This window comes from Dyadobacter fermentans DSM 18053, assembly GCF_000023125.1.
GTDB classification, from domain to species: domain Bacteria; phylum Bacteroidota; class Bacteroidia; order Cytophagales; family Spirosomataceae; genus Dyadobacter; species Dyadobacter fermentans.
Genome location: NC_013037.1, coordinates 230,686 through 692,058 on the forward strand (window position 1 = coordinate 230,686; position 461,373 = coordinate 692,058).

The following is a 461,373-nucleotide window of genomic DNA, read 5'->3' on the forward strand; positions in this document are numbered from 1 at the left end:
GCACCAGCACATTGGCCGGTTTCACGCCTGCCACGCCGCCGAGCAGGATACCAAAGCCGCCCATCGGTTTTTCAAGGTATTTGGCACCTTCCTGGATTGCCATTCGGCCGGCTACTTCGCTCATCGGAACGAGTAATGGAAGGCTTCTGTCTGTTTTTTCGACGGTTTCGTAGGCGAGGCAAACTGCTTTGCGCTCGATCATCGCGTGGGTGAGGGGCTCGGAGGACGCGAAGTGGAAGTAGGTGAACAGGAGCTGGTTTTCTTTAATTAGTGGGTATTCACTCGCAATGGGCTCTTTTACCTTTATAATCATTTCGGCAATGCCGTAAACTTCTTCGATGGTGGGGAGAATGCTCGCTCCGGCTTGCGCATACTGTTCGTCGGTAAATCCGCTGCCTTTGCCCGCTTCCGCCTGCACGTACACTGTGTGTCCGTGCTTACGCAGCTCTGTGACTCCTGCGGGCGTTAAAGCTACCCGGTTCTCGTTGTTCTTGATTTCTTTGGGGACGCCAATGGTCATCGGTATGTGCAGTGTTTTAGTTTAGATTAATGAGGACAAAAGTAATTTCAGGCAGAAAAACATACTATAATGGCTCAAAAAGACAGAAAAGAAAACTATTTTTGATCTGATCTGTAAGAAAAATTTCTGCCGGTAACGCTTACAATCGGCATACAACCACAAAAAATACTTTATGCAGCCCGACCAGACCGACCGCAAGATTCTGGATTTACTACAAAACAATGCCCAGATGACGATCAAGGAGATCGCGAGCAAGATCAACTTGTCGGTCACGCCGGTGCATGAGCGCATCCGGAAGCTTGAAAAAGAGGGGTTTATCGATAAATATGTATGCTTGCTGAACCGGCGGAAATTGGGGAAAAGCCTCGTCGTGTATTGCAATGTAACGCTCGATAAGCAGCGGAAAGAGAGCTTCGAGGACTTCAACCAGGCCATTGTGCAAATGCCCGAAGTGCTGGAATGCTCGGTTGTTTCGGGCAACTTCGATTACATGCTGAAAGTGGTCGTCGAGGACGGCGAGGCGTACAATCAGTTTTACCAGCATAAACTTTCTGCCCTGTCGAGCGTGTTACACATCAGCAGTTATTTCGTAATTTCCGAGATCAAGTACACCACCGGAATCGCTGTTTTATAATTCACAACGATATTTGAACTGATCATCAGGCCCGTAGGCCCGCTGATCGTTGAATGCCCAGCATATGAACAAGAATTTTAAGGATGGCCTGAACCTGATGTCGAAAGTGACGCCGAAGCGTGCCTGGAACGCAATGCAGATATTGGGGAGCTATTTTTATTCCAAAATGACGGGTAACCCGGTGCATTGGGGAATGCCGATCGCAATTTCTTTCGAACCGACCACTTCCTGCAACCTCCGCTGCCCCGAATGCCCCAGCGGCCTCCGATCCTTCACAAGGCCGACGGGGATGATGGAGGAAAAGTTGTATAAAAGAACCATCGACGAGCTCGGCAATACCTTATTGTATCTCATATTCTACTTCCAGGGCGAGCCCTACCTGCATCCGAAATTCTTCGAACTGGTAAAATATGCCAGTGCCAAGGGCATTTACACGGCTACTTCCACCAATGCGCATTACCTCACCGACGAGAAAGCGCGTAAAACCGTGGAATCCGGCCTGGATCGCCTCATTATTTCCATTGACGGCACCACGCAGGACGTGTACCAGCAATACCGCGTCGGCGGGAACCTGGAAAAAGTGCTGGAAGGAACGCGCAACATTATTAAATGGAAGAAGGAATTGAAATCGGCGACGCCGCATGTGATCTTCCAGTTCCTCGTCGTGAAACCGAACGAGCACCAGATCGAGGACGTGAAAAAGCTGGCCGAGGAAATGGGTGTGGATGAAGTAGGTTTGAAAACGGCGCAGATTTACGATTATGAAGAAGGCTCCGACCTCATCCCTACCATTGAAAAGTACTCCCGCTACCAGGCACAGGCCGACGGCAAATATTCGATCAAAAACAAATTCGTGGACCACTGCTGGAAAATGTGGCATTCGTGCGTGATCACGTGGGACGGTGCCGTGGTGCCCTGCTGCTTCGATAAAGACGCCGAGTACAAGCTGGGCGACATGAAAACTTCGACCTTCCGCCAACTTTGGAAAGGCAAGAAGTACCGCGACTTCCGCGCTTCGTTGATCCGATCTCGTTCAGAGATAGAGATGTGCAAGAACTGTACGGAAGGCACGCAGGTGTGGGCGTGAAACATTTTGCCGATTTTTCGTACAATTTATTTTTAATTAAATAATAATATCATTTAAAACACTGATAGTAAGTTAGTTTGAGGTTTTCTTGAAAACTCCGTGGAACATTTTTTGGTGAATTGCCCCGAATAATAGAAATTTGACATTGGTAACTCAAATGAATACATGGGCAAAGTAATTGCAATTGCAAACCAAAAGGGAGGCGTAGGGAAAACCACCACTGCTATTAACCTTGCGGCCAGTTTGGCCGCGCTAGAATTCCGCACACTCATCATCGACGCCGATCCACAGGCCAATTCAACCTCAGGGCTTGGTTTCAACCCGCAGGAGATGGAAAACAGCATTTACGAATGCATGGTGGAGCAGGCGAAGACATCCGAAATTATCCTGCAAACCGATTTCCCGAACCTGAACCTGCTGCCGTCGCATATCGACCTGGTGGGTGCGGAGATCGAGATGATTAACCTTAAAAACAGGGAGCATAGAATGAAGGACGCCATCGCCGAAGTGCGCGATGATTACGACTTCATCATCATCGACTGCTCACCATCATTAGGCCTTATCACAATCAACAGCCTTACCGCCGCCGACTCGGTGATCATTCCCGTGCAATGCGAGTATTTTGCATTGGAGGGATTGGGTAAGTTGCTCAATACCATTACCATCATTCAGTCGCGACTGAATACGAACCTGATCATCGAGGGCATCCTGCTCACGATGTACGACCTCCGCCTGCGTCTGTCCAACCAGGTGGTGACCGAGGTTACCAACCACTTCGAATCTCTTGTTTTCAATACCATTATACCTCGTAACGTACGTATCAGTGAGGCGCCTAGCTTCGGGATTCCTGTGATGGCGCAGGATTCGGACAGCAAAGGGGCCGTCAGCTATCTGAACCTTGCAAGAGAGATTCTCAGTAAAAACGGTTTGCTCTCGTCCGACAGGGTGAACTGATAACGATACTACGAACAGGCAATGGACAACAGCAGCAAGACGAAAAAAATGACCGGATTGGGAAGGGGATTGGGCGCTCTTCTGCAAGATTCTGAAAAAATCAACACGCCCAGGACGAGTACGCGCATGGCGCCCGCGGAGGTGATCGGTTCGATGAACGAGATCCACGTGAGCCAGATCGAGGCGAACCCGTACCAGCCGCGGACGAAGTTTGACCAGGAATCGCTAGAAGAACTGGCGGATTCCATTCGCGTGCAGGGTATTATTCAGCCCATTACCGTGCGCCAGCTTTCGGAGGACTCGTACCAGCTCATTTCGGGTGAGCGCCGCTTGCAGGCGTCCCGTTCGCTGGGGATGACAACCATACCTGCGTACATCCGCACGGCCAACGATCAGCAAATGCTGGAAATGGCGCTCATCGAGAACATCCAGCGCGAAAACCTGAATGCGATCGAGATTGCATTGAGCTACCAGCGGCTGATCCTCGAATGCAGCCTTAAACAGGAAGAACTCGGCGCGCGCGTGGGCAAAAACCGCACGACCGTCAATAACTATATCCGTTTGCTCAAACTGCCGCCGGTAATCCAGGCCGCATTGCGCGACGACAAGATCAGTATGGGCCACGCCCGCGCATTGATCACGATCAACAGCGACCAGAGCCAGCTCAAAATTTTTAACCAGATCATCGAAGAAGGATGGTCGGTGCGGAAAGTGGAGGACGAGGTGCGGAAGCTCGGAATGGTGAGCAATATCCCTATCGAGTCGAAAAAGCAGCCGACAATTAATCAGGAAATAAAGTCGTTACAGTTCCAGCTTTCGTCCTACTTCGGGGCGAAGGTGTCCGTGAAAGCCAACGAGCAGCACAAGGGTGAAATTAAGATCCCTTTTGGCTCTCAGGACGAACTGAAAAAGATTTTAGAAACACTGAAATTCAAATAAACGTTGAAAAACTGGGTATTGTTAGGGTTGATTTTGCTGGTATCGGGTCGGATTGCAGCACAGACAGAGGGTAAAAAAGACAGTCTGAAAATTGAAAATTTGCCGTCCGTTCCGCTGGACAGCGCTACTCTGGCCCAGGCCGACACGTTAAAAAACGTTAAAAAGAAGTGGATGCCGGTGCCGAAAACGGCCACCCGGCTGGCCCTGATCCCCGGCGCGGGGCAGCTGTACAACCGGGATTACTGGAAGGCGCCTATCGTGTACCTCGCATTCGGGGGAGGGCTTTACACCTATTATCTGAACACGATCAAGTATAACGACTTTCTGAGCGCTTACAAGTCGTTTTACATTCTGGACAAAAACAGTCCGGATTACGGTAACAAGAAGAAGGAGCTGCAAAGCGCCGATGCCCGGGTGCCGGTGCGGGTCCGTAACCTGCTGAATACGAGCAGCGAATATGTGGATGCGACGGAAGACCAGATTATCCGCCAAAAGAACTACTGGCGCCGGAACCGTGGCTTTGCCCTTATTGTAACAGGGCTTATTTACACGCTGTCGATCATTGAAGCCAACGTAGCGGCGCATTTGAAGACATTTGACCTTTCGGACGACCTCACATTGAACGTGAGCCCGAAGCTGAACCAGCCGTCGATGACCACCCCGACACCTGGCGTGCGGCTGGTTTTTAACATTAAATAATACAAACAGAGTACTGATTTTCAAATAACTGATTAATGAGAATACTATTACTGGGGTACGGCAAGATGGGAAAAACGATCGAACAGATCGCCCTGGACAGGGGACACTCGATCGTAGGTAAAATTGATGTACAAAACCGCGCCGATATGGACAAGCTCCAAACTGCCGACGTGGACGTGGCCATCGAATTCAGCTCGCCGGAATCCGCATTTGAGAATATCACTTATTGCCTTAAAAAAGGCTGGCCGATCGTTTGCGGCACTACCGGCTGGCTCGACCACCGCACCGAAGTGGAAGCACTTTGCAAGGCGCAGTCGGGATCGTTTTTCTACGCATCCAATTACAGCATCGGCGTAAACCTGTTTTTCCGGCTGAACCGCATGCTTGCAAGGCTCATGAATGGCCATGAATACCAAAGCTCGATGACCGAGGTGCACCATATCCACAAGCTGGATGCGCCCAGCGGCACGGCGATCACGCTTGCAGAAGGCATTATCGAGGAAATCGGGAACATCGACGGCTGGAAGCTGGCGCCGGAAAATGAGGAAGGATACCTGCAAATCCTGGCCGAACGCCGCGGGGAAGTGCCCGGCACGCACATCGTGCGCTACGAATCGGAAGTGGATACGATTGAAATATCCCACACGGCCCATAACCGCCAGGGATTTGCGCTGGGCGCCGTGGTGGCAGCCGAATGGCTTCCAGGTAAATTCGGGGTGTTCGGAATGAACGACCTCCTCAAAATTTAAAGCATTATAACTATCAATCATCGCATGGCTGTTAATAGAGAATTGACTTCCAGTTCAGTTGAATCCAAAAAGAGAAAGTCACCGGCGCGGGAGTGGTTCGACTCCATTTTGTTTGCGGTAGTGGCCGCTACACTCATCCGCTGGCTGTTTTTCGAAGCATTTACCATCCCTACACCGTCGATGGAGAACAGCCTGCTTGTGGGAGACTTCCTGTTTGTGAGCAAGCTGCATTACGGTACGCGGACGCCGAAAACGCCGTTGCAGGTGCCATTGACGCACCAGACCATCTGGGGAACCAATATTCCTTCTTACACCAGCCTGATCCAGCTGCCGCAATACCGGCTGCCGGGTTTCAGCGAAGTAAAGCGCGGCGATGTGGTGGTATTCAACTACCCGCCCGAAATGCAGCATCCGGTGGATTTGAAAACCAATTATATCAAACGTTGCGTAGGTATTCCGGGCGATAAAGTGGAAGTGCGTGACTTGCAGGTGTATAACAATGGTCAGCCAATGGAAAACCCTCCAAGAATGGAGAACGAGTACTTCGTGGCTACTACCACCGCCGTAAACGAGGAAAAAGTGTTCCGCGAGAATGGTATTTCGGAGTTCAACTCCTTTACCGACGGCGAAAACGATACAATCCGAGGCAATGAGCAAATGGGTTACCTCGTGTTTACAACCGAAGAAATTGCGGCAAAGCTCAAAACCTATGATTTTGTCAAAAGCATCACGCTCGTGAAAACGGATAACGGCATCAGCGAACCGATGCTTTACCCGAATTCGTCGCTGTTTAAATGGAACCGCGACAACTACGGACCGATTACCGTGCCCAAAAAAGGGATGACCGTGCAGCTTACACCTGAGAACATCGCGACCTACGGACCGGTGATCAAAAGCTACGAGGACAATGACGACGTGACGATCGAAGAAAATGCGATCAAAGTCGGCGGAAAGGCCATTACTTCCTACACATTCAAGCAGGATTACTATTTTATGATGGGCGATAACCGCCACAATTCGGCCGACTCGCGCTACTGGGGCTTCGTACCCATGGACCACATCGTGGGCAAGGCGGTATTCGTGTGGATGTCTATCGATCCCAACCCGACCAGCTTCTTCAACAAAATCCGTTGGAGCCGCATTTTCCGGGTGATCAACTAGCAGAAAACAGCTATCAGCATTAGGGGAGGGCCGCGAGGCTCCTCCCTTTATTTTTGTGATGTATATATAAATAAATGCTATATAATGGTTGTTGGTTTATTAAAATTGATGGTATATTGCGTTCACTTGAATCCTCTGAGCTTTTAATTGAACGAAGCACCATGCCACTTACTGAACCCATATCCAAGCCCGCCACTGCCCCGCGTAAAAAGTCGGCTATCCGCGAATGGATTGATTCGGTACTATTTGCCGTAATCGCCGCCACGCTGATCCGCTGGCTGTTTTTCAGCGCATTTGTGATCCCGACGCCGTCGATGGAGAACAGTTTGCTCGTGGGCGACTACCTGTTTGTGAGCAGGCTACATTACGGCACCACCACGCCCGTCACACCATTGCAGGTGCCTCTCACGCACCAGACGATCTGGGGAACGAACATTCCGTCGTATCTCGACTGGATTCAACTCCCTCAATACCGCCTGCCGGGCTTCACCGATGTGAAAAACGGTGATGTGGTCGTATTTTATCTGCCGGTGGAACACCCCGATATGTATCAGAAATACAGCCGTGTGCTCCCCGACCTGCACCCGCATCCCATAGACTTGCGTTCGAACTACATTAAGCGCTGCGTAGGTATTCCGGGGGATAAGCTAGAAGTGCGCCGCGGGGAGGTGTACGTGAATGGCCAGGCACAGACGTCACCCCCGCGTATGCAGAATGAGTATTTTGTTTCCGTCAAAACAGCTGTGAATGAGGAAAATGTGTTTCGAAAGAATGGAATCGTAGATTTCTCGCAGTTCACGGAGACATTCGGCGACAGCATTGCCACTAACGATGAATTTGGATATGTGGTTAAAACAACGGCCGACCTCGCAGAAAAGCTGAGAGGCTACGACTTCGTCAACCGCGTCGAGCCGGTGTTTATGGAGCAAGGCCTGAAAGAGCCATTTCTATTCCCAGAAAACAACGCAACCAACTGGAACAAGGATAACTACGGCCCGATAGTGGTGCCGAAAGCGGGTATGACAGTTCAGTTAAGTGAAATCAACATCGCCCAGTACGGCGACATCATCACGAGCTACGAAGGCAACGAAAACGTCGCGATCGAGAATGGCAAGATCAGCATTGACAGGAAACCGGTCACGAGCTACACGTTCAAGCAAGATTACTACTTCATGATGGGCGACAACCGCCACGATTCCGCCGACTCGCGCTACTGGGGCTTCGTTCCCAAGGACCACATCGTCGGAAAAGCCGTTTTCGTATGGATGTCCATCGACCCCAACCCGACTAGCTTCTTAAAAAAAATCCGCTGGGACCGAATTTTCAGGATGATTAATTGATGGAGCAAGAAGCAGAACGGAAGAAAGAGTCAGGAATAGAAGAATGAGTAATGTGGGAATGGACCAAGCAAGAAATGTCCAAAGAACATGGCCCGGAGGGCGATCCTGTTTATAGCAACTCAGGCACGACCCACGTTTCGGCTCCTTCGGAGCCTCCTAATCACAGCGCAGGAGGCCCCGAAGGGGCCAGCCGCCAGATCGGCGTTTGATTGCTATAAACAGGGTGCCACTCCGTGGCTTTTTGTCCCTACTTCCATTTATTGCCTTCGTCTATTACTCTCTCTCAATGCCTTCGTTCATCCATCGCTTGCTCCCTTCCTCGATTCCGCTCTCGCTCCATTCGACCCTTCCCCCGCTACTCTTCCTGCGAGAAGATCAGCGCTGAATATGGGGGAATTTGTAATTCGCCCCATTGTTCGTAGATGTCCATTTCGCCTTCGCTGGTTTCGATGTCGAATACGCCCAGGTGAGAGAAGTCGGCGTCGTAGTGTTCGTTGTCGGTGTTGAGGCGGAGGTGCCATTTACCGGGCCGCGGGAAGCCGATTTTGTAATCGGAGAAAGTTTCGGTGGAGAAGTTGAATACCACTACCACGCTATCTTTCGGACCGCCTTCTGCCCAGCGGTGCATTACCACCACCTTTTTCTCATTGTCCTGGCGGACGATCTCCGTGTTTTGGCCTTGCAAGCCGCGCGTCACGCCGAACCAGTTGCGGCGGATATGGATCATATCGCGGTGCAATGCAGCGAATCCGCTGAATTTTTCGAGACGTGACCAGTCGATCGGGTCGCTGTCCGAGAACCATTTGTCTTCCAGCAGCGGCTGGCCCTGGAAAATCATCGGGATGCCGGGAGAGGTGAGCACCAGCGCTACGCCCAACGCCGCGCGTTTTTTGGAATACCAGTTGTCCACATCGCCGTCGGCAATCTCTTCGGCCACGCGCGCCTGGCCATTCGCTACTTCGTCGTGCGATTCGGTGTAGATAATGCGTTGGAACGAGTCGTTGTTGTAGCGGCTTGTGATCGCGGATACCACGCCTTCCATGTCGCGGTCTTCGTCGTTGGCGGTGATGATTGCGTCGCGGATCGTGTGCACGAATTTCGCATCCCATTGCGACCCATACCCAAGCCCGCCATCTTCCACGCGGCTGGTGATAAAATCCAGCGAATGCATATCCTCGGCGATCGTAATGCAGTTGGCGCAGCTGTCGCGGATGTCCTTATTGATCCATTGCATAAGCGAAATGCCCTCGGGGATATCGTCGCCGGGATTGCCATTCGCTTTCACATTGCGGATGTAAGGCACCATATCCATGCGGAGGCCGTCGATGCGGTAGTCGCGGAGCCACATTAATGCATTGTCGTGAATGTACTGGCGCACTTCGCCGCGACCGTAGTCGGGGCGGGTGTTGCCCCAGGGGGTTTCGGAGCGCCAGTCGTTGTAAAAGTAGATACCGCCGCCATCGTTCTCATGCCAGCCGTCGAACTGCCACAGGTCGAGGTCGGAGGGGCCGAAATGGTTGTACACCACGTCGAGGATCACCGCGATGCCGGCCTCGTGGGCCGCTTTCACGAATGCTTTCAGGCCATCGGGACCGCCGTAGTCGGACTCTATCGCGAACGGGTTGGAGGGGTTGTAGCCCCACGACTTATCGCCCGGGAACTCCGAGCACGGCATGAGCTCAACAGCATTGAAACCCATGTCTTTCAGGTACGGGATGCGTTCGATAGCGGTGTAGAATGTGCCGACCTGACCTTCCTCCGTAACATTGAAAGTGCCCACATGCATTTCATAAATGACCAGTTCATGCCAGCCGGGCATTTGGAAGGACACATCCTGCCAGTCAAAAGACTCGTGATTGTAAACCACGCAATTGCCTGCGGAATTGGTTACTTTAAGCGCGTACGGATCGTTGCGTTGCAGCTCTCCGGCGGGTGTTTTGAGGAAAAATTTGTATTCATCTCCTTCTTTTGAATTTTCGACTAGTGCGCCCCACACTCCGTTCTCTTCGGGTTGCAGCGGGTTGGCGGACGAATCCCAGTCGTTGAAACTTCCTATGACCGAAACGCTTTCTGCGTGCGGCGCCCACACCCGGTAATAAACTCCGTCGGGGTGGCAGGTTGCGCCCATGCCTTCATAGTGTTGCTCGGTTTCGGCTACATCGGTTTCGAGGTTTTCCATATTTGGTTTTCAGATAATTGTTTATTTTTGAAATATGCTGCTGACGTATATTCGCAAAATGCATGCCAGCATTTTCAGCTATTTCAACTCAACCAACACACTATATTATGCACGTATCTTCCGACGCAGAGAAAATCTGCATCCTAGCGCTTATGCACACGCCCGGAATCGGGGCGGTGACGATCCGGCAACTGATCAGCTACTGCGGCAGCGCGTCCCAGGTTTTCGAGTCCGACTATCGGAAACTCATCAAAATCCCCGGCATCGGTGACAAGATCGTGAAGGCGATTTTGAACAAATCCACATTGGAATATGCTGAAAAAGAGGTGGTACAATGCCAGAAGACAGCCACCCAGCTGCTTTTCTTCACCGATCCCGACTATCCTGCAAGGCTCCGGCCGCTTTACGACGCCCCGATCGCATTGTATGCAAAAGGCAATACAAACTTCAACTGGCCGCGCACGGTGGGCATTGTGGGTACCCGCAAAATCAGTGAATATGGCAAGGCCGTTACAGAGCAAATCATCCGCGACCTGGTGCCTTACCAGCCCCTCGTGGTGAGCGGACTGGCTTATGGTGTGGATATCACTGCACACCGGCATTGCATCCGGAACAACCTCGCCACACTCGGCGTGATGGCGAGCGGTGCGGATGTGATCTATCCGGCGGTGCATCAGCGCACAGCTGCCGACATGCAGGCCAACGGCGGCATCGTCACGGAGAATGCGCTGGGTACGAAACCTGATTTTATGAGATTTCCCGCGCGCAACCGAATTATTGCCGGGCTCAGTGATGTTACCATCGTAGTGGAATCGGGGCGGACGGGCGGGAGCCTGATCACGGTCGAATTTGCGCAGAACTACCACCGGGAGGTTTTCGCCGTGCCGGGGATGATTAACGAGCCGCAGTCGGAAGGGTGTAATTATCTGATCCGGGACAACAAGGCAGCGATATTCACGTCGGTGACCGATATGGCGGAGGCATTGGGCTGGACAGCCGGCATGCCCGAATCAGTTCCGGCCGAGGCGCAGCCGGTCAGTTTTGAGGGTTTTACGCAGGACGAAGGGCAGGTGCTGGCATTACTGAAACAGCACGGACCGACGCAGATCGACGAGCTGGCCTGGCAAACGGGCATCCATCTGAATCGCCTCGCGTCGCTGCTCCTGAACCTCGAATTCCAGGGAATGGTCCGCTCGATGCCGGGCAAGAAATACGGGTTGATTTAAATGCATGACTAAAAGTATTATTCAATTAGTGAAAGAAGGGGAGAGCCTTACGACCGAGTTCAAACGGACGGTCGACAGCCCTTTTAAAATTGCCAAAACCATTGTGTCATTTGCCAATACCTCCGGCGGTGAACTGCTCATCGGCGTGGCCGACCACGGCGCGATCATGGGTGTGCAATCCGAACTGCGGGAGCTGCAAAAGCTGGAAAAGGCGCTTGTCAAGCTGATCGAGCCCGAACTGGTGGTGCAGATCAAGACGGAAAACCTGGATGGCAAGAAGGTGTTGCGGGTGAGCGTAGCCGAAAGCGCGGACAAGCCGCATCATGCGCTGAACGAGAAAGGGGAGCGGATCATTTATATCCGTGTAAAAGACAAAAGCATGCCCATTCCGAGGCTATTGCTGTATAACGGTGCCGACGTCGAAACGGAGAAGCTGCTGGCCACGCGCCATGTGAAAACATTGATCACCTACCTGAAAGAAACGGATTCGATTACTGCCAAAGCATTTTCCAAAATTATCAACATTTCCGAAAAGCGGGCCGAGCGCATGTTGCAGGACCTGGCCGCGAGGCAGATTTTGCTGAAACTCTCGAAAGGTAAGCCGGAAAGTTTCAGCCTGAAATGGACGGAATAAAAATGCGGCTTGCGTCGGTTTCCCGCTGCAAGCCGCATGACCGACTTTATCGATAATTAGTTGATACCTACCAATTCGAGTTCGAAAATCAGGTCCTGGCCAGCCAATGGGTGGTTTGCGTCCAGTACCACGTAAGTTTCGGTAACTTCTCTTACGACTACCGGGATCACCTGGCCGCCGTCCTGGTGCATGTTCAGGGTGCCGCCGATTTCCAGGGGAATATCGGCAGGGATTTGCGCACGGTCGAAACGGATCACCATTTCGTCGTTCACAGGGCCGTAAGCTTCGGCATTTGGAATGTTAATGGTCTTTTTATCGCCCACTTCCATGCCGGTCACGCCATCGTCGAATCCTTTGATAACCTGTCCGCTTCCAAGCGTGAAGCTCAAAGGCTCACGTCCCTCGGAGGAATCAAAAAGTTGTCCGTCCGGCAGGGTACCTTTGTAATGTACCTGCACTTTGTCACCAGCCTTTGCTTGACTCATAGTTTTTATTGATTTGGTTGAAAAAAGCATTCGCGAAGCAACCTTCACGAATGCGGGAATTGTAAATTAGTATGCCCGGGCGAACACCACGCGTCCTTTGGACGGCTTGCCCGAGTAGATGCAAACGCCTTCTTCGGCTTCCTGGTTCAAAGGAATGCAGCGGATGGTCGCTTTGGTTTCCTCCTTGATTTTCTCTTCCGTTTCGGAAGTGCCGTCCCAGTGGGCGAGGACGAAGCCGCCTTTGGTATCGAGGATATTGTTAAATTCTTCAAAGGAATCGACCTTGTAGGTATTCTCTTCGCGGAATGTCAGCGCTTTTTTGTAAATGGACTCCTGAATGTCGTTCAGCAGGTTTTGAACATAAGCGGCGATGCCTGCCACTGAAACCGTTTCCTTCGTTTTGGTATCACGGCGGGCTACTTCCACCGTGCCGTTTTCGAGGTCGCGGCCGCCCATGGCCAATCTTACGGGAACACCTTTCAGTTCATATTCCGCAAATTTGAAACCCGGCTTCGCATTGTCGCTGCTGTCGTATTTCACGCTGATGCCCAGTTTTTTGAGGTCTTTCGTGATTTCCGCCACTTTTTCGGAGATCTGCGCGAGCTGTTCGTCGTTGCGGTAAATCGGCACGATCACCACCTGGATCGGCGCCAGTTTGGGAGGTAAAACAAGCCCTGCGTCATCGGAATGCGCCATAATGAGCGCGCCCATCAGGCGGGTGCTCACGCCCCATGAAGTTCCCCAAACGTAGTCCAGCTTGCCCTCTTTGTCCTGGAACTTCACATCGAACGCATTCGCGAAGTTCTGACCTAAGAAGTGGGAAGTACCCGCCTGCAATGCTTTTCCGTCCTGCATCATGGCTTCGATGCAGTAGGTATCTTCGGCACCGGCAAACCGTTCGTTCGCTGTTTTCACGCCTTTGATAACCGGTACGGCCATCCATTCTTCGGCGAACTGCGCGTATACTTCCAGCATTTGTTTGGTTTCGGCAATCGCTTCCTGTGCAGTGGCGTGCGCGGTGTGGCCTTCCTGCCAGAGGAACTCGGCCGTACGCAGGAACAGGCGCGTTCGCATTTCCCAGCGCACCACGTTGGCCCACTGGTTAATGAGCAGGGGGAGGTCGCGGTACGACTGAATCCAGTTTTTATAAGTGCTCCATATCACCGTTTCCGACGTCGGGCGCACGATCAGTTCTTCTTCCAGTTTCGCATCCGGGTCCACGATCACGCCTTTGCCATCGGGATCGTTTTTGAGGCGATAATGCGTCACAACCGCGCATTCCTTGGCAAATCCTTCCACGTGTGAAGCCTCCTTGCTCAGGTACGATTTCGGGATGAAAAGCGGGAAATAGGCATTGGTGTGGCCGGTTTCCTTGAACATGTCATCCAGCGCGCGCTGCATTTTTTCCCAGATCGAATAACCGTACGGCTTGATCACCATACAACCCCGGACGGGCGAGTTTTCGGCCAGATCGGCGCGTTTCACTAATTCATTGTACCATTCGGAGTAGTTTTCACTTCGTGTTGGTAAGGCTTTACTCATTTTACTTTGTATTATTTTGGAATTGAAATGGAGTATTACGGTAATCCGGACCTGTTTTTCAGGGGAGTTGCAAAGATAGTTTTTTATGTTAACTTTGGAATTAATGTATAGTTACGGACGTTTGCTTCATAGTAGGAATGCGTTTTTTACATATATTAGCAACAAACTTTTAAATCCTTAAAAGCCATGAGTATGTTCAATAAAGCAAAATATTTGTCTTTGCTGGTGCTGTTGGGAGCTTGGGGATGTACTTCGAATCAGTATGCATCGCGTTCGGGCGGCGGTTATGACGATCTCTACGGAGGAAATTCCGGCGGAGGCCTCGTGTTGACAGACCGGGGTGATGATCAGGAAGTCTCCCGTTCCGATAACCCGGATTATGCCTATACCGGTAATTATTCAGAAAACGGTACAGCCGATTATTACGACGAAAACTATCTTTCGTCGAGAAGTGTAAAACGCCAGGTTTCATCCGACGTGGGCTATAATGCCGGCTTTGCAGACGGTTATAACTCCGCTGCCCTTAACAATCCTTATTTCGGACGGTTGGGTTCCTTCTGGCCCGGAAGCTATGCTGGTCTATCACTCAACTTTGGTTACGGCCCAGGTTTCAGAATGCGTCCTTACTTCGGTTTAGGTTACGGATCAATGCTAGGCTATTCGCCTTGGGCCTATGGCGGCATGATGGGATACGGGGGAATGGGCTTCGGTTACGATCCGTTCGGGTATAATTCCTGGGGATATTCACCATGGGGTTACTCTCCATGGGGTTATAACAGCATGTACGGCTTCGGCGGTTATTACGATGGCTTCGGCTACGGTTACTCGCCATGGGCTTACAGCCGTCCGGTAATCGTGATCAATAATCCTGAGAGAGGCATTTCCAGAACTTACGGCCCACGTGTGGTGGATGCGAGTAGAAGCCGCAGCAACAACGAGCGCTACAATTCCAATTATGCCAACTCATCACGCAACCGTTCCGCATCAGGTACCACAAGAGGTAGCCGCGACGGCGGTCGGGTAGTGTCGAGTGATACTTATGCATCGCCAAGAACATCGAGAAGCTCAGGACGCAGTAATGCAGTTTCGGCCGGCGGACGCACCAGTGGAGAGTCTTACGGCTCGCGTGGCGTAGTGAATGGTGGAAATACCTATTATTCACGTCCTCGTTCCAGCAATTCGAGCAATTACTCGTCTGAGGGTGGAAACAGCAATGGCGCAGCTTACTACTCGCCGCGCTCATCAAGAGGTTCTTCTTCCAGCTCGTCTTCGTACAGCACACCGTCGTACAGCACGCCTTCACGGACCCGTTCCGATTACAGCGCGCCGACCAGAAGCTACCAGAGCCCAAGAAGCGAATACAGCGCACCGACGCGGACTTACAGCCAGCCGTCGTACAGCGCTCCTTCGAGAAGTTACAGCGCACCATCCGGTGGAGGAGGTGGCGGCGGTTCAAGCCGTTCTTCGAGAGGTCCAAGATAATCCGATTGTCCTGGCACAGAGATAGTCAAGTCGAAAACCCTGCAAAATGTCATAATTTTGCAGGGTTTTCGTTTAAATTGTGTTGAAAAAAAGTCACAACTTCCCATGTCTAAACCATACTCAGGATTAGCGTTCCTATTTTCGCTACTCACTTCATCAGCGGCATTCGCACAATATGCAACCGATGCACTTCGGTACTCGGAAATCACCCAGACGGGCTCGGCGCGTTTTCAAGGCCTGGGTGGTAACCACGCATCCATCGGCGGTGATCCGAGCTCCATTCACGGCAACCCGGCAGGACTAGGCTTTTACAACCGGTCGGAATTTACATTCACCCCGGCGGTGACCATTGCGGGCACGAAAACCAGCTATCTCGGAAACGATACCAAGGAAAGTAACAGTTTGATCAACATTCCTCAGGCATCGGTGGTGTTCACGAGCCAGCCCGGCTTTCAGCGCAAATGGAAACGGTCCGCATTCGGGGTTTCATTCTCGCGGCAGCAGTCATTTCAGAATGGCTACACTTATGGCGGGCGGAACAACAACAGTGCCTACATCGACAATGTCATTGAAGGTGTAAACGGTGCCAAAACTTCCGTAAGTGACCTCGAAAGGGATTTCGACAGCGGCGCAACCGGCGGCGCGGTTGCGTACAGCATTCCGGCTGCCTATTACCAGATGTACCTCATCAATCCTACCACCGAAGCCGGACCTCCTTACCAGGCTTTGGACGGCAATAGTGTAGTGGACCAAACGGGCACATTTACATCCAAGGGCGCGGTTTCGCAATGGACATTTGCCTATGCTGGAAATTTGAATGACAAGTTCTATCTCGGCGGTAACATCGGTTTCAGCCGGATCAGGTATGAATATTCATCGACTTTCAGCGACGACTACGTGGATAGCCCCGAATTGACCTACATTGATCAGTTTGAAGACTTTACCGTCAGAGGCAACGGGTTTAATTTCTCATTGGGCGCGATTTATAAAATCAATCCTATGTTCCAGATCGGTGGAACGCTTGCCAGCCCTACATTCAGCGCGATAAAAGAAACATTCAGCCAAAGCGTAGCTGCCGGTTATGTGGATGGCAAAGTGACCGGCCCGGACGGAAACCTGATTACGCCCCCATACACCTCAATTCCCATTGCCCCGAACGACTTCGAATATAGCCTGATTGGCCCGCTGCGAGGAAATATCGGTGCCACGGTCTTTTTCCAAAACAAAGGCTTCCTGACCGGAACCATCGAGTACGCAGGTTACAGCGGCATGCGCGCCCGGACAAGCTACTTGACCAGCGCCGACAACGACGCATTCAAAACCGATGTGAAGAGCGAAATTACAGACACATTCCGCAACACGGTAAACTTCCGGCTTGGCGGAGAGATCCGCGCGAATATTTTCCGTGCACGGCTCGGCGGGGCATACATTACCGACCCTTATCTCGACCAAAGCGACGGCATCGACCGCAGCAAAATCGTGGCTTCGGCAGGCGTTGGCGTTCGCACCGACCGGTTTTTTGTCGATTTGACAGGCACATTCACCACCTACAAATCGGCCTACACGCCTTATTACCTGAACAATCCGATTACTTACGGTTCGGCGGAGATTACCAACCGGCCGGTTAATGTGATGGTTACAGGCGGTATCTTCTTCTGACCCGTTTTTGAAATAGACAAAAACGAAAAAACCTGCTTCGGCAGGTTTTTTCGTTTTATAGCAACGGCGTAAGTACTTCGAGCAAATGGCTCACGTCTATTTCACCTTTCAGCGTGAAATCGGCCTGCGTGTAGTAGGGGAGCCGGTCGGTAATGCGGGCCTGCAAGGTGTCCACGAGCGAGGTTGTGCCGGAAAGAATGGGCCGGTCGTCCTTGCCGTGGTTTTCGATGCGGCGTGCCAGGTCCCCGGCGGGAACGTCGAGGAAAATGCTGATGCCCATCGCTTTAATCACCTCCATATTATCGAAGAAACAGGGCGTGCCACCGCCTGAGGCCAGCACAATGCCTTTTTGGCTGGCGGTTTCTTTCAAAATCCTGCTTTCCACTTCACGGAAATAGGCTTCTCCGCGCTGCGCGAAAATGGACGAAATCTCCATGCCCTGATCTTTCTCGATCAGCTTGTCAAGGTCGACAAACTGGTAATTCAATGCACGGGCGAGCTTTTTGCCGAGCGTGGTCTTGCCGGAAGACATCATTCCGACGAGGATAATATTCTTCATGAAATTCTGGTGTCGGTCACACTATTTGGCCAGTTCAACGACCTCTTCCGCCGTAGGCGTGTCGTTGTAATGCCATTTGCCTTTTACAATGCCGTCTTTCAAAAGCCATAAGCCCGGATTGGAGCGGGAAATGGTTTTCAGAACGGTCGCATCTACGTAATAATATGGAGCTGTAAGCTGGTGCTGCGTGAGGAAATTTTCAATATCCGCGCTGTTTCCCGACGTCAGGATCACCGGCTCCACGCCCTTGCCCTTCACGGCGCTGATCAGCTTGTGAATGTCCGGCAATGCGGCCGTGTTAATGTCGGTAAGGCTTTTGATGATCAGGAAGAGCTTTTTGCCCTGGAATGTGCCTTCGGTAAAATCGCCGGCGTCGTTCCAAACCTTGTAGTCGGTAATCTTCGGCTTTGCATCTTCATTCAGCACCACCATTTCCTTGAATTGCAGCGTGGTGTCGCTCGGATATTGCTCATATTCAAGTGTTTTTCCGTCTTTTTCAAATATATACAAATAGCGCAGCGGCTCGGAAGGCTTCATCTGCGCGGGAATGCTCGCGCCCACCCGGTAGGGCAGCAGATCGACGATCGGAAGGTGACGCAGTGAATAAACGGCAACGCCAAGTGACACCAGCGTGGAAATGACGATGATAATACCCGTAGGATAGGATTTGAATTTTTTCCGGTAATAAACGATAACCAGAATCAAAATCAGCAGGAATATGTCCTTCCCGAACGACGTCCACGGCGTAAGCTTGATCGCCGCGCCGAAGCAGCCGCAATCGGTTACCTTGTTGAAATAGGCCGAATAGAATGTGAGGAACGTAAAGAAAACGATAATGATCAGCAGCAGCCAGGAAATTGTCCGGGGCTTGTAGGCTACCAGCAATGCAATGCCCAGTACAACTTCCGCCGTGCAGAGAAACACCGAAAAATACAGCGCCAGCGGCACGAGGCCCATGAAGAAATCATGCATTGCGGGAAGATCGGTCGCGAAAACCTCGAAGTATTCTTCCAGCTTGTACTGCGTCCCGATGGGGTCGTTCAGCTTGATGATTCCGGAGAAAATGAAGAGTAATCCTACTACAACTCGTGAGATCTGGGCAAAGATTTTCATTGCAAACTAGCGGCGGTTTGGAGTGTCCTTGTTAGTTGGTCTGTAAGGCATTCGATTTAATCAGACAAAATACCGAGTAATTGATAATGTCCTGGTAGCCGGCTTTTATACCCTCTGAAACGAGTGTAAGTCCCTGATTGTCTTCGATTTGTTTGATCCTTAGCAGTTTCATGAGAATGATGTCGGTCATGGAGCTAACACGCATGTCGCGCCACGCTTCGCCATAGTCATGATTTTTATTAAACAACAATTCCTTCACTTCGTTCACCTGCTGATTGTAAAGAATTGTTAATGCAGAATCGTCGATATCCTGGCTTTGCTCCGCGGCAGTGATCTGGATGAGCGCCATCACGCAGTAATTGATGATCCCGATGAATTCGGAAGACACGTCCTCATTCACTTTCTGCACGCCTTTGTCCTGAATGGTGCGGATGCGCTGTGCCTTGATGAAGATCTGATCGGTGATCGAGGGGAGCCGCAGAATGCGCCAAGATGTTCCGTAGTCCTTGTTTTTTTTTGTGAAAAGATCTTGGCAATACTGAATGATTTCCTGATATTCCGATTCTGTGGATTTCACTGTTTCAAATGAGTTAGAGACTTTCAGACGGTAGGAAGAGAATGCTTTGATATTCATTCCGTTGCCTGTTTTTGAAAAGAATTTATGTTGCAAGTTAGTAAAAAAACGCTCAATATCCGGGGCACGCTGCTCGATCTGTCGACGCCCGTGGTGATGGGTATTATCAATATTACGCCCGATTCGTTTTACGCCGGCAGCCGCGCCGCCGCGACCGACGAGATCGTCGAAAAAGCCGGCCAGATGCTGACCGACGGAGCCGGTATGATCGACATCGGCGGGTATTCCACACGCCCCGGCGCCCGCGAGGTGGGCGCGGAGGAGGAGGCCGATCGCGTGGAGTCGGCGGTGGAGCCATTAGCTAAATTTTTCCCTGATCTCATCATTTCTGTTGATACCTTTCGGGCCGGAGTGGCGGAAAGGGGCATTGCCAAAGGCGCACATATTATTAATGACGTGGCCGGCGGCACGCTCGATGACGCCATGTTCGAAACCGTTGCCCGCCTGCGTGTGCCGTACATACTCATGCACATGCGCGGAACACCGCAAACGATGAACCAGCTCACGCATTATGACCGCCTCGTGCCGAACATCCTGCGCGACCTGCGCGTAAAAGTGATGATCCTTCAAAGCAACGGCGTGGCCGACGTGATCATCGATCCGGGTTTCGGTTTTGCCAAAACCATCGCGCAGAACTTCGAGCTACTGCGGGCGCTGGACCAGTTCAAATTGCTCGGTTACCCGGTGCTCGTGGGTATCTCGCGCAAGAAGAAGATTTACAAAACATTGAATATTTCGCCCGATGAAGCGTTAAACGGGACAACGGTGCTGAACACGCTCGCATTGGAGCGGGGTGCTTCGATCCTCCGTGTGCATGATGTAAAACCGGCCGTGGAAGCGGTAAAACTATGGATGGCCGCCGGTAACTATCCAAATTAAAATTGTAATTTAGTCGCTCTAAAATATCACCTTTCGTATGCGTGTGGGTTTTCTGAACATCAATTGGGCTGATATCCTGGATGTTTTTTTAGTGTCCATTCTTCTTTATCAGGTATATACCCTTGTTCGGGGAAGTATTGCAAGCAGGGTTTTTCTGGGATATTTGTTCGTATATGTCTTCTATCTGGTGGTCAAAGGGCTCGGTTTGGGGCTGCTGACGGCCATTTTGCAATACTTTATGGGCGTGGGTGCAGTGGCGCTGATCGTGATTTTCCAGCAGGAGATCCGCCGGTTTCTGCTCATTATCGGTAAATCCACGATTTACACCAATAACGGCTTACTCAAAAAGATCATCGGCAACTCGATGCGCGATTTCAAGGTAAAAAACCTGAAAGAGGTGATCGACGCCAGCAAGACCATCGCCGCCAACTTCACCGGGGCATTGATCGTGCTCAACAAACGCGATGATTTGGGTAAATATGTAGAAACCGGCGAAATGCTAGATGCACGCGTTTCGAAGCCGCTCCTTGTATCACTGTTCAATCAATACAGCGAGCTGCACGACGGCGCGGTAATCATCGTGGACGGCGTGCTGAAAGCGGCGCGTTGCGTACTGCCCGTTGCCGACGGCGTGGATGTGCCTTCGTCCCTGGGTTTCCGGCACCGTGCCGCGATGGGCATGAGCGAAGCGACCGACGCCATTGTGATTGTGATCTCCGAGCAAACGGGGAAAATATCGCTGGCGGTGGAAGGCGAGCTGCACGGCAACATCCCTTACAACGAACTCGAATCGCGGATTGAGGAATATCTGGCCTCGGACGTACAGCGGATGCCCAGGTAAGTTATTTAAGATAAAATATATTTTGAAAGGAAATTTGGCGTTTTGAGAAGCAATTTCTATTTTTGCAGACCGAAATGAGAAATAGAAAAATATTCATTACAAATGGCAAATCATAAATCAGCTTTAAAAAGAATCCGCGCGAACGAAACTAAGCGTTTGCGTAATCGTTACCAGCACAAGACTACCCGTTCATACATCAAGAAATTGCGTGAAACGTCTGATAAGGCAGTAGCTGTTGAAGTTTACAAAACTGTATCTTCAATGTTGGATCGTTTGGCAAAGAAAAATATCATCCACAAGAAGAAAGCTTCTAACCAGAAGTCTAAATTGGCGAAATTCGTCAACGGACTTGCTGTTGCAGCGTAATTTTTACTTCCTGTGATCCGAAACCCCGGCAAACGCTTGCCGGGGTTTTTCTTTTTGTTGTATATTGCGAATTCTGAAAAGAACCTTGCACGGTATGAATGCCTCTGCAAGGTTCTTTTTGATGTAAGCTCAAATTGTTCAAACCACCTAAAACTCAAATTCTTTTCTATGAAAAAAGTTGCATTCTTTGCTGGTTTGGCTGCGTTGGGAAGCATCCCTGCGATGGCCCAATCACCCATTACCTTCAATGCCCGAGGTCTGGTTGTAGTGTCCGATGCCGATTTGGCAGCATCTGCGTTGATGGATGGAAAGCTATTAAGAGACAACACATCGAAAGATCAATTAACAACCATCAAATTCCCCGTAGAAAGAGGCAGCAAAGGCCTGGGGAGCGCGCTCGTATCCAATTCGGCGCTGGGTTATTCCAAAACGCTGGCCGTTTCTCCAACAGGCAGCCTGGCATTTGTGCTCGAAAACCGTGTCCGTCCGGAGGATGGCGTGGGCGAATACAAGGATATCTCGAACGAATTCCCGGTAGGCGAGAAGCTTTTTGTGGTGGATATCAGCAACCTGGCCGCGCCGAAGGCTAAATTCGGCTTTCCGGTGGGTAAAAGACCGACCTCTATTGACGTCAACAAGAACGAGTTGATCCTATCAACCGGCGATACTGGCAAGGAGCTCGTGTTCATCGAAGCCGGACCGGACGGTAAGCCCGCGCGCTTCCTGAACCTCCCGGCGGCATTGGATACTACTAACCGCATTATCGATATTTCGTGGCACCCATCCGGCGACTTCATCGCATTCACATTGGATAATTCCAATGAAGTTGGCCTATACAAAGTAATCCGCGAAGCTGGTAAGCTAAAAAACGTGGAAATGGTAGGCAAGCCCGTGAAAGTCGGCACGGACCCGTCCTTCGGCAAATTCACCTCTGATGGTAAGCATTACCTCGTCCTGGACGCCAAAGGCCCGCAGGGCAAAGGTGCCGGAGAAGGTGAAGTGTTCGTTGTGGATTTTTCAATGGACGGCGCTGTTGAACACAAGGTAGCCGGACAAGCGCCGGTAGGCCTCAACACCGGCTCGTTCGCATTGAGTCCGGATGGCACTATGCTCGTAACTGCCAACGCCGGCAAAAGTGGCTCGCCGTGGGCGGAAGCGGGTGCAGGAACAGGAGCATCGCTATCATTGTACAAAGTGGCCAACACCGGCGCGCTGACCAAAGTGGCCGACTATCCATTCGAAGGCATTTATCCGCAAAGCGTCGCTTTCGATAAAGACGGTTCCAACCTGGCCGTTTCGGTATTCGAATACCTCGAATACGGCAGCGGCAACGGCGGTGTAGAATTCTGGTCGGTGACCAAAGGCGAAACGCCGGCACTGAAAAAGCAAGGCGCGAAAGTGAGCGTGGCGAAAGGCGCGCATACGCTGCGTGTGATCCCCTGATTATTCAAAATAGGCGATTTCTATATGCAGGCCGGTTTGTTACCGGCCTGTTTTGTTTGCATTTAGTGCACGTAAGGATGCTAAATCAGACCGATTTTTGTAATTTTGCGGTCTCATTCATAAATAATCAATTTACAGATGATTACGGTTCAGAACGTATCGCTGCGATACGGTAAAAGGGTATTGTTCGACGAAGTAAATATAAAGTTTGTACCTGGTAACTGCTATGGCGTGATTGGCGCTAACGGGGCCGGGAAATCCACATTTTTGAAAATTCTCTCAGGCGAAATCGAGCCGCAAACGGGCAATGTAAGCATGAACCCCGGCGAGCGGATGACGTTCCTGAAGCAAGACCAGTTCGAGTTCGATGCGTACACGGTGATGGATACCGTGATCCTCGGGCACGAACGTCTTTATAAAGTGATGAAAGATCGCGAAGCCATTTACGCGAAAGAGGATTTTACAGATGAAGACGGCGAGAAAGCCGCCGAACTGGAAGCCGAATTCGCAGACCTGAATGGCTGGGAGGCGGAAACCGAAGCAGCGCAGCTTTTGAGCGGCCTGGGCCTCGGAGAAGAACTGCACCATTCGCTCATGGGCGACCTGAATGCGAACGACAAAGTACGCGTCCTGCTCGCACAGGCACTTTTCGGTAACCCGGACGTGCTCCTGCTCGATGAGCCTACCAACAACCTCGACGTGGAGACGGTATTGTGGCTGGAAAACTTCCTCGCCGATTTCAAGAACACGGTCATCGTCGTTTCCCACGACCGCCACTTCCTCGACGAGGTTTGTACGCACGTGGTGGATATCGATTTCAGCAAAGTGCAGCTGTTCTCGGGTAACTATTCGTTCTGGTACCAATCGAGCCAGCTGGCATTGAAACAGCGCCAGGATGCGAACAAGAAAGCGGACGAAAAGCGCAAGGAATTGGAAGATTTCATCCGTCGTTTCAGCGCAAATGCGTCCAAATCCAAGCAGGCAACTTCACGCGCGAAACTTCTGGAAAAACTTACCGTGGACGATATCAAGCCATCTTCCCGTAAGTATCCATATATCGCATTCAAATCGGAGCGTGAAGTAGGCGACCAGCTTTTGCGTGTGGAAGGTTTGTCCAAAACCGCAGAAGACGGAACGAAGCTATTCGATAACATCAATTTCACCGTCAATAAAGGTGATAAGATTGCATTCGTTAGTCGCAATGTGCTGGCTATTAGTGCATTGTTTGATATTGTGAGCGAAGTGGACAAAGCCGACAAGGGCGACTTTACCTGGGGCGTCACCATCACGAAATCCTATTTCCCGAAAGATCCTGGACAGTTTTTCGATGTGGACCTGAACCTGGTAGACTGGCTGCGTCAGTATTCTGACGAAAAAGACGAGAGCTTTATCCGCGGCTTCCTGGGCCGGATGCTTTTCTCAGGTGAAGAGTCTTTGAAAAAGGCAAAAGTCCTTTCAGGAGGTGAAAAAGTGCGTTGTATGCTCTCTCGCACGATGCTTTCCGGAGCGAATGCACTCGTACTCGATGATCCTACCAACCACCTTGACCTCGAATCGATCACGGCATTGAACAACGGCCTGATCGACTTCACAGGCTGTCTGTTGTTCTACTCCCATGACCACCAGTTCGTGGAAACAGTAGCAAACCGCATCATCGAAATCGGGCCGAAAGGCATCCTCGACAAACTGATGAGCTACGACGAGTTCCTCACGGACGAGACCGTGAAGCAACAGCGCCAGAAGTTGTATTGATTTTCAGGTTAAATCGCGATGATGCCGCGCTGAGACAATTTATCAGGAGCTTTATCCCGATAAATTGCCGCAGCGCGGCATCCTGTTTATAGCAAATCGATAAGTGCAAACCGTTGAGCTCCGTAGGAGCTTTCTGCGGTAAGGAGGCCCCTCCGGGGCCGCGTCGAGTCGTGACGGCGGCATTCTATAAACAGAAGACCGCGCTGCGGTAGCGACGTAATTAAAAGGCCCCGCTTCGCTTGAAACGGGGCCTTTGCTTTTATGTGGGGACGGCACTGGCTTAAAAAATCGAGAGCTGTTTCTCACTTTTTTCGGTCAAAACCGCGTAAGAGCTTGGTTTAATGCCTTTTAGGTAAGGTATCATGTTCAAAATGCCGAATTTGATCTTAGTCAGGTAGTAGGCCGACTTTTTATTTCCATAAAGCATCTTCAAGACGTCATCGTGATAGAAGTGATTAATGTCATTCTTCACCTCGAAGTTTTCGGATTTGAGTAAAAACCGGAATAGCGATGGCGTGTAGATATTGATGTGCCCGTAAGAGAGGAAATGTTTCAATTTGCGGTCGACGTAGAATGAGAAATCGATGGGCACTTCGAAAATCTGGTATTTGGACACTCTTTTAATTTCCCGCAGCAAAATCCTTTCGTGCTCGACATGCTCCAAAACGTGTGAGCAAATGACCAGGTCAAAGTGATTGTCGGGGTAGGGGATCTGGTATCCGTCGAATAGGAGCACGTCGTGCAGGTTTTTGATCTGCTTGGCCCTGATTTGTCCGATCCCGCTTTCCGAAATTTCAATGCAGTTGAGGTCGTCACAAAAATTCATTTTAGACAACCAGTTCAGCAAACTTCCTTCACCGGTACCAACTTCCAGCACATTTGCGAACCGGATCGTTTTGGAAAGCTCAACGATGTTAAGTGCCTTGTAACGGGCACCTATGTCGCGCCATTTTACAGAACTTTCATCATACTGGTTTGAATAGGAGTCTTTTATGTTTTCGGATAGCTGCATGTGTAGAATGTATAGTCGGCTCAAATATAAGAAAAGTGCGCCATTGACATTCAATGGCGCACCGCTTACTTACGACTTTTCAATCAGAATGCTTAATCGTAACTCACTCCATACTGCTTCAAAACATCCTCCGGAACACCTTCCCATACATTTGGCGTGTTGCCTTTGTAATCGAGGTCGGCAATGCCCATTTTGGATGTGTAAAAGCCCGAAGCTGTAAGGTTACGCATCAGGTTGAAGAATGCAACGCCTTGGCTGTGAATCGGTTTTGCTTTTTGCGGGTAGGCGATGTCGTCTACGATCTGGATTTGCTGGGCCTTGGTAGCCAGCGTGAATCCTTTGCCGAAACGTTTTTGCGATTCTCTTTCGAGCCATCTCAATCCGCCGCGTAGTGGCGTTTGGTGCTGCGGCATGTCTTTTACGATAAAGTCGATGAACTCGACTACGCCCGCTTGCGATGCGCTGCCGGACTTTTCGTCGGCCGGAATGATGATGTCTGCAAGCACCTTAATGGTCGCCAATTCAGCGGCTGTCAGGAATTTTTCCTTCATCAGTTTCGCGTCGCGGATGGCCTCTTCCTTCGTTCTTCCTCCCGGAATTTTGAGCGGGGTTTCCGGCGGGTTTTGCATTTCGAGCTCCCGCTGCTCGGCGAGGGCCACCTGGGGGCTCAATGCGGCAATCCCCAGTGAGCTCAGCGTCAACGACTTTAATGAATCTCTGCGTTTCATATGCTTATGATTTGAACAGGGTTCAAATGTTAGATATTTTTCTGTTTAACCTGATTGATAATGTACTCCGACGCACGCATCGAGAGTGCGAGGATGGTCCAGGTCGGATTTTTGTCGGCCTGGGATACGAACGATCCGCCGTCTACCACAAACACGTTTTTCGCGTCGTGTGCCTGCGAGAACTTGTTCAATGCGGAAGTTTTCTGGTCGTCGCCCATGCGAACGGTTCCTACTTCGTGGATGATCCGTCCCGGAGCTGCGAGGCCGTAGTTGGTATCCGCACCCGGCTTGGTGCCGTTGGCCACACCGCCCAATGCATGGATCATTTCCTCGAAGGTATCGTGCATGTGCTTCGCCTGTTTGATCTCATAATCAGACCATTTGTAGTGGAAGCGCAATACCGGGATACCGAATTTATCCACCACATTCGGGTCGATTTCGCAGTAGTTGTTATAATCAGGCACCGCCTCGCCGCGACCGGCCATACCGATGTTGGCCCCGTAGAAACGACGGTAATCTTCTTTCAGCGAAGCGCCATAGCCGCCCGCTTCTTTGGTAACACCCGCTTTGGTTGGATATTTACCATTCAAATTCTCAATTCCTGAGCCGAAACCGTAGCTCGGCATGCCCATTCCGCCGCCGTACTCGATGTGGTAGCCGCGTGGGAAGTCGAGTTTCTTGTTGTCTAGCCACCATGGCGTGTACACGTGCATACCGCCTACACCGTCCTCATTGTAGCGCTTGCGGTCCATGAGGTGGGGGAGGAATGCGCCGCGTGATGCACCGGTTGAATCGTGCAGGTAACGGCCTACTACGCCGCTGGAATTGGCGAGGCCGTTCGGGTGACGGGCCGATTTTGAGTTCAAAAGCAAACGTGAGGATTCCGCCGCGCTCGCTGCCAGAACTACTACTTTGGCTTTTACAGTATGCTCGGTTAATTTTTCACGGTCAATGTACGATACACCAGTGGCAAGTCCTGTTGAAGGATCGGTAAGCACCTCGCGGCACATCGCGTTATTGATCAGGGTTACGTTACCGGTTTTGATCGCGGGAATACACAGTACCGACGACGACGAGAAATCCGCGTAAGCCTGGCACGCGCGCGAGCACTGACTGCAATAGAAACACACCCCGCGCTGGTCATTGATCGGCTTGGTAAGGATCGACAAACGCGATGGGATAACTGGGATGTTGGCCTTTTTACCCGCCTGTTTCAGGAAAAGCTCGTGCAAACGTGGCTTGGGAGGCGGCAGGAAGATGCCGTCCGGCTCATTGTCAATGCCCTCGACAGTCCCGAAAACACCGATCAGTTTATCGACCTGGTCGTAGTAAGGCTTCACATCGTCGTAGCTGATCGGCCAGTCGTCGCCCAGGCCGTCGATGCTTTTTCTTTTAAAATCTTTTGGTCCGAAACGCAGGGAAATGCGGCCCCAGTGGTTGGTACGGCCACCGAGCATGCGGGACCTGAACCAGTCGAATTGCGTACCGTTCTTGTGTGTATAGGGTTCTCCCTCAATTTCCCAGCCACCCCAGGCAGCATCAAAGTCACCGAAAGGGCGGTGGTTGCTCGCACCACGGCGGGGCGATTCGTACGGCCATTTCAGCTGGGTAATGTATTTGGGATCGGCAGGGTCGAAATATCCACCTGCTTCCAAAAGAGCCACCTTGGCACCTGCTTTGGCAAGTTGATAAGCTGCCATTCCGCCTCCCGCGCCCGACCCGATAATGGCGACGTCGAAAACGGCAGGTTGTTCTTTGATTTGAAACATAGTAAAGGGTTGTTTAGATAGTACTATTTAACCATTAAATATAATCACCTAACAGGTAACGGAACGCCAACTTTCATGCATTCAGGTTTATTTAAAAACAATCTAAATGCGAATACTCGGATTTGTTCCGCATCGCCGTATTTTTGTGTTTTGAAACAACAGAATAATATTTTGGCAGTAACCGGCAGCGACCTCTCGGTCGCAAAAGAATTTCTGATAAAAGGCGAATTGGTAGCCATTCCTACCGAAACCGTGTACGGGCTGGCAGGTAATGCATTGAACGAAAAGGCAGTGCTTTCTATTTTCGAAGTAAAGAACCGCCCCGCATTCGATCCGCTTATCATTCATACGGATTCCCTCAAAAAAGTGGCTATTTACGTCTCGGATGTTCCTGAAAAGGCGCGCATTCTGGCTGAAAAACTCTGGCCTGGTCCGCTTACCCTGCTGCTGCCTAAAAAGGATATTGTGCCGGACCTGGTTACCTCCGGGCTCGATACGGTTGCCGTGAGGATTCCCGATCATGCGCTTACCCGCGAGCTGCTCGCCCAATTGAGCTTCCCGCTCGCAGCGCCCAGCGCCAACCCGTTCGGATACATCAGCCCGACGAAACCCGCGCATGTGGAGCAGCAGCTCGGCGATCGCATTCCCTACATTCTCGATGGCGGCGAATGCGAGGTAGGCATCGAATCGACTATTGTAGGTTTTGAAAATGACGAAACGATCGTATACCGCCTCGGAGGACTGGATATCAACGAGATAGAAAGTCTGATCGGTCCGGTGGCGCTGATGCCTCATTCTACCTCGGACCCCAAGGCTCCGGGGATGCTCAAAAGCCATTATGCACCGCGAAAACCGTTGCATTTGTACCGAAGGGACGCCATTACGCCCGGCGACGCGGGCACCGGTTACCTGCTGTTTGACCGCTATCTGGATGGCGTGGATCGCCGTTACCAGCGTCTGCTCAGCCCTGGGCACGACTTGAAGGAGGCCGCTCACAACCTTTTCGCCTATCTGCGGGAGCTCGACGGGCTGCCTGTGTCGGAAATCAAGGCGGAGCTGGTTCCGGCGAGCGGTCTGGGGCTGGCCATTAACGATCGACTGCAACGCGCTTCCGTTCCTGCGTAAGGACATTCAGCAAATGCTGTTATTTGAAAAACTGCTGGTGGAAATTCATCAGGAAAACCTCATCCGTTGCCCGTGTAATGGCCGTGTAAAGCCATCGGATGAATTCGGTATTGATCTGTTCCTCAGGTAAATAGCCCTGGTCGATAAACACGGCACTCCACTGCCCTCCCTGCGCTTTGTGACACGTGAGCGCGTAGGCAAACTTGACTTGCAATGCATTCAGATATGGATCTTTCCGCAATGCTTCTACGCGGTCTTTTTTGGATTTGATGTAAAAATAATCCTGCTGGACGCTTTCGTACAGTTTCTTATTGTCTTCCGCCGACATCGACGCCGACGGCGAATGCAGCGTGTCAAGGAAGATCTTGGCGTCGAATTCGGGTTGTTTTTCGTAGTCGGTGAGTCGTAACGTTACATCCGCGAAGCGAAAGCCGTGCATTTCCTGCGTTTTCCGGATTTTTAACAGTTCTACAAAATCGCCGTTTGCGATGAACCCGGCGGGCGAATCCTCGTCGAGGATGTTGTAATTATTGCGGACGACCATCAGCCGGTCGCCGGCATCGAGCTCGTCCTCCGAAAAATTGATCACCCGGCGGATGTATTCATTATATTGTACAGCCGATTTGTTGGAACGCGTGAGGATAATTGAATTTTCGGTGCCGTATTTGTCGTAGGCGTAGCGCAGCCCTTCTTCCAGTTTTTCACCTGTCATTTTGAATACATCGCGGAACGAGCGGGTCGTGATGCGGATTTCTTTCGCCTCGACGCCCAGCTGGTTGCGGAGCTGCGTGGCATTGAAAAGAATGCCCGACTGCTCGTCCTGCCGCATCACTTCCTTCAATTCTTCCCAAAAAACAGACATGTAAAATGTCCTTTCCAGGTAATCGGCGTCCAGCGCCGGGCTCAGTTCCTTGCCCACAGGCGGGAGCTGGGCGGTATCGCCGACGAGCATCAGCTTGTTGCCCGGGTTTTCGAACACAAATTCGACAAGGTCGGCCAGGAGGCTGCGGCTGCCGAAATCGGCGTCGTCGGTTATCATCGAGGCTTCGTCGACGATGAAAAGCGTGTTATCGTGGTAATTTTTCTGCCGCTGGAATGTTAATGTGCCCGAAAATGCGTCGGCAGTTTGCTTGTAAATCTTCTTGTGAATGGTGAGCGCGATTTTTTCCGAATAGCCCGACATGACCTTCGCCGCGCGGCCGGTAGGGGCCAGAAGGACAGATTTGTACCCGAAGTTTTTCAGCACTTTAATGAGCGTGCTGATGATCGTGGTTTTCCCGGTTCCAGCGTATCCTTTAAGCAAAAAACAGTCCCTGTAACGTTCCAGGCCCTTTTCTTCGATCAAAAAATCATTGGCCTGTTCGAAGAACCGGAGCTGGCCCTGGGTGGGTTTGAAAGGGAATTTTCTACGCAGTAACTGGGAAGGCAAAAGTTTGTCGGTGTCCATAGGAACGAATCTAACGCAAGGATTTCGAATATCAAAAACCGCATTCTTTAACAAAATAATACTCAGATTTTATTGGACTTTAATAGGTTAAATCCATATATTAGATTCCCTTTATCTCAACATCCCCAAACCTAAACATCTATGCTGGTACAACATGTAATGGGCAACAAGCCTGTCAATGCGATTTGGTCGGTAACGCAGGACAACACAGTGTTTGAGGCTCTGGAACTCATGGCCGAGAAGAACATTGGGGCGGTTTTAGTACTTGAAGATAATGAATTGATCGGTATCTTTTCCGAACGCGACTATGCCCGGAAAGTGATATTGCAGGGCCGCGCATCGAAAGATACGCTGATCCGCGACGTGATGACCGCCAGGGTCATAACGGTGGAAACCGATGCTAAAATTGAGGAATGTATGCAAATTATGTCGGACAAGCACATCAGGCACCTTCCTGTGAACCGTGATGGCCGGCTGGTAGGCATTATCTCGATCAACGACATCGTTTCGGCGATCATCCACGAGCAGAAAGAGCATATTAACACGCTCGAAAGCTACATTTCGGGAAGTCCGTATTCCTGAGTTCCGCCGCAATTTTCCGGAATCAATCGTTGAAAATGGCATGTCGGCGCCCCGCGCAGGCATACAGGCATAATTATGTCTTGGCAATTCTGGATGGTTGGTTATCTTTGCCCGTTCAAAAAAAGAGGTTTTGCAGACGTTAAACGCAGACATAGGCACTATTTATGGCGGTTCCGTACGTGTACGCGTATGCGGAATCTGCGTGCATGAGAACCGTATCCTGCTCGTAAACCATTTGCTGTACGGGCCCGACGGCGCCTTCTGGTCGCCTCCGGGTGGCGGCATTTACTTCGGCGAAACGGCTGAACATGCCCTCGCCCGCGAGTTCCGGGAAGAAACGGGCCTGGAAGTGACGGTGGGGCAATTGCTGTTCGTGAACGAGCATATCGCCGATCCGCTCCATGCGGTAGAACTGTTTTTTGAAATAACTTCCTTTAAGGGCCAGCTCGCTGCCGGCTTTGACCCCGAAATGGCCGCCGACGGGCAGGTTATCCGCGACGTCCGGTTTATGGCCTGGGGCGAGATCGAGGCATTGGAGCCACAGCAGCGTCACCGCATTTTGAACAGCGCCGGCTCTCTGGCAGGGATTTTTGAACTGAACAAATACATCACCGGTGATTAACGGCCGGCTTGATCATTAAACCAACACGACCCCGACAACGTGGCAAATTCTGAAAACCAGTTAATTGAAGTAATCCCCACGCTGCTGGTAGGAGACAACTCCTTCGACGCCGCCAGCATCCCGCTTTGTACGCTTTGTATCGAGCTCGATGAACGGCGCATTCGTTTTTGCATTGTGCGGGACGAAAACATGGAGTGCATTTGGCTGGAAGATTACTTCTTCGAAAATCCGCTGACACCGGCAGAAATTTTCGAACGGCTGAAACGGATTTTCAGCGGGCATTTGTCGTGGTCGTCCAATAACTGGAAAAATGTACGCGTGACGGTGAATTCGCATGCATTTACGCTCGTTCCGAATGTGCTTTTCAAGCCGGAGTCGGCTTATGAATATCTCTCGTTTGCATTGGGCAACCCGGTTTCCAAGCACGAGAAGGTGCTCTGGCATGATCTGCCGCTCGTGCATGCGCAAAACGTTTTCAGCATCCAGGAACTGTGGTACGACTGGGTGGTGAACCATTTCAGTTCGTCAACGGTCACATTCTACCACCTTACGAGCGCACTGGCCATTGGTTCGCTGGTTAATCACGTGGAGCACCAGGAAATACGGATGATGTCGCTGTACTTCGAAAAGGATCATTTCACATTGGTGGTGAGCGAGAGCCAGCAGCTCTTGCTTTGTAATCGCTTCAAATATGCTCAGGTTCAGGAGCTTGCGTATATCATCCTGTTTACACTAAACCAACTGAACATTTTGCCGGAAGAAATCAAGGTGCTCTGTTACGGAGAAATCGCGCCCACGGCAGATTCCTACCAGGAGCTGTCCAGATTTTTCCCGAACTTGCATATGGGCACGCGGCCCACGACATTGAAATACAGCCCACAGTGCGCCGAAGTGCCCGGTCACCGGTATTTCGGACTGTTTAATACCTATCTTATATCGTCTTAAAATAACCTCCTATGACGCGCATCGCATTATTTCCGGGATCTTTCGATCCTTTCACGAAGGGTCACGAAGATATCGTTCTGCGTGGTTTACGGCTTTTTGACGAGGTAGTGATCGGGATCGGTAACAACGCGACCAAAAAGCGCTATTTCCCGCTGGAAGTGATGAAGGAAATGATCGAAAGGACATTCATCTCCGAGCCGAATGTGAAGGTGATCACCTACGATGACCTGACGGCCCATACCGCCCGCGAACTGGGTGCCCGGTTTTTGCTGAGAGGACTGCGCAACACTACCGACTTCGAGTACGAAAACGGTATTTCGCAGGTTAACAGGTATTTGTATGAGGAAATCGAGACGGTATTCCTGATCACTTCGCCGAGCCTGGCGCCGATCAGTTCGAGCATTATCCGCGACCTGCACCGGTATGGACAGGCCGTGGACAATTTTCTTCCGTATTCTTTATCCGAACTGAAAAAGGCCGAGCAGAACAGCTAGGCGTGCTTTTCAGGATTCTTTCAGATTGTGTATTTTGTTGAGGCTGTCGATCACGTAGCGGATCGAGCTGTACGATTTGATGAGCAGCGGTTTTACGTCCGCGGGCTCGTACCAGTCCAGTTTTTCGATCTGCTCCTCGGCTTGCGGGCTCATGTGCGAGTCGTCGAGGCAATCGAACAAGTACCATTTCGTGCGTTTCAGAATGCGGCTGTTGTTGAGCGTGTAGGTATGCCAGGTAGTGCAGATTTTGTCGCGGATAATGGCCTTAACGCCCGTTTCTTCCTCGATTTCACGCGTGGCCGCCACTTTCGAATTCTCGCCTTTATCCAGCTTGCCTTTGGGTAAATCCCACATTTTGCGACGGTACATGAACAGCCATTTGCCGCCTTTCACCACCACGCCGCCGGCTGCTTTAATCACCTTGTATTGCGCCTTGATCCGGTCCTCTACCTCCGCTTTTTCACGGGTAGCCATCGTAATGGAAAGCAAGTCTTTGGGAAATTCCTTTTCGAGCATCTGGATCACCTGAATGGCACTGGTGGCGGTAGAATTCAGGAACAGGACGTGACCTGTCAGCATGGTTCTCTGCAACTTTTCAAGCCTCAGATCCACAATGTGTTCGAAACGCGAGGTTTCGGCGGCAGACAACTGATTTGTCCGTACAATTCTGACGGGACGGTCGTCGAAAAAAATGGTCATTTTGGAATGGGTACGTGAATGGATCGCAAAATTAAGTAAAGAGTTTAGTTTAGGCAGAGATTATTATTGATAAATTTGTATTTGTAACAACCAAACAGTTCTTGGAACTCCTTATAATTCTACTCCTGGTGCTTCTCAATGGCCTTTTTTCCATGTCTGAGATCGCACTGGTATCCTCCCGGAAATCGCGTCTGGAAGCAGCTGCCAAAAATGGCGATTCGAGCGCAAAGGCAGCTTTGAACCTCGCCAACTCACCTACAAAATTTCTTTCCACGGTACAGATCGGCATTACGCTCATCGGTTTGCTGACCGGTATGTACAGTGGCGACAATATCACTGCCGATTTTGAGCAAATCATTGCCCGTGTGCCCGCGCTGCTGCCTTACTCGCACTCGCTGGCGGTGGGCAGCGTGCTGGTGGTGATCACTTACCTGTCGCTCGTGCTCGGCGAGCTGGTCCCGAAACGCATCGGAATGGCCAATCCCGAGGCCATTTCGAAAGTAATGGCCACGCCTATGAACCTGCTTTCGAGGGTCACGGCGCCGTTTATCGCATTGCTGGGCTTTTCGAGCGATCTGATCATCCGCGTGCTGAATATCAAACAAAGCGAGAACGCCGTCACCGAGGAGGAGATCAAAAGCCTGATCCAGGAAGGAACTTCGGGCGGGATCTTCGAGGAAATCGAGCAGGAAATTGTGCATAATGTGTTCCAGCTCGGCGACCGTAAGGTTACATCGCTTATGACCAACCGGCAGGAAATTGTGTGGCTGGACCTGGAAGATACCGTCGAAGAAAATAAGGCTAAAATACTGGACGCGAGGCATTCTATTTACCCGGTTTGCCGCGGTAATGTCGATGATGTGGTTGGTTTGGTGTATGTCAAAGACCTCTTCGCCACCGACCTGGAAGTGCAAATGGCGAATCTCACGTCTATCATGCGAGATCCGGTGTACCTTCCCGAAAGCAACCGGGCTTACCAGGCGCTCGAAAAATTCAAGGAGCAGCGGGTTTATTACGGCATTATCGTCGACGAATACGGCGGTACGCTCGGTGTGGTAACGATGCACGACATTATGGACGCATTGGTAGGTGATATTTCCGAAGACATTGAAGAGGCGTCCGAAATCGTGCGGCGCGACGATGGCAGCTACCTCATCGACGCTCAATTGCCTTTCGACGATTTTATTCAGTATTTCAATATCAATATCCAGGATAGTGAACGCCGGGAACTGGTGGGCTTCAATACGCTCGGTGGTTTTGTGCTGCACGTCCTGGAAAACATTCCGCAAACGGGCGAGAAGTTCAGCTGGAAACAGTTCGAGTTCGAGGTGATCGATATGGATCGCAGCCGGATAGACAAGCTTTTAGTAACCAATTATAATAAACAGGAAGAATCCGAAGATTAATAATGTCGAACGATCTGGATATTACCAAACGAATCGCCGAGCTGCTTCTCGAAGCACAGGCCATCAAGCTAAGCCCCGAAAAGCCGTTCCAATGGAGCTCAGGCTGGTTTTCGCCCATTTACTGCGACAACCGCGTCGCATTGTCGTACCCCGACACGCGCACGTTCATCAAAAAGGCGCTGGCCGGGGTGATCCGGGAGAAATACCCGCATGCGCAGGCCGTGGTAGGCGTCGCGACCGGCGGTATCGCACAGGGCGCATTGGTAGCCGATCTGCTCGAATTGCCGTTCGCCTACGTCCGACCAGAGCCTAAAAAGCACGGAATGGGCAACCAGATAGAAGGCAGGCTGGAAAAAGGCCAGTCGGTGGTAATCATCGAAGACCTCATCTCGACCGGCGGAAGCTCCCTCAAAACGGTGGACGCCCTGCGCGAAGCCGGCATCGAAGTAGGCGGAATGGTGGCGATCTTCACCTACGGTTTCCAGGTTGCAGCCGATAATTTCACCGCCAAAAATGTAGAACTCCACACCATCAGCAACTACAACGCGCTGATCGAAGTGGCATTAGAGCACAAATACGTATCCGAAGCACAGCTGGAAAGCCTCGCCGCATGGCGAGTAGCGCCGGAGGGCTGGGGGAGGTAGGTAATTGGCTATAAGCTGTAAGCTATAAGCTATAAGCTATAAGCTATATGCTATATGCAGTAAGCCGTAGGCGATAAGCGGTACATTTACATTTGTACACCGCTTACAGCCTACGGCTTATAGCTTACAGCTTATAGCTTACAGCCTACCCCCTATGATTATCCAAACTCTCATAAAGCCCCCCAAACGCTTCTTCCTTCACGCCGTCGGATTTCAGGAATTCGTGGGGGAAGCCTAGTTCTATTTTACTCACTTCGTCCAGCTTGCGCAGGGCTTCTTCGGGCAGGCGGAAATCCAGGCAGCCCAGTGAGTCAATCAGTTGTTTTTCTTTCGATGCGCCGATGATCGGGATCATGACCTGATCGCGGTGGCGGGTCCAGTTGATCGCTACTTGCGCGGGCGTTACGCCTAGCTCATTAGCCACGTCTACGACGGTTTGTGCGATCATGCTGCTTTCTTCGTTCCGGCGCGTGCTGTTGTCGGGCACACGGCCGGTTTCGCCGCGCAGGTATTTGCCCGTCAGCGCGCCGCCGCCGATTGCGCCCCAGGGAGTTACGGCCAGGTCAAGCGCTTTGGCCATCGGGAGCAGATCGCGCTCCGGCGTGCGTTGCAGCAGCGAGTACTCGAACTGAATGGCCGCGAAAGCATTCCAGCCACGAAAATCGGCAATGGTGTTGGCCTGCGAAACGACCCAGGCGGGTGTGTCCGAAATGCCGATATAATGCACGATGCCGCGCGTCACGAGGTCGTCGAGCCCCCGCATAACCTCTTCGGCAGGCGTGGTGTTGTCCCACATGTGTACCCAAAGGAGGTCGATGTACTCGGTATTGAGGCGTTTGAGGCTCGATGTTACAGAGCGCATCATGTTCTTGCGGTGGTTGCCGGCGAAGTTGAGGTCGTCGTTACGGTCTTTCAATGTGAACTTCGTGGCCAGCACGAAATGGTCGCGGTCGGTTTCGATAAACTCGCCCACATATTTCTCCGAAGTGCCCTCGGTGTAGCGGTTGGCAGTGTCGATGAAGGTACCTCCTGCGTTGGCGAAAGCTTCGAAAATCTTGTAGCTTTCATGTTTATCTGCGCCCCATCCCCAGTCTTTTCCGAATGTCATGGCTCCCAGACAAACCTCCGAAACCCGCAAACCCGAGCGGCCTAATAATTGATAACGCATAGTAATTTATGATGATTTTTGGTAAAGATATAGCACCGGAAACTTCCCGAACACGGTTAATTTTTGTCCTGCAAAGTTATACCCTTACCCGCCAAATGTATTTATATTGTAGCAAAATTTGGATCTTTTACCCCGCACTCAATGATCGACGTTGCCTATCCTTACTTTGATACCAATCTCAGTTGGCTTTCGAATAATTACAGATTACTGCTGGAAGCGAACGACGAAACGGTACCGGTGAGGGAGCGATTGCGGTTTTTGGGGATATATGCTTATCAAACGAAAGAGTTTTATCGCGTGCGCGTCCCCAACCTGCTGGCAATGGGTGAAGTGAGCAACGATATCCGCTCCAAACTGAATATTTTCCCCGAGTCGCTGCTGGAACACGTGTACGAAACCGTTGAAAACCAGCTGCGCGAGTTCAACGACATTCTTATTGATGGTATCCTGCCCGCATTGCTCGAACAGGGTGTGCATTTGTACTACCGCGAGGCATTCGTGCCCGACCATGCCGTGTTCGCCAGGCGCTTTTTCCTCGACAAGCTCTTCCGCTATCTGCAACCCGTTTTCCTCGATAGCCGCCGTACGCTCAAAACGCCTGCATTTGAATCGAAGCAGCTGTACCTGATCGTACGGATGCAGCACCGCGAAGATGCGGAGGAGGATTGGTATGCGTCTGTGAATGTGCCTTCGGAGCATTTCGGGCGGTTTTTGGAGCTCCCGGAGTGGGAGGGGAAGCGCCATGTGGCGTTTATGGAAGATGTGATCCGCGAAAATCTGCCCGTACTTTTCCCCGGCTACCAAATTCTCGAAAGCTATGCCCTGCGTGTGGAGCGCGAGACGGAGCTCACCATCGAGGACGAATACCCGATACAGGTCGCGCAGCGCATTCTCAAACAGCTCGAAAAGCGGAATTTTGTGCAGCCGTCACAATATTTTTACGAGTCGGGCATGCCGCTGTATGTGCGTGAATACCTGGTGGGGAAGGTAGCAATCCCGATGAACGATTTCCACGAGCGGGGCGACTACTTGTATATGCAGGACCTGGCGAAGTTTCCGGTGCTGTCCCGCCGGCTCGATTACCCCTACCAGCGACCGGTGCAAAACCCCGAGTTCGACGAAACAAAGTCGGTTTTCGAGGTAATCCAGCAGGGCGATCAGATGCTGCATTTGCCGTATCAATCCTATGAGCCCATCGTGCGGTTTTTCAATGAGGCTGCCGTAGATCCGCATGTGCGCGAGATTCACGTTTCATTGTATAAAATAAGCCCTAATTCATTTATCCTCAATTCGTTAATCACCGCTTCGAAAAACGGCAAGCGCGTGACGACTTATGTGGAGCTGAATACCAAGCTCGACATTCAGGAGAATCTGCAATGGTCTAAAAAGATGCGGGACGCCGGTGTGAAAATCCTGCTCAGCGTTCCTGGGCTGAAAGTGCATGCGAAAATGGCACTGGTAAAACGAAAAGTGCAAAAGGGCTGGGAGCGATATGCATTCCTGGGTACCGGCGGGTTTTACCGGTTGACCAGCCGGGAAATCGTCGACCACGCATTGCTCACCTCACACCGCGAGCTGACCAATGAGCTGGAATTGCTTTTCGGTTATCTATCGACACAGGATGAGCCGAAGAAATACAAATACCTGCCGTTCAATAACCTGTACGTCACGCAGTTTAACCTTCAAAAGCGGCTGCTCGATCTGATGGACCGCGAGATCGCGAACTGCAATGCGGGCCTTAAATCATTCATTACCATTAAAATCAACCAGTTGCAGGATCACATGCTGATCGATAAACTATATCAGGCGGGCCAGGCTGGCGTACCCGTGCATGTGATCGTGAGCGAGAGCTGCGGGCTGATTTCGGGATTGCCGTCCATCAGCGATAACATCGTCGTGAGCAGGCACGTGGACCGGTACATCGAAAACACACGGATATTTCACTTCGGCAACCGCGGGAACGACGAAATCTACCTGACGTCCTGCGACTGGACTCACCGGAATCTGCACCGGCGGGTTGATGTGTGTTTCCCGGTGTTGGACGAAACCCTGAAAAACCAGATGCGGACGGTGCTCCGGAACTACGTGAACGACAACCAGAAATCGGTGCGGCTGGACCTTTACCAGAACAACCTGCGCATTGCCGACGACTCGCGCGGAAAGGTGCGTGCGCAGGAAGCGAACTACCGGCTAGTGGAGAAAATTGAGCGGAATGGATTGTCCAGACGTTCAGAAATATAAACTTTCCGGCGGCTTAAAAAAATTTTACCGGCATTAAATTTCTGAATCGCCTGTCAGATTTAATGGACGGCGTTTGTAGAAAATGTAAAGAAATTTTCAGCGGATTTTTTCGTTGTTGCCGCTCATATGGTCTTGAAGTGTAAGGGGTATATCATTATATTTGAAAACATATCATTTCTGAATCAATCCTAAAAGACACTTTTAAGCATGGGAATAGTAGAGCGAAGAGAGCGGCTTAGAATACAGGTACGCTCAGACATCGTGAAAACAGCCAAGGACATTGCCAGGGAAGATGGCTGGACGGCTGTTTCGATTCGCAAAATTGCTGATGTGATTGAATACAGCCCGCCTATTCTCTACGAATATTTCGAAAGCAAGGACAAACTGCTGGAAGCCATCCGTATGGAAGGTTTCGATTATTTGCAGGCGGAGTTCGTGAAGATAAAAGGCCATTTCAGCAACCCGCAGAAGCAGCTCGTGGAAGTGGCGCAGACGATCTGGCATTTCGCCGTCGAAAACCCGGAGGTTTTCCAGGTGATGTTCAACCTCGAAGGCGCTTATTGCGATTCGAAAAAGGCTTATGGCCACGCGATGAGCATCAAGGATAACCCGGTTTGGGAAATGATCGCAGGGCTCCGTCCGAAATCCGGGGAGCTCGTTACGAAGACTTATTATGAATGGTGGTGCCTCACTTTCGGGTTTATCAGCATTACCATGACTACACAGCCACGTTACGCATTTCCGCAGGCTGAGCCTGTGTATATGGAAGGCATCCGGAGATTTATCCGGAGTATTATGTAACAGAAGGGGCCGAATGCTGGCGTATCTCTATTTTGCTCTGGTGATAAACCAGCGAAAATGGAGGTACGCTTTTTGTTAACCAGGCATTCCCGCCGATGATGGAATCGTGGCCAATCACGGTTTCCCCGCCCAGAATGGTTGCATTCGCATACACCACCACATTATCCTCGATCGTCGGATGCCGCTTGTGCGATGCAAGCGACTTCGAAACGTGCGTCGCGCCGAGCGTTACGCCCTGGTACAACTTCACATTATTGCCGATATGGGTTGTTTCGCCGATCACGACGCCTGTGCCGTGGTCGATGAAAAATGAATGGCCGATGGTCGCATTCGGGTGAATGTCGATGCCCGTCTGGCTGTGGGCAAACTCCGTGAGCATGCGCGGCAGCAGCGGAATACCGCATTTGGCAAACGAATGCGCGAAGCGATAAGTAGCAATGGCCATAAAGCCCGGGTACACCGAAATCACCTCTTCGATGCTCACCGAAGCGGGGTCGTTGTCGGTAATGGACTTGGCGTCGGTCAGCAGCGATTCGTAAATGCCCGGGATCTGCGCAAACACCTCATCAAGGATTTCTTGCGTGTCGCGATTGAGCTGAGGGAGCAGCGGTTGCAGCATGCAATTCAGATCATTGCGTAAGTCGGCATACTTCATCGCCAGGTCCTTTGCAGGGCAGCTGGGGCAATCCTTACTGATCGGGAAAAGGAAGTTGATCAGGTTCTGGATAAATTTCCCCGCGTCCTGCCTGGACGGCAGCTTGTACCTGTATTTTTCATTCTGCGCGGTAAGTCGCTCAAAAAAAACTGCTTGGTGGGTGGCTGTCATTAAAATAGAGGTTGAAATAGACCGTTAACCTATTGCTGGCATTTCATTTGCATATCCAACAACGAAATGGATTGAAAAATTTTAAAAGTGGCGTTTTCTTTTTCAAAAAGGCCAATTGTCAGTTTTTTATCCTGATAAAATCGTATATTGAAATATCCTGTGAATTTAGGAAATAAGGCAAGATTCTTTACGACGTATGTTAAGTTTTAAATTACTTCGTTCGGCTATCCTGTTCCTTTTTTTATCTGCTTCACTGAGCTCCTGCTTTTCGCGGTACATTATTTCGGCCAAGGAAGTGAGGAGGCATTATGCTGATAAAAAGGTCAAACCGAAGGAAATATTCATCAAGAACGACACACTTTCACTCAGTCTGGCCAGCATGGGGCCCGATACACTCCCGATGCTGCTGCTCATTCACGGTGCGCCCGGCTCGCTCTGGGGTTACATGAACCTGATGGACGATGAGGACCTGCAAAAGCATTTCCACATTGTATCCGTCGACAGGGTGGGTTATGGTAAATCGCGGCTGAAAAAGAAGCGGTACGTCACCTCCATCGCTACCCAGGCCAACGCCTTGCTGCCCGTCTTTTCGCTCAATAAAAGTGGCCAGAAGGTAATCGTGCTGGGCCGTTCGTACGGTGCGCCGATCGCCGCCAAGCTGGTGGCCATGGCCCCGGACCAGGTGAAGGAGCTGATCATGGTCTCGCCCGTGATCGACCCTGAAACCGAGCGCTTCTTCTGGTTCTCGAAATGGGGACGGATGAGCTTTGTACAGCTCTTCCTGCCCAGGGCATTCAACGCCGCCACCGCCGAGAAATACAGCCACGCCGACGAACTTCGCAAACTCCTGCCTGTTTGGGAAAAAATCGACGTTCCCACGACGGTCATCCAGGGCGGAAACGACTGGATCGCCGACCCTACGAACATCGATTTTGCCAAGAGACATATCAAAAGCAAGCGTGCGCAATACATATTCTTGTACAATGCGGGGCACATGATCACATTTTCACACGCGAATATGATCAAGGAGATGCTCCTGAAAAGCCGTTTGTTCCAGGACAAGATCGCGCTCGACGTGGAGCCGCGGGAGGAGGATATGGGCAATTAAAGCCAACATTAATGGACAAAAGAAAGCGGCAGGTCATTCAACCTGCCGCTTTTCTGTTCATAATTAACCTATGGTAATACGTGAAAATGAATTTCACCTAAAACAACTATATCCATAGGACGAAATTCGTTTCCCTCACCATTACAGGAAGGGAATTTTATCTCAATACTTTCTGTGTTACAGCGTCCTTTTCGTTGCTCGCGCGGATGAGGTACACACCTCTCACGAGATTTCGCATGTCAAATTCCTGCTGGATCGCAATCTCGGGGACTTTGGTCGCTATTTCGCGGAGGACGCGGCCGTTCATATCGATCAGTTGCAAACGGATGATTGCCCGCTGCTTGCTGTACGCTTTCACGGTTACGAAGCTCTCGGTAGGCACCGGATAAGCCTCTATCGCCATCGAAACTTCCGGCGAATCTACATTGGGAATGGAAGTAACCACGCCGCCAAATTCAGACGACTCGTAAGCGGGTATTTCCACCGTTTCACCCGGCCTGTCGATCACCGTCACCATGCCTTCACGGTAGCTTTCCGAGATTTTGGCCCCATTCCGCCATTCCACAACCACCATCGCAAACAGGTAATTGCCCAGCACTTCCGGCGCCGTCCACACGAGCTTGTTCTGCTCAATGCGGAAAGTCCCGCGGGAACTTACCTCGTTCGGAAAACGGTAACTATGATCCAGCATCCGCACACCGCAGGTTCCCGGCGAAGGTTTGCTGAGCCGCGCCACTCGGATCGTAATGCTGTCGTTATCGGCAACGGATGGTTTGAGCTCTACGGAAAAAACCTGCTTCGCGCCCGCCACCATTTCGAGGTAGGGAAGCACGGGGGTTGAATTAGGCGCTTGCGTATCAATGACCGTCCAGAGAAACTGGGACGTCATCTGCGCATTCGGGAGATTCAGCATCTGGCCGCTGCGGTTATCGAGCGCGACAGAGATCTGGTAAATTCCGGAGGATGCGTAGGTGTAGGAAGTTTCAAATTCGCCGACCGAAACACCGGTGGACAGGGATGTAAGCGACGTCCTGGGAATATCTTTCGTGTCGCCGTTGCCGAGGCACGCCGTTATGGCATTGAGCGCGTTCGCAGCACCTTCCCCATTTTGCATGTCGAGATATAGCCGCACTTTGATATTGTAGGTCTGTCCGGAGACATGGCTCGCCAGAATTTCCCCGCCCCGCAGGTGCGTCGCGTGCGCATACGCGGACAGGAGGATCAGTAAGAGAATGCAGTAAACTGATTTCATATGAGAGGAAAAGAAGCCGTGAGGTTACAAAACTATATATGTCCAGAACGCCGGAAACGCCCGATTTTGTATGGTTTTTTTTCAAACAAATACAAAAAAAGTGCCGAGGCGGAATCGGCTTGGGATGATAGGTGATGTTAATCCCTATAAATCAATATTTCGCGCTTGCCATCGGCTTTGATGTAGCCCCGGTACATTCCTGCGCTGTTGAACGGCATGGCGATGTTGCCGTTGCGGTCCACGGCGATAACCCCGCCTTCTCCGCCCCGTTCGACGAGCTTTTTCATCACCACTTCATTCGCGGCGTCGGCCACGCTCATACCTTTGTATTCCATCAAAGCCGAAATGTCGTGCGCGACAACCGAGCGGATGAAATATTCCCCATGGCCGGTCGCCGACACGGCGCAAGTGGCATTGTTGGCATACGTTCCAGCCCCGATAATGGGCGCGTCGCCGATGCGGCCGTAGCGTTTATTAGTCATCCCGCCCGTAGAAGTGCCGGCAGCAAGGTTACCATACCGGTCCAGCGCTACGCAACCCACCGTCCCAAACTTCTTTCCTTCTGTAAAAATCAGGTCGTCCACAGACCTATGTCCCGATTTCGGGGCCGTCCTGATCTTTTTTTCGTCATTTCCTCCATCCGCTTTTTTACCTTCCTTCCCATGATGATCCAGCTCCGTTTTCTCTTGTTCTTTCGCGCGTTCCAATGCCTTGTAGCGTACGTCGGTGTGGAAATAGGAGGGATCGACGATTTCGAGTCCCTGCTCTTTGGCGAATTGCTCCGCGCCTTTGCCCGCCATCATCACGTGAACGGATTTGTCCATCACCGCAATAGCCGCGGAAATTGGGTTTTTAATGGTGGTAACACCAGCGACCGACCCGGCTTTCAGCGTTTTGCCCTCCATAATGGCCGCGTCCAGCTCGTTTTTGCCTTCATTGGTGAACACAGCACCTTTGCCGGCATTGAACAGCGGCGAATCTTCCATGACATGAATGGCTGCTTCCACCGCCTGTACGCTCGTGCCGCCGTTTTTGAGCACTTCATAACCTTTCTGCAAGGCCAGATCGAGTCCTTCACGGTAAGCTTTTTCGCGTTCGGGTGTCATGCTGGCGCGGGTGATGGTGCCTGCTCCGCCATGTATCACGAGGGTAATCTTGTCGGAAGAATCTTGTGCGTATGCCGCAATGCAGCAGAGCGCGGCCAGTAGGGTCAGGGATAGTGTTTTCATGTGGTAGTAATTTGAGTGATTATGTCAAATCTAATAACTTAAATCATGGATTGCTATCGGACTGATATTCGGCGGGTTCGGGTCCGGCACGTGGGAAAGGGCTTTTTTTGGACAGTAGAGCGCATTCCGGCGGTACTTTTGGTAGTTCTAACTCAAAATTTATCCAAAAAACCGAACACCTGATGAAGAAAGTAGTGCTTAGCCTGGGCATCGTCCTGGGCAGCCTGTACGGTCCGGCTTTCGCGCAGCAAACTACCGATTGGAAGTACGTGCAAAGCAAGATCGTAACACCCTGGGCAGAAAAAGTGGTTGCCCAAAACCCGCATCCCGAGTACCCCCGTCCGCAAATGGTACGCCAGAACTGGCAGAATATCAACGGCCTGTGGAATTATGCCATTGTGCCTCAAAGCGCCGGTGACACCAAACCCGCCATATTCGACGGAAAGATACTGGTCCCGTTCGCCGTGGAATCGGCACTGTCGGGCGTGGGCAAAACAGTAGGGAAGGACAGCGTGCTCTGGTACCAGCGCCTGATCGACTTTTCGCCCAAACTGAAAGACCAGCGCGTGCTGATCCATTTCGGCGCAGTGGACTGGCAAGCAGAAGTATTTGTAAATGGCAAGCCCGCAGGAAGCCATCAGGGCGGCTACGATCCGTTCTCATTTGACATTACCGACCTGCTCGTAAAGAAAAAGCAGCAGGAAATCGTCGTAAAGGTGTGGGACCCAAGCAGCGATGGCCCGCAACCGCGCGGCAAGCAGATCAAGAACCCGCACGGGATCTGGTACACGCCCGTAACGGGCATCTGGCAAACGGTTTGGCTGGAAACAGTGGCGACCAGCCACATTTCCCGCGTAACGCCGGTGCCCGATATTGACAAGCAAACGCTCACTGTGAATACCGAAGTTGCCAATGCAGGCGCTTCCGACAAGGTGAAAATCACTGCCTGGGACGGCGTGAACAAGGTCGCCGAACAGGAAGTTGCCGCTAACCAGCCCGCCGTGCTGACCATCAGCGATGCGAAACTATGGTCGCCGGACTCGCCTAACCTGTACAACCTCACGGTCAGCCTCACGCGCAACGGCAAGGCCGTGGACGAAGTGAAAAGCTACGCGGCCATGCGCAAAATTGGCGTGCAGGTGGATGAAAACGGCATCCAGCGCATGACGCTAAACAACAAATTCCTGTTTCAATACGGTCCGCTCGACCAGGGCTGGTGGCCCGACGGTCTCTACACCGCGCCTACCGACGAGGCATTGAAGTTCGACATCCTCAAAACGAAGGAAATGGGCTTCAACATGATCCGCAAGCACGTAAAAGTGGAGCCCGCAAGATGGTACCGCTATTGCGATGAACTTGGAATGCTGGTGTGGCAGGATATGCCTAGCGGTGACATGGGTAACCACTGGGAAATGCGCCCGGGCATTACCGGTAACGAAACCGACAAGCAGCGTACGCCGGAGTCGGAAAACATTTTTAAGACCGAGTGGAAGGCGATTATGGATGCCAACCGTTTCTTTCCTTCGATCGTAGTTTGGGTGCCGTTCAATGAGGCCTGGGGGCAGTTCAAAACGGCTGAAATCACGAACTGGACGATGCAGTACGACCCTTCGCGCCTTGTAAACAGCGCCAGCGGCGGTAATTTCGAGCCGGTTGGTCACATTATTGATTTGCACAACTACCCGGCACCCGTCATGCCACGGCCCGATTTGTTCGGCCAGAAGCAGATCATCGTGTTGGGTGAATTCGGCGGGTTGGGCCTGCCGGTTGACCAGCACGTTTGGCAGCAGAAAGACAACTGGGGGTATCAGAGCTTCAAAAACCAGGAGGAGCTGTATAATCGCTACGAGTCGTTTATCAACCGGTTCGAGCCGTTGATCAAAAAAGGACTTTCGGCGGCGGTTTACACGCAAACGACCGACGTGGAAGTGGAGATCAATGGTCTGATGACCTACGATCGCAAGGTGATCAAATTCCCCGAGGCGAAGTTGAAACAGATCCATTCGAAGCTGTACGATCCCTCGTTTGTGAAGCTGAAACCATAATCAATTAGTCATAACCAAAAAAGCCCGGAGCGATCCGGGCTTTTTCGGTTTAATATATTTCACAAAAACACTACTGACCTTTCATCTGCGCTTCCACTACGGCAATCGCCACCATGTTCACGATCTCACGCACCGAGCTACCCAATTGCAGCACGTGTACAGGCTTTTTAAGGCCCAGGAGGATCGGCCCGATGGTTTCGAGCTCGGCCGCTTCTTTCAGCAAATTGTAGGCGATGTTACTCGCCGAAAGGTTCGGGAAGATCAGCGTGTTCGCGCCGCCGTCCACCAGGTCGCTGAACGGGTGGTTTTCCTTCAATAGATGCGTATTAAACGCCAGGTGGGCCTGCAATTCACCTTCCACGATCATCGACGGGTTCCGTTTTTTGAGGATCGCCGTGGCATCGCGCATTTTCTCGGCGTCGGCGCCTTTGGCAGAGCCGTAGTTGGCGTAGGTTACCAATGCAATGCGAGGCTGGATGTTGAATTGTTCGACGGCCTTGGCAGTGAGTTCGGTGATTTCGACAATGTCGTCGACGGTCGGGTCGAGGTTCACGGTCGTATCCGAGAAGAACAGCGGCCCTTTCGGCGTGAGCAAAATGTACATACCCGCCACTTTGTTCACACCTTCCTGCTTGCCGATCACGTGCAATGCCGGACGGATGGTGTCGGGATAGGTTCGGGTAAGGCCGGAAATGAATGCGTCGGCCTCGCCGTTTTCGACCATCATCGAGCCGAAGTAGCTTTTGAAATACATCGTCCTGCGCGCTTCGATCGGCGTGAGGCCTTTGCGTTTGCGTTTTTCGTACAATTTCTCGGCATACCGCTCGATCATCGGGTCGCTTTCGTCGGCGCGCGGGTCGATGATCGCCACGTCGGCGAGGTCGAGTTTGCTTTCGCGGATCAAATGCAGGATCGTTTCCTTATTACCCAGCAAAATAGGTGTGGCAATGCCTTCATCGCGCACCTGCTGGGCAGCGCGCAGCACCTGGATGTTTTCCGCATCGGCGAAAACGACCTTTTTCGGCGACAGTTTCGCTTTGTTGAGGATCACGCGCGAGATCTGCTCGTTCCGTCCGAGGCGGCTCGACAGCTCCTGCTCGTAGGCATCCCAGTCGGTAATCACCTTCCGTGCCACGCCGGTTTCAATGGCCGCTTTGGCCACAGCTGGCGCTACGGTCGTCAGCAGGCGAGGGTCCACCGGTTTTGGAATAATATAATTTTTACCAAAAACAATATTCGTCTCATTATAAGCCAGGTTCACAATGTCGGGCACCGGCTTGGTGGCCAGGTCGGCCAGGGCGTGTACGGCGGCAAGTTTCATTTCCTCGTTAATCTCCGTCGCACGCACGTCGAGCGCGCCCCTGAATATGTACGGGAAACCGAGCACGTTGTTCACCTGGTTGGGATAGTCGGACCGGCCTGTGGCCATGATCACGTCCTCGCGGGCTTCCACGGCGTCGGGGTACGGTATTTCGGGGTTCGGGTTGGCCATTGCGAGCACGATCGGGTCTTTGGCCATGGATTTCACCATGTCTTTCGAGACGATATCGGCGGTGGAAAGGCCGAGGAACAGGTCGGCGCCTACCATGGCTTCTTCGAGCGATTCGTAAGCATTGTCCGTAGCGAACTGCTTTTTCATATCGCTCAAATCCGTCCGGCCATTGTGGATATGGCCTTTGGTGTCGAACATCGCGATGTTTTTCGGGTTGGCGCCCAGCGAAAGGTAGAGTTTGGTACACGACACCGCCGAGGCACCGGCGCCGGAAACAACGATGCGGATGTCGTTAATGTCTTTGTTGACGAGTTTCAATGCATTGAGCATAGCCGCCGCGCTGATGATCGCCGTTCCGTGCTGGTCGTCGTGCATGACGGGGATGTTCAGCTCCTTTTTGAGGCGCGCTTCGATTTCGAAGCATTCGGGTGCTTTGATGTCTTCGAGGTTGACACCACCGAATGTCGGTTCGAGGATTTTGACCGTTCTTACAAATTCATCGACGTCCTTGGTATTGAGTTCTATGTCAAAAACGTCGATGTCTGCGTAAATCTTGAAGAGCAGTCCTTTTCCTTCCATGACGGGTTTGGAAGCTTCGGGGCCGATGTCGCCGAGGCCCAGCACCGCGGTACCGTTGCTGATTACCGCTACCAGGTTGCCTTTGGCGGTGTATTGATAGGCATTTTCGACATTGTCGGCGATTTCCAGGCAGGGTTCTGCCACGCCGGGCGAATAGGCAAGCGAAAGGTCGCGTTGGGTACTCGTTTCTTTGGTGGGAATTACCTGTATTTTTCCTGGCCTACCCTTGGAATGGTAGTATAGCGCGTCTTCTTTTCTGATCTTTTTGTTCATACCTGAGTTGACGATGTTTCGTGCAAGGTACAAACATTCGGTTCATCGCAATGAATTCCGGGAAGGTATTCACGAGATTTTGCCGGTAGTTTTTCAACCGGTTATTAACGGAGCTTACTGGAACGTGGAAAGGTCATCGTCGGTGAACGAAGGGCTCTTAACCAATTTTTTCCGGGCCTTCACCGAAGCAACGCGCTTTTTGAGAAAATAGGCAAATACCATGTATAAACCGAACATTCCAATGTAAATGTAGAACGAAGCGGTGTTGGTAATGTCGCCGTGGAATGTAAAGAAGAGCGTGGTATTGATGATCGTCACCATCCATAGGGTAAACGACGCCCAGAAATGGTTCAGGCCGTTGTCGATCAGGATGTGGTGCATGTGGTTGCGGTCGGCGACGAAGGGCGAACCACCCTTGAAAATGCGGACGATGAATACGCGAAGCGTGTCGAAAATTGGGACGATGAGCAGTACCATCACGATGATCGGTGCATTGAAGTAAGCATTCGGATCGTGCAGGTAACCGACGTTGAGCGAAAGGAACTCAACCGAGAATATTGATAGTAAATATCCGACGATCAGCGAACCGGTGTCGCCCATGAAGATTTTGCTGGTTTTGGAAAAATTAAAACGCAGAAAACCCAGCAGCGAGCCCGACATCGCGAATGCAAGGCAGCCAAACGAGAAATGGTCGTTGGCGATGAACCAGATACCGAAACCTAGTCCGGCAATGAGGCTTATCCCGCCCGCGAGGCCGTCGATCCCGTCGATGAGGTTGATCGCGTTGATGATCGCGATGAAGATGAAAACGGTAAGCGGAATGCTGATGAAGTCCGAAACGCCGTGAATGCCGAATATGCCGTAGAAATTATCGACCTTGAAATTGCCCATCGCCACGAGGATCAGCGACGCAAAAATCTGGATAATGAGCTTCTTCGTGGGGTCTACGGCCAGGATATCGTCTTTAATCCCCAAAAAGAACAGGATGATCACGCCGGTCATTGCGAGGCTGATCAGGTTCGAGTCCAGGATGTTTTCTGAATGCGGCCACAGGAAATAGGAAATGAGCGTAGCCGCGAATATCGCGATGCCGCCCAATGTAGGAGTTTCCGTCTCATGCGAACTTCTGAAACCGGGCTTGGCCGTCAGATGCAGCAGGTTCGACAGGTTAATGATGATGGGGATCGAGATGATAGACAAAAAACATGCGATCAAAAACGAGAGGAGGCATTGATAGATGTCATGGTGGACAAGCGTATTGACGTTTCCTTCGGTTAGTATCTGAAGAGGTAGTTGTAGTTCCATAGTGCCTGTCAAATTAGTGAAGTGCGTTGAGCCGGATGTTAAAAATCCTGTACGAAATGTCGAAATATAAACCAATAATTGAAATATGCAAATACCTGAATATCAAAATATTTACCGTATGGTTTTACATACTCAAGGCCACTTACAATCCTTAGATAAATTGTATAATTTTTCTCAGCGGTTTCAACCACAAAGTATAGAACCTTGGTTCCATATTGTTCATTTTCCATGCCAGCCGGTCGTTCCGGTTAGCGGCGATGCGATTCTTTAAATTGCTGTTGCTCACCCCGCCTGCGCGCATTTTCACGAGGACTTTAGGGATGTATGCCAGCCTGATCTTTTCACGGTGCACGAAACGCAGCATCAGTTCGTAATCCGCCGCGCTGCCCAGATCCAGCCGGAATTGGCCGTGTGTGTGATAAACTTCCTTCTTTACGAAAAAAGTAGGATGAGGGGGCATCCAGCCATTCAGGAAAGCGCCGACCTTATATGCACCTGAGACCCATTTTCTGCGAACGACCGTTGCATCATTTGCATCAATATATTCGAGGTCGCCGTACGAAGCGTCAAAATCGCCCGCGGCAAATGCCGCCGCCACGTCGCTGATCACCGACGGATACGCATAAAAATCGTCGGCGTTCAATATCCCGATCACATCACCGGTTGCTAATTGTATGCCCTTATTCATCGCGTCGTAAATTCCGGCATCGGGCTCGCTCACGAAACGGGCAATCCGGTCGCCGTACGATTGTACGATTTCCTGCGTCCCGTCTTTCGAATGGCCGTCTACCACGATGTACTCGATGTCCGGGTAATCCTGGCCCAAAACCGAGTCGATGCAATGCCGGATCGTCGCGGCACCGTTATAAACAACAGTCAGTATGGTTACTTTCAACTGGTTATAATTCTTGTTTTGACATATTTTGCGGGATTTCCCTGGTAAATCCCGAATGGTTCCAGATGGCTCGTCGCCACCGAACCGACGGTAAGCAGCGCGTGCGAACCTACCTGCACGCCCGGGCACACCGTGGCTTTGGCGCCGATCCACGACCCCGGCCCGAGCGTGATGGGCTTCACAATCAGGTCGAAAGTGCTTTTCCGATAATTATGATTGCCGGTGAGCAGCATAGCTCCCTGCGACAGGCAGGCATTTGATTCAATAATCACCAAAGTGAGGTTGTCGATCCACACCTCCTCGCCGATCCAGACGTGGTCGCCGATGTGCAGGTACCACGGGTATTTGATATTCACTTTGGGTTTGATCACCACGCCCTTCCCGATCTTCGCTCCAAACAACCGCAGCAATGCCACTTTCAATGCCGACGGGTAGGGAATGTGTGTGTGAATAAACAGCCGGTTGATCAAATACCAGGTTACCAGCTTCGGAAAGCTGCCCGGATTGTACCAATCGTTGTTATATACGGACAGATTGGTTTGGGTTCCTGAGATCTTTTCCATATTCCGTCCTGAAATGAGTTACAATAGCTTCCTTGTCGCGCCCAACCCGGTGGTACACTTCGTAAATTTTGGCATCCACCAGGAACCGGTACCAAAACCCTTGCAGAACGTGCCAGATTAGCCCCTTCGTTCCATCGAGGAAGCCCAGCTTGACGAAGTATCTGTAAGTGAAATAAATAAACGGCCTCGTAAAAAGGGGCATGTTGGCATATTTGATTTTCAGGAAACGCGTACGTTGCTCCTGGGTACCCCAGAAACTCGGTTCGACGGTTTCCTTGTCATCAAAGTTATATTTAATGTTCAACAGGTCTATTACCTCCCTGATTGCATAATTGTTATGCTTTTGCGTCCACCAGGTGAGGTTATTAAGTGTGTGGTCCACGATGTCGTGCTGTAATTGCGCCGTCGTGCCGCTGCTGAGCTTGATATGCTCGTCCATCCACAGCTCCTCGCAAATGCCCAGACCGCGCCGCCATACGCGCAGCAGCCAGATGGGGTAATATCCGCCGCGGTGAATCCATTTGTCCATAAAAATCACCCTGCGCTTCACATAAAGGCCGGAAACACTTTCGGGCACCTGCGCGAGCGAGCCGTTCAGTTCGGCGGCGAGCTCGGGCGTAATGTACTCGTCGGCGTCCATGCGCATGAGCCATTGGGTCTGGAATGGGTTGTTTCGGATTCCGAAATTGAACTGGAATGCGTAGGAAACCCAGGGATTCTGCACCACGGTAGCACCGAGGCTTTCGGCAATGGCGACGGTATTGTCGGTCGAAAACGAGTCGACGATGAAAATTTTATCGGTAACCTGCAACAGGCTTTGAATGCACCGCCCAATATGCTTGGATTCGTTGTGTGTTAAAATGATGACGGATAAATCGATCATACTTTGAGGATGACAAAACGGGTGCCTTTTGGCGGTTACTTCGGCCGCAAATGTAGTTACTTTTTTTGAACTTTCTTGTATTCTTCCAATAACTGATTGGCAACCACCCGGATGTCAAAGTTTTCGGTAACCATCTTGTAGGCTCGATTTGCGATCGCTTCCGCGTACGTTTTGTCTTGTAATATTTTAAGAAGTCCCTCGGCCACGCCATCGCACGTGAGCGGCGTCAGCCAGGCAGCTTCGTAGCGCGCGATATAGTCCCCAAAGCCCACGCGGTCGGATACGAGCGCGGGCACGCCGGACGTCATGGCTTCGAGCACGGCGATCGAAAAACCCTCGGAATAGGAAGGCGATACGAAAAGGTCGGCGTCGGCTAGCGCCTCCTTTTTGATAGTGTCGGTAAGCATTCCCACGAGCTTCACGCGGTTTTCGAGGCGATGTTTCCGGATGAATGCCTCCGTTTCGGCCTGGTAACCGTCGTCGGGCCCGGCCAGGATGAGCTGCGCGTGCGGCAGCTGCTCATGAACCTGCTGAAATGCGGGTAGCAGCAGGTCAAGGCCCTTTTTAATATTCAGCCTGGCCATGAAAAGCACCATTTGCTGGTCGGGCGAAATGCCGTATTTGGCCCTGAAAAGCCCTTTTTCAGGCAAATGCGAGCGCGTGTACTCGTCCAGTTTCATGCCGTTCGGCACGATTACCATGTTTTTCGGGCGGTAGCCGAGGTAACGGATCACATCCTGTTCCTCGTCCGTGTTGTTGATCTGGATGAGGTCGGCCTGGCCGAGCAGCTTTTTTTGGTATAAAATGGTGACGAGGTCTTTCTTCCACTTGCTGTGCGACACGGCCCATTTATCGAGCAACCCGTGGATCGTGATCACTTTCACAGCTCTGGAAGGGATCAGGAAGGGCGCCAGGCTGCCGAAATGCCAGATGCCGTGCATGTGCACGACGTCATATTCGTGAATGTGCTTTTTGAGGTATTTGTACAAATCGATGGAAAACTCCCGATAGACATTGCTGATGGGCGTCGTGCGTGCGACCGCGATCAGCCGCGCACCCTCGGGCACCGGGTACATCTTTTCGCCGGGCGTCATCGGGCTCAGGATATCCACCTGATGGCCCTGCTTTACCACCTCCGTGGTGTGGTCGTAGATAATGCGGGCCGGGCCTCCGATTGCCCATGTGTATGCACAAATATTGAGTATTCGCATGCTTTTGATCCAAATGTATGTGTTATACGCGCCGATGGCCGCCTGCCAGTTCGCGGTAGGTCCGGGCCATCTGCCCGGCCACCGGGCCCGAAGCGAACGGCGCGACCAGTTTCAGCGACTCGCGTCCCATTTCGCCGATGCGGCCCGGGTTTTGAATAAAATAAACTAAATGCTTTTCGAGCTCCTGCTGCTGCGAATGATTGAATGTAAAGCCATTGACGCCGTTGCGCACCAGGTCGCCCGCACATCCGCAGGTTTCCGACACGATCACCGGCATGCCGCACACCATCGCCTCATTCACCACCAATCCCCACGGCTCCGATTGGCTCGGCAGCACCAGCACATCGCTTTGCGCCAGCCAGCCCGGTACCTGGTACCAGGGAAACCCGCCCGCGAAAACAACTTTGCCGGCAACACCCGACTCTTCCACCAGCTTTTGCAGTTCGGCACGATCGGGGCCGTCGCCTACGAAGAGGAGCTGCCAATGCGCACCGGTGTGGTCGACGGCACGGGTAAATGCGCGGATCAATGTCTGTAAATTCTTCTCCGGCGCCAGCCTGCCCACGTACACGAACTTTTTCGGAGCTGCATTGCCCGTTGCAACGCCACCTTGTGAGGCCTTCGCTTCGTCGTAGCGCTGCCGGATCAGCTGCTCGTCGATCACCGCCGCATTCCTTACTTTAATCGCATCCCGTTTCACGCCCAGACTTTCCAGGTATTCCGCGGATGTTTTTCCAAAGCAAAAAAATGCATGGGCGCGCTTTACGATCACTTTTTTAACCCATTCCTTCCAGGCCGAGCGGTTATGGTCCGCCGAGGACGACTCGGAGGAAATCACAACTTTCACACCTTTCCAGCGGGCGTAAAACATGAGCAATACCTGCGCCCAATCGAAATAGCCGGTGATGTTGAGCACATCCGGCCGGTATTCGTTGAAAATCCTGAAAAGTGCTGTCCGACGCTCAGCCAGCGTGACCTGATCGAGGGCGCGTTCGAAAAGGACTTTATAAGGATAATCATAAATGACCGTATTGTCATTTTGCATTACTTTCCGGCTCGCCTCGTACAATGCGATCTGCGCCACAAGCAGCTCATCCAACGGATCGGCCTGCTTCATCGCCCGGTCAATCTCGCTGAACAGCTTCGATTTATAATGCGCCCATAATTGGTTGTGAACAATCAGTACACGCATTATTTGCGAAGGTTAAGGTATTCCTGGAACAATGGGTACAGGTTATCGGCCAGGAACACCTGTCCGCGGCTGTTGAAATGCACGACGTCCATTTTCCGGTAATTATCTTTCGATACCCCGAATTTGAATTCGTCTATCAGCCTGATATTCTTTTCTTTGGCGAATGCGATGATCTCCTGTCCCTGGTCGTTGAAGCGCCCGAGGTCAATCTCGGAAATTTCAGGGTGGAGGTAAATAAACATCGGAATGCTGTCCCGTTGCGCGATGTCATACAACTGCCCGTAGCCGGGATTGAACGTCAGGCCAGGTTTGCGGATACCGGCATCGTTCAGTTTTTTGGCCCTGACCGTATCTTCTACCGCCTTAGCATCTGCCTCGACGTGCGCACTGTCGGTCACGTCCGGTTTGACGATCGCAATATTATCCGGTTTTTTCTGCGGTTCGGGGGCAAGGAAGAGGGTGTCCAGGAAGTAGAAGAACATCCAGCGGTAACGGTCCCAAAGTTCATACAATGCCACTTTGTACTGCTTGTTGGGCCAGCCGGGGTCCACGCCGACGGGGCTCTGGTGCGACATGATATCGTACGCATCGTGGCTGCTCGTCACGAGGCATATCAGTTTGGCCTTGAAAGTGCCGTATTTTTTGAGGTAAGCGGCAATATTATCCGGTCCCCAGGAGCCGGCGGAGATGTTCAGCACGCGAACTCGCTTGTTGAAATCCTTTAAAAAACGCTTTTCGAGCAATGTGGATGCGATGCTGTCCTGGTCGGTGAGGCTGCCGCCATTCACGACCGAGTCGCCGATGAGCAGGATTACCAGGCTGTCGGTCGGCGACAATTCCTCGTTGCGCATCGAAAAGCTGTTGGTCCGCAGCACCTGCCCGAAGCGTTTTACGTCCTGGTTGGGTGCATAAATGTATTCAAAATCAGGATCGGATATGTAGAGCGGCGAGTTGCAAAAGCCATATTTTACTCTCAATACGACCTCCGTAATTCCCGCGAGAACGACAAGCGCAATTAAAAAACCGTAAACAAATTTTAACATCAAGTGAATGTCTTCTGCATCGAATGTGTCTGCAAATTTAGGATTACTTTTTCCAATTACGCCTTTTTCGCGTTTCGTTAACTAAATATGTCGGCATTTCGGCCGGTACTTCCACTTTCGCCGACGTTTCGCCCCGCTTTTGTCTACATCCCCTTCCAGTCCACCGTTGCCAATGTCGCACCAGGCCGCCAGCAGCGCATTTCGCAGGTTTCCGCACGCTGGCATAGCTCTTGTTAGCAAGCGCTTGAACATTGCCATCATCAAATCTAAAAACCAAACGTCATGAGATTGATTGAATCCAAAGCGGGAACGACCGCCGAGCCGGTTAAGCTGTTTGTACATGAAGCAGGGCAGGGCAAGCCGGTCGTATTTATTTCCGGTTGGCCGCTGAGCCATGAAATGTGGGAATACCAGTTCAATGTCCTGCCCCGGCATGGGATACGATGCATCGGCTACGACCGCCGCGGTTTCGGGCGGTCGGACAAGCCGTGGAATGGTTACGACTACGACACACTGGCTGCCGACCTTAAATCGGTGCTGGACGAACTGGACCTGAACGACGTCACACTCGTCGGTTTTTCGATGGGCGGCGGCGAAGTGATCCGTTATCTGAGCAAATACGGCAGCGCCCGGGTTTCCAAAGCCGTGCTCATCAGCACCGTGCTTCCATATATGCTGAAAACCGAAGATAATCCCGACGGCCTTCCACAGGAAATGTTTGATGGATTTGTAAAGGAGATCGAGGACGACCGACCCAAATTCCTGGCCGGTTTTGCCAAAGACTTTTACGGAAACGGGTTTCTCAACCATTCGGTAAGCGACGAAATGCTGCATTGGCACAGCATTCTGGCATTGCAGGGATCGGGGCGCGCCACCACTCAATGTATCCGCAGTTTCAGCGCCACCGATTTCCGGAACGAAATATCGCTTCTGGACGTGCCGGTGCTCATTATCCACGGCGAAGACGACAAAACGGTGCCCATTAAAGTGAGCAGCGACCGGACGTCGGCAATGCTGCCGGGCGCCGAATACATTATCTACGAAAGCGCGCCGCACGGCCTGTTTATCACCCACAAGGAACGGCTGAACGAGAACCTCATCCAGTTTATCAACCAGCAGGTAGTCACGATCAGTAATCCTTATACGGACATTCCAAGCTGATCGGTTTTCACATCGTGCATGATTCCAAACGGGCGCCGCGGTTGAATGCGGCGCCCGTTTGGATTTTTATGCAATCATTTCAATCAGTTCAATACGGTTGCCGAATGGATCGCGGAAGGAAAAGCGGTTGCGGTCGGGAATTTTGCTTTCGTTCTTTACCGCCACGCCGTGCTGTTCCAGCACAGCCCGTGCCGCTTCCAGGTCATGCACCTCGAATGCCGGATGGCGCTGTGAAAGGTCGTGCACTTCTTCCGCCCGGATATGCAGCTGAATGTCACCCATCTGGAACCAGATCGCGCCGTGGGGCAGCGGGTAGCCCAGGTCGGTGAGTTCGGGAAGGCCCAGTACTCCGCCGTAGAAATCGCGCGCCTGCTGTTCGGTGCCCGGCGGTATGCAGAGCATGATGTGGTCGAGTCTTTTGAAGTTAATTTTCATGATCAGGAGTGATTTTGGACATCAAAACTACGTCGATATTTTAATTAATTGGTCCTTTGCTCACCTCTTTGCCATCTTTCCAAACGGATTCGATCTTCCGTGTGTTCCGGATATCGTCCAGCGGATTGGCGCCGAGGATAATGAAATCGGCCTTTTTACCTTTTTCAAGGGTGCCTTTTTCCCGGTCAATGCGCAGCGCGGCAGCGGCATTGCGGGTACTCACGGTGATGGCCTGCGCCGGGGTGAGGCCTGCTTTTACCATCATCTCCATTTCGAGGTGCTCGGTGAAGCCCTGCGTGCGCACGGGAAATGCCCCTGAGTCGGTGCCGAGCGCTACCGGAATGCCAGCCGCGTGTATTTTCCGAAGATTGATCAGGGCCGTTTTGAATGCCGACATATTGCGCTGGTAGTCGGGTGAGTTGCGGATCTTATCGCCGTAAGCTTTGTCGGTAATCATCTCGAAAACGCCCGGTTCCAGGGATGCTTTAAAGAATGCGTCGTTGATCCAGTCGGGACTGCCGGCGTAGATGAACTGATACTCGTCGAGCGATAATGTGGGAATATAGGTAACATTTTTCTGCTTCATTTTGGTTAGCAGATCCTGGTCCACCTCCTTGTCGCGAATGCTGTGGGCGATGATGTCGATGCCCGCTTCCGTCAGTTTCCGGGCGTCGTCGACGTAGAAAAGGTGCGCCGCCACGCGGATCTTGCGTTTGTGCGCTTCACTAATAATGGCTTTATAAATTTCAGGTTTCATTTTCCGGGCATTCCCGCCATGGTCGTCCACCCATATTTTCACGACTGTCGGTTTCACGGCAGCCAGCTTTTCCATCATCGCGGGCACTTCTTCGGGCGTGTTGGGCCGCAGCAGCAGGTTCATCCACGAGCCGGGGTTGGGGTCGGGTGTGTTAAACCCGTAGCCGGCCGAGTACAGCCGTGCGCCGGGGAGCAGGCCCGCCTGGGTGGAGTCGATGAAGCCGTTGAAAATCAGCGGGCGGTCGGTGCCCATGGCCAGTACGGCGCTTACGCCATAGTCCTGGTACTTTTCCAGATGCCGGATGAGGTTTTCGCGGGTGTAGTTATTGGCCGACGACGTGGTTCCTTTGAGTGTCCCTACATGCGCATGCGCGCACACGAGCGAGGGCATGACGGTTTTCCCCGAAAGGTCGATTTCGCGTGCGCCCGCGGCCTTAATGCCCTTTTGAATGGCGCTGATCCTGCCGTCGGAGATGAGCATGTCGGTTTTGGCCCGAGGTGCCGCGCCGGTACCGTCGATTACGGTCACGTTTTTCAGGATGACGGTATTCTGGGCGAAGGCGGTTGCGCAAAACAATGCGCCGCTCAAAATCATACCTATTTTTTTCATGGAAATAAGGGTTTGAATAAAATAAAAACAGTGGCCGGATAGCGGCGCGTTTGGTATACATTTTGTTAAAAACAATCGCTTGCAGCTATCCTGCGAAAAATAAAAACATCAACACCTAAAAAATAATATCATGGCCAAATATTCGAAAAAAGCTGGTGAAAAGGTGGAAGAAGCCTTACATGAGCAAAAGGAGGGCAAACTGAAATCGGGCTCCGGCAAAAAGGTCACTTCCAAAAAGCAGGCCATTGCCATCGGATTATCGGAAGCGCGAAAAGAAGGCGCCAAAGTGCCGAAAAAGAAAGATTAGCAGCGCATTACGCAAATGTCCTTTTCCCATTGTGGGGAAGGGACATTTTGCATCACAGTAGCTCGTGCAGTGTGTAGAATATATTTAAAATAGCTTTAAAATTAGCTGCTATGTATTTTGCTCTTCCCAAAATCAACGAATACGATTATATTGTACGGATTAAAGTAACCCAGTACTGACGTTTCCATTGAAAGTTTTTTGAAAATGAATGATCTAAGGAAGGAGCTGTTGAAGCTGCTGCAAAAGGATGAGGCTATTTTTGACTTTATCCAGGATGCGGCGACAGACGGATTACTGATTTGGAAGCATTCAGATCCACAACAACATTGGGCCGACGCAAAATTGCAGCAGGCCCTTGAACCCGGTTTCCGGCCCGGGCCCGCGGCGCCGTTGCTGGAAAACCGTTCCCTGCTTTTTCATATTGAAAAGTCCCGCGCGCATTTCCCGCATCATCAGGAACCGCGCACCGGCCTGGTGCGGCTCTTGCGGGGCGATATGCAGGTACTCCGCCTGAATGTCGCCTCCATTTGTGCGCATTCGGAGGAATGCGGCTGGCTTGTGCTGACCGGCTTTCGCCGCGACAGCCTTTCTGATGAAATTCCAGGGCTGATCACCAACACGGAACTCTACCAATCATTTCTTAACAGTAATTCCATTTACGTAACGGGCATTGACCTTGAAGGGAATTACAAATATGTGAACGACCATTTCTGCGAATTTTTCCGGCTCGACCGGAGCGAGATCATTGGCAGGTCGTCCATCAGCGGCGTGGTGCCGGAAGATATCCCCAAATGTCTCGAAGTAGGAGAGCAATGCTTTATCAATCCCGGCACGCCGAACCCGGTCGTGTTGCGGAAGTACTCGGCGGGCGAGGGCGTGAAAACGACGCAATGGGAATTCACGGGCATTGCCGATGAAAACGGCGTGGTAACGGAGATTTTCTGTCTGGGTTACGACATTACCCAGCAGTTGAAAGTGCAGGAGGATCTTTCGGTGCTGGTTTCCAATATGCAGGACGTACTGTTCACGATCTCGCCGGATGGGGTTTTTACCTATGTATCGCCTAGCTGGACATCCATGTACGGCCACACGGTGGAGGAAACGGTGGGGCGGTCGTTCACGGAATTCATTCATCCCGAAGACTTTCACATCTGTTTCGAGGCATTGCGGATTACTGCTGAAACGGGCGTACCCGTGCCGGGGGGCGTGGAGCACCGGATCAGGCACCGCGACGGCTCGTGGTCGTGGAGCAACACAAGCGCCAACATCGACCCCGTGAGCAAAAATATCATTCTCACGAGCCACGACATTACCGAGCTCCGCAACTCCCGCGAACGGCTCAAAGAGCTCGCGATCGTCGCTTCCAACACGACCGATTATATTGTTATTACCGACCACAAAGGCTTCATCACCTGGGTAAATAAGGCCTACGAAACGCACACGGGTTACAACCGCAAGGAAGTGGAAGGCAAAAACCCGCTGCTCCTGCTGCAAGGGCCGGAAACCGATCACGAAACGCTCGACCGGATCTGGGCCGACTGCAAGAATAAAAAGGTGGTGCGCGAAGAAGTGCTGTGCTATACCAAAAACGGCGAAAAATACTGGGTCGACCTCAAAATCACCCCAGTATTCGATGATTATGGCAATTGTTCCAACTTCATAGCGGTGGAAAGGAACATCACGGCCCGCAAGGAATCCGATCAGGAAATGAAGCGGATCAAGGATATCCTCCAACAGACCAACAGCGTGGCCGTGGTGGGCGGCTGGGAGTTGTATGCGCGCACGGGAGAACTGTACTGGTCGTCGACAACCCGCGAAATCCACGAGGTAGACCCCGACTACGTTCCCAGCACCGAAACCGCCATTGGTTTTTACAAAGAAGGCGCCAGCCGCGAGGCCATCGCACGGGCGGTCGAAAAAGGGCTTTCATATGGTACACCGTGGGACAACGAGCTGCAAATCGTGACCGCCAAAGGCAATGAGCGATGGGTGCGCACGATCGGCAAGGCCGAGATGGTGGATGGCGTGTGCGTGCGGATTTACGGGGCATTCCAGGACATTACCCACCGCAAACAGGCGGAAGTGGAAATTCTGAATTCCGAAGCAAAATTCCGCAGCCTTTACGACTCTACGAGCGATGCCGTGATCCTTTTTGACCACACCGGCTATCTCGACTGCAACGATGCCGCCCTGAAAATGTTCGGGATCGACTCGGTGGATATGCTTATGAAAATGCCGATGGGAGACTTATCCGGCTTGAACGAGCCGGGCATGGAGGCTGCCAGGAACGACGGCTGCCGGCATGTGAGGGAGGTTTATGAAAATGGCACGCACAATTTTGAGTGGAAATACAAGCGGTTCGGAGAATCGAAGGAGTCGTTCATTGCCGAGGTTCTGTTGAATCTGATGAAAGTGAACGGCAAGGAGATTATCCAGGCGGTGATCCGCGACATTACGATCCGCAAGCGCGCCGAACTCGAATTGCTCGAAGCCCGCGAACACGCCGAGGCAGCCAGCAAGCTGAAATCGGAGTTTCTCGCCAATATGAGCCACGAAATCCGCACGCCGCTGAACGGCGTGGTCGGTTTCACGGACCTGCTCATGAAGACCAACCTCGACGAAACGCAGCAGCAATACATGTCGATGGTTTTCCAGTCGGCCAACTCGCTGATGGACATTATCAACGACATCCTCGATTTTTCCAAAATAGAAGCCGGCAAGCTCGAACTCACGCCCGAAAAAACCGACCTGCTCGAAATCTGCGGCCGCGTTGCCGACATGGTCACCTACCAGGCGCAGCAAAAGCACCTGGAAATGCTCCTGAACATTCCCGCGGACATTCCCCGGTTTGTCTGGTGCGATTCCGTGCGGCTGCGGCAAATCCTGGTAAACCTGCTCAGTAATGCCGTCAAATTCACGATCAAGGGCGAAATTGAACTGAAAATCGAGCTGCTCAACAAGGTAAGCGGCCTCGACTACACCTTCCGTTTTTCCGTGCGCGACACCGGCATCGGCATCGATCCCCAAAACCAGCGCCGGATTTTCGAAGCATTCTCGCAGGAGGATTCTTCCACCACCAAGCGTTTCGGCGGAACCGGGCTCGGGCTCACCATTTCGAATAGCCTGCTCGGACTGATGGAAAGCCGCCTGCAACTCACCAGCGAGCTGGAAAAAGGCAGCACATTCTTTTTCGACGTCACATTCCGTGCCGTCGAAGGCGAAGACCGGTTTGAATGGGATAATGTGGAGGAAATCGAAAAGATACTCATCGTGGACGATAACGCGCACGCCGGGCAGATCTTGAAAGACATGCTAGGCAACAAACGCATTGCCTCCGATTACATTCCAAGCGGTGAAGAGGCGTATGCGCTGCTATCGTCGGGCAAAAAGTACGACGTAGTCCTGATAGACGGCCAGATGCCCGGATGGGACGGCATTGAAACGACCAGGAAAATCCGCAAACTGAGCCAGGGCAACAAGCAACCCATCATTTTGCTCAACGACTCCTTCGATGACGAAGCCCTTACCGCATTTGGCAATGAGTTGAATATCAGGCATTTTTTGGTAAAACCGGTTAAAATACAGCAGCTCTTTCATGTGCTGGCCGATTTGGGGATCAAAACCAAAACGCAGGAAGTACAGCCGGAAGCCGCCGCAGACAAAAGTCATTCGATGGGAATCTATGAAAACAGCCACGTGAAAGTACTGATCGCCGAAGACCACAAGATTAATATGCTGCTGGTCAAATCAATGCTCGCCAAGATATTGGTGAACAGCGAGTTGATAGAAGCTGCCAATGGCCGGGAGGCGATCGAGGCATTCAGGGCCAACCGTCCCGACATTGTATTCATGGACATTCAAATGCCCGAAATGAATGGTTATGAGGCCACGCGGGAGATCAGACGGGCCGAAGGGCGGTCGCGTGTGCCTATCATCGCGCTTACGGCGGGCACCGTCGTGGGCGAGCGCGAGAAATGCATCGAAGCCGGGATGGACGATTACCTGACCAAACCGGTTTTGAAAGATACGCTGGAAGCATCCATCCGAAAATGGCTTTATAAGCAGTAAAAAGGGGCGGAAATCATTCCCGCCCCCGCATTATCATCCGTTAATCACCTGTCCGCCATTCGGATGCAGCACTTGTCCGCTCATGTAGGAAGCGTCTTCGCTGGCCAGGAACACATAGCAGGTCGCCACTTCGCAGGGCTGCCCCGGCCGCTTAAACGGCGTGTCCTTTCCGAACTCTTTCACCCGCTCAGAGTCGAATGTCGACGGGATGAGCGGCGTCCAGATCGGCCCCGGTGCTACCGCATTAACCCTGATGCCCTTTTCGGCCAGGTTACCAGCCAGCGACCGCGTGTAGGCAACGATCGCCCCTTTGGTTGACGAATAGTCGAGCAGGGACGGGCTGCCCCGGTAGGCGGTGATGGATGTGGTGTTAATAATGTTGTCTCCCTCTGCCAAATGCGGCATCGCTGCCTGGGTGAAATAAAAGAAGGAGAAAATGTTGGTTGCGAAAGTGTCGCTCAGCTGGTCGGGCGAAATCTCGTCGACGTTCTCCTTCGGATGCTGCTCGGCTGCATTGTTCACGAGGATATTCAGTTTCCCAAACTCGCTCACCGTCTGGCGCACGGCTTCCTTGCAGAAAGCCTCGTCACGGATGTCGCCCTGGATAAGCAGGCAGTTTTTACCTTCGGCTTCCACCATGGCCTTCGTATCGTTGGCGTCCTGGCCTTCATTGAGGTACACAATCGCCACATCGGCGCCTTCCCTTGCGAAATGGACGGCCACGGACCGGCCAATGCCGCTGTCGCCGCCGGTAATGAGTGCCGTTTTTCCCTGCAACTTGCCGCTGCCGCGGTAGTTGTCCCGTATCACCACCGGTGCCGGGTCCATCACTTCTTCTATGCCGGGCTGCGTGCTTTGCGTTTGCCCTTTGGTATCAATATCTAAACTCATTTTGGTTGAATGTTTTGTGGATTCGGCGCATCGTCAAAAAGCACATGCCAGCAGGCACCGGATGCCCCCGGTCGCGCCAGCAAACTGCCCGGCAAGCGAAATGAGTAAAGATTTTCACAGTAAAGTGTATGCATTTGAGCCCCATTGCAGCGCTTGAATGGTAAATAGCGCTTTCGGCATGGTTATTACCGCATGCAACCGATGCGGCCGCGAGCGCTGGCCGGCAAACGTATCATCAATATGGAACCAAAGAAGGTAGTGATCGTAGGCGGCGGTTTCGGGGGCATTAATCTCGCCCAGAAGCTTTCCCGCAACAAATCATTTGAAATAGTGCTGGTGGATAAGAACAACTATAATTTCTTCCCGCCACTGCTGTACCAGGTAGCTACGGGCTTCCTGGAAGCTTCCAATATCAGCTACCCGTTCCGCAAGTTTTTTCAGGAAAAAAGCAACCTTCGGTTTAGCCTCGGCGCGTTCGAGCGGGTATTTCCGGAGGAAAAAAGGATAGCTACCGAAAGCGGCGATATTTATTATGATTACCTCGTGTTCGCCACGGGCACCGAAACCAACTATTTCGGGATGGAGAATGTGCGCAAAAACGCGGTGCCGATGAAAACAGTCCAGGATGCGCTGGCCTTGCGCAACCACATTCTCCGGCTCAAAGAACAGGCCACGAAGGAAGCCGATCCGGCCGTGCGCCGAAAGCTGCTCTCGATCGTGGTGGCTGGTGCCGGGCCTACCGGCGTGGAAGTGTCGGGAATGCTCGCCGAAATGCACCAAAACATTTTCAAGAAAGACTACCCGGAATTGAAGCGGGAAGAAGTGCAGATTTATCTGGTGGACGCATTGCCCGTGGTATTGAACCCAATGAGCAAGAAATCACAGGAAGAAACGCTGGCGGAGCTCCGCGGCCTGGGCATTGAAGTCCTGCTGGACCATGCGGTGAAAGACTACCAGGATGGCATTGTGACATTCGCCAACGGCAAAACGATTACTACCGAAACGCTCATCTGGACATCGGGCGTGACGGCCACGGCGCTGCCCGGGCTGCCCGACGATGTGCTGGGAAGGGGCAAACGTGTGCTGGTGGACGCCTATAACCGCGTGAAGGGCTTCGATAACATTTTCGCGATCGGCGACATTTGCTATATGGACGCCGATCCTGACTTTCCGAACGGCCATCCACAGCTCGCGCAGGTGGCTATTCAGCAGGGCAGAAACCTGGCCCACAACTTCCCGCTGTGGCTGCAAGCGACCTCGCCGCGGCCATTCCGGTATAAGGATAAGGGTACCATGGCGATTATCGGTGTTAACAAGGCGGTTGCCGACTTGCCGGGCTTGCATTTCAAAGGCTTTATCGCGTACTTCCTGTGGCTGGTAGTGCACCTCTTTTCGCTGATCCGCTACCGTAACCAGGTGAAAACCTTTTACAACTGGATGGTGGCGTTTTTTACGAGGGACCAATCGTTGCGTTTTATCCTCGATCCGAAGCCGGAGAAGCCCGCTCACTGACCGCGGCCAAATTATTTAACACTGTAAAGTTTCGCTATAAATACCTATGATCCAGACCATTGCTGATTCTTCACGATACCCGTTCGAGTGGATCGATGTAACAGCCCCGGACGATGAAGAATTAAAGCAGATCACGGAGAAATATGCGCTCCACAAATCGTCGATCAAAGACTGGCTCCAACCCGACCACCTGCCCAAATACGAGGACGTAGGCACATATGTGTTCATCATTTTCAGGATTCACAGCGACAAAGTAGGCGCCGAGGCGGACACCGTGGCCGAGCTCACCGACAAGCTCGCTATTTTCATGACCCCGGACACGGTAATCACCATGCACAAGAAGGAATGGGGCGCGCCGGAACTCATCCGCGAGCAGCAGGTAGACCAGCACTCTTGTGAAAGCACCGTGCATCTGGTGAACGAGATCATCAAAAGCTGCATTGCCACCTACGAGGCCCCGTCGTTGAAGCTGACGAAAGACATCGAGTATTACGAAGAAAATATGTTCCTGAAAAACCGGAAGGCTTCACTTTTGAAAGGCTTGTACTACCTGAGAAGAAGGGTGGAAGTGACGCGACGGATACTGATGCTTTCGCACGACATCGTCGATAAAATGGACATGCCCGACCACGCGAACACTTATACCCGCGACACGCGCGACCTGTACGTGAAGCTGCACAATATTTACGATACCCTGTTCGAAAACATGAACCACCTCGTGATGGTCTACTTCTCGATCTCCTCGCAGCGCACGAATGAGATCGTTCGGGTCCTGACGGTATTTTCCGTGTTCTTCATGCCGCTCACCTTCATCGTGGGCATTTACGGAATGAATTTCGACTTTATGCCGGAACTGCGCCTGAAATGGGGCTATCCGGGCGTGATGATCCTGATGGGCTTTATCACTTTCGGGATTTATGTGTGGTTTAAACGGCGCGGGTGGCTGTAATGCGTGGCATAAATGCATTTAACCGCTATTTTTGCCTCCCTATCGTCCCGAATCTATGAACCCGTTTCGCCTGTTTGCGCTCACATTACTTTGCATTGGCCTCGTATTTTCCCACCGTGTCTGGGCCGCCATTCCAAAAGCGCCCACCGCATTGACCGCCGTAGCAACCACCTCCGGCCAGATCAACCTTGCATGGCTGGACGTTTCAACCGACGAAACAGGCTTTGAAGTAGAGCAATCGACAGACGGGACGAAGTTTGTGCGCGTGGCCGATTTGCCCGCCAATGCGATTGTCTATCAGGACAAATCCTTAAAACCGGCTACAAAATACTGGTATCGCGTCCGGTCGAAGAACGCTTCCGGGAATTCAGCCTATTCCAACATCGCCAATGCGACTACGCTGCCGGTTACCATTCCAAAAGCGCCTTCCGCGCTCGCGGCCACGGTGGTTTCCGCTACGCAACTAAACCTTACCTGGACGGATAATGCCACGGATGAGACCGGCTTCGAGCTGGAACGCTCCACGGATGCATTGTCTTTTACCAAAATCGCCGACCTCCCGGCCAATACGACCACTTACCAAAACACCGGTCTGGCTCCCGCGACGCGCTACTGGTACCGCGTAGCTGCCAAAAATACCGCAGGAAAGTCGGCATACTCGAACATCGCCAATGCGACGACCCTGCAAGTGGCGCCCAATGCTCCCGCAAACCTCACGGCTACCGACGTTTCGACTTCGCAGATCAATCTGAAATGGACCGATAATGCCAACAATGAAACGGGCTTCCAGATAGAACGCTCCGCCGACGGAGCGGTTTTTACCAAAATTGCCGACGTAGCGGCGAATGTGACGACCTACCAAAACACCGGTTTGTCCGCAGCCACACAGTACCATTATCGCGTGCGGGCGGTGAATGCGGTCGGCGCGTCGGTGTACAGTAATACCGCTTCCGCGCGGACCCAGAATGTGCCGGTGCCCAACGCCCCCGTGAACCTGACGGCCGTTCCCACCGCGCCGGGCCTGATACAGCTCCGCTGGGAAAAACCTACCGGCAATGCAACCGATGTGGTGTTGGAGCGGGCAAAAGGCGATGGTGACTTCGTGCAGCTTGTCAAATTGCCGGCCACAGTGCTGCAATATGAGGACAAATCCGGATTCGAATCCGACGATTACTATTATCGTATCAAAGCGGTGAATGCAGGTGGAGATTCGCCTTACAGCCTGGTGGCGATCGTGCGGGCGGCTTCGGTGATCACCAGCGTGGAGCCGGTATCCGGCAAGCACCTGGTTTACGCCGCTGGGCGGACGCTCGTGGTAGAACTCGGTCGCCCTGCGCAGGCCCAGCTTACGGTGTACGATCAGTCGGGCCGGCTGTACAAATCGCAGAAAATCGGGCGAAGCGCACGTGTCGATCTGGCTATGCTGCCTGTCGGAATATACATTGTTGTAGCAGAAATAGGCCAGGACGTGCTATCGAGGCGGATTGTGCTTTATTGATCAAAACTTCTTTCTGATTTTACCTCAAATCCCGGTCAGCGTGATACCAGCGCCAGCAGGTCGTCCCGGGTGAGTGATTTGAGAATATCCGTGTCCGTTTTCACGAGGTCATTGGCGAGGTCTTTTTTGGTTTCCTGCAACTCCATCACCTTTTCCTCGATCGTTCCGGGGCAAATGAGCCGTACGGCGATCACATTCTTCTGCTGCCCGATCCGGTGGCTGCGGTCAATGGCCTGGTTTTCCACGGCGGGGTTCCACCACGGGTCTATGAGGTATACGTAGTCCGCTTCGGTCAGGTTCAGGCCGGTCCCGCCGGCTTTCAGGCTGATGAGGAAGATCCTCACATGGGCATTCGTCTGGAAATTCTCCACCCGGGCTCCCCGGTCGCGCGTTTGGCCCGTGAGATATTCATAGCCGATGCCGCGCTCTTCCAGCCTGGGGCGGATGAGGTCGAGCATGGAAGTAAACTGCGAGAATACCAGTATCTTATGCCAGGGCGCAGTATCCTCGATCTGTTCCATGAGCACGTCGATTTTAGCCGACGAATCGCCATAGTACAGATCGTCGCGCAGCAATGCGGGCGAGTTGCAGATCTGGCGCAGCTTGGTAAGTCCCTGCAAAACGTGCAGCCTGCTGCGTTCGATATCGCCCTGGTTCCGGGTGTTCAGGAAATTGTAAAATTCCAGTTCGTACGCATTATAAACTTTGCGCTGCTCTTCGCCCATTTCACAGTAAATCACCATCTCGGTTTTTTCCGGCAATTCGGACGCCACCTGCTGTTTGGTGCGCCGCAGGATAAATGGGTTGATCCGTTTTTGCAGCTCCGCGGCCCGCTCACTGTCCTTGAACCGGTCTATCGGGATCGAGAAATGGTTGCGAAACTGCGTTTTAGAGCCCAGCAAGCCCGGGCATGCAAATGACAGCTGTCCGTACAGGTCGAATGTATTATTCTCTACGGGCGTTCCCGTCATGACCAGCCGGTTCCGTGCTTGCAGCAGCCGAACGGCCTTATAGCGCTGCGATTCAGGATTTTTAATGGCCTGAGATTCGTCGAGAATGATGTAATTGAAATGATACTTTTTCAGGAAATTTACATCCGAAAGCAACGTGCCGTAGGAAGTCAGCACGATCTCGTATCGATCGAAATCGGTAACGTCCTTCACGCGGTCGGCGCCGTAGATGGTCAGCATTTTAATGCTTGGCGCAAACTTCTCCACTTCGGCCTGCCAGTTGAAGATCAGGGAAGTGGGCACGATAATCAGGTTGGTGTTCCGTACCTGTTTCTTTCGTTGCAGGAGCAGGAATGCGATGATTTGCAAGGTTTTTCCCAAACCCATATCATCGGCCAGGCAGCCTCCGAAATTGAAATCGTCGAGGAAATTCAGCCAGTTGAGGCCCTGTTTCTGGTAATCCCGCAGCGTGGCTTTTAATGTCCCCGGCACGGCTACCGGCTCGATGGCCCGGAAATCCCCGAAGCGCGAGTGGTAAAATGCGATCTGTTCCTGCACGTCGCGGTCGAGCATAGCGCCTTCATACATTTCTTCCACAGACGCGAAACGGATTTTGGGCGTTTGGATCACCTCGCCCGCAATCTCACCCGCATCGAAAAATTTGGCAAACTTTTCCAACCATTCCCCGGGCAGGATGCCAAGTGTGCCGTCGCCGAGTTCCACGTATCTGCTGCGGTTTTTGACAGCCTTGTGCAAATGTTTGAGCGTCACTTTCTGCTTGCCGAAAGCCACATTGGCCGTGGTACTGAACCAGTTGATGCCGCTGACCACATGCACCGATATTTTGGCCTTATGCTGATTGAGGCGATTCTTGGTGAGCTTGTTGAAACCCAGGATCGTCGCGCCCTGGTGTTGCCATTCTTCAAATGCATTCGGAAACCAGTCTTCGCTCAGGAATGCCGCGCGGTGAAGGTAGAAGAATTCCCTGCCGAGCTGTTCTTCGAAATCGGGATGCTGGCGCATGACCGCGCTGCCGAAACGCAGCTCAGCTTCCTCGTCGCGCTTCACCATGAAAGGGTTACCGTGGCTATCGACGGCATAAATGTCGTTTTTTGAGAATAAAGGCACCTCTACCTTGCCATATTTCAGCACGGGCGTGATCAGCACATAGTTGCCGACATCTTCGAGGTAAATGATTTTCTCGATTTCCAGGTCAAACCCCTGCTCTTCGCGCTGCGCGGGCGTGGCCGGTTTTACATACGTATAATTGATACGAATGCTTTTCCCCAGCTTCGCCAGCACACTGGCCCTGAATGCCTCAAATTTTGACTCGTGAATGTAAATGCGCTGGTTATGCTGCCTGAAAAATTGCAGCACCCGCAGGATGTCCGTGCTTTCGATCAGATGCAGCGAATCTTTGTACAACACAAAATAATCATAACGGAACTCCACGCTTTCGATATCCAGATGCACGCTGTTGAGGATCAGCTCGCCTTTAATTTGAAGAAAAGGGTCTTTCTTATCAATCGTCAGTTGGAGGTCGACCGGAGTTGCTGCCAGCTTCACGGGTAGGAGCGAGGCCGCATTGATATTCTCCGAAACCGACGGGTTATGGTAGTAAAAATCCAGTTTCAGCGGGTTCTGAACAATCGCATACAGCCCCGGCAGGTCGGTTTCCGGGTTCTTTTTCCGGAAATTATTCTGAAATGCCGCCACCGCGGTGTGGAATTTGATCTCCTGCGCGTCCTGCGTTTTCCAGAGCTGTTCGAGCGGGTTAAGGGGAGTGAACGGGTTTTTCAGCTTCCCGTTCCGCGTGACGGGCGCCTCGTACATTTCCATGTAGAAATGGTCGTAATACTTGTTGAGGCCGATGGTCACGATCGTTTTTGTGTCCGCTGCCTGCGGTTTCGGGCCGGGTAACTCCCGGGGCGGGTTCGCCACGAGCTGTTCCTGCAATGCCTCCACCGAAAGCGTATCGAGCGGGATTAGTTCTTTCAATTTTGGTTTAATGCGCAGCTCCCGGCCCGTATATTCAAGCTGAAAATATGCATCCAGGTCGCTTTCACCCTCCAATCCGTAGAATACAGCCTCCTCTCTGATTTTCTCGTGCCGGAGCTTTTCGTCGAAGAATGCGCGCAGGTCGCGGCGGTTGAGGAGGTTATACAAAACCTGGCTTTGGTGCTCGCACAGTTTACGCTTCGGACGGGTGCATTCGCAATAGAGGTTCACGGCCCGGTGATCCTGCCTCACCACCACTTTCAATGTCTCGCTGAGCGTGGCGGCCACGCGGAATGAGGCGTAGTCGACATCGATTTCGTGCGGTTGGATGTCGAAAAAGCCCCTTTTTTCCGTTGCAGGCATTTCTGCGCTGTTATTGAGGATATGCGAAACCGACAGCTCGGAAATGTTGAAATCGAGGAAGACAAAATTATGCTGTCCGGGTGCCGGTACGCCGGAAGGGTCATGCTTTTTCATAGGGCAAATTAACCAACATTGGGACACGTTTGGCACCATTATTTTGCAAAATTTGCGTTAATGAAAAATCTGACCTGCCACCGTTTCTTCAAGCTCATCGCTTTTTTCTTCGCATTAGTCCCGGCCGCCGCATCGGCGCAGGACGCCTCACCGGACACTACGGGACTAAAGCTCGTTCCGGCCGACTCGGTTACCGCCCCCAGGGCCGATACGCTCATTGCCCCGCGCCGCGTGCTGATCGACACCGTCCGTTACCGGCTCGTCGGCGATGGTAACTTCACGAGGGGGAATGTCAACCGCAGCCTTGTGGTGCTCCGTGCAGAGCTCGTTTTTAGCGGGCCGGTGATCAATATTGCCACCAACCCGCGGTTCACTTACGGCAAGCAGAACGGCGTGCTCGCCGAGCGCGACAGCTACCTCGATCTGTTTGTGGATGTTTTCAAAAAACGGCGCACCTACGTTTTCGGTCTTGCCGCGCTGGAAACGAGTAATCTCCGGCGGATCGACCTCCGGCAAATGGCGGGAGCGGGGATCGGCTACCGGCTCATTCAAACCAAATCGCACGACCTGAGCCTTACGGACGCGATCCTGTACGAATCCACCAATTTTTTTGAGAAATCCACCGTTACCACCATTCGTAACTCGTTCAGGATTAAAGGAAAACATTCGTTTTTGTCGGATAAATTCCGGTTCAATCACCTCACATTCATCCAGCCCGCATTGAACGACTTCTCCAACACACGCTGGAACACGATCCTCACGGCCGAATTGCCGCTCAACAAATGGGTGACGCTGCGGACGAGCTTCGAAAACTCCTACGAAAGCGTGGTGGAAACGGGCCGAAAACGCAACGATTCGCGCATTACTTTTGGGATTTCAATAGGAAATAAATAGACGATTCCGGTATCCGGCCTGTCAGGGAAAAAGCTCCGGAATGTTGTCATTGTCAACAGCACATTATATCTGTTGAAAATGTGCTTTACTAAGTATTCACTACATTCCAAATCGAGCAATGAGAGACCAACAGGACAATCGCCGTGACTTCCTGCGCAATTCGCTTTATTCCGCCGCCGGCCTGGCGATGTTCCCGCAACTGACCCCGAATGCCTACGGTTCCGTCAAAACCGTGGTGGCCGGCGGGCCAACTGCTACCGTCATGCCTCCGCGTATCAAGTTTGCGGTGATCGGCATGAACCACGGGCATATTTACGGGCAGGTGGAAGCAGTAACGCGTGGCGGCGGCGAGCTGGTGTCATTCTTTGCCAAGGAAGCGGACCTCACGGCGGCTTTTGCCAAGCGCTATCCGAATGCGAAGCAGGCGAAATCCGAAGCCGAGATCCTGGAAGATAAATCCATTCAGCTCGTACTCAGCTCGGCCATCCCCGACGAGCGCGGGCCGCTCGGCGTGCGCGTAATGAAGGCCGGAAAGGACTACATGGTGGATAAGCCGGGCCTTACCACGCTGGAACAACTCGCCGAAGTGCGCAAAGTGCAGAAGGAAACCAAGCGCATTTACTCGATCATGTACAGCGAGCGCCTCGAAAACCGGGCGACCGTGAAAGCTGGCGAGCTCATTAAAGAAGGCATTATCGGGAAGGTCGTCCAAACGATCGGCCTGGGCCCGCACCGGATGAATGCGAACACCCGTCCCGAGTGGTTTTTCGACAAAAAGCGCTTTGGCGGCATTATCTGCGACATTGCTTCCCACCAGTTCGACCAGTTCCTGTTTTTTACCAATTCTACCAAAGCGCAGGTGATCGCCTCGCAGGTGGGCAATGTGAACCACCCTCAATACCCCAAATTCGAGGATTTTGGTGACGCCATGCTGCGGGGTAACGGCGGCGCGGGCTACATCCGCGTGGACTGGTTCACACCCGACGGCCTGAAAACCTGGGGCGACGGGCGACTCACCGTACTGGGTACCGAAGGCTACATCGAGATCCGCAAGAATATCGATATCGGTGGCCGCGAGGGTGGAAACCACCTTTTTGTGGTTAATAATAAAGAAACGATGTACGTCGATTGTACCAAAGTGGAACTGCCTTACGGCCGCCAGCTGGTAGACGACGTGCTGAACCGCACCGAAACGGCCATGTCGCAGGAGCATTGTTTCCTGGCGACGGAATTGTGCCTCAAAGCGCAGAAAAACGCGCAGAATGTTTCGGTGGTGAGCTGAATTGCGAAAATCCGTTCCCGATCACTATTAAACACTTCACGAACTATGATACGCAGACTGATTTTCATTTTCGGATGCATGAGCGTCCAGGCGGGCTTTGCGCAGGGGCCTGTCAGCAATGTCGATCGTGATATTGTATTTCAATCGGTGAATGTGATCCCGATGGACCGCGAAACGGTTTTGAAGGAGCAGACGGTGGTGGTCAGGAACGGTAAAATTGTTTCCATAGGCACCAATGTAAAGCCAGCCGCCAATGCGCTGGTGGTGGACGCCAAAGGAAAATACCTGGTGCCGGGCTGGTCGGAAATGCACGCCCACGTGCCGGCGATCGATGATTTCGGCCCGATGAAAGACGTGCTGACGCTCTACCTGGCCAACGGCATCACCACTATCCGCGGTATGCTGGGTAATGCAAAGCACCTCGAACTGCGCGAGCAGGTGCGGAGCGGCAAAGTGCTGGGCCCCAATTTTTACACAACCGGTCCGGCATTCAGCGGCCAGAGCGTCAAAACAGCCGCCCGGGGCATCGAAATGGTGAAGGAAGAAAAAGCAGCCGGTTACGATTACCTGAAACTGCTCCCCGGACTTACCAAAGAAACATTTCCGGGCATTGCAAAAACATCCCGGGAGCTGGGTATCGGCATGGTCGGCCACGTATCGTTCGCTGTGGGCGTTTGGGCGGCCATCGATGCCGGCTATTCGTCCATTGACCACCTCGACGGTTTCGTGGAAGCCATCGTTCCCGGCACCGACACGCTCGCCGAGCAGGAAACAGGGCTTTTCGGCGCATGGATCGCCTATGCCGCCGATACTACGCGCATTCCCAGGCTGATCAAGGGTTTAAAGGACAAAAACATACGCGTGGTGCCCACGCAGGCCATTGCGGAAAGATGGCTCTCTCCATTACCCGCCTCAGCCTATGAAAACGACCCGGAATGGAAATACATGACCGCCGAAGAGAAAAAGAACTGGCTGAATGCCAAAAGCAGCTACGTCAACAATCCGAAGTTCAACCGGGAGCGGGCAGAGGCATTTGTAAAAATTCGCCGGAAGCTGATCCTGGCTTGTCAGCAGGGCGGTGTGCAGCTCATGCTGGGCTGCGATGCGCCGCAGGTACTGAATGTGCCGGGCTTTGCCACCCATCATGAATTGAAATACCTCGTAGACTCGGGATTGACGCCCTACGAGGCATTGAAAACAGGCACGGTCAATGTGGCGAGTTATTTAAACAAGAAAGACTCAGGTTCGATTAAGGCCGGAAATGTGTCAGATCTGGTGCTGCTTGCGGCCAATCCGCTGGAAAATATCGGTAATACCAAAACCATCGAAGGCGTCATGATCGGCACGCGGTGGTTGCCGAAGAGCTTCCTCGACAGCGAGCTGAAAAAGCTCGAAAAGTAGCACTCATTCCTCATAAATCATTTTGCGGGTCATGCCGCCGTCAATGACCAGGTTCGTGCCGGTCATGAAGTCGTTCTCCGGGTTGGTCAGGTAGAGGCATGCGCGTGCAATGTCGTCGGGCTTGCCTACGCGCCCCGCCGGATGCTGCGCATGGTCCGTCGTTTTCAGCTGGCTGTAATCACCCGTTTCGATCCATCCGGGACTGATCGCGTTCACCGTAATATGATCGGGCCCCAGGGAAATTGCCAGCGCGTGGGTGAGCGCCAGAATGCCGCCTTTGGAAGCCGCGTAGGCTTCGGTGTTCGGCTCCGACATCAGCGCCCGCGTGGAGGCGATGTTCACAATCGCTCCGCGGCCTTGCGTACGCATCACCTTAGCGGCCTCGCGGGCACACAGGAATGTGCCGCGCAGGTTGGTATTAAGCACATAATCCCAGTCATCTACGGCCAGTTCATACGGAGATTGCGTATGGCCCAGCCCCGCGTTGTTGATCAGCACGTCGATTCGCCCGAGCGTACCGCCGTCCTGTTCGAAACCCGTGACGATCTCGTCGGGATTGGTCAGGTCTATCACCCGCGAGATGACTTTAAAACCTTCTTTTTCCAGGCTTTCCTGCACGGTACGCAGGCCGTCGGCATCGCGGTCCCACAGTGCCACGGCGGCACCTTGCCGGGCATAATGCGCTGCGACCACGCTCCCGATGCCATTTCCGGCACCGGTTACGATCACTGTTTTGTTTTGATATGTCGGCATAATGCAGTCGGTTGGTAAGCTCAGGACAATGCGCGGAAATCGTCGTCGGATAGTTCGATGCTGCCGCCGCGAAGGTTTTCCTCCAAATGCTGCACGGAGCTTGTGCCGGGAATCAGCAGGATGTTCGGCGCACGTTTGAGCAGCCACGCCAACGCGATTTGCGCGGTGGTAGCATTGTGTTTTTCCGCGATGCCCGAGATTTTCGTTTTCAGTTTATCGGGCCCAGAGGCGAGCGGATACCAGGGAATGAATGCCATTCCGCGTTCCAGCGTGTAATCCAGCACAGCTTCCCATTGCCGGTTCCCGAGATTATAGAGGTTTTGAACAGAAACGATAGGCACGGTTTGTTCTGCCCGTTTCACTTGTTCCACATCCACTTCGGACAGGCTACAAACCGGATTTTGCCGGCTTTCACGGCATCCACCACCGGACCCAGCGTTTCCTCCACAGGGAAGCGGGGATCAATGCGGTGGAGCTGCCACAGGTCGATCACGTCTTTTCTGAGCCGTTGAAGGCTCCCGTCGATCGTTTCCCGGATGTGTTCGGGGTTGCCGTTGACGCGCCATTGGTTCGGGCCGGTGCGGTCGAAACCGCCTTTGGTGGCAATCAGCAGGTCGCCGGGATAGGGGTGAAGGGCGTCGGCGATCAGCGTTTCGTTGGTGTGCGGGCCGTAGGAATCCGCGGTGTCAATGAAGTTCACGCCGGCGTCGAGCGCCGCACGGAGGACTTTTTTGGCATTTTCGCGGTCGGGCGCATCGCCCCACACCCCCTGGCCGGTGAGCTGCATGCCCCCGTAGCCGAGGCGGTTGATCTCAATTTCACCGCCTATTTTGAATGTCCCTGCAAGTTGATGATAGTCGTTCATTGTATTTTAGTTAAAAGGTTACATTGGTAAAACTGCCTGAAAACGGTTTTCATTCACCCGAATCCATCATTCGGGCTACTCACTTTTGTCAAAGCAAATCTCAGGCCATCAGCGCTGCTGCGTCATCCGGGAGCGGCGGTTTGGCACGGTTTTGTATATTTCCCGGTAAACAAAACTCATCAACAAATGGAAACGACAGTATTTGAAGCGCGCGCCAGGGAATTGGTCGACGACATTAAAGAGATTGTTAAGGTGAAAGGATTAAGCCTCGAAGACGAACTCGAAAAGGCGGGGATCGCGCGGAATTCGTCCGACCGCATCCTGAATCAGGGCACCATGCCTAATCTTTCCGAGTTTCTCGCACTTTGCCAGATTTCGGGCATTACGTTTCATCTGCCGTACGTGGAAACGACCAACAGTCCGATGTAGCCGCTAGCCGACTTCAAAGTTGAAGTCGCCGTTCATGACCAGGCGGGCGTCAATGGGGTCGGGGCTGCCGGGGATTTGCAGGCCTTTGATTTTGACCGTTTTGCCTTTGCTTAGCAGGTCGAAAATGTGCTTGTCGGTCAGCTTCTTGCCCAGGAATTCGAATGGTATTTTAAAGCCGCAAGCCTGGAAATTGCTGCATCCGTAGGCGGTTTTGCCCTTTTTCAACAGATGCTCCCTGCATTTGGGGCAGTTGAGGGTTTCAATCGCGATATCTTCTTTCGGCTCGCGGGGTTTTCGCTCCTTTTTGGGCTTTTCCTCTTTTTCGGCCACCGGTGCTTCTTCGACAATGGTGATGGACCGCGCCCGCTCGTTCTTCACCTCGTGCGTGAGCTTCACCACCATGTCGATCAGCTCCTGCTTGAAAGTGTCCATCGCATATTCGCCCTTTTCGATCTGGCGCAGCTTCCGCTCCCAATGCCCGGTCAGTTCTGCGCTTTTCAAAAGCTCATTCTGAATGGTGTCGATAAGGTCAATGCCCGTTTGGGTGGCGAATACGTTCTTCTTCTTCTTTTCGATGTACTTACGCTTGAAGAGCGTCTCGATGATGTTCGCGCGGGTAGACGGGCGGCCGATGCCGCTGTCTTTCATCAACTCGCGCATTTCCTCGTCCTCCACCTGCTTGCCTGCCGTTTCCATGGCGCGCAGCAGCGTGGCTTCGGTGTAAGCTTTCGGCGGTGATGTTTTGCCCTGGTGCACCCGCGGCTCGTGCGGACCCCGCTCGCCTACTTCGAAAATCGGCATTACCTTTTCTTCTTCCGCTTCTTTTTTGGATGCGTTATCATTCGCGTACAGCTCCCGCCAGCCGGGTTCAAGGATTTGCTTACCTGTGGCTTTGAACTCCACCTGGCCGACCACGCCGAGGACTGTGGTGTTGGAAACCCGGCATTCGGGATAGAACACCGCGATGAAGCGACGGGCGATCAGGTCGTAAATGCGCTTTTCATCCTGACTAATGTGCGCCGGAAGCACGCCCGTAGGGATAATGGCGTGGTGGTCGGTGACCTTCTTGTCGTCGAACACATTCTTGGACTTCGGAATGGGCAGGTTCGCCAGCAGCGGTGCCGTGAATTGGCTATAATAGGTCAATTCGCGGAGAATACCCTCCACTTTCGGATGTAAATCTTCCGACAAATAAGTGGTATCCACCCGCGGGTAAGTCACAAACTTCTTTTCGTAAAGATTTTGAATGTGCTTCAAAGTATCTTCTGCCGAATAACCGTATTTCTTATTGGCCTCGACCTGCAACGAAGTGAGGTCAAAAAGCCGCGGATTGCCTTCCTTGCCTTCCTTTTTTTCAAAAGCGGTAACCTCGAAATCGTGCTGTTGGAGGTAAGCGAGGCCCTTATTGGCTTTTTCTACATTCTTAATGCGGTCGATCGTGGCTGTGAACTCGGTTTCGCGGTAAATGGTTTTGAGCTCCCAATATTCTTCCGAAACGAATGCGTCGATCTCCTTTTGCCGCTGCACGATGAGCGCGAGCGTGGGCGTTTGTACGCGGCCGATGGATAACACGGCCTTGCCGCCGCCGAATTTTTTAGTGAAAAGCCGCGTCGCATTCATGCCCAGCAGCCAGTCGCCGATGGCGCGCGCGCTGCCGGCGGCGTATAAATTGTCGTATTGGCTGGCCTCGCGCAGCTTTTCGAAGCCCTCGCGGATCGCCTGCTCGGTGAGGGACGAAATCCAGAGCCGCTTCACGGGAACGTTGCATTTGGCTTTGAGCAGCACCCAGCGCTGGATGAGCTCGCCTTCCTGGCCGGCGTCACCGCAGTTGATCACCTCCTCGCAGTTGCGCACGAGCGTTTCGATCACGCCGAACTGCCGCATGGCGCCTTCATTGTCTATCAGCTTGATTCCGAAGCTGGAAGGGATCATCGGGAGCTCTTCCAGCCGCCACGATTTCCAGCGTTCGGTGTAGTCGTGCGGTTCTTTGAGGGTGCAGAAATGGCCGAATGTCCACGTTACCTGGTAGCCATTGCCTTCGTAATAACCGTCGCGGCGCTGGCCTGCGCCGATTACCGCTGCAATGTCTTTGGCTACGCTGGGTTTTTCTGCAATACAAACTTTCATAATTCTCGATCCGCCACCGGCCGGGCCGGTATGTGTGTCCATTTTGGGGGTGCAAATATGCGCATTTTTGTCCAGACTTCCCGTCGCATCCGCCTCGCATTTCCCCGCCCGCCCCCAGGCTGAACACCGGCATTTTGCGCCCATTCTGACCGGTTACTCAATCCGCACAAAAAAATTTTAAAAAATTTTTAAAAAAATTTCGTGGTTTTCGGATTTCGCAAACCGATTCTTCGGTGTTTTTGGCTATTGGTAGAATCCACTCCGAATTAAATTTGGTATTTGATGGTGAAGTTGAAATAAAATGAACCTGTTTAATATGCCTTAACAATTTGGTAATACCTGCCCGTCGCAATGCAAAATCTTATGAAGCGCCGAAATCGTCAAATCCGTTACATTTAAATTTTGAATCTTTAAATAGTTATATTTGTAACCAGGATTAGAAGGCTGTTTGATATAGAATTTGATAGTTTAACGCTTGTGTAGTAAATGCGTTGAACGTTTGTTTTCAGAATATTGTAGTATATTTGTACTCGAAATACGAATGAGAACACAAGAAAAAACTAAAACACTATTACCAATGAAAAATGCAAAAAATCTGCTAGCCGTTGCTTTGATTGCAATCACTAGCGCAGCTTATGCCAACAACAACTCTACATATACAGTTGAAGAAAAAACGAAGGTAGCCATTGTTAACAACGCATTGCCTGCTTCGGCCCCGGTTCTGGACAGCCCGGCACCACAAAAAGAAAAGATTACGGCTGACACCAATAAACATAGCGCTGCCCAGAAAGCCGCTATCGTAGGCCTCCAATTGAAAAGTGTAACTACGAAGTAAGTGATTGAACCTCAGTGGTTCGGTTAAGATTGATTGATGGTTTAAAAAGGGAGAAATTTTTCTCCCTTTTTTTTGTGCTTCAAAATCCGGCTTGAATACAACTGGATTGCCACGCGGTTTTTTTACCTTACGGGTTAAAACCCCACTTGCAATGCCATTTTCAAAGCTACCCATGAAGCTTCTGCTCATCGAAGATGAGCCTAACGTTATATCGCTGATCCAACGCAGTCTCACAGCCAACGGCCACGAAATCACCATTGCGATGGACGGGCAGTCGGGTTTGCAGATGGTGTTGCAGCACCAGTTCGACGTCATTATCCTCGACCTGATGATCCCGATCATTAACGGCATGGAGGTGTGCCGCCGGGCGCGCAATGCACAGGTTACCACGCCGATCCTCATGCTCACCGCACTCGGTACGACCGAAAATATCGTTTCCGGACTCGATTCCGGAGCTGATGACTACATGACCAAGCCATTCAAGCTGGCTGAGCTCGAAGCGCGCCTGCGGACGCTGATACGCCGCGGGAAGGAGCCCGAAAAGGAGAAAAACGACAAAGTACTTACGCTCGGCGACCTCGTGCTCGACAAGGTAACCAAAACCGTGAAGCGGGGAGGGCAGCCGATCGAACTCACCGCCACGGAATTTCGCCTGCTCGAATACCTGCTTTCTAATACAAACCGCGTGCTGAACCGCATGGAAATACTTGAAAATGTGTGGGATATCAATTTCAACCTGGGCACGAACGTGGTGGATGTTTACATCAACTACCTCCGTAAAAAGATCGATAAGAACCACGATATTAAACTGATCCACACTGTTTTCGGAATGGGCTACGTGATCCGCCAGTCGTATGAGGATACAAAATAAGATTGCGCTCATCTTTACCGCGCTGTCGGCGGGTATCATCTGGGCGCTGAGCGTGTTTGTCTACTTTTTTGCTTCCGAAAGCATCTCCGCCAGCTTTTTTCACCGGCTGGAAGTGCGTTCGGACATTGTGGGGCATGCGGCTTTGCAGGAAAACAAATCGCTGACGTCCATTTACTACGATATCAAGGAGCGACACCTGGGCAGCCTTCCCTACGAGAAGCACCGCATCCTGCCCGATCCGCCCGACGAGGCCACCAAAAAGCGGCTCTCGCTGCCTTCATCATTCTTCGAGGCGTCAAAAAACGAAATCCCGGTCCGGTTTTTCAATCATGATACTTCCTATGTCGTGCTGCGCGTGGCGCGCGATAACAAGCGGTTGATGGTGGTATCGTCGGCGCTGGACACCTATGGCATGCAGGAAATGGGCAACCTGAAAAACCTCCTGCTGATCGGGTTCTTCATCGCGATGATATTCGTGTTCACGTTCGGCAAGCTGTTTTCGAATGAGATTTTCAAGCCGATCCGCCGCATCATCCGCAATGTGAAGGGCATTAATGCCCACAACCTGCACCAGCGGCTCGTGGTGGAACCTACCGACGACGACGTGGAAGCATTGTCGAGGACGTTCAACGACATGCTCGACAGGCTGGAAGTGACCTTCGAAATGCAGAATAATTTCGTGAGTAATGCGTCCCACGAGTTCAGGACGCCGCTTACCGTGGTGAGCGGGGAGGCCGAGCTGGGCATGTCGATGCCCGGTTTGCCGGAGAGCGTGAAGGAGTCATTTCTGAATATTTACAAAGAAGTTGAAAAACTGGAACACCTCACCAATAGCATGCTCAGCCTCGCGCAAACGGGCTTCGACGGTAAAAAAGAGCAATGGGAAGGCGTGCGGATCGACGAACTGATCCTTTCCGTGAAAGAAGCAACAGACCGCATTATCCCTGATAACCATGTGGTGATCGATTTCGACAATCTGCCCGACGACGAGGGCAAGCTGGTGGTAAACGGCAACCTCGCATTGCTGAAAGCGGCGTTTTCCAACATTGTGCTCAATAGCTGCAAGTATTCGGACAACAAACCTGTGAGGATCAAGATCAGCGCGGACGCCAAATATGTGATCGTGGAGATAACCGACCAGGGGATCGGTATTCCGGACCGCGAGATCGGGCAGATCTTTGTGCCGTTTTTCAGGGCTTCCAACACGGGCCGGTATAAAGGCTACGGAATCGGTTTGCCGCTGACAAACAACATTATACGCATGCATCAGGGCAAGGTGGAAGTGCACAGCCGCGTGCAGGAAGGCACCCGCTTCATCACCTATCTTCCGTACAGGTATTCCCATCATTCTTAATTCATTTTAATATTCTTATTTCATTCTAATAAGTCTCTCACTACATTATAATATCGCTCTTAAACCGGGCTAATGTCTCAGCTGTAACATTGCATTGTAATTGATTATCAACGCTTTGTTAACTTAAAACAGCAATTATATGAGAACAGTGGTGATACCTACGGACTTTACGAATGAAGGGATACAGATTGCCGAAGCCATTGTAAGAGAGATGCGGGACGAGGTGCGTTTGATCTTTACACACCTTTTCCATGTGGCCGACGACATTCAGGATTTGCTCTTCTCAACCTACCGCGAAAAAGAATATGAACTCGTTCCAGAAGAGTTCTGGGAAGAGTGCCGGATGCTCCGGGAAGCCTACCCCGAAATTTCGAGCATCAAAATCGACTTCTTCTATGGCAACAAGCTGGCCCTGCTGAAAAATTTCCTGGAATACTACGAAACGGATCTCATTGCTTATTCGGAGCAATACGGAATTCCGAAGCTGACCAAAAGCAGTCTGGACGCATTGCCGGTGCTGAAAAAGACCGGTTATATGATGATCAACGCCGACATGGTACGCGTGTCGTCGCTGGCCGATGCGGGAGGTTACCGGTAAGCCGGTGTTTTTTGATATGAGATTGTGAAAAAGGTTAAAGACTAGGCTATATGCTTCTCAAAAAGAATATCCCGATCCGCTACATCTTCGGTAAGATCAAGTACGAGGTCATGTTTGTGACCGTCTACGGTATCGCTATCGAGGTCATTTACCAGAATTACCATATTACCAACATTTCGATCCCGATGACGGTGCACAGCGTGCTCGGTACGATCATTTCGTTGCTCCTTGCATTCCGTTCCAATCAGGCCTACGACCGTTGGTGGGAAGCCCGGATCATTTGGGGTGCCATCGTAAACGACTCGCGGACATTCGCGCGGCAGATCCTTTCGCTCATGGAAGACCCGCTCGATCCCGACCGTATCGACGGTTTCAAGAAGCGGATGATCAAGCGCCAGATCGCCTGGTGTTACGCATTGGGCAAAGGCCTGCGCCGCGACGACCCGATGCCGATGATCAGCAAGTTTGTGTCCGAAGAAGAAATGGAATACCTGAAAGACTTCGACAACAAGCACGTTGGCCTGGTGCAGCTGCACGCCCGTGACCTGAACAATGCATTGAAACAAGGCTGGCTGAACCCCTACCAGCAGGTAGAGCTCGACCAGACGCTGACGCGCCTGTGCGATCACATGGGTAAGTCGGAACGGATCAAAAACACCGTTTTCCCTTCGACTTACAGCCTTTACATTCATCTGGCATTGCACTTCTTTATCCTCTTGCTGCCGTTCGGGCTGGTTCAGCTGTTCGGTTTCCTGATGGTGCCGGTGCTGGTGGTGATCACGGCATGTTTCTTCCTGATCGAGAAAATGGCGATCCATTTGCAGGACCCGTTCGAAAACAAGCCTACCGACACGCCTGTGCTGTCGATCTCGAGGAATATCGAGCGTGATTTGAAACAAATGATGAAAGACAAGCACGTTCCCCAGGCATTTCAGCCCGAAACGTTCTACATTTTGTAGTGAGGGTTAAAAACCCAACACGTGATAGCGGCGCCCAGGCGCCGCTATTTTCGTTTCATGCCGTTATGAATGTCCACCAGGATGCGGTGGTCGTCGCGCACCCAGTTGCCGCTCTGGTATTTTTTGTGCTTGCCGGTAAAAAGGTAATCCTCGAACATATCGTAGGCCTTGTGCGCGTCGTCGGCGGAATGGAACGATTCCAGCCAGGTGGAAGGTATCTGATCCTTTTTGACTACGCCAATACCCACATTGTAAAGCCTCACGATCCCCTGCGAAAATTCCAGCGAAATGTAATCCTGCTCACGGATCTGCGCGCTGCTGAGCACCGATGCCGTGTGCGCGAGGTAATTCAGTAGCCGTGCGCGGATCTGCGCATCGGTTTCCGGGCGTGCGGGCTTAATGCGCCACCAGTTGTTCTGCCCAAAGTAAGGGTCTTCGCGAAAGCGCGGCAGCTTCCGGCCGTACTCCGTGAGCGACAGGCTTTCGGTGGGAGAGAATTCGAAGTTGATCAGCCGCAGACCATTGTCGGCATAAGTGATGAAAACGCCGATTTCCTCAGTATTGCGGTTTGAGGTAAGGAAAATGGAGCTGGTGGTGGTATCGAAATCCCATTGGCCGACGGTGTATTCGCCTTTGGTGCCTACCCGGGTGAAAGTGCTGTCGGGGAAGAAGGAAATCAGCATATCGTTTTTAGAGCCTGGCTCAAACTGCCTGACCGGCTGGCCGTCGGGGCTGATGACGCCCTGGTTACCCGTACTCACACCCGAAATGCGCCAGGTGCCGATCATATTGGCCGGTTTCGGCTTGGTACGCTCCCGGATCTCGTCGCGCGCCGGGCGGGAGGGACGTTTGGAGCCGGTCCGGTAGATGATCCCGTGATGCTGCATCATGGTGATCATCATAAAGAGTATGAAGAGTTTAAAGGATGTCATGGTGCGGCTGCTGATGCGGTAGTGTTTACCCTAATTTAGGTATTTAAATTCAAATCCAAATGAAGTAAACAGGCAGAAACATGAAATTTTGAGTATTTCCGGGCCATTTTTTTCTTATTCCGGCATATCGGGATGGTCATACTGCATCCGCGTTTAATCCTAAAACCCAGGACTTCTGCCCATGAACTTGCTCAGGTTGCTACCGCTGCTGCTGGTATTTGTATTGTTTAATTTCAAAGACGACTTTCAGCCGCGTAACGCGCTGGAAGCTACGCCGCTTTCTGCCGATACGCCATTGCGCGCCGTGCAGGATGCGAAGGGCGAAACGATCAGTATTTTCCGGGGCAGCGAGTCGAAGCCGATCCTGACGCAAAACGCAACACCCGATTTCAGGCCCTACTTGCACCCGATCGTCGCTCCCGACGGCCAGGGCGTGCTCACCGAATACAGTCCGGGCCACCACAAGCACCAAACGGGCATTTACTGGGGCTACACCCGCGTGAACGGCCGCGATTATTTCCATCATCCGGGTGATGGTTATTGGAAAAAAATCTCCGCCAAAGTGCTGGAAGCCAAGGGTACGGAAGTGAAATGGCAAACCGTGTACGACCTCCTCGACTCGACCGGCACCGCCGTGCTCACCGAAACGCAAAACTGGTCTATGCGGGTAAAAGACGGCAAATACCTCCTCGACCTTGAATGGAACGGCGAAGCCAAAACCGACGTCACCATCGGCAAATACGACTACGGCGGCCTATTTGTGCGCATGCCGTGGAAAGAGGGCATCAAAGGGGCCGTGGTGAATGCGGCGCGGCAAAAGAACGAGAAAGCCGAAGGCCAGGCGGCTATGTGGGTGGACATTGGGATGCAGGTGCCCGGCCGCAACGACCTCGCGCACATCGCCATTCTCGACCATCCCTCCAACAAAGGCTACCCGCAAACGTGGCGCGTGGACGGCCAGCTGGGCGCGGGCCCGGCGCGCGCGCGCAAGGGCGATTGGCACATCCAAAAAGGCGAAACGGAGATCATTAAACATGAACTGGTGGTTTACACCGGTGATTTTAAGGATGTGGAGCTGAATAAAACATTCGGCGAGTTTATCGGTAATACTGGGCAGTATAATACCACTGCATTGTGGGCGCTGGCGCAGAAGGAGGGTAGGGAAGCCAAATTCCTCAGTGCGCAGGAAGCTGTGGCCGCGATGACCGTGAAGGAGGGTTATCAGGTCAATGCATTTGCCTCCGAACCGATGATGACCCAGCCGATGGCATTCTGCTGGGACGACCGTGGCCGGATGTGGATCGCTGAAAACAAAGACTATGAATCACGCGGGAAAGGATTTTCCAACAACGGCAGCAGCCGCATTCTCATCCTGGAAGACACCGATCACGACGGCGTGGCCGATAGCAAAAAGGTGTTCATGGAAGGCATCGCATTCCCGGCCGCATTGGCGGTGGGATTTGGCGGCGTGTTCGTGGGAGCACCGCCGAACCTCTTGTTTGTCCCCGACAAAAACGGCGACGACAAAGCCGATATAGACGACATTGAAGTGCGGCTCACCGGCTGGGGCATCCGCGATCGCCACGAAACGCTCAACAGCTTTCATTGGGGCCCCGACGGCTGGCTGTACGGCTTGCAGGGATTTGCAACGCCCTCCAAAGTAGGCAAACCGGTTGGAAAAGGTAAACTATACAAGCATAAAGACGCATTCCCCGAAAATATCGAAGTTGAAGACGGCGTCGACATCAATGGCGGCGTGTGGCGCTACCATCCTACCAAACGCCGGTTTGAGGTGGTGGCGCACGGTTTCAGCAATCCCTGGGGCATCGATCACGACGCCAAAGGCCAGCTTTTCATCACAGCCTGCGTGATCCCGCATTTGTGGCACGTGGTGCCGGGCGGCATTTACCACCGGCAGGGCGGGCAGCATTTCAATCCGTATGTATATAATGATATCAAAACCATCGCCGATCACAGCCACCGCTCGGCGCATGGCGGGGCGCGCATTTACCAGTCGGATGCCTTCCCGGCGGCTGAGCGCGGCAAGATTTTCATGGCTAACATTCACGAGCACGGCATTTTGTCGGACCAGCTCATTCCGAAAGGCTCCGGCTTCGCGGGCAAGCACAGCGACGATTTCCTGATGGCCAACAACGCCCAGTGGGTCGGGTTCAGCATGGAAATAGGGCCGGAGGGCGGCATGTACATCCTCGACTGGCACGACGCCGACATCTGCGGCTCCGACGTACTCAACTCCGAAACCGGCCGGATTTTCAGGGTAGTGCCCAAAAACTCCCTCGCCGAAAACTGGAAGGGCCGCTACGACGACCTCAACAAACTTTCCGACGCCGACCTGGCCGCATTGCAAACGAGCAAAAGCGACTGGCATGCGCGGCGTGCGCGGGTGGTTTTGCAAAGCCGCGCCGCAGCCAGTGGCAAGATTTCGCAGGAAGCAATTGCCAAACTGAATGTACTGTACCAATCCACGGACAATGCCGACAACCGCCTCCGGGCGATGTGGGCATTGAAAGTCACCGATAACCTGGACAATGCAGCGTTAAAGCAGGCGCTGGGCGACGCGGACGCGCACGTTCGCGCCTGGGCGATCCAGTTTTTGTGCGAGGATGCACAGCCGGGCGTGGAAGTGGTTAGTCAATTCGCCAAAATGGCGGCTGGTGATGCGTCGCCGGTGGTACGCCTTTACCTCGCGTCGGCGCTGCAACGGGTGAATGATGAGGGCAAATGGAACATTGCCAAGGGACTTTTGGCGCACGCAGGCGATGCGGCCGACCATAATCTTCCGAAAATGATCTGGTTTGGCATCGAGCCGCTCGTGAAAGGCAACGCAACTCGTGCACTGGAATTGGCTGGAAGCAGTAAAATACCGATGGTAACGCAGTTTATAGCGAGAAGATTGGTGGATGCGGACCAGATTTCGACACTTGTAGCAGCCCTCGGAAAAACCTCAGCAAACCGCACCGACCTGCTCACCGGCATGCGCGACGGACTCGAAGGCCGCACGGACATTCAAACGCCGGACAACTGGAATGCAGTTTACACAAAACTCAAACAGGCCGACAAACCAACCGCCCAGCTCGCCGCCGATCTCGGCCGCCATTTCGGCGACACCGAATCAGCCAAAACCGCGTTGACGACATTGAAAAACAAATCCGCAGCACTAACAGAACGTAAAAAGGCCCTGCAATCCCTCGCCGCCCGCCAGCGTCCCGAGCTCGCCGCAGAACTCCCGGCATTGCTGAACGACAATGCAATGCGCCTGGAAGCGATCCGCGCCGTGGCCGGCTTCGACAGCGAGCCATTGGCAAAGCAGCTGCTCGACGCCTACCCGAAATTCAATGCGCAGGAAAAATCGGAAGCCGTGCAAACACTGGCCTCGCGCCCGAAATCCGGCTGGCTCCTTACCCAGGCAATTTCAAAGAATGTCGTGCCTAAAAAAGACGTTCCGACCTACGTGGCGCGCCAGCTCCGGCGTGTGGTAGGCAGTGGCTTCGTGGAAGTGTGGGGGCCGATCGATCACGTTGAATTTGATGAAAAGGCCTATAAAAAATACCGCACCCTGCTTACGGACAAGGCCGTAGCCGACGCGAGCAAAACGAGCGGCCGTATCGTGTTTGAGCGAACCTGCGCGCCCTGCCACAAACTTTACGGCGAGGGCGGCATCATCGGCCCCGAACTCACCGGCTCCAACCGCGCCAACCTCGACTACCTGCTCGGCAACATCCTCGATCCGAGCGGCGAAATCCAGGACGACTACAAAATGGTGGTCATCACCACGCGCGACGGCCGCACTTATGTAGGCAACGTGGCCAAAGAAACCGAGCGGCAGCTCACCCTGCGCATAGTAGGCCAGGACGCCGTCCTGATCAACAAATCGGACATCCAAACGCGGGAAGTAACCCCGTCATCCATGATGCCGACCGGGTTGCTGGATAACTTGTCCGAAAAAGAGGTTACCGAGTTGATTGCTTACCTGCGGACGACGGCGCAGGTGCCGTTAGGGAAGCGTAGCGGAGGTAAATAGGGGAGTAAAAACCGGACATAGCAGAAGTTCATGCAACAAGTTGCTGGACTTCTACTGTTTTTATCGAAGTCCAAACACTTCATCACCAAGCTCTTGATGCGCCGATGCATACTGTAACACCGATTTTACAAAATCATTCAAAGTCACGTCGTACTGCGATGCAAGCAGTGCGATTTTTTTATGCAACTCAGATGAAACGCGCACATTAAAAACACCTTTGTAGGACTTATCAGGCAACTTGCCCAGGGCCTTGCAAGTTTCGATATAATCATCAACGGCGTCCTTCATGCCTTGTTTCAGTTCTTCAACAGAAGTTCCCTCAAATGTTACAAGGTCATTAACGCCGATCAGCTTCCCGAAAAACACTTCGTCGGCCGGGCTGAATTGTATATTGGCCGTAAAACCATCATAGGATAGCGAATTAATCATTCTTGATTTTTCCATTTTCTTTCAGAGTTGTAATGATCTGGTCGATCACGTATGATTTCACAATAGGAGTGGGGTGAGGCTTGTGTAATGAAATGATGCGCTTCTCATGGTCGGCAAATTTGATTCGTGACCCGCCAGTCTTGCCAGGTGGAAGTTCCTCATAGCCATAAAATTTGAGAATCAGTATCAGTTCCCTCCAAACAAGATCCTTCGGTTTGCTATGAAACCAGGCAAGCAATTTTTTGATTTGGGTCATGACGCATAGTGTGTAACTGAATTTTAGTTACAAAAATATGACATTGACGAAGTTTTCCAAATCTCCTTTAAACGTTTCAGTCGAACACGTCATGCATCCAATTCCTCATCCTCAACCCCTTCAAAATAATTCAAAACCGTCATCAATGGCAGCGTTGTTTTATCTGCCGCATTCGAGAGCTGGATCACCGCACGGTCGATGGAGTTGGGGTCGAAGCCGGAAAAATAGCCTTCAATCATCTCCCCGGGCCGCATTTGGTAGGAAATGGCTTTGTTAATATATTTCGAGGCGCGTTTTTGGAGGCCGGTGAGTGGTGGGGCGGACATGGCGGATTTTCGGGTTGGTTCGAATGGGAAGAATGTGGTTCTTCCTGCTAGCAAAGCCACCAATCCGCCCGAAAGGTTCCGCATTGGGGCGGAACTTTCAGGCGAATTGCGTTCATCAAATGCCTCAGCGCGGCCAGCGGGGGTGGTTGGCGCGTTCGTTCCGCGCGGCCATTTCTACCGACTGCGCAATGCGTTTCTCCCGTGTTTCGGGTCTTTTCGCATTCAGAATCCATTCCAGAATAAGCCGCTTGGAAGATGGTGCGAACTTTTCGAAATTTTCAAATGCCGTCGGATTAGCGTCGAACGCTTTTTGCAAGTCATCGGGAATAAGCGCATTACCGGCTCTTTCGAGCGCGTCCCAGGCGCCGGTTTCCTTTGCAAGGTCGATCATTGCCTGGCCCTCGGGACGCATGAGGCCGGATGCGATCATCCGGTCGGCGCGTTCCTTGTTCACAATGCTCCATTTGCTTTTGGGGTTGCGTTTCGTAAATGTGAGGTAAAAACTTTCGTCATCGCGCTTGATCGCCTTGCTGTCGATCCACCCGTAGCACAATGCATGCTCGATCGACTCCTTGTAGCCGATGCTCGCCGTGGGGCTGTCCTTGTGGTAAATGATGAGGAAAACGGCATCCTTCTTCGTGCCGTTTTCCGCGAGCCAGTTACGCCATTCCGTGCTGGTAGGCGCTGCGATGGCCTCGATGCCGTTTTTAGTTTCCATTGACTACCGACAAATAATGCTTGTTGAACATCACACCTAGAATGTTACCGAACGGGTCCACCACCGAGGCCGTCACAAAACCCTCGCCGCGCGTGATTACCGGCTGATAACTCGTAGCACCCATATCCAGCAGTCTTTGGTAAGCTCCTTCCACATTATCCACATGCCAGTAGATAATCGCTCCGGCGTGTGACCCAGTCGCGCCGGGAGGCGCCCACTTTGCGTCGATAACGCCCATTTCATGTTCATAGTCGCCCACGCGGAATTCGATGTAGCCGGGTTTTTCAAAGTAGGCTGGAATTTCGAATACTTCGGAATACCATTTTTTCGCAGCGTCCAGGTCGGCTGCGTAAAAATTAACCGTTGCGAAACCTCTGAGTGACGTTGCCGTGGCCATGTTTTTTGGGTTTTGGTTTGAAGATGAAGCGAAGCTAAGTAACCGTCGTGACAGCCTTATGTCAGCAGGTTTTCAAGGGCTTAAAAAAATGACCGCTTCCTTAGCCGTTTGAAAATCGGATTTTTAAGTGATTTTCCAAAATTTTAAATTTGGTGACAGTGCAAGCCGCTTTCGTCTTTTACACAGGCCTTGTTCAATTCCGATTTTCCCTCCCTCCCTTTTAAATGAGTAACTTCCAATAGCACGAAACCAGTATTTTGTTGCATTACGCCTGCTTTTGGTTTAAATTCATAACTCAACCAAAAACCAGGACTATGTGCGCATTTCGTAAACTGATTTTTGCTTTGGCATTGGTAGTCAATGCATTGAATGTATTTGCCGCCGATCAGCCGGAAACTTTGAAGATCGGTGCGCAGGCGCCGGATTTTAATTTGATGGGTGTTGACGGCGAGCGGTATTCGTTGAAGAGTTTTGCAGATGCGGATGTCCTTGCGATCGTGTTTACATGCAATCATTGCCCAACCGCGCAGGCCTACGAGGAGCGGATCAAGAAACTCACCGCCGACTACAAGGGCAAAAAAATGGCAATGGTAGCGATTTCGTCCAACGATCCGAAGGCGATCCTGCTCGATGAGCTTGGCTACACCGACCTGAGCGACACTTACGACGAAATGAAAATCCGCGCCAAAGACATGGCTTACAACTTCCCGTATCTCTACGATGGCGACGACCAGAAGATCGCATTAGCTTACGGACCGGTGGCAACCCCGCATATTTTTATTTTTGATAAGGCAAGAAAACTGCAATACAACGGTCGGATCGACGATGTTGAAAAGCCGACGGGGACGCCTAAAAACCTGGATGCGCGCAACGCGATCGAAGCATTGCTGGCCGGAAAGCCGGTGCCGGTGGCCAGCACGAAAACGTTTGGCTGCTCGATGAAATGGGCCGCCAAAGAGGATAATGTCAAAAAAGAGCAAACGGCTTGGGCCAAGGAACCGGTGACCCTCGAGGTGATCGACGAAGCCGCTTTGAAAGAGCTAATCCAAAACAAATCCGACAAGCTGCGGCTGATCAACGTTTGGGCAACCTGGTGCGGGCCCTGCGTGACCGAGTTTCCCGATTTTATGGTCATGCACCACATGTACCGCCGCCGCGATTTTGAGTTTATTTCGATCAGCGCCGACAATCCCGACAAGAAGGAAAAGGCCCTGAAATTCCTGCAAGGCAAGTTTGCTTCCAATCAAAACTATATTTTTAATGTAGAGGACAAATACAAGCTGATTGAAGCGGTAGATCCGAAATGGCAGGGCGCTTTACCCTATACCATACTTGTAGAACCCGGCGGTAAGATCGTCTATTCGCAGCAGGGGCCGATCGACCCCGCGAAAATGAAGAAAATGATCGTCGAGAATAAGTATGTAGGACGGTACTACTAAAACCATATTAAACACATTTCGACCTGATTCTATGGAAAACCAAGACCTTTCAAGACGCCGTTTTCTGGGCACGTCGGCCCTGGCGGCGGCGGGTTTCGTGATGGCGCGCACCCCGATTTTCGGCGCACCGGCTTACATTAAGAAATTCGGCAAGCCCAATTCGCTGTTCAACGGCGTGCAGGTGGGGGCCATTACCTACTCGTGGAGGAGCCTGCCCGGCGGCGCGGAGGACATTTTGAAATACTGTATCGAAACGAATATCAGCGCCATCGAGCTCATGGGCCCGACGGCAGAATTGTTCGCAGGAGCGCCCGAAGCCCCACCGCGCCCCAGCATGACACCCGGCCCCGACGGCAAACGCCCCGAACCGACCGAAGAACAAAAGGCGGCCCAAAAAGAGTATGGCAAGAAAATGGCCGAATGGCGCGCCAAAGTGTCGATGGACAAGTTTGTGCAGCTGCGTAAGATGTATAACGATGCCGGTGTGAGCATTTACGGTTTCAAACCCAATGCGCTGGGCACGAACAATACCGATGCCGAAGTGGACTACGCATTCCGCGCCGCCAAGGCCCTGGGCGCCAACCAGGCCAACGTGGAGCTGCCAAACGACCCGGCACAAACCAAACGTCTGGGCGACATCGCGGCCAAAAACAAGGTATATTGCGGCTATCACGGCCACACGCAGCAAACCCCGACATGGTGGGACACCGCGCTCGGTCAGTCGAAATACAATGCGATGAACTTTGATATGGGTCATTATGTAGCCGCCGGTTTCGATCCGTTCCCATTACTGGAAGCGAAGCACGACCACATCGTAAGCATGCACGTGAAAGACCGCAAAAACAAGCAGAACGGCGGCGCCAACCTGCCGTGGGGCCAGGGCGATACCCCCATCGTAGCCGTGCTGGAAACGATGCGCGCCAAAAAATACAAGTTCCCGGCTACCATCGAACTGGAATATGAAATCCCGGCCGGCTCGGATGCGTTGAAAGAAACCGCTAAATGCGTCGAATTCGCGCGGAAGGCACTGGGAGCGTAATTTTTTGATACAAAACTGAAACGGGTCGTGGAGCACTGTGCTTCACGACCCGTTTCAGTTACTCAGCATGCTATAAATGGATTGATGATGGTCAGCTTGCCTTCGACTACGAGTTGATGCTACATATCTTCAGAATAAAGCTATTCAGAGTAATTGGCCTCGTCTCGATCGAATTTGAATTTTGACAGATCGACGCGAGGAAACCTCGAATATCTTTCGTGAATATCCTCCAACGAAGCTGGCCTACGAGGTTTTTCTATCCGTTCAACCACCGCAGTAACTTTGATATTCTTCCCGACGAAGTCAGAAGGAAGCTCAATCGTCACCGACGTGGTCTTGGGGGTGATGTTTTTCGTGAACATAGTAGTGTGGTTTTGTGTAATCAAATCTAAAAAATTTCCTCTAAAAATTTTTTCGTACGAAAAATTTCCTACCTTTGGTCGGTTGATTGAAAAACTTGCAAATGGAACCTACAAAATCAGAACTGGAAATACTGCAGGTGCTTTGGGAACATGGGCCGTCGACGGTGCGGTTTGTGAATGATAAGCTCAATGAAGAGAAGCGGGCGGTGCAGTATTCGTCCACGTTAAAACTCATGCAGATCATGGCCGAAAAGGGCATTGTGATGCGCGATGAGAGCAGTATGAAGCATATTTACAGCCCCGCAGAACCCGAGGATAAGACAAAATCCGCACTGCTCGAACGCTTCGTGGATTCGATGTACAAGGGCTCGGCGTCGAGCCTGGTGATGCAGCTTTTTGGTAACAAAAACACTTCCGCCGAGGAGCTGAGCGAGATCAAGGATTTTCTGAAAAGTTTGGATCAGTAATTATCAAACGACACAAACCGGTTAGCCATGAATTGGAACTTCATTGATCAGCCCGCCGCACGCCAATGGGTGGAAGCCATGTGCCTCATGCTCATGCATTCGCTCTGGCAGGGGCTTGTGGCCGCCATCCTGGCAGGAATGATCCTGCTTACGACGCGGAAGAGCCGGCCCGCTTTCCGGTACAATCTGCTGGCAGGACTGATGCTCCTGTTCGTTGCCGGCACCGTGCTGACGTTCAACCTCACCTTGCGCGGCTCGCACGATGCACCGGCGGTGACAACCGGCCTGGCCCGGGAATGGGTTAATCAGGCCATTTTCCAGCATCCGGCAAGCCCGGTAGTCGCTGCCACGGACGCGAACTGGATAGCGCTCATTACCGGCTTTTTCAGTGCCCATGCGCAGATGATTGTGACGGTTTGGTTTCTGGTTTTTGCATTGAAATCCTTGCAGGCTGCCAGCGGGCTGCTTTATCTGCACAGGATCACCCGGTCGGTATCGGCACCGGGCATGCAATGGGTCGTCCGGTTCTATGAGCTTGCCGGGCGGATGCAGGTGAATCAGGAAATAGAATTGCGGGAATCGGCGCAGATTGCCGTGCCGATGGTGATCGGTTTTCTGAAACCGGTGGTGCTGGTGCCGCTGGGCATGCTGGCGAATTTGCCGGCGGCGCAGGTGGAGGCCATTCTCCTGCACGAGCTTGCGCACATCCGCCGGCGCGATTACCTGGTGAACCTAGTCCAGATCTTCTGTGAAAATGTGTTTTTCTTCAACCCGGCGGTTTTGTGGATTTCCAAACTGATCCGCGAGGAGCGCGAGCATTGCTGTGATGATCTGGCGATCGGTGTCATGCAAAACAAAACTTCGTTCGTTCATGCCCTCGTATCATTTCAGGAATACAACCAGTCGCGCCCGACATTTGAGATGGCCTTTTCCCAAAAGCGTAACCATTTGCTGGACAGGATCAAACGCATTATCAATAACAATAATAAACCACTTGATGCCATGGAAAAACTATTTGTAACATTCAGTCTGGCAGCGGCGATCACGTTGTCGGCGGCAACTGCACCCGAAAAGCCGGCCATCCCACGTGCTGTGTTTAAGCAGCCGGAGAGTCGGATGGCGGAGCTAAAAACGCCGGAAGCACAAAAAATTGCGGCTATTCAGGAACCAGACACGCTGCCCCGGAAAAAGCGGACCGACATGGCGATTCATTCGGCGAACGTACGCGGCGCACGCGAGGGGATCAGTACGTATAATGTAACCCGTAACGGCAGGCAGTATGAGATCGTGAAGCGCAATGGTAAAATGGTTTCGCTATGGGTCGACGACCAGGAGATCGCCGAAGGTGATTATTCCAAATATCAATCCGAGATCGACGAGATCATGGAGGAAATTAAAGTCCAGCATGAACTCGCCGAAAAACAGCGCGCAGAAGCCGAAGAAATGCGGAAACTGGCGGATGTGCAGCGCCGCGAGGCAGAGAAGCAACGCGAGGCAGCGAATGAAATCCGGAAGCTGGCCGAAGTGCAGCGGCGTGACGCCGATAAACAACGCGAACAAGCACACGTAATGCGCCTGGAAGCGGAAAAGCACCGGGAACAAGCCGCCCGGATACGCGTGGAAGCGGCCAAACAGCGGGAGCACGCGGACGAGATGCGATTGCAGGCGGAAAAGCACCGCCAATTGGCCGAGGAGCAGCGCAAACAAGCCGACGGAATGCGAAAGGAGGCCGAAAAGGAACGGGAAGCTTATGTGAAAAAGCAGGAAGGCGTAATCGAGGAGCTGATTAAGGGCGGGATTGTGAAAAGCCGGGATGATGTGTCGTTCAAGCTGGCTGACGATGAGCTGATTGTGAATGGCGAAAAGCAGCCGGCCGAATTGCACCAGCGGCTTAAATCGAAGTACCTGGGCGACGATGCCGGAGGGAAAACGGAAATGTATTACAACTTCAACGGCCGGTCGGGCTATTCCAGAAGCCGCTAGCGAGCAGTAAAACCGTTCATGCGGTGCGTTTAATAGGAAGTAACCACGAAAAACTTCCCGATTGCCATGCATCGCAGGACATTCATACAAAATACATCCATCGCACTGGCCGGGGCCGCATTGGCTCCCGGCCTTGCCGTTTCGGGCCAGGCAGCGCAGAACAAGCTGCCCAAATGGAAAGGCTTCAATCTACTCGATTTCTTTTCGCCAGACCCCGCCAAAGGCCGTAAGCCCACCACCGAGGAACAGCTCAAATGGATGAGCGACTGGGGCTTCGATTTCATTCGCATTCCGATGGCCTACCCGGCTTACCTTAAATTCGATCGCAGCAAAAACATCACGCCGGAAGAAGTGTACCAGATCGACGAGCGGGCCGTGGAACGGATCGATAAGCTCGTGGCCGCGGCGCACAAATACAACATGCACGTGAGCCTGAACCTCCACCGGGCGCCGGGTTACTGCATTAATGCGGGTTTTAACGAACCCTACAACCTCTGGACCGACCAGAAAGCCCTCGATGCATTCTGCTTCCACTGGAATATGTGGGCTAAACAATATAAAAATGTGAGCTCTGCACGGATCAGCTTCGACCTGCTGAACGAGCCGAGCATGCGCGCGGATATGAACGACCAGCATTCGAAACGCTCATCGGTGCCTGGTGACGTTTACCGCAAACTCGCGATTGCCGCGTCGGAAGCGATCCGGAAGGAAAACCCGGGACACCTGATCATCGCCGACGGCAACGACGTAGGTACATCGGTCATCCCCGAGCTGGCCGACCTCGACATTGCACAAAGCTGCCGCGGCTACCACCCGGGCATTATTTCGCATTACAAAGCGCCCTGGGCCACGAAAGATCCCGACAATGTGCCGGAACCAAAATGGCCCGGGCAGGTAGGCGACCAATACCTCAGCCGGGCCATGCTGGAAAAGTTTTACAAGCCGTGGATTGAGCTCGTCAAAAAGGGCGTGGGCGTGCATTGCGGCGAATGCGGCTGCTGGAATAAAACGCCGCACGCGGTTTTTCTGGCCTGGTTTAACGACGTGCTCGACATCCTGTCATCGAACGGCATCGGCTTTTCGCTATGGGAATTCGCCGGCGACTTCGGCGTGCTCGACTCCCGCCGCGATGATGTTGCGTACGAAGACTGGTACGGCCACAAGCTGGACCGCAAGTTGCTCACGCTCCTGATGAAATACTGATTACTTATCCAGTTCCGCCAGCAATCCGGGGATATTCAAACTACGTGTGTACATTTCGATGGAGCCGTCGGGCTGGTATTCCCACGATTCCTGCGGCCTGTCCCAGTACAGTTCCACGCCGTTGCCGTCGGGATCGTTCAGGTATAATGCTTCGGAAACGCCATGATCGCTGGCACCGGTAAGCGGGTAGCCTGCTTTGATGAGGCGGTTCAATGCGGCTGCGAGGTCTTTTCTGGTAGGGTAGAGGATGGCTGTGTGAAACAAACCTACGCCCTGCGGGGAAGCGGGCGGCGCCCCTTTGCTGTACCATGTGTTAAGACCAATGTGGTGATGATAACCGCCTGCCGAAATGAAAACGGCCTGCGTGCCGTAGCGGGTTGTGATTTCGAAGCCGAGAATGCCGCAGTAAAAATCAAGCGCCCGGTCGAGGTCGGCTACTTTGAGGTGGACGTGGCCGATGCGGGTTTGAGCGGGAATAATATAATTATCCGGTTCCATAGGAGGTGTGATCGGGTTGGTATGACAAATCAAATTACATGGAATTGCGGTAAATAATTCCGGAAAGCGGCTTTACAGTTAAATCAGTCAACTATTCAGCATACATTAATGAACCGCCGAGACGCATTATCTTCGATCGCTGCCGTGGGCGCAGCGGGCATTGTTCCCGCCGAAGCCGCCAGGGCCAAAGTACAGCCATTTATTTACTCCCTCAATATGAGCACCCTGCGCGGCCAGAAACTGGGCTTCCGCAAGGAACTGGAAATGGCCGCGAAGGCAGGTTATGGTTCGGTCGAGATATGGATCAGCACTTTGCAGGATTATCTCAAAGGCGGCGGTACATTGCAGGAAGCCAGGCGGATTATCACTGACCTGGGCCTGAAAGTGGAGGATGCCATTGGTTTCGCGACCTGGATCGTCGACGACGAGGCCGCACGCGCGAAGGCATTGGACCAGCTGAAAGGTGAAATGGAGCAACTTGCGGCCATCGGCTGCCCGCGCGTAGCCGCACCGCCCATGGGCGCAACAACCGGCCCGTCGCTGGACCTGGCCCGGGTAGCCGAACGCTACCGGGCGATCCTCGAACTGGGCGACAAAACCGGCGTGGTACCGCATTTGGAACTGTGGGGTTTTTCCAAAAACCTGAGCCGCGTGGGTGAAATCCTGTACGTGGCCGTGGAATCGGGGCACCCATCGGCCCGCTTGCTCATGGATGTGTACCATTTGCACAAAGGTGGCTCAGGAATGGATGCGATTAAAGATGTAGGCAAGCCTCTCATCGAGATTTTCCACGTGAACGATTATCCCAAAACGCCGCCGCGGGAATCCATCACCGACGCTGATCGGGTGTATGTGGGCGACGGCATTGCGCCCTGGAAGAATGTGGTGCAGAGTCTTAAAAATCCGGATAAGCCCATTATCCTGTCATTCGAAGTATTCAACAAAGACTACTGGGCGCAGGACGCATTGCAGGTGGCGAAGACGAGCCTCGCGAAGATGAAGAAAATCGTGGAAGCGGCGGTTTGAAAACCCGCTTTCAATGCAGATCGCGGGAGGCTGCGGGTTCGCCAAGCTGGTGATAGTCGAAGTATTTTTTGAGGAGCAGGTTAATAAACCTTTTGAGGTAAATCTCATTCAGAAACACATTCGACCAGTTATCGTACCGCTGCGACTGAATGCCCAGGTAGAAGAAATACAGGCAAATGCCCAATATCGGGATCAGCCGTTTTTCCTCATTACTTACCGGCGTAACGGACTCATAACCGAGCATAAATTGCGCGGTTTTGAGCTCGCGTTCGGCATCTTCCTTTTCCGTAGAATGGATTTGTAGCATATAATAGGCCATATCCAGACAAAGCCAGCCATTTCCGCAGAAATCGAAATCGAAGAAGGTAATCCCGCCGTCGGAAGCCACATTCATGTTGTCGAACCAAAGGTCGAGGTGCACGGCGCCTTTGCGCAGGTCGCTTTGGCTGGCATTTTGCAGTTCGCCGATCAGGTATTTCTGTATTTTTTGCATGTATTGCATCTCCTCGGTGTCGGCGGGCAGGAAGCGGCCGACCTGCGCGAGGGAGTCGATGAGCAGCTCCTTTTCGGAATAGGTGACGCGTTGCAGCGCAAAATCTTTTGTCAGTAAATGCATTTGCGCCATCAGTTCGCCCACCCGGAAATGCGTTTCAGCATCAAAATTGAGCACTTTTTTACCTTCCGCATAGGAGAATAACACCGCGAAACGCTCGCCCTCGGGCGCTTGAAAGCTTTGTATCCAGGTGTTTGCAAGGTCCGCAATGGGGTAGGAAACGGCAATGCCGTGCTTGCGGAGGTGTGTCAAAAGCCGCAGTTCTTCCGCGATCTCGGTGCGTGTGCGCCACTGATGGCTGTATACCCGGAAAATGTAGGGGTTTTCAGGCGTCGTAACCAGGTAAGTGTCGCTGATGCCGGTTTTTAATATGCTGCATTCCACATCCTGGCCGGGGAAATAGTGTTTTTGAATAAACTGGCCGAGGTGAAAGGGCGAAAGATTGGAATTGGAAACCGGAAAGACGTTCATGGCGAAAGGAGATTGGGGCGGCAAAATTATGGATATATTTGCCGGGAGCGATATGCACTTTAAACAAAAATTTATGGCAGAGATCAAATTCAAACTCGATAACCGCCGCCGCGGGGAATTTTATGTGGAAGAAGACGGCAAGCAGGTGGGCGAAATGGTGATCGGGCTGAGTGAAACGACCCTTACGGTATACCACACCGAAGTAGACCCTGCGATGGAAGGCCGCGGGCTTGCACGCAAAATGCTGGATGCGATGGTGGCCTACGCGCGCGAGAACGGATTGCAGGTTATGCCGCTGTGCGAATATGTGCACGGGCAATTCCGCCGCCATCCCGAAGATTTCGCGGACGTTTGGCAAAAATAACCCTGCCGCATCAAAGCGGTTGCGGCAGGTATACGATAAAAGTGGCGCCTCGGCCCGGCTGGCTTTTGGCGGTAATGTAGCCATGGTGGTTCTGAACCACCTTTTTACACAATGCCAGCCCAATGCCCGATCCCGAAAACTCGCTGCGCCCGTGCAGCCGCTGGAACATCTGGAAAATGCGGTCGAGGTAAATCTCGTCGAAACCGATCCCGTTGTCGCTTACTTCGAGGCGAATGTAGTGGTGGTCGGGCAGGAGCTTGGGCAGCGTTTCTTTTTCGGCCGCGTCCACATCGCGGTAGGCAATGCGGATCGTCGAATGCTGCTCGGGAAGACGGTATTTGACGGCATTGCTCACGAGGTTCTGGATCAGCTGCGTCAGCTGCGCGCCATTGCCCCATACTACCGGCATTTCTTCTACGATTACTTCCGTTTTTTGTTCCTGAATGGAAATTTCGAGGTCGGCCAGGACCGATGTAACGATTTCTCCAAGCTCTACCGGCGTAAATTCACCTTCGCGAGTGGTAAGCCGTGAGTAGGCCAGCAGGTCGTCGATCATCGCCGACATTCTTTTGGAAGCGTCCTGAATGCGGTTGAGCATGTATTTGCCATTGTCGTCGAGCTTATCGGAATAGGTCGAGAGCAACCGGGAGCCGAACGACTGGATTTTGCGCAGCGGTTCCTGCATATCGTGGCTCGCGGCGTAGGCAAATTGTTGCAGGTTATTATTTGAATTCACCAGCTCGATGTTGGCCTGGTGCAGCTCGTCCGTACGCTGGCGGACGCGCCTTTCGAGCTCGCTGGCAAGCTGGCGGTAGCGCTCTTCGCTTCGTTCCAGTTCCTGGCGTGAAATCACCTGCTCGGTAACGTCTACGGCCATGTCGAGGATCGCGTACACTTCCCCGCGCGAGTTTTTGAGGGGTTTGTAAGTATAGTCGTAATAAAACGTTTGCAGCCGGCCGTCGACTACCAGGTCGGCCCGTGCACCTTGCTCGGAATGCGCCTCTCCCGACTGGTAAATCCGGTCAAGGATCGCGTGGAATGGCTGGCCTTCGAGCTCGGGCAGTGCGTCGCGCAGCGGTTTGCCGATCACCGACCGCCCTTTTCCCCAAACTTTCAGCATCGCCTCGTTGGGGATGTCGATCACCATATCTTTTCCAACAAATAATGCCGTCGCTACCGGTGCCTGTTCAATGAGCGTCCGCAAATGCTCTTCATTCACTTTCAGCCGCTGTTCCGATTCGATCCGGTCCGTAATGTCCATCACGATGCCGGATAGCGAAATGGCCTCGCCCGTGCTGTCGTAGAGATAGCGGCCCAGCACGCGCACCCAATGCACGGAGCCGTCGTTCCAGACAAACCGCGCCTCGTAGCGCAATTCACCGCTCGCTTCGGCCTCGGCATACGCATTGTTCCGGATACCTACATCTTCCGGGTGGAGGCTTTCCAGCAGCAGTTCGCGCGTCATGTTCGCATTTTCGCTGCCGGTGATGATATGCGCCATAGTAGGCGAGTAAATGATCTCGTTCGTGGCCAGCGTAACCATAAATGAACCGGCGCCCGATCCTTCAATAGTCATCGCGGCCTGCTGGTCGGCCCAGGCGATTTTTTCCTGGCTGGTGACTTCGGAAGTTATTTCACGCGAAATGCCTGAAAACCGGTACGGCGTACCTTCCTGATCGAAATACGCCTGGCCGGTGCAATGCAGCCAGCGAAGTTTGCGGTCTGTGGCGCCGTTAACCCGGTATCGCACATCGTAGGGCGTGCGCTGCAAAGGGTCTAGCGCCCGCTCGATCGCGTCGATCACCCGGCTGCGGTCGGCGGGGTGCACAAATTGCACCAGGCGCTCGTAATACATGTCCGCCTCGGCCGGGTAGCCGTAGAGCTCCTTGCAGCGGTCGTTGAAAAGCGCCGTCCGGTCGATCGGATTGAGGTTCCAGGTGCCGAGCTGGGCGGCCTGGATGGCGAATTTTAGGCTTTCTTCACTCTCTTCCCGGGCTCTGTCGGACCGCAGCTGCCGGGAAATGTCCATCATCGAACCGACCATCCGCACCGGCTTTCCGTTGATCTGGATCGTGTAGCCGCGGTCGTGCACGTGCGCGTACGAGCCGTCGGCACGTCGGAACCGGTAAAAATCCGACCAGTTGCTCTCTCCCTGGTTGATTACCTCGTAGATTTTTTTGATAACCTCATCCTGGTCGTCGGGATGGATACGGTCAAACCACGAGTTGGGCCCGCCTTCGACTTCTTCGGGGCGGTACCCGAAAATTTCCTGCATACCCTCATTCCACCACAAGGTGCCCCTTTCCAGGTCCCAATCCCAGATTACGTCATGGGTAGCTTTTGCCACAAGTTTAAACCGCTCGATCGCCAGCAGCAGATCGTCCTTACGCGCATTAAGGGTATCAGTCATTGTTAAAAAAATGTCCTCTGTTTTTAGGTACGGGGCTTGTCGGTTACCGCCGCACCCTGTAAAAATACGGATATTAGCTATAAAGTAACATTCGGTTGTCAATCGCGGAAAACATACGTTCAAAGCGTCCAGTCCGATTTTTGCGCAAATGCCTGTAAAGTAAAAATCTACTCAAAACCTCTTTTCCCATCATTGGAAAAAACTATACTAGCACGAAACCGACCACGTCATGAGAAAGCTTCCGTTCTATTTCACCTGCGCCGCAACGCTCGCATTTGCGGGCTGCATTATGATTGCCCCCGGTAAGCCGGTAGCGCTCTTCGACGGCCGGACTTTCAACGGATGGGAAGGCGACACGGTGAAAACCTGGAAGATCGAGAATGGAAGCATTGCCGGTGGCTCATTGGAAGAGACCGTTCCGCATAACGAGTTCCTGTGTACGCGGAAAGAATATGGCAATTTTATTCTCAAAGTAAAATTCAAACTTACCGGCCACGAGGGCTTCATCAACACCGGCGTGCAGTTCCACAGCGTGCGGCTCGCCAACCCGGCCTACGAAATGACCGGCTACCAGGCCGACCTCGGTGACAAATACTGGGCAAGCCTTTACGATGAATCGAGGCGGAATAAAACGCTGATCGCCCCGGGTTCCGCATTGGTGGAAAAACTCGTGAAGCGGAATGACTGGAATAATTACGAAATCCACAGCAAGAACGGCCATATCCAGCTATTCCTGAACGGGACAAAAACCATCGATTACCAGGAGCCCGATAAATCCATTCCTCAGAAAGGCCTCATAGGACTGCAAATCCACGGCGGCGGGAAAGCCAAGGTGTATTACAAAGATATTGTGATCGAAGAATTGTAAGCGCCTGCCGGTATGCGCACCGGCAGGCGTTTCTTGAATGCCTTATTTCCAGATCCCCAGCAGCCTCCGCGCTACGATGATCTCGGCAATGTGGTAGGAATTGTGATCGGCGATCAGCATTGCTTCGCGCACGATATTCTGCCCGCTTCCCCATGGCAACGGACTGAAAAGGTCTTTCGACTCGTCGCGCAGCAGGTCGAAAAACCGGCGCTGGTCGTCGTTGATTTCCGCAACGCTGTCTTCCCATTGCTCGTCGCTCACATTATCGGTCGGCTGTGGCCAGTATTCGTCCGGCCAGATGAGCGTTTTGTAATCCTTCGAGATCGAGAAATCGACGATGTCCTTCTGGGCAATGCGGATGTGTTCCAGCAGTTGCCAGATGCTGTACGGCAGGTTGTCGGGAATGACGGTGCGCAAATGCGCGGGAACGCCGGTGATGGCTTCTTCCAGTGTGACGTGTGCGTTTCCGCCCCGGATGAGGTCGGTCAATTCATTAATCAGTTTTTTTCGCTGCTCGGCGTGCATCGGAACGTTAGTTAAGTGAGTAGAGTGAGGAATAAGGTGGCAAAATGTACATATTTTTAATTTGGCGGCGCAACAAATTCCGAATTGTTTAAATTAGGGGAAAACATCTTCTTAAACCTTTGAAACACTTCAAATGAAGCCTGATCGCCGCAATTTTATTAAAAATGTAACAGCCGCGTCTGCACTGTTAGCCACGGAAAGTTTTGCCAAACCTTTTCACATTATCAAAGACCTCAAAAAAATCAGTCCTAACGACAAGATCCGCTTCGCGACAATCGGCATGGGTATCCAGGGGCACAGCGACACCAAGGCCGCATTGCGCAGCTCGCAGGACGTGGAGTTCGTAGCCGCCGCCGACCTGTACGACGGCCGCCTTACCCGTGTGAAGGAGCTTTACGGAAAAGACATTTTCACCACCCGCGACTACCGCCAGATCCTCGAACGGAAGGATATCGACGCGGTGCTCGTGGTAACCCCCGACCATTGGCACGACCACATCACTAAAGCCTCATTGCAGGCCGGCAAACATGTATACTGCGAAAAGCCGATGGTGCACCATATCAACGAAGGAATTTCGGTGATCGACGCCTGGAAAAAGTCGGGCAAAACGATGCAGGTCGGCAGCCAGCGGATCAGCTCGGCGTCTTTCAAGGAGGCCAAGCGGCTGTTCCAGGCTGGGGAAATCGGTGAAATCAATTATGTGGAATCGAACAATGACCGTTTCAATGCCATCGGCGCATGGAACTACTCCATTCCCACCGATGCCTCGCCCAGCACCGTCGACTGGGATGCCTACCTGGGCGACGCCCCCAAGCGCCCGTTTGATGCGAAACGTTTTTTTCGGTGGAGAAATTACCAGGATTACGGTACCGGGGTCGGCGGCGATCTTTTTGTGCACCTCATCACAGGCGTGCATTTCGTCACCAACTCGCTCGGGCCGGAACGTGTAATGTCTTCCGGCGAGCTGAGCTATTGGAATGATGGCCGCGATGTGCCCGACGTGCTGGTATCCATCCTCGACTACCCGAAAACGGACATTCACGCCAACTTCCAGATGGTACTCCGCGTGAACTTCGCCAATGCAGGTGCCATTGCAAATAACACCCGCATTATCGGCACCGAGGGACAGATCGAATTTACTGAGAACAACCTGGTGCTTACCAAGAAAAAACTGCCGAAAGCGCCCGGAATGGGCGGTTACGATAGCTTTAACACATTCTCGGAAGCGCAGCAGAAGGAGTTCAAAAAGCAATACGACGCGCAATACCCGGAAGACACCCGAAAAGCGGAGCCTGTCAAAGAAGTGCGGTTTGTAGCGCCGAAAGAGGACGATGCACACGCCAACCATTTCAAAGACTTCTTTGAAAATGTGAAAAAAGGAAGCCTGGGGACGATTGAAGACCCTGTGTTCGGTTTCAGGGCCGCGGCGCCGGTACTCGCTTGCAACGAAAGCTATTTCAGTAAAAAAATCATCCATTGGGACCCGGTGGCGATGAAAACGAAGAAAAAATAATATGAAGATCATCTGTACGATTGCATTGGCTGCGTTGCTGGCCATTCCTGCGCTTGCGCAAACGGGCAAGGTGCTCGATAACCTGTCGGTACCTTCCAAACTGCTTAAATCCGACCGCAAATACGCCATCTACCTGCCGCCCGACTACGGCACCTCCGAGCGGAGTTACCCGGTGATGTACCTCCTCCACGGTGCCGGCGACGACCATACCGGCTGGGTGCAGTTCGGCGAAGTGCTGCACATCGCCGACAAGGCGATCAGCGAGGGTAAAGCCACCCCGATGATCATCGTCATGCCCGATGCGAATACGGGTAGGAGGGGGTATTTCAATGATGTAAAAGGCGACTGGAACTACGAGGACTTCTTTTTTACCGAGCTGATGCCGCATGTCGAAAAGAAATTCCGGATCAAAAGCGAAAAGCGGTTCAGGGCCATTGCCGGGCTTTCGATGGGCGGCGGCGGCAGTTTTATGTACGCATTGCACCACCCGGAACTGTTTTCTTCCGCATGCCCGCTCAGCGCCTCCACAGGACCGATTACGCTCGACGATGCCAGGAAGAACCTGCTGAGAAACAATCCCAATATCGCCGACTCGACCGCCGAGCGCTATTACAACCGCCACAGCGCCCTGGCGCTGATCAACAACATGCCCGACGACCAGAAAAAGGCCGTGCGCTGGTACATCGACTGCGGTGACGATGACTTTTTGTATGAAGGCAACAGCCTCGTGCACATTGCATTACGCAAAAAGGAGATCCCGCACGAGTTCCGCATACGCGAAGGCGGGCACACCTGGACCTACTGGCGCGAGTCGTTGCCGGAAGTGCTGGGCTTCGTTTCCAAAGCATTCCATCAGTATTAATCGCCATGGTGCAGGACGTTCTGCCTGGCATCAGGCAATTTGACCTCAGGGGGAAGGTCGCTATCGTCACGGGAGGTTCCAAGGGCCTCGGGCTGGCGATGGCGGCCGGACTGGCATCGGCGGGCTGCGACATGCTGCTGGTCAACAGAAGTGCCGTGGACGGCGAGCGCAGTGCGGCGGAGCTTTGCATTTCGTTTGGTACCCGCGTGCTCTCTTACGCAGCCGACATTACATCGGAGCCGGAAGTGAATGCGATGGTGGCATTTGCGCTTGAAAGTTTCGGGAAAATCGATATCCTCATCAACAGCGCCGGGATCAATATCCGCGGGCCCATTGATGAACTCGCGGTGCCGGATTTCAAACTGGTGATGGACGTTAACGTAACCGGAACCTGGCTGGCCTGCCGGGCAGTGGTGCCGCACATGAAAAAGCAGCAAAGCGGGCGCATTATCAACCTCGCAAGCACGCTAGGGCTCGTAGGGCTTGCCAACCGAACGCCCTACACGGCCAGCAAAGGGGCGGTAGTGCAAATGACCCGCGCATTGGCACTCGAACTCGCGCCATTCAACATTATGGTGAATGCGATCTGCCCCGGCCCCTTCCTTACTGAAATGAACATCCCCATCGCAGAAAGCGAAGATGCGCGCAATATCATCCTGGGCGCAACGGCGCTCCGCCGCTGGGGACATCTGCGAGAAATCCAGGGCGCCGCTATTTTTCTCGCCAGCGATGCGGCTAGTTATATGGTCGGATCGGTGCTCGCGGTGGATGGCGGCTGGACGGCTCGTTAATCGCTTTTTAATTTCAATAATATAATTTTTACAAGACGCAAACGTTTGCACAACTGCGTTTGTTCGCGTCTGGCAAAAATCAGGTTAGTTTCGGCAAAATTGGTATTATTATCTCATCAAAGACCGTTTCCAACGAATGGAAGCGGTTTTTTGTTTTGTGTCCAACTAGTTTCCATTACTGCGCACCGCTTACTGCTATACGTCAAGTAACTAGTGGTTATTTTCCAAGAAAACATAGTCAGAAAGCAGGAATGCTTGTTTATGTAAATAATTTCATATCTTTTTGTACATCCGGTTACTCACATTGCCTACCTCGGTATTGCCGGAGCAAGAAATATAACATTTTCCAGTTTAGCCTCCCATTTAAGTATAAGTAAATCGCCAATCGGTTACGAGCGATTTTGTTAAAATAGGACTTTAAAGATTATTAGTAAGATAAATTGTGTATGGTAGACACTTCTCTGACTTGTTGAAAAACAAGGGCTTATGCATGGAACCCGGTTTGTAATATCTTTTCATTTTTTTATAATTTTTTTAACTATCTACTATCTATCTATACTTAATCTATGAGGATTTCTGAACGGGAAAAGTACCGTAGCCTAACGCGGTATTTTTACTCCCTTCTGTTGACCCTGTTGGTCATGACCGGTGCATACGCTCAGGATGTAACGGTGAAGGGAAAAGTGAATGATGAGCAAGGGCAGGGGTTGCCCGGGGTGAGTATCCTGGTAAAAGGGACCTCCGCAGGGACGGTCACCGACATCGAAGGTAACTACACAGTGAATGCGCCGGGTACGGCAACGCTCGTATTTTCGTTCATCGGCTACATTACGCAGGAGATTCCACTGGCCAACAAAACGAGCCTGGACGTGAAGATGTTGGCAGATACCAAAGCGCTCGACGAGGTCGTGGTTGTGGGTTATGGTACTGCTAAAAAAGCAACCCTTACCGGTTCGGTGACGGCCGTGAAAGGTGCTGAACTGCAAAAAGCGCCTTCAACCAACCTTTCCAACACATTGGGAGGCCGGTTGCCGGGTGTTTCGGCGGTGCAGGCGAGCGGCGAGCCCGGCTATGATGGCTCGGCGATCCGCATCCGCGGTACCAACTCCCTGGGTAACAGCAATGCGCTCATCGTGGTGGATGGTGTGCCCAACCGTTCCGGTGGTCTGGACCGTCTGAACCCTGCCGACATCGAGAGTATTTCGGTACTGAAAGATGCGGCGGCGGCGATTTACGGTTCGCGTGCGGGTAACGGGGTAATCCTCATTACCACCAAACGCGGAAAAAGCGGCAAGCCACAGCTTTCGTACGACCTGAACCTCGGTATTGCACAGCCTACACGTATTCCTCAAATGTCGAACGCGGCGGAATATGCCACGATCCGCAATGAATTGCAGATCTACGATAACCTGCCGGTAAGCCAGTGGGGCGGTGCATTGCAAGGCTTCAACACCAACGGTGCCTACACCCGCACCGACAATGGCAATGTGCTGAATGCGGTATTTACCCCGACCGACCTTCAAAAATTCCGCAGCGGGACCGATCCGCTCACGCACCCGAACACCGACTGGTACGGTTCGGTGATCCGCAACTGGTCGCCGCAGCAGCGCCACAACCTGCAATTGACCGGCGGTAGCGAGAACATCAAATACCTTGCGTCATTGGGTTATATCAACCAGGAGGGTAACTATGTAAACTCTGCGACCGGTTACAAGCAATACGACATGCGTGTGAACCTGGACACGAAGATCAACAAATATGTTACTGCCAACCTCGGCGTAGTGTTGCGCGAAGAGTTCCGCCGCTTCCCGAACGGCGGTGGCGCAGGCGACATTTTCCGTATGCTCATGCGCGGTAAGCCTACCGAAATCGCGATCTGGCCGGATGGCCGTCCTGGTCCCGACATCGAAAACGGACAGAACCCGGCGGTAATCACGACCAACACGACCGGTTACAACCACGACAAACGCGACTACATCCAGACCAACGGTTCACTGGACATCCAGATTCCGGGTGTGGAAGGCCTGAAAGTGACGGCAATGGCCGCTATTGACAAGCAGATCCGTCGCCAGAAATCGTTCCAGAAGCCCTGGACGCTTTATAACTGGGACAAACGCAGCTACGAAGCCGACGGTGTAACACCGGTACTCACAGGCGCAATCCGTTCGACATTCAACGATCCCCGCCTCACCGAAACTTCTTCACAGGAGCTTTCGATCCAGCTTACCGGCCAGGCTTCCTACGAGAAGACATTCGGCTCGCACAATTTCAATGCGATGGTAGGTATCCAGCGCGAAACAGTGGATGCTGACGGTTTCTTCGCATTCCGCCGCTACTTCATCTCTCCGGTTGTTGACCAGCTTTTCGCAGGTGGTACGCCCGAGCAGAACATCGGTAACTCCGGCACCAACAACGGTGATTTGTTCAAAAGAGCGCGTTTGAGCTACTTTGGTCGCGTGGGATACAACTATAAGGAGAAATACCTGGCAGAGTTCCTGTGGCGTGCGGATGGTTCGTATGTATTCCCGAAACAGGGCCGCTTCGGATTCTTCCCGGGTGTGTCGGCGGGCTGGCGTATTTCCGAAGAGGACTTCTGGAAAAACAATATCCGCTTCGTGAACAACGTGAAGCTGCGTGCATCGTGGGGCCAGATGGGTGCAGAGCCTTATCTGCTCGGTACCGAAACATTGGCGGAATACCAATACCTGAACACGATGGGCTTCGGAACCTACATTCTCAACGATCAGGTTGTGAAGACTTTGCTTGAAACCCGTGTTGCCAACAACCAATTCACCTGGGAGGTGGCCAACAACAGCAACTTCGGTATCGAAGGTACATTGTGGAAAGATCGCATTGCATTTGAGATCGACTACTTCATCAATAACCGTTCGAACATCCTGATCCCGAAAACAGGTTCTACGCCTTCTACGGCGGGTATCGATGGCAAGCTTCCTCCCGAAAACCTCGGAAAGCTGCAAAACAAAGGGTTTGAATTCAAGGTGAGCTACGATGGCAGCGTCGACAACTTTACTTACTCGGTAGGTGTGAATGGTGGTTATGCCAAAAACACGATCAAATACTGGAACGAAACACCGGGTGTGCCTTCTTACCAGTTTACAACCGGACGTCCGTACCAGGCATTCCTGGCTTACCAGTACGACGGCGTGTTCCGCGATCAGGCGGAGATCGATGCCAACACGATCGACTACTCCGGTATCACGGGTACGCTGCGTCCGGGCGATATGAAGTTCAAGGACGTGAGCGGCGATGGCAAGATCACGAAGGATGATATGGTACGGTCGGAAAAGACCAACCGTCCGCAATTCACCGGTGGTGTGAACATCAACCTCGGCTACAAGGCATTCGACCTGTCGATCCTGTTCCAGGGTGCTGCGGGAGGTTTGCAATATGTAGGACAGACCGAGTCGGGTGACATTGGTAACTACCTGAAATACGCTTACGACAACCGTTGGACAATCGACAACCCAAGCTCGACAGACCCACGCCTTGCTAACCGTAACAATACGTATTATACCAACCTCACCAATGCGGACTCACCAGGTGCCAACACCTATTACCTGAAAAGCAATAATTACCTGCGTTTGAAAAACATCGAACTGGGTTATAACCTGCCTTCGGAACTGGGCTCGAAAATCGGCGTGAGCAACCTGCGCGTGTATGTGAACGGTTTGAACCTGTTCACGATCGACAAGATCAAGATCTGGGACCCGGAAGCAACTTCGACCAACGGACAATACTATCCGCAGTCGCGAGTTCTTAATGCAGGTGTACGTGTAACTTTCTAAGACTAAAAAAATGAAACTGAGTTATAAAAATTGGATTTTTCTGGCGGCGCTGGCAACAACCGGGCTGGTGTCGTGTGACACTGACTTTCTGGATGTAACGCCGCCCACCGAAATCCCGACCGAAGAGGTTTGGAAAGACGGTGCCCTGGCCGAAGGTTTTGTGACGGGCATTTACCAGGGATTGCAGCAGGGCGGATTCAGCGAGCAAATGCTGGCGTCGCTCACTGATGAGGCTGTATTTACCCACACAGGCCGCAATATCAACACGATCAACGAAGGAAGTTTGAGCCCTTCCAACCTGGGCTGGGTGGATGATACCTACGGATGGAGCCCGATGTACTCCCGCATCCGCGCCACTAACCAGGCGATCCAGGAGCTGCCGACTTCGACTTTCGCGGATCAAACCCTGAAAGACCGATTGAAAGGCGAGGCGCACTTCCTGCGTGCATATTACTACCAGCAGCTTCTCCGCTACTACGGCTCCGTTCCGCTCATCACGAAAGTATACGAGCTGAACGAGGACTATTCAGTGCCTCGTAACACATGGGAAGAATGTGTGAACTTCATTGCGGCCGACTGCGACAGCGCTGCTGCATTGCTGAAAGGCAAAACCGAGCAGAAAGGCCGTGCTACGGAAGTGGCTGCATTGGCATTGAAATCACGCGTGCTGCTTTACGCTGCGAGCGACCTGCACGATGTGGCTACCGCAAAAGCAAAATCTGCTGTGCTGGCCGGGTATACCAATCCTGAATTCTTCGGCTACACTTCCGGCGACCGAAAGGCGCGCTGGCAGGCTGCGCAAACTGCTGCTAAGGCTGCAATGGATGCCAAAGCAGGTTATAAACTGAACCTGACCGCGCCGGTAACACCTGAGCAAGGCAAGATCAACTACATTTCAATCGCGATGGCGGGTTACAGCGCCGACAAGTCTCTCGACGCTGCCGGCGGTGAGGATGTGATCTTCGGACGTTATTTCACGCCGAGCCAAACCTCCGACGGTGCACGTCAGACCGGTTTGAACAACGGTCCGAACGGCTACCACAACTGGGCGGGTAACACGCCGATAGGCTTGCTGGTGGACGACTACGAAATGATGGACGGAACGAAGTTCTCGTGGACCAACCCGACCCACAAAGCCAGCCCGTATGTGAACCGCGACCCGCGTTTCTATGCAACGGTCATGTACGACGGTGCGCCCTGGAAGCCACGTCCATCCGACGCGAAAGACCCTGCTAACCAGATCCAAACCGGCTCATACGACCTGTTGGATGACAAAGGGGCGCTCTTCAACCGCAAAGGACTGGATACCCGCAGCAGCACGATCGAAGACTGGAACGGAAGCCGCACAGGCTATTACATGCGCAAGTTCATCGACCCGAACCCTGCATTGTATGACAACACCGACCGCCAGAACATCCCTTGGCCGTTCATCCGCGTAACCGAGGTGGCGTTCAACTACATCGAGGCGAGCATCGAGCTTGGCCAGGATGCGGTAGCGCTTGACCTGCTGAACAAAATCCGTTTCCGCGCCGGGATGCCTGCATTGAAAGTTTCAGGCACTGCATTGCGTGATGCTTACCGTCACGAAAGACGCATTGAAATGGCCTACGAAGAGCAGCGCTACCACGATGCACGCCGCTGGATGATCGCGCCTACCACACTGGGCCGTCCGTTGCAATTCATCACCGTGATCGGCAAATTCAAGCCAGGCAAGTCGATGAGGGAGCCGTACCACTACGATCCGACCGTGTACGACTATACTTACACGCCGACGGAGGACAAATCGCACGAAAACCGCACTTGGGTGGATAAAATGTACTTCCGCCCATTCAGCCGCGATGAAATAAACCGTAATGCGAAGCTGGTTCAGAACCCGGGCTACGATAAGTAATCCGACCTGAATTTCAGTCCCAAACTGCCCGCGCTATCAGTGCGGGCAGTTTTCGTTTATGAGGGTTTTTTTAGACAAAATCCTACAAAACGTGGAGTTTGGTAAACACCAGTGAATTAGTAGAATATTTATAAATTATTGATAATGAATTAGTTAAATCTTTTGGCATAGTCCTGTTAGAATATCAGGCAACAGTGCGAATGCACGAGATCTAAAACATTGATACGAGATCTAAAACATTGATAGTTGTCTAAAAAACAAGGATTTATGAAAAAGCTAGTAGTATCGGCATTAGCCCTGACACTTATCTCATTTGCTTCTGTTCAGGCCCAGACGGCCAACCAAAACACCGCCGACCAATCAGCAGATAAACAGGCGACGACGCAGAAAGCAGCCAAAGAAGAGAAGGTAGCCGTAAAAACGGAAGACCTGCCGGAGGGTATCAAAAAGACCATTAAAAGTGACGAGTTTAGCGGCTGGACGGTTAAAAAGGCATTCCTGGTAACCGAGCCGGATAAAGCACAATATTATGAGTTGCAAGTTGCGAATGGCAGTCAGAGTGCCAGGGTAAAACTCGATAAAGACGGAAAAAATGTAGGATAACCATCGTATTCCTTCATGATTCAGTGATCAAGCCGGAGCGATCCGGCTTTTTTTGTTTCCCGGCCGGTCGCTAACTTTGAGGTCGCATTTGAAAATTCCTAACCCATCACTGAATGACCTTAACTTTACGCTTCCTCTGCGGCTCGGCCGTCATTTCATTCTTTTTACTAAACTGCGCAGGCCGAAAGCAGCCTGCCACCGCGTCGGCACAGCTTGCAGGTGCGGATTTGAAGGGTAAAGAATTATTTACAACACATTGCGTGTCTTGTCATGCGATGGAGCAGGAGGAAATCGGGCCGCGGCTTGGCGGCATCACCACCCTGCTTTCGGAGCAGGAACTGATCGCCTTTGTGAAAAATCCTAACCACGCCATTGAAGCGGGTAATGCGCGGGCCGTTAGCCTTTCCAAGCGCTACAAGATGATCATGCCGCCTTTCGATTTTTTGAAAGACGACGAAATCCGCTCGATACTGGCTTACATCGCATCCGAAACGAAACTGCATAACATTGCGCCGCTTGAAGTGAAGACGGACACTGCCGCCGTCGCACGCCTTGCGCAGCCGGTGATCAAAAGCGGTTTGCGCATTGAACTGGAAGATTTTGTGACGATCCCCGCATCGAGCGATAAAATGCCGCGCACGCGCATTGCCAATATGCGCCCGCACCCTTCGAACGACGGCTCGCTTTACATAAGCGACCAGCGCGGCATCATTTACAAAATCCGCGACCGGCAGGTAAGCACATTCCTGGATTTGCGCCCCGACCTCGCGGATTTCGTGAACGAACCGGGCCTCGGCACGGGGCTGGGCAGCTTCGTTTTCCACCCGGAATACCTGAACAATGGATTGATCTACATCACCCACACCGAAGCGCCCAAGGGAAAACCGGCGGACTATTCCTACAATGACTCGATCGAAGTGGCCGTGCAATGGGTGGTTTCGGAATGGAAGATGGACGATGTGACGAGCCCCGCGTTCAAAGGAAGCCGGCGGGAACTGCTCCGCATTAATGTGCCAAGCACCGTTCACGGGACGCAGGACATTGGTTTCAACCCGGATGCCGCGAAGGGCGAAAAGGATTACGGCATGCTGTACATCGGCACCGGCGACGGGGGCTCGACCATCGGCAAGCACCCCGAGCTATGTCACAGCATGCAATCGCTCCTCGGCACGATCATCCGCATTGATCCGCTTGGGAACAATAGTAAAAATGGCCGCTACGGCATTCCGGCTGATAATCCGTTTGTGAATGCAGATGCAGGCGTTTACAAGGAAATTTACGCCTATGGTTTTCGCAATCCGCACCGGCTGGCGTGGCACAAGGGCACGTTGCTGAGCACAGAAGTGGGTGAATCGAATTTCGAAGAAGTGAATGTGATCGTGAAAGGGGGCGATTATGGCTGGAATGTACGGGAGGGCAATTATGCCATTTCTTCCAAAGATCTCAAAAACGTGTATCCGGTACCCGAAACGGACGCCGGCTCGTTCGAAAAGCCATATTTGCAATACGACCATATCGACGGGAACGCGATTAGCGGGGGCTACGTGTACGAGGGCCCGATCGCGGCTTTGAAAGACAAATACATTTTTGGGGACATTGTAAAGGGACGCATTTTTTATGCCAATGTCGATCGGGGCCTTACCGATCATTCGATCTATGAGCTGCTGATCACGCAAGATGGCCGGGAAACCGATCTCGTGAAAATGTCGGGCTCGAAACGCGTGGATGTTCGCATTGAGTACAACCGTTTCACGAAGGAAATGTACCTGATGACTAAAAGCGACGGCAAGGTACGCCGCGTGCGGAATGCCTTCACGATCAATCAGCATTGACAGCGCTAAATAGTTTCAAATAGCCGGTTGATAATCGGATTGTCCTGATGTACGGTGGGCGGTATTTCTTTGCAGCCCTCAGTCAACAATAATCAGACAATTCAAATGGCCAATGTTAAAACAGTGCTCGACCAATGGTCGGTAAGAGATCTCGAAGATAATTCCAGTATAAATGTCCTCGTGGAGAGCTGCACGGAGCTCGGGAACCATGCTCAGCCGGGCGTGCAGATCATGTGCATGGGGCATTTCGTCACCTACGAACCTAATATCGTGGAGCAATGGGCGTACAAGGCCGGCAAGCAGGGTGCTACCGAGTATTTGCTGGACGAGAAGTCGTGGACGCATCACGAAGACCAATACGTAAAATACTTTCTAGTACTCGGCAGCCCGCTTAAAGCGCGCATTACCGTCAAAACGCGTAGCTCGAAGCCGAATACGAGAGACTACGAGCTGCCTTTCGAAGTCTGAGCCGGATCTGTCATTATACACACGCTAATTGCCATGATCAAGCTCGCTTATTTCGCTTTGCTGGGCCTGTTTGCCGTCATTCTGCTGGTGGCGGTTGTTTACTATCTCGTAAAGCCCGCCCCGTCCGGTGACAGTTCGGTGGGGTGGGCGCTCGGGATTTTCTACCTGCTTGGACTGTTTATGATTGTCCTGATAGCCCTGCTATTCTGGAAGAACAAAATCATCGGGGTGGCGGTGCTTTGTATTCCGCTGCTATTTGTTCTGCTGCCGGCCATTCAAAGTGGCGCGCGCGATCTGTACGCCTGGTTTCCGGCGGCAAAAGCCGGGCCGCTGACATTGCACATCGCCAATAACACCCGGGCGCTGGTGAATGTGAAGGTAGAATGCTGGTTTGGAGATCGTGAGGGCTCGCAGCAGTCGCTTTACAAAACGCTGGAATTTACCTCGAAACCGCTGGCCGTGGACCAACATCTGCTATCCGATCACGACACCCGGTTGCTCTCGGAGAAGTCGGCATTCGTTCGCATTGTTTATTTCGAATGCCTGCAACAAAGCGGAAGCGGCTATTCCTACGTACGGGAAATACAGCCTTGTATGCAATTTCAGGATTTGCCGATCGAGCGCTTCCGTACGAAAGATTACCTGGTTACGATCGACGGTGAAAAGAATTCAGAGGCATTCCGGGCTGAGGTAAAGCGGCTGAAATCCGATAGTTTGTATCAAAACGGAGTATTTTAAACTATTTACCATGCAACTCACATTGTCCAAAAGCATCCCGTCGCCACTGAGCACGCATTTGAGATTCGTGCATGTGCTGGAAAGTAAAGGTGCGTTCCTGCTGGCAGACCACAGCAAAGTGGTGCTGCTGAGGTTTGACGGTTCAATGGAGCTCATCGCAAACCTGGACGACCGGGAATATCAGTGGGAGGGAATCGGTGCTGAATTCGCACTGGAAGTTGCGCAGAAAAGGGTGAACGGTTTTAAAATGCTTTCACACAAGGAAAAAGAGCTGTTCGAACAATCCGATGCTTACAAGTCGGCCCGCGACATTCCCGTTGCTACCTATGCCCACGACGGGGCGCTGCTTGTCTTTTCCGGTAAAAACGTTGCGTTGCTTGAATGGCAGGCCGATCAACTCATGGAGTTGAAAAGAATCAAAACCAAAGGCCGTGATCCGATCGCGCGAGCATTGCATCCGGAGGAGAATCTGCTGGTTTACGGAACCAACTATGGTGAATTGTACAGCCAGGCGTTCAGTGAAGAGCGTTTCCTTAAATCAACAAAAGTCGATCAGCTGCCGAATACCTGCTACCAGATCACCTTCACGCCCGACGGGCGGCGCATGTTCGTGGCCGGTCTAGGATTTGTGAAATCATATGGATACGACGACCATGTATTTACACCGGGCGCTTCCATTACCACCGCCGTGCGGTCATTTGAGCTGGTTGAAGATTACCTGGTGCTCAATAAAGGAATGCATGGGCTGGACGTGCTCCGAATCACCGATAAGCCGGAAAGGGTAGCGGCGCTCGACCCGCCTTTTATGACGGACAAAATGTATTATCTGGCACCGCAAAAAACTTTTCTGCTTATTTCCGGCTCCACCAATGAATGGGCGTTGCTCCGCTGGACAGCCTAATTACAAATAAATCTTCACCATCTCCCGCCAATATCGTGGCCGGTGCGCTTCCTCTTCCCAGATGTAAAACTGATGCGGGACGTCAATCCGGTGCAGCGAATCGCTGAGGTGGCGGTTGTTTTCCAGAAAAGAATCCTCTCGGCCAATTACAAGTGTGATTTCAAGTTCTCGCAGCCGTTTTAAAAGCTCCGGGTCCGAAATGCCCGGGACGAAGTGATTAGGCATGTTGAAATAAATGTCCTCGTCGAAATACCCGTCAAACAGGTCGGCGAAGTAGGGGAGCGGCTGGGTAAGGTCGTAGCGGGCGCTCATGCCTACCACTTTGGTGAACATTTCCGGATGCTTCAATGCAATGTTGACCGCGTGATAGCCGCCCAGGCTGCAACCCGCTGCTACGAGCTCCCGGCTCTTATTTTGAATGCGGATAAACGGGATCACCTCTTCCAGAATGTACTTTTCGTACCGAATGTGCCTCGCAATCCGATGCGGCGGCGGCGCTTCGGAATAGAAGCTTTCGCTATCAATGCTGTCGACGCAGTAAACCTGGATTTCACCGGCTTCGATCTTGTGCTTCATCGCATCAATCACCCGCCAGTTCTCGAAGTCGTAGAAATGCGCCGAGCGCGTCGGGAAAAATATCACCGGCATGCCCGCGTGACCAAAAACAAGCATTTCCATAAACCTGTCCAAAGCCGGACTAAACCATTTGTGATACGCCCTTTCCATGACGAAGCGGAATTTTAAGGAGTTTGATGAAGTGTATCCGCCCCGGCGGCGGCATGTATATGCTCACTGATCAATTTCTTCCAAATCGCATAGCCATCCCCACTCAGGTGCAGCCCGTCCGCCTCGAAAAGCGATTTGCGCGGGTAGCCCTGGTAGTTGACCATATGCGGGAAAATATCAATGTAATGCTGCTGCGTGTCTTTCCCGGTTTCCTCGCGGATCAGTTCATTGGCCGTGCGGATGGAATCAATGATTTCCCACCGCTGTATACTTGGCTTGATGGATACGAAAAAGCAGGGAATCGCACCGAAACGGTCACGTACGAGCCGTATCAGCTGCCGGTAGAAGAGCAACACTTCCGTAGGATGCCGCCCGTCGCCCAGGTCATTGTCGCCGGCATAGACGACGAAGCGCTGCGGCGTGGTAACGGTGGTCATAATACGCTCGAAAAACCAGACGCAGGCCGCAAGCGTGGAACCCCCAAAGCCCAGGTTGATCGGCTTCAATTCCGCAAAATCCTGGTACATGCCGGGCCACAGCGTAAAACTCGAACTTCCGTAAAAAACCGTTTCCGGCTCATACTTTAGTGTTGATCGTTCTTTTTCGACTCTTTGTACTTCGTCTTCGTACCAGACCATATTTCCGTATTTTTCGCCAGCTGCTGGGTTAAGGCGTTTGCCTGTAAAAATAAGTATGCCACATTAATATACAGTTAAATAATAGTCACCGGAATGAGAAGAATGGCAATCCAATGGCCCGCATTTTTCCTGAATGTGCTTTACCGGGGAAGAAATGTAATTTTTTATAAGCCGGTTACAACCTTTGTCTCGGCGGGCGGTTCTCTGCATTATATTTCAAAATACTGTTAGCATGAAAAAAATCATCTTACTCGCATTTATGTGCGTCGCTGCGATTGCCTGCGACAAGAAACAGGACAGTTCCCCACAACCCGAGCTAAGTACGACGAGCGTTCCTTACCGCCAGGCCACCACGGTATCAACTGCCGGAAGTGACCTGAAAGTAGAGCTGAAAGAAGTGGCGGACAGCCGCTGCCCGGTCAATGCGAACTGCGTAACCCTGGGAAGCGCGAAACTGACGCTTACCGTGTCCGACGCGTCGAATCAGGTGGATGTGAACCTGGAATTCAAGGGCGATTCCAAAAACAATGTACAGTCATTCAAGCTCAGCGGTGTGGAATATGTGCTGCGCGTCAGCGAAGTGCTTCCTTATCCGGACCTTTCGCAAACACCCAAGCTGGAAGATTACAAGATCGGAGTATCCATCGAAAGAAAGTAATAGATTCAGATTTGGTGTGAAGTGCAGCAAAAGGAGTCAGGATTATCCTGGCTCCTTTTCTCATTTTTGGCCAACCGGCGTTCCGGCGACGCTTTTTGTTTGTAACTTAAAGGCATCAAAAACCCATTAACCAGGCAATGAAGCATATTTTTACAAGACGGGAGGCGTTGGCCGGCCTGGCTGCCGCCGGTGCCGGACTGGCATTGAACCCGTTTCCTTCCTCTGCAAAAACCGATCTCAAAATGATACTGGAAAGAAAAATCCCTTCTACCGGCGAACGCCTGCCCGTGGTGGGACTTGGCTCGTGGCAGCAGTTTGATGTGGGCACGGGTGCCGAGCGTAACCCGCTGAGGGAGGTGCTGCAAAAAATGAATGAGATCGGCGCTAAGGTGATCGACGCTTCGCCTATGTACGGCCGCGCGGAGCAGGTGATCGGTGATCTTACGACCGATTTGAAACTGAACGACCGCTTTTTTTTCGCTACGAAAGTCTGGACAACCGGCCGGCAGGAAGGGATTGATCAAATGAATGCTTCGATGCAGAAAATGAGACGCAAGAAGATCGACCTGATGCAAGTACATAACTTGCAGGATTGGGAAACGCATTTGAAAACACTTAAAGAATGGAAAGCCGCGGGAAAGGTGCGCTACATTGGCATTACCCATTACACCGACGCATCCCACGCACGGCTGGAACAGATCGTTAAATCGGAAGATATTGATTTTGTGCAGTTTAACTACTCGATCCGCTCACGTAATGCAGAAAAGAGCCTGCTGAAAGCCGCGAAGGACAAAGGCGTGGCGGTGATCATCAACGAACCTTTCGAGCAAGGTGCATTGTTCCGCGCCGTGAAAGGCAAGGACCTTCCCGCCTGGGCCGCCGATTACGACATCAAAACCTGGGCGCAGTTTTTTCTCAAATACATCGTCTCCAACGATGCCGTAACGTGCGTAATACCAGGCACTTCGGATGTGAAGCACCTGGTGGATAATCTTGGGGCCGGCGAAGGACGGTTGCCCGATGAGGCAGGCCGGAAGAAAATGCGCGAATGGATCGCGGGTGTGTAGTTATTCCAATGCGAATGCTACATACTGGTTTCCTTTTTTCGTGCCCAGCTTGGTACCGCCGCAGGCTATCACCACATATTGCTTGCCATTCACCTCATAAGTAGCGGGCGTAGCAAACCCGGCAGCCGGCAATTGCGTTTCCCACAGCAATTTGCCGGTTTTTTTATCAAACACCCTGAACTTGCCGTCCTTCGTGGCCGCAATGAACAGCAATCCGCTTGCGGTTACCACGGGGCCGCCGTAATTCTCCGTGCCGGTGGTGGGAACGCCCTTTGCTTTGAGTGATTCCACTTCCCCGAAAGGTATTTTCCAGAGAAATTTGCCCGAATTCAAGTCTATCGCATTCAGTGTGCCCCAGGGCGGCGAAATGGCCGGCAGGCCGTTGGCATCAAGGAATTTATTGTACCCGGTGCTTTGATAGGGCAGGTAAACTTTTTTGGAAGCCGGCGTTTCCGAAACCGCCTCCACTTTTTCATCCCCGAACAGGAATGATACGAGCGCCTGCTTTTCGGCGGCCGTCAGCATGGTGAAGCCGGGCATCATGCCTTTTCCGGTCGTGATGAGCTGGTTCACAAAAGCCTTGTCCCTGCGGGTGCCTATGTCGACGAGCGACGGATAGCCGCTTTTGGCATTGCCTTTCCGCTGCGGTCCATGGCAGGTTACGCAATAGGTCGTGTACACTTTTTCGCCCGGCGACAGGTTGGACAGTTCGCTGGCTTTCGGCGTGTCTTTCATGGTGAGTATCCAGGCCATTTCGTTGCTGTTGACGTACAAAATGCCTTCGTCAGGATCGGCTGCTGCACCGCCCCATTCGGCACCGCCGTCGAAGCCGGGCAGGATTACCGTGCCTTCCTTGCTGGGCGCCGCAAAAAGCGCTTTTTGATAGCCCCGGAATTTGATTTGCAACGAATCGCGGTCGGGGGCGTGCATGCTGATGTCGTTCTCCGTGAGGGTGTGCGCCTGGCGTGCGAACGAGGCGGGCTTCGCGGGCACCGGCTGGGTAGGCCAGGGGTGTTCACCGGGCAATGCGGTTTTGGGAGCAGCTACTTCCTTAATTGGAAACAAAGGCTTGCCCGTAACGCGGTCGAAAATAAATACATAGCCCTGCTTGCTCACCTGCGCCACCGCGTCGATCTTCTTCGGCTTGCCGTCGGGGCCGGTTTGGGTAACGGTAATGAGGTTCGGCGGCGCGGGAAGGTCGCGGTCCCAAAGGTCGTGGTGCATGGTTTGGTAATGCCATAGGCGCTTGCCCGTGCGGGCATCGAGTGCGAGCAGGCAGTTGGAAAATAGATTGGCGCCTTTGCGTTTTCCGCCGTAAAAATCATAACCTGCCGAGCCCGTCGGGACGTACAGAATGCCGCGCTGGCGGTCGATGGCCGTGCCTGCCCAGTTATTGGCCGCGCCGGTGAATGTGTTTTTATAAGCATCCGGCGGGAAGGTTTCGTAACCGAATTCGCCGGGGTAGGGAATGGTATGGAACGTCCACACCAGCTTGCCCGTCCGCACATTAAACGCCCGCAGGTCTCCGGGAGCTGCGTCCGAATCCTCGGATAGACGCAACGGCATGATGATCAGGTCTTCGAAAATGGTCCCCGGCGTGTTGGAAACCATGTATTTGTTTTTCGCTATTTCGGGCAGGCCGGTGTGGAGGTCGATCCGCCCGTTTTCACCAAAGCTTTCGATTACTTTTCCCGTGCGGGCATCGAGCGCGTACAGGTGTGCGCCCATTGCGTGCAGGATGCGTTTGTCGTCGCCATCTTCCCAGTAGGTAAGTCCGCGGCTCGTATTGGAGCCGTTTTTGGATTTATCCCCAAAAATCCACCGCTGTTTCCCTGTGGCGGCATCGAGCGCAAATGCCTGCACCGTGGAGGTGACGCCATACAGCACGCCGTCGACGATGATAGGATTTACCTGCGTTTGACCCGAGTCAGGCATGGCGTAGGTCCACGCGATTTTCAGGTTTTTGACATTATCCTTGTTAATCTGCGTCAATGGCGAGTAATGGTTACGGTCGGGGCCGCCGAGGTATTCCGCCCATTCCCGCTTACGGTCGTCTGCGGTGCCGTTTTTCTTTTTGTCGGTTTGGTCAGAAGGAATTTGAGCGCCTGACAATACCATTGCGAGGCTGCCAACGCACCATAATAGGGGTTTTAACATATAATCTCTGAAACAAATGGGTTATTCGAAACGGGCGTTCACGGTGATGCCAGGCCAGGAGTCGGTCCTGAACGGGCTTGCCGGGAAACCGTCGGTACTGAACAGGTTCGCATCTTCGGGCGCATCGGACCAGCCGTAACGCACCGCAGCCGGTTTGCTCACGTTGGGGCTTGAAATGACGACCTTGTTGCCCTGGATTTCCCCTTTGGCATAGTGAAATACTTTATCGTCGCCGGCAATCTCGAACCCTTTGAGGTAGCCGTAGCGGTCTTTGATCGTCAACCCGTTTTCTGCGTTTTTGAATGAAATAATGGCCTTGCTGCCGTCAACCTGCATTCCTTCGTACATCGGGGAGGCGTAAGGCATGTTCTGGCCGTAATCGTTTTTCAACGCCTGGGTAGCGAGGCGATGCGCCACGTCCTGTTTGTTGGTCGGGTGAATGTCGTTCGGGTTACCTACGTCGGTGGTAACGGCCATGCCTGTTTTAGGGAGGCTTAATGTGAGGTTTTGCGCTTCGCGCAGCTCGGCCCAGTTGCTGCCCTTGTTACTATCGCGATCGGTTCCGAAGCTGGATAGCTGCACCCAGTAGAACGAGAAGTCGTCGTTCCAAAGCTTGCGCCAGTCGTTGATCATGAGCGGGAACGACTGCCGGTACTGGTAGGCACGGCCCGCGTTGCTCTCGCCCTGATACCACAGCGTTCCGCGAATGCCGAACGGCAGCAGCGGGACGATCATCGCGTTGTAAATCGTGGTGCCTACATTGTTCATCAAATGCGCATACTCGTGCTTTTCGGCGAAAGCCGGCATGAGGTACCAATCTTTGGCAATGCTGATTTTGCGGTTGCTTTCTTCCACATACAACTCGCCGGCGGAGCCCATCAGTCCCGGCCCGAACCACGCTGCGCTTACCATATTGCCGGTTTTAATGGTGATGATATTCCTGCCGTCCTTCCACGTGTTGGCGGGCAGCTGGATCTTGCGGGGGCCTTTGGCAGCGCCTTCGTGCACGGGTTTGCCATTGATATACACCTCAACGGGCCCGTCGTTCTCAGCGAGCGAAAGCGTCGTCTGCTTTGATACCCAGTCTGCGGGTATGGTCACTTCTTTTGCCATGTAACCTCTGCCGCGGAAGCCCATCAGACCTTTCCAATCCCATTGGCCGACGCCGTCGGCGGTTTTTTGCCAGGTGGTCAAATCCACATCCGGGGCAATATATTTCTGTTCGTCCTCACGCGTGGGGTCGTACGAGGCGTTTTTGAAAAGCTGCTTTTTGAGTTTTTTGTCCATTACCGCGTCCGCTTCCTCCCATGTTTTGGGCAAATTCTGTGCGTAACTGCGGAGCTCGTCGTTGCCCAGCATTGCTTCCTTGCTGATCCAGCCTTCGATTTGCGAGCCGCCCCACGACGAATGCAGGATGCCGATCGGCACATTCAGTTTTTGGTGAATTTCGCGGGCAAAAAAGAAGCCTACCGCCGTGAATCCGCCCACCGTTTCGGCATTGGCGATCTTCCATTCTCCGGCTTTCAGGTCCTGCTCGGGTTGGAGCGTCACCAGGTGGTCGACGCGGAAGTGGCGGATTTGCGGGAAATCGGCATTTTTCCGCTCTTCCTCGTAATTTTTAGCTGCCGATACCGGCCATTCCATGTTCGACTGCCCGGAGCAAAGCCACACTTCGCCGATCAGCACGTCGTTCACGGCAGCATTGCCCGATTTGGCGGCTGCCTGCAAAGTATGCGGTCCGCCCGCTTCCAGTGCCTTGAAACTCACCTGCCATTTGCCTGTGGGATCGGCTTTTGCCTCCACCGTTTGCCCTGCCAGGGTTACTTTCACTTTTTCACTGGGTTTGCCCCATCCCCACACGGGAATCGGTTTTTGGCGTTGCAGCACGACATGGTCGGAGAACAGCCGGGCGAATTTGACTTGCGCAAATGCGGAAGAAGTGCACGCGAGGAGCAGCAGTAACAGGATTCGTTTCATCGGAAGGCAAAGTTGTTTTTTGGTTACCTATAAATGCCGGATATGGCCATATTCTACTGGAATAATGCGAGACCCGCATCCGGATTAGTGATTTTGGCCTTATTTTTGGCCGCAATCCAAGTACAAGCCATGATTTCCATCGTTATCTGCTCGGCCGATCCGACCGAGTTATCCAAAGTATCAGAAAATATCCGCCATACTGTGGGCGTCCCCCACGAAATAATCGCGATCGACAACCGCAGGGCAAGCCGGGGGATTTGCGACGTCTATAATGAAGGAGCGAATATGGCCAAATTCGACCTCGTGTGCTTCATGCACGAGGACATCGAAATACGGACCGAAAACTGGGGAAGCGTCATTTCAGAAATCTTCGGGCGCGACCCGCAAATCGGCATTGTGGGAGTGGCCGGGGGCGGTTATAAGTCGCTGGCACCGGCTGGTTGGTACCAGCTGGAATTTCATTCGGAAGAAAGGTCCTACCAGAACGTCCTGCAAGGTTATAAGTACAATGAAAAGAAGGAACTGCATGCCTATCACAACCCGCGGAACGAGCGCCTCAGCCGGGTCGTGTGCGTGGATGGCCTCTGGTTTTGTACCCGTCGTGATATTGCGCTCCGCTTTCCGTTCGACGGCAAGGTGCTCACCGGCTTTCACGGATACGACCTCGACTTCTGCCTCAATGTATTTCCGCATTATAAGATCATGGTCACCTACGACGTGCTGATGAAACACGCCTCAGAAGGCAATTTCAATAAGCAATGGCTGGACCATATCCTGAAACTGCACAAAAAATGGAGCTATGCGCTGCCGCTGACCACTTCCGTGATGCGCGGAAATGAAATGTACGATATCGAGAAGCGGTCATTTAAAGTACTTATCGAGCAGATGATGCGCTGGAAATACAGCTATTGGCAAATCCAGACAATGCTCTGGCACAGCGCCAAAACGCAGCAAATGCCCACCAAAGTGGTCTTTAAAGGTTTTCTTCACCTTTTAAAGTTATATCTACATATTCTTCCGTTTCCGGACGAGCAAAGAACCTAGCCCAGAGCAATTTGGCACGCAAACCCCAGATTTGGCGGTAAACGAAGCTGAACTTGCTGGATTTTTTATAAACGGGAATGAAATACAGCTGCTCGTAATTGTCGCGGATAATGCCCGCATATTCAAATGAAAAGAACGATTCGAGGCGCTCTTCGAACAGCGAACGGAGCCGGTCGAGGAATGGCTGGTCGCGGTTCTTGTGGAACGAAGCGCACTGCTGCACCCATGCAAGGTCCCGTTTGAGCTTCTTGATGTCGCGGTTTTCATGGTAGTTTTTCCGGATCTTTTTCCGCTTGTTGAGAATGTCCGTCGAAGCCGTGGTATGCTGGCGGTACCGTACGAGCGTTTCGTTGATCACTTCAATGCTGCCGAGGTTGGCCGCCACGTAGGCGATCCAGTGATCGTGGAAATGGTCGGGGTTAAACGGCAGAAAATCATCACGCAGGTCGCGCTTGAAGAGAATGCTATGGCCGGATACGCAATTGAAATACAGAAAAACCTTCGGATCATCGCCGCGGTAGAGGTGAATGATCTCCGACATTTTCCGTTTCCAGGTCATTTGCCGGCCCTGCTCGTCCATAAATGCCGAATCGTGGTAAATGAGCAGGTTATCGCCGATTCCCGCTACCTGTTTGCTGATCTTTTCGAGGTCCCAGATGTCGTCCTGGTCGCATAGCGCAATATACTCGCCCTCGCACAGGCTGATCGCCTTCTCGAAATTCTTCACATAACCCAGGTTCGCCTCGTTTTCAAAAATCCTGAAAACCGGGTATTGCTCCGCGTAGCTGCGGAGGATTTCGCGCGAGCGGTCGCGGCTGCCGTCGTCCACCACCACAATCTCGATGTTCGGGTAAGTCTGGTTTACGAGCGAATCGAGCTGTTCGCCAAGGTACTTTTCGCCATTGTAAACACACAATGCGATCGAAACGAGCGGGTAGGGTGTGCTGGGAATATCAGATTCGGGTTGGTTGTTCACTTTCCTGTCATTTTAGCTTTCACGCCCCATGCCTTTCGGAGCGCGTAAAAAAACTTGCTGGTATCCGACTTTTTCAGCAGCCGCAGCAAGGTATCGCGGTGTTTCCACACGAGTATTCCAAACGCCGGGTCGAAAAAGCGGTCGTTGCGCCGGATGCTCTGGTTGTATAATGCATTGATCAGCCCGTGCGCCTGACCTGTGCATTGCCGTGCGCAAAGGTGGAGCCAGTTGCTTTCCTGTTCCAATGCCGCTGCTTTCTGGTCCGCGCTTTTCGCTACCTTTTTCAAGGCGAGGATATCGGTATTGTTGGTCGCATGCTGGCGGTATTTTACCAATGTTTCCGGCACAAAATCGATACTGCCCAGGCAGGCGGCGTTGAATGCAAGCCACTGGTCGTAATGGAAGTTACCCGGGAACGGCAGCGATTTTTGCAATACCTCTTTTTTTAACAAAATACTGTGGCCGGAAACGCAGTTCAAAAACAGGAACACTTCGGGCGCATTGCCGCGGTAGAAATTCAGCTTGTCCGAAATGCGGCGGTTCATGGAGCGGCCTTCGGCATTTACAAACTCGGAATCGTGGTACACCAGCGTGTGGTTGCCGATGAGCTGCACCTGTTTTTCCAGCTTTTCGGGATGCCAGATATCGTCCTGGTCGCAAATGGCGATGAGGTCACTTTGGCAAAGGCCCAGCGCCTTTTCGAAGTTTTTGTTATAACCGAGGTTTTGCCGGTTATAATGCAGGCTGATGCGCGCATCGCTTCCCGCATATTCTTCCAGAATGGCGCGTGTGGGATCGGTGGAGCCATCGTCCACCACCACCAGTTCCCAATGGGCATACCGCTGCGCCAGGATGGAATCCAGCTGCTCCCGGAGAAATGCGCTGCCATTATACGTGCACAGGGCAATGGATATCAGCGGCGGGTTTTCCATTTACACATCGGTGAATTGCTGCATATCGATCAGGCGCTTGTACAGGCCGTCGCGCGCGATAAGCTCCGCATGGCTGCCCTGTTCGATGATCTTGCCCTCTTCCAGCACCAATATCGTGTCCGCATTCTGTATCGTGCTCAGGCGGTGTGCGATCACGAGCGACGTCCGGTTTTTCATCAGGTTGTTCAATGCTTCCTGCACCAATTTTTCCGATTCGGTGTCCAGTGCTGAGGTCGCTTCGTCGAGGAGCATGATCGGCGGGTTTTTCAAAACGGCCCTGGCGATGCAGATACGCTGTTTTTGTCCGCCAGAGAGTTTCATACCCCGGTCGCCGATGTTGCTGTAATAGCCATGCTCGGTGCCCATGATAAATTCGTGTGCATTGGCAATGCGGGCTGCGGCTTCCACCTGTTCCATGGTCGCATCCGGACTTCCGAAAGCGATGTTCTGGAATATGGTATCATTGAAAAGCATCGATTCCTGGTTCACCAGCCCGAACATCGACCACAGCGATTCTTGTTTGATATGCCGCACATCCACGCCGTCTATCAGCACGCGGCCTTCCGCCGTGTCGATAAACCGCGGCAGGAGGTCCATCAGAGTCGATTTTCCCCCGCCCGAAGGCCCCACGAGCGCCACCGTTTTGCCTTTTGGAATGGTTACATTAATCGATTGCAGGACCGGCCGTGCAGGGTAGGAGAACGAAACGTTTTCCAGCCGGATCGACTCGTTGAAGTTCCGCATTTCGATCGCGTCCGGTGCGTCCTGGATCTCCGGCTTTTCGTCGATCAGTTCGAGTACGCGTTCACCGGCTGCTATACCCGCGTGAATGGTGCTGAATGAATCCGTCAATGCTTTCGCAGGGCGCATTACCTGGGAGAAAATACCAATGTAGGCCACAAATTTGGATACATCGAGGTCCGAATTGTTGTCGATAATGAGCGAGCCGCCGTACAAAACGATAATTGCGACCATCGTTACGCCGAGAAATTCGGAAACGGGCGAGCTGAGCTGCTGGCGTTTGGCCATTTTCCTTCCGAGGTCGGAATAGCGGATATTTTCCGAGTGGAATTTGCTTTTGATATCTTCGGTCGCATTAAACGCCTTGATGATCTTGATGCCCGTAAGCGCCTCGTCGAGGTAGCTGATCATGAGGCCGAAGTAATGCTGCGCCAATGCGGCCTGCTCTTTCAGCCTTTTTACGATTTTTGAGATAAGGAATGCGGAAACGGGTATGACCAGGATGGCAAAAAACGTGAGTTTGGCCGAGGTAGCGAAAAGCATGAACACGTAAGCCAGCAACTGCATAGGTTCTTTAAAAACGACCTGCAAAGTGCTGGTGACCGAGAACTGTACGACACCCACGTCGGAGGCGATCTTTGAGATAATATCCCCTTTGCGCTGGTTGCTGAAATAGCCCACGTGCAGGTTCATCACATTATCGAACACTTGCTTGCGCAGGTTGAGCAACGTGTGAATGCGGAGGTTTTCCATGATCCGCTGGGAGAAATATTTGAAGACATTCGAAAGCAGCACCGAGCCGACGATCACGGCGCACACGATCTGCAATGCACCATGCGGGCCGAAATGGAGGTTGGCCTGCTGCGCGTAGTAGTTGAGCATGCCGGTTGGATCGAGCCAGCCGTTTTCAGGCCTGGGGTCCAGCTCTCCGCCCTGGTTAAGGAAAAGCGTATTCAGGAGTGGCGCCAGCAGGGCCAGGTTCAATGTATTGAATACGACACCCAACAGAGTACAAATAATGTATGGGACAGCGAAACGGGCAATCGGTTGTGCAAAAGATAATAATCTGAGGTACGTTTTCATTCTTGGATATATGGCATGCTCGCCGCACGCCGGAAGTAAAAATAGCCGAAACCGGATTTTTCGGAATTAACGCGCAAATTAACGCTTATCTGGCGAAACAACTCTTCGGGGAGTCAATTAATTCCCGGAACGCCCCTGGTCAATACGATGCCGGGATGTGCGGAAAGGTTGGAAGATGGACGGCAGAAACAGGAAAAAACCGGACAACAGGCGCAGCCCCCAACTTTTTAACGGAAGTCGTTGTTCACCATAAAACGGCCAGCTAATGATCACGAATCCCGATATTTTACCCATTGACACAGGCGATTCGGTGCCTGCAACCACCACTTACAAAGCAGCCCGTTCGGTAGCGGGGCTCGTAGCCAGCCATTTCGAGCGGCACCACGAGGCGGTTTCCAAGTACTACGAACAGGAGCTCGCCCCGCGTCCCGACCCGCGCATTATCGAAGCCATCATCGACACCACATTCTGGGCAAGCCTGCGCCGCGAGGAGGGCCGTTCACCCACCGTGTCTATCGCCTACCTGCCGCCAGAAGCTGCCGAACACCCCTTGATTTTTGCCGAAAGGCTCACCCTCACGGCCAACACGCTTACCAAGCTCGCGCCGGCCGTGGAGCGCTCGGGCATACACCTGGGCGTATGGGAGGTGGATGGCGAGCTGCGTATCTGGGGCACCACGCGCGTGATTCCGGGCCTGTGTTTCGTGCTGGAAGTGATCGAGCCGGGAATGCTTGTGGTGAAGCACCGCAGGGTAGAAGGTTTCGGCAAATTTGTGAACGTGGCCGTGCTGAAAGGCGACCAGGTGAAGATCGTGAACGAAGAAAGCCGGAAGGTGAGAGATTGCCCGTCGCTGATCAATTCGCTTATGGGCTTTTCATCCACTACATTATGGAGCGATTACCCGAACCTGCTCGTGCAGCTCGCGGCATCCATGCGCAGCCACGGCCGTGGCGGAATATTGCTGGTGGTGCCCAAAGGCAAGGAACGCTGGCGCGACTCGATCATTCACCCGATTACCTACGATGTGCAGCCGCCTTTCTCGGAACTGGCCGATCTGCACCGTAAATACGTGGAAGATCCCAACCCGATTACCTGGCAAAATCAGTTCAGCTCCGCCGTGCACAATATGGCCGGACTGACGGCCGTGGACGGCGCCACCATTATCAACGACCGTTACGAGCTCCTCGCATTCGGGGCCAAGATAGGCCGGGCGGCGGCCGGTAAGCCGGTGGAAGAAATCCTGATCACCGAGCCGGTGATCGGCAATACGGCCAATGTAGTACACCCGGTGCAGAACGGTGGAACGAGGCATTTGTCGGCCGCGCAGTTTGTACACGATCAGCGCGATGCGATCGCCCTCGTGGCTTCGCAGGATGGCCGTTTTACGATATTTTCATGGTCGCAATGCGAAAAGATCGTGCAGGCCCACCGGGTGGACGCACTGCTGCTATGAGCCGAAGGGGAACAGTTCGAGCTGTTCGGGGTCTTTGTATTTGCGGTATTTCACTTCCGGTTCGTGGAAGTTGGACAATGAGATCCCCAGCAGCCGCACCGCTTTCCCTTCAAGATCAAGCTTTTCGAGGAGCTGTTTTGCCGTGTCGGTGATGGTATCGAGGTCGCCGACGGGATGGGCAAAGGAATGGTTACGGGTGATTTGGGTAAAATCGCTGAACTTGACTTTCAATGTCACAGTGCGGCCTTTCAACTTTTTCGTTTCCAGCCTGTTCGCCACCGTTACGCCGATCCGGTCGAGCTCCTTGTTCATTTCGTCGGGCGTGGTGAGGTCGTAGGTAAATGTATCCTCGGCACCGAGCGACTTGGTTTCGCGGTGCGTTTGCACTTCCCGGTCGTCGATCCCGCGCACGATGCGGTAGTAGAAATGGCCCGTCTTTCCAAAATGGTTTACCAGCTCTTCCTCCGTCAGTTTTTTGAGATCTGAACCCGTAAAAAGCTGCATTCCCTTCATTTTATCGGCGGTTACCTTGCCTACGCCGTGAAACTTCTCAACCGGCAACTGGTCCATGAAGCGCTCTATTTTGGAAGGGCCAATGAATGTGAGCCCGTTGGGCTTATGAATATCGGAAGCGATTTTGGCAACAAACTTATTGACCGACACGCCCGCCGAGGCGGTCAGGTGCAGCTCTTCCTGAATGGCCTGCTTGATCTGCTTCGCGATCTCCATTGCCGAGCCAATGCCCATTTTGTCTTCTGTAACATCGAGATAGGCCTCGTCGAGCGATAAAGGTTCTATGAGATCGGTATAGCGAGAAAAAATCTCCCGAATGCTTCTTGAAACTGATTTATAAACCTCGAACCGCGGATGCACGAATATGATCTGCGGACAAAGCTGAATGGCCTGCCGCGAGGGCATCGCCGAGCGCACCCCAAACTTCCGTGCCTCGTAACTGGCCGTTGCCACCACGCCCCGGCCGGTTGGAGAACCGCCCACGGCCAGCGGCTTGCCGCGGTATTCGGGGAAATCGCGCTGTTCCACCGACGCGTAAAATGCATCCATATCAATGTGGATGATTTTGCGAATGGGCTTTGGAATTGGCGTTTCCTGCATCGGACGGGCTATTTTTCTGCTAAAAGCGGATTATGTCAATTAAAAACAAATTAAATAGCAATGCATTCGCATCATGCGGCACTTTTTTTTCGTAGTACATGAATAAATCCGCAGGCTCTATGTAACTAGCGGGCCATTCGTTTTACTCAGTGTTCGGAAACTCTCGATGCGACATCCTATACTATTGTTTAGATACATATTTCCAATTCTGCTCCTGCTCAATATCGGCTCCGGCGTAACCCAGGCACAGGACCGCTGCGGCTCAATGGAATTGCTTCAAAAGCGGTTTACCGATAAGCCGGCCCTCAAATTAATGTTTGATCAGCGGGACGAGCGCATCCGGCAAATGGTCAATGCGAGAATGGCGTCCGGCAAAAGCCTGCGTACCACCGGCCCTGTTACCATTCCGGTGGTTTTTCACGTGGTTATGAACCGCCAGTCGCTCGTGACCGACGCCCAGATCATGGCGCAGCTCGATACCATTAATAAGGACTATGCCGGTACCAACGCCGGTGCTTCGAAAATCCCGTCGCATTTCAGGTCACTTTTCGGGCAGTCGGGCATTCAATTCTGCCTCGCCCAGCGCACGCCCAATGATGCGCCCTCGACGGGGATCGTGCGTTACACCACCACGCGCACGTCGTTCGACTACACTACCAACCAGGTGAAGCATGCCGAATCGGGAGGTGCCGATGCCTGGGATACGGATAAATACCTGAATATCTGGATCTGCGACTTATCGGGAAGCACATTAGGCTACGCCACATTCCCCGACGACGGCGTAGAAGACGAGCAGGGCGTGGCTGTCGACTATGCCTCGCTGCCTGGGGGAAGCGCAGCAGGCTTTAACCAGGGCAAGACTTTGACACACGAACTGGGCCATTATTTCGACCTCTACCACATTTGGGGTGACGATAACGGCTCATGCACGGGAAGCGACAATATTGATGACACGCCCAACCAGAGCAACAGCACTACCTCCTGCCAGACAGGCATCGTAACCGACCGCTGTACCCCCACGGCGCCCGGCATCATGTATCAGAATTACATGGATTACACTCCTGATGCGTGCCTGTATATGTTTACCAAAATGCAGGTGGCGCATATGGAGGAAATTTTTACTACTTACCGCTCATCGCTTTTACTCTCCAATGCCTGCACGCCCGTCGACGTAAAGAAAAAAGACGCTTCCCTGAAAGCGATCCGCCAGCCCGCGCAGCGCATTTGTACCAATACTCTCACGCCGCAGGTAACATTAGTAAATCGCGGCAGCGAAACGCTTACGTCGGTAACGATTCACGCGGTGATCGACAACGGCACCGTGCAAAACTTTAACTGGACGGGCTCGCTGGCCACTTATGCCGAAGCCACGGTGACATTGCCGCAACTCACCACCGTTGAAGGCAACCACGTTCTGAGCATTTACACCTCCAACCCGAACGGCGCCGCCGACCAGGACACTTCCAACGACGCGCTGAGCCTCGACTTCATTTACTATGAACCGTTTGCTGCGCCCGTGCAGGAAAGTTTTGAAGGGCTGTTCCCGCCGCAAGGCTGGGATATCGTGAACGAAGATGGCGGCTCGACCTGGGAAAAAACCACTTCCGCGGCCAAAACGGGCGGCGCTTCCGTGAAGATCGCGAATTTTGATAACCAGCTCGTCGGCCAGCGCGATTACCTGCGGTCGCCGACGGTGAATATTGCAGGTGCCGACTCGGCATTCGTATCGTTCCAGGTAGCGGCGGCAACGTATACCAACGCCTCCGCACAGGGCAATGTGTGGGATACATTGCAGGTGCTTATTAGTACAGATTGCGGACAGACTTACACAAGTGTCTACAAAAAATGGGGATCGACGCTCGTTACCCGCAATACAGCCACCCGCACCGCATTTACGCCGGGTGTGAACGAATGGAGGCGTGAAGAAATCAATATCGGCCGGTTCATCGGTCAGGGTGAAATACTTGTTGCTTTCCTGAACACAAACGGCAACGAAAACGACATTTACCTCGACGACATCAATATCCGCACAGTCACCATCAACCCGAACCTGAAAGAAGCGGGTTTCCTGGTAACGCCCAACCCAACGAGCGGACAGGTATCGGTACAGTTCTACCCGCATCCGGAGCAACTGAAATCGGTGTCCATTTACAACGTAGCGGGCCAGAAAGTGGCCGAAACCGTCATCACCGGCGAAGTAGCATCAAATGTGTATGATTTTGACCTGACAAGGTTCGCGGCCGGCTTATACGTGGTAAAAGCACAATTCGAAGGCCGCGTGCTGACGAAGAAGATTGTAAAGAATTGACGGGGGAGGTGGAATGAGCGGATGTGGAATGGGAATGATTGAATGATTGAATGATTGAATGATCCGCCGTGGAACAGGGAATGAGTTAATTCTGAATGACCGAATGATTGAATTTTGAATGGGTAAGTTTTAAATGAGCGAATTAGGCGTATTGCCAGCCATTTTTGTGCACTAACTATTCAATCATTCAATCATTCATTCATTCATTCATTACCTAATATATCCGCTTCACCACCACCTTGCTGTTTGTCTGCGAAACTGCGAAGTCTTTTGCGTTTTCGTTGGGTGGTGCGATGAAGATTTGTTTTTTCTTTTTGCCGTCGGTGTTCACCCAGTTGGCGGAGTAGATTTCCGGGAGCTGGCCGGTGTAAATGGGGTGGTGATCGGAATACATGAATACTTCTTCCTGCTCGAAAGCCAGTTCGAGGTCGCTTCCCTCGATTACATCGCAAATGATTTTCAACCCGCCTGCTTCGTCGTCCACCAGACCTTTAATGCGGGCTTTCCCGTAAAAAGGGTCTTCTTCAAAATCCCAATGGATGTAGTATTCGATTACGTTTCCGATCTGAGACTCAATGTAGTCGGCAGTTAGCAGTTGTTCCTGGCGCATGGTCGAAGTTGGTTTATAACACTCCTTTAAACTAAGCAAAACTCAAACGCACCCGCTGGTGGCGTTTTGACAAATGTAATCGTAAGCAGGATGTTTCCAAAAATAATAGGACCCGTTTCATAGATATTTGAAAAATTACGACCGACCGGTTACAGGCCATCTTTACGGCGGTGAACGAGCGACTGTTCATGTGCCTGTTCATATACCTGTGTAGGTTAGTTGTGTAAATATATTTCGTAACGGCTTTGTCGAAGTTTTCGGAATGCGTTTATAGCGGTCGGGTGGGCCGTTAAAAACAAAGCGGTATGGTTTTTGTCTGCTGTTGGCTGATCAACAATTTTTTTCCGGGACCATGTCCCGTCACTTAGCCAAGATAGATATGAGAAAAACTCAACGCGTTGATGAGCCCGCGCCGTGTTCGGCCTCGCTCGTTTTCCTGAGGATCGGTCTCTTTCTGCTGCTGTTTTCAGGCCCGATATCGCGAAGTACCGCGCAACAGTCAGGGCAGGATTCGACAAGAAAGACCAGGCCCGACACCGCAGTAACCCCGGCTCCGAAAGCTGCACCAGTACCCGGCAAGCCGGCCTCCGATACCCTCCCCAAGCCTCAAACTACCACCGATTCTGCATCCAAATCCTCCACTTCACCGCTGGTGAAACCCACGCAGAATTTCGATCCGCTGATTAAGCCAGCCCCTCAGAAAGATACATTGACCAACCCCGGCGCTACCGGCAACCCGGCCGCCGCCAAACCGGATAGCAACGCCGTCCCCGCACAGCCCGGTAATGCGAATGCGGCACAGCCCGCACAAAATGCAGCGCAAACGCCCGATTCGGTCGCCGCGCAAAAGCCGGCCCCCTCGGGCCCGACCGACGCTGGTCCGGGCGCTCGCGACATCAAGGGCGTGGTGAAGGATGAAAAGGGCGTAGGCATGCCCGGCGTGGCCGTGCTCGTGAAAGGCACCCAGATCCAGGCCATTACCGAGCCGGACGGTTCGTTCCAGATGAAAGTCCCTGCAAAAGGGGGGATATTGGTTTACAGTTTTGTAGGATTTACTACGAAAGAAGCACCGATTACCGGCCTCACTACCTACGATGCGCAGCTTGTACCCGAGGCGAAGGCACTCAAAGAAGTGGTGGTGGTGGGATATGGCGCACAAAGCAAACGCGACCTGGCCAGCTCCACTTCGCGCGTCACCTCGCAGGAATACAAATCCGCGGTGGTCAACACCATCGACCAGGCCATTCAGGGCCGCGCCACAGGGGTGCAGGTAGTGGAAAGTTCCGGTGAGCCGGGCGCTTCTACGGTGGTACGCATCCGCGGGAACAACTCGCTGAGCGGGAATAATGAGCCGCTGTACGTCATAGACGGCTTCCCGATGCCGCCCTACCGCGAGGCTGGAACGGGTTTCTATGGTTCCTACACCCAAAATGGCTTGTACGGCATTAATCCGAACGACATTGAAAGCATGGAAATCCTCAAAGACGCTTCGGCAACAGCCATTTACGGCTCACGCGGCGCGAATGGGGTAGTCTTAATTACGACGAAATCGGGTAAGCGGGGCGAAGGCCGGGTGGAGCTGGTCAACAAAACTTCGTTCGGGCGCATTGCCAACCCGATTCAAATGATGAACTCCCGGCAATATGCCGAGGTGATCAACGAGAGCTTCCGCGTGACCGACCGGAATCCGCCGTTTGAAAACCTGGATAGCACAATGACCAACACCGACTGGGTGGATGCCATTACGCAGCAAAGTTTCAGGCAGGACATTACATTGAGCCTTTCGGGAGGCAGCCCTAAATCCTCGTATTACATTTCGGGTAATTATCTCAAAGACAAAGGCACGATCATCAATTCGGATAACGACCGGGCCAGTCTCCGCGTTAACCTGAATAACGAGATCAATAATTGGTACACCGTAAAAGGACAGCTGTCGTTTACCCGGCAGAAAACCAACCGTGCCGTAACCGCCTCGCGCGCATGGCCGAGCTCGGGCGGGCTCATGGACGGCCTCCGCGCCGCACCCACGCTCGCAATCGATTACCTGGGTAATAACAGCCTGGGTATCCCGAATTACCAGGGTTACTATTTCTCCAACCCGTACAACGAGCTGATGGCAAAGACGGACGTCACCCAGAGCGATTACTCGATCCTCAACATTGAAAACTACTTCAAAATCGCCAGCGGTCTGCAACTCGTGGTAAGCCTCGCCGGTAACCAGAACCTCACCCGCCGCAAGGTGTTCCTGCCGCCGACAACGGCCGAAGGCAACCAGGTGAAAGGAAAGGGAAGTAACACGACGGCCAATACGTATAGCTATAACTTCAACTCCTACCTGCAATACGAAAAGACCTTCCGCAAGAACCATTACCTGAATACAACGCTGGGTGTGGAATATAACGACCAGACTGTTGAATTCCTCAACACCAACTCTTCGGGCTTTGCAGTGCCGTTTTTTGGGGTAGATAACATCGGAAGCGCACAATCGCAGGTGATCGCATCGTTCAAGGAAAAGCGCATCCTGCAATCGGGTTTCCTGCGCGCCAACTACTCTTTCAAAGGCCGCTACGTGCTCAATGCGTCCATCCGCGCCGATGGGGCCTCGGCATTTGCCGCTAACAAAAAGTACGGGATCTTCCCGGCGGTGGCCGTGGCCTGGAACCTCGATCAGGAGGAATTTATGAAGGGCGTTACCTTCGTCACCAACACGAAATTCCGTGCATCATACGGTGAAACCGGAAGCCAGGCTATTTCTCCCTATTCGTCACTGTCGCTGTATAGCGCCGGTTTCTACGAAATGGGACCGGGCGGAGATGGCTCCGTGATCAACACGGGCGTTTTCCCGAACACGATCGCTAATCCGAACCTCTCGTGGGAGCGTACCAAGCAGTTCAATGTCGGGGTGGATTTCAATGCGGTAAAAGACCGGCTGGTTTTGAGTTTTGATTATTACAACAAAGTCACCTCCGATCTGCTGCAACCCCGCAAAGTGCCTACGCAATCCGGCGTGAGCACGATCATCGACAACTACGGTACCATGCGCAACCGCGGTATAGAGGTGAGCATTCAGGGAAATATTGTGCAGAATAAGAATGTGACTTACTCGACCCGGGTGAATGTTTCGAGAAACGTCAACACGCTCGTAGACCTGGGCGACCGCACGCAGCCGGATTATGTGAATATCAATGGTAACCTGCTCGGCGGCGTGTCGGGTATTCTGGTGCCGGGGCAGGAGGTAGGACAATTTTTCGGCTACCGCGTCGACGGCCTCAGCCAGACAAACGACTTCGACGCCAACGGCAACCCCACATTCCCGACCTTCGAAGGCCCGCGCCCGCCAGGCTCGACCGGAACACCGCTGTACGGCGCTTGGAAGTATGCGGACGTGAACAACGACGGCATTATCACCGCCGACGACCGCGTGGTGCTCGGCAAATCCACGCCGGACTTTACCTTCGGATGGAGCCATGACCTTACGTGGAAAAATTTCGCGGTGAATGCATTGTTCACCGGTTCGGTTGGCAACGACGTGCTGAACCTCACGCGGTTCTATGTAAGCAATGGCGTGGTGGATTATGGCGGCGTCGGGTTTAACCAGTCTGAAGAATGGTTCCTGAACCGCCACACGGAGGCCAACCCGCACAACAACGTGAAATATCCGGGCGTACAGCGCGGTATCGCGTCGGGGGACATCAATTCGGTCATGGTCGAAGACGGCAGCTTTGCCCGACTCAAAATGCTCACCGTATCGTACACCTTCCCGAAACTCGGCCCGATCCAGAATCCCCGGCTTTTTGTAACAGGCACCAACCTGTGGACGTGGACCAAATACTCGGGTTTCGATCCCGAGGTGAGCTCCTTCGGGCAATCGCTCTTGCAACAGGGCATCGACTACGGCGCATATCCCGCGCAGCGATCATACACCATCGGGTTTTCCTGCAATTTTTAATGTGGACCAATGCATTTGACAAACATGAAAATACATATCAAGCTATCCGCAATGCTGCTGGCTTTGCTGGGCGTTACCTCGTGCAAGGATAATCTGGAAGAATCGCCGTACTCGTCGTTGGGCAAAGATGTGGCTTTCAAGGACGAGGATGGCCTCAACCAGGCGACCATCGGCGTGTACCAGGCCTGGACCACCACCGATCATTCCGATATATTCAACCGTTTCATCCTGGCCGAATCGGGCCACCGGTATGCGACGGCGGGCATTCTCGGTTCCGGCGCAGACCCTTACTACCGCTTCGGGCACAACGCTGTTTCGGGTGCATTCGAATCCGTGTGGACGCGCTTTTATAAGATCATTTACCGCGCTAACACCGTGATCGACAACGCGAAAATGGCTGTCCCGGGCGAGGAGGAAGAGGCTGATCCGTACATTGCCGAAGCGCGTGTGCTGCGTGCTTATGCTTATTTCAACCTGGTAAGGCTGTTCGGCGGCGTGCCGCTGATCCTGAGAGAAGTGAAGTCGTTTGAAGACGAAGATCTCATTTTCGCAGGAAAGGCCACCGAGGCGGAGGTGTACGACGCCATTCTTGCCGACCTCACATTCGCCGAAACCATCCTGCCCGACTCGCGCGGCGGTGCAGAGCTCGGCCGGGTGTCCGCAGGAACCGTGAAAGCCCTCATGGGCAAGGTGTACCTCACCATGGCCGGAAAGCCATTGAACCGCACCGAAAACTACCAGAAAGCCGCCGCCAAGCTGAGCGAGCTGGTGGGAGCGGCCAATGAGGAAACTTACGATATGGAGCTGCTTCCCAATTTCGCGGACGTGTTCGCGATCGCCAACGAGCGTAACAGGGAGATCGTTCTGTCATTCGGATATTTTGTAAATCCGTCTAACCAGAATGGCAACATCCTTCCTTTTCACCTGTTCCCGTCGGGCCTGGTAAACGGCGACGAGCAGACCAACTACGGTTTGACTTATGATTTTTACAAATTGTACGAAAAAACCGATACGCGCCGGGATTTCACGCTGGTGTCGAAATACGCATTCACCGGTGGCGCCCGAGCGGGAGCGCAGGAAGGCGATAGCATTGTGTACGACGCTGCCAGCAGCCATTATATGAACCTCCGCACCAAGCAGCCATTCGCGCACGACGATTTCAAATACGGCATTGCTTTCGGGAAGCTGGCCCGCGAAGCCCGTGCTCCTGGAGCGCCTGTACAGGGTTACAATGCCGACCTGATCGAACTCAGGTTCTCGGATGTGCTGCTCATGCTGGCCGAGGCATTGGTAGAAACCGGCAAACCTGCCGAGGCATTGCCATTGCTCAACCGGGTGCGCGCGCGCGCGAAAGCCGCGCCGTCCAAAGCAACCGCTGTGCCCGCATTGCGTGCGGCGATCCGTAACGAGCGCAGGCTGGAACTGAGCGGGGAGTTCAATACCGTGTTCGATATCCGCCGGTGGGGTACATTGCAGGAAGAGATAGGGGCAATGTCCGAAGATCAGATCGTGGATAATATATTGATCCCCTACACACCCCGCCTGGAATTGTACCCGATTCCCCAGTCGCAGCTCGATGCGAACCCGAATCTGCGGCAGAACGACGGCTGGTAGCAGGAAATCCGGAGTTTCGGACGTAGTTTTGCATTCATAAAACTACGTTATGATCACTCCTTTCAAACATATTTACGGTGCGGTGCTGATCGCAGGCCTTGGCCTGCTGGCTTCCTGCCAAAAGCAGCTCACCGTTTCCAAAAGCGAATACAAGCAGTACGGCATCGACCAGCAGGTCGGTGCCGATTCTGCTATAATCCGGTACTATCAGCCTTACAAGGACAAAATGCAGGCGGAAATGAACCGCATCGTCGGCCAAACCGACGTGGCGCTCACCAAGCCTTCCGATCCCGAAACGCTGATGGGCAACTTCTTCGCCGACGCGATGCTGAGAGAGGGTTTGAAAAAAGACCCCGCCATTCAGTTTACGCTGGCCACCAAAGGCGGCCTGCGCACCACATTCCCCAAGGGCGACATCACCGTTTCGCACATTTATGAACTCATGCCTTTTGAAAATGAGTTGGTTGTGCTCAAACTATCTGGTGAAAGCGTGCAGCAGGTCATCGATTTTATTGCCAAAAAGGGCGGCCAACCCGTAGCCGGCATCCGGATGAAAATCCGCGACGGCAAAGCGTACGACGTAGCAATCGCCGGCCAGCCTTTTGACCCCAACAAAACTTACCACCTGCTCACTTACGACTACCTGGCCGATGGCGGCGACGAGCTCGAAAGCCTGCGGCACCCGCTCGAACGCCGGGAGATCAATCAGCGCGTAAGAGAAGCATTGTTTGATTATATCAGCGACCTGACACGTCAGGGCAAAAAAATAACCGCTCAACTCGATGGAAGAATTGTTTCAGATAAATAGGAGGGATTTCCTCAAAAAAAGTGGGTTGGTGGCCGCAGCGTGCGGTTTTGCGCCGCTATCCGCCTTCGCCCGGCGCGATTCAGTAGTACAGCTTACAATTCTCCATACCAACGACGTACACAGCCGCATCGATCCGTTTCCGATGGACGGCTCGCGCAACCAGGGCCTCGGAGGCGTGGCGCGCAGGGCCGCATTGGTAAAGCAAATCCGCGCCGAGCAGCCCAATGTGCTTTTACTTGATGCCGGAGATATTTTCCAGGGCACGCCTTACTTCAATTTGTACGGCGGCGAGCTGGAATTCTCGATCATGAGCCAAATGGGCTACGACGCTGCCACCATGGGCAACCACGACTTCGACAATAGCATCGCCGGCTTCGTGAAGCAACTCCCGCACGCCAATTTCCCGTTCCTGGTGAGTAACTATGATTTCAGCAACACCGAACTGAAGGGGAGGACGCAGCCTTACAAGATATTCAAAAAACAAGGTCTGAAAATCGGCGTTTTCGGGGTTTGTATTGAATTGGAAGGGTTGGTGAACAAAAAGAATTACCTGGAAACAGTATACCTCGATCCCATTGCCAAAGCGAACGAAATGGCGGCGCTGCTCAAAAATGAGCACCATTGCGACCTGGTGATCTGCCTGTCGCACCTAGGCTACAAATACAAGGAAAACAAAGTCTCCGACCAGGTACTCGCCAAATCCACCCGCAACATCGACCTGATCATCGGCGGCCACACGCACACATTTATGAAAGAACCCGAACACATCCCAAACCTCGACGGCAAAATCACGACCATCAACCAAGTAGGTTTCGCCGGCATTAACCTCGGCCGCCTGGACTACTTCTTCGACCGCGACCGCGGGGAGAGGAAGATGGTATCGGCGGTGTTGCCGGTACGAGAAAACCTGGCTTAGGGCGAATGGGAGGCCCGGCGGCTCATTCCCCGTTCCGCGGCAGCTCATTCCCCGTTCCACGGCGGCTCATTCAATATGCAAAAACTGCTGCCTCACCTTTTCCTCTTCCAGATCCAGCTGGGCGAGGTGTTGGCGGATGATTTCTTCTTCGTAGGTTTCTTTTTTGTTGAATTGATGCAGGATGTGGCGTTTGTGGTCGAGGAGTTCCTTGTTGATTTCCTGGAAACGGGTGATGTACGCGTGGCCGGCTTCTTCCACTTCCGATTGTTCGACGTGGTCAAGGAAGCCGATGTCGCTTTCGAGCTTGAATTTCAGGCTTTGCAGTAGTTCGTTGTCATTCACTTCATGCGCAAATTTTGTATTGATCAAATCCAGGGATGCTTTGGCGAGCTTCCGGCGGATGATCACGTCCTGCTCCTGGGCCGATACCGAGTAGTCTCTTTCTTCCACTTTCAGCAAGCGGACCAGGGGAGGGAGGGTAAGTCCTTGGAAAACAAGCGTTACCAATATCACCACAAAGGTGATGAACAGAATCATGTTGCGCTGCGGAAACGGCTGGCCGTTTTCAAGCAATAGCGGAATGGATAGCGCCGATGCCAGCGAAACAACCCCGCGCATGCCTGCCCAGCCGAAAATGAGCGGCATGCGCAGGCCGGGGCTACTGTCGGCGGTGGTGATGAACCGGCTGATGAATACCGTGAAAAACGAGGCTCCCACAGTGCTCGCAATGCGGGTCAGGATTACTACCGCGGAGATAATCAGTCCGTATTTGATCGCTTCGCCCATGGAGGCTTCGCCGAGGCCCTGCACGATCACCGGCAGTTCGAGGCCGATGAGCATGAACACAATCCCGTTCAATACGAACCCAACCGTTGACCAGACATTAATGCCCTGGATGCGGCTCAAATGGCTGAGTATGCTATGTTGGTTGCGGGAAAGGAACAGTCCGCCGGTGACGACGGCGATCACGCCCGAATAATGGAATTCTTCCGCGGTAATGTACATCGCATACGGTGCCACAAAGGTCAAAATGGTGTCGATACTCGGCGTGGTGGGCAGCCAGCGCAGGATGGCGTAGAATATCAGCGCAATGCCCAGGCCGACGGTGAACCCCATGACGATCACGAAAAAGAAGCTGCCGATCGCGTCGGTGAGTACAAACTGGCCCGATGCCACGGCCGCCAGCGCGAACCGAAAGACGACCAGGGACGATGCGTCGTTCAGCAAGCTTTCGCCTTCGGCAATGGTAATGACGCGTTTGGGGACCTTTACATTCTGCAAAATGGAAGTTGTGGCCACGGCGTCGGGCGGAGAAATGATGCCACCCAGCAGGAAGCCCAGCGCAAGCGTGAACCCGGGCACGACCGCCTGCGATACGTAAGCGATCACGCAAGAGGTGAATATCACGATAATGAATGCAAACGAGCCGATCACGCGCCGCCATTTCCAGAAATCTTTCCAGGATGTCTGCCAGGCGGCTTCGTAGAGCAGCGGAGGCAGGAATATCAGGAATATCAGCTGCGGATCTATTTCCACCGATGGCAGGCCCGGCACGAGGCTCAATGCAAGCCCGCCCAGCACGAGCACGATCGGGTAGGCAATTTTGATTCTTTGGGCCAGCATCACCAGCAGCATGATGGCCATCACCAGCGAGAGATAGAGGATAATAGATTCGTGCATGGGAGCTCGTTCGGTATCGGCTTATCGGATGTTTAGTTTAATTCCATTCGTGGATTTTAGTACAATCTGCGGGTGCATTCCCACGCTGTAACCGGGCTCGCGCACAAAATCGAAGCGTTTCACGAGCGCTGCCAGCACAAGCTGCATTTCCATTAATGCGAACTGCTGGCCAATGCAGATCCGCGGCCCGGCGCCAAATGGCAGATAATTGAATTTCGCCCGGTTTTTGACGGCTTCCGGCTGAAAACGCTCCGGATCGAATGCCGCAGGATTGTGCCAAAGGTTGGGATTACGGTGCAGTTCGAAGATCGACATGAATACCGAACTGCCCCTCGGCACCGGGTAATCTTCGATCTTCTGATCGACCGTGCTTTCGCGCGTCATCGTCCACGCAGGCGGGTACAGGCGAAGGCCTTCTTCCACAACCTGGCGCGTGTAGGGCATTTGTATGAGCTGTTCGAAGCTTGGGACGGTTTCGAAAATGCTGCTTTCCTGCCGGATGCGCGCCACGATTTCCGGCTGGGCCGAGAGTTCCCAAAGCAGCCAGCTGAGCCCGGTCGCGGACGTTTCATGTCCGGCCGCGAACATGGTGATGGCCTCGTCGCGGATTTGTTCGTCGGTCATTTGTTCGCCTGTTTCTTCGTCGGTGCTGTCGAGCAGGAGTTGGAGCAGGTCGTTGGGCGTTTCGCCGGATAGGCGGCGTTTCCGGATAAAGTCATAGACGAGGCTGTTGAAATAGGCCAGATCTGATTTAAATCGGCGGTCTTCGCCGTTGATGGCCATCAGCGGGAGGCGGTACGGTTTGCGCACCCGCGTGACCAGGTAAGTCTGCGTGCGGCTTACCTGGTTGTAAATCTGCTCTTTATCTTCGGTATTCATATTGCCGAACAGCGTTTTGAGCGCGATGTCGGACGTAATGCCCATCATTTTGGCATCCACATCCACCGGCGCTTTGCCGCGGAACTGCTCCATTTCATCCAGGAATGCGGCAGTGAGCCCGCCCATGGTGACGAACAGTTCCTGCAAACGTTCCCGGTGGAACGCGGGTTGTACCAGTCTTCTTTGTCTTAACCAAAAATCCCCATCACTGATCACCAGCCCGTTGCCGAGCACCGGGCGGAGCATTTTCACAGAATTACCTTTTTTGAAATTCTTGTGATGCTGTTGAAGCACGTGCCGGAAAAACGCCGGGTCGCGGGTGACGATGAACTCCCTGAACAATTTGATTTTGAACGTATCACCGCATTCGTCGAAACCCTGCCGCAGGAACCGCAGCGGATCGCGCGCGAAACGAATCGGGCTCACGAGGGGAACAGAACTGATTTTAAATTCGGGAATGGCTTGCATGGCGGTTCTTTGAAGGGAATCAATGCAAGTAAGCTATTCGGAAGTAATTAGAAGGTGGTAAGGCCAAAAATAATGTTACCGGGCATTAAAAAGGCCGCATTTCAAGGCGAAATGCGGCCGCTCGTGTGCATAGGTTTCGTTTATTTCTTTCCGGCAAACGAGCGCAGCATCCAGGTGTTTTTTTCCTTGAACTGCATGAAACGGTTCACCATGTCGTTGGTACCGTCGTCGCTCGCTTCGTCGGTGGCGGTAAGCAGCTCGCGTTCTAGGCTGATGAGCTTGCTGAAATCGTCGAGAATGGCTTCCACCATGTCCAGGTCTTTCATCCCGATGGTATTGATTTCCTTGATCTCCGATTCGCTGATATAGTCTGCAAAACGGCTGTGCGGCGGCTTGCCGAGTGTGAGCACGCGTTCGGCAATTTCGTCGATCGTTTCCTGCGCATTGGTGTACAATTCCTCAAATTTGGCGTGCAGCGTAAAAAAGTTTTGCCCCTTGATGTTCCAGTGGCATCCCCTGAGTTTTTGGTAATGAATGTGATAGTTGGCAAGGTAGTCATTGAGCAGATCCACAACGGGTTTCACGTCGGTCTCGCTCAGACTGATAGCTTTGGCGTCCATAACAGGTAAGGTTGGAGTTGACATTATTTCATGTAAAACTGTCATCAAAATCGTACCAACTAATCAGAAACTGCGCATTGCTGCGTTAAATGAGGCAGATCGCGCCGCGAGATGCCGAAAGCCGGGCTGCTGTTGTAGAAAAGGGTTTCCGGGCGCAGCAGGCACGATCCTTGAAGCATCATTTTTATACCCACAATCCCAAAAGTTATGTTCCTCAACAAATTGAAATCCATGAAAATGCAAGCCCTCCTGCTCGTAGGACTAGCCATTTCGGCGCCGTCATTCGCGCAGAACAAAGAAGAAGATAAGATCAAAGCCGCTACGGCGGTACTGAGCGATTTCAACGGAATGCAAATCCCTGCCCCGCTGCTCGAAGCCTCGAAAGGCATTATCATCATCCCGCGAATGATCAATGGCGGCCTGATCGTCGGCGGCAAGCACGGCAAAGGGCTCGCGATGATCAAGCGAGAGGATGGCAAATGGAGCGATCCCGTGTTTGTTACCCTCACGGGCGGCAGTGTAGGCGCGCAAATCGGCGTGCAGGCAGTGGATCTGGTGTTGATATTTAAAAGCGATAAGACGCTTATGAATATCGAAAAGGGCGATTACACGCTAGGCGGCGACGTGTCCGTTGCTGCCGGGCCGGTGAGCAAGAACGCCTCCGCCACCACCGACTACAAACTCGAAGCCGAGGTATATTCGTATTCCCGCGCCAAGGGACTTTTCGCAGGTGTAACCGTGAACGGCGCCATGCTGGACGTGGACGTACGCGCCAACACCGGACTTTACGGCAGCAAATCCACCGTTAAATCCATCTTCACAGAGTCCAATATCTCATCCGAGGCCGTAGACAACCTGCGCGAAGCACTGGATGACTTCAACTGACACGCATTATGCCATCCACAGTCGTTGAAAGGATGATCTACAACGAGGAAAAGCAGACATTACGCATCGTATATGTCTCAGGAATGGTGTACGACTACAAAAACGTCCCCTGGGAAGTATACCAAGCCATGAAAACCTCCGGCTCGAAGGGAACGTTTTTGAATAAGCATATTAAGGGGAATTTTGAGTTTGAGAAGGTGAATGATTGAATGATTGAATGATTGAATGATTGAATGATTGAATGATTGAATGATTGAATGATGCCCTATTCAGTCATTCAATCATTCAATCATTTAAAATTCTACCTATATGTTCCCCCTCCGCATCTCGCCAACCGCATAATCCGCTGCCCTCGCCGTGAGCGCCATGTAGGTGAGCGATGGGTTTTGTGTTGCGGTGGAGGTCATGCAGGCGCCGTCGGTGACGAAAACATTCGGGACGTCGTGCATTTGATTCCACTTGTTGAGTACCGATGTTTTGGCGTCTTTGCCCATTCTGGCGCCGCCCATTTCGTGGTTTTCGCTGCCGGGGTTGCGCAGGGTGTCGGCGGTTTTGATGTTTTTAAATCCGGCTTTGTCGAGCATTTCGCTGAGCTCGGTGTAAAAGTCCTTCACCATCTTCATGTCGTTGTCGTCGAACGATACGTTCATTCGGAGCTGCGGAATGCCCCAATCATCTTTCAGGCTATCGTGCAGCGCTACGAAATTGGTTTCTTTCATTAACACTTCACCCATCATTTGCGCGCCGATCGACCAGCCGCTGGTGTCGGGGGCAAAGAGGCTGGCTTTCAGCGATTCGCCGAGGCCTTCATTGGCGTTTCCGGATTTGGAAGCTGAAAACGAAGTTGCATAGCCGCGCAGAAAGTCGGTTTCCTGCTTGAAAACGTTGCGAAAACGGGGGATATAGGCACCGTTCGGTCGGCGTCCGTCGGTCGTGCGGTCGTGGTAACCGTCAAAATCTGCGGTTACGCGGCCGCGGTAGTTGTGGAAGCCGATGAATTTGCCGAGCGTTCCACTGTCGTTTCCCAGGCCATTGGGGAAGCGGTGCGATTTGGAATTAAGTAAAATCAGGTTAGAGTTGATAGCTGATGCGTTAATGAAGATGATTTTGGCATAAAACTCGGTCATCTGCTTCGTTTGCGCATCTACCACGCGCACGCCGGTCGCGCGTTTCTTTTGCTCATCGTAAATCACCGAATGCACCACTGAATGTGGTCTTAACGTGAGATTACCCGTTTTTTCGGCCCACGGCAATGTTGCAGCGTTGGTACTGAAATACCCGCCGAACGGACAGCCGCGCTGACACATGTTGCGGTGCTGGCATTTGGCGCGGCCCTGCTGCGTGTGGATCGGTTGCGGATCGGTAATATGCGCAGCCCGACCGATGATAACCGGGCGCGTTCCCTTGTAGTTCTTGGCCGTTTGGTCGCTGAAATGCTTTTCCACGCAGCTCATTTCGTGCGGCGGCAAAAACTCGCCGTCGGGAAGCTGCGGCAGGCCGTCCTTGTTGCCCGAAATGCCCGCAAACTTCTCTACGTAGCTGTACCACGGCGCGATGTCCTTGTAGCGGATGGGCCAGTCGGTGGCGAAGCCGTCGCGCGCCGGGCCGTCGAAATCGTATTCCGACCATCGCTGCGTTTGCCGCGCCCATAGCAGCGAGCGGCCGCCTACCTGGTAACCGCGCATCCAGCTGAACGGCTGGTCCTGCACATAGGGATGCTCGTAGTCCTTCACGACGAAATGCATGGCATCTTCGCGGAAAATGTAATGCTTGCTTGCCATCGGACTCGCCTCCCGGGCCGCCAGCGGAGGCAGGCCGCGGTGCTCAAATTCCCAGGGCATCATGTTAGTGGTAGGGTAGTCGACGAGATGCTTCACATCGCGTCCCCGTTCGAGAACGAGCGTTTTGAGGCCTTTTTCGGTAAGTTCTTTGGCCGCCCACCCGCCGCTGATCCCCGTCCCGACAACGATCGCGTCAAATGTTTGTGCCTTTATGGCGTCTATGTTGAAATAGCTCATGGGTTAAGGGAATGAGTGAATGGGTGAATGTGTGAATGAGTGAATGAGTGAATGAGTGAATTATGAATGATTGAATGATTGAATGATTGAATGATTGAATGAGCCGCCGTGGAACGGGGAATATTTGAATGACTTAATACATTGTCATTGAGTCAGAAGTAGTCATGTAATTGTCAGTATTGAAAATCAACCCCTGACCTAACAATACCCGTCTTCGTAACCTCCTGACTATTCAATCATTCAATCATTCAATCATTCAGTCATTCAATCATTTAAATAAGTTTGGCAGCAGCTTGTCGTGCAGGAGGAGGCGCCAGGTGCCCCAGTCGTGGGCGCCGTCGCCGCCGATGAAATACTCGTGTTTAACGCCGATTTTATCCAATGCGGCATGCGTGGTGGCGGAACGTTTTCCTACAAAGTCCTGCTCTCCGGTGCCAAGGCCTATGAGGAGGTAACTTACCTTGTCTTTTGTCCTGGCGTCCTGAAAGAATGCGGGGTTCAGTTTTTCAGGTTCGAGGTCACCGGCGCTCAAAATTCCGAATGAACTGAACAGGTCGATCGCATTGAAACCTACGGCCTGAGTGTGCCGGCCGCCCATCGAGAGACCCGCAATCGCACGGCCTTTACGGTCCTTTACTGTGCTGTATTGGGCGTCCACAAACGGGACAATCTGTTTCCGCAGCTCTTCTTCGAACAATTTGTAGGTTTTTTCGAGATGCTTCGGGTCGCTGCGGTGAATGACCTGGTTGTTGGGCATCGCGATGATCATCGGCTTGATTTTGCCTTCTGCAAGCAGGTTGTCCGCGATGAAATTCGCGCGGCCGTCGATTGTCCAGCCGGAGGCCAGCTCGCCGCTGCCGCCAAGCAGGTACAGCACCGGGTATTTCTTTTTGGGGTCGTAGCCAGGCGGCGTGTAAACGAACATTTCGCGTTCGCCATTCAGCACATCGGAATGGTAAATATGCCTCGCAATGCTTCCATGCGGCACATGGCGTGCGTCATAATAGGCAGGCCCGTTCCCGTGCACGACGAGGTTGCTGTACCCGGGCTGATTGGAAGTACCCGTGAGCGTGTTGTTCGGGTCGGCCACGGCTACACCGTCCACGAGGAAGCGGTACACATAAATATTGGGTGTTATTGGTCCCACCGTCAGTGTCCAGAGCCCTTCCTGGTTCTTGGTGAAGGGAATATTTTCTTTACTCTTCAAGGCGAGCAGAACGGGGCCGCCCGTGAGTTCAACTTTTTGTGCATCAGGTGCTTTGAGGCGGAATGTAACCGTGTGGTCGTCGCGCACCTCCGGCGAAATCACATTGCCGCCATACGGCACCAGCTGCTCGGTGTTCTTCTGCGGTGCCCAGTCGAGGTTAACGTTGGCCTGCTGCGCGGCACCGATCATCGGACTTGCCAGCAGGGAGGAAATGATAATGTACTGTTTCAAGGGTTTCATCAAAAATCATATTTCAAAAACAAAGACGATGAAACGCGCGGGATACTCTACCATGCGTCACGCCAGAATGTCTTTCACCAGCTTTCCATGCACGTCTGTGAGACGGAAACGCCTGCCCTGAAACTTGTAGGTGAGCCGCTCGTGGTCCACACCCATCAAATGCAGCAGCGTAGCGTGGAAGTCGTGGACGTGCACCGGGTCTTTCACGATATTGTAGCTGAAATCGTCGGTTTCGCCAAAACTGAATCCCGATTTGACGCCCGCGCCGGCCATCCACATCGTGAAGCACCGCGGATGGTGGTCGCGGCCGTAGTCGGTAGCGCTGAGCTTGCCTTGCGAATACACCGTCCGGCCGAATTCCCCGCCCCAAATCACCAGGGTATCGTCCAGCAACCCGCGGCGTTTCAGGTCCATAATGAGCGCGCCGGTGGCCTGGTCGGTGGCCTTGCATTGCTGCGCGATAGCCTTGGGCAGCCCGCCGTGCTGGTCCCAGCCCTGGTGGTAGAGCTGCACAAACTTGACGTCTTTTTCGAGCAGTTTGCGCGCCAGCAGGCAGTTGGCCGCATAGGTGCCCGGGTCGCGGCTATCGGGGCCGTAGAGTTCGAAAACTTCGTCGGGTTCCGCGGCGGTGTCCATTACTTCGGGCACGGAGGTTTGCATGCGGAAGGCCATTTCGTATTGTGCAATGCGGTTGTTGATCTCCGGGTCGCCGTAAGCGTCGTTTTGCAGCTGGTTGAGTTTCGAAAGATAGTCCAGCATTTCCTTCCGGTCGTGGCCGTCGTAGCCTTCCGGATTGTTCAGGAACAGCACCGGGTCTTTGCCCGAACGGAACTGCACGCCCTGGTGCCGTGATTCGAGAAAGCCGTTTCCCCAAAGCCGGGCATAGAGCGGCTGGTCTTTGGGGGCATTTTTTGAAACCAATACAATGAATGTGGGCAGGTTGTTGTTGTCGGTCCCGAGCCCGTAGCTTACCCATGATCCGATGGACGGCCTGCCCGGAAGCTGGTTGCCGGTTTGGAAAAAGGTAATGGCAGGGTCGTGGTTAATGGCTTCCGAATAAATGGATTTGACAATGCAGAGGTCGTCCACCACTTTGGCGGTGTACGGCAGCAGCTCGCTCACCCAGGTGTTGGTTTTGCCGTGCTGGTTGAAACCGTAAATCGACGGGGCCATAGGCAGCGCGCTCTGGCTCGCGCTCATGCCCGTGAGCCGCTGACCTTTCCGCACCGAATCGGGCAGGTTTTGCCCTGCCATTTTGATCAATCCGGGCTTGTAGTCGAACGTTTCGAACTGCGAAGGCCCGCCTGCCATAAACAAATACACCACGCGCTTGGCCTTGGGCGCGATATGCGGCAATGCTTTCAGGATATCGGCTTCGAGGTCCGAGGCGGTGGCGGCTTGCCGCGTGGCCGATCCGTATAGCTTATCCAGCCCGAAAAGCGAGCCGACGGCCATCGCGCCCAGCCCGAGGGATGTCTGGGTAAGAAAGCGGCGGCGGTCGAGTTTCCGGTGCAGTTCGTTGAATTCGGGCGTATGCAGGCGGAATTCGTCTTCGTGATGGTGCTGCATAATTATCTTTTGGTTAGGCTGGCGTCGGAATTGAGGATGGTACTGGCTACCACGCTGTTGGCGGCCAGCAATGCCGGGTCGAGCGTTTTGTCAGGTATATGCTGACCGGTTTGCAGCCAGCCGGCTGTTTTCTTCGGATTCTTCCTGAATTTCTCTTCCTCCACTTTCCGCAATGCAAGCAGGAGTTCCACCTCTTTACCAGGCGGCTTGCGGCCGGTGAGCTTGCGGTAGGCGGTGGTTACCGACTGCCGCGGGTCGGGAATGCGGGTCATTTGTTCGCCCAGCACGCGCATGGCTTCCACAAATGTCGGGTCGTTCAGCGTCACCAGGGCTTGTAATGGCGTGTTGGTCTTCTGGCGGCGCACCACGCAAAAGCTCCGCGAGGTAGCGTCGAACGTCGCGAGTGTCGGGTTGGGAACGGAGCGCTTGACGATCACATACAGGCTCCGGCGATACACCGCATTGCCCGAGTCGGGGGTGTAGGTGCTGCTGTTAATCGACCATAGTCCTTCCGGTTGGTAGGGTTTTACGCTTGCCCCGCCTATTTTCGGGTTCATTAATCCGCTTGCAATCAATGCATTATCGCGTATCATCTCGGCCGACATCCGGTTGGCAGGCCCGCGTGCGTACAGGCGGTTCTCGGGGTCGCGCTCGTGTACTTCCCGGCTTGTGCGGGAGTCCTGGCGGTACGTGGCAGACATTACGATCAGTTTGTTCAACTTCTTCACATCCCAGCCCGATTCACGGAACGTAACGGCCAGCCAATCGAGCAGTTCGGGGTGGGTGGGAAGCTCGCCCTGGTTGCCGAAATCTTCGGTGGTTTTGACCAGGCCGGTCCCGAAGAAGTTCTGCCAGTAGCGGTTCACAGCCACGCGGGCAGTGAGCGGGTTGTCGGCGTGGGTGAGCCATTGGGCCAGTCCGTACCGGTTTTTCGGTAAGTTTTTAGGGTATTCCAAAATGGCGGCCGGTGTGGCAGGAAACACTTTTTCGCCCAAAGCATCGTAGTTTCCCCGTTCGAGCAAATAGGCTTGCTTAGGCTCCGGCATTTCCTGCATGACCATCAGCTCGCGGACGTGCTCGGTGGAATCGGAAAGCTGCGTGCGCACATCCTGCAATGCAAGCCGCGCCTTCGCCGCCGCCGGATCTACCGCCGACAAATAATAGTTTTTCAAGGCCGCGCTTTCCGCCGCATTCAACTGTGCGGCGTTTTTTGCTGCTATGCCCGCCCACGATGATTTACCGGCCAGTATGCCCGTTTCGAACGGCGTAAGCTCGCGGTTAAATACGACAATATCGTCCACCAAGGCATTTTTTAACCCGAAGCCCCGCCACCAGGCGCCGATCTGTAAGCCGGGTTGGACGCTCGATTTGAACAGAATATCCTTCGTGAGCTGGTCCATCGTCGTCTCCATCGCGGCCTCCTGCCCATTGACGTAAAGCTTCAAACCGGTTGCTTTGGAAGAACCGTCGTAAGTGACGGTCAGCTGCACCCACTGGTCTTTCGGGAGCGGCTGTTTGCTGATTTTCGTGATCGCATCCGACGGAGCGGTGTGCGCCATGTTCAGTTCCAGCCGGTCGTTTTTGAGATACAAATGATACCCGCGGAAATTATACAGGCGCTCGGCCTGGCTCTTGTGCAGGATTACGCCCTCTTTCAATGCTTTCGGAATATGTACGCGGATGCCGACGGTGAACGGTTCCGACTTGCGGAACACGCCGTTCTGGCCGAGGTCCAGGTACACGTCGCCGTCGAGCCGCAGCGCCGTGGCGCCCTGTTCGGTTGCAAATACGGGGTCACCGCCCGGCGAGCCGGCTTCGCGTTTCATGATCCCTGTTTGTTTGGCATTCAACGCATTGCGCAGCGAGCCTTTTTCGAAGGTGTAATGTGCCTGTAAGCCTGCTTTGGGCAGGGGCTCTTTGCCCAGGTATTGATGGCCGCCCGCGTCGATCCATTGTTTGAAACCGCTGTCCGCATTGCGTTGCGTGGCCGCCAGGTTTTGTTCTTCTCTTGTTATTTTGGATTGGATGAATTTCAAAGTCTGCTCCTGGGCGGGCGTGGGCAGGAGCATGGTCGGGGTAGGCAGTGCATCGTCCCAGGAGATTTGTCCGGCTTCTTTCACATTATTGAAGAAGCTGTATAATTCATAATAGTTTTTCTGCGACACCGGGTCGTATTTGTGGTCGTGGCATTTGGCGCAGCCTACCGAAAGCCCCAGGAAAGCGTCGCCGAATGTGTTGGTGCGGTCCACCACATATTCCGTCTGAAATTCCTCCTCTATAATGCCGCCTTCCATGTTTTGCTGGTGGTTGCGGTTGAAGGCGGTCGCAATGCGCATTTCCTTCGTCGGGTTGGGCATGAGGTCGCCGGCGAGCTGCCAGTGGACGAACTGGTCGTAATGCATGTTTTGGTTGAATGCCTGGATCACCCAGTCGCGGTAGGGCGACATGTCCCGCAGCCTGTCGACCGTGTAGCCGTGCGAATCCGCAAAACGGGCGAGATCGAGCCAGTCGATGGCCATTTTCTCACCATAATGCGGCGAAGCGAGCAGCCTGTCGACCTGCTTTTCATAGGCATTGGCCGATTGATCTTTCAAAAATGCATCGGTTTCGGCCAGGGTGGGTGGGAGGCCGGTCAGGTCGAGCGACACGCGCCGCAGCAAAATCTCTTTTTCGGCCTGCGCGGAAGGTTGGAGCTTTTCCTCTTCCAGCTTTTGGAATACAAAATGGTCGATCGGATTGATCGCCCGGTTATCATGTGCTGTTTCGGGGACGCCGGGTTTTTCGGGCTTCACGAATGCCCAATGCGGTTTGTACTCAGCTCCCTCGTCGATCCAACGGATCAGGATCGCTTTTTCCCGCGCCGAAAGGCTCAGGTGCGATTCAGGTGTGGGCATTACGTAATCGGGGTCGGAAGATATGATGCGATGAAAAAACTCGCTATCGGCCAGATCGCCCGGGTCGATCGCCGTCCTTCCAGAGTTCTTGGCAACCTTTTTAAATGCCGTTTCGGCCAGATCCAGGCGCAGGCCTCCTTTTTGCTTGGCTTTATCGGGGCCGTGGCATGCAAAACATTTATCGGAAAGTACGGGTTTTACGTGCTGGTTGTAGTCCAGCTTATCGGGCAGCTCCTTCATTGCAACCTCCACATCCTCGGGCAGTTCGGGGGAACAAGAGAAGAAATGCCCGGCGATTAACGCCCACAGAAAGAAAACTTTAACATTTTTCATACAACCCGTAAAGCCCGCCCCGCTGAAAATATAATTTAATAATTGTTAAAAATAGTACAAAACGGCGGGAAAGCCCGGGTTGCGGGGATAATTGTCCTGAAAATCAGTGGGAAATAGAAGTAGTAGAGGAACGTGGGGAGTTGAGTAATCGCAGCAGTAGGTGGCTACTGCTGCTGTCGCTTTGAGAAAGCGCTCTGGTTGTTGCGGATGGACACGCGAATGTCCTCGATCTGATGGTGGTGGAGCCAGCGCTCGAAGTCCGGCGCATGCTCGGGCTGATAGTGAATAATGATTCCGCTTCTCAGCATCAGGGTAAAAGTGGTGTACGCCTGCAGAAATTTGCAGATCTCGCTGGGCTGATATTCAAAGCCGGCGAAAGAGGAATTGTTTAAAGGCATAGGCTGGATTTAATCAAAGTAACTCAAGGTGCCTAAAATTAGTATATCGTAATTTGGACGAAGAATTTATTGAGCCATGTTTTGGAATTACTTATTTAACGGTTTTAAAAGTTATTGTAAGGACTAAATGCGTTACAGGAAGTACAAAGGAGCGCCGCCAAACGCCATCAATGGAGCGCCGCGAAACCTTTGTAAAATTAAAGCGGTGCTCCCGTTTTCATGCCTGGCATTATTTCTATATTTGAGTGGGACAGGGTCGGAATGCCGGTCCGCAAAAAGTTTTGGTTTAACCTAAAATACATCAATATGCGTTGGCAGGATTTACGCAGAAGCAGTAACGTCGAGGACCGCCGCGGCATGTCGGGCGGAGGCAAAGTGGCACTCGGCGGCATTGGAGTGATCATCGTGGTCGCCATCGGATTGCTGACGGGGCAGGACCCGCAGGAAATTCTTTCCAATATCCAGGGCGCACAAACCGAACAGGCCGAGACGCGTCCTCCGGGCCCGCGGCCCGACGACAAAACGGCAGATTTCGTGTCGGCCGTGCTGGGCAGTACCGAAGACGTATGGACGCAGATTTATGCGCAAAACAATGCCGAATACGAGAAGCCGGTGTTGCAAATGTTCTCCAACGCCACGCAGAGCGCCTGCGGTGGCGCTTCTTCGGCCATGGGCCCGTTCTACTGCCCGGCCGATCAGAAAGTATATATCGATCTCACGTTTTGCGACGAGCTGCGCGACCGGTTTAATGCCCCGGGCGAATTTGCCGTGGCCTATGTAGTGGCGCACGAGGTGGGGCACCATGTGCAGAACCTGATGGGCATTTCCCGGCAGGTGCAGGAACAGCGCGGCCGGCTGAGTGAAGCCGAGTACAACAAGCTTTCGGTAAAACTGGAATTGCAGGCCGATTTCCTCGCCGGTGTATGGGCCAACCACGCCAACCGGATGGAGAATATCCTCGAACCGGGCGATCTGGAAGCCGCCCTGACGGCCGCCAATGCGATCGGCGATGACAAATTGCAGAAAGAATCGCAGGGCTATGTGGTTCCCGATGCATTCACGCACGGCACTTCCGAGCAGCGGATGTACTGGTTTAAGAAGGGTTACGAAACCGGCGACCTGAACCAGGGGCGCTACCAGGACATCCGGTAGCCGCATTCATGGCCGGCAGCGGGTAAGCCGGGAGGAGACGCCCGGTCCGCTACGCGCTGTGTTCGTCCTTGGTACCTTTCAGCAGCGCGTAGATCGCCATGGCATGTCCCTGGCCGAGGTCGAAGTCTGTTTTCAGCCATTGCACGATATCGCCAGCCTTCGTGCTGCCTTTTAATTGCCCTCCGGCGGTGAAGCCTTTTTCTTCGGCGAGTTTCCGGAAATCATCGGGACCTTTGCCGGTTTTAGCGAGAATTGTTTTGAGGTAGCCCTGAAACGACATGTTGTTTTGTGGTTTTGTTTGGATTTTATCCTGAAAATATAGGGTGTATTTGGGGTTGCTGCAAAGATACACTTGATTTAAGAACCATTGTAGTATAATTTGCATACGGATTTTTTTACGCCCGTTTGATGCCCTATCAGAATATCCTTCTCATCGATGACGATGAAGACGATCAGGAGATTTTCCTGACGGCGCTGGAATGTACTTCGAAGCCTGTACACTGTACCGTGGTGGACAGTGCCAAGAAGGCATTAAACCAGATTGTGAAGGGAGAGCTGGAAGCCGATCTGATTTTCCTCGACCTTAATATGCCGTTGATGAATGGGCAGCAGTTTTTGGCAGAAATAAAAAAAGACGAAAATCTCCGCAAAATTCCGGTCGTGATCCTGTCCACTTCATCCAATTCTGCCACGGTAGAGCAGGTAAAGCAATTGGGCGCGCGCCACTTTTTTACCAAACCGGGCCGTTTCGAGGACCTGGTCGCAATTCTCAACAAGATCCTGGCGTAACAGTACCCCGCTGGCGCGATTATAGTGTTGGTTTCGTATATTCATGAACTCATATGGATTTACGTAGCCCCGCAAACGATCAGTTTTTTCATTTCATTCAGGGTGGCGGCGAAATGGGTGCCCTGACGAGGGCTTTCGATTGGTCGGCCACGGCAATCGGGCCGCCGGAGCAATGGCAGCAAAGCCTGCGTACTACACTCGGCATCGTGCTGAACTCCGCATTTCCGATGTTCCTCTTCTGGGGCGATGAGCTCATCTGCTTTTATAATGACGCATTCAGGCCCAGCCTCGGTGCCGAAGGCAAACATCCCGCGCTGGGCAAACGCGGCAGGGAAGTGTGGCCTGAAATCTGGGATTTTATCGGGCCATTGCTCGGCCGGGTGATGAGCAGCGGAGAGCCCGTCTGGTTTGAGGACCAGCTCGTGCCGTTTTTCAGGAATGGCAGGGTGGAGGATATTTACTGGACGTTCAGTTACAGCCCGGTTTACGACGATTCGGGGAAGATCAACGGGGTGTTCGTTACCTGCACCGAAACCACGCAGAAAGTGCTCATGTACAACCGCCTGCACGACTCCGAGCGGCGCTTTCAAAACCTCGTTACGGACGCAACGGTGGGGATAATCGTACTCATGGGCACGGACATGGTCGTGGAGATTGTCAACGATGCCTACGGCCAGGTGATCGACCGCTCCCGCGAGGAACTGCTTGATAAGCCTTTTTTTTCGGTGGTACCGGAAACCGAGCCGCATTTCCGGAACATCGTCGAGGGGGTAATGCGGACCGGAGAACCGCTCTACCTGTACGATCATCCCTATTTTGTATATGTTAATGGAGAGAAAAAAGAAGGTTATCTGAACCTGGTGTATCAGCCTTACCGTGGCGACGATGGCCGCATTCAGGGGGTGATGGTTCTTTGCCAGGAGGTCACGGAACTGGTGCTCGCCAAATTACGCACCGAACAGACCGTGACCGACCGCACACGGGAGCTCGCTACCGCCAACCGCCATTTGCAGCGCTCGAATGCCGAGCTGGCGCAGTTTGCCTACATCGCTTCGCACGACCTTCAGGAGCCCATCCGGAAGGTCGCGACATTTGCCCAGCTGCTTGAAGGCGCATTGGGCGAGACGACCGAGCGCCAGCGGAATTACCTTGATAAGATCAAAAATGCCTCTGCGCGGATGATGCTATTGATCCGCGATGTGCTCACATTTTCGCAGCTGTCACGGGATACCGACCTGGTGCGGGAAACCGATCTGGGCGTGGTGCTGGACAATGTTGTGGACGATCTCGAACTGCTGATCGACCAGAAGCACGCAACCGTGAGTTACGAGAACCTTCCGGTGGTGGAGGCCGTTCCGCTGCAAATGTCTCAGCTGTTTGGGAACCTCATTTCCAATGCCTTGAAATTCACCAGGGCCGATCGCGACCCGGTCATCCGCATTACGGCAAAACTGCTCGACAGGCAAGAGTTACGTTCGTACCCGATGCTCGATACCCGTTGCGCCTATCACCATTTGCAGGTGAGCGACAATGGTATTGGATTCGACCAGAGCTACGCCGAGCAGATATTCGAGATTTTCCAGCGACTGCACGGGAAAAAGGACTTCGAAGGGACGGGCATTGGGCTGGCCATGTGCAAGAAGATCCTGCAAAACCATCACGGCCTTATTTTCGCCACTTCGGGAGAAGGAGAGGGCGCCACTTTCCATATGCTCATCCCTGAAAATCAGTCTTGTTTCGCGGATTCGTCGATACTTTAACCCAAGTGGTCGATTTCCTGCGCGCATTAAAAGTAAACGCCAGTATACGTATTTTGATTTCGCCTTTAAAGAATATTTAATCTTTAAATTCTACCAATATGGCGCAATCGATACGAAGTTGTTTGTTGGCACTGCTGTGCGTGCTGTTATGTTCGTACCATGCAGCTGCCCAGGACAGGCGTGTGAAAGGGAAAGTGGTTGACGAATCCAATGCCGGGATCCCGGGCGTGAGCGTGCTCATGAAGGGCAGCACCAACGGCACAAACACCGATGTGGACGGCAATTTCAGCATTGCGCTCCCGGCGGGGAGCCAGGTGCTCACGGTGTCGTCCATCGGGCACGTTACGCAGGATGTGAACGTGTCGGCGGCGGCGACGGAAGTGACTGTGAAGCTCAAAGCCGATGTGAAAAGCCTCGGCGAAGTGGTGGTAACGGCGCTGGGCGTGCAGCGCAGCACGCGCAATGTGGGCTACGCAATCCAGCAGATCGACGGCGGCGGCATTCAGGAAGCCCGCGAGGTGAACTACATCAACTCATTGCAGGGCAAGCTGGCGGGCGTACAGATCGGCGGCAACAGCGGTTCGATGGGCGGCTCGTCGAGGGTCACGATCCGCGGTTTGAAATCCATTTCCGGAAACAATAATGCATTGTTTATCGTCGACGGCGTGCCTATGGCCAATATGAACATGAATTCATACGGCGTAACGGGCGGACAAGGCACCGGCGGCGGCGGGTACGACTACGGCAACCCGGCGCAGCTGCTCAATCCGAACGACGTGGAGAACATTTCGGTGCTGAAAGGCGCTGCCGCGACGGCGCTTTACGGCAGCCGCGGCCAGAATGGGGTCATTTACATTACAACCAAAACCGGCAAGGGCTCGGGCAAGCTCTCGCTGAACTATGACCTGAACATCCAGGCCGACCAGGTGTCGCTGTTGCCCAAATTCCAGAACCTCTATGGTGGCGGCGGGAGTTCGAATTTCACGAAGCTGTATGTCGATGCCAACCCGACGGGCTTTTTGCCCGGAGGCGGTACTTACGATGACGGCGACGGCAAAGGCCGCTACGACCTCATTCCCGATTACGGTACCGACGAATCGTGGGGGCCGAAGATGGAGGGCCAGCTGGTGCGGCATTACTGGTCGTGGGACCAGGACCGGAACAACCCGAATTTCGGTAAAACCGCTCCTTGGAGCCCTCAGCCTGATAATGCGAAGCAGTTTTTCAAAACCGGGGTAACGTTTTCAAACAACCTCTCGGTGGCCAGCAGCGGCGACAATGGCTCGATCCGCTTCTCGGTCGGACAAACGAAGCAAAACTTCATTTACCCGGGCAGCAGCCTGAGCCGGTTCTTTATCAGCCTCAATTCGGTGTATAAGTTCACCGAGAAATTTACTTTCAGCGGCGGTATCAACTATATCAACGACCATTCGAAAGGCAGGCCGGGAACGGGCTTTTTCGGCAACAACCCGATGCTGTTTTACGTGATGTTCGGCCAGCGGCAGATCGACGATGCCTATTTGCGCAATTACAAATACGCCGACGGCACCGAGCAATCATGGAACCGGACAGCCTGGAATATCCAAAAGCCGGCATTTACCCAAAACCCTTATTGGAACCAGTACGAAAACTATAATACCGACCAGAATAACCGCTATTTCGGTAATGCGGGCCTGACCTACAAGCTTACCGACTGGCTCTCCGCCGACCTTCGCGTGTTCTCCGATTATCTCAACCATTTGGACGAGGTAAGAGGCGCCAAAGGTTTCTTTGTAGGCTCCTATGCACGGCGCGTGGTGGTGAACAACGAAAACAACTACCAGGGAACTCTGAACATCAACAAAGAATTCGCCGACTCTAAACTGACGCTCGAAGCGGTGGCCGGGGGGAACATATTGCGGATTAAATCGAACATCGACGCCGGCAATACGAATGGCGGCCTGCAAAATCCGATGGTGTATGTGCTGCAAAACTCGGTAACGCCCGCGACGGTTTCCAATGCTTACGGCAACAAGCAGATCAATTCCGTTTTCGGGTCGGTTACTTTGGGGTACAACAAGTTTTTGTACCTGACAGCGACTGGCCGTAACGACTGGGCATCCACCCTGAAACAAACCGGCAACTATTCCTATTTCTATCCGTCGGTAGCGGGGTCGTTTATCTTTTCGGACCTGATTACCGATGCCAAATGGCTCACACTCGGGAAAGCGCGCTTGTCGTATGCGCGGGTGGGCAACGATGCGGACCCGTATTCGGTTTCGCGGTATTACGATTACGTAGCGCCATTTGACACCTATCCGCTGCAAAGCACTTCGGACAAGCTGTTCAACAGCCGCCTTAAACCGGAATTGTCTTCGGAAACGGAAGCGGGGGTGGATTTCAAGTTTTTCAACGACCGTCTGGGTGCCAATTTTACCTATTATAACCGCAAAACAAGAAACCAGATCTGGAATGTGCAAATCCCATCCGAAAGCGGTTTCACAACCAAGGTGGTGAATGGCGGGACGGTTCAAAATAAGGGTATCGAGCTTACATTATCGGCCACGCCGGTGATGACCACCAATTTCAGCTGGCGCGTGGGCCTCAATTTCTCCAAAAACAAAAACATCGTCCTTGACCTGAACAGCACTAACGACAATATCCAGGGCATCGAAAGGTTCATCATCGGTACCGAACGCCGGACGAACAAAGTGTCGATGGTTGCGCAGAAAGGAATGTCGCTCGGCACCATGCTTGGGACGGATTATGTGTACGACGCCAATGGCAACAAAACCGTGGCCGACAACGGGACTTATAATGTAACCCCCACACCGGTGATCATCGGCGATGCCAATCCGGATTTCATAGGGGGCTTGTCGAATATGCTGAGTTACAAGAATTTTTATCTGTCGGCACTTGTGGATTTTCAAAAGGGCGGTGATTTCTTTTCCTATACCAATTTGTACGGAAATAAATCGGGCATGCTGAAAGAAACCGCTGAAAACGGAATCCGTGAAAACGGCGTGGTGAACCCGGGTGTGAAGGCGGATGGCCTGCCGAACGACATTGTGGTACCGGCGCGGACGCATTTCAATGCAGATGGCGGTAACCGCATCAGCAAAGCCAACCTGTACGACGGCAGCTTCATTTACCTCCGCGAGGTGCGGCTGGGCTGGTACCTGCCCGATGGCTGGGCGAAGAAGATCCGCATGCAGGCTTTGCGGGTAACACTTACCGGACGGAACCTCTGGCTTATCAAAAGCAATGCACCGAACGTCGATCCGGCCAATATTACCAATTCCATCAGCAACCAGATCGGCTTCGAGGGCGGTGCATTGCCGCCGACCCGCAGCTATGGCGTGAACCTGAATGTTACTTTCTGATCCGGTCTTAAAAATTGATTGATATGAAAAACAAAATATGGCTACTGGCCGCTGTCCTCTTGACTTTCACGGGATGCGACAATTTCGAATCGCTGAACACCGACCCGGCGCGGTCGAGCGAGACGCAACCTGAATTCCTGCTTTCCAATGCCGAAAAACGTGCCAGCGACCTTATGTACGACTCCTATTTCAACGGGCGGATCGGGATGGAGCTTTCGCAATACTGGATGGGCACCGACAAGACGTCCGACGGCCGGTTCCTGTTCACCAACGACGGCCTGTGGGCCGGCCTGTACGCCGGGCCTTTGATGGACCTGAAAGAAATCGGCAACTATTACGATCGCCATCCCGCCGAAAGAAGTGCCCACACCCTGGCGGTGGCCGAAATACTGAAAGCCTGGATATTCCACGTGCTCACCGACGTGTACACCGACATTCCGTATAGTCAGGCATTGCAGGGCGAGGACATTCCCCAGCCAGTGTTCGACCAGGGCAGGGAGGTGTACGCGGCGCTGCTGGGTTCGCTCAAAACGCAGGTGGAAGTGCTGTCGGGAACTACTTCCGGGGTGATCCGCGGGGATATTCTGGCCAAAGGCGATGTGCAGCAATGGATCAGGATCGCGAATGCGCTCCGGATGCGGATTGCATTACGTATGGTGGACGCCGCGCCTGCGGAGGCGAAGGCAATTATTGAAGAGGCTGCCAAAAATACCCTGGCGAGCACGGCGCAGGATGTGTTTTTCCCTTACAATGTAGCCACTACCACCAACAGGTTTCCTTATAATGACGTGGAACGGCCGCTCGTGGAGTTCGCGGTAACTTCCACGCTGGTCGATTATCTCCAGTCCGTGAACGATCCGCGCCTGCCGGTGTTCGCCCGTCCGGACGAAACGAATGGGAAGTATGTGGGCAAAGTATACGGCACCGAGGCGAATCTGCCGACGATGATCGGCCTGTCCAAGCCCGGCGTGATTGCGTACAGCGGGTCGGCGAAAGGTTATGTGATTACCTACGCCGAGGTGGCATTCATGAAAGCCGAGGCGGCAGCGCGTGGGATGAATGTCGGAACCGACACGCCGGAGGCGCTTTACAATGAGGCAGTGCGGGCGTCGATGACGCAGTGGGGCATTGCCGATGCGAAGGCCGTGGACGACTATCTCAAACGCGTTCCGTACAAGGCAGGAACGTGGAAAAACGTCATCGGGACGCAGAAATGGATCGCTTTGTACATGCAGGGCCTGCAATCGTGGCTGGAACGCCTCCGCCTCGATCCCAAAAAGCCGGACGGCACGGTACTGTTTATTCCCCCGGCGTCGGGTAGTCTCGATCCGGACGTTACCGATGTGCCCAAACGGTTGAAATACCCCAGCAACACCCGCGCCGCCAATGCGCAGAACAGTGCCGACGCTGCCAAGCGGATAGGCGGTGATACCCAGGCGGTAAAGAACTGGTGGGACGTGGAGTAAATTAAGATATTGTTAAAAGCATCCTGTATCTTGATTCGGCTCCTTACCTTTGGCGCCGAATTAAGTTTGGATGTGAGATGACGCACGAAAAAATATTTGTTTTAGAAACCGGAAGAGCCGTGAAAGTAAAAGTAGAGGGCGTACTCGCCGACGACCTCTCGAAAGTGATCATCCAGGTGGATGTGATGATTAAAGACCCTAAGGAAGAGGATTTCAGGCCGCCGATCGGCCCCACGCACCCGAAATACTGGAAGCTGAAAAGCCTGGAACCGGAAAAGGCGGGTTTGTTGCAGATCGAATACAGCGGCGTGTACCAGAAACAAATCAGGAAGACAATCCGGGAGTTTGATAAATTGCATGCATTGGAAGTTCAGGACTAAACCTTCCCATTGTTTTTAACTATGAAATACACCACTATCGCAAAAATTTGCCTCGCTGCATTGTGCCTGGGCCTGACTGTCCCGGGTGCAAATGCGCAGGAGGCCGGTAAGCCGCTAGCCGCATGGCAGGAGGGCTTTCTCGACATTCACCACATCAATACCGGTATGGGTAACGCCACGTTCCTCATCCTGCCGGACGGCACCACGCTCCTGGTGGATGCCGGCGCGCTCGATCCTACCGAGGCGCGCACGCAGAGCCCGCGCAACACGAAAGCCATGCCCAATGCCAGCCGGCAGCCCGGCGAGTGGATCGCGAGGTATATCAGAAAGGTTGCGCCTGCGCCCGTGGTGGATTATGCACTCATTACGCATTTTCACGACGACCACATGGGAACGCCCACGTCGGTTTCGAAAAAATCGGAGCAGGGCAAATATGCGCTGACAGGCATTACGGAAGTGGCCGAATTTGTGCCTGTCAAAAAGGTAATCGACCGCGGTTGGCCGCAGTACGACTATCCGCGGCCGACCCGGGACAGCATGGTACAGAATTACCGTGCGTTCCTGGCATGGCAGATAAAGAACAAAGGCCTGCGTGTAGAGGCGAGCGTTCCGGGCCGTAACGACCAGATCGTGCTCCTGCACAATGCCGCGAGGTACAAAGACCTGTTTGAGGTCCGCAATATCTCCGCCAATGGCGAAATATGGACTGGCGTGGGCAACGTTACGCGCAAGCATTTTCCGGAACTCAAAGACCTCCGGCCTGACCAGTTTCCGACGGAAAACATGTGCAGCATCGCCACACGGATCAGCTACGGCAAATTCGACTATTTCACCGGCGGCGATACGCCCGGCGTGCTGCAACCCGGCGTGCCGCTCTGGCACGATGTAGAAACACCGGTAGCAAAGGCCGTGGGCCCGGTGGACGCCCATATTCTGGATCACCACGGCAACCGCGATTCGCAAAATGATTTTCTGCTGGCCGCACTCAGGCCACGCGTGCTGGTGGTGCCCGTCTGGTCGTCGGACCATCCCGGCCATGATGTGCTCGACCGCATTTATTCCCAGCGCATTTACCCTGGCGAGCGCGACGTGTTCGCGACGAGCATGCTGGAATCAAACAAGCTGGTGATTGGTGAAATGCTCAACCGCCTGAAAAGCGACCAGGGCCATGTGGTAATACGCGTCGCCAACGGCGGGGCAAGCTACCAAGTATTTGTCCTCGACGACCGCGACGAGCAAATGAAGGTGAAATCCGTGCACGGGCCTTACGAATCGCGCTGAAATGGAGAGGGTTATGGTTAAATACTTCGCTTAAACGCACGCGGCGACCGATCGGATCATAGCAGTCGCGCAGGCCTGTTGTACCTGTCCGGAACTTAATGAATACGCTGCTGCGTTACCGCCTCATAACGTATAGGTTAGTGCAGGTTAGATTGATTTCAACCATTTACAGGCGAAGTATGCAATTCCGGAAGCCAGAGGCGTTGGCAGTTTTCTTATCCTTATGGGGTATGTCCATGATTTGTTGTGCCCAAAAGCCCGGTTTGCCCGGTATGGAGCCTTCAAAATGGATCACTTTCCGGACCACACATGCACCGGGAAAGGTTTACCGATTCGCCAATAGCGGCGCGAAGACATTTACCAACGAGGAAATGTACGTCCGCGCGTGGTTGCCCGTGCTCCACAAAAAGAATTTCGCCATTGTGCTCGGCCCGAACTACCGGATGGAGCAGCTCGAATTCAAGGGCAGCGGCGAAAATCCGGCGAAGAAGTTCGAGGGGTGGAACCTGCGCACATTTGGCCTCGACCTCAATTCGTTTGTGAAACTCGATAGCACATCGTGGCTCGTGCTGACCTCGCATATCAACAAGACGGGCAATTTCGCGATGCTGTCGGCAAAGGAAATACCGCTTAACTACACCGTTTCGGCTTCTTACCTCAAACGGCTGGCGCCGAATAAGGAAATTGGGGCGGGTATTATTGTCAATAAAAGTTTCAGGCTAACCGTCCTCCCCGTTTTCCTCTTTAACTACAATCTTTCCGAAAGAGAAGGCATCGAGATCATGCTGCCGCGGAAGATCGCCTGGCGGCATAATCTTTCACCTAATGACCTGCTGTATTTCAAAGCGGAGGCCGTTACCAGGACGTATTATCTCAACCGTGTGGCTGAGGGAACACCCGATGTTTGCCGGCGTATCGATGTCGATATGGGCATTTCTTACAATCGCCGGTTCGGGCATTTCGGCGGGGTGGAGGTTTTTGGGGGTTATCGAAAAAACCTGTCGAACAAAATGGTGCACGATGCCATTCCTGTGCGGACGTCGGGACTTGCGGCTACGGTCGAGTTCTACATTCAGCCGCCGTCGTTCAGGGGAAAAGGGCGGAAGTGAGCGGCCCGGCAGCCTGCTGATCAACTGGTGATTTCAATCTTCAATCCGGCCTTGCGGAGCATTTCCAGCTGCTGCGTGTCACCAGCTGCATCCGTGATGAGCGTTTGAATGGCCGGTAATCCGGCGAATTTTACATAACTGTCCTTACCGATTTTTGTGGCGTCGCACAGCAGGACCACTTGTCCCGCATTGCGGATGAACGCGGTGGTAATGGTCGATTCGTGCTCGCTGTGCGCGGTGAGGCCGTTTTCCGCAGAAAGGCCGTCTACGCCGATGAATGCCTTGTGCGCGTGGTAGCCGTTGATATGCTGAACAGCCCGGTCGCCGTGAACCGCTTTTCGGGCCTTGTTCAGTTCCCCGCCGATCAGGTTGATCTGGATCGAAGGCACGTCGATCAGTTCCGCAAGAATGGGTAATGAGTTGGTAATGACACGGATGCTCTTTTTCTTCAAATAATGACACATCCTGAACACCGTACTGCCGCAGTCGAGAAAGATCGTGTCGCCGTCCTGCACATAGGAGGCTGCTCTTTCGGCAATCAGCTCTTTGGCGGGGTTATTGACACCCGACTTCTCTGAAAATCCCGTCAGTACCGGGTTCTCGATTTTCATCGCGCCCCCGTGTGTGCGCACGAGCAGTCCTTCTTCGGCAATATCGCCCAGGTCGCGGCGGATCGTTGCTGGTGAGGCTTCAAGGATTTCCGAGAGTTCAAATACGCTGAGGCTTTCCGCCCGTTCCAGGGCAGCCAGTATCTTCTTTTTCCGTTCCTGGAAATTCATAGTTGATTAATTTTGATCAAAAATAATCAACAAAAAGTGTAATTGATCAAATTCGCAAGGAATTACAAGCGTGCCGCCGATCGGCCGGCTGCGGGGGGACTATAACAAATTGGGCTGCTGTACTTTCGTTTTGTCGAACATCGGGACTGAAATGTAGAAGCACGTGCCTTCGCCAGGCGTGCTTTCCAGCCATATCTTGCCGTTTTGCGCGCGGATGAACTCCATACAGAGCATCAGTCCCAGACCGACACCTTTCTCATTATCCGTTCCAAATGTGGATTCGACATTGAGCGAAAAGATGGACTGCTGCTTTTCCGGCGACATGCCAATGCCATTGTCGCGCACCGAAATGAGGCAATGCGTGCCTGCGGCCTCAGCTTTCACGTAGATATGGCCTCCGGTGCGGGTGAATTTGATTGCATTGCCGATGATGTTGCGGAGGATGAGCTGCATCATGTCACTATCCGCATAAATGCTCGCGGAAGGATCGAAATAGTAATCCAGGGTGATGTTTTTACGGGCTGCAATATTGCGTTCGAGGTTCAGGGTCTGTTCGAAAAGCGTGCGGATATTCAGCTGTTCCATATTTACCGACACCCCGTGAAGCTGTGATTTGGACCAGTCGAGCAGCTTCGAGAGCATGGCCATCGTGTTCTTGGTCGAATTGAGGAGGTCGTTTTCAATGTCTATCTTCTGCTCTTCTTCGAGGTCGTGCTGGGTAAGCAGTTCGAGGAAGTTCTGGATGCTCGCAAGCGGCGAACGGAGGTCGTGTGCTACAATGGACATCAGCTTGTTTTTCTCCGCATTCAGTTTTTCAAGCTCTTCATTCTGCTTCACGATCTGGAAGTTCTGAAGTTCGATCGCCTTCGACTTTTCCAATGCCGAGGCTTTCTCGCGCTCGTAACTGCCGCGGATGTAGTGCACACTGAAATACGTAATCGCCGCCACCACCGCATAGGCCGACATATGGTCCACAAAGCGGTTAGAGCGCGTAGTGTAAGTGTCGGGAATGAGGTAAGGATAGTAAAATTCGATCAGGCAAAGGATGATGAGGATGGTGACATTCACCGGAATCCAGACCTTGTATTGCTCGGCCGGGCTCATGGCAATGCTGAGCAGCAGGATCAGCAGCAAAAACAGGTCCGTGGGTCCGCGCAGGCCGGAATTGAGGAAATAATTGACGATAAACAGCGAAAGCCCGACGATATTGGCGAGCAATGTGCTGATACTGACCAGGTTTTTAAATCGCGATGCATAGTAAAGCACCCCCGTGATGACCAGCACGATAAGGCTGGCCAGCGCGATTTTCGGCAGTCCTATCGCATAATTGAACGGGACATTATAAGTGAGCGCAAAGATCGATATCAGGCACACCGAATGAAATATTCGGGCGTTAAGGGGAAAGACTAACGGGTCGCCGGATAGTTTGATCCACGTTCGATAGATTGAATCTTTGAGAGGCAAGATGTGCAGGGTTTCGTTCCTACAAATATAATGTACCCGTTTTCATTATGCACAAGTAGAATTAATATTAATTGATTTGTGGAGATTCCCTATCCTTTGATGCGGTTCAGCTCATCTTCCGAGCCCGATCTCCGGCTCCGCGCCGCTTTGATTTCCTTGCTTCCGAAGCGGTAGTTGAAATTGACCCGCAGCATTTGCCCTTCGAACCGGAACCGCAGTCGCGTTTCGATGCCTGCATAAGCCGAAGTGTAGCCGCCCCGGGCCGTATGGAACACGTCGCTGAACGTCATTTTAACGCTCGCATTCTCTTTCCAGAACTTCTTTTGCACGCCCACATCCACCATGCCCATCTGCCAGTTATAGTCGATCCGGCGGTAGGGCGAGTTGTACCAGCCGCTCAATTCCACAGTCCAGTTGTTTTTGAGCTTAAATGTGTTCTGCCCGTTGAGGTTGAATGCGGTGGTGCGGTTGTTGACGATCAAGCCATTGTCCAGTGCCGCTTTCCAGAGATTATGGTAGCCGCTGATATTGAAATTCAGTTCCCACCATTTCGTGATCGGGGTGGTGAGGCTCACGTCGAGGCTGTAACCCTGGGAATAATCGAGGTTTTCGGTGATGAAGTAGGTACGACTGCTGTCGTAGGGAATGCGCAGACCCACCACGGGAAATTTCGTGCGCCTGTACCCGAGTGAGGTCGTGAGTATGCCTTTGTATACATGCGAGAGTTTGAAACTGTTGGCATATTCGGGTTTCAGGAATGGGTTGCCTTTGGAATACACGAGTTCATCTACACGATATTCAAAAGGATTCAGGTTTTGGTAGCTCGGGCGGTTGATGCGGCGACTGTAATTGAGGTTCCAGGTGTGGTTTTTCGACGCCCGGTAAGAAATGGCCCCGCTCGGAAAGAAGTTCAGATAGGTCGTATCCACTTTGTCGAGGTCGTTGTGCTTGTAGCTCGTCAGGTCGCCGAGAGATTTGGTGCGCTCGGCGCGTATGCCGGCCTGCAAATCCCACTTTTTGCCCAGTGAAATATTGTAATTGATATAGGCCGCATACACGCGTTCGAGGTATTTGAAGCGGTTGCTGCGATTGGTATCAATCACTTCCACATTTTTGAGGACATTATAGAAGTTAAATGTATTGTCTGAATTCACATCCGACAGTTTCGCACCATAGCCCAGTTTGCCTTTTTTGAACGGCTGCTCGTAATCGACCTTGAAGGATCTGATGGTAATGTCGACGGGCGTTTCGGTGACGTAGTTGCGTTCGAGCGGTTCTTCGCTGGTTGTGCGGAAATGGTATTTGTTGGGCTGGTAGCTTACCCCGCGTGAAGAAAACCAGCCGTAATCGGCGTCGATGTTCAGTTCATGCCCGGTGGTGTCGGCATAACGGTAGTTGACGTTCAGGTTGAGGTTTTTGTTCTTTTCGGGGTTAGAAGTTCGCGACGATAGCAGCAGCGAATCGGCCATCAGATTGTTGCGTTTGCTGATGAACGTTTCGCTTTCACCACCGCCGTTGTGGTTGCTGATGCGCCCGTTGGCGCTGAAACCGAGGGTGTTTTTGGAATTGATGAAATAGTCGGCCCCGATTTTGGCGCTGTGCGTGGTGTCGCGCCAGATGCCGTGCCATATTTTGTTGTAGGCCACGTTGTTAAGGATCTGGTCGTCGTACGTCGTGTTATGCCACGCGCCCTGGTTGAAGCCGTAGTTGCCGAAAACGTTGAGTTTTTTATCCCGGTGGTTGAGGTTCAGAGACGCATTGTATTTTGGGGTAATGCCAAACATGCCTCCCAGGCTGACGTTGCCATTGGTGCCGAGTTTCGCATTCTTTTTCAGGCGAATGTTGATGATGCCCAGGTCGCCCGCCGCGTCGAACTTGGCGGAAGGGTTTGTGATGATCTCGATGGCTTCGATATCGGCCGAGTTCATGCTTTTCAAGGTCGATGCGAGGTCTTTTCCGGCGAGGGGAGAGGGGCGGCCGTCAATATAAATCCTAACCCCGGTTTTGCCGCGCACGAGGATATTTTCTTCCCTGTCCACCTGCACGCCCGGTGAGCGCTGCAACAGGTCGAGTGCATTGGAGCCGGTGGCATTGATGCTCGCCTCGACATTGAAAACCATCCGGTCATTTTTCACTTCAATGAGCGGCTTGCTGCCCGTTACCTTCACCTCGTTGAGCTGATTGGCCTCGGCTTGCATTAAAATCGCCGCAAGGCTCACATCCTGGCCCGCCACTTCGAATGTGGGCGACTGGTACAATTGCTGTCCCACGGCCGTAACGCGTACAAAGTATTTGCCATCCGGAATGCCGGCAATTCTGAATTCCCCCTGAACATCAGCTACATCCGCTTTAACGAGCGTGGAATCTTTGGCCAGGTTGACCGACACGGCGGCGAAGCCTACCGGTTCTTTTTGCTGGTTGCCGACGTGGCCGCTTACTGAGTATGTTTGCGCGAAGCTCGTAAATGAAATGGCATGGAGTAACAGGCAGAGTAACGTTTTCTTCATAAATGGCTAATGTTCGTATAGCGCAAAGAGTAAGATTTGCGGTTTATGTTGCATTAGCCGGTAATTTTTCTACTTTTAGTCTATCGTCGACGTTTCTCTATCGAATGAAGTGCCCATGAAAGCGCAATTCTACGGGTTAATATTGCTATTATGCGCGCTATGCTTTCAGCATGCGCTGGCGCAGGAGTTCGTGCCGCGGTTCAGGCGGCATACCACCGATCAGGGGCTGTCGCAAAGCCATGTGAGTGCGATTTTGAAAGACCGCCGGGGCTTTGTCTGGTTTGCGACGGAAGACGGCCTCAACCGGTTCGACGGCTATAAATACACCCATTACAAACACGACGCTGCGCAGCCGGCGTCCATTCACGACAGCTTCGTATTGTCGCTGCTCGAAGACGAAGCCGGTAAAATGTGGGTAGGGACCTCCACCGGCCTCGACCGCTATGATCGTGACACCGATGGCTTCGTGCATTACCCGCATCCGCGCAGGAACCTCGCGATTCATACCATTTTCAGGGATAGCCGCAACCGCCTCTGGCTGGGTACCGATAAAGGTTTGTACCTGTTCGACCGCGCCCGCGGCACGTACCAGTTATTCACGTATGCGGGCCTGGATGCGCGGGCGGGTAGCGAGTTTGTGACCACCATTGCCGAGGGCCCAGGCTATATGCTCTGGATTGGAACCGAGCACGGGCTGTTCAAGCTGGATGTGGCTACGGGCAAAATGACCGCATTCCAGCCACGGAAACCGGCCGGAAACCGGTTGAATTCCGAGTGGATCAAGGCATTGGTTCATGATAGGAATGGCAATCTGTGGGTGGGCACGCACGGAGGGGGTGTATTGGTTATTGATCGAAATGGCGCCATCCTGCGGCATTTTACGCACAATTCTGCCGACCAGCGTAGCCTTTCTCATAACGACATTCTTTCGATGATGAAAGACAGCCTGGGGAGAATGTGGGTAGGCACGGAGAACGGCGGGATCAGCATTTACGACCCTGCTACCGACCGCTTCACGTCCGTGCGCTATGATCCCGAAGACCGGCATTCGCTTAGCAATAATTCGGTTTACAGCATTTACGGCGACAATGCAGGCAATGTATGGGTGGGCACCTACGCTGGCGGCGTGTGTTTTTTACCCAAATTCGGGCCGAAATTCGAAGCATTCCGCCAAAAGGCAAGTTCGGGGAATAGTTTGAGCAACAACACCGTGCTGGCTATTTGCGGCGACAGTACCGGAAATTCCGTCTGGATCGGGACCGATGGTGGCGGCCTCAACCGTTTCGACCGGAAAACGAAGCGTTTTACCTTTTACAGGCATCGTCCAGGCGATCCGCGCTCGATTTCGAACGACTACGTGATCTCGGTGGTTTGGGTGGCGAAGGATGTGCTGGGACTGGGTTTCCACAATGGCGGTTTTGATTTTTTTAATGTCAGAACCGGCGAAGTAGAGGGGCACCACGTGGCCCGGGATGGCGATCCTAACAGCCTTTCAATCTCGGATATAAACAATATCACACGGGACAGGGACGGCAACCTCTGGCTGGGGACCTGGAAGGGCGGCCTGAATTTTTATAATACCAAAACACGCAGTTTCCGACAGTACCGGCACCAGTCGAAAGACCCATCGAGCATCAGCGCGGATATCGTCACGACCGTTTACCAGGATCGGAAGGGAAATATCTGGGTTGGTACATTCGGCGGCCTAGACCTGCTACTGCCCGATCGGAAGGGTTTCAGGCATTTCAAGACCAATTCAAAAGACTCTCTCAGCATTTCCCACGACAAAGTGCAATCAATACTGGAAGCTGAAAACGGCGACCTGTGGATCGGAACGGTAGGGGGCGGACTTTCCTATTTCGATCAGAAAAAGCAGGTTTTTAAGTCGTACAGCGAGAAAGATGGGCTGGCTAGCAATGTCGTATTCGGTATTCTGCGCGACAGGCAGGGCTATTTATGGATGAGCACAAACAGGGGCATTTCCCGTTTTAATCCGAAAACCAAAACATTCAGGAACTACGGCATTTCCGATGGACTGCCGGGTAACGAATTCCGTGACAATTCGCGGTTCCAAACCGCAGACGGCCAAATGTACTTCGGCGGCATCGACGGGTTTGTCAGTTTTTATCCCGATAGCCTTCGCTACAACGACTTCGTTCCGCCGGTGTACATTACGGGCTTCCAGATTTTCAACCGGCCTGTCAGCACCGCGAGCGGTCACCAGATCCTCAAACAGCAGATCAGCGAGGTCAAAGCCATTACCATCCGGCACGACCAGTCGGTGATCACCTTCGAATTTGCCGCATTAGGCTTCACCGTGCCGGAAAACAACCAGTATGCCTACATGCTCGAAGGGTTCGACAGACATTGGAATTACACCGGCAACCAGCGCACGGCAACTTATACAAACCTTGATCCGGGCACTTACACGTTCAGGGTGAAGGGGTCCAATAATGATGGTTTATGGAATGAAAACGGCGTTTCCATGCAGCTTACCATCACGCCGCCCTTCTGGCTTACCTGGTGGTTCCGGTTGCTTTGCCTGCTCCTGGCGATAGGCCTTGTTGTGGCCATCTACCGTATCCGGACGTACACGATCCGGAACCAGAAGCGCGTGCTCGAACGGCAGATTCAGGAACGGACGATCCAGCTGGAACGCGCGATCAGCGTCCAGCAAGCCCTTGCAGAAAAAGCGGAGCTGGCAAACCGGGCCAAAAGCGCGTTTCTCGCCACGATGAGCCACGAAATCAGGACGCCGATGAACGGCGTGATCGGCCTGGCGTCGTTGCTGGCCGAAACGGAGCAGACGGAGGAGCAGCGCAATTTTACCAAGTCCATTCAGTCATCGGGAACCGACCTGCTGAATGTAATCAACGATATCCTGGATATTTCCAAGATCGAATCCGGTAATATGGAGCTGGAAGAGAAGGAGTTTGCATTGCGGACGTGTATTTGTGAGGTAATGGACCTTTTCCGTGTCAAAACCGCCACGCAGCCGCTGAACCTCACCCTGAAAATTGATGACAATGTACCGTCCCGCATCATTGGCGACCGGCTGCGACTTGGGCAAATTGTGACTAACCTCGTCGGCAATGCCGTGAAATTCACGCCCGGTGGCGAAGTGGGCGTGCATGTGTACGTGCAGACGCAGGAAGGCGAGGAGGCTGTTCTCGGCTTCGAGGTGACCGATACGGGGATCGGCATCGCTGAGGATAAGCTCGATAAGCTGTTCAAGCCTTTTTCCCAGGTCGACTCGTCGACTACGCGGAAATACGGAGGAACCGGTCTGGGATTGGTGATTTGCGAAAAACTCACGAAGTTGATGGGCGGGCAGATTGAAGTGAAGAGCCCGCTCAACCAAGGCAGCACATTCCGCTTCACGATCCGGGCGAAAGTGGCGCCCGAGTCGCACGAACCGGAAGAACCCGCACCGGGGCGCGACGATTCGGGAAAGAAATTGCACTCGGACTTTGCAACCCGGTTCCCGATGTCGATACTCGTAGCGGAAGATAACAAAGTGAACCAGATCGTGATCATGAACACGCTGGGCAAGCTGGGCTACCGCGCCGACCTCGCTTAAAATGGCCTTGAAGTGCTTGAAAAAGTGGATAAGACCACCTACGACGTGATCCTGATGGACATGCAAATGCCGCAAATGGACGGGCTAGAAGCGACCCGGCAGATCAAAGCCCGCGAAACTTTACATCCGTACATCATCGCCATGACGGCCAATGCGTTGCAGCAGGACAAGGAGCGGTGCCTTGCCGCCGGAATGGACGACTACCTGAGCAAACCCGTGATCCTCGACGACCTCGTGGAGCTACTGGAAAAGTGGGCACTCCGGCTCGGATCGTGGATGCCGGACGCGGCAAACAAAAAGAGCAGCTTTTAGGGCTGCTCTCCTGCGTTTGTAGATGATGAAGTGTTAATAAGCCTTTTCTAGTGTGTCGTTTTATATTGTGCTAAAAAATCCGTTCCAACCAGGCCGGATTCTGTCTCTCTCTTTGCTTTAAGCCGTTTGACGAAGGCAGCTGCATCATCGGCCAGCAACTCTTTAAGGTGCTTTCCTCCGAGATGGTCATAGTACCAAATCCATACCATTTTCTCCGAAACGATCGAATAATGCAGGCCCGTCATGATTTCCGTTTGTTGATGTACAAATATACTGGAATAAATCCATTTGTATGGATTTATTCCAGTATATTTTTCTAAAAACTTTCGGAAAGTGTTTTAACGGATTGAAATTCAATTCAAAGACGCCAGCGACTCTCGCAGCGAAACATCTTCGTGCGAAGCGTCGTAGATGCATTGCCCGCCTTTCACGACGAGGATCTGTGGAGATTCGTGCTCAACACCAAAACTGTTGGCAATCGCCATCGACTCCCTGCGGTTCTGGATCACATCTACAATATATATGGGAATTTGAACGTCGGAAGCGGCATTCACTTCTGATTTAAGCTGCCGGTAGGCCATCAGGCTGGTCATGCATCGCGGGCTGTGCTTATATATAATCGAGTAATCGGTTGATTGAAAAATATCCTCTACCTCTGCTTCACTACTAATGGTAATCCAGTTCATAACCTGCTTAAAATTTTGTCAAATTATTTGCAACAGCCTACACAACATTGAAAAGGTGGTTTTTCATTCCATTGGAGCTGCAAAAGTGCGTGGGGGAGATGATTTGGGCTGAAATGCTGTGTGAGTGTGTGAAAATAAAATCTGTTACTAAACCCGAATGCAGACGTACCAAGAATGGAGAGTGAAAAATATGTAAACCTATAAGTTGATTTCTATGAAAACCGATGGTATATTTGAAGTGGTGCCGGGAAGCTTGTATTCTGTCCGGTTTGCGGGTGAGTCGAAGCATGAATTGAGAAAGGTATTTGAGCTTTGGAATGACTGGGCGTATCTCGAATCATTTTTTGATGAGCATTATGCAGATTTGCTTGCATTTTGGGAAAATACCTCGGTTGAGGAAGCAGTGACAGCCACCATTGACGAGGCTCATAAGCTCGAAAAAGCGCTTTTACGTATCGCGCATTTGGGTAGGGACGGAGGTTTTGAAAATCTGTCCACATTGTTCAAGCCATTGCAACGTTACACGTGCGGACTGGAAAAACTGGAAAGGAGTAAGGCGCGGGGGTTTCGTATGCATAGCTGGCTGCGCATATATGCCATCAGATTGAGCGTGAATCACTTTGTGATAACGGGTGGCGCGATCAAACTGACACGAACGATGAATGAGCGGGCACATCTGGAAGAGGAGCTGCGGAAGTTGGATGCCGTTCGGGAGTTTTTGAAGGTTGATCAAAAAGATGAATTTGGGTTGTTTGAACTTTTCTGAATTTCAAATTATATGGATGCACTAACAAAACTAAAATTGACGGCGGTGCCGGACACCGAGTGGGTCAAAGACGCCGAATACAGGCAAGAAAATCGTTATTGGCTACGTGTTTCCGGCACAATTGCTCTGGCTGTTCTCAGAACGCTGCGCGAGAAGGGGATTACCCAGCGCGAGTTTGCCGGGTTGATGGGCTGTTCTCCGCAGTACATCAGCAAAATCGTGAAAGGCTCCGAAAACCTCACTTTGGAGACGATCTGTAAAATGGAAAAGGTGCTTCAAATCAAATTGATTGAAACACCTTTCAGCCATTTGCATGACGAAAAGCATTCGTCGCAGGCGGGGCAATAGTCACTTAATGCCGGGAAGTTATCCCGGCGGAAAACCAGCTATTTTACAATTTTAAACTCGCGCCCGTCCACATTCACCACATACAGACCTGTGGGAAGGTCGGCGATGTTGACTTGCATTGATTTTTCCAACGTCTGGCTCCTGCGGATCAGCCGGCCTGTGCTAGTGTAAATGTCAATGCGGTTCAACGCTCCGGCAGACTCTATCGTGATGACGTCCGTTGCCGGATTGGGGTAAATGCGCACGGCCTCGTTGCCATCGATGCGAACGCTCACGATGCGGGTCAGGTCCGATTGGCCGTCCGCGTCGATTTGCCGCAGGCGGTAATAGTAGGTGCCTTTCGGCAGATATTCATCTTCATACTCGTAATACGAACTGGCCCGTGAGTTGCCGGCGGCATTCACGGCTTTAACGGTAGCAAATGTGCGGGAATCGGTACTTCGCTGGACTTCGAAATGGGATGCATTCAGTTCCGATGCGGTCGACCAGTTGAGTACCACACGCCCGTGGTCGCCCACGCGGGCCGTGAACGACTGCCAGGTGACGGGCAATGCGCTACCTGATACAAATAAAGTGGGCGAGAAAACCGCATTCCGGTTGGGGTCGATGACTTTGAGCTTGTACAATCCCGCGCCTACGGTCCACTGCTGCGAGGTGTGCTGGACCTGGTTGCAGTTGTCGCCCATAAGCCAATTGTACTGGTGTCCGCCCGGGACAGACGGTCCGGTGAAGGTGACTTGCGTGCCGCCGGGAACATACACGGCAGCAACGGCCGGTGGCGGAGTTGCCGCGTAGGGGTTCGATTGGCTCAGGAATTCCGGCGTTATCTTATCCGACCAGAAGCCCGCGAGGTGCAAGAGCCCGGAGTAGATCTGGCCATCCGGCGATTGCGTAACCCCGTCGCCGCGGAAATGGACCTCGTCGTGCCGGTATTCGATGCTGTAATAAGGATCTGTTTCCGGGCCCTGGAACACGTGCGGATAAAGGCCGTCGTTGTTGATCAGCTCGTTTTGTGCATTCACGACATTGGTGGAAACACGGCTTATATTGTTGACCGTAAACCGCGACGCGCGTGCTACTACCCAGGCAAGGTTAGGCTTTCCGGATAGGTTCCTGCTCGCATTCACAACATCCCACAATCCCGACAAGTACCGGCTGTAAGTGTCGTCGCCCGGCTGTTCGAGCAAATTATCGGTTTCGCCCTGATGCCATAAAACCGCCCGCACGCCCAGCTGCGCGATGTAATTGTTCAATGCGAGCCGCAAATGTCCGAATGGAAGGCCGGTCGGAAAGGTGTAGCCGAATGCGCTCGTGGTGATCCCGTTCGGGTCCGTGGTTTGTTTCCAGTTGTTGATTCCGGTGCTGGACCACCCGGCATTAAAAATCATGACGGGCACGCGGAATTTCTCATAAATCTTGTCACCGAACGATCCCCAGCACCAGGCATAATTGCCGAACGGCGCCATTTTGGTCTGTGCATCCAAATGCACAAATGCCGGGCATGGGAGCTGTACATCCGGGTAAGGGGTGATGGTGGAATTTGCGGGATTGACGTTCTGAAAATCGACGCTGTTTACCTGGTCGTGTGCTGCGCCGGGGCCGTTCGGGTTCGAGTCGCCTCCGGTGGCATTGGACTGTCCCGCTACCACAAACACCTCGCCCACGCCCACACGGGCTACGGACGCCGCCGCCGATGTGCCGCCAGCGTTCACGCCGCGCACTTCGAGTTGATACCAGCCGCCTTTTACGCGCAATGAACCGAGGAATTGCCCGGCGGAAATCTCATTGTCGAGAATGGCCCAGCTTCCGTCTGCCGGGGATGGTGTGCCCTCGCCGGCCACGCGCGGCGTGAGCCTGGCCTCGATCCGTTGATAGGCCTGCGTGACGTACCCACCAATGTATACGTCGGCTTCGTTGGCGTTGTCACGCTGGAATACCGCACGCTCTGTTGGAAATGTTACTACAACCTGCGAGAATACATTTAGCGAAGCAGTTAGAATAAAAATGGTACTAAATAGTGATAGATTTCTTTTCATACACTGATTTTTAAAGAGGATGGATAGAACTAATACTTACTCAAATGATTGCAAATGGGTAAAAGCAGCGGTTACACGCTCGTGAGGGCGCATATGCTGTTTTTGGACAAATGGTAGAAGGATAAATATTGGGGGGAAGTTAGGTAAATATGCATTGGAAAGAATGCCACCGGCAGAAAGGAATTATTTTATGGTGCGCCCGCGCTTCGGCGCCCGGACAAAAACCTTAAATTTGCCCCCATGTCTAAAATGATTCCTCAAAACCTGATTGAGATTATGATCCACAATGCGCAAGAGGTGCAAAACCAGCTTGCGAAGGATCACGCGCCCGTTGTGAAGTTGCATTCCAAGTACGGAAAGGCCATTTGGCTGCTATCGGAGCTCGATCCGGTGAACAATATTGCGTTCGGCCTCTGCGATCTGGGCCAGGGGAATCCAGAGCTGAGCTACGTGTCGCTTTCCGACCTGGCCAGCCTGAAACATGCCCGCCTGAAAGTACCGATGGTGGAGACAGATCCTTCATTCGATGGAAAATTTCCCATGAGCATTTACCTCAAAGCCGCCAGGGCTGCCGGAAAAGTGGTGGAAGATGATGCGGTGCTAAGTCTGCTGAGCCCGCTCGAATAATTTTCAGCATTTCTGTTTTTCTTGTCCTAGTTCAATGCCGTGCCCCTGCCCGGGAGTATACCTTTGTATCATCAAAAACAAAGAGACATCTTAACTGAACAAGACAATGGAAAATAGAATCAACGGCATCCACCACATTACAGCTATTGCTGGTGACGCGCAAACCAACTACGATTTTTATACAAGGGTATTAGGCCTGAGAATGGTGAAAAAAACCGTCAATTTCGACGATCCCAATACCTACCACTTTTACTATGGCGACGAAAACGGTACGCCCGGCACGATCCTGACTTTCTTCCCATGGGGTAACCAGATTCCCGCTGGCCGCCGCGGAACACGCCAGGCCACCGAAATCGGTTATTCCGTGCCCGAGGGTAGCCTCGATTTCTGGTTGAAAAGATTGGAGGCCAACAAAGTGACCTATAACAAACCCGCCGAGAAATTCGGGGAGCAATACCTGACTTTCCTCGATCCCGACGGTTTGAAATACGAACTGACCGTGCCCAAAGTCGCCGATAACCGCACGCCATGGACGACACCCGAAGTGACAGCCGAATACGCAACCCGCGGTTTCCATAATGTGACGATCACGACGACCAACATCGCCGAAACCGCCAAAGTGCTGACCGACATCTTCGGCTACCGCCTCGTTGAACAGCATGTAAACCGCTTCCGTTTCGTGACGGACGCCGTTGACAATGCAAATATCGTTGACCTGGTGGAAGCTCCCGGCGAAAGAGCGGGCCATGTAGCGAAAGGATCGGTGCACCACATTGCTTTCCGGGTGGCCAACGACGACATTCTGATGGAATTCCGCCAGAAAGTACTGGACGCCGGTTTGCAGATCACCGATAAAATCGACAGAAACTACTTCTACTCGCTCTATTTCCGCGAACCAGGAGGCGTACTGTTCGAAATAGCCAGCGACAACCCAGGCTTCGCAACCGACGAAACCGTTGAGCAACTAGGCTCCGGCCTAATGCTCCCCCCACAATACGAGCCCCGCAGAGAGCAGATTGTGAAGGTATTGCCGGTGCTTGGTTGATTTTAGAATGATTGAATGATCGAATGATTGAATGATTGAATAACTGAATGTACTATTCAATCATTCAATCATTCAGTCATTCAACATTCAAATCCAAACTCAATAAAATCAAACACTCCCATGTACACTCATAGCAAACAAATCATCACCAGCGGGGTGCCTGTTCAGCGGGCTAAAAAGGCGGTAGTCATGCTGCATGGCCGGGGCGGGACTGCTGCGGATATTATTTCTCTTCAAAAAGTGCTGAAACTGGATGAAATGGCAATTTACGCGCCGCAAGCGACCAATAACAGCTGGTATCCTTACAGCTTTATGGCGCCGGTGCAGCAAAACCAGCCGGCGCTGGATTCGGCGTTGGCGCTGGTAGGAGAGGTGGTGGCCGAAATAGAGGCGCAGGGCATTCCGGCGGAGCAGATCTACTTTGCCGGCTTTTCGCAGGGCGCTTGTCTTACTTTGGAATACACCACCCGCAACGCGCGGAAATATGGCGGGATCATCGCTTTTACGGGAGGGTTGATCGGCCAGGAGCTGGCAATCGGCAATTATAAAGGTGATTTCAAACAAACTCCCGTATTTATCTCCACCGGAAATCCTGACCCGCACGTGCCTGTTTCGCGGGTGCAGGAAAGTGTGACGATCCTCGAAGATATGAATGCGGCGGTGAGCCAGGTTGTGTATCCGGGACGGCCGCACACCATTTCGGGAGACGAAATTCAATTGGTGAACAATACGATTTTGAAATAATCATGAAAAATTCCGTACTGCATCCGGCTGCGTCGCGCTTTTACGCCGACCATGGATGGCTCCAAAGTGCTCAAACTTTCAGTTTTCACGGAAATTACGATCCTCAGCGCATCCAGTTCGGTGCGCTGAGGGTGCTCAATGACGATACAGTCAATGGCGGGAAAGGCTTCGGCCGGCATCCGCACGATAACATGGAGATCATTTCTATTCCTTTGGAAGGCACGCTCGAACATCAGGACAGCATAGGCAACGTGGCCGTGATCCGCCGGGGCGAAATCCAGGTAATGAGCGCGGGAACTGGCGTTTACCATACCGAATTCAACAAAGATCCTGACGAGCCGGTTACCTTCCTGCAAATATGGTTGTATCCCAAAAAGCTGAACGTGACACCGCGCTACGACCAGATGGAATATGCTTCGGGCAACCGGCATAACCGTTTCCAGCAAATACTTTCGCCCGACCCGGCCGATGAAGGCGTGTGGATCAACCAGGATGCCTGGTTTCACCTGGCCGAGCTTGATAAAGGTTTTGAAATTGATTATCGGCTCAAAAAAGATGGAAACGGCGTGTATCTGTTCGTGATCGACGGAAATGTGGAGGTGGACGGACAATCGCTTGCCAGGCGCGACGGGTACGGATTTTGGCCGGAGTCGGTTGTGCCGGTGAAAGCACTGGAGAAAAGTTCGGTTCTGGTGATCGAGGTTCCTGAAAAATGGTAAAGTCATCTGCCGGTGCGAAATCGCCGGCAAAACGATCGTTAACATGTCGCAGATCAATATCCTGGCAGTAGCCAATCATCCGGAAATCCTTGAAACTATTATCCGTTTGATCAATCAGAATGAACAATGGCACGGGATTCCGGCCGGTTCTTTGGAGGAAGCGGAAGATGTACTTCGTTTAAATTCGGTCGATTTAGTACTTTTGGGCGTGGGTGTGGATGAGGACACGGGCGAGCGCATCACTTCGCTTTGCAATGCCATCAACCCTAAGATCGTTTGCCTGCGCCATTTCGGAGGCGGCAGCGGTCTCCTTTATTCCGAGATCCGGCACGCATTGGCCGGAGGCTAACCGATTGACCGGATCATGTTTGAAAAAATTAATAGTTACGCACTGAGGTGCCTGCCTTTCACAGCGCAGGACCTCGATCATTTCGATTCTTTACTTCAACACAAAACCTTTCCGAAAAAGACCTTCCTCTTGCAGCAGGGCGAGGTTTGTCAGTTTGAAGCCTACATTCTCAAAGGCTGCATCCGCACTTATTATATTGATAGCAACGGGGCGGAAGTAACGCTGCAATTTGCCGTGGAGGATTGGTGGGTGAGTGACATTACCAGTTTTCATAACCAGTCGCCCAGCCACGTTTACATTGAAACGCTGGAAGATTGCGAAGTGCTGATTCTCACGCCCGAAACCAAGGAAAAGCTCCTCTCTACCGTCCCGGGCTTCGAACGTATGTTCCGCCTGATGGTGCAACGCAACCTCGCCCAAACGCAGGAACGCCTATTCAGGACGATTTCCACGAGCGCCGTCGAAAAATATCTCGATTTTTTGAATCGCTATCCCGCTATTCCACAGCGTGTTGCGCAGCATTACATTGCTTCTTATCTGGGTTTTTCACCGGAGTTTTTAAGTAAAGTCAGGCGGAAGCTGAGTGAAAAGTAGGCTATTGTAACCGATAGCGGGTCACTGGCTGCATATACGGCGCAAAAACCTCCACAAATCTGCATTGTGATAACCGCCAGACAGGCTGAATCGAGCTGGAACAGATGTTTTTACAATGAGCGCAACACCAAACATGTACAATCATGGCACAAAATGCAGCAATCATAGAAACGCTCAACGACCTGATCCTGATCAACAACGACCGCATTGCGGGATACGAAAAAGCATACGACGAAACGGATACCGGCGACACCGACCTGCGCTCGCTTTACAACAGCCTGGCCAACCACAGTCGCGATAATGTACTCGAACTGAGTGGCGAAGTGACTGCACTGGGCGGCGAGCCTGCGACTGGTACGATGGTATCGGGCAAGTTGTACCGCGTTTGGATGGACGTAAGAGCGGCATTCAGCAGCGACGGCCGCAAAACTTCCCTGGAAAACTCAGAATTCGGTGAAGACGCAGCTCAAAAAGCCTACGACTCGGCATTGGAATCCAATGACCTGACGCCGGAACTCCGCGCGCTCGTCACCCGTCAGAAAGCTACGCTGAAAAGTGGACACGATACGATCAAGCGACTCCGCGATTCGGAGAACGCCTACCATTGATCAAATTACATTTCGTCAACAAACTGAAAGGGGCCGGCATTATGCCGACCCCTTTATTTTTTACTCGTTCCGGTCAGGTTTGCCGACATCATTATCATGTTTTTTCCGGGTCGAGTCGGCATTCAGGTTGCTTTGATTGGCCGGGTAGCCCAATTCTTCATTCTGGTTACCTTCGCCCACGCCCATCGCTTTGTTACTTTCGGCCCCGCTGCTGTCATTCGGGGTCGTTTCCGAGGCACTGCCGGAGCCTTCGCCCCCGCGTTCCTGATTGTTGGTGGTGCCGCAGGATGTGAGCAGTATGCCCGCTGTGATACATAACATTGCCAAACTGGCTCTTACTCGTTTCATAATTGTCTTTGTTTGTTGATTAGCTGCGAAATATTACAAAAATGATACCGCGTCAGGTCCGTCCTTTCGCGTCCCAATGGTCCTTCACCACTTTTCCTTCGGCGTCGCGTACCGTCACCCTCGTGAACCGGTTGCCGTTGATTCGTCCGGCGGCATCGCGGGTGCCGATGAAGAGCATCACGGGGTTACCGTCGCCATCGGTCCGGAAAGTGAGGTCGTACCGGCCGAACTTTTTGTCGATGGTGCTATCAGGCTCGTATCGTTTGGTGAGCTCTTTGAGCAATTTGTCGCCGATTTTCATGCCGGTTCGCTGATGACGGGAATCTCTTGCAGTATCAGGCTGGCTACGCCGTCAATGCATTGGAGCATAATTTCCTCCGGCGCTCCCGAATACTCATGGCGGACGGCCAGCGATTTACCTCTCGTGCAAAGGTGTATGAACATCGTCCCGACGGGCTTTTCAGGCGTTTCGCTGCCACCAGGGCAGGTGAGGCCCGTTACCGCAATGTGTATGTCGGCAGGAATGAAAACTTGCAGGCGCTCGGCGAGCTCGCGGGTTACCTCCGCGCTTTCCGGCGTGAAATGCCTGAGCATATCTTTGGGAACGTGTAGAATGCTCTCTTTCAGTGAGGCGTCGTAGCACACCAGCCCACCCTTCAATATCGTTCCGGAGTCGGGGCACAGCGAGAACTCTGCCGACAGTCTGCCGGCGGTGGCACTTTCAGCAAAAGCGACGGTGAGCTTCCGTTCAGCAAGTGCTTTGCTGCATTGTATTACAATGGTAGATGGCATAGTTAGTTACAAAGTTTTTGCATGTGCGATCAAAAACTCTGCCAGCCAGCTACGCTTTGTAGGTGGTTATGAGAATTTCCGAATCGGCCAGCGCCGTGATGGAATGCGGCAGGCGTGCATGGAATGACATCATCTGGCCGTTTGTGGTGTAAAATACCCGCCCTTCGGTTGCCACCTTCAATTCACCGGACAACACCTGAAACGTGAGGCACTCGTCGATGGAATGGTCGTTGAGCGTCGCGCCGGATTTCAGGATCGCGATCACGATCGTGATTTTGTCCGATTTGTAGACGGTGATGGCGTTACGGTCATTTTTTACCCACGATTTTTCTGATCTCAGCTGTTCGAGATACATAGGAATATCGGTGAAAACATAGGGCGCATCCAGGATGCGGTCTCCGTCCGGGCGGTTGCCGGTGGAGTGGTTCGATTTGATTTCCATTGCCATGGTGAATAAGGGTTGATCAATACGCAGGAAATGCAGAAAATCATGCCATCACGCGCTCAGTATTATTTCAATAAAATTTATAAAAAAATACCCGCAATGCAATCGCAACTCTTATAACCGGTTGCCTCATAGCGTTGCACTGAATTGCTTTTTACCGTGAAATTCTTGGCTCGAACGAATGACTTTTGCCTTTTGCTCACAAGATCGACCGTTAGATAAGTGAAATGGTACTTTTTTTAGAGTTATTCCATTATTTTTGGGCATCACACTCTTAACTAAAATTTAGCTGTGGAAATCAATAACAGGGAAATCGGCGTTACACTTATCCTGATCTGCATGGTCGCTTTTTGGATTTTATCGTCCATGCGCAAGCGGATTGCGGAAGAGAGAAAGAAGAAGATTTTAAAAGAAGGCGTTCAGGCGAATGCCACTGTGCTGGCGATCAGACCGACAGGCGAATACCTTAACAATCTGCCCGAATTTCAGGTACAAGTACAAGTAAAACCAACGGCAGGACAAGATTTTGTGACGGAAATGCGCGAAGTGCTTCCTTATACCAAGTACGATTCGCTGCGCAAAGGCACCCAGGTGCTGGTGAAATATGATCCGGGATATTACAAAAGAGCGATTTTCCTGCAAATGGCAGAAACGTTGATCTAAACTTCCGATCAACGGATATAGTTAAGGGCCCGAACAGGGCCCTTTTTTTGTTTCCGCCGATAAGCAATAAAAAGTGCGTGTATAGTGCTTAACGTGCTAGTGTGTGTAATATGGCGACTAGTGTGTGGCAGCGTAACGAGGCATCTATTATTGTCAACGGTGTGTGAATTCAGTCGGTGTCTATGGCTACAAACAAAACACGAAAATCTACCTTTGCCAAAGTTGTTGAATGACGTGCCGGGGACAATTAGCAATCGGTAAATCAAGCCTCGAAAAGTCCAAAATATCAGCCCATTTTAGCAATCACCTCTTCCAGGTCGATCCCTTCACCCAACACCGGTTTGAAAAGGTCGCCTTCCCGTTGAATGCGGTCCATGGCATTGTAAATCGTGAAATCTTTCAGTTGCAGGCCCACTTTCACCTCCTCCCAATGCAAGGGCATCGACACCGTCGCGCCGGGTTTCGGGCGTACGGAATAGGGGGCGGCCAATGTCGCCTTGGGGCGATTTTGGAGGTAATCGATGTAAAGCTTGCCCTTGCGGTTCTTGGTCAGGCGCTCCACACTCGTGAAATCGGGGAGCTGCTGCTGCACCTGGCCAGCTACCCATTCGGCGAAGAGCTGGCATTGGTCGTAGCTGTATTTCGCGCCCAGCGGGATGTAAATGTGCAAGCCGGTGGAGCCGGAGGTTTTGCAATAAGATGGTACGCCAAGCGAATCCAGGAGGTTTTTAATGGCCTGCGCGGTTTCTATCACTTGTTCGAAAGTGTTGGTCGTGTCAGGGTCGAGGTCGAGCAGGCACCAGTCGGGATTGTCGGGCGTTTCAATGCGGCTGTTCCAGGGGTTCACGTCAATCGCCCCCAGGTTAGCCATATAAAGCAAAGTGGCCTCGTCGTTGCAGAGCATGAAGTTTTTGTTCTCACCCTCCGAAACATAGGGCGTCGTTTCGATCCATTCCGGCACTTTGCCCGTCACATCTTTTTGGTAAAAACTCTTGCCCCTAATGCCGTTCGGGAAGCGGTTGAGCGAGAGCGGGCGGTTTTCGAGGTAGGGCAGAATCAGCGGCGCAACCTGGTAGTAATAGTTAATCAGCTCACGCTTCTGGATCTTGTCGTCGGGCCAGTAGAGTTTTCCCAGATTTGAGAATTTCACCTCATGTCCGCTGATTTTGCGCACCTGCGTTTCTTCCTTAGGGTTCAAAAGCGTCTTCCGTTTCGCTCTGCCCGGTTTCCGGATGATGGTCTCGCTCTGCTCATTCGCGTCGTCCACGATTTCCTCCGCTGGTTTTTCCACCTCCCGCACCACTTCCTTCGCCGATTTATCCTCGCGCATTCCCTCAAACGACGGATGCCTGAACACGCCGTCGGCCGTAATTTCCGTAAAGCTGATCTCGCACACCAGCTCCGGTTTCAACCAGGTCGCATTCGCGTGGGGCGGGTTAGGACGGAAGCGCGAGGGCTTGTTGTAATCGGGGGTTTCTTTGAAAGGACTTTTCTTGGCGATCAGCGGCTTGAAGAGCGCCATCATCTCCTTTTGCTGTTTTTCCTTGAAACCCGTGCCTACTTTGCCCACATATTGCAGCTCGCCATCGGCATAGGCAGCCAGCAGCAGCGCGCTGAACAGCTTGGATGAGCCTTCGTTCAGGGTGTAACCGGCGATGATCACCTCCTGCCGTTTGTTGATCTTGATTTTTAGCCAGTCGCGCGTGCGGAGGCCGGGGTAATATTCGCTGTCGGATTTTTTGGCCATAATGCCCTCCAAGCCCATCTTCTGCGCTGCTTCAAAAAACGCAGTACCGTCCGCTTCGACGCTGTAACCGAGCTGTACCGGACTGTTTTCATCCACAATGCTTTTCAAAATAGCTTTTCGTTCGCTCAGCGGCAAATGGATAAGGCTCTTGCCTTCGAGCCACACAATGTCGAAAGCGTAATACACCAGTTCGCCGTCGGCCTCGCTGCGCCAGTTTTGCAGCGCATTGAAATCCGAAAGGCCTTTGTCGTTGATCACCACAATTTCGCCGTCGATCACCGCATTGATTTTCCATTCCTGCAATTGCTGGTAAATAGGATAAAATTTGTCGCTGAACGATTTCCTGTTCCGCGATTGCAGCTTTACCTCCCCATTGTTGAGATAGGCCAATGCCCGGTATCCATCCCATTTTACCTCATATTCCCACCCGGGATCGTCGAACGGCCCGTCTACCAGCGTAGCGAGCATCGGTTGCAGGTCATCCGGAAACTTTTGCTTTTTGCCCTTTTTCAGAATGGCTGCTATGTCCTCGTCCGGACTTTTTTTTTCAGTGGCGGCTTCTTCGGCAGGATCTTTCGCTTCGGTTTTAGCGGCTTTCGTTTTGCCTTTGGTTGATTTCTTTTCTTCGTGATTGCTTTCCCAAATGGCGTCACCGGCCTTTTCGATGCCGGCGAGCGTGCGTCGGGAAACGGCCGAGCGGTCTTTCTCGGTAATGTCGTCCTCAGATGCGTATTTGTCGCGGTGCTTGATCAGCAGCCACGCGTTCTCCTCCATGCCTTTCGTTTTCACCAATGCATATTCGCCTTTCACTTTCTTGCCATTCAGCCGCACTTTCAGCGAGCCCGAATGCAGCTCTTTCAGCGCCAGTTTTTCCCGGGCTTTTTTGCCTTTAACAGCTTTCAATTTTCCATTTACTTCTTCCAAGGGCTCATACGTGCCGAAATCCCACACCATAACCGTCCCCGCGCCATAGTTTCCCTTGGGGATAATGCCCTCGAAATCCTTGTAATCGTACGGATGGTCTTCCACCATCATCGCCAGACGTTTCACCGACGGGTCCGTGGAAGGACCTTTCGGGACCGCCCAGCTTTTGAGCACGCCTTCCATTTCCAGCCTGAAATCATAATGCAGGCGCGTGGCATCGTGTTTCTGGATCACAAAAATAAGCTCGTCGTTATCGCCCTTGCCGCCCTTCGGCTCAGGCGTTTTGTCGAATTTGCGTTTTTCGTTGTACTTGGAAAGTGTCATGGCGGGAAGTTAATGAGTGAATGACCCAATGATTGAATTTTGAATGATTGAATGATTGAATGATTGAATGACCGAATGATTGAATGACTGAATGATTGAATAGGTTTTCTATTTTCTTTTGTTGGGTGACTATCTAATATTCAGTCATTCAATCATTCAATCATTCAAAATTCATCCAGGTACCGGTTCTCTAACATCTACCATCTCCTGCAATCGCCTCGCGTTGTCCAGCGCGTGGCCGCCTACGTCGTTGTTGAAGAAGGCCCACACTTGGTGACCGTCTTCGGCCCAGGTGGATAGCTTTTCGGCGTAGTCTTCGAGGACGTCGTCGGGGTAGGATGAGCTGTATAGCGACGTGGGGCCGTGGAAACGGAGATATATGTCCTTAGCGGTAATTTCTTCGTGATAGGGGAATTGGTCGGCTTGTGAAAAGACGAGGGTGATGCCGTGTTTTCTCATTAAAACAATGCTTTCCTCCGAGAACCACGACGGGTGCCGGACTTCCAGCGCGAAGCGAAAACCCTCGTACCGGTCTGTTTCTTCGTAAAATCTACCGGCTACTTCTGCGTGAAACCGCGAGTTGGCAGGCAGCTGGATGAGGATCGGGCCCAAGCGATCGGCGAATGGTTGGAAAATGTTGAAAAAGCGGTCCAGCGGCTCCTGCGGGTCGCGGAGCTTTTTCAAATGGCTCAGGTACCGGCTCATTTTCGGGCAAAAGATGAAGTCCCTGGGCACCATATCGAGCCATTTGGCGACGATCTCCCTGGAAGGCAGCTTGTAGAAGCTGTTATTGAGTTCCGAAACGTGGAAATGTCGGGCATAAAATGTCAGGTATTCCGCAGGTTTCACATTTTCGGGATAGAAAATGCCTTTCCAGTGCTTGTAACTCCAACCCGAAGTGCCGATGTGTATCTTTCGCTCCACTTTCATTTTCAGTTCGTTGTGGAGCCAATGAAAGCAATAATCATACCGAAGGATAAACGGAATGGCGCGAAAAGCACCATTGCGGTGCCGCGGAATGGTTTTTGAATTTTACTGTTCAAACAAATCAGATAATAATGGCAACTATCGATATCCCGGGAGTAGAAGCCCTGGGCGACCAGGAAGAAACGCTGGGCACTGCCGAAGACCTTCGCGAGGAAGTGGTGCTCGACATTATGCAGCAGGAAATCGTCGGCAGTATGGTTAAGATCGAGTTCGAAACGTCGCTCGGCCTTTGTACCGGGCATTACCTCTCAACCGAACTCGGGCACGAGGAGATCAACCTCGAAGCCGACTCGTTCGAGCGGTTGAAACGGCTCTTCCCAACGTGCAACGGCGCTTTTGTGCACCCGGCTAACCGCGATTGGGTGGAGGTGAGCGTGGCGGAATCCATCGGCGGACTGCCGGAATACAAGATTTACAGCCGCATTGTAACAGGCGGAATTGTATAGAAGCTGCATTTCGTTGTGCATCGGCCAAAAAAACCGGAGCATATGCCGATTTATTTCGAAATTGCCCGAATTGAATTCAACCATTACCAACCATGAAGGAAATCGGCGTAAAGGATTTGCAGGCGATCGAAGTGTTTCGCGAGGTGCCGGACGACCAGCTGCAATGGATGATCGACCGCAGCCAGCATTACGAACTGCCCGAGGGCGAGCTCATGACCCGTCCCGGCGAGCCGCTCACGGGCACCCACATCCTGTTTTCAGGGCGCATCGAGCTGTATCGCATGCAAAACAACACGAAGCACGTGATCGCCGAGCTTGCGCCGGGGGCCGTGACGGGCATGCTGCCGTTTTCGAGGGGCAAAATCGGCATTGCATACGGCGTGTGCCTCGAACCGACGCAGCTCATGACGTTTCCGAAGGAGCTATTAAAAGAACTGATCGTATCGCATTATGAGCTCACGCAGGCGCTGGTGATCGTGATGACCTCGCGGGTGCGGGAGTTTACCGAGCTCGAACAGCAGAACGAAAAGATGATGGCGCTCGGAAAGCTTTCGGCCGGGCTGGCCCATGAGCTGAATAACCCCGCGGCGGCGATCGTGCGGAGTTCTGCCTCGCTGAAAGAGCATTTGTTGATGCAGCCGGATTCTTTTAAATCGCTGCTGTCAATCCATTTGTCGCACGAGGAGATCGACCTTTTGAATGATAAAATGGTGAGTCTGCTCAACAATACCAGCCGGCCCGTGCTTTCGATGATGAAGCGGTCGGAAAAGGAGGACGAAATCCTCGACTGGCTTGATATGAACCGGATCGACGGTTGCGACGACATTGCCGATAACCTGGTGGAATTCGGGGTGGGCGAAGGCGATCTCGAAGATCTGAAAGCCAGAATCAACCACACCGACCTTTCGCCCGTGCTGACGTGGATCAACAACAGCCTCACTACGGAGCGAATGGTGGCCGATATTCAGGAAGCGTCCAAGCGCATTGCCGAGCTGGTGGGCTCAGTGAAAACCTTCACGCACATGGACCGCGGGGGCGAGCGCGAATATGTGGATATTCACGTGGGCATCCGCAATACGCTCATCATGCTCAACTACAAGCTGAAAAAGGGGAATATCAAAGTAATGGAGGATTTTGACCTTACATTGCCGCCTGTAAAGGCGATGGTAGGCGAGCTCAACCAGGTGTGGACGAACCTGATAGACAATGCCATAGACGCGCTCGACAACCAGCCCGACGCTGAACTGACACTTATCTCGCGCCGCGACAAGGAGTTTGTAAAAGTGACGATCTGCGATAATGGTCCCGGCGTGCCTGCGGAGATCCGTTCCAAGATTTTTGACCCGTTTTTTACGACCAAATCGGTGGGAAAAGGCACCGGGCTTGGCCTGGATGTGGTGAACCGGATCGTTCGCCAGCATCGCGGCACGGTCACGCTGCATTCACAGCCCGGCCGCACCGAGTTTGTGGTTTGTTTCCCTTTTAATGGATAATTTTGACTCTCAACTAACATTAATAAAAGCTCCCATGGCTTTGCCCATCATCTTTTCGATTGACGACGACCCGCAGGTGCTCCGGGCGATCAGCCGCGACCTGAAATCCCACTACCGCGAGAAATACCGCATTCTGAGCACGACATCCGTTGCGGAAGCGATGGAAAGTCTGCTCGAATTGCAGAACCGAGGCGACGAGGTGGCCATGTTTATTTCGGACCAGCGGATGCCTGAAATGCAGGGCGTGGATTTCCTGCAAAAGGCGATGAAAATGTTCCCTTTTGCCAAAAGGGTGCTTCTGACTGCCTATTCCGACACCGAGGCCGCGATTAAGGCCATTAACGACGTGCAGCTGGATTACTATCTCATGAAGCCCTGGGACCCGCCGGAGGAAAAGCTTTACCCGGCCATCGACGAGCTGCTCCGCGACTGGCAGGGTAACTACCGCCCCGATTTTAAGGGTATTAAAGTGATAGGTTATCAATTTTCACCCAAAGCACACGAAATCAAAGACTTCCTGGCCGGAAATCTGGTGCCTTACCTGTGGCTCGATGCCGAATCGAGCGAAACCGGGCGACAGATTTCCCAAAGCAATAACCTCTGCCCGGTGGATTTTCCGGTGGTGATATTCGAAGATGGTTCTTTGCTTAAAATGCCGTCGCTGATCGACATTGCCGAACGCATTGGCTTGAATCCCAAGACGAAACAGCAGATTTACGATGTCGTGATCATCGGTGCGGGGCCGGCTGGGCTGGCGGCGTCGGTGTATGGCGCTTCGGAAGGTTTAAGTACTTTATTGATCGAGCGTAAAGCGCCTGGGGGTCAGGCTGGTACAAGTTCCCGGATCGAGAATTACCTGGGCTTTCCTACGGGTTTGAGCGGGGCCGAGCTCACGCGCCGGGCCATCACGCAGGCGACGCGCTTCGGGACGGAGTTTCTTTCGCCGCAGTTTGTGAAGGAAATCAAATTGAAGGATCAATACAAAACCGTGGTGCTGGGAGATGGTAACGAAGTGAATGCCAGGGCCGTAGTGATCACGACGGGCGTTGACTACCGCAAGCTGGATACCAAAGGCGTGGAGGACTTCACCGGAAAGGGCATTTACTATGGCGCGGCCAGTACCGAAGCCAGCTCATGCGGCAATAAAGATGTGTATGTGCTTGGCGGGGGCAATTCTGCGGGGCAGGCGGCCATGTATTTGTCGAAATTTGCCCGTAGCGTGTACATTCTGGTCCGGAAAAACGATTTGACGTCGTCCATGTCGTCATACCTGATCGACCAGATCGCCGGCACGGAGAATATCAGCGTACTGGGTTGCACGGAAATTGTTGAAGCGCACGGCGACGGACACCTGGAAAACCTGAAACTGGTGGATTTGAATACCAATGAGGAGCGGACCGTTCCTGCCGACGCGCTATTCATCTTCATCGGCGCAAAGCCTTACACCGACTGGGTAGGCCTCGAAATCATCAAAAACAAGAAGGGCTTCATCGAAACGGGCCGGGAAATGAAGAATTACGATAATTTCAGGGAAATCTGGAAGGCCGATCGCGACCCTTATTTGCTGGAAACAAGTTCACCCGGCATTTTCGCCGCTGGCGACGTCCGTGCGGGTGCAATGAACCGCGTAACATCGGCCGTAGGCGAAGGTTCTATGTCCATCAGTTTTGTTCACCAATATCTAAGCGAAGTATAATGGAGCAGGTTTGTAAGCATATTGAAGATATTCAGGAGATTAAGGTCGCCGACCAGCTGGTGTGCGAGGAATGCCGGAAGGTAGACGGCTGGTGGGTACATTTGCGGACCTGCCAGACCTGCGGCGCGACCCTTTGCTGCGACAGTTCGCCCGCCAAGCACATGACTAAGCATTTTCATCACACCGGTCATCCGGTGGCATCGTCGGCCGAGCCCGGCGAGCGGTGGCTTTGGTGTTACAAGGACGAGGCATTCGTAGAATACTAAGCCCTGAAGCTTCCGTACCACAAAAAAACATTGCCGGAAACGAAGCCGCAGCGGCCTCGTTTTCGGCAATGTTTTCATTTAGGCCTGCATGCCTACATTTTGCTGCCCGAAAGTTTCAGATGCACATCAATGCCGGGTTTAATGGACGCATCGTCCGGCAGTCCGGCCTCTGTGGCGTAGGTCATGCCCCATAGCGTGCGATCGAATTGCGTAAGCGCCTCCATTTTGAATGAATTGCCATTCAGGTCGATGCGTGCGGGAAACGTGACCGGATTACTTTTGCCTAACATCGTTAAATGTCCTGTCACCAGAAAGTTTGCCCCTGATACCACACCCGGCTCACTTCCTGAATACGGCGATACGCTCATAATTTCGAAAGTGACATTCGGGTGGAGCGCCATGTGAAAGAAATCGGCGCTTTGCAGGTGGTGTACCAGCTGGTGTTTCAGCTCGTCGGTAGGCAGGTTAAAGTTCACGATGGACGCCAGCGGAAGCGTGAACGACCCGCTTTTCACCTTTCCGTTCTCGATTACCAGGCTGTTGCTTTCCACTTCCAGCGAGCCTTCGTTGAAGTAACCCGTTTTGAGATAACCCTTCCATTCCGCTACGGAAGTTTCATCGAGGTGGTAATTGCTGGTAGCTGGCACATCGTGATCGGTGCAGCTTGTGAATAGTGCGGCAAGTGTTAACAGTGTTAGAAATTGTTTTTTCATAGTCTGATTTGTTTTCATGGCTGATTGTATTTCTGATGCAAAACTAGCGGACGCACGGCCACGGGTGCCTACGCAAAGTGGATAAAAACCTACGTGGGAAGGATTATCGGGCTTTCAGGCAGGGAATTGAATTTCGAATCAAATATTGCGTTATTTGTAGCCAGGATTCAGTCATTAACCCCCGGGGCATGTCAATAGTAGGACCGATTATTTCGATAGAGGACGACGCCGATGATCAATTTTTAATCAAAAGCGTGATCGAGGAGCTTGACATACCCAACGAGCTTTTGTTTTTCAATAACGGCGTCGAAGCGCTGCTATACCTGGAAACCACGCGTGAGCAACCCTTTCTGATCATTTGCGACATTAACATGCCGGTTATGAACGGCCTTGAACTGCGGGAGCGGATTGACAAGAACGAATATCTGCGGAAGAAATCGATCCCGTTCGTGTTTCTGAGCACGGCCGATAATCCGCTGGTGATCGAAACGGCCTATGAATCGACCATTCAGGGGTTTTTTAAAAAGGAAAACAGCTTCGACGACCTTAAAAACAGAATACGCGTGATCTACGATTACTGGGCATACTGCCTGCACCCGAATCAATACATCTGACGCGCGCGGCCTGAAACCACGGCATTTCAACACATGAAGAAAATACTGATCGTCGACGACGAGGAAAAACTGCGCGGCCTGATGGGCCGGGTAATCCGGCTGGAAGGGTTTGAGGTGATCGAGGCTGGCGATGTGCGCACGGCCTGGAAGAAGCTGGACCAGCTGGATATCGACGTCGTGCTTTGCGATGTGAAGCTGCCCGACGGCAATGGTGTCGAGTTCTCCAAAGCATTGAAGGAAAAACAGCCGCTGCTGGAAGTGATCCTGCTCACGGCCTATGGCAACATTCCCGACGGCGTGCAAGCGATTAAAAACGGCGCTTTCGACTACATTACCAAGGGCGACGACAATAACAAGATCATCCCGCTGCTTTACAAAGCCCTCGAAAAGGCCGAACTGAACCGGCGGGTGGTAAGGCTGGAAAAGCAGCTCGGCGAGCGGCATTCTTTCGACGCGATCATCGGCAAATCGAAAAGACTGCAAGCGAGCATCGAACTGGCCCGACGCGTGGCGCCTACCGACACGACGGTTCTATTGCTGGGTGAAACCGGCACAGGAAAGGAGGTTTTCGCACAATCCATTCATCAGGCAAGCGCCCGCGCCAAGAAATCGTTTGTGGCGGTGAATTGCTCCGCATTCGGAAAAGACCTGCTCGAAAGCGAGATGTTCGGGCACAAGGCGGGCGCCTTTACCGGTGCCGTGCGGGACAAAAAAGGGCTGTTCGAGGAAGCGAACAACGGAACCATCTTTCTGGACGAAATAGGGGAGCTCGCACCCGAATTGCAGGCCAAGCTGCTACGCGTGCTCGAATCGGGGGAGTTTATTAAAATCGGGGAAACGCATCCAACCAAAGTGAATGTGCGCGTGATCGCCGCCACGCACCGCGATTTGCCCAGACAAATCGAAGCCGGCGATTTCCGAAGCGATTTGTTTTACCGGTTATCCGTGTTCCAGATCACATTGCCCGCCCTGCGTGAACGCACTGCCGATATCGGCGCGCTGGCGAGTAGCTTCGCGGCACAGTTTGCATTGAAAACCAACAAGAAAATCACCTCGCTGTCGGCCGATTTTATCACTGCATTGGAAAAAAATCCCTGGAACGGCAACATCCGGGAGCTCAAAAACGTGATCGAACGGAGCGTTATACTCACCGACGGACCTGTGTTGGACGTCGCCAGCCTGCCGTTTGAAATGCAGCATCCGGCGCAGGACGGTGCCAGGAGCTTGTCGGCATTTTCGCTGGCAAGCGCTGAAAAACTGCATTTGCAAAAAGTCCTCAACTACACCGGCGGCAATAAGGCCGAAGCGGCACGCCTGCTCGAAATCGGCATCGCTACCTTGTACCGCAAGATCGACGAGTACAAACTCTGAGCGTCCGCGGGCATTTCCATTCTGATAAAGAAGCTTATCATTTTGATAGGCTTTTTTTGTGCCGAAAAAATCCCTTTTGACGTAATCGACAGAAAGACAATGATTTGTCCGGCGCGGCCGCGCGCCGGAACGGAAGTGGTTTGTCATGCTGCAATCAGAGTTCAATCAAAATTTCAAAATCATGACAACACTCCTTCTGCTGGCAGCCGGCGCTTTGAGTTTCGCGCTGTTTTACAAAATCGTCCACTTTTTCGAAAAGATCTGAAATCATGGCCGCACTATTCATCGTCTCGATCCTGGTTTTCGTGTACATGTGCTATGTACTCGTGAAGCCCGAAAAATTCTAAAACACCCAATCCAATGAATACTGAATTATTTGGCATTATCGCATTGTTCGTCGGCACGGTCGCATTGGCGGTTCCGTTCGGGAAGTACATTGCGAAAGTATATGGAGGAGAAAAAACGCTCCTCGATCCCGTTTTAGGCCCTCTTGAAAAAGGATTTTACCGGTTGAGTGGCATTCGCCCGAATGTTGAAATGAGCTGGAAAGAGCATTTGTTTGCATTGCTGACGATCAACATGGTCTGGTTTTTCCTCGGCATGCTGGTTCTGATGAACCAGGGATGGCTTCCGCTCAATCCCGACGGCAACCCATCGCAGTCCGCCGACCTGGCATTCAATACCGCCATTTCGTTCGTCGTGAACTGTAACCTGCAACATTACTCGGGCGAAACGGGCATGAGCTATCTCGGGCAACTGTTCCTGATGTTCCTCCAATTCGTTACCGCCGGCACCGGTATGGCCGCCGCGGCGGTTGTGATCATGGCCATTAAAGAACGCACGACCGACAAGCTCGGCAACTTCTACGACCTGTTCGTCAAATCCTGCACCCGCATCCTGCTGCCGGTTTCGTTTGTGATTGCACTAATCCTGCTATCAAACGGCACGCCGATGACATTCAACGGCAAGGATACCATGGTTACCCTACAAGGCGATACCGTGCAGGTTTCCACCGGCCCGGTCGCCGCATTCGTGCCCATTAAGCATGTAGGGACCAATGGCGGTGGATTTTTCGGTGCCAACTCGGCCCACCCGCTCGAAAACCCCAACTACGCCACCAATATGACCGAAATGTTCGGCCAGATGATCATCCCTTTGGCAATGATTTTCGCATTGGGCTATTATGTTAAAAGAAAGCGGCTGTCCTGGATGATATTCAGCGTGATGACGCTCGGCTTTTTGCTCCTCACCATTCCGACGATCGTCACCGAACTGCACGGCAACCCGAAAATTGCGCAAATGGGGATTGATATGTCCTGCGGCGCCATGGAAGGAAAGGAAACGCGGTTCGGGACCACGGCCTCCGCATTTTGGAGTATAGCCACGACCGTTATCTCCACGGGCTCCATCAATTCCATGCACGACAGCTTCATGCCGGTGTCGGGGCTTACCCAAATGCTCTCCATGATGACCAACGCATTCTACGGAGGCGCGGGCGCGGGTATCCTGAACTTCTACATATTCATCATCCTCGCGGTGTTTATCAGCGGGTTAATGGTCGGCCGCACGCCCGAATTCATGGGCAAGAAAATCGAAGCGCGCGAAATGAAGATCGCCATGATTGTGGCCTTGCTGCACCCGCTGCTGATCCTCGCCGCCACTGGATTAGGCGTGTCGCTGCCGGGGCTTACGGCTGGTACGCTCAATAATCCCGGCTTTCATGGGTTTAGCGAAATGCTTTATGAATACACCTCTTCGGCAGCCAATAATGGCAGCGGTTTCGAGGGGCTGGGGGACAATACGCCGTGGTGGAACATCAGCTGCGGGATCGTGCTGATCCTCTCGCGGTTCATTCCGATTATCGGCCCGGTAGCCATTGCGGGCATTCTGGCGGGCAAAAAGCATGTGCCGCAAAGTGCGGGCACGCTCCAAACCGACACCGGGACATTCGGCATCATGGTGTTTGCCGTGATCGTCATCATCACCGCATTATCCTTTTTCCCAGCATTGACCCTCGGGCCGATCGCCGAATATTTTTCAATGCAATAATTAACTGAATATCAGAAATGAAAGCTCAAAATACATCCCTTTTTCAGGGAGAACTCGTAAGGGAAGCACTCGCACAATCATTTGTGAAGCTCAACCCCAGGATTATGTTCCGCAACCCGGTCATGTTCACCGTCTGGATCGGGACGCTGGTGATGCTGATCGTCAATATCTGGATTATTTCGGGTGAAAAATCGCAGGGAAGTGTGGTTTACAACCTGGTGATTTTCCTGATCCTGCTGCTCACCTTGCTGTTTGCCAATTTCGCCGAAGCCATTGCCGAGGCGCGCGGCAAGGCGCAGGCCAACAGTTTGCGGAAAACGCGGGAAGAAACGCCGGCCAAATGGATTCAGACAGTAGGGGATATGTATGTGGATGAGGTCAAAACCGTCCCATCATCCCAGCTGCGCAAGGGCCATGTTTTCCTCTGTGAGGCGGGGGACATTATTCCTACCGACGGCGAGATCATCGAAGGCCTTGCCACGATCGACGAAAGCGCCATTACCGGCGAGTCGGCGCCCGTGATCCGCGAGGCCGGCGGCGACAAAAGCAGCGTTACCGGCGGCACCAAGGTACTTTCCGACCGGATTAAGGTGAGGGTCACCACCGAGCCGGGCGAGAGCTTTCTCGACAAAATGATTGCCCTCGTGGAAGGGGCCAGCCGCCAGAAAACGCCGAACGAAATCGCATTGACGATCCTGCTGGCCGGTTTCACGCTCGTGTTTATCATCGTTTGCATTACGTTGAAACCCTTCGGCGACTTTGCAAACACACCCATAACTATTGCTGCATTCATCTCGCTATTTGTGTGCCTCATTCCCACCACGATCGGCGGCTTGCTGTCGGCCATCGGCATTGCCGGCATGGACCGCGCCCTGCGTGCCAATGTGATCACCAAAAGCGGAAAAGCGGTGGAAACGGCGGGGGACATCGACACCCTGCTGCTCGACAAAACGGGCACCATCACCATCGGGAACCGCAAAGCGACCGATTTCTGGCCGGCGAAAGGTGTCGATAAAAATCACTTCATCCGTGCCGCCGCATTGAGTTCCGTCGCCGACGAAACGCCCGAAGGAAAATCGATCATCGAGCTTGCAGGCCTGCCTTCCGATCAGCTGAGGGTCGAAAACCCCACATTCATCGGGTTCACGGCCGAAACGAGAAGTTCAGGCATCAATTTCCTCGAAACGCGCATCCGCAAAGGCGCATCGGACGCAATCCTGAAACTCTCCGCGAAAGCAGGCCACGAATTTCCGGCGGAAACTGCGGAGAAAGTGCGAGATATTTCCAGCAACGGTGGTACGCCGCTGGTAGTGGCTGAAAATGAGCAGGTAATCGGTGTGATCGAGTTGCAGGACATCATCAAGCCCGGCATTCAAGAGCGTTTTGAAAGGCTGCGCAAAATGGGCGTCAAAACCGTGATGGTGACCGGCGACAACCCGCTAACGGCACGCTTCATTGCTGAAAAGGCCGGTGTGGACGACTACATTGCCGAAGCCAGGCCGGAAGATAAAATGAATTACATCAAAGCCGAACAGCAAAAGGGCAAACTGGTAGCCATGATGGGCGACGGTACCAACGACGCACCGGCCCTTGCGCAGGCGGACGTGGGCGTGGCCATGAACAGCGGCACGCAGGCCGCCAAGGAAGCGGGTAACATGGTGGACCTGGATAATGACCCTACCAAACTCATTGAAATCGTTGAAATCGGCAAGCAGCTGCTCATGACCCGCGGCACGCTCACGACATTCAGCATCGCCAACGACGTCGCCAAATACTTTGCCATTGTGCCTGCGCTGTTTATCGCCTCCATTCCCGCCTTGCAGGGCCTGAACATCATGCGCCTGCACAGCCCGGAAAGCGCCATTTTGTCGGCCATCATCTTCAACGCGGTCATCATCCCGCTGCTGATTCCCCTGGCACTGAAAGGTGTCGCCTACAAACCCATCGGCGCCAGCGCATTGCTGAGACGGAACTTGCTGATTTACGGGTTAGGTGGGGTACTCGTGCCTTTTGCGGGGATCAAGGCGATTGATTTGCTGGTTAGCGTTTGGTTTTGAGTGTTAGATGAAAGGGTTGACGATTTCCAGCCGGTTATCAATGACAAGTCCGTTCTGCATGTCTTCCGAATATAAAATATCGCATTGCGCTTCGAGCGCCGATGCTACGATTTTGGCATCGAAAGGTTGTAGCCGATACCTGTCCATCAGCGAGAGTGCAGAATGGACGACTGCCGCGTTTTCAGGAACGATAAGTGATGCAGCAGTAAGCCAGTTGACAAACAATGTAACCGATTCACGATCCATCTTGTGCTTTCGCAAGCAGACGTTGATGCACTCAAAAACTACCTGGGGGCTGATAAAAGGAACTTTCCGCATCAGAGCGATAGCAGCCCGCCTCTTGTCAATTTCATTCAGATCGATCAGGTATAGTGCGATGTTGGTGTCAATGAAAAAGTTATCGTTCGTTAGCTTCATCGCGATCGAATTTGAAACCGGAACGGTCTACAAGAATCGTGTCAAAGACTTCAATAGCCTTTTCAGCAGCCTCTCTCTTACTCGCTTTAAGTTCTTCGATGGATTCGTCCAAATCGAACGCAATCACTTCTATACCCTTATGGAGGTACTCATCAGGCAGCCTGACGTTCAGGTCCTCAGCATTTTCTGCGACAAAAACTTTCCTATACATAGTGCGATTTCTTTTTTCTCAAAAATAAAAATATAAATACCATGAAACAACACATTCTCCCTGCGGTCCGACTGACAGTCGTGACGCTGATATTCTTCTCCGGCGTGTATACGCTGGCGGTTTTAGGGGCGGCGCAGCTCTTTCCGAATCAGGGAAAGGGCGAGATCATTGAGCAAAATGGTAAGCGGTATTATGCCAATATCGGGCAGTCGTTTACGGATGACAAGTATTTCAATTCGCGCCCTTCGGCGGTGGGCTATAATGCGGCTGGTAGCGGCGGGAGTAACAAGGGCCCTTCGAATGAGGAGTACCTGGTTGTGGTGCAGGCGCGTATCGATACTTTTCTCGTGCACAATCCCAATGTACAAGAGGCAGACATTCCCGTGGAGCTGGTCACAGCCAGCGGCAGCGGCCTCGATCCGGATATTTCTGAAAAAGCCGCGCTCGTGCAGGTTGAGCGTATTGCGAAGATTCGGAATGTGCCTGTGCAGACATTACAAGACCTTGTGAAAGCGCACATTCAAGGACCGCTGCTCGGAATGTTCGGGCCGGAGAAAGTGAACGTGCTGCGGTTGAACCTCGCATTGGATCAATTGAAATAACCTCAAAAGGCGCCGCCCGTTTCCAGTGCCGTCGCAGCGGGCAGCGCTTTCTTTCACCGCGCGGCTAGAATTGAACAGATTACCTTTTTATGAAAACTTTGATTTTAAGTGCGCTTGCCATTGCCTCCGTTTCAAACGCGATTGCCCAGGATTCAACGCAAACTGGCGCCGCGGCCGCGACCTCGCCATTCGCGGTGAGCGCGTATGTGGAGTCGTATTACTTGCAGGATTTCGCTAAAAATGACAGCCATACCATGCCCGGCTTTATTTACAACCACAATAGGACCGGCGAGGTGAATATAAACCTGGCGTTTCTCAAAGGCAGTTTTACCGGCGACCGAGTGCGTGCCAACCTGGCGCTGGCAGCGGGTACCTACATGAATGCGAACTACGCCGCCGAGCCCGGCGTGCTGAAAAACGTATTCGAGGCAAACGCGGGGGTGAAGATTTCGAAAAACCACAACCTCTGGCTCGATGCGGGCATTATGCCGTCGCATATCGGTTTCGAGAGTGCCATCGGGAAGGACAACTGGGCACTGACGCGCAGCCTGGTGGCTGAAAATACACCCTATTTTGAGACGGGTTTGAAGTTGGGATTCACCAGTCAGGATTCGAAATGGTACCTGGCAGCGGTGTACCTCAACGGCTGGCAGCGCATCCAGCGGGTAGACGGTAACACTATGCCCGCTTTCGGGACCCAGGTTACTTATAAGCCCAATGCGGCCGTGACGCTGAATTACAGCACATTCATCGGCAGCGACAAGCCTGATAGTACCCGGCAAATGCGGTATTATCACAATATTTACGGAGTATTCCAGCTTTCGGAGAAATGGGGCCTGACAACCGGCTTCGACATCGGCAGCGAGCAGAAATCGAAGCGCAGCAGCACTTACAACACCGTGTACGTGCCAGTGATGATCCTGCGCTTTTCGCCTTCTTCGAGAATCCATATCGCGGCGAGGGGCGAATATTATCACGATCGCAAGGGCGTCATTATCAGCACTGACCATGAAGAAGGTTTCCGCACGCTCGGCACGTCGCTGAACATCGATTACCAGATCACCCCTCAGGTCATGTGGCGCATTGAGGTGCGCCACCTCGACCGCCAGGATGTGTCCAAAAGCAGCACCTACATGACCACCGCACTCACCTTTGCATTGAATTAAAACAAAATGGAAACCAGCGCCGAACACTTCCTGCAACTGATCAAACAATCGAGAAGAGGTAAATTCAAGATCTACATCGGGATGAGCGCCGGTGTGGGCAAGACCTACCGCATGTTGCAGGAAGCCCACGCGCTCCTGCGCACGGGGATCGACGTGAAGATCGGCTATATCGAAACGCACAACCGCAAGGAAACACACGAATTGCTCGAAGGGCTGCCCGTGATTCCGCGGCGCAAGTTGTTTTACAAGGGTAAGGAGCTGGATGAGTTTGATGTGCAGGCGGTAATTACCCTGCGGCCGGAAGTGGTGATCGTCGACGAGCTGGCGCATTCCAACATCGAAGGGAGTAAGCATGCCAAGCGCTGGCAGGATGTGCTGGACATTCTCGAAGCGGGTATCAATGTGATTTCGGCCGTTAATATACAACACATCGAAAGCCTGAACCAGGAGGTACGAGAGATCACCGGCGTGGAAGTCGCCGAACGCATTCCCGACAAGGTGCTCGGCATGGCCGACGAGGTCGTGAATATTGACCTCACGGCCGACGAGCTTATTACCCGGCTCAAAGAAGGCAAAATTTACCGGGAAGAGAAGATACAGGCCGCATTGCAGAATTTCTTCAAACCCCAGCACATCCTGCAACTGCGCGAACTCGCGCTCAAAGAAGTGGCCTCGCAGGTGGAGCGGAAGGTCGAAAGCGAAATTCAGCCGGGAATGGTGCTCAAACACGAGCGCTTCCTGGCGTGTATCAGCAGCAACGAGAAAACGGCCCGGAACGTGATCCGCAAAACGGCGCGACTGGCGAATTACTACCATAGCAGCTGGTTTTTGCTGTACGTGCAAACGCCCGGCGAGTCGGCGAGCAGGATCGGGCTGGCGAAGCAGCGGCATTTGATCAACAATTTCAAACTGGCTACCGAACTCGGCGGGAATGTCATCAAAATGGAAAGCGGCAGCATTGCCAGAACGATCGTGGAGGTGGCCGAAAAGAACAAGATCACGACGATTTGCATCGGTAAGCCGCATTTGAATCTTTTCAAGGTTATTCTCGCCACGAATGTTTTTAACGGGCTTTTAAATAAAATGTCTTCTTCCGACATTGACCTCGTAATACTTTCCTGAAATGAAGATCAAAACCAAACTGAGGCTGGGGATAGGCCTGCTTTTCGCCATGATCACCGTGCTTGCGGTGGTGGGCATCAGGCAGGTTAGCCTGCTTTCGGCCGATTCACGCAATATTCTGGTCGCGAATCATAACTCGCTGGAATACAGCCGGCAAATGCTTCGGGCGCTTGATGAGCTGGAAGTGCACGCGGGGGCATTGGATGCATTTAAAAAGAACCTCGAAGCCCAGCAGCACAATGTTACCGAAGCGGGAGAAAAGGAAGTGACGGAGCAGCTGACGCGGCATTTCGAAAAATTGAAAATGAATATCCGCGACAAGGCTGCCATAGAACAGATCCGCAGCGACGCGCTGGAAATCATGGGCATTAACCTCGACGCCATCACCCGCAAAAGTTACATTGCCGGCCAAACGGCCAAAAGCTCAATGGTATGGATCGGCATTACGGGCACATTGTGTTTCATCATCGCATTCACGCTTTTTGTAAACCTGCCCGGCAACATTGCCAACCCGATCCGCGAACTCACCGAGAGTATCCGGCAAATCGCCAATGAAAACTACACGGAAAGGGTGCATTTCGGAAGTCGGGATGAGTATGGGCAACTGGCGCAGTCGTTTAACACAATGGCGGAGAAATTGGAAGAATATAATAGCAGCAACCTTGCCCGGCTGATGATCGAGAAGAAACGGGTGGAGACGCTGATCGACAATATGCACGACCCGGTGATCGGCCTGGATGAAAACCGGACGGTGATTTTTGCCAACGAGGAAGCGCGGAAAGTGACCGGGTTGCAGGCAACCGGGCTCGTCGGCCGGAATGCCACGGACATTGCCGTCCATAACGACCTCGTCCGCTCGCTGGTGCAGGACCTGGTGGAACCGCGGCCAAAAACCAGCGGGCAAGCCGCGCCGATGAAAATTTATGCCGACGATAAGGAAAGCTATTTTGAGAAAGAATACGTCGATATTTCGATCGTTCCCACCGGCGAGGCCCGGCCGCGGTCGATCGGCCATGTGATCATCCTCCGCAATGTAACACCCTACAAAGAGCTGGATTTTGCCAAAACGAACTTCATAGCTAATGTCTCCCACGAGCTCAAAACGCCTATTTCTTCCATTAAAATTACCCTCGACCTCCTGCGGAACGAGCGCGTAGGCGAAACAAATGAAGAACAGCGCGGCCTGATCGACAGCATCCGCGAAGACGCCGACCGCCTACTGAAAATCACTGGCGAACTCCTCAACATCACCCAGGTCGAGAGCGGCAAAATCCAGCTGAACATCGCCGCCGCCTCGCCTCGCGAAATGGTACATTATGCCATCGCGGCGAACGAAACGCAAGCCGCAAACCGCGACATTCGGCTGGAAACGGAAGAAAACGGCGTGCATTCGGACGTGCTCGCAGATACGGAAAAAACGGCATGGGTACTCACCAACCTTGTTTCCAACGCCATCCGCTACTCCTACGACCACTCCACGATCCGCATTTCCCTTTCGGAAGACGACCAGTGCGTGCGCATCGCCGTCACCGACAACGGCCAGGGCATTTCGCAGGAATACAAGGACAAGATTTTCGACCGCTACTTCCGCGTACCCGGCTCCACAAAAGAAGGCACGGGCCTCGGTCTGGCGATCAGCCGGGAATTTATGGAAGCCCAGGAGGGCACGCTCACCGTGGAGAGCGAGCTGGGAGCGGGGAGTACGTTTACGATTGCGATGCGGAAAGTGGGGTGAGCTTGTTGCCGACGTGTTCACCAGGACTCGCAAGCAAACCTTTCACCCAATGCTACTTGCAGATTACATTCTAGTACTGTATATTGCATAGTACCTTGTAAAACAATTTTAGCCATGAAAGTAAATTCACGCATTCAATTCGCGCTCGTTGCCATGATGGTGGCGTGTAATTCCGGGGATACGTCCATTAAAGTGAAGGACGATGATGATTACTACCGGTTTACGGCACAGTTCGATGAGGATAAGTCGCCAGCGATCAGCCGGTTTATTAGTGAGCACATTTCGCCGGTTCGTGTTGATCCTGAGCGGGATTCGAAGATTGTTACCGTGCTCGACGACCAGACGAAACTGACGGTGGAGTCTGCTCCGGGGGAGATTATGATTTACCTCGATAAGGACGAAAACAGTCGCGCTTCTTACCACCGGGTCAAGAATCTCTGTGAGGGAGTGAAGGAAATCATAATGGGGCACCGATAGCACCGCCAGCCAGATGAAAGGCCGCAAAATAGCGTTCGATAAGATTTGGAACTAATACTACGAAATGACGGGTTGGCTGTTCAAAGGTTTTTAGTATAATCGCCTGAAAATCTTTTAATAACCTTAAACCCTTCATTTTGTGAGAAAAATTTACCTCCTGCTGGTCATGTTGCTGCCTTTGACTACGCTGGCGCAATGCCCGACCGATCTCGTCTTTAACAATCAGGCCACATTGAACAGTTTTGCCGCAGACAACCCCGGCTGCGTGAATTTGACGGGCGATCTGATCATTGAAGGCGCCGATATTGTGGATTTAAAGCCTTTAATTACGCTTACCAGCGTAGGCGGAGTGATTTCGATTCGAAACAATCCCAAATTGTTGGTTCTTGATGGCTTGGACAATATCGCCACGGTGGATTCCACTCTCGAGGTCTTAAATAATGTGTCGCTTTTGAGCCTGGAAGCTTTTGAAGGCGTTACGACCGTGAAAGGTGACCTGATCGTCGACGGTAATGTTGCGCTCGAAAGTGTCGGCGGGATCAGGCATGTGGGTACAGTGGGTGGTTCGCTTGTAATCGGTACCACTAATTCGTTGCGAACGATGAGTGAACTTGTGGTTTGGTCCGTAGGTGGATCGGTCCGAATTGGCTTTAATAGTGCTCTGACGTCGCTGCAAGGCCTGGAATATATCACGCAAATCAACGGCGATCTCGAAATCACGAATAATTACTCACTGACGGATATGACGGGCCTGAACGGGTTAACGTCCGTCGGCGGCGATGTTTTTTTTGATTTTAATGATAGCCTGGTCAATATGCAGGGCCTCAACTTGCTTACCTCAGTGGGTGGCGAATTGTATATGGACGGCAATGTGATGCTCGAAGACCTTTCCGGCCTCGAACAGCTTGCCTCGATAGGCGGCACGCTCACCGTCGCCGAACATGACTCGCTTACCAGTATTTCGGCTTTGAGTAACCTGTCGTCGGTCGGTGGCGGAATGTATTTTTTGCTCAATCCTTCCCTACAAACGCTCGGCGGCTTGCAGAATGTGACGTCTTTGGGCCGGGAATTGCTAATCGCATTCAATTTTCAACTTGAAAACCTGGACGGACTTTCCCAATTGACGTCGATAGGGGGCCTGGGCGCGCAGATTTCGCTCAATCCGCTACTTCAAAATCTAGATGGACTGTCGTCGCTGACGACCATCGACGGCGATCTCGAAATCACTTACAATCCTTCCTTAACGAGTCTGGCAGGGCTAAGGAACTTGCAAACGCTCGGTTCGGCAGCTACCCTCGCAGTGGCAGCTAATGGCTCTCTCACCGATTTGGAGGGATTGAATGGCCTTACCACCGTCGATCGCCTTTTTATCGAAGCAAATTTCAGCCTGAAAACACTATCGGGCCTGGATAACCTCGTTTCGGTAACTGATTCCATTTCAATATCTTACAATGATAGTTTGACAACCCTCAGCGGCCTGGCCGCATTGCAGACAATCGGCGGCGGCCTGCTGATCACCGAGGATTCGCTGCTGACCAGCCTGGCAGGGCTGAGCGGCCTCACAAGCATTGGCGGAGTGCTGACTATCGCCAATAATGCGGTGCTGGAAACGTGTGCAACGGCGCAATTCTGCGAAATACTGAAAACGAAACCTGTCGAGGCGGTATTCATCGCCGAAAACCTGGGAGATTGCGAAACGCGCGAGCAGGTGGATCTGGCGTGTGTGCAGCTGCCGGTAACCCTCGTGGCATTCACCGCCCGCGGGGAAGGCCGGACGGTATTGCTCGAATGGACGACCAGTTCGGAATCGAATAGTGATTTTTTTGAAATACAACATGCCGATCACCGCGGCAAAACCTGGGTAACAGCAGGTAAAATACAGGCGACCGGGGAAAGCACGGACCTCAACCGTTACACTTTCACGCATCCCGACCCGCGCCGGGCGGAAAACCTCTACCGACTGAAAATGGTCGATCAAGACGGCACCTACGCATTCAGCAGCATTCAGGCGGTGCGCTTCGACAATCTGCCGGAGTTTGAAATCTTCCCCAATCCTGTCGCGAGCAGTCTGATAATCCGCTCATTGAATGGGGATGCGCAACAGATTGCCCTGTACAACGCTGCCGGTAAGCGGGTTGCATTCAAACTGCTGAACAAGGAACTGTCCGCCGCGACGATCGACACGAGCCATTTGCCGGCCGGGCTGTACGTAGCCAAAGTCGCTTATGCGGGCGGAGACGTGCATACTGGCAGGTTTGTCAAGAAATAGGCATTAATGGATCGCGAGCTTTTTTACGACACTTCTGCCATTTACATCCACTTTCAGAAAATACGTTCCGGCCGTGAGTTGGGGCGGCAGGAACGTGGCCGGGGTGTTGCTGATGGTCATCTTGCGGGTCTGCAACGTCCTGCCGGAAATGTCGATGAGCGTCAGTTCGGCGAGCTGCGTGGCATTGCCGGCCGTGCGGATCTGCATCTGGCTGGCCGATGAAGGATTGGGAATGATTTCCACTTCCAGTGCAATGCTCGGGTCGGCGGAAAGGACAATGTCCAGCAAGTACACCCGGTTGATTCTCGAATAAACAACGCGCCCGTCCTGGGCAACCGTGGCCAGCCGGTAGTAGTAATCCTGGTTGGTCGGCAAAGTGGCGCTTTGTGTGTCCGTAAAAGAATATTCCTTCAACAGCTGCGAGTTGGGGCCGCCGGTAACTTTGCCTATTTCAGTAAATGTACGGCCGTCTATTGAGCGCTGGACTAAAAAATGCGATAGTTCGGTCTCCGTTTCGGTGGTCCATTGCAATGTCACGACATTGGCTTGGTCGTTTTTCACGGTAAAAGCCACCAGCTTGGCGGGATCGGTCTTGGGGACTTTCACATGAAAAACATCCTGAATGCAGTTTTCAGCGTCCCGCACGGTATATTCTGCATCTTCATCAGGCCGGACGGTGATCGTCCGCGTCTTTTCCCCGCTGTCCCAGACATAACTTCCGACGAACGACGCGGTGAGTTCAACCGATTCGTCATGGGCGATTTCATGGGTAGTTTCCTTATTCACGCCTTTTTCCATCGTAAACTGGTCGCGCACCACGCCGTCGGCAGCTATCCATTTCAGGTCCAGTCGGTTGCCTTCCACTTCGAGCATAAGTCCGCCGCCACGTTCGGCGTCGGAATAGTACATGGCTTTGTGAGGGGCGTCCGCGCGGAGGTTACCCAGCTGCCCGCCGGAGCCTGCCACCACGTACACCGTGCCGCGGGCCTGCGGCGTGTTTTTGATATAGGGGCATGAATTGTCGGAGCCGTCGTACCGCGCCGAGGAGCCGTCGATCACGTGCTTGTCCGCATCGAATGTGCTGCTATGCCCGTAATGCCCGCCCATAAGCCGGGATCGCTCGTACACGTGGCTGTGTCCGCACAGGATGAGGTCTACACCTAGGCGTTCGAGAATGCGGATGAAATTCTCCCGGATGGCCGTCATTTCCGGGTCCCGGTCCGATTCGCGCGAGCCTTTCGAGTAGGGCGGATGATGCCAGTAGGCTACCACCCAATCCTTGTTTTTGTTGGCTGCCAGGTCTTTTTTGATCCATTGCACCTGCCTGCCGAGCGTGTCGTAAAGCCTGGTTGCATTGTCTTCTCTGCCGTACGAATCCAGGGAAAGGAAATGGACATTGCCGTAATCGAACGAATAGAACGCTTCTGTGCCTGAGGGCTCGCCGCCCGCTTCGCCTTGCGTAGGCATGGTGAAAATATCGTAGTAGGGAACCTGGTGATCGTCCTGGCGGGCCGGGTTGTCATTATCGTAATCGTGGTTGCCGGGGGTAGGGAACAGGGGGCTTTTTTTGAGAAAATGGTTTTTGTATTGAGCAAAAAAATGGGCCTGATACTCCGCATCTCGGCCAAATGAATAGGCATTATCGCCCAGGAGAAGCCACGCATTCATGTAGTTGTTGCCCAGGTAATCGGTCATTTTATCCCGCACGGCTTGCTGGGTGGCGGAGCTGTTGCCGCAATCGCCGATCACGCCGAAGCGGTATTTACCCGGCTTGCCCGCCGGTGCTGATGTTTCGAAATAATTCTGTGCGCCCGCCTGCAAAACCTCCGTTTGCGAGCCGATGGAATAATAGTAGCGTGTTTCATTTTGCAGGCCGGTAAGTTTCAGTTCGTGCTCGGTGGTAGCCGCATTGTCGCTGAACGTCTGCCCGAGCGATTCCGGGCTTGTGCCGATTTTCACCACCGAATTGGACGGCTGCTCGGTACGCCAGCGGATGACAATGCTCGTAGGCGTGACCGTTTGCAGGTACGGGCCGCGCAGGAGCGTGCCCTGGCCGTGCGTGGAAAGAAAAGAAATAAGCAGCAGGAAAGTGAGTAAATGTTGTTTCATAAAGGATCGGTGAGCGCTTCTAAAAAGGCAATGATATCTGATTTCTCCTGATCGGTAAGGTTCAAGGGTTCTGCGGCAAGCGTTTGGTGCGGCACGTCTAGGCCCAGCCCGGCACCGCCGCCGCGGTCATAAAAGTCGATCACCTTTTCGAGGCTTGCAAAGGCCCCGTTGTGCATGTAGGGGGCCGTCACGGCGGCATTCCGTACGGTGGGTGTTTTGAACGCGCGCTGGTAGTAGGGCGTCGGCCGGGTTTCGAAGCGGCCTGAGTCGGCATCGGCTTGCGGGTGTTCCAGGTCGTCCGTGGCCGTGGTGCCGAGTATTTCGAACTCGGTGAGCGTGTACAGCGGCGGGATCAGGCCATTGAAAAGCGGTGCAAAATGGCAGGTGCCGCATTGCGCCTTGCCCATGAAGAGGTTGAAGCCGCGCTTCTGGCCGTCGGTCAGAGCGGCGCGGTCGCCGGCCATATACCGGTCGAAATTCGAATTGAATGGTTTGAGCGTGCCTACATACGCCGCTATCGCCCGGTACACCAGCGTATCGTTCACATCCCGGCGGTCGGGCGCAACCTTCCTGATCAGCCGCCGGTAGGACCGGCTCCGCGCCAGTTTGCGGATCGTTTCGATAGGCTTGCCATTCATTTCCAGACTGTCGTGGATCACGGCCCGCACCTGGTCTTCGAGCGTTGCCGACCGGCCATCCCAAAACTGGGCGTGCTGAAATGAGCTGTACAGCAGCGTCGGCGCATTACGCCGCGTGGCCTGGCCGGGATGGATACCGTTGCTTTTTGGCAGCCCGTCCGTGAAGTGCAGCGCCGGATTGTGGCAGGAAGCGCAGCTCCGGGTGCCATTGGCCGACAATCTTGTTTCAAAAAACAGTTTTCTGCCTAGCTCGGTCAATGCACTGTCGCCGCCTGCATTTTTCCTAAATGCATTCATATTCAAAATATCCGGGCTGAAAATGTTTTTGGCGCGGTAGTTCAAAACTCCTTTTTCATTGATTTCCAGTCCCATTCCGGCAATCATCCCGCCAAGCTGCTCCTGCAAGGGCAATGCATGTTCCGTGAGAAAACGCAGGTGATCGAATGTATCAAAGTCACGATGATCAGTCAGCCATGCCTCGCACGAAGCGAGAGATCTGCGTACCGAATCGTTTCCGGCATGGGCCATGTAAGGCCGCAAAACCGTTTCGATCGTTTGCAGCGAAACGTGTGCTTCGTCCAGCCCGCTTTTCAACAAGGGCGCGTCGAAGCCGGTAATGCTCAATGTAATCACCCGCACGAGCTCTAAACGCAACTTTCGAGAATCTGGGCGTCGGACGCTTCAAACTGGTAAAGCAGCGCGGGCAAGTCGTCGGCCGCCGTTTGTAACAGGCGGCATTGCGCCAGCATGGCTTCTTTGTTTTTACCGGCATCCTCGAACAGCATTGCTTCGATGTATTGAAAACCGGCCGGTTCCATATATTCCAGGTGCGGTTCTTCAATCTCGTTTCGCGGCGGGCGGTTGTAGATGCGGGAGGAAGTAAAGAAGAAATAGTCGAGAAAGAACGCGATCCGTTTGTAAGCCAGGCGCGCGTCTTTCAGCTTTTGCTTTGCCCGTTCGATGCTTTGGGAATCAGTAGGATCGGCTTGTCCGATGGCCGCATGCATTTCGGCAATGCTATGCGCGAACTGCCCGGCGTTTTTTCGAAACTGCGCCGTGTAATTTTCGACACCGATGGTCTTCCGGCCTGACGCCAGGGCGAGCAGGAACAGTGCAAGTGCGACGGCAAGGGCTTTATACATGGTTTTGGAAGCATAAGCAAACGCACGCAAGATACGAAACGGGGCTCAAATCGGCAGATGTAGGTTCGTTTTGATGAATAAACGTTAAATTGCCGCTTCTGACCTATTCCACGATTACGCATGCACGGCGCATTTCCCAGGCTCGACATCGGTACCCTGTCCGAGTATCGCGAGGACCACATCATGATCGCACGGTTTTCGGACTACCGCCACGAGCACCAAAGTCTGGTATTTCCGCACCGCCACAGTTTTTACCATCTGGTGCTTTTTACCGAAGGCCGCGGCCCGCATACCATTGACTTCCATCGGTTTCAGGCCGAGCCTTTTCAGGTTTATTTCATGATCCCCGGCCAGGTGCATTCATGGGATTTTGATGAAGAGCTGGAAGGCTACGTGGTGAATTTCTCCGATTCGTTTTTCAAATCATTCCTACTCCAACCGGAGTACCTCGATTCGTTTTCGTTTTTCGACCAGGACAGCAGCAACAATGTCGTGACACTTTCGGAGAACATCCGGGCACGTGTGAGTGGGCTGTTCGAGGAGCTGCTGAGCCAGAATGAGCGCGCAACCGCCTGGCGGGACGACATAGTGCGGGTTTTGTTGTTGCAGATTTTCCTGCTCATCGAGCAGAGCGATTCCGTGGACCGGAAAAAGAGTGCGGAAAAATCAAAGAATCCGACGGTGCGGAATTTTATCAGGCTTATCGACAAGCATTACGACCGGCTGAGGCTGCCCGGCCAATATGCCGAAATGCTGAATGTCACGCCAAACCACCTCAATGCATTGTGCAAGGAGCACGTAGGCAGGCAGGCAGGAGAGCTGATCCGCAACCGGATCGTGCTTGAAGCCAAGCGTTTATTAATTAATCTGGACCTGACCGTCTCCCAGATCGCTTATAAGCTGAATTTCAGCGATAACTCTTATTTTACCAAGTTCTTCCGGAAAGAAACCGGCATGACGCCGGAGGATTTCCGGAAGAGCCCGGCTATCTGACGGCACTAAGCCGACCGCTCCTCAGACGACACCGGCTTGATAAACAATGCGAGCCACGTCCGCCGCGCCATGCGGTAGAAGAGCGGAGTCAGGATCACGAGCATCGGGATGATGCTTGCGAGGAAGTAATCGAGGTATTCCCGGAAGAAATTCACGAAAATCAGGAAGTAAATCACCATAAACGCCACGTAAAGCGCGTAGCTGATGTACAGTGCTCCCTGGTAAAAACCGGGCTCGGGCACGAGGTCGGCACCGCAATGCGGGCAGTAGCGGTTCATTTTATCGAAATTCCGCAGATTATAGGCACTTTTGGTGACAAAGAAGTCGCCCTCGCCGCACCGCGGACATTTGTTGAATAAAACGCTGTATATTTTATTGGGCTTTGCCATGATCTTACTGTTTAACTATACACAAATCTCCCCACAAACCAGTTTAAAAAGAAAGACTGAATCCGGCTTTTATGGTAAAAATCAACGATTGCTATAAATACTATTCCAGCGCGTTGATGAAATTGGCCATTCCGACAATGTCGAGAACGTGGTCGACGGCCATGTGCGTAATGGCGTGGTTAGGCATGAAGGGCATTTGCGCGGTTTCGGGGTTTTGAACCACCGCTCTGCCGCCCTCCCGTTGCACGGCTTGCAGGCCCGCGGTACCGTCTTCATTGGCCCCCGAGAGCAGGAGCGCTACAAGCCCCGCGCCATACACTTCCGACGCCGATTCGAAGGTGACGTCGATGCTGGGCCTACTGAAATGGATTTTCTCGGAGTAGTCGAGCGAGAATGTGCGGTCGTGTTCGAAAAGCAAATGGTAATCCGCCGGCGCGAGGTAAATGGTCCCGGGCTCTACCGGCTCTTTATCTTCTACCTCGTGGGTGGGGTTCAGGGTTTTGGAAGCGAGCAGATCGGACAGCGACGAGTCGCCCGAGTTGCGGCGGTGCAGTACCAGGGCCACGGGAAACGGCAAATCAGCGCGCAGCAGCGGAAAGAGTTTGAAGAGAACTTCAAGGCTGCCGGCCGAGCCGCCGATCAGCAGAAGCTGGCAGGCGTGTTTTACATGATTTTCTTCCATATTTTTTCCCGGTTCAGTTGCTTGAACTTGTGTTGTACGGCCGAGAATTTCAATGTTTCTTTTGTTCCCAATGCAAGGTAACCAAGCGTTCCGAGACTTGCGTCGAAAAGTTTGAGCACCCTGTCCTGCAAATCCTTGTCGAAGTAAATGAGCACGTTGCGGCAAAGGATGAGGTCGAATTCGTTGAAGGAGCTGTCGGACACCAGGTTATGCGTCGAAATGATGATCTTTTCCGACAGTTCGTTGTCGAATTTCGCCTGCCCGTATTGTGCCGTATAATAGCTCGAAAAATCTTTGCTGCCGCCCGAGGCCATGTAGCTTTCAGAGTATTGTTTCATCAAAGCGAGCGGGAAAATGCCTTTCCGCACTTTTTCCAGCACGCTCGGATTGAGGTCCGTCGCGTATAGCAGCGAACGGCGCAGCAGATTGGCTTCTTTGAGCAATATCGCCATCGAATACACCTCTTCGCCCGTTGAGCAGCCCGCGTGCCAGATCCTGATGAACGGCTTCGTCCCGAGCACGGGAAGAACTTCCTCGCGTAACGACTTGTAAAATGCCGGGTCACGGAACATTTCGGTCACATTCACGGTGATTTCCTCCACGAACCGTTTCAGGTAGGAGGGGTCGTTGCGCACGCGGTAACGCAGTTCCGCAAAGCTGGGAAACTTGTCGAGGGAGCAAAGGCGCACGATCCTGCGTTTGAGCGACGCGCGCGAATACCGCGTGAAATCGTAGCCGTACAGGTCGTACATGTCATTCAGCAAAAGGTCGATGTCTTCCTCTTCAATCATGGAATCAGATATTGCTAAGTATCCTCAATAGTTTGTCGACATCGATCGGTTTGGAAATATAATCGTCGGCTCCCGCTTCGAGGCATTTCTCGCGGTCGCCCACCATTGCCTGCGCGGTAACGGCGATTACGGGCAAAGAATGCCTGCTTTCGAGGTTTTTGATCAAAGGAATGGCTTCGTAACCGTCCATTTCGGGCATCATCATGTCGATGAGCACGGCATGTACCGGCACGTCCGTCCGCAGGATATCCAGCGCTTCCGGCGCCCCGGAGCACGATATGCACTCGAAACCCTTTGCTTTCAGGGTGGCTTTAAGCGCGAAGATGTTCCGGGAATCATCGTCGACGATCATGATCTTTTTCTTTTCCATTGCGAGGGTCAGTATTTTTCGTAAAGCCACACCCGCAGCAGCGACATCAGCTGGTCGATGTCCACAGGCTTGGTAATGTAATCGGAAGCGCCCGCATTGATACACTTCTCACGGTCGCCGGTCATTGCTTTGGCTGTTACCGCGATCACGGGAAGGTTGCGCCATTGCGGGTTTTCACGGATGCGCTTGGCGGTTTCATAACCGTCCATTTGCGGCATCATCATGTCGAGCAGCACCACGTCCACACTGGGGTTTTCTTGCAGTTTTTGCAGGGCCTCCTTGCCATCAAGGGCCGTCAGGACGTTCATTTTATAGTTTTCCAATGATTTCGAAAGCGAGAAGATGTTCCGCACGTCGTCATCGGCAATGAGCACTGTTTTGTTGTTCAATATCTCACCGAGGCCGCCCAGCTTACGCGCTTCGGTATTCTGGCGAACGTTCTTCTTATTCTCTTCCACCACGTGCAGGAAGAGCGATACCTCGTCGAGCATGCGCTGGTAAGAATGCGCCGTTTTGACGATGATCGAATCTGCATATTGCTTGATCCGCAGCTCTTCGGTCATCGAGAGGCTTTTTCCGGTGAAGATAATGATCGGAATGTGTTCGAAGCCGGGGTTCTTTTTGGCTTCTTCCAGCATATCGTAGGCTTTCTTGTCGGGAATACCCATGTCGAGGATCACACAGTCGACCTCATTGCCGGACAATGCCTGAATGCCTTCATGGATATCGCTTTTCAGTTCCGAATGGATCTCAAATGTGCCCAGGAAGTAGGCCAATGCCTTCGCATGCATGGAGTTATCTTCCACGATCAGCACCTTTTTAGATTTTTTGCTGATCACATATTCGATCTTCCTGAAAATCTCGTCCATTTTCTCGATCGCCACCGGCTTGTCGATGAAGTCGATCGCTCCTTTTTGAAGGCTCTCGTTTTTCATCCGGTGCGACGACATGATGTGAACGGGAATATGCCGCGTTTCCGGGTCGTTTTTGAGCTGGTCCATCACTTCCCAGCCGCTCAGGACGGGCAGTTGAATGTCGAGCAAAATACCCATCGGCTTGAACGTCCTGGCAAGTTCCAGTCCTTCATCGCCGCGCACGGACACGATACCTTTGTAGCCCTGCTTCCGCGTGTAGTCGAGGAGTGATTTGGCAAAAAACGTGTCGTCTTCGACGATCAGGATCGTTTTATCGGCCTCGGTTACCAATGCGCGGTCGTCGGGAATGCTTTCGGGAATCACCGTGCTGATAAACCGGCTTTGTACTTTTGGAGCGGCCTGGCTGGCCGGTTCTTCCTGGTGAACGCCGAAAAGATTACCCGTTTCAGGCTCCGCAGCAACATAGGTGGGCTTTATTGGCACAAATAGTGTAAACTCGCTGCCTTCGTTCACCACGCTCGTGAGCGATATTTCCCCGCCCAGCAACTTGGCCAGCTCGCGGCTGATCGACAAGCCCAGGCCGGTGCCACCGTATTTGCGCTTCGTGGAGCCGTCGGCCTGCTGGAATGCCTCAAAAATGTGCTGCTGCTTTTCCGGCGCCACGCCTATGCCCGTGTCGCGGACGACGAAGCACAGCATTCTGTCGTTGCCTTCCTGCAATTTCACGGTAATGCCCACCGAACCCTGCGAGGTGAATTTCAATGCATTGGAAACCAGGTTTTTCAAGATCTGCTCCATGCGCATCTTGTCTGTTTCGATCACCGGCGGCACGCCGTTTCCGATCGCTACCGAGAAGTCGAGCCCCTTTTCGCGGGCGACGGGCGCAAAAAGGCCCTTCATATCGTCGCAGATTTCCTTTACCGACACCGGCACGTAATCGAGCTCCATTTTCCCCGCTTCGATCTTCGAAAGGTCCAGGATTTCGTCGATCAGGCCCAGCAGGCCATTGCCGGACGACTGGATCACCGTTGCATATTCGATCTGCTCGGAGGTCAGGTTCTTATCGTCATTTTCGGCCAGCAGCCTGCTCAGCAGCAGGATCGAATTCAGCGGCGTGCGCAATTCGTGCGACATATTTGCCAGGAATTCAGACTTATAGCGCGTAGTAAGTTCCAGTTCCTCCGCTTTTTTCAGTATTTCCAGATTCTTCTCTTCCAGCAGGCCGCTACGCTCTTCGAGCTCCCCGTTGGTCTGCTGCAATTCCTCCTGCTGCACCCGCAGCTCCTCTTCCGACGCCTGCAATTTCTGCGATTGCGCTTCGAGTTCCGCATTCAGGTTTTCGAGTTCGTTGTGCTGTGTTTGCAGTTCTTCGGCCTGCGCCTGCGTCTCTTCCAGGAAGTTTTGCAGTTTCACATAATCCAATGCCGAGTTGACACCGCTCGCCATCGTTTCGAGGTTTTCTTCCAGGAAACGCATCGTCAGTTCCTCCGGTGCTTTCAGGAACCCGAGCTCGACCACACCAATGCATTCATAGGAGTAAACAAGCGGCAAAATGGCCAGCGCTTCCGGACTGGCTTCGCCGAGGCTGGATTTTACTTTGAGATAATTATCGGGCAAATCACGCACAAGCAATGGTTTTTTTGCCACAATCACCTGGCCCGCGAGGCCGTGACCCACCAGCACGCTTTGCGGCGCATCCTGTACCGCGAAGCTGCCCGCCAGACTGAATTTCCAATCCGAATCGAGAATGTAGATCGTGCCGAGGTTCGCGCCCGAATAGGCCGCCAGCGTGTTGATCAGGTTGCTGGCCAGCTTTTTAAGGACACGCTCGCCGCGGATGGCGTCGTTGACCTGCACTTCACCGGCTTGCAGCCAGTTCTGAATGCTGAGGTCGCTGAATGTCTGTTCGAGCGAGCCGGCCATGGCATTCAATGCCGTGGAAATGCGCCCGAGCTCGTCGTCGGTTTCGTCCGTGCTTCTGGCAGAGTAATCGCCATCCGACACCCGCTGGGTAACGCGCTCGATATGGCCGATGCGGCGCAGCGTTTCGGTATATTTTTCCTCGTCGAGCTGCTGCTGGGCGAGTCGCTTGCCAATGTCCGTGCGAATGCGCAGGTAGGACGAGATTGTGATCAGGATCGAGATCAGGGCCGCCGCTACGAGCAGGATAGGAGTGTATTTAATGTAAATCTGCTGCTGTTCAAGCCGTTCTTTGAGCACATTGCTTTCTTCTTCCTTGATGCGGTCGGTGGACAGGCGGAGGTCGTCCATGATCTTTTTGCCCCGGATCATCTCGCGCAGCCTCGACTCGGTGTCTTCCACGAAATTGGAGTTTTTACGAGCCATGTCGATGATGTTCTGCATCTGTCCGAACTTGGCTTCGTACAGGGCTTTCACCTCGCGCAGGTTCTTTTGCTGAACCGGATTATCGGCGGTGAGTTCGAGCAGGTTGTTGTAGCTGTCGGTCGTTTTCTCGTAGGCACCCTCATAAGGTGTCAGAAACTGCGGGTCGGCGGTGATGAGGAATCCACGCTGGCCGGTTTCCGCATCTTTCATGTGCGAAATAATGGCCTCGGCCTCGATGAGTACCTCATTGGTATGGTTTACCAGCTCAGAGTTGTTGATCAGCTTTTGCGTACTGTAATACGACGCCAGGAGGCTGAAAAACAGGAGCAGGATAGAAAATGAAAAGACGATCTGTAACTGCTGGATGATCGAATTGGAAACTTTCTTCATATTTAGAGGTCAGCTAATTATCGGTTTTAATGGGTGCCAGCACGTGCTCCTGGCTGAATGGCAGCACAAGTACAAACTCGGAACCCTGGTTTTCAATGCTCCGGGCGGATATGAGGCCATTGTGCTTATCCATGATCTTCTTCGCGATTGCCAGGCCGATGCCGGTCCCTTCGTAAGCATTCATATTATTAAGCCGCTGGAAAATGACGAAAATCCGGTCGAGGAACTTCTCGTCGAACCCGATGCCATTGTCTGCGATCGTGATCCTGCAATAGGGCCCGCCCGGCAATGCAGGGCCGTCGACATCTTTCTCGCCGATCGTCTCGTAGCATATATCAATTACCGGTGCGATCTCCGGTCTCGAAAATTTCAATGCATTGCTGATCAGGTTCTGAAACACCTGGCGGATCTGGCTCGGGATCGTTTCCACTACCGGGAGGTGATCTTTGCGGATGCTTCCCCGTTTCTCGCGAATGGTTTCGTCGAAATCCGCGAGCAGCTCTTCCACCAGCGCATTCAGGTCGGTAGGCTGGAAATGCGCCGTTACCGACAGGCGCGAATAATCCAGCAGGTCGCTGATCAGCCGCGACATACGCGCCGAAGAGCTGATCGACCGGTTGAGATAAGAAATTGCCTCGTCGTTTCCGGTCAGGTATTTGTCCTTGATCAAATGGCTGAATGTCTGAATCTTACGCAGCGGCTCCTTCAAATCGTGCGATACCACCCAGGCGAATTGCTGCAACTCGTGGTTGGTCGTTTCGAGCTCCGAATTTTTATCGGTAAGTTCTTTGGTACGGACCTCCACCTTATGTTCCAGCACCTCATTGGCCATTTTCTGCTGATGAATGTCCGTGAAAGTGCCCACCCAGCGTACAACCGTTCCATTTTGCAGGACAGGGATGATTTTGAGCAGGAAATACCGGTATAGCCCCGATCCAAGTTGTTTCAGCCTGGTTTCTACCGAAAATTCGAAATTGTTTTTGAAATGTTCTTTCCAAAGATCGTAGCTCCGGTCGTCGGGATGCGTTTCCGGGAATGTGGCGGCGTCGGGGGAATATTGGAACCAATGCTTGTTTACATATTCAATCTTACCGTCGGTCCGGATCGTGAAGGCGATTTGCGGCAGGGATTCGAGAATAAAACGCAGCTCATCCGCTCGCGCCGCCAGTTCTTCCTGCGCATGCTTGCGGGTATCGATCTCCTGGCGCAGCGATTCCTGGATCGCTTTCAGTTCCTGCTGCTGCTCAAAAAGCCGGTAGAATGTTTTCACTTTTAATAAAAGAATATCCGGGTCGACGGGCTTGGTGAGGTAATCGATCCCGCCCGATGTGTAGCCTCTGGTGATAAACTTCTTTTCCTTATTAACGGCCGACAGGAAAATGATGGGCGTATCGCGCGCTTTTCCAAAACCTGCAATGGCTTCCGCCACTTCGAAACCATCCATTCCCGGCATTTGCACATCCAGGATAATCACCGAATAAGTCGTTTTGAGGACTTTTTTCAAAGCTTCCTCACCCGAACCGGCAGTGTCCGTTTTGAAATTGTGGAGTTCCAGGATTTTTTTAAGCGGTAGAATGTTTTCCGGCCTGTCGTCGACAATTAGGATCATGGTTTTGGGTAAAATGAGGCACTAATCGGATAAATGGTCGACGCACCGGGATGTATATACGACAGGCTCGAACCGACACAAAAATGGGATAGTGTGTGCAAAAGTGTTACCGTGTGTGTATACCGGCGAGCACACAAAAATTGTACCAGTAAAGGCAGTTTTGGTATTTATTTCAAAAAAAATCCGGCTACAAATCCGTTTGCCTGTCGAGCAGCTCCTTGCTCACCAATTCTTTGAGCTCTTCCACCCATTGCTGAATTGTTACCATCGGATGCAAAAAGGGTTTGTTAAAATCCTCGGCGATAACTTTTTGGTTTCGCTCCTTCACCAGCGCTTGCAGCAAGGCAATGTGCGGCTCGTCGGCGGGGTCATATTCGGTGTCCTCATTGAATTTCGCTACTTTTTCGAGAAAGCGGTAAGCGGCTAGTAATTGCGGTGTGGTCATCGTGTATGGCTGTTTAAGTGGTGTACAAGCGCCTGTGGGGAATTTATTCCCGGAAATGTTTCCTGCTTGTTGGCATAATTTTGTATCAAAACGTGTACTAGCGCCGATTTTCCGTCCTGGACATGATCTGATGATCAAAATCGCATTCGTACAAATGCGGCGTGGAGATGGGTGTTTCTGAAACTAAAAACGACTGATATGAAGAAGATTGCCAATAAAAAACTTGTAGATCAATCCAAAGAAAATGACCTGACCGTTTACCCGGGAGAGCCGTACCCGCTCGGTGCGACCTGGGATGGAAAAGGGGTGAATTTTGCGCTTTATTCTGAGAACGCCACAGGTGTGGATCTGTGCCTGTTTGATAGCCCCGAAGCGACCACCGAGAGCGTCAAGATCGAGATCAGGGAAGTATCGCACCACGTTTGGCATGCCTATGTGCCCGACCTGAAACCGGGACAGCTCTATGGATACCGCGTGCACGGACCTTACGAACCGACTGTGGGACTTCGATTTAACCCAAACAAGCTCCTCATTGATCCTTATGCAAAAGCGATTTCCGGCACGATACAATGGCACGACGCGCTGTTTGGATATAACATCGGCGACCCGGAAGAGGACCTCAGTTTCAGCGAGCTAGATAGTGCGCCTTACATTCCCAAATCGGTCGTCGCAGATCATATATTTGACTGGGAAGGCGTAACCGCGCCGGAGATCCCTTATCACGACACGATCATTTATGAGCTGCACGTGAAAGGCTTTACCTGCCTTCATCCCGACATTCCTGAAGAAATACGCGGCACCTACGCCGGGCTAGCGCATCCCGTGAGCATTGCTTACCTCAAAAAGCTGGGCGTAAATGCCGTGGAACTAATGCCGGTGCACCATTTCATTTCCGACAGGCACCTCAAAGAACGCGGGCTGACCAATTACTGGGGGTACAATTCCATCGGGTTTTTTGCGCCGGATGTGCGGTACAGCAGCTCGGGCACCTATGGCGAGCAGGTGAAGGAATTTAAAAATATGGTCAAAGAGCTCCATAAGGCGGGAATTGAGGTGATACTCGACGTGGTGTACAACCACACCGGCGAGGGCAACCATATGGGGCCGACGCTGTCGTTCCGCGGAATTGACAATATGGCCTATTACCGGTTAATGGACGGTCGCTATTATATGGATTATACCGGCACCGGCAACACGTTGAATGCCAGGCTGCCAAGCGTTCTGCGCCTGATCATGGACAGTCTGCGATACTGGATCACCGAAATGCACGTGGATGGCTTCCGGTTCGACCTCGCTTCTACACTCGCGCGCGAGCTGCACGAAGTGGATCGCCTGAGCGCATTTTTCGATATTATTCACCAGGACCCCGTGATTTCGCAGGTGAAGCTCATCGCCGAGCCATGGGACATCGGTTTTGACGGATATCAGGTGGGTAAATTCCCCATTGGCTGGGCGGAATGGAATGGCCATTACCGAGATTGTATGCGGGATTACTGGCGCGGCGCGGATAGTATGCTCGCCGAATTCGCCGAGCGATTTACCGGCAGTTCCGATTTGTACAAAGGCGAAGACCGGTTTCCAACCGCCAGCATTAATTTCATCACCGCACACGACGGTTTTACACTGAACGACCTGGTGTCGTATAATGATAAGCGTAACAATGAAAACGGCGAGGATAACCGCGACGGCGAGAGCCACAACCGCTCGTGGAATTGCGGAGAGGAGGGGCCGACGGAGAACCAGGAAGTGATAGACCTGCGCAACAAGCAGAAACGGAATTTCCTTACAACCCTCTTCCTGTCGCAGGGCGTGCCAATGCTCGTAGCGGGTGATGAATGGGGCAGGACGCAGAACGGGAATAATAACGCCTATTGCCAGGACAACGAGATCTCGTGGCTGAATTGGGATAAAACGGATAAGCAAATGCTTTCATTTACCCAAAAACTGATCGCGTTCTGTAAGGCGCATCCCACATTCCGCCGCAAACACTGGTTCCGCGGCATGCCGATCAAGGGGATCGGGCTGGAAGACATTGCCTGGTTTTTGCCCAACGGCGAGGAAATGCCCGACGAGAGCTGGAACCACGACTTCGCCAAATCGCTCGGAATTTTTCTGAATGGCAAGGGTATCAGGCACATGGACCCGAAAGGCAAGCCCATTTATGATGATAGTTTTTACATTATTTTCAATGCCCATTACGAGCCGGTGGAGTACACGCTCCCGCCCGTCAAGTACGGCAACGAATGGCGCAAGGTCATCGACACAGCCGTTGCCTGTGTGAGCGACGACGGTCAGGTCCTTAAACCGGGAGATAGTTTCTCGGTGGAAAGTCGCTCGGTAGTGGTATTCAGACATGCATTGGAGAAACAAAAGATATGAGTTACGATCATTTATTAGTGCAGCGTCCGGGTGTGACCTTTGACGAAACCGGCGAAGCACATGTGCTGGTGTGGGCGCCCGAAGCCGAAAAAGTACAATTGAAACTGGATAAAACGGATCACCTGCTGGATCTGGAAAAAGAGGGCTATGGATTCTGGAAGCTCGAAACACGGGCGCTAGCGCACGGCCAGCAGTACAGCTTCCTGCTCGACGGCGAAGGCCCGTTTCCCGACCCTGCCACGCTCCACCAGCCCAATGGTGTACATGGAGCGTCGGAAGCATTTGATCCGCAGCAGTTCCGTTGGACGGACGACAGCTGGACGAACCTCCCGCTGAAAGAATACATTATTTATGAACTGCATGCCGGCACATTCACACCCGAAGGCACATTTGCCGCCATGGAGGCCAAGCTCGATCACCTGGTGGAATTGGGTGTGAACGCGATTGAAATCATGCCCGTGTCACAGTTTGCGGGAGGCCGGAACTGGGGCTATGACGGCGTGTTCCCGTACAGCGTGCAGGACACTTATGGCGGCCCGGCGGCTTTGCAGCGGCTGGTGAATGCCTGTCATGAAAAAGGGATCGCCGTGGTGCTAGATATGGTGTACAATCACCTCGGGCCGGAAGGTAATATCCTGGGTAAGTTCGGGCCTTATTTTACCGATAAATACCACACGCCCTGGGGCGACGCGGTCAATTTCGACGATGCGTGGTCGGACGGTGTGCGGCATTATTTTGTGCAGAATGCATTGATGTGGTTCCGCGATTTCCATATCGACGGCCTGCGCCTCGATGCCGTGCATGCGATCAAGGATTTCAGCCCTGTTCACATTTTACAGGAGATCAGGGAAAAGACGAATGCGCTCGGTACCGGACGGGAGCATTACCTGATCGTCGAAATGGACCTGAACGATACGCGCTACGTGAAGCCCACCGAAACGGGTGGCTACGGAATGGACGCGCAGTGGATCGACGAGTTTCACCATGCATTGCGCGTGAGCTCGGGCCAGGAGCGGAGCGGCTACTATTCCGATTTTGAAGGAGTGGCCTCGCTGGCCAAGTCCTTCCGCGACGCTTATGTGTTCGATGGTATCTACTCCGATCACCGGAAACGCAAGTTCGGCATGAAGGCCGACGGCATTCCCGGCGGGCAGTTTATCGTTTTTTCCCAAAACCACGACCATATCGGCAACCGCATGCTCGGCGAGCGCACGAGCCAGCTCGTGAGCGCCGAAATGCAGAAGCTCCTGGCCGGCGCGGTTTTCGTGAGCCCGTTTGTTCCCTTGCTGTTTATGGGCGAGGAATGGGCCGAGCCTAATCCATTCCAATATTTCGTGAGCCACACGGAAAAGGAATTGGCGGATGCGGTCCGCAAGGGCCGCAAAGCCGAATTCGCGGCATTCCACGCCGAGGGCGAAGCGCCCGATCCCGTGGCCGAATCCACATTTGAAAATTCGCGTGTGCAATGGCATTTGTTGCAGGAAGAGCCGCACCGGACCATGCTGGCCTATTACCGCCAATGGATCGCCCTGCGGAAAAGCGAGCAGGTTTTACGGGAATGCGACCGCAATGGATTGTCGGTTGAGGTAGCCGAGGGAAAAGAATCGATTGTAATTCAGCGGGTGTGGGAGCGGCAGCATCTGGTGGCTTTCCTCAATTTCTCGAAAGCGCCGCAGGAAGGACTGCTGCCTTACGAACACCTGGCCTGGAAAAAACTGATCGCATCTTCGGACCCGGATTGGAATGGCCCGCGGGAAATGCCTGCACAGGCCGGGGCAGGTGCACTGTCATTGCCGCCCGAGTCGATTTCAGTTTATGTCAATATCACAAGTTCCTGATTTTGATCCGTATATCATGCGGGGCTACCTCGTCGCCACCGAAATAGGGCAGTAACTTGTAAGCAACACCTACACCGCCGGAACAATGTCTCGGCATCACGGTTTCGATTCCGCGGTAGGTAAATACATAAGACTTGTCGCGGATATCGATCCGGAAGCTGGTGGGCTCGTTCAGCTCGGCGGTGCCGAGTTCGCGCTCCTGGCGCACGCCATTCGCATAGGTGTAGGCGTAAATGCGTAATGCGCCCTCGCGCCAGTTCCACCCAAACCGCGCGCTGTTGCTCTGGTGTTGCGAGCTGCAATCCGAGAAGCCGTAGAGCTTGTTAATGTCATGCTGATTTTCAGGTATTATTGTCTGGTAAACACAGCTGCTGTCGAAAAGCGCCTGAAAGCGGATGGACGAGGCGGTAAATGGCATATTGAGGTTCCGCTCGACTTCGTGGTTGCCCGCTTTGATGTGATAGGTGATAAAATCGTCCCCGAAACTCGGCGTATTGCCGATCCAATCGCAGGAAACGGCGCTGGTGAGGAGGATAAGCGCCATCAGATATCGTTTCATCGGTTGCTGGTGTTTCGTGTGCCGGATATGACACACATTTCGCTTACTAACGCTTCAACCGGCCGAAAATTGGACGGGAAGGCCCCTTGGCCATCATTTTTAAGCAAATTACTGGCGTTAAGGCCACGCGTTTTATGAGTAAGACAGCAGGATTGACGCTTTATTGAAAGGTAAAAATTTGCTTATTAATCATGAAACAAAATCGATATGCGCTGCGGGTGGGCCTGTTCGGCATTGGCTTGGAGGCATACTGGGATCAGTTTGAAGGTCTTGAAGCACGGTTGAAAGGTTACGTCGATGTGGTAGCCGAAAGGCTCGGTGGTTACGGGGCCGAAATTGTAAACCTGGGGCTGATAGATACGCCCGAAAAGGCATTGGCGGCGGGTCATCAGTTCCGGAGAGAGGATGTAGACCTTATTTTTCTTTATGTGACGACTTATGCATTGTCGTCCACCGTGCTGCCGGTCGTTTCACGTGCCAAAGTGCCGGTGATAGTCCTGAACCTCGCGCCGGAGCCGGCAATTGACTACCAAAGGTTCAATGCAATGAGTGATCGCACTCGCATGACGGGGGAATGGCTTGCCTATTGCTCGGCCTGCCCTGTACCGGAGATAGCGAACGTGTTCCGCCGTGCAGGCATTCCTTTTTACCAGATCACCGGCACCTTAAACAGCGACCCGGAGGTGTGGCAGGAAGCGCGTGAATGGATCGAAGCGGCCGGCGTGGCGCACACCATGTCGCATAACCGCCTGGGCGTGATGGGTAATTACTATGGCGGGATGCTCGATATTTATTCCAACTTCACATTGCAATGCGCTACATTCGGCGGGCATATCGAGATCATCGAGGTCGACGAGCTTTCGGCGGTGCGGGAGGCCGTTTCGGAGGCCGAGGTACTCACCATGATCGCGACCTTCGAAAATACGTTCGACATTCAGGAAGATTGCCCGGAGTTCGAAATTCACAGGGCTGCGAGAACCGCCGCCGCATTGGAAAAATTGGTTGAAATACACCAGCTTGGCTCGATGGCGTATTACCACAAGGGCACGGGCAGCGCTCAGAATGAGGATACCATGAGCTCAGTTATTCTCGGCAATTCGCTGCTTACGGCCCGTGGGATTCCGGTGGCAGGTGAGTATGAAGTTAAGAATGCTCAGGCGATGAAAATCATGGATAGCTTCGGTGCGGGCGGCTCGTTTACAGAGTATTATGCGATGGATTTCAATGCAGATGTGGTGCTGATGGGACACGACGGACCAGGCCACATCGCGATTGCAGAAGGTAAAACAAAGGTGAAGCCGTTATATGTCTATCACGGAAAAGTGGGGAACGGCCTATCTGTAGAGATGAGCGTCGCACACGGACCGGTTACATTGCTGTCGGTGGTGGAAACGGTGGAAGGAAAGGTGATTTTGCTGGTGGCAGAGGGCGAGTCGGTGGCAGGGCCTGTTCTGGAAATAGGTAATACCAACAGCCGATACCGTTTTACGATCGGCGCCAAACGCTTTACCGAGCAATGGAACAGCCACGGCCCGGCACACCATTGCGCGGTGGGAATCGGGCACATTGCTTCCAAAATTGAAAAGCTGGGTAGGTTGCTGAACATCGAAACGGTGACCGTTTGCTAACCCGGCAAAAACCTATTCAAATCCGCGGCGATGGATGCGCACAAAAAAACGAAGTCCGGATGAGTGTTTCATGCGGACTTCGTTCTCAACTTAGGAACCATTTAACAGGTGCATTTGAATGCTACCTCTGCTGTTTTTCCAGACTGTGATGTTCTTTTTGGTTGCTGGTAATATGATTACCTTTCACCATTTCTTCTTCACGATGTCTGCTATCCAGATTGTCTTTGTTTTCAGGCCTGTTCCGGTCCTGGCCTTTCGGCATGGTTCCTGAACTTTGTGACTGTTTCATGACAACTTTTCTAAATGGTTATGTCTTATATTATCTAAATATTATGCCAAAGTGATCGGCAATGCGTGCCAAAGCGAATGGGCTGCTATTCAGAAAATTGTACTAATTCCTTCTCGAACCCTCGTAGAGCTCGTATTCCAGCAGGCGACAATCGATTTTTCCGGAATAAAACTCAATCCGTCGCTTGGCTTTCAGGCCGATTTTCTTGGCAAGATCCAGGTTTCCGGTGAAGATATATCCGTAATATCCTCCACACTTCTGTTTCATAAAATCACCAATTCGTCCATAAGTTTCTTCAAGTTCGCCTATTTCTCCGAGTCGTTCGCCGTACTCGGGGTTTACGAAAAAGACGCCCTTGTTCTCCTGCGGCACTTCGGTGTCGGCAAAGTCGCAGACGCCGAACTCGATCATATCGGCCACACCGGCGGCTATTGCGTTCTTTTTAGCATTCGTAACCGCATTCGGATCGTGATCTGTTGCGATAATGCGAAGTTTCGGCGCTTCGATGATCTGCGCTTCCAGCTTGTCCTGTGCTTCGAAATACACTTCCTCATCATACCCGAGCAAATGCATGAACGAATAATTGTCCCTGAAAAGCCCCGGGCGGCTGTTGGTGGCGATGAGCGCCGCTTCGATCGCGAGCGTGCCCGAGCCGCACATGGGGTTGATGAACGCAGAGTTCCGGTCCCACTGGCTCGCCAGGATCGTGGCCGAAGCCAGCGATTCGAGCATTGGTGCCTGGCCGGGGATTTTGCGGTAACCGTGCCGCGCCACCGTTTCGCCCGAAGTATCAATGAACACTTCCGCCCGCTCGTCCTTCCAGAACAAATGCACCACGGCACCTTTCAGCTCCGAGCCGGTCGACGGCCGCACGCCTTTTTTGTCGCGCAGCCGGTCCACGATCGCATCCTTCACACGCAGGTTCGCAAACATGGTGTTGTTCACAGTGGCCGTCATCACGTTGCTGGTCACCGAGAAATAGGCGTCTTCGGCCAGTATGTCCTCCCATTTCATTTGGGATAAAAACCGGTAAACATCGTCGGGATGCCGCGCGCTGAATGTGCCGAGGCTGTAAAGCACCTGGCTGGCGCAATACAGGTTCAGGTTCAGTTTAATGCAGTCGTTGATCGTACCGCGCAGCTGCACACCGGTCGCAAATGTTTCCTCCACCCGGTAACCGAGCTGTGCCACCTCTTTTTCAAGGAATGGCGCGAGGCGTTTGTAACAGGTAATGGTGATGGGGGCGGGGGATTTGAATAGGGACATTGTTATGAGGCTGTAAGCAGTAAGCGATAGGCTATAAGCTTACGGCCTGCGGCATACCGCTTATAGCATCTTGCAAAACTACCACATTGCTGCCGCCCAATCAGTACTCTTCATTGATTAATTCATGATTGAGCCTTGCGCCAGCGGTGGTTCCGGCGGCCATCGCGCCCGTTAATCCCCTGAATGCGCCGCTGTTATCTCCCGCCGCGTAAATGCCGGCGATCGTTGTTTTTTGCGCTTCATCAACTTTAATAAAGCCTTGTACAGTGAGCTCGCAGCCGAGTTCTTCGGGAATCAGGCAATGCTGGACGAATGCCGGGCGGTGGTACAGCGCGGTAATGGCGCGAGCGGTGCCGTCGGCCAGGTGCAGCGTTTGGAGGTAGCCGCTTTCATGGTCCAGGGAGGCGATGGGCTCTTCGATAATCTCTGCGCCGAATGCGTGCATTTTGGCTCGGGCCGCGTCGTCGAATGCAGCAGGGCCGTTGGTGTACAGGGTGAGGTCGGCGGTCCAGTTGCGGATCATTTTCAGGTATTCCAATGTCATCTCGCCGTTCATGAGCACGCCTGTGGAAGCGTCGCTGTATTCGTAGCCGTGGCAGTAGGGACAGTGAATGACGCTGATTCCCCAGCTTTCGGCAAAGCCCGGGATGTCGGGCATGATGTCGGCGATGCCGGTCGTGAAGATGATTTTTTTCGTTTCCAATGTTTGCCCGTCGTCGGTGGTGACGGTGAATGCGCCGTCGCTGCCGGTTACCTGCGTCACGAGCCCCGCGCGCAGCTGCACGGTGGGGTAGGCGAGTACCTGCTCACGTGCGAGGGCGGAGATCTCGGCGGGCGTTTTGCCGTCGTGGGTAATGAGGTTATGCGAATGGGGCGTCTGGCGGTTGCAGGGTTTGCCGCTGTCGATGATGATCACCTTGCGGCGCGCCCGGCCCAGGGTCATGGCTGCTGACAGTCCGGCATAGCTGCCGCCCACAATGGCGACGTCGAATTTGTATGGCTCGTGCATTATAAGAAAACAGGTTAGTTGGTTGTTATGCAACATTGTTGCATGAATAGTTGTTTCAAAGGAGCCGACTTTTTTTAAATGGTCGTTTCCATTTTAGCTAAAAACTAAAAAAAAGACGCCCCTTTCGAAGCGTCTTTCTATTTAAAATCAACAACATACCATCAAATGCCATTTAGCTCGGCTTCGGTGAATGCTTTTTCGCGGCCGGTGAGTTTGGTGCGTACTTTGGTCACTTCCTCGGTGGTTACGCGGTCGGCATTGTTGCGCCAGGAGCGGCGGATGAAGCTTAGCAGCTGTGCAATGTCTTCGTTCGGCATGTCTTTATCGTAGCCGATGCCGGGCATATCGCCGCTTACTTCGGGTGTTTGATATACGTGGCCGTTCACTTTTACAGGCCCGGTGAGACCGAAAAGGACAATCGAAATGAGTCTTTCCTTGCTTCCCGTGACCCATTCCGACTGGTTCAACGGTGGCGCGAGCGATTTCACACCACCGCCATCGGCCCCGTGGCAGGTTTGGCAAACGGAGGTAAACAATGCTTCGCCTTTGGGAAATTCCTTTTTCAGCATCTCGGGGTTCCGGTTGCCTTGCGCAGTGCGAACGGCCGTGACCACGCGGGTGAGCTGCTTGTTGAGCACCGCGTTCGGATCGGAAACGGAGCTGGCAATGGCCGATTGGAACATTTCTTCCTGATCCTGCAAGTTGCTGATGATCGCGTCGGACACGTACCGGTTGTTAGGATATTTGCCCGCCAGCTTGTTCAGCAGGCCCCTTGAAAGATTTTGATCGAATTTGTCAATGCTCTTGGCCAGCAATGCAATGTAAGGGGCCGCCAGCGTGTCGCCGGAGTCGGCAATGCCGTCGAATACGGTCGCGAACTGCTGATAGGAAGTGGGCGTGATTACCGCCGCCGATGCGTAAAGTCCTTGTGCACGGAACGTCCAGTTCGACTGCCTGATCCAGCTCAATGCCTCTTCCGGTTTCAGCGAATTCAGCCCTTCGAGCGTCCACAGTGCGTGGACCGCCAGCAACGGGTTGGCCGTTTGCTTAATGGCTTCGCGGAGTGCGGGCACGGTTTGGTTGTACTTACCGTCGATCAGTTTTTGCTGTGCACGGTCGCGGACCCAGCCGTTCGGGTGGCCGAGCAGCTTCACCAGCTCCTGCGCGCCGTCGGGCACGGTTACCGGCTTGGCTTTGGCACCTTTTGGGACAATCTTATAAATGCGGCCTGCCGAAAGCGGCTGCGTGAGGTCGCGCTTGCCGATCTGGTCTTTCAGGTAAGGCGTGAGGTAAGTTTTGTGCTGGATAATGCCGCGGTACATGTCGAGTACGATCAGGCTGCCGTCGGGGGCATTATACAGGCTCACCGGCCGGAAGCGCTCGTCGGTGCTGGCGAGGAATTCCTTGCCTTTGTACGCGATATCGCCTTTCACGACATATCCATTCTCATTCAGGACATTGCGTTTGATGAGGTTGGCGGAAGGCTCCGGCACGAATGCGTTGAAATCGAAGTTTTTGCCGAACAGGTCGCCGCGGTAGATCACCGGACCGGCCGCCGCTGTGAACTCGTTCAGGCGCAGGCTGTCGTCGAGGACGTTTTTCATGTACCCGCGGTTCACGCCGGGGGTGGGGTGGAGCGGGTAGACCTTATTGTTGGCCACCGATTTTTCGTTGTAACCCGCCACGCCGCGCTGGTTCTTGTTCCAGGCACCCAAACCGGCCGGAAGATAATCGCCGAGCAGGTTTTGGGAATTGTTGTTATAATACAACCGTCCGTAATTGTCCTGGCAAATACCCCATTGGCCCCTGAAATGCGTGTGCTCGATGACCCATTTGCCACCGATCCGACGATAGCGCTTATCGGATTTGGCATTGTAAATCCAGTTATCCATCGCGCGCAGCAGGCCGTTGGGCTGGTGCTCCACATTACCGCCCTCGGTATATTTCGGATCTACCAGCGTTTTCTTCACTACCTGGTCGTTTTTCAGTTCATAGAACCACAGGTTGGTAGGTTCCGCCACGAGAATGCCGTTGTCGATCAGGCAGATCGCGCGCGGCAGCACGAGCGAGTCGATCACCACTTTGCGGTCGTCGTACACGCCGTCCTTATTTTTATCATCGAGGATTACGATGTTCCCGTTGGGAATATCCTCGCCGGTGCCAACGGTGTCGGGCATGTAACCTACCATTTCCACCACCCACATGCGGGCCTTGTCGTCGAACTGCATGGCCACCGGTGCGCTCACGAGCGGCTCGGATGCGATGAGTTTTGCTTCAAAACCATCTTCGATCACCATCTTGCCGATCGTTTCGGAAGCGGGTATGAATGGCGATTTGCCGGGTACCTGGGCAGGTTTTTCTTCTTTCGCCACCGTCGAAGTGGTGGAAGATGCGGTTTGCTGGGTGGTTTGCTTGTTGGTTTTACAATACACCAACAGAGACGAAACCGCCAGGATCAAGAGGGGATAACGGTACTTCTTCATTAGAATGCTATGCTAGCAATATTTACAGCTAAGGTGATTTTGGGTCGATCAGTTGTTTAACGCTTCTTCGACCGGTTTCATTTTGGATGTCAGGAAATGGATGATCAGCCAGGCGATAATGTAGGCCAATCCGCAGATAATGAACAGGATATTGTAACCCGCTCCAATACTCCCGGCCGATTTGTAATAATCGAGCAATGCACCTACCAGGAGCGGGAAGAACGTAGAGCCCAGCGAGCCGGCCATCCCGCCGATCCCTACTACCGAGCTTACCGCACGTTTTGGGAAAATATCGGAAACGATGGTAAAAATGTTGGCACTCCAAGCCTGGTGCGCAGCGGTGGCGATGGCGATGATCGCTACCACTGTCCAGATGTCCGTCGCAAACTGCGCCAGGATAATCGGCATCACCGCGAATGCAACCACGAGCAGGGTGGTTTTACGTGCTCTGAGTGGCGCCCAGCCTTTTTTGATCAGGTAGGACGACAGGTAGCCGCCGCCAATGCTGCCGAATGTAGTGGCCGTGTAAACGATCGCCAGGTGGAGGCTCGGCTTTTTAAGGTCGAGATCGAATGTGGTGGCGAAGTAGGAGGGCAGCCAGAACAGGAAGAACCACCAAACGGGGTCGGTGAGGAACTTGCCGACGATGAATACCCAGGTTTGCGGCAATGTAATGAGCTTGGTCCAGTGAATGGGTTTCTGGCCTTCGCCGTCACCTGCCTCGTTATCGCTGTGAATGAATGCATATTCCTCGGCAGTTACCTTTTTGTGGCGCGACGGGATTTCGTACATGACCCACCAGAATATCAGCCAGATAAAGCCCAGCGCACCGGTGATCAGGAACGCGCCCTGCCAGCCGTAACTGCTCAGCAGCCAGGGAACGAGAATGGGCGCCGCCACGGCACCGATACTCGTGCCGGAGTTGAAAATACCGGTCGCGAGTGCCCGTTCGCGCTTAGGGAACCATTCGGCCGTTGCCTTTACAGCCGCCGGAAAGTTACCTGCCTCGCCAAGGCCAAGCACCGCGCGCACCGCGCCGAAGCCGAAGGTGCTTTTCACAAATGCGTGCGCCACGGCGGCAACGCTCCATATCACGATGGAAACGGCATAGCCCAGTTTTGAGCCGATTTTATCGATGATGTTACCGAAGACGATGTAACCGGCCGCATAGCAGGCTGCGAATACCATTACGATGTTCGCATAGTCGGTTTCGCTCCAATTGAATTCTGTTTCGAGAGTGGGTTTCAGCAATCCAAGAATCTGCCTGTCGATGTAGTTGATGGTGGTTGCAAAGAAGAGTAACGCGCAAATAACCCAGCGATAGTTGCCAATATTGGTTTGTTTCATGGTGGGAGAATACTGATTTCTTGGATTCAGGAATTGATAAAAATACGTCTGTCTGGGAATAAGACTGCATTTCCGCCATTCTACCCCTTAATGTATTTGCAAAAGACTTTAACAAAAGAATCCCGCACCGGGCAGGCGCGGGATTCGGAATGGTGTGGTAGGGGACGTTTCCCGCCGGTTTCTCCGGCGATTGGATGCGCCCGTCTGCGCCGGGCCTAGGTAATCGGGTAGGCGAGCTGCGCTTTCACCAGTTCGGCCTCGTTGGTCAGGTCGAGGCGGAGCGGGGTGATGGACACGAAGTTGTTTTCGATCGCCCAGCGGTCGGTGCCTTCTTCTGCCGGTTCGAGCGGCACGACGGTGAACCAGTAGTGCTTGCGGCCCATCGGGTCGAGGGCCGGGACAATGTTATTGTCGTAAAGCCGAACCGACTGCCGCGTCCAGCGCACGCCTTTCGGGCTGTGCGGAAAATTCACATTCACCAGGTTCAGGTGCGGGTTCTTGAACAGCAGGTCCAGTGCCTTTTCCACAAATGGGTCGAGTTTCTCAAAATCGGGCTCAACGTCCGTAGGGGTACTCAATGCAATGCCTTTAATGCCGAACAAAACGGCCTGCTTGGCTGCGGCCAGTGTGCCCGAATGCCACATCGCATTCCCCAGGTTTGGCCCCAGGTTGATCCCCGAGAGCACCACATCGGGCTTGTCCCAGAGGTGTTGTCCGAGCGCCACGCAGTCGGCGGGCGTACCGTTTACACGGTAGGCGTCGATGCCCTCGAACTCGATGGGCGATTTTTTGTAGGACAGCGGCCTGGAAGCCGTAATGGCATGACCCATAGAGGATTGTTCCACATCGGGTGCCACAATTTTCACTTCTCCGAACCGCGCCGCGATTTTGGCGAGCGCTGCAATGCCCGGGCTGTATATTCCATCATCGTTCGTTACCAGGATTCTCATAACGTATAGCGTTTTCAGGTGTGCATTAATAAAATTGTGCCTGGTATGTTTTTTATAAAAAGCTGGATTAACTACACATCCTGCTATGAAACGGACAACCCTTTTGCACAACCCCACAGCCGGGGATAACGATTTTTCGAAAAAAGAGCTGCTGAAAATCATAAAAAAAGAAGGTTTCGAATGTGAGTACGCCTCCGTGAAGGAGGAAGGCTGGGATGAATTCGAAGAGAAAACCGACTTTTTGATCATCGCGGGCGGGGACGGCACCGTACGGCGCGCGGCCAAGGCCCTGATGCAGCGCAAGCGGCTCGACAAGCAATTTCCGCTCGCGTTGCTGCCGCACGGCACGGCCAACAACATTGCTACCGCCTTGCAGATCGAGGGGCATCCCAAAGACATTATCCCGCATTGGCATCACTATAAGCTGCAACCTTTCGACATCGGCCGCGTGCACGGCGTGCGCGACGATCTGTTTTTCCTCGAAGCATTTGGCTACGGCATTTTTCCACGGCTGATGAAGGTGATGGATAAAATCGAAGGGGATATCGGCGACACCGCGGAAGAAAAGCTGAAAGCGGCGCGGGCCGTGCTGCTGGAAATCGTGCAAACCTACGAGGCCCGGCCATGCACGATCGTGGCCGACGGCGTGGAGCATTCGGGCAATTATATTATGGTGGAAGTTATGAATATCCGCTCCATCGGGCCTAACCTCGTGCTCGCCGGCACGGCCGACCCCGGCGACGGCTGCCTGGATGTGGTGATGGTTTCCGAAGCGAGCCGCAATAAATTCGAGTCGTTCCTGCTCAGCCGCATTAATGACGAGGACAAGGAGTTCAGCTTCTCCACCATCCGGGCCAAAAAAGTGAAGATATTCTGGGACGGTAAGGACGCACACGCCGACGACGAGCGGTTGAAACTGGAAAAGCCCGTCGAAGTGGAAATCGAGGTGCTGCCCGATATGCTCCAATTCATGATCACCGAATCCTGACATTATAACTTTTGGTTATAGCAGATAACCTATTGTGATTGGCGTGCGATGTGAATGACTAGTACTTTTGGAACATCAAAGTATTCCAAAGTTCTCATTCACATCGTTTTATGATCCATACAGACATTTGCATAATCGGCGCCGGGCCCGTTGGCCTGTTCGCCGTCTTCGAGGCCGGACTGCTCAAAATGCGTTGCCACCTTATCGACGCGCTGCCGGTAGTAGGCGGCCAGCTTGCCGAGATTTATCCTCAAAAGCCCATTTACGACATTCCCGGCGCCCCGGCCATTATCGCCGAAGACCTCGTGAACAACCTCATGAGGCAGATCGAGGAGTTCAAACCCGGTTTTACATTGGGCGAAAGGGTAGAAGCGCTGGAAAAGCAGGACGACGGCAGCTTCATCGTCCGCACCAATGAAGGCACCGGCGTGCATTGCCAGGTAGTGGTGATCGCAGCCGGACTGGGCAGCTTCGAGCCGCGGAAGCCGGCGGTGGAGCAGCTGGAATATTTCGAAGGCAAGGGCGTGCATTATATGGTTAAAAAGCCCGAGCAGTTCCGCAACCGGAAAGTAGTACTGGCTGGCGGCGGTGACTCCGCACTCGACTGGACGATCTTCCTTGCCGACGTGGCCGAACGCGTCACGCTCGTGCACCGCGGCGATACATTCCGCGGCGCGCCCGATTCCGCCGAAAAAGTGTACGAACTGGCCGGAAAAGGTAAAATTGACCTTATCCTGCAATCCCAGGTGAACAAACTCGGCGGAAATGGCGTGCTCAAAGAAGTATCCGTGCTAGGGAATGACAAATCGCTCATCACCATTCCTACCGACGATTTCATCCCGCTTTTCGGCCTGAGCCCAAAGCTAGGACCCATTGCCGACTGGAACCTGGGCGTCGAAAAATCGGCGGTGGTGGTCGACACATTCGATTACTCTACAAACGTCGAACGCATTTACGCCATTGGCGACATCAACACTTACCCGGGTAAGCTGAAACTCATTTTATGCGGTTTCCACGAAGCGGCCATCATGATGCAAAGCGCATTCAAGTACGTTTACCCCGACCAGAAACTAAGCTTCAAATACACCACGGTTAACGGTGTTAATCCATTTTAGTCATGATCAATATATTCATAGAGAACGACTTAGGGGAGCGTCAGGCCCTGGAAGTGCCCACCGATATGGGCTTTAACCTGATGGAACTCCTGAAAGCATACGAATACGACATCCAGGCCACCTGCGGCGGAATGGCATTGTGCGCTACCTGCCACATTGAAGTGCTCGAAGGCAAGGAAAACCTGCCCGAATCGAACGACCAGGAACTCGACACGCTCGATACGCTGCCGAATGCCGACGCTAACAGCAGGCTTTCGTGCCAGCTCCGGCCGTCGCCGGCCATGGACGGCCTGGTATTTCGCCTGAAAGCCTTGCAGGAAGCTTGAATTAAGGTTATTAGAATTTTGGAATAATAGTACATAAACCTTCGCTGGTATGCAGCGGAGGTTTTTTGTTTTGCTAAAACAGCTGCCTCACCCTCGGAAGGGCTTCATTCACCCATAGCCGGTACATTTTGCCCGAGAAATGCAGCTGGTCGCTCGCAATCATCGTAGGGTCGTTGAGTGCTTTGCGGGATATTGGTGTAATGTCGATGAAAACGATTTTGAGTTTCTGGCATTCCTCCTTCGCAATGGCGTTGAAGCTGTCGATTTCGGCGGCTATGTGCTCACGGTTGCCTTCGCCGATGGCGGTAACGCCCCAATCGGGAATGGATAGCACGAATAAATTACCGGCATCGTCGCCGGCGTACGCAATCGCCTGCTGCAAAAGCTGTCGGAATTCGATCCGGTATTCTTCCTTATTTCTGCCCTGGTACTGGTTATTTACGCCGATAAGCAACGACACAAGGTCGAACGTGCCGGTGGGAGGGCTCTGTTCTAATGCGTCGAGCAAGTTGCGCGTGGTCCAGCCCGTGCGGGCGACGATCTTCGGCGTGGCCACTGGCTTGCCCGCTTTTTTGAGTTCGTCTGCCAATATCACAGGCCACCGCTCGTCGGGCGCCACACTCTGCCCGATCGTATAGGAATCGCCCAGGGCCAGGTATTGCGGCTTGCCCGATTCTTCAATCGGGTCAGTGCCGGCGGGAGCCGATGGTCCGGGGCTTTGTGTGCCGCCGCAAGCCAGCATGCAAAGCAGGATTGCTATTTGATATACTTTCATGCCCTTATATACTGTTTTGCTGCCCATTTCGGATTGAAAAGTCGGCCGTCCGGGCTATGCCATTACGGCAATCAGGTTTAATGTAACGCCTGCAAGTTCTTTATTCCCAGTGATCTGTAATTTTGATAATGCGTCGTTTGGTTTAATGGCTTTTGTGAAAAGCTTCCAGGCGGTATCGGCGTCGAGCGTTACCGATGCTTCGGGGACGGTGCTGCATGCGTCGCTGATGGTCCAGCCATCGTTCGTTTTAACCAAAAACCATTCGAAAACTTCATTCAGCCGGATCGCAATGCGTACGGACGTGCCCGTTTCCGCCTGGGTATGCTGGTACGTGTGTGGAAGCCCGCGCACGAAGGTTTCGATGAGCGGCCGCAAGAAACGCGGCGTCATAATACGGTTTTGCAATTCGGGCCTGCCCGTTGCTTCGCGTATTTGTTGCTGATGATGCCATTTTTCCGTGTATTCGCGGGCAATGTGAAACCAGTTTTTGGAAACGCTTTCGCCAGCCCAGGAAACGGAAAAGACCGCGTCGGCATTCAGGTCCTGCTCCTGCATGATGGCTGCGTATTGTTTCCCGGTGCTTTCCAGCAGATCGGTGAGCAGCGCGGGGCTGATGCGTTTCGAGGCATTTACCCATTCAGCATTCAAATGGTTGAGATAACTTACCAGATCGTCGTAACCATTGATCGCGCGGTCGGGCGCGGTGAAGTGGCCGTCGCGGTATATGGAAATGGCGCGGATATTGCCGTCGAGCAGATGTGCAGCCACGTCGCGGACTTTCCAGAGCTTTGCAACGGTTGGCTTTTCCCACTCTTCCGGCGTGAGCGACCGGAGCAGGGTAATGAGATGTTCGTCGAGGTCTGCGAAGAGGTGAGCGGTGTGGATCATGGCGGTGGCGGGGATATGTTTGGCCCTAAATATCGATGAAAAAGGGATTTGTTAGGATGTTCAGGTTGTGATTTGGTATTTTTGGGCCGGTTTAAAGTGTAGAAAAATGACTTATTGCTTAGGAATAAAAGTAAAAGAGGGCCTCGTTGCCCTGGCCGACACGCGCATCACCGCAGGCACCAATACCACCACCAAAAAGAAAATGTACGTCACCCAGCAGGATAACTACTCGATGTTCATCATGACCAGCGGGTTGAGGTCTGTTCGCGACAAGGCCGTGCATTACTTTGAGGAACTGATCAGCGAAGGGGTGGTTTACAACAAGCTTTATAAGGCCGTCAATGCATTCGGGGAGCAGATTAAGCGGGTGGCCGAGGAAGATAAGGCGAGCCTGGAAAGGTCTGGCCTCAAATTTAACCTCAACACCATCGTAGGCGGGCAGTTGAAAGACGATAAGGACCACAAGCTGTTCCTGCTCTATTCGGAAGGCAACTGGGTAGAGCTCGACGAGGGCTCGCCTTACGTGATTATCGGCAACTCCGGACAAGGCAAGGCGATCCTAAACCGCGTGCTGAATGAGAACTCGTCAATGAAACAGGCGCTGAAAGCCGGCTTCCTGTCTTTCGATTCCACACGCGTTAGCAACAACGACGTAGACTTCCCGATCGACGTCGTGCTGTACAAAAAGGACAGTTTCGCGATCGCCGAACACCGTTATGAGCAGAAGGATATGGAGGAAATATCGAGGATCTGGGCCGAAAAACTGAAAGAGGCACTGGACGACATCCCCGAGGAGTGGATGGACAAAACCTTCGAAAAAATTCAATAAAAAAGGGGCGAAAGCCCCTTTTGTTGCAATGAGGGCCAGCGGCCCGGAACATCTCCTATCCAGGGGCTTCAGCCCCTGGGGCAAGGACTGCCTTAGAGGCCATATTTATCGATAAGGTACAGCATGGAAGCCATGGCCGCGGCACCGAGTTCGAGCTCCCGCTTGCTAACTGCCTCGAATGTATCGTTCGCGGCGTGATGGTAGTCAAAATAGCGTTGCGAATCGGGCATAAGGCCGAGCAGAACCGTGCCCTGCTGCGCAAGCGGCCCAATGTCCGCGCCACCGCCGCCAGGGCCGAGCTCATGGACGCCATAGGCTGCGAACAATTTCGTCCATTGCTGAATTTTCGCCTTCTGCGCAGGCGTACCCACAATCCCGAAACCGCGCGGTGAGAACCCGCCGTGGTCCGATTCAATGGCTGCAACGTGCGTTTCTTTACGCGTTTTCACCGAGTCCGCGTAGGCTATGCCGCCTTTCAGCCCATTCTCTTCGTTCATAAACATCACCGCGCGCAAAGTGTGGTTGGGCTGGTAGCCCAATGCTTTCAGGATGCGCACCGCTTCGATGGACTGCACACAGCCGGAACCGTCGTCGTGCGCGCCCTGGGCAAAATCCCACGAATCGAGGTGACCGCCTATGGCTATGTACTTTGCAGGGCTCGTTTTGCCTTTCAGCTCACCGATCACATTATGCGATGCCGCGTCTGGGAGGGTTTCACAGTTTTGTTCGAAGTAAAATTCGGCTTCGGGATTGGCCTGCAAGGTTTTGCTGAGCAATTCTGCCCCGTTCGTGCTGATCGCCGCCGCGGGAACCATAGGCGCGCCTGCTGCGTAGCGCATGCTGCCTGTGTGCGGGAAGTCGTCGAGCCGGGTGGTCATCGAGCGCGTAATGGAACCGATAGCGCCCAGCTTGGCCGCCTCGCTCGCACCGGACGCCCGCTGCTCTACGGCACCGGCGTATGCCTCGAATGTATTGATTTTGGTCGGGTCCATCGGCCGGTTGAAGAACACGATTTTGCCTTTTACGTTTTCGGAGCCAAGGTCGCGGAGCTGCTGGAAGCTTTTTACCTCAATCACTTTTGCCCTGATACCGCCCTTCGGCGTGGCAATGGAGCCGCCCAATGCGGCAATGGCAACTTCGGTTTTCTGTTTGCCAACGATGATCTGCGCTTTCTCCTTCGCCCCGCGCACCCAGTGGGGCACCATCACGTTTTGCAGGAACACATTGTCAAAGCGCTCACCTTCCATCACCGATTTGGTATAAACTACCGCTTTGGCAGCGCCTGCCGAGCCGCTCAGCCTCGGCCCGACCTGTTTGGTAAGGTGCCGCAGCCATTCGTAGGCTTTGCCTTCGCCGAGCGCGGTGTCGTAAATTTTGCGGATAAAGACAGAGTCGGCCTGGAAGTCGGTTTGGGCCGAAACGGGCAGCGCTATCCCCGTAATGGAAAGGGATAGCGCTGTGAGGAATTTTTTCATGTATGAAAGGGAATTAATGTAGCAACGGCTAATATACTAGCTCGGTTTTACATTTTTTCCCTGCCGCTTGGCAATCGAGAGCAATAATGCAGGCAGAAGGATGAGGTTGGTACACATCGCTACAAGCAAAGTGATAGAAACCATCACACCCATAGCGGCCGTTCCGCCGAAGCTCGAAGCCGAAAAGATCGAAAACCCGCAGAACAGGATCACCGCCGTGTAAATCATGCTCAATCCCGTCCCGAAAATAGAAGCGGTTACGGCTTTGGAAGGGGAAAGTCCTTTTTTGTACAGCTCCTCGCGGTAGCGCGTGAGGAAGTACACCGTTCCGTCCGAGGCAATACCGAACGTGATGCTGAAAATCAGGATCGTGGTTGGTTTGAAATAAATATCAAAATACCCCATAATGCCGGCCGTTAATGCGAGCGGGATCAGACAAGGCAGTTTGGAAAGCAGGATAATGGGGATCGAGCGGAAGAGCACCATGCCGACGATCGCAATGAGGACGATGGCGATCAGCAAGCTCTCGTACAGGTTGCTGAGCAGGTAATCGTTACTTTTCAGGAACACAAGGCTGTGGCCGGTAAGGCTCACTTTGTATTGTTCCGGACTGAAAATCGAATCCACTTTGGGACGAATGCGGCCCATGAGCTCCTTAATGCGCTCAGAACCGACGTCGGCCATCTGGAAGCTCACACGGGTAACGCTTTTATCCTCGTTCAGGAACGAAGTAAGCTGCTTTGCCGCGCCCTCCTGGCTTTGCAGGTAAGGCGTCATTTTGTTCAATTCCAGCACGCCGGGCAATGCGTAGTATTTGGCATCGCCGCCGCGGTATCCCTGGTAGAGGAACTTCGAAGCCTCCACAATGGAAACAGGTTTCGAAAATTCCGGGAACTTGGCCATTTCGTTCTGGAATGCCTTGATTTTATAAAGCGTCTTGGCCTGATCGGCAAAAACACCATTCGGCTGTTTGGTGTTGATCATCACCTCGAACGGCAGCACGCCATTGAAGTTCTTTTCGAAGAAACGCAGGTCGGTGTAAACCACATCTTTCTTCGGCAAGTCGTCCACCACATAACCGATCGTTTTGATCTTAGTCATCCCGAATGCCGACACGACGATCATCACACCCATGGCAATGTAAATTTCCTTGCGGTGGTTATGCACCAGGCGATCCACCATTCTCAAAAAGCCCGCGGCCCATTTTCCGTCCAGGTGTTTCAGGTGGCGGGGCTTGGGTGTGCTCATGTAATGCAGGGTAATGGGCAAAAGCACGAGGCAAAGCACGTAGGTTACCATCACATTAATGGCCGCTACGACGCCGAATTCCACCAGCAGGATACTGTTTGTAAAATAAAACACTCCAAACCCGATGGCCGTGGTCATGTTGGCGAGGAAGGTCGATAGGCCGATCTGCCGGATCATTTCGCGCAGGGCCTCGTCCTTGTTGCTGTGCAATACGAGCTCAGCCTGATATTTGTTGATCAGGAACACGCAGTTTGGCACCCCGATCACAATGAGCAGGGGCGGAATGAGACCGGTAAGCGCCGTGATTTTGTAATTAAACAAATGCAATGTGCCCACCGAGAACACCACGCCGATCAGCACGACGGTAATGGAGAGCAATGTGAGGCGGAACGAGCGGAAAAACGCCCAGAGGATGAACAAGGTCACAAATACGGCCAGTCCCATGAAAAGCTGCATTTCGCCGGAGATCTTCTTCATGTTCACCGTCCGGATGTACGGCATGCCGGAATAGTGCAGGTCGGTATCGTATTTCGTGGCGAATTGCTCGGCGATCTTTTCAATATCATCGACGATCGTCAGGCGGCGCTTGGAATTGAGTTCTTTATCGTTGAAAGTGATGACGATCAGCGTTGCATTGGTTTTGCTGTTCAGCACCAGACCTTCGTAAATGGGCAGGGCGGCAATTTCTTTTTTGATGCTGTCGGCTTCTGCCTGCGTGGTGGGAATGTCGCGGATCACCGGGGCGAAGTCGAAGCGGGAGAGGCTATCGTTCCGGGCGATCTTGTAGACGTTGGCAAGCGAAAGGACGTTTTTGATTCCCTCCGTCTCCCGGATTTCCTGGGAGAGCTTGCACCAGTCGCGGAATTTGTTGATTTCGAAAAGTTGGGGGTCCTGCCAGCCGATCACCATTACGCTTCCGTCTTCGCCGAAAAGCTTGCGGAAATCCTGGTATTCTTTCTCTACGGGGTCGTTGGAAGGCAGAATGCGGGCGAAGTTGTAGGAGAGTTCAATTTTGCTGGCTTCGTAGGCCATGAAAACCGTCGATACTAACACTAGTGCAACCCACAAAAGCCGGTAGCGGATAATGTAAGTCGCTATTTTATTCCACATAATTGATTATTAGGTTCACAAAAAGTTGCAAATATAAGCTACCAGGATGGGAAAAGGGGCATTTTTGAGCCTTCAAATGCCCGCCAATCTTTCAAGGTGATGGTATTCAATGCCAAAGAACTGCTTAGCCTCCCTGATTTTTTCCAGCGCCGCGGCCTGCGATTTCTCACTTCTGTTTCCCTTTGTTCCCACGATGAGGACGTTTTTGGGCGTGTGGGCATCGGAAATAAATTCAAACACCTTCGTTTTGTAGCCGAAATATTCGAGCACCAGCGCACGAATGCCGTCGGTGACCATTTCCGCCTGTCTTTCCAGGAAAATACCGTGCCGGGTGAGGAAGCTCACGTCGTTCTCTGCCTTGTGCTGTTCTATCTGGCGGCGGATTTGCTTGTGGCAGCACGGCGCGACCACGATCAGGTCCGATTCCGCCTGGATACCCTTGAAAATGGCGTCGTCCGTAGCCGTGTCGCAGGCGTGGAGGGCAATGAGGATATTGGTACCCGCAGCATCGAACTGGTCGATCGTGCCTTCGCGGAAGGAGAGCCCTTCGAACCCCGCCTTCCGCGCGATCTCATTGCAGAGCGTTACGAGGTCGTTGCGAAACTCGATGCCGGTCACTTGCGGGTCCAGTTGGAGCACATTTCGGAGGTAGTCGTAAAGGGCAAATGTAAGATAACCCTTGCCCGAGCCCATATCGGCTACCCTTACCTGCCTGCCCGGTCCGATTTCCCGGATGAGGCTGCTCAGAATGTCGATATAATGGTTGATCTGCCGGAATTTGTCCTGCGCATTGTGAAACACATTGCCTTGCTGGTCGGTGATTTTCAGGTCAAACAAGTAGCCCTTCTCCGCCGGGGCGATGAGCCTATTTTTGGCCTTGTCGTGACTGAGCGAGGGCGCCTCCCGGCCTGACACGGCCTTTTTCTTCAAAGTAGCCTTGCCGCTTGGGTGCATTTCGAAGAGCGTGTCCGAATTGACGGTTTGCAACGTAGCCACGCGAAAATCGTTGCCCAGCCATTGCAGCAGCATTTGCTCCACCTCCTCAAAAGTGTGATTCTTGGCAATATCCCGCGTTTTATGGCGGTAGGTAAGGCTGAGCCGCGGCTCCTTTTTGATGAGAATCGGCTTGATGTAGATGTTTTTGAGTGTGTCGTCGGGCCCGCGGTAGTTTCCGAGGGAAAGTTTTACAAAAGTGCCGTTGTGCAGGCTGTCGCTGGTTTCTGAAATAAATTCACGCGCTTTTTCGGTAACGTTCATGAGGGTGCTTCAATCTTTTCTATAAGAGGTAACGACCAGAATGGGCCGTTCAGTCTCACCAGGCGGCAAAATCACCTGATGATCACTTTCGGGATCTCGATCTCGATGCGGATTCCGTGCTGTGCCTCGCTTTGGATTTGTATTTTACCGTGCAGGCTTTCTACGCGGCTTTTGATGTTTCTCAAACCGACCCCTTGCCGGTTCGGTTCGATCATGCCTGTGCCGTTGTCGCTCACGACGAGCACGATCGTTTTGACATTTTCCGTCAGGTCCACCGACGCCTGGGTGGCCCCCGAATGCTTGATAATGTTGTTGGTCAATTCAAGTACAATGCTGTACAGCTCAAACTCGATCTTGTTGTTGAGCCGGTTGTTCATGCCTGTCAGGTTGAAAGTGAAGGCGATGTTCTTGTTTTCGTTCAACTTGCTGATCAGCCGGTGCAATGCCATTGTGAGGCCATGCTCTTCGAGTTCGGCAGGCATGAGGTTGTGCGAGAGGCTCCTGACTTCCTTGTATGCCGCGCCGACCATCTGGTGGACGCTGTCGTAAATCTTCTGCTCTTCCTCGGAAAGTACCTTTTTGTCGATGCCGTACAAATACCAGTTCAGCGAAGCGAGCGTGCCGCCGAGGTGGTCGTGCAGCTCGGCCGCCACGCGTTTCCGTTCGATCGTTTGCCCTTCGATGAGCGCCGACTGGATTTCGGCATTCTTCGCACGGAGCTTTTTGTTGTTGAACCAAAGGAAGATCACAAACAGGATGGCGAGGCACGAGAAGCCGATCAGGAACCGCTGCACAATGCGCTGCTCGTTGATGATCTTCTGCTGTATTTCATTGTCCATCAGCTTATTGTCGTGCATGAGCTGGTACATCGTGTATTGCCGCTTGATCGTCTCGTCGTGGATCATACGCCGCACGAAATTGACGGCCTGACTGTAATCCAGCGCTACGTCGTACATTCCTTTGGCCTTGTACGAACGCGAGAGCGTCACAAGCGCCCAGTTGGTTTGCTGCGTCGAGTGGTAGATTTTGGAGTAGGCCAATGCCCGCAGCCCGGCCTCGATCGACTGGTCGTATTTTTTCTGGTAATAATAGGTGTTACTGAGGTCATTGAGGCAGTTGACCTCCCCATAACGGTTGCCGATCTTGCGGAAGAGCGCAATACTTTGCTGAAAATACTTCTCAGATTCGGCATAATGGGCGAGCCGCACGTGCATATAGCCGATGCTCTGCAAAACCGTCGCCCGGCCCCAGTCGGAATTCATTTTGTCGAACATCTCATAGGCCTGGTCGTAGAGTTTTACGGCCACGTCGTACATGCTTTTTTCGCGGTAGCAGTTGCCGAGGTTTTCGATACTCAGGGCAAGTGAGCTGTCGGCTTTCAGGCGGGTGAATATCTGCACCGCATGTTCGTAATTAATCCGCGAAGAGTCCCACTGCCGGTATTCCGAATAGCTTTCGCCCAGGAAACGTTTTCCGTGCGCCGTAAACATCGGCATGTTCAGTTGCCGCGACAAGGTGATCGTTTCATTGGACAATTCCCGCAGCACATCGTAGCTGCCGTCCAGCAGGTAATAGGTGCTCAAAAGGTTGTATGCCAATAGCTTTCCTTTACCCCACTGGTGTTTTTGCGAGAGACGCAGCACATGTTTCGAATAGAACATCGACTTTTCGGCGTCCTGAAAAAGGTACTCGGAAGCAAGCTTGTGATACTGATGGATGAGAACGGTGTCCTCCGCAAAACCTTCCTGCGGCTTGGATTCGACTACTTCTTCCGTCCGCTCCCGGCCGTTGTGCTGGCCGACTGTACTGCACTGGCTGGCCGAAAGCAAACATCCTAACGAGAAGAGGAGAATTAGTTTGTAGAATTCATTCATATATCGTTGATCCAATGATAGTTAGGTGCGCAGGGTGTATGGCTAGCAGGTTCGTTAATAAGGCGGTGCCTGATAACCTTTACTTACAAAAATATAGTCTTTTATGTAATATGTGTACGACGGCATCCAGCTTACGCGGATGCCGGCCCGCAGCTCAGCGGCTACGCGGCAGGTGTACGGGTGTGTGGAGTGGCAATGAGTGGTCATGCGCAATGCAGCATTGTGCATGACCCGTGCAGCCGCGCATTGCTGCGCGAGCGTGCGGATGTGGTTGGCTGAATAAGAAGTGAAGCCGCTCTTCCGGCGTCAGATGATGTTCATGGTTTGCTCCTTGATCTTTTCGAGCTCGTCCTTCATCTGAACTACCAGGTGCTGGATGGTGGCATCGTTAGCTTTGGAGCCTATGGTGTTAATCTCCCGGCCGATTTCCTGCGCGATGAAGTTCAGCTTCTTACCATTGCTTTCCGAAGCCTTCATCGTTTCGATGAAGTAGGTAAGGTGGTTGGCAAGACGGATTTTTTCTTCTGAAATATCGAATTTTTCGACATAATAGATCAGTTCCTGCTCGAAGCGGTTCGGGTCGAAGTTATCGTCCGTGAGCAGGTCGCGCACCTGTTTTTCGAGGCGCTCGCGAACGGCCGGTATGCGGGTCTTGTCCTGCTCAGCCACCTGGTCGAGCAGCGTCTGGATCGTTTTAATGTATTCGGCAAACTTGTCGCTGGTCATGCGGCCTTCCTGCTCTCTGAAAACCGTGCATTTGCGCAACGCTTCCAGCACCGCCACTTTAATCTGCGCCCAGTCGTTTTCCCGGCTCGATTCGTCCACCGTTTCGTTATTGTAAGCATTCGGCATTTGCAGCGCAATGCGGAGCAATTCCGTCCCGTCGGGCGCAAAGCCCAGGTTGGTCGCCGTTTCGGAAAGGTCCTCGTAATAGGCATTCACAAGCGCCCTGTTCACGGACGTGGATGCGATGGCTTTACCCACAGGCTGCACCGTAAGCGTGAATTCCACCTTTCCGCGTTCGAGCGACTGGGTGATCAGGTTACGGATTTCGATTTCCCTTTCGGAATAGTTGCGCGGCACGCGGCAGTAAATATCCAGGAATTTGGAGTTCAATGTCTTGATTTCCACCGTGACATTGATTGAATCGGATTCGATGTTGGATACACCGTATCCGGTCATTGATTTCAACATAAGGATGTGCGTTATTAGTTAAATCGCTGCTTTCCGCCGGATTTGGCCGGGTGCTGGCTTTCGGATGGTTGTGGTTTAGAGATCAGCGCATTCTTTTCCATTTCAGCATTGAAAGTGCGGAAGCGCGACACGTCGCAGGCCAGGTACAATGCCTGCAAGAGCGAGCCGGGTTCGGCCACGTTTTTTCCGGCAATGTTGTAAGCCGTTCCATGGTCGGGCGAAGTGCGCACCGCCGGCAGCCCGGCCGTGAAGTTCACGCCTTCGTTGAATGCGAGCGTTTTAAACGGGATGAGGCCCTGGTCGTGGTACATGGCCAGCACGGCGTCGTACTGGCGGTAAGTTCCGGCCGCAAAGAAGCCGTCGGCAGGGAAGGGGCCTACCACGAGGTGGCCTTTTTCCTTGAATTGCTTGATTACCGGCTGGATGATCTCGATTTCTTCGGAGCCCAGCAAGCCGTTTTCGCCCGCATGCGGGTTCAGGCCGAGTACAGCCAGTTTAGGTTTTTTTATACCAAAATCACCTTTCAATGATTGCAGGATCTGCTCGATCTTGGCTGAGAGCTTTTCGGGGGTAATGTGCTCGCGTACGTTTTGGAGCGGCATATGGCCCGTGAGCACGCCCACACGCAGGTCGCCGGCGACCATAAACATGAGCGCGTCGTCCTTTTCGAAAGATTGCGCGAGGAATTCGGTGTGGCCGGGGAATTTAAAATCGTCGTTCTGGATATTGTCCTTATTAATGGGGCCTGTGACGAGTGCCTGGATTCTGCCCTCTTTCAGGTCCTCCACGGCACGTTTTAAAGCAGCAAATGAACCCTGACCGGCCTCTGCGGTGATCTTTCCGGGCTGGATTTCGGTCTGGTGATCGTGCCAGCAGGTAATGACATTCGTCAATTTATGGTTGGCCTGTTCGGCTTTCTGGATACCGTGCAGGGTCCAGTCTTTCATTTCAAGCAGGTTGCGGTACTGGTTCAATACTCTCAGGGAGCCGTAAATGATAGGTGTGCACAATTTTGCTAACTGGTTTCCCTCTAATGCTTTAAGGATTACTTCCGGGCCAATGCCGTTATAATCGCCGATTGTGATCCCGATAACCGGTTTATCACTGTGTTGTTCGCTCATGTAGGTAAATGCTGTGGTATGTGTTCTGCTGCGTAATTCTGTATTACTTTTGCCGGACGGTTCAACCGGCAAGTTACAAAAAATCCCGTGCTACTATGAAAATCCTGATCGCAGACTCCATGCATCCGTCATTATTCGAGATGCTGGAAGCGCAAAAATGGGACTATGATTACCATCCTCAATACAAAAGAGAAGACATAAAGAATGCATTGCCTGCCTACGACGGGCTCATGATCCGCAGCAAGACTTTCCTGGACCGGGAAATGCTCGAAAACGCGAAAAACCTCCGTTTTATCGCGCGGGCCGGCGCAGGCCTCGACCTGATCGACCTGAATGTGGCCAGGGAGTTGAACATTGAAGTCTTCCACGCCGGCACAGGCAACCGCGATGCCGTGGCGGAACATGCGCTCGGCATGCTGCTGGCATTGTTCACCAACATTTTACGCGCCGACCAGCAGGTTAGAAACGGCATCTGGGACCGCGAGGGTAACAGGGGCGTGGAGCTCATGGGCAAAACAGTGGGCCTGATCGGCTACGGGAACAATGGCTCGGCTACCGCGAAGAGGCTCAGCGGCTTTGGCTGCAAAGTACTTGCGTATGACAAGTACCGTGATCAGTACGGCGATGCGTTTGCGGCAGAATCGTCGATTGAAGAAATCCAGCGCGAGGCCGACATTATCAGCCTGCATATCCCGCTGACCGACATTACCCGCCAACTCGTGAACGATGAATTCATCAGCGCATTTGCCAAGCCGTTCTATTTATTGAATTTATCCAGAGGCGAAGTGGTGCAATTAAAAGCAGTGACCAGTGCGCTGGAAAGCGGAAAAATCAAAGGTGCTTGCCTGGATGTGCTCGAAAATGAAAAGATCGGGAAGTTGACGCCGGAGCAGCAGGAGGTATTTGATTATCTGAAATCGTCGGACCGCGTTGTGCTTACACCGCACATTGCAGGCTGGACACATGAAAGTTACGTCCGGATCAATGAAGTACTGGTTGAACAAATCCGGAACTGGCTATAAACAAATATGCCGACCAATGGTCGGCACGTTTGCATCTATTAGCCATGAAAAATAAAATACTTACTTGCCAAGTGTACCGCGAAGCGCACGTGGGATATCAACTGATGCGATCGGATTACTTGTCGCTGTCAATATAACAAAATTTTCAGCTTTCAGTGCACCAACTTTAACAGATTTTCCTAAATCCAGCTCTGTTACATCAACATTTACATAGTCAGGGATGTTCTCCGCAAGACCTTGTACGCGCAATTTACGCAGTTTTTGGTTCATTTTGCCCCCTTTCATTACGCCGGTGGATGTACCAGTCAATTTGATAGGTACTTCAACTTTAATTTCCTTTCCGGGAATGATTTGCAGAAAATCCGCGTGGATCAGCGCATCGTTAACGGGGTGGTATTGTGTTTCCTGAAGAATCGCATTGTACTCGGTACCTTCGATGTTCAGGGTAACGTTAAAAATATCCGGTGTGAAAAGCAATTCACGGAACAACATGTTGGGTGCATAAAAATGCACTTGTTCGTCGCCTCCGTACAGCACCGATGGAACATACCCTTGAGCGCGCAAGTTTTGTGCTTCCACCTTGCCGAGATTCGCTCTTTTAAACCCTACAATCTCATGCTTTTTCATAAGAATTTTTTAGAATAAAGTTAAATAAAAGAAAATTTACTGATTATTTATAAACAATGAACTAATAGATTCGTGATCGCGGATCCGCCCGATTGCCTTTGCAAAAATTTCTGCAACAGACAGTACGCGGATTTTTTCATTATGTTGCTTAAGAGGAATTGTATCTGTTACAATCAGCTCTTCGAGCACCGAGTTGGCAATATTTTCATGCGCCTTACCCGACATGATCGCGTGCGTACTGATGGCCCTCACCGAAGTGGCGCCCTTATCGAGGATAATTTCAGCAGCCTTGCAAAGCGTTCCTCCCGTATCGATCAGGTCATCTACCAGTACCACATCCATGCCTTCCACATCACCGATCACCTGCATGCTCGCGATTTCGTTGGCACGTTTGCGGTGCTTGTCGCAGAGGATCATGTCCGCATTGAGGAACTTGGCAAAGTTCCGCGCACGGGCAGCGCCGCCCACGTCGGGTGATGCGATCAGAAGATTTTTGAGGTTCAGGGATTTGATATAAGGAACAAAAATCGAGGTTCCTTCGAGGTGGTCAACGGGCAGGTCCAGGAAACCCTGGATTTGTCCGGCATGTAAATCTATGGTCATCACGCGGTCGACGCCCACAGCTGTGAGCAGGTTTGCCACGACTTTCGCAGCGATCGCCACCCGCGGTTTGTCCTTTCTGTCTTGGCGGGCATAGCCGAAATAGGGGATTACCACCGTCACATAATGCGCCGAAGCGCGACGTGCCGCATCCACCATCAGCAGCAGCTCCATCAGGTTATCGGCCGGAGGGAATGTGGATTGGATCAAAAAAACGTCACAACCCCGGATCGACTCCTCGAAACTAGGGGACAATTCACCGTCGCTGAACTTGCGCAACGTGTAGCCTCCCAGCTCTTTACCATAATACCTGGCAATGTCTTTGGCCAAATATTCGGACTGACTCCCCGAAAATATTTTTACTGTATTGAATGAGCCCATGGCCAAACTAAAATTTGCGCAAAATTAAATAAAACCGGTTAATTAAGATAGTATCTTTTTAAAAAAATATAATAAAGCTGCACAAAGCAGTATCCTGTAAGCGCTCCCACAAGCCCTCCGACGAGGATATCGAGCGGATAATGCACGCCCACATAAATGCGGCTATATGCGTAAACAAGCGCCCACACGAATAGAAACGCCATTTGCGGGACTTTGTTTCGAAGCAGCCCGAACCATGCCACCGCCAATGCGAAACTCGTGGAGGCGTGCGACGACGCGAAGCCGTACAACCCGCCACAATCCGTCACGTGGTGCATCACCGTGTTGATCGTCGGGTCGTGGCAGGGGCGCAGGCGCAGGAAATAGGGTTTCATAAACCCCGAGGTGATCTTATCGGCCACCACCACGGCCAGGATTACCGTCAGCACCACCCAGCCGCCCTTTTTCCAGCCTTCCGCGCGGACGGTGAGTGTAATGAGCAGGATATAGAGCGGAATCCAGGTGTATTTGAACGTGATCCAGTACATCAGCGTATCGAGCCAGGGCGTGTGCAGGCCATTGAGCCATAAAAACAACTCCTGATCGGCGCGGACGATGCTTTGAATGGCGTCCGTCATGAACTGAAACCGAGTACTTTCCGAACCTTTCCGATCGTATCCTGCGCGATATCGCGGGCTTTGGCCTCGCCTTCGACAAGAATGCTTTCGAGCTCTTCGGTATTTTCCATATAATAATTGAAAATACGCCGCGGCTCGGCGAAAACGTCCATAAAGCATTCAAAAAGCGCCTGCTTGGCATGGCCGTAACCGTAGCCGCCATTGACGTAGTTGCTGCGCATGGTTTCGACATCCGCTTCGCTTGCCACAAGGCTGTAAAGCTGGAAAGTGATGTCGGAATCGGGATCTTTGGGCTCTTCCAGCGCTTTGGAATCGGATAGGATCTTTTTGGTGATCTTTTTCAGTTCGTTTTCGGGGAGGAAAATGTCGATGTAGTTATGGTACGACTTGCTCATTTTCTGCCCGTCGAGGCCCGGAATGGTCATAATGCGCTCGTCGATCTGCGGCTCAGGGAGCACCAGGATTTCCTCGCCGGCCAGGATATTGAATCTGTTGGCGATGTCCTTGGTCATTTCAAGGTGCTGCTTCTGATCTTTCCCGACCGGGATAATATTGGCATTATATAGCAGAATATCAGCCGCTTGCAAAACCGGATAGGTGAAGAGTCCCGCATTCACATCGGCCAGTTTCTCAGACTTGTCTTTGAAAGACGTCGCATTGGCCAGCATCGGGAACGGCGTGAAGCAGTTGAGGTACCAGCCCAGCTCGGTATGCTCCTGCACGCGCGACTGCCGCCAGAAAACATTCTTTTTATAGTCGAAACCGAATGCGAGCCACGTAGCGGCAATGGCGCGGACGTACTCGACGCGTTCAGTGCCGTTTTTCAGCGTGGTGAGCGAATGGAGGTCGGCAATGAAGAAAAAAGATTCGTTCTGTGGGTTTTTAGAGAGTTCGATCGCAGGTTTGATGGCTCCCAGGATGTTACCCAGGTGAGGTCGCCCGCTGCTTTGAATGCCTGTTAGGATTCTGGCCATTTATTACTATTGATACTTAGTTACGTGATGTTGGATTGCGGCGGTTGTCCCAGAAATAAAGTAAAAGAATATGATCCTCCTTTATTTCGTAAAACAATGAACATTGTTTTGTGAGAAACCCTCTGCGTATTTCCTGTCTTGATTTAGAAGCTTTGTACATCAAGGGAAACGACGATATCTGTTTCAGAACATCCCTGGTTGTCCGAAAGAACTTCCGGACCTCTTTTTCAGACCAATTCAGTTCTAAGTGTGTGATGATCTCATCAAAGGTATCTTCTGCCTCGGCCGACCAATGAATGGGTAAGCTCATAAATACTTGCTGTACTTGGCCATAACTTCGTCGTGAGGCTTCGTCTGACCTGCCATTGCCTGTTTCTGCGCTCGATCTATTCCATCCTTCACATGGTCAGGCAGTTCGTCCCAAAAGTCTGTTTCTCCCAGCCTCTTTTGGATATCCTCCCAATCTTTCAAAGAGATATAAACACCAGTTCTTTCTCCGTTCTCATTCGACAAATACTGCACATTCATAGCTATCAACAGGTTAGCGATTCCAGATGAACTTTGCCCTTAACTACTTCCCAAAATTCGTTAAATTGAACCAGAAAACGTAGTAAATTTGAATTTTATACCTTCACCAACACGACATGGATTCTAAAACGCTGCACTTTCTCAGTCAATTAGCAGAAAACAATAACAGGGAGTGGTTTCAGGAAAATAAGAAATTATACGAGGCCGCGAAGGCCGATATGGAGAAGCTCGTCGGCTATCTCATCGCCGAGGTCGGCAAGTTTGAGGACCTGGGCAATGTGCAGGTCAAGGACTGTATGCTGCGCATTTACCGCGATGTGCGTTTTTCCAAGAACAAAGACCCATACAAGAAGAACCTGGCAGCGGGTATCGGTCCGGGCGGGAAAAGTTCGGGCAAGATTGACTATTACCTGCAAGTGCAGCCGGGCGACCAGACGTTCCTGGGGGGCGGCATGTGGGAAGTTACTACCGAGCAGCTGGCGCGTTTCCGCCAGGAGATCGACTATAATGCACAAGAGCTGAAAGCGATCATCGGAGAAAAGGAATTTCATGCGTATTTTCCTGAAATTCATGGTGATAGTCTGAAAACCATGCCGAAAGGTTATTCCAAAGACCATCCGGAAATTGAACTGCTGAAACGCAAACAGCTGTTTTTTATGCATCGCTATACCGATAAGGAAGTGGCTTCCAAAGACTTCGGTGATCAGGTTTTGAAAGGCATCCAACTTTTGAAACCCTTTACCGATTATATGAATTATGTATTGTACGAAGAGGCGGAAGAGCACTGATCCGCAACGCTGACCCGGACGCGATTACCCTGCAATACCCATTACAACCCATTTAATATGCAATTTTCCCATTTGCACTGTCACACGCAGTTCTCGCTGCTCGATGGTGCTGCCGATATCAAAAAGCTGTTCAAAAAGGCCAAGGAGGACAATATGCCCGCCGTCGCCATCACCGACCATGGCAATATGTTCGGGGTGTTCGAGTTTGTGGCCGAGGGGAACAAGCAGGGCATTAAGCCGATCGTCGGTTGCGAGTTTTATGTAGTGGAAGACCGGCACGTGCGGCAGTTTACCAAGGACAAAAAGGATGTTAGGCACCATCAGCTGCTGCTGGCGAAGGATGAGATCGGGTACAAAAACCTGGTGAAAATGTGCTCGCTGGGCTTTATCGAGGGAATGTATGGAAAGTACCCTCGGATCGATAAGGATCTGATCGTGCAATACCACAAGGGGCTTATTGCCACGACTTGCTGTATCGGTGCCATTATTCCGAAGACGATCATCCGCCAGGGCGAGGAGGCTGCCGAACGCGAATTCAAATGGTGGCTGGATTTGTTCGGCGATGATTTTTATGTGGAATTGCAGCGGCACGACATTCGCGATCAGTACATTGTGAATGAGGTGCTTATCAAGTTTGCACGCAAGTATAATGTGAAGATCATCTGCTCGAACGACTCGCATTATGTCGATCGCGACGATTGGAATGCGCATGATATCTTGCTCTGTATCAACACCGGCGACAAGCAGAGCACGCCATCGGCCAAGGATTTTGACGATGAGAAGGGTATTCCAAAAGGCTCGCGCTTCGCATTCTATAACGACCAGTTTTATTTCAAAAAAACCAGCGAAATGCTGCAACTGTTCAACGACCTGCCCGAGTCGCTGGACAATACCAACGAGATCGTAGACAAAATCAAAACGCTCGATCTACGCAAAGACATTCTGCTCCCCAACTTCCCGATTCCCGACGAGTTCAAGACGCATACATTGTCGGAAATGGTAGGGAAAAAGGAGCTCACCGCCGACGTTTTGAACCAATGGGAATACCTGAGGCACCTTACGTTCGAGGGAGCGCGGAAAAAATACGACGTGGTAACGCCGGAAATCGAAGAGCGGCTCAACTTTGAGCTGCAAACGATCCGTAACATGGGTTTTCCCGGCTACTTCCTTATTGTGGCCGATTTTATTGATGCTGGCCGCAAAATGGGCGTTTTCATCGGTCCGGGCCGTGGTTCGGCCGCGGGCTCGGCAGTGGCTTACGCGATCGGGATCACCAACATCGACCCCGTCAAGTACGATCTCCTTTTTGAGCGTTTCCTCAATCCCGACCGTATCTCCATGCCCGATATCGATACCGACTTCGACGACGATGGGCGTCAGAAGGTGATTGATTATGTGGTGAAAAAATACGGCTACAACCAGGTGGCGCAGATCGTGACTTACGGTACCATGGCCGCCAAATCGGCGATCAAGGACGTGGCGCGCGTTATGGACCTGCCATTGCCGGACGCCAACATGCTCGCCAAGCTGGTTCCCGACAAGCCGACGTACAACATGACGCTCAACCGCATTTTCACAGCGCCGTTGGAAGGCGAGGGCAGTCTTATGAAAAAAGAAGGCATTTCGCCCGACGAGTTGGAAAACGTGAAGCGGATGCGTGCCATTGCTGTGGGTAATGATTTGCAAGCCAGTGTTTTACAGGAAGCAAGGAGGTTGGAAGGAACCGTGCGCAACACCGGTATCCACGCCGCAGGTATCATCATCGCACCGAGCGATTTGACGGAAATTATCCCGGTAAGTACCTCCAAGGACTCCGATTTTCTGATCACCCAATATCAGGGGAAAATTATCGAGGATGCAGGCGTAATCAAGATGGACTTCTTGGGCCTTCGAAACCTTTCGATCATTAAGGAGGCCCTCAGGATGATTAAGAACAACTACGGGCATGACATTGTGATTGACGACGTGCCGCTCGACGACCCGAAGGTTTTCGAACTTTTCCAGCGCGGCGAGACGAACGCGATCTTCCAGTTCGAATCCGACGGGATGAAGAAGTACATGCGCGACCTCATCCCCGACCGTTTTGAGCACCTCATCGCGATGAACGCATTGTACCGTCCCGGTCCGATTGCCTACATTCCGAACTTCATCCGCCGGAAAAACGGGCAGGAGGAGGTAACCTACGATTTGCCTGAACTGGAAGAGTATCTGGCTGATACTTATGGTATTACAGTGTACCAGGAGCAGGTGATGCTTTTGTCGCAGAAACTGGCAGGTTTCACCAAAGGCCAGGCGGATACACTGCGGAAGGCGATGGGTAAAAAGCAGATCGAGACGCTGAACAAGCTCAAAGGCGACTTCATGAAAGGCGGTACCGAAAAGGGCCTCGACGCAAAGAAGCTGGAAAAAATATGGACCGACTGGGAAGCATTTGCGTCATACGCATTCAACAAATCCCACTCGACATGCTACGCATTTGTTGCTTATCAAACGGCTTACCTGAAAGCGCATTACCCGGCAGAATATATGGCGGCGGTATTGACCAGTTCGCTGGGCAGTATCGATAAGATCACGTTCTTCATGGAGGAATGTAAAAACCTCAGTTTGCCGGTTCTGGGGCCGGATATCAATGAATCGGAACGGCAGTTCAGCGTTAACAAAAAAGGCGAGATCCGTTTCGGGCTTGCGGGCGTAAAGGGCAGCGGCGACGCGGCGGTAGAATCCATCATTGAGGAGCGCGCGAAAGGCGGCCCGTTCAAAGATGTTTTTGATTTTATGACCCGGGTTAACCTCCGTACCGTCAACAAGAAGACACTGGAAAGCCTGGCGTACGCGGGTGCATTCGACTGCTTCACCGACTATCACCGTGCCCAATATTTCACAGCTGAACAGGGGGAAAACGGCACGTTCATTGAAAAGCTGATCCGCTACGCCAACAATTACCATGCGGAAAAGTCGTCGGCGCAGGCGTCGCTCTTTGGAATGCTCGGCGATAGCGGTTCCACGCTGGCCAAGCCCAAAGCAGCAGACATTGGTCCGTGGGACGACTTGGCAAAACTGCGTTACGAGCAGGAGGTAGTAGGTTTCTACATCTCAGGTCACCCGCTGGACACATTCCGTGCGGAACTCGATAACTTCTGCAACTGCACGCTCGACAAGGTGATGGAAATCAATGAGGGTGAACGCGCGCCGAAGTATTATGGCAAAGACATTAATGTGGCGGGGATTGTCACGAGTGCGCAGGAACGGATGTCGAAAAACGGCAGCTTGTTCATGATTTTCAAGATAGAAGATTACCAGGGCGCGATGGAAATGCTGATCGGCGGGGAGGATTATATCCGTTTCAAAAATTACCTGCAAGTAGGTCAATTTCTGTACATTAAAGGAAAAGTCCAGAACCGCTGGAAGCAGGAAGACCAGTTTGAATTCAAGATTTCGCAAATCCAGCTCCTGCCTGAGATCATGGAGAAAATGTGCAGGAAAATCAAGATCAACCTTACGCTGGATCAAATCGACGCACAGTTCATTCATGTGCTCAACGAAACCTTCGGAAGCTACCCCGGCGGGTGCCAGGTAAGCATGACGGTAAAGGACCCCGAGACGCACCTGGAAGTCGAAATGTTATCGCGCGGTTACCGTGTAGCGCCTAGTAATGAGCTGTTTAAGGTGCTCAGGGGCTTCCACGGCGTGAAATTCTCCTTAAACTAATTTGTAATCATTTAAATCTGGAACTTTTAGATAGTAATAATCCTTATTAACCCAGATTGATAAATAACATTTAGACACTTAAAACATGGGAAAAGCACTTGAAATTACCGATAGCACCTTTGATGAACTGATCCAGGGCGAAAAACCAGTACTTGTTGACTTCTGGGCTGAGTGGTGCGGACCTTGTAAGATGATCGGACCAGTTGTAGAGCAACTCGCCGGCGAATACGAAGGCAAGGCTGTTATCGGTAAAATGGACGTGGATATGAACTCGTCGGTACCTGCAAAATTTGGTATCCGCAGTATCCCAACGCTAATGATCTTCAAAGGCGGCCAGTTGGTAGATAAAGTAGTAGGCGTTGTTCCCAAAACAACCCTTGAAGATAAATTGAATGCTCAAATCGAAGCGACCGTTTGATAATCGCTGATTTGTGAAAGAGTGAGAGGCCCCGGTGACGGGGCCTTTTTTGTTTGTATGCTGTCAAAGTCCCATTTTTCATCAACCTAAACATTTCACATGAAGGCGATTTACGTAATTGTTGAAAGAAATGAGGATCTATTTTGTGCCTGTGCTGACAATGTTCACAAAATATTCGGCTGCGGTGAGACCATGCAGGAAGTAAAGCAATCGATTTTCGAATGCATTGAAATTGTGAAGTCATTCGATGACAAGAACATACCGGCCGGACTCAAAAGGGAATACGAGCTTGTCTGGAAATTTGCACAGGTTGGGTAGTGATCTGTTAGCGATTGAGCTCTGATTGCCAGCATCCTGTCAAGGTGCGATTGGTTGTTACATGCCTGACGGCATTTCGCGCAAGTCGGGTATTGCGGCGTTGCTACCAGTATTACATGCCTAACGGCATTGATGGCTCTAATTTGACGGATACCGGGCGTTAGCAGTCGGGAGCCAAGTCGCGTAGCGACGTAACAATGGTAGCGAATCGGACGTACGCCACCTCTAACGTAAATCCCGTAGGGATATAACAACACCGCAGGATAATTTCAAAATAGCCGCAACATGCGAGAACAGCACCGCAGGCACAATGAATGCCGGTAGCAAAACGTACGGCGCTTTCAACACCCCTACATTAGGCCGATCGAATGCGAATTGCTGAAACGGGGTAGGCGCGGAGAGAATGGCGCGGACTACGATGTTGAGCAGCGAACCGAGGCAAACGATGTTCCACACGAGCAAACCACTGTTGCCTACAAGCCCCTTTCGATAAGCCAACCAAACCAATGGAGCGGTGATGCCGGAAAGGATATCCGGATTACTGCCTTCAAATGTCATCAGTTTGGGAATTTCCCCCATTTGAAATAGAAAAAGCAGCACCAGCTCTACCGCAATGCGAACGGTATGGAGCAAGCTCAGGTATTTCAATGAGCTGTTGGTAACTAACATACGACGCTGGAGAAGTGACAGGTACACAATTAAAAATAGAGGCGGCCCGATCGCCAGGGCAAAATGCGGAGGCATACTGGTAGTATTGAGGTAAAAGCCGTTGGCGCTCAGCAGGATTTGCAGCGGCATCCAAGCAAGTAGCAGAAACCACAGGAATTTCGGAGCGTCGATGGCGCGGTAAAGTATGGTCCAGGTAACGATGACGGTTACGATAAACAATGTAGGGAGGATAAATGCAGTGTTAGTCATAGCGATGATTGATTTTTGACACGAATTAAACCAATCATCCGACGAAGAATCTTGCCAAATGACAACCAATGGTAACCTCCTGCGATGAATGTCCAAGCCTCAACTATCAACGACCATATATGACCACACATGACTACCAATGACCAGGCGTGACCATAGATGACCATCAACGCCCGCACCGACTATTTCCCCGAAATTTCCTTTCGAATCCGGCTTAGGGAGGTATCGGTAATGCCGAGGTAGGAGGCGATGGTGCGGAGCGGGGCGTGCTGAAAGATGTCCGGGCTGCTTTGAAGTAGCTGCAAATACCGGGTTTCAGCGGTTTCAGTGATGGTCGAGAGCATGCGGGATTTGAGATTGGAGAATCCCCGGACGAGGATGCTCCTTCCGAATTCGCGGAATTCCGGTAATGCGTGAAACAGCTCGTTGAGCGTCGCGTACGTGATCGCGATGCCCGCACAATGCGTAAGCGCCTGTATGTTCTCGCGCGAGGGAACGCGGTGGAAAAACGAAGTTATCTCAAAAACAACCTGTTGCGGGCCATGGAAGCTGGTCGTAATATCGTTGCCGTCGGGATCTGTGGCGAACGACCGCATATATCCTTCGGTCAGAAAAACGTATTCGTTGGAAATGGCGCCCTCTTTCAGCAGAAAATCGCCCCTCTTAATTTGCAGCGGGTAGAACCGTTCCGAAACTTCCGACGCCATTTTAACTGACATCGGATAGGCTTTTGTGATAAAATCAAGCAGTTTCAACTGTTCTGGCGACAGGTTACTCATTGATTTCTATTGCAAAACTTGCCTCAAACGTACCGCCCGCTTCCAGTTTTAAAATCCCTTCCTTCGTCTCAAAATTCTGGTCCGAATCCGCATTGTCCGCAATGCCGAGCCACGGCTCTATACATACGAAATGGCCGCCTGGCTTTGCCCAAATGCCGAGGTAGGGGAAATCTTTATAGTAAACAGTGACTACCTGCCCCGATTTCGTGCTTCTCAAACTGACTTGTTTTGAAATCAAATGCTTGAAAATCAGTGCATCGTTGTCGAAGAGATGGGTGTTCAGGTGCAGCACGTTGGTATGTTCCAAAACCGGCCTTGTGGTCTTGCTTACAAGTCCGTTCTTTTCTAAAAGCCAGGTCGAGTCGTTTTCGATGGCTTCGAATTCAAGGTAATAGTCCTCGTAAACTTCATCCTCATGCAGCGGGCATTTGAATGCCGGGTGACCGCCAAGGGAGAAGAGCATTTCTGAATCGCCGTGGTTGAGCACTTTGTGATCTACGACAATGCGCTTGCCTTCCAGCCGGTAGGTAATTTGAAATTCAAATTCAAACGGGTAAATGGCAAGCGTTTCTTCGCTGTATTTTAAAGTAAATGTAAGACTGTCAGTCGTTTGGTTAGTCAGCTTTACATTGGCGTTGTTGCGGACCATCCCGTGGCGCGGTACCGGATATTCATTGCCTTTGTATTTTACAAAACCATCCTTGATGGCCCCGATAACCGGAAAAAGCACCGGTGCATAACTGGACCAAACCGATGGCTCGGCGTTCCAGAGGAAATCCTTGCCCGTAACGGTCGATTGGATCTGGCAGAGTTCGGCGCCGGTTTCCTGTACGGCAATTTTCAAATGGTCGTTTTGAATGGAATAGTTCATATGATTCAAGAATTCAGGACATTGATAATGGTCGCACATGCTTCGCGGATCTGCTCTTCGGTTATGGTCAGCGGTGGGGCAATGCGCATGGAATTATCGCAAAAAAGGAACCAGTCGGTAACGACGCCGAGTTCAATGCATCGGTCGATGGTCGCTTTCAGCTTGTCGAACGATTCCATTTCCGCCGCAAGCATAAGGCCCTTTCCCCGTATTTCCTTGATTTCGGGATGAATCAGCAGGGATTTGAATAGTTCACCCTTTTGGATTGCTCCTTCGGGAAGGCGCTCATCGATGGTTACATTCAAAGCAGCCAGCGATGCCGCGCAGCTCACCGGGTGCCCGCCAAAAGTGGTGATATGGCCAAGTATTGGGTTGGTTTTCAGTACCTTCATCACCTCCTGGGAAGCCATGAAAGCCCCGATCGGCATGCCGCCGCCCATTCCTTTTGCACTCAGCAAAATGTCCGGGTAAATTCCATGTTGCTCGAATGCCCAAAAGCTTCCCGTCCGGCCGAAGCCAGTTTGAATTTCATCTAAAATGAGCAAAGTGCCTGTCTTGGTGCATTTCCGGCGCAATGCCACTAAGTAGTCCGCATCCGGCACACGAACGCCCGATTCTCCGCCGATCACCTCGATGATCACAGCGGCAGTTTCGGTGGTAATTTTTTCTAAATCAGGTAAATAGCCGTGACGAATGTGCTTCACGCCCGGTAGCAGCGGCCGGAAGTTTCGTTTGAAAAACTCCGCACCAGCCAGGCTCAATGCGCCCTGCGTAGCGCCATGGTAGGCATTGTAGCAGGAAATAAATTCCCGCCTTTTGGTAAATCGTTTAGCCAGTTTCATAGCTCCTTCCACCGCTTCGGTGCCCGAATTAGTGAAATACACATTGTCGATCAGGCCGAAAGGCGAGGGGTGGGCGGCATTCAGTTTCAGGGTGTCGGCTAATGCTTTTGCAAGTTGTACCTGCGCGCTTTGCACGTATTCGCCGTACACGAGCAGGTGCATGTGCTTGTCGAGCTGCTTATGAATGGCTTCAAGCACTTTCGGGTGCCGGTGGCCGACGTTGCTCACGCCGATGCCGGAAATAAGGTCCATGTACGATTTACCGTCCGGACCGTACATATAAACGCCCTCCGCTCTTTCAATTTCGAGTGCAAGGGGAAAATCGGAAGTCTGCGCCAGATGGTCGAAAAAGTGCTGGCGATGTGAAATATGCATTCTATTGTTCAAAAAAACTGGCACTGCCGCCTACCCAGGTAAAATCCTTGTTGTACCGTACCCCGATCATTTCCCCGCGGCTCAACCGGCTGAGGCTGATCAGCAATTCGGGCTTTTCGGCATCGTCGGGCCAGCCGTACATCATGCGGATCTCGCATTTCACAAGGCCGTCGGGCGCCCGGATCACGGGTTCGTAGGCGACTTTTCGTTGCAAGATATAATTTTCCGGGTCGGGAATGGCGTCCAGATCCGCTTTTGTAATGTGCAGTTGCACGCCCGAGCCCGCGAAAGAGAACAGGGGTTTCAACACGTAATTTGAAAGATCGTCAGGGAAATTGCCTTCATAATCGCTCAGAAAACGCGTTTCAGGCACAAATTCTCCATTCAATAAAGGCAAAGCAAACTTACTGATCCTGAAAAACCAATTGGGATGTCCCACCCATTGCACGTCAATGTCGTCGGTGAAATGGTAGCTGGTTTGCAGGTCGGGGTAGTTGAGCAGGTCGTCGAAAATAAGCCGGTTGTAAATGCGTTTGACGCGGATTTTCCGACCATCTTTTTCATAAAACAGCTGCGTTCCCTCGCGGATCAGTTTCGTGTAGCAAACTGCCTGAATGCCCAGCATTTGCTCCGTGACGGCGAAATCAATGCGCGTTTTTTGATTTTCCGGATATATTTCAAGCAAAATCACATGCTCGGGCTGCTCACTGCCAAGGATCAATGCTTTCAGTTTAGCCACATATTCATCCAAAGTACGGGTGCCAAACAGATATGCAAAATTGGACTGGACGTCAAAATATTTCCCGAAAGACTCGGACAGAAAAGCCTGATACCCGAAAATGGAAGGAAAGCCTTGAAGTTCAATAAGTTGTGGAATGAGTTCGCCCGCAGCATTACGACAAATGGCGTAGTCAATGGCCAAAAAAGAGGTATGTGCATTCTCGCCCGGCACATGCTGGCTGGCAGGCACGGCGCGATCGGTTTTAGCCCGGAAATCGGGAGAAAGTAATGTGCCGATTATTTCGTCGGATGCCCACAAGATCTTCTTTTTCAAATCTTTGGGTATGAAAACGGGCGTTTCTGCTACCCTGAAATCCAGCTGTCCGGGAAACGCCGAACCCAGCGATTCTACGAATTCCTCGTATCCTTTCTCCGTAAAGGAGCGGTTGAACGCTTCCCGGGCTTGCTTATGCATAGGCTGGCTGCAACGTTTTGGTAAATGCGTTTTTCAAAAATGCCGGAATAACCACCGTCTCGGTCATTGAAATTTTGTCCGGGTCGTTCAAATGCTCGATCATATCGCTGTATTTCTGCTCGCCGTGCGCCTTCACAATCGCCACCTTCTTGTCTTCATCCAAAAAGTAACGGAGCATTCCTTCGGCATCGGCCTCCGGATGAAATTGGGTACCTACGATTTCGTTCGAGAAGCGGACGGCCATGACAGCGCGTTCCAGCGGCACATGCGGACGGATTTTTTCGAGACAAAGCAGCTTCGCGCCCATCGCATCAAACGCAAACCGGTTGGGCTGCGTGACCTGGAAATCGCGCGAATCCACGATCCAGAAAGGGTCGGCCAATGCATTCAGCAGCGGATCTTTGCGGCCGGCTGAGGTTTTGTGCACCGGAAAAGTGCCGAACGAAGTCTTCCGCCGCTTGCTCACCGCCGCCAGCTCCCAGTGAATGCAGGCCATTTGAAACGAGTGGCAAATCAGGAACAAATGCTTTTTGATACGGTTTTGCCGCTTCGCATTGTAAGCTAATATCTTATCCAGAAATCCGAAAAAGCGCTTTTCCCATGCCTCGCCAACCGGTGCCGGATTGCCGGGTCCGCCGGTAGAAATGTAGGCGTCGAAGTCCATTCCCGGTATTTCCAGCTTTTGTCTTACATCAAAAACAGTGAATTCAACGGGCACGTTTTCATGCTCTCCGAATGCGGAAATGATCTTTTTGATGCATCGCATTCCCTCGTTGGGGTGGCCGTTGTACATGTCCAGGATCGCGATCCGGAAATGTTTTTCATGAGTAGTCATTACAATTTGTGGCCGGTCGGTGTCAATGAAATCAGCCTTTAAGTTAGAGAATCGGGTAACCTATTTTTAACAAAACTCTTCCTGATAAGTTCGGGTTTTGGGCTAAAAGTTTGATTTAATTCTAACTACAACCCGATTTTAGTCTCCGAAACGATATAATCTACCACTGCATTCAAACAGCCGGTTTGCTCGAAAACGGCTAGCTGGCGGTCGGCGCCGGTGCCCATTTCGAGGATCTGGTGGATGTATCCGATCTCCTTCCGGCTGCCCAGCTCGTCCACCACGTCATCGATAAACGCGAGCAGTTCGTGTATCAGAATGCGATATTCCACTTCCTCCTGCTTACCGAAGTCGATCAGCTTGCTGTGGATGCCGTACCGCGCCGCGCGCCACTTGTTTTCGTTGATGAGCATGCGGCGGTAAGGGCGGAAACTGAGGTTCTGGCTGTGAAGTTTGTGGATTTTGGCCACGAGTGCCTGCATGATCGCGGCGAGGCAGATCGTCTCGTCCGTGCGCATCGGCACGTCGCACATGCGGAATTCGATGGTGTTGAAAAACGGGTGCAGGCGGATATCCCACCAGATTTTCTTGCCATTATCAATGCATTTCGTCTTGATGAGCAGTTCCACATACTCGTCATATTCCGCCGCACTGGAAAAGTAATCGGGAATGCCGGTCCTGGGAAATTTATCGAAAACTTTCGAACGGTATGATTTGAAGCCCGTATTGCGCCCGCACCAGAACGGCGAGTTGGTCGATAGCGCGTAAATGTGCGGCAGAAAATACCGCACGGCGTTCATGATCTGGATTCCCTCGTTCCGGTTTTCGATGCCCACGTGCACGTGCAGCCCGAAAATGAGGTTTCCGCGGGCCACGTCGCGCATTTCGTCGATGATCTGATCGTACCGCGGGTCGTCGGTAATGAGCTGGTCCACCCAGTCGGCGAAGGGGTGCGTGCCGGCGGCGGCCACTTGCAGGTCCTGCTTTTCGGCCAGGTCCAGGATCATTTGGCGCAGGTAGGTTACTTCCTCCCGCGCCTCCTGGATGTTGTGGCAGATATTCGTCCCCACTTCCACCACCGCCTGGTGCATTTCCGCCTTCACGCGCTCCTTTAACGTTATTTGCCCGTCTTCCACCAGCTTTGACATATGCGACCGCAGGTTTCTCGTAACGGGGTCGATCGTCTGAAATTCCTCTTCAATTCCCAGGGTGAATAATGCCATAATGTGAAAACGGCTGAATGACAGTGGATCAGGATTTCTTCAATTTCGAATTTTTGGCAGGTGCTTTCGTCGCTGCGGCCCTGGTGGTGGGCACCTTCGGTTCGGCCGGCTCTGCCACAGCAATTGGCTCGGTTACAATCGCTCCGAGCGACTTGGCCGGTTTTTTAGGTGGAACGGCCTTTACTTTCACTTCAGTGGCTGATGGTGTCGTTTCGGGTGCTTTTGCGCGTTTCTCAGTTGTTGCCTGGGGCGCTTTTGCAGGTTCCGTGGGTGTTGCTTTGGGCGCCTTTGGGGGCTTCACCGGTGGTGCTTCGGGTGTTTTGGCAGGTTTCGCCAAAGTTGCTTTTGGTGCTTTCGAGGGTGCCGCTTTGGCTTTTGTCGGTTCCGCTGGCTTGGCAGGAGCCGGTGCGCTGGCTGCCGCGGGCGATGCCGGAACGCCATTGACCGCCTGGTTCACGAATGTGCCCCAGGTGAGGTTAATTTGTCCGGGGATATGCGTTTTTGCGCGTTCAATGGCCATATTGGCCGCGGCTTCAACTACCCATTCAAAATTATCGCGGCCTACGGAGTAAATGTCGGCGTCCGGCGCGGGGTTGCAGAAGTCTATCGCGTACGGAATGCCGTCGCGCACGGCAAATTCGACGGTGTTGAAGTCGTAGCCCAGCGCTATGTTCAGTTTTAAGGTATAATCCTTAATTGTTTCAAGGAGTTTTTCACGCTCTTCGCCCTGGGCTTTCAAATCGGCCGCATAGCGCAAATGGTGCGGGTTACGCGGCTCGTAAGGCATTACCAGCACGTCTTTTTGGCCAATGCAGTAGCAGCGCACGTAGTCGTCGAACACGATTTCTTCCTGCAACATCATCACCAGCTGCCCGGTTTCTTCATGTTTGATCCACATATCCTGCGGGTTCACCACCCTGTAAACGCTCTTCCAGCCGCCGCCGTCGTGCGGTTTCATGTAGGCAGGGAAGCCCACGTATTGAAATATTTCCTCCCAGGCCATCGGGAAGGCCAGGTTGCGGAACGAGGTTTCGCTGGTGTTGGTCGGGCGTTGTTTAGAAGGCAGCAGGGCGGTTTTGGGTACGGGTATGCCCAGCTTTTCTGCCAATGCATTATTGAAAAACTTCTCGTCGGCGCTCCACCAGAACGGGTTGTTGATCACCGCTGTGCCCGCCAATGCGGCATTTTTCAGATAGGAGCGGTAAAACGGTACGTCCTGTGAAATGCGGTCGATGATCACCGCGTATTCGTTGGCCTCGGCCTGTATCACTTTATCGATGGTGACGGCCTCTGCCACAATGCCGTCCACACCTTTGCTGTTGATTCTTTCGATAAATGCATTCGGAAAAGTATTTTCCATTCCGAACAGGATTCCAATCTTTTTCATATAGGTTTTGAGTTGTGTTCTGGATTATTGTAAAACCATGCGGGAGAGGTAGTCTGGAAACATTTTGTTCCAAAGCGGCCAATCGTGTTTTTCCCACCCACGAATATCGAGCCAGTGCTCGATGCCATTGTTGTTGAGAATGCCCGACATCCTGAGGTTGCTGTTCAGGCAGATGTCCCAGTCGGAAGTTCCCAGCACGATTTTCATGTGCCCGAAGCGCCAGCCTTGTTCGTTGGGCATGAAATCGACGGGGTTGTTGAAATACACCGCATCGTCGTAAAACCCGTCGAGAAAGCCGCGGATGTCGAATGCGCCGCTCATGCTCACCAGGTAGGCGACCATTTCGGGATGGCGGAATGCGAAATTAGCAGCATGAAAGCCCCCGAAGCTGCATCCGGCTACGCCGATTTTGCCCACATTGCATTCATGCTTGATATGAGGTACGAGCTCGTTTTTGAGGAACTTGTCGTATTGGATGTGATTGAGGACGCGGTATTCGGGGTTGAGGTGCTTGCCGTACCAGGAGTCGGCATCGATCGTGTCCACACAATAGATCTTGTATTTGCCCGATTCCACCAGCCACCGCACCGATTCGATCAGCCCCATGTCCTTGGCCTGGTAGTAGCGGCCGAGCGTGGTGGGGAAAAGCAGGATAGGGTAGCCCCAGTTGCCGAAGACAAGCATCTCCACTTCTTTGTCGAGATGATGAGAGTAGTATTTAATGTGCTGCTCTTCCAAACAAAGACGGTTTATAGTTGATAATTGAAATATACAAAACAAATCATAGGAAGCAAATTATTAACTTTCGGGTTTTATGTCTGTCCGTAGCCGTGTCTTTTGCCGTGAACAATCCGCTTCTTCCTTAAAAATAATGCCTGTAAATACCACCATATCATCCGCTTTGCTAGGCAGGGAAGTGCACGTAAGCATTGTACTTCCAGCCGGTTTTAACAAAGACCAGACTTACCCGCTGGTGCTTTTCAATGACGGACAGGATTTCAAAACTTTGCAAATGGCCAACACCGCCGAGGCTTTACAGGCGGAGGGGCGGATGGCCCCGTGCGTGATCGCAGGCATCCATGCGAGCGACGCGCGCATACACGAGTACGGGACCGCCGGCCAGTCCGATTACGCCGGGCGCGGGAGTCGGGCGCGGCTTACCACCGCATTTGTATTGCAGGAATTGGTGCCGTTTCTGGCAGAACATTACCAGACCGTGAGGAGTGGAATCACCTATGCCGGCTGCTCGCTCGGCGGGTTAATGGCGCTCGATGCCGTTTGGAACCATCCCGAAACGTTCGCGCAGGCCGGTGTTTTTTCGGGGTCGCTGTGGTGGCGGCAGAAGGCGCTGGATGAAGGTTATTCCGAAACGGACCGCATTATGCACCGGCAAATACGCGATGCCGGCCATCGGGGAAGGCTGAGCTTCTGGTTTCAATGCGGCACGTGGGACGAGTACGACGACCGTGACGGCGACGGCGTGATCGATTCCATTCAGGATACGCTCGAATGCATTGCCGAGCTGGAACGGAAAGGCTATGCCTGGGGCCGGGATATCCGGTACGTGGAAGTGAGGGAAGGGCTGCATAACCCCGAAACGTGGGCCAAAGTCCTTCCCGACTTCCTGGAATGGGCGTCGGGAAGGGGCCGGAAGGCTTAGGCCATGTTGGCGAGGAAGGCCATGGTGTCGATGCCGTCGGCGTAATCCGCCAGGCCGGGCGTCTGTGCACCGCCGAATGGCAGCGCGTCCTGCAAATGCAATGAAGGCTGCGCAACCACGCATTGGATCTTTTCCTCCGACTCCCGCAGCAGCGCTTTGAGCTCCTCGGCAGACTCGTAATGCTGGTAATGCAGCACGCTGATCGGCGACACGAGCGCCTCGCTTTCAGTGGCGAGCAAAAAGCCGTTGTCCGAATGCGCGATGCGGTTTACGAGGTAAATCGACTTGTTGTATTCGTAATTATTAAAAAACTTATGGTGGTGCAGGTAATCCGGCGCCATTTCTTCGATCGCCTGGTAAAACCCGGTAAAGTCATATCCCGCCGGCACAAACACCTTCGACACATTGCGGCAGCCGAGGCCAAAATATTGCAGGATGTCATTGCCCAGTGCGCGCAGTTCCGCGGGTGTCTCCGAGCCGCTGAGTGCAGCTACGGATGTCCGGTTTTTACGGATAATGTTCGGCTTTTTGGCAAAATAATAATGAAAATACCGGGCAGTATTGTCGCTTCCGGTGGCAATGTACGCGTCGGAATCGTTCAGGCGCTCTACGAAATGGATGTATTCTTTGAACTCCGGTTCGATCTCGATCAGCTGTGCGAGCAATGCGCGGATCAGCAGCGGGTCGTCGGAACTGGGTTTGGCGAGTAACGTGTGGCCGCTGATGAGTACGCACAGCGCGTCGTGAAAGCCCACGGCGGGGATGTTTCCGGCCATTACCACGCCAATTTTTCGCGATTGGGCGGGTTCGGGGTAGCTTTCTGCCCAGGTCCGGAGTTTTTCGGCGTCGAGATATTCCCCGGCGATTGCATTCAGCGACAATCGCACATTAGCGGGCGTAAACCAGTTGTTACGGCTTCGGGCTGCCGCCACCCATTCCTCGATCGTTTCCTCATTTGCCGCGTCGCCGATGAACTGGCCCAGACGGATGAACGCATTTATTCTCCGAATTCTTGATATCATTCTACTCTGACTCTAAAAAGTTAAATGGCAAGTGCCGTTTTTATTTTTCTGATTGTTGGGAAACTATAAATAGTTATATTTGTTACCCTAAACAGAAGAATAGCAACAAATATAAACAATCCGGCGACTATGGCTATAATGATAACCGACGAATGCATAAATTGTGGGGCGTGTGAGCCAGAATGCCCGAATACTGCAATTTATGAGGGAGGTGTAGAATGGACTTGGGGAGATGGAACGAGTTTAGATGAGGTGGACTTCGGCGATGGCACCATCGTAAGCGGCAAGGAAAAGCAGTCCCCTGTTTCAGACGAATTTTACTATATAGTTACAGATAAATGTACCGAGTGCGTTGGTTTTCATGAAGAGCCGCAATGCGCGGCCGTTTGTCCGGTCGACTGCTGTGTGCCCGATCCCGACAACGAGGAAGAAGAAGAAACGCTGCTTGCCAAAAAAGCATGGATGCACGGTGAATAGACCCTGCTGAATATAAAAAACGCAAAGCCTGCTCAACAGCAGGCTTTTTTTGTGCCCTTTCGGTTCTGCAAATGGCATTATAGGCATAAAATTTCCTGATTGATCAAGCGCGACGCTTTTAATAAAGTTCTGCACTAGTGAATTTTTGCAGAATTTTCAATTTTAAGGCAAAAATTGAAAAATGGTGTTTTTGTGTTTCAAAAACGTTAAAAAACATGATAAAAATTAGAAAATTGTATTTTTTGATATAAAATATGGTCTTAATATTTGATAAATATAATTTAAGTACAATATTTGATCCAGTAATGCAGCCGGAGAGTAGTATTAACTTAAACAGAATATAATTATGAAAAAAGTCTATTGCACAGTATTATCTTTGATGGTTCCTTTTTTGGGTTTTGCGAAGGCAGAAGAAGATAAAAAGGCGGTGAAGGCCGATACTGCGGTGGTTACAGAGGCCAAGGACGATGAGGAGGTAAAAGGAGCATTCGCTTTCTCGGGCTATCTGGATTCCTATTACATGGCTAATTTCAACAAACCGGCATCCCGCTCCAACATGGGTGCTTCCAATGCACGGGTGTTCGACCAGAAATCGGGCCAGTTTTCGCTCGGCCTTGTGCAGACGAGAGTAGCTTACACCAATGCAAAATCAGAAGCGGTGGTGGATCTTGCATTCGGACCGAACGCCAACATGGGTAACTACGGCAACGCGCTGTTCAGCACCGCGCTGGCGATCAAGCAAGCATACTTTACATACAAGTTTACCGACAAGTTCTCGATGACAGCAGGGCAATTCGGTACGCATATCGGGTACGAAGTGATCGACGCACCGGCCAACTTCAACTACTCGCTTTCCAACCTGTTCAACAACGGGCCATTCTACCACGCCGGTTTGAAAGCGACCTACGCATTCTCCGACAGGGCTTCATTGATGGTGGGTGTGGTAAACAATGTGGATGGCCTCGGCGACAACAACCGTGCAAAAGGGGTGATCAGCCAGCTGTATTTCAAGCCGGTTGAAAACTGGAACGTGTATGTAAACTACATCGGAAGCAACGAGGCCAACACCGATTCGCTCGGCAAGCAGCCCGACGGTTTCTACCAGGTGTTCGACCTAACCACGAGCTTCCAGGTGAGCGAAAAATTCCTTTTGGGTCTGAATGCCGCTTACGGATCTCAAAAAGGCGATTTCCAGGGTGCAGGTGGTCCTCTTAAAACTGAAACATGGGGTGGCGTTGCGGTGTATGCCAACACGGCCATCACGGAAAACTTCGGAATCGGTGCCCGTTACGAATACTTTAACAACGACAGCGGCGTAAGAGGCCTGCTCACCGCAGCGAAAACAGGAACCAAAGTAAACTCGGTAACGCTTACCGGCAACATTAACCTGGCCGACGGACACATTCTCGTGAAACCTGAGTTCCGCCTGGATGCCTATCCCAAGCTGAGCGGATCGGGCGAAGCGCAGCAGTTCGAGGATTCGGAGGGCGGCTGGACCAAGAACAGCCAGACTACATTCGGATTAGCATTCATTTATAAATTCTAAAACACGACACATCGCATTTCACACGAATACCTTCTTAATCTAATTACAATAACAATAATTTACTACAATGGAAAAACGTAACTTTATCCCACTGATTATTCTCCTGGTAATCAGCATCCTCGGTGCCTTCATCCCAAATGTCCCGACGCAGATCGCGACGGAGGGCATCAATTCCGGCGACACTGCTTGGATGCTCGTTTCAGCCGCGCTGGTATTGCTCATGACCCCGGGTCTGGCGTACTTCTACGGAGGAATGGTTAGCACCAAAAATGTCATCTCCACGATGCTCCAGAGCTTCATCGCGATGGGTGTAATCAGTGTGATATGGGTGGTTTTCGGTTTCAGCCTTGCATTTGGTGACGACATTGGCGGTTTCGTCGGTGACCCTACCACGCACTTCATGTTCAAAGGTGTGTTGGACGGTCCGGTTTGGGGAACCATTCCTTTCGCATTGTTTGCAATGTTCCAGTTGAAGTTCGCGGTAATCACTCCCGCGCTCGTAACCGGTTCAATGGCTGAGCGTATCAATTTCCGCTCTTACGTTCTTTTCATCATTCTTTTCTGTGTGTTCATCTACTCGCCGCTGGCTCACATGACTTGGCATGCGGATGGCTTGCTTTTCAAAATGGGTGTGCTTGACTTTGCCGGCGGTACCGTGGTGCATATGTCTGCGGGCTGGGCTGCTTTGGCCGGTGCGCTTTACCTGAAACGCCGCAAGTCGCTCCTCGATGATCACGTGCTTCCTCCTGCAAACATTCCTTTCGTATTGCTCGGAACCGGTTTGCTGTGGTTCGGATGGTTCGGTTTCAACGCCGGTTCTGCACTTACCGCTTCTCCATTGGCCGTTTCAGCATTCGCAACTACCAACACTGCTGCCGGTGCGGCTGGTTTGGCCTGGGTTTTGTTTGATGCTGCAAAAGGCAAGAAAGTTTCGGCACTCGGCTTCTGTATCGGTGCTGTGGTAGGTTTGGTAGCGATTACACCTGCTGCCGGTTTTGTAACAGTTCCGGCATCGTTGTTTATCGGTACCGTTGCTGCGATCATCTCCAACTACATTGCTCACCTTCGCACCCGCTCCACTTTGGATGATACACTCGACGTATTCCCTTGCCATGGTGTAGGTGGTATGGTAGGTATGCTAATGACCGGTATTTTCGCAACGAGCGGTGTTAACTCACTGGTAACGGATCAGGGTCTTGCATTTGGCGAAACCAAGCTGTTCATTAACCACGTGATTGCATTGGTAGGCGTGTCGGCATTCGCATTCGCAGGTTCATTCCTGCTGCTGAAACTGACGGATCTGATCCTTCCGCTTCGTGTATCGGAGCAAGATGAGAAGGCTGGTCTGGATGTTAGCCAGCACGACGAGTTCCTTGTAGAGGCTTAATCTAAACTATAAGAATAAATGCAGAAGCCCGGCCAATTGGTCGGGCTTTCTACATTTTATAAGACTTGAATTGATTAGTGCGTTAATATCTCTTCGTGTATTTCAGTGACTTCCATCAGGCCTTCCGCATTGATGTGGTCGTAGCGCACTTCTTTTGTTTCGTTAATCAGCAGCGGGTCGTATTTCACGGCCACGCGCACGTAATTCCCTGTGAAGCCGAGCATCTGGCCGTTCTGCACCTCATCTTCAAACAATACTTTGCCTTCCTTGCCGATCTGCGTTTCGTAGAAAAAGCGCTTCTTTTTGTCGGACAAAATGTGCAGCATTTTCGAGCGTTCAGCGCGTTCGCCTTTGTTGACGATCGGGCGGATGGCTAATGCGGCCGTGTTTTCGCGCTCGGAGTAGGTGAATACGTGCAGGTACGACACTTCCAGTTCATTCAGGAAGTGGTAGGTTTCTTCAAAAAGCTCTTTCGTTTCGCCCGGGTGGCCTACGATCACGTCCACGCCAATGCAGCAGTCGGGCATGAGCGATTTGATTTTTGCCACGCGCTCGGTATAGAGCTCGCGTTTGTAGCGGCGCTTCATCAGTCCCAAAACCTTGTTCGAGCCCGATTGCAGCGGAATATGGAAATGCGGCGCGAAACGTTTGGATTGCGCTACAAATTCAATGATTTCGTCGGTCAGTAAATTGGGTTCAATGGACGAAATGCGGAAGCGTTCAATGCCTTCCACCTCATCCAATGCCTTCACCAGGTCCAGGAAAGTTTCCTCGCGCACGCCATTCCGCAGCCCGAAATCGCCGATATTCACACCCGTAAGCACGATTTCCTTAACGTCCCGCGCAGCAATGTCGCGGGCGGCTTTCACGATGTTTTCGATGCTATCCGACCGGCTCTTGCCCCGTGCGAGTGGGATCGTGCAATAGGCGCACGGGTAGTCGCAGCCGTCCTGCACTTTCAGGAATGTGCGCGTGCGGTCGTTGAGCGAGTAGGACGTGTGGTATTCCACCGCATGGTCGATCGTCGAGGCGATCACCTGCGCGGGCTGGCCCGAGGGGGCTTTCTCGAATGTATCGATCAGTTCGACAAGCCTGAATTTCTCGGCAGCGCCCAAAACCGCATCCACCCCCGGAATCTCGGAAATCTCTTTCGGTTTCAGCTGGGCATAGCAGCCAATGATCGCCACGTATCCGTCCGCATTGATTTTCTGGGCCTCGCGTACGATTTTGCGGCATTTCTTATCCGCATTCTCGGTTACCGAGCAGGTGTTGATGATAAAAATGTCCGGGTTTTCGTTGAATTCTACTTTGGTATACCCCTTATCCTCGAACATCCGTCCGATGGAAGAGCTCTCCGAGTAGTTCAGCTTGCACCCTAATGTATAAAAAGCGACTTTCTTCATTGTTTTGAAATATCCTGCAAAATTACAGCTTTATGATCAACGCTTTAAATAATCTGCGAAAGAAGATTGCAGGTAGGCTTTTGCAAGGCCCTCTTCCTGTGCGGATAATGCGCCATTTTTCTCGGTAATGTTCCCGCCGATGTTGTCCCGGACGGTGAACCCGTTCGGACGCATCCAGCCCAGGCCGTTATTGAATGCGAAATAGGCAAAATCGTGGCGGCCTTGTTTGAAAATGTCGTTACTCCACACAAAAGTTCCGGAGGGCAACCGCATTTGGTTCAGCAGCGTGGCCGCGAGGTCGGTTTGCGAGGCGAGCGTATCCACGCGCGAGGGCGCGGCCGCAAGCGCGCCGCCGAGCCAAAGCATGGGAATGTGGAATTCCGAAGGCTTGTCTTTCCGCGTTTCAGGCAATGGGTGGCCGTGGTCGGCGATGATGACCACGAGCGTGTTGCCCCACCATGATTTGGTTTTGGCCTCGCGGAGGAATGCGCTGAGGGACTCGTCGGTATAATGTAATGCGTTCAGGAACAAATGCTCGGGATCGTTGCCGGGTATGGCCGTTTTAGTCGGCACTTCGAAGGGCTCGTGGCTGCTCAATGTGAACATGGTCGAGAAGAACGGTTCTTTTTCCCGGTCCAGGTCGTTCAGCAGCCTTTTGAAAACGACGTGGTCGTGCGCGCCCCATTTGGAATTCATGTCCTTGGAATCGAAATCGTTGATATCCACAATCCGGTCGAAGCCCTGTTGCAGGAAGTAGGACTTCATATTGGCAAACTCGGTTTCTCCGCCGTAATAGAAGGAGGTTTTCCAGCCGTTATTCTTAAAAATAGTCGGTAAGGAGGGCAGCGAGGCCGTTTTTTTGGGTATTTTAATGATAGAAGCGGTGGGCTGTGCCGGGTAACCGCTCAAAATCGCTACCATGCCTTTGTCGCTGCGGTTGCCGCTGGCGTATATGTTGGTAAATAACAGTCCTTCCTTCGAAATGCGGTCAAATTCGGGCGTGACACCGCTTATTCCTCCCAGCGACCCCACGGCTTTCGACGTAAAACTCTCCCAGATAATGACAAGCACATTCTTTTTGCCTGTCGTGTCGATCACCTGCCGGGTAGCACCGCCGGGCCGGTACAGGTCAGCCACGATCTCATTTGCTTCGGCGTCCTCCGTGTATTTGAATGGATTTTTATTGGAATAACCCTGGCTAATCAGCGAACGCGTATAATTCCAGGGTACATTCACGGCTGCGTAATTGGCAAAACTCTTATCACTGAAAAACACGGCGCTTTCATTCATAGGCGCGAGCTGGAAACCGCCGCGAATAGGAATAATAAGGCTGCCGGCAATGACCAGGAATGCCGGTATCACCACTATATGCGCCACCTGTCGGAAAAGTCCGGCGGTCCGACGGATGATGGTTTGTAGAAGCCGGTTCACGCCAAAAAGGAGCACAATCAGCAGGATGACCAGCGGCACCACCGGCGCGGCGCCCATGGATGCCATGGCCTCGGCGGGCGTTTCGAGGTAATGCAGCGAGGTCGCATCAATGCGGAAACCCCACGCGCGGAACAGTTCCAGGTCGATCACCGTGAGCAGCGTGATGAGCGTTACGACCACTGCGGTATATACGGACATTGTTTTGCGGTACCATTCCCAGCGCCGGCCGGTGAAAATCAGGAGCAATGTCGGGATCGCGAGAATGTATGCGGCGAAGGAAATGTCCATCGGCAGCCCGTGGCCCGCGCTGGCAACCCATAGCGAGCAAGGCAGTTCGAGGGCCTTTTTATAATGGTATGCCAGGAAAATGACCCGGAAAAACTGGAAGATAACGACCCAGGCCAGCCCGTACAAGGCGATAAATTCTAATCTCTTACGCATTGGTGTCTTTGAACAATTTGCAAAGTTCTTAAAAATGCGTTAACCTGTGGTAACCGTTGGGCAGCTATTGTGAAAATCTGGAAGCGAATTGTTGTTCGTAATGGTAAATAAATAATTTTGAGGAGAATTAATATAAATCAATAAATACATGACGTTTCGTTCCAAAGCTTTTGAGATCGCGCAAGGCCGCGTCTCGCCTGTTTTGACCCCTCCCACAGAAAAAGTAGCCGACCTTTATGGCAGCAATACATTCAGTGATGATGTAATGAAAACCCTGCTTTCGGCAGAGGCTTATACCAAAATTTCCAATGCGATCCGTTCCGGCTCGACGATCGACCGCGAAGTGGCCGAGGAGGTTGCCGCGGCCATGAAATCGTGGGCCATTTCCAAAGGCGCTACGCATTATACGCACTGGTTTCAGCCCCTCACAGGCACCACGGCCGAAAAACACGATTCGTTTTTTGACCTAACCATCGACGGTAAAGCGGTAGAGAAGTTCAAAGGCAGCGCATTGGTGCAGCAGGAGCCGGATGCTTCCTCGTTCCCGAGCGGCGGCTTGCGCGCGACATTCGAGGCGCGCGGCTACACCGGCTGGGACCCCAGTTCGCCCGCATTTCTGATGGATAATGGCGCCGGCGGAAAAACGTTGTGTATCCCTTCAGTATTCATTTCCTACAATGGCGAAGCGCTTGATTACAAAGCGCCGCTGCTGCGCTCGCTGATGATGCTCGACAAGGCTGCCACGGGTGTTTGCCAGTTTTTCAACCGCGATGTTTCGAAAGTGACGCCTACGCTTGGTATCGAGCAGGAGTATTTTTTGGTGGATAAAGCATTGTATTACGCACGTCCGGACTTGCTCATGTCCGGCCGGACGGTGTTCGGGCATAATCCCGCCCGCGGCCAGCAGCTCGACGACCACTATTTTGGGTCAATCTCGCCGCGTGTGAATGCATTCATGGTGGATTTCGAATTCGAGGCATTGAAATTGGGCATCCCGGTCCGCACCCGCCACAACGAGGTAGCGCCCGGCCAGTTTGAATGCGCGCCGACGTTCGAAGAAGTGAACCTCGCGATCGACCACAATGCATTGCTGATGGATTTGATGCAAAAAGTAGGCGATAAGCATAATTTCCAGGTGCTTTTCCATGAAAAACCATTTGCAGGCATTAATGGCAGCGGAAAGCACAACAACTGGTCGCTGTCTACGGACACAGGCATTAATCTGCTCGCCCCGACTTCGAAACCCAAAGAAAACCTGCGCTTCCTGACGTTCCTGATGAATGTCGTGAAAGCGGTTCACGATCATGCGGACCTGCTACGCGCGTCGATTTCATCCGCTGGAAACGAGCACCGCCTGGGCGCGAACGAAGCGCCGCCGTCGATTGTGTCGGTATTCCTGGGCGGCGATCTGACGTCGATGCTCGAAGAACTGGTTAACAAAGGAGAGATTACGCTCGAAAAAGGCGAAAACTTTTACTACAAACTGGGCATAACCCGCATTCCGAACCTCCAACGCGACAATACCGACCGCAACCGGACTTCGCCATTCTGTTTTACGGGTAATAAGTTCGAATACCGGGCTGTGGGCAGTTCTCAGAACAGCGCTTCGCCGATGATTATCCTGAACACGATTGTGGCCAACCAGCTGCTCGATTTCAAGAAGGAGATGGACGAACGCCTGGCGGCAGGAGAAGAAAAGAAAGTGGCGACGGTAGAAATCCTGAAACGCTATTTCCTGGAATCAAAAAACATTCTTTTTGAAGGCAACGGCTATTCCGACGAGTGGATCGAAGAGGCTGCGAAACGCGGCCTAAGCAACATCCGCGAGACTTACGACGCATTGTATGCCTATAAAACGGATCACACCATTGCCGTTTTCGAAAGAACCGGCGTGCTGAGCTCCCGCGAGCTGCATGCGCGCTACGAGATCGAGCTGGAAAATTATGTAAAGAAGTTGCAGATCGAATCGCGCGTGATCGGCGATCTTGCCCTAAACCACATTGTGTCGACGGTGGTGAAATACCAGTTCAAACTCGCCCAAACGGCCCGCTCGCTCACCGACCTCGAAATGCTCGAAGAGGCCGAGCCGATCAAGGAAATCATCCGCGACATTTCGTCGCACGTGGTGGTGATCAAGAAGCTGGTGCACGAAATGACCGAAAGCCGCAAAAAAGCGAACAACCTGGAAGACCTTTTCGAGCGGGCCAAATGCTACGGTTCGGAGGTGAAGGGGCATTTTGATGAGATCCGGTACCACGTGGACAAGCTCGAATTGTTGATCGACGATGAAGACTGGCCGTTGGCAAAATACCGCGAAATGTTATTTTTGGAGTAGTTTTGTAATTGAAACCAATAAAAGAGAATATGAATCCGGGATTTGATCCAGAAGAAATCGCGCTGCTTAAAGAGGAATGCAAAGCCGAGAATTCGAACTTTATATATGTAGAGGACGAGTTTGAGGACGACGACGATAACAACGAGCATGCGCACGTGCAGTTTGTTGGCACGTACAAAAACCAGGAGGTGATCTTCGACGCACTCATTTACACGCTGCGCCTGCATCACTCCACGCTCGTCTACGACGAAGCATTGGAAAGGCTCAAAAAGGAAATGCCTAACTACATTTCCCAGGACGAGCGCCCCGCCAACTATAAGATCAGCGAGGAACAGGAAGACGAGGCAGAGCTTTTGCTTACCGAGTTTATCGAGGAAATCGAAGAGAACGAGGAGATCACCGTCCGCGAGCATGTGGAAATCGACGACAAGTTCGAGTACGGTGTCGGCCTGGAAGTAGGACTCAATAAAACGGAGATCAACGACAAGGTGATCAGCGACTTTATCGAAGCTTATACAGCAGGCAAGGTGGAGCTCGATCCGACCTTATTCTCGTTCACGGGTAGCGAGGATGAAGATTGATCGGACGAACCATTTGAAATGGTTGTGACGTACAACATAAAAACGGCCACCTTTTGGGTGGCCGTTTTGCATTAATATGGTCGTTCTGCGGATTAGATAGCAGATTTAACAGTCTTGATAATACGAGCTGCCACTTTGTAAGGATCAGCAGCAGAGTTTGGACGACGGTCTTCGAGGTATCCGCTCCATCCTTTTTGAGGAACAAGAACAGGGATACGGATAGAAGCACCACGGTCGGAAACGCCGTAGCTGAAATCGTGGATAGAAGCAGTTTCGTGCTTTCCAGTCAGACGGAGGTGGTTGTCAGCACCGTAAACGTCGATGTGCTCTTTCACAACCGGACGGAATGCTTCACAAATTTTGTCGAAAGTAGCTTTGCTTCCGGCAGTTCTCAAAACACCGTTTGAGAAGTTGGCGTGCATACCTGAACCGTTCCAGTCGAGGTCGCCAAGCGGCTTGCAGTGCCAGTTGATGGATACACCGTATTTTTCACCGATTCTTTCGAGCAGGTAACGGCCGAGCCAGATCTGGTCGCCAGCTTCTTTCGCACCTTTCGCGAAGATCTGGAATTCCCACTGACCAGCAGCAACCTCTGCATTGATACCTTCTACGTTCAGACCTGCGTCGAGGCAAACGTCAAGGTGCTCTTCGATGATCTCGCGACCGAAAGCGTTTTTCGCGCCAACGGAGCAGTAGTATGGTCCTTGCGGAGCCGGGTAACCGTTTGCAGGGAAGCCAAGCGGTTTGTTAGTGTCGTTGTCCCAAAGGAAATATTCTTGTTCAAATCCGAACCAGAAGTCGTTATCGTCGTCTTCGATAGTGGCACGACCGTTTGATTCGTGAGGGGTTCCGTCAGCGTTCAATACCTCGCACATTACCAGGTAGCCATTTTTACGCTGTGGATCAGGAATAATGTAAACAGGTTTCAGCAAACAGTCGGAAGAACCGCCGGGAGCCTGCTCGGTAGATGAGCCATCAAACGACCACATTGCGCAATCTTCCAGTTTTCCACTAAAATCGTTTTCAATTTTGGTTTTGCTGCGTAAACTTTGGGTCGGCTTGTAGCCATCCAACCAAATATATTCCAGCTTGGACTTTGACATAATAGTACTAGATAAAGTGGTGACGAATAATTATAACGGCACAATATTAATGCAAAAATGTATTTACAAAAAATAAATGTTAGGAAAAATTAACCTTCCGCAAAATATTATTGCGTTCGTGGTAGTATTGTCAGTAAAAGATGTATTATTCTAATAAAATCCGCCGGTTTCAAAAATGCCTGTTTCGCGGAAAATTTTTGCTAAAATAGGCAAAAGAGGTTTCAAATATGCCTTTGAAACTATAAAATAACAGTAATGTCCAATAAACCCGGTATGGCGTAATAGCGCACCGATAGAACTATGAGGGGATCGTATATTTTGGGAGTTTGCGGATATTTTGTATATTTTTGAATGCCCCCGCGGCTTTTGGTAACCACATCACAATATTGGAATAATGCATTTATTTTACCAGCCTGACCCTCACATTTTTGAACTCGACGAGGAGGAAGCAAGGCACAGTTCGAAGGTTTTAAGGCTTGGCTCGGGTGATATTATCCAGGTCACCAATGGGAAAGGCCTGCTTCAAAAATGCCGGCTCAACATCCAGGGACGAAGGGTAGGATATGAGGTGATCGAATCGAAAACTGCCGAGCGCAGGCCATTTGCCGTTCATATGGCGATCGCGCCCACGCGCAAAGCCGAGCGGAACGAATGGATGGTGGAAAAAATGACGGAAATAGGCGTGGAGCGCATTGATTTCGTGGTGACCGAGCACACCAATCCCGAAACGCTCAACCGCGTTGTGAACCTCACCCGCCTGAACCGCATCGCGGCGGCGGCTATGAAACAATCGCAGCAATTTTATATGCCGGTCATTACAGTAAATAACAAGTACGAGCCGTTTATTAAAAATGCGGGCGACGAGGTGCGACTCATCGCCTACGTGCCCGAACAAAATACGGTGGAACACGTTTTTAGTAAAATAAAAAAAGGCGCCGACACCACATTGCTCATCGGCCCCGAAGGCGATTTCAGCCCGAAGGAAGTGGAGCTGGCCCTGCAAGCCGGTTTTCAAACCGTATCACTAGGCCCAACCCGCCTCCGCACCGAAACCGCCGCCGTAGCAGGCTGCCACGCGGTGAATTTGGCGCAGGTTTTGTAATGAGTGAATGAGCCGCCGTGGGACGGGGAATGAGTGAATGAGTGAATGGGTGAATGAGTGAATGAGTGAATGACTGAATGACTGAATGATTGAATAGGTCAGAATCTGTACGTCTCTTACTTACGTTGGTAAAAACCCATGTACTCAGTCGAAATTCATCATTCGGTCATTCAATCACTCGAAATTCATCATTCAATCATTCAATCATTGAAAATTCACTCATTCACTCATTCACACATTCACTCATTCACTCATTAACATGAACGCCCGACTCGTCGTTATCGCTTTATTACTCTGTGCCTCGATTGTATCGTCGTTTGGGCAGTCGTCGCTCAAAATCGCCAAGCTGAAATACGGCGGGGGCGGGGACTGGTATGCCAACAAGACGTCGCTGCCGAACCTGATCAAGTTCTGTAACGCGGAGTTGAAAATGAACCTCAATCCCGTGGAGGATGTGGTGGAAGTGGGCAGCCCGGATATTTTCTCTTACCCGTTCGTGCACATGACCGGCCACGGCAATGTGGTTTTCAGCGATGCCGAAGCCCAGAATTTGCGGAATTACCTGCTTTCGGGCGGCTTTTTACATGTGGACGACAACTACGGCCTCGACCAGTTTATTCGCCGGGAAATGAAGAAGGTCTTTCCAGAACTATCGTTCGTCGAGCTGCCGTACGATCATCAGATTTACAATATGAAGTACAAGTTTCCCGACGGTCTGCCGAAGGTCCACGAGCATGACGGCAAGCAGCCGCAGGGCTTCGGGCTGATCTGGCAGGGACGGCTGGTGTGCTATTACAGCTTCGAAACCGACCTCGGGAATGGCTGGGAAGACCAGAGCGTGTACAACGACCCCGAAGAAATGCGCCGGAAAGCCTTGCAAATGGGCGCGAACCTGCTCAGTTACGCGTTCATGATCGAGTAGCGCAGGGGCGGCCTAATGGCGCTGAGGGTTATGGCTTTATTCCAAATTTAGTTTGGGAAATTTCGGTTTTCTAACCTCTGGCACTTACTTTTGTACAAAGTTCAGCATTTTAAATATTACACCGTTCCATGTATATAGTTCTCATTGTATTTGTTGTACATTGGTATTTGTCACTATTCTGTCAAACCTTCTTCCTGCATCGCTATTCTGCTCATAAAATGTTCATAATGAGCAAGCCCTGGGAACGGTTCTTCTATTTGCTAACCTACGTTTCACAAGGTTCGTCGTACCTGAGCCCCCGTGCCTACGCGATCCTGCACCGCATGCACCATGCTTTCAGCGATACCGATAAAGACCCGCATTCTCCGCACCACACAAAGAATGTTTTTACGATGATGTGGGAGACTAAAAACATTTACAATGCCGTACTGAACCGCAAGCGTGCCATCGAAAACCGTTTCGAACGTAATTATCCGGAATGGAGACTGATCGAGAAATTGGGTGATTCATGGATTTCAAGAGCTGGCTGGGGCATTTTGTACATCGTATTTTACGTGCTGGCCTATATTTACCTGGATATGCACTGGGCATTCTTCTTCCTGTTGCCGATCCACTTCCTGATGGGCCCGATCCACGGAGCGATCGTAAACTGGAGCGGACACAAATATGGCTACCAGAACTTCGATAACGACGATAAATCTAAAAACTCCCTGATCTTCGATTTCCTGATGATGGGCGAGCTTTTCCAGAACAACCACCACAAACGTCCGAATTCCATCAATTTCGGCTCAAGATGGTTCGAAATCGACCCGACTTACCCGGTAATCAAGGTGCTGAACAAGTTGAAGATTATTGAAATTCGAAAGAAGCACTAGTGTACTGAGATGATATTGAAAGCCCCTTGTCCATCGGACGAGGGGCTTTTTTGATTACCCGTAAACGTTTTGAACCAACAGCAAAAAAATTGGCAGACGTGAGAGACGCCTGCCAATCTGCTTATTAACACCACAAAAAATGAAATCCTTTGAAATGCAACTTGCGGGTTGAGTTCCTCGCTGTCGACATTACAAATAAGATCAACAATACTTAGAAAGGCGTTAATAAAAAGTTAGAATTTGCTTAAAGGCGCAAAAAATTTAATCGGAACGTGGTGCCCTTAGGAACGTTGGATTGAATGTTCACACTGCCATTGTGCAGCTTCACAATGCGCTCTACCAGCGAGAGGCCGATGCCGTAACCTTTGATGTTTGCCGTGTTGTCGCTGCGGTAGAAAGGTTGAAAAACCAAGCTCTTGTCTTTCTCCGGAATGCCTTTACCATGATCCGAAAACGATAGGCCGAGCTGCGCACGCGACGGGTGCAGGCAAACACTCACGGCATTGTCGTCGGAGAACTTGCAGGCGTTGTCCATCAGGTTCAGAAACGCGGTTTTCAGCAGGGTGGAGTTGCCGGTTATTTCCAGCCAGGTGTCGTCCTCGGGGAGCTCGTCGAAGTTGAGCTGGATGTTGTAGACGGGGTTCGCTTGCGCGAGCGTCATGCGGCAGTCGAGCAGCAGGTCGTCGACGCGGATGACTTCCGTGAGCAGGTCACGCTGATCTTCGCTCACTTTGGCGAGTTCAAGCAAGGTATTCGAGAGCTGCCCGAGTTCCTGAATGTCTTCCAGCACCGAGCGGATCGTCATTTGGTATTCGTACGGGTTCCGCTCTTTCAGCATGCTCACTTCCAGCTGCGATTTGATCTTCGTGAGCGGGTTTTTAAGCTCGTGGGAAACATTCGCGACAAAGATTTTCTGCATTTGAAAAGCCGTTTCAATGCGGTCGAGCAGCTTGTTGAATGTCACAGTTAATCGACCGATCTCGTCTTTCTGGTTCGGCACATTCAGCCGCGTATCGAGCTTTTGGGGTAAAATGCCTTCCACGGCATTCATTACCTTCGAAATAGGCCGCAATGCGCGCTTGGAGAAGATCCACCCCACAATCGCCACCACGAACGTCACAATCAGGTAGAGGACCGTCAGCAGCGTTTTCAGGTTCGAGAGGTTGGCCTGGCCGTACAAGTCCTTCGCACCAAGCATTACCACGGCTCTATTAAAGGGATATTTGTAATAAAGGCCTACCACTTTGTAATCACCATCGTCGTAGCGAATCTGTCCTGCCTTGCGGATCTCATCGAGCCAGTAGTTGGACACGTGCAGCGCCTTGAATTGCGGGGTGGTGGAGTTGCTGTAAATGAGGCGGTTTTTTTCGTCGAAAATGAAGATATTCTCGTCGTAAATGAGGTCGCGGTTGGTTTCGTCGAGTGCTTTGAGGACTTCGGCATTGATGAGCGGCACCTGCACTTTCAGCAAAAGCTCCGCCTGCGACTTGGCCTTCGAGCGGAGGCGGTCGTAAAAATCCTCCGTTACATTATAATAGGTAAAAAAATAGACGGCCAGAAAGGTGACCAGCAAAATACCGCTTACCAGCAGGGAAAACTGAACCGTAAGTCGGGTACGTATTTGCATAGTTTATTCCACTTTGAGCACATAGCCCATCCCGAATTGCGTGTGGATGAGCTTTACCGGGTAATCCTTGTCAATCTTCTTGCGAAGGTAATTTACATATACTTCAATTACATTGGTGCCGGTGTCGAATCCAATGTCCCAGACCTGCTCCGCTATCTCGACCTTCGAAATAACGCGCCCCTGGTTGCGGATGAGATACACCAGCAAATTGAATTCGCGCGCCGTCAGATTAATCTTGTTCCCCGATCGATAAACAGTTTTCGCATCGAGCGAAACTTCCAGGTCGGCAAAGCGCAATACCTGGGCGGTGTGCGAAACCGTGGTGCCGCGCTTCGTGAGTGCGCGTACGCGTGCGAGAAGTTCTTTGAATTCGAATGGTTTGACCAGGTAATCGTCCGCGCCTGCGTCGAGGCCCGTCACCTTATCGTCCGTCGTGCCAAGGGCTGTCAGCATCAGGATCGGCGTTTCGTCGCCCCAGCTGCGGATCTCCCGGCAAAGTTCGATCCCGTTAATGCCCGGGATGATGATGTCGCTGATAATGAGTTGGTAAACATTGCCTCGTGCCAATTGTTTACCGATCAACCCGTCGTAAGCAATGTCCACTTCATAGCCGTTCTCTTCCAGCCCTTGCCGTATCGACTGCAATGTTTTTGGTTCGTCCTCGATCAGTAACAGTTTCATACGCTGTGCAAAAATAGTTCCGACACTTCCTTCCAGCTCGAAACGCGCTGATAGGCCGTTTCGCGAAGATTATGCGGGGATGAAAAAAGAATGCCTTTGCCTTTGAACGCCGCCAGATTGCGCACGTGGTCGTCGATCAGGTAATCGGACTGGATAATGCTTTTATACCCACAGAAAACTACATTCGTCCACGGGATAAATGGGAAATGCTTTTTCAACCAGTCGAACTTATCGCGGAAGGAGTTAGGGAATTCCATGCACGCGGTGGCCACAAACAGTTCGTAATATTTGGAAAGCTTGTGAACCGTCTCCACGGCGTCGTCCTTCACTTTGATATCCGCGAAAAAACCGGGTGAGTCCATGATCTTGTGCAGCTTCGAAAGCTGTTTCGGATGCAGCAGTTCCCGCAAGCCCTTTGTCTGGAAATCCGGTCTGTTCAATGTGGTCGAAAAGTCGGCGAGAACAATGTCGACGAGCTTTTCGTGGGTGTTCGCCAGCACATCGTCCATGTCCAGGGTCAATCTCAGCATCAGATAATGGTTCGGCTAATGTCGAAGTTTTCGAGGTAATCGTTTACGCGTTTCAGGAACAGGCCACCCAGCGAGCCATCTACCACCCGGTGGTCGTACGAATGCGAGACAAACATCATGCTGCGGATGCCGATCAGGTCGCCCTGCGGCGTTTCTATCACCGCCGGTTTTTTCTTTATCGCACCGAATGCCATGATCGCCACCTGCGGTTGTACGATAATCGGCGTGCCCATGAGGTTGGAAAATGCGCCGATGTTCGAAACGGTGTAGGTGCCCCCGGCGAGGTCGTCGGCTTTCAGGCGGTTTTCGCGGGCACGCTTGGCGAGGTCGTTCACTTTGCGGGCGAGGCCGGGCAGGTCGTAACGGTCGGCATTGTGGATTACCGGCACAATCAGGTTACCGTCCGGCAATGCTACGGCCATTCCTATATTAATGTCTTTCTTTTTGATAATCTTGTCGCCTTCCACCGAAATGTTGATCAGCGGGTAATCTTGAATGGCTTTGGCAACGGCCTCGATCAGGATCGGCGTGAATGTAATACTGTCGCCGGTTTTTTTCCGGTATTCGGCCTTCACATGCTCCCGCCAGCCTACCACGGGCGTCATGTCGGTTTCGATGAATGATGTTACGTGCGCCGAAATGCGTTTCGAATCGACCATCCGCTGCGAGATCATTTTCCGCATACGGTCCATTTCGATGATTTCGTTGCTGCCGTTCAGCGAAGTCGCCGGAACAGCGGCCGGCGTAACGTTCACACCTTTTTTGCGGCGATGTTCGACATAGGATAAAATATCGTCCTTCGTCACCCGGTTTTCGAGGCCGCTTCCTTTAATGACTTTCAGTTCATCCACCGGGATATGCTCCTCGCGCGCAATGCTGAGCACGAGCGGCGAGTAAAACGAATTTACTTCGCCATGGGCCGGGGCATATTCATAAGCAGGCTCGGCGGTGCGCGTCACGGCCGTTTGAAAATCCTTTTCGAGCAATGCGGCCGTTTCTGCAACGTCCGCCTCTTCTTCCACGGCCGCCAGCGGGGGCGTTTCGGTTTCGAGGGCCACCACATCGTCGGCTACCTCTATTTGTGCTACCGCGCTACCGATCGGCACCACGTCGTTCACTTCCACAAGCCATTTCACGAGCGTGCCGTCGTAGGGGCATGGGACTTCGGTATCTACTTTATCGGTTGCCACTTCCAGAATGGAATCATCGATACGCACCTTCGCCCCTGTTTCTACAAGCAGGTGAAGCACGGTGCATTCCATGATGCTTTCCCCCATCGGAGGCATTACCATTTCAATTACTTTCATATTCCTGTTTTTTCGAAGGTAAGGAAAACATGCTTTTGTTGCCTTACCCGTTCTGATCTTCGTTCAGCCTTTTACCGCGAGTGTAGCTTTCAAAATGCTTTTTCTCAAAAGGTTAAGGGCATAAGAGCAGGTTAGTTCGATATTGATTTTTCTGTTGTTCCTTAAAGTCAGCAGCTGTGTAAATGTCTCCTCGGGCGTTGCGCAGGCGATCCACACGGTGCCTACCGGCTTTTCGGGCGTGCCGCCGTCGGGGCCGGCGATGCCCGTGGTGGAGATGGCAAAAGTGGTGTTGAGCACGCGGCGTGCGCCTTCCGCCATTTCGCGGGCCGTTTGTTCGCTCACCGCGCCGAATGCTTCGAGGGTTGCCGGCGAAACGCCCAGCACGCTCATTTTAACGGCGTTGCTGTAACTCACCACCGAGCCTTCGTAGTAGCGCGAGGAGCCGGAAACGCTCGTGATCTGGTTGGCTACATAGCCGCCCGTGCAGCTTTCGGCGGTGCCTACGGTGGCATTGTTCTGCATAAGCAAAGTGCCGATAATCGTTTCCAGTTCGTCCGAATCGAAGCCGAAAACATATTCTTCGATCAGCGGCAGCACCAAGGCGACCTGCGCATTTAATTCACTGTCGAGCACAGCCTGGTCCGTGCCGGTGCCGGTGAGCCTGAGCTTCACCTGCCCGAAATGCGGCAGATAGGCCAGTTTGATATGTTCCGGCAGGGCATCTTCCCAGGCGGCGATTTTTTCCGCCAGAAACGATTCGCCGATCCCGATCGTGCGGATTTGTTTATGCTGGATAATATGGGTCGAAAACCGTGCTTTCAGCCTCGGCAGGATCTCGAACTCCATCAGGTTTTTCATTTCAAACGGCACGCCGGGCAGCGATACGTAAATCACCCCGTCCTTCTCGAACCACATGCCCGGGGCCGTGCCCCACAGGTTGGGAATGTAGGTACAGTTTTTGGGGAGCGCTGCCTGCTGGATGTTCAGCTCGGTCATGGTGCGGCCGCGTTTTGCGAAAAACTCCGTAACAAGCGCCAGTGCCTCCTGGTTGATTTCCAGCTCTGTGCCGAAGTATTCGCAGAAGGTGTGTTTCGTAATGTCGTCACGCGTGGGGCCGAGGCCGCCGGTGACGATCACGACGTTCACCCGCTCGCTGGCCTGTTTGAACGCGTCCAGAATGTCCTGCCTTTGGTCACCGACCGATGTTTTGCGTACCGGACGGATGCCGATATCAGTCAGTTGGGTGCCAATCCATTGGGTGTTCGTATCGACGATCTGACCGAAAAGGATCTCGTCACCGATGGTGATTATTTCAGCTCTGGCAGAGGAAATCATAGGTTCGAAACAGGTTAAAAGGGACCGTTATTTTTCCAAAAATAAGTAAAATTAATCGTTATTGAGTACGTTTGAACCGTAGTGAAATATTAACAAACTCTATTGTAATGAAATACAAAATCCTTTCGTTTACGCTGTTTTGGCTCGTTTTGGCACACACTTCCCAGGCACAGTTCAATCTGGGCAAAGTCCTCGAGAAAGTGGGCGGCAAAAGCGGTGGACTCAGTGAAAATGAGATCGTTCAGGGCCTGAAAGAGGCGTTGAACGTGGGCATCAGCAACGGTTCCGATTCCGCCTCGAAGGTGGACGGGTTCTTCAAAAACGAACTGATCAAGATCGCGGTGCCGCCCGAAGCGCAGAAAGTGGCCGAAACACTCCGCAAAATGGGGCTTGGCGAGCAGGTCGATAAATTTACATTATCCCTCAACCGCGCGGCGGAAGATGCGGCCAAGAAGTCCAAACCGATCTTTTTTAAAGCCATCACGTCCATGACCGTGCCCGACGCACTCAGTATTCTCAAAGGCCAGGACGACGCTGCTACCCAGTATCTGAAAAAAAGCACGAACGATGAGCTCTTCAAGGCATTCTTTCCCGTGGTAGACAGCACGTTGAATCTCAACAAGGCGACGCAATATTATGGTGATATTGTGAATACTTACAACCAGCTGCCCCTCGTCAAAAAGGTTAATCCCAATTTGAAAGAATACGCCACGCAAAAAACCATCGACGGCCTGTACTTGCTCATTGCGCAGGAGGAAAAGAAAATCCGGGAGAATCCGGGCGCGCGGGTGACCGATTTGCTCAAAAAAGTGTTTAGCCAGGTAGGTAAGTGAGTTTTCCTTACTTTTGTAAAAATTAACACCTCAATAATGAAGAAGTCAGAAATCCATTTCACCGTTGAACTAGACGACAAAAATATACCTGAAAAGATCTTTTGGGACGCGACCGACAACCCGAACGAGGGCATTAATGACACGCGCGCCATCGCGATCGGCGTGTGGGACCATTACCACCGCGGCACGCTGAAAATCGACCTTTGGACGAAGGATATGGAGGTTTTTGAAATGAAGCGGTTTTATATTGAACTCATGAGCGGTATTGCCGACACCCTGCTGACCGCTACCAACGACCGCGGAATGGCCGACATGATCGAGGGCGTTTGCGACACGCTGAGCAAGCGACTGGATGAGGAAATGAAAGCAGCCAAATAAATGCGAAGGAGCGGGTTACCGCTCCTTTTTTATTGTTGCTGTCTGAGTTCTTCCTGCGTTTTCTTCGGCAGGCTGGCCACTACGAGGTCGTACGAATGTTTCACCCAGCTGAACAATTCTTCGCTTGGAATGCTTCCGGTGACATGCACCGTGTTCCAATGCTTCTTATTCATATGGTACCCCGGCCTCACGTCGGGGTATTTTTCTCTCAGTTCTTCTGCCTTTTCAGGATCGCATTTGGCATTGAATGAATGCTGCGGCGTATCCAGCGGCGTCAGCAGGAAAACCTTTCCCATTACTTTAAAAACCAGCGTATCCGGGCCGAATGGTAACTCTTCCGTGACGCCTGGTAATTTTAAACTGTAATCCCTGAGTGTTTCGAGGTTCATCGTATTAAGGCTCTGACGATCATGACAATAACGCAAATCAGGAACATGACGATCGAGATCCGGTTGATCCCATGCATCATGCGCAAGTTGAACGAATCGGGGTTATTCGGGTCGCGCTTTTTGAAAACGCGTACGAAGTAGGAAAACACTTCTCCCAGTTGAAAGTATCTTTTCATTGTATTTGTTTAAACCAAAATTTCACGCTCCTCCGGCTCAATCCACCGGCCGTCTTCACGGATGAGCTCGATCAGCTCTTCCACGGCTTTCGATGAGTGCACCGACCGTTTGATCACGTCCTGCCCGCGGTACAGCGCAATTTTATCCTTGCCCATACCCACATAGCCGTAATCGGCATCGGCCATTTCGCCCGGGCCGTTTACGATACAGCCCATAATGCCTATTTTAACACCTTTCAAATGTTCGGTGTGCTTGCGTATCATCGCCGTCGTCTCCTGCAAATCAAACAATGTGCGTCCGCACGACGGGCACGAAATGTACTCGGTTTTCGACATTCGCGTGCGCGCCGCCTGCAAAATACCGAATGCAATGCCGTTATAGGCCGCAGCGGCTTTCAGTTTTTCGGCGTGCTCCGCGCCTGAGAAGTCGGGGCAAAGCAATGTGCCATCGCCGAAGCCATCCACCAGCAATCCGCCGATATCGGTAGCGGAATACAAGGTCAGCCGGTCACCCAGGTCGGTTTGGTAACTCCGCCGGATAATTACCGGTAGCCGGTTCTTCATTTCTGTGAGCTTGTAAAAGAACCGCCGCATTTCGGGCATCGCGTGCGCATTGTCTGTGTGCAGGACGAGGACGATGTTCGTTTTACCGGCAACTTCGTTCAGAAAAGCCTCGTTGAAAGTATGGATATCTCCTTCAATAAAATTCAGTTCGGAAGAAACCTCCGTTGCCGCATTCCAGTCCGCAACATTGAAAAGGGGAAATTTGATGTGCTTTTCGGGATGTACCAGCCATTGCGGGTAGTCCAGGATTTCGCGCAGGCCGTTCGGGAGCATAAATGGCACCGGTTTCTGGCCTGAATATATAAAATCGGCGCCCTGGTCGTTCATGGCCCATTTATCAGGCACCGGCAGGAAGAAATGGCCGATACTTTTTAGATCATCCAATTGCTGGACTTCGATATTCGAGTAGTCGGCGATCACGCGGGGCACGTTCAAATGCCCGAGGTTATACACTTCCCGCGTATCGCGTCGGGTGTATTGGAATGGGTTGATCGGACAATGGTCAACCGGCTCGATCGGCGCATGGCTGGCGCGTGTCGCGTACCGTTCGATTAATGCGCGCGCCACAGGGGCTTCTTTTTCGGGTGCTTCGGTCAGCGAAACGCGCACGGTATCACCCAATCCATCTTCCAGCAACGTACCGATCCCGACTGCCGATTTAATGCGGCCGTCTTCTGCCTCACCGGCCTCGGTAACGCCCAAATGCAGCGGGTAGGGCTTCAAACCTTCCTCGTCCAGCCGCTGCACGAGCAGGCGGTAGGCTTCCACCATCACCTGCGTGTTGGACGACTTCATCGACAGTGCGATGTTGTAATAATTGAACTCTTCACAAATCCGCAGAAATTCCAGCGCCGACTCCACCATACCCAGCGGAGTGTCGCCGTAGCGGCTCAGGATTCGGTCGGAAAGCGAACCGTGGTTCGTTCCGATGCGCATGGCGGTGCCGTACTCCTTGCAGATTTTGACGAGCGGAATAAACTTTTCGCGGATCCGTTCCAGCTCGGCGGCGTACGAGGCATCGGTATAGTCGATCACTTCAAAACGCTTGCGATCGGCATAATTGCCGGGATTAATGCGCACCTTTTCGACGATACGCGCCGCGAGTTCGGCGGCATTGGGTGTAAAATGTATGTCTGCGATCAGCGGGACCTGAATGCCCAGCTTACGCAGTCCATTGCGGATATTTTCCAGATTTTGAGCCTCCTTCACGCTCGGCGCCGTAATGCGCACATATTCGCAGCCCGACTCCACCATCCGGATCACCTCATCGATAGACCCCTGCGTATCCATCGTATCCACGGTGGTCATCGACTGCACGCGGATCGGGTAATCGGAGCCCATCGGGAGGTCACCGATATGGATGGTGATAGTCCGACGCCGCTCGTAGGCGGTCAGCGACGGGCAATAGATATTGGTTTTTTGTTCAGCAGGTGTGATCACGGTCGTTGAATGGTAATATCGACAAAGGTCTTAAAAGTAAAACACAATCGGAATGCCAATGGTGCATTTTTCCATTGCCGTCTGCTCGTTTGTATTGCTCCTCATCGTATCGTAGCCCTTCGACACGAAAACCGTTCGTATATCAAATTCTGCCGCACACTCATCTCGGGTCGGAATGGTGATGTTTTGTATTTGAAAAATTAAATATTTGCAATGCCCGCTGCGATCGTCAGCGCCATCAACAACTCAATGTTCCGGTTTCCAAATCGTCCCTCCGGGAGAGATTTTGCATGTATCATCCACCATGTAAACCAGAACTATATGAAGAAAACTATTCTCTATTTAATCATCATCCTACTGTCATTGGGAAGAGCGCCGGGGCAGACTTTGCGATGGAACTACCCTTGCAAACCAGGAACCGAATGCTGGAATGCCCTTACCTCCGTCACGGAACGGCAGAATGCCTGCCAGATCACTGGCATCGATCTCAGCACTTTGAGTACGGAGGAATTGCTGCTGATAACGATGGAACATCCGTTTTTTCGGAGTTACATAGCACACGACAGTCCGATTGAGGGGATGGGCTTTGTGCTGGAAGGGTTCAATGGGTTTTTAGAATTTAAGCGAAGACCTGATGCCATGCGAGCACTGCGGGATGTCTATTTCCGGGAGGAGTTTCGCAAAATTCAAACTTTCCCGGATAGTGCAGAAATGGGCGCGTATTCGCTCAAATTGATAGGCGTGGAGCTGATGATGTGTGATGATGCGCTATTGGATCAGATGTCTTCCGAAGAAAAGGTTCACTTTTTGCAGCGATTGCATAGCCAATGGCTTGTAAAAAAGCGATATGAGGTTGTTTTCGGCGGCATTTCGAATGAAGTGAGTGCTTATCTATTTGATCTGATCCTGCAATCGATGGGTGAGGAGTTGCTGGCGGATCACTTCGAACCAGAAGCGATAGAGTCATTTCGCAGGCGATTGATTGTGAGAAGTACGGCACCGATCGAACACTTACTGAACAAGTTTGATGAATATGTGAAAAGCCATTGAGTTTGAACGAAACTAGAAATCATGAAAGCATCACCAACATTTAGAGGGCCGCAAAATGTCCGCGCATCCAAGATTTTGACACTGATGATCATTGCATGGATGCTAATTGCCGGATCTTGTACTGAAACAGAAGTAAAGGAATACGACGCAGCCGAACCATGTTTCACCAAAGAATCGCTTGAAACCGTGCCTTGGATCAAGGATGAATTGGCTTGGTTTCAGCAGCCGAAGATGAGTTTCCTTATGGTATCGGTTTACCGTTACCGAGGCGAATACTATTTAGCATTTGAGAATGTCGCCACATCGGGTCCTTCCATCCATATATTCAATTGCTCAGGACAGCATTTGGGCGAATTGAATATTAACTACAACGAATTCTACGACAACGTTGAATTGATGACTGTTTTGTTAGAAGGTTACTATTGAATATATGAAAAACGTACTTATCACTCTCACTCTTGTTTTAATCTTAAAACAGATGTGTAATGGTCAGGTAAATACGCCTAATGGTGTTCCTGTTCCAGCCAATGCCTTATTCGTTTATAGCGCTGTAAAATATACGGACGCGCAATTGCAGTCCGAGCAAAATAATATCCAGAATGGCGCGTACGGTGGCAGTTGTATAATTCTCTCAGGTTATTCTAGGAACTATAATTGCCACGGCTATGCTTGGCACGTCTCCACAGGGGGAGCCCAGACTTGCATTGATCAAGTGTTCTTTGGTGGAGTTACGCCATATGTCGCCGGAGTAAACCCTAGTTATTCGCAAACAAACTACAATAGTACAATCGGAAAATTACGAGTGCGATATTCGGGAGATCATTCCGCTGTGACGACTTATGACGGAAAATTCATTTCCAAGTTTGGGCCAGGTCCGTTGGTGAAGCACAATGCGCTAGATGTGCCACCCGGCTATGGCAATCCGTCAAGTTGCTGGACCTGCAACTACGCTCCGCCATTGACCAGCGTCTATCTGGACGGCAAACTTATTTCTGGAAGCTTTCAAAACACCACCTGGGGTTCTCACAACATGCAGATCTTCTGGGGGCTCGACCCCGATACCGGCCCTACATTCAGCCCGACTGCGGGAAGCACCATCATCAATAATCAAAGTTCGGGGACGGTGAATTTTACATTCAATGGCCCTTCCAACAATGGTGGCCTTTCCATCGCATTCTGCGGAGCGCCGAGGTATTCGTTCACATTCTTCAAACCGAGCGGCGCGAAAATGCAGGTCTATCCTAATCCAGCTCAAGAGGATGAAGTCATTACAATTTCATCGGAATCTCCTGACGAGTTGCATGCGGTTAATTTGGATGAGCAGACCAATAAATTGATCAAAGTTAGCTTGCTGGATGACCGACAGCGGGTCATACAAGACTACTTACCCAATGCAGAAGGAAACCTGACAACTGTGAAAATGAAGGCAGGCCTGAAAGGGACATACTTCCTGAAAGCAACCTTTGAGGATGGTACTGTGCAAACAAAACGGCTATGGATAGCGAAGTGAATCATTCGCAGCAAGTCTATTCTCTCTCGTAACAGTAGGAAAATATCTATTGATTTTTACTTCAAAACAAGAAGCTCGCCGCGGTTTTAACCGGGCCTAAATGATGGAAGGTGAGGGCGAAAACGCCCGGATCGGGGTTATCCCTCAACCCGGGTGCCTTCGTCGACAGTGATAATATAACTTTTGCCGCCTTCGCGTTCAATCGCTTCTGCTACTTCTTCCGCATGCGTGGGGGCGTAGGCGAACATGCAGCCGCCACCGCCGGAGCCGTTGATCTTACCGCCCAATGCGCCCGCGCCCAGGGCGGCGTTCATCATGCGTTCGATTTTGGGCGTAGAGGTGCGCTTGTGGTCGCGGAGGTTTTGGTAGTGTTTGTAGAGCAAATGGCCGAAGCGATTGTCGAAGTCGGTGCCGGCGTGGTTTTCGGCGCTGTCGATGAGCAGCGCTTTGCCTTCTACGAGGATGTCGCGGTCTTCGATATTTGCATTCAGCAGGCTGAGCTGGTCGTTGGTGAGCACGGACTTGTAATCGGTCAGCTTGCTGATCGGTGTGGTGAAAATGGAGAAGGAGGGATCGTAGTCGGTCACGATTTTGATCACTTCTTCCATGCCGTACCGGCAGCGGGCGATGATGCCGAGGGTGTCTTTCGGTTCCAGCGAATCGCCGAGAACGAATGTGCCGAGCTTGGGGGTTAATGCTTCTACCTTGATGACGGGCGTCGATTCGAGGTAGATCACATTGCCGATGGCCGTCGAATAGTTGTCCATCATCCCGCCCGGTTCGCCGAATTCGAGGACTTCCGCTGCGTTTGCGATCTCTCCCAATTCTTTTTTAGAGAAATTGAGCGGATTGTCGCTGAGCTTGTCCAGGAAATGCGCCCAGGAAACGATCAGTGCCGACGAGCTCGATGTGCCGGAATTGATGGGAATATTACCCTGAATGGTCACTTCGAAACCCTTCGAAAAGGTGAGGCCTTTTCGTTTGACGACATTAATGGTGCTGCGGAAATAATCGCGCTGCTTGACGTAAGGGAAAGTCGTATCGAGTGAAAACGCTTCTTTTGAACCCAGGTCGGGCAGGTTTAGAATGATTTTATTGTCATCACGACGGGCACCTTCGACGCTAATCCGCCGCGATATGGCCGCCGCGATCACGGGGAGCCCCAGGTAATCCTGGTGTTCCCCGAAAAGGCAAATGCGGCCGGGAGTTGAAATCCTCATTGAACTACCAGCTTTTCTTTTTGTGGCCAACTAAGCCGAAATACAGCATATAAATGTAAAGTGGAACCAAAATCCAGTAAGCTTGTTGCGTACTGCCGATCGAGTCGGCGATGCTTCCGTACACCAAAGGTAATATGGCGCCGCCGGAAATTCCCATTACGAGCAATGCAGAAGCGATTTTTGTGAATTTACCCAGTCCGCTCAGTGCCAGCGGCCACAATGCCGGCCAGATCACCGCATTTGCAAAGCCGAGGACCGCGATACAAATCACCGAAGTGAAACCCGTTGAATTAATGGCGATTACCGTCACGATCAAGCCCAGGATAGCAGAGAATTTGAGATAGGCCTGCTGCGACACATATTTTGGAATCAAAACAATTCCCAACACATAGCCGAACATCATGCCGTATAACGTGTAGGTTCCGAACAAGCGCGCTTCTTCCTCCGGGAAGCCCAGGGATACGCCGTAGCTGATGATGGTGTCACCGGCGATTACTTCCGCACCCACGTAGCAGAACAATGCCAGCACGCCCAATACCAGGTTCGGGAACTGCAAAACGCTTGTTTTCTGAACCGCAACCTGCTGAGCTGCAAGCGGGGTGTCGTCTTCTTCCTCCTCGCTCACTTCCACTAGGCCTTTCGACATTTTGATGATCACCGCCAATGCCACCAGCACGACCGTAAGCACCAGGTAAGGCATCGCCACCTTGTCGAGCTCCGTTTTCGGATCGGCGGAAGATGCGCCGGCGAGCAGGAGTTTACCGAAAATGATCTGGCTGAAAATACCCGCCGTTTTGTTGGCAATACCCATAATACTGATCCGCTGGGCGGCACTTTCGCGCGGGCCGAGAATGGTTGCATAAGGGTTGGAGGCCGTTTGCAGAACGGTAAGGCCGATACCGATGGTAAACAAACCTACCAGGAACAGCGGATAGGATGCCATTTCCGCCGCCGGAATGAATATGAGCGTTCCGAGCGCCATCACGATGAGGGCCAGGGACATGCCGTTTTTAAAACCGGTTTTTTTCAACACCATCGAACACGGGATTGCCATGACGGTGTAAGAAATGAAGAAAGCAAATGTAACCAGGTATGAACTGGTGTTATCCAGCGAGAATGCTTTTTTGAAGAAGGTGATCAGTGTTCCGTTAACCCATGTGACGAAACCCATCACAAAGAATAGAATGCCGATAATGAAGAGGGGACCCAGGTAACTGTTCTTTTTGCTCATTTAAGTCGTTTTGGATTAGGTTCGGGTTGTTGTCCGGTTATGTATTTGGTTTGTGATAATACGCAATAATCGTCAATCAGGCCAGGGGTGCTCCGGCCGGTGACTCATTCCTGCGATTTTAGCAGAAATTTTCGTCTCTCTACATCAAAATCTGTTGAAACCCGTGCGGGGCATCGGAAGAAGAATATTCGGCCTTCTACCCGCCGGGGCTGCAATTTACACGCAAAAGCCAGATTTTTAAATTTTTTTATTAATTAAAAAATAACGCAGCGAACGCATTGCAGCAACATGAAATAGGATTGCCGTGAACAATTTGCTAGCTTACAGCGTTTACCCAAAGCAAGAGACTTCTGAGAGCAATTCACAGCATGCTCGAACCCTTAAATGTGTTGGACACATCCTTTGTAACGACATTTAAGGCAAATTAAAATTTTAAGTGGTTTAAAATATGGTGCAAAACGTGGCGGTGTTTCGGAAGGAGCACTTTAATGCGGCCCATCGTCTTCATAATCCGGCCTGGTCGGATGAGCAGAACGAGGCGGTTTTCGGAAAGTGCAACAATCCCAGCTTTCACGGGCATAACTATGAACTGATCGTGCAGGTTACCGGCCCGCTAGACCCCGAAACCGGCTATGTGATGGACATGAAGCTGCTGAGCGCCATATTGAAGGAATCCGTTATCGACCGGTTTGATCACCGGAACCTCAATCTCGATGTGGAGGAATTTAAAACCCTTAATCCGACCGCGGAAAACATCGCGATCGTTATTTATTCAATTATAAGACCCAAAATTGACGCAGGTCTCGACCTGAAAATCAGATTGTATGAAACAGAACGGAATTTTGTCGAATATCCAGTCCGCTGAGGCGTTGGATGTTGAAGAGATTGGTGACGATCATTTGTTTTCAGGAATTGAGACGCCCCTTCGCCCCGATGCTTTTGCGATGGAGGATGAACTTAAAATGGAGCTCATCGAGAAGCATTTCCGCCATATCATGGAGATTATGGGCCTGGATATGACCGACGATAGCCTCAAAGGCACGCCAAAAAGGGTTGCGAAAATGTATATCAAGGAAGTTTTCAGCGGCCTGGACCCGAAGAACAAGCCGGCTGTTGCACTTTTTGACAATAAATATAAATATAACCAAATGCTCGTTGAGAAGGACATTTCGGTGTTTTCCAACTGCGAGCACCACTTTGTTCCGATTTACGGAAAGGCGCATGTAGCCTATATTTCGAGCGGAAAAGTGATCGGTTTGTCGAAGCTGAACCGCATTGTCGAGTACTTTTCCAAGCGCCCGCAGGTTCAGGAACGCCTCACCGTGCAGATCGCCAATGAGCTGAAACAGGCATTGCAAACCGAGGACGTGGCCGTCGTGATCGACGCGCAGCACATGTGTGTGCAGTCGCGAGGCATACGCGACTCCGGTAGCTCCACCGTTACCGCTTTTTATGGCGGAAAGTTCGAGGAAGAGGCGACCAAGAAGGAGTTTTTGGCCTATTTGGGAATGTAGGATGACATGACGTCCCACATTGAATTACAAAAATTCTGTACAAAAAATGGCTGATCAATTGATCAGCCATTTTTTGTAAGTCAACAATTGAACTCATTGACTTTAAACTCATAAACTCAACTATACAGTCGGTCCAACGCGTTCCAGCAATGCCTTGGTCGCTTTGATACCATCATATTCCGACAGCTTGCTTCCTTCGTATTCGATACCGGCGATGCCTTTGAAGCCTGCGTCCTTCACCACTTTCAGGATTTTCGCGTAGTCTGTTTCGATACAGTTCCCTTTTTCGTCGAAATCGTAAGTTTTGGCGCTCACACCTTTTGCGAAAGGCATCAGTTCTTTCGTGCCCAAATAGCGGTCGTAAGATTCGTCGCAACCATTAGCAGAACGTTTGATACAGAAATTGCCGAAGTCAGGCAGTGTACCTACGTTTTTCATATTCACCTGCTTCATCACGCCCGACAGCCATTTTCCGTTCGAAGACGATCCGCCGTGGTTTTCTACGATCACATTGATGCCGGTTTTGGCAGCGAACTCGCCCAGTTTGCCGAGGCCGTCGATCGCAGCTTTGGCTACTTCTTCGTCAGAACCCTTGCCGAATGCATTCACGCGGATCGTTTTGCAACCCAGGTATTTGGCAGCTTCCACCCATTTGTAATGGTTTTCAACGGCTTTGTTGCGCACGGCAGCATCCAGCTCGCCCAGGCCGCCTTCGCCGTCGATCATAATGAGGTGGTTGCTCACACCGTTATCCTTTGCTCTTTTAAGCAGCTCGGCCAGGTAAGTTTTATCTTCCGCCTTGTCTTTGAAGAACTGGTTTACATATTCTACGATCGAGATACCGAACTCTTTCTTAGCCAGTTCTGGGAAGTCGAGATTGGTGAGTTTTTTCGCGAAAAGAGCCTTGTGCAACGACCATTCGGCCAGTGAAATGTCAAACCAAAGCTTTTTGGCAGCCGGGTCGGCGAACAGATCGGTGAATGCAGTGGCAGCAAGCGCAGTGGCTCCGGCCTTTTTAAGGAAATCGCGACGGGAAAAGTCCATGATTGGTTAGAATTTAGATTTGATTATTATTCCTGGATATTGATTCTGGCTTCTCGGTACAGCTTCTCGTTTTTTGTGAGCTTGCCTGCATCCCACTCGATGTCCTGCACGAATGCGTGCTGACGGACCGGGCAGTTGTCGATCCTGCAAAAGTAGCAACATTGATAAACGCACGGATCGGCATGCACAAAAATTTCCGTTTCGCCCACTTGGGAGGCTTTCAGGATGTTTTCGAAATCGTGGATCGTTTCGTGTACTTTTTGGAGTTCCCAATAATAGGGTAATGTCAAATGGCAGTCGATGTGCAGGTCGGAGCCGTATTGCTGGGCGCGCAGGTTGTGCACGTCGATCCACTCGTCTTTTTTATTTTCATTCAAAACGTGGATCACCTTGTCGAGCAGCAGCTCGTCGCTGGCGTCCATCAAACCTGCTACCGATTTGCTTACTAATTGCGAGCCGCTGTAAGCGAGAAAAAGCCCGAACAGGAGCGAAGCAACGCTGTCGATCCAGACATAGCCGGTGAGCATGATCAGCCCCACGCTCAAAATCAGGACAACGCTGCTGATACTGTCGGACATCAGGTGCTTCCCGTCCGCAACAAGCGCCAGCGAATTGGCTTTGCGGCCTTCGGTGAGCAGCTTGTAGCCGATGGCCGTGTTCACTAAAATGGTAAAAAGTATGAATACCGATCCCTGCGCGAGATTCTGGATCGGGGAGGGGTCCATCAGCCTGTTAATGGCTTCCACCACGATAAAAATCGAAGCGATGATGATCAATGCGCCCTCGAAACCCGCCGAGAAAAACTCTACTTTGCCATGGCCGTACGGGTGGTTCCGGTCTTTGGGCTGCGACGAAAGATATACGCTGTAAAACGCGAAACCGCTCGCGATGACGTTGATAATGGATTCCAGCGCGTCGCTCAGGATGGCATTGGAAGAGGTCAGGTAGAATGCAAAAAACTTCAATCCCGTCAGCAGAATACTGGCTACAAAAGACAGCATGATGAGACGTTGTTTAAGCTTATTTTGGTTTATTTGCATTTGAGATTTGTCAATGAGGAGTCAAAAATACTAAGAAAATGCGGGTTATATCCACTGAAAATAACTGGAAAACACTATCGTCTGAAACCGTTTATGAGAATGCCTGGCTGGAACTCAGTCACCGTGACGTGATTAACCCCTCGGGCAACAAGGGCATTTACGGTTTGGTTAAATTCAAAAACCAGGCAATAGGCGTGATCCCGGTGGATGCCGACGACAATATCTATCTCGTGGGCCAGTACCGCTACGCGATCGACGAATATTCCTGGGAAATTCCGGAAGGCGGCGGGGCGCTCGATGCCGATCCGCTCGACGCCGCCAAGCGCGAGCTGAAAGAGGAAACCGGCTTGCTGGCCGGCAAATGGACCAAACTCGCCCGCATTCACACCTCCAACTCGGCAACTAACGAAGAAGGTTTCCTCTTCATTGCCGAAGAACTTACGCAAGACCAGGCCGAACCGGAAGATACCGAAGATTTGCAGGTATGGAAATTGCCCCTGAAAGAGGCAGTAGAAATGGTCATGCGCTCCGAAATCACCGATTCGCTTTCGGTAGCGGGCATTTTGATGACCGCCAGACTGAAAGGTATTTAATATGCTGCAAGCGCTATTGTATGGGACGCTGACGGGCGTCGCGTTGTGTCTTACATTCGGGACCGTATTTTTTTCATTAGTCCAAAACAGCGTCGATAATGGTTACCGAACCGGTATTAAAATCGCGTTCGGCGTGTTCATTTGCGACATTATCTTCGTTTTCTTCGCCATTTTCGGGACGGCGCTGCTGCCCGACATTCCGAATTTCCAGCAATGGATGGCCGGCGCGGGCGTATTTTTCCTCACGGCCCTCGGGCTAAGCAACATTATAAGAGGCCAGCCCCAGATCGCCGAACCGCAAACACGGTTTGGAAACTTCCTTTACTATTTCACCACCGGTTTTCTGCTGAATGGGTTGAATCCCGTGAATTTCATTAGCTGGGTCACCATTGCCTCGTACATCCGCACGAACCTGCATTATAATCTCAACCAGGTGCTTTTGTTTTTTACGGCGAGTGTGATTGCCGTGTTTTTGGTGGAAAGCGCTATCGCCGTTTTCGCGCACAGGCTCAAAAAGCTGTTCACGCCCAGAGTGGTCACGATATTTAACAAAGTGACAGGCGTGATTTTTATTCTCATCGCCTGTCAGATTGCTTATACCAATTTTTTGAAATAGGGGAAGTTATTGAATGTAACCCTCGGATTTCAGGAAGTTTTTCCAGTCCCCGATGAGGTCTTTCTTGAATACGCGCGGGAATTTGTTTTGTCCGCCCAGCTTCCCTTTCAGTTCCATCCAGCGATAGAATGCCTGGTTGGGCAGCACATTTACGAACACTTCTTTCAATGCGTGACGGCGCTCTACGGCGTAGTCGTCGTTCAGCTCGGCCAGTTTGGCGTCGAGTTTTTGTTTCAATTGTTCGGCATCCACATTCGATTCTTCCACACCTACATACCAGTCGTGTGCGAACAATGTGCCGTGATCGATGCCGCAAACGGTAAATTCTTTCACTGAAATGCCCATTTCCTGGGAGACGAGGTCGATCGCCTTGTTCATATTATCCACCGAAAGGTGCTCGCCGCAGAGGCTGAGGAAATGCTTCGTACGGCCCGTGATCACGATTTCGCCCCGTGCCTTGTCCATAATCCGAACGGTATCGCCGATCAGGTAACGCCACGCGCCCGAGCAGGTCGAAAGCAGCAGTGCATATTCTTTTCCTTCTTCCACCTGGTCGATCATCAGCGTCTCGGGATTCTCGAGCATTGCGCCGTCAGAATCGAAGTTTTTAGGGGTGAAAGGGATAAATTCAAAGAAAATACCGTTATCACACACCAACTCCATGCCTACCGCACCCGGCCTCGACTGGTATGCAATAAAGCCTTCCGACGCCAGGTAGGTATTAATGTAGATCATCGGCTTGCCGAGCAGCTTTTCAAACCCTTTGCGATACGGCTCGAATGAAACGCCGCCGTGCGCGAAAACCTGCAAATTCGGCCAGATTTCGTGGATGTTCTTTACATTATAATGCGCGATGATCTTTTCAAACAGCAACTGGATCCATGCCGGCACGCCTACCACGAAACCAATGTCCCATTCACTGGCCACTTTTGTAATTTCTTCCAGTTTCAGGCCCCAGTCGCGCTGCGCTGCTATTTTCTGGCCCGGTTTGTAATAAGGCCGAAACCAGCGCGGGATTTGCTGGATCTGAATGCCGCTCAAATCACCAGCCAGGCTGCCCGTTTCTTGCGGGTTCAGGTTCGTGCTGCCGCTGAGCATCAGGAAACCTTTTTCGTATAAATCGGGCGGAAGGTCCTTGTAATGGCCCAAGGACAAAATCTGGCGGATACTCGTTTTTTGAATGGCCTTCGTCATGGCTTTCGTCACCGGAATCGACTTCGAAGCCGCTTCGGATGTACCCGAGCTCAATGCATAATATTTCACCGTTCCCGGCCAGCACACGTCTTTCTCACCTTCGAGCGATTTGTGCCACCACTCGTTGAAGATCTTGTTATAATCGTAAACAGGCACCGTGCGCTTGTAGAGCTCGTAAAATGAGCCTTTTTCGCCGAAAAGGATGGAGGAAAGGAGCTCGTCGAAGTTATATTTCTCACCGAACTCGGTATATCTGGCTTTGGCCAGCAGTTTGGCCAGTGTTTTCTTTTGCTGCTGATGTAAACTTGCCTTGCGGCGGTTGGCCACAATGTTGCTGAAATGAATGCCTTTCTTTAATAAACTGCCTACTAATGCCATAGCTGTTGTTAAATTACAAATCCCAGGTCGATAGCTTTTTCAACGCTTCATACTCTGTCAGATCATATTGACATGGCACCACCGAGATGTAGTTGTTATCCAGTGCCCAGACATCCGTATCTTCTTTTTCCGTATCGAAATTCACGAAATCGCCGGCCATCCAAAGGTAGCCGCGACCGTTCGGGTCAACGCGGTAGTCGAATTTCTCCTGCCATTTGGCGTGCGCCTGACGGCATACTTTTACGCCTTTCAGTGCCAGGTCGGTTTTCGCAGGAATGTTCACATTCAATGCAATACCGTTTGGAATACCATTTTTCAACGCTTCCTCGGTGATCGATTTGATGAACGGGACGGCGTGGCTGAAATCCGCGTCTTCCCTGAAATCACAAAGCGAAAACCCGATGGCCGGAATGCCTTCGATCGCCGCCTCAATGGCCGCCGACATGGTGCCGGAATACAGCACGCTGATCGAACTGTTGCTGCCGTGGTTGATACCGCTCACGACGAGGTCGGGCTTGCGGTCCTGCAACACGTAGTTTTTCGCCAGTTTGACGCAGTCGGCCGGGGTCCCGGAGCATTCGTATTCGGTAACGCCGTCAAAAATATGGGTGGAATAAAGCCGGAGCGGTTCGCCGATGGTAATTGCATGCCCCATTCCCGACTGCGGGCTGTTCGGCGCGACTACGATTACTTCGCCCAGCGTTTGCATGATTTCGACCAGTGTTCGGATACCTTTTGACGTTATTCCGTCATCATTTGTAACTAAAATGAGGGGTTTCATATATTTCTACTTATCGGTTGCCTTTCTGCTTTCCTGCCGTCGTTCTGCCGATGAAGTATCGAGGTTTTTAAGTGAATAAATATTTACTTGCGCTTTTCAAGCTGCCAAATTTAAGCAATATGCCTTCATTCGCAACACTGCAAGCCTCGGTTGAGGACATACCAACTATTATTACAATTCAGGAAAAAACATGGGAACCCACTTACCGTGACATCCTTAGCCAGGAGGAGATCGACTATATGTTTGAAAAAATATATTCATCCGACGCCCTTGCGGAGCAAATGCACGCGGGCCAGCAGTTCCTGATCCTGCTGGATGGCGAACGGGCGGTTGGCTTTTCGTCGGTTTCCGAAGAAAAGGCCGGGAAGTTCAAATTACATAAAATATATGTGCTTCCATCCACGCAGGGCACCGGCGCGGGCAAATACCTTTTGCAGCAAACGGAAGATTACGTGAAGTCGATGGGCGGAACCGTGCTGTCGCTGAATGTGAACCGATACAACAGGGCCAGGACTTTTTATGAAAAAATGGGTTTCAGCATTGTCGACGAGCAGGATATCCCCATCGGCCCTTACTGGATGAATGACTACATCCTCGAAAAACCACTGAACTGAACCGGCTAGGCCGATTCAGTTTTCAGGGACAATTTCATCTTTTTGATATTCTTCTGCTGGCTTTTCAAACCCTGGATCGGGTGATAGTGGTTGCTGTTGACCACATAATAGCCGGTACCGTCGTAAGCGCGTTTGGCAGGGTGCGTCTTGCATTCTGCCGAGCAGGCGCCTTCCATTTCCCAGCCGCATTTTTCGCAAATGGGCAGGTGATTATTGCATTCGGGATTGGCGCAGTTCACCATGCGGTCGCACGGCTCTTCACAGACGTGGCATTTGGAGATCACCGTCGGATTTACCTTGTTCACATCCACGGTAATACGGTTGTCGAACACGTAGCATTTGCCGTCGAAATCCTCGCCGCCTTCTTCCAGTCCGTAGCGTATAATGCCACCGTGCAGCTGGTAAACGTCCTTGAAACCCTGATCCAGCAGGTAGGCACTCGCTTTTTCGCACTTAATGCCGCCGGTGCAGTAGGTAATGACCTTTTTATCTTTCAAATGCGCGATTTCGTGCACGTGGTCGGGCAGCTCACGCAGATTATGCATATCGAACGTGATCGCTCCCTTGAACTTACCCACTTCGTGTTCGTAATCCGAGCGCATGTCCACGAGCACCACGTCGGGGTCGTTGAGCATTGCTTTGAAATCGGCCGGTTCGAGGTGCTTGCCTGTGCGTTCGAGCGGGTTCACGGGAAGGTCGGAGTTCACGATTTCGTCCTTCACACGCACGTGCAGCTTCTGAAACGCAATGTGATCGGACTCCTCCACTTTGAACTGAACACCTGCAAACCGTGCATCGGAGCGGACGTAGTTCATGTATGCGTCGCATTGCTCCGGCGTGCCTGATACGGTGCCATTCAGCCCCTCAGGCGCGACGATAATGCGGCCCAGCAGGTTGTTTTCAACACAAAACAGGTGATGCTCATCGCGGTAGGTGTCGGGATCGGCGATGGGCGTGTAATAATAATATAGGATAACCCGGTAAGGTTTCATAATTCGCTTCTTTTCTCCAAATCAGCCGCAAATATACGAATAATGCAAGTTCTAAGAAAATGCGGAAAATCAGTTTTGCAACTGACCGGTTATTCCCCGAAATACATATTTTTGCACGGAACGCATTCTACTACTCAACCATCCTGATTTCTTATGCACATCGCTATTATCGGCAATATCGGCGCCGGCAAAACCACCTTGACCCAGATGCTGGGCGAATATTTCAAATGGGAAGTGATGTACGAGGCGGTGGAAGGAAATCCCTATCTGGCTGATTTTTACCAGGATATGGATCGATGGGCTTTCAATCTGCAAATTTATTTTTTGAACAACCGGTTTGCACAGGTGCAGAAAATCCGCGAAACGACCTATGCCACCATCGTTCAGGACCGGACCATTTACGAGGATGCCTACATATTTGCCCGCAACCTGTACGAATCCGGCGTGCTTGTGGAGCGCGATTACCAAACATACCTCCTCCTGTTCGAATCCATCATTCGCACCGTGTCGCAGCCCGATCTGCTCGTTTACCTCAAAGCCGACATTCCTAAACTCGTTTCGCAGATCAAAAAACGCGGCCGCGACTTCGAATCCGATATTTCGACCGAGTATCTGACTAATCTCAATCACTATTACGAAGATTTCGTGCGGAATTACGAGGACGGCAAGATCCTGGAAATAGACGTTAATAACATGGATTTCGCGTCCAATCCGGATGATTTCAACCACATTGTTTCATTGCTCAACAAGGAACTGTTTTACGTGTAGGATTAATGCATGCAGGCGATCGCCTTGTTGACCAATGCATTTTTCTGAGCGTCGACGTTGAAAACCTTCGTGTCCTCGGGCAGCATCACCTCGATTTTTGTGACGGTCTTCATTTTTTCCAGCTCCTTCGGCGTAACGGGGGCGGCGAGGACGAAAATGGGTTGCCAATTGCTGCGATCGTTGGCGGCGGAGTAGAGTGAAAACCTTCCCTGGGGCGTCCAGAAACGGATTTCGATGAACATCTGCGTGTAGTAAACCAGCCCGATCCGCTCGTTGTGGTAGCTGAGAATGCGTTCGCCGCCCGTCCGCGAGAGCGTCAGGTATTCCTTTTTGTCCGCAAGCTGGATTGTGTGATAATGTACTTTTTTGTGATTCGACGGGCTGATCATCTCTTTGCATTGGGCGAAACAGCTACTGCCGCCTCCCGCCAGCAATCCGACCACACCCAGCATAAAAGTACACTTCATGCAGAGGGCGTAATTCAACACTTTCTAGGTTTTCGGGGTTATTCAAACGTTTGTAAAGATACTCGCAGCATTTGTAGAATGCAATAGGAGGGCGGTAAATGACTATTTTACCCGTCGCTCTTCGGCCAGCTGTTTGTAAACGTCGCCCAGCTCGTCTTTGAGCTCCCGGATCTTCGCTTCCAGCTTCTCGACTTCGTTTTTGTGCACAAGATCTTTCATGTATCGCACCACTTCCGGGTCGCCCTCGTAGCCAAACAGCCAGTTCGGGTCGATGCCCAGTTCCCGGATGATAATGCCGACGGCGGCGGAGGGCAGCGTCTGTTCGCCGGTCATGACTTTACTCATTTTTGAATGCGACAGGTGCACGAGCCTGCCGATGGAAGTGGGCGTGAGGCTATGAGCCCTCAGGATAGCGTGGATGCGTTTAACGTCGATCATTTAGCCAGGTTCCGATTTGCGGTGTGTGATAAAAAATTAAAGAACGTTGCTATTGGACAACGGCACATTCCAGATGCTTCGCCTATCTGTTATGAACGTGCTACTGCTGCGAAGCATTCATGTAAATATAACAAAAGTAAAGCTGAATGCGGAGGCTGCCGCCGGGGACTTCGCGGAAAATACCCACGCCCGCGTGCCGTAAGGGAATAAAAAAAGTGCGTTGGTTTGATCCAACGCACTCATTAAACTGTGACCAGAAGGAGAGTCGAACTCCTATACCCGAACGGGCACTACCCCCTCAAAGTAGCGTGTCTACCAATTCCACCACCTGGCCGTCAATTGTGATGCAAAAGTAGCATTTAAATGATACAACGCAACATTTGGCCAGTGATTTTTTTGAGGAAATATGGCCGGTTAAGCAAAAAAATCTTCGCATTTGCGCATTTTGGTCGTAGTTTCGCGGCTCCTAATGCGGGTAGTGCCCGGCAGATCAGCGAGTTCAGCCTGTGACATTCACGGGCTCATCCATATCGAAGATTTTTAGATTTAGTAATTAGCATAAAAGCCCTGGCATTGATCCAAGGCTTTTTATGTTCATGACCGATACGTTTGACCGGCTGCTAGGTCGACAATGGCCGTCCCGCAGGAATGTTGATCCGCTGGCGGTTGCTGGGGAAGGTCGCTTTCTTAGCCGTGAACTTCGCATTGATATACTCCACCATGTCGATTTCGCCGGTAATGGTTTCGCCGCTGAGCTTCCCGTGGAATGTCATCACCACATTGTCGCCCGGCGCGCTGTAACGGCTCTGGAAGCGCACGTCGTCGCCGTCGATATTGCCGAACAGCTCGCGCGTCGCGAATTCGCCCTTGTGGGTTCCGTAAAGGTAGTTTCCATCCTGCCGCTCGATGATGAAAGTATGCTTGCTGGTGCTGGTATAAAACTCGATGTCCACATCCCAGCGGCCCGCGATCTGGGCGGTGGGCGCTTTCATGGCCGTTTCGGCTTTGGGCGCGCTGCGCTTGCGGGTAAGGATTTCGCGGATGCGCTCGGCCACGATTTTGTCGTTGCCGGGGCCCATCATGTACGCCGCAACGGTAATGGACGTCGTAGGCGGGCCGGATTGCGCCGCAGCCTGGCCTCTGCGATAGCCGGTTCCAACCGCCACGCGCGGCTTGGTGGTTTGCAGCTCGTCGGCTACTTCCTGGCCGGTAATGTTCAGTTTGGTGGGGTCCCAGGTGACGGTGAGCGTTGGTGTGGCATTGTCCAGTGCGCCTTCTTTCGGCTCACGAACGTCCAGCTGCACGCTTGGGATGCCATTCAGTTTGCCCGAAATGGTATTCAGCCACGAAACCCACATTTTCATCTCCGCCTTATGGTCGCGGGTGGCCCATGCTTCCACGGCGGCGAGCATGCCTATCATTTCCTCGCGACCTACTTTATTGTTCCGGCAGGGGCCGTGGTGCGGCGCGCTGGCCTGCCATGCCGACATAAGTACATCTTTACTGCCCAGCAAAAGTCCTGCGCATTGCGGCCCGCGGATGACCTTTCCGCCACTGTAAGCCACCACGCTTGCACCGGCTGCCAGGTGAATGTTCGGAATCGTGAGGCGCTCCGCCGCGGCATCCACGAGCAGAGGTACACCTGCCGGTTTGGCGATATCGGCCACACTTTTGACGCTCCACGGCTCTTCGCCGGGCATCATGTAAATCATCGCCGTGCGCGGTGTGATCGCTTTTTTCAATTCCTCGATCGTTTCTATGGTAATGATTTTAACGCCGATATTACGGATCGCGTGGTCATATACGTTGCGCGATGAGCGCGGGATAATCACCTCCGTTTTCTCAAAACCTTCCAGGTTAGGAATGCGGATCAGTTTTTCGGGGTTACCGCCCGCTATAATGCCTGCCGTGACCTCGTTCATGCCCGCAGCGCAGCCAGAAGACACCATGCCCCATTCGGCACCGGTGATCTCGGCCAGGCGCTGGCCTACGCCGAAGGCCAGCTCGTCGATCTGTACATTATATTGGCAGGCATATTCCATCGCTTCGCGCACCTCCGGCAATTCGATCGACGCTCCGATAATGGTGAATGTCCCCCGGCAATTGATAATCGGTTCCACACCGATCGACTGATAGATTTGCGGTCCCGGCTTCAACGGGCCCGGCGCCGATACGGCTGCTGCGGCTTTCTGAAACCATTTCGGCTTGCTGCTTTCGGCAAATGCTGCCGACGTGCTCAGCACACCTCCCGCGAGCGGAATCATGGTGAGTTCTTTGAGAATTTCTCTGCGTTTCATTGGTGTTAAGGTATGGGGGTTTTGAATGGTTAAGGGGTTTTGGCAAGTAAAATGGCACAGACCTGGTCAGGCGCTGTCAAGCATCGCCCGATGTTGTCATAAGGATGCGTTGTTCGGATTGAAATACCCTTTTTTGAAATAAATATCTTTCTGAAAACGCTGTCGAACACCAGCCGCACGACCGGCATCCGCGGGCAGCCTGCCTACAAGGTGAGGACAAAAAAGCCAACACAAAACCCCCATCTCGCCCCGACAAATATTTCGCTGATTCCTAAATCTTTAAAAGCGAAACGCAGGCTGCTTTTACGCGGCTCGCCAGGAATTTTACACTCGCCTATTTCTTTGCCTTTCTAGCCAGGCGTCCTTTGAGCATTTTCTGGTAAAGCAGATTGTTCAGCCAAATGAAGATCAGCACCGCGATGATGATAAATACCGCATTCAGTTTGTAAGAAAACCCTGCGAACGTCTCTTTGCCATCGAGCGAAAGCTCAAACCGGAGCCACGAACGTTCCACGGTAGTGATTGGGTGATCAAACGGCAATGCTTCGTCGTAGATGATTTTGGTAATGAACCGGCCGGTGGTATCCATATAGCCGTATTTGTCATCGATGCGGATCATCGAGATGCCGTGGTTGTAGTAGGAGGCGAAGTCGTATTTCAGCGGCGTGCGCACCTTGCCGGATTTGTCGATATGCCCGAATTTGCCGTTAATGGCCACCGCCGAGCGGTTTTCGGCAGTGAAACCCGTAGCTTCGTCGTAAAGATGTTGGATGCGCAGCTTCCCGGTTTTGTCGATACAGCCCCATTTGCCGTTCTTTTTGACCCAGAACAGGCCGTTGGTCGGCTTGCGGGTGTCGGTGTATTCAAATGGCACGATGAGGTCGCCGGTGAATGGACTGATGTAGCCGAACTTGTCGCCGTATTGCACGCGTTCCATGCCCTGGCCGGAGTATTTGTATTCAGGGTCGATGTCGTCCAGTGCCACCGGCACTTTCAATATCATGTTTTTATCGATAATGCCGTATTTGCCCTTGTAATTGAAATGGTAAATGAGCTTCGAGGCTTTGATTTCCTTTTCGATAAACCGGCTGAAATTGAAGTTCAGCGTAAAGAAGTCCATTGGCCTTTGTATCCACCATAACACATCCTCTTTCGTGTCCTGGTTGCAGAGAAAGTCAACATCCGAATCCTTGATCAGGTAATGATTGGCATAATGGTGAATGGGAATACGGTAGATTTCCTTGCCCGTGAGATCGATGTAGGACAGCCCGTAATGCTTGCCCGACGGGTAAATGACCCATGTTTTCCCGTCCCGGAAGCGGTCGGTGGACGTGTATTTGGGCTCAATCACGATTTTTCCGCGCTTGTCGATGAAGCCGTGCAGGCCGTGGCCTTTCGCATCGAGCTCCATCGGCACAAATTCGGCCAATCCCTCCGCAAAATCGCCGATGTCGCGGTATGCCGGTGTAAGTTTCCGGCCGTTTTTATCGGTAATGAATGTCTCGTATGACCGGCAGGGAATGCTCACTTTTTTCACGACATAGATATCGTCGTATTCCCGGTATTCTTTGTACTCTTTTAGCCAGGGCTTGTTGCCGGGGGCTTTGCTGCCCGCAGGCTTCGTCTGAGCCGCGGCCCAGGCCGATTGTAACAGGAAGAATAGGAGTGTTATGTTAAAAAAAGTCGGTCGAAGCATTCAAAAACGCAGGTTTCGGGTTAGTCGGCGCCACTGCGGAGCATTGCAGGCATCGCCCGGAACGCAGCAGGCATTCAATTTCAACCTGCAAAAAACAAAAAGTTGACAGGAATAGCGACTTTCCGCGATGTTATTATTTTGGAATGCCGGTCGGCAGCATATTCTGCACGTCCACCGGAAAGCTGTCGTACTTTTGGTAAAGCTGCAAATATTTCGCCGGATCGATCACCGGTTCGGTCAGTATCGATTTCAGTCCGTGGAAAAAGCCTTCCCGTTTCTGGCCGGGGTTGAATATCAGGTTAATAACCACCTCATGGCCCGACTGATTCGAAAACCCGTGCGCGGTCATGCGCGGCACATACACCACCGCGCCCTCGTGCGCGGGCACGGGCCCACTGGCCAGGTCGATCGTCAGGGTGCCTTTGCGGACGATGAATGTTTCGTCCATAAACCGGTGGTAATGCAATTTCGCGCCAATGGTGGCAGGGGCCATTCTGATCTCATAAACGCCAAGCTGGTCGTTTGACATGTCGCTTGTCACCTTTAATGTAATGCTGTTGCCGCCGATCGCGAGCACTTCGCCTTCACCAGGCGCAAATATAACGGCCTTGTTTTCAATGGAATCGGTGAGAAAATCCGTTTCATTTTTCATAGCATTTGTCATGGTTTTGGTTTGAACAAGCCAAATGTCGGGCAAGCCGGGGCCGAAAACATTTACAAATGTTGAGACTTCAAAAAATCACATTTCCGCACGGATGCGGCTGAGCTGGGTAGGGGTAACGCCCAGGTACGAGGCGATCTCGTGCTGTTTGAGCCGCGGTTCGAGATTGGGGTAGTCTTTCAGGAAATTGATGTAGCGCGTTTTCGCATTATCGTACCGGAACGAAATTTCGAGCGGTTCCTTTTCAATGATCCAATGGAGCTCCATGTAGCGGATGTAAAACGCGGCAAGGTCGCGGTGCCGCTCGGTAAGTGCCTTGAAGTCGTAGAAATTGTATTCCAATGTCTCCGTCGGTTCCAGCGCACGGATGGCAAAAATGCTGGGAGAATGCGTCAGCATCGCAGGCAAAGAGCCGGCGAAATGGTTTTCGGGGAAAAACTTTTTAACAACCATATCCCCGTCCGGCGATGCATAATACTGCGAAAAAAGCCCCCGCACGACAAATGCGACATTTTTCGGCGTCTTTCCTTCCTTCAAAAAGTACTCACCTTTCGCATAGGAACGCGGCCGGACCAGCTTCGCCAAATCATCCATCGCCTCTTCCGAAAGCGATCCATAAGTGGCAAACTTCGCAAGAAGCTGTTCCATGTGGTTTTAATGTTTTTGGGGAAGATAATGCATTGGTTTTTCAAAACCTGCGGGCAGTAAATCTGAAATCGATCCGACTTGTAAACCCGGCGGCAGGTTTGCGGCCGTTTGCTAACTCCAAAACCAGATTGGCCATGAAACGTTGCATGATAAGCGGTCTCGCCGCGCTGGCGCTGCTCATTACTCTTAATGCGTCGAAGCCGCATCGGCCAGGGCCGGAAGCGGCGGCGGTGAGGGTGGTAGAGGCATTTCCCAAGCTGCATTTCGATTATCCCGTCGATCTGACGCACTCCAACGACGGTACTAACCGGCTTTTTGTGCTGGAACAGGAGGGGACCATCCGCGTTTTCGCGAATGCGGCATCCACTTCCACGTCGAAGGAGTTTTTGAATATCAAAAAGCTCGTCAGCTACGGCGGAGAAGCGGGGCTGCTGGGGCTCGCGTTCCATCCCGATTACAAAACCAATGGCTACTTTTTCCTGAATTATACCACCAAAGTGAATGGGAAACTGGAAACGGCGATCGTCCGCTACAAAGTGAGTGCCACCGACCCGGACAAGGCCGATCCCGCCAGCGCAGCGGTGCTTTTTACGTTCGATCAGCCGTTTGATAATCACAATGGCGGCGCGGTGAAGTTTGGGAAAGACGGCTACCTCTACATTTCAACCGGCGACGGCGGCAGCTGGGGCGACCCGAGCAACAACGGCCAGAACAAAAGTGCCTGGCTAGGCAAAATCCTCCGCGTAGACGTGAATAGCAAAACGAAAGGTAATTATGGCATACCGGCTGATAATCCTTTTGCTGGAAACAAGGAAGGATTCAGGGAAGAAATTTATGCGTATGGCTTGCGCAACCCGTGGCGGATCAGCTTCGACGACGCTACGAATACCCTCTGGACAGGCGACGTAGGCCAAAACAAGCGGGAGGAGATCAATATCATCGTGAAAGGCGGCAACTACGGCTGGCGCTTGAAGGAAAGCATCGATTGCTACAACCCGAAACGCGATTGCGGAGCACAGGGGCTCATCGACCCCGTGCTGGACCTTCCCCAGGCCAACGGCGAGCATTCGGTGACGGGCGGATTTGTGTACCGCGGTAAAGCGGTGCCGTCGCTCGAAGGTAAGTATGTGTTCGGCGATTACGTGAGCGGCCGCATTTTCGCGCTGGAAACGGCAAATGGGAAGGCGGTAAAAAACGATATCATCGCCGAAGGAGCAGGGCAGATTTCCGCATTCGGAACCGATCAGTCGGATGAGCTGTATATCTGCAACCACGGCTCAGGGAAAATACTGAAATTGTCCGGCCGGTAACATTCTCCGGCCGGATTGCTATTTCTTTCCGCTTGTGGATTTTGGGTTTAACACCTTATCCAAAAAACCGGAAATAGTGGCTAGCGTAGGCTCAAACCACGGATCAAAAAACATAAATGTGTGCGGGGCATCAGCGAATGTCCGTACCTCGCTGTATGTGCCGAATGCATTCAGTTTTTGAATAAAATCCTCCCGCCCGGCATGCATCCGGTCCACAGAGCTGTTGATAAACAGAAAAGGCGGTGTTTGAGCGGTCACGTGCGTGAGCGGCGAGGCCTCCTTCCAAAGGTCGGGGCGCTCGGTTTTGGGATAACCAAACCAGTAAGTAGCGGCAGAAACAGACCGGGAATCGTTGCCTTCGCCCGATTCGGGGTGGATGAACGCCAGAATGCCGTCAATGTCGACCACCGCCTGCACCGTGCTGGATGGCTTTTCTTCACCGCGCTCGCCTTCAAATTGTCCATTCCCATTTGTGGCACCTATAAAAGCGGCCAGTTCTCCGCCGGCCGAGAAACCCATTATGGCAATGCGGGCGGTATCAATGCCGTATTCCTGAGCATTGGTGCGCATCCAGCGCACGGCAGCTTTAAGGTCGTGAATGGCGGCGGGGTAGAGGGCTTGCGTGGACAGGCTGTAATCGGCTGTAATACAGACGTAACCTTTCGCGGCGAGCTTGCGTGCGAGGTGGGTGTTGTGCGTGCGGTCGCCCGAGCGCCAGCCACCACCGTGTACCATGAGAACGGCCGGGTGGCGCGTTTTACCCTTTTTAGCAGGCTTATAAATGTCGATCAGCAGCTGCTTGTCCATCGGCGTGGTGCGGTAGGGCACCTGGCGTATCTCCTGCACCGAAGCCGGTCTGGGCGCGTCTGCAATGCGGATGTCGGGGCGTCGGGGGTGTTCCTGGCGGTAGGAGCCCTTCACGGAAAAGCTCGTGTCGGGTACGCCGGAGGGCTGCAAACGAAGCTTGCGGCCCGGTGTCCATCCCGAAAGTATATGGTCTATCGTGTATTGCTCCCTTTCGCCGGCGGTCAGTTGCTTTGTCCAGGGTGCACGTGCCTGGGCGTTGGCACCCGGGCCTGTGCTGTTGTATTCGGCGTAGAATGCGGTTTTTTCCTTTTCGGGGAACATGTTATCGCCTTTCCAGGGGTCCCAGCCTGCGGGCACGATGTGCGCGCCCATTTCGGTGTCTATGAAAACGGTTTTGGCAAAAGGCCTCCACGGTCGGCCCAGGTATACTTTGGTGGCTTCGCCGGCTGCGGTGAGTTTGCAGTTGAAAAACACGTAGCCGAATGCCTGTTCACTGGTTGTGGAGGCGGCGGTGATGTAGGAGTTGGTGAGACTGTGGATGGTGCAGTTCTGAAAAACGGCCGTCGCTTCACCGAAAATGAAGTCGGTGGTGCCGGTGATAAGGCAGTCGCGGAAGAAATTCCGGCCGTTCTTGGAGGTATAGAGCGTATCCTGGTTGCCGAGGATGCGACAATTGAAAACTTCGATCCGGTCGCCCTCGGTCGCCAATGCAACCGCTTGACCCACACGGCCTGCGGTGTTTTCGATGGTCAGGTTTTGAAGGGTGCAGTCGTTGGCCTGCACGAGCACGGTGTATGAGGTGTAGGTGCTAAACTTCGCATTACCTGTAAAATCGCGGCCGGGAAAGTCCTTGCCCGAAAAGTCGTTGTTTGTAATAATGGTATGTTCGGCGCTTTCGCCGATGAGTGTGATATTCTTTTTCCAGGCGGGTATCACCAGTTTTTCACGATAAGTCCCGCTTTTAATGCGTATCGTGGCGCGGATCTGCGAATGGTCGCGTACGGCATTCACCGCTTCCTGTATCGTTTTGAAATCGCCGCTGCCGTCCTGCGCAACTACGAATTGCTGCTCAACGGCCTGTACCTGAGCGCGGACGGTGAAATGGATGAGCAACCATAGCAAGAGCTGACCGGTTTTCCTGAACATAAATCAAAGGTTTGTTTATCCATGCAGTAAGGCAGTGGCACGCTTCACCGCAAACATTTGAAATATTATTTTACTGTTATTTTTTATTCACATTATATCAGATGTCGTGTAAAGACGAAAAATTGCTTTGCCGATAAATCATCCCGTGGATAGCAATGTGCAACACCGTTAGGTAAATTCGTGTCCCGTTTTTAGAACACCTTTCCTGAGAAATCGCTTTGATTTTGTGATAAATAGCGGAATTAATGACGCTGGTGCTGGTATCGATTTGTCCGCCGTTCGGTAAAAGACAGTTTTTGTTTACTACTTTTAATGACATTTTAATAATTGTTCGATTAGTTGCCGGTTCTAAATTAGCAATCACACACCCCTTCATTCTATGGTAGAAAGCTTTACCAAACCAAAAACAAAAGCTTCGAAGTCGACAGACCGCATTTTTGGACTTGACCTCATGCGCGCATGTTCAATTGTGATGGTGTTCCTGTCGCACTCCATGCCGCTCAACCCCCTGGATGCGCATTTCCCGTTTGGCTGGCTGGGCCTGGGTGTGGAAGCGTTTTTCGTGCTGAGCGGTTACCTGATCGGCCGCATTATCCTGCGTACCGTTCTCGAACCTGGCATCAGCTGGCAGGCCGTAAAGGTTTTCTGGGTTAACCGCTGGCTGCGCACGTTACCGGCCTACCTCTTCGCGCTGGGCATATATTATTGCTTTTATTCCGACATGCGCAACATCATTTTCTACGTCTTTTTTGCGCAAAACCTGCTCACGCCGGCGCAGGGATTTTTCCCGCATTCGTGGAGCCTCGCCGTCGAAGAATGGTTTTACCTCACTTTTCCGCTGGCATTGCTGGCCATTGCGGGCATTATGGGCCGGAAAGGGACCCGGTTCCGTATTTTCCTCACCAGCATTGTTGTGTTTCTGGTCGTTGGCATCATTACCAAATCCATTTACCATTGGATGTACCATCAGGACATGTTTACGCAATTGCTCAACAAAAAACTGCTGATGCCCAGCTGGAAAACGTTCGTTCCGCCCTCGGGCGACTGGGATGGCATGCGCAAAATGGTCATGTTCCGGATCGACGCCATTGCCTATGGATGTTTAGTTGCGTATGTACTGGAAAGGTGGGACCTTTCGCATAAGGTGCGCGTGTGGCTGCTGGCACTGGGCGGGATGCTCTTGCTGCTGTGCTTTCAGATTATCCAGCATACAATTGCGGGGGGGCAGATCAATTATTACGTGGATGTAATGCTGCTGCCGCTTTTCTGCGTGACTTTCGCTTTAATGCTGCCCTATGCGGTGGCGTGCCCGCGGCCGGGGAATGCATTGGTGAAAATCGTTACGAGTATAAGCCAGACGTCCTATTCTTTTTATCTGATGCATTTCCTGGTTCTCGACTTCGTCATCAAATGGTACGAAAAGAACCTCGGAACCGTGGCCGGGTTGCAATGGGCCGTGTTTCTGGGTACGTATTTTTTTATCTATTTAATCGCTTATTTAATGTACAAATTCGTAGAATTACCGTTTATGAATTATCGTAAAAAACTATTTCCGAATTCCGTGCACGTCAGCAGATCATGAAACAACTGTTTACCTTAGTTTTTGTTCTTCTTGCGGTTTTTTCTTGCGGACAAAAGAATACCCCTCAGCCATTGCCCGATGACCCAAACGACGGGATCGACACGGGTTGTAAAACTTGTGCCGGCAGCGGTTTTTCAGAACTCGATTCAACGCCCATTCCCATTGCCGACCGAGATATCAGGAGTATTTTCTTTCAGGATGGCGAGGCAGGCAACCTGCCCAATCTTTCGCCGTACAAATACCGGAACCGCCTCGATTTTTACAACTTCCTGAAATCGCACGCGAAAGATTACGATAACGACCTGATGGTGTACATCGGTCGCCGCGATACGACCGAGTTTTGTTTCCGGCAGGGGAAATACAATGCGGATACAAAGCTATCGATCATGTCAGCCTCGAAGGCTGTGACGGCCGCGGTGATCATGAGCATTGTAGAGTCGGGGAAGCTTACGCTGGACGACAAGGTGAGCAAATACATTCCTTCTTTCAACAACGAGAAGAAAGAAATTACGATCCGGCAGCTGCTCTCGCACACGTCGGGGATTGTGGTGGAATCGCGGTTTGACAGCCGCCGCGACCTCACACTCGCCCAGAATATCGACAGCATTGCCGTTCGCACGCAGCTGCTTTTCACGCCGGGCAAGCAGGCGCTTTACGGCAGCGTGAGCTACGGCGTGGCGGCTCGGGTGGCCGAGGTGATCGAGAAGAAAACCTGGGCACAGATATTCCAGGAGCGGATCGGTTCGAAATGCGGGATGAAAGATGTGGTATACAGTCCCGAACACCCGCTGAACCCGGAGCCGGGCTATGGGATCATTTGCTCGATGAACGAATACCTGCGCTTTCTCACGATGATTTACAACAAGGGAACCTACAATGGCGTGCGCATCCTTAAAGCGGAGTCGATAGCGATTATGGAGCAGGATAATACCAATAAGGTTGACCCAACCTATGGCCTGGGCCTGTTCCGGTATGAGATCCAGAACGGCGTTTCCACGGAGGTGGCCTGCCTGAGCGCCCGCGGCGTACATGCCTGGGTGAACCGTTCGAAAAACTATTACGGGCTGATCTTTACGCAGGCCGGTTTTGAAAAAACGATTTTGACCAACCTGGCTTTCAGGGACCTGGTGCGCCGGAAGCTGTGAGGGCGTAAAGCTATTGCTGAGACTTTTCAGTAACATGATTATAGGCAAAAGGGCCGTCTGCATTGATGCGGGCGGCCTTTTGCTGTTGTGGCATTGGACGCGGTTCGAGCAGAGTTTTTGGAGTTTTTTGGAATAATTTATAAAAAATACGGCCGAAAATTTGCGTAGTTAAGTGACTACATATAAATTTGTAGCCAAATAACTACGCAATGAACCTGAGACGAGATGTTTTCCAAGCCATAGCAGATCCGACCCGCCGGGCGATCCTGCTTTTACTGGCCTCGCAATCGCTTACGGCGGGAGCGATTGCCTCGAACTTCGATACGGCCAGGCCGACGGTGTCCCGCCATCTGGCCATCCTGACGGAATGTGAGCTGCTGAAACAGGAGCAAGCCGGCCGGGAAGTCCATTACCACCTCAATCCCGACAAAATGAAGGAGATCGCCGAGTTTATCGAGCCGTTCAGGAAGATGTGGGACGACCGGTTTAATGCATTGGAATCCATTATGAAAAACTATCAATCCAAAAAATAGCCGATGGAACGGAAAACGAAAATCAATGCTGAAAACGGCCGGCAGGACCTGGTGATCACCCGGGAATTCGACCTGCCGCTCGACCTGCTTTTCAAAGCCTATGTGGAGCCGGAAATCGTGGAGCAGTGGATGGGGACCAAAGTGGTGAAACTGGAATGCAAACCGCACGGAAGCTGGCGTTTCGAAACGTCGGACCGCCAGGGGAATGTCGTGCTCCGTACCAATGGCGTGATCCATGATTTCGTGCCGGGACGCAAGATTACCCGCACCTTCGAAATGGAAAGTACGCCGTTTCCGGTTCAGTTGGAATTCCTGGAATTTGAGTCGCTGACCGACACGACAAGCAAACTGACGATGCAGATCGTGTACCGGTCGGTGGCCGACAGGGACGAAATGCTGAAACTGCCATTCGCGCAGGGCATCAATATGGCGCACAACAGGTTACAGGAGGTTGCCAATCAATTGAAATAAAACAGGTTATGGAAAAGAGAAACCGGATCATCTACTGGATTTTTACGGCATGGCTCGCCCTTGGAATGACTTCGACGGGCGTTGTGCAGCTCATGAAAATGGAAGAGGAGGTGAAAATGTTCGCGCACCTCGGCTACCCCGAATACCTGCTGACGATCATCGGCGTATGGAAAATTCTCGGCGTGGTGGCAGTACTTATTCCCGGCTTTCCACTTCTTAAAGAGTGGGCTTACGCGGGCTTTTTCTTCTGCATGTCGGGCGCGATCGTTTCGCATATTGCGCTGGGCGATCCGATCGGCCAGGTGGCGCCACCGCTGCTACTGCTTGTTCTGACGGGGATTTCCTGGTATTTCCGGCCCGCAGCCCGGAGAATGGAGCCAGTGAGGCCGGCCGGTTTTTAATGGAACTATTTGAAAGCATTAACAGATACACATCCAAAAAATGAATGCTATGAAAAACGACAAAAAAGAACTTTCGGCAGAGGGCCGCGACGAGCTGCTCGCCACCCTGAAAGCGCGTTTCGAAAAAAACAAAGCCCGCCACGAGGGCATCCGCTGGGCCAACGTGGAAGCCCGCCTCGAAGCCCGCAGCGAGAAATTATGGACGCTCGACCAGATGGAACTGACCGGCGGCGAACCCGACGTGATCGGTTTCGACAAGCAGTCGGGCGAGTACATCTTCTGCGACTGCTCGCCGGAAAGCCCCAAAGGTCGCCGTAGCCTGTGCTATGACCGCGACGCGTGGAATTTCAGGAAAGAAAACAAACCGGAAAACACCGCGCTCGACGTGGCTGCTGAAATAGGCATTGAAATACTCGACGAGGAAACCTACCGCCATTTGCAAACGTTGGGCAAATTCGACCTGAAAACGTCGAGCTGGATTAAAACGCCGGCCAACATTCGCAAACTGGGCGGAGCGGTGTTCTGCGACCGCCGGTACGACACCGTTTTTTACTACCATAATGGCGCCGAGTCCTATTACGCAGCGCGGGCCTTCCGCGGAACGCTGCGCGTGTAGCCATTCCATTCGAATAGCAACAGCCCGTCACAATCAAGTGCGGGCTTTTTTTGTGACCTCCGCCGTGGCCTGACGTCTCCGAACTACGCATTTGTCACCTCCATTTTCTTTTTTCTTCAATCCGGCGATTTCGTGCAGCGGAATTTTACAGTTTCTCCTATATTTGCAAAGTTTTATTTAAACTAATTACAAATAAAAAACTGTAAGCAATTTATAACCAATTATTCAGGCCGCGGATGGTATCGTGTGCCTGTTGCATTACCCTATGTTTAGTACGATTTGCCTCTTATTTCTGGTCGGGTTCATGTTTTGGATGAACACCTCGACCCGCGTTTCCTGGCCCGATAAAAACCGGTTGATGGTTTCTGTTGCTTCTAACCCGTTGTACAGCAGGGTTATGGCCGGCGCATTGTTCCTGGCGGGAACGGCTTTGTGTGTTGCATCCCTGGGTTTGGGCAGCGGTTTGTTTGCGGCTGTCGTGATCCTGATGACGGCGGGATCGGTTTCGGTGCTGTTTTTCCCATTTCGCTACTTCGGTTCGGGCGCGGTTGCGATACTATATCTGTGTGCGGTAACCCTCGAACTTATCATTTAATAAGATATGCCTGCCAATAAGAAGTATTTGACCAAATCGCCCCGGCTGCGACTGAGCAAGATCCTCGCCGGGAGCGTGGGCGGTTATGCCGTTACCATGAGCCTGCATTTGTTTTTCACCACATTCCTGCCGAAAGAAAATGTGATTATTACGGCCTATTTCACGGGTTACATCCTGTGGGCGTGCCTGCTCCTGTACGCATTTGTGGCAACGAATGTGTGGCGTGTGTGGGGACTTTACATTCTGCTCACTGTTGTGTTTGCCCTGCCTTACCTACTGAAATTCAACCTAAATCATGGATCCTAGGAAGTATAATATCTATTTTCATACGCATACCATCAGCGGGATCATCATTGCGGCCCTGCTGTATGTGATATTCTTTGCCGGCTCTTTTTCTTTCTTCAAAGACGATATCGCGGCGTGGCAAAAGGGACGGTCCGAAGTGGCCCGCGATTTTGATCCACCCTACAACCACCTGCTCGATTCGCTGTCGCAGCATTATAACCTCCGCGGCCGGAATTTCAACTTCTATTTGCTGCGGCAAGGCCAGGGAAGCTATGTGGACATGAGCGTATCACAGGACACGACCGTGAGCAAGCCGAAACCCAAGCCCCAAAAGGAAGAACGCAGAAGGGGCAGAGGGAGACGGGACAATGACGATTCGGCCTACTTCCGCTACCATTTCTCCGACAAAAAAGCCGGTGATTATTCCGACAGTTACGACATGGCCGAATTCCTCTACCGCCTGCACTTTCTGGCGCAGCTCAACCAGGTAGGGATCAATATCGGAACGCCGTTCGGTTACCTGGTGGCCGGGATCGTCGCATTTCTGTTCCTTTTTGCGCTCATTACGGGTTTGCTGCTGCATTGGGACAAGATTAAAACCAATTTCTTCCTGTTCAGGCCGATGAGCAAATGGAAGACCGTCTGGACCGACATGCACACCGTGCTGGGCGTGATCGGCTTTCCGTTCCAGCTAATATTTGCTGTGACGGGCGTGGTCCTGATTGTCAACTACGTACTCCTGACGCCATTCGCGAACCTGCTTTACAACGGCGACAGCGACAAACTGTACGAGAGCCTGCAATACAACCGCAGCGTGAAGGTGGATTACACCTACAAGCCGATGAACGGCACGTTCGATATGGACGCCATGGTGGCGCGTTGGCAAAATGAATGGAAGGACAGCCAGATTACCCGCATTTACATCCGCAATTACATGGATGAAAGCATGCAGGTGAGCCTCGAAGCCAAGCCGAACCCCAACGCAAACTTCGCCGGCTCCGGCTATGCGACGGTGCATGTGCCCAGCGGCAAAGTGCTGGAAGAGAAATCACCCAACGCAGGCGGCAATTATATCGATACGGTGAAAAGCCTGGTATATCATCTGCATTTCGGCGACTTCGGCGGCACGCCATTGCGGATCGTGTTCTTTTTGCTGGGGCTAATGGGCTGCGCCGTCATCATTTCGGGCATTATGATCTGGCTCGTAGCACGCGACAAAGTTGCGACGGAGCTGCGGAAGCGTAAATTCAACTTCTGGGCGAGCAACTTCTTCCTGTCGGCCTGCCTGAGCATGCTCCCGGTCACGGCATTCACATTTATCATGATCAAAACGCTCACGCACGTGGACCAATCGGTGATTTACAACACCTACTTTTACAGCTGGCTGGTGCTGGGCATTTACCTGATGGCCCTGCGCAACCTCCCGCAAATGAACCGCCACACGCTGCTGCTTTCCGCGGTCCTCTGCACAGGCGTACCCATCGCCAACGGCATGGCCACGGGCCTCTGGATGTGGACGACATGGAGCCAGGGCGCTTTCGATATATTTTTTATAGACGCATTATTCCTCGTGCTGGCGGGCTGTTCGGCATATGCGTACACGCGGGTGAATGTGCAAGCGAAGCCTTTTCAGGTGTTGGGGAGAGCGTAGGGGTGAGGGGCTTTTTGGAGATGAGGGAGGGGCGAGAGCCTCTCCCTTTTTTTGTGCGTAGTGACCGGATAATAAGATTGTTATCGATTGCAGATAGTGAAAAACTAATGAGTCGATTTTTTTCTAACTTGTTACAAGTATTTCGCAACTATCATCCGTACCTCCTCCTGACAGCAATGCGGACTCCGGCGCAACGGAGGGAGCTTGGTATGATGGGTACGTATACTCAAATGCGGTTATGTTTCGGTGCGCTTCATAACAAATTGCTAATTCCCTCACGGCTGATCAATGGCCGGCTATTGTGATCGTCATTAAACCCTAAAATTGTTCAACAATGAGCATTATTGACACGCCGTACAATACGGAATCCAGGATTCCGTGCTTGCTATCAAAAGGGGTAAACTGGTGTCTGACAGACTTCTTTCCAACGGCTTGATCAGCAAAACGTGGCTGTCGATGTCAATGGGATTCCGGGGAACAAAAGAGGCGATCAGGAAAGGGAACTACCAATTACTGCAACGCGCGCCTGCCACAACATTGTGCGGCTTGGGCGTCGATTTTAATGAGGCCAATCCGGTAGATCCCGATTTTGGTGCCTTCACAATTGATGACGACCCGGTAGACGGCGCGTTGGAGCCGGTACTGCAAAACAGGTATATAGTAATCGCGCGGAATGGCTTACGGCTAAGGGAAGGCCCCGGCACGCAGTTCGAGGTAATAGGGAGCATGAGGCCCGGACAGGTGATCTTTGCAACAATCACCATAGACGGCTGGGCACGGGTAGATGTGGAAGGGGACGGCCTGATCGACGGCTTTGCGTCCGCAGATTTCCTGCAAAGGACATAATGCATGCCGGTAATTTTTGAAACCATCAGGGGCATCATCAGGTAAAACTCGTTTTCAAAAGCATTATGACCAATTTCCTTTATAATGTGATGATGAGGATCTTGAATAGATTCGGGATTCGTGTCGGCAGATCCTTTGCGCAGCAATTGTTCAGGTCATTCTGGACGGTAGCGCGGCATGTGATCCTGTTGTTCGTGCTGATTTTGGTGTATGCCATTATACTCTTTTCGAATCCTCAGGGAATCGACATCGTGAACGAGGTGATCAAGAACAGCCGCTACTGGGTGTGGACGATGCTTTCACTGTTCGCATTCAGTATGTCGCTATGGTTTTGTGCCACACTTCTCTTCCAGTTGAAGCAGATCTCGCATGACAGGGCATTCATCAAGGCAAATGCGGCGGGAATGATGTTTTGGCTTGTGGTGCTGCCTATATTTCTGAGTTCACTTCCTTTCGTTTTGCTGTTATTCAAGCCCGATCTTTATTCAGAAAATGCCTATCCCCTGATCATCGTTATAGGTTTCGTTTTGTTTGTTTTGCCACTTGTACTGACAGAATTCTTCCGTTTGTTAAAGCTGACGTTTCAGAATGTGAGGTGGTTCCACGGAATTTCAGCTCAAAAACAGACCTTAAAATCCCTGTTGTTCTTCCGGGGCACCAGGATGCTGTTTTACTTCTTCCTGGCCTACACCATCATTCTCTTTATTCTTTCGCTTACTTCGGTTGAGACGGGGTTTGCAGTCAAGGTCGGACCCATTGCGGTAATGGTTTTCGGGCTATCATTTTTAAGTATGGTCTTTTCAACGCTGATGTATTTCAATATACCTGGTCGGCGGCCATTCCTGCTCTACTGTGTTATTTTGATTGCAATTTTCAGTGCCATTAACGACAATTCGCATATTCGTACGCTGCCGAAAACGGTGGCGCGACCACCGCTGGAAAGCGATTTTGAGAAATGGGCTATCGAATTGCCAAACAAGGATAGTCTTATCTCTCTACCCGATACCATTTTAGCCCCGCCGGAAAGTAATGCAAGCAAAAAGCCGGAAAAGCAACCGATTCCCATTTTCTTCGTCGCTGCCGAAGGTGGCGGGATCCGGGCTTTATCGTGGACAGCTTTGGTTCTCGCTTCGCTCGAAAAAAAGTATCCGGGCATACACTGGCATATTTACGGGATCAGCGGTGCTTCGGGCGGGGGCGTCGGAGCTACTTTTTACATGTACTATCTGCACGATCAGCTCGCAGCAAAAACGGATCCTGTTTTGTATGAAGCGAGTTTCAGGAGGTCGATCCGCAACGACTTCTTGTCGGATGTGCTGGCTGCTTGTATGTTCCAGGACAATTTGCAGAACATTCTGCCCATAGGGGTTCCCAGCTTCGACCGGACGCGCCGGTTGGAGGATGCATGGAGTAAGGCATTCACGTACCATACCAATAGCGACAGCTTCGAAAGCGGATTCCTGAGCCTTTATGCAGACACCACATTGAGATTACCTCGGTTGTTTCTCAATGGTGTATTAGCGGAAACTGGTCAAAAAACGATCGTGACCTACCCGTTGCTGCATAGCGCGCCGGCACCTGACATAAATGAGCCGGATGTGCTGAAAGACGAGCTGGATGTGATCGCGTCGATCGGGAAGGACATTCCGGTCAAAACGGTAGCGTCCCTCTGCTCACGGTTTCCCTACATTACTTCCGGCGGCCTTATTTCTTCCAGCGGTGGTAAGAAAATAGGTCACGTGATCGATGGCGGCTACAAGGAAAATACCGGTTTGGAAACAGTATGGCAACTCCTTCTTCGACTCAAACCGGTGATTATTAAGGTGGAGAACTCTGCTTTGTTCAAGCAAAACGGCATTCGTTTGAAGCCCGTGGTGATATTTGTCAAAAACAGTCCTGCCACCGATGTACTGGACGAAAAAACGAAAATCGCGGGTATGTTGCACGAAATCTCCATGCCTATTATTGGGTTCATGAATGCGTCGGACCGGAAAACACCCACGATTGATGCACTGACAGAGAATGTGTTCAAATATTACAACGACAAAAACAGCGATTTACTGCCCTGCGAATACATACGGATAGATCTCGACCGCAGCAGCAAGCAAGGTTTTAATTTGCCGCTTGGATGGTATTTTTCCGACGGCTCATTCGCTTATGTGGATCAAAAGTTGAAAGAATCTTTTCAGGATTCCAGTGCTTTTTCCAAAAAAATCGGAGCGTATACTAAACAGATCTTTAAAATAAAATAAGATGGACGGACTACAATCTTTCCTGGAAATCGGTGCATTCATTATCGCTGCGCTCACGCTGTACAAAGCTATTTCGGAGTATAGCAAAAACAATGTTTTCAAGCGGGCGAGTGTGCTGGAAGAGCTGATCGTAAAGTTTAAAAAGCCGGAACTGTTTGCCGCAAAGCGCTTGCTTGATGATTTCCAGGAATATCACTACAAAGGAATGTCGAGCGGGGCGCAGTACGACCCTACCCAGGTGAGTGACCCTGTCATTTTCGTTCATGCCAACTACAAATCACAAAAATGTGTTGCCGAACGGATTGAAAAAGGAAAGGATATTTTCAGAATTTTTATTGATAAGGACCTGCCGATCGAAAAGACACCCGGGCCCGACACGTCGGTGTTTTATGCGAATCAAAATTTCCCGGGCGCGCACAAATATGTATTTATCAACCTGGCTTACCTGCTTAGAAACCACGAAAGTGACATTATTAACGACAATGAGATTTTTTTTCGTGATTCTTTCGACGAGTTGCTGGATTTTACACTGCTGCTGATATACTATCTTCGGAATGAGATCATTACTATCAGGGAGGTGCAAGCCCATTTTGCTTTCTATCTAAAAAAAGTAAAGCATTCGAAACCGGTTTTGCAGTACATCAGCATATACTATAACTCCGAGGATTTCGATTGGTTGTTCCGGCAGCTGCCGTCGAAGGCTGATTCGATCCTGTATACCGACTGGTCTTCCGACGAATTGGAGGAGTAAGATCATCCCCCCTCCGCCTGCCCCTTCATAATCCCCAGCGCCCTTTCCCAGCAATCCGAAATCTCATCATAAAATTCATCCTCTACATTCACCTGCACCTGCATCCGCACGCCGTTATCTTCCGGGGTTAGAAGATATTGTTCGAAAAATTCCTGGCTTTCGATGGCTTCGTCGCTGTCGTAATCTTCTTTTCCGTCGGTGAGGATGCCGATGTTCTGGATGAGGATTTTTTCGAACGGGCGGCTTTCGCGGATCACGGCGATCAGGCCTACATTGGAGTCGTCCGTGAAACGGGCTTTGCTTCCTTCCTGCCAGTCGGTCTGGGCGATGTTACCCTCGCCGAAAGCAGCGAGCCATTTTACATTATGTTCGTCCTCGGTGATGATCCGCCAGATTTGTTCGGCTGAGGCCTGGATGTGAATGTCTTTTTGAACCAGTTTCCGTGACATGGCAAAAGTGTTGGTTTAAAAAACGACCAAAAACTTTGTGCCGGGCTGAGCCCGGCTTAGCGCCAGCCCAGGCCCGGGGCCACGTATTTCAAAATAGAAGACAGCACATGAATGTTGTAATCGACACCGAGGGTGTTCGGAATGGTTAAAAGCAGCGTATCCGCTTCCTGGATGGCTTCGTCCTGAGCCAGCTCTTTCACGAGCTGATCCGGCTCGGCGGCGTAGCTCCGACCAAAAATGGCCCGTTTGCCCGGTTCGATCGTTCCGATTTTATCGGTTCTGCCGGCTTCCTGCCCGAAGAACCGATGGTCCTGGTCGGTCACCAATGCGAAAATAGACCGGCTCACCGAAACCCTCGGCTCACGCTGGTGACCCGCTTTTTTCCAGGCCTCCTTGTATAACCTGATCTGCTCGGCTTGCTGGACATGGAACGGCTTGCCGCCTTCATCGTTTTTAAGCGTCGAACTTTGCAGGTACATCCCGTTTTCAGCGGCCCAGACGGCCGTAGCGTTGGAGCCGGCGCCCCACCAAATGCGTTCGCGCAGTCCTTCCGAGTGAGGTTCGACGCGCAGCAGGCCAGGCGGGTTCGGAAACATGGGGTAGGGGTTCGGCTCGGCAAATCCCACGCCATTGAGCCTTTCCAGAAACTCCAGTGCCTTCCGTCGTCCCATATCCGCGTCGGTTTCGCCCTGCTCGGGCTCATACCCGAAATAGCGCCAGCCATCGATCACCTGCTCCGGCGACCCTCTGCTGATGCCGAGCTGCAATCGCCCTTCAGAGATCAGGTCGGCCGCGCCTGCGTCTTCCACCATGTACAGCGGATTTTCATAGCGCATGTCAATCACGCCCGTTCCGATTTCTATCTTGCTCGTTTTGGCACCGATAGCGGCCAGCAACGGAAACGGCGAAGCGAGCTGCGCAGCAAAGTGATGCACGCGGAAATACGCGCCGTCCAACCCGATTTCCTCGGCAGCCACAGCAAGGTCGATGGATTGAAGCAGCGTGTCGCTGGCGGTCCGGGCGTTGTAAGCCGGGTGGTTAGACCAATGCCCGAACGACAAAAAACCTATTTTTTTCATAAGCGGGATTCAGTGTGAGATGTAACTGTGGGGGTCAAAAATAGGAAAATTCTTCAATCCGCAAACTTGTCCCGATTAGCCCCGCAATCTGACCGGTTTCACCTGCACCGCATTCAACCCGACTGCGTACTTTTGGAAAGCAGACAAAACATTTCACAAAACTTCGGGTACGATGGAAAGGCAGATCATTTTCTTACAGGGAGGCGGTTCAAAAGAGGACTATGAGGCCGATCAGCCGTTGGTTGATTCGCTCCGGGAACACCTGGTGCCCGGATATGACATTCATTACCCATTGTTACCGGATGATGGCACTCCGGATCTCGGCAGGAGGAGCCAGATCGCCGCACATATAGCAGCCAGCAGCGATGGTGTACTATTGGTGGCACATTCATTCGGCGCGTCGATGCTGCTCGCTTGTCTGTCTGAAATAGAAATCCAACGGAAAATAGGTGGTATTTTCCTGATTTCCACCCCGTTCTGGGAAGGGAATGAGGATTGGGTTGAGCCATTCAAATTGCGTGCGGATTTTGCCGGCAAGCTGGACCGGACAATTCCCCTGTTTTTTTACCATTGTCTGGATGATGAGGAAGTTCCTGTCGAACAACTTTCGGTATACGAACAGGAACTTCCCTGGGCGACATTCCGGAAAATTCCAACCGGGGGACATCAGCTGAATAACGATCTGGGCATTGTAGCGCAAGATATTCTTGCACCCATTTGATAAGCGCGTTCGTGGGAAAAAAAACTACTTCCCCACGAACTTCCTGACTTCGAAAAGCAGGCCGTACTCGAAGCGCACCAGGTTGAGCCCGGTGGTGCTTCGGTCAAGCCTGAGTGTGTTTTTGCCTTTTTGCAAATAATATGTGCTTGTCGAGAGACTTTTCCCGCTTGCGTCCACTACGCTCACAGTCCACTGGCCGCTTTCGAGTGCATCGACGTCGATCGATACCTTCCCGCTGGCGGGGTTAGGGTAGAAGCTGCCCACGAATGCCTGCACCCCCGCATTTTTGATGGATATGATCCGGGAGTAGGCGAATGAGCCATCGAGATCGATCATTTTAAGGCGGTAATAGCTGGTGGAGCCGGTGGCGCGGTCTACGAAGCTGTATTCTGCAGGGACATTCGGAGTCGCAGCCAATTTGCCGGGGACCATTCCAATTGTTTCAAACCTTCTCGCATCGGCTGACCGCTGTATTTCAAAGTGATCAAAATCCACCTCACTGGCTGTCGTCCATTTCAAGACATGCTGGTTTTCACTGTTTTTTTGTCCTGAAAACGAAACCAGCGTAACCGGGAGGCCATCCGAGCATTCGGTGTCAGAAGCAGCGTCGTTGGAGATGCTCCACCCTTTGGCGGTAATCAGATTGTCACGGGCGCCTACCACGCTGGGGCTGTACGTTCTTCCAGTGGCGTCGAGGATAATTCCATGTGGCGTGTAAGGATTGTCGTTCCAGCCTTTCAGTGTTTGGGTGTATGCATAGCAGCTCATGCCGCTGTTGGTGAAAATCGAAGTTAATCCCACCGACCAGCCGAGCGTCCAATCCCCTAACGACTGGTTGAAAGCGCTGGCGCCATTGAACATATTTTCCATTGTCCATACCCAACCGATGTTCCAACCGCTGATATCCTGGTTAAATGCGCTTGCTCCATAAAACATATATTCCATTTGCTCCACATACTGCGTATTCCAGCCGCCGATGTCCTGGTTGAATGCGGTGGCGCCATCAAACATGTGTGCCATAGTACTCACACCGCCGACGTTCCAGGTGCCGATGGGTTGGTTAAAGGCAATGGCACCGGCAAACATATTGTCCATTTGCCACACCGATTCGGTATTCCACGTGCCGATGGGTTGATTAAATGCGCTGGCGCCGTTAAACATACCAGACATTAAATTCACTTTCTGAGTATTCCACGCACCGATGGGCTGGTTAAATGCACTTGCACCTTTGAATATATTATATATTAATGTCACATTCCCGGTATCCCAGGTGCCAATGGGCTGGTTAAATGCGCTTGCGTCTTCAAATGCAGAACTCATATCTGTTACTTGCCGGGTGTTCCAGTTACCAATCGGTTGGTTAAATGCGCTGGCGCCCTTGAATATGGCATTGATGTTGCCTGTATTTTGAATATTCCAGGTGTCAACGGGCTGGTTAAAAGCCCTCGCGTCCTGAAACATGCTCACCATGGTGCTTACATTGGCGGTGTTCCAGTTATTGATATTCTGGTTAAACGCGCTGGCTTCCTGGAACATGCCTTTCATATTGGTCACGCTGGTCGTGTTCCAGCTACCGATGTTGGCAGGGCCGTTCAGTACGGCGCAACCCCTGAAAGCCTGAGACATGTTCTGAACATTGGTTAAATCGGGGACGTCCGTCGCGCTGATTTGCAGGTTAGCACAGCCGTAGAAAGCGTTATTCATTGCATTCCACGCTGTTGTTCCCCAGTTCACGATATCTACCAGCCGGTTTTTGTCCTGACCATTATTGATATTTATCCTGCGAAAATTGGTGGGAAGGATGCTAAGTTCGATTGTGGCTCCTGCGGGTAAGCCCGTGATGGTTGCGTTGTAGGTGGTGAAAGTACCGGAACCGCTGGCGGAAGAGCCCGAAGAAATCTGTTTCCAGGTATAACTCACCGTCCCGGCAACGCCAATCTCAAAGCTGAGTTGAGTAGTGCCCGAGCCGCCGGTGCTCAGGTCCCATCTTGTGACGAAGGCGCCCGAACAATTGGTACCGGATGCGACATCGTCGGTGATGGTCCAGCCTTTGGTTGCGATCAGATAAGCCCGGGCATCTTCGGATTCTGTGCCGTAGGTTTTGTTCAATGCGCCAAGGTTGCGTCCATTGGGCGTAGCAGCATTGGCAGCCCAGCCTTTCAGCGTTTCGCCGTAGTTGATGCAATTCAAACCACTGTCATCAAGGAAATTTGCCAGGATCACCGCGGCATTCAGTTTCCAATTACCCAACGGTTGATTAAAAGCGGTGGCGCCTTTAAACATGGCAGTCATGTCTGTCACATTCCCGGTATTCCAGGCGCCCACAGATTGTTTGAAGCTTGCGGCATTTTCAAACATGGAATGCATATCCGTGACCTGTCCGGTATGCCATGTGCCGATGGGTTGGTCGAAAGCACCTGCCCGCTCAAACATCCTATCCATACGCCTCACATTCCCCGTGTTCCAGCCGGCAATGTTTTGATTAAAAGCGCTGGCTCCTTCAAACAGGCTGGACATATCCGTCACATTTGCCACATTCCAGCTGCCGATATTGCCCACGCTGTTTAGCGCGGCACATCCGCGAAACATCGAGGCCATGCTGGTAACCAAACTCAGATTAGGCAGATCGATGGCCGTGATCTGAAGGTTGGTACAGCCATCGAAAGCAGCATTCATAGAGGCCCACGCGGTGCTTCCCCAACTGCTTACAACTACCAAACGATCTTTATCCTGGCCATTGGCAATAGCGATACCCTGGAAATTAGCCGGGTTAATGCTGACCTTGATCATCGCGCCAGCAGGTAAACCGGTGATAATGGCCGTGCCGTTATCAAAAGTGCCGGAACCGGTGGCGGGAGTGCCGGAAGAGATTTCTGTCCAGGTGTACCCAACCGGTCCGCTGGTAATCACCCCGAAGCTGATCTGAGCGTCGCCCGAACCAGTTTTCGACAGGTCCCATTGCGTGATGAAATTTCCTGAACATTCGCTGCCCGATGCTCCGTCGCCATTGATCGTCCAGCCTTTGACGGTTACAAGCGCCTCCCGTGCGTTTTCCGCCTCAGTACCATAAGTACGGCCGACTGCGCCAAGGTTCCTTCCGGGAGGAGTAGCCGCGTTTGCCTCCCAGCCCTTCAATGTTTCGCCATAGTTCAAACAACTCAGGCCGCTGTTATTTAAAAAATTACTCAGATTCACCGACGCATCCAGTTCCCAACTGCCCAAAGACTGGTTAAAAGCAATGGCGTCCTGAAACATCCCGGTCATATCGGTGACGTTGGCCGTATTCCAATCACCGATGTCGGCAGGTCCCATGAGCGCACTGCATCCCCGGAACATGGCTGCCGAGCTGGTAACCGTACTCAAATCAGGCATGTCGGGGGCAGAGATTTGGAGGTTTGTACAGCCATAAAAAGCATTTTCCATGCTCGTCCAGCCCGCAGAGCCCCACCGCACGATGTCGTTCAGGCGCTGTTTATCGGGTCCATTGCCGATATTGATCCTTCGAAAATTGGCAGGATCGATCCTGAGCTCGATGGTGGCCCCTGCCGGAAGACCGGTAATCGTGGCCGTGCCGTCATTAAAAGTCCCCAGGCCGCTCGCGGGAGTGCCGGCACCGATTGCTGTCCAGGTGAAATTGACCGGTCCGCTGGTACTCACTCCAAAGCTAAGCTGCGTGCCGCCGGAGCCTGACCTGGCTAAATCCCACCGGGTTACGAACGGGCGGGCGCATTCACTGCCCGATGCCGCATCACCTCCGATCACCCATTTCTTCTCTTCAATCAGGAACTTCCGGGCGGCAATGGCATCCGCGCTGCCGTATGTTCGCCCGATGCCACTCAGCAAGGTTCCCTGGGGACTTGCAGGGTTTTGAGCCCAACCAATCAGTGTTTCACCGTAGTGGTAACAGTCCATGCCGCTGTTATCGAGCATCGACACTAAAAATGCGCTCCGGTTCAATTTCCAGGTGCCCAAAGTCTGATTAAACGACGTGGCATCTTTAAACATGTACGTCATTCTGAACACCGTACCTACATTCCAATTTCCAACCGGCTGGTTAAAAGCCGAGGCGCCGAAAAACAGCTCGGTAAGGTCGGTCACCTTTGATGTGTTCCAGGAGCCGATAGGCTGATTAAAAGCCCGGGCAAGAATGAACATCCCGGCTAGATTAGTGGCATTGGCCGTATTCCATGTGCCAATAGGCTGATTAAAAGCAGTGGCTTCACAAAAAACCGCACCCATATTGGTCACGTTTTGCGTATTCCATTCACCGATATTGGCCGGACCATTCAACAAGGAGCATCCCCTGAACATCCGGTACATATCTGTCACACCGCTCAAATCCGGCAGATCCGTTGCACTTATTTGCAGGTTAGCGCAACCATAAAAGGCCTGATTCATCGATGCCCAGGAGACGGTTCCCCATTGCACCACATCCAGCAACCTCTTTCGGTCCTGACCATTATTAATATGTATCCTTTTAAAGTGAGTCGGGGCGATGCTGAGTTCGATGGTCGCTCCGGCAGGTAAATCCGTGATGGTAGCAGTTGCGCCTTCAAATGCGCCCGAACCCGTGGCAGTACCCGGCGATACTTCTGTCCAGGTATAGTTCACCGGACCCGACGTGGCTACATTAAAACTAAGTTGCGTAGCACCCGAGCCGGAAACGGAGAGGTCCCATCGGGTAATAAATTCGTTTTGGGCGAGGGCAAGCTGGCCTAGCAACACCAGCAAAATCGTGTAAAGTGTTTTCATATTGTCGCGCTTTCTTTGTCTGTTCGCTACCGAGGGTTGTTTTGAGATTAGGTTTGTCAAAGCGCACAAAAGTATCTTCAGCGTCCTTGGGGCACTATCAGTTTTGATTCAAATCCAATCAATTTTGGATCAATCTTGTCCGATCCGCCCACTTCATTGTCCTTCTTGCCCAGCATGTTTCATTTTGCCTGATGTTAGCTTTGCGACTGACAAACGATCGGAAATGCTATCCAAATCAGGGCATTCAAGCCGGAAGGCGGATAGGAGTTTTACAGATAAAAACCTTACACTTAAATGGACATTAAATTTGAAGGCGGCATTAACATTGCCGTAAAAATCCCGAAGAGTAAATACGAAGCCACCGTGGCGTTCTACCGCGATATTCTCAAACTGGATGTTGAGGAGCGGCCGATCACAAACCCGACCGTATCGCGAACGCACCGGGTCAGCTTTGGCGGCAATGTCATGTGGCTGGATTGCGTAGATAACTATACGCATTCGGAAACATGGCTGGAACTGAATGTGGAGAATGTCCCGGCAGCGACGGAATATCTGAAATCACAAGGTATTTCGACCTGCGACGAGCTGGAAGAACTTCCCAGGGACATGCATTGGATTACCGATCCTGCGGGCTCAGTTTATATTGTCAAAAACCGGGATTAAGTTCCTGGCATTCTGAATAAACGGCTATGGCAACCAAACTCTAAGCGAGACTCCGGGAAATTGTAGACGCGCTGCCTCTAAGGGAAAACCTCAGAATACTGGAAATCGGCTGCGGTTCGGGAGCGGCTGCGCGTGAAGTTGCGAAACGGGTCCCGCAAGGCCGGGTGCTGGGAATCGACCGGTCGGCCAAAGCGATCGCACAGGCCGTTGAAAACAGCGCAACAGAAATCGCCAGCGGCGTACTCACATTCCGAACCGAAGCAATCGAGAATTTTGAGTTGCAAAAAGGCGAAGAACCGTTCGACCTTGCATTTGCCATCCGCGTGGGAGCCCTCGACGGTCGGCACCCGGAAATCGAGCAGCAGGCCATTGAAAATTTAAAAAAAGCGCTCAAACCAGGCGGAAAACTCTATATTGACGGGGGAATTCCATTGAAGCTGGTTCCGGTCTGACATGAGTAATCTGAATTCAAAAATGGGTCAAACGTTAAAAGCAGAAGGCATTCTCAATCAAATCCACCCTGATACGAAACTGGGCGACCTTCGAAAAATCGCCAAGGATATCGGGAAAGATCACGAGCTGGCCATGGAACTTTGGTCAAGCGGGAACTTCTTGCCCCGACAATTGGCGATTTTGATCATGGACAGCAAGCGCGTCTCGCAAAGTCTGGTCGACGAACTGGAGAAGGATATGCAAACTCATCCCATCGACGAGCGGAATCAGCTGATCGATTGGTTAATGGCTAATCAGTTGATGAAAGATAAGAAGACCATCGCTCTGGTTGAATCATGGGAAAACGCCGCATCGGCTTTACAAAGGCGCGTTTTTTGGTACCATCAGGGGCGCTTGCGTTGGATGGGTAAAATACCGCTGGATAACGCGGGGGAACTGCTTACCAAAATAGAAGCCGGTATTGTAAATGAGAAGCCAGAAGTACAATGGGCCATGAACTTTACCGCCGGCTGGATCGGCATTTACGAAAAGCAGCATCGCGACCGCTGCATCGCGCTGGGCGAAAAAACCGGCCTTTATAAAGGCGATAAAGTTTCGAAAGGTTGCACACCCGATTACCTGCCGGAGTTTATTGCGATTGAGAGTAGGAAACAGAATATGGGTTGAGGAAGGCGGAAGGTTATAGGCTGGCTATACTTGCCACGGAGCTCGGCAGGTATCTTTTCATTGAGCTGAGTAAAACCCTTTACATGCAACTCGTAAATAACGGTTTCATGATAGGGGCGGTCGATCCGCCGGTCATTTTCCCAGTCAAATGCTTCGTCTAAAACCACCGACTTTGGTATAAAGGGAGCTTTATCCTGTTCGTTAAAGCTCAAATCTTCACTTCGATCTCCTACTCGGTATCCAAATAAAGCATCGTCCCACTTCAAATCGCCACTCAGCGCTTTGGCGTAGGGATCGATCAGCAATTTGGCTGGGTTAAACCGGTGGCCGTCATCCGGACAGTATGGACCATAAACCCGGTAACCGTACAGCTGGCCAGGACGCAGGCCCGGCACATAGGTATGCCAGATATGGTGTGTGACTTCTTCAACCCTGATTTTAATAGACTGCTCCCCTTCAGCGGTAAAGAGACATAGCTCTACGCTTGTGCATTTTCTGTAAAGAGGGCGAAATTAACACCTTCTCCGTCCCAGCTCGCCCCAAGCGGGTACGGCTTTCCGGGTAGCGCTTTCAGGTCAGGTTGCTGATCCTGAGAAAAGTCAATTGCATTTTCGATATGTTGATCCATAGTTGTGCTAGTTCAAGTCGGACATTAACGTATGGCACAGTTAACAGCAAATGATCTGTTAGCTGCACGATGGGATAGCTTGACTAGGCCATCTGGTTGTTTGGCAGACGCACCGTTTGGCCCCATAAATCAAGCAAGTCTGCGAATAGGAGCGGCCAGTGGGTCAAATCGGTAGGTTTTGTTATCACTGCATTTGCCTGTATTGCATAGCAGGCGTCGATGTCCTGCTGATGATCGGAAAAGGTAAAAACGAAAACGGGCACCTGGGGCAGGTTATTCACAGAGATGAAGTACCGGATTGAGTCCAGAATACTGAGCCCATCTTTTTTGGTTGGCATGTATAGGTCTAAAAGTATCAACTTCGGGTAGGGGGCCAGGCGTTTGTAGCAACTATCCAGAAATTCCAGCGTACTGCTTTTGTCACGCAGCCTGATCAATTTCAAATGATGTTTCTTTTGCCTGATTGCCATGTCGATCAGGTTCCAGTGGTCTTCATTGTCTTCGATAACGATTAGGCTGGTTTCCTTTTCAGTTTCGGAAACTGACAAATTAGGAGGGGTACTATCGATATGATTCAGGAAACACAGGTTGACGGCCCTCGCGACCGCTCTGTAATGCCCGGAGGTAATTGGTTTGGGCATAAATGCATTAACTCCAAGCATGTAAGCTTGCTTAACCAAATCGTTATTACAAGCCGTCGATAACATGATTATTGGAAAACACCGCTGACTCGGTTTTTCTCTCAGTTGTGAAAGGGTTTCCAAGCCATTGATTCCGGGCATGTTCATGTCCAGGAGTATTAAATCCGGGAACTGGCCTGGCTGGCTGCTGAGTATGTTAAGCAGGTCAATCCCGCTTTGGATTTCAACAATCCGCACCGCCTTGATGACGCTGTGTATTGCCTCGGAAATCAGCAGCCTGTCATCGGGGTCATCATCAACCAGAAAGATTGTTTTGCTTAGTTGCATATCCTTCGTGTTCATAGTAGGAAATTACCCATTTCGGTTTTAAATGGGATTTTATGCCAATGAAGCGTGTTCAGGGAATTGGCGCAGAAAAAGCCGCTCGGCGAGTTCTTGCATAAACAGCTCGGTAGCGGTCTCATCTGACAATGCAGCGCCCAATATCCGTTTGTGGTGGTGCAGCTGCTGCGAATCAATAATGCTCAAAACCTGTTCATAGCAGTCGATCTTGCGTTGGATGATCTTTGTGATCAACCAGGTGTAGGTCAAATCGTTCGCCGCTGCCGTCTGTTTTCCGCACGCTACTGCATCAATATGCTGTTCGAACTCGTCGGCCGCAGTTTCTGAACTGGTGGCTGCTACCACTCCGAAACTCCCCATCAATTTTTGCTGGTGCTGCTCGGACAGGGCCAGCACATGGCCAAGCATACGGTAAAACTCTGCTGAGCTAACACATTTCATGATTTGCCGGGTTACCTTGCAAAAGTGTTCTTCGGCCTGCATTGTCCGGCCAAGACCCGTAGTAAGAATGTGATTGCCGGAAATTTGACTTGATATATTTTCCATAACTAAAGTTTGAATGAAAAAGGGGCAGCATATATAAATACCGTACCTACGACACTATCACTGTCGTTCGTCGGTGTTGGTGGTGTCCCTGCCTGGCAATGTCAACTTTTGCTCGTCACTATTTTCAATGTCCTTTCTGGTGCTTACCGGGCTGGTGTCTTTTCCCACTACCGCTGTGTCAATCGGGGTTCCGGTGTCGGACGCTTCTTTCACGTTGTCATTTTTGGTGCATGCGGAAAACAGCAATGCTGCTAAAATCGATGCTATAATTGGCTTTGCTTTCATTGCTCTATTCGTTTATTTGAATCCTTTCTCCCTTTTTGTTCTTTTTTTTCGGCTTTCATTCTCTGACGCACGCCGTCGTCGATGCCCTGCCCCTCAGGCATCGGCAACATTACAGAACCTTTTGTAGGCGGTGCTGGCGGTGCAGTCTTGATTTGATAGCGGTAGGCGATATTGGCCGAAATCCGCTCGGTCAGATGGGGCATTAACCGGTGTGAGATATACGATGCCCGTGCTTTCCAGCCGACGGGCAATTCACGCCGGCGGTGAAGGGAGGAAAAAATGATCGCATTCACCACTTTCTCAGGCCCGTCCATAGCAGCCATCCGTGGCGTGCCGCCGCTGTAATTGGCCGCATGGCGCCAGAATGGTGTATCCACCGCCCACGGCATGATCGTAACCACCTTTATCTTTTTAAGATGCCCGCTGAGCCGTAGTTCCTGGTGTAGCACATTGCCTAGCGCCCTGACAGCCGCCTTGGTGGAGCCATAGGTTGCATGGTATGCCAAAGGCACAGCGCTTTCGACCGAGCCGGTGTTGATCAGCTTACCATAACCCTGCTTTTTAAACAGTTTCAGGGCGGCCTGGCTTCCGTATACGACCCCTTTGAGGTTGACATCGATCAGTTTTGAATATTCATCGAGAGGAATGTCCTCAAATCCGCCGATAGCCCCTACACCCGCATTGTTGATCCAAACATCAGCTTTACCGAACACTTTGACGGTCGTGTCAGCCAGGCGTTCGACGTCTTGCTGCCTGCCCACATCGGTTAGCACCACAATGGCCTGTCCACCTGCTTTACGGACATCGGCTGCGACGGATTCGAGCACTTCACCCCGGCGTGCGGCGAGCACCACATTTGCGTGGTACTCGCCGAGCCGCAATGCTACGCCCCGTCCAAAGCCGCTTGAAGCGCCGGTTACTACAAAGGTCTTGCCCTGGACTTTTCGCCGGTCCGATTTACTGAGCTGTTTGGTGGCACATCCAGTGAGCAGCAGGCTCGTGAGTGCGGATATCGCAAACATGCTTAGCAACGGAAAGCTCTGACGGTAATTCATAAGCTTCATGTTATTATTAAACAAAAAGAGGCTGGATTACCAGAGCCATTCTTTTAGCCTGATCGCTTCCTCTAAATGGTGATGCAGCACCGGAAGCTTGCCTGCCGCGAAAGACTTGACCTCCGGATCGTGTCCTAATGTGGTTTCCAGGTTGAATTGATCGATCGTTTCCACGTGTGAGATAACCATCATGGCCATGTAGACCGAATCGAATCTCATTCCTGTGAGCATGGCCAGGCTGTCAAGTTTCATTTGCTTTGCCGCAGAGACGTTTTCCGGCAATGTGACCATTTTCTTTTCAGCGAGCGATTTCAGTTCCACAGTAGCCATGCTGTGATCGGTGACCATATGGTGGCCGTAATGCCGGACTGAGTCGGCAGCGGCCTTGCCCGACGCCAGCTCGCCGGCCTTGATCTCAAACAGGTTGGCATCTGCGGCTTTCATCATAAAGTCGCGGTCTGTTTGGTTAAGCATCCCGTCACTGTCATGGTCAGTGCAGGAGCTAGCGACGAAGAAAAGACTTACAATGCCCAGTGGAAGTAACAGCTTTTTCATAAAGGATTGATTTGTTTAATTTGGAAATGGACACGATCAGTTGAGAATTGCCCGGCGCAGGTAATGCAGAGTAGGGCGTTCTCAATAGATCCGGTGCGCTACATAAAAAGTGTGCCTGCTCGTTACGCCCCGCTTGCGCTTGATAACCGGGTATTTGCTGTCCGGCCGGTTTGCGATCACATCGCTTATGGCATAATTTTTAACAGTGGCCCCCGCTTTGACGATTATCCATACAAACTTTCAAAGGAAATGAAAATGAAAAAGCTAGTCATGGCCGCCGTAGCCTTTGCGATCACCGTATCGGCCACTTTCGCCCAGTCAACAACCAATTCAACAAATCCCAACATTCAACCAGAGGATACAGTCAAACAAAACCCGGCCAGCGACAGAAGCACTGGGGGGCCGCGCAATACAAGTGATGGCGCCAGGCACACACGGCAAGGGAAGCCTGATAGGGCAAGTCCGGCGGGAAGGGCAACCAACGCGGGCAGACGAACCAATGCAAACAACGAATCCAAAGTCAGCAAAGGCGGAAAAGTCAATCAGGCCGCAAAGTCTAATAATGCGACCGGAAAGCCCGGACAGGCGGCTAAAAAGGATGATTGATATTTAGAATGGGTTATCCGGGCCACCTTATGCCGGTCAACGGTCACTTCGTTCCGGGCATTAATAACGAATACGTTTCGGGAATAAGGCGGCCACTTTATTCCCGAAACGTTTTTCTGCCTGTGGCTATAAGCTGGGTGCCCTCAGATACTGCCAGTTCAGATAATGGCATAGCCCCGCAAGCTCGGGAAACATTGTTTGTGCATTGAAGCCGAGCATGTTTAAATCGTCAATGAGCTTTGCTTTGATATCCGCATCGATCACAAATTCGGTCACGCTCTCGCTGACTTCCTGATCCTGGTCCATAGGCACAAACTTGTTTTGCACCTGATCGTAAGGATGCACCGTGAACCATCCCGACTGGGCGATGATGCGCTCGTTATTTAGGGAAGGCCTGAGCACTTTCAATTCGGTTATCTCAAACGGGGAGCCGCCCTTCTGTCCGGCCATGGCGTTGTCCTTGTCGAAAACCTGGCCTTCGTCTCCGGTAAAAGCATATACATAAGACGGGTTTTGCGAGTCGTCGATATCGCGGATAGCAAAGAACATGGCTACCAGCGGGTTGCTCGACCAGTCGAGCAGCCGGGTTTTCAAACCGTAGTGCTGCGCCAGGATCAGCAGCTCCCAATCATCCGTTACCGGACTTCCGATCAGCATCTTGCCCATTCGCTTCAGGTCGGCAAGCATTCTTTTTTCGACCTGTGGAATACTGTCTGTCAGATCGTAGCGGGCAATGGAAGGGGTAAGCGGCGCTTTTACGCGCTGGCCGCGGAAGATGCAAAAGTCCGATGCTTCTTTGCTGAGTGCCAATATCTGTCGGATGTACTGGTCCACCGTATGTATCCGGATCGATTTCATTGTGGCTGGGTGGATAACAGAAACTTCTTTTCGGGCAACGAATACATCGCCCCGCTGGCAAGTATGTGAATTTGCATGCCTTCCACATAGATCGCCTCTCCCTTTTTCGCTTCTTTGAAATTGGTAGATCTTACCTTTTCCGCTTCCAGCACCATGACGATGCCCGAGCCGATTGCCCGGGCTATGCCGCCGTCCCCAACCACCAATGCCGTGTCCTCACAGATACCAAGGGCCGTCATGCCTTTGTGCATTAATAGCGCTTCGGCCAGGCGCGAAAAACGCCCGCGGCTCATGAAATGCGTATCGATAACGGTTTTAGGCAAAAAGTTAAACCCACGGGAAAGCGAGACGATCCCTTTCAGCAGGGACTCGGTACTGTCGCCTTCGTTGATCATCACTTCGGACATGGCCATGGCGCCGGCGCTGGTACCGATAATGGTGAAATCATCCTGCTGGTACCGCCGTTTGAGGTTTTTCAGGAATTCGCTACCACCTATTTTTTCAATCAGGCGGGTCTGGTCGCCACCAGTCATGAACAGGCCGTCTGCCGCTGCAAGCCGTTGAAGCGTTTCTTTGCTGTCAACATTGCGGCCGTCCAGATCGAGAATGCCCACCTGTTCGCAGCCTAATTTGCGGAATGCCTCGGTATACATGTCAGCCATTTCGGATCGCTGCTCAGAGGCCGTGGTAAGGATTTCGATCCGCGATGCGGGCCCTTTTATTTCGGCCAGTACATGGGTAAGGATCGATCCGCTGTCGTGAGCAGGTTCCCGTGTACTTCCGGCAAGCATGCCTTCTTCACTGCTTCGTGCTTCTTTACCCCCAATGGCAATCAGCTTGCCATGGGGGCTTTTAATGTCGGTTCTACTCATAAATGTGTCCTGTAAATTCCTTGCCGAATTGCCGCAGTCGCGATAAGTTGCTGCCCGGCGTTGGCTGGTTTAACTTGTCTGGCCGGATGCTGAGGAGCTGTTAGGGCCCCTTGTTCGACCTGCTGCAAATGCTTGACCAGCCCCGTAGTGTCGCTGACCTTGTCAGTAAGCACAACAATGAGCTGGCCCTTGCTGGCCCGACCGGTTGCATGCCGTATGGCTCTCAGCTCATCGCTGATTACCTGCACTTTGCATAACGGGTTGGCGGCTGTAATGCCCTGCTTCAAAAGGTCGATCATTTGCTGCTGCTGCCGGCCCCGCAGGTCATCGTCGAGCCGGATGATGATCTGATCAAAACAACCTGCCGCCACATTCCCGAGCTCCCGGATGTCTTCGTCGCGTCGATCGCCGACGCCTGTGATGATGCCGAGTTTGCCGGATGCGGGAATCGTTTTCAGGTACTCTCCCAGCGCGTGAAGGCCGTGTGGGTTGTGGGCATAGTCTACCAATACATTAAAATCCCGGAAGGCGAAATGGTTCAGCCTGCCCGGCGTGGACTGATCGGAGACCTGGAAAGCGCGCAGGCCTTGCCGGATCTGTGACAACCGGGCACCCTGGCAATAAGCTGCCAATACGGCTGCGAGTACGTTTTCAATCATAAAAGGGCATTTACCCCCCATTGTGGCTGGAATGTCGCGTACGTGCTCAATCTGGATGCGCTCACTGGCGTCAATGATGGTTATGTAACCGTCCCGGTAAATACATGCCAGGCAACCCTCACAAGTGTGTGCCAGGACGTGCGCGTTCTCAGGATTGATGCTGAAAAAAGCGATCTTGCATTCCAGCCTGGCAGCCAGGGCCACACAGTGTTCGTTTTCCGCATTCAAGACCGCATAGCCGTCCCTGCTTACGCTTTCTGCGATCACACTTTTGACCCTGGCCATATCTTCCAGCGTTTGAACGCCGTTCAGGCCCAGGTGGTCGGCTGCAATGTTGGTGATCACACCTACGTCGCATTGGTCGAACCCCAGCCCGGCCCTGAGGATACCGCCCCTGGCCGTTTCCAACACGGCTACATCCACCGACGGGTTGGTTAATACCTTGCGGGCGCTCTCCGGGCCCGTGCAATCTCCCTGCTCGACGAGCCGGCCGTCCACATAGATGCCATCAGTGGTTGTAAAACCCACGCAAATACCCGGTTGACGCATCAGGTGGGCCGTAAGCCTGGTAGTAGTTGTCTTGCCATTAGTACCGGTGACCGCGATCAGCGGGATGCGGGCTTTGGATGGATCGGGAAAAAGCATCTTGACCACATCCGCACCTACATCGCGCGGTTTGCCTATCAGTGGGTTAATATGCATCCGAAAGCCCGGGCTTGCATTGACCTCGATAACTGCCGCGCCAGAAGCGTCCAGCGGAAGTGTAATGTCTGTGGCCATCACGTCCACCCCGCAAATGTCAAGACCGACGATCCTGGCTACACGTTCAGCCATCCGCGCAATTTCCGGGTGGATACAATCGGTAACATCTTCCGACGTACCGCCTTTGCTCAGGTTCGCTACCTTGCATACCGCTGCGCTCACATCGGAAGGTAGTACGGTATCGAGCGAAACGCTTTGGGCACTTAGGCAGGCGGTAAGCGCATCATCCACCGGGACGCGCGTCAGGAAATTCTGATGACCCTCACCGCGGCGCGGGTCCAGATTCAGCTGGTTTATCAGCTCTTTGATAGTCGAAATGCCATCGCCGTATACGGTGGCAGGCGTCCGTTTTGCTGCCGCACTCATCCGGCCGTTAATCACCAGCAGCCGGTAATCCGAGCCTTGCACAAACCGTTCCGCGATTACCTTTTCCGAATAGATGACAGCCTCGTTGAAAGCCTCATGTGCTGCATGGATGTCCGTGACATTGATGCTAACCCCTTTCCCCTGATTGCTGTCCAGTGGCTTGATGACAAGCGGAAATCCCAGCGCTTCTAAGGCCGCCATAAGTCCTGCTTCATCTTCCACCTCAAAGCCTTCCGAAACAGGGATTCCGGCCCGGGATAATGCCTTTTTGCAAGCGAATTTGTTTCCGGCCAGTTCTACGGCCATATGACTGGTGCGCTGCGTCAGCGTTGCTTCGATCAGTTGCAGACGGCTACCGTAGCCCAGCTGTACCAGGTTATCATCATTCAACCGGATAACGGGAATGTGCTGCTCCGCTGCTGCTGCCACGATCGATTGGGTGCTCGGCCCGAGCTTGCCCTGATGGAAGATTTCACTTAATTCCTTGATAGTATTATTCAGGTTGAAGCGCTGCCCGGCCGCCAGCGCAAGTAGCATTTCCAAGGCCTTTTCGGCAGCCAGCTTTCCGGCGCGTTCGCATTGATACTCGAATACGACATGGTAAACCCCATATTCGCCCGTACCCCGGGTACGGCCAAAGCCGCAATCCATTCCGGCCAGTGTTTGCAGTTCCAATGCGACGTGTTCCATTACATGTCCCATCCACGTCCCGTCCTGGACGCGCTCAAAGAACCCGCCTTCATGGCCTTCCGAACAATGGTGACTTTCAAGGCTCGGTATCGCGGCTTTCAGGCGATCATAGAAACCCTCAATTTTGTTGGTAGGTAATTCTTCAAACTCTTCCAGGTCTACTTTGGCTACGATGAGTTGATGCCTGCGGACAGACCATACATTAGGTCCGCGCAGGCACCGCATATCTACGATCTTCATACTGTGTTTGCTCTTGGAGCATTGGGTAAGTTTTTTAATAGATTTTAAAAGTGGGGAAGCGGATAATTAAAAGCGTACCATCATCGCATTTGCGGTTATTCCACAACTTGCAAATCCACACTAAACTGGGCGCAAGATTAACATTAGACTGGCTGAAAGCCGATTAGCATTTTTGAGGTGACAAAATCTACTCTTAAGTAGTGGAAGTATTTGTGGAAAAGTTTGCACAAAAGTATTTATCCGCTGCGGTAGAGTCGTGGTAAGCATTTTGCTTGCCGGGTCCATTTTTCGATTATTCACTTTCCGATACTTCCAATATGTTCTCCATAGCCATCCACGGTGGGGCGGGTTCGCTCGATGCAGCCGCGCTTTCCCCGGCGCAAGAAAAACTTTATCATCTGGGTCTGCATACTGCATTGAATGCAGGGTACACGATACTGCAATCGGGCGGAGCAGCTATCGACGCGGTGCAGCACGCGGTGATGCAGCTGGAAGACAACCCGCTTTTCAATGCAGGCAGGGGGGCTGTCTTTAATTCCGATGGAGTGCAGGAGCTTGATGCGGCAATGATGTGCGGCAAAACCTTGCGGGTAGGTGCGGTAGCTGCGGTAACAAATGTCAAAAACCCAATCCTGCTTGCCAGAAAGGTGATGGAAGACCCGCAATTTGTGCTGCTGGTCGCCGAGGGGGCGCATAACTACGCCCGAAAAAGTGGTATTCCGATGGAAGAGATGTCCTACTTTGCTACCCCCGAGCGGTACCAGCAGTTGCAGGATGCGAAAGATGCGCATTTGCAAAAAGCGTCCGATACAGTGGGTGCTGTTGCGCGCGATATGCATGGGAACCTGGCAGCCGCCAGCTCCACAGGTGGTCTTACTAATAAGAAATATAGTCGGGTGGGTGACAGCCCGGTGATTGGTGCGGGCACCTACGCCCATAACGATACCTGCGCCGTATGCTGCACAGGCGATGGCGAGTACTTTATACGACTGGTAACCGCGCACGACGTGGCAGCAATGCTGCAATACCAAGGTTTAACCCTGGCGGAGGCATGCGATGCAGCGATCCATGAAAAGCTGAATGCCTTGAAAGGGGAAGGTGGGCTGATCGCCATAGACTTTGCAGGCAATATCGAAATGAGTTCGAATTGCGCAAGTATGCCCCGGGGATGGGTGAAAAACGAAGGAAACCTGAATACGGCGATATGGATGTAAGCAGGGTACTTGGAAGCGCTGATGGAATGGTTTTTATGTCGGCCCGCGCCATTTCTCACCTTAAAATTCAAAATTATGTTTTACCACGACGGAAAACTTCAGTACACAGTGCGGGTTGACAAGCCAAACCCTCAATTTGCGAAATTACTCCAACAGGCAATTGGCGGCATCGAAGGAGAAATGCGCGTTTGTTTGCAATACCTGTTTCAAGCATGGAACTCGCGTGGACCTCAGAAATACAGGGATATGCTGCTGGAAACGGGAACCGAGGAAATTGCACATATTGAAATGCTCGCTACGGCCGTTTGCCTGAACCTGGAAGGATCGTCCAGCGCGTTGAAGGACGAGATGGCAATGAGCAACCCCATGGTAGAGGCTGTGATGGGCGGTCGCGACCCGCGGCATATCCTTTCGGCCGGGCTGGGTGCGATGGCGGCCGACGCGAACGGTGTTCCGTTCAACGGCTCATGGGTAGTCAGCAGCGGCAACATCGCGGCTGATATGCATGCGAATGTGATGGCCGAAACCACCGGCCGGGTGCTTGCCACACGCTTATACGAAATGACCGACGATTCGGGCATGAAGGACATGCTCGCATTCCTGATCGCCCGCGACACCATGCACCAAAATCAATGGATGGCGGTACTCGAAGAGCTCGGGCCGGATGCTTACCCGGTCCCCAACAGCTTCCCGTCGAGCCTGCAACATGAAAATGTGGCTTACAGCTTCCTGAGCACTAGCGTCAATGAAGTCAGTAACGCAACCGGCCGCTGGACGGAGGGATCCTCAATTGATGGCAAGGGAATTTTTCGTTTCGAGAAAGCAGTACCAACCGGCGGGCTTCCCGTACTCGCACCAGCGGACAAGGAAATCCACGGTCAGATCGAACAAGGTGTGGCGCCGGATCCGGGCTTCATCGATAAAGTAAAAGATATTATCGGCGGTTAATGTCTTAGTTCAAAATAGGGCAGCGGGCGGGCCAGCATTTTGGCTGCATAGGCTGCCCTTTTTATTAATTAAAAAAGCAAAGCAATGAAAAAGGCAGCATTCTATATCGCAGCGGTGCTTTTGTTAATGGGCACTACGCTATGGGCGCAGTCTGCATCCGATCAGACAAAGGGAAAATCAACCGAAAAAAAGAGCCAAGATGCCCGCAAGGCAGGGACGCAGTCGCGAGCCAGCGGGTCAGCCAGCATCACCAGCGAAGCCACGACCGGCACGCCTCCAACCCACATTGACAAAACCAACAGCGTTCCCCCTGCCAGTAACCCGCAAAATACCGGTGTGAATGCGGTAAACAGAAAAAAGTCCGGTTCTACCGTTCAGGGAAGTTCCAAAAAGAAAAGTAACACTGCGAGTCAAACGCCTTCGGGCGATCAGCCGCAGAAAAAGAAAGAAAATCCGTAAAAGTGGCGGCACATGGCCGCCACTTGCTTTTTACGCTACCGCCATCACTATCTTTTCCCCATCGCACCTTACACAATTGCCGGAATAATCGTGGTAGGGTGCGACAAGGCCACATTTGTCACAAACCATCCGGTCCGAAGGACGGTACCTGCGCAATTCGAACTGGTGATCATGCCCGGGCAGAATACCCAGCCCGGGCGAAGGGTCATCCTCCTTCATAAAAGTAAAAGTACCGCCAGCCTCAAAATACAGTCGCTTGACCTGGCCGAGTTGAACGACTCCATTGCTGCGCAGTTGTGCAAATGCGCGTTCCCGCGAAATGCCGGTTTTACGCATGTTGTCCAATTGCATCACGCCGTCAGCGACCAAAATCGTCATATCCCCCTGCGTTACCGATTCAAGCTTTTGATTACGGCTTGCCAGCCATGCTGCCAGTTGCTGAATGGCAACCACCACGATCGCAATCACGACGGCGGCAAGTATACCGCGGTCCGGTGCTTGCAGAGGAACCCCGATAGCCGCTGCCAGTGAAACGAGCGCGATCATTTCGTTCCGGCTGAGCTGCGAGGCCATTCGTTTGCCCATCAACCGCATGGAAACCATCAGGATCAGGTAGATAATGGCTATTCGCAGGACTACTTCCCAGTAAAATGCGGCGGGAACATCCCCGATAAACACGCGCTGCCAGTCGCCAAACCTAATATCTTCTTTTTTCATGTCTTAGCAGTTAATTGATTTCAGATATGCTCGCCTGATCCCACTGGTCAGCGCCGCAGACCGGGCAGCGATCACTTCTTTGCTGACCCTGGGGTGTTGCCCCGCAATTGGCGCACGCCAACCTATCATCGAGCTGATGCTGGCGGAATGCGTTGATTTCCGGGTCACTGGGCGGGTACAGTAACAGGCCCGCCGTAGCTTGTTCTGTTCTATATATACTGAACATACCGCAAGCTTCCAGGTAGGCGCGCTCAACTTCGCCCAGGTTATAGATGCTTTCGTTGCGAAGTGCTGCAAAAAGCTGCTGACGGGATATTTTGGTTCGCTGCATCTCGTCCAACTGTAACACACCGTCTTTAATCAATGTGCTAACTTCGCCCTGACTAATATGCTCAAAGCGCGCGCTTTTGAATTCCAGCCAGTTTGAGCCGCGTTGGAAGACAAGGGCGCACACCAAAATCAACATACACACTAAAAGACCGGTTTGCGGCATTTGCATCCCTGGTGAGACAATCGCACCTAGGGTGACCATCACCGCAAGCTCGGAAATGGTTAACTGACCGCCCATTCTTTTACCCATGATCCTGACGACGAAGAGAAGGGCGAGATACAGAAGCAGGGTGCGCAGCAGTACTTCAAGCATAAAAACCGGCGGTGCTTCGCCAAACAGTATCCGGTAGAAATCCCCTGGGACAATGTCTTCCTTTTTCATAGAATGCCTCTATTTGAAATAAGATAGTACTAATAGCTTGATCCGTTGACCCCGTCCGCATTCGGATCGACTACCGGCTGGGTCTTTTCATCAGGTGCATGGTTAACTGTCAGCATCGCCGCAGCTATTTCAAACAGGCCCATGGCCAGATGCGGAACGAAGACCTGATCGGCAAACCCGAATAGCCATGGGGAAGCGGCCAACAGTGCGCCGGAAAGAAGGTCCACCATTAAGTGTATACGCATTGGAATGCTGCGGACCATTCCTCCCTCATAATCTGTGAAAAGGGACATTGTGAGCGCTACCGCCGCGATAGCGATCACCGTCCATGCCGCATAGACCGACTCGGTAAAGCTGAAAATCCATGGCGATGCAAAAAAGAAGATACCCGCGATGTAATCGATCCTGGCGTGCATGCTTGTGCTGACTATTTTCATTGTGATTATAGTTTATAGTGAATACCCACCGGCTTTGATCCACCGGGTTTGGGAAAGCGGCGCCATTGAAAAATCCGTTCCAGCGGTTAACAGCGAGTTGCGGAATGATTTTTATAATCTCGCCGTGCGCAAACGCGCAAAGTTCAATTGGCAGCTCAGGCTGTAAGACTCGATGAAAAAGAGGTGAAGTAGAAGGTTATTGCAAGTATCGCTAGGCATCTGTGCCACGGTGCCGATCGTTACGGGCCTGCTGGGTATGGCAGGAATTAACAATCCAATTTACGATGAAGCCTACAAGCCTTCGGGTGTGCTACTGGATAGCAACCTTCGTTTTTTGAATGGGCTATCGGTTGGCGTCGGTTTGTGCGCATTGTCTATTATCCCAAACATAAAGAGCAGATCAGCGGAGCTGAGGATTATTTGTGCCCTTATTTTTTTCGGCGCTGTTGGACGCATGTTGTCTGTTGCCAGCCACGGTTTACCGCCCTCCCCGTTTGACATTGTTACGTTTTTTGAGCTTGCAATCCCGCCGCTGCTCGCGTACTGGCAGTCGCGGATTTCTGGATAGGGAACCTTGGATTTCCCTTATGGCAAGCTAGGGGCTGCGTCGTTAATATCAGGCACATTTTTTGCGAGGGGCGGAAATTTTCAATTCCTTCTCGTACGCTGTTCAACTTAGGAGTAATTATTTTACAAGATATGGATCAGTTTAATACGCTTACGCCGACGATCAAGGTCGTCTATTACACCCATCCGTTTTGTCCTGTCAGTGAAAGAATGCAACAACACTGGTGCCGATTAACCTCAGAGTATGGCCATCACCTAAGCTTTAAATTCTGTATGGCGGCCGGCATGGACAGCGCTTTTCCAGCTACTAAAACCAAATTTGCCTGCCAGGCAGTCAAAGCCGCCGAATTACAATCTTCATGGGCAGCGGATCTATTTTTGGATGCGATAAGAACTGAAATGGCACAAGGTCGACAAGATCTATGTGAGCCGGAGTCGCTGCTTGAAATCGCAAGAATGTGTGCGAAGAAAAACCCTTCAACAATGGATTTTAACAGATTTGCCCAGGAACTCGACAGTAGAAAGACCCGACAGGCAGTGCTGGATGATCTCAACAAGATACGTATCAACCGGGTCGATACGCTACCAACCTTGACTTTTACTGTCGATGGAAAAGGCTTAAAGGTGACTGGATACAAGACATACCATCAACTGGTGGACTTGGTGAAACGTGTTTCGCAGGCAGGGATCGATATTGTCGGCTTCGCACATTGACAAAAAAATGGTAAACTTTACCCACCGCCTTCCATTTGGCTCTCGAGCGTCCGTACGCACACGGTCGTTTCCAAGTCAAAAATGACCATCGTCCAAGCTGATGTAGACCATTACCAATATGGAGTGGAGCTGCGGCTAATATATTTTGTCTATCGAAGCGAGCGGGCTGATTATACGGTCGTTTTTCCGTACTTCAAATAGCTCTAGCCGAATCAATAAAACATCGCTTGTGTTCACTTTGGATGCGCTTATCGGTTCAATAAACTTCGTTGATACCCCTGAAAAGTGTACAATTGTTAGTGTCATAGTCCAAGGCTATGCCTTCGTTGTAGGCCACCGGATCGGAAGCTGCGACTTTGCCCTACGAGCGTGAATGCATAAACCATATGGGCAGGCATCAGCTGTACAAAGAAAGTTTTCGAGGCAGTTTTTAAAGTTTCAGGACGTCGTTCCAACATGATTCGCCAGGCCGTTACTGCAATGAGGCCGCTTGCAATGCTTAACCCGGGGGCTTTACTGGAGATTCGAGAAGTGCCATTAAGGCCTTCGTTCGGAATTGCATATACCACCGACACAACATGCCTATTACATAGTGCGCCGTCCAGCCTTGCGCAATTGCTTTATGATCGGGAAAGGTCTGTCTGGATAATACCTTTGAAAGCAGATCCGGCTCGACGAAGTTTCAGCGCATCAGGATATTCCAATGAAGCGGGTGTGCCATTCCCTTTTAGTGGATCTAGAAGCGGTTCAGAAACTGAAGAAATTAGCATGTTTGTTTCAGAAACCTACAACTTGGGATTAGGTTGGTTGTCTACTAGTGGCACTGGTACTTGCCGACCTGGCACGAGTGATCCATTGATCTCTTTCAATTTCTAACAGGACAAGGTTTGGGAGAATTATTGTTAAAACTTATTCAGTGCCGGTTCGCGGATGCTATATTCGCGAACTGGCATCTTTGATTTAGACAACGCTGATGATTTTGAGTAGTAGAAAGTTTTTAACATTGGCGACGGCTTACCTGGTTTGCGGGTTGCTGATTTCGTCTTGCCGGGAAAGAGAGCTGTCCATTGGATCAGAGTATGATGGAGATAAGTTGGTTCTGTGGTCGAATCTTGAAGCAGGCAGACCTATAAAAGCCATACTCAGGAGAAGTTTTAATCCCATTGGGCCGGTTCCAGAAAATCTCGGCGTGTCTAGCGCAAATGTGAACATTTATTGCGATGGCAAGTATTATACAACAATGCGTGCTTCGAAAGATACTCCAGGCGAATATCTATCAGACAGTGTTGTAGGGGAAGGTAAGACATATGTAATCATGGCCGAGCAGGAAGGCTTGACTAGTATTAAAAGCGACCCAATCACAATTCCATCGGAATCCCCCATTGTTAGAATTAAGAGAGAGCGAAACGTATCGAAGCTTCCCGGCACAAACATACCGCAAGACTTGATCAGCATTTATTTTGAGCAAAGCGTTGTAAGCAACTCCTACATCTCTATCAGCTTTCTGAGCTATTTTGAGAAAGATACACTTGCCAGCAATAGTCCTGTCTCGGATAACCACTTAGCAAATGAAGAGGATTGCCACACGTGGGCCCGTGATAAATCTTCCCCTTTTTTTCAGCAGTTCTTATTCTCCACGCAATGCTTGCCTGCATCCACAACGCCGGTTCAGTTCTTAGTCGTTTCGGGCAATTATTCGAGAGCACCAGGACCGAATGGTGAATATGAGAAGGCTAGGAAAATGGAGATTAAGATTGCCACAATTGAAAAAATTCTGTTTGATTTTCGGAAGTTGGAAGCCACTCAGCCGGAAGGACTTGATAACCTTGTTCTACTGCCTCAACCGTCCCTGACCAATATTACAGGTGGGTATGGCCTTATTTTTGGAAGTAATACAAAAGTCATTGAAATACAGTGAAATATAGATGCTTTATAATCGCCTGGCTGGTTCTTGCATTGTCAATACTAAAGGTGCATGGAGGTGGAATCACAATTAGTGGGACCGTCCGGGATGATGCGAATGGTGAACTATTGATCGGGGCATCAATTTCTGCCGGTAAGGTTTCAACTTTAACTAATTCATACGGTTTCTTCAGTTTAACGGTGCCTGACTCGACTTCAACGGTTATGATCAGACATCTAGGCTATCAACCCCTGATCCTCGACACGCTGAATCAACGACGAATGCCTATCGATATTCGGCTCGTCAGATCAGAGAATCGTTTGGCAGAACTGACGGTAATTGATCACCGATTAGAGGATAATTCTGTCGGTAAATTTTCGCTGCAAATGGATAAGGTAAGAACTACTCCGGCATTACTGGGCGAAGCTGATATTATGAAAGTATTGGCACTGACTCCTGGCGTATCCGCAGGAGTTGAAGGTAGCGCAGGATTGTATGTCAGGGGGGGGGACTCCTGACCAAAATCTCATCCTTCTTGATGAAGTTCCGGTATATAATGTCATGCACCTCGGGGGATTCTTTTCAGTTTTTAATGCAGCGGCAATAAAATCTGTGGATTTCTACAAGGGAGCGTTTCCCGCAATCTACGGTGGGCGCCTATCATCTGTTGTCGACATTAAGATGAAGGATGGTAACAACAAAAAACTTGGAGCCAGCATAGATTTGGGTCTGCTTAATCAAAGCGTTACTATTGAGGGTCCGATCGTCAAAAATAAATCATCATTTATAGTAAGTGGTAGGACGTCGACCGTTGGACTGGCGTCATTGCTCGCTGGCAGGAATAATGCCGGTTCTGGAGAACGTTATACATATTGGTTTTATGATTTAAGCGCCAAAGTCACTCATAAAATCAACGATACAGATCAAATCTATTTAAGCTTCTATAACGGATTTGACAGATTTAGATATACTGAATGGTTAAGTAGTGGGAATGGTCAGCAAGCCAAAACAGGCATAGGAAACATCTGGGGCAATTCAACCGGTACTGTGAGGTATAGTAAAATGTTTTCACCCAAACTATTTTCTAAGACGACTTTCCTTTACTCACATTACACAAGTGCCTTTAAAAATGAATTTTCAGGGTCTGGTGAGCAGGCTAATGATATGTTATTCAGAAATACCGATGCAGCAGTCAACGATTTTGGGTTAAAGTTCCAACTTGAGTATTTTCCTTCAAATTTCGTCGACCTAAAAATTGGTGCGGACTTTACCAGACACATTTTTAATCCTTTCACAACCGCAAGTAATTACACTACAAATATTCAAAGAAGTGTCACGAGAAGGATATATGCGAGCCAAGTGGACGGTTTTGTTGACGCTGGAATAAAACTTTTAGTAACCTGCGAATAAATCCGGGCTTCCGACTTAGTAGCTATCGTGCTCAGCGTAAGGTTTATGTGAATCCCGAGCCTAGGTTAGGAGTCACCTGGAATATACGAGAAGGATGGAAAATAACTTCGGGAGCAGCCGTCACCAATCAATATTTACATTTGCTGACGAATAACGGCTATGGCTTTGGATACGATGCCTGGGTGCCCTCAACATATACCGTGCCTCCTAGCCGTGCGAGACAAGTTTCCTTGGGCTTGTCTCGCAAACTGAGCAATAGAGGAATAGATATTTCCATTGAAGTATTTACCAAGAAACTCCGAAATTTGATTGACTATCCCGACGGAACGAACTTCACTGGTCTATTGGCCGAGTCCTGGGAAGAAATTGTTCGACGAGGCGGAATCGGGAAAGCGAATGGTATGGAAGTCATGATTAACAAGGAGACTGGTAAATTGACTGGATGGATATCCTACACACTATCAAAAAGTGAACGCATGTTCAATCAAATCAATTCGGGAAATTGGTATCCGATTAATTATGATCGACGACACAATTTAGCCGCGACAGGTAGCATCAGTCTTGGAAGAAAGTGGGCAGTTAATAGTTCATTTATATTTCAAACTGGAAATGCTATTACATTACCAACGAGTGCTGTTATGATCGAGGATGAGTACAATCCGAAGTTTGTATATAGCAAACGAAATAATGGACGGTTGCCGGCATACCACCGCTTGGATATCGGAGCAGTGCGCAAGTTGCGAGCCACTCGTGGTCGGAAAGCTGAATTGAATTTAGGTGTTTACAATGCTTACAATAGGCGAAATCCGGTATACCTGGATCTTCGGGTTGAAAGGGAAGGCGGGAACCCGTATCCCAAAAGTATTGGAGCTAGTCAATATTCATTGTTTCCCTTGTTGCCATACATTACATACTCGCTCAAATTTAATTAAAAAGCTATGATGAAGTTTAGAAAAGTTGCGATGACATGGACATTACTGACCGCCGGATTAGTCTCGCATGCGCAAAATCTTAGTTTTTCCGGCGACTATTCTTCAAAGAAGGTACCTGACGATCTGAAAAAGGGGAATAAAGTTCTATCCATCGACGGCCTTGCCGGAGCATCCCGTAGCATGCAGCGCAAAAATCTGTCATGGTCTATCGCTCCTTCAATAGGATATCTAGTGATCAATCGTTTGCCTTTTGGTGTTCGTTTGTCATACGGCCAAAACGTTGCCAAGCTGGACGGGACGTCTGGAACGGTCAAATCAGAAGCGCGAATGCACGGACTTGCGCCAGAAATATTTGCCAGGTACTATCTTACATCATATCGTGTTAAGCCATTTTTGCAATTGTCAACAGGATACAACTTTCAATGGGGGCGAACACTTAACTCTGACCGCAATGAGGTAGCTGTGAGTACTGGTACTTTTACTGCAAACGGTGCTGTGGGGCTTAGCTTCTTATTGTCAAAGAATCTCTCATTGGAGCTTTTGTATAACCACAGAATACTCCGGTCCACAGAGTGGGTTGATCCTAACAAACAAACTAAAATTAGATTCGGAGTATTATTCTTCATTTTCTAATAAAAAGTCAGGGCACCAACACCTTACAATTCAATGCACAATTAGTGGTGTAGATCCTATATTTGTCAAGTAAACTTACCCAGGGAATGTAAGTACCCCGTTTCTCAGACAGTCATTTGGTGGTGAATTTTCTTTTTCACCAGCGATTCCTTCCATTCAAATGGTGTCAAATTGCCCAGTCCTTCATGTGGTCGTCGCTGGTTATATTCTTCAATCCATTCCGCGGTTAATTGCCTGACCTGATCCAGGTCGAAGAACAAATAAGCGTCTAATACAGCTTCTCTGTACAGTCGATTAAATCGTTCGATATAGCCATTTTGCGTTGGCTTGCCTGGCTGTATAAATTTGGCTTCAATGCCTTTTTCCTCACACCAGATCGTGAAATTTCCGGAAGTGAATTCCGGTCCGTTGTCCGATCTGATCGCCATTGGGAATCCTCTGCTTTCTCCAATACGGTTCAAAGTCCTAATGATCCGCTTCGCGGAAAGTGAAGTATCGATTTCTATGGCCAATGCCTCACGTGAGCAGTCGTCAATGACGTTGAACGTTCGGAATTTGCGGTTGCCGACCATACTGTCGCTCATAAAATCGACACTCCAAACTTCATTCACCTGCGCTGGCTGAGCTAAAGGTTGCCTAACCCGATCGGGTAATCGCCGCTTCCCCTTTCGCCTCTTATTCAGCTTCAAAACTTGATAAATGCGGTGAACTCGCTTATGATTCCATGGCTTACCTGATCTTCGCAGGTAGGCAAACAGCTTTCTAAACCCGTATGAAGGGTGTTTGAATGCCAAGTCCTGCAACGACTCAATTACCTCAGAATCATCCTTCTTACTGCTGTAATAATATTGAGAGCGAACAAGGCTAACGATTTTACAGGCTCTGCTCACAGCGATATCGTGCTCGCGAACAATCTCCTCTGTCAATTCCCTTTTTGCGGCAGAGCCCAGCCCTTTTTTACGAAAATCTCTTTGAGTATTTGGTTATCCAGGCTCAGGTCCGCGAACATCTTTTTGAGCCGGGAATTCTCTTCCTCCAAATCCTTAAGCCTTTTGACGTCGGAAGCTTCCATGCCTCCATACCGACTCTTCCAATTGTAAAAAGTGGCCTCAGAAATGCCATGCTGCCGACAAATCTCCTTGGTTGGGATGCCTGCTTCCTGCTGCTTGAGGATCGAAACGATCTGCGTCTCTGTGAATCTGGTCTTTTTCATCAGTTTAAAATTAAGGTTTAATCTCTAATTTCAAACTGTCTGTCGTTTCGGGATACTTACAGGAAGAGCTACGCTCAGCGAATATTCGCCACGGCGTGAAGCGTTAGGACTTTCCCTTCTTCGATGCTGAAGAGCGCTGTTTTGAATGATCCAATCAGTATGGCCGAAAGCGGCGACCCCAATGAGAATGCGATGGCCGAACGCGTGTTCCGAACTTTAAAAGAGGATTTTAAGTGTGATGGTTCATAACATTCGCTACACTTACAGTCATTTCTGGTCATTCAAAAAATCATATTTGGATCATCGACTAACTCCCGAAAGTCGTTAAATTAATGATCATTTTTTCTCGCAATCCCTCTCACTTACCCCGAGGGTTGTGAGAAAAAATGAGGCGGTGCGGATTCAAATTGTTTCGTTATGGCCACTGACAGCCTGAGAGCAGAAGCAAGGCAGAAATGGGTTATGCTCTATAAACAGATCGGAAACATATCGGTTGCCGCCAGGAGGTGCGGAATTGCTAGATCTACGTTACAACGTTGGATAAAACGTGAGGATGAAAATCTCTTTACAGATCGGTCTCACCGTCCGCATCGGCTGGGGCGACAAAAGTATCGTCCTGAAGACGAGGCCCTCGTACTTAAGGTACGCGATGAATTCAAGTATGGAAAACTCAGAATCTGCTCTCATCTGTTCAGGCTCCATGATTTGAAGATTTCAACTTCTACCGTAGCGAGAATACTCGAAAAGCATTCAGTTGCACCTATTCGTCGATTTACTAAACATTCCCCTCCAATTCGATATGCTAAGCTCGTTCCTGGCGAACGTGTACAGTTAGACGTCTGCAAGATCAGAGCTGGCCTGTATCAATACACGGCGATTGATGATTGTACCCGCCTAAGGGTGTTGAAACTTTACACGCGTCGGTCGGCCGCCAATTCAATCGATTTTCTGGACAAGCTTATTGATGAATTTCATTACCCCATTCAACGTATTCAAACGGACAGAGGACAGGAGTTTTTTGCGGTCGCATTTCAGCAGAAGTTGATGGATTACTGCATCAAGTTTCGTCCCATAAAACCCAGGTCACCACATTTAAACGGCAAAGTTGAACGAAGCCAGCAGACAGATCTCCAGGAATTTTACACAACAGTTGACTTACGAGACCCCCAATTGGACGACAAACTCGCTCAATGGCAATTTCACTACAATTACTTCCGCCCACACAGCTCGTTGGGCGGTAAGACTCCGATCGAATTTGCCTCCGAACACTCTGCTAAGGCATCTTTCTGGGACGAAATCGAGGCCATATACGACGAAACAAAGGAACGCATTAGAGAACAAGCCTACTGGCGAGACCTGCGGATGGCAAAGTTGACTAAGAAAAGCAAAACATAGTTTTGTCCTACAATTTGCCGACTGCGAGATGTAGCGGAACTATAGAGCCACTACATTTTAAGCTAAGAGGTTTTCTTTCTTTTTCAGCAGCAAGCACTTCTATCGAACGAGCCATTCTTGCCTACAATAACCTTCGACCACACGCTTCAATCGGATATCTGACGCCCAACCAGGCGCATCGACACTCACGCCCGCTCCCACCAAAATGGTATCCGTATAAAAAATTGCGGTTCGGAAATATCCAATACGGCGCTCATTTTCAGCAAACTGGCTAGCTGTCAACGCTATTCCGTAGCATACGCACAGGCCTCATCCAGGAATTCAGCCTCGTAGTACGCGTTGGATTTTGCAGCCTGTAAATCAATCTTCAACTCCCATGGCAATTCTGCCCCGCAGATAAAGTATTTAAGATATTTCAAAAGAGCAGGGTCTCCAAATATCCCTGTCCCTACCATTGTGCTCGAAAACTTGCTGTCGCGATTTCCGCGAATTCAGGGCATTGTACTCCGGTTTTCATTTCCGTCGGCCTGGGTATTCCTGGCGGGTTGCTCTCCAGCAGAGCCTGATTCTGCTTTTCCAGGCAATTTGAAGTTATCACTTTTGTCAAAAAAGTCATTGATATTTTTGCTCTTTGCAATCGTTTTGCTGTCCAAAAAGGTCTGCAAAGGGTACCACATTTTGCATTGCCTGATACTGCTTTTTTTACTGACTTAACACTTTGTGTTAAAAGGCGCAAGCAAACTTTTTCTACAACTAGAATATTGTTTTATCATCACCGACTGCATTGCTGTTCGAAAGCTTTTGCGGCTTAATGCACTCTGATTTCGACTTTTGTACAAGCATTGCAAAAAGCAATTGACGACTTGATATCCTTCAGAGGAAAATTGCCCCCATTTTATACCCTTATTTCTCTGGTCACCTTGGAAATTTACTTCGACAATATTTTCCCCATCAATTGACAAGATTGTCTCCCGTCTGTCTCATCACATTTGCTGAATATTACAACTCGCTCAAATTAAATCCATTGATTTTACTCAAAACTTAAACTTCGGAGCAAATGAAAAAAGACTACTATGGTAAACCATCGCTTAAAGCAGCGTTTGTAACTATGATGTATGTGATAGGGATGTCCTTTGCATGGGCGCAAGAGCCCACGCCGTTTGCATGTTCAAATCTCGCGTATCAGGTGAGCGGGCCAAATACAAGTAATTCGACCCTTTATAGCTATGATGTGTCCACAGGTGTTAGAACTCTGATTGGGGATCTTCCGGCGAGAGTCAACTCCATCGGTTACAGTACGCTCGATAATTATATTTGGGGCATTAATGTACTCACGAATCAGGTAGTTAAAATTGGGTCTAATGCCGCTATTACCACCCACTCGATTCCCAATTTGCCGGCTCCGGCAGTCAGCGCATATTATAATGTCGGGGAGGTCTTTGGGGACGGCTATTTATTCATCTATAGCAGGCTCGCCACAAGATATTACGTAGTTGATATCAATCCAGCCAGAGCAGCCACTTACCTGCAATTGGTGGACCCAACGAACTCTTATGTGCTGGACGCGGCTCCGTACGGAAACACTTTTATCGGCACTAGTAGTCTGGATATATCGGATATTGTCTACAGTTCTTCAAATGGGCTGTTCAACGGCATCATCGATGCACAAAGTGCAACGAACGCATACCGCAGGTTTACGATAGACCCGGTCACACAGCAGGTAACCATTACACCAACCTCAATTGCGGGCGGTGGTATTCAAAATAATGAAAAAGTTGCCTTTGGCTCTGTTTTTATCGATCAGACGCCCAATACCTTCTATGTGTTTGCCAATACATTAGGAGGATTTTACCGGGTCAATATGACAACGAATGCGGCCACTTTGATATCGACTGCGCCCACAGGTGGGGCAAACAATAATGACGGAGCTAGTTGCCCCAACAGCCTCCTGGTCGCGAGTGTTTCGGGGACGGTATTCCATGATCCCGATGCAGGAAATGTGAATAACAGTACGGGAAATCCAAATACAGTGCCGTCCGGACTTTATGCCAATCTGATCGGGACTGACGGAAATGTCGTAGCTGTTGCCCCGGTAAACGCATCGGGCTTTTATGGTTTTGATGGCATCCCTACCGGCGATTACCACGTGGTACTCAGTACGACAAATGGTACCCCGGGCACAGCCTCCCCCGCGCCAAGCCTTCCGGCAGGTTGGGCAAATACCGGAGAGTTCAACGGCCCGGAGAACACGGGAAACACAACTCCGGCAGACGGAATCAGCCCAGTGTTTACAATAGGAACAAACAGTACAGATATCAACTTTGGTATCCAGCAACCTCCAGTGGCGGACCTTAAAGCTTATGTCGTGCCGAATGTAGCATTTAGCAGCACTCCGCCCGCCAGCTATCCCGCATTGTCAGGCTACCAATCCATTTCTGCATCATCGTCAAGCCTGACGGGCTACCTTACCGGCGGTTCGCTTTCGGGTTCTGATCCAGAAGATTGTGCGAGCGCAGGTACATGTAACACGGGCACGGGCACCACATTCAATATCGAAATGATTAATGGATCAACAGAGCTGTACTATGACTTCGGATCAGGACCTGTATATATAGATGTGACGGGCGGCCCGGTGAATATTCCCGACTTCGATGTCACCAAACTGGTGATCTACGGGATAACCGGAAGCGGAACAAGCAGCGCCCCGATCGGCTTCAGCTATTCCATGACAGATCGGGCCGGAGCAACCAGTGCCACTGCTACCTACTCCATTCAGACTGAAAGCCCTATGCCAGTGACGCTGATCAGCTTCAATATCGGTCAGGAAGGCGGCATTGCAAACCTGCAATGGGCTACGTCCAGCGAAGAAAACAGTAAAGGTTTTGAAATCGAGCGAAGCGAAAATGCATCTGTCTGGACCCAGATAGGGTTTATGCCGTCGCTATCGTCCGAAGCGGGTAGTAGCAGCCGACTCGACTACCATTTCGCTGATCCAGCTCCTCAGCGACCCAAGAGTTACTACCGCCTCAAAATGGTCGATGTTGATGGTAAATATACTTATAGCCAGATCAGAGTAGTGACATTTGAGAATAGTACCATGATGTACCCCTACCCAAATCCCGCCGCGGACGAATTGACCATAGAAGGATTAAATGGTTCAGAAGAGATCAAAATTCTGGATATTCTCGGGCGCACATTGATAGAATGCCGCAACGACGGTAAAAACAAGAAGACACTTAACATCCGGTCTCTTCCTGACGGAGCATACCTGATTAAGATGCAAATGCCGGATGGCTCGTCTGTTTCACAAAAAGTCATCAAGAAAAAGTAGCGCTCACACCTGGTCGCTAGTCCCCAGGGTGTAGTCCAGTCACTCCACCCACATTTTACAAATCAACCCTTCCGGAATCCGGAAGGGTGATCTTTTTACTCAACGTATGCCGAAAAACGGCAGTATTCTAAACATTTTTTTTTCCGAGGCTCAAGACGGTATTTTATTGTCCTTTAATACCATGCTTGCCCTCGATCGGCGTTTTACCGAAAAACCTTCGAAATTCTCGGCTAAATACTTGCTATCTTCATACCCGATCGATTCCGTCACTTCTATCATCGGTTGCTCCTACTTCCAATTGCTTCATGACCCTTTCCATTTTCTTGAAAGCTCATTTACAGGTACGCTTTAAGTAATCGAAGTTCAGATAAAGAACTGAAATACTTAACCCTGCTCGAAAAGCCATATCTCCAAAATTAGAGTTCGGATGGATATATTTCAAATACCATCTCTTCCAATTTGATAAGAAACCGGCTACTTATCTCATCTAATGCATTTTCCGAATGCATAACACTTTCAATGTAAATAAGCTATACTATAAACAAAAAAGCTTTTAAAATGACAAATACCAATTACGACTTCTAACAACCAATAGAAGCATAGGGATAACTTTTGATGAGATGCACAAACATAATCCAATATTTTCTCGCCACCAATGGGTTGAAGACAAGAACCGGACACAGACAGAAAATCCCCACCAAACGGGCAAGATTTCCCACCATCTTGAGGAGACTATCTTATTGCTATAATACGCTATTTTAAAAAACTGAATACACCCTTGGATGCCCCTATCTGAATAGGTATATCTTTTTCGATTGAATAAAAAAATAATCACATCAAAATGACAATTAATTCGCCCATTCCTTAAAGAATTAAGCGAGAATTTAGGCCAACAAAAAAATCAGGCAGGGGTTACTAATCTAAATTGTTTCCAATTCAATCATCAATAATTTCCAATGACATGAGAAACCATAATATTCACGAAGACTATGTAATGGTGATTGTCGATAATCGGCCGATGTATAGAGCGGGCATTAAAGCGGGCATCGAATTGATGATGCCAGAGTTCAGATTTTTGGAGTACAATTTATGTAGTGATTTACTATTGGATAGCCAGACCGGCAGCTCTACCTATTTTATGATCAGCGTCAGGGATATGTCAGACAGGGTCATTTTCAGCAATATCAAAAAAATCAGATTGCTACAAGAGGCCTGCAAGATTGTTCTTTACGGCTACCAGCGACGCATTTTCAACATTATCGGCTTCTTCCAGGAAAAAATCAATGGCTACCTGCCCGACGATTTCACAGAAAGTGAACTCAGGGAATGTGTGACGGCTCTGGTTGCAGACCGGATTTTTATCAATTCGCAATTAGCCATTGAATTAATTATTAATCCTCGGCAGGTTCGTCCCAGAAAACAGCCGTCGCCAGCCATGGCTGAAACCAAGGTCGCAAAGCTCTTGGCCACAGGTCGCTCCGACGTGTCTAACGTATATTAGCATGCGATGGTTAGATTCGGTTCACCGTCGTAATGACTATAGAACTTCCAAGTAGAGAAGATATGGAACCAAAATCCCATATCTTCTCTACTTGTCCGGATCACGGATGCTTTGCTTTTACTTCACAACAAACACCTTGGTTTGTACGTCGCCGTCTGTTGAGATGACGCGTAGCACATACATACCCGACGAAAGTCCATGTAGGTTCAATTCCCGGCTTTTAGCCAGGCTCTGTTGCAGCACCGAACTCCCTGCCAGCGTAGTTATTTCAGCCCGATACCGCTCCGCGCCCGGTACATCGATAGTCAATCTACCACTCGCAACCGGATTAGGGTAGACAGAAATTTGCCCCGTACCATTTTCAACAGACACCGTTCTGATAGCGCTAAAAGCATATGTGCCATCCAGATCGACCATTCTCAGGCGATATAGATTTTCACCTTTTTCCACTGTATTGTCGGTGTAGGCGTAATTTCTCGTAATACTGCTTTCCCCGTTTGACCGGACACTTCCGATTTTAACCCAGACCTTCCCGTTGCGGCTACGTTCTATTTCAAAGCGGTCGGAATTCACTTCTTCCGTGGTAGACCAGGTCAATAGTGCAGAATTCCCCTCTTTCCTGGCATCAAAGGCGACCAGCGTTACAGGCATAGGGCAATCGACAATGATGGTTAATGTGGCAATCGATTCGAGGCCATTGCCATCGGTTACCACGTAATCGATAGATATGGTGTCGCGCAGGCCATTGACCGGAGTAAATGTGATCGCACCCGTCACGGTATTCACATTATATTCGCCCTGGTCAGTGACAGTCAGGGTCGTCACCCGGGCAAGCGTGCCTGGCGTCAACAGTTTTACACTGGCAGGGACCAGCGGCGCACTACCTGCGATATCATTGGCCAGCACGTCAACAGTAGCGGCGTTGCAAGTAATGGTACCGTTGTCGTCCACAGCTACTGGCGGATCCGTTACGATGGCGCTTGGGCACCGCGCACCGTCACCCGGAGTAACGCCGGAAGCTGTCGAAAACAGGGTGGCTGTAAGATTTTTAAGCGGCGCGCTGATCTTGAAAATGGCCCCGCTGCCGTTATTGCCCACATACATATCGCCATCGGTATCAAAGAATGCAGTTCCAAAAGCGCCTGTGTAGGCAGAGGTTTCAATGCCTGCGCCGGTTACTGAGCCCAATGTAGTTCGGTTGCCGGTTACCGGATCAAACTGATATAGTACTTTGCTTGTTCCAAATCCATAAAGCATGCCATTGGTCGGGTTAAACGACCAGTCGTTCAAGTCGGTTGGCGAAGTGGGCAGCGTTACGGCAGTCAGGTAATTTGCTGAACCGGGATTCAGGTCGACCTTTGTGATCTGGTTGGAATTGGAGGCATACAAATACAGAATGCCATCCGGGCTGACATCTCCGGTTGCAAAACCCGGAACCGGTACCGGAAAGCCGGTCACATCATGGAATGTCACCGACCAGTCACTGCCGATCCGCACGAGCTGATTGGTGCCGTAACGGAAACCCCAGATGTAGTTATCGACGGTGTTGTAGCCGATAGCATTAATGAAAGCATTAGGGCCTTCGATCAAGGTCTGTTTGGCCAGAGTTGTAACACCACTCGAAAGGTCGAGTGTATAACCATCCGAAACGTTGGAACCGCCGATGTTCCGGTTACCGATCACATAGCTCAGTTCCGAGCATGGGAAAGCGGGCTGAGCAGCCCAGGTTGCGGAAGCTTCCCGAAAGGGATATGTAATATCACCCTTGCTTAACCCAATAAATCCCTGAAAATCGTCCAAACCTGTACAGGGTTCATATACAATGAGATTGTTCACATTCCAAAAACCTGGTTGATTGTACACAACCCGTAACTTAGCCGTGGTACTTGTAGCACTGGTAACGGACACTGTCGCGGAGGCGGGCGATGAAGCAAACGCAAGGGTACTGTCACTTGGATTATAGGTCGCCCCTGTTGCCGAGTTCAGGGTTATGCCGTTGGGGAGCTTTAACTTAAAAATTCTCGGATGTCCACCGTCGTCTGTCAGATTAACAGTAAAGTTTTGAGGTGTCCCCGCCGGCACTGCCGACGCCGGACCAGTAATTGAGAACACTGGCTCAGCCGGGCTTGGCAGACTGGGAATAGCGTCGATTGCATCTCCATGAAGACCCGCGTAGTGAATCGTATAGTCAGGCCCTAACGTAGTATTCACCGCCCCCTGTACATCCATGAAGTTTTGATAAGTCGTTGCCGGTGTGGCAACGTTTTTCATGATATACACCAGGCGGGCTGCCTTTAATTGATCCGCCCCGTCTGCAGTTCCGGATTTATCCAGGTCCGGGCGAGCCTGCGGAAAAAAAACGACCTCTCCTATATAATTGCTGTTCGCCATAGAAGGCGAGGGTTTCCCGTAGTCAATACAAAAAGAGAGTTCCGAAGAAACAAGGTTCTTATTCGCATCAAAATAGGCAGTAGCAATGGGTGCCGCCTCCTCGGGATAGGAGTCCATCACAGTATACGAGTTGGAAGTGATAAACTTTTTCCAGTAAGCTACCTGAAAACCAAATGCCGACGTTGCTGTCTGATCCCCGGTTGTATACGGGATAAAGATTTTAAAGTCCCCTCCGGCAGAGGCGACAGGACTTTCAAATGTCACAGTAACAGAGCCTGTATAAGTACGGGTTTGCAACAAATAACCCGAAGCGTTTGCCGATGTTATGGTTTCGGCGGGTGTCCCCGTTGCAGAGGTGCCCTGATAAATCTTGATAATCGCGGCGGGGGCCATGTCCAGAAAGTCAAACCGGAGCACAACTTTGCCTGTTGTTCCATCGGACAGTTCCGGATTTATTGTGGCCGCACGAAGGGGATAAACGGCATTCATCGTCTCGGTGAGTGACAATTTGCCTGATGTTGCCTTTCCGTCGCCAGTCTTTCCAGCCGGAACATTCTCAGGAAAAAAATTCACATTCTGGCTTTCATTAAAACGATACCATAAAGTTCCTCCTCCGGGATCAGGACATGATTGAGCATTCGCAAATGATAATGATACGCATGTAAAGATGATGAAGAAGAGAATGAAGTTGGTGAGCTTTTTTAGCAAAAAGCCACGCGTTGTGTAAAAGATTGACATAGAAAATGGAAGTTTAAATTCAATTACTTTTTACTAGGCATTTACACGGTGTATGAATAAGAATTAATAAATGATTGGAGGGTTGATTGCGTGGATAGATCAGAAGAAATCCCACACGAAAAATGCTTAATACAAATAGGGAATGCTGCCCTGTTTATGGGCAGCATTTCATTTTGTAAAGCTATTTCTTTTCAACCATCCGGAGGGTTGAAAAATTTGTACATTAATGGGGGATATTTTGTCAGAGTGCCTAATAATGAGTGTTATTCGCCACCCAAATTGATGTATAGCCTCTGTATATAAGACGATGGGGTTTCGCAAAGGCCTGCGTGGAAGACCAGATTGCCATTGACAAGTTTAAAGAGCACTTCCCTTTTTAGCCTCGGTCGGCGTTTGGCCGAAAATCTTTTTGAATTCTGTACTGAAATACTTGCTGTCGTCAAAACCGATCATCACACTCACCTCGCTTACATTGTAAACTCCCGAATCGAGTAGCTTTTTCGCTTCATTGAATCGGATCGTTTTCATGAAATCGTTGATCGTAAGCCCTGTAAGCGATCTCAATTTTCGATACAATGCTGATACGCTCATTCCAATCTGCATAGCAAGCTCATTGACCCCAAAGTCGCGGTCGGAAATATGTTCTTTAACAAGTGAGCCAAGTTTAATGAGGAATTCTTGGTTCTTGTCCTGGGCAATGGCTCTGCTCTCCTGATGGTCCACCAAGACAGACTGGCGGTAACGGTCTTTCAAATCGTCTCGCAGCCGGATCAGGTTGCGTACCTTTAATTCAAGAATCCTCGGATCGAACGGTTTAACAAGATAATCGTCAGCACCCGAAGCGAGCCCTTCGATAATTTGCTGATTCTGTGCCCTTGCCGTTAATAACACGACCGGTATATGTGAAGTCGTAATATTCTTTTTCAAATGGCTGCACAACTGCAAACCGTTCATATCGGGCATCATAATGTCCGACAGGACAATGTCGGGAAGATGCTCATTGGCGAGTTGCAAACCGCGAAGCCCATTTTCCGCCTCCAACGTGTTGAATTCGCTTTCGAAAAGCTCCCTGATAAACACGCGTAACTGGTCGTTATCCTCGACGATCAGGATCGTATTGGTTTTCTTTACAGAGACGCCGCTATGCACGGCGGGCAACTTTGCTGCCATTTCCGTCAACTTCCTGCCGACGTAATCGCTGTTTTTCGGTGCAATTTGCTCGGAAGAAAAGTGCCGGTTTTCGCGCAGCATCCGGATCGTTAATGTTGTACAGCCGGGCATGTTGTTGCCCTCAAGACGGCTCTCGGCAGTAAGGTATCCGCGATGCTGTTCCACAATGCTCTTGGAAAGCGCCAGCCCGATCCCGTAACCGGGTTTTTCCGAATCCGCCTGGTAGTAATAAGTGAATAGTTTCCGCAAATGCTCTGCCGGTATGCCCTTGCCGTTGTCCTCCACAGCAATGCTTACCTCATTGCTCACTTCCACAATGCGCACTGATACCTTACCGCCTTCGGGAGTGAATTTATATGCATTACTAAGCAGGTTATAAAACACTTTTTGCATTTGAGCCAAATCCAGCCACAACAGTACCGGCGTGTCCGGGCATACGAACCTTGTTTCAATGTCCTTTTCTTTTGCGGTGTGCTCGAATGCGGCAATGACGCTTTTCATGATTTTGACCACGTCATATTCCTGGACCTGCAGCCTCACCCCGCCGCTCTGGATCTTGCGGAAGTCGAGCAACTCGTTGACCAGCAGTAATAAACGATCAGAACTGTTTTTAGCAAATCCGAGATAGTGCTCAACGGTTTTACCATCGTATGCATGCTGAAAGGCTTTTTGCATAGGCGCTGAAATCAACGAAAGGTGCGTCCTGATTTCGTGGGAGACATTGGTGAAGAAGTCGAGTTTAACCTGGTTCAGCGCATTTTCCTTGCGGAACGAACTACGTAGCCAGAAAAACCTGGTAACGGCGTACACAGTGGCGGCAAGCAGCAAAATATAGGCCAGGTAGGCATACCAGGTTTTCCACCAGGGCGGGAGAATGGTGATTTGGAGCTCCACGGACTTCTTCATCCAGACACCGTCGCCATTCGCGGCGTTGACATGAAAAGTATAAGTCCCCGACGGCAAGTTCGTATAAGTAGCGGATGGGTTCTCAACATAATTCCAGTCGCGGTCAATACCTTCGATCTTGTACGCGTATTTGTGCTGACCAGAACGAACATAATCTAGTAGCGCGAACTCTATGGTAAAAATACTCTGATCATGGCGGAAGGTGATTTCTTTTGTTTTCCACAGCGGTCCGGGCAGAAGTCCCGTACTATCACCGGTAGCAACTTCCTTGTTGTACAGTTTCAGGGCTGTCAGCATGAGCTGACTAGTGTCTTTGCTTATTGAAATGGCCGCCGGATTAAATGAGAACATTCCCTGATTTGTGACGAAGTAAAGATTCCCCCTGGAGTCGGTCGTTCCAGCTCCCTGCATTAATAGGCCATTTTGCGGCAAACCATCACCATAACCGTAAGATTGAAGCGTCCTGTTTTTGGGATGGTATCTCAATAGCTTGTTCGTAGCATTCAACCATAAATAGCCCCTCTTATCCGCTACAACATCTTTGATATAGCCGCCTGGGACATCGGCATTGGGCTCAAACCTGTTGTTTTTAGAATTATATTGAAAAAGTAAGTTAGTACCGGCTGCCCAGATATTGCCGGAAGGATCTTCTGTTATCCTCCAAAAGTAGTTGGTCGTTTCGGGACCGACAGATATTTTCTCTAATGTCGGTACACGAACAGAACTGCTTTTTGCATTAATCCGATAAACTTCATTCGCGCAACCTATCCAGATATTGTGTATGGAATCTTCGTAAATACATCGAACACTGATGTTTGTGGGTGCTTGCCTGGTGAACACACCACGTTTCTGATTGAACAAAAGCAACCCGTAATAACCTCCGATCCAGAAGCGACCATTGCTATCGGTAAAGATTGCGAAGGTTCTTGCATTGACCAATTCTGATTCACCCTCGGCGATAATCGGGTAATGTCGATAGCTGCCGGTACGAAGATCCAGACTGGTCAATAGGGAATTCCCCGCGGACCAGAATACGTTATCTTGGTCGAGATAAAAGGAGTAGTAATCAGCCTCTTTCGCAAGTTTGAGGTTGAATGCCAAATGATTATTGCCCTTAGTATCAAAGACCAGAAGTTGATCCAGATTATCCGAAACGGCCCAGATTTGTCCTGCTTTACCCTTGCCCAGCCAGGCGTTAGAAAACAATCTGCTTCGCGAATCATTGACGGCAAATGGCCAGGATGCGAATTGAGGAGAATCGGAATGGAAATAGCTGACGCCGGCATAGAAGGAGCCGCACCATACGCCGCCTTGTCGGTCGAGGTATACCGAGAAGAGCATGGTGTTGCCCAGGCTGTTTGAGTCGCCCGGCCGATTTACATACCAATCCGCTTGCCACGTAAGCGGATCGAAATGCACAAGTCCCTGGTTTGTTGCCATCCAGTATTTTCCTTTGCCGTCCGGCAACATTTTGGAAACACGGGGATGTTCGCCACCGGGCGCTTTGAGCGTTTCTACCAGCTTGAACTGCTCAGTAACAGGATTGAATTGATATAATCCGGTGCCGTTACTGCCCAGCCATATAATACCGCTTTCGTCCACGCAAACACAAAGTAATTGACTTAGATCGATCTGCGGCTTTGAGGATGGAATTCGGAATAGCTTGGGTCGGGACCCGTCACTTCGCATTTTGACCAGACCATCACCCGTTGCTGCCCAGATGTTGCCGGCTTTATCCTCGGCCAACGACCTTACCTGCAAAGTCTGACCGAAGAATTCCGTCTGCAGATGCCGTGTTATTCTGAATTTTCCGTTTTCGTTTATAATTCGAGACAACCCATTTTGAGTGCCGGCCCAGGTTTGTTTTTTTTGGTCAGTGATAACGCAATTGACCGAATTGTGGGAGAGAGAATTGGCGTTGGCCGGATCATGGTCAAAGTTGATGAAAGTGTCCGTGTTCGGCTCATAAATGTATACGCCAGACCTAATAGAAGCAATCCATATATTGCCCTTTGAATCGGTTGAAAGATCCCTGATGAATTTAGGATTGCCCTCTTTACCGGTTTGGTAGGCAGTGAACGTCTTGCCGTCGTAGCGATAAAGGCCCGCCTCAGTGCCAAACCACATGAAACCCTGCTTGTCCTGAGTGATCCCTAACGTGCTCGATAACGGGACTCCGTTAACTTCTCGAAAATTCTTAAAAACTTGTCCGTAAGCCTTAGCAAAAAGCACAAAAGTGCAAGCCCAAAGCACCATCGTACGTTGATATACCGCCATTTGTAATAATATGTGAATTGGTAATATGTTGTTGGGCGCACTAATGTAGATATTCCTGCGAATCGTTACTGCTTAACACACTTCATTAAGAAAATGCGTTGCAAGTATATTGAATTACTCACTTTTTTTAAGGCTTGCGATTGGTTTTTATAAGTCATAGCAAGTGCCCATCACCGCTGCCGAATGCGTTCCCCCTGGCACTCCCCGCGAAAAGAATATTCAGCCTACCGCAAAGACAATCTTCCCATGAGAAATTAACCCTACCAAATTGCCAAATTTTTCACCCACCTGTGTGGTAAGAAAGCAGTTACTTTCCGCTATCGCATTCGCGCTCAGGCGCAATACTATTTCCATCACTTAATCTTTTAGGCATGAAATCAAACTTTACAGTACTAACCAGAGGGCTTCTTTGGTTCCTGCTACTTTCGGCAAAATCATTATTTGCCCAATTGGGCTGTTATAGTGCATCCGGTTGTCAGGATTACAGTAATTTCGGTTATGCATCTACTGTCGCTTTGACGCTTGAATACGACAACTACGTTTCGGGCTGGCATTCGTCAGCGGTAAGGGATATTGACGGATCGTTCAAAGTATGGGGGGAACTTTCGAAGGCGGATGGCGCGGGCGCCCACCTTATTCCCAGAGAAGTAAATGCAACCAACTACCCAGGACTCACCGGTGCCCCGTTAAAAATGGGCATTGGGTCGGCAAGTCGCAACACTGTGCAGTACGTCCTGCTTACCAGCGATAACAAACTCTGGGTTTGGGGCCGGGCGGGGGCCGTCGTAGATGCCGCTTTGACGAACAATGTAAACAATGTGATTGTGGAAACCGGACAGCCGGCTGTGAATGTCACTCCATTCCAGCAATTGTCCATCGGTCTTCCGGCAGGGGTTACGGCAGCAAATGTTAAAATGATGTTTGTTACCTCCGGTTCGATCGTGATCACCACCTGCGGTGACGGAAGGGTATACACCCTGTCTCAAAGTTCGTGGGTTCGGGGGGTAATCGGTGGGAATAGTTTATCCTGGAACGTAGTGCAAAAGGAATCGGGAGGTGATCTCACCGATATAGTAGCCGCCAGGGGTTCACGTTCCGGCGTGATTGCCTTGGATAATTCCGGCAACCTCTGGGTTTATGGTGCAAATTCCTGGGATGGCATCGCCACCGCGAGCGCGAACCGGTCAAGGGCTGTTCCCCAGGCTCTGCCACCTGCCGGTGCCGGCGCGAAAATTAAGATGATTGGCACGACCAACGCGTTTACCAACACCGTCACCCATTACGTGCTGTACGAGGATGGCAGGTTATTCGCCCTGGGCGCCAACGACCGGAAACAGCTTGGAAACTGGGACCCGGCCAATGCAAATCAAGCCACCTGGACACAACCGCGCTATACCTCGGCCGCGGGGCCGGTCATGAATGACATCAAATGGATATCGCCGCAGGAACACGACGGGCTTTATGGTTTTATTAATGTATTGACTAACGGTCAAAAGATATTTAACTGGGGACAGGAAAGTGGTTATGCCCTTGGACGAGGCGTGCACGCGAGTGTGAGCGGCTCTACACCCGTGGATCCGGGAGAGCCGGCCAGCTTTGAGGCAGGTTATGCGAATTCCGAAATTATCTCGCTTGAATCGGGAGGCCATACTACCATGATGCTCCGCGAATGCGAAGACGACTTTGGCTATATAGGTCACCGCATTCATGGCAGTATGGGCGACAATATCGATACCGATGTTACCGACAATACCGTGCACTTCCGCACCAGTGCGGTCCAGGTGTGCGGGGCTGTTACGACCGACGCCAGCCTAACGGTGTCTTCACCAGGGCCCTTTCTGTCCGGCAGCTCTGTTACATTCGTGGGGGCACCATCCGGCGGAACGTACGCCATCGACGCCAGCCTCACCACGGCTGCCGGTGCCACCATCAACCCTGTTACCGGGGTAGCCAGCATTCCATCGGCTGGTACATTGCGTGTAAATTATACCATCAACAGTGCTACCTGCGGTGCCGTGGTCGTGAACCAGCTCGTCAATGTGGAACGTATGATAAGCATACCGGGCAATGTCTGGATAGACGCGAACGGTGATGCGATTGTGGACGGTACTGAAAGCGGGACTGCGAACGGCTTCTGGGCCAATCTGCTCGACCCCCAGGGCAATGTGGTAGCATCGGTGGAGGTGGCAGCCGACGGTTCTTATAACATCGAGGTACGCAGTGGCTTGCTCACCAGCATTGGAGATTATTCGGTGGTGCTGACGAACGGTAGCCGGAATATTGGCGACATTGTTACCGCTTCGGATACGCCCCTGAATGGCTACGGGTACACTGGCACCAACCGGGGCGGCACTACTTCTGTTGCGCCCTCGAATAATACAGGAGCAGTTAATTTGGGAAGCCTGAATACGCTTCCGGTTACTACAACTGCTTTGGACCCTGTTAATTTCGGTATTCAAACGCCGCCCGTGGCAGACCCCAAGAGTTACTCCGTGCCAAACAGCGCATTTAGTGCGACACCTCCCGCTGCGTTTCCGGTAAACGCGGGCTATCAGTCTATCCCAGCATCGTCATCGAGCCTGACCGGCTATACGACCGGTGGTTCGCTTTCAGGTTCGGATGCGGAAGATTGTGCGGCTGCAGGCACGTGCGCCACCGGAACTTCGACCACATTTTCTATTCATACCATCAATGCGAATACCCTGGTGTACTATGACTTCGGTGGAGCGACAGGCATTCAGCAGATAGACGTATCCGGCGGTCCCGTGACGATCCCTGATTTCAATGTGAACAGTCTGGTAATCTATGGGAAAGTAGGAAGTGGTACGGCCGGAAGCGAATTTGGTTTTATCTATTCAATGACCGACGAGGCGGGCACAACCAGTACCCCTGTGGCTTACACCATTGCAACCGAATCCGCATTGCCCGTAACGCTGATCAGCTTTGAGGCTTCCACTGAGATGAACACCGTGCATTTGGCCTGGGCTACGGCTAGCGAAGAAAATAGCAGAGGCTTCGAAATTGAGCGTAGTACCAACGCCTCTGACTGGACGAATATAGGTTTTGTAGCGTCACAATCATCTGAAACCGGCAGTGCAAGCCGACTTGATTATTCTTTTACGGACACTTCCATACGCAAAGGAATAAGCTACTATCGTCTGAAGATGATCGATCAGGACGGAACGTTTGCGTACAGCCAAATCCGTTCAATTCGCGTGGACGGGGGCGATCAGCCCCTTGTTTATCCGAACCCGGTCGCTGACGGCGAACTTACCATCGGGCCTTCGGCGCCCGGCCCACACAGGGTTGAAGTTAGTAACCTTGCCGGGATCCGTGTCATGCAACTTCATTCCGGCGACCATCGCCGGCTCGACGTACGCAGATTAGCCACGGGAATGTACATTTTGCGGGTCACTTATGCCAGTGGAGAAATGCAAAGCTGCACTTTCTTCGTAAAATAAGCGCGGGAGAGAAGTAAAGCAAAGCCCGTAAAAATAGAAAGGGTGCGAGAATTGTTCTTGCACCCTTTCTAGGTATTTGACCTCTGGCCACTGCGTTTTCTCTATCGTTCGAAATGTATGACGGTAATGACGTGTGATGGTTCATAACATTCGCTACACTTACAGTCATTTCTGGTCATTCAAAAAATCATATTTGGATCATCGACTAACTCCCGAAAGTCGTTAAATTAATGATCATTTTTTCTCGCAATCCCTCTCACTTCCCCCGAGGGTTGTGAGAAAAAATGAGGCGGTGCGGATTCAAATTGTTTCGTTATGGCCACTGACAGCCTGAGAGCAGAAGCAAGGCAGAAATGGGTTATGCTCTATAGACAGATCGGAAACATATCGGTTGCTGCCAGGAGGTGCGGAATTGCTAGATCTACGTTACAACGTTGGATAAAACGTGAGGATGAAAATCTCTTTACAGATCGGTCTCACCGTCCGCATCGGCTGGGGCGACAAAAGTATCGTCCTGAAGACGAGGCCCTCGTACTTAAGGTACGCGATGAATTCAAGTATGGAAAACTCAGAATCTGCTCTCATCTGTTCAGGCTCCATGATTTGAAGATTTCAACTTCTACCGTAGCGAGAATACTCGAAAAGCATTCAGTTGCACCTATTCGTCGATTTACTAAACATTCCCCTCCAATTCGATATGCTAAGCTCGTTCCTGGCGAACGTGTACAGTTAGATGTCTGCAAGATCAGAGCTGGCCTGTATCAATACACGGCGATTGATGATTGTACCCGCCTAAGGGTGTTGAAACTTTACACGCGTCGGTCGGCCGCCAATTCAATCGATTTTCTGGACAAGCTTATTGATGAATTTCATTACCCCATTCAACGTATTCAAACGGACAGAGGACAGGAGTTTTTTGCGGTCGCATTTCAGCAGAAGTTGATGGATTACTGCATCAAGTTTCGTCCCATAAAACCCAGGTCACCACATTTAAACGGCAAAGTTGAACGAAGCCAGCAGACAGATCTCCAGGAATTTTACACAACAGTTGACTTACGAGACCCCCAATTGGACGACAAACTCGCTCAATGGCAATTTCACTACAATTACTTCCGCCCACACAGCTCGTTGGGCGGTAAGACTCCGATCGAATTTGCCTCCGAACACTCTGCTAAGGCATCTTTCTGGGACGAAATCGAGGCCATATACGACGAAACAAAGGAACGCATTAGAGAACAAGCCTACTGGCGAGACCTGCGGATGGCAAAGTTGACTAAGAAAAGCAAAACATAGTTTTGTCCTACAATTTGCCGACTGCGAGATGTAGCGGAACTATAGAGCCACTACAATTTACTCTTATTGATGACCCAGCTACGAACATTAACTTGCTTGACTTCAAAAAGGTAGCTTATTAACGTTTAGGAGGCCTGCCGAAGCTTGCCGGTTTTGGTAAACAATCGATCCCTGACTAGCCCCACATTCTCGCTGATGCGTGACTTTCTCACCCGGCAATAACGCATCGTTGTTCTAATGTTTTTATGACCAAGCATCTTGCTGACGTCTTCTAACGGCACGCCGTTGTTGAGCATCATATCAGCAAAAAAATGCCTGGCATCATGCGTGTCTAGTCTCCTGATGCTTCCGGTGATATCACGGATGTTACATATATCCGCCAGCTCCTTCAAATAGGTATTATACCTGAAATTGCTGTTCACTGGGATCAATTTATCGTGGGCTATACAATAGGGATGATCCTTGTATTTTTCAATCAATTCTTCAACAATCGGCAGTATGGGTACCATTTCACCGACCTGTGTTTTTCCGCGTTTCCGGACGAGCCACCTTTCCCTTTTCGCACCGACAAGCCTTATGCTATCCCGCGTCAGCCCATAGATATCCTGGTAAGCAAACCCGGTAAAGCATTGAAAGATGAATGCGTCGCGCACCTCCGCCAATCGTTTAACATGCAATTTCTTTCTATGAATTCTCTCGACCTGCTCGAACTCCAGTGGGATCACTTCAACATCACCGCCCGAGCATTTAAAACCCTCCATCGGGTTGCGTGTTATGAAGTCCTTCTTGACGCCGATTTTTACTATTTGCCTGGTCCATTTCACATCCTTGCGGGCAGATACTTCAGCGAGCGGTTTGGGCTTGTGTAGTGTCAAATACTCGTAAAACTCTTCGGCAAACAGGCCGGATAGCTCTGAAAATTTCAGATCCGATGTTTTGTATTGAAACTTGATAAAAGCGGTAACATGCCGTTTAAGTTTTCGCCAGTGTCGTAGTGTGTTGTCCGAACGCATCCCACGCTGGACCAACAGTTCAAATTTCTCGATGTGCTCGTCGAACGCTTGAAGCAGGGTCTGCTGCTTTTTTAACCCTTGCTTGTGAGCATCGTCTTTGTCTTCGACCGCTTTGCCTTTAAAGACGTTTTTAAGCATAGTAGGCGTGATGCATTCAAACTGCGATTGCAGCACCATGAACTGGGAAGTTAGTGAGGTGCGCGCCTGATCGATGGCAATGTTGATCAGTTTGGCCTCCATGCCTGAGGCAGTTACTTTTTTGGTTTGGTTGCACCAGTCGTCGGGGTGCACTTTTTTGCCAAGTGAAATTTCGTCATCCAGACCATCGATGGTAATCCGGACATAAATCGGCGCTTTGCCGTCTTTCGTTGCTTTGGCTTTGAATAGCCAGAAGAGGATCGAAAGTTTCTGATTGCTTTTCATCCTTCACATTTTTAAGTGATCTAATGTTCCCTGCGGGGACTTCCCCCCAGGCGACGCATCGATTTCCTCAAAACCACATCACACAAGCTATTTTCGGAAATTCGGTTACCTAATTTAGAAAATCAGATAGGTAACCGAAACGGTAACCGAATCGGATAGGTTACTTTGATCAGGAATGACTCAAAAATTTTGAAACAAGCTGATTTTCAGAACAATTTAAAACAAAAAAGCGCCCTTTGAGGCGCTTTAAGTGATCCCGCTGGGATTCGAACCCAGGACCCATACATTAAAAGTGTATTGCTCTACCAGCTGAGCTACGGAATCATTTTTTCTGGTTTTTTTACTACCTCTTGAATCCAGGGCCCACACATTAAAAGCGGCCGGCGTTCCGGGGTATTGCTCTACCAGCTGAGCTACGGAATCATTTTTCTACTCGCGTTTCGGCTTTCGAAGGTTTTGCGCTCTTGGATTAGCCGTGGCGTTTTCCGTAATTGCGATGCAAAAGTAGAATTCTTTAAAGTATAATGCAAGTGCCCAACAAGAAAAACCTTTTTTTTTCGTTTTTGTTTCTCGCTTCTCTGGCCCCGATGATGGCGTTTTCTGCCAATCAGAAGGAGCTCAAAACGGCTGATTCTCTGTTCGCTATCGCCAGGTACCCCGAAGCCCAAACATTGTATAAAAAAAATTTCAGCCTCTCCGAAAAAAATGGCCAGGCGCTGCTTTTGAAGCTCGCTTTCCTCGCAGAGAAAACCAACAATTATACCGATTGCCTATTTTACCTCAGCAAACTTGCCCTCGTGCAGCCTTCCAGGCACCTTTTTGAAAAAATGGACAAGCTCGCCAAAGAACAAAATCTAAGTGGCTATGAATTCGACGATTACAACTATTTCATAATTTTTTATCGAAAATATGGTGATTACATTCCGATATTGCTTTTAACTTTGGGCACCTATATAGTTGTCATAATGGTTACAAAGACACGTAGGAAGGAACCCATTTTGCAGATCCACAAGATTTCGATCATCGTTTATCTGCTCGCGTTGCTGGGAATACTAAATGTACCATCCCTTTATCAAACGTGCATCATAGTGAATGAAAACACCTTCCTGCGCGATGAACCGTCGTCAGCGGCCGGGGTGGTGGAAAAGGTAGGAAAAGGGCATAAACTGACGATAATCGGGTCTGTTGACCACTGGGACCGGGTCATCTGGAATAACCGGATCGTTTATATCCGGAAAAGTGATCTTTGGAATATATGACAGCAAACTGGTATCATTTTTGCAGGATTTAAGTTTGTATGTATATTTAGGAATAAAATTTTTAATTTAACGCTGTATGAAAAAGCCAATGAAACGTTATTTACTATTAATCGCAGGAGTTTTGATGTTAGGATTTGTAACTTCCTGTAAAGAGGAAGGGCCTCACAAAGATGACATTGTGAAGTTCTCGGCTGTAATCAATAGTGCCCCAACGGTTCCAAAGGCTACGTCGTCAGCACAAGGTACCGGTGTATTTGAGTACAACAAGAACACCATGGAGCTGAAATACAACGTCAACTTCCAGAATATCACCCCCACTTCCGTGACCCTGAACGTGGCCAACCCGGCATGGGAAAGAGGCCCGATCATTCAGACATTGTCTGAAAACCCAACCGGACAGGTTACAGGAACAGTTAAACTGAACACCGAGCAGCAAACTCAGCTTGTAGTAGGCATGATGTACATCAACGTTCCTACGGAGCAAAATCCTTACGGGGAAATCCGTGGACAGATCATCGCCGACAAGTTCGAAGAATAAGCTTTGATATCACATGAAAAAGGCTTTCGGGGGCGATCCTGAAAGCCTTTTTTATTGCTATTTCTTCCCTTTCTTCTTCTGCCTCGACTCGAATGCCTCGATTTCCCGCATCAGCGCACCCAGGTCGTCGGTGGTGTCGGTGGTGAATTCGAGCGTTTCTGCGTAGTCTTCGGCGGTTAGTTTCACCACGGCAATGGGCTTGTCGAGGTATTGCTGGATCTCGTCGAGTAACGGTTTTTCTTCTTCACTGCAAAATGACACCGCAATGCCCTTCTGCATGCCCCGCCCGGTACGGCCTACCCGGTGAACGTAACTCTCGGGCTGTTCGGGCAGATCGTAGTTGATCACGTAATCCACATTCGGAATATCGATGCCGCGGGCGCTCACGTCGGTGGCAATCAAAATTTTTACATTTCCTTTCTTGAACTCATTCATGGCCGTCAGGCGGTCCGATTGCTGCTTGTCGCCATGAATGGTGAGGCTTTTGATTTCCATGCGTTCGAGCGCATTGAACACACGTTCGGCGCGAACCTTGGTGCGAACGAACACGAGGATTTTTTTATCGGCATTCTGCCGGATCACGCGTTCGAGAAAGAACCGCTTGTCGTCCATCGCCACGAATGCAACCGAGTGGTCGATGTTCTTCGCCACGGGATTTTTGGGGGAGATCTGAATGCGGATCGCGTTTCTCACGAGCGAGTATGCCAGTTTCTTGATCTTTTCATCGATCGTCGCCGAGAAAAACAGCGTTTGCCGCCGCTTGGGCAGATGCCGGATCAGGTCCTGAATATCTTTGATGAACCCCAGGTCGAGCATATGGTCGGCCTCGTCGAGAATGAGCGTATCCACGCGGTCGAGGCGGATGTGGCCCTGGCTCACGAGGTCGAACATTCGTCCCGGGGTCGAAACGAGTATGTCGATGCCTTTTTCCAGCTTCGCGATCTGCGGGCCTTGCTCCACGCCGCCGAACACGCTGAATGTCTTCACTTTCGTATATCTCGAAATGCTGCTGAACACCTCGGCAATCTGAATGGCCAGCTCCCGCGTAGGGACCATTACCACGCATTTGATGCCTTCCGAGCGGCTCGACGACTTCTGTTTATGCAGTTTATCAATCACCGGGATCGCGAAAGCAGCCGTCTTTCCGGTGCCCGTCTGGGCAATCGCCAGTACATCTTCCCCCTTCATCACCGCCGGAATCGCCTTGAACTGAATGTCCGTCGGCTTCTTAAACCCGGCCGCTTCCAGGCTCCGCTTGATCTCCGCGGCAATAGGGTAATCATCAAATTTCATAAGCAAATAATGGGGCAGACCGGCGCCGGCCTGCCCTTCGTTTTAATGGGAACGCAAAGATAACCGGTTATCCGGCAATGCATGATTAATTATAGGCCTGTCTCGTAAAACCGGAGGCGGTTGCGAAGCGATGCAATTTCCCGGTCGAGATGCTCGATACGGCCCAGCAGGCTCTGGATCGCCTCGATGCCTTCCAGATTAATGTCCAGGTCGTGATGCAGGCGGATGATCCTTTCGATCCGGTGAAGCTGCGGAATCTGCAAAAAACGGGTATTGTCCACGATCACCGTGTCGATCAGGTCGTGTTCCTGCAATGACTCAACAAATGCATATTCCACATTGTAATTCGTGCAGAATACCTCGATAGCAATCAATTGATCATTTTCCATATCGTTTTCAGGATTTAGACAATTCTGTAAACAACTCTTTCTGCCGGTCGGTCAGGTTGGTGGGGATCTTTACATCGAATGTTACATACAAATCGCCGAACTGCCCTTCCTTTTTGTACACAGGAAAACCTTTGCCTTTCAGTCGCACTACACTTCCGTTTTGCGTTTCGGCCTTTACGGGCAGTTTCACTTTACCGCTTAATGTCTCCACCACGATTTCGCCGCCGAGAATGGCCGTGTAAAGGTCGAGGTCGACTTTCAAATGCAGGTCATTGCCCGATCTCCGGAACTGGTCGTCCGTGCCCACCGAAAATGTAATGTACAGATCGCCGTTCGGCCCGCCGTTGCTTCCCGGTCCGCCGTGGCCTGTGATCTTGATCGTCTGCCCGTTTTCGACGCCCGCGGGCACGGTAATACGGATGTTTCTGCCGTTCACCGTAAGTGTTTGCTTGTGCGTTTCATAGGCGTCGCGCAGGCCGAGGTGGATTTCCGCCTGGTAATCCTGGCCACGGAAACGCGTCTGGCGGCCGCCGCCGAATCCGGAACCGAACATCGACTCGAAGAAATCGGAAAAGCCCTCGTTGCCGCCGCCGAACCACTGACCTTCCTGCGCGCCGGCCTGGCTGCGGGCCTGCCGCGCGCGTTCGAACTCCTCGCTGTGCTGCCAATCCTTCCCGTACTTGTCGTACTTCTTCCTTTTTTCAGGATCGCTCAGCACTTCGTTGGCCTCGTTCAACTCCTTGAATTTTTTCTCGGCTTCCTTGTCGTTCGGGTTCAGATCGGGGTGGTACTTCCTGGCCAGCTTTCTGTATGCATTCTTAATGGCCTTATCATCGGCATTCTTATCGATTCCCAGAATTTGATAATAATCTACAAAAGCCATAACTATCCAGTCTGTTGAAGTGAATAATGTCTAAAATAGTCGCTTCTACTTTCGTTCCTGCATTTTCAGGTACAAATCTTCCACTTTCTTGCGTGCCCAGGGTGTTTTTCTCAAAAAATTGAGGCTCGATTTCACGCTCGGCTCGTGCTGAAAGCTATTGATATTCACATAATAACCCATTTGCTCCCAGCCGTAGTAGTCTACCAGTTCGTTCAGAATGGCTTCCAGCGTCTTGCCGTGAAGCGGGTTATTCGGTTGAGATTCCATACCTGCCTTTTAAAAATGTTGCGATGCGTTTTAAAGTAGATTTCTGTGCATAAATAATTATTATGCAGGTTGATTAGTTCAAAACCTAAAACCTGTCCGATGGATCAGATCAAATGGGGTATTATCGGTTGCGGCAACGTGACTGAGGTAAAAAGCGGTCCGGCATTCAGTAAAGTGCCCAATTCTTCATTGGTAGCCGTAATGCGCCGCGATGGCGCGCTCGCAAAGGACTACGCCGAACGCCACGGCGTGGCCAAATGGTACGACGATGCCGACGCGCTCATCAACGACCCCGACGTGAATGCCGTTTACATCGCCACTCCGCCCGATGCGCACGAAAGCCTGGCCATCCGGGCCATGCAGGCCGGAAAGCCGGTATACATCGAAAAGCCCATGGCCCGGAACGCCGCCGAATGCGACCGGATCAATGCGGAAAGCAAACGGACGGGCGTGCCCGTATTTGTGGCCTACTACCGTCGCTCGCTGGATTACTTCCTGAAAGTGAAGGAATTGATTGATAAAAAAGTGATCGGGGATATCCGCTATATCGACATTTGCCTGCAATGGCAGCCGTACGACGAGGAGGTAGGGCCGGATGCGAAGCCTCGCTGGCGCGTCAAACCGGAGATTTCCGGCGGCGGGCATTTCCACGACCTGGCCTCGCACCAGTTCGACCTGCTCGAATTCATCTTCGGCCCGATCAAGCACGCGTCGGGCATTGCACGCAACCAGGCGGGCCTGTACGAGGCGGACGATATCGTGGTCGCCAATTTCGAGTTCGAATCGGGCGTGTTGGGCAAGGGCAGCTGGTGCTACACGGTGGATAAGGACCAGCGCGAGGACCAAACGCAGATCATCGGTTCAAAGGGACGCATTACCTTTTCGTTTTTCGAAAAGTTCGACATTCACCTGGAAACGGGGGAGGGGATCGAAGTCTTTCACATTCCCTACCCGCAGCATGTGCAGCAACCGCTCATCGCTTCCATCGTGGCAGAACTGCGCGGCGAAGGTAAGAGCCCGAGCAGCGGCGACACGGGTGCACGGGCGAGCCTGATCATGGACCGCATCACCAGGAAGCAATAATTTTCCGGCGCCGGATACAAATACCGGCCCTGTTGCAGTTATTTAAAAGATTTACCTACTCTAAAATCCGATACTCATGGCCAAAGGAAAAAACCTGGACAAGGGGAGCACTAAAAAAGAGGCGACCAAATCCCTGAAAGAAAAAAGAGCCGATAAAAAGGCGAAAAAGGACAACAAGAAGGAATACTAAACCTTCCTAGGCGTCCTTCCCGAATGGCTCCCGCATAAGCAATGCGGGAGCCATTTCGATTTTAGTAGATCTCCCGGTTGGTTTTATATTTGGCAAGCCGCTTCCGTGAACGGACGATTTTCGAGTGGATCTTGTTCTTTTCGTCGGGCGTGAGAATGTCGTCGGCCAACGCCTTTTCGATCGCCAGCTCAATCGCACTCCGCTCTTTTTTCAGCTTGGCGTACTCGTTAGCGGTCAGTTTTTTGCTTTTGTATGCCGCTTCGACCTGCCCGTTGAGCTTCCGGAGTTCGGCTTTGAAATTCTGCGAATGCGCGTTCTGGAATATAAAAAGTGTGAGAATGCTGGCAAGAAATACTTTCATGGCGGTGAGGAACGTGCTGTTTTTGAGGTTTGAAACTGATGCGAATATAAACCGGCTTACATAAACAGTGCCAGCCGGGCTTAGTGACTGGTGCAGATACTTGCGCAAGTTTCGGGTTGGCTGCCAAGCCTGCGGAGGCCAAATTTGTATCAACAAATTAAATAATCCAATGAACCAGCAAGCTTATAACTACGACAAAATCGCCAAAGCCATCGAATACATCGTGGCGAATGCGAAAGAACAGCCCACGCTCACCGAGGTGGCCGACGAAGTCAGCATCAGCCAATTCCATTTCCAGCGCCTGTTTTCCGAATGGGCCGGTGTAAGTCCCAAGAAGTTTCTGCAATACATCACGGCCGGTTATCTTAAAGACCGCATTCGCGAGTCGACCAGCCTTGCCGAACTGGCGGAATCGGCCGGGTTATCAAGCCAGAGCCGGGTGTACGACCATTTCATTTCCATCGAGGGCGTGACGCCGCAGGAATATAAGACCGCCGGTAAGGGGCTGGTAATCAGTTATGGTTTTCATGAAACTCCGTTTGGTGATTGCTTCATCGCCGCCACTGAACGGGGCATTTGCGCAATGGCCTTTGTGGACGAAGCCACCCGCGATATGCAGTTGATCGAACTGGCAAGAAAGTGGCATTATGCGACCATTCGCCCTGATCAACAGCTCACGGCCGGCTATATCGGGCGCATTTTTAAGCCAGCCGGCCAGTCGCTCGAAAAGCTGCCGTTGCTTGTGCAGGGCACCAATTTTCAGCTCAAAGTGTGGGAAGCATTGCTAAGCATTCCACAAGGCGCCGTGACCACCTATCAGCAGATCGCCGAGCGGATCGGGCATCCGAAAGCAGTACGGGCCGTGGGCTCGGCCGTGGGCGATAATCCGGTCGCTTACATTATTCCATGTCACCGGGTGATCCGTAAAGAAGGCGTTTTGGGCGAATACCGCTGGGGCAGCCTGCGCAAAAAAGCATTGATCGGTTGGGAGGCAGCCCGTCAGGATGAGGAATATTTTGCACAGAAACAACCGCTTTGAAATAGTATAAAAAATATAAATTGTCATGATAATGGATTGTATGACAATTCGGTAGGCAGGAGCTAATGAAATTTTTCCGTGTTGGACTGATTATGGATAGTTGGTTTGCAAACTATTAACCATAATCAAAACGTCAACATGAAAAAGAAACTAATCCTTTCGCTGGCCGTTCTCGCCCTGATGGTTGCGGGCACTTCGGCAAGTTTTGCACAGTTTTCACTCGGATTGCAAGGTGGTGTCGCCAAATCTAATGTAGAAGATTCGAAAACGATTGCAGGTGGTGGTGTGAACTTGCGTGTGTTTGCCTCGCCGCAATTCGCGATAGGGGTGGCCGGTAAGATTTACGCCGATGGAAGCGACTACCGCGTAGCCGGACAAACGCTGAGCAGCACCGGAACGCTGATGCCCGTAACAGGTACTTTGGACTATTTCTTCACCGACGGCGTGATTCGTCCGTACATTGGTGGTGACGCCGGGGTGTATTTCTCGAAATACAAAGCGAAATGGAACGGTGAAACCGTGCTGGAATCGTCTACACGCAGCAACTTCGGTACAGCGCCGAGAGCAGGTATCTTGTTCGCATTCGGTAACCTGGGTATCCAGGTGGAAGGTATTTACCACTTCGTGTTCGGCAACAAAAACCACGCGTCGGACACTGGTTCGCCAAACAACATCGACTTTGAATCCACTTCGAAATTCGGCGGTGTGAACGTCGGGATCATTTTCGGGTTGGGTGGCAAATAAGCACTCATTATGCCAAACATTGGAACGCGCCTCAACGGCGCGTTTTTTTGTTGTAATGCATTCCCGCCTTAACTTGCCCGCTCATTTACCTGACCCGAATTGGCAGAACAAATACTCTTTCCTGAACAAATCTGCAACCGCCTTGCGGCCATGGGATTCCAATGCATGCCTGCGAGCGGAACGGATCCTGCCTTGCCGGTCATTGAAGTAGCTGATGGCCGTGGAGCGCCGATGAAGATCTTTCCGGTAGCGCTCAATGCATGGCGCCACGCGCAGCAAACCGGGTTGCCGGATCGTTTGGCCGGGCTTCTGGCGAACGCCCGGGGCGGGGGACATCAGGCTGTGGTGCTTTGGGAAGACTATTGGATCGCACGCAATGCCATTGTATTGTCCCGTGTTGCGGCTATGCTGGGCCGCTCCGCCAGGATTCCCGCCCGCCTCACGCAGGTGCGCCGGATTGATAAAGCGGCCACGGAGCAATTTCTGACTGCGAATCATTTGAATGGAAATGTGTCGTCCAAGTTCCGGTACGGGCTTTTTCTTCCGGCGCGCTACTTCCGTGTCCTTCCGGCAGAATTTCCCGTGGACCGGTCTGCGGACGAGCTTCTGGTGGCGGTGTCCACATTCAGCAACGCCCGCATTTTCATGCAAAAAAGCAAACCATTCCGCTCGCATGAGCTGATCCGCTTTGCGAGTCTGGCGGGGACGAACGTGGTGGGAGCGTTTGATAAATTGTTAAAGGCATTCATCCTGGAAAAGCAGCCGGACGACATTATGACCTACGCAGATCTTGAATGGTCCGACGGGCGCAGTTACCGGCAGCTCGGTTTCGAAGCCAAAGGCACCATTGCGCCGCGGCCCGTGTATTTGAATTTGAATGAAATGGCGCGCTCAAACCGGCCTGTTGGCATGGATATGGCTTCCCAGACGGACGATTTTATGCAGATATCCAACCTGGGCAGTATTAAATATGTAAAAACCTTTCCTAATGCATTGCCGGATGAAAACTGAACCACCACTTTTGATCATTCTCGGCCCGACAGCCTCAGGAAAGACACGCCTTGCAACGCGTGTGGCGGCCGGGATCGGCGGTGAGATCATCAGCGCGGACTCCCGGCAGGTTTACCGGCAAATGGACATTGGTACCGGTAAGGACCTAGGTGAATATATAGTGGACGGGGTGCCGATCCGCCATTACCTGATCGATATCCGCGACGCGGGCGATAAATACAATGTCAACGACTTCCAGTACGACTTCGCGCAGGCTTACGAGGCCATCCGGGCGCATGACCGCGTTCCGGTGGTTTGCGGCGGCACCGGGTTCTATTTATATGCATTGCTGAAAGGTCATGCCCAGGATACTGTGCCGGTGAATGAGGCGCTGCGCGAAAGCTTTGCCAGTCAGACTACCGAACAGCTGCTTGCACATTTCCGGCGGACTACATCGCCCTACCACGCGCTTGCAGACACATCCACGCGCAAACGCCTCGTACGTGCGCTCGAAATCGCAGCATTCACGCGGGAGCATCCCGAGCAGGAAATCCGGTTCGGAGCGGAAGAACAGGCTTATCCGGCCATCATTTTCGGGCTCGACCCGCCAGTTGACGTCCGGCGAAAACGCATTAGCAACCGGCTGGCCGAGCGGTTAAAGCAAGGTTTAATAGAAGAAGTACAAGGCCTTTTAAATCAGGGGATTGATGCCGATTCATTAATCTACTATGGATTGGAATACAAATACATTACCCTGTACCTCATCGGTGCGATGACCTACGACGAAATGCACGCAAGGCTCGAAACCGAAATCCACCGCTTTGCGAAGCGGCAAATGACGTTTTTCAGGAAGATGGAGAAAGATGGGCTGGAAATCAGCTGGATACCGGACGAATGGACGGAGGCTGAAAAAATAGCTTTCATAATCCGGCATTACCGGGAATTTAAAAACGGGCAGGCAAGTAATATGTAGGTGTAACCCAAACGAAAAAACGTCGTTGAAATGAATCGTAAATGGAGCAGCCTGCTGTTGCTGCTGGTATTGAGCGTCACGGACGCCTATTTGCTAGCACATCCGAACCTGATCGGGAAAATAGGGGTGCTGGTGTACAAGCATCATTATATCCGCAATTTTCCGCGGGCATTGCTTACGGTGACAGTCGTGGTAGGCGTTGTGCTGGCGCTATGCGAGCTGGTTTACCGGCTGGCGCGCAAAAAGACGGCGATATTCACATACCTCGCGTTCACGGCTGTTGCGATCGGCTGGTTCATGTACGTGTTTGTGACTTTTTCGTCGTTTTCGTACCGGATCACAGGCAAGGCATTCATTTACGGCGCGCATTTGTTGCCGGTCATTCTGGCCGGGCTGAGCCTGAGATACCTTTTCAAAAGAATATTGGTAAAAGAGCAGGATAATGTGCGGTTAACAGACCCTGGAACCGAATCCGATGGAGGCGCGAAGCCACTATAAATGCCGGAAGTTGCCAAATGCACGTGCGACAGTAGAATATTCTCATAAATCCTTCAAATTGTGAAATAATATTGTTTCTGTCTTGATTTTTCACAAATAAACCACGGATAGTAATAGAAAGTACGCAGTTTTTTAGGATATTGCGGCTTGTGTCGGACGGGGAAATGGTTAGTCTCCGGGCCTATTTAACACAAAATTAACTTGTTGGGTAAGTAAATCGCTGTTAACGAAAAACTTTGTCTTGAATTGACCGGTTGGCCTGCCTTGTAATTAACCCTTTTAATTTTATTCTTATTTCTATGTCCCAAATAGCTGAATTGACCCTTGAAGGTAAAAAGTACGAGTTCCCCATAATTGAAGGCAGTGAACAGGAAAAGGCGATAGATATTTCCAAATTGCGTGACCAGACCGGGTACATTACGATCGACTCGGGTTACAAGAATACCGGTGCCACCAAAAGCGCCATTACATTCCTGGACGGCGAAGAGGGTGTCCTGAATTACAGAGGTTATTCGATTGAAGACCTGGCCGAAAAATCGTCGTTTCTTGAAGTTGCATACCTGCTTATTTACGGAGAGCTTCCTACTGAAAAGCAATTCGCTGAGTTTGAACATGAAATCCGCACGCATACACTCGTAAACGAGGATATGCGCAAAATTTTTGAAGGTTTCCCGGTTAATGCACACCCAATGGGCGTACTGTCGTCGCTGGTGAGCGCGATGAGCGCATTCTACCCCGATGCCAACGGCCAGAACTCGGAAGACGCGACGCAGTTGCACATTATCCGCCTGCTCGCCAAGCTGCCGACGATCGCGACGTGGTCGTACAAAAAATCACAGGGACATCCGGTAAATTACCCGCAAAACGACCTCGATTATTGCTCCAACTTCCTGAACATGATGTTCTCGCTGCCGGTAGCAAAATATAATGTAGATCCCGTTGTTTCGGCTGCATTGAACAAGCTGCTGATCCTGCACGCCGACCACGAGCAAAACTGCTCTACATCGACTGTAAGACTGGTCGGTTCGTCCCATGCCAACATTTTCTCTTCGATTTCGTCGGGTATCAGCGCATTGTGGGGCCCGCTCCACGGCGGCGCCAACCAGGAAGTAATCGAAATGCTCGAAGCGATCAAAGCGGACGGCGGCGATACACAGAAATACATCAATATGGCCAAAGACAAGAGCAGCGGCTTCCGCCTGTTCGGTTTCGGCCACCGGGTTTATAAAAACTTCGATCCGCGTGCACGCATTATCAAAAAGGCTGCGGACGACGTGCTGAACAAATTGGGCATCAACGACCCTGTACTCGAAATCGCCCAGAAACTGGAAAAAGCAGCATTGGAAGACGAATACTTCGTACAGCGCAAACTTTACCCGAACGTAGACTTCTACTCCGGTATCATCTACCGCGCACTGGGAATCCCTACCAATATGTTTACCGTAATGTTCGCGATCGGCCGTCTTCCAGGCTGGATCGCGCAATGGAAAGAAATGCGTGAGAACAAAGAGCCAATCGGCCGCCCACGCCAAATCTACACCGGCGCCGCAAAACGGGACTTCGTGGCGATGAGTGAGAGGAAATGATTTGAATGATTGAATGATTGAATGATTGAATAGCAGGTTTGCATAAACGCACCATTCAATCATTCAATCATTCAAAATTAATATAACTCCTACGGCGCCAGCCGCTCAATCTTCCAGCCATCTTCCGCCTTCGTATAAGCTAACCGGTCGTGCAGGCGGCTGGGGCGTCCTTGCCAGAATTCGATGTAATCGGGTACGACGCGGTAACCTCCCCAATGTGCGGGCCGCGGTACGGGCTGGCCTTCGAAACGGGCTTCCAATTCCTTTGTTTTTGCTTCCAGAAATTCCCTGTCGGGAATCACTTCGCTTTGTGCCGAAGCCCAGGCGCCGATCTGGCTCCCGCGCGGGCGCACGGCGAAATACTCGTCCGATTCAGTCGCCGGGGTCTTTTCGATCTTTCCTTCGATACGGACCTGTCTTTCAAGCTCTTTCCAGAAAAATGTAATCGCTACCTGCGGATTGGCCTCTATTTCGCGGCCCTTCCTGCCTTCGTAGTTGGTGAAAAATGAAAAGCCCCGCTCATCGAGGTCTTTCAGGAGCACAACACGGGCCGACGGTCGGCCTTCCGAAACCGTGCTGAGCAGCATCGCATTCGATTCCGAAATGCCCGATTTGAGCACCTCGTCAAACCATAACCTGAACTGTTTCAGCGGATCAGGGTCGAGATCCGATTCGTGTAAGCCTTTTAGTTGATAGTCGTGACGAATATTTGCAATATTATGGTCCATTGGATACTAATATGTTCAATGTTAGGATGCCAAAAGTAGCCATTTCAAGGGAAAGATTGTTAGATTTGTAATCTGTAAGAGACCGTACGTACGAAACAAGCATCACGATGGCACAAGAACAACAAGAAGGGGTCAAAGGCGAAGAGCAGGACGACCTGGCACCAAAAACGATTGATACCCTTGAAATTGATCTTAACAATGAGTTGACGGAAGAGCACGAGGAGGAAACGCCTGATGTGGATTACAGCCAATTGTCTAAGGAGCAACTGGTTAACTTGTTGGAGAACGAACTGGCGACCATCCGGGAAGAAGGCTCAGGCGCTGCCCAGCTTAAAAAGGCGGAATCTGTGGCCAGGGGGGTACGTACGGTGCTTGATCAGATCAAACTGAAGGACCGCGAAGCCGCGCTGAAAACGTTCGTCGAAGAGACGGGCGGAGAGGACGGTTTCGAGTACAAATATGATGCTGAAACGCAGAAAATAGACTCCCTGAGCCGTGAGATCCGCGGATTGAAAAATGCTTTCTACCAAAGCCAGGAGAAGGAAAAGGAGAAGAATTTCAATGTAAAAACCGCTCTGCTTGGTCGCCTGCGCGCGCTTGTGGACGAGGAAGGCACGCGCGAAACCGACGCGAGCGGCCTGAAATCGAGCTGGGAGGAATTCAAAAAGATCCAGGAAGAATGGAAAGGCGCCGGTAATGTGGCCTCGCCGCATAATGGCACGCTCTGGGCGACTTACAATGCGCTGATCGACCGCTATTTCAGCAACCGGAACATCTATTTCGAACTCAAAGAACTCGACCGCCGCCGCAACGCGGAACTCAAAGCCGAGCTCTGCGAGAAAGTGGAAGAACTAGGCAAATCGCTGGAAAGCCGCCCGATGACCCGGGAAATCCTGAACGAAGCCAACCATATTTTTGAAGAATACAAACACCTCGGCCCGGCGCCCAAGGAAGATCAGGAGAAACTCTGGCAGCGCTTCAAAGAGGCACTCGATGTGCTTTACGATGCACAACGCGGCCAGTTTGCCGAGCAGAAGAAATCCATGCAGGAGAACTACGAGCAAAAGCTGAAAATTTACGAGGCGATTGTTCCGTTCACAACCTACAATTCGGGCAGCATTAAAGAATGGAATGCCAAAACGAAGGACATTATGGCGTTCCAGGACCAATGGGTGGCTTTGAAAGGCATCATGCCGCGTGAGGAAGGCAAGGAGCTCAGCAAGAAGTTCTGGGCTGCGCTGAAAACGTTTTTCAACAACAAGGGAGAGTTCTTCCGACAGCTGGAATCGAAGCGCGAGCAGAACCTCGAATTGAAAAACCAGCTTTGCGAAGAAGCCGAGGCAGTTTTGGCGGCCGGCGAGGACAATCCTTCCACAACCCAGAAGGTAATCGAGCTCCAAAAGAAATGGAAAGGCATCGGCCAGGTTCCGGAGAAATTCAAAGACACGATTTACGACCGCTTCAAAAAAGCCTGCGATTCGTATTTCGATCAGAAACGCGCCAAAAACCGCGAAGTTGAAGAAGAATTCGAGCAAAACCTTAAACTGAAAACCGACCTCATCGAACGCATCGAAGCGGCAGCGAAGGATAAGGACGAATCGTCGCTCAATTTGTTGAGCGCATTCAAGTCGGAATGGTCGTCCATAGGCTTCGTGCCTAAGAAAGACATGCAGGCCATTCAGAAGCGTTATATCGCGGCAATCAATACATACGTGAGCGCGATCGGCCAGCTGTCGACGAAGGAGAAGGAGCAGGCCGTGCTGGAAAGCGAAGTGGAACTGGTGCGTGACGGCGAAAGCAGCCGCAACCTTTACCGCAAGGAAAATGATATCCGCCGCAAGATAACGCAGCTGGAAAACGACATCGCGCTTTGGCAAAACAACATCGAGTTCTTTGCGAAATCGAAAACTTCCGATCGTTTGAAAGCGGAATTCGAAAGAAAGATCAATAATGCATTAAGCCAGTTGGACGAGCTGAAACACCAACTCACTATTATTCAGGAAGCTATCTGAAACCTGAAAAAAAGTTTGAAAAATTTACTTTGAAAAGGTTGCATTGTATATCCCGCTCGACTACTTTTGCACCATGATAACGGAATAACAAACGGTATCACAAAGAAAAAAGGCCTCCATAGCTCAGCTGGTAGAGCAACTGACTTGTAATCAGTAGGTCGTTGGTTCGATCCCGACTGGGGGCTCAAAAAAAGAAAGCATTTCGCAATTTGCGAAGTGCTTTTTGCTTTTCTGCGGCTTCCGTTTCACTTCGCCGGCCGGCCTCGGATCGGATCAGTGGTTGAATCCGAAAAGTTGGCGATCAGCCCAACAAATTCACTTCGCCGGAACGAAGCTTTTCACCCGAAACATATTCTTGCGCCCGTCCACCAGCTTTCGCTCGGCGAAACCGGCGCTTTCCAGCCAGTTTAAGGCATCGTACACCGTGGCCGGACTGATTTTGACGCCGCTCGTGCGTAGCGACCGCCAGAGTGTGTCTCCGTCGGTATATTGGTTGCGCTGGTCGAGGTGGAGGGCTACTACAATGCGTTTGCCGGCGTACCGGATGTTGTTTTGGTTACAATAGCGAATGAGGCGGTCGGATAGGGTCATGGTTGCTTCGTTGATAAAGTGCAGCGAACGTCTCGGACGATCACACTCCTTAGTTGCCCAAAGGGGCCTTCAACCGTAATAGTAACCACCAGTTGCGAAGTATTTTTTGTTCGAATGCCTGTAATCGGCATTGGGTAACAAAAAGACGGCCTGCGCAGAGGCAGGCCGTTTGATCATCAAACTGGGTCAATAACCTTAAAAATTGTAATACACATTCAAACTAAACCGGGACCCATTACCTCGGGTGTATTCCAGGTCCTGTCCGCTGAACAGGTTCACCGTGTTGAAATAAGTCTTGTTCAGAAGATTTTCGATACCCACAGCCGCACGAATGTGCTTGCTGAACACGTACGAGGCATTCAGGTTAAAAAGATCGTAGGCATCTACCGGGCCTTCGCCGTTACCGTAGCGGCCGTTGGCTTGCTTGTCGAATCGCTTGCGGTTACCCGAATATACCCAAAAAAGGTTCAGGTTAAGCTTGTCTGTCGGCTGGTATTTGATAAATGCAGTTGCTTTTGGCGGGGTAATGCGCGCGCCGGTGAGGTAGCGGTCTTCCGGGTCGTCGAAATGGCCGTTGTCGTTCTGGTCGGCTTTGCCTTCCACATACGAGTAGCTTCCGCCGAACGATAATTTGTCAGACGGTTGGAAATCGAGTGTGAATTCATAGCCTTTGATTTCCTCCGGCAAGCGGAGCGGGGTCATCACGCCATTCACGGTCACCATATCGGCGCCGAGTTTGGAAGTACTGATAAAATAGGCCGCTGTAAACTGCACGAATTTGTACTGGCTGCTGAACCCGGCCTCATAGTTATTGACGATAATCGGCTTCGTGTTCAGGTTGGCGATCGTGTTGGTCGTGGCCGAGCGGAGGATGCGCCCCAGCTCGCTGATCCCGAATGCCTGTGAAAAGTTAAAGAACGGGTTGAAAAGGCTGTATTTCGAGTAACGCAAGCCTGCATTCAGGTTCAATGCCTTGTAGTCCAGTTTCCCGCCCTTCACGGCCACGGCACCCTCGCCGTTGGGCCCCTTGGCAAGCGTGCTGTAATCTTTCACATCAATGCCGATGTTTTCAAACCGCGCACCGGTTTTCAGGGTAAGGTCTTTGACGATGTCCAGCTTCACCTGTGCGTAAGGCGCAATGCTCGTCATGTTCATGTCGGGCACATACACGCGACCGTCGGTGAGCACCTGGTTCGTCACGTCGCCCAGGATGTCGATCCCGTAGGTAACGCCGCCGCCGAAGTTCGGGCTGACATTGAATGGCGTGTAAAAGTTGGCCCGGAGCCCTTTTTTGCGCGATGTGATCTGCGTTTGCCCGGGGCCATACCAGCCCGATGTGGAGGCCGTGTAGGCGTTCATTGATTCGAAACCGTTCAGGTAGGCGGTAATGTCCATACTGGTTTTTGCCCAAAGCCCGCGACGCAGGTAACGAAGCGAAAAGTTGTAGTTGAATGGCGTGCCTTCCGCGTCGCCCGGACTGTCGCCCGGCACGGCGATAGTCGGTGTTTCGCCATAAACGCCCGGTTTGTTCACGTATTTGGTATACTGCCGGCTGCTGAACAGGTTGAACGAGAATTCCAGCTCATTATCGGCATTGAAGTCATAGAAAAGCTTCGTGTAGGCATTGTAAAGCCTCGTTTCACCCAATCCATTGGACGTTGAGATCACATCGCCGGCACCGTCTTTGTACACACCGGTGCGGTCGAGCAGGCCGCTCACAACGTAGGAAAACTTGTTGATCTTTCCTTCCAGCATCTGCGAAATGCGGTAGCCCGGCGTATCGGCCATGTGGAACAGATTGCCATGCATGCCGAGCTGCGTGATGCCGGCGATCGCTTTATTCTCGGTCGGTTTCCGGGTAATGTAGTTGATCAGCCCGCCGCCGGCGCCGTTGCCATAAATGGCCGTCGCGCCTTTCACGACCTCTACGCGTTCCAGCACGGCAGGGTCGATGGAGCGGATGTCGCGGTTACCGTTCATGAGCGGCGTCGACTGCGGAATGCCGTCCACGAGCACCAGGAGGCTCCTTCCGCGCAGCGTTTGGCCGGTGTTGGTCGCCTTGTTATTCGGCATTCCCAGCCCCGGAATGGTATTGCCCAAAATCGCCGCGATGGAGTTGTTGATCGTCGCCTGTTCCTGGATTTCCTTCGCTTTCAGCACGGCAATCGACGCGGGCACGGAATTGAGGCTCTCGCGCACGCGGCCGGCTGAAACCACCACTTCATTCAGGTTTTTGTCTCCTTCCTGCACGGTAATAGCTTCCAGCACCGTTTGCTCGCCGGTTTCTACCGTAAATGGCAGATCGGCGGAGGTGAACCCGAGGTGCTGCACCAGCAGGCTATGCTCGCCTTCGGGGATGTCGTTAATGGTAAATGCGCCCTTTTCATCGGTTTGAGTGCCCTTGCCGGTGCCTTTTACAACCACATTGGCAAATTCCACCGGCTTGCCGTCAGGCGTTTGCACCTTGCCTTTCACCGAGCCCTTGCCGGTTTTCGGCACCGACTGGGTGGTAGTTTGTTTCACTTTTTTGTCCGGCGCCGACTGCTGTGCCCACGCAACCTGCCCCGAAAACGGTAGCACGGCCGTGAGTAACGCGCAGAGCGACGGTCGGGTAAGTAATAGGAGGGAGCGTCTTGGTAAATCTTTCATACATTGATCATTATTTAGACTTAATTTAAATAATGCGCAAATGTATCATAAAACGGCCAACTTACAACGTATTTACATAACCGGATGGGCTTACACCGAATTGTTTTTGAAAATCGCGGGAGAAGTTGGTCGGCACGCTGTAACCCACCATATCCGCCACTTCGTTGATTTTGTAGTTCTTTTCCGCAAGCAATTCCGCCGCTTTTTTAAGCCGTGAAAGGTTGATCAATTCATTGGGAGTCATGTCGGAAATGCCTTTGATCTTCCGGTAAAGCGTCGGCCGGCTCATGTTCATTTTGGACGAAAGCATATCCACGTCCAGGTCGCTGTCGGCGATGTGGACGGTGATGATGGCGTTCAGCTGTTCAAGGAAATCTTTGTCGGCGCGCGAGAATGCGATGCCTTTGATATGCGTGAGCGGCGAGCGGGCGAAGTAGTCCTTGATAATGTCGCGGTTGTGGAGCAGGTTACTGATCTGCGCCGAGAGGTGGTCCAGTGAAAACGGCTTTTCAATGTAAGCGTCCGCGCCCACTTCGAGCCCTTCGATCTTTGAGCTGATTGAGTTTTTCGCGGTGAGCAAAATGATGGGAATGTGGCTGAAACGCACGTCATTCTTCATTTCGCGGCACAATGCAATGCCGTCCATCACCGGCATCATAATATCGCTGATCACCAGGTGAATGTTCTCTTCCTGCAACAGATCTATCGCCTGCCGCCCGTCGCCGGCCCTGAAAATGTTGTAATCCAGGCTCAGCTCGCGGCCCAGGTAGCCCAGGATTTCGGCATTATCTTCCACCAGCAGCACATTCGGCTTATTGGGGTTGGCCGAAGTCTGTTCCGATTCATCCGGTTCGGCGCTTTGCGAATTTTCATCCTCCTTTTTCAGATCCAGCTCATAGTCCTGGTGAATGGGGATCGATAGCAGGAACGTATTCTGGTCGAGGTCCGAGCGTTTCAGTTCGAGCGTGCCCTTGTGCAGCTCCGCGAGCGAGCGGGCGAGGGGCAGGCCAATGCCCGTTCCCTGTTCCTTGCTGTGGCCTTCGGCGCGGTAGAAAGGCTCGAAAATACGGTCGCGGTCGTCGTAGCCGATCAGCGGGCCGTCGTTAGTGAACTCGATGTGGAAGAGCAGGTCGTCGCTGTTAAAGGGCGATAGCTTCACTTTTACGCTGCTTTCGGCATATTTGATCGCGTTGCTCACGAGGTTGCTCGTGATTTTCTTACACGCTTCTTCGTCTACAAATGCCTGCAAGGTAATGCGCGGCAGTTCGAGTTTGTATTGCAGCTGCTTTTGCTCGGCTGCCGGGCGGAACGTGGCGAAAACGTCGTTCAGCAGGTCATTAATGTCGGTTTTGGTAAAATTGAGGCTGTAATTGTTCGCCTCGGCCTTTCGGAAATCGAGGAGCTGGTTGGTCAAATCTATCAGTCGGGAGGTGTTTTTATCGATCATATTCAAACTCTCAATCGTTTCGGGGTCCGATTTCCGGCTGGCCAGCAGCTTGTCAAGCGGCATTTTGATCAGCGTCAGCGGCGTGCGGATCTCGTGGGCTACATTCGTGAAAAAGTCGATCTTGGCGTTATAAATCTCCCGCTCTTTCCCCATTTCAATCGTCTCGATCTGCCGGCGGCTTTTTTCGTGGAGGGCGAGAAAATAATAACGGAAAATTACAACAATAATACTCACCACCAGCACCACATAAACCAGATATGCCCAGCCCGTGGCCCAAAACGGCGGTAGAATCGTGATGCGCAGGCGCGTTTCGCGGTTATTCCACAGGCCGTCGTTGTTGGCACCGCGAATTTTGAGCGTGTAGTCGCCCGGCGGAAGTTTCGAAAACTGGATACGCCGGTTATTGTCCTGAATCGGCACCCACTCCTTCGATAGGCCTTCGAGCTGATATTGGTAGGTGTTTTGCTCCGGGATCACATAGCTCAGCACCGCCACGTCGAAGCTCAGGCTCGAACTCTGGTAAGGCAGCGTGAGCTCGTCGGCGTAAATCACGGATCGTTTCAGCGGCGCGTCTTCCGCCCGGATATCTACGTCGCGGTTGTTGACCTGCAAACGGGTAATGTACACCGGCGGCACGAATGCATTCCGCAGCAATGCGGCCGGCTTGAATCCCACCATCCCGGCCACGGTACCGAAGTACAGCGTTCCGTCGGGGTCCTTGAACGACGAATTGTAGTTGAACTGGTCCGTCGGAAGGCCGTTGCCGGTGTGGAAGTTTGTGAAGTGGTCTGTGCGGCCGTCGAGCTTCGCGAGGCCGCGCGAGGTGGTAATCCAGAAATTCCCGGCGTCGTCTTCCAGGACCCTGAACACCTGGTTGTCGGGCAAGCCGTTGGTTTTCCGGTAGTTGCGGAATTTGCCGGTTTGGGGATTGTAGCGAGAGAGGCCGTGCTCGGTACAGAGCCAGATGCTCTTGTCGGAGCTTTGGTAGATGCTGTTGACGTAATTATCCACCAAGCCTCCCGGCCGGTCTGCGCTGTACCGCAAATGTCCTTGTCTCCGGGTTTTGGGATTATAATACGACACCCCGCGACCATAGCTGGCTACCCACAATGTGCCCTCGGCGTCTTCATGAATGCTCTGTACCTGGCTGTTAAAGAATGGAATGCGGGTAAAATCGTCGGTTTCTCGATTGTATTTACAAAGGCCTATCCATGTACCTGCGAGAATGTCCCCTTCGCGCGTTTTGTACATCGTCACAATAAAATTGCTGCTCAGCGAGCGCGGGTCTGAGGATGCATTGTAATGCCGTACCACCCGCTCGGTGCGCAGATCGATCACGTCCAGGCCGTGTTCGTAAGTTCCCACCCACAGCTCGTTGCCGTCCACCACCATGCCGTGGAGGTTGCGGTAGGAAATGCTGCCGTGGCGCCCGTCGGGCAGGAAAGCCTTGAACTGGCCCGTTTGAATGTCCAGCCGGTTCAGCCCGGCGTCTTCCGTGCCGACCCACAAATGCCCGTTCCGATCCTTTGTGATTTCGTGTACAATGCTGCCGCTGATGCTGTTGCCGGGTTTTGGGAAAAACTTCCGGAAATTGTTGAACTGGGTCGAATAATAGTTGATCCCGCCGAACTGCGTCGTAATCCAGATGCCGCCTTCGCGGTCGCGCAGGATGGAATTGATGATGTTGTCGGTGATCGAATAGCGGTTAAAGCGCTCCCGCACAATGTGCTGCGACTTTCCCGAGACGAGGTCGAGAATGTACAATCCCGATTCCGTGCCCAGCCAGAATTCGCGGTCGCTTTTCTGGAAAATTGTGTGCACCTGAACGTCTTCCCCCGGCATTCCGGCTGCGGTGAGGTTGCGGACCTGCTTTTTGGCTACATTCAGCAGCAGCACCTTCTTCATCGAGCCGATCAGCAGCGATGAATCGCCCACCGCATGGAGCGTCATGGCGCCGTAAATATCCCGGACGCCCGACAGCTGGCCCACATTGAAAGCCTCGAAACGGCCCGTATCCTGCTGATAATGCCTCACCACGCCATTATTGCACGCCACCCAAACGGCTCCTGCCGGCGATACGTGCAGCGAAACGGGCTGGTCGTTGCCCAGGTCGACCCGGGCGGCGCGGCCTGTGCGGAGGTGGTAGCGGTATAGTTGGAGATTGGAAATGATCCAGATATTGCCATTGCGGTCGCCACGGATTTCAAGCACCTCGCCGGCCGGGATCAGTTTGAATGCATCGAAGCGGTCGGCGACGGGGTCGTACCGGTACACGCCCTTGTGCGTGCCCACCCAGAGCTTCTCGGAGGTATCTTCGTATAATGCAAATATCGAATTGCTGCCGATACTGAGCGAATCGCCTGTAATGTTCTGGAAAATCCGGAAAGTGTGGCCGTCGAAGCGGTTGAGGCCGTTGCGGCTCGCAAACCACATGAAGCCCTTCTTGTCCTGTACCATTTCGCCGACGGCATTACCCGACAAGCCGTTCGAAACCTGGTAATTCCTGAAATAGAATGGGATATCCTGCGCAACGGCTTGCATTGCAATCCATAGCGACAGCAGGATGGAAATGAATATTCTCACCAATTTAATCTGCATTATAAACTCACAGCCTGGCACAACCGGCATGTAAAGATATCCACTAAAATCTTAGTTAAATCATAAAAATTCGGGGTGAGACATTTTGATTCAAAATTGAGACAAAACGATCATCCCGTTACCCGCTAAACCCGGAACTTCGCAGCATTCTTAATTAATCCAATATTATAATTAAATAGTAACAACGCCGGGGGGCTTTTCACCCAACTATCCTTCATGAAAATGAAATTATACAAATCAACCGGTCCGGGCAGACGCCTTTCGCCGGTTCGACATTCTTTTGCGCAGGCAGCCGCATGGCTGGGTTGTCTGCTGATGATACTTTCGGCCTGGCAAGCCAGCGCACAATCCGTGCAGATTACCGGTAAGATCAAAGACGCCAACGACGTGCTGCCCGGCGTAGCGATCGTCGAAAAGGGCACCAATAACGGAACAGTGTCTGCTGTGGACGGAACGTTCAAACTGGATGTAAGCAATGCCAATGCAACGCTCACGATCTCGAATGTAGGTTATGTGACGCAGGAAATCGCATTGGCGGGCAAGACTTTCATCGAAGTCGACCTGGCCGAAGACCAGAAGACGCTGAACGAAGTGGTGGTGATCGGCTATGGCTCGCTGAACAAAAAGGAGGTTTCCAGCGCCATTACGCACCTTTCGGGTAAGGACCTCCTCCGTGTGGGCGGTAACAACCCGCTGATGGCCATCCAGGGCAAGGTAGCCGGCCTTTCGGTGGCCAATACGTCTGCGGCAGACCCCAACTCTTCGCCCAGCATCCAGCTGCGCGGGGCGTCGTCAAGAAGCGCCGGTTTGGGCCCGTTGTTTGTGATTAATGGTGTGCCGGGCGGTAACATCGACAACATCAACCAGAACGAAATCGAGTCGATCGACGTCCTCAAAGGCGGCGCAGCGTCAGCCATTTACGGTACGCGGGGCAGCAACGGGGTAATCGTGATCACGACCAAAAAGGGATCGGAAACTTCGCGTATATTCTATGACGGTTACGCCACTTTCGACTATGCTACCAACCAGCTGGAAGTGCTTTCGAGAGAGGATTTTCTTGCCAACAAACGCGGAGTCGACTTCGGCGGTAATACCAACTGGATGAAGGAAGTGAAGCGCAACCCGTCTTTCTCACACAAGCATACCCTGCAATTTTCGGGCGGAAACGGCAAAACAAACTACTTCACCTCGCTCGACTACCGCGATGCGAACGGGATAGACCTCCGTTCGGCCAAGCGCGAGTACGGCGGCCGGATCAATATCAACCATAAAACGGCCAACAACCTTGTTGAGCTGTCGTTTACCGCTGCGCCGCGCTACACCAAGACGAGTGACGCGTACTACGCCGGTTTTAACCACGCACTGACCCTGAACCCGACGCTCGACCTGCGCGACTCAACCGGCAAATATGCCTATCTGACATCCGGATTTTTTGCAAATAACCCGGTTGAAGTCGCGAAGAGCGTCAAGTCCGACCGCGAGTACAAGCTGATGGATTTGAATGGTTCAGCGAAAATCAACATTCTTGAAAACCTCAATACCGTGGTGACCATCGGCCAGGTGAACTCTTCGATGAGAAGGTATCTATTTTCACCGTCGACGCTCACGACGATCGTGAATGGCAACAAACGGAACACCGGCGAGCAAATCCTCGAAGAAAACGATCAGAAAAGCTTTGAATGGATCGGTAACTATTACCTCGATCTGAACAAGCATTCCGTCAAGCTGCTGGGCGGCTACTCGTTCCAGTACTTCACAGCTTCGGGTTTCAATGCAAAAAATGAGAATTTTCCCTCCAATGTATTGACCTACAACAACCTGGGTAGCGGATTGTGGAACTTGCAGGAAGGGATTAACAATGTCGGTTCTTACAAAAACTCATCCAAACTGATCGCCTTCTTCGGCCGTTTGAACTACGATTTCGACCAGAAATACTACCTGTCGGCCAGCTTGCGCCGCGAGGGTTCTTCGAAATTCGGTTATTCCAATAAATGGGGTTACTTCCCGGCCGCTTCCGTGGCCTGGCGTGCCACGCAGGAGCAATTCCTGAAAAACATCCCCTGGCTGAACGAACTGAAAGTGCGTGCGGATTATGGCGAGACGGGCAACCAGGATTTCGGAAACTACCTTTCGCTGGATACCTACGGCGGCTACGGCTACTATTTGTACAATGGCATCAACTACCAGGTGTGGGGCCCGAGCCAGAATACCAACTACGATTTGCGCTGGGAAAAAGCGGCCAACTTCAATGCCGGTCTGGATTTCGAACTCTTCGGCAGCAAGCTTTCCGGTAGTTTGAACTACTACATCCGCACCAACCGCGACTTGCTTGGTAACTATAATGTATCCAACCCGCCCAACATCCAGGGACAGACTTTCGCAAATGTGGGCACGATGCGCAACACCGGTTTCGAGTTGCAGCTGAATGCATCGGTACTTCGGAAAGGCGACTTCACTTACGACATCGGTTTCACAGGCGCTTATAACAACAACAAATTTGTTTCCTTCTCGAACTCGCTTTTCCGCGGCCAGAAGTACGTGGACGTGGTGGGCATGCCTTCGCCGGGAAGTCCGGGCACATTGCAGCGCTTGCAGGAAGATACCCGCATCGGCAGCTTCTTTGCCCTCAAATCCGCCGGTGTGAACGACCAGGGCGCATTGCTCGTGTACAACAAAAAAGGAGAGGTGATTCCCGGTAACCAGGCCACTGCCGACGATAAGCAGTTTGTAGGAAACGGTTTGCCGAAGTTTACCATGGGTCTTTCCAATAATTTCAAATACAAAAACTGGGACCTGAGCGTGTTCCTGCGCGGCGCATTCGGCTATGAATTGTTCAATACCTACGCGTTTTACCTGGGCACGCCAGCCACGCAGGAGAATGCCAACGTACTGAAATCAGCTTATGATGGTGGCAAATACTCGAAACTGACCAGCCCCACGACGTATTCGGCGCTCTCGGATTACTTCCTCGAACCGGGCGGGTTTGTGAAAATCGATAATGTCACGCTGAGCTACACGCAGCCTATCCAGACGAAATTCCTGCAATCGGTGCGGATTTACGCAACGACCCGCAACCTGGCGACATTCACCAAATTCACCGGCGGCGATCCCGACCTGATCAATGTCAATGGCCTGTACCCGGGCGTGAACAGAAACAGTGACAACAACGGTACGCTCGATTACTACCCGTCGACCACCCAGCTGCTGCTCGGCGTTCAGCTTACCTTCTAATTTTTTGAAATGACAATGAAAAGCAATCGCATAATAAAAAACATAGGACGCCTGGGTGCCGGAATGCTGCTGATGGCAACCGCCGGCTGCACCAACCTGGACGAGGAACTGTACGACCGTATCACATCCGAAAACTTCCTTCAAACACGCGAAGACGTGACCCGCGACTTCCTCCGGGCATTTGAGCACAGCTATTGGAGCATTCAGGGCGGCAACACGTTTATGTTGCAGGAAAACAGCTCCGACGAGCTCATGACGCCCAATCGCCAGGGCGACTGGTTCGACGGCGGACAGTTCCAACGCGTGCATTACCACACCTGGACACCGAACGACGGCTTCACGGCCGATCCATGGAATGCATTGTACGGCGGTGTAACGCTCGCGACCAACTCGCTGGAAGATTTGCAGGGGATCACCGACCCATCCAGATTCGATATGACCCATGCCGAGCTGGACGGCATGATCGCCGAGCTCCGCACGCTCCGCGCGTGGCTGAACATCCGCCTGCTGGATTTCTACCGCAACATCGTGATCGTCACCAAAGTGAAAGGTGAAACTGCCGGCGGGCCGCAGGTAACACCGCAGGAAGCCTTCGCATTCATTGAAAACGAACTGAAAGAATCACTTCCAAAACTGCCGACGGTGCAAAGCCTTGGCGCTAATGCGGTGGGCCGCTGGACGCAGGGTGGGGCGGCGTCGCTGCTCGTGCGGTTGTATCTCAATTCCAAAGTGTACACCGGCACCGACAGGTTTGCCGACTGTGCTACGCTTTGCCAGGAAATGATCGATGGCAAATACGGCACTTACGCGCTCGAATCGCGCTGGGATGCGCCATTTGACTATAATAATGCGACTTCGAAGGAAACGGTGTTCGGCTTCCCGGGCAGCTTCGGGCTCACGCACTGGCAGTATGACAGCGGAATGTACTTCTGGATGCTGCCGAACCTTGCGCCGCGCTACCTCGGATTTACCGATTTCGGCGATGCCAACCCCAAGTATGCCATGCAGCCGGGGCTGGATGTGGATGGAAAAGAATATCCGTTCGCATTGGGCAAGCCATTCGTGAAGTTTCAGAAATATCCGGATGATGTCCGTTTGAAAAAATACAAAAACCTGGGCAACAGCAAGCGCGAAGGTATGTTCCTGCACGGCTACCTGCCCTACACCAACTCCGCCGGCAAGCCCGACACGGTACGCGGTTTCAAAGGTCCGTACGCGCTGTACCTCCGCGACCAGGTAGGCAAGTTCCTCGACGCAAAACCAGGCACGCCGATCGCCGACAAAACGTCGAATATGAACAATGCGGACAACAACTCGGGTATTTTCCCGGTGAAATATCCGTTCTACCCGAGCGACGATGTGAACAAGATCGCATCGGCATATGCGGAGATCCGTTTTGCGGAGATTTATTACTCGCTGGCTGAATGCAAATACCGTGCAGGTGACAAAGCGGCTGCGGCGGCATTGCTCAATGCGGTGCGGAAGCGCAACTACCCGGCCAATTCGCCAAGCCTTTACAAGGCGAATGGCAGCCAGCTCACCGACCAGGAAATGCTCGACGAATGGGGCCGTGAGTTCCTCGTAGAGGGCCGTCGCCGCACCGACATGATCCGCTGGGGCGTGTTCACAAAAGGCACCTGGTGGGACAAAACGCCGGATGCCGGCAGCCACACCGAAATCTTCCCGATCGGACAAACGGTGCTGAACTCATCTCCGCAGCTTAAACAAAATCCCGGTTACTAACCGGTCTCCCGTCCGCACCGGGTGGCTCGCAACGAATAACTAAAACCGATGATAGAACACTGAGCATGGGCGCTCCTGCGCCCGTGCCAGTGTAAATGCGCCTCAAAAGGGCGCATTTTTTGTTGTCCTACTTTTCCTTGCTCTTTTCGTCGTACCGTTTTTTCAGTCCGGCGAGGGCGCTGTCGTAGCCGGCCTGGTCGAAGAATGCCTCGGGGCGGTATGGGCTGCCGGGTTTATGCTTTTGGTGCAGGGCAAACTGGCTCGCATGAGAGGAAAGCCAGATATCAAACCGCTCGTTCTTCATCACGGCCAGCGTTTTGGCATAATCCTTACCCACTTCCGGATAGCCGGGCATACCGGATAATTTCGTTTCGTCGAGAATGCTCGGCATGTTCGCGATAAAGACCTTATACGCCCGTTTTTCGTCCCTGACGGTGAACGAGAAGCTGCTTGCACCGGGTGTGTGGCCAGGATGGTGCAGGAGCTTTACCTGCATGGTACCCAGCTTGATGATCTCCCCGTTTTTAAGCAGCTGATCGGGCGTCACCGGTTCGAATGTGCTGCCGTGGCCGCCCAGCGCGTAGTCGGATGCGCCGCCGTCGGTCATGGCTTTGCCGTCTTTTTCCTGGATTAGCAGCCTGGCCCCGGTGGCTTGTTTAATGGCCGCCATACCCTCTACGTGGTCGTAATGCGCGTGCGTGGCCAGGAGTATTTTAATGTCCTCGAATTTGAACCCGAGCGCCTGCACGTGTTTGCGGATCACCGGCACGGAGCTTTCGAGGCCTGTGTTGATGAGGATGTGGCCTTTCGGTGTGGCAATGAGGTAGCAGGCCAGGTCGTAAGTGCCTACGTAATAAAGGTTGCCCGCGATGCGGAACGGACGGTATTCTTTTGTCCATTCCTGCTGTACGTAAGGCAGTTTTCTGGGTTTGTTTTGAGCCTCAGTTGCAAATGGGGCCAGTATCGCGCCGGCGATGAGCGTCGTGAAAAGTGATTTTTTGATGGATGGCATAGGATTGATGGTAAGCCGGCAAAGATAAAACGCGGCGCCAGCAAAGCAAAAGCCCATTCCGGCTCATTTGGGGCGGTTCGTAATCATTTTAACAAACTGATAATAAATGCATAAACTCTGCGCAAAGTGAATGGCTGTTCTTTGTGAAAACAATTTCACACAATCAGTTCTATATCACCATGAAACCACTATTTACTTACGCCGCCCTGGCCTCGTTGTGCGTGCTCGGCGCATGCCAGGACCACCGCGATCCGAACAGCCCCGACATTACGCTGCAAAACCGCTCGGTAACGCCCGTGCTGGCGAAGCTGCTTCCGGGTGCCACCAACGGGCGCGTTTCGGCTGGCAATGTGAAGCTTTACTCGCTTCTCAGCAGCGACGACCAGCTCGAACAATCGCCCAACTTCGTGTTCGGCGGCTCGGCGGATGGTGCAGGACTTTTCCAGAACCCGGACGGTAATTACACGATCCTGGTCAACAACGAAGACAATTTCGCGGTGTCGCGCATTACGCTCGACAAGGGCTTCAAGCCGGTGAAGGGCGAATATGTGCTCAATTCCGACGGCGGAACGTGGCGCCTGTGCTCGGCGACGCTCGTGACGCCTGTCGAGCACGGTTTCGGGCCGGTATTCCTTACTTCGGGTGAAAGCGGCCAGGAATCGCGCACGCATGCATTGAATGTGGACGCGGATGTGAGCCAGGCGAATATCTCCCGCGAAGTGGCAGGACTGGGCCGATGGAGCGCCGAAAATGCCGTTCCGCTTCCGAAAACGGCCTATCCGGGTAAAACCGTGGTGCTGATTGGCGACGACGATTCGGATGTGAATGGCGGGCAGGTGGCGATGTACATGTCGAACACCGTAGGCGACCTCGACAACGGCTCATTGTACATGCTCAAACGCGCCGACAACAACCAGAAGGAAATGGCTATGACGCCCGGCTCGACTTACGACGTTGAATTTGTGAAAATTGATAACCACAAAACGCTCACCGGCGCGCAGATCAACGCAAAGGTGAATGATCTGAAAGCGATCAAATTCGGACGTGTGGAAGATGTGGATTACCGGAAGGGTGGGGGCGCCCAGGGCCGCGAAGTGATTTTTGCAGTAACCGGCCAGGACGACACCGGTCCGAATGCCGACTACTCGCGCTCGAAATACGGCCGCGTTTACCGCCTCGTGCTGGACGCGAACGATCCTGCCAAAGGTAAACTGGAAGTATTGCTCGATGGCGACGACCGCAATGGCATTGCCGGCACGTTCCAAAACCCGGATAACGTTTGCGTCACGTTCGATTACGTGTACATCATGGAAGATCCCAATGGCTACGGCGACGAAACGCATGATGGCTATGTGTATCAATATAACCTCAATACCCGGCAATTGACGCCGGTGCTGCAAATCGACCACCGCCGTACCGAGGCCGATGCGGCCAAGTACAATGTAGGTGGAGCTTCTGCGCCCGGCTCATGGGAAAGCAGCGGGATGATCGACGTGTCGGATGTTACCGGCCGTGCGAATACATTCATGCTCGGCATTCAGGCGCACACCTGGCGCGGTGATAAATACAAGGGAGTGGACGGCGGCTCGGTCCGGAAATCGGAAAACCAGGCCAGCCAGCTCATTCTGATCGAAGGTCTGCCTCGTTAATTTATATAGTTTTCAGACTCCTGGCCGGAATTTTCGGGTCAGGAGTTTTCCTTTTTTGATTCAATGCCCACTACCCATGCTGAAATTCACGCGTAACCCGAATTCGTTTATCTTCCGTCACAGGAGGCTACTTTTTTCCCTTTTTCTGATCATCATTATCCCGCTCATTGTTTGCCTCATCTGGTGGCTCACTGAGCCGGACGCGGCGCCGGCCAGGCAGGTCAAGACCACGTTCATGCAGGACGTGACCGGGCTCGACAGCGCCGTAAGCCGTTTGCAGACCGACATCCGCGCACGTCGCCCGGCGGCCATTCAGGCGTCGTTCCGAGACGCCCGGTTGGCCTACAAGCGTGTCGAATTCATTTCCGCCTATTACAGTCCCGAAACGACCCGCGCCCTCAACGGCCCGAATATCCCCGAGGTGGACGACGACCTGCGCGTGAATGAGCCGCAGAGTTTTCAGGTTTTGGAAGAAATGGTTTTTCCCGAAGTGGCCACCGACGCTTACCCCGACATGCTGCATGCGGCTAATGTGATCCGCGCCAATGTGAACCGGCTTCGCAGGATTTCAGAATCCAATGAGCTGACGGACAGTCACATATTCGATGCCATGCGGCTGGAAGTGTTCAGGATCGTTTCAATGGGCATTACCGGTTTCGATTCGCCGGTTGCATTCCATTCACTGCCCGAAGTGGCCGCGGCGTTGGAAAGTATGCAGCGGCAATTCCGGCATTATACCAAAACGAACGACGGCCCGGCAGCGCAGCTTCACAGCGCTTTTGACGCGGCACTGGCCTACATCCGCAAATCGCCGGATTTCGATGCATTCGATCGGCTGGAATTTATCAGGCACTATGCCAACCCGCTGAGCAGCAGCGTGATCGACGCACAGAAAGCGTTGGGTATCCCGGTTTTTACAGAAAAAAGGCTGCTATCGACGTCCGCACGCACACTCACCGATTCGGGGGCTTTCGATGCCAATTATTTTATCAATTTTGAAGAGCAAAGCATGACTTCCGAGCGAATCGCTTTGGGTAAAATGCTGTTTTTCAATCCGATATTATCCAATAACTCGGGCCGGACCTGCGCTACCTGCCACCAGCCCGACAAGGCATTCACCGACGGCGAGCCCAAGAGCTTTGCGCTCGGTTTTAATGGAATGCGCATCAGCCGAAATGCCCCGACGTTGCTGAACGCCTCGTTCCAGGCCGCCCAGTTCGCCGACTCGCGCGTTACCTTCCTCGAAGATCAGGCCAGCGATGTGATCCGCAATCCGCAGGAAATGCACGGCTCGCTCCCCGATGCCGTGGCCGCGCTCCGCAACGAGCCGGAATCGCGGAAACTGTTCGAAGAGGCCTATTCCGACGGCGTGACGGAAAGTAACCTTAAAAATGCCATTGCGAGCTACATCCGCTCGCTATCGTCGCTCGATACGCGCCTGGATCGCCATTTCCGCGGGGATGAAACGCTGCTTACTGCGGAAGAAAAGTCCGGTTTCAACCTGTTTATGGGCAAAGCCAAATGTGCGACCTGCCATTTTTTCCCGCTTTTCAACGGCACCGTGCCGCCTGCCTACCAGGAAACGGAAAGTGAGGTGCTGGGCACGCCCGCGACTGCGGAGGGTAAGTCGGTAGATCCGGACGTTGGCAAATTCGTCCTGACGAAACGCGAGCCGCACCGTTATGCATTCAAAACGCCCACGGTTCGCCACGTGGCGCTTACGGCTCCCTATATGCACAACGGGGTTTTCAAGACATTGGAAGAAGTAGTCGATTTTTACGATCAGGGTGGTGGGAATGGTTTGGGTTTTAACCTTGAAAACCAGACGCTGCCGTTTGATAAGCTCAATCTGACGGTCTCCGAGAAGAAGGCGCTGGTCGCATTTATGAAGATTTTGTAATTCAGAAGGCCTGCTGACAAAGGGTTGTCATTCCGGAGTAGTTTATTTGTATTAAATCAATAATCACTTCAACAGACAACCCTATGCAAACGATCATCAGCAACGGCACGCCCATTAGCTACAACACGTACGGAAGCGGACCCGCGACGCTACTTTTCGTCCACGGCTCGTTCATCGATCAGACCTACTGGAAAGAACAGGTCGCGTTTTTCAAAGAGAAATACAAAGTCGTAACGATGGATTTGGCCGCCCACGGGCAATCGGGCACGAACCGTTCCGAATGGACGCTCCGCGGCATGGCCGACGACATTATCAACCTGATCCGCGCGTTAAACCTCGAACGGGTAATCCTGATCGGCCACTCACTCGGCGCGAACCTCATTCTCATGGCCGCAACCACCTATCCCGATCCGGTGATCGGTTTCATCGCCGTCGACAACTTCAAAAACCTCGCAACGCCGCTTCCGCCCGAGTATGATAGCCAGGTAGAAGAAATCATCGAAAATTCAAAAAAAGCCTACGCCGATACGAACGAGCATTATGCCCGCATGGTGCTGCTCGGCCCCGAAACCCCGCAATGGATTATCGACAAGGTAGTGGCCGCTTGCCGCGCGGCGTACGAGCCGATGGGTCAGCAGACCATGCCGCAATTTTTCATCATGGACCGCATCGAAAGGGAAGTTCTGCCATTGCTGAGGCCGAAAATGAACCTGATCAACGTCAATTACATGCCTACCAACGTAGAAGCGCTTGAAAAGCACGCGGTGAACGGCTACTCGCTCATCGAAATCGCCGGCACATGCCATTACCCGATGCTCGAATCGCCCAAAGCGCTGAACGAGGCATTGGACGAGGTGATTGATGAGGTGCTGCAAGTGAAATTTACGGACAGTTAATTGCCAGGTCGTCGCATGCGCGGCGAAGCGTCCGTATTTCGGCGGGCGATTTCGAGAGACCGATCGCCCGTTTGTAGTGTAATGCGCTCATCTCAGGCGAAAGCGGCGCGTACAGATAGCCCAGCAGGGCGTGGTAGGGGGTATGGTCTTCCAGGCTCAGCTTCTTCGCTTCCTGCAACCCGGCCTCGTTGCCGTGCACTTTCGCGAAAGCGAACGTGCGATTGAGTGCGGTTGTGGGAGAGTACTCGACGATAATCAATTGGTTGTACAAATGCAGGATATGCGGCCATTTGGCGGTGTTTTCGGGTGTGGTATGCCAATAGGCGATGCCTGCTTCGATGTGGTATTTCGATATGGTTTCCCCGCTGCACGCATTAACGAGATAATAATTGCCCCGGTCGATCAGCGCGCGGTCCCACTGACTTTGGTCCTGCGCTTCGAAAAGCACCGTTTGCCCGTCGCCATTCAGCCGCGCATCGAACCGCGAACTCTGGTAGCACATCAGCGCCAGCAACGCATCTGCGTGGCGTGAATTGACGAATGGATTTTCAGTAAGCAGGAGTGCAAGACGCATAGCTTCTGCGCATAGGTCCTCGCGAATGAGATGGTTGCCCGATTTGGAAAAATAACCTTCATTAAACAGCAAATACAGCGTGCGCAAAACCGAATCCAGCCGGGACTGTACATCGGCCGGGTGCAGCGAGCCCATGCGGAAGTTGTCTTCGCGCAGCCTGGCGCGTGCCCGCAGGAGCCGCTTTTTAATGGTTTCCGGTTTGGAGAGAAATGCGTCGGCGATCTCGGCAACCGTGAAACCGCACAGGACCTGCAACGCCAGACTGATCTGCGCCTGCGGAGCGTTGGCCGGGTTGCAAACGGCGAAAAGCATCGCCAACTGACTGTCTGCGATGGTTTCCGCCGTGAATTCGAAATCCGGTTCCGGCTGCACACTTTCGCGGAGGAGGGCGGGTGAGACCTGCGTTTCGAAGACGCGGATATGTTTGAGATGATCTTTCGCTTTATTTCTGGCTACGGCATAGAGCCATGCCGTAGGATTATCGGGCTGCCCTTCCTTCGGCCAGATTTCCGCAGCTGTCAGAAAAGCGTCACTGGCAATGTCCTCCGCAATTTGAATGTGCCTCAGTCCGAAATGACGGCAGATTACCGCCGTCATCCGGGTGAACTCCTTTCTGAAAAGACTGTGCAGTGTTCCAGGGTTAGAGACCATTGTCGGGCCTATTTGCGCTGTACTACTTCCCTGACCTCGATGCTTCCCCCGATTTTGAAGATCGGATTGCCCCTGGCGAGTTCTACGGCCTCTTCGATCGTATCGGTGCGCACGATGACGTACCCGCTCACAAATTCCTTGATCTCGGTAAATGGCCCGTCGGTGACTACATCGTCGGCATGCACCGTTCTGGCGCTTTCCACGGAGAGGGTGTTGCCTTTGTCGGCGAGCTTGTTTTGCGCGGCGATGCCGGCGAGCCAATTCATACGTTCCTGCATTTGCTCCGGTGTGGGGCGGAAGTCCGTCTGGTTGTTAAGTCTGAAAATTAATGCGAATTCTTTCATGTCCTTATCGTTTGATTTACCCTATGACGACCGGACGGTCCGCATGGGGACAACCTGTGCCGAAAAATAAACAGGATTGCAAAAAAATGGCAAGCGGCTCATCCATGCTATGTCAAGTTTCAGCACAGACTTCACCTCCAAAAAGCAAAAGAGCAGACGTTTCGCCTGCTCTTTTGTAATGGGTTGGGGTTATAGCTTGTAGCGGGCGATGAAGGTGTTTCGCTCTTGATGCTTGCCGTTTAGAGTAATCTCATTAAATGTTGAATTGTCATAAAACCAGCCCGCAACATACACATAACCTGTGTTGGTAATACAAATTTTGTTGACCCTGTCCTCGGTAGGTCCTCCGTCGCGGACAGGTTTTTTACCATCAATGCGGTTGAGTAGAACGGGATCGACCTCGGTGAGAATAATATCGGCCGCTCCTGCACTATTAACAAGCAAATTGTCACCCATCGGAAATCTGCCGGTAGCGCCCGTGAAAGATCCCGAAATGACAATGTTACCATTTGCAGTTTTGGCAATACCCCCGTGATAATCCTTTCCGCCGGAGTTAAAGCCATTACGTGCGTTGAGGAACCTACCGTCAGAAGTGCTCCATTTTCCCAGGTACACATTCTCGTCCCCGGCGCTGAGCAGGTTCATGTCCTCAATGTCGCCGCTGTGCATGCCCGTTAGATAAACGTTTTGGTAGGTTTTATCAATTTCAATGTCGTAGGCGAAATCTACTTCACGGGAGCCAATGCGTTTTGCCCAGAGGAAACTTCCAGAAATAAGCCCCCATTTCGCGATAAACGCATCTACGCTGTCAACGCTTTTCAGGCTAAGCGCATTGGAAAATTTGATAGATTGCAGAAATGCACCACCAATGTAGGCATTCCCGTAAACGTCGACTGTAATCGTTTCGGGTGCCTGGATGTCGGCTCCCTGCATCATGTGGGCAGACCCAAAATTACCGTCGAGGGCAGAAAGTATTGTCAAAAAGCCATCCCGACCATCCGCTTTCTGTGGCATGGTTCCGGGAAAAGCGATATTGGTGTTGATATTATCACCTTCAACGGTTCCTGTCAGGTATATTTTAGGTCTTTCGGCTGCCTCAAAAAATGCAAGTGCCCTTCCCTGGTCGTTTTGTGGTCCACCAAAAGTTTTAAACCAATCGGTAGTTCCGTCCGGCTTGATCTTCGCGACAAATCCGTCTAGGCCGCCTTTTGCCGTGACCGATTGCCGGGTAAGTGGGCCGCTGATGAAACCTGTTACATATACATGCCCGGCGCTGTCCAGAGCGATGGCATTCGCATGATCGTCACCGGTGCTGCCATCGGTGTAAAGCCACACGCATTGTCCTGCGCTGTTGTATTTGGCGACGAAGAAATCGTCCGAACCCGCGACCGAATTCAGGGTTTTTTTATTGCCGAACCGAACCACGCCTTTGGCTGTGCCGGAAACGTAAATGTTGCCTTTGGAGTCGGCTATGATGTCTGTCGGGAAATTGTATCCGCCTGAGATGCTGAATGCTTCCGGGGAAGGAGCTCCGATCTGTACAGTCCTGGTGGAGCCATTGCTGCCGCCATCAATTCCTTTCACAATCAGTTTTACCTGATAATTACCTGCCGTCTCAAAATCATGCGGGATGGAATCACCACTCTGCAAAGGCGTCCCATCCCCGAAATCCCATTGAATATTTGCCGCGTTTTCTGCTTCGCTGGTGAATGTGACGCTGCATGGGGCCTTGCAGCCGTTTTCGGGCGTGAATTTGAAGCGCGAAACAGGCTTTTGGGGCATGTCCACCTGACATGCGACGGCGAGGGAGGTCAGTAGGATGTAGGTAAAGATTCTCTTCATGAAATGCATTCGATAGGGAGTACCGTAAAGTTAGCGGATTTTTGCCAGCAGTTCCACGGCTTGCGGATTGTAAGTACTTTCTGTGTTCGAGATGACCTTTTTGAGCTGCTCTTCACAGCTTTTACGGTCGTTTTGTTGCAGGTAAGCCAGTGCGATATACCATTCGGCGGCGTTTTTTACCTGGCGGAAACTGCTGTTTTCAACGTGTTGCAGTTCGGGCAGCGCCAGGGCGGCTTCACGTTGCGCGAGATGGCGCACACCCTGGTTCACACGCGCCGTATCCGACCGCCATTGCCGGAATGCAGCCGGGCTGATCCCCAGTTTGTCTTTTGGGAACGGGCTTTCGAGTTGCGTGTCTGCTTTGAAATATTCGGCAAAAAGGTCGGTTTCCGGCAAGGCTGGCGCTGGCGTTTCAAGCCGTTTCGTTGCCGGAGTAACCGCTTTCGACGGAGCGGGCTGTTCGGCGGGCTTCGCTTGCGGCGTTGTATCCGGTATTGCCGGTTGGTCGGTTATGGTGGTTTTGGAAGCTATCTGCGTAGGTTTCGGTTCGTCGTTGGCATACCAGATAAGCCCTATTGCCAGGAGCACGCTGGCTGCGGCGGCGATATAGGGCCAGCGCCTGGTCGTTTGAGGGCCGGCGGCCGGTTGCAGGGGAGTGATGTTTGTATCGTTCTGGTTATCAGGGGTGTTTTTGAAAGCTAATGCGCCTTCGCTTTGCAGCTGGGCGTGAATGTCCCTGAATAATTTCCTGTTTTCACTGGCTTTCAAACCATCGCGAATGCGGCGTTCGGTATCGACGGCGCGGGCCAGGGATTCGTCGGTTTGCAGCCGTTTTGCAAAATCCGCGCGTTCTTCGGGCGTGCCTTGGCCGCTCAGGTACCGGTGGATTTCATCAAACGTTTCTTGCGATAATTCCATAGCTTCAAAATCGTGGTTCAATGGTGAGATTGTAGGAGTTGATACGCGTTTTCGCCGATTGTTATCACTTCAAATGAAATTTTTCCCTCAGGTACTTCGCACATTTGAAGCGCTTCACGGTCGCCGAGGCCTCTGTCATGCCGAGATCGGCGGCGATTTCGCGCAGCGGGCGCTCGTCTACATAAAACCATTTCAGCATCTTCCGGCAGTCTTCGGCAAGCAGATGAAAAGCCCGGTCCAGCTTCCTGAAATTCCAGCTGCGCTCATCTTCGTCGAAATCTTGCAGGAGCGGTTCCGGCAGGTCGGCTTCGAATGCAATGCCGTCATCGTCCAGGCCGGAGATCCTGAACGAACTGCTGCGGCCTTCATCGTCACCGTCGTCGCTGGCAAATTGCCTTTCCAGCCGTATTTCCCCGCGCCGCGACCATTGCTCGAAGCTTTTCTTCCATTGATTGATGTAAATGCGGTAGAAATAGGTGGTAATGCGGGTATTCTCCTGAAAAACGAAGGAGCCGTCGCGGATTTTTACGACAAAAATTGCGAGACATTCCTGCAAAAGATCTTCCGCCTGCTGCTGGTCGCCGCCCCGGTTGAGCACATAGGGAATGCATTGCTGGTGAGTTTGCTGGTACAAACACGCGTATGCCTCGTGCTTTTCTTGAAGCAGGTCTTCGTAAAACAACCGGTCAGAATCGCGGTAGCGTTTGCAGGACTCTTGGAATGTCATTCGCCTCGATATTTCTACAAAAAAACAAAAAAGAGCTGGTTCGGGAAGCCGGTACCCAAACATATTGAAAAAAGTAACAAAGCAGTGATAATGTTTTGATGATTATGCGGATAAACCTCAGACCCAAAAAATCGGAAACGCCCGGGTCCCGGTAGCGGGGCCTGAGCCGAAGGGTTTTTAGGGTTGTGGGTTATTACAAAATTGAAGAGCGCCCGACGGTTTCGACGGGCCTCTTTTTTTAGAATGCTTTCCGACGCGGCTGTGTCGTGATCGGGATCATTGCTTTCGCTACCTGCCCGTTTTCCGCGCTGCCCGTTGTGAGGTCCACCACATTTTGAAGATCGTCCAGGATGAATGTAAAGCCGTTTTGCGACTGCGTCTTACCGATCGGCCTGAACTTCCCTTCCGTGGCATAGGCCAGCAGCATTTCGAAGCCGAACGGCGCGGCGCATTCAAAATGCTCGGGAATGCTGACCCATTTTCCAACCGCCTCGGGCGCGATCGCGAAATCGTCATTTCTGAGCCGCACAAGGTTTTTAGCCGCATCCTGGTAAATCATCCGCACGGTGCACGGCCTGTTGGCACGCACTTTCACCGTCATGGTGTCGCCCTCGCGGTAGGATTGCGGTCCGAAACCTTTGTTGGTCACCACTTCGAGCACCAGTGCGTCGGGGCTGCCCTTTTCTTGCCTTGCAGCGGTAATGGCCTGTACCCGCAAGGCTTCCCGGATGAGCGGTTCTGCGGGCGCTATGTCCGTATCGGAAATGTTTGATAACAGCATTTGGGCTTCAATGGCCGGGCTTGCGGGGCTGTCGCGGTGGCCGAAGAGCTGTATTCCGATGGTCAGCAAATCGCCCGATTTCCGGTAACTGCCTCGTAGTTTCAATAACGGTCCTGCGCTGCCGGGGGCGAAGTCTGTCTCCATGTCGCTCCGCAGCTTCGCGAGCGACGATTTGAGCATGCCGGTCAGTTGCCTGGAAAAATCGTTGGAAATACCGAGGCCGTCAAAGGTAATTTCTTCTACGGCCATTTTCCTGGTTGCATTCCGGTCGATCGAACGGTTAATTTTGCGTGCAAGTTCATCGATCGTTTCCGGCATTGTAAGGTATGCGAGCGGATGGCGCTGGCTGGTAAGCGGAGTCGTATTGTCACTTTTTTCGCGCCAATCCGTGTCCCAGAACGCGATACCGGCATGCGCGACCTGTTTGCCATTCATTTGCATTAAAACGCCCGCGCGGAAGGGCACATTTTCCAGTTGCAGTCGCTGCCGGTCGTCATAGCTACCGAAAAGTGACTTTTTCCCGTAAAACAGCACGAGATAACCTCCCGTCACCGTCCTGAACTCTGCTTCTTCCCATTCGAAAAGGCACGCCAGTCCGCTTTTTCGGTAGCGTGTGAACGCCATGCGCTGGTATTCGTCGAAACTGATGGTTTTGGAAATGCTGCTGCCGGGCACCAGGTCGTTTTCAAAGCGCGCGTCGCGCCGCACGCTGGCACGCATGCGCCGCGCGGCTTCGTTTCGTTCCGCGGCATCGGTTACGTAAGGGTTTGCAAGCAGGCTGAATGCCGATTCGAAGTCCTTCAAAACCTGCCGGGCGTGCTCCGTTGCTTTGGTCCGCTCGCCAATGCCGGGCTGCTGCGCATAGGAAGTATGCAGAAAGAGAAGCAATGTCAATGCGAGCAGCAGCCGTTTCATAGCTTGAATGTGAGGCTATTACTTGCTTTTGTTGAGGATTACCTCACGGGTGAGCAGGCTGTTTTCCATCGGCACCTGCTGCCGGTTAGTGAGCTCCATCACGCGGATGCGCACGGTGCGGAAAATGTCTTCGAGGCGCAGGCCCGGAACGTCGAGCGCTTTCAGCAGTTCGGCGGTGTAGGGGCTGTTGGTGCCATCGCCATCGAGGGCGGTGAAGCCGGGTTTGGTCGAGAAGGTGATGAGTGAGCCGGGAGGCGCGCTCATGCTGGCCAGACCTCTGGCGCCGGAGCCGCGCGTCCAGCTGCGGCTGAGCGGGTTATCGCGGCAGGCGTCGAGGATCATGATATTGGTACGCTGCGAATGCTCGTCCGCGGCCGACATCTGGTCCAGCACATCGTCTGCCGACACGGCCAGTACCTTCAATTCCATCTCCGAGCGGGGATTAATGTCCACCGGCACGAGGTAATTTCTACCACCCACCTGAATGCCGTGACCCGCGTAGTAAAACAGCGCCACTTCCAGGTCCTGGTCCTGAATGCTGCTTCCGAATGCTGCCACAGCGGCACGCAGGTCGCCCTGCCGGGCATCAATCCGCTCAATCACCTCAAATCCGAGCCCGGTGAGTTTGCGGGTGATTGCTTTGGCGTCGTTCTCAGGATTTTGCAGCTGTGAACCTGCCTGGTAGGACGAGTTGCCCACCACGAGAGCAATGCGCTTCGGATTTTTGCTGTAAACGATCGTCAGCGTATCCGAGCTGCTGTTTCCCGACGCATTACCGGCCAGTATCCTCACATTGTTCTTCCCCTCACGCAGCGTGATCTGCTGGGAAATGTAAACGCCGCCAAGGCAGCCTTCGGCCTGGGCAGGCACCGTTCTGAACGACCGTGTAGCCGCAGCCGGCGCGCCGTTCACCTCGATTGTGATATTGCTTGCTTCGTTCAATATGCAGGCGCTGATGCCGGCCTGGGGCTTGTCGCTGAATGAAATGTTGGTCAGCCATTTGATATCCGGCTTGCTGCCCGCGTCGAATGCATTGAAAAGGTCCCGCGTGCCGTTGGCATAAACAATGCCGGCCAGCTCTTTTACAGGAATGGACAAAAGATCCTTTTCAGTTTCGGAATTGTATTTCACAATGTCGGGATAAACTTCCTTCACCGTCGCTACTTTCTTTTCCCGGGTTCTCAGATAAAGCGTGTCGGATGGTGCATTGCTTTCGGCAGCGACCTCCTGGTGCGGGGAGAAAGCCAGGCATAGGGCCGCGAAAATTGTAAAAAGCTTAATCATGCCGTTTGAACTGATGTGAATGGGTATTAAAATGAAAGCGCGATCCGGATGCCCGCCGTTTTGCGCCCCGACTGGTAAAATGGCCTTACCGACAATGTCTTCCGCTTTTGGGCCAGCTCCTCGCGCGCCTTTCTCGCGATTTTTACGTTCCGGATACCGAGCCAGTCAAGTGCCAGCCCGCCAACCACGGCCGCCGCCCCGAAATAAATGCCCGGAGAAGCGAATTTGGCAAAACTTTCCTGCTTTTGAAGGTCGCCCGCGGGCGGGGCTTTTTCGTAATTGGCGCGGTACCAGGCGGTGTAGGCGTCGTTCGTGGCTTGTATTTCGCGCTTGTAGTTGCCATAATCGCCGTTCAGTTTGATCAGCGTCACTGCCCCGGCTATCATGGCTGCCGTGCCGGCGGTCAGGAAAATGGTCCCGCGCTTTTTGTACTGTGCGGCCTTTTGTTCGAGGAGTTTTATATCGATTACCGCGGCTTCGGTAGCGGTTGCAGTTGATACTGCTGGTGCCGGGATGTTGTCGTTAGATGCTGCTGTTGTTGGTGCGCCTGCCGTCTCCCGTGCCATTTTAAGCGGCTCGCCTTTTTGTTCGGTGGTGTTCTGGTATTCGATTTTAAGAACGTCGGAGCGGAAAATGAAGTAATCGGGGCCGTTCGGGTTGTCGGATCTTTTGTAGCGGACATATTTTGCATCCGTGCCTAGCACTTTGGCGTCAATTTGTTTGCCGTCTCTGACGATGATCTTATCCTGCGCGCTCGCTGCGGTTGAAACGATCATGCAAAGAAGTACTATCCAAACGGGCCTTGGGAGTCGTTTTCCGGGGGAATGCATGCTGCAAAAACCAATTGTTTTGCCTTTTCTGTGACTGGTAGAGAAAGACTTGTCCAAAACGACAGCGATTGTTGGGTTATAACTGGATTTAAAAATAAGAAAATGCCGTCAATTTATTGGTGTATGATCTTAACTAGTACCGGAACAACGCTGCCTTTCGGAGCGCCTTTCACTTCGTAGGAAATTTTTCCGGGCGCGTAGGAAATGGCTTTTGGAGAGATAAATTCTTCTCCCAATGCGGAAAAGGCTTTTTGCACGATGGTACCGTCGGCATTTTTAATTCTTGCGGCCAGTTCTTCGAGGTTCAGCTCGTTTTGAGAAATAAATACAATGAAATAATCTTCGCCCGTCATGTCGTCGAGCGTGAAGGAACTATGCGGGGAAGGCATCAGCATCTGGCTGTTGGCGGGGACCACGGCGCTTGTGATCATTTCTTCCGAATTGTCGGGAAACAGCGCCGAAACCCGGTTCTCCTTGTCGGACCCGAGAATGTAAACATACGATTGCCGGCTGTTGCTGATCACCATCTTGAATCGCGTGCCCGAAGCATGGGGCTGGCTCATGGTGTAGGTAAGCATTTCGGTTTTTGGTTGTCCCATGGTTACCTGGGCACCTTTCGAAACGGTCGAATGGACGGCCATAGCGCCGCTTCCGGTGAGAAAATCAATGTCTCCCTGCATTGCTATCGTCTGCGGTTGCGGCCTGGCGGGCGGTTCGGTGTAGATCTGGTAGGCGTTCTTGATGAAGCGGGCCAGGTCGCCGTATTTAGCCCAAATGTAACCGCCGCTTCCCCACGCCGTGCCCCAGCTGTTGGCGATCAGGAACGAGCCTTCGTTCACATGATCGTCGTAGCCGATGATGGCCAGCGAATGGCCTCCGATGGCATTGGCGGCCGATTCGCCCGGTGCCGGCTGCCAGTTTTCGCCGGTAGCGTCTATGAAGGATGGCGGTACGAGCATGCCGGTGAGCACGGCACTTTTGCTTTCCACCAGCGCTGATTTGATGGCATGAATGCGCTGCGCCGCGGTAAAGCTGCTGTCGCCCGGACTGAAAAGTGTGGCGTAATCGGCGATTTTGTAGTTGGTAGCCTTGTCGTCGCATTGGTCGTAACGGACCGTGCAATTCCCCGGCGCGCAGCTCAGGAACGCCGATCCTTTCGTTTTCATCACTTCCAGCGCGTCTTCAAGGTAAACGCCATCCGCACAGCCGTTATCCTGTCCCGAACGGATCTGCCCGTAGAGCCAGCCGGGCGAGAATGCCGTAGCGGTGATCCTGGCCGGCTGACCTGTGAGTCCCTGTTTGCCAGCTTCCATGACCGTGCGCATGTAGTATGCCGCCGACCAGCCCACACACGTCCCGTCCATGCCCTGGTCGCCGATTTCCGGCATCAGGCTTCGCAGGCTGAATGAGGCCGGTAATACGCCTTTGAATACAATATTGGGTGACTTGCGCGGGAGGCGCAGGTACCGCGCGTCGTCCATTTTCAGGCCCATGCCGCGTTTTTGCGCCAGCGATTCCGACGCCGGAAGCAGCAAGGCCAGCACATACACGACGGCAAATAGGAAAGAGGGCTTCATTCGGGTAATATCAATGGAAGTTGAAATGCTCAAAAAAATCCGGGCATAGTGGCTTGCTACCGGAAACCTGCAATCGGCACGGTGTCATCGACGGTAATCGTTTTCAGCCCGGCCTTTGTCGCGGCGTCATAGGAGGTAATTTCCACCTTGTCGAATTTGACATACAGGAGATTTTTGAAATAAATCTTGACCGGGACACCGAATGTGGTGCCGTCCCTGCGCGCCACCTGCACCTGAGGCGATCGCCGTTTGCCGTTTTGCATATAATCCTTTCCGAACAGGCTCACGGCCATTTCCACGGCCTGCTCGCGTTCCGCGGCGGGAAGCTTTTTGTCGGCGATGATGGAAATGTAGCGTTGCAGGTCCACCACTTGCACCCGGGCCCGCGTGTTTGCGACGCTACTCCCGGACGCTCCAATCCGCTCGGGGAAGTTGCCGATCCATTGCGAATGATGCCTGACAGAATCTGGGAAGTTTTTCAGGCTTTCCTGCAACCGGTTTTCGGCATCGGCCAGCAGCTTTTCCCAGGAAGCTTGCTTGTCTTTGCTGCCGGCATAGGCGAGCGCCTGCATCCAGTGGTTGCTGTAAAAACTGCCTTCCCGGGGATGTGCAGTCGCTTTTTCACCCTTTTTGGCACTGCTGATGAGCAGGTCGCCATTGGCTTGCACAAAAAGCTGGCGGAGCATTTCGGTGTCCTTTGTAACCGTAATGCCCCGTGTGGCGGGCGGCGTTGGGCCTGTCACGAGGTTATTGCAGCAATCGCCGAATGTGAGGCAGAATCGCGGATTTTTGTCCCGTAAGAGGCCGTGGATGATTTCGAGTTCAAGATTTTCGTCTTTCAGGTAAAGCACCGGGAAGCGGCTGCTGTCGGCGTCGTTGCTGATCCCGTGGCCGGTGTAGTAGAAAAAAATGATGTCCTCCGGCTTGCATTCGATGTTTGAAATAGCCGCCTGAATGCCAGCTTTCCCAAACTTTTCCTGATCGCAGACGATCTCCCGGTAATTGTATTCGATTTTTTTGGAAATGCTCCGCAATGTGCCCGACATTTCTTCCAGGTCTTTTTGACAACCCGAGCCGATCGCGGGATCGCGGGTGTCGGCCACGAGTACGGCGTAAAACGACTGGCCGGGGCATAGCGGGCCTGTCAGAAGTAATGCTGCCGTCAGCCAGCATGCGCCGGCACGGCGTGTGAAGTGGTTAATGATCTTGGTTAAGCCTTGCATATGCTTTCTCACGAATGTTCAGCTTTGCCATGCGCTTTGTGTCCGATTCACCCCCGGCTGAACAATTAAATAGCGATATACTGAAAATAAATGAATCGCCGCGACTATTTTTTTGCTAGCCTTTCTCCGGCCCCGAACTTGCCCAGATCATTTCCGGGTGATCCACCGGTTTTTCTCCCCTGTACATTCTCGTAAAGCGCCGCTGTTCTTCCAGTCCGTGTGCTTTTGCCCATCGCAATGCAGGTTTGTTGGGCACAGGAATGTCCATAAACACCGGCATTCCGCTGAAATGTGCGAGCAGGGCGTCACAAAGCTGCCTGCCGGCTTCGGGCGTAGAGGCTACGGCGGGGCCGAGCTGTATGGCATTGCGTCCCTTGCGAGAGCCCGCGTAGGCGAGTTCGTCGTCGAATATGGAGTGGAAAAATGCGTTGTTTTCTGCCAATGCATGCAAAAATGCGCCTCGCTGGCCTCCGGTGACGCGGGAATCCAGGTCGAGGATCGGCTGGTCGCGGGTGTCGTGCGTCCAGCGGGTGGCGTCGGCCTCGGCGGTGGGTTTGGCAATGCCTTTCAGGCGCACCACTTCGTATTCCGCCGCGAAGCCAAGTTTTTCGTAAAGCGGCTTCCCAAGATCGGTCGCGTCCAGCCGCTGGGTTGCCACTCCGAGGTGATCCAGGTGCGACATGGCATGTTCCATGAGCGATTTCCCGACCCCCTGGCCCCGGGCGGCTGTATCCACCAGCATCATCGCGATCCACGCCACACTGCCGAAGACGCACGTCGTGACCGTTCCCGCCGGGTTGCCATTATGCTCGGCGAGAAAACAGCCTCCGGGATGCAAGGCAAGTGCCCGCTGCCAGTCGGTTTCCAGCTGGTTCCAGCCCGCCTGTTGCACGAGGTGCATTCCAAACGGAATATCGGTGGTTTGCATAGGTCTGATGCTGGTCATATGGTCAGAATAGGGTTGCGTATATAACAAATAGTTAGAAATTGATGACCATAATGCGCTTTTCTTGGCAGGCATTTTAAATAATTGATAATTAAATAATTATGTTAAAATGCCAGGATATTTAATTAAAATCTAATCCATAATATCGGTATCGGCAAGTTCTGAATGCAAATCTTTGTGTCGCCGCTGGCTCTTCTTTTGACGCAAACCTGATCCGAACATGTATGAAGATGAAGAAAACGGTACTGATTATCGAAGACGACCTGCGTATCGCGCAGAACATTTACAGGGTTTTACAATCGGAAAACTTTAATGCCGACATCGCCCGGGACGGCCTGACGGGCAAAAAGATGGCGCTAGACGGTCGGTATGACCTCGTTTTACTGGATATTAACCTGCCCGGAATGAATGGTTTCGACGTCTGCCGGCATATCGGTGAGTTCAAACCGCTGCTGCCGGTGATCATGCTAACAGCCTACGGCGAAATCGAGGATAAGGTTGAAGGGCTGGGGAACGGTGCCACGGACTACATCGTGAAGCCGTTCGATTCCAGGGAGTTAGTTGCGCGGATACACGCTGCATTGCGGCTTTCGGATGCCGGTCGGCTGGATGCGGGCAACCGCGTGCTGGGCATTGCCGACCTGCAACTGAATGTGGATACCAAGGTGGTAACGCGCGCCGGAAAGTTTATCGGGCTGACGGCCAAGGAGTTTGCCCTGCTCGAATATTTTCTCCTGAACCCCGGAACGGTCATTTCAAAAATGGACCTTGTGAAGAATATCTGGCATTTGAATTTCGACCCGGGCACCAATTTCGTGGAGGTGTATATCAATTACCTGCGCAAGAAAATCGATAAGGGTTTTGATGTAAAACTGATCCAGACGAGGCCCGGGCTCGGGTACATCCTCATGGAAAATTAAGGTGTGCTAGCTTCAAAAACTGCATTGAACGGCTGCAAACCGCGATTTTAATATTTTCCTAATTTACTTTTAATGTTTTTCTAAATGCCGGAATGGTGGCGGTAAGGCCCCGTTTCTCAATCTTTGCAGCGTCAAAAACAAGAGTTATGCGATTTTACCTGATCGGGCTACTGGTCTGTGCGAGCGTATTCGTGCAGGCACAGGACACCCTCAAAGTGACCGTCCGGCAGGCGGACAGTCTCTTTTTGAAAAACAACCTGACCCTGCTCGCCGAACGTTACCAGATCGACATCGCGAAGGCCGCCGAAATCCAGGACAAACTTTGGGATAATCCCAACCTGAGCATCGAACTGAGTGCCTACAACCCCTCGCGCGGATGGCTGGATGTGGGCAGGGGAGGCCAGAAGTTCATAAGCCTGCAACAGGTGATCACCCGCGCCGGCAAGCGCACGAAGCAAGTGGCGCTGGATGTGGAGACGACCCGGAAAACGGAGCTGGAATTTTTCGACCTGGCCCGCACGCTGAAATTCGATCTCCGGCAACTGTTTTTCGAAACCCATTTCCTGGGGCAGACCTTGCAACTGCTGGATAATCAGATCGCTACGCTGGCGACCACCGTCGAGGCGTTTGATCGGGAATATGGCCGGAACAATGTGTCGCTCAAAGAAGTGGTGCGTTTGAAAGCCCTGCTGTTCCAGCTTCGCAACAACCGGGCGGATATTCTGTTTGAAATAACTGAAAACCAGCGTGATTTACGGATTTACTTCAACAGCGAAGCCTACGTGGTGCCGGTGGTCGACAGCCTGGAAATGGCCCGGTACCGGCTGGAAAAGCAAACGCCCGGCGACCTCCGCGAGCTCGCATTGCTGCGCCGGACGGACCTGAAAGTGGCCGAGTCGGCCGTGAAGCAGGCGGAATTGAATTACAACCTGCAAAAGGCGCTGGCCAAACCGAATATCGAAGTGGGGGCCGTGTACGATCAGGCGAGCAACTATCAGTTCCATTATTTCGGGCTTTCTGCATCGATGAACCTGCCGTTCTTCAATCGGAACCAGGGTAACATCCGCGCGGCGAAAAGCGGTATCAGCTATTTCAAAACGCGGGAAACCGCCAAACGAAACAGCATCGCCAACGAGGTAAATGCCGCCTGGAACAAGGTAACCATTGCGGAAAATGCATTCAGGAGCGTGGAGACAAGGTTTTCCGATCAGTTTTCGCAGCTCAATCGCGGCATGTACGACAATTTTCAAAAAAGAAATATAACCCTCCTCGAATTCATTGATTTCATCGAAACCTACAACGAAAGCATCCGGGAGTTCAACCGGTTGCAGGCCGACCGGATTAAGGTCTACGAAGAGCTGAACTTTGTAGTCGGGGAAGAATTATTCGGCCTTTAAACCATAACACAATGCAAAAATTAGTGATTGCGATGGTGGGCGGCATCGTCGCTCTCTCGGCGGCGTCGTGCCGGAAGCAAGCCAGCCAGCAGGAAGAATCGAAGGCATTCATGCTGTCGGATTCGATGATGCGGCAAATCGTGCTGGACACGGTGCGCACGGAAACAGTGCGGAACGAGCTCACCCTCGTGGGGAAGGTCGTGCCGGATGAAAACCGGGTGATCCGGGTGTTTCCGCTCGTGGGCGGGAATGTGGAGGACGTGAAGGTGGAGCTGGGCGACCATGTGCGCAAAGGGCAGGAACTGGCCACGATCCGCTCCGGCGAGGTGGCCGACCTCGAACGGCAGATGATCGAGGCGCAGTCGGATCTGCTGATCGCGCAGAAGAACCTGTCGTCCACGGAAGACCTTTTCGAAAGCAAGCTCGTTCCCGAGCGCGACATGATCACGGCGCGGCAAATGGTGGACAAGGCCCAGGCGGAGCTCGATCGCGTGAAGGCGATTTCATCGATTTACGGCGTTTCAAAGTCGGCCAGCTATGTCGTGCGGGCGCCGATCGACGGCTTTATTGTGGACAAAAACGTGAACCGCGGCACGCAGCTGCGCTCCGACAATGCTGAAAGCCTTTTCACCGTGGGGCAAATCTCCGACGTGTGGGTGATGGCGAACGTGAATGAAAGCGATATTCCCAAAATCCGCCTCGGTATGTCCGCGGACATCAAGACGATCAGCTTCCCCGACGAAGTCTTCAAAGGCAAAGTGGATAAAATCTACAACGTGCTCGACCCCGAAACGCGGGCGATGAAAATCCGCATTCAGCTTTCGAACGCGAGTTTCAGGCTGAAACCCGAAATGCATGCCACGGTAAGCCTCAACTTCGAGGAAAACACACGCATGCAGTCAATCCCGTCGAAGGCGGTGATTTTCGATCGCAGCAAAAACTGGGTGCTGGTGTTCACAAGCCAAAGCAACATCGAAGCCCGCCCGGTGGACGTTTTCCGCAACCTCTCCAAACGCGCCTACATCAGCGAAGGCCTTGCAGATGGCGAGATGGTGGTGTCTCATAATCAATTGCTTATCTATAATGCGCTTAATCAATGAGTGAATGAGTCAATGAGTGAATGAGTGAATGGGCTTGCGCGTGAATTAGCCAGTCATTCACACATTCACACATTCACACATTCACTCATTCACACATTCACTCATTCAAAAATCGTCTCATGAACAAATTCATTCGGGGAATCGTTGGGTTTTCGCTTCGGAACCGGTTCTTCATATTTTTTCTGACGGGGTTGCTGGTGGTCGCGGGGGTTGCGAGCTACCGGGCTACGCCGCTGGAAGCATTTCCGGACATTACCAACACGCAGATCATCATCGTTTCGCAATGGAATGGGCGCAGTGCCGAGGAAATCGAGCGGTTTGTGACGCAGCCTGTCGAGATTGCCATGAATTCCGTGCAGAAGAAAGCCAATGTGCGGAGCGTGACGATGTTCGGGTTGTCGGTGATTAAGATTATTTTCGACGACGGGGTGGAGGACTTTTTTGCACGGCAACAGGTTAATAACCAGCTGCGTACGGTTTCCCTTCCCGAAGGCGTAGACCCGGAAGTGCAGCCGCCTTACGGACCTACCGGGGAAATTTTCAGGTATACCCTCGAAAGCAAGGACCGCGACAGCCGCGAGCTGCTGACACTGCAAAATTGGGTAATCGACAGGCAATTACGGAGCGTGCCGGGTGTGGCGGATGTGGTGGCATTCGGCGGCCGCGAGAAGATTTACGAGGTGCAGGTTGACCCTACCGCACTGGCCAAATACAATATTACGCCGCTGGACGTGTACGAGGCGGTTACCAAGAGCAATATCAACGTCGGCGGTGATGTGATCGAGAAAAACGGCCAGGCGTACGTGGTGCGGGGCATCGGGCTCCTCGAATCGGCGCAGGACATCGAGAACATTATCGTTGAATACGTGAAGGACTATCCCGTGCTGGTGAAGCACGTGGCGGATGTGCGCGAGTCGGATTTGCCGAGGGTGGGGCAAGTGGGGCTGGATGGCCGCGACGACGTGGTCGAGGGCATTGTTGTGCAGCGGAAAGGCGAAAACCCGAGCGAAGTGCTGGCCGCTATCAAGGAGAAAATCAGCGAGCTGAATACAAAAATACTGCCGCCGGATGTGAAAATGGTGACGTTCTACGATCGCGACAATCTCATCGAATTCTGTGCCGAAACGGTGAAGCATAACTTGTTGGAAGGTATTGTGTTTGTGACGGTTATCGTGTTCCTGTTCATGGCCGATTGGCGGACGACGGTGATCGTGTCGATCATCATTCCGCTCGCGTTGCTGTTTGCATTCATGTGTTTGTATCTCAAAGGGATGTCGGCCAACCTGCTATCGATGGGGGCGATAGACTTCGGGATCATCATTGATGGAGCCGTGGTGATGGTGGAAGGTGTGTTCGTGGCGCTGGACCACCTCGCGCACAAGCGGGGAATGGAGCGTTTCAACCGCTTATCGAAGCTGGGATTGATCAAAAAGACGGGCGGAGAGCTTGGGAAAGCCATTTTCTTTTCAAAACTCATCATTATCACGGCATTGATCCCCATTTTCAGTTTCCAGAAAGTGGAGGGTAAAATGTTCAGTCCGCTGGCTTACACGCTGGGTTTTGCGCTGCTGGGGGCATTGTTTTACACGCTTACGCTCGTGCCGGTGCTGTGTTCGTTTTTGCTGAACAAGAACGTGCGCGAAAAGAACAATCCGGTCGTCAATTTCTTCGATAAAACCGTTTCGCGGGGCTTTGAATGGTGTTATGCGCATAAAAAGCTAAGCATGATCGCCGCCACGGCTTTTTTGGGCGTGTCGCTGTTTTCGGCGACGCTGCTTGGCACCGAGTTTTTGCCGCAGCTGAACGAAGGGGCGTTATGGGTGACGGCCGAGCTGCCGATGAGCATGTCGCTGCCCGAGAGCGTGAAAATGTCGCAAAAGATCCGCCACGACCTGAAAACATTTCCCGAAGTGAAGCAAGTGCTTTCCCAGGTAGGCCGCTCCAATGACGGCACCGACCCTAACGGCTTCTATTTCTGTCAGTTCCAGGTTGATCTGGTGCCGCAGAAGGAATGGAAGCGGGAGATCAACCAGGAGCAACTTACCGACGAGATGAACGCGCTGCTCAGCCAGTACCCGGGCGTTTTGTACAACTATTCGCAGCCGATCGTCGATAATGTGGCCGAGGCCGTGGCGGGTTACAAGGCGAGCAATGGTATCAAAATATTCGGTAGCGATTTGGAGGAGCTGGAAAAATACGCCAATGTGGCCATGGACGCCGTGCGGAATGTGGACGGTATCAAAGACCTCGGCCTGATCCGCAACATCGGCCAGCCGGAAATCAGCGTCATCCTCCACGACCACAAAATGGCGCAATACGGCGTGAGCACGGCAGATGCGCAGGCGGTGATCGAAATGGCGATAGGAGGGAAAACGGCCTCCATTCTGTACGAAGGCGAGCGGAAGTTCGATATCCGGCTGCGCTACAGGCAGGAATCGCGCCGTGACGAGCAGAGCATCCAGCAACTGATGGTGCCGACGCTCACGGGCGCCAAAATTCCTTTGAAGGAAATCGCGACGATCCGCAAAATCACCGGTCCCGCCTTCGTTTACAGGGATAATAACAAGCGATTTATCGGTGTTAAATTTTCTGTCCGCGGAAGAGATCTCGGCGGAACGATCGCCGAAGCGCAGCAGCGCGTGAAAGAAAAGATGAACGACCTGCCCAAAGGTTACTCCGTGGAATGGGTAGGGGAATTCGAAAACCAGGTCCGCGCTACCGACCGGCTCGCGCAAGTGGTGCCCGTGAGCCTGATCGGGATTTTTATCCTGCTGTTTATCATGTTCAGCAATGCCAAAGATGCCGGCCTGGTGCTTGCCAATGTGCCTTTCGCGCTGGTGGGGGGCATTCTCGCGCTGCACGTTACGCATATGAACTTCGGGATTTCGGCGGGTGTGGGTTTCATCGCGCTGTTTGGGTTATGTGTGCAGAATGGGGTGATATTGGTGTCGGTATTCAACAAAAACCTGGCGGCGCGGATGCCGCTGGAAGAGGCGGTGCGGCAAGGTGTGAAATCGCGGATCAGGCCGGTGGTCATGACTGCCCTGATGGCGGCGATCGGGTTGCTGCCGGCGGCAATGTCGACGGGCATCGGGTCCGAAACGCAAAAACCGCTCGCCATCGTGGTGATCGGCGGGCTGATCACGGCCACCGTGCTGACGCTGCTCGTGTTCCCGATTATTTACACATTCTTTAACCGGAAAAAGCAGTTGGGAAAACAACGCATTGCCGGTTGAGAACTGGTAATGCATAATTTGGCATTACCAAAAATAGCACAGGTTATCGTGCTCATTTTCAGGGGTGCATGCGGATAATAGCACAACTTTTGCAGCGCTTTTCCAACCAAACCCATGCGGTTTTGCATCACTAAGCTGATTTAAAACCAAATAAACAGCTCATGAAAAAGTTAGTGTTAATGCTCGGACTCCCGTTCCTGTTTCTTTCGTGCACCGACGACGATAATCCCGGAGTGGTGATGCCGCCCAAGTTGGAATTGAACGACCAGTTCGACAGCGACAAGAAAGGATGGACAGCCGGTTTTGCCGACTATCCCGTGAAAATGGAATCGGACTGGAAGCTCGAAGAAGGAATCGCAAGTTTGCCGGCTCCGCTCGACACGAAGAAAAAGGGTTTCCGCATTTCGGGTAACAACCACAGCGACGACCTGTTTATGTATTTCAAAAAGAAAATGACAGGGCTGAAACCGAACCAGGAATATACGGCTGCATTCACGCTGGAATTTGCGTCCGACGCGCCTTCGGAAGGCTGGGCGGGCGCTGGCGGCGCGCCGAATGCGGTTAGCGTGGGCATTGGTGCAGTAGGTGTAGAGCCCAAAACGACCGTCGATAGCCAGGAACATTACCGCATGAACATCGACAAAATCCAGCAGAAAAGTGATGGCAAGGACATGAAGGTGATTGGCGACATTGGCAACGGAACCGACAAATTCGGCTACAAACTGCTCACCAAAACAGGCGAATTCAAAGGCAAAACCGACGCTAGCGGCAACCTGTGGCTGATTTTCGGAACCGACTCCGGCTTTGAGGCAACCACGACATTGTATTACACGTCCGTAAAAGTGAAACTTACCGAAGCAGCAGCGAAATAAAGCACTTTTAAGCTAAACCAAACAGGAGGCGGTACCCGGTATCGCCTCCTGTTTGGTTATAAAAACAACTCTTTCAAAAGATGGCGTCGTTGCTTGCTTACCACTGCCTGGAAATTCCCCTCCATCATCAAATAACCGCCGTCTTCCTTTTTAAATGAAACAATCCTGTTTTTATTGATCAGGTACGATTGATGCGTCCGCAGAAAGCCGTAGGGTTCGAGAATGACTTCATATTCGGAAATGGGCTTGCTGACGGTTATTTTCCTGCTTCCGGTTAAATGGAAGGTGGTATAACTGTTGTCGGATTTGCAAAAAATGATGTCGTCGATCAGCACGTAATGGATTTCGCTGGCTTCGGCGAGTGCAATCTTCTTCTGTTTCTGCATGGGAAGGCTTTCAAACGACTGCACCAGCATGGCAATCTGCGCACTCTGGTCGCGCTCCTTTTTCCGATCGGTGGCTTTTCCCACAGCCTCGGCCAGTTCCCGGTGATCGAGCGGTTTGAGCAGGTAATCGGTAGCCGAAAACTTGATCGCCTGAATGCCATACAGATCATAGGCGGTCGTGAAAATAATGCTGCCCTGGTAGCCATTGAGCCGTTTCAGCAAATCGAAACCCGTTTCGTTCTGCAAACGGATGTCCAGGAACAGAATATCGGTTTGCCGGCGTGCCAGAAATTCGTGCGCCTCGTGCACATTATGCGCGTACCCGGCTACCTCTACCTGCGGGCAATGCGCCTCCAATGCGAGCCGGAGATTATGCACGGCCTGGATCTCGTCATCGACGATGAAGCAGCGGATCGGGTTCAGGACAGCCATTTTGATAGTCTGATTTCAGTTACGGTGCCCGTTCCGTAGGCGGTTCGGGTTTGCAGGGTGATTTGCATGGAAGGCAGCTTTTCGTTGAGCAGCGCGATCCTTTTGCTTGTCAGGGAAAGTCCGTGCCCGGGCGTTTTTACCGACGCATCAAAGCCGATCCCATTGTCGGCGACGGTCAGAATGAGGTCGGCAGCCTCGCAGCGAATGGTAATCGTAAGGCTCGGGTTCCGGACCGCGTCGGCCAGGCCGTGCCGGATGCTGTTTTCAATAATCGGCTGTAAAAGCAAAGGCGGAAAGTCGATGGAAGCGAGATCGTGGTTGCATTCTTTGCGTAATGTGTAGGAAAAAGCCTTCCGTTTCTGTTCCAGCGCAATGTATTTCTCCTCGATCGCGATTTCCTCGGCCAGCGACACCAGCTCTTTCCGGCCGCTATCCATGATCGTCCGCATAAAAGTGGCCACTTCGGTAATGTACTGATTGGCCGCCTCCGGGTCGTTTTGCCGGATCAGCGATTGCACGGCATTCAGCGAGTTGAACAGGAAATGCGGGTTCAGCTGGCCGCTTAGCAGCTGCAATTGGTTTTCGACCTCGCTCTTTTTGCGATTGAGCCGCGCCAGCTGCATTTGGTGGCGCTGTTTTTGAAGGAAAATTGCCAGAAACGCCAGTCCTATCACGCCAAGGATGATCAACGCCGCGTCCACCCAGACGGGGATGCCGTGGCAGATGCTTTACGTCCACCGTCACCTCGTGAATGCTTTCCGGCTGGTGCCTGTACCGCAGGAAAATCTTCACCTTACTGCCCGGCTCGGGCTTATCGAGGTAAATGTAAGTATTGCCATTGGTGAATTTCAGGTCTTTCCGGCCACCGAGCGGTTTCCAGTTTTCGGGCTTATCCAATGCATATTCAATGCCGCTGTTGCGCGGGATGCGACCGAAAAAGTAGTATTGGTCATCATTCGCAAACCTGAGAAACGCGGAATGGCCTCCTTCGATCTCAAAATGACTGGCCTGCGGGCCCTGCTCCGTGCGCACCTTATTGATTTGCGTATTCAGGATCTCTTCAAAACTCTGATCGGCCGGAAACTCGACGAAATTGAAATAATCGGGCACGCTGCGCACGCGGATGATCGAAAAGCGGTAAACCTCTTGCATCGTCGTTTTATCCCTGATTTCGACGGTCAGCGAATCGTTGAGGCGCAAATCGAATTTTCCCGCGTGGTAATTTTCGGCTGGCGTGGTTTGGATGGCTTTCGAGTGGTCGTTTACAGCTTCCAGCGTGGCGTGACCGATGTAGAACTCGGGATCGGCTTTGAGCGTGCCCATGTCCGTCCAGTCGTTTTTCACCTGCCCGTTCACAGCCGTCCTGAATTCCAGTTTTTTGAAATCCCAATAGATCTCCGAACGGCCTTGTCTGGGTTTGTAAACCGACGTGTAAGGATAGAAATCCAGCGAAAACTGCCCCATCGCTACAAAAAAACGGGAAAGCTTTTCAGTTGTAAAGCTCTGGGTCAGGGTTGAATCCTTGTAAAGGAACTGGTTGTGGTGGTTGGGAGTGAGGAAGGAGATTTGTCCCGTATGAGAGCCGATGCTGCCGGCCATGGTTACAAGACAGGACTCGCACACCACGCCATCCCGGATCTCCTTGACGACGAGCACGTCGTTTTCACTGTGCTGCCCGCTGGCATTGGCAGGGAGGATGGCCAGCAAAACAAAAAGCGCAAATCTTTTCATGGTTCAATCAGGTCTGGTTCAGCCGCAAATACGCCACCACGCCCCACAGCTGCCCGACCAAACCTGAATATGGCACTTTTCAGTTTGAATTTGGAAAATTGTTAGGCAAAACTGGCGGTAAAGTCTAAATTTGTAACCATGAGATTCGCACCGACACTCTGATATTTCTTCCCGTGCAGCCCTTGCACATCATCCCCGGCTCCGGGGATCAGGATTTTATTTCCCAATTTTTTTAATCCAATACCATTGAAATCCTATGGAAGGAATACTGAATGCCCAGCAAACAGATCAATTCATCGAGCACGGTTTTGTGCGCATCGATCAGGCCTTTACCGCCGAAACAGCGGCACAGGCACGTCATATATTATGGAACGACCTCGGCCTCAGCCCGAACGACCCGGCAACCTGGACGAAACCGGTCGTCCGGCTGGGAATGTACGCGCAGGAGCCATTCGTCGCTTCTGCAAACACGCCCATTTTACACGCCGCGTTCGATCAGCTGGTAGGAGCGGGCAAATGGCTTCCCTGCCGCAGCATGGGCACTTTCCCCGTCCGGTTCCCGTCGGACGAAGATCCCGGCGACACCGGCTGGCACGTCGACGCCAGTTTCCCGGGTGACGACCCATCCAACTACTGGGAATATCGGGTTAATGTCCATTCCAAGGGCCGCGGCCTGCTGATGCTCTTCCTGTACTCGGATGTGGGCGAGCACGACGCCCCCACACGCATCCGCATCGGCTCGCACAAGGACGTAGCGCGGGTATTGGCGCCCGAAGGCGACCGCGGACTAGCATTCATGGAACTGGCCGAAAAGCTGGCCGGCATGCCCGAAAGAGAAGTCGCCCTGGCCACGGGAAAAGCGGGTACGGTATATCTCTGCCACCCGTTCCTTGCCCACGCCGCCCAGCCCCATCACGGCACCGAGCCCAAATTCATGGCCCAGCCGCCGCTATTGCTACGCGGTGACTTGTCCGTTAATGGCCCTTCGTGTGTTGAACGGGCTATCCGGCTAGCGTTGGCGTAGCGGGAAAGGGAGAATGAGAGGAAAGGGGAAACGGGAAAAAAAGAAGCATCGGATCCAGGGGAATAACGGCCCGATGGGAGATTTAAAAAGCCACGGAGCGGGAACCTGTTTATCGCAACCGGTTGCCCGATTCAACGCTGGCCCCGTCGGGGCCTCCTTCGATGCAATCAGGCGGCTCCGACGGAGCCAAAACGTGGGTCGTGACTGGTTGCTATAAACAGGATGGCCCGCTGGGCGAGGTTTTCGTCATCCTTTCTTCCCATCCTCCATTTCTTTCATTCTCCCTTTTTCCCTTCCTTTCATTCTCCCTTTTACCTTCCTTTCATTCTCCCTTCTCTATTCCTTCATCTTCCCTTTTCTCCATTCCTCCATCTCGCTTTTTTGCCTTCCTTAATCCTCCCTTTTTCCCTCCCTCAATCTCCTACCATTCCGCTGCGCTGCCGTCGTCGTGGGACCATAGCGGGTTTTTCCAGTTATGGCCGATGGCTGCCATTTTTCGTACCTGTTCTTCATCCACCTCGATGCCCAGGCCGGGACCGGATGGGATGTTGACGAAGCCGTCGTGGTAGTCGAATACCGTTCGGTCAGTGAGGTAGTCCATCAGGTCGCTGCCCTGGTTGTAGTGGATGCCCAGGCTTTGTTCCTGGATAAATGCGTTGTGGGAGGTGGCGTCTACCTGCAAGCATGCTGCCAATGCGATGGGGCCCAGCGGGCAATGCGGTGCTGCGGCCACGTCGAATGCCTCGGCCATGGACAGGATTTTTTTGCATTCGGTAATGCCCCCGGCGTGGGAGAGGTCGGGCTGGATAATGTCGACGTAGCCGTCCATGAGCAGGTTTTTGAAATCCCAGCGGCTGAACATCCGCTCGCCTGTGGCAATGGGGATGGAAGTATGCGCGGCGATTTCACGCAATGCCTCGTTGTTTTCAGCCAGCACGGGCTCCTCGATAAACATCGGGCGGAACGGTTCCAGCTCTTTCGCCAGCACCTTGGCCATGGGCTTATGCAGCCTGCCGTGGAAATCCACGCCGATTTCGATTTTGTAGCCTAATGCCTCGCGGATCGACGCAACCCGTTTGATAGCCAGATCGATCTTTTCGAAAGAATCAATGTACTGCATTTCATTGGTCGCATTCATTTTAATGGCCTTGAAACCGCGGTCGAAGCATTCGGTCGCAGCACCGGCAACTTCGTCGGGCCGGTCGCCGCCGATCCAGGAGTATACCTTGATTTTATCCCGGCATTTGCCGCCAAGCAGCTGGTAAACAGGCGCATTGAAGAATTTGCCTTTAATATCCCACAATGCCTGGTCGATGCCCGCGATGGCGCTCATCAGGATCGGGCCGCCGCGGTAGAAGCCGCCCCGGTACATGGTGTTCCAATGTCCTTCAATGTCCAGCGGGTCTTTGCCGATCAGCGCTTCCATGAGCTCATGCACGGCGGCGGCCACGGTGGCGGCCTTACCCTCAATCACCGGCTCGCCCCAGCCGACAATGCCTTCGTCCGTTTCAATTTTCAAAAACAACCATCTGGGCGGCACCTGGAACAGCTCGTAACTTCTGATTTTCATTCTATTTTTCTTTTACATTATATAACCCTTCTAATTGGCTATAAATGTAAGGGAGGCATTGGTATATTTCGGCAATTTGAGCTGTTGTTTCATGCTTTTAAATGTTTCCATGGGCCCTTCCGCCGCAAATGCATTCACGGCCCAGGCCGGAACGTAGCCTCCGGGGTCGGTGTGCAGCGTGTATTCGATGCGGACTTTGCCTTGCACGGGCGTGAGTACCCAGCGGCCTTTGGAATCTTTTACGCGCACGACATTCTTTTTGACCGGAACAATCCCCGCGACCACCGGACCGTCGATCGTCACCACGCCGGTCAGCGGGTTTTGTTTCGCCACGAGGTGCGCTACAAAATCGCGGTTATCGAGCGGCCAGGGCAGGCTTATTTCAGAATGGTAGTACAAATCATTGGGGGACAACTTCTTGACGAGCGTGCAAGACTTCGTTTTATAGACCCACTGCGTGCCGGCTTCCACATCCATCACCAGCGCCGCCATCTGCGCCAGCGAAGCGTCCACCACGCAATCCACCTTAATGGCCTTGATCTTCGAATCGGGCACGGCGGAGGAGTAAATGCGGATCTGCTCCTCGTCTGCAATGAGTTTCCATTTGTGCTGCGCGATCACCGGCGCCGTAATCAATGCGAAGATGAATAGAAGAGTGAATTTTGGCATTTGTTGGAAAATGTTACATGCCTACGGCATTTGGTATTGAGGTCGTGATGTGAATGCTACCAATACTACGTCCCTAACGGGACTTACGAAATCAAATCCCGCCAGGGATGTAATATTGGTAGCAAGCAGTGAATAACGATATTCGGAAAGTGCCGGAGGCACGTAACTCACCAATCATCCGTTTTCACCATCACATCGAAAATGAAATTCCCTCTAACCCGGCCCGGTCATACTTCTCCTTCACGAAGCGATACAGGTAAGGCGATTTGTTGGCGGCGCCGACGCGTTTTTCTTCGAGCCTTTCGAGGATGTCGTAGCTCATAAGCAGTTTCTGGAAATTGCGGCGGTCGAACGGGCGGTCGAGGATGGTTTCGTACAGGCGCTGGAGTTCCGGCATGGTGAACTTCTCGGGCAGGAGGTTGTAGCCCACCGGCTGGTTGCGGATGCGCTGGCGTAGCGCCTTCAATGCACGTTCGATCATTTCGTTGTGGTCGAAAAGCAGCCTGGGCACCTCGGCGAGGGACCACCAGCGGCATTCGTCGGTAAACCAATCGGGCGTGGGCTGCACCTGGGCAAATTCAACGAGGGCGAAATAGCCGATCGACACCGTGCGGCGGAAGATAATGCCATCGAAAAAGCCTTTTCCAAATGTCGCTTCGAGCTTTTCAAGCAGTTCCTTTTCCGGGTGGTATACGTACCGGTTCACATTTCCGAAGGTGTAAAACTGTTGCAAAAACACATCGCTCAGCCCCGTGCGCTGGCTGAGAATGCGCCCGGCAGCGTCGTCGGCCGACTCGTCGAGCAGGATATGCCCGCCGGGCAGGCTCCATTCTTCGGTGCCTTTCCAGCGCAGCAGCAGCACTTTCAGTTCGCCTTCATGGAAGCCGAACACCGTGCAGTCGAGCGACACCTCTTTCAGCGCATTGTCAAAAAACTCTCTCAATTTATGCTCCATGGGACAAAGGAAGGGCAACAGGAAATAAAATCAATGCGTAAATTTTACACAAAGAAAAATTTCTTTATCATTGTGTCTGCCTTTCGAATGGTAAAATTCAATTTTTTATCGGGATAGTCACCTTCATTTCTGCAATCCTAACTCATTGTTTCATGAACACAACACGCCGTCAATTCCTCGGCCAGCTCGGACTGGCCACTGCCGGGCTCGGTTTCGCACCGCTCGCCGCGCGGCCAGCCGCCAAATTCAGTTTCGACATTTCCCTCGCCGAGTTTTCGTTCGCCTCAGAGCTTTTCAGCGGTAAAATGACCAATATGGATTTTCCGGCGCGGGCGAAGAATGACTATAACATCACCATTCTCGAATACGTTTCCGGCTTTTTTAACAATAAACACAAGGATCAGGTCTATCTCAAAGAGCTGAAACAGCGCTGCGACGACCTGGGTATGAAAAATCACCTCATCATGGTCGACGGCGAAAACCTCACGGCGTTGGATGACGCGGCGCGGACCAAGGCCGTGGAAGCGCATTATCCCTGGGTAGATGCCGCCAAATTCCTGGGCTGCTCGGCCATCCGCGTGAACCTCGGCGACGCGATGGCGATGCTTTCGGGCAAAAAGGAGGAAGGCACGCCCGCACAACTCGCCACGGCCGCTGTGGACGGCTACGGCAGGCTTCTCGAATTTGCAGGCAAGGCAGGCATCAATGTGATCGTGGAAAACCACTTCGGAGTGTCCACCGATCCCGATTGGCTGGTAGGGGTGATGAAGCAACTGAAAGCGCCGAACAAAGGCCTGCTGCCCGATTTTGGCAACTTTTGCGCCGAAAGAAGCAAGCCCGAAACGCTGGATATCAAAGGGTTTATGGCGACCAAATGCGTGAAGGAACACGATAAATACGAAGGCGTGCGGAAAATGATGCCCTACGCGAAAGGGATCAGCGCAAAAACGCACCAGTTCGACGCGAACGGCAACGACCCGGAGACCGATTTTATCAAAATTTTCAAGATCATCAAGGACTCCGGCTGGAACAACGGCATCGTGGGAATCGAGTATGAAGGCGGCCTGATGCGCGAAATGGGCGGCGATACTTCCAAGCCTACCAACGACGAGGGTATCCGCAAGACGAAAGCGCTGTTGGAGAAGGTGTTAAAGGAGTTAGGTTAATGTGCTTTTGATGCAACAATTGTGTACATTCAAGTGTCGTAAGGTTACAAAGCAAACAGGTCAACTATGAAAAGATGTTGTGCAATCCTCGTTTTGACGGCCCTTACACAGGCATTTGTATTTGGACAATCCGAAACAGAAGCGAGGCGATGGCATTTCGGTGCCTTTGCAGGGCCGCAATTAGCTTTTTCCCTGCCCAAACAATCCGGCAGCAAGCCTTCCAGGGGCATGATAGCCGGGGTGGATGTGGGTTACCGCTTTCAAAACGGGGCCCGGGGCTGGTCGGCGCATGTGCAACCGAATTTTTCACTGCTCCGGAATTCTACTACCAGTGGCGACGAGACTACCGTGCAGTTTACCACATTGGAATCGGAAGCCAGCTCCGTGCATTTGCCATTTTTTGTTCGTTACACGTTCATGGACGGTAAAATCCGGCCGTTTGCGGAGGCGGGCGGCAACTGGGCGATGCGGACGAATGTTTCCTACCAGACAACAGGCCGTTTCTGTCCCGATGGCGCCGCATGCACGCCGATCGAAAGTGATGACAAAATAAAGAATGCGGAGGTAAACCGGATCGGGGCGCTCATAAGCGCAGGCGTGCAGATAGACGCGGGCAAAGCGGTTATCCCGATCACCCTCCGCGTGATCCAGGATGTTATCAGAAGGGAGATAGATTTAGAACCCATTGGCGGCACTTACCGGAACCCGCGCGGCCGCCTCATCCAGCTTACGGCTGGTATCACATTTTAAGCCACCCTGTCATTGTTCTTTGATGTCCGACCGCCGGTCTTCCCGGCGGTCTTTTTTGTATTCCCCCAAAAAAAATCTGCACTTTTTTTGATTATCCCGGCGTAAGAAACGGACACTATAAAATACTGGTAATCATGCCGATCAAATGTTGTCTGTCGGACACAAACGATATCGAATAATGCAATTTTTTAAAAATATAGATCAATTGACCGCGTGTCCTTCCCTTCTTTCCTGTCTTATCATTAAAGGCCTCTTTTAGAACAATATCAATTTATATTTAAAGTATACCAATGCTTTCATCGCCGGGTTCGGAGTATAGCGGGAACGAGACTTCCCGCGAGATGGGTGGAACGGAGCCGCATGAAAACGTGCTCGGGCGTTCGGAGGAGGGTAGGAGCGACCGCGTCCGTCCGGACCGGGTCCATCCAGACCGGGTCCATCCAGACCGGGTCCATCCAGACCGGGTCCATCCAGACAAAGAGCTTTTTATCCGCAAGACGTTCGAGGAGAACCCTGAGGAGGGTTGTGCATTGCTGTTCAGGCTGTATTACAGTCCGTTGTGTTCCTATGCCGTGCGGTTTTTGTATTCCAAAGAAGCTGCCGCCGACCTGGTGTCGGAGCTGTTTTATGCTTTCTGGAAAAACCGGTCTTATGAGTCCGTGAAATCTTCCTACCGGGCCTACCTGTTCAAGTCCGTTCAGAACAGGGCTTACAACCTACTGGCCAGCGACCTCAAAAACACGGATTCGTTCGAGCAAATGCCCCACTACGACGTAGCGTCGACTGAGCGGCCCGAGGCGCTGATGTATTTCGAAGAACTCGCCAGCCGCATCGACCACATTGTGGAACAGCTACCGCCGCAATGCCAGAAAGTGTTCATGCTCAACCGCTTCGAGAACAAGAAGATCCAGGAGATCGCTGCTGAAATGAACCTGTCGAGCCGGACCGTCGAAGGGCATATCAGCAAGGCGCTGAGCATGCTCCGGCAGGGGCTGAAAGACCACTGGACATGGCTGCTGCTGCTTGCACCGATTTTGAATTAACCGAAACATCCTTACCACTATTTCGATATTAAATCCACTGATCATGAACACATTGTCAGTAAACAAAGCACTCCTGTTCCTGTATTTTGCCGGCCATGCCAATCCCGTACAAAAGCGGCTGATTGCCGAGTGGCTCGCCCAAGCCGAAAACCAGGAGTTGTATTTCGAATGGCTCGCCGAATGGCAGTCGCAGTCGCCGCAGTTCCTGCCCGACGGCCAGGAGCGTTACGAGGCCTACGTGCGCTTCATGCGTGAAAACCGGCACATCGGACCTTCGAACGCCGCATCGCCTTCCGAAAATGACGGGCAGCATTCGGGTACCGCCGCGAAGAGCACGCGCATCGGCCGCAGGCCCTGGCTGATGGCCGCCGCATCGGTGCTCATGATGGGTATGACGGCCTGGTTTGGCCGCGAGCGGATTTTGTACAAAACCTATGCAACCGGGTTTGGTGAAACGCGCTCGGTACAGCTTTCCGACGGCACCGGTGTGATTCTGAATGCCAACACGTCGCTGCGTGTACCGCGGTTCGGTTTCGGCGAAGCCACCCGCGAGGTGCGACTGAACGGCGAGGCGTTCTTCAATGTCACGCACACCATCGACAACAAGCGGTTTATGGTTAAAACCGAGGAAAACTTCGAGGTAATGGTGCTGGGGACGGAATTTTCGGTGTATACGAGGCAGAAAGGCGGGAAAGTCCTTTTGAAAAAGGGGAAAGTCCACGTGCTGTTTTCCGAAGGCCGCGAGAAAAAGCAGCTGGTCATGAAGCCGGGTGACCTGATGATGATGGAAAAAGCCGCCGCCAAACCCGTGGTAAAGCCCAACGCCGACACTCAGAAGCTAACCGCCTGGACGGGCAACCGCTTCATTTTCGATAAAACACCGCTGTCCGAAGTAGCTACCCAATTGCAGGAACATTACGGCATCCGGGTGGAAATTAAGGACAACCGGTTCGCCAACCGCACCGTGAGCGGCACATTCCAGCCCGAGAGCGGCGAGGAACTGCTGACATTGCTTTCCGAGCTATTCAATTTCCGATTGGCCCGCGAAGGCGAGGCATACCTGATTTTACAGAAGTAAAAGCATTTTCAATATCCCTATCCAGATCCCCGTATGAAACAAAGATCAATACTATCATTTGTTTGCTGTGGCCTGATGCTCACCGCGTCGCCGCCTTTGGACGCCCAGGTGCTGGCCCTGAACGCGCATAAGAACCGCATGCTCCCGCCGGAGCAAACCACCCACCAGGTGAAGTTACTCGACGTGCTTTTACAACTTAAAAAATTCTATTCCGCCGATATCCTGTTCGAAGAGAGCCAGATGAGCGGCATTACCGTCCCGGATTTTGTGTTCGACAAAAACCTTTCCGCGGAAAAGAACATGGAGGCATTGCTCAAATCCACAGGGCTGGTACTCAAAAAGGTACGTAAGAATGCTTACATGATTTTGCCGAGAAGGATCGAGACGTCGGCTATTGGCAGCCGGCCGTCGGCTGATTTGCAGGTGGTGGCAGGTGCAAGGGCCGTAGCGGCCGAGATAAAGGTCAGCGGAACGGTAACGGACAACAACGGCGAGGGCCTCCCGGGCGTGAACGTGCTCGTAAAAGGCACGATTAATGGTACCAACACGGATGTGAACGGCAAGTATGAGCTCGATGTGCCTTCGTCCGAGTCGGTGCTCGTGTTTACTTCAATCGGCTTCCAGAAGCAGGAAGTGGCGGTGGGACAGCGCTCGGTGGTGGATGTGAAAATGGCGGTGGAAACGCAAACGCTCGACGAGGTGGTGGTAACCGCATTGGGGATCAAAAAGGAGAAAAAGGCGCTGGGTTATGCCATTTCGGAAGTGAAAGGCGAAGAACTCACGCAGGCGCGCTCGACCAACATCGCCAACAGCCTCGTGGGCAAAGTGGCGGGTCTGAACATTTCCAGCACGGCGACGGGACCGAGCGGTTCGTCGCGTATAGTAATCCGCGGTAATGGCTCCATTTCGGGCAACAACCAGCCGCTGATCATCGTCGACGGGATTCCTATTAACAATGATAACCTCGGCTCGGTGGCCATCGGCGCCAACCGCGAGGGCTCATGGACCGGCTCCGACCGCGGCGACGGTATTTCGAGCTTGAACCCCGACGAAATCGAGAGCATCAGCGTTTTGAAAGGTGCAACCGCGGCGGCGTTATATGGCTCGCGGGCCTCCAATGGCGCTATTTTGGTAACTACAAAAGGCGGCAAGGCGGATAAGGGCATCGGCGTGGAAGTGAACAGCAACTTTCTTGCAGAGGATCTTTTGTTTAAATCCTACAAAGACTATCAATACGAATACGGCCTCGGCAGCAACGGCGTGAAACCGACCACCGTGGCCGAAACTGCCACGCGTAACTCCTGGGGCGGCCGCCTGGATGGCAGCAACTCTATCAACTACGACGGTGTGGAGCGCCCGTACGTGGCCGCGAAGGACAACCTGCGCAAGTTTTATAATGTCGGGACCACATTCACGAACTCCATCGCATTGACGGGCGCTACCGAAAAGGTGACCTACCGCTTGTCGATGAGCGACCTGAACAACAAAGGCGTGCTGCCCAACAACACGCTCCGCCGCAACAACTTCGCATTGAACACCAATGGTAACCTCGGCAAACGCATTTCGTTCGTGGCCAATGCGAAGTATATCATCGAGAAAAACCACAACCGCCCGCGTGTGAACGACTCGCCGGGTAATGCGAACTTCGCGATGTACGTGCTCCCGACGTCGCTCGATGTGGATGTGCTCAAAAACGCGCAGTTCGATGCGAACGGCAACGAAAAGGTGTGGTCGGACAACCAGTACACCCAAAACCCGTACTTCGCCACCGAGCAGTTCCAGCAGGATGATAACAAGAAGCGCGTAATCGCCTCATTTGAACCAAAATACACCATTACCGACTGGCTTTACCTGAAAGGCCGCATTGGTTTCGATAATTTCAATTACCGGTACAAAAGCATTGAGCCGTACGGGACGGGCTATGTGCTGCGGGGAAGCTATACATCGTCGCTGCGCGAGTTCACAGAAACCAACAAGGAGCTTTTGGTAGGTATCAACCGAAAAATGGGCGAGAAGTTTGCATTCAGTGGCTTGTTTGGCGGAAACATGATGAAGCAGGTAACGAACCTGAACGAGGTTTCGGCCAACAACAGCTTCAACATTCCGTTCTTTTATGACATTTCCAATATCGACCCCGCAGCCCGCACGGTTACGGAGGCTTATATCGAAAAGCGCATCAACTCGGTGTACGGCTCGGCGGAATTTTCATACAACAATTACCTTTTTGTGACCGCTACGGCGCGTAACGACTGGTTTTCGACGCTTGCCAAGGGTAAGAACAGCATTTTCTACCCGTCGTTCGGCGTGAGCTTTGTGGCTTCGGAGGCCTTGAAAATGCCTGCGGTGATCAACTACCTGAAATTCCGCGGATCGTGGGCACAGGCCGGTGGCGATACCGACCCGTACAACCTGTCGCTTTACTACTCGCTGAGCGGTGCGCACTTGGGATCGGCATTGGCGCAGATCAATGGAACGCGCGTGCCGAACAGCGGTTTGCAGCCATTGACTTCAACGGTTTCCGAGCTGGGTTTGGAAGCTAAATTGTTCAATAACCTGCTGAATGTCGACTTCGCGGTGTACGATCGTAAAACGACCGACGATATTGTAAGTGCCACTATTTCACAGACTTCCGGCTACACGAGCGCATTGTTCAACGTAGGAGCGATCCGTAACCGAGGTATCGAGCTGCTTTTGGGCGCTACCATCGTGAATAGCAAGAAATTTACCTGGGACGCATCGTTCAACATGGGTTACAACGACAGTGAGGTGCTGAGCCTTTACGGCGATCTGCAAACGCTGCGCGTGGACCAGTCGCGGCCGGGCTCGGCGTTTATCCACCAGGATGTAGGCAAGCCTTACAGCCAGATCAAAGGATATGATTTCAAACGCGACGCGAGCGGCAACATCGTGTACAACTCGCAGGGCCTTGCCATGGCGGGCGACATCAAGACCTTTGGCTCGGGCGTATCGCCTTACACATTGGGTTTGAACAATACATTCAACTACAAGGGCATCAGCCTCAGTGTGTTGGTGGATGGTAAATTCGGCGGGTACATTTATTCGGGTACCAATGCCCTGGCTTATCGTTTCGGCTTGCACGAAGCCACGCTGGTGGGCCGCGAAGGCGGTGTAACGGGCGAGGGCGTGACCGAATCAGGCGAGCCTAATACCGCGAAAGCGCCTGCGCAGGCTTATTACAGCAACTGGTACTCGGCCATTGCTACGCCATTTGTGCATAAATCAGACTTTATCAAACTGCGCCAGATCATTTTCCAATACTCGATCCCGAGCCGCTTCCTGGGCAAGATGCCGTTCAAAGGTGCATCGGTGTCGATCGTGGGACGTAACCTGGCGGTGCTCATGAAGAAAGTGCCGGTAATTGATCCCGAAGCGACTTACAACAACGGCAACGCGCAGGGAGTAGAGTTTGCCGGAACGCCGCCGACGCGGTCATACGGTGTGAACCTGAACCTGAAATTCTGATCCTTCAAAACGAGAAATCATGCTTAAAAAATTAACCATATGCCTTGCATTGCTCGCCGGAGCGGGCGCTTGCACCAAGGATTTCGAGGAAATAAATGTAAACCCGAATGCGCCGAACACGGTGCCGGTGGATTACCTGCTCGGGCAGTCGCAATTGCTGCTGACCGGCTCGGCGAGCGGCCCGGCCTCGAAGGCCTGGCGTGCGAACTTCGGGTACGCCGCCTGCCTGATCCAGCAAATGTCGTCCATCGACGCCACGTTTTACAAAGGGAGTTTTTATACATTTCTGGGAGAAATCAACTCCGCTTTCTTCGATAATTCGTACACCTTCGCCGTGAAAAGCATGGTGAACCTGATCGACGTGGCGCAGAAGGATCCGAAAAATGTAAACGTACTGTCGATGGCGCGCATCATTAAAGTGATGGAATTCTCGCGTACCACCGATTTGTACGGTGATATTCCTTATTTCGAAGCAGGAAAGGGCTTTATCGACGCCAATTTTTCCCCGAAATACGACGCGCAGCAAACCATTTATATGGATATGCTGAAAGAGCTGGAAGAAGCCCGCAACGCATTCGACCCAGCGCAGTACATCCCGAAAGCAGCCGATTACATCTATGGTGGCGACCTCGACAAGTGGAAACGCGCGGCCAACTCACTTATGCTACGCCTCGCCATGCGCATGCAAAAGGCCGACGCAGCCAATGCGCAGCTCTGGGCCAAAAAGGCCATCGACGCCGGGCTGATTACCAGCAATGCGGAGACGATCGCGGTGAAATTCAGCAACACCGGCGCGGAAATCAACTCCAACCCGAACTCCTGGATTCTCGGACCGAGCGGCTCGAATGTGACCAACATTCCGAATGCGGGTGTACAATGGGCCAAAACGCTCATTGACATGATGAAAACCCGTCAGGACCCGCGGCTGCCCATTATTTCCATGATCAAAGGCGGGGATAACAGCGTAGCGAAGCAGCGCGGCCTGCCCAACGCCACCGACGCGACCGGCCTTGCCCAGCTCGACGAGAAAAACCTCGATAACTACTCGCGTCCCGCAACAGGCGTGATCGGCATTGCGTTGCCGTGGATTTACATGACCTACGCCGAAACGCAGCTCCTCAAAGCCGAGGCCATCGAACGCGGCTGGGCCATGGGCAGTGCCAAAGCGGCATTCCAGGCAGGACAATCGGCCGCATTGGAACAAATGTCCTGGGCCAATGCCACGATCCCTGGTGCCGACATTACTGCTTACGCTACTAAAAACCCGTATCCTGAATCCGGCACGCTGGACGCGAAGATGAATGCCATTCACACGGAGGTATATCTGATCGCGGCCAGTACTTTTAACCATATTGAGGGATATGCCAACTGGCGCAGGACGGGCTTCCCGGTGCTCACGCCCGTGAACTACCTCGGCAACGACACCAACGGCCAAATCCCGCGCCGCCTGCGCTACCCGCTCAGCGAGGAGGGCATTAACCCCAACTTCAAAACGGCGATCGAGCGGCAGGGACCCGATGTGTTCATGACGCGCATCTGGTGGGATAAGTAATCAGGAAATATGGAAAATTCACGCAGGAAATTTATCAAAAACGGCGCCGCAGCGGTTACTGCGGCAGCCGCTTCTGCGGGGCTGGGAGCACCCGCGCTCGCATTGGCCCGGTCGCACAAGCAAGCCGCCGGGTACGCACGCGACGGCGGTATGCAGTTTTGCCTCGCGCATTTCTTCGGCATCGATCCCACACGCATTGCGCTTTCCAAGCAGATGAACGTGCTCGGTGCGGTAGGAGGGATCAATCCGCAGAGTGTGGGGCTTTCCAATGTCAAAAACTGGGAGTACGAAGCCGTGGTGGCGGTGCGCGATTTCTGGAAGCAGCATGGCATTACCTACCGCGTGATCGAAGGGCCGCCGTCGCTCTATGAAAAAACCAAGCTGGGGCTCGATGGCAAAGACGAGGAAATAGAGACTTTTATCAAGTTTATCCAAAATCTTTCGAAAGCCGGTATTGACACGGTTTGCTACAACTGGATGCCGGTAATCAGCTGGGCGCGCACGAAGCTCGACAAGCCCTCCCGCGGGGGCGCGCTCGTGAGCTCGTTCGACCACGAGGACGTGAAGGACAAGCCGCTCACCAAATACGGCGACTTCACGCACGAAACGATGTGGAAAAACCTCGAATACTTCCTCAAAGCCGTCGTGCCGGAGGCCGAAAAAGTAGGCGTGAAGCTTGCATTACATCCTGATGATCCTCCGGTGGACAAAATCCAGGGCATACCGCGCATCATGACCTCGGCCGATGCATTCAAACGCCTGATCGAGATCGTACCAAGCGAAAGCAACGGCATCACATTATGCCAGGGCACATTCGCCACGATGGGCGAGGACATCCCGTCGGTGATCAAGTATTTCGGCAGCCGCAAAAAGATCCATTTCGTGCATTTCCGCGACGTACGCGGCGACAGGAACAACTTCGAAGAAACCTTCCACGACGACGGCAAAACCGACATGTACGAAGCTATGAAGACCTATTACGAAGTAGGTTTCCGCGGCCCCATGCGCCCCGACCACGTACCCACAATGGCCGGCGACAGCAACAAAAACGCCGGTTACAGCAACTACGGCGCCCTGTTCGCCATCGGCTACATGCGCGGGCTGGTGGAAGCGGTGGCGAAGCGGGGGTGAGGGGGAATTTTGAATGAGTGAATGAGTGAATTTTGAATGATTGAATGATTGAATGATTGAATGAGCCGCCGTGGAACGGGGAATGAATTTTGAATGAGTGAATGAGTGACCGGGTCGCCGGAGCGATGATTGAATTTTGACCGGGTCGCTGGAGTGATGATTTTGGATCGTCCTTGTGGCGCGCGGAATGCCGTTAGGCATGTAATATTGGTAGCAAAGAGAGGGATGTTTTGTCAAGAATGCCCTTGGGCATGTAACAACAGCGCATGGCTAGCTAGCTAAGTCGTCAGCAGGGATGTTACATCCCTACCGGGATTCCGGCTATCACTCTAACACGTGTTTTCTACCAATATACATCGCTACGCGATTTATTCAATTATCGCTCCGGCGACCCGGTCAAATTTCCCTTCCCATGCAACGCGCCGCACGATGATTCCTGTCAATGTAAGCGAATGTAACCATCTTTAATCATCGCTGCCATGAAGACATTTGCGACGACTGCTTTTGCCGTGATCTTGTTCCTTTGCGTGTGGACGGAGCGCCGCGGTAAAGAAGGGACGATCAACCCCATTATCGGCGACATTAGCTTCGAGAAAAAATATGGCACGATGCCCGATGCGGATACCGACGACAACCTGCGCATTGCCGCGCATCTCGAATATGCGGAAGCATTGCTCAGAAAGCGGGACGTGTCCCGGCTTTCGCCGGCGATGCGAACGAAAAGGGCACTGATGCTCGATCATCTGCGTGACTACCGACTGGCGGGTTCTTTTCCCAAAAACTACGACCGTGAGGAGCGCAAACCATGCTTCATTGATCGCAACGGCACGATCTGCGCCGTGGGTTACCTCGTGGAGCAAACTGCCGGGAGAGCTGCCGCGGAGGACATCAGCCGCCGCCACCAGTACGCAACGATCCTGGAAATGAATGACCGCAAAGTCGACGAATGGATCGCGCAGAGCGGGCTGAGTAAGGAGGAATGTGCGATCATTCAGCCGCAATACGGCGCTTCCGGCGCTCAGAACGTCAATGATGTGAAACCGGCCTATGGCATTGCATCCGCGTTGCTGATGGGCACCAACACGGCGCTATCGACCGTGAATGCGGTGCAGGGTGCCAAACGCTCGGCTTCCGGCGGGGCACCGGTCATGGGCATTGTGGGCGGTACCGGCCAGATCGTGCTGGGGATCGTCGGGTTCCATAAGAAGGCGGAGCTGACTGGCCTCATGCGGCAGGATTATCACACCAATATGCAGCGGGGCATTTCGATGGTCAATATGGGACTGGGCTCGCTGACGCTCGGCCTGAGCATCTGGAACCTCGCAGCGAAAAAGCAACCGGTTGAAAAGCGCTCCGCGTGGGATATGCGCAGCTTCCCGGATGCGAACGGCAAGTCGGGCGTGGCGCTGAGTTTCACGCACAAATTCTGAAATGCGCTAGTGCCATTTGGCCAGTAGCTCCTTGAATGCATCTTTGTAAAGATCGCCCACAGGAATATCGACGCTGCCGATGTGCACGGCGCTTTTGCTGATGGAATCCACTTTCCCGACGGATACAATGAATGAGCGATGAATGCGGATGAATTTCCCTGCGGGAAGCTTCTCCTCGATCGCCTTCAAGCTGCTATGCGATACCACGGGACTGCCGTTTGCCTGATGTATCCGTACATAATCCTTGAACGATTCGATGAAGAGAATGGCGTCGAAATCAATCCGTACCAGCTTGTAATCCGATTTGACAAATAAGTAATTCTCACTCGAATCAAGCTCAGGGTCGTTCGAGGCTTCGCGCAGGTTTTCGAAGTATTTTTTGGCCTTCATGGCCGTCGCCAGGAACTGGTTGTAGCCAAATGGTTTGAGCAAATAGCCCAATGCATCCACCTCATACCCCTGCACCGCAAACTGGTTGTAGGCCGTCGTGAACACGATCCGCGTCCTGGTGTCGGGGTTCTGGCTCAGCACTTTCGCCAGTTCCATGCCCGTTAGTTCAGGCATTTGGATGTCCAGGTAAACCAGGTGGATATTTTCTTTCGTAATCACTTCCAGCGCATCCAGCGCATTGATATACCTGCCGTGCAAATGTAGGAACGGCGTTTGCTCCACAAATGAACTCACGAGGCCCAATGCGAGCGGTTCGTCGTCAACGGTAATGCAGTTCAGGGTCATATCAGGTTGATCGTCAGGTCTACGGTGTAAGTGTTAGCGCTTTCATCTGTATGAATTTCCAGCCGGTGCTTTTCGGGATACAAAAGGTCGAGGCGCCGGCGGGTGTTGCTAAGGCCGATGCCGCCGCTTTCTGCGCCCGCCACATTTTGTACAGGAAAAATATGGTTTTTCACGTGAAGGTTCAATGCGCCGTTCGATAATCCGGCGTGTATCCTGATCTCCGATTCCTGCGCGGCGTTCATTCCGTGCTTGAATGCGTTTTCGATAAAAGGCAGCAGGAGCATTGGCGCGATAGGGTAGTCGGGAATGGCCTCGTCGCGGGTGTAATGCACATTGCTGCTGCTTTGCACGCGGAGTTTCATGAGCTCGATATAATCGTCGATAAACTCGAATTCCCGGCTGAGCGGGCCGTGGTCGTGCTGCGTTTCGTACAGCAGGTAGCGCATCATGCGCGAGAGCGTGAGCGTGGCCTCGCGTGACTCTTCGACGTTGGTATAGGATAGTGCGTATATATTGTTGAGTGTGTTAAAAAAGAAATGCGGGTTGATTTGCGCTTTCAGGAGTGCCAGCTCGGAGGTAATGTTCTGTTTTTCAACCGAATCGCGCAGGCGGGCGTCGGCTTGCCATCGCTGGATTACCGCCATGCTCGTGCTCACGCCGATTACGAGCAAGGTCGTCATCAGCAATATCCCGTCGATCATGTGCCTCGGCTTCGGGCCGCCGTGGTGGCGCGGACGGGGCATAATGCGCTCCATATGCCGCCGGACTTCGAGTTGCTGGTCGGCCAGTTTGCTCACGATCAGCATCAGTGCGGCCAGCGCGATCACCCACAGGATGAAAACCAGGATGCGGTTTTTGAGCAGATACCGCGGCACCAGGTAGCGGGCATTGAAATAGAAAAGCGCCACCAGCAATGCAAAATTGAGTATTTGTTTTACCCAAAACACCGCAGGAAGGCTCACGCCCCACGATAGCGGCTGGTAAAACACCAGCACGAACCCGAGCAAAGCCCAGGCCAGCAAATGCATGGCGGCCACTACGCCGCCTTTTGTGTTTTCGAAGGTCATCGCCACAAAAATAGCAGTCGCGGGCGTGTATTGCACCGTCGCGCGCCGGGTGTTTCGGCGTATCGGGGTTTTTGCCGGTTATAGGGCCGATCTTTGCCGACAGGCCGCCATACTGTGAAAATGAGCACCCTGGCCGCGCGTTTTATCGGGTAAAATAGGCTGTTCAGCTATACAATCCGCCTCTCCGTCCAGGCAGCTTTTATTCGCGGGTTTCATGCATTCACTTTGTATCGGGCAATCCCCGAAAAAGTACGGTAAACCCGCCGAATCGATCCATTGAAAATCAAGACCATGCTCAAATTCCTGAATAAGATCATTTTTGACCCGAACGACTTCCGTTCGGTGATCGCTGCGTGCATTGCAGGAAACAGTCAGGCCCAGCATATTTTATTCAAAAAGTATTTCGGCTATGCCAAAAGCATTTGCCTGCGCTACACCTATTCGCCCGAGGAGGCGGAGGAAGTACTCAATGAAGGGTTTTTCAAGGTGTTCAACAACCTCGAACGGTACGATCCCGCGCAGCCGTTCAAAGCCTGGCTGCGCACGGTGATGGTGAATAATGCGATCAGCTATTTCAGGAGAAACAAAAAGCATTACACCGCGCGTACGGCCTTTGACGAAATCCCCGAGCCCGGCGTCGCCGACGACGTCGTGTCGGACATGACCGCAGGAGAAATCATGCAGCTCATTCACGAACTGAAACCGATCTATAAAACGGTTTTCCTGCTCTATGCTGTGGACGGTTACTGCCACAAGGAGATTGCGGCGATGCTGGAAATTAATGAAGCCACCGTGCGCTCGCAATATGCAAGGGCGCGGGCGCAGTTGCAGGAGACCATCGCCGCTCGCTATCCCGATCTGGCCGGTCAGTACGCAATGCTTTCACTTTAATCCTCATTTCCCCATCCACACTTTGAAATCGTTGGCCCGCTCGCGGCTGACGATCGTTTCCTTGTCCAGCGACGGATGCAATGTGAGTGCGATCCGGTGATTGTAATAGGGCTGCATTTGCGCCACGGCCTGGTGCGTGACCATTAGCCCGCGATTAACGCGGAAAAAGCGTGCCGGATCGAGGAATTCGTCGAGTTCGTCCATTTTATAGTCCACCACGAATTTCTGTCCCTGATGATTTTTGAAGAACGTCAGCCCGCCGTCGACAAAGAAGTAGGCGATTTCAGACGTTTCTACGGACAGCAGCCGGGCGCCCTGCTTCACCAGGAACCGTTTGCGGTATTCGGGTGCGGGTGTGTGCAAATGCAGGCTTTTCAGAATCGTTTCGAGGTGGAGCTGGGCCGAGGGGGCCGTTCCGACTTTGCCGGGGGCAGTGAGGTCGTAGTATTTCCGGATGGCGCGTTGCAGGTCGTCCTGCTGCACGGGTTTTAGCAAATAATCAATGCTGTTGACCTTGAAGGCCTGCAATGCATATTCATCATAAGAAGTGGTGAAAATGACCGTGCTCCTGACTTCCACGCGGTTGAAAATCTCGAAACTCTGCCCGTCGGCCAGCTCAATGTCCAGGAAAATAATGTCCGGCTCCGGCTTTCCGTTCTGCCGGTTTTCGGTAATCCAGTCCACGGTGGCGGCAATGCTCGGCGTAATGCCGCGTATCTCGAACTCGGGCGCCGTTTCTTCCAGCAGTTTGGTCAGCTTGCGTACGGCCAGTTTTTCGTCTTCAACAATTAAAACATTCATGCATTTGCAGTTTTTAGCGGTATTAGCGGCAGGGTTACTTTAAAAATACCTTCACCGTCTTCGATAGCCGGCATGCGGTCGGACAGCAGCTCGTACTTCGCGGTGATATTGGCAAGCCCCAGCCGGGTGGACTTCACGGGAGTAGACTTTATAAGGCGGTTATTACTGATTTCGAGCAGGTCGTCACCCATCGAACGGATGCTGACTTTCAATGGGTTGGATTCCAGGATGCTGTTGTGCTTCACGGCGTTTTCCAGCAGCAGTTGGAGCGTGAGCGGCGGTATGTTCTTTTCCAGATCGGCCTCGCTCACGTCGATCATCAGTTCAAAGCCGGTGTCGTACCGTGTGCGCAAAAGGTGATAATAGGAGCGGATAAACCGGAGCTCGGCCGATAGCGGCGTGAGTTCGTTCTGGTTTGTTTGAAGCAAATAGCGGTAAACTTTTGCCATCTCATCCACAAACTGCTCGGCGCGCTTCGGCTCGTCGGCAATGAGGGCGGATAGCGTATTGAGGCTATTAAACAGAAAATGCGGGTTAACCTGGCTTTTCAGGCTTTGCAGCTGGCCCTGCATGCCGGCGCGTTTGAGTAGTTCTTTATTGATTTTCAATGTTTTCCATTCATTCAGCGAATAGTTGATCTCGTAAAGGACCGTCAGCAGGAGCACCGCCACGAATTCGAAAAGGTATACGTTGATGATCATCCGGCCATCAAGCTCCGCTTCGAAAGGGCGGAAGCGGATGATGAAGAGCATGTAGGCAGTCACGAAAACGAAGGTCAGTATCCAGAATGCGGCCGCTGTGAGCGCGCTTCGCCGGAATGTAGAATCGAGCGACGGGTACCTGCGGGCAATGTACCGCGCGGCCCAGTCGTGCGGGACGAATGCGACGATCGTCATCAGGAAGATCATCAGCGTGCCGCCGATGAAATTATAAAGGCTTTCCAGGTACGGCTGGCCGATGAGCAAATAGCTGATCGTGGGCACGAACCACGGCACCAGCAATGCGAAAATCCACCTGCCGAACAGGCTCAGCCAAATTTCCCGGCCGATTTGGTTGTATGATAGTGTAGGGTTCATGTAAATATCAGGGGCACGATGATCGCAAACTGTTGGTCGTCCTCTTTGTACTGAACCGCTCCCGCGCGGTTAAAAAGCAGCTTGTACCGCGAGGTGAGCACGCTGATGCCCGGTGTTTCGAGGGGCATGCTGAGCATTTTCGGCTGGCGGTTGTGGGCAAATTCCAGCTGGCCTGTTTCGGTGGTCGAAATGCGGATATGCAGCGGCCTGGCCGCCGACACGACGTTGTAGTGGATCGCGTGGTCGATAAGGATCTGGAAGGTGAGCGGCACCATCTGGCCGCATAAAAACACTTCGCGCACGTCCAGGTCAACGCTTATCCCGGCCTCAAACCGCGTTTCGAGCAGGTAAATGTAGGATCGGATAAACCGCAGCTCCGAATCGAGCGAAACGAGCATGTCTTCCTTGTCGGGGCCGTTGACGCTCAGCTGGTAGCGGTACACCTTCGACATTTCATCCACGAATTTCTCGGCAGTGGCGGGCGCATCGGCAATGAGAACGGAGAGCGAATTGAGGCAATTGAACAAAAAATGCGGGTTCACCTGCTGCTTGACGGCATCGAGCTCGGTTTGCAGCTGTTTTTCCTGCATCACTTCCAGCTCATCCTGGTTGGACCGCCATTGACGAAACGCGTAGGTAAGTTCAGTAAGTCCCGCCCCGATCAGCGATGCGCTGAGAATAAAAAAACTCACGCGCATTGCCCACTGCAAGTCCGCTCCCTGCCCGCCCAGCCCGGCCAGCCGGTACACCGGCAATGCCGCCCAGAACAGGGCCACATTCACTGCCGCATACGCCCCGAACCAGGATGCCACACGGGAAATGGATTGTTCCGTTTCGGGAAAAAAGCGCGTTACGCGCACCGATAGCAAAGTGTCGATCCGGTAGGCGGCCCAGATCGCGGCCAGGTTGATGCAGCTTCCGATGAGAAAATGCCGGCTGTCGGAGAAATACCTTTCCTGCCACAGCCCGAAGCCGGCGAGCAGTGCGGTTCCGCCGAGCAGCAGCACCGACGCCGTGGCACTCAGTTGCTTGCGGCCGAATTTCGCCAGGTAATGTTCAATGATCATGCACGGTAATTTTCATTTCGTCAAAAATAGGAGGGGCGTACCGCAATCGGAAGTTCGGAGCTGCTTAACCGTCGTATTTGTGCGGTTAATCATCGCAAAAGACCATTGGGTACGGATTGCACCAGCTTGGGGCAGTTACAATTGATCAACCGGCTATTTCAGTTTACCCTGCGAATTAGCCTTTTCATAAGGTGAAAGTTACAATTCACCCACCTTACTGTTTCCGGCGGCTAATGGATATAGCAATTTTGTATCGCAGCCAAACGGAAGGCCGCCGGTCGAAAGCCCTGTTTTCGGAACCGGTTTGCTCCGAGGGGGCTGTTAGCCATGAAAGTCAATTAATAATAGCCATGAAAGTAACCAACGCAATGCCAGATCAATCCATGAAAAATCAATCGGCCCTGTCACCCATGAAAAACCTGTCCATTATCACAACCGGAGCTGCCGGCGAAGTTATGAGTGTTCCCGCGATCACCGTTTACAAGTTCGGGAAAGCGATTACCGTGAAGTCCAGCGACATTACTTGCCTGGAAGGTGTAGGAAACTACACATTTGTATACACCCGGCACGAGAAGCACCTGGTTTCGAAATGTTTGAAAGAAGTGCAGGATGAGCTGAGCAGCGATTTCCTGCGAATCCACAAATCATATAGCATTAATGCCCGCCATATCAAGTCGCGCTGGCCGGATTACATTCACCTGAGCTGCGGCAAGGTAATCCCGATCGCCCGCCGCCGCATCCGCGAAACCCACGAAATACTGGGCAGAATGGCACTCTCGGCGTAACAGCCACGCGCAGAAAGCATTAGCCGGCAGGACAGGTGATCATCCACTTATCCTGCCGGCTTTTTTTCAGTATGCCCATTTGATATAGGCCGAGCCCCAGGTAAACCCTGCTCCGAATGCCGAAAATATGAGATTATCTCCCTTTTTTAGCTGCTTTTCATAATCCCAAAGGCAGAGCGGGATGGTAGCGGCGGTGGTGTTGCCGTACCGTTCGATGTTCATCATTACTTTGTCCATGCCCACGCCCATGCGGCTGGCGGTGGCTTCGATAATGCGCCTGTTGGCCTGGTGCGGCACGAGCCAGGCCACATCGTCATGGCTGAGCCGGTTGCGTTCCATCATTTCCGCGGAAACGTCCGCCATGTTCCGCACCGCCGATTTAAACACCTGCTGGCCATCCTGGTACAGGTAATGCATGCGCGCGTCCACGGTTTCGTGCGTGGCTGGGTACCGGCTGCCGCCCCCGCGTTGCAAGAGGTTGTTGTAGCCCGCGCCATCGGCGCGGATCAGCGTGTCGATCACGCCATAGCCTTCGTAATTCGGTTCGAGCAGCACCGCGCCCGCGCCGTCGCCGAACAGGATGCAGGTACGGCGGTCGGTATAGTCCATTACGGCCGACATTTTATCGGTTCCCACCACAACCACCTTCTTGTATTTGCCTGTTTCGATAAACTGCGCGCCGAGTTCCAGGCCGTAAACGAAGCCCGAGCAGGCCGCATTCACATCGAAACTACCGATGTTGCGGATGCCGAGCTGGTCGCAGATCAGGTTGGCTGTGCTGGGGAAAACGAAGTCGGGCGTAATGGTAGCGCAAATGAGGAGGTCTATTTCGGCGGGATCAGTATTGGTTTTTTCGAGGAGGCCCTGCACGGCCCTGGCACCCATGTGGGAACTGCCGAGCCCGGGATCTTTCAGGATACGGCGTTCACGAATGCCCGTCCGGCTTACGATCCATTCGTCGTTGGTATCCACGAGTGTCTCCAATTCGGCATTTGTAAGAATGTAGTCGGGGACATATCCTTCAATGCCTGAGATGGAGGCTGTAACTTGTCTCATATTTGATTTTAGTACTGGTAAATGTCGCTGTCAGGGTAACGTTTCGCCCTAAACAACAAATATGCACCACAAAAGTGCTCATTTCGCCACCTTTTGCGCGATTTTTTGGGAAGTTAATATGGAATGCAAAGGCTAGGGTACGATCCGGATCTCGACGCGCCGGTTGAGCCGCCGGTTCGCTTCGCAATCGTTCGGCGCAACCGGGAGATCGCTGCCGAAACCTTTTCCGCGTATCCGGGTGGTTTCTATGTGCTTCGAAACCAGGTATTTCCGGACTTCATCCACCCGGTCGAACGAAAGCAGCAGATTCTTGAACGGGTCGCCCACGTCGTCGGTATGGCCCATAAGTTCAATGCGCGATCCGGCGTTGCGTACCAGGTAGCCGGCCAGGATTTCCAGCTCGTAACCGCTCTCGGGTAATATGTCGGATTCGCTCTGCGGAAAATGCAGCGTCGCGCGGATATCGTCTTCAAGTACCGGGATGTTTTGTTCGATAACCGGCTCCCGGGCGCGTTCGGTGCTGTTTTCTATCGGTGTTAAATAAAAAATCTTTGTTGCATGCAAGTCCCGGCCTGCCACGGCTTCCGACAGCATTTCGTACCCGCTGGCGTGGATGGAAATCACGCTCGTGTCGCCGGCCGACATCCTGAACTGGTAAATGCCGTTTTCAAACCGTGGCGCAACCTGTCTGCCGGGATGATTCCCGACCAGCATGATCGTTGCCCGAACGGGCCTGAGGCTGAATTTGTCGAGCACGCGAATCGACACGCGGCTGCGCTGGCGGAGACTGCCCGCGGCTTTGGAATTCGCCTGCACCGGCTGGCTGAACGCCGGGCTACCCAGCAGGCATAGTACGACAATGGCTGTAAACGTTTTCATTCAAGCATTTTTCAGGTTGAACAACGTATTGCACTTTAATGCCGCCTTTAATTACGGCTGGAATTTGAATGGCACGTAGAATGGCCTCGTCGCATATCCGCCGCCGTAATTGCGGAGGCGCGTTTGCGGAGGTTCATGCGCCGAAAGGTCTACTGCACCGGAATTGAACAGCCTTTTAAACTCCGCTTTAACGGGCAGCGGCGCTTTCACGGGGTCCATCTTCATTTTGCGGCTGAACAGTTTGGGAATTTCTTCCTTGATCTTCAAAGGCAGGTTATCCACCTGCGGATCAAAATGAATGCTGATGGTGTACCAGACGGCGATCGGCTTCCCGTCTTTCTGTGCAGGCGTCCATTTGGGCATCATGCCCACGAGCCGAAGCGCCTCTTCATCCAGCTCCGTACCGGGGCTTTTCACAATGCGGCCGCTGCTAACATTCCCGTCCTCGTCCAGCAGGAATGAAACCTGCACCGGGCCTTCTACGCCGTTTTCGCGTGCCTGCCTGGGATATTTGAGGTTGTTGGCCAAAAATTTGTTCAAAGCCTTGTAGCCGCCCTGGAAATAGGGCCAGCGGTCGAGGCGCAGCGGGGAGCTGCTTTCGGTAGCGGCTTCCGATTCTTTTTTGGAAGCCTTCGCCTGGCTTCGGAGCGCCGTTCTGGGCATCGGTTTCAGAACGATCGCGTATTCGATTACGGATTGGAGGATCGGCTGCTGCCTGGTCTCAAAATCGGGATGTTTGATCACGAGCATCCCGCTCAACGGCGCATCGGGGATCTCAAAACTGCCCGACAGATTGGAAATCGTGCCCCGCTCGGACCCTGCGATCAGCACCGCCGCATTGGCGACCGGCCGCGATGCACCGTCGGTAATGCGGCCTGCAATGCGCGTAGTTTGCAGGAATGCGGGCCTGGCGTCCAGGCTGTCGTTGCGGTAGTGCCGGTTTGTCGCCAGTGCGGGGGTTACCGCGGCGGCGATCAGCAAAAGAGTGAGGTAGTTCAGGAGAAGCGGTTCAGGTATTCTTGGCTGCATGATTTTCCCGGTATTTGATTTGGCAGATATCCGTACAACTATCCTTTTTCCATAAACGATTGTAATTCAATTATAGGATACGCAATTCCCGGCAAAATGTGGAAGAAATTTTTAATGCCGATGGTGCTTGTATGGAAAGAGGTTTGCAGGAATTGCCGAAGCCGGGTTTTACCGGTACCGCTTCATCAGCAACGACAGCGGCCAGAACAGCGCTGTTACGATGGCCTTGCTCCAATTTGGGCGTTCGGGGTTTTTGTGGTAGGCTTTGATGCAGTACCAAGCCAGAATGACGAGTGAAATGAAGATAGCAGCTCCCATGACTTACGATTTAGTGATTAATGCATTGTAAATTAATCTATTAGTACCAACTGCATAAAATATTTGTACCAACGGCATCCAATGGCCTGCAAGCGGAATCATTTACTTCGAAAAAACGGCCTAAGTGATTTGATAGGCATCCGCAAGCTGCACGAGCGCTTTCCGGTCGGAGATATTGAGTTTTTCAAAAATGCGCCGGCGGAATGTGCTCACGGACGTGTATTGCAGCTGCATCAGCTCGCTGATCTGCGTGATGCTGTAATCCTGCACGATGTACATCGCGACCTGGAACTCCCGCGGCGTAAGGCCGTCGAACGGGTTCATCGACTTCCGGTTTAGCGTGTCATTCATGATAATGTCGGCCAGATCGGCGCTCATGTATTTTTTACCGGCCAGCACCACATTGATGGCCTTGATCAGGTCTTCGGGCGAGGCGTCTTTTTCCAGGTAGCCGTGCGCGCCCATTTGCAGCGCCCTTTTGCCAAATACCGCCTCGTTGTTCATCGATACGATGAGTACTTTCGTGTCCGGGTGCATATTCCTGATCCAGTGGATCACCTTGCTCGGATCGGTGTCGGGCATGCTCAGGTCGAGCAAAACCAGGTCGTAGGTGTTGATTTTCAGCTGGGTCATGATCGACTGGCCGTCCCATGCCTCGTCAATCTGCAAGTCGGGAAAGTGGTTCAGTAATGCAACTCTCAGTCCGTAACGTACCAGCGAATGGTCGTCGGCAATCAATGTCTTTTTCATAACGTAGTGAAATTGGTCGGCACATCGTCCGTTAGCATGGCGTCTGTCGCGTCGGGCTGGCCGGGCATCAAGCCCGAAATGGTCACCCTAGTTCCCTGGCCGACGGAGCTTTGTACTTCCAGTTTGCATTCGAGCAGCGCCACGAAATCAATGATGATCTGGTAACCGAGGCGGCCGCTCTGTTCTATACCGGCCGTGGTTTGGACCTGGGTGATCCGGCGGTTAATCTTGCTCAGGTCTGCGGGGGACATGCCCCGGCCATTGTCGGTTACGGAAAGCTGCAAATGGTCGCCGGCTTGTTCGAGTTCAACCCGGATATGCCCGCCGGTTGTGTATTTGTTTGAATTGTCGATCAGGTTGCGGATCACCGCTTTCAGGATTTCGCGGTTGGTAAAAAGCGGCCATTGTCCCGGATTGACGAATTCCAGTGTATTGTTTTTAAACGGAAGCATTTCCTTGAAAAACTCCCTGAGCTCGCCGGCAAGGCCGTCGAACGCGAAGGGCCGCTTGCTGAGGAAGAATCCCGCCTGCTGCGATCTGGTCCACAGGTTGATCTCTCTCACAAAAGCGTGAATGTTGGTAGCGGCCTTTTTGATTTCCCACATCCCGTTCCGCACGTCGTCGAGGCGTTCTTTGTCGAGCGCGGCGGAAACGTGGTCCGATAGCAGGTTGAGAAAATGGAGCGGCGATTGCAGGTCGTGCGCCAGCAGCAAGGTGATCTTCTCTTTCAGCCGGTTACTGTATTCAAGTTCCTGCGTGCGCTCGTGAACCTGCGCTTCCAGCTGCTTTTTGCGCAGCGTAAGATAGTGGTAGCGCAGCTTCACCACGAGGTAGAACGAGAATATCAGCAGGCAGAACG

Annotated in this window: 404 protein-coding genes, 3 tRNA genes and 2 pseudogenes (2 of these 409 cut by a window edge); 208 read left to right on the forward strand and 201 right to left on the reverse strand. The window is 52.1% G+C overall.

The annotated features are described in order from the left end of the window. Nucleotides 1–520 carry the 5' portion of an alanine dehydrogenase gene (gene ald, locus DFER_RS00995; RefSeq protein ID WP_012779822.1) on the reverse strand. The gene continues 593 nt to the left of window position 1, outside the view, so the window shows 520 of its 1,113 coding nt (coding positions 1–520); it begins with the start codon at nt 518–520; its stop codon lies off the left edge, out of view. Nucleotides 521–692: 172 nt separating this feature from the next. Here ald and DFER_RS01000 point away from each other — a divergent pair, with 172 nt between their 5' ends. The 9 genes from DFER_RS01000 to DFER_RS30665 all read left to right on the forward strand — a co-directional run bounded on the left by DFER_RS01000 (nt 693) and on the right by DFER_RS30665 (nt 8,292). Continuing rightward, nucleotides 693–1,154, forward strand: a complete 462-nt coding sequence (locus DFER_RS01000) for an Lrp/AsnC family transcriptional regulator (protein WP_012779823.1) — start codon at nt 693–695, stop codon at nt 1,152–1,154. 64 nt (nt 1,155–1,218) lie between these two features. Further along, nucleotides 1,219–2,241 (forward strand): SPASM domain-containing protein, encoded by a 1,023-nt coding sequence (locus DFER_RS01005; protein ID WP_012779824.1) that lies wholly within the window; start codon nt 1,219–1,221, stop codon nt 2,239–2,241. Nucleotides 2,242–2,406: 165 nt separating this feature from the next. Next, nucleotides 2,407–3,195 (forward strand): ParA family protein, encoded by a 789-nt coding sequence (locus DFER_RS01010; protein WP_012779825.1) that lies wholly within the window; start codon nt 2,407–2,409, stop codon nt 3,193–3,195. A gap of 21 nt (nt 3,196–3,216) precedes the next feature. Next, nucleotides 3,217–4,134 (forward strand): ParB/RepB/Spo0J family partition protein, encoded by a 918-nt coding sequence (locus DFER_RS01015; RefSeq protein ID WP_012779826.1) that lies wholly within the window; start codon nt 3,217–3,219, stop codon nt 4,132–4,134. 3 nt (nt 4,135–4,137) lie between these two features. Then, nucleotides 4,138–4,833, forward strand: a complete 696-nt coding sequence (locus DFER_RS01020) for a DUF5683 domain-containing protein (RefSeq protein ID WP_012779827.1) — start codon at nt 4,138–4,140, stop codon at nt 4,831–4,833. Between the two features lie 35 nt (nt 4,834–4,868). Next, nucleotides 4,869–5,582 (forward strand): 4-hydroxy-tetrahydrodipicolinate reductase, encoded by a 714-nt coding sequence (dapB, locus tag DFER_RS01025; protein ID WP_012779828.1) that lies wholly within the window; start codon nt 4,869–4,871, stop codon nt 5,580–5,582. Nucleotides 5,583–5,606: 24 nt separating this feature from the next. After that, nucleotides 5,607–6,743 carry a signal peptidase I gene (gene lepB / locus DFER_RS01030; protein WP_012779829.1) on the forward strand — a complete coding sequence of 379 codons (1,137 nt, stop codon included), beginning with the start codon at nt 5,607–5,609 and terminating at the stop codon, nt 6,741–6,743. Between the two features lie 161 nt (nt 6,744–6,904). Then, nucleotides 6,905–8,083, forward strand: coding sequence for a signal peptidase I (gene lepB / locus DFER_RS01035; protein ID WP_012779830.1), 1,179 nt, complete (start codon nt 6,905–6,907; stop codon nt 8,081–8,083). A 74-nt stretch (nt 8,084–8,157) separates the two neighbouring features. After that, on the forward strand, nt 8,158–8,292 hold the full coding sequence (locus DFER_RS30665) for a hypothetical protein (protein ID WP_262485293.1): 135 nt from the start codon (nt 8,158–8,160) through the stop codon (nt 8,290–8,292). Nucleotides 8,293–8,438: 146 nt separating this feature from the next. Here DFER_RS30665 and DFER_RS01040 read toward each other — a convergent pair whose 3' ends face one another. After that, entirely contained in the window at nt 8,439–10,262 is a 1,824-nt protein-coding gene (locus DFER_RS01040; RefSeq protein ID WP_012779832.1) for an alpha-amylase family glycosyl hydrolase, read from the reverse strand. Nucleotides 10,263–10,369: 107 nt separating this feature from the next. Here DFER_RS01040 and dprA point away from each other — a divergent pair, with 107 nt between their 5' ends. Next, nucleotides 10,370–11,488, forward strand: coding sequence for a DNA-processing protein DprA (gene dprA, locus DFER_RS01045; RefSeq protein ID WP_012779833.1), 1,119 nt, complete (start codon nt 10,370–10,372; stop codon nt 11,486–11,488). Between the two features lie 4 nt (nt 11,489–11,492). Further along, the gene (locus DFER_RS01050; RefSeq protein WP_012779834.1) at nt 11,493–12,122 is read left to right on the forward strand and encodes an AlbA family DNA-binding domain-containing protein; all 630 of its coding nucleotides are present in this window, start codon (nt 11,493–11,495) and stop codon (nt 12,120–12,122) included. Nucleotides 12,123–12,178: 56 nt separating this feature from the next. Here the strand turns inward: DFER_RS01050 and DFER_RS01055 are convergent, their stop codons facing one another. Together DFER_RS01055 and proS are read right to left on the reverse strand one after the other, a co-directional pair. Then, on the reverse strand, nt 12,179–12,607 hold the full coding sequence (locus DFER_RS01055; protein ID WP_012779835.1) for an FKBP-type peptidyl-prolyl cis-trans isomerase: 429 nt from the start codon (nt 12,605–12,607) through the stop codon (nt 12,179–12,181). A 66-nt stretch (nt 12,608–12,673) separates the two neighbouring features. Continuing rightward, nucleotides 12,674–14,149, reverse strand: a complete 1,476-nt coding sequence (gene proS / locus DFER_RS01060) for a proline--tRNA ligase (protein ID WP_012779836.1) — start codon at nt 14,147–14,149, stop codon at nt 12,674–12,676. A 186-nt stretch (nt 14,150–14,335) separates the two neighbouring features. Between proS and DFER_RS01065 the strand changes: the two genes are divergently transcribed. Further along, nucleotides 14,336–15,631: a hypothetical protein gene (locus DFER_RS01065; protein WP_012779837.1), complete on the forward strand. Its 1,296-nt coding sequence runs from the start codon at nt 14,336–14,338 to the stop codon at nt 15,629–15,631. Between the two features lie 105 nt (nt 15,632–15,736). Next, nucleotides 15,737–17,290, forward strand: coding sequence for a TonB-dependent receptor (locus tag DFER_RS01070; RefSeq protein WP_012779838.1), 1,554 nt, complete (start codon nt 15,737–15,739; stop codon nt 17,288–17,290). A gap of 55 nt (nt 17,291–17,345) precedes the next feature. On the opposite strand, the gene DFER_RS01075 is transcribed toward DFER_RS01070, so the two are convergent. From DFER_RS01075 to DFER_RS01085, 3 genes are read right to left on the reverse strand one after another with little or no spacing between them, the layout of a single operon-like run. Next, nucleotides 17,346–17,849, reverse strand: a complete 504-nt coding sequence (locus tag DFER_RS01075; RefSeq protein ID WP_012779839.1) for a shikimate kinase — start codon at nt 17,847–17,849, stop codon at nt 17,346–17,348. 21 nt (nt 17,850–17,870) lie between these two features. After that, nucleotides 17,871–18,962 (reverse strand): BT_3928 family protein, encoded by a 1,092-nt coding sequence (locus DFER_RS01080; RefSeq protein ID WP_012779840.1) that lies wholly within the window; start codon nt 18,960–18,962, stop codon nt 17,871–17,873. Between the two features lie 31 nt (nt 18,963–18,993). Continuing rightward, the gene (locus tag DFER_RS01085; RefSeq protein WP_187293467.1) at nt 18,994–19,539 is read right to left on the reverse strand and encodes a DUF1599 domain-containing protein; all 546 of its coding nucleotides are present in this window, start codon (nt 19,537–19,539) and stop codon (nt 18,994–18,996) included. An 84-nt stretch (nt 19,540–19,623) separates the two neighbouring features. On the opposite strand from DFER_RS01085, the gene folP reads away from it, so the two are divergent. The 5 genes from folP (at nt 19,624) to DFER_RS01110 (ending at nt 24,877) form a co-directional block, all read left to right on the forward strand. Further along, nucleotides 19,624–20,475, forward strand: coding sequence for a dihydropteroate synthase (gene folP, locus DFER_RS01090; protein ID WP_012779842.1), 852 nt, complete (start codon nt 19,624–19,626; stop codon nt 20,473–20,475). Between the two features lie 37 nt (nt 20,476–20,512). Further along, the gene (gene cdaA, locus DFER_RS01095; RefSeq protein ID WP_012779843.1) at nt 20,513–21,316 is read left to right on the forward strand and encodes a diadenylate cyclase CdaA; all 804 of its coding nucleotides are present in this window, start codon (nt 20,513–20,515) and stop codon (nt 21,314–21,316) included. Nucleotides 21,317–21,418: 102 nt separating this feature from the next. Then, on the forward strand, nt 21,419–21,682 hold the full coding sequence (gene rpsT, locus DFER_RS01100) for a 30S ribosomal protein S20 (protein ID WP_012779844.1): 264 nt from the start codon (nt 21,419–21,421) through the stop codon (nt 21,680–21,682). Between the two features lie 168 nt (nt 21,683–21,850). After that, the gene (locus DFER_RS01105; protein ID WP_012779845.1) at nt 21,851–23,125 is read left to right on the forward strand and encodes a beta-propeller fold lactonase family protein; all 1,275 of its coding nucleotides are present in this window, start codon (nt 21,851–21,853) and stop codon (nt 23,123–23,125) included. Nucleotides 23,126–23,263: 138 nt separating this feature from the next. After that, complete coding sequence (locus tag DFER_RS01110; protein ID WP_012779846.1) at nt 23,264–24,877, forward strand: ABC-F family ATP-binding cassette domain-containing protein; 1,614 nt, start codon at nt 23,264–23,266, stop codon at nt 24,875–24,877. 280 nt (nt 24,878–25,157) lie between these two features. Here the strand turns inward: DFER_RS01110 and DFER_RS01115 are convergent, their stop codons facing one another. From DFER_RS01115 to DFER_RS01125, 3 genes are all read right to left on the reverse strand, one after another. Next, nucleotides 25,158–25,889, reverse strand: a complete 732-nt coding sequence (locus DFER_RS01115) for a class I SAM-dependent methyltransferase (RefSeq protein ID WP_012779847.1) — start codon at nt 25,887–25,889, stop codon at nt 25,158–25,160. A gap of 92 nt (nt 25,890–25,981) precedes the next feature. Further along, complete coding sequence (locus DFER_RS01120) at nt 25,982–26,617, reverse strand: gluconate 2-dehydrogenase subunit 3 family protein (protein ID WP_012779848.1); 636 nt, start codon at nt 26,615–26,617, stop codon at nt 25,982–25,984. A gap of 29 nt (nt 26,618–26,646) precedes the next feature. Then, nucleotides 26,647–28,386 (reverse strand): GMC oxidoreductase, encoded by a 1,740-nt coding sequence (locus DFER_RS01125; protein WP_012779849.1) that lies wholly within the window; start codon nt 28,384–28,386, stop codon nt 26,647–26,649. 171 nt (nt 28,387–28,557) lie between these two features. Between DFER_RS01125 and DFER_RS01130 the strand changes: the two genes are divergently transcribed. Continuing rightward, complete coding sequence (locus DFER_RS01130) at nt 28,558–29,511, forward strand: L-threonylcarbamoyladenylate synthase (protein ID WP_041735702.1); 954 nt, start codon at nt 28,558–28,560, stop codon at nt 29,509–29,511. A 19-nt stretch (nt 29,512–29,530) separates the two neighbouring features. On the opposite strand, the gene DFER_RS01135 is transcribed toward DFER_RS01130, so the two are convergent. After that, nucleotides 29,531–30,958 carry an ATP-dependent DNA helicase gene (locus DFER_RS01135; protein WP_012779851.1) on the reverse strand — a complete coding sequence of 476 codons (1,428 nt, stop codon included), beginning with the start codon at nt 30,956–30,958 and terminating at the stop codon, nt 29,531–29,533. 159 nt (nt 30,959–31,117) lie between these two features. On the opposite strand from DFER_RS01135, the gene DFER_RS01140 reads away from it, so the two are divergent. From DFER_RS01140 to coaD, 4 genes are all read left to right on the forward strand, one after another. Beyond that, complete coding sequence (locus DFER_RS01140; protein WP_012779852.1) at nt 31,118–31,540, forward strand: CBS domain-containing protein; 423 nt, start codon at nt 31,118–31,120, stop codon at nt 31,538–31,540. Between the two features lie 130 nt (nt 31,541–31,670). After that, complete coding sequence (locus tag DFER_RS01145; RefSeq protein ID WP_012779853.1) at nt 31,671–32,162, forward strand: NUDIX domain-containing protein; 492 nt, start codon at nt 31,671–31,673, stop codon at nt 32,160–32,162. Between the two features lie 39 nt (nt 32,163–32,201). Then, nucleotides 32,202–33,107: a DUF3822 family protein gene (locus tag DFER_RS01150; RefSeq protein ID WP_012779854.1), complete on the forward strand. Its 906-nt coding sequence runs from the start codon at nt 32,202–32,204 to the stop codon at nt 33,105–33,107. Between the two features lie 11 nt (nt 33,108–33,118). Continuing rightward, nucleotides 33,119–33,601: a pantetheine-phosphate adenylyltransferase gene (gene coaD, locus DFER_RS01155; RefSeq protein ID WP_012779855.1), complete on the forward strand. Its 483-nt coding sequence runs from the start codon at nt 33,119–33,121 to the stop codon at nt 33,599–33,601. A 9-nt stretch (nt 33,602–33,610) separates the two neighbouring features. Here the strand turns inward: coaD and DFER_RS01160 are convergent, their stop codons facing one another. Next, a complete protein-coding gene (locus DFER_RS01160) occupies nt 33,611–34,300 on the reverse strand; it encodes an NUDIX hydrolase (RefSeq protein WP_012779856.1) in 690 nt (229 codons plus the stop codon). Nucleotides 34,301–34,452: 152 nt separating this feature from the next. Here DFER_RS01160 and DFER_RS01165 point away from each other — a divergent pair, with 152 nt between their 5' ends. After that, the gene (locus tag DFER_RS01165; protein ID WP_012779857.1) at nt 34,453–35,706 is read left to right on the forward strand and encodes a hemolysin family protein; all 1,254 of its coding nucleotides are present in this window, start codon (nt 34,453–34,455) and stop codon (nt 35,704–35,706) included. A gap of 2 nt (nt 35,707–35,708) precedes the next feature. Further along, on the forward strand, nt 35,709–36,350 hold the full coding sequence (gene pyrE, locus DFER_RS01170; RefSeq protein ID WP_012779858.1) for an orotate phosphoribosyltransferase: 642 nt from the start codon (nt 35,709–35,711) through the stop codon (nt 36,348–36,350). Between the two features lie 145 nt (nt 36,351–36,495). Here the strand turns inward: pyrE and DFER_RS01175 are convergent, their stop codons facing one another. After that, the gene (locus DFER_RS01175) at nt 36,496–37,518 is read right to left on the reverse strand and encodes an aldo/keto reductase (RefSeq protein WP_012779859.1); all 1,023 of its coding nucleotides are present in this window, start codon (nt 37,516–37,518) and stop codon (nt 36,496–36,498) included. A gap of 141 nt (nt 37,519–37,659) precedes the next feature. Between DFER_RS01175 and ppk1 the strand changes: the two genes are divergently transcribed. Both ppk1 and DFER_RS01185 read left to right on the forward strand, forming a co-directional pair. Further along, the gene (gene ppk1 / locus DFER_RS01180) at nt 37,660–39,759 is read left to right on the forward strand and encodes a polyphosphate kinase 1 (RefSeq protein WP_012779860.1); all 2,100 of its coding nucleotides are present in this window, start codon (nt 37,660–37,662) and stop codon (nt 39,757–39,759) included. A gap of 207 nt (nt 39,760–39,966) precedes the next feature. Continuing rightward, entirely contained in the window at nt 39,967–40,560 is a 594-nt protein-coding gene (locus tag DFER_RS01185; protein ID WP_012779861.1) for a TetR/AcrR family transcriptional regulator, read from the forward strand. On the opposite strand, the gene epsC is transcribed toward DFER_RS01185, so the two are convergent. Continuing rightward, a complete protein-coding gene (epsC, locus tag DFER_RS01190; RefSeq protein ID WP_012779862.1) occupies nt 40,553–41,386 on the reverse strand; it encodes a serine O-acetyltransferase EpsC in 834 nt (277 codons plus the stop codon). The genes DFER_RS01185 and epsC overlap by 8 nt on opposite strands. 196 nt (nt 41,387–41,582) lie before the next feature. Here epsC and DFER_RS01195 point away from each other — a divergent pair, with 196 nt between their 5' ends. Continuing rightward, nucleotides 41,583–42,494 (forward strand): alpha/beta fold hydrolase, encoded by a 912-nt coding sequence (locus DFER_RS01195; RefSeq protein ID WP_012779863.1) that lies wholly within the window; start codon nt 41,583–41,585, stop codon nt 42,492–42,494. A 157-nt stretch (nt 42,495–42,651) separates the two neighbouring features. Here DFER_RS01195 and DFER_RS01200 read toward each other — a convergent pair whose 3' ends face one another. Both DFER_RS01200 and DFER_RS01205 read right to left on the reverse strand, forming a co-directional pair. Further along, entirely contained in the window at nt 42,652–43,746 is a 1,095-nt protein-coding gene (locus DFER_RS01200; protein WP_012779864.1) for a T9SS type A sorting domain-containing protein, read from the reverse strand. 137 nt (nt 43,747–43,883) lie between these two features. Further along, on the reverse strand, nt 43,884–44,975 hold the full coding sequence (locus tag DFER_RS01205) for an isoaspartyl peptidase/L-asparaginase family protein (RefSeq protein ID WP_012779865.1): 1,092 nt from the start codon (nt 44,973–44,975) through the stop codon (nt 43,884–43,886). 182 nt (nt 44,976–45,157) lie between these two features. On the opposite strand from DFER_RS01205, the gene DFER_RS01210 reads away from it, so the two are divergent. After that, nucleotides 45,158–47,020 carry a glycoside hydrolase family 2 protein gene (locus tag DFER_RS01210; protein WP_012779866.1) on the forward strand — a complete coding sequence of 621 codons (1,863 nt, stop codon included), beginning with the start codon at nt 45,158–45,160 and terminating at the stop codon, nt 47,018–47,020. 70 nt (nt 47,021–47,090) lie between these two features. Here DFER_RS01210 and DFER_RS01215 read toward each other — a convergent pair whose 3' ends face one another. From DFER_RS01215 to DFER_RS01250, 8 genes are all read right to left on the reverse strand, one after another. Then, nucleotides 47,091–49,364 (reverse strand): NADP-dependent malic enzyme, encoded by a 2,274-nt coding sequence (locus DFER_RS01215; protein WP_012779867.1) that lies wholly within the window; start codon nt 49,362–49,364, stop codon nt 47,091–47,093. Between the two features lie 114 nt (nt 49,365–49,478). After that, entirely contained in the window at nt 49,479–50,669 is a 1,191-nt protein-coding gene (locus DFER_RS01220; RefSeq protein ID WP_012779868.1) for an MraY family glycosyltransferase, read from the reverse strand. Between the two features lie 151 nt (nt 50,670–50,820). Beyond that, the gene (locus tag DFER_RS01225; protein WP_012779869.1) at nt 50,821–51,564 is read right to left on the reverse strand and encodes a glycosyltransferase family 2 protein; all 744 of its coding nucleotides are present in this window, start codon (nt 51,562–51,564) and stop codon (nt 50,821–50,823) included. Then, complete coding sequence (locus DFER_RS01230; protein ID WP_012779870.1) at nt 51,561–52,127, reverse strand: putative colanic acid biosynthesis acetyltransferase; 567 nt, start codon at nt 52,125–52,127, stop codon at nt 51,561–51,563. Before DFER_RS01230 ends, DFER_RS01225 begins: the two co-directional genes overlap by 4 nt. After that, nucleotides 52,084–53,010 carry a glycosyltransferase family 2 protein gene (locus DFER_RS01235; protein WP_012779871.1) on the reverse strand — a complete coding sequence of 309 codons (927 nt, stop codon included), beginning with the start codon at nt 53,008–53,010 and terminating at the stop codon, nt 52,084–52,086. The genes DFER_RS01230 and DFER_RS01235 overlap by 44 nt, the downstream gene beginning before the upstream one ends. A gap of 56 nt (nt 53,011–53,066) precedes the next feature. Beyond that, entirely contained in the window at nt 53,067–54,221 is a 1,155-nt protein-coding gene (locus DFER_RS01240) for a glycosyltransferase (RefSeq protein ID WP_012779872.1), read from the reverse strand. 22 nt (nt 54,222–54,243) lie between these two features. After that, nucleotides 54,244–55,413: a glycosyltransferase gene (locus tag DFER_RS01245; protein WP_012779873.1), complete on the reverse strand. Its 1,170-nt coding sequence runs from the start codon at nt 55,411–55,413 to the stop codon at nt 54,244–54,246. Continuing rightward, the gene (locus DFER_RS01250) at nt 55,413–56,456 is read right to left on the reverse strand and encodes a hypothetical protein (RefSeq protein WP_012779874.1); all 1,044 of its coding nucleotides are present in this window, start codon (nt 56,454–56,456) and stop codon (nt 55,413–55,415) included. Before DFER_RS01250 ends, DFER_RS01245 begins: the two co-directional genes overlap by 1 nt. A gap of 282 nt (nt 56,457–56,738) precedes the next feature. Here DFER_RS01250 and DFER_RS01255 point away from each other — a divergent pair, with 282 nt between their 5' ends. Continuing rightward, nucleotides 56,739–57,617: an alpha/beta fold hydrolase gene (locus DFER_RS01255; RefSeq protein ID WP_012779875.1), complete on the forward strand. Its 879-nt coding sequence runs from the start codon at nt 56,739–56,741 to the stop codon at nt 57,615–57,617. 66 nt (nt 57,618–57,683) lie between these two features. Here DFER_RS01255 and DFER_RS01260 read toward each other — a convergent pair whose 3' ends face one another. Then, complete coding sequence (locus DFER_RS01260) at nt 57,684–58,052, reverse strand: VOC family protein (protein ID WP_012779876.1); 369 nt, start codon at nt 58,050–58,052, stop codon at nt 57,684–57,686. A gap of 40 nt (nt 58,053–58,092) precedes the next feature. Continuing rightward, the gene (locus tag DFER_RS01265) at nt 58,093–59,418 is read right to left on the reverse strand and encodes an amidohydrolase family protein (RefSeq protein WP_012779877.1); all 1,326 of its coding nucleotides are present in this window, start codon (nt 59,416–59,418) and stop codon (nt 58,093–58,095) included. Between the two features lie 130 nt (nt 59,419–59,548). Here DFER_RS01265 and DFER_RS30000 point away from each other — a divergent pair, with 130 nt between their 5' ends. Together DFER_RS30000 and DFER_RS01270 are read left to right on the forward strand one after the other, a co-directional pair. Further along, nucleotides 59,549–59,725, forward strand: coding sequence for a DUF6496 domain-containing protein (locus tag DFER_RS30000; RefSeq protein WP_012779878.1), 177 nt, complete (start codon nt 59,549–59,551; stop codon nt 59,723–59,725). Nucleotides 59,726–59,929: 204 nt separating this feature from the next. Then, a complete protein-coding gene (locus tag DFER_RS01270) occupies nt 59,930–63,793 on the forward strand; it encodes a PAS domain-containing hybrid sensor histidine kinase/response regulator (RefSeq protein ID WP_012779879.1) in 3,864 nt (1,287 codons plus the stop codon). Nucleotides 63,794–63,826: 33 nt separating this feature from the next. On the opposite strand, the gene DFER_RS01275 is transcribed toward DFER_RS01270, so the two are convergent. Next, nucleotides 63,827–64,684 carry an SDR family oxidoreductase gene (locus DFER_RS01275; protein ID WP_012779880.1) on the reverse strand — a complete coding sequence of 286 codons (858 nt, stop codon included), beginning with the start codon at nt 64,682–64,684 and terminating at the stop codon, nt 63,827–63,829. A 240-nt stretch (nt 64,685–64,924) separates the two neighbouring features. Here DFER_RS01275 and DFER_RS01280 point away from each other — a divergent pair, with 240 nt between their 5' ends. Genes DFER_RS01280 through DFER_RS01290 form a run of 3 tightly spaced genes read left to right on the forward strand, consistent with a single transcriptional unit; the run spans nt 64,925 to nt 68,643 of the window. Further along, nucleotides 64,925–66,196, forward strand: coding sequence for an NAD(P)/FAD-dependent oxidoreductase (locus DFER_RS01280; RefSeq protein ID WP_041735705.1), 1,272 nt, complete (start codon nt 64,925–64,927; stop codon nt 66,194–66,196). A 46-nt stretch (nt 66,197–66,242) separates the two neighbouring features. Next, nucleotides 66,243–67,145: a magnesium transporter CorA family protein gene (locus tag DFER_RS01285; RefSeq protein WP_012779882.1), complete on the forward strand. Its 903-nt coding sequence runs from the start codon at nt 66,243–66,245 to the stop codon at nt 67,143–67,145. Between the two features lie 55 nt (nt 67,146–67,200). Further along, the gene (locus DFER_RS01290; RefSeq protein ID WP_012779883.1) at nt 67,201–68,643 is read left to right on the forward strand and encodes a fibronectin type III domain-containing protein; all 1,443 of its coding nucleotides are present in this window, start codon (nt 67,201–67,203) and stop codon (nt 68,641–68,643) included. A gap of 35 nt (nt 68,644–68,678) precedes the next feature. Here the strand turns inward: DFER_RS01290 and DFER_RS01295 are convergent, their stop codons facing one another. After that, nucleotides 68,679–72,068 carry a DEAD/DEAH box helicase gene (locus DFER_RS01295; RefSeq protein ID WP_012779884.1) on the reverse strand — a complete coding sequence of 1,130 codons (3,390 nt, stop codon included), beginning with the start codon at nt 72,066–72,068 and terminating at the stop codon, nt 68,679–68,681. A gap of 60 nt (nt 72,069–72,128) precedes the next feature. Here DFER_RS01295 and DFER_RS01300 point away from each other — a divergent pair, with 60 nt between their 5' ends. The 3 genes from DFER_RS01300 to DFER_RS01310 all read left to right on the forward strand — a co-directional run bounded on the left by DFER_RS01300 (nt 72,129) and on the right by DFER_RS01310 (nt 75,645). Next, nucleotides 72,129–72,962 (forward strand): DUF481 domain-containing protein, encoded by an 834-nt coding sequence (locus DFER_RS01300; RefSeq protein ID WP_012779885.1) that lies wholly within the window; start codon nt 72,129–72,131, stop codon nt 72,960–72,962. 118 nt (nt 72,963–73,080) lie between these two features. Continuing rightward, nucleotides 73,081–74,244, forward strand: a complete 1,164-nt coding sequence (locus DFER_RS01305; protein WP_012779886.1) for a Gfo/Idh/MocA family protein — start codon at nt 73,081–73,083, stop codon at nt 74,242–74,244. Between the two features lie 45 nt (nt 74,245–74,289). Then, nucleotides 74,290–75,645, forward strand: a complete 1,356-nt coding sequence (locus tag DFER_RS01310) for an amidohydrolase family protein (RefSeq protein ID WP_012779887.1) — start codon at nt 74,290–74,292, stop codon at nt 75,643–75,645. 3 nt (nt 75,646–75,648) lie between these two features. Here DFER_RS01310 and DFER_RS01315 read toward each other — a convergent pair whose 3' ends face one another. Both DFER_RS01315 and DFER_RS30805 read right to left on the reverse strand, forming a co-directional pair. Further along, nucleotides 75,649–76,398 carry an SDR family NAD(P)-dependent oxidoreductase gene (locus DFER_RS01315; protein ID WP_012779888.1) on the reverse strand — a complete coding sequence of 250 codons (750 nt, stop codon included), beginning with the start codon at nt 76,396–76,398 and terminating at the stop codon, nt 75,649–75,651. A gap of 20 nt (nt 76,399–76,418) precedes the next feature. Continuing rightward, a pseudogene (locus tag DFER_RS30805) lies at nt 76,419–77,263 on the reverse strand (aldo/keto reductase). A gap of 186 nt (nt 77,264–77,449) precedes the next feature. Between DFER_RS30805 and DFER_RS01325 the strand changes: the two are divergent. After that, entirely contained in the window at nt 77,450–77,692 is a 243-nt protein-coding gene (locus tag DFER_RS01325; RefSeq protein ID WP_012779889.1) for a hypothetical protein, read from the forward strand. A 3-nt stretch (nt 77,693–77,695) separates the two neighbouring features. On the opposite strand, the gene DFER_RS01330 is transcribed toward DFER_RS01325, so the two are convergent. Beyond that, nucleotides 77,696–79,861 carry a type IA DNA topoisomerase gene (locus DFER_RS01330; RefSeq protein ID WP_229206141.1) on the reverse strand — a complete coding sequence of 722 codons (2,166 nt, stop codon included), beginning with the start codon at nt 79,859–79,861 and terminating at the stop codon, nt 77,696–77,698. Between the two features lie 499 nt (nt 79,862–80,360). Here DFER_RS01330 and DFER_RS01335 point away from each other — a divergent pair, with 499 nt between their 5' ends. The 5 genes from DFER_RS01335 (at nt 80,361) to DFER_RS01355 (ending at nt 84,436) form a co-directional block, all read left to right on the forward strand. After that, on the forward strand, nt 80,361–80,654 hold the full coding sequence (locus tag DFER_RS01335) for a hypothetical protein (protein WP_041734621.1): 294 nt from the start codon (nt 80,361–80,363) through the stop codon (nt 80,652–80,654). A gap of 172 nt (nt 80,655–80,826) precedes the next feature. Next, nucleotides 80,827–81,525 (forward strand): response regulator transcription factor, encoded by a 699-nt coding sequence (locus DFER_RS01340; protein ID WP_012779892.1) that lies wholly within the window; start codon nt 80,827–80,829, stop codon nt 81,523–81,525. Beyond that, nucleotides 81,509–82,879, forward strand: coding sequence for a HAMP domain-containing sensor histidine kinase (locus tag DFER_RS01345; RefSeq protein ID WP_012779893.1), 1,371 nt, complete (start codon nt 81,509–81,511; stop codon nt 82,877–82,879). Before DFER_RS01340 ends, DFER_RS01345 begins: the two co-directional genes overlap by 17 nt. A 139-nt stretch (nt 82,880–83,018) precedes the next feature. Beyond that, nucleotides 83,019–83,477 carry a hypothetical protein gene (locus DFER_RS01350; RefSeq protein WP_012779894.1) on the forward strand — a complete coding sequence of 153 codons (459 nt, stop codon included), beginning with the start codon at nt 83,019–83,021 and terminating at the stop codon, nt 83,475–83,477. Between the two features lie 50 nt (nt 83,478–83,527). Further along, complete coding sequence (locus DFER_RS01355; protein WP_012779895.1) at nt 83,528–84,436, forward strand: bestrophin family protein; 909 nt, start codon at nt 83,528–83,530, stop codon at nt 84,434–84,436. Between the two features lie 44 nt (nt 84,437–84,480). On the opposite strand, the gene DFER_RS01360 is transcribed toward DFER_RS01355, so the two are convergent. Beyond that, on the reverse strand, nt 84,481–85,338 hold the full coding sequence (locus tag DFER_RS01360; RefSeq protein WP_229206143.1) for a hypothetical protein: 858 nt from the start codon (nt 85,336–85,338) through the stop codon (nt 84,481–84,483). 211 nt (nt 85,339–85,549) lie between these two features. Here DFER_RS01360 and DFER_RS01365 point away from each other — a divergent pair, with 211 nt between their 5' ends. Then, entirely contained in the window at nt 85,550–89,410 is a 3,861-nt protein-coding gene (locus tag DFER_RS01365; protein WP_012779897.1) for a PVC-type heme-binding CxxCH protein, read from the forward strand. 60 nt (nt 89,411–89,470) lie between these two features. Here DFER_RS01365 and DFER_RS01370 read toward each other — a convergent pair whose 3' ends face one another. The 5 genes from DFER_RS01370 to DFER_RS01390 all read right to left on the reverse strand — a co-directional run bounded on the left by DFER_RS01370 (nt 89,471) and on the right by DFER_RS01390 (nt 91,536). Next, nucleotides 89,471–89,854: a type II toxin-antitoxin system HicB family antitoxin gene (locus DFER_RS01370; RefSeq protein WP_143828623.1), complete on the reverse strand. Its 384-nt coding sequence runs from the start codon at nt 89,852–89,854 to the stop codon at nt 89,471–89,473. Continuing rightward, a complete protein-coding gene (locus DFER_RS01375; RefSeq protein WP_012779899.1) occupies nt 89,832–90,095 on the reverse strand; it encodes a type II toxin-antitoxin system HicA family toxin in 264 nt (87 codons plus the stop codon). The genes DFER_RS01370 and DFER_RS01375 overlap by 23 nt, the downstream gene beginning before the upstream one ends. Nucleotides 90,096–90,184: 89 nt before the next feature. After that, entirely contained in the window at nt 90,185–90,421 is a 237-nt protein-coding gene (locus DFER_RS01380) for a hypothetical protein (RefSeq protein WP_012779900.1), read from the reverse strand. A gap of 124 nt (nt 90,422–90,545) precedes the next feature. Further along, nucleotides 90,546–91,139 carry a YdeI/OmpD-associated family protein gene (locus tag DFER_RS01385; RefSeq protein WP_012779901.1) on the reverse strand — a complete coding sequence of 198 codons (594 nt, stop codon included), beginning with the start codon at nt 91,137–91,139 and terminating at the stop codon, nt 90,546–90,548. Then, a complete protein-coding gene (locus DFER_RS01390) occupies nt 91,129–91,536 on the reverse strand; it encodes a VOC family protein (protein ID WP_012779902.1) in 408 nt (135 codons plus the stop codon). Before DFER_RS01390 ends, DFER_RS01385 begins: the two co-directional genes overlap by 11 nt. A 314-nt stretch (nt 91,537–91,850) precedes the next feature. Between DFER_RS01390 and DFER_RS01395 the strand changes: the two genes are divergently transcribed. From DFER_RS01395 to DFER_RS01420, 5 genes are all read left to right on the forward strand, one after another. Then, a complete protein-coding gene (locus DFER_RS01395) occupies nt 91,851–92,975 on the forward strand; it encodes a redoxin domain-containing protein (RefSeq protein WP_012779903.1) in 1,125 nt (374 codons plus the stop codon). Between the two features lie 31 nt (nt 92,976–93,006). Continuing rightward, on the forward strand, nt 93,007–94,014 hold the full coding sequence (locus DFER_RS01400) for a sugar phosphate isomerase/epimerase family protein (RefSeq protein WP_012779904.1): 1,008 nt from the start codon (nt 93,007–93,009) through the stop codon (nt 94,012–94,014). A gap of 463 nt (nt 94,015–94,477) precedes the next feature. Next, complete coding sequence (locus DFER_RS01410; RefSeq protein WP_012779905.1) at nt 94,478–94,843, forward strand: BlaI/MecI/CopY family transcriptional regulator; 366 nt, start codon at nt 94,478–94,480, stop codon at nt 94,841–94,843. A gap of 27 nt (nt 94,844–94,870) precedes the next feature. Beyond that, nucleotides 94,871–96,826 carry a M56 family metallopeptidase gene (locus DFER_RS01415; protein ID WP_012779906.1) on the forward strand — a complete coding sequence of 652 codons (1,956 nt, stop codon included), beginning with the start codon at nt 94,871–94,873 and terminating at the stop codon, nt 96,824–96,826. A 66-nt stretch (nt 96,827–96,892) separates the two neighbouring features. After that, complete coding sequence (locus DFER_RS01420) at nt 96,893–98,029, forward strand: glycoside hydrolase family 5 protein (protein ID WP_012779907.1); 1,137 nt, start codon at nt 96,893–96,895, stop codon at nt 98,027–98,029. Here the strand turns inward: DFER_RS01420 and DFER_RS01425 are convergent, their stop codons facing one another. Continuing rightward, on the reverse strand, nt 98,030–98,527 hold the full coding sequence (locus tag DFER_RS01425; protein ID WP_012779908.1) for a VOC family protein: 498 nt from the start codon (nt 98,525–98,527) through the stop codon (nt 98,030–98,032). 108 nt (nt 98,528–98,635) lie between these two features. Here DFER_RS01425 and DFER_RS01430 point away from each other — a divergent pair, with 108 nt between their 5' ends. Then, nucleotides 98,636–99,553, forward strand: coding sequence for a sugar phosphate isomerase/epimerase family protein (locus tag DFER_RS01430; protein WP_012779909.1), 918 nt, complete (start codon nt 98,636–98,638; stop codon nt 99,551–99,553). 10 nt (nt 99,554–99,563) lie between these two features. Here the strand turns inward: DFER_RS01430 and DFER_RS01435 are convergent, their stop codons facing one another. Beyond that, complete coding sequence (locus DFER_RS01435; protein WP_012779910.1) at nt 99,564–100,577, reverse strand: phosphotransferase; 1,014 nt, start codon at nt 100,575–100,577, stop codon at nt 99,564–99,566. Between the two features lie 73 nt (nt 100,578–100,650). Between DFER_RS01435 and DFER_RS01440 the strand changes: the two genes are divergently transcribed. Continuing rightward, nucleotides 100,651–100,941 (forward strand): GNAT family N-acetyltransferase, encoded by a 291-nt coding sequence (locus tag DFER_RS01440; protein WP_041735706.1) that lies wholly within the window; start codon nt 100,651–100,653, stop codon nt 100,939–100,941. A gap of 10 nt (nt 100,942–100,951) precedes the next feature. Here the strand turns inward: DFER_RS01440 and DFER_RS01445 are convergent, their stop codons facing one another. Further along, on the reverse strand, nt 100,952–103,351 hold the full coding sequence (locus DFER_RS01445; protein ID WP_012779912.1) for a PAS domain-containing sensor histidine kinase: 2,400 nt from the start codon (nt 103,349–103,351) through the stop codon (nt 100,952–100,954). A 229-nt stretch (nt 103,352–103,580) separates the two neighbouring features. Here DFER_RS01445 and DFER_RS01450 point away from each other — a divergent pair, with 229 nt between their 5' ends. Beyond that, nucleotides 103,581–104,219 (forward strand): 3-keto-disaccharide hydrolase, encoded by a 639-nt coding sequence (locus DFER_RS01450; RefSeq protein ID WP_012779913.1) that lies wholly within the window; start codon nt 103,581–103,583, stop codon nt 104,217–104,219. A gap of 42 nt (nt 104,220–104,261) precedes the next feature. Here the strand turns inward: DFER_RS01450 and DFER_RS01455 are convergent, their stop codons facing one another. Then, a complete protein-coding gene (locus DFER_RS01455; protein ID WP_012779914.1) occupies nt 104,262–104,744 on the reverse strand; it encodes a DinB family protein in 483 nt (160 codons plus the stop codon). A gap of 133 nt (nt 104,745–104,877) precedes the next feature. Here DFER_RS01455 and DFER_RS01460 point away from each other — a divergent pair, with 133 nt between their 5' ends. The 10 genes from DFER_RS01460 (at nt 104,878) to DFER_RS01505 (ending at nt 118,149) form a co-directional block, all read left to right on the forward strand. After that, nucleotides 104,878–106,257, forward strand: coding sequence for a Gfo/Idh/MocA family protein (locus DFER_RS01460; RefSeq protein ID WP_012779915.1), 1,380 nt, complete (start codon nt 104,878–104,880; stop codon nt 106,255–106,257). Between the two features lies 1 nt (nt 106,258). Next, the gene (locus DFER_RS01465) at nt 106,259–107,119 is read left to right on the forward strand and encodes an alpha/beta hydrolase (protein WP_012779916.1); all 861 of its coding nucleotides are present in this window, start codon (nt 106,259–106,261) and stop codon (nt 107,117–107,119) included. Nucleotides 107,120–107,124: 5 nt separating this feature from the next. Beyond that, the gene (locus tag DFER_RS01470; RefSeq protein WP_012779917.1) at nt 107,125–107,910 is read left to right on the forward strand and encodes an SDR family NAD(P)-dependent oxidoreductase; all 786 of its coding nucleotides are present in this window, start codon (nt 107,125–107,127) and stop codon (nt 107,908–107,910) included. 641 nt (nt 107,911–108,551) lie between these two features. Next, complete coding sequence (locus DFER_RS01475; protein ID WP_041734626.1) at nt 108,552–111,716, forward strand: SusC/RagA family TonB-linked outer membrane protein; 3,165 nt, start codon at nt 108,552–108,554, stop codon at nt 111,714–111,716. A gap of 10 nt (nt 111,717–111,726) precedes the next feature. Beyond that, the gene (locus DFER_RS01480; protein WP_012779919.1) at nt 111,727–113,607 is read left to right on the forward strand and encodes a RagB/SusD family nutrient uptake outer membrane protein; all 1,881 of its coding nucleotides are present in this window, start codon (nt 111,727–111,729) and stop codon (nt 113,605–113,607) included. Nucleotides 113,608–113,874: 267 nt separating this feature from the next. Further along, a complete protein-coding gene (locus tag DFER_RS01485; RefSeq protein WP_012779920.1) occupies nt 113,875–114,210 on the forward strand; it encodes a hypothetical protein in 336 nt (111 codons plus the stop codon). A gap of 113 nt (nt 114,211–114,323) precedes the next feature. Continuing rightward, entirely contained in the window at nt 114,324–116,042 is a 1,719-nt protein-coding gene (locus DFER_RS01490) for a PQQ-dependent sugar dehydrogenase (protein WP_041734628.1), read from the forward strand. Between the two features lie 105 nt (nt 116,043–116,147). Further along, nucleotides 116,148–116,510, forward strand: a complete 363-nt coding sequence (locus tag DFER_RS01495) for a hypothetical protein (RefSeq protein ID WP_012779922.1) — start codon at nt 116,148–116,150, stop codon at nt 116,508–116,510. A gap of 33 nt (nt 116,511–116,543) precedes the next feature. Next, on the forward strand, nt 116,544–117,248 hold the full coding sequence (locus tag DFER_RS01500; protein ID WP_012779923.1) for a hypothetical protein: 705 nt from the start codon (nt 116,544–116,546) through the stop codon (nt 117,246–117,248). A 10-nt stretch (nt 117,249–117,258) separates the two neighbouring features. Continuing rightward, nucleotides 117,259–118,149: a hypothetical protein gene (locus tag DFER_RS01505; RefSeq protein WP_012779924.1), complete on the forward strand. Its 891-nt coding sequence runs from the start codon at nt 117,259–117,261 to the stop codon at nt 118,147–118,149. On the opposite strand, the gene DFER_RS01510 is transcribed toward DFER_RS01505, so the two are convergent. Then, nucleotides 118,150–118,875 carry an esterase family protein gene (locus DFER_RS01510; RefSeq protein WP_012779925.1) on the reverse strand — a complete coding sequence of 242 codons (726 nt, stop codon included), beginning with the start codon at nt 118,873–118,875 and terminating at the stop codon, nt 118,150–118,152. 14 nt (nt 118,876–118,889) lie between these two features. Then, nucleotides 118,890–119,513: a GDSL-type esterase/lipase family protein gene (locus DFER_RS01515; protein ID WP_012779926.1), complete on the reverse strand. Its 624-nt coding sequence runs from the start codon at nt 119,511–119,513 to the stop codon at nt 118,890–118,892. Nucleotides 119,514–119,745: 232 nt separating this feature from the next. Between DFER_RS01515 and DFER_RS01520 the strand changes: the two genes are divergently transcribed. Beyond that, on the forward strand, nt 119,746–120,171 hold the full coding sequence (locus tag DFER_RS01520) for a hypothetical protein (RefSeq protein ID WP_012779927.1): 426 nt from the start codon (nt 119,746–119,748) through the stop codon (nt 120,169–120,171). Between the two features lie 137 nt (nt 120,172–120,308). Continuing rightward, a complete protein-coding gene (locus DFER_RS01525) occupies nt 120,309–121,238 on the forward strand; it encodes an aldo/keto reductase (protein WP_012779928.1) in 930 nt (309 codons plus the stop codon). Here DFER_RS01525 and DFER_RS01530 read toward each other — a convergent pair whose 3' ends face one another. Then, nucleotides 121,239–123,395: an outer membrane protein assembly factor BamB family protein gene (locus DFER_RS01530; RefSeq protein WP_041734630.1), complete on the reverse strand. Its 2,157-nt coding sequence runs from the start codon at nt 123,393–123,395 to the stop codon at nt 121,239–121,241. It abuts the gene before it with no gap. Between the two features lie 21 nt (nt 123,396–123,416). Then, nucleotides 123,417–125,372, reverse strand: coding sequence for a sialate O-acetylesterase (locus DFER_RS01535; protein ID WP_012779930.1), 1,956 nt, complete (start codon nt 125,370–125,372; stop codon nt 123,417–123,419). 129 nt (nt 125,373–125,501) lie between these two features. Here DFER_RS01535 and DFER_RS01540 point away from each other — a divergent pair, with 129 nt between their 5' ends. Beyond that, a complete protein-coding gene (locus tag DFER_RS01540; RefSeq protein WP_143828625.1) occupies nt 125,502–126,416 on the forward strand; it encodes a glycosyltransferase in 915 nt (304 codons plus the stop codon). Here the strand turns inward: DFER_RS01540 and DFER_RS01545 are convergent. The 3 genes from DFER_RS01545 to DFER_RS01555 are packed head-to-tail and all read right to left on the reverse strand — an operon-like array spanning nt 126,346 to nt 130,148. Further along, nucleotides 126,346–127,392, reverse strand: coding sequence for a glycosyltransferase family 2 protein (locus DFER_RS01545; RefSeq protein ID WP_012779932.1), 1,047 nt, complete (start codon nt 127,390–127,392; stop codon nt 126,346–126,348). The genes DFER_RS01540 and DFER_RS01545 overlap by 71 nt on opposite strands. Then, nucleotides 127,389–128,324: a glycosyltransferase family 2 protein gene (locus DFER_RS01550; RefSeq protein WP_012779933.1), complete on the reverse strand. Its 936-nt coding sequence runs from the start codon at nt 128,322–128,324 to the stop codon at nt 127,389–127,391. Before DFER_RS01550 ends, DFER_RS01545 begins: the two co-directional genes overlap by 4 nt. Next, nucleotides 128,325–130,148, reverse strand: a complete 1,824-nt coding sequence (locus DFER_RS01555) for an ABC transporter ATP-binding protein (RefSeq protein ID WP_012779934.1) — start codon at nt 130,146–130,148, stop codon at nt 128,325–128,327. A gap of 2 nt (nt 130,149–130,150) precedes the next feature. Between DFER_RS01555 and DFER_RS30310 the strand changes: the two genes are divergently transcribed. Continuing rightward, nucleotides 130,151–130,414 (forward strand): hypothetical protein, encoded by a 264-nt coding sequence (locus DFER_RS30310; RefSeq protein WP_041734632.1) that lies wholly within the window; start codon nt 130,151–130,153, stop codon nt 130,412–130,414. After that, complete coding sequence (locus DFER_RS01565; protein ID WP_012779935.1) at nt 130,414–131,601, forward strand: putative sensor domain DACNV-containing protein; 1,188 nt, start codon at nt 130,414–130,416, stop codon at nt 131,599–131,601. The genes DFER_RS30310 and DFER_RS01565 overlap by 1 nt, the downstream gene beginning before the upstream one ends. Here the strand turns inward: DFER_RS01565 and dinB are convergent. Next, nucleotides 131,596–132,714 (reverse strand): DNA polymerase IV, encoded by a 1,119-nt coding sequence (dinB, locus tag DFER_RS01570; protein WP_012779936.1) that lies wholly within the window; start codon nt 132,712–132,714, stop codon nt 131,596–131,598. The genes DFER_RS01565 and dinB overlap by 6 nt on opposite strands. Nucleotides 132,715–132,898: 184 nt before the next feature. On the opposite strand from dinB, the gene DFER_RS01575 reads away from it, so the two are divergent. Next, entirely contained in the window at nt 132,899–135,022 is a 2,124-nt protein-coding gene (locus DFER_RS01575) for a M43 family zinc metalloprotease (RefSeq protein WP_229206144.1), read from the forward strand. Between the two features lie 214 nt (nt 135,023–135,236). On the opposite strand, the gene DFER_RS01580 is transcribed toward DFER_RS01575, so the two are convergent. Continuing rightward, the gene (locus tag DFER_RS01580; protein WP_012779938.1) at nt 135,237–135,632 is read right to left on the reverse strand and encodes a hypothetical protein; all 396 of its coding nucleotides are present in this window, start codon (nt 135,630–135,632) and stop codon (nt 135,237–135,239) included. A 379-nt stretch (nt 135,633–136,011) separates the two neighbouring features. On the opposite strand from DFER_RS01580, the gene DFER_RS01585 reads away from it, so the two are divergent. The 4 genes from DFER_RS01585 to DFER_RS01600 are packed head-to-tail and all read left to right on the forward strand — an operon-like array spanning nt 136,012 to nt 142,919. Next, a complete protein-coding gene (locus tag DFER_RS01585; RefSeq protein ID WP_143828626.1) occupies nt 136,012–139,581 on the forward strand; it encodes a SusC/RagA family TonB-linked outer membrane protein in 3,570 nt (1,189 codons plus the stop codon). Nucleotides 139,582–139,605: 24 nt separating this feature from the next. After that, nucleotides 139,606–141,195, forward strand: a complete 1,590-nt coding sequence (locus tag DFER_RS01590; protein WP_143828627.1) for a RagB/SusD family nutrient uptake outer membrane protein — start codon at nt 139,606–139,608, stop codon at nt 141,193–141,195. A gap of 49 nt (nt 141,196–141,244) precedes the next feature. Then, nucleotides 141,245–142,003 (forward strand): 5'-nucleotidase C-terminal domain-containing protein, encoded by a 759-nt coding sequence (locus DFER_RS01595; RefSeq protein WP_012779941.1) that lies wholly within the window; start codon nt 141,245–141,247, stop codon nt 142,001–142,003. Further along, nucleotides 141,978–142,919, forward strand: a complete 942-nt coding sequence (locus DFER_RS01600) for a metallophosphoesterase (protein WP_012779942.1) — start codon at nt 141,978–141,980, stop codon at nt 142,917–142,919. The genes DFER_RS01595 and DFER_RS01600 overlap by 26 nt, the downstream gene beginning before the upstream one ends. A gap of 66 nt (nt 142,920–142,985) precedes the next feature. On the opposite strand, the gene DFER_RS01605 is transcribed toward DFER_RS01600, so the two are convergent. The 3 genes from DFER_RS01605 to DFER_RS01615 all read right to left on the reverse strand — a co-directional run bounded on the left by DFER_RS01605 (nt 142,986) and on the right by DFER_RS01615 (nt 146,566). Continuing rightward, complete coding sequence (locus tag DFER_RS01605) at nt 142,986–144,599, reverse strand: Na+/H+ antiporter (protein ID WP_012779943.1); 1,614 nt, start codon at nt 144,597–144,599, stop codon at nt 142,986–142,988. A gap of 21 nt (nt 144,600–144,620) precedes the next feature. Further along, nucleotides 144,621–145,946 (reverse strand): cytochrome P450, encoded by a 1,326-nt coding sequence (locus DFER_RS01610; protein WP_012779944.1) that lies wholly within the window; start codon nt 145,944–145,946, stop codon nt 144,621–144,623. Nucleotides 145,947–146,086: 140 nt separating this feature from the next. Next, a complete protein-coding gene (locus tag DFER_RS01615; RefSeq protein WP_012779945.1) occupies nt 146,087–146,566 on the reverse strand; it encodes a Dps family protein in 480 nt (159 codons plus the stop codon). 207 nt (nt 146,567–146,773) lie between these two features. On the opposite strand from DFER_RS01615, the gene DFER_RS01620 reads away from it, so the two are divergent. Further along, on the forward strand, nt 146,774–147,451 hold the full coding sequence (locus DFER_RS01620) for a lipid-binding SYLF domain-containing protein (RefSeq protein ID WP_012779946.1): 678 nt from the start codon (nt 146,774–146,776) through the stop codon (nt 147,449–147,451). An 8-nt stretch (nt 147,452–147,459) separates the two neighbouring features. After that, on the forward strand, nt 147,460–147,660 hold the full coding sequence (locus DFER_RS01625) for a KTSC domain-containing protein (RefSeq protein WP_041734635.1): 201 nt from the start codon (nt 147,460–147,462) through the stop codon (nt 147,658–147,660). A 96-nt stretch (nt 147,661–147,756) separates the two neighbouring features. Here the strand turns inward: DFER_RS01625 and DFER_RS01630 are convergent, their stop codons facing one another. From DFER_RS01630 to DFER_RS30415, 5 genes are all read right to left on the reverse strand, one after another. Beyond that, nucleotides 147,757–149,469, reverse strand: a complete 1,713-nt coding sequence (locus DFER_RS01630) for a GMC oxidoreductase (RefSeq protein WP_012779948.1) — start codon at nt 149,467–149,469, stop codon at nt 147,757–147,759. Nucleotides 149,470–149,737: 268 nt separating this feature from the next. Further along, a complete protein-coding gene (locus tag DFER_RS01635; RefSeq protein ID WP_012779949.1) occupies nt 149,738–150,916 on the reverse strand; it encodes an esterase in 1,179 nt (392 codons plus the stop codon). A gap of 57 nt (nt 150,917–150,973) precedes the next feature. Continuing rightward, on the reverse strand, nt 150,974–152,485 hold the full coding sequence (locus tag DFER_RS01640) for a DUF1501 domain-containing protein (RefSeq protein ID WP_012779950.1): 1,512 nt from the start codon (nt 152,483–152,485) through the stop codon (nt 150,974–150,976). Between the two features lie 2 nt (nt 152,486–152,487). Then, the gene (locus DFER_RS01645; protein ID WP_012779951.1) at nt 152,488–155,712 is read right to left on the reverse strand and encodes a DUF1553 domain-containing protein; all 3,225 of its coding nucleotides are present in this window, start codon (nt 155,710–155,712) and stop codon (nt 152,488–152,490) included. Between the two features lie 164 nt (nt 155,713–155,876). Further along, nucleotides 155,877–156,020, reverse strand: a complete 144-nt coding sequence (locus DFER_RS30415; protein ID WP_229206145.1) for a hypothetical protein — start codon at nt 156,018–156,020, stop codon at nt 155,877–155,879. Nucleotides 156,021–156,416: 396 nt separating this feature from the next. Here DFER_RS30415 and ypfJ point away from each other — a divergent pair, with 396 nt between their 5' ends. Next, on the forward strand, nt 156,417–157,262 hold the full coding sequence (gene ypfJ / locus DFER_RS01655) for a KPN_02809 family neutral zinc metallopeptidase (RefSeq protein ID WP_012779953.1): 846 nt from the start codon (nt 156,417–156,419) through the stop codon (nt 157,260–157,262). Between the two features lie 49 nt (nt 157,263–157,311). Here the strand turns inward: ypfJ and DFER_RS01660 are convergent, their stop codons facing one another. After that, on the reverse strand, nt 157,312–157,542 hold the full coding sequence (locus DFER_RS01660) for a DUF4287 domain-containing protein (protein WP_012779954.1): 231 nt from the start codon (nt 157,540–157,542) through the stop codon (nt 157,312–157,314). A gap of 128 nt (nt 157,543–157,670) precedes the next feature. On the opposite strand from DFER_RS01660, the gene DFER_RS01665 reads away from it, so the two are divergent. The 7 genes from DFER_RS01665 to DFER_RS01695 all read left to right on the forward strand — a co-directional run bounded on the left by DFER_RS01665 (nt 157,671) and on the right by DFER_RS01695 (nt 167,409). After that, nucleotides 157,671–158,051, forward strand: a complete 381-nt coding sequence (locus DFER_RS01665; RefSeq protein WP_012779955.1) for a response regulator — start codon at nt 157,671–157,673, stop codon at nt 158,049–158,051. A 53-nt stretch (nt 158,052–158,104) separates the two neighbouring features. After that, entirely contained in the window at nt 158,105–159,811 is a 1,707-nt protein-coding gene (locus DFER_RS30005; protein WP_012779956.1) for a PAS domain-containing sensor histidine kinase, read from the forward strand. A gap of 98 nt (nt 159,812–159,909) precedes the next feature. Next, a complete protein-coding gene (locus tag DFER_RS01675) occupies nt 159,910–163,173 on the forward strand; it encodes a SusC/RagA family TonB-linked outer membrane protein (RefSeq protein WP_012779957.1) in 3,264 nt (1,087 codons plus the stop codon). Between the two features lie 23 nt (nt 163,174–163,196). Further along, nucleotides 163,197–164,639, forward strand: coding sequence for a SusD/RagB family nutrient-binding outer membrane lipoprotein (locus tag DFER_RS01680; protein ID WP_012779958.1), 1,443 nt, complete (start codon nt 163,197–163,199; stop codon nt 164,637–164,639). 119 nt (nt 164,640–164,758) lie between these two features. Continuing rightward, the gene (locus DFER_RS01685; protein ID WP_229206146.1) at nt 164,759–165,019 is read left to right on the forward strand and encodes a hypothetical protein; all 261 of its coding nucleotides are present in this window, start codon (nt 164,759–164,761) and stop codon (nt 165,017–165,019) included. Nucleotides 165,020–165,040: 21 nt separating this feature from the next. After that, on the forward strand, nt 165,041–166,300 hold the full coding sequence (locus DFER_RS01690) for a ComEC/Rec2 family competence protein (protein WP_012779960.1): 1,260 nt from the start codon (nt 165,041–165,043) through the stop codon (nt 166,298–166,300). Between the two features lie 272 nt (nt 166,301–166,572). Further along, a complete protein-coding gene (locus tag DFER_RS01695) occupies nt 166,573–167,409 on the forward strand; it encodes a DUF6268 family outer membrane beta-barrel protein (RefSeq protein ID WP_229206147.1) in 837 nt (278 codons plus the stop codon). 20 nt (nt 167,410–167,429) lie between these two features. Here the strand turns inward: DFER_RS01695 and DFER_RS01700 are convergent, their stop codons facing one another. The 3 genes from DFER_RS01700 to DFER_RS01710 all read right to left on the reverse strand — a co-directional run bounded on the left by DFER_RS01700 (nt 167,430) and on the right by DFER_RS01710 (nt 172,159). After that, nucleotides 167,430–168,188 carry a DeoR/GlpR family DNA-binding transcription regulator gene (locus tag DFER_RS01700; protein WP_012779962.1) on the reverse strand — a complete coding sequence of 253 codons (759 nt, stop codon included), beginning with the start codon at nt 168,186–168,188 and terminating at the stop codon, nt 167,430–167,432. A 99-nt stretch (nt 168,189–168,287) separates the two neighbouring features. After that, the gene (locus DFER_RS01705; RefSeq protein WP_229206148.1) at nt 168,288–169,562 is read right to left on the reverse strand and encodes a sensor histidine kinase; all 1,275 of its coding nucleotides are present in this window, start codon (nt 169,560–169,562) and stop codon (nt 168,288–168,290) included. Nucleotides 169,563–169,741: 179 nt separating this feature from the next. Further along, complete coding sequence (locus DFER_RS01710) at nt 169,742–172,159, reverse strand: TonB-dependent receptor (RefSeq protein WP_012779964.1); 2,418 nt, start codon at nt 172,157–172,159, stop codon at nt 169,742–169,744. Between the two features lie 115 nt (nt 172,160–172,274). On the opposite strand from DFER_RS01710, the gene DFER_RS01715 reads away from it, so the two are divergent. Both DFER_RS01715 and DFER_RS01720 read left to right on the forward strand, forming a co-directional pair. Continuing rightward, on the forward strand, nt 172,275–175,739 hold the full coding sequence (locus DFER_RS01715; protein WP_050774586.1) for a hybrid sensor histidine kinase/response regulator: 3,465 nt from the start codon (nt 172,275–172,277) through the stop codon (nt 175,737–175,739). A 12-nt stretch (nt 175,740–175,751) separates the two neighbouring features. Continuing rightward, a complete protein-coding gene (locus tag DFER_RS01720; RefSeq protein ID WP_041734639.1) occupies nt 175,752–176,051 on the forward strand; it encodes a response regulator in 300 nt (99 codons plus the stop codon). A 47-nt stretch (nt 176,052–176,098) separates the two neighbouring features. Here DFER_RS01720 and DFER_RS01725 read toward each other — a convergent pair whose 3' ends face one another. Together DFER_RS01725 and ytxJ are read right to left on the reverse strand one after the other, a co-directional pair. Then, nucleotides 176,099–176,296, reverse strand: a complete 198-nt coding sequence (locus DFER_RS01725) for a hypothetical protein (protein WP_012779965.1) — start codon at nt 176,294–176,296, stop codon at nt 176,099–176,101. Between the two features lie 108 nt (nt 176,297–176,404). Further along, nucleotides 176,405–176,737 (reverse strand): bacillithiol system redox-active protein YtxJ, encoded by a 333-nt coding sequence (gene ytxJ, locus DFER_RS01730; RefSeq protein WP_012779966.1) that lies wholly within the window; start codon nt 176,735–176,737, stop codon nt 176,405–176,407. Between the two features lie 214 nt (nt 176,738–176,951). Between ytxJ and DFER_RS01735 the strand changes: the two genes are divergently transcribed. Beyond that, nucleotides 176,952–177,503, forward strand: coding sequence for a hypothetical protein (locus DFER_RS01735; RefSeq protein WP_012779967.1), 552 nt, complete (start codon nt 176,952–176,954; stop codon nt 177,501–177,503). A gap of 12 nt (nt 177,504–177,515) precedes the next feature. Beyond that, the gene (locus DFER_RS01740) at nt 177,516–177,851 is read left to right on the forward strand and encodes a helix-turn-helix domain-containing protein (RefSeq protein ID WP_012779968.1); all 336 of its coding nucleotides are present in this window, start codon (nt 177,516–177,518) and stop codon (nt 177,849–177,851) included. A 38-nt stretch (nt 177,852–177,889) separates the two neighbouring features. On the opposite strand, the gene DFER_RS01745 is transcribed toward DFER_RS01740, so the two are convergent. Further along, on the reverse strand, nt 177,890–179,887 hold the full coding sequence (locus tag DFER_RS01745; RefSeq protein WP_012779969.1) for a T9SS type A sorting domain-containing protein: 1,998 nt from the start codon (nt 179,885–179,887) through the stop codon (nt 177,890–177,892). Between the two features lie 240 nt (nt 179,888–180,127). Here DFER_RS01745 and DFER_RS01750 point away from each other — a divergent pair, with 240 nt between their 5' ends. The 7 genes from DFER_RS01750 to DFER_RS01780 all read left to right on the forward strand — a co-directional run bounded on the left by DFER_RS01750 (nt 180,128) and on the right by DFER_RS01780 (nt 184,573). Beyond that, the gene (locus tag DFER_RS01750; RefSeq protein ID WP_012779970.1) at nt 180,128–180,514 is read left to right on the forward strand and encodes a DUF2958 domain-containing protein; all 387 of its coding nucleotides are present in this window, start codon (nt 180,128–180,130) and stop codon (nt 180,512–180,514) included. A gap of 106 nt (nt 180,515–180,620) precedes the next feature. After that, nucleotides 180,621–181,559 (forward strand): ring-cleaving dioxygenase, encoded by a 939-nt coding sequence (locus DFER_RS01755; protein WP_012779971.1) that lies wholly within the window; start codon nt 180,621–180,623, stop codon nt 181,557–181,559. Between the two features lie 120 nt (nt 181,560–181,679). Then, the gene (locus DFER_RS01760; RefSeq protein WP_012779972.1) at nt 181,680–182,303 is read left to right on the forward strand and encodes an alpha/beta hydrolase; all 624 of its coding nucleotides are present in this window, start codon (nt 181,680–181,682) and stop codon (nt 182,301–182,303) included. Between the two features lie 2 nt (nt 182,304–182,305). Then, a complete protein-coding gene (locus DFER_RS01765; protein ID WP_012779973.1) occupies nt 182,306–183,022 on the forward strand; it encodes a pirin family protein in 717 nt (238 codons plus the stop codon). A 43-nt stretch (nt 183,023–183,065) separates the two neighbouring features. Further along, nucleotides 183,066–183,371 carry a response regulator gene (locus DFER_RS01770; protein ID WP_012779974.1) on the forward strand — a complete coding sequence of 102 codons (306 nt, stop codon included), beginning with the start codon at nt 183,066–183,068 and terminating at the stop codon, nt 183,369–183,371. Between the two features lie 15 nt (nt 183,372–183,386). Further along, nucleotides 183,387–183,965, forward strand: coding sequence for a Crp/Fnr family transcriptional regulator (locus DFER_RS01775; protein WP_012779975.1), 579 nt, complete (start codon nt 183,387–183,389; stop codon nt 183,963–183,965). Nucleotides 183,966–184,108: 143 nt separating this feature from the next. Then, the gene (locus tag DFER_RS01780) at nt 184,109–184,573 is read left to right on the forward strand and encodes a PA2169 family four-helix-bundle protein (RefSeq protein WP_012779976.1); all 465 of its coding nucleotides are present in this window, start codon (nt 184,109–184,111) and stop codon (nt 184,571–184,573) included. Nucleotides 184,574–184,633: 60 nt separating this feature from the next. Here DFER_RS01780 and DFER_RS01785 read toward each other — a convergent pair whose 3' ends face one another. From DFER_RS01785 to DFER_RS01800, 4 genes are read right to left on the reverse strand one after another with little or no spacing between them, the layout of a single operon-like run. Continuing rightward, nucleotides 184,634–184,921: a hypothetical protein gene (locus DFER_RS01785; protein WP_143828628.1), complete on the reverse strand. Its 288-nt coding sequence runs from the start codon at nt 184,919–184,921 to the stop codon at nt 184,634–184,636. Nucleotides 184,922–184,973: 52 nt separating this feature from the next. Then, complete coding sequence (locus DFER_RS01790; protein ID WP_012779978.1) at nt 184,974–185,222, reverse strand: hypothetical protein; 249 nt, start codon at nt 185,220–185,222, stop codon at nt 184,974–184,976. Then, on the reverse strand, nt 185,219–185,713 hold the full coding sequence (locus DFER_RS01795; RefSeq protein ID WP_012779979.1) for a CinA family protein: 495 nt from the start codon (nt 185,711–185,713) through the stop codon (nt 185,219–185,221). Before DFER_RS01795 ends, DFER_RS01790 begins: the two co-directional genes overlap by 4 nt. Before the next feature lie 49 nt (nt 185,714–185,762). Next, nucleotides 185,763–186,161 (reverse strand): cupin domain-containing protein, encoded by a 399-nt coding sequence (locus tag DFER_RS01800; protein ID WP_229206149.1) that lies wholly within the window; start codon nt 186,159–186,161, stop codon nt 185,763–185,765. A gap of 288 nt (nt 186,162–186,449) precedes the next feature. On the opposite strand from DFER_RS01800, the gene DFER_RS01805 reads away from it, so the two are divergent. Continuing rightward, nucleotides 186,450–186,821 (forward strand): hypothetical protein, encoded by a 372-nt coding sequence (locus DFER_RS01805; RefSeq protein ID WP_041734640.1) that lies wholly within the window; start codon nt 186,450–186,452, stop codon nt 186,819–186,821. Between the two features lie 286 nt (nt 186,822–187,107). On the opposite strand, the gene ligD is transcribed toward DFER_RS01805, so the two are convergent. Together ligD and DFER_RS01815 are read right to left on the reverse strand one after the other, a co-directional pair. Continuing rightward, nucleotides 187,108–189,816, reverse strand: coding sequence for a DNA ligase D (ligD, locus tag DFER_RS01810; protein ID WP_012779982.1), 2,709 nt, complete (start codon nt 189,814–189,816; stop codon nt 187,108–187,110). Nucleotides 189,817–189,987: 171 nt separating this feature from the next. Continuing rightward, complete coding sequence (locus DFER_RS01815) at nt 189,988–190,746, reverse strand: DUF72 domain-containing protein (RefSeq protein WP_012779983.1); 759 nt, start codon at nt 190,744–190,746, stop codon at nt 189,988–189,990. Between the two features lie 128 nt (nt 190,747–190,874). Between DFER_RS01815 and DFER_RS01820 the strand changes: the two genes are divergently transcribed. From DFER_RS01820 to DFER_RS01835, 4 genes are all read left to right on the forward strand, one after another. Next, the gene (locus DFER_RS01820) at nt 190,875–191,249 is read left to right on the forward strand and encodes a hypothetical protein (protein WP_012779984.1); all 375 of its coding nucleotides are present in this window, start codon (nt 190,875–190,877) and stop codon (nt 191,247–191,249) included. A 92-nt stretch (nt 191,250–191,341) separates the two neighbouring features. Then, nucleotides 191,342–192,742 (forward strand): ATP-binding protein, encoded by a 1,401-nt coding sequence (locus tag DFER_RS01825; RefSeq protein WP_012779985.1) that lies wholly within the window; start codon nt 191,342–191,344, stop codon nt 192,740–192,742. Nucleotides 192,743–192,776: 34 nt separating this feature from the next. Then, nucleotides 192,777–194,438 (forward strand): response regulator, encoded by a 1,662-nt coding sequence (locus tag DFER_RS01830; protein ID WP_041734645.1) that lies wholly within the window; start codon nt 192,777–192,779, stop codon nt 194,436–194,438. Further along, a complete protein-coding gene (locus tag DFER_RS01835) occupies nt 194,438–194,704 on the forward strand; it encodes a UBP-type zinc finger domain-containing protein (protein WP_012779987.1) in 267 nt (88 codons plus the stop codon). The genes DFER_RS01830 and DFER_RS01835 overlap by 1 nt, the downstream gene beginning before the upstream one ends. Nucleotides 194,705–194,796: 92 nt before the next feature. Here DFER_RS01835 and DFER_RS01840 read toward each other — a convergent pair whose 3' ends face one another. Continuing rightward, on the reverse strand, nt 194,797–195,417 hold the full coding sequence (locus DFER_RS01840) for a YceI family protein (RefSeq protein ID WP_229206150.1): 621 nt from the start codon (nt 195,415–195,417) through the stop codon (nt 194,797–194,799). Nucleotides 195,418–195,605: 188 nt separating this feature from the next. Here DFER_RS01840 and DFER_RS01845 point away from each other — a divergent pair, with 188 nt between their 5' ends. The 5 genes from DFER_RS01845 to kdpB all read left to right on the forward strand — a co-directional run bounded on the left by DFER_RS01845 (nt 195,606) and on the right by kdpB (nt 201,508). Continuing rightward, nucleotides 195,606–196,031 (forward strand): response regulator, encoded by a 426-nt coding sequence (locus DFER_RS01845; protein WP_012779989.1) that lies wholly within the window; start codon nt 195,606–195,608, stop codon nt 196,029–196,031. A gap of 33 nt (nt 196,032–196,064) precedes the next feature. Next, nucleotides 196,065–197,402, forward strand: coding sequence for a sigma-54-dependent transcriptional regulator (locus tag DFER_RS01850; protein ID WP_012779990.1), 1,338 nt, complete (start codon nt 196,065–196,067; stop codon nt 197,400–197,402). A gap of 269 nt (nt 197,403–197,671) precedes the next feature. Further along, nucleotides 197,672–197,749: a potassium-transporting ATPase subunit F gene (locus DFER_RS30810; protein WP_083769202.1), complete on the forward strand. Its 78-nt coding sequence runs from the start codon at nt 197,672–197,674 to the stop codon at nt 197,747–197,749. 13 nt (nt 197,750–197,762) lie between these two features. Then, complete coding sequence (gene kdpA / locus DFER_RS01855) at nt 197,763–199,451, forward strand: potassium-transporting ATPase subunit KdpA (RefSeq protein ID WP_012779992.1); 1,689 nt, start codon at nt 197,763–197,765, stop codon at nt 199,449–199,451. 17 nt (nt 199,452–199,468) lie between these two features. Beyond that, complete coding sequence (kdpB, locus tag DFER_RS01860) at nt 199,469–201,508, forward strand: potassium-transporting ATPase subunit KdpB (RefSeq protein WP_012779993.1); 2,040 nt, start codon at nt 199,469–199,471, stop codon at nt 201,506–201,508. 3 nt (nt 201,509–201,511) lie between these two features. Here kdpB and DFER_RS01865 read toward each other — a convergent pair whose 3' ends face one another. Both DFER_RS01865 and DFER_RS01870 read right to left on the reverse strand, forming a co-directional pair. Beyond that, nucleotides 201,512–201,925, reverse strand: a complete 414-nt coding sequence (locus tag DFER_RS01865; RefSeq protein ID WP_012779994.1) for a PIN domain-containing protein — start codon at nt 201,923–201,925, stop codon at nt 201,512–201,514. Further along, a complete protein-coding gene (locus tag DFER_RS01870; protein WP_012779995.1) occupies nt 201,906–202,136 on the reverse strand; it encodes a hypothetical protein in 231 nt (76 codons plus the stop codon). The genes DFER_RS01865 and DFER_RS01870 overlap by 20 nt, the downstream gene beginning before the upstream one ends. A gap of 41 nt (nt 202,137–202,177) precedes the next feature. Here DFER_RS01870 and DFER_RS01875 point away from each other — a divergent pair, with 41 nt between their 5' ends. The 6 genes from DFER_RS01875 to DFER_RS01900 all read left to right on the forward strand — a co-directional run bounded on the left by DFER_RS01875 (nt 202,178) and on the right by DFER_RS01900 (nt 209,507). Then, entirely contained in the window at nt 202,178–202,738 is a 561-nt protein-coding gene (locus tag DFER_RS01875; RefSeq protein WP_012779996.1) for a K(+)-transporting ATPase subunit C, read from the forward strand. A gap of 89 nt (nt 202,739–202,827) precedes the next feature. Beyond that, nucleotides 202,828–203,904 (forward strand): porin, encoded by a 1,077-nt coding sequence (locus tag DFER_RS01880; protein WP_012779997.1) that lies wholly within the window; start codon nt 202,828–202,830, stop codon nt 203,902–203,904. Between the two features lie 6 nt (nt 203,905–203,910). After that, nucleotides 203,911–205,026 carry a universal stress protein gene (locus DFER_RS01885; protein ID WP_012779998.1) on the forward strand — a complete coding sequence of 372 codons (1,116 nt, stop codon included), beginning with the start codon at nt 203,911–203,913 and terminating at the stop codon, nt 205,024–205,026. A 1-nt stretch (nt 205,027) separates the two neighbouring features. Continuing rightward, nucleotides 205,028–206,761, forward strand: a complete 1,734-nt coding sequence (locus DFER_RS01890) for an ATP-binding protein (protein ID WP_012779999.1) — start codon at nt 205,028–205,030, stop codon at nt 206,759–206,761. Between the two features lie 114 nt (nt 206,762–206,875). After that, nucleotides 206,876–207,238 (forward strand): hypothetical protein, encoded by a 363-nt coding sequence (locus tag DFER_RS01895; RefSeq protein WP_012780000.1) that lies wholly within the window; start codon nt 206,876–206,878, stop codon nt 207,236–207,238. 139 nt (nt 207,239–207,377) lie between these two features. After that, the gene (locus DFER_RS01900; protein ID WP_143828629.1) at nt 207,378–209,507 is read left to right on the forward strand and encodes a T9SS type A sorting domain-containing protein; all 2,130 of its coding nucleotides are present in this window, start codon (nt 207,378–207,380) and stop codon (nt 209,505–209,507) included. 3 nt (nt 209,508–209,510) lie between these two features. Here DFER_RS01900 and DFER_RS01905 read toward each other — a convergent pair whose 3' ends face one another. Genes DFER_RS01905 through DFER_RS01915 form a run of 3 tightly spaced genes read right to left on the reverse strand, consistent with a single transcriptional unit; the run spans nt 209,511 to nt 213,396 of the window. Continuing rightward, nucleotides 209,511–211,616 carry a metallophosphoesterase gene (locus DFER_RS01905; RefSeq protein ID WP_012780002.1) on the reverse strand — a complete coding sequence of 702 codons (2,106 nt, stop codon included), beginning with the start codon at nt 211,614–211,616 and terminating at the stop codon, nt 209,511–209,513. Beyond that, nucleotides 211,613–212,908 carry a cytochrome-c peroxidase gene (locus DFER_RS01910; protein ID WP_012780003.1) on the reverse strand — a complete coding sequence of 432 codons (1,296 nt, stop codon included), beginning with the start codon at nt 212,906–212,908 and terminating at the stop codon, nt 211,613–211,615. Before DFER_RS01910 ends, DFER_RS01905 begins: the two co-directional genes overlap by 4 nt. Then, a complete protein-coding gene (locus DFER_RS01915; RefSeq protein WP_012780004.1) occupies nt 212,899–213,396 on the reverse strand; it encodes a hypothetical protein in 498 nt (165 codons plus the stop codon). The genes DFER_RS01910 and DFER_RS01915 overlap by 10 nt, the downstream gene beginning before the upstream one ends. A gap of 120 nt (nt 213,397–213,516) precedes the next feature. Between DFER_RS01915 and DFER_RS01920 the strand changes: the two genes are divergently transcribed. Beyond that, nucleotides 213,517–214,389, forward strand: a complete 873-nt coding sequence (locus DFER_RS01920) for an AraC family transcriptional regulator (protein WP_012780005.1) — start codon at nt 213,517–213,519, stop codon at nt 214,387–214,389. A 5-nt stretch (nt 214,390–214,394) separates the two neighbouring features. On the opposite strand, the gene DFER_RS01925 is transcribed toward DFER_RS01920, so the two are convergent. The 7 genes from DFER_RS01925 to DFER_RS01955 form a co-directional block, all read right to left on the reverse strand. Then, nucleotides 214,395–214,778 (reverse strand): DUF983 domain-containing protein, encoded by a 384-nt coding sequence (locus DFER_RS01925; RefSeq protein ID WP_012780006.1) that lies wholly within the window; start codon nt 214,776–214,778, stop codon nt 214,395–214,397. 100 nt (nt 214,779–214,878) lie between these two features. Continuing rightward, complete coding sequence (locus DFER_RS01930; RefSeq protein WP_012780007.1) at nt 214,879–215,460, reverse strand: chemotaxis protein CheB; 582 nt, start codon at nt 215,458–215,460, stop codon at nt 214,879–214,881. After that, the gene (locus DFER_RS01935; protein WP_012780008.1) at nt 215,442–216,251 is read right to left on the reverse strand and encodes a CheR family methyltransferase; all 810 of its coding nucleotides are present in this window, start codon (nt 216,249–216,251) and stop codon (nt 215,442–215,444) included. The genes DFER_RS01930 and DFER_RS01935 overlap by 19 nt, the downstream gene beginning before the upstream one ends. A gap of 4 nt (nt 216,252–216,255) precedes the next feature. After that, nucleotides 216,256–216,621, reverse strand: coding sequence for a response regulator (locus tag DFER_RS01940; RefSeq protein ID WP_012780009.1), 366 nt, complete (start codon nt 216,619–216,621; stop codon nt 216,256–216,258). 8 nt (nt 216,622–216,629) lie between these two features. After that, nucleotides 216,630–220,232, reverse strand: a complete 3,603-nt coding sequence (locus DFER_RS01945; RefSeq protein WP_012780010.1) for a response regulator — start codon at nt 220,230–220,232, stop codon at nt 216,630–216,632. Nucleotides 220,233–220,245: 13 nt separating this feature from the next. Continuing rightward, complete coding sequence (locus DFER_RS01950; protein ID WP_012780011.1) at nt 220,246–221,841, reverse strand: response regulator; 1,596 nt, start codon at nt 221,839–221,841, stop codon at nt 220,246–220,248. A 187-nt stretch (nt 221,842–222,028) separates the two neighbouring features. After that, nucleotides 222,029–222,286 carry a hypothetical protein gene (locus tag DFER_RS01955; protein ID WP_012780012.1) on the reverse strand — a complete coding sequence of 86 codons (258 nt, stop codon included), beginning with the start codon at nt 222,284–222,286 and terminating at the stop codon, nt 222,029–222,031. A gap of 198 nt (nt 222,287–222,484) precedes the next feature. On the opposite strand from DFER_RS01955, the gene glgX reads away from it, so the two are divergent. Continuing rightward, nucleotides 222,485–224,665, forward strand: a complete 2,181-nt coding sequence (gene glgX, locus DFER_RS01960; protein WP_012780013.1) for a glycogen debranching protein GlgX — start codon at nt 222,485–222,487, stop codon at nt 224,663–224,665. Further along, nucleotides 224,662–226,503 carry a malto-oligosyltrehalose trehalohydrolase gene (gene treZ / locus DFER_RS01965; RefSeq protein ID WP_012780014.1) on the forward strand — a complete coding sequence of 614 codons (1,842 nt, stop codon included), beginning with the start codon at nt 224,662–224,664 and terminating at the stop codon, nt 226,501–226,503. Before glgX ends, treZ begins: the two co-directional genes overlap by 4 nt. On the opposite strand, the gene DFER_RS01970 is transcribed toward treZ, so the two are convergent. Further along, a complete protein-coding gene (locus tag DFER_RS01970) occupies nt 226,490–227,062 on the reverse strand; it encodes a hypothetical protein (RefSeq protein WP_012780015.1) in 573 nt (190 codons plus the stop codon). The two genes, treZ and DFER_RS01970, sit on opposite strands and share 14 nt — an antisense overlap. 191 nt (nt 227,063–227,253) lie before the next feature. On the opposite strand from DFER_RS01970, the gene DFER_RS01975 reads away from it, so the two are divergent. Next, nucleotides 227,254–228,690, forward strand: a complete 1,437-nt coding sequence (locus tag DFER_RS01975) for an arabinose isomerase (RefSeq protein ID WP_012780016.1) — start codon at nt 227,254–227,256, stop codon at nt 228,688–228,690. Nucleotides 228,691–228,811: 121 nt separating this feature from the next. Here the strand turns inward: DFER_RS01975 and DFER_RS30010 are convergent, their stop codons facing one another. The 6 genes from DFER_RS30010 to surE (DFER_RS02000) all read right to left on the reverse strand — a co-directional run bounded on the left by DFER_RS30010 (nt 228,812) and on the right by surE (DFER_RS02000) (nt 236,034). After that, on the reverse strand, nt 228,812–228,979 hold the full coding sequence (locus DFER_RS30010; protein WP_187293419.1) for a hypothetical protein: 168 nt from the start codon (nt 228,977–228,979) through the stop codon (nt 228,812–228,814). Between the two features lie 102 nt (nt 228,980–229,081). Continuing rightward, a complete protein-coding gene (locus DFER_RS01980; RefSeq protein WP_012780018.1) occupies nt 229,082–230,245 on the reverse strand; it encodes a THUMP domain-containing class I SAM-dependent RNA methyltransferase in 1,164 nt (387 codons plus the stop codon). 100 nt (nt 230,246–230,345) lie between these two features. Then, nucleotides 230,346–231,254 carry an NAD(P)/FAD-dependent oxidoreductase gene (locus tag DFER_RS01985; RefSeq protein WP_012780019.1) on the reverse strand — a complete coding sequence of 303 codons (909 nt, stop codon included), beginning with the start codon at nt 231,252–231,254 and terminating at the stop codon, nt 230,346–230,348. A 161-nt stretch (nt 231,255–231,415) separates the two neighbouring features. Beyond that, nucleotides 231,416–233,737: a DUF7133 domain-containing protein gene (locus DFER_RS01990; RefSeq protein WP_012780020.1), complete on the reverse strand. Its 2,322-nt coding sequence runs from the start codon at nt 233,735–233,737 to the stop codon at nt 231,416–231,418. Nucleotides 233,738–233,785: 48 nt separating this feature from the next. Continuing rightward, a complete protein-coding gene (locus DFER_RS01995; RefSeq protein ID WP_012780021.1) occupies nt 233,786–235,084 on the reverse strand; it encodes an MFS transporter in 1,299 nt (432 codons plus the stop codon). Nucleotides 235,085–235,299: 215 nt separating this feature from the next. Next, complete coding sequence (surE, locus tag DFER_RS02000; protein ID WP_012780022.1) at nt 235,300–236,034, reverse strand: 5'/3'-nucleotidase SurE; 735 nt, start codon at nt 236,032–236,034, stop codon at nt 235,300–235,302. A gap of 85 nt (nt 236,035–236,119) precedes the next feature. On the opposite strand from surE (DFER_RS02000), the gene DFER_RS02005 reads away from it, so the two are divergent. The 3 genes from DFER_RS02005 to DFER_RS02015 all read left to right on the forward strand — a co-directional run bounded on the left by DFER_RS02005 (nt 236,120) and on the right by DFER_RS02015 (nt 238,463). After that, nucleotides 236,120–237,022, forward strand: coding sequence for a diacylglycerol/lipid kinase family protein (locus DFER_RS02005; protein ID WP_012780023.1), 903 nt, complete (start codon nt 236,120–236,122; stop codon nt 237,020–237,022). Nucleotides 237,023–237,132: 110 nt separating this feature from the next. Beyond that, nucleotides 237,133–238,137 (forward strand): NAD(P)/FAD-dependent oxidoreductase, encoded by a 1,005-nt coding sequence (locus DFER_RS02010; protein WP_012780024.1) that lies wholly within the window; start codon nt 237,133–237,135, stop codon nt 238,135–238,137. A 2-nt stretch (nt 238,138–238,139) separates the two neighbouring features. Then, nucleotides 238,140–238,463, forward strand: coding sequence for a 2Fe-2S iron-sulfur cluster-binding protein (locus DFER_RS02015; protein ID WP_012780025.1), 324 nt, complete (start codon nt 238,140–238,142; stop codon nt 238,461–238,463). A 73-nt stretch (nt 238,464–238,536) separates the two neighbouring features. Here the strand turns inward: DFER_RS02015 and DFER_RS02020 are convergent, their stop codons facing one another. Both DFER_RS02020 and DFER_RS02025 read right to left on the reverse strand, forming a co-directional pair. Next, nucleotides 238,537–239,238: an SGNH/GDSL hydrolase family protein gene (locus DFER_RS02020; protein WP_041735727.1), complete on the reverse strand. Its 702-nt coding sequence runs from the start codon at nt 239,236–239,238 to the stop codon at nt 238,537–238,539. 54 nt (nt 239,239–239,292) lie between these two features. Then, complete coding sequence (locus tag DFER_RS02025) at nt 239,293–240,126, reverse strand: maleylpyruvate isomerase N-terminal domain-containing protein (protein WP_012780027.1); 834 nt, start codon at nt 240,124–240,126, stop codon at nt 239,293–239,295. Between the two features lie 106 nt (nt 240,127–240,232). On the opposite strand from DFER_RS02025, the gene DFER_RS02030 reads away from it, so the two are divergent. Then, nucleotides 240,233–240,955 carry a proteasome-type protease gene (locus DFER_RS02030; RefSeq protein ID WP_012780028.1) on the forward strand — a complete coding sequence of 241 codons (723 nt, stop codon included), beginning with the start codon at nt 240,233–240,235 and terminating at the stop codon, nt 240,953–240,955. A gap of 92 nt (nt 240,956–241,047) precedes the next feature. Here DFER_RS02030 and DFER_RS02035 read toward each other — a convergent pair whose 3' ends face one another. From DFER_RS02035 to pdxA, 6 genes are all read right to left on the reverse strand, one after another. Next, the gene (locus DFER_RS02035) at nt 241,048–242,430 is read right to left on the reverse strand and encodes a M20/M25/M40 family metallo-hydrolase (protein WP_012780029.1); all 1,383 of its coding nucleotides are present in this window, start codon (nt 242,428–242,430) and stop codon (nt 241,048–241,050) included. A gap of 36 nt (nt 242,431–242,466) precedes the next feature. Beyond that, nucleotides 242,467–244,788: an efflux RND transporter permease subunit gene (locus DFER_RS02040; RefSeq protein ID WP_012780030.1), complete on the reverse strand. Its 2,322-nt coding sequence runs from the start codon at nt 244,786–244,788 to the stop codon at nt 242,467–242,469. A gap of 72 nt (nt 244,789–244,860) precedes the next feature. After that, a complete protein-coding gene (locus tag DFER_RS02045) occupies nt 244,861–246,045 on the reverse strand; it encodes a class I SAM-dependent methyltransferase (protein ID WP_012780031.1) in 1,185 nt (394 codons plus the stop codon). 71 nt (nt 246,046–246,116) lie between these two features. Further along, complete coding sequence (locus DFER_RS02050) at nt 246,117–247,919, reverse strand: tetratricopeptide repeat-containing sensor histidine kinase (RefSeq protein ID WP_012780032.1); 1,803 nt, start codon at nt 247,917–247,919, stop codon at nt 246,117–246,119. A 306-nt stretch (nt 247,920–248,225) separates the two neighbouring features. After that, nucleotides 248,226–249,113: a YicC/YloC family endoribonuclease gene (locus DFER_RS02055; RefSeq protein WP_012780034.1), complete on the reverse strand. Its 888-nt coding sequence runs from the start codon at nt 249,111–249,113 to the stop codon at nt 248,226–248,228. A gap of 14 nt (nt 249,114–249,127) precedes the next feature. Further along, nucleotides 249,128–250,234 (reverse strand): 4-hydroxythreonine-4-phosphate dehydrogenase PdxA, encoded by a 1,107-nt coding sequence (gene pdxA, locus DFER_RS02060; protein WP_012780035.1) that lies wholly within the window; start codon nt 250,232–250,234, stop codon nt 249,128–249,130. Nucleotides 250,235–250,242: 8 nt separating this feature from the next. Here pdxA and DFER_RS02065 point away from each other — a divergent pair, with 8 nt between their 5' ends. Continuing rightward, a complete protein-coding gene (locus tag DFER_RS02065; protein ID WP_012780036.1) occupies nt 250,243–251,256 on the forward strand; it encodes a 2-hydroxyacid dehydrogenase in 1,014 nt (337 codons plus the stop codon). Between the two features lie 60 nt (nt 251,257–251,316). Here the strand turns inward: DFER_RS02065 and DFER_RS02070 are convergent, their stop codons facing one another. Genes DFER_RS02070 through DFER_RS30015 form a run of 6 tightly spaced genes read right to left on the reverse strand, consistent with a single transcriptional unit; the run spans nt 251,317 to nt 254,983 of the window. Further along, on the reverse strand, nt 251,317–251,883 hold the full coding sequence (locus DFER_RS02070; protein ID WP_012780037.1) for a 50S ribosomal protein L25/general stress protein Ctc: 567 nt from the start codon (nt 251,881–251,883) through the stop codon (nt 251,317–251,319). Between the two features lie 36 nt (nt 251,884–251,919). Then, nucleotides 251,920–252,864: a ribose-phosphate pyrophosphokinase gene (locus tag DFER_RS02075; protein ID WP_012780038.1), complete on the reverse strand. Its 945-nt coding sequence runs from the start codon at nt 252,862–252,864 to the stop codon at nt 251,920–251,922. A gap of 38 nt (nt 252,865–252,902) precedes the next feature. After that, the gene (locus DFER_RS02080) at nt 252,903–253,481 is read right to left on the reverse strand and encodes a phosphatase PAP2 family protein (RefSeq protein ID WP_012780039.1); all 579 of its coding nucleotides are present in this window, start codon (nt 253,479–253,481) and stop codon (nt 252,903–252,905) included. Continuing rightward, nucleotides 253,478–254,455, reverse strand: a complete 978-nt coding sequence (gene trpS / locus DFER_RS02085) for a tryptophan--tRNA ligase (RefSeq protein ID WP_012780040.1) — start codon at nt 254,453–254,455, stop codon at nt 253,478–253,480. The genes DFER_RS02080 and trpS overlap by 4 nt, the downstream gene beginning before the upstream one ends. 16 nt (nt 254,456–254,471) lie before the next feature. After that, nucleotides 254,472–254,765 carry a type II toxin-antitoxin system RelE/ParE family toxin gene (locus DFER_RS30815; RefSeq protein WP_012780041.1) on the reverse strand — a complete coding sequence of 98 codons (294 nt, stop codon included), beginning with the start codon at nt 254,763–254,765 and terminating at the stop codon, nt 254,472–254,474. Next, on the reverse strand, nt 254,762–254,983 hold the full coding sequence (locus DFER_RS30015) for a hypothetical protein (protein WP_012780042.1): 222 nt from the start codon (nt 254,981–254,983) through the stop codon (nt 254,762–254,764). Before DFER_RS30015 ends, DFER_RS30815 begins: the two co-directional genes overlap by 4 nt. 116 nt (nt 254,984–255,099) lie before the next feature. Here DFER_RS30015 and DFER_RS02100 point away from each other — a divergent pair, with 116 nt between their 5' ends. From DFER_RS02100 to trxA, 3 genes are all read left to right on the forward strand, one after another. Beyond that, a complete protein-coding gene (locus DFER_RS02100) occupies nt 255,100–255,771 on the forward strand; it encodes a DUF2461 domain-containing protein (protein ID WP_012780043.1) in 672 nt (223 codons plus the stop codon). A gap of 57 nt (nt 255,772–255,828) precedes the next feature. After that, nucleotides 255,829–259,479: a DNA polymerase III subunit alpha gene (dnaE, locus tag DFER_RS02105; RefSeq protein ID WP_012780044.1), complete on the forward strand. Its 3,651-nt coding sequence runs from the start codon at nt 255,829–255,831 to the stop codon at nt 259,477–259,479. An 85-nt stretch (nt 259,480–259,564) separates the two neighbouring features. After that, nucleotides 259,565–259,897, forward strand: coding sequence for a thioredoxin (trxA, locus tag DFER_RS02110; protein WP_012780045.1), 333 nt, complete (start codon nt 259,565–259,567; stop codon nt 259,895–259,897). 543 nt (nt 259,898–260,440) lie between these two features. Here trxA and DFER_RS02120 read toward each other — a convergent pair. The 9 genes from DFER_RS02120 to DFER_RS02160 form a co-directional block, all read right to left on the reverse strand. Further along, the gene (locus tag DFER_RS02120) at nt 260,441–261,133 is read right to left on the reverse strand and encodes a DUF8737 domain-containing protein (protein ID WP_012780047.1); all 693 of its coding nucleotides are present in this window, start codon (nt 261,131–261,133) and stop codon (nt 260,441–260,443) included. Between the two features lie 182 nt (nt 261,134–261,315). Next, a complete protein-coding gene (locus tag DFER_RS02125; protein WP_229206151.1) occupies nt 261,316–261,852 on the reverse strand; it encodes a Crp/Fnr family transcriptional regulator in 537 nt (178 codons plus the stop codon). Nucleotides 261,853–261,904: 52 nt separating this feature from the next. Further along, on the reverse strand, nt 261,905–262,783 hold the full coding sequence (locus DFER_RS02130; protein ID WP_012780049.1) for an aldose 1-epimerase family protein: 879 nt from the start codon (nt 262,781–262,783) through the stop codon (nt 261,905–261,907). 5 nt (nt 262,784–262,788) lie between these two features. After that, nucleotides 262,789–264,000: an aspartate aminotransferase family protein gene (locus tag DFER_RS02135; RefSeq protein ID WP_012780050.1), complete on the reverse strand. Its 1,212-nt coding sequence runs from the start codon at nt 263,998–264,000 to the stop codon at nt 262,789–262,791. A 1-nt stretch (nt 264,001) separates the two neighbouring features. Then, nucleotides 264,002–265,195, reverse strand: a complete 1,194-nt coding sequence (locus tag DFER_RS02140) for a hypothetical protein (RefSeq protein ID WP_012780051.1) — start codon at nt 265,193–265,195, stop codon at nt 264,002–264,004. Then, nucleotides 265,188–266,030 carry a type 1 glutamine amidotransferase gene (locus tag DFER_RS02145; RefSeq protein ID WP_012780052.1) on the reverse strand — a complete coding sequence of 281 codons (843 nt, stop codon included), beginning with the start codon at nt 266,028–266,030 and terminating at the stop codon, nt 265,188–265,190. The genes DFER_RS02140 and DFER_RS02145 overlap by 8 nt, the downstream gene beginning before the upstream one ends. A 125-nt stretch (nt 266,031–266,155) precedes the next feature. Continuing rightward, on the reverse strand, nt 266,156–267,253 hold the full coding sequence (locus DFER_RS02150) for a carboxylate-amine ligase (RefSeq protein WP_012780053.1): 1,098 nt from the start codon (nt 267,251–267,253) through the stop codon (nt 266,156–266,158). Nucleotides 267,254–267,281: 28 nt separating this feature from the next. Beyond that, nucleotides 267,282–268,640, reverse strand: coding sequence for an ATP-grasp domain-containing protein (locus tag DFER_RS02155; RefSeq protein ID WP_012780054.1), 1,359 nt, complete (start codon nt 268,638–268,640; stop codon nt 267,282–267,284). Between the two features lie 24 nt (nt 268,641–268,664). Continuing rightward, the gene (locus tag DFER_RS02160) at nt 268,665–269,378 is read right to left on the reverse strand and encodes an esterase family protein (RefSeq protein ID WP_012780055.1); all 714 of its coding nucleotides are present in this window, start codon (nt 269,376–269,378) and stop codon (nt 268,665–268,667) included. Between the two features lie 133 nt (nt 269,379–269,511). Between DFER_RS02160 and DFER_RS02165 the strand changes: the two genes are divergently transcribed. Next, on the forward strand, nt 269,512–270,300 hold the full coding sequence (locus DFER_RS02165) for an alpha/beta hydrolase (RefSeq protein WP_012780056.1): 789 nt from the start codon (nt 269,512–269,514) through the stop codon (nt 270,298–270,300). Here the strand turns inward: DFER_RS02165 and DFER_RS02170 are convergent. Beyond that, complete coding sequence (locus tag DFER_RS02170; protein ID WP_012780057.1) at nt 270,297–271,322, reverse strand: acyl-CoA reductase; 1,026 nt, start codon at nt 271,320–271,322, stop codon at nt 270,297–270,299. The two genes, DFER_RS02165 and DFER_RS02170, sit on opposite strands and share 4 nt — an antisense overlap. A 129-nt stretch (nt 271,323–271,451) precedes the next feature. Here DFER_RS02170 and DFER_RS29455 point away from each other — a divergent pair, with 129 nt between their 5' ends. The 3 genes from DFER_RS29455 (at nt 271,452) to DFER_RS02185 (ending at nt 274,732) form a co-directional block, all read left to right on the forward strand. Next, nucleotides 271,452–271,799 (forward strand): 4Fe-4S binding protein, encoded by a 348-nt coding sequence (locus DFER_RS29455; RefSeq protein WP_083769031.1) that lies wholly within the window; start codon nt 271,452–271,454, stop codon nt 271,797–271,799. Between the two features lie 346 nt (nt 271,800–272,145). After that, on the forward strand, nt 272,146–273,345 hold the full coding sequence (locus tag DFER_RS02180) for a porin (protein WP_041734651.1): 1,200 nt from the start codon (nt 272,146–272,148) through the stop codon (nt 273,343–273,345). A gap of 67 nt (nt 273,346–273,412) precedes the next feature. Next, nucleotides 273,413–274,732: an ammonium transporter gene (locus DFER_RS02185; protein ID WP_012780060.1), complete on the forward strand. Its 1,320-nt coding sequence runs from the start codon at nt 273,413–273,415 to the stop codon at nt 274,730–274,732. Nucleotides 274,733–274,806: 74 nt separating this feature from the next. Here DFER_RS02185 and mtaB read toward each other — a convergent pair whose 3' ends face one another. Together mtaB and DFER_RS02195 are read right to left on the reverse strand one after the other, a co-directional pair. Next, nucleotides 274,807–276,135: a tRNA (N(6)-L-threonylcarbamoyladenosine(37)-C(2))-methylthiotransferase MtaB gene (gene mtaB / locus DFER_RS02190; protein ID WP_012780061.1), complete on the reverse strand. Its 1,329-nt coding sequence runs from the start codon at nt 276,133–276,135 to the stop codon at nt 274,807–274,809. Between the two features lie 36 nt (nt 276,136–276,171). Next, nucleotides 276,172–278,007, reverse strand: a complete 1,836-nt coding sequence (locus tag DFER_RS02195; RefSeq protein WP_012780062.1) for an LTA synthase family protein — start codon at nt 278,005–278,007, stop codon at nt 276,172–276,174. Between the two features lie 148 nt (nt 278,008–278,155). Here DFER_RS02195 and DFER_RS02200 point away from each other — a divergent pair, with 148 nt between their 5' ends. Continuing rightward, entirely contained in the window at nt 278,156–280,342 is a 2,187-nt protein-coding gene (locus DFER_RS02200) for a glutamine synthetase III family protein (RefSeq protein WP_012780063.1), read from the forward strand. Nucleotides 280,343–280,371: 29 nt separating this feature from the next. Further along, complete coding sequence (locus DFER_RS02205) at nt 280,372–280,923, forward strand: hypothetical protein (protein WP_012780064.1); 552 nt, start codon at nt 280,372–280,374, stop codon at nt 280,921–280,923. 92 nt (nt 280,924–281,015) lie between these two features. On the opposite strand, the gene DFER_RS02210 is transcribed toward DFER_RS02205, so the two are convergent. Further along, on the reverse strand, nt 281,016–282,026 hold the full coding sequence (locus DFER_RS02210; protein WP_012780065.1) for a glutamine synthetase beta-grasp domain-containing protein: 1,011 nt from the start codon (nt 282,024–282,026) through the stop codon (nt 281,016–281,018). Between the two features lie 394 nt (nt 282,027–282,420). On the opposite strand from DFER_RS02210, the gene DFER_RS02215 reads away from it, so the two are divergent. From DFER_RS02215 to DFER_RS02225, 3 genes are all read left to right on the forward strand, one after another. Further along, nucleotides 282,421–283,128, forward strand: a complete 708-nt coding sequence (locus DFER_RS02215; protein ID WP_012780066.1) for an RsmE family RNA methyltransferase — start codon at nt 282,421–282,423, stop codon at nt 283,126–283,128. 259 nt (nt 283,129–283,387) lie between these two features. After that, the gene (locus DFER_RS02220) at nt 283,388–284,050 is read left to right on the forward strand and encodes a DUF4159 domain-containing protein (protein ID WP_012780067.1); all 663 of its coding nucleotides are present in this window, start codon (nt 283,388–283,390) and stop codon (nt 284,048–284,050) included. Nucleotides 284,051–284,178: 128 nt separating this feature from the next. After that, on the forward strand, nt 284,179–284,925 hold the full coding sequence (locus tag DFER_RS02225; RefSeq protein WP_012780068.1) for an acyl-CoA desaturase: 747 nt from the start codon (nt 284,179–284,181) through the stop codon (nt 284,923–284,925). 244 nt (nt 284,926–285,169) lie between these two features. Here the strand turns inward: DFER_RS02225 and DFER_RS02230 are convergent, their stop codons facing one another. From DFER_RS02230 to DFER_RS02250, 5 genes are all read right to left on the reverse strand, one after another. Further along, the gene (locus DFER_RS02230) at nt 285,170–286,552 is read right to left on the reverse strand and encodes a sensor histidine kinase (RefSeq protein ID WP_012780069.1); all 1,383 of its coding nucleotides are present in this window, start codon (nt 286,550–286,552) and stop codon (nt 285,170–285,172) included. Between the two features lie 3 nt (nt 286,553–286,555). Beyond that, nucleotides 286,556–287,233: a response regulator gene (locus DFER_RS02235; protein ID WP_012780070.1), complete on the reverse strand. Its 678-nt coding sequence runs from the start codon at nt 287,231–287,233 to the stop codon at nt 286,556–286,558. Further along, the gene (locus DFER_RS02240; RefSeq protein ID WP_012780071.1) at nt 287,230–287,763 is read right to left on the reverse strand and encodes a 5' nucleotidase, NT5C type; all 534 of its coding nucleotides are present in this window, start codon (nt 287,761–287,763) and stop codon (nt 287,230–287,232) included. Before DFER_RS02240 ends, DFER_RS02235 begins: the two co-directional genes overlap by 4 nt. Then, on the reverse strand, nt 287,763–289,070 hold the full coding sequence (locus DFER_RS02245) for a dihydrolipoamide acetyltransferase family protein (RefSeq protein ID WP_012780072.1): 1,308 nt from the start codon (nt 289,068–289,070) through the stop codon (nt 287,763–287,765). Before DFER_RS02245 ends, DFER_RS02240 begins: the two co-directional genes overlap by 1 nt. Nucleotides 289,071–289,133: 63 nt before the next feature. Further along, a complete protein-coding gene (locus DFER_RS02250) occupies nt 289,134–290,405 on the reverse strand; it encodes a competence/damage-inducible protein A (RefSeq protein ID WP_012780073.1) in 1,272 nt (423 codons plus the stop codon). Between the two features lie 107 nt (nt 290,406–290,512). Here DFER_RS02250 and DFER_RS02255 point away from each other — a divergent pair, with 107 nt between their 5' ends. Beyond that, nucleotides 290,513–291,238: a DUF4197 domain-containing protein gene (locus DFER_RS02255; protein ID WP_012780074.1), complete on the forward strand. Its 726-nt coding sequence runs from the start codon at nt 290,513–290,515 to the stop codon at nt 291,236–291,238. Between the two features lie 36 nt (nt 291,239–291,274). Continuing rightward, nucleotides 291,275–291,616, forward strand: a complete 342-nt coding sequence (gldC, locus tag DFER_RS02260; protein ID WP_012780075.1) for a gliding motility protein GldC — start codon at nt 291,275–291,277, stop codon at nt 291,614–291,616. Nucleotides 291,617–291,645: 29 nt separating this feature from the next. Here gldC and DFER_RS02265 read toward each other — a convergent pair whose 3' ends face one another. The 3 genes from DFER_RS02265 to ispG are packed head-to-tail and all read right to left on the reverse strand — an operon-like array spanning nt 291,646 to nt 294,185. Beyond that, nucleotides 291,646–292,005: an MmcQ/YjbR family DNA-binding protein gene (locus tag DFER_RS02265; protein ID WP_012780076.1), complete on the reverse strand. Its 360-nt coding sequence runs from the start codon at nt 292,003–292,005 to the stop codon at nt 291,646–291,648. After that, nucleotides 292,002–292,181, reverse strand: a complete 180-nt coding sequence (locus tag DFER_RS02270; protein ID WP_012780077.1) for a DUF6728 family protein — start codon at nt 292,179–292,181, stop codon at nt 292,002–292,004. Before DFER_RS02270 ends, DFER_RS02265 begins: the two co-directional genes overlap by 4 nt. A gap of 9 nt (nt 292,182–292,190) precedes the next feature. Continuing rightward, nucleotides 292,191–294,185, reverse strand: coding sequence for a (E)-4-hydroxy-3-methylbut-2-enyl-diphosphate synthase (gene ispG / locus DFER_RS02275; RefSeq protein WP_012780078.1), 1,995 nt, complete (start codon nt 294,183–294,185; stop codon nt 292,191–292,193). A 321-nt stretch (nt 294,186–294,506) separates the two neighbouring features. Here ispG and DFER_RS02280 point away from each other — a divergent pair, with 321 nt between their 5' ends. The 3 genes from DFER_RS02280 to DFER_RS02290 are packed head-to-tail and all read left to right on the forward strand — an operon-like array spanning nt 294,507 to nt 296,745. Continuing rightward, nucleotides 294,507–295,235, forward strand: a complete 729-nt coding sequence (locus DFER_RS02280; protein ID WP_143828630.1) for a hypothetical protein — start codon at nt 294,507–294,509, stop codon at nt 295,233–295,235. Between the two features lie 21 nt (nt 295,236–295,256). Then, nucleotides 295,257–295,661, forward strand: coding sequence for a hypothetical protein (locus tag DFER_RS02285; protein WP_012780080.1), 405 nt, complete (start codon nt 295,257–295,259; stop codon nt 295,659–295,661). 4 nt (nt 295,662–295,665) lie between these two features. Then, entirely contained in the window at nt 295,666–296,745 is a 1,080-nt protein-coding gene (locus tag DFER_RS02290; RefSeq protein ID WP_012780081.1) for a T9SS type A sorting domain-containing protein, read from the forward strand. A gap of 137 nt (nt 296,746–296,882) precedes the next feature. Here DFER_RS02290 and DFER_RS02295 read toward each other — a convergent pair whose 3' ends face one another. Beyond that, the gene (locus DFER_RS02295; protein WP_012780082.1) at nt 296,883–297,965 is read right to left on the reverse strand and encodes a GHMP family kinase ATP-binding protein; all 1,083 of its coding nucleotides are present in this window, start codon (nt 297,963–297,965) and stop codon (nt 296,883–296,885) included. A gap of 4 nt (nt 297,966–297,969) precedes the next feature. After that, nucleotides 297,970–299,196: a sugar MFS transporter gene (locus DFER_RS02300; protein WP_012780083.1), complete on the reverse strand. Its 1,227-nt coding sequence runs from the start codon at nt 299,194–299,196 to the stop codon at nt 297,970–297,972. A gap of 448 nt (nt 299,197–299,644) precedes the next feature. On the opposite strand from DFER_RS02300, the gene DFER_RS02305 reads away from it, so the two are divergent. Then, nucleotides 299,645–300,061: a 6-pyruvoyl trahydropterin synthase family protein gene (locus DFER_RS02305; protein WP_012780084.1), complete on the forward strand. Its 417-nt coding sequence runs from the start codon at nt 299,645–299,647 to the stop codon at nt 300,059–300,061. Continuing rightward, entirely contained in the window at nt 300,021–300,710 is a 690-nt protein-coding gene (folE, locus tag DFER_RS02310; protein ID WP_041734652.1) for a GTP cyclohydrolase I FolE, read from the forward strand. Before DFER_RS02305 ends, folE begins: the two co-directional genes overlap by 41 nt. Before the next feature lie 120 nt (nt 300,711–300,830). Here the strand turns inward: folE and DFER_RS02315 are convergent, their stop codons facing one another. Both DFER_RS02315 and DFER_RS02320 read right to left on the reverse strand, forming a co-directional pair. Continuing rightward, nucleotides 300,831–301,754, reverse strand: a complete 924-nt coding sequence (locus DFER_RS02315) for a sugar phosphate isomerase/epimerase family protein (protein ID WP_012780086.1) — start codon at nt 301,752–301,754, stop codon at nt 300,831–300,833. 26 nt (nt 301,755–301,780) lie between these two features. Then, entirely contained in the window at nt 301,781–302,794 is a 1,014-nt protein-coding gene (locus DFER_RS02320) for a cation diffusion facilitator family transporter (protein WP_012780087.1), read from the reverse strand. Nucleotides 302,795–302,832: 38 nt separating this feature from the next. Here DFER_RS02320 and DFER_RS02325 point away from each other — a divergent pair, with 38 nt between their 5' ends. Both DFER_RS02325 and DFER_RS02330 read left to right on the forward strand, forming a co-directional pair. Next, nucleotides 302,833–303,387 carry an NUDIX domain-containing protein gene (locus tag DFER_RS02325; protein WP_012780088.1) on the forward strand — a complete coding sequence of 185 codons (555 nt, stop codon included), beginning with the start codon at nt 302,833–302,835 and terminating at the stop codon, nt 303,385–303,387. A 1-nt stretch (nt 303,388) separates the two neighbouring features. Next, nucleotides 303,389–304,003: a LysE family translocator gene (locus DFER_RS02330; protein WP_012780089.1), complete on the forward strand. Its 615-nt coding sequence runs from the start codon at nt 303,389–303,391 to the stop codon at nt 304,001–304,003. A 6-nt stretch (nt 304,004–304,009) separates the two neighbouring features. Here the strand turns inward: DFER_RS02330 and DFER_RS02335 are convergent, their stop codons facing one another. Together DFER_RS02335 and surE (DFER_RS02340) are read right to left on the reverse strand one after the other, a co-directional pair. After that, nucleotides 304,010–305,575, reverse strand: coding sequence for a GH3 family acyl-acid amido synthetase (locus DFER_RS02335; protein ID WP_012780090.1), 1,566 nt, complete (start codon nt 305,573–305,575; stop codon nt 304,010–304,012). A 13-nt stretch (nt 305,576–305,588) separates the two neighbouring features. After that, nucleotides 305,589–306,356, reverse strand: a complete 768-nt coding sequence (surE, locus tag DFER_RS02340) for a 5'/3'-nucleotidase SurE (protein ID WP_012780091.1) — start codon at nt 306,354–306,356, stop codon at nt 305,589–305,591. A gap of 119 nt (nt 306,357–306,475) precedes the next feature. Here surE (DFER_RS02340) and DFER_RS02345 point away from each other — a divergent pair, with 119 nt between their 5' ends. Continuing rightward, a complete protein-coding gene (locus DFER_RS02345; protein WP_012780092.1) occupies nt 306,476–306,970 on the forward strand; it encodes a GNAT family N-acetyltransferase in 495 nt (164 codons plus the stop codon). Between the two features lie 5 nt (nt 306,971–306,975). Here the strand turns inward: DFER_RS02345 and trhO are convergent, their stop codons facing one another. Then, nucleotides 306,976–307,962, reverse strand: coding sequence for an oxygen-dependent tRNA uridine(34) hydroxylase TrhO (gene trhO / locus DFER_RS02350; protein ID WP_012780093.1), 987 nt, complete (start codon nt 307,960–307,962; stop codon nt 306,976–306,978). A 153-nt stretch (nt 307,963–308,115) separates the two neighbouring features. Between trhO and DFER_RS02355 the strand changes: the two genes are divergently transcribed. Continuing rightward, complete coding sequence (locus DFER_RS02355) at nt 308,116–308,730, forward strand: deoxynucleoside kinase (RefSeq protein ID WP_012780094.1); 615 nt, start codon at nt 308,116–308,118, stop codon at nt 308,728–308,730. Nucleotides 308,731–308,732: 2 nt separating this feature from the next. Here DFER_RS02355 and DFER_RS02360 read toward each other — a convergent pair whose 3' ends face one another. The 7 genes from DFER_RS02360 to DFER_RS02390 form a co-directional block, all read right to left on the reverse strand. Further along, nucleotides 308,733–309,197, reverse strand: coding sequence for a hypothetical protein (locus tag DFER_RS02360; protein WP_143828631.1), 465 nt, complete (start codon nt 309,195–309,197; stop codon nt 308,733–308,735). Between the two features lie 102 nt (nt 309,198–309,299). Then, entirely contained in the window at nt 309,300–309,635 is a 336-nt protein-coding gene (locus DFER_RS02365) for a helix-turn-helix domain-containing protein (RefSeq protein ID WP_012780096.1), read from the reverse strand. A 250-nt stretch (nt 309,636–309,885) separates the two neighbouring features. Next, a tRNA-Leu gene (locus DFER_RS02370) sits at nt 309,886–309,969 on the reverse strand. 286 nt (nt 309,970–310,255) lie between these two features. Continuing rightward, complete coding sequence (locus DFER_RS02375) at nt 310,256–311,932, reverse strand: PLP-dependent transferase (RefSeq protein ID WP_041734654.1); 1,677 nt, start codon at nt 311,930–311,932, stop codon at nt 310,256–310,258. 334 nt (nt 311,933–312,266) lie between these two features. After that, the gene (locus tag DFER_RS02380; protein ID WP_012780099.1) at nt 312,267–313,628 is read right to left on the reverse strand and encodes a WG repeat-containing protein; all 1,362 of its coding nucleotides are present in this window, start codon (nt 313,626–313,628) and stop codon (nt 312,267–312,269) included. A 133-nt stretch (nt 313,629–313,761) separates the two neighbouring features. Beyond that, a complete protein-coding gene (locus DFER_RS02385; protein WP_012780100.1) occupies nt 313,762–314,280 on the reverse strand; it encodes a cupin domain-containing protein in 519 nt (172 codons plus the stop codon). A gap of 87 nt (nt 314,281–314,367) precedes the next feature. Further along, the gene (locus tag DFER_RS02390) at nt 314,368–314,937 is read right to left on the reverse strand and encodes a Crp/Fnr family transcriptional regulator (RefSeq protein WP_012780101.1); all 570 of its coding nucleotides are present in this window, start codon (nt 314,935–314,937) and stop codon (nt 314,368–314,370) included. A gap of 134 nt (nt 314,938–315,071) precedes the next feature. Here DFER_RS02390 and DFER_RS02395 point away from each other — a divergent pair, with 134 nt between their 5' ends. Continuing rightward, nucleotides 315,072–316,247, forward strand: coding sequence for a PQQ-dependent sugar dehydrogenase (locus tag DFER_RS02395; protein WP_041735734.1), 1,176 nt, complete (start codon nt 315,072–315,074; stop codon nt 316,245–316,247). Nucleotides 316,248–316,265: 18 nt separating this feature from the next. On the opposite strand, the gene DFER_RS02400 is transcribed toward DFER_RS02395, so the two are convergent. Then, nucleotides 316,266–318,200: a pectinesterase family protein gene (locus DFER_RS02400; protein WP_012780103.1), complete on the reverse strand. Its 1,935-nt coding sequence runs from the start codon at nt 318,198–318,200 to the stop codon at nt 316,266–316,268. Between the two features lie 379 nt (nt 318,201–318,579). Between DFER_RS02400 and DFER_RS02410 the strand changes: the two genes are divergently transcribed. The 12 genes from DFER_RS02410 to DFER_RS02465 all read left to right on the forward strand — a co-directional run bounded on the left by DFER_RS02410 (nt 318,580) and on the right by DFER_RS02465 (nt 329,328). Next, on the forward strand, nt 318,580–319,782 hold the full coding sequence (locus tag DFER_RS02410) for an acyltransferase family protein (RefSeq protein WP_012780104.1): 1,203 nt from the start codon (nt 318,580–318,582) through the stop codon (nt 319,780–319,782). A gap of 71 nt (nt 319,783–319,853) precedes the next feature. Further along, nucleotides 319,854–320,927, forward strand: a complete 1,074-nt coding sequence (locus DFER_RS02415; RefSeq protein ID WP_229206153.1) for a serine hydrolase domain-containing protein — start codon at nt 319,854–319,856, stop codon at nt 320,925–320,927. Nucleotides 320,928–321,136: 209 nt separating this feature from the next. Further along, complete coding sequence (locus tag DFER_RS02420; RefSeq protein ID WP_012780106.1) at nt 321,137–321,460, forward strand: ArsR/SmtB family transcription factor; 324 nt, start codon at nt 321,137–321,139, stop codon at nt 321,458–321,460. A 3-nt stretch (nt 321,461–321,463) separates the two neighbouring features. Continuing rightward, the gene (locus DFER_RS02425) at nt 321,464–321,931 is read left to right on the forward strand and encodes an SRPBCC family protein (protein WP_012780107.1); all 468 of its coding nucleotides are present in this window, start codon (nt 321,464–321,466) and stop codon (nt 321,929–321,931) included. A gap of 8 nt (nt 321,932–321,939) precedes the next feature. Beyond that, nucleotides 321,940–322,332, forward strand: a complete 393-nt coding sequence (locus DFER_RS02430) for a DoxX family protein (RefSeq protein ID WP_012780108.1) — start codon at nt 321,940–321,942, stop codon at nt 322,330–322,332. Between the two features lie 49 nt (nt 322,333–322,381). Next, the gene (locus DFER_RS02435; RefSeq protein WP_041735735.1) at nt 322,382–322,948 is read left to right on the forward strand and encodes a DUF4256 domain-containing protein; all 567 of its coding nucleotides are present in this window, start codon (nt 322,382–322,384) and stop codon (nt 322,946–322,948) included. 265 nt (nt 322,949–323,213) lie between these two features. Further along, nucleotides 323,214–323,543: a hypothetical protein gene (locus DFER_RS02440; RefSeq protein ID WP_012780110.1), complete on the forward strand. Its 330-nt coding sequence runs from the start codon at nt 323,214–323,216 to the stop codon at nt 323,541–323,543. A 6-nt stretch (nt 323,544–323,549) separates the two neighbouring features. Further along, nucleotides 323,550–323,849, forward strand: a complete 300-nt coding sequence (locus DFER_RS02445) for a hypothetical protein (protein ID WP_012780111.1) — start codon at nt 323,550–323,552, stop codon at nt 323,847–323,849. Beyond that, entirely contained in the window at nt 323,839–325,479 is a 1,641-nt protein-coding gene (locus DFER_RS02450; RefSeq protein ID WP_012780112.1) for a PepSY-associated TM helix domain-containing protein, read from the forward strand. The genes DFER_RS02445 and DFER_RS02450 overlap by 11 nt, the downstream gene beginning before the upstream one ends. A 405-nt stretch (nt 325,480–325,884) precedes the next feature. Beyond that, nucleotides 325,885–326,325, forward strand: a complete 441-nt coding sequence (locus DFER_RS02455; protein WP_143828633.1) for an SH3 domain-containing protein — start codon at nt 325,885–325,887, stop codon at nt 326,323–326,325. 65 nt (nt 326,326–326,390) lie between these two features. Beyond that, nucleotides 326,391–328,577, forward strand: coding sequence for a hypothetical protein (locus DFER_RS02460; RefSeq protein ID WP_012780114.1), 2,187 nt, complete (start codon nt 326,391–326,393; stop codon nt 328,575–328,577). Nucleotide 328,578: 1 nt separating this feature from the next. After that, a complete protein-coding gene (locus DFER_RS02465; RefSeq protein ID WP_012780115.1) occupies nt 328,579–329,328 on the forward strand; it encodes a hypothetical protein in 750 nt (249 codons plus the stop codon). 2 nt (nt 329,329–329,330) lie between these two features. Here DFER_RS02465 and DFER_RS28995 read toward each other — a convergent pair whose 3' ends face one another. Beyond that, entirely contained in the window at nt 329,331–329,777 is a 447-nt protein-coding gene (locus DFER_RS28995) for an SRPBCC family protein (RefSeq protein WP_012780116.1), read from the reverse strand. 56 nt (nt 329,778–329,833) lie between these two features. Beyond that, a complete protein-coding gene (locus DFER_RS02475) occupies nt 329,834–330,856 on the reverse strand; it encodes an LLM class flavin-dependent oxidoreductase (protein WP_012780117.1) in 1,023 nt (340 codons plus the stop codon). 172 nt (nt 330,857–331,028) lie between these two features. Between DFER_RS02475 and DFER_RS02480 the strand changes: the two genes are divergently transcribed. Further along, on the forward strand, nt 331,029–331,577 hold the full coding sequence (locus DFER_RS02480) for an alpha/beta hydrolase (protein ID WP_012780118.1): 549 nt from the start codon (nt 331,029–331,031) through the stop codon (nt 331,575–331,577). A 24-nt stretch (nt 331,578–331,601) separates the two neighbouring features. Here the strand turns inward: DFER_RS02480 and DFER_RS02485 are convergent, their stop codons facing one another. Next, nucleotides 331,602–336,329 carry a BspA family leucine-rich repeat surface protein gene (locus DFER_RS02485; RefSeq protein WP_012780119.1) on the reverse strand — a complete coding sequence of 1,576 codons (4,728 nt, stop codon included), beginning with the start codon at nt 336,327–336,329 and terminating at the stop codon, nt 331,602–331,604. A gap of 294 nt (nt 336,330–336,623) precedes the next feature. On the opposite strand from DFER_RS02485, the gene DFER_RS02490 reads away from it, so the two are divergent. From DFER_RS02490 to DFER_RS02500, 3 genes are all read left to right on the forward strand, one after another. Beyond that, nucleotides 336,624–336,992, forward strand: coding sequence for a VOC family protein (locus tag DFER_RS02490; RefSeq protein WP_012780120.1), 369 nt, complete (start codon nt 336,624–336,626; stop codon nt 336,990–336,992). A gap of 104 nt (nt 336,993–337,096) precedes the next feature. Then, nucleotides 337,097–337,444 (forward strand): class I SAM-dependent methyltransferase, encoded by a 348-nt coding sequence (locus DFER_RS02495; RefSeq protein ID WP_229206251.1) that lies wholly within the window; start codon nt 337,097–337,099, stop codon nt 337,442–337,444. A 1-nt stretch (nt 337,445) separates the two neighbouring features. Then, nucleotides 337,446–338,111 (forward strand): DNA alkylation repair protein, encoded by a 666-nt coding sequence (locus DFER_RS02500; protein ID WP_012780121.1) that lies wholly within the window; start codon nt 337,446–337,448, stop codon nt 338,109–338,111. Here DFER_RS02500 and DFER_RS30770 read toward each other — a convergent pair. The 8 genes and pseudogenes from DFER_RS30770 to DFER_RS02525 form a co-directional block, all read right to left on the reverse strand. Next, nucleotides 338,060–338,416: a hypothetical protein gene (locus tag DFER_RS30770; RefSeq protein ID WP_310586755.1), complete on the reverse strand. Its 357-nt coding sequence runs from the start codon at nt 338,414–338,416 to the stop codon at nt 338,060–338,062. The genes DFER_RS02500 and DFER_RS30770 overlap by 52 nt on opposite strands. Before the next feature lie 39 nt (nt 338,417–338,455). Next, a pseudogene (locus DFER_RS30775) lies at nt 338,456–338,554 on the reverse strand (hypothetical protein); the annotation flags it as partial. A 35-nt stretch (nt 338,555–338,589) separates the two neighbouring features. Next, nucleotides 338,590–338,739, reverse strand: coding sequence for a hypothetical protein (locus tag DFER_RS30780; protein WP_310586756.1), 150 nt, complete (start codon nt 338,737–338,739; stop codon nt 338,590–338,592). 83 nt (nt 338,740–338,822) lie between these two features. Continuing rightward, nucleotides 338,823–339,722: a response regulator gene (locus DFER_RS02505; protein ID WP_012780122.1), complete on the reverse strand. Its 900-nt coding sequence runs from the start codon at nt 339,720–339,722 to the stop codon at nt 338,823–338,825. A gap of 36 nt (nt 339,723–339,758) precedes the next feature. Further along, a complete protein-coding gene (locus tag DFER_RS02510) occupies nt 339,759–340,268 on the reverse strand; it encodes a hypothetical protein (RefSeq protein ID WP_143828634.1) in 510 nt (169 codons plus the stop codon). Nucleotides 340,269–340,325: 57 nt separating this feature from the next. Then, entirely contained in the window at nt 340,326–340,553 is a 228-nt protein-coding gene (locus DFER_RS02515; RefSeq protein WP_012780124.1) for a hypothetical protein, read from the reverse strand. Continuing rightward, nucleotides 340,550–341,608 (reverse strand): SDR family NAD(P)-dependent oxidoreductase, encoded by a 1,059-nt coding sequence (locus DFER_RS02520; protein ID WP_222837299.1) that lies wholly within the window; start codon nt 341,606–341,608, stop codon nt 340,550–340,552. Before DFER_RS02520 ends, DFER_RS02515 begins: the two co-directional genes overlap by 4 nt. A 36-nt stretch (nt 341,609–341,644) precedes the next feature. Continuing rightward, entirely contained in the window at nt 341,645–342,163 is a 519-nt protein-coding gene (locus DFER_RS02525; protein ID WP_012780126.1) for a DUF4142 domain-containing protein, read from the reverse strand. Nucleotides 342,164–342,256: 93 nt separating this feature from the next. Here DFER_RS02525 and DFER_RS02530 point away from each other — a divergent pair, with 93 nt between their 5' ends. After that, nucleotides 342,257–342,769: a hypothetical protein gene (locus tag DFER_RS02530; RefSeq protein WP_187293420.1), complete on the forward strand. Its 513-nt coding sequence runs from the start codon at nt 342,257–342,259 to the stop codon at nt 342,767–342,769. Between the two features lie 126 nt (nt 342,770–342,895). On the opposite strand, the gene DFER_RS02535 is transcribed toward DFER_RS02530, so the two are convergent. Genes DFER_RS02535 through cphA form a run of 3 tightly spaced genes read right to left on the reverse strand, consistent with a single transcriptional unit; the run spans nt 342,896 to nt 347,216 of the window. Further along, complete coding sequence (locus tag DFER_RS02535) at nt 342,896–343,627, reverse strand: FRG domain-containing protein (protein ID WP_012780128.1); 732 nt, start codon at nt 343,625–343,627, stop codon at nt 342,896–342,898. Then, nucleotides 343,624–344,499 (reverse strand): cyanophycinase, encoded by an 876-nt coding sequence (locus DFER_RS02540; protein WP_012780129.1) that lies wholly within the window; start codon nt 344,497–344,499, stop codon nt 343,624–343,626. Before DFER_RS02540 ends, DFER_RS02535 begins: the two co-directional genes overlap by 4 nt. Continuing rightward, nucleotides 344,496–347,216, reverse strand: a complete 2,721-nt coding sequence (gene cphA, locus DFER_RS02545; protein WP_012780130.1) for a cyanophycin synthetase — start codon at nt 347,214–347,216, stop codon at nt 344,496–344,498. Before cphA ends, DFER_RS02540 begins: the two co-directional genes overlap by 4 nt. Nucleotides 347,217–347,533: 317 nt before the next feature. On the opposite strand from cphA, the gene DFER_RS02550 reads away from it, so the two are divergent. The 3 genes from DFER_RS02550 to DFER_RS02560 all read left to right on the forward strand — a co-directional run bounded on the left by DFER_RS02550 (nt 347,534) and on the right by DFER_RS02560 (nt 349,837). Beyond that, nucleotides 347,534–348,430, forward strand: coding sequence for an isoaspartyl peptidase/L-asparaginase family protein (locus DFER_RS02550; RefSeq protein WP_012780131.1), 897 nt, complete (start codon nt 347,534–347,536; stop codon nt 348,428–348,430). Nucleotides 348,431–348,505: 75 nt separating this feature from the next. After that, complete coding sequence (locus DFER_RS02555) at nt 348,506–349,378, forward strand: manganese catalase family protein (RefSeq protein WP_012780132.1); 873 nt, start codon at nt 348,506–348,508, stop codon at nt 349,376–349,378. Between the two features lie 84 nt (nt 349,379–349,462). Beyond that, entirely contained in the window at nt 349,463–349,837 is a 375-nt protein-coding gene (locus DFER_RS02560; RefSeq protein ID WP_012780133.1) for a hypothetical protein, read from the forward strand. A gap of 30 nt (nt 349,838–349,867) precedes the next feature. Here the strand turns inward: DFER_RS02560 and DFER_RS02565 are convergent, their stop codons facing one another. The 3 genes from DFER_RS02565 to DFER_RS02575 are packed head-to-tail and all read right to left on the reverse strand — an operon-like array spanning nt 349,868 to nt 351,703. Continuing rightward, nucleotides 349,868–350,554, reverse strand: coding sequence for a DUF421 domain-containing protein (locus tag DFER_RS02565; protein WP_012780134.1), 687 nt, complete (start codon nt 350,552–350,554; stop codon nt 349,868–349,870). A gap of 10 nt (nt 350,555–350,564) precedes the next feature. Continuing rightward, complete coding sequence (locus DFER_RS02570; RefSeq protein ID WP_012780135.1) at nt 350,565–351,266, reverse strand: DUF421 domain-containing protein; 702 nt, start codon at nt 351,264–351,266, stop codon at nt 350,565–350,567. Between the two features lie 29 nt (nt 351,267–351,295). Then, nucleotides 351,296–351,703 carry an SPW repeat domain-containing protein gene (locus tag DFER_RS02575; RefSeq protein ID WP_012780136.1) on the reverse strand — a complete coding sequence of 136 codons (408 nt, stop codon included), beginning with the start codon at nt 351,701–351,703 and terminating at the stop codon, nt 351,296–351,298. A 256-nt stretch (nt 351,704–351,959) separates the two neighbouring features. Here DFER_RS02575 and DFER_RS30820 point away from each other — a divergent pair, with 256 nt between their 5' ends. The 7 genes from DFER_RS30820 (at nt 351,960) to DFER_RS02605 (ending at nt 357,862) form a co-directional block, all read left to right on the forward strand. Beyond that, nucleotides 351,960–352,271, forward strand: coding sequence for a DUF4345 domain-containing protein (locus DFER_RS30820; RefSeq protein WP_374754558.1), 312 nt, complete (start codon nt 351,960–351,962; stop codon nt 352,269–352,271). A 131-nt stretch (nt 352,272–352,402) separates the two neighbouring features. Beyond that, complete coding sequence (locus DFER_RS02585) at nt 352,403–352,984, forward strand: DsbA family oxidoreductase (protein ID WP_012780137.1); 582 nt, start codon at nt 352,403–352,405, stop codon at nt 352,982–352,984. Between the two features lie 973 nt (nt 352,985–353,957). Further along, the gene (locus tag DFER_RS02590) at nt 353,958–354,902 is read left to right on the forward strand and encodes a DUF4249 domain-containing protein (protein WP_012780138.1); all 945 of its coding nucleotides are present in this window, start codon (nt 353,958–353,960) and stop codon (nt 354,900–354,902) included. Between the two features lie 53 nt (nt 354,903–354,955). After that, on the forward strand, nt 354,956–355,405 hold the full coding sequence (locus DFER_RS29000; protein WP_229206252.1) for a carboxypeptidase-like regulatory domain-containing protein: 450 nt from the start codon (nt 354,956–354,958) through the stop codon (nt 355,403–355,405). Beyond that, complete coding sequence (locus tag DFER_RS29005; protein ID WP_143828635.1) at nt 355,362–356,297, forward strand: TonB-dependent receptor plug domain-containing protein; 936 nt, start codon at nt 355,362–355,364, stop codon at nt 356,295–356,297. The genes DFER_RS29000 and DFER_RS29005 overlap by 44 nt, the downstream gene beginning before the upstream one ends. 140 nt (nt 356,298–356,437) lie before the next feature. After that, a complete protein-coding gene (locus DFER_RS02600; RefSeq protein ID WP_041734665.1) occupies nt 356,438–357,229 on the forward strand; it encodes a TonB-dependent receptor in 792 nt (263 codons plus the stop codon). A 6-nt stretch (nt 357,230–357,235) separates the two neighbouring features. After that, complete coding sequence (locus DFER_RS02605) at nt 357,236–357,862, forward strand: outer membrane beta-barrel protein (RefSeq protein ID WP_012780139.1); 627 nt, start codon at nt 357,236–357,238, stop codon at nt 357,860–357,862. A gap of 104 nt (nt 357,863–357,966) precedes the next feature. Here DFER_RS02605 and DFER_RS02610 read toward each other — a convergent pair. Then, nucleotides 357,967–359,075 (reverse strand): IS3 family transposase gene (locus DFER_RS02610; protein ID WP_222837289.1). Its coding sequence is split into 2 segments (ribosomal slippage): nt 357,967–358,826 and nt 358,826–359,075, totalling 1,110 coding nucleotides; the frame shifts between segments, so codons are not numbered across the junction. Between the two features lie 417 nt (nt 359,076–359,492). Between DFER_RS02610 and DFER_RS02620 the strand changes: the two genes are divergently transcribed. The 4 genes from DFER_RS02620 (at nt 359,493) to DFER_RS02640 (ending at nt 365,302) form a co-directional block, all read left to right on the forward strand. Then, complete coding sequence (locus tag DFER_RS02620) at nt 359,493–360,470, forward strand: IS481 family transposase (RefSeq protein ID WP_012780142.1); 978 nt, start codon at nt 359,493–359,495, stop codon at nt 360,468–360,470. Between the two features lie 14 nt (nt 360,471–360,484). After that, nucleotides 360,485–360,745: an integrase core domain-containing protein gene (locus DFER_RS29805; RefSeq protein ID WP_229206253.1), complete on the forward strand. Its 261-nt coding sequence runs from the start codon at nt 360,485–360,487 to the stop codon at nt 360,743–360,745. A 782-nt stretch (nt 360,746–361,527) separates the two neighbouring features. Next, nucleotides 361,528–363,801 (forward strand): DUF6923 family protein, encoded by a 2,274-nt coding sequence (locus tag DFER_RS02630; protein ID WP_012780145.1) that lies wholly within the window; start codon nt 361,528–361,530, stop codon nt 363,799–363,801. A 961-nt stretch (nt 363,802–364,762) separates the two neighbouring features. Further along, nucleotides 364,763–365,302, forward strand: coding sequence for a response regulator transcription factor (locus DFER_RS02640; RefSeq protein WP_012780147.1), 540 nt, complete (start codon nt 364,763–364,765; stop codon nt 365,300–365,302). Nucleotides 365,303–365,419: 117 nt separating this feature from the next. Here the strand turns inward: DFER_RS02640 and DFER_RS29010 are convergent, their stop codons facing one another. Both DFER_RS29010 and DFER_RS02650 read right to left on the reverse strand, forming a co-directional pair. After that, nucleotides 365,420–368,431, reverse strand: coding sequence for a DUF6923 family protein (locus tag DFER_RS29010; RefSeq protein WP_012780148.1), 3,012 nt, complete (start codon nt 368,429–368,431; stop codon nt 365,420–365,422). Nucleotides 368,432–368,788: 357 nt separating this feature from the next. Beyond that, entirely contained in the window at nt 368,789–372,784 is a 3,996-nt protein-coding gene (locus tag DFER_RS02650) for a hybrid sensor histidine kinase/response regulator transcription factor (protein WP_229206154.1), read from the reverse strand. Nucleotides 372,785–373,299: 515 nt separating this feature from the next. On the opposite strand from DFER_RS02650, the gene DFER_RS29015 reads away from it, so the two are divergent. Both DFER_RS29015 and DFER_RS02660 read left to right on the forward strand, forming a co-directional pair. After that, nucleotides 373,300–376,245, forward strand: a complete 2,946-nt coding sequence (locus tag DFER_RS29015; protein ID WP_050774596.1) for a T9SS type A sorting domain-containing protein — start codon at nt 373,300–373,302, stop codon at nt 376,243–376,245. A gap of 315 nt (nt 376,246–376,560) precedes the next feature. Then, nucleotides 376,561–377,538, forward strand: coding sequence for an IS481 family transposase (locus tag DFER_RS02660; RefSeq protein WP_012780151.1), 978 nt, complete (start codon nt 376,561–376,563; stop codon nt 377,536–377,538). A 125-nt stretch (nt 377,539–377,663) separates the two neighbouring features. On the opposite strand, the gene DFER_RS02665 is transcribed toward DFER_RS02660, so the two are convergent. Beyond that, complete coding sequence (locus tag DFER_RS02665) at nt 377,664–378,974, reverse strand: site-specific integrase (RefSeq protein ID WP_012780152.1); 1,311 nt, start codon at nt 378,972–378,974, stop codon at nt 377,664–377,666. 251 nt (nt 378,975–379,225) lie between these two features. Next, nucleotides 379,226–379,298, reverse strand: a tRNA-Lys gene (locus tag DFER_RS02670). A 239-nt stretch (nt 379,299–379,537) separates the two neighbouring features. Between DFER_RS02670 and DFER_RS02675 the strand changes: the two genes are divergently transcribed. Together DFER_RS02675 and DFER_RS02680 are read left to right on the forward strand one after the other, a co-directional pair. Continuing rightward, the gene (locus DFER_RS02675; RefSeq protein WP_229206155.1) at nt 379,538–380,233 is read left to right on the forward strand and encodes an SH3 domain-containing protein; all 696 of its coding nucleotides are present in this window, start codon (nt 379,538–379,540) and stop codon (nt 380,231–380,233) included. Between the two features lie 124 nt (nt 380,234–380,357). Continuing rightward, nucleotides 380,358–380,771: a CHRD domain-containing protein gene (locus DFER_RS02680; protein ID WP_012780154.1), complete on the forward strand. Its 414-nt coding sequence runs from the start codon at nt 380,358–380,360 to the stop codon at nt 380,769–380,771. A gap of 57 nt (nt 380,772–380,828) precedes the next feature. On the opposite strand, the gene DFER_RS02685 is transcribed toward DFER_RS02680, so the two are convergent. The 4 genes from DFER_RS02685 to DFER_RS02700 form a co-directional block, all read right to left on the reverse strand. Then, nucleotides 380,829–382,064: a DEAD/DEAH box helicase gene (locus DFER_RS02685; protein ID WP_012780155.1), complete on the reverse strand. Its 1,236-nt coding sequence runs from the start codon at nt 382,062–382,064 to the stop codon at nt 380,829–380,831. Between the two features lie 89 nt (nt 382,065–382,153). After that, nucleotides 382,154–382,453 carry a chaperone modulator CbpM gene (locus DFER_RS02690; protein ID WP_012780156.1) on the reverse strand — a complete coding sequence of 100 codons (300 nt, stop codon included), beginning with the start codon at nt 382,451–382,453 and terminating at the stop codon, nt 382,154–382,156. Between the two features lie 7 nt (nt 382,454–382,460). Beyond that, nucleotides 382,461–383,336, reverse strand: coding sequence for a DnaJ C-terminal domain-containing protein (locus tag DFER_RS02695; RefSeq protein ID WP_012780157.1), 876 nt, complete (start codon nt 383,334–383,336; stop codon nt 382,461–382,463). Between the two features lie 45 nt (nt 383,337–383,381). Beyond that, the gene (locus DFER_RS02700) at nt 383,382–383,603 is read right to left on the reverse strand and encodes a VF530 family protein (RefSeq protein ID WP_012780158.1); all 222 of its coding nucleotides are present in this window, start codon (nt 383,601–383,603) and stop codon (nt 383,382–383,384) included. Between the two features lie 99 nt (nt 383,604–383,702). Here DFER_RS02700 and DFER_RS02705 point away from each other — a divergent pair, with 99 nt between their 5' ends. Next, nucleotides 383,703–384,686, forward strand: coding sequence for a Gfo/Idh/MocA family protein (locus tag DFER_RS02705; protein ID WP_012780159.1), 984 nt, complete (start codon nt 383,703–383,705; stop codon nt 384,684–384,686). Nucleotides 384,687–384,937: 251 nt separating this feature from the next. Here DFER_RS02705 and DFER_RS02710 read toward each other — a convergent pair whose 3' ends face one another. Beyond that, nucleotides 384,938–385,345 carry a hypothetical protein gene (locus DFER_RS02710; RefSeq protein ID WP_229206156.1) on the reverse strand — a complete coding sequence of 136 codons (408 nt, stop codon included), beginning with the start codon at nt 385,343–385,345 and terminating at the stop codon, nt 384,938–384,940. Between the two features lie 61 nt (nt 385,346–385,406). Here DFER_RS02710 and DFER_RS02715 point away from each other — a divergent pair, with 61 nt between their 5' ends. From DFER_RS02715 to DFER_RS02740, 6 genes are all read left to right on the forward strand, one after another. Next, the gene (locus tag DFER_RS02715; protein WP_012780162.1) at nt 385,407–386,276 is read left to right on the forward strand and encodes a methylated-DNA--[protein]-cysteine S-methyltransferase; all 870 of its coding nucleotides are present in this window, start codon (nt 385,407–385,409) and stop codon (nt 386,274–386,276) included. Nucleotides 386,277–386,414: 138 nt separating this feature from the next. After that, nucleotides 386,415–387,020: an outer membrane beta-barrel protein gene (locus DFER_RS02720; protein WP_012780163.1), complete on the forward strand. Its 606-nt coding sequence runs from the start codon at nt 386,415–386,417 to the stop codon at nt 387,018–387,020. 150 nt (nt 387,021–387,170) lie between these two features. Beyond that, the gene (locus tag DFER_RS02725; RefSeq protein ID WP_143828637.1) at nt 387,171–388,031 is read left to right on the forward strand and encodes a hypothetical protein; all 861 of its coding nucleotides are present in this window, start codon (nt 387,171–387,173) and stop codon (nt 388,029–388,031) included. After that, entirely contained in the window at nt 388,021–388,983 is a 963-nt protein-coding gene (gene miaA, locus DFER_RS02730; RefSeq protein ID WP_012780165.1) for a tRNA (adenosine(37)-N6)-dimethylallyltransferase MiaA, read from the forward strand. The genes DFER_RS02725 and miaA overlap by 11 nt, the downstream gene beginning before the upstream one ends. A 30-nt stretch (nt 388,984–389,013) precedes the next feature. Continuing rightward, nucleotides 389,014–389,481 (forward strand): hypothetical protein, encoded by a 468-nt coding sequence (locus DFER_RS02735; RefSeq protein WP_012780166.1) that lies wholly within the window; start codon nt 389,014–389,016, stop codon nt 389,479–389,481. Between the two features lie 299 nt (nt 389,482–389,780). Continuing rightward, complete coding sequence (locus tag DFER_RS02740) at nt 389,781–391,067, forward strand: citrate synthase (RefSeq protein WP_012780167.1); 1,287 nt, start codon at nt 389,781–389,783, stop codon at nt 391,065–391,067. Nucleotides 391,068–391,156: 89 nt separating this feature from the next. Here DFER_RS02740 and pdxH read toward each other — a convergent pair whose 3' ends face one another. Continuing rightward, nucleotides 391,157–391,795 carry a pyridoxamine 5'-phosphate oxidase gene (gene pdxH, locus DFER_RS02745; protein ID WP_012780168.1) on the reverse strand — a complete coding sequence of 213 codons (639 nt, stop codon included), beginning with the start codon at nt 391,793–391,795 and terminating at the stop codon, nt 391,157–391,159. Nucleotides 391,796–391,902: 107 nt separating this feature from the next. Here pdxH and DFER_RS02750 point away from each other — a divergent pair, with 107 nt between their 5' ends. Together DFER_RS02750 and DFER_RS02755 are read left to right on the forward strand one after the other, a co-directional pair. After that, complete coding sequence (locus tag DFER_RS02750) at nt 391,903–393,807, forward strand: DUF349 domain-containing protein (protein ID WP_012780169.1); 1,905 nt, start codon at nt 391,903–391,905, stop codon at nt 393,805–393,807. Between the two features lie 112 nt (nt 393,808–393,919). Continuing rightward, nucleotides 393,920–393,992, forward strand: a tRNA-Thr gene (locus tag DFER_RS02755). 130 nt (nt 393,993–394,122) lie between these two features. Here DFER_RS02755 and DFER_RS02760 read toward each other — a convergent pair. The 3 genes from DFER_RS02760 to DFER_RS02770 form a co-directional block, all read right to left on the reverse strand. Further along, nucleotides 394,123–394,398: a transcriptional repressor gene (locus DFER_RS02760; protein WP_012780170.1), complete on the reverse strand. Its 276-nt coding sequence runs from the start codon at nt 394,396–394,398 to the stop codon at nt 394,123–394,125. 195 nt (nt 394,399–394,593) lie between these two features. After that, on the reverse strand, nt 394,594–397,047 hold the full coding sequence (locus DFER_RS02765; RefSeq protein ID WP_012780171.1) for a TonB-dependent receptor: 2,454 nt from the start codon (nt 397,045–397,047) through the stop codon (nt 394,594–394,596). Nucleotides 397,048–397,108: 61 nt separating this feature from the next. After that, a complete protein-coding gene (locus DFER_RS02770) occupies nt 397,109–401,092 on the reverse strand; it encodes a two-component regulator propeller domain-containing protein (RefSeq protein ID WP_012780172.1) in 3,984 nt (1,327 codons plus the stop codon). Between the two features lie 216 nt (nt 401,093–401,308). Here DFER_RS02770 and DFER_RS02775 point away from each other — a divergent pair, with 216 nt between their 5' ends. Then, a complete protein-coding gene (locus DFER_RS02775; protein ID WP_229206157.1) occupies nt 401,309–404,323 on the forward strand; it encodes a SusC/RagA family TonB-linked outer membrane protein in 3,015 nt (1,004 codons plus the stop codon). 15 nt (nt 404,324–404,338) lie between these two features. Next, nucleotides 404,339–406,066, forward strand: a complete 1,728-nt coding sequence (locus DFER_RS02780) for a RagB/SusD family nutrient uptake outer membrane protein (RefSeq protein ID WP_041734670.1) — start codon at nt 404,339–404,341, stop codon at nt 406,064–406,066. Between the two features lie 127 nt (nt 406,067–406,193). On the opposite strand, the gene bla is transcribed toward DFER_RS02780, so the two are convergent. Then, nucleotides 406,194–407,078 (reverse strand): subclass B3 metallo-beta-lactamase, encoded by an 885-nt coding sequence (bla, locus tag DFER_RS02785; RefSeq protein WP_012780175.1) that lies wholly within the window; start codon nt 407,076–407,078, stop codon nt 406,194–406,196. A 179-nt stretch (nt 407,079–407,257) separates the two neighbouring features. On the opposite strand from bla, the gene DFER_RS02790 reads away from it, so the two are divergent. The 3 genes from DFER_RS02790 (at nt 407,258) to DFER_RS02800 (ending at nt 411,523) form a co-directional block, all read left to right on the forward strand. Next, the gene (locus tag DFER_RS02790) at nt 407,258–408,727 is read left to right on the forward strand and encodes a PhoX family protein (RefSeq protein ID WP_012780176.1); all 1,470 of its coding nucleotides are present in this window, start codon (nt 407,258–407,260) and stop codon (nt 408,725–408,727) included. Nucleotides 408,728–408,803: 76 nt separating this feature from the next. Then, nucleotides 408,804–410,627, forward strand: coding sequence for a cytochrome c peroxidase (locus DFER_RS02795; protein WP_015810086.1), 1,824 nt, complete (start codon nt 408,804–408,806; stop codon nt 410,625–410,627). Nucleotides 410,628–410,710: 83 nt separating this feature from the next. Then, a complete protein-coding gene (locus DFER_RS02800; protein ID WP_015810087.1) occupies nt 410,711–411,523 on the forward strand; it encodes an alpha/beta fold hydrolase in 813 nt (270 codons plus the stop codon). On the opposite strand, the gene DFER_RS02805 is transcribed toward DFER_RS02800, so the two are convergent. From DFER_RS02805 to DFER_RS02855, 11 genes are all read right to left on the reverse strand, one after another. After that, nucleotides 411,510–412,748, reverse strand: coding sequence for an RNA polymerase sigma factor (locus DFER_RS02805; protein ID WP_015810088.1), 1,239 nt, complete (start codon nt 412,746–412,748; stop codon nt 411,510–411,512). The two genes, DFER_RS02800 and DFER_RS02805, sit on opposite strands and share 14 nt — an antisense overlap. 8 nt (nt 412,749–412,756) lie before the next feature. Continuing rightward, nucleotides 412,757–413,092 carry a YciI family protein gene (locus tag DFER_RS02810; protein WP_015810089.1) on the reverse strand — a complete coding sequence of 112 codons (336 nt, stop codon included), beginning with the start codon at nt 413,090–413,092 and terminating at the stop codon, nt 412,757–412,759. A gap of 189 nt (nt 413,093–413,281) precedes the next feature. Continuing rightward, nucleotides 413,282–414,934 carry a PKD domain-containing protein gene (locus DFER_RS02815; protein ID WP_143828639.1) on the reverse strand — a complete coding sequence of 551 codons (1,653 nt, stop codon included), beginning with the start codon at nt 414,932–414,934 and terminating at the stop codon, nt 413,282–413,284. A gap of 30 nt (nt 414,935–414,964) precedes the next feature. Continuing rightward, a complete protein-coding gene (locus DFER_RS02820) occupies nt 414,965–415,852 on the reverse strand; it encodes an anti-sigma factor family protein (RefSeq protein ID WP_015810091.1) in 888 nt (295 codons plus the stop codon). 64 nt (nt 415,853–415,916) lie between these two features. Further along, on the reverse strand, nt 415,917–416,579 hold the full coding sequence (locus DFER_RS02825; protein WP_015810092.1) for an RNA polymerase sigma factor: 663 nt from the start codon (nt 416,577–416,579) through the stop codon (nt 415,917–415,919). Between the two features lie 238 nt (nt 416,580–416,817). Next, nucleotides 416,818–418,275: a DUF4384 domain-containing protein gene (locus tag DFER_RS02830; protein ID WP_015810093.1), complete on the reverse strand. Its 1,458-nt coding sequence runs from the start codon at nt 418,273–418,275 to the stop codon at nt 416,818–416,820. Between the two features lie 18 nt (nt 418,276–418,293). Continuing rightward, nucleotides 418,294–419,559 carry a caspase family protein gene (locus DFER_RS02835; protein WP_015810094.1) on the reverse strand — a complete coding sequence of 422 codons (1,266 nt, stop codon included), beginning with the start codon at nt 419,557–419,559 and terminating at the stop codon, nt 418,294–418,296. 26 nt (nt 419,560–419,585) lie between these two features. Beyond that, entirely contained in the window at nt 419,586–420,335 is a 750-nt protein-coding gene (locus tag DFER_RS02840; protein WP_015810095.1) for a hypothetical protein, read from the reverse strand. Between the two features lie 167 nt (nt 420,336–420,502). Then, complete coding sequence (locus DFER_RS02845) at nt 420,503–421,966, reverse strand: C1 family peptidase (RefSeq protein WP_015810096.1); 1,464 nt, start codon at nt 421,964–421,966, stop codon at nt 420,503–420,505. 56 nt (nt 421,967–422,022) lie between these two features. Next, the gene (locus DFER_RS02850; protein ID WP_229206158.1) at nt 422,023–423,201 is read right to left on the reverse strand and encodes a caspase family protein; all 1,179 of its coding nucleotides are present in this window, start codon (nt 423,199–423,201) and stop codon (nt 422,023–422,025) included. Nucleotides 423,202–423,304: 103 nt separating this feature from the next. Continuing rightward, on the reverse strand, nt 423,305–424,135 hold the full coding sequence (locus DFER_RS02855) for a GNAT family N-acetyltransferase (RefSeq protein WP_041734675.1): 831 nt from the start codon (nt 424,133–424,135) through the stop codon (nt 423,305–423,307). A 224-nt stretch (nt 424,136–424,359) separates the two neighbouring features. On the opposite strand from DFER_RS02855, the gene DFER_RS02860 reads away from it, so the two are divergent. The 5 genes from DFER_RS02860 (at nt 424,360) to DFER_RS02880 (ending at nt 431,660) form a co-directional block, all read left to right on the forward strand. Beyond that, complete coding sequence (locus DFER_RS02860) at nt 424,360–425,055, forward strand: response regulator transcription factor (protein ID WP_015810099.1); 696 nt, start codon at nt 424,360–424,362, stop codon at nt 425,053–425,055. 146 nt (nt 425,056–425,201) lie between these two features. Continuing rightward, entirely contained in the window at nt 425,202–426,452 is a 1,251-nt protein-coding gene (locus tag DFER_RS02865; RefSeq protein WP_015810100.1) for a TolC family protein, read from the forward strand. A gap of 11 nt (nt 426,453–426,463) precedes the next feature. Continuing rightward, on the forward strand, nt 426,464–427,552 hold the full coding sequence (locus DFER_RS02870) for an efflux RND transporter periplasmic adaptor subunit (protein ID WP_015810101.1): 1,089 nt from the start codon (nt 426,464–426,466) through the stop codon (nt 427,550–427,552). Between the two features lie 119 nt (nt 427,553–427,671). Next, entirely contained in the window at nt 427,672–430,788 is a 3,117-nt protein-coding gene (locus tag DFER_RS02875) for an efflux RND transporter permease subunit (protein WP_015810102.1), read from the forward strand. 161 nt (nt 430,789–430,949) lie between these two features. Beyond that, nucleotides 430,950–431,660, forward strand: coding sequence for a hypothetical protein (locus tag DFER_RS02880; protein ID WP_015810103.1), 711 nt, complete (start codon nt 430,950–430,952; stop codon nt 431,658–431,660). Between the two features lie 56 nt (nt 431,661–431,716). On the opposite strand, the gene DFER_RS02885 is transcribed toward DFER_RS02880, so the two are convergent. From DFER_RS02885 to DFER_RS30420, 3 genes are read right to left on the reverse strand one after another with little or no spacing between them, the layout of a single operon-like run. Then, complete coding sequence (locus tag DFER_RS02885; RefSeq protein WP_015810104.1) at nt 431,717–432,478, reverse strand: LytR/AlgR family response regulator transcription factor; 762 nt, start codon at nt 432,476–432,478, stop codon at nt 431,717–431,719. Beyond that, nucleotides 432,466–432,996, reverse strand: a complete 531-nt coding sequence (locus DFER_RS29020) for a sensor histidine kinase (RefSeq protein ID WP_229206159.1) — start codon at nt 432,994–432,996, stop codon at nt 432,466–432,468. The genes DFER_RS02885 and DFER_RS29020 overlap by 13 nt, the downstream gene beginning before the upstream one ends. Further along, nucleotides 432,908–434,209, reverse strand: a complete 1,302-nt coding sequence (locus tag DFER_RS30420; protein WP_015810105.1) for a hypothetical protein — start codon at nt 434,207–434,209, stop codon at nt 432,908–432,910. Before DFER_RS30420 ends, DFER_RS29020 begins: the two co-directional genes overlap by 89 nt. Nucleotides 434,210–434,465: 256 nt before the next feature. Between DFER_RS30420 and DFER_RS02905 the strand changes: the two genes are divergently transcribed. Then, nucleotides 434,466–435,233 (forward strand): phytanoyl-CoA dioxygenase family protein, encoded by a 768-nt coding sequence (locus DFER_RS02905; RefSeq protein ID WP_015810106.1) that lies wholly within the window; start codon nt 434,466–434,468, stop codon nt 435,231–435,233. A 421-nt stretch (nt 435,234–435,654) separates the two neighbouring features. Here the strand turns inward: DFER_RS02905 and dgoD are convergent, their stop codons facing one another. From dgoD to DFER_RS02920, 3 genes are all read right to left on the reverse strand, one after another. Beyond that, on the reverse strand, nt 435,655–436,803 hold the full coding sequence (dgoD, locus tag DFER_RS02910; RefSeq protein WP_015810107.1) for a galactonate dehydratase: 1,149 nt from the start codon (nt 436,801–436,803) through the stop codon (nt 435,655–435,657). 30 nt (nt 436,804–436,833) lie between these two features. Beyond that, nucleotides 436,834–437,472, reverse strand: a complete 639-nt coding sequence (locus DFER_RS02915) for an START domain-containing protein (RefSeq protein ID WP_015810108.1) — start codon at nt 437,470–437,472, stop codon at nt 436,834–436,836. Between the two features lie 190 nt (nt 437,473–437,662). Then, entirely contained in the window at nt 437,663–438,427 is a 765-nt protein-coding gene (locus DFER_RS02920; protein WP_015810109.1) for an NUDIX hydrolase, read from the reverse strand. 152 nt (nt 438,428–438,579) lie between these two features. Between DFER_RS02920 and DFER_RS02925 the strand changes: the two genes are divergently transcribed. The 8 genes from DFER_RS02925 to DFER_RS02960 all read left to right on the forward strand — a co-directional run bounded on the left by DFER_RS02925 (nt 438,580) and on the right by DFER_RS02960 (nt 450,060). Continuing rightward, nucleotides 438,580–439,593 carry a TIM barrel protein gene (locus DFER_RS02925; RefSeq protein WP_015810110.1) on the forward strand — a complete coding sequence of 338 codons (1,014 nt, stop codon included), beginning with the start codon at nt 438,580–438,582 and terminating at the stop codon, nt 439,591–439,593. Nucleotides 439,594–439,659: 66 nt separating this feature from the next. Further along, a complete protein-coding gene (locus DFER_RS02930) occupies nt 439,660–440,343 on the forward strand; it encodes an outer membrane beta-barrel protein (RefSeq protein ID WP_041734682.1) in 684 nt (227 codons plus the stop codon). Between the two features lie 290 nt (nt 440,344–440,633). After that, complete coding sequence (locus DFER_RS02935; RefSeq protein ID WP_041734684.1) at nt 440,634–441,386, forward strand: RNA polymerase sigma-70 factor; 753 nt, start codon at nt 440,634–440,636, stop codon at nt 441,384–441,386. Nucleotides 441,387–441,429: 43 nt separating this feature from the next. Continuing rightward, a complete protein-coding gene (locus tag DFER_RS02940; protein WP_015810113.1) occupies nt 441,430–442,464 on the forward strand; it encodes a FecR family protein in 1,035 nt (344 codons plus the stop codon). A gap of 33 nt (nt 442,465–442,497) precedes the next feature. Next, nucleotides 442,498–445,947 (forward strand): SusC/RagA family TonB-linked outer membrane protein, encoded by a 3,450-nt coding sequence (locus tag DFER_RS02945; protein WP_229206160.1) that lies wholly within the window; start codon nt 442,498–442,500, stop codon nt 445,945–445,947. Between the two features lie 19 nt (nt 445,948–445,966). Beyond that, on the forward strand, nt 445,967–447,499 hold the full coding sequence (locus DFER_RS02950; RefSeq protein ID WP_015810115.1) for a SusD/RagB family nutrient-binding outer membrane lipoprotein: 1,533 nt from the start codon (nt 445,967–445,969) through the stop codon (nt 447,497–447,499). A gap of 9 nt (nt 447,500–447,508) precedes the next feature. Beyond that, nucleotides 447,509–448,630 carry a mannonate dehydratase gene (locus tag DFER_RS02955; RefSeq protein WP_015810116.1) on the forward strand — a complete coding sequence of 374 codons (1,122 nt, stop codon included), beginning with the start codon at nt 447,509–447,511 and terminating at the stop codon, nt 448,628–448,630. 479 nt (nt 448,631–449,109) lie between these two features. Next, complete coding sequence (locus DFER_RS02960) at nt 449,110–450,060, forward strand: hypothetical protein (protein ID WP_015810117.1); 951 nt, start codon at nt 449,110–449,112, stop codon at nt 450,058–450,060. A gap of 6 nt (nt 450,061–450,066) precedes the next feature. On the opposite strand, the gene DFER_RS02965 is transcribed toward DFER_RS02960, so the two are convergent. Beyond that, on the reverse strand, nt 450,067–450,795 hold the full coding sequence (locus DFER_RS02965; RefSeq protein WP_015810118.1) for a LytR/AlgR family response regulator transcription factor: 729 nt from the start codon (nt 450,793–450,795) through the stop codon (nt 450,067–450,069). Then, nucleotides 450,792–451,898, reverse strand: a complete 1,107-nt coding sequence (locus tag DFER_RS02970) for a sensor histidine kinase (RefSeq protein ID WP_229206161.1) — start codon at nt 451,896–451,898, stop codon at nt 450,792–450,794. Before DFER_RS02970 ends, DFER_RS02965 begins: the two co-directional genes overlap by 4 nt. A gap of 255 nt (nt 451,899–452,153) precedes the next feature. Here DFER_RS02970 and DFER_RS02975 point away from each other — a divergent pair, with 255 nt between their 5' ends. Further along, a complete protein-coding gene (locus DFER_RS02975) occupies nt 452,154–452,753 on the forward strand; it encodes an RNA polymerase sigma factor (protein WP_015810120.1) in 600 nt (199 codons plus the stop codon). A gap of 3 nt (nt 452,754–452,756) precedes the next feature. On the opposite strand, the gene DFER_RS02980 is transcribed toward DFER_RS02975, so the two are convergent. From DFER_RS02980 to DFER_RS02990, 3 genes are read right to left on the reverse strand one after another with little or no spacing between them, the layout of a single operon-like run. Then, the gene (locus tag DFER_RS02980; RefSeq protein WP_015810121.1) at nt 452,757–453,554 is read right to left on the reverse strand and encodes a LytR/AlgR family response regulator transcription factor; all 798 of its coding nucleotides are present in this window, start codon (nt 453,552–453,554) and stop codon (nt 452,757–452,759) included. Beyond that, nucleotides 453,551–454,630, reverse strand: a complete 1,080-nt coding sequence (locus tag DFER_RS02985; protein ID WP_015810122.1) for a sensor histidine kinase — start codon at nt 454,628–454,630, stop codon at nt 453,551–453,553. The genes DFER_RS02980 and DFER_RS02985 overlap by 4 nt, the downstream gene beginning before the upstream one ends. Further along, the gene (locus DFER_RS02990; protein WP_015810123.1) at nt 454,627–455,697 is read right to left on the reverse strand and encodes a sensor histidine kinase; all 1,071 of its coding nucleotides are present in this window, start codon (nt 455,695–455,697) and stop codon (nt 454,627–454,629) included. The genes DFER_RS02985 and DFER_RS02990 overlap by 4 nt, the downstream gene beginning before the upstream one ends. A gap of 410 nt (nt 455,698–456,107) precedes the next feature. Between DFER_RS02990 and DFER_RS02995 the strand changes: the two genes are divergently transcribed. Further along, nucleotides 456,108–456,482, forward strand: a complete 375-nt coding sequence (locus DFER_RS02995) for a LytR/AlgR family response regulator transcription factor (protein WP_229206162.1) — start codon at nt 456,108–456,110, stop codon at nt 456,480–456,482. A 66-nt stretch (nt 456,483–456,548) separates the two neighbouring features. On the opposite strand, the gene DFER_RS03000 is transcribed toward DFER_RS02995, so the two are convergent. The 6 genes from DFER_RS03000 to DFER_RS03020 all read right to left on the reverse strand — a co-directional run. After that, a complete protein-coding gene (locus tag DFER_RS03000) occupies nt 456,549–457,538 on the reverse strand; it encodes a beta-ketoacyl-ACP synthase III (protein ID WP_015810125.1) in 990 nt (329 codons plus the stop codon). A gap of 132 nt (nt 457,539–457,670) precedes the next feature. Continuing rightward, nucleotides 457,671–458,417: an OmpA family protein gene (locus tag DFER_RS29030; protein ID WP_015810126.1), complete on the reverse strand. Its 747-nt coding sequence runs from the start codon at nt 458,415–458,417 to the stop codon at nt 457,671–457,673. A 51-nt stretch (nt 458,418–458,468) separates the two neighbouring features. Next, nucleotides 458,469–459,446 carry a TonB family protein gene (locus DFER_RS03010; protein WP_015810127.1) on the reverse strand — a complete coding sequence of 326 codons (978 nt, stop codon included), beginning with the start codon at nt 459,444–459,446 and terminating at the stop codon, nt 458,469–458,471. Nucleotides 459,447–459,614: 168 nt separating this feature from the next. Continuing rightward, a complete protein-coding gene (locus DFER_RS30020; RefSeq protein WP_015810128.1) occupies nt 459,615–459,764 on the reverse strand; it encodes a hypothetical protein in 150 nt (49 codons plus the stop codon). Nucleotides 459,765–459,884: 120 nt separating this feature from the next. Continuing rightward, entirely contained in the window at nt 459,885–460,514 is a 630-nt protein-coding gene (locus DFER_RS03015) for a response regulator (RefSeq protein WP_015810129.1), read from the reverse strand. Continuing rightward, nucleotides 460,511–461,373: the end of a sensor histidine kinase gene (locus tag DFER_RS03020; protein ID WP_015810130.1), read on the reverse strand. The gene runs 2,188 nt beyond the window's last position; 863 of the gene's 3,051 nt are visible here — the last part of the coding sequence; its start codon lies beyond the right edge, outside the window — the gene reads right to left on this strand; its stop codon occupies nt 460,511–460,513. Before DFER_RS03020 ends, DFER_RS03015 begins: the two co-directional genes overlap by 4 nt.

What these genes read in the sequence shown, in the direction of transcription:
- DFER_RS01925 (WP_012780006.1), bottom strand. Translation starts at nt 214,778, where the DNA reads ATGGCAAAGCCCAATAAAATATACAGCGTTTTATTCAACAAATGTCCG.
- DFER_RS02820 (WP_015810091.1), bottom strand. Translation starts at nt 415,852, where the DNA reads ATGGAATTATCGCAAGAAACGTTTGATGAAATCCACCGGTACCTGAGC.
- DFER_RS01390 (WP_012779902.1), bottom strand. Translation starts at nt 91,536, where the DNA reads ATGGCCACGGCAACGTCACTCAGAGGTTTCGCAACGGTTAATTTTTAC.
- DFER_RS01110 (WP_012779846.1), top strand. Translation starts at nt 23,264, where the DNA reads ATGATTACGGTTCAGAACGTATCGCTGCGATACGGTAAAAGGGTATTG.
- DFER_RS02245 (WP_012780072.1), bottom strand. Translation starts at nt 289,070, where the DNA reads ATGAAAGTAATTGAAATGGTAATGCCTCCGATGGGGGAAAGCATCATG.
- DFER_RS01715 (WP_050774586.1), top strand. Translation starts at nt 172,275, where the DNA reads ATGAAAGCGCAATTCTACGGGTTAATATTGCTATTATGCGCGCTATGC.
- DFER_RS01140 (WP_012779852.1), top strand. Translation starts at nt 31,118, where the DNA reads ATGGGCAACAAGCCTGTCAATGCGATTTGGTCGGTAACGCAGGACAAC.
- DFER_RS01620 (WP_012779946.1), top strand. Translation starts at nt 146,774, where the DNA reads ATGTTCCTCAACAAATTGAAATCCATGAAAATGCAAGCCCTCCTGCTC.
- DFER_RS01355 (WP_012779895.1), top strand. Translation starts at nt 83,528, where the DNA reads ATGCTTCTCAAAAAGAATATCCCGATCCGCTACATCTTCGGTAAGATC.
- DFER_RS01485 (WP_012779920.1), top strand. Translation starts at nt 113,875, where the DNA reads ATGAAAAAGCTAGTAGTATCGGCATTAGCCCTGACACTTATCTCATTT.
- DFER_RS01455 (WP_012779914.1), bottom strand. Translation starts at nt 104,744, where the DNA reads ATGCACGCCGAGCAGCGAAAAAAACTGATTAATGAATTGACCGACCTC.
- DFER_RS02845 (WP_015810096.1), bottom strand. Translation starts at nt 421,966, where the DNA reads ATGAAGCCCTCTTTCCTATTTGCCGTCGTGTATGTGCTGGCCTTGCTG.
- dnaE (WP_012780044.1), top strand. Translation starts at nt 255,829, where the DNA reads ATGCAATTTTCCCATTTGCACTGTCACACGCAGTTCTCGCTGCTCGAT.
- DFER_RS02725 (WP_143828637.1), top strand. Translation starts at nt 387,171, where the DNA reads ATGGGATTCCAATGCATGCCTGCGAGCGGAACGGATCCTGCCTTGCCG.
- trxA (WP_012780045.1), top strand. Translation starts at nt 259,565, where the DNA reads ATGGGAAAAGCACTTGAAATTACCGATAGCACCTTTGATGAACTGATC.
- DFER_RS02020 (WP_041735727.1), bottom strand. Translation starts at nt 239,238, where the DNA reads ATGAAAGTATATCAAATAGCAATCCTGCTTTGCATGCTGGCTTGCGGC.
- DFER_RS02935 (WP_041734684.1), top strand. Translation starts at nt 440,634, where the DNA reads ATGCTTTCATCGCCGGGTTCGGAGTATAGCGGGAACGAGACTTCCCGC.
- DFER_RS02810 (WP_015810089.1), bottom strand. Translation starts at nt 413,092, where the DNA reads ATGAAAGAATTCGCATTAATTTTCAGACTTAACAACCAGACGGACTTC.
- DFER_RS01305 (WP_012779886.1), top strand. Translation starts at nt 73,081, where the DNA reads ATGAGAGACCAACAGGACAATCGCCGTGACTTCCTGCGCAATTCGCTT.
- DFER_RS01540 (WP_143828625.1), top strand. Translation starts at nt 125,502, where the DNA reads ATGATTTCCATCGTTATCTGCTCGGCCGATCCGACCGAGTTATCCAAA.
- DFER_RS02760 (WP_012780170.1), bottom strand. Translation starts at nt 394,398, where the DNA reads ATGACCCTATCCGACCGCCTCATTCGCTATTGTAACCAAAACAACATC.
- DFER_RS02375 (WP_041734654.1), bottom strand. Translation starts at nt 311,932, where the DNA reads ATGAAACGCAGAGAAATTCTCAAAGAACTCACCATGATTCCGCTCGCG.
- pdxA (WP_012780035.1), bottom strand. Translation starts at nt 250,234, where the DNA reads ATGAGCGAACAACACAGTGATAAACCGGTTATCGGGATCACAATCGGC.
- DFER_RS01055 (WP_012779835.1), bottom strand. Translation starts at nt 12,607, where the DNA reads ATGAGTCAAGCAAAGGCTGGTGACAAAGTGCAGGTACATTACAAAGGT.
- DFER_RS01375 (WP_012779899.1), bottom strand. Translation starts at nt 90,095, where the DNA reads ATGACCCAAATCAAAAAATTGCTTGCCTGGTTTCATAGCAAACCGAAG.
- DFER_RS02365 (WP_012780096.1), bottom strand. Translation starts at nt 309,635, where the DNA reads ATGATCGACGTTAAACGCATCCACGCTATCCTGAGGGCTCATAGCCTC.
- DFER_RS02300 (WP_012780083.1), bottom strand. Translation starts at nt 299,196, where the DNA reads ATGAGCAAAAAGAACAGTTACCTGGGTCCCCTCTTCATTATCGGCATT.
- DFER_RS01505 (WP_012779924.1), top strand. Translation starts at nt 117,259, where the DNA reads ATGCAACTCACATTGTCCAAAAGCATCCCGTCGCCACTGAGCACGCAT.
- DFER_RS02045 (WP_012780031.1), bottom strand. Translation starts at nt 246,045, where the DNA reads ATGAACGTTACCGAAAAAGCGCGTGAATTTATTTCAGAAACCAGCGAC.
- DFER_RS30815 (WP_012780041.1), bottom strand. Translation starts at nt 254,765, where the DNA reads ATGAGCTTACCCATTCATTGGTCGGCCGAGGCAGAAGATACCTTTGAT.
- DFER_RS02410 (WP_012780104.1), top strand. Translation starts at nt 318,580, where the DNA reads ATGGTAGAAAGCTTTACCAAACCAAAAACAAAAGCTTCGAAGTCGACA.
- DFER_RS02690 (WP_012780156.1), bottom strand. Translation starts at nt 382,453, where the DNA reads ATGGAAAATGATCAATTGATTGCTATCGAGGTATTCTGCACGAATTAC.
- DFER_RS02195 (WP_012780062.1), bottom strand. Translation starts at nt 278,007, where the DNA reads ATGCGTAAGAGATTAGAATTTATCGCCTTGTACGGGCTGGCCTGGGTC.
- DFER_RS01950 (WP_012780011.1), bottom strand. Translation starts at nt 221,841, where the DNA reads ATGATCCTAATTGTCGACGACAGGCCGGAAAACATTCTACCGCTTAAA.
- DFER_RS02030 (WP_012780028.1), top strand. Translation starts at nt 240,233, where the DNA reads ATGACTTATTGCTTAGGAATAAAAGTAAAAGAGGGCCTCGTTGCCCTG.
- ppk1 (WP_012779860.1), top strand. Translation starts at nt 37,660, where the DNA reads ATGATCGACGTTGCCTATCCTTACTTTGATACCAATCTCAGTTGGCTT.
- DFER_RS01380 (WP_012779900.1), bottom strand. Translation starts at nt 90,421, where the DNA reads ATGTCCGCCCCACCACTCACCGGCCTCCAAAAACGCGCCTCGAAATAT.
- DFER_RS02855 (WP_041734675.1), bottom strand. Translation starts at nt 424,135, where the DNA reads ATGACCAGCATCAGACCTATGCAAACCACCGATATTCCGTTTGGAATG.
- DFER_RS01200 (WP_012779864.1), bottom strand. Translation starts at nt 43,746, where the DNA reads ATGAAATCAGTTTACTGCATTCTCTTACTGATCCTCCTGTCCGCGTAT.
- DFER_RS01975 (WP_012780016.1), top strand. Translation starts at nt 227,254, where the DNA reads ATGAAACAAAATCGATATGCGCTGCGGGTGGGCCTGTTCGGCATTGGC.
- DFER_RS01215 (WP_012779867.1), bottom strand. Translation starts at nt 49,364, where the DNA reads ATGAACAAAAAGATCAGAAAAGAAGACGCGCTATACTACCATTCCAAG.
- lepB (WP_012779829.1), top strand. Translation starts at nt 5,607, where the DNA reads ATGGCTGTTAATAGAGAATTGACTTCCAGTTCAGTTGAATCCAAAAAG.
- DFER_RS02905 (WP_015810106.1), top strand. Translation starts at nt 434,466, where the DNA reads ATGGAAGGAATACTGAATGCCCAGCAAACAGATCAATTCATCGAGCAC.
- DFER_RS02975 (WP_015810120.1), top strand. Translation starts at nt 452,154, where the DNA reads ATGCTCAAATTCCTGAATAAGATCATTTTTGACCCGAACGACTTCCGT.
- DFER_RS01280 (WP_041735705.1), top strand. Translation starts at nt 64,925, where the DNA reads ATGGAACCAAAGAAGGTAGTGATCGTAGGCGGCGGTTTCGGGGGCATT.
- DFER_RS01295 (WP_012779884.1), bottom strand. Translation starts at nt 72,068, where the DNA reads ATGAAAAAGCATGACCCTTCCGGCGTACCGGCACCCGGACAGCATAAT.
- kdpB (WP_012779993.1), top strand. Translation starts at nt 199,469, where the DNA reads ATGAAAGCTCAAAATACATCCCTTTTTCAGGGAGAACTCGTAAGGGAA.
- DFER_RS30020 (WP_015810128.1), bottom strand. Translation starts at nt 459,764, where the DNA reads ATGGGAGCTGCTATCTTCATTTCACTCGTCATTCTGGCTTGGTACTGC.
- DFER_RS01550 (WP_012779933.1), bottom strand. Translation starts at nt 128,324, where the DNA reads ATGGAAAACCCGCCGCTGATATCCATTGCCCTGTGCACGTATAATGGC.
- DFER_RS02525 (WP_012780126.1), bottom strand. Translation starts at nt 342,163, where the DNA reads ATGAAAAAGCTGTTACTTCCACTGGGCATTGTAAGTCTTTTCTTCGTC.
- pdxH (WP_012780168.1), bottom strand. Translation starts at nt 391,795, where the DNA reads ATGGACCATAATATTGCAAATATTCGTCACGACTATCAACTAAAAGGC.
- gldC (WP_012780075.1), top strand. Translation starts at nt 291,275, where the DNA reads ATGAAGAAGTCAGAAATCCATTTCACCGTTGAACTAGACGACAAAAAT.
- DFER_RS02150 (WP_012780053.1), bottom strand. Translation starts at nt 267,253, where the DNA reads ATGGCATTATTCACCCTGGGAATTGAAGAGGAATTTCAGACGATCGAC.
- DFER_RS02780 (WP_041734670.1), top strand. Translation starts at nt 404,339, where the DNA reads ATGAAAAGCAATCGCATAATAAAAAACATAGGACGCCTGGGTGCCGGA.
- DFER_RS02180 (WP_041734651.1), top strand. Translation starts at nt 272,146, where the DNA reads ATGAAAAAAGTCTATTGCACAGTATTATCTTTGATGGTTCCTTTTTTG.
- DFER_RS01370 (WP_143828623.1), bottom strand. Translation starts at nt 89,854, where the DNA reads ATGGAAAAATCAAGAATGATTAATTCGCTATCCTATGATGGTTTTACG.
- DFER_RS02835 (WP_015810094.1), bottom strand. Translation starts at nt 419,559, where the DNA reads ATGATTAAGCTTTTTACAATTTTCGCGGCCCTATGCCTGGCTTTCTCC.
- DFER_RS01250 (WP_012779874.1), bottom strand. Translation starts at nt 56,456, where the DNA reads ATGTTAAAATTTGTTTACGGTTTTTTAATTGCGCTTGTCGTTCTCGCG.
- DFER_RS01920 (WP_012780005.1), top strand. Translation starts at nt 213,517, where the DNA reads ATGCACGGCGCATTTCCCAGGCTCGACATCGGTACCCTGTCCGAGTAT.
- trhO (WP_012780093.1), bottom strand. Translation starts at nt 307,962, where the DNA reads ATGAAACCTTACCGGGTTATCCTATATTATTATTACACGCCCATCGCC.
- DFER_RS01260 (WP_012779876.1), bottom strand. Translation starts at nt 58,052, where the DNA reads ATGAAAATTAACTTCAAAAGACTCGACCACATCATGCTCTGCATACCG.
- DFER_RS01885 (WP_012779998.1), top strand. Translation starts at nt 203,911, where the DNA reads ATGGAAACCAGCGCCGAACACTTCCTGCAACTGATCAAACAATCGAGA.
- DFER_RS01755 (WP_012779971.1), top strand. Translation starts at nt 180,621, where the DNA reads ATGGAAAATAGAATCAACGGCATCCACCACATTACAGCTATTGCTGGT.
- DFER_RS01935 (WP_012780008.1), bottom strand. Translation starts at nt 216,251, where the DNA reads ATGATTGAAGAGGAAGACATCGACCTTTTGCTGAATGACATGTACGAC.
- DFER_RS02790 (WP_012780176.1), top strand. Translation starts at nt 407,258, where the DNA reads ATGAAACCACTATTTACTTACGCCGCCCTGGCCTCGTTGTGCGTGCTC.
- DFER_RS01840 (WP_229206150.1), bottom strand. Translation starts at nt 195,417, where the DNA reads ATGAAAAAACAATTTCTAACACTGTTAACACTTGCCGCACTATTCACA.
- DFER_RS01460 (WP_012779915.1), top strand. Translation starts at nt 104,878, where the DNA reads ATGAAGCCTGATCGCCGCAATTTTATTAAAAATGTAACAGCCGCGTCT.
- DFER_RS02955 (WP_015810116.1), top strand. Translation starts at nt 447,509, where the DNA reads ATGGAAAATTCACGCAGGAAATTTATCAAAAACGGCGCCGCAGCGGTT.
- DFER_RS02880 (WP_015810103.1), top strand. Translation starts at nt 430,950, where the DNA reads ATGAAAAAGTTAGTGTTAATGCTCGGACTCCCGTTCCTGTTTCTTTCG.
- DFER_RS02620 (WP_012780142.1), top strand. Translation starts at nt 359,493, where the DNA reads ATGGCCACTGACAGCCTGAGAGCAGAAGCAAGGCAGAAATGGGTTATG.
- trpS (WP_012780040.1), bottom strand. Translation starts at nt 254,455, where the DNA reads ATGGCCAGAATCCTAACAGGCATTCAAAGCAGCGGGCGACCTCACCTG.
- DFER_RS02250 (WP_012780073.1), bottom strand. Translation starts at nt 290,405, where the DNA reads ATGATTTCCTCTGCCAGAGCTGAAATAATCACCATCGGTGACGAGATC.
- DFER_RS01765 (WP_012779973.1), top strand. Translation starts at nt 182,306, where the DNA reads ATGAAAAATTCCGTACTGCATCCGGCTGCGTCGCGCTTTTACGCCGAC.
- DFER_RS01775 (WP_012779975.1), top strand. Translation starts at nt 183,387, where the DNA reads ATGTTTGAAAAAATTAATAGTTACGCACTGAGGTGCCTGCCTTTCACA.
- DFER_RS01850 (WP_012779990.1), top strand. Translation starts at nt 196,065, where the DNA reads ATGAAGAAAATACTGATCGTCGACGACGAGGAAAAACTGCGCGGCCTG.
- DFER_RS02550 (WP_012780131.1), top strand. Translation starts at nt 347,534, where the DNA reads ATGTTCTCCATAGCCATCCACGGTGGGGCGGGTTCGCTCGATGCAGCC.
- DFER_RS02225 (WP_012780068.1), top strand. Translation starts at nt 284,179, where the DNA reads ATGTATATAGTTCTCATTGTATTTGTTGTACATTGGTATTTGTCACTA.
- DFER_RS30420 (WP_015810105.1), bottom strand. Translation starts at nt 434,209, where the DNA reads ATGAAAAGATTTGCGCTTTTTGTTTTGCTGGCCATCCTCCCTGCCAAT.
- DFER_RS02380 (WP_012780099.1), bottom strand. Translation starts at nt 313,628, where the DNA reads ATGCTTCGACCGACTTTTTTTAACATAACACTCCTATTCTTCCTGTTA.
- DFER_RS03010 (WP_015810127.1), bottom strand. Translation starts at nt 459,446, where the DNA reads ATGCAGCCAAGAATACCTGAACCGCTTCTCCTGAACTACCTCACTCTT.
- DFER_RS02050 (WP_012780032.1), bottom strand. Translation starts at nt 247,919, where the DNA reads ATGAATGAATTCTACAAACTAATTCTCCTCTTCTCGTTAGGATGTTTG.
- DFER_RS02355 (WP_012780094.1), top strand. Translation starts at nt 308,116, where the DNA reads ATGCACATCGCTATTATCGGCAATATCGGCGCCGGCAAAACCACCTTG.
- DFER_RS01580 (WP_012779938.1), bottom strand. Translation starts at nt 135,632, where the DNA reads ATGCGCCAGGAACAACTGCTAACTGCCGACTACATTGAGTCTCAGATC.
- DFER_RS02980 (WP_015810121.1), bottom strand. Translation starts at nt 453,554, where the DNA reads ATGAATGTTTTAATTGTTGAAGACGAAAAACTGGCCGTACGCAAGCTG.
- lepB (WP_012779830.1), top strand. Translation starts at nt 6,905, where the DNA reads ATGCCACTTACTGAACCCATATCCAAGCCCGCCACTGCCCCGCGTAAA.
- DFER_RS02515 (WP_012780124.1), bottom strand. Translation starts at nt 340,553, where the DNA reads ATGAAAGCAAAGCCAATTATAGCATCGATTTTAGCAGCATTGCTGTTT.
- surE (WP_012780022.1), bottom strand. Translation starts at nt 236,034, where the DNA reads ATGAGAATCCTGGTAACGAACGATGATGGAATATACAGCCCGGGCATT.
- DFER_RS02570 (WP_012780135.1), bottom strand. Translation starts at nt 351,266, where the DNA reads ATGAAAAAGGAAGACATTGTCCCAGGGGATTTCTACCGGATACTGTTT.
- glgX (WP_012780013.1), top strand. Translation starts at nt 222,485, where the DNA reads ATGAAGAAGATTGCCAATAAAAAACTTGTAGATCAATCCAAAGAAAAT.
- DFER_RS02695 (WP_012780157.1), bottom strand. Translation starts at nt 383,336, where the DNA reads ATGGCTTTTGTAGATTATTATCAAATTCTGGGAATCGATAAGAATGCC.
- DFER_RS01610 (WP_012779944.1), bottom strand. Translation starts at nt 145,946, where the DNA reads ATGCAAGCCATTCCCGAATTTAAAATCAGTTCTGTTCCCCTCGTGAGC.
- DFER_RS01695 (WP_229206147.1), top strand. Translation starts at nt 166,573, where the DNA reads ATGGAGCCTTCAAAATGGATCACTTTCCGGACCACACATGCACCGGGA.
- DFER_RS01700 (WP_012779962.1), bottom strand. Translation starts at nt 168,188, where the DNA reads ATGAATTTCCAGGAACGGAAAAAGAAGATACTGGCTGCCCTGGAACGG.
- DFER_RS02315 (WP_012780086.1), bottom strand. Translation starts at nt 301,754, where the DNA reads ATGGACTTTTCCCGTCGCGATTTCCTTAAAAAGGCCGGAGCCACTGCG.
- DFER_RS02500 (WP_012780121.1), top strand. Translation starts at nt 337,446, where the DNA reads ATGAGTAATCTGAATTCAAAAATGGGTCAAACGTTAAAAGCAGAAGGC.
- DFER_RS01985 (WP_012780019.1), bottom strand. Translation starts at nt 231,254, where the DNA reads ATGCACGAGCCATACAAATTCGACGTCGCCATTGTGGGCGGCAGCTAT.
- DFER_RS02875 (WP_015810102.1), top strand. Translation starts at nt 427,672, where the DNA reads ATGAACAAATTCATTCGGGGAATCGTTGGGTTTTCGCTTCGGAACCGG.
- DFER_RS01980 (WP_012780018.1), bottom strand. Translation starts at nt 230,245, where the DNA reads ATGTCCCTATTCAAATCCCCCGCCCCCATCACCATTACCTGTTACAAA.
- DFER_RS02305 (WP_012780084.1), top strand. Translation starts at nt 299,645, where the DNA reads ATGGTGCAAAACGTGGCGGTGTTTCGGAAGGAGCACTTTAATGCGGCC.
- DFER_RS02295 (WP_012780082.1), bottom strand. Translation starts at nt 297,965, where the DNA reads ATGAGGATTTCAACTCCCGGCCGCATTTGCCTTTTCGGGGAACACCAG.
- ytxJ (WP_012779966.1), bottom strand. Translation starts at nt 176,737, where the DNA reads ATGAACTGGATTACCATTAGTAGTGAAGCAGAGGTAGAGGATATTTTT.
- DFER_RS02720 (WP_012780163.1), top strand. Translation starts at nt 386,415, where the DNA reads ATGAAAAAGAAACTAATCCTTTCGCTGGCCGTTCTCGCCCTGATGGTT.
- DFER_RS01435 (WP_012779910.1), bottom strand. Translation starts at nt 100,577, where the DNA reads ATGAACGTCTTTCCGGTTTCCAATTCCAATCTTTCGCCCTTTCACCTC.
- DFER_RS01115 (WP_012779847.1), bottom strand. Translation starts at nt 25,889, where the DNA reads ATGCAGCTATCCGAAAACATAAAAGACTCCTATTCAAACCAGTATGAT.
- DFER_RS02700 (WP_012780158.1), bottom strand. Translation starts at nt 383,603, where the DNA reads ATGGAATCTCAACCGAATAACCCGCTTCACGGCAAGACGCTGGAAGCC.
- DFER_RS01555 (WP_012779934.1), bottom strand. Translation starts at nt 130,148, where the DNA reads ATGAAAACGTACCTCAGATTATTATCTTTTGCACAACCGATTGCCCGT.
- DFER_RS01210 (WP_012779866.1), top strand. Translation starts at nt 45,158, where the DNA reads ATGAAGAAAGTAGTGCTTAGCCTGGGCATCGTCCTGGGCAGCCTGTAC.
- DFER_RS02505 (WP_012780122.1), bottom strand. Translation starts at nt 339,722, where the DNA reads ATGAACACGAAGGATATGCAACTAAGCAAAACAATCTTTCTGGTTGAT.
- DFER_RS01820 (WP_012779984.1), top strand. Translation starts at nt 190,875, where the DNA reads ATGGCAACTATCGATATCCCGGGAGTAGAAGCCCTGGGCGACCAGGAA.
- DFER_RS01740 (WP_012779968.1), top strand. Translation starts at nt 177,516, where the DNA reads ATGGATGCACTAACAAAACTAAAATTGACGGCGGTGCCGGACACCGAG.
- DFER_RS01240 (WP_012779872.1), bottom strand. Translation starts at nt 54,221, where the DNA reads ATGCGAATACTCAATATTTGTGCATACACATGGGCAATCGGAGGCCCG.
- DFER_RS02965 (WP_015810118.1), bottom strand. Translation starts at nt 450,795, where the DNA reads ATGACCCTGAACTGCATTACCGTTGACGACGAACCGCTCGCATTGGGC.
- DFER_RS01000 (WP_012779823.1), top strand. Translation starts at nt 693, where the DNA reads ATGCAGCCCGACCAGACCGACCGCAAGATTCTGGATTTACTACAAAAC.
- DFER_RS01265 (WP_012779877.1), bottom strand. Translation starts at nt 59,418, where the DNA reads ATGAAAAAAATAGGTATGATTTTGAGCGGCGCATTGTTTTGCGCAACC.
- DFER_RS02330 (WP_012780089.1), top strand. Translation starts at nt 303,389, where the DNA reads ATGCTGCAAGCGCTATTGTATGGGACGCTGACGGGCGTCGCGTTGTGT.
- treZ (WP_012780014.1), top strand. Translation starts at nt 224,662, where the DNA reads ATGAGTTACGATCATTTATTAGTGCAGCGTCCGGGTGTGACCTTTGAC.
- DFER_RS01125 (WP_012779849.1), bottom strand. Translation starts at nt 28,386, where the DNA reads ATGTTTCAAATCAAAGAACAACCTGCCGTTTTCGACGTCGCCATTATC.
- DFER_RS02435 (WP_041735735.1), top strand. Translation starts at nt 322,382, where the DNA reads ATGAAAAACGACAAAAAAGAACTTTCGGCAGAGGGCCGCGACGAGCTG.
- DFER_RS02830 (WP_015810093.1), bottom strand. Translation starts at nt 418,275, where the DNA reads ATGAAACGGCTGCTGCTCGCATTGACATTGCTTCTCTTTCTGCATACT.
- DFER_RS01310 (WP_012779887.1), top strand. Translation starts at nt 74,290, where the DNA reads ATGATACGCAGACTGATTTTCATTTTCGGATGCATGAGCGTCCAGGCG.
- DFER_RS02335 (WP_012780090.1), bottom strand. Translation starts at nt 305,575, where the DNA reads ATGGCATTAGTAGGCAGTTTATTAAAGAAAGGCATTCATTTCAGCAAC.
- DFER_RS01365 (WP_012779897.1), top strand. Translation starts at nt 85,550, where the DNA reads ATGAACTTGCTCAGGTTGCTACCGCTGCTGCTGGTATTTGTATTGTTT.
- DFER_RS02360 (WP_143828631.1), bottom strand. Translation starts at nt 309,197, where the DNA reads ATGAAGTGTACTTTTATGCTGGGTGTGGTCGGATTGCTGGCGGGAGGC.
- DFER_RS02510 (WP_143828634.1), bottom strand. Translation starts at nt 340,268, where the DNA reads ATGGAAAATATATCAAGTCAAATTTCCGGCAATCACATTCTTACTACG.
- DFER_RS02685 (WP_012780155.1), bottom strand. Translation starts at nt 382,064, where the DNA reads ATGAAATTTGATGATTACCCTATTGCCGCGGAGATCAAGCGGAGCCTG.
- DFER_RS01815 (WP_012779983.1), bottom strand. Translation starts at nt 190,746, where the DNA reads ATGAAAGTGGAGCGAAAGATACACATCGGCACTTCGGGTTGGAGTTAC.
- DFER_RS28995 (WP_012780116.1), bottom strand. Translation starts at nt 329,777, where the DNA reads ATGTCACGGAAACTGGTTCAAAAAGACATTCACATCCAGGCCTCAGCC.
- DFER_RS01955 (WP_012780012.1), bottom strand. Translation starts at nt 222,286, where the DNA reads ATGACCACACCGCAATTACTAGCCGCTTACCGCTTTCTCGAAAAAGTA.
- DFER_RS01915 (WP_012780004.1), bottom strand. Translation starts at nt 213,396, where the DNA reads ATGTATAAAGCCCTTGCCGTCGCACTTGCACTGTTCCTGCTCGCCCTG.
- DFER_RS01735 (WP_012779967.1), top strand. Translation starts at nt 176,952, where the DNA reads ATGAAAACCGATGGTATATTTGAAGTGGTGCCGGGAAGCTTGTATTCT.
- DFER_RS01340 (WP_012779892.1), top strand. Translation starts at nt 80,827, where the DNA reads ATGAAGCTTCTGCTCATCGAAGATGAGCCTAACGTTATATCGCTGATC.
- DFER_RS02575 (WP_012780136.1), bottom strand. Translation starts at nt 351,703, where the DNA reads ATGAAAATAGTCAGCACAAGCATGCACGCCAGGATCGATTACATCGCG.
- DFER_RS01400 (WP_012779904.1), top strand. Translation starts at nt 93,007, where the DNA reads ATGGAAAACCAAGACCTTTCAAGACGCCGTTTTCTGGGCACGTCGGCC.
- DFER_RS02280 (WP_143828630.1), top strand. Translation starts at nt 294,507, where the DNA reads ATGAAGAAAACTATTCTCTATTTAATCATCATCCTACTGTCATTGGGA.
- DFER_RS01205 (WP_012779865.1), bottom strand. Translation starts at nt 44,975, where the DNA reads ATGAAAACACTATCCCTGACCCTACTGGCCGCGCTCTGCTGCATTGCG.
- DFER_RS02770 (WP_012780172.1), bottom strand. Translation starts at nt 401,092, where the DNA reads ATGCAGATTAAATTGGTGAGAATATTCATTTCCATCCTGCTGTCGCTA.
- DFER_RS02130 (WP_012780049.1), bottom strand. Translation starts at nt 262,783, where the DNA reads ATGAACTATTCCATTCAAAACGACCATTTGAAAATTGCCGTACAGGAA.
- DFER_RS01385 (WP_012779901.1), bottom strand. Translation starts at nt 91,139, where the DNA reads ATGGAAACTAAAAACGGCATCGAGGCCATCGCAGCGCCTACCAGCACG.
- DFER_RS02640 (WP_012780147.1), top strand. Translation starts at nt 364,763, where the DNA reads ATGAGAAACCATAATATTCACGAAGACTATGTAATGGTGATTGTCGAT.
- DFER_RS01745 (WP_012779969.1), bottom strand. Translation starts at nt 179,887, where the DNA reads ATGAAAAGAAATCTATCACTATTTAGTACCATTTTTATTCTAACTGCT.
- DFER_RS01615 (WP_012779945.1), bottom strand. Translation starts at nt 146,566, where the DNA reads ATGGACGCCAAAGCTATCAGTCTGAGCGAGACCGACGTGAAACCCGTT.
- DFER_RS02590 (WP_012780138.1), top strand. Translation starts at nt 353,958, where the DNA reads ATGATTTTGAGTAGTAGAAAGTTTTTAACATTGGCGACGGCTTACCTG.
- DFER_RS01830 (WP_041734645.1), top strand. Translation starts at nt 192,777, where the DNA reads ATGGCTTTGCCCATCATCTTTTCGATTGACGACGACCCGCAGGTGCTC.
- DFER_RS02775 (WP_229206157.1), top strand. Translation starts at nt 401,309, where the DNA reads ATGAAAATGAAATTATACAAATCAACCGGTCCGGGCAGACGCCTTTCG.
- DFER_RS01470 (WP_012779917.1), top strand. Translation starts at nt 107,125, where the DNA reads ATGGTGCAGGACGTTCTGCCTGGCATCAGGCAATTTGACCTCAGGGGG.
- DFER_RS01690 (WP_012779960.1), top strand. Translation starts at nt 165,041, where the DNA reads ATGAAATACACCACTATCGCAAAAATTTGCCTCGCTGCATTGTGCCTG.
- DFER_RS01080 (WP_012779840.1), bottom strand. Translation starts at nt 18,962, where the DNA reads ATGAAAATCTTTGCCCAGATCTCACGAGTTGTAGTAGGATTACTCTTC.
- DFER_RS01475 (WP_041734626.1), top strand. Translation starts at nt 108,552, where the DNA reads ATGACCGGTGCATACGCTCAGGATGTAACGGTGAAGGGAAAAGTGAAT.
- dprA (WP_012779833.1), top strand. Translation starts at nt 10,370, where the DNA reads ATGCACGTATCTTCCGACGCAGAGAAAATCTGCATCCTAGCGCTTATG.
- DFER_RS01865 (WP_012779994.1), bottom strand. Translation starts at nt 201,925, where the DNA reads ATGAAGCTAACGAACGATAACTTTTTCATTGACACCAACATCGCACTA.
- cphA (WP_012780130.1), bottom strand. Translation starts at nt 347,216, where the DNA reads ATGAAGATCGTAGATATGCGGTGCCTGCGCGGACCTAATGTATGGTCT.
- DFER_RS01590 (WP_143828627.1), top strand. Translation starts at nt 139,606, where the DNA reads ATGAAAATACATATCAAGCTATCCGCAATGCTGCTGGCTTTGCTGGGC.
- DFER_RS02660 (WP_012780151.1), top strand. Translation starts at nt 376,561, where the DNA reads ATGGCCACTGACAGCCTGAGAGCAGAAGCAAGGCAGAAATGGGTTATG.
- DFER_RS01605 (WP_012779943.1), bottom strand. Translation starts at nt 144,599, where the DNA reads ATGCACGAATCTATTATCCTCTATCTCTCGCTGGTGATGGCCATCATG.
- DFER_RS01675 (WP_012779957.1), top strand. Translation starts at nt 159,910, where the DNA reads ATGGCGCAATCGATACGAAGTTGTTTGTTGGCACTGCTGTGCGTGCTG.
- DFER_RS30665 (WP_262485293.1), top strand. Translation starts at nt 8,158, where the DNA reads ATGTCCAAAGAACATGGCCCGGAGGGCGATCCTGTTTATAGCAACTCA.
- DFER_RS01120 (WP_012779848.1), bottom strand. Translation starts at nt 26,617, where the DNA reads ATGAAACGCAGAGATTCATTAAAGTCGTTGACGCTGAGCTCACTGGGG.
- DFER_RS02520 (WP_222837299.1), bottom strand. Translation starts at nt 341,608, where the DNA reads ATGAATTACCGTCAGAGCTTTCCGTTGCTAAGCATGTTTGCGATATCC.
- DFER_RS02460 (WP_012780114.1), top strand. Translation starts at nt 326,391, where the DNA reads ATGACCAATTTCCTTTATAATGTGATGATGAGGATCTTGAATAGATTC.
- DFER_RS01235 (WP_012779871.1), bottom strand. Translation starts at nt 53,010, where the DNA reads ATGATCGATTTATCCGTCATCATTTTAACACACAACGAATCCAAGCAT.
- cdaA (WP_012779843.1), top strand. Translation starts at nt 20,513, where the DNA reads ATGCGTGTGGGTTTTCTGAACATCAATTGGGCTGATATCCTGGATGTT.
- DFER_RS30780 (WP_310586756.1), bottom strand. Translation starts at nt 338,739, where the DNA reads ATGGATCAACATATCGAAAATGCAATTGACTTTTCTCAGGATCAGCAA.
- DFER_RS02885 (WP_015810104.1), bottom strand. Translation starts at nt 432,478, where the DNA reads ATGGCTGTCCTGAACCCGATCCGCTGCTTCATCGTCGATGACGAGATC.
- DFER_RS02475 (WP_012780117.1), bottom strand. Translation starts at nt 330,856, where the DNA reads ATGAAAAAAATAGGTTTTTTGTCGTTCGGGCATTGGTCTAACCACCCG.
- DFER_RS01990 (WP_012780020.1), bottom strand. Translation starts at nt 233,737, where the DNA reads ATGAAGAAGTACCGTTATCCCCTCTTGATCCTGGCGGTTTCGTCTCTG.
- DFER_RS01585 (WP_143828626.1), top strand. Translation starts at nt 136,012, where the DNA reads ATGAGAAAAACTCAACGCGTTGATGAGCCCGCGCCGTGTTCGGCCTCG.
- DFER_RS01510 (WP_012779925.1), bottom strand. Translation starts at nt 118,875, where the DNA reads ATGGAAAGGGCGTATCACAAATGGTTTAGTCCGGCTTTGGACAGGTTT.
- epsC (WP_012779862.1), bottom strand. Translation starts at nt 41,386, where the DNA reads ATGACAGCCACCCACCAAGCAGTTTTTTTTGAGCGACTTACCGCGCAG.
- DFER_RS01710 (WP_012779964.1), bottom strand. Translation starts at nt 172,159, where the DNA reads ATGAAGAAAACGTTACTCTGCCTGTTACTCCATGCCATTTCATTTACG.
- DFER_RS02205 (WP_012780064.1), top strand. Translation starts at nt 280,372, where the DNA reads ATGAATCCGGGATTTGATCCAGAAGAAATCGCGCTGCTTAAAGAGGAA.
- surE (WP_012780091.1), bottom strand. Translation starts at nt 306,356, where the DNA reads ATGAAACCCCTCATTTTAGTTACAAATGATGACGGAATAACGTCAAAA.
- DFER_RS01335 (WP_041734621.1), top strand. Translation starts at nt 80,361, where the DNA reads ATGAGAACACAAGAAAAAACTAAAACACTATTACCAATGAAAAATGCA.
- DFER_RS01050 (WP_012779834.1), top strand. Translation starts at nt 11,493, where the DNA reads ATGACTAAAAGTATTATTCAATTAGTGAAAGAAGGGGAGAGCCTTACG.
- DFER_RS01895 (WP_012780000.1), top strand. Translation starts at nt 206,876, where the DNA reads ATGAAAGTAAATTCACGCATTCAATTCGCGCTCGTTGCCATGATGGTG.
- DFER_RS02940 (WP_015810113.1), top strand. Translation starts at nt 441,430, where the DNA reads ATGAACACATTGTCAGTAAACAAAGCACTCCTGTTCCTGTATTTTGCC.
- DFER_RS02145 (WP_012780052.1), bottom strand. Translation starts at nt 266,030, where the DNA reads ATGACTACTCATGAAAAACATTTCCGGATCGCGATCCTGGACATGTAC.
- DFER_RS01595 (WP_012779941.1), top strand. Translation starts at nt 141,245, where the DNA reads ATGATCACTCCTTTCAAACATATTTACGGTGCGGTGCTGATCGCAGGC.
- DFER_RS03015 (WP_015810129.1), bottom strand. Translation starts at nt 460,514, where the DNA reads ATGAAAAAGACATTGATTGCCGACGACCATTCGCTGGTACGTTACGGA.
- DFER_RS01835 (WP_012779987.1), top strand. Translation starts at nt 194,438, where the DNA reads ATGGAGCAGGTTTGTAAGCATATTGAAGATATTCAGGAGATTAAGGTC.
- DFER_RS01680 (WP_012779958.1), top strand. Translation starts at nt 163,197, where the DNA reads ATGAAAAACAAAATATGGCTACTGGCCGCTGTCCTCTTGACTTTCACG.
- DFER_RS02565 (WP_012780134.1), bottom strand. Translation starts at nt 350,554, where the DNA reads ATGAAAAAAGAAGATATTAGGTTTGGCGACTGGCAGCGCGTGTTTATC.
- DFER_RS02080 (WP_012780039.1), bottom strand. Translation starts at nt 253,481, where the DNA reads ATGACGGACGCCATTCAAAGCATCGTCCGCGCCGATCAGGAGTTGTTT.
- DFER_RS01520 (WP_012779927.1), top strand. Translation starts at nt 119,746, where the DNA reads ATGAAAAAAATCATCTTACTCGCATTTATGTGCGTCGCTGCGATTGCC.
- proS (WP_012779836.1), bottom strand. Translation starts at nt 14,149, where the DNA reads ATGAGTAAAGCCTTACCAACACGAAGTGAAAACTACTCCGAATGGTAC.
- DFER_RS30010 (WP_187293419.1), bottom strand. Translation starts at nt 228,979, where the DNA reads ATGAAACAGTCACAAAGTTCAGGAACCATGCCGAAAGGCCAGGACCGG.
- DFER_RS02220 (WP_012780067.1), top strand. Translation starts at nt 283,388, where the DNA reads ATGAACGCCCGACTCGTCGTTATCGCTTTATTACTCTGTGCCTCGATT.
- DFER_RS01135 (WP_012779851.1), bottom strand. Translation starts at nt 30,958, where the DNA reads ATGGACACCGACAAACTTTTGCCTTCCCAGTTACTGCGTAGAAAATTC.
- DFER_RS01640 (WP_012779950.1), bottom strand. Translation starts at nt 152,485, where the DNA reads ATGCAGCACCATCACGAAGACGAATTCCGCCTGCATACGCCCGAATTC.
- DFER_RS01245 (WP_012779873.1), bottom strand. Translation starts at nt 55,413, where the DNA reads ATGCGTGTACTGATTGTTCACAACCAATTATGGGCGCATTATAAATCG.
- pyrE (WP_012779858.1), top strand. Translation starts at nt 35,709, where the DNA reads ATGTCGAACGATCTGGATATTACCAAACGAATCGCCGAGCTGCTTCTC.
- DFER_RS02055 (WP_012780034.1), bottom strand. Translation starts at nt 249,113, where the DNA reads ATGTTGAAATCAATGACCGGATACGGTGTATCCAACATCGAATCCGAT.
- DFER_RS01825 (WP_012779985.1), top strand. Translation starts at nt 191,342, where the DNA reads ATGAAGGAAATCGGCGTAAAGGATTTGCAGGCGATCGAAGTGTTTCGC.
- DFER_RS02995 (WP_229206162.1), top strand. Translation starts at nt 456,108, where the DNA reads ATGAAAAACCTGTCCATTATCACAACCGGAGCTGCCGGCGAAGTTATG.
- DFER_RS02870 (WP_015810101.1), top strand. Translation starts at nt 426,464, where the DNA reads ATGCAAAAATTAGTGATTGCGATGGTGGGCGGCATCGTCGCTCTCTCG.
- DFER_RS01160 (WP_012779856.1), bottom strand. Translation starts at nt 34,300, where the DNA reads ATGACCATTTTTTTCGACGACCGTCCCGTCAGAATTGTACGGACAAAT.
- DFER_RS01465 (WP_012779916.1), top strand. Translation starts at nt 106,259, where the DNA reads ATGAAGATCATCTGTACGATTGCATTGGCTGCGTTGCTGGCCATTCCT.
- DFER_RS02540 (WP_012780129.1), bottom strand. Translation starts at nt 344,499, where the DNA reads ATGAGTAGAACCGACATTAAAAGCCCCCATGGCAAGCTGATTGCCATT.
- DFER_RS01790 (WP_012779978.1), bottom strand. Translation starts at nt 185,222, where the DNA reads ATGAAAATCGGCGACAAATTGCTCAAAGAGCTCACCAAACGATACGAG.
- DFER_RS01945 (WP_012780010.1), bottom strand. Translation starts at nt 220,232, where the DNA reads ATGAAGAAAGTTTCCAATTCGATCATCCAGCAGTTACAGATCGTCTTT.
- DFER_RS02860 (WP_015810099.1), top strand. Translation starts at nt 424,360, where the DNA reads ATGAAGATGAAGAAAACGGTACTGATTATCGAAGACGACCTGCGTATC.
- DFER_RS01420 (WP_012779907.1), top strand. Translation starts at nt 96,893, where the DNA reads ATGCATCGCAGGACATTCATACAAAATACATCCATCGCACTGGCCGGG.
- DFER_RS02485 (WP_012780119.1), bottom strand. Translation starts at nt 336,329, where the DNA reads ATGAAAACACTTTACACGATTTTGCTGGTGTTGCTAGGCCAGCTTGCC.
- DFER_RS02555 (WP_012780132.1), top strand. Translation starts at nt 348,506, where the DNA reads ATGTTTTACCACGACGGAAAACTTCAGTACACAGTGCGGGTTGACAAG.
- DFER_RS02040 (WP_012780030.1), bottom strand. Translation starts at nt 244,788, where the DNA reads ATGTGGAATAAAATAGCGACTTACATTATCCGCTACCGGCTTTTGTGG.
- DFER_RS02155 (WP_012780054.1), bottom strand. Translation starts at nt 268,640, where the DNA reads ATGAAAAAGATTGGAATCCTGTTCGGAATGGAAAATACTTTTCCGAAT.
- coaD (WP_012779855.1), top strand. Translation starts at nt 33,119, where the DNA reads ATGACGCGCATCGCATTATTTCCGGGATCTTTCGATCCTTTCACGAAG.
- DFER_RS01530 (WP_041734630.1), bottom strand. Translation starts at nt 123,395, where the DNA reads ATGTTAAAACCCCTATTATGGTGCGTTGGCAGCCTCGCAATGGTATTG.
- DFER_RS30810 (WP_083769202.1), top strand. Translation starts at nt 197,672, where the DNA reads ATGGCCGCACTATTCATCGTCTCGATCCTGGTTTTCGTGTACATGTGC.
- folP (WP_012779842.1), top strand. Translation starts at nt 19,624, where the DNA reads ATGTTGCAAGTTAGTAAAAAAACGCTCAATATCCGGGGCACGCTGCTC.
- DFER_RS01445 (WP_012779912.1), bottom strand. Translation starts at nt 103,351, where the DNA reads ATGACTGATACCCTTAATGCGCGTAAGGACGATCTGCTGCTGGCGATC.
- DFER_RS02285 (WP_012780080.1), top strand. Translation starts at nt 295,257, where the DNA reads ATGAAAGCATCACCAACATTTAGAGGGCCGCAAAATGTCCGCGCATCC.
- DFER_RS01275 (WP_012779880.1), bottom strand. Translation starts at nt 64,684, where the DNA reads ATGAGTTTAGATATTGATACCAAAGGGCAAACGCAAAGCACGCAGCCC.
- DFER_RS02805 (WP_015810088.1), bottom strand. Translation starts at nt 412,748, where the DNA reads ATGGTCTCTAACCCTGGAACACTGCACAGTCTTTTCAGAAAGGAGTTC.
- DFER_RS02735 (WP_012780166.1), top strand. Translation starts at nt 389,014, where the DNA reads ATGAATCGTAAATGGAGCAGCCTGCTGTTGCTGCTGGTATTGAGCGTC.
- DFER_RS01350 (WP_012779894.1), top strand. Translation starts at nt 83,019, where the DNA reads ATGAGAACAGTGGTGATACCTACGGACTTTACGAATGAAGGGATACAG.
- DFER_RS02010 (WP_012780024.1), top strand. Translation starts at nt 237,133, where the DNA reads ATGATCCATACAGACATTTGCATAATCGGCGCCGGGCCCGTTGGCCTG.
- DFER_RS01220 (WP_012779868.1), bottom strand. Translation starts at nt 50,669, where the DNA reads ATGGAACTACAACTACCTCTTCAGATACTAACCGAAGGAAACGTCAAT.
- DFER_RS02920 (WP_015810109.1), bottom strand. Translation starts at nt 438,427, where the DNA reads ATGGAGCATAAATTGAGAGAGTTTTTTGACAATGCGCTGAAAGAGGTG.
- DFER_RS01165 (WP_012779857.1), top strand. Translation starts at nt 34,453, where the DNA reads ATGTCTGAGATCGCACTGGTATCCTCCCGGAAATCGCGTCTGGAAGCA.
- DFER_RS01075 (WP_012779839.1), bottom strand. Translation starts at nt 17,849, where the DNA reads ATGAAGAATATTATCCTCGTCGGAATGATGTCTTCCGGCAAGACCACG.
- DFER_RS01440 (WP_041735706.1), top strand. Translation starts at nt 100,651, where the DNA reads ATGGCAGAGATCAAATTCAAACTCGATAACCGCCGCCGCGGGGAATTT.
- DFER_RS02005 (WP_012780023.1), top strand. Translation starts at nt 236,120, where the DNA reads ATGAAACGGACAACCCTTTTGCACAACCCCACAGCCGGGGATAACGAT.
- DFER_RS01845 (WP_012779989.1), top strand. Translation starts at nt 195,606, where the DNA reads ATGTCAATAGTAGGACCGATTATTTCGATAGAGGACGACGCCGATGAT.
- DFER_RS02445 (WP_012780111.1), top strand. Translation starts at nt 323,550, where the DNA reads ATGCCTGCCAATAAGAAGTATTTGACCAAATCGCCCCGGCTGCGACTG.
- DFER_RS01725 (WP_012779965.1), bottom strand. Translation starts at nt 176,296, where the DNA reads ATGACGGGCCTGCATTATTCGATCGTTTCGGAGAAAATGGTATGGATT.
- DFER_RS02015 (WP_012780025.1), top strand. Translation starts at nt 238,140, where the DNA reads ATGATCAATATATTCATAGAGAACGACTTAGGGGAGCGTCAGGCCCTG.
- DFER_RS01065 (WP_012779837.1), top strand. Translation starts at nt 14,336, where the DNA reads ATGAGTATGTTCAATAAAGCAAAATATTTGTCTTTGCTGGTGCTGTTG.
- DFER_RS01330 (WP_229206141.1), bottom strand. Translation starts at nt 79,861, where the DNA reads ATGGACACACATACCGGCCCGGCCGGTGGCGGATCGAGAATTATGAAA.
- DFER_RS01800 (WP_229206149.1), bottom strand. Translation starts at nt 186,161, where the DNA reads ATGGCAATGGAAATCAAATCGAACCACTCCACCGGCAACCGCCCGGAC.
- DFER_RS01255 (WP_012779875.1), top strand. Translation starts at nt 56,739, where the DNA reads ATGAGATTGATTGAATCCAAAGCGGGAACGACCGCCGAGCCGGTTAAG.
- DFER_RS02070 (WP_012780037.1), bottom strand. Translation starts at nt 251,883, where the DNA reads ATGAAAAAGCATGAGATTGTAGGGTTTAAAAGAGCGAATCTCGGCAAG.
- DFER_RS01425 (WP_012779908.1), bottom strand. Translation starts at nt 98,527, where the DNA reads ATGGAACCGGATAATTATATTATTCCCGCTCAAACCCGCATCGGCCAC.
- DFER_RS01760 (WP_012779972.1), top strand. Translation starts at nt 181,680, where the DNA reads ATGTACACTCATAGCAAACAAATCATCACCAGCGGGGTGCCTGTTCAG.
- bla (WP_012780175.1), bottom strand. Translation starts at nt 407,078, where the DNA reads ATGCCATCCATCAAAAAATCACTTTTCACGACGCTCATCGCCGGCGCG.
- DFER_RS02825 (WP_015810092.1), bottom strand. Translation starts at nt 416,579, where the DNA reads ATGACATTCCAAGAGTCCTGCAAACGCTACCGCGATTCTGACCGGTTG.
- DFER_RS02450 (WP_012780112.1), top strand. Translation starts at nt 323,839, where the DNA reads ATGGATCCTAGGAAGTATAATATCTATTTTCATACGCATACCATCAGC.
- DFER_RS01660 (WP_012779954.1), bottom strand. Translation starts at nt 157,542, where the DNA reads ATGTCGTTTCAGGGCTACCTCAAAACAATTCTCGCTAAAACCGGCAAA.
- DFER_RS01500 (WP_012779923.1), top strand. Translation starts at nt 116,544, where the DNA reads ATGATCAAGCTCGCTTATTTCGCTTTGCTGGGCCTGTTTGCCGTCATT.
- DFER_RS01285 (WP_012779882.1), top strand. Translation starts at nt 66,243, where the DNA reads ATGATCCAGACCATTGCTGATTCTTCACGATACCCGTTCGAGTGGATC.
- DFER_RS01565 (WP_012779935.1), top strand. Translation starts at nt 130,414, where the DNA reads ATGATCACGAATCCCGATATTTTACCCATTGACACAGGCGATTCGGTG.
- DFER_RS02650 (WP_229206154.1), bottom strand. Translation starts at nt 372,784, where the DNA reads ATGGCGGTATATCAACGTACGATGGTGCTTTGGGCTTGCACTTTTGTG.
- DFER_RS02800 (WP_015810087.1), top strand. Translation starts at nt 410,711, where the DNA reads ATGCAAACGATCATCAGCAACGGCACGCCCATTAGCTACAACACGTAC.
- DFER_RS02400 (WP_012780103.1), bottom strand. Translation starts at nt 318,200, where the DNA reads ATGTTCAGGAAAACCGGTCAGCTCTTGCTATGGTTGCTCATCCATTTC.
- DFER_RS01010 (WP_012779825.1), top strand. Translation starts at nt 2,407, where the DNA reads ATGGGCAAAGTAATTGCAATTGCAAACCAAAAGGGAGGCGTAGGGAAA.
- DFER_RS29455 (WP_083769031.1), top strand. Translation starts at nt 271,452, where the DNA reads ATGGCTATAATGATAACCGACGAATGCATAAATTGTGGGGCGTGTGAG.
- DFER_RS01970 (WP_012780015.1), bottom strand. Translation starts at nt 227,062, where the DNA reads ATGAAACGATATCTGATGGCGCTTATCCTCCTCACCAGCGCCGTTTCC.
- DFER_RS01105 (WP_012779845.1), top strand. Translation starts at nt 21,851, where the DNA reads ATGAAAAAAGTTGCATTCTTTGCTGGTTTGGCTGCGTTGGGAAGCATC.
- DFER_RS02025 (WP_012780027.1), bottom strand. Translation starts at nt 240,126, where the DNA reads ATGATCCACACCGCTCACCTCTTCGCAGACCTCGACGAACATCTCATT.
- DFER_RS01270 (WP_012779879.1), top strand. Translation starts at nt 59,930, where the DNA reads ATGAATGATCTAAGGAAGGAGCTGTTGAAGCTGCTGCAAAAGGATGAG.
- DFER_RS01230 (WP_012779870.1), bottom strand. Translation starts at nt 52,127, where the DNA reads ATGGAAAAGATCTCAGGAACCCAAACCAATCTGTCCGTATATAACAAC.
- DFER_RS02140 (WP_012780051.1), bottom strand. Translation starts at nt 265,195, where the DNA reads ATGCATAAGCAAGCCCGGGAAGCGTTCAACCGCTCCTTTACGGAGAAA.
- DFER_RS01395 (WP_012779903.1), top strand. Translation starts at nt 91,851, where the DNA reads ATGTGCGCATTTCGTAAACTGATTTTTGCTTTGGCATTGGTAGTCAAT.
- DFER_RS01515 (WP_012779926.1), bottom strand. Translation starts at nt 119,513, where the DNA reads ATGGTCTGGTACGAAGACGAAGTACAAAGAGTCGAAAAAGAACGATCA.
- DFER_RS02390 (WP_012780101.1), bottom strand. Translation starts at nt 314,937, where the DNA reads ATGGAACAGCTTCTTGCGAAGTTTGCCACTTATGGATCGCTTTCGGAA.
- DFER_RS02385 (WP_012780100.1), bottom strand. Translation starts at nt 314,280, where the DNA reads ATGAAAAATGAAACGGATTTTCTCACCGATTCCATTGAAAACAAGGCC.
- DFER_RS02100 (WP_012780043.1), top strand. Translation starts at nt 255,100, where the DNA reads ATGGATTCTAAAACGCTGCACTTTCTCAGTCAATTAGCAGAAAACAAT.
- DFER_RS02265 (WP_012780076.1), bottom strand. Translation starts at nt 292,005, where the DNA reads ATGAACCTCGAAACACTCAGGGATTACAGTTTAAAATTACCAGGCGTC.
- DFER_RS02605 (WP_012780139.1), top strand. Translation starts at nt 357,236, where the DNA reads ATGATGAAGTTTAGAAAAGTTGCGATGACATGGACATTACTGACCGCC.
- DFER_RS01290 (WP_012779883.1), top strand. Translation starts at nt 67,201, where the DNA reads ATGAACCCGTTTCGCCTGTTTGCGCTCACATTACTTTGCATTGGCCTC.
- DFER_RS01600 (WP_012779942.1), top strand. Translation starts at nt 141,978, where the DNA reads ATGGAAGAATTGTTTCAGATAAATAGGAGGGATTTCCTCAAAAAAAGT.
- DFER_RS02240 (WP_012780071.1), bottom strand. Translation starts at nt 287,763, where the DNA reads ATGCTGAGATTGACCCTGGACATGGACGATGTGCTGGCGAACACCCAC.
- DFER_RS02270 (WP_012780077.1), bottom strand. Translation starts at nt 292,181, where the DNA reads ATGAAAAGATACTTTCAACTGGGAGAAGTGTTTTCCTACTTCGTACGC.
- DFER_RS01995 (WP_012780021.1), bottom strand. Translation starts at nt 235,084, where the DNA reads ATGAAACAAACCAATATTGGCAACTATCGCTGGGTTATTTGCGCGTTA.
- DFER_RS02925 (WP_015810110.1), top strand. Translation starts at nt 438,580, where the DNA reads ATGAACACAACACGCCGTCAATTCCTCGGCCAGCTCGGACTGGCCACT.
- dinB (WP_012779936.1), bottom strand. Translation starts at nt 132,714, where the DNA reads ATGCAGGAAACGCCAATTCCAAAGCCCATTCGCAAAATCATCCACATT.
- DFER_RS02960 (WP_015810117.1), top strand. Translation starts at nt 449,110, where the DNA reads ATGAAGACATTTGCGACGACTGCTTTTGCCGTGATCTTGTTCCTTTGC.
- DFER_RS02230 (WP_012780069.1), bottom strand. Translation starts at nt 286,552, where the DNA reads ATGCAAATACGTACCCGACTTACGGTTCAGTTTTCCCTGCTGGTAAGC.
- DFER_RS02235 (WP_012780070.1), bottom strand. Translation starts at nt 287,233, where the DNA reads ATGAAACTGTTACTGATCGAGGACGAACCAAAAACATTGCAGTCGATA.
- DFER_RS01795 (WP_012779979.1), bottom strand. Translation starts at nt 185,713, where the DNA reads ATGCCATCTACCATTGTAATACAATGCAGCAAAGCACTTGCTGAACGG.
- ypfJ (WP_012779953.1), top strand. Translation starts at nt 156,417, where the DNA reads ATGCGTTGGCAGGATTTACGCAGAAGCAGTAACGTCGAGGACCGCCGC.
- DFER_RS29030 (WP_015810126.1), bottom strand. Translation starts at nt 458,417, where the DNA reads ATGAAAACGTTTACAGCCATTGTCGTACTATGCCTGCTGGGTAGCCCG.
- DFER_RS01625 (WP_041734635.1), top strand. Translation starts at nt 147,460, where the DNA reads ATGCCATCCACAGTCGTTGAAAGGATGATCTACAACGAGGAAAAGCAG.
- DFER_RS01195 (WP_012779863.1), top strand. Translation starts at nt 41,583, where the DNA reads ATGTTAAGTTTTAAATTACTTCGTTCGGCTATCCTGTTCCTTTTTTTA.
- DFER_RS01300 (WP_012779885.1), top strand. Translation starts at nt 72,129, where the DNA reads ATGAAAAATCTGACCTGCCACCGTTTCTTCAAGCTCATCGCTTTTTTC.
- DFER_RS02985 (WP_015810122.1), bottom strand. Translation starts at nt 454,630, where the DNA reads ATGAACCCTACACTATCATACAACCAAATCGGCCGGGAAATTTGGCTG.
- DFER_RS30005 (WP_012779956.1), top strand. Translation starts at nt 158,105, where the DNA reads ATGGATTTACGTAGCCCCGCAAACGATCAGTTTTTTCATTTCATTCAG.
- folE (WP_041734652.1), top strand. Translation starts at nt 300,021, where the DNA reads ATGAAACAGAACGGAATTTTGTCGAATATCCAGTCCGCTGAGGCGTTG.
- DFER_RS02120 (WP_012780047.1), bottom strand. Translation starts at nt 261,133, where the DNA reads ATGACTAACACTGCATTTATCCTCCCTACATTGTTTATCGTAACCGTC.
- DFER_RS02320 (WP_012780087.1), bottom strand. Translation starts at nt 302,794, where the DNA reads ATGCAAATAAACCAAAATAAGCTTAAACAACGTCTCATCATGCTGTCT.
- DFER_RS01890 (WP_012779999.1), top strand. Translation starts at nt 205,028, where the DNA reads ATGAAGATCAAAACCAAACTGAGGCTGGGGATAGGCCTGCTTTTCGCC.
- DFER_RS02560 (WP_012780133.1), top strand. Translation starts at nt 349,463, where the DNA reads ATGAAAAAGGCAGCATTCTATATCGCAGCGGTGCTTTTGTTAATGGGC.
- DFER_RS01535 (WP_012779930.1), bottom strand. Translation starts at nt 125,372, where the DNA reads ATGAAACGAATCCTGTTACTGCTGCTCCTCGCGTGCACTTCTTCCGCA.
- DFER_RS01005 (WP_012779824.1), top strand. Translation starts at nt 1,219, where the DNA reads ATGAACAAGAATTTTAAGGATGGCCTGAACCTGATGTCGAAAGTGACG.
- miaA (WP_012780165.1), top strand. Translation starts at nt 388,021, where the DNA reads ATGAAAACTGAACCACCACTTTTGATCATTCTCGGCCCGACAGCCTCA.
- DFER_RS02185 (WP_012780060.1), top strand. Translation starts at nt 273,413, where the DNA reads ATGGAAAAACGTAACTTTATCCCACTGATTATTCTCCTGGTAATCAGC.
- DFER_RS02945 (WP_229206160.1), top strand. Translation starts at nt 442,498, where the DNA reads ATGAAACAAAGATCAATACTATCATTTGTTTGCTGTGGCCTGATGCTC.
- DFER_RS30015 (WP_012780042.1), bottom strand. Translation starts at nt 254,983, where the DNA reads ATGAATGTGCAGTATTTGTCGAATGAGAACGGAGAAAGAACTGGTGTT.
- dgoD (WP_015810107.1), bottom strand. Translation starts at nt 436,803, where the DNA reads ATGAAAATCAGAAGTTACGAGCTGTTCCAGGTGCCGCCCAGATGGTTG.
- DFER_RS01780 (WP_012779976.1), top strand. Translation starts at nt 184,109, where the DNA reads ATGGCACAAAATGCAGCAATCATAGAAACGCTCAACGACCTGATCCTG.
- DFER_RS02680 (WP_012780154.1), top strand. Translation starts at nt 380,358, where the DNA reads ATGTTAGGATTTGTAACTTCCTGTAAAGAGGAAGGGCCTCACAAAGAT.
- DFER_RS01185 (WP_012779861.1), top strand. Translation starts at nt 39,967, where the DNA reads ATGGGAATAGTAGAGCGAAGAGAGCGGCTTAGAATACAGGTACGCTCA.
- DFER_RS02750 (WP_012780169.1), top strand. Translation starts at nt 391,903, where the DNA reads ATGGCACAAGAACAACAAGAAGGGGTCAAAGGCGAAGAGCAGGACGAC.
- DFER_RS02665 (WP_012780152.1), bottom strand. Translation starts at nt 378,974, where the DNA reads ATGAAAAGCAATCAGAAACTTTCGATCCTCTTCTGGCTATTCAAAGCC.
- DFER_RS02990 (WP_015810123.1), bottom strand. Translation starts at nt 455,697, where the DNA reads ATGATCATTGAACATTACCTGGCGAAATTCGGCCGCAAGCAACTGAGT.
- DFER_RS02430 (WP_012780108.1), top strand. Translation starts at nt 321,940, where the DNA reads ATGGAAAAGAGAAACCGGATCATCTACTGGATTTTTACGGCATGGCTC.
- DFER_RS01630 (WP_012779948.1), bottom strand. Translation starts at nt 149,469, where the DNA reads ATGAGCTATTTCAACATAGACGCCATAAAGGCACAAACATTTGACGCG.
- DFER_RS01450 (WP_012779913.1), top strand. Translation starts at nt 103,581, where the DNA reads ATGAGAAAGCTTCCGTTCTATTTCACCTGCGCCGCAACGCTCGCATTT.
- DFER_RS02585 (WP_012780137.1), top strand. Translation starts at nt 352,403, where the DNA reads ATGGATCAGTTTAATACGCTTACGCCGACGATCAAGGTCGTCTATTAC.
- DFER_RS02865 (WP_015810100.1), top strand. Translation starts at nt 425,202, where the DNA reads ATGCGATTTTACCTGATCGGGCTACTGGTCTGTGCGAGCGTATTCGTG.
- DFER_RS03000 (WP_015810125.1), bottom strand. Translation starts at nt 457,538, where the DNA reads ATGAGACAAGTTACAGCCTCCATCTCAGGCATTGAAGGATATGTCCCC.
- DFER_RS02135 (WP_012780050.1), bottom strand. Translation starts at nt 264,000, where the DNA reads ATGCATATTTCACATCGCCAGCACTTTTTCGACCATCTGGCGCAGACT.
- DFER_RS02465 (WP_012780115.1), top strand. Translation starts at nt 328,579, where the DNA reads ATGGACGGACTACAATCTTTCCTGGAAATCGGTGCATTCATTATCGCT.
- DFER_RS02490 (WP_012780120.1), top strand. Translation starts at nt 336,624, where the DNA reads ATGGACATTAAATTTGAAGGCGGCATTAACATTGCCGTAAAAATCCCG.
- DFER_RS01665 (WP_012779955.1), top strand. Translation starts at nt 157,671, where the DNA reads ATGCCCTATCAGAATATCCTTCTCATCGATGACGATGAAGACGATCAG.
- dapB (WP_012779828.1), top strand. Translation starts at nt 4,869, where the DNA reads ATGAGAATACTATTACTGGGGTACGGCAAGATGGGAAAAACGATCGAA.
- DFER_RS02480 (WP_012780118.1), top strand. Translation starts at nt 331,029, where the DNA reads ATGGAAAGGCAGATCATTTTCTTACAGGGAGGCGGTTCAAAAGAGGAC.
- DFER_RS02915 (WP_015810108.1), bottom strand. Translation starts at nt 437,472, where the DNA reads ATGCCAAAATTCACTCTTCTATTCATCTTCGCATTGATTACGGCGCCG.
- DFER_RS02125 (WP_229206151.1), bottom strand. Translation starts at nt 261,852, where the DNA reads ATGTCAGTTAAAATGGCGTCGGAAGTTTCGGAACGGTTCTACCCGCTG.
- DFER_RS02535 (WP_012780128.1), bottom strand. Translation starts at nt 343,627, where the DNA reads ATGAAATCGATCCGGATACATACGGTGGACCAGTACATCCGACAGATA.
- DFER_RS01940 (WP_012780009.1), bottom strand. Translation starts at nt 216,621, where the DNA reads ATGGAAAAGAAAAAGATCATGATCGTCGACGATGATTCCCGGAACATC.
- DFER_RS01070 (WP_012779838.1), top strand. Translation starts at nt 15,737, where the DNA reads ATGTCTAAACCATACTCAGGATTAGCGTTCCTATTTTCGCTACTCACT.
- DFER_RS30415 (WP_229206145.1), bottom strand. Translation starts at nt 156,020, where the DNA reads ATGCTGAGAAGCGGAATCATTATTCACTATCAGCCCGAGCATGCGCCG.
- DFER_RS02215 (WP_012780066.1), top strand. Translation starts at nt 282,421, where the DNA reads ATGCATTTATTTTACCAGCCTGACCCTCACATTTTTGAACTCGACGAG.
- DFER_RS02705 (WP_012780159.1), top strand. Translation starts at nt 383,703, where the DNA reads ATGGATCAGATCAAATGGGGTATTATCGGTTGCGGCAACGTGACTGAG.
- DFER_RS30820 (WP_374754558.1), top strand. Translation starts at nt 351,960, where the DNA reads ATGGCAGGAATTAACAATCCAATTTACGATGAAGCCTACAAGCCTTCG.
- DFER_RS01635 (WP_012779949.1), bottom strand. Translation starts at nt 150,916, where the DNA reads ATGAAACCCTTGAAACAGTACATTATCATTTCCTCCCTGCTGGCAAGT.
- mtaB (WP_012780061.1), bottom strand. Translation starts at nt 276,135, where the DNA reads ATGAAGAAAGTCGCTTTTTATACATTAGGGTGCAAGCTGAACTACTCG.
- DFER_RS01770 (WP_012779974.1), top strand. Translation starts at nt 183,066, where the DNA reads ATGTCGCAGATCAATATCCTGGCAGTAGCCAATCATCCGGAAATCCTT.
- DFER_RS01430 (WP_012779909.1), top strand. Translation starts at nt 98,636, where the DNA reads ATGAACCGCCGAGACGCATTATCTTCGATCGCTGCCGTGGGCGCAGCG.
- DFER_RS02715 (WP_012780162.1), top strand. Translation starts at nt 385,407, where the DNA reads ATGAACCAGCAAGCTTATAACTACGACAAAATCGCCAAAGCCATCGAA.
- DFER_RS02815 (WP_143828639.1), bottom strand. Translation starts at nt 414,934, where the DNA reads ATGAAGAGAATCTTTACCTACATCCTACTGACCTCCCTCGCCGTCGCA.
- DFER_RS02795 (WP_015810086.1), top strand. Translation starts at nt 408,804, where the DNA reads ATGCTGAAATTCACGCGTAACCCGAATTCGTTTATCTTCCGTCACAGG.
- DFER_RS02440 (WP_012780110.1), top strand. Translation starts at nt 323,214, where the DNA reads ATGTTTAGTACGATTTGCCTCTTATTTCTGGTCGGGTTCATGTTTTGG.
- DFER_RS02740 (WP_012780167.1), top strand. Translation starts at nt 389,781, where the DNA reads ATGTCCCAAATAGCTGAATTGACCCTTGAAGGTAAAAAGTACGAGTTC.
- DFER_RS01905 (WP_012780002.1), bottom strand. Translation starts at nt 211,616, where the DNA reads ATGAAACAACATTTACTCACTTTCCTGCTGCTTATTTCTTTTCTTTCC.
- DFER_RS01175 (WP_012779859.1), bottom strand. Translation starts at nt 37,518, where the DNA reads ATGCGTTATCAATTATTAGGCCGCTCGGGTTTGCGGGTTTCGGAGGTT.
- DFER_RS01410 (WP_012779905.1), top strand. Translation starts at nt 94,478, where the DNA reads ATGGAACCTACAAAATCAGAACTGGAAATACTGCAGGTGCTTTGGGAA.
- DFER_RS01870 (WP_012779995.1), bottom strand. Translation starts at nt 202,136, where the DNA reads ATGTATAGGAAAGTTTTTGTCGCAGAAAATGCTGAGGACCTGAACGTC.
- DFER_RS02170 (WP_012780057.1), bottom strand. Translation starts at nt 271,322, where the DNA reads ATGATATCAAGAATTCGGAGAATAAATGCGTTCATCCGTCTGGGCCAG.
- DFER_RS01645 (WP_012779951.1), bottom strand. Translation starts at nt 155,712, where the DNA reads ATGAAAAATGTTAAAGTTTTCTTTCTGTGGGCGTTAATCGCCGGGCAT.
- DFER_RS01930 (WP_012780007.1), bottom strand. Translation starts at nt 215,460, where the DNA reads ATGGAAGAAAATCATGTAAAACACGCCTGCCAGCTTCTGCTGATCGGC.
- DFER_RS02840 (WP_015810095.1), bottom strand. Translation starts at nt 420,335, where the DNA reads ATGATCGTTTCAACCGCAGCGAGCGCGCAGGATAAGATCATCGTCAGA.
- DFER_RS01345 (WP_012779893.1), top strand. Translation starts at nt 81,509, where the DNA reads ATGAGGATACAAAATAAGATTGCGCTCATCTTTACCGCGCTGTCGGCG.
- DFER_RS01360 (WP_229206143.1), bottom strand. Translation starts at nt 85,338, where the DNA reads ATGATGATCACCATGATGCAGCATCACGGGATCATCTACCGGACCGGC.
- DFER_RS01525 (WP_012779928.1), top strand. Translation starts at nt 120,309, where the DNA reads ATGAAGCATATTTTTACAAGACGGGAGGCGTTGGCCGGCCTGGCTGCC.
- DFER_RS02065 (WP_012780036.1), top strand. Translation starts at nt 250,243, where the DNA reads ATGCTGTGGTATGTGTTCTGCTGCGTAATTCTGTATTACTTTTGCCGG.
- DFER_RS02950 (WP_015810115.1), top strand. Translation starts at nt 445,967, where the DNA reads ATGCTTAAAAAATTAACCATATGCCTTGCATTGCTCGCCGGAGCGGGC.
- DFER_RS01015 (WP_012779826.1), top strand. Translation starts at nt 3,217, where the DNA reads ATGGACAACAGCAGCAAGACGAAAAAAATGACCGGATTGGGAAGGGGA.
- DFER_RS02345 (WP_012780092.1), top strand. Translation starts at nt 306,476, where the DNA reads ATGCCTTCATTCGCAACACTGCAAGCCTCGGTTGAGGACATACCAACT.
- DFER_RS29010 (WP_012780148.1), bottom strand. Translation starts at nt 368,431, where the DNA reads ATGTCAATCTTTTACACAACGCGTGGCTTTTTGCTAAAAAAGCTCACC.
- DFER_RS01040 (WP_012779832.1), bottom strand. Translation starts at nt 10,262, where the DNA reads ATGGAAAACCTCGAAACCGATGTAGCCGAAACCGAGCAACACTATGAA.
- DFER_RS02075 (WP_012780038.1), bottom strand. Translation starts at nt 252,864, where the DNA reads ATGGGCTCATTCAATACAGTAAAAATATTTTCGGGGAGTCAGTCCGAA.
- DFER_RS02210 (WP_012780065.1), bottom strand. Translation starts at nt 282,026, where the DNA reads ATGTCAAAGTCCAAGCTGGAATATATTTGGTTGGATGGCTACAAGCCG.
- DFER_RS02420 (WP_012780106.1), top strand. Translation starts at nt 321,137, where the DNA reads ATGAACCTGAGACGAGATGTTTTCCAAGCCATAGCAGATCCGACCCGC.
- DFER_RS02035 (WP_012780029.1), bottom strand. Translation starts at nt 242,430, where the DNA reads ATGAAAAAATTCCTCACAGCGCTATCCCTTTCCATTACGGGGATAGCG.
- DFER_RS01875 (WP_012779996.1), top strand. Translation starts at nt 202,178, where the DNA reads ATGAAACAACACATTCTCCCTGCGGTCCGACTGACAGTCGTGACGCTG.
- DFER_RS01880 (WP_012779997.1), top strand. Translation starts at nt 202,828, where the DNA reads ATGAAAACTTTGATTTTAAGTGCGCTTGCCATTGCCTCCGTTTCAAAC.
- DFER_RS01495 (WP_012779922.1), top strand. Translation starts at nt 116,148, where the DNA reads ATGGCCAATGTTAAAACAGTGCTCGACCAATGGTCGGTAAGAGATCTC.
- ligD (WP_012779982.1), bottom strand. Translation starts at nt 189,816, where the DNA reads ATGACACTTTCCAAGTACAACGAAAAACGCAAATTCGACAAAACGCCT.
- DFER_RS02325 (WP_012780088.1), top strand. Translation starts at nt 302,833, where the DNA reads ATGCGGGTTATATCCACTGAAAATAACTGGAAAACACTATCGTCTGAA.
- DFER_RS02630 (WP_012780145.1), top strand. Translation starts at nt 361,528, where the DNA reads ATGAAAAAAGACTACTATGGTAAACCATCGCTTAAAGCAGCGTTTGTA.
- DFER_RS01325 (WP_012779889.1), top strand. Translation starts at nt 77,450, where the DNA reads ATGGAAACGACAGTATTTGAAGCGCGCGCCAGGGAATTGGTCGACGAC.
- DFER_RS01490 (WP_041734628.1), top strand. Translation starts at nt 114,324, where the DNA reads ATGACCTTAACTTTACGCTTCCTCTGCGGCTCGGCCGTCATTTCATTC.
- rpsT (WP_012779844.1), top strand. Translation starts at nt 21,419, where the DNA reads ATGGCAAATCATAAATCAGCTTTAAAAAGAATCCGCGCGAACGAAACT.
- kdpA (WP_012779992.1), top strand. Translation starts at nt 197,763, where the DNA reads ATGAATACTGAATTATTTGGCATTATCGCATTGTTCGTCGGCACGGTC.
- DFER_RS02200 (WP_012780063.1), top strand. Translation starts at nt 278,156, where the DNA reads ATGACGTTTCGTTCCAAAGCTTTTGAGATCGCGCAAGGCCGCGTCTCG.
- DFER_RS01750 (WP_012779970.1), top strand. Translation starts at nt 180,128, where the DNA reads ATGTCTAAAATGATTCCTCAAAACCTGATTGAGATTATGATCCACAAT.
- DFER_RS02290 (WP_012780081.1), top strand. Translation starts at nt 295,666, where the DNA reads ATGAAAAACGTACTTATCACTCTCACTCTTGTTTTAATCTTAAAACAG.
- DFER_RS01415 (WP_012779906.1), top strand. Translation starts at nt 94,871, where the DNA reads ATGAATTGGAACTTCATTGATCAGCCCGCCGCACGCCAATGGGTGGAA.
- DFER_RS02765 (WP_012780171.1), bottom strand. Translation starts at nt 397,047, where the DNA reads ATGAAAGATTTACCAAGACGCTCCCTCCTATTACTTACCCGACCGTCG.
- DFER_RS02930 (WP_041734682.1), top strand. Translation starts at nt 439,660, where the DNA reads ATGAAAAGATGTTGTGCAATCCTCGTTTTGACGGCCCTTACACAGGCA.
- DFER_RS02395 (WP_041735734.1), top strand. Translation starts at nt 315,072, where the DNA reads ATGAAACGTTGCATGATAAGCGGTCTCGCCGCGCTGGCGCTGCTCATT.
- DFER_RS02165 (WP_012780056.1), top strand. Translation starts at nt 269,512, where the DNA reads ATGCCTGTAAATACCACCATATCATCCGCTTTGCTAGGCAGGGAAGTG.
- DFER_RS02255 (WP_012780074.1), top strand. Translation starts at nt 290,513, where the DNA reads ATGAAATACAAAATCCTTTCGTTTACGCTGTTTTGGCTCGTTTTGGCA.
- DFER_RS01480 (WP_012779919.1), top strand. Translation starts at nt 111,727, where the DNA reads ATGAAACTGAGTTATAAAAATTGGATTTTTCTGGCGGCGCTGGCAACA.
- DFER_RS02425 (WP_012780107.1), top strand. Translation starts at nt 321,464, where the DNA reads ATGGAACGGAAAACGAAAATCAATGCTGAAAACGGCCGGCAGGACCTG.
- DFER_RS01785 (WP_143828628.1), bottom strand. Translation starts at nt 184,921, where the DNA reads ATGAAACGAGTAAGAGCCAGTTTGGCAATGTTATGTATCACAGCGGGC.
- DFER_RS30000 (WP_012779878.1), top strand. Translation starts at nt 59,549, where the DNA reads ATGGCCAAATATTCGAAAAAAGCTGGTGAAAAGGTGGAAGAAGCCTTA.
- DFER_RS01315 (WP_012779888.1), bottom strand. Translation starts at nt 76,398, where the DNA reads ATGCCGACATATCAAAACAAAACAGTGATCGTAACCGGTGCCGGAAAT.